Origin of the sequence: Streptomyces huasconensis (assembly GCF_021028635.1) — a bacterium.
GTDB lineage: Bacteria > Actinomycetota > Actinomycetes > Streptomycetales > Streptomycetaceae > Streptomyces > Streptomyces huasconensis.
In genome coordinates, this window is record NZ_CP086119.1 from 3338814 (window position 1) to 3788487 (window position 449674).

Genomic DNA, 449674 nt, shown 5'->3' on the forward strand with positions numbered 1-449674 from the left:
CCTTCGGCCTCTGCGTGGACCGGGGGGGGCGAACTCCAGCGCCCCGAGGCCGCGGGCCGGGAGCGCCGCCGGGCCTTCGGGACCATCGGCGGCGTCACCCCGCCCCAGACGCAGAAACCCCCGCACCCCCACGCCCCCGTGAGGGGCGCAGGAGCGCGGGGGCGCAAGAGGGGGCGGGGGGCGCCGGGGCGGTGAGCAACCCGGACCGGACCCGACCCCAACCCACCGTCAGGGAGTCAGCACCGGCTCCTTCTGCGGGAGTTCACCCCCGGGGAGCTCACCCGCGGGCACCTCCTCGTCCCCGCCCTCCACATGCTGCTTCGGCTTCGCCGGGAGCGCGAACATCAGCAGGAAGATGACCCCGAGCACGCCCGTCACCCACCACAGGGCGTTCTGGAACCCGTCCGTGAACTCCCCCGGTATGCGGCTCGGCGCGACCCGCTCGTCGATCACCCCGAAGAAGACCACCGACACCAGGCCGAGGCCGAGCGCGGTGCCCATCTGCTGCACGGTGTTGATGAGCCCGGACGCCGAACCGGCGTGCTCGCGCGGCACCTCCGAGAGCACCGCGTCGGTCAGCGGCGCCACGATCAGGCCCATGCCGAGGCCCATCACGGCGAGCGGCAGCGCCATCTGCCAGGGCGCGATGCCCGCGCCGTACCGGCCCGCCTCCCAGATGTAGATCAGCAGGCCCGCGGCCATGGTCAGGGCCCCGGCCTGGAGCACCTTGCGCCCGAAGCGGGGCACCAGCTTCTGCACGGACAGACCCGCGGCGACCGAGACGGCGATCGAGAACGGCACCCCGGTGAGACCGGCGCGCAGCTCGCTCCAGCCGAGGCCGACCTGCATGTACATGGTCCAGACGAGGAAGAAGACGCCCATCACGATACCGAAGACGGTTTGCACGGCGATGCCCGCGGCGAAGCTCTTCACCTTGAACAGCGACAGCTCCACGAGCGGCGAGCCGTCCTTGGCGGTCTTCCACCTCTCGTACGCGACGAGGGCGCCGAAGACGACGACGGAGCCGCCCATCATGACGAACCCCCAGACCGGCCAGTCCAGTTCGCGCCCCCGGGTGAGGGGGTAGACCAGCATCAGCATGCCGAGCGTGACGAGGAGGACGCCGACGAGGTCGAGCTTGAGGGCCCTCGGCGCCTTGGACTCGGTGATGAACTTCCGGCCGAGGATGATGCCGGCGATGCCGACCGGCAGGTTGATGAGGAAGATCGGCCGCCACTCCAGGCCGAAGATGTTCCACTCGGTGAGCAGTGCGCCCAGCAGCGGCCCGGAGACCGCGCCGAGCCCGACGACCATGCCGAAGAGCCCGAAGACCTTGCCGCGCTCGTGGGCGGGGAAGGTCGCGTGCACGATGGACAGCACCTGCGGCACCATCAGCGCGGCCATGCCGCCCTGAAGGATGCGGGACGCCACCAGCATCTCCGGGTTGGCCGCGAAGCCGCAGAGCGCGGAGGCGACGGTGAACCCGGTGATCCCTATCAGGAAGAGCCGCTTGCGGCCGTGGATGTCGCCGAGCCGCCCGCCCGTGATGAGCCCGGCGGCGAAGGCGAGCGCGTACCCCGCGGTGATCCACTGGATCTGGCTGAACGTGGCGCCGGACTCCCGCTCGATCGACGGGATCGCGATGTTGACGATCGTGACGTCGACGAGGTCCATGAAGGCTGCGGTCATCACGATGGCCAGGGCGAACCAACGTCTCCGGTCCGCCTCCGGCCGGGCTTCGGGCATGGTGCTGGTGGAAGAACTCATGCCGGAAGACTAGAAGTCATATAGGCCATAACAGTTCCTATATCCCGGGCATCCTGGGTCCCATGAAGATGACCTCGGACACCTTGCCCCTGCCCACCGTCACCCCGGCCGCCGTGGAACGAGCGCACGCGTGACCGGGGCGACGGGCGCGCAGACCCCCATCCGCCTGCTGCAGCTGCTCTCGCTCCTCCAGACGCCCCGCGAGTGGCCCGGCAGCGAACTCTCCGAGCGGCTGGGGGTGAGCCGGCGGACGGTGCGGCGCGACGTGGACCGGCTGCGGGACCTGGGCTACCCGGTGCAGGCGACGCAGGGCGCCCTGGGTGGCTACCGCCTCGTCGCGGGCAAGGCCATGCCGCCGCTGGTCCTCGACGACGAGGAGGCCGTGGCGATCGCCGTGGGGCTGCGGGCGGGGGCGGGCCACGCGGTGGAGGGCGTGGAGGAGGCGTCCGTACGGGCGCTCGCCAAGCTGGAGCAGGTCCTGCCCGCCCGGCTGCGCCACCGGGTCTCCGCACTTCAGGTCGCGACGATGCCGCTGACCAGCGGGGACGGGGCGAGCATCGCTCCGGAGACGCTGACGGTGATGGCGTCGGCCGCGGCGGGCCACGAACGCCTGCGGTTCTCCTATCGCGCCGGTGACGGCACGGAGTCGCGCCGCCTGACCGAGCCGTACCGCCTGGTCTCCACAGGGCGGCGCTGGTACCTCGTGGCGTACGACATCGACCGCGAGGACTGGCGCACCTTCCGGGTGGACCGGGTCGCCGAGCCGTTCCCCACCGGTGCGCGGTTCGCGCCGCGGGAGCTGCCGAAGGGGGACGCCGCGGAGTTCATCCGCCAGTCGGTCTGGCGCGGTCAGCAGTCGTACGACATCGACGTGACCTTCGCCGCGCCCGCGGAGTTCGTCGTGGCCCGGCTCCCCTCGGCGCTCGGCACGGTGGACGTCCTGGACGAGCGCCGCTGCCGCCTGCGCGGCACGGTCACGGACTCCGTCGAATGGCTGGCGGTCCGCCTGGCGATGACGGACTGCGACTTCACGGCCCATGAACCGCCGGAGCTGGTCGACTGCCTCAGAGAACTGGGCAGCCGCCTGACCCGGGCGGCGGAAGGCCCGGAAGACCCGGGAGACCCGGCGAGCCGGAACCCGGGCGCCTAGGCGGCCGCGTCGAACCCGGTGTCCCGCGCCAGCTTCTTCAGCTCCAGCAGCGCGTGCTTCTCTATCTGCCGGATGCGCTCGCGCGTCAGCCCGTGCTCCTTGCCGACCTCGGTCAGCGTCCGCTCGCGGCCGTCCTCGATGCCGTACCGCATCTTGATGATGGAGGCCGTGCGCTGGTCGAGACGGCCGAGCAGGCCGTCCAGCTCCTCGCTGCGCAGCAGTGACAGGACGGACTGCTCGGGCGAGACGGCCGAGGTGTCCTCCAGGAGGTCGCCGAACTGGGTGTCGCCCTGGTCGTCCACGCCCATGTTGAGCGAGACGGGGTCGCGGGCCCAGTCCAGGACGTCGATGACGCGCTCGGGCGTCGAGGACAGCTCGGCGGCCACCTCCGCGGGCTCCGGGTCCCGGCCGTGCTCGCGGTTGAACTCGCGCTGCACGCGGCGGATGCGGCCCAGCTCCTCCACGAGGTGGACGGGGAGGCGGATGGTGCGGGACTGGTCGGCTATGGAGCGGGTGATGGCCTGGCGAATCCACCACGTGGCGTACGTGGAGAACTTGAAGCCCTTGGCATAGTCGAACTTCTCGACGGCGCGCACCAGGCCGGCGTTCCCCTCCTGGATCAGGTCGAGGAGGGGCAGGCCGCTGCGCGGATAGCGGCGGGCCACCGCGACGACGAGGCGGAGGTTCGAGCGGATGAAGACGTCCTTGGCCCGCTCACCGTCGGCGACGAGGGCTTCCAGCTCCTCGCGGTCCGCGGTGACCTTGCTCTCCTCGACCTCACCGTCCAGGATCTTGCGGGCATACACACCCGCTTCGATGATCTGGGACAGCTCCACTTCCTTGGCGGCGTCGAGCAGCGGCGTACGCGCGATCTCGTCGAGGTACATGCCGACCAGGTCGCGGTCGGCGATCTCCCCGCCTACGGCGCGAACACTGCGTGCCGCGTCGGTCTCGCCGGAGGCGGCGGACTTACGACGGGCGACGGCACGGGTTGCCATGCGTGCTCCCTTGTGTGTGGTGGTCCTGGTCGGCCCTGTCTGCTGAGGCCTCTGTGGCGGATGGCACACCCTCGGGTGCCCTGCATCCGATGGAAACAACGACTGGAATCCGGACAGAATTCCCAAGCCGCGCATCTTTTTTCCTGACGGTGCAGTACCCTGTCGCGCCACAGGGGGAGGCGGCATGCTGTCCGGACGTACAGAGGTGCAGGTCAGGCCGGGAGTCGAGGGCGACCTGGACGCTCTCACCGAGCTGTACAACCACTATGTACGTGAGACGGCCGTCACCTTCGACACCGTCGCGTTCCTGCCCGAAGAGCGCCGCCCTTGGCTGCTCTCCCACCCCGAAGACGGCCCCCACCGCCTCTTGGTTGCCCAGGAACCGGATTCCGGCGCCCGCCCGGGCCGGCTGCTCGGGTACGCCACCAGTAGCCCTTTCCGGCCTCGCCCGGCTTATGCCACATCCGTGGAAGTCAGCGTCTATTGCGCGCCGGACGCCGCCGGACGCGGCATCGGCACGCTGCTCTACCAGGCGCTCCTGAAGGCCCTGGAGGGCGAGGACCTGCACCGCGCCTACGCCGGGATCGCGCAGCCCAACGAGGCTTCCGTCCGCCTCCACGAACGCTTCGGGTTCCGGCACGTGGGGACGTACGAGGAGGTGGGCCGGAAGTTCGGGCGGTACTGGGACGTCGCCTGGTACGAGCGCCCTCTCGGCCCGCGGACCTAGGTCGCGGGCCCGTTACGGGACAGCCGCCGGCAGGCCTACCGTCCCGGCATGACCGACACGGGAACCGACACCACCGGCATCCTCGACGAAGCCCTTGAGCGGCTGCACACCAGTGGGCCCGAGCGGCTGGGGCGGCTGACCAACCACGCCCCGATGGCCGTCGAGGCGCTCACCGCGCGCGGCCGTCCGGAGGCGGTCCACAAGTGGCTCGATCTTTACGCCCCGAAGCTGGAGGAGTTTCCCGCCCGGGTCGCACCGGTCACCGACGCGGACTGGCACACGGCGCTCGGCGACCCGCGCCGCGCGGCGGACTGGATCGCGTACTTCCGCCGACAGCTCGACGAGCACCCCTGGCGCGAGGTCCTCGCCCAGTGGTGGCCGCGGCTGCTCCCCGGGATGTACGGGGGTTCGACGCACCCGGTGATCCGCGTGGGGCACGCCGTGCGCACCCTGGAAGCCGGCGAGGCGGGTGGCGTGACCGCGCCCCGCCTCGCCGAACTCGCCCACGGCCTCGGCTACTGGGCCGCCCGGCACCGCCCGCTCACGGACGTCACCCCGCTGCCGGGCGCCCGGAGCGCGGCCGACGCCCTGGACGCCGTGCCGCCCCTCGCCGACCGGACGGACGGCGGCTTCCCCGCGCGCCTCGGCCGGGTCCGGGAGCTGCCCGTGTGGGCCGCCGCGGTGGACGGCCCCGAGGAGGCCCGGCGCCGGCTGACGGAGCTGGTGCGGGCGGCCACCCACCGGTACGCCACCCACGGCCACGGCGACGAGACCATGCTGGTCCACGCGGCGACGGCGCCCAACGCCGTGCTGCGCGCCCTGCCCGCGCTCCCGCGCGCCCTGTGGGTGCCGAGCCTGCACGCGGCGTGGACGGCGTCGGCGGCGGTCACCGCCATGTACGCGCCGGACACCCCGGTGACGTACGACCCGCCCGGCACCTTCACCGCGCAGGAGGTCTTCGAGCGGGCCCTCGCGCACGGCGACGAGCACGTCATCAAGCTGACGGACACGGCGCTGGACGTCGGTGACGAGCGGGCCCTGGCGGCGGCCCTGCGCGCGGTCGAACTGAGCGAGCCGCTCGCCCCCTGACCTCCGCTAACCGAACTGCACCGACCTCTTCGCCAGCCCCATCCAGAACCCGTCGATCACACTGCGCTGCCCGCCGAGGTCACCCGTGGCGTCGGCCGCGCCGAGCGTCACGAAGAGCGGGGCGAAGTGCTCGGTACGCGGATGGGCCAGCCGCCCGGCCGGGGACGTGTGCCCGAAGTCGAGCAGCGCGTCCACGTCGCCCGCGGCCAGGGCCTCGCGCCCCCAGGCGTCGAACTCGGCCGACCAGGACGGGATGCCGCCCTGTCGCAGCGCGGCCAGGTTGTGCGTGAAGAAACCGCTGCCGACGACGAGCACGCCCTCGTCCCGCAGCGGCGCGAGCCGGCGGCCGATGTCCATGAGGCGGCGCGGGTCCAGGGTCGGCAGGGAGATTTGGAGGACGGGGATGTCAGCCTCGGGGTACATCTCGACCAGCGGGACGTACGCGCCGTGGTCGAGCCCCCGGTCCGGCACGTCCTGGACGGGGAAGCCGGGCGCGCGCAGCAGCTTCCGTACGGCTTCGGCGAGTGCGGGGGCGCCCGGCGCGGCGTACGTCACCCGGTAGTAGTGCTCGGGGAAGCCCCAGAAGTCGTACACGAGCGGCAGCGTGTCGGTGGCGCCGAGGGCCAGTGGGGCCTCCTCCCAATGGGCGGAGACCATGAGGATCGCCCGGGGGCGCGGCAGCTCGGCCGACCAGGCGGCCAGTTCGGCGGGCCAGAGCGGGTCGTCGGCGAGCGGGGGCGCGCCGTGGCTGAGGTACAGGGCGGGCATACGGGTCATCGCGCACCTCCGGCGACGGGCACTCGGCGCTTCATTCCGGTTTACTTGAAGTCTCAAGCTCTGACGGGCAACCCTACGCCCGACTTGTTCAAACTTCAAGAAAGCGCCTCGTACAGTGGTGTCCATGGATATGGCACCCACCCCTCCCCCGGACGGCGAGCCGCGCTGGCTGGACGGCGACGAGCAGCGCGTCTGGCGGGTCTACCTGCAGGCGACCGCCCTCCTCGACGACTTCCTCGACCGCCAGTTGCAGCGCGACGCGGGCATGCCGCACATGTACTACGGCCTCCTGGTCCAGCTGTCCGACGCCCCGAGGCGGCGGCTGCGGATGACCGAACTGGCCAAGACCATGAAGATCACCCGTTCCCGCCTCTCGCACGCGATCGCGCGCCTGGAGAAGAGCGGCTGGGTGCGCCGCGAGGACTGTCCGTCCGACAAGCGGGGCCAGCTCGCGGTCCTCACCGACGAGGGCTTCGAGGTGCTCCGCAGGACCGCGCCCGGCCATGTCACCGCCGTCCGCCAGGCCCTCTTCGACCGGCTCACCCCGGAACAGCAGAAGTCCCTCGGCGAGATCATGACGATCGTCGCCGAGGGACTTCAGCCCAAGGAGGCCGGGGCGGACCTCCCCTGGCTCCGCTAGGCACCCACCGAGGAGGTCAGTGGGCCAGTACCGGGATCTTCACCTCGTCCTCGGCGCCGTCCACCGAGTCGCCGGAGGCCGCGGGGCCGCCCTGGTGGCCGGTGTCGATGAACGTCGCCGCGATCACCGCGGAGACCACCAGGATGCCGACCGCCCACCAGATGGCGCTGGTGTAGCCCTCGACCATGGCCTGCGCCTGGACGAGCTTCGGGTTCGCGGCACCGGCCGCGTGGTCCACGAGGTACGCGGAGGTCGCGGAGGCCGCGATGGTGTTGAGCAGGGCCGTGCCGATGGCGCCGCCGACCTGCTGCGAGGTGTTCACCATCGCGGAGGCGACACCGGCGTCACGGGCCTCGACGCCGTGCGTGGCGAGCGACATGGCGGGCATGAACGCCGTACCCATGCCGAGGCCCAGCATCAGCTGCGCCGGCATGATCAGCCCGGTGTACGAGGAGCCGACCTCCAGCTGCGTCAGGAGCAGCATGCCGACGGCGGCGAGCAGGAAGCCCGGGCCCATCAGCAGCCGCGGCGGGACGCGCGTCATCAGGCGGGCGCCGATCTGCGTGGAGCCCACGATCATGCCCGCGATCATCGGCAGGAAGGCGAAGCCGGTCTTGACCGGGGAGTAGTTCTCGACGATCTGCAGGTAGTACGTGAGGAAGAGGAACAGGCCGAACATCGCGATGACGGCGAGGCCGAGCGAGAGGTAGACGCCACCGCGGTTGCGCTCGGTCAGGACGCGCAGCGGGAGCAGCGGCGACTTGACCTTGGCCTCGGTGAGGACGAACGCAGCGAGCAGCACGGCCGACGCGACGAACATGCCGATCGTCACGGAGTCCGACCAGCCGTCGGACTCGGCGCGGGTGAAGCCGTAGACGAGCGCGACCAGGCCGAGGGTGGACAGGACCACGCCCGGGATGTCGAGCGGCGAGCGGTTGCGGCCGCCGGCCGGCTCACGGATGACGAAGTACGCGCCCAGGGCGGCGACCACGGCGAACGGGATGTTCACGAAGAAGGTCCAGCGCCAGTTCAGGTACTCGGTGAGGAAGCCGCCGAGGATGAGGCCGACGGCGCCGCCGCCACCGGCGATCGCGCCGTAGATGCCGAAGGCCTTGGCGCGCTCCTTGGCGTCGGTGAACATCACCGCGAGCAGCGAGAGCGCGGCGGGCGCGAGCAGCGCGCCGAAGACACCCTGGAGGGCGCGGGCGCCGAGCATCATGCCCTCGCCGGTCGCGGCGCCGCCGAGCGCGGAGGCCGCGGCGAAGCCGACGAGACCGGTCACGAAGGTGCGCTTGCGGCCCCACAGGTCGGCGATGCGGCCGCCGAAGAGGAGCAGACCGCCGAAGGCGAGCGCGTAGGCAGTGATGACCCACTGGCGGTTGCCGTCGGATATGCCGAGGTCCTGCTGGGCGGAGGGCAGCGCGATGTTCACGATGGTCGCGTCGAGGACGACCATCAGCTGCGCGAGAGCGATGAAGACGAGGGCTTTCCAGCGCCTCGGATCTGTTTCAGACATGGATGTGGCCACCTAGCGGTACGAAAGGGCGGTACGAAAGGGTCGATGCCGTACGAAAGTCGTGACGCGGTGCGGGAGTTCACCCGCGATGCGAAAGGAGTTCAGCGCTGCCGGAGGTCTTCCAGGGTCGCCGCCTCCCCCGGCAGCTCCGAGCGGGCGGGTGTCATCAGGCCGTCCAGGAACAGCTGGAGATGGCGGTGGACGAAGCGGTCCATGTTCGGGCAGGCCGTGCCGGGCAGCGGCCGTCCGAGCTGGGAGAGGGCGATCATCAGGTCCCCGACGTCGATGTCGGTGCGCAGCTGCCCGGCCGCGCGGGCCCGCCCCATGAGGCCTTCGATGGCCCGCTCCAGGCGTTCGCGGCCGTCGAGCAGATCGGGGTGGTCGGGGTCGAAGCCGGACGACAGCATCGGGCACAGGGCGCCGATGCGTTCGTCGGCCGCCGCGTGCACGAAGGCGCGCAGCGCCTCGAAGGCCGCGCTCTCGTCGGCGTCCGCCGCGGCGATGCCCCGCTCGGCGTGGACGGTGACGCAGTCGGTCACCGACAGGACGACCTGGCGCACCAGTTCGGCGCGGTCGGCGAAGTGGCGGTAGACCGTGGCGTTGCCGACGCCCGCGCGGCGCGCGACCTCGTCGAGGGGTACGTCGGGCCCGTGCTCCACGAACATCTCGCGCGCGGCGGCGACGATCCGCTCCCGGTTGCGCAGGGCGTCGGCCCGCGGGCGGGTGGCTCGGCGCTGCGGGGCGGTGGCGGCGTCCACGGTTCCTCCTCTGATCGGCTGACGTCTCTGGGGCGTGAAGCTCTGTGTTGTTACTGGTCCGACGCGATGTGGGGAGTAGTTCCCCGTTTCGCGCGGACACAGGTCTAAACGGGGAGACAGTCCCCGGATATTTCCCCGATCCGACACCTTCTGCCGTGACCCGCGTCACACCCTTCGGGCCCGAAGAACCCACGATCGGGCGCACCCAGCGCGCGTCCGCCCACCCCTCGCCCCAGGGTGATCGGAGAGGGTGCAGCCAGGACCGGCGGCTGCCGCGGAGTGGAGGGCCCACGTATGCAGCAGCCGATCTGGCGTCGGATATCCGCCACCCGCCGCGGTGCCGCCCTCGCGTCGGTCACGGCTCTCGCCCTCGCGGTCACGACCTCGGCGAGCACCGGACGCCTGATGGAGGACGCGCCCAGCGCGGCGGGACCGGTCTCGGCGGCCCGCGGTGCCGCGCTCGGGCCGTGCATGATCAGCGGCGCGATGGGCGTGCAGATGTCGGAGGGCGTGCCGACACAGCCCGGCTACGCCCGCTCCACCGGCACCGTCCGGGCCCTGAACCTCATGGTCGACTTCTCCGACGCGCCCGGTGAGGGCAGCGCGAAGGACCGTCTCGCGGAGTTCTTCCCGCAGACCTCGCAGTGGTTCCGCACCAGTTCCTACGGGCGTCTTGACTACCGCCCCGAATCCCCCATATCCGGCTGGCTGCGGATGCCCAAGCCCTTCGCGAAGTACGGGATAGAGCGCGGCGCCCCCTTCGACCCCGGCTACCGCGAACTCGTCGAGGACATCGTGGCGGCCGCCGACCCGGAGGTGGACTTCCGCGCCTACGACCTGGTGAACGTCCTGGTCACCCCGAATGCGGGCCCCTCGGCGCTCGACACGGTCCTGTCGGTGACCTTCGCGGGCAACCACGAGGCACCGGTCGCGGACGGCGTGCCCGTCGCCAACGCGTCCTTCGTCTACAGCCGCCAGGACGACGGCTCGGGCAGCTACCACGAGACGGGCTACCGCGTCCTGCCCCACGAGAACGGCCACGTCTTCGGCCTGCCCGACCTCTACACGCACGACGGCGGCGGCGCGGTCGGCCACTGGGACATCATGAGCGAGGACTGGGGCGCCAACAACGACCTGCTCGCCTGGCACAAGTGGAAGCTCGGCTGGCTCGACGACGACCAGGTGAGCTGCGCGGCGAAGGCCGGCACCACCGAACACCTGCTGACCCCGCTGGCCCGCTCCGGCGGCGCGAAGCTCGCCTTCGTCCCGCTGGACGAGAAGACGGGGTACGCGGTCGAGGTCCGCACCCGCGGCGGCAACGACGAGGCGGTCTGCAAGCCGGGCGTCCTCGTCTACCGCGTGGACGCGGACGTGGACACGGGCCACGGCCCGATCACGGTCGCCGACTCGACCGCCGACAGCGGGGGCTGCACCCGCAGGCCGAACGTCCACGCCGAACTCTCCGACGCGCCCTACGGCCCCGGCGAGACCTTCACCGACCGCGAGAAGGGCGTGCGGGTGACGGTGGCGGACGTGACGGACGACGGTGTCCACCGCGTCCACGTCACGCGGCCGTAGCGCCGTTGCCCGCCCCGGCGCCGGCGCCCGCCCCCGGCACGGTCTGCTGCACCTGCCGCACGAACGCGGCGTTGCTCGGGGTCTTCTTGAGCCGGTCGAGCAGCGTCTCCAGGGAACTCGCGCCGTCCCTGCCCAGCAGGGCGCGCCGCAGCCCGCGTACGGCGGTCAACTCGTCGGGCGGCAGCAGCAGTTCCTCCCTGCGGGTACCGGACGGCGTGACGTCGACGGCCGGGAAGAGGCGCCGGTCGGCGAGGGTGCGGTCGAGCCGCAGCTCCATGTTGCCGGTGCCCTTCAGCTCCTCGAAGTAGTAGTCGTCGGCGCGGGAACCGGTCTCCGCGAGGACGGTCGCGAGCATGGTCAGGGAGCCGCCCTCCTCGGCCAGACGCGCGGCGCCGAAGAGCCGCTTGGGGCCCTGGATGGCGGCCGCGTCGACACCGCCGCTGAGGGTCTTCCCGCCGCTGGCCGCGGCGTTGTTGTACGCCCGGCAAAGCCGCGTCAGCGAGTCGAAGAGCATGACGACGTCGCGGCCGTCCTCGACCATGCGCTTGGCCCGCTCCACGGCGAGTTCGGCGAGGGCGATGTGCTGCTTGGCGGGCCGGTCGAAGGTCGAGGAGAGCACCTCGCCGTGGACCGAGCGCCGCATGTCGGTGACTTCCTCGGGGCGTTCGTCGAGGAGGACCACCATGAGGTGGCACTCGGGGTGGTTGCGGGCGACGGCCGCGGCGATCTGTTGCAGCAGTACGGTCTTGCCGGTCTTCGGCGGCGCGACGATCAGGCCGCGCTGTCCCTTGCCGACGGGCGCGACGAGGTCGATGAGCCGCCCGGCGAGTGCGCCGCCCCCGGTCTCCAGGGTGAGCCGTTCGCGCGGATGCAGCGGCGTCAGCTCCCCGAACCGGCGCCGCCCGCGCAGCCCTTCGGGAACACGTCCGTTGACCCGGTGCGCGCCGGTGAGCGTACGGGCCCGCCCGGCGCACTCCCCCTCGACGAAGTCACCGCTCCTGAGCCCCAGTTGGTGGATGAGCGGGGCGGGCACCTGGACGTCGTCGGAGGCGGGCAGGCATCCGGCGCCGCGCAGGAACCCGCGTCCGTCGCGGGCGATGTCCAGAACTCCGCCGCACGTGAGGGGAGTTGAGGCGGTGCGGGTGGCGGGGGTGGTGCTCGGCGCGGTGGTGGTGATGCTCATGAGTGGGGTCCTTTCGCGGACGTGCGCGGGAGACGGCCCGGCGGGGCGGAGTGGACACGCCCCGTACGACGGGTGAGGGAACTGCTCCGTGACGAGCAGCGAAGGGGAGCGCGAGGCAGAAGCGCCAGCGGAAGCAGACCTGAGAACCGGAGAGCCGGGGTGGTCTGTGCGCGGTGAGATCCCGGAACCGGGAGGAAAAGCGTGGCACGGGCGTCCCGATGGGACGTGCGGACGTGCTCTCCGCAAGGTAACACACGAGGGGGCGGCGCGGCAGGGTCACGCGCCCGGGCGGACGCGGCCCGACGTCACGGGCCGACTGCGGCATGGCGTCAGCTACCGTCCGCGCCCGGGCTCGACGCCGCGGCCCGCCCGGCGGCGACGGCGTCGGCTACCGGACACGAGGGCGCACAGGTCGGGGCGCCCGGGGCCGCGCGGCCCGACGCCACGGCCCCCTGGCGACGACGACTTCAGCTACCGGACGCAGTCACCCGCACCGCCTACGCCCGATGCCTCCCGCCCCTCGGCGTCGAGCCCGGCGGTGAGCTTTTCGAGCCCGGGCGCACAGGTCGGGGCGCCCGGACCCGTACGACCCAACGCCACGGACCCCCGTCAGCTACCGGACGCAGCCGGGCCCGCCATCGCGGCCCGCCCGGCGGCGACGACATCGGCTACCGGACACGAGGGCGCACAGGTCGGGGCGCCCGGGACCGCGCGGCCCGACGTCCCGGCCCCCCGGCGGCGACGACGTCAGCTACCGGACGCAGTCACCCGCACCGCCTTCGCCCGATGCCTCCCGCCCCTCTCCGTCGAGCGCGGCGGTGAGCCTGTCGAGGCGGGTGCGCAGGTCGCGTACCTCGGCGAGCGAGAGGCCGGTGGCCGTGGCGATGGTGCGCGGCACGGCGAGGGCCTTCTCCCGGAGGGCGGCGCCTTGCGCGGTCACCCGGACGGAGACGGACCGCTCGTCCTCGGCGCTGCGTCGCCGCTCGACGTGCCCGGCCACTTCCAGCCGCTTGAGCAGCGGCGAGAGCGTCCCGGAGTCGAGCCGGAGCCGCTCGCCGATCTTCTTGACGGGCAGCTCGCCATCCTCCCAGAGCACGAGCATCACGAGGTATTGGGGGTAGGTGAGCCCGAGGTCCTTGAGGGCGGTGCGGTACACGCCGTTGAAGGCGCGGGCGGCGGCGTGCAACGAGAAGCAGACCTGGCGATCGAGGCGGAGGAAGTCCTGGTCGTCGAGTTCGTCCGTGGCCCCGGCGGATGCGTTCTCCATGCGCCCAGCGTACAACAATGCAGTGGACAACTAAGTTGCGCACAATTAAATGGCGTGCTCTACTGATGGTGCAAGGCTGCTCACCCGCCGAGGAAGAGGGACCGCACCATGGACGCGCTGTACACCGCCGTAGCCACCGCCAACGGCCGCGAGGGCCGCGCCGTCAGCACCGACGGCCAGATCGACCTTCCGCTCGCCTTTCCCGCCGCCCTCGGCGGCGACGGCAAGGGCACCAACCCCGAGCAGCTCTTCGCCGCGGGGTACGCGGCGTGCTTCGCCAGCGCCATGGGCAACATCGCGCGCCAGGAGAGGATCGACGTCTCGGACGTCTCGGTGACCGCCGAGGTCAGCATCGGCAAGGACACGGACGGCGGCTTCGGCCTCTCCGTGATCATGCGCGCCGAACTCCCCGACCACCTCCAGGGCCCGGCCGGCGAGGACCTCCTGAAGAAGACGCACGCCTACTGCCCCTACTCGAAGGCGACCCGCGGCAACATCCCCGTGGAGCTGGTCATCGAGTAACCCCCGTCGCTCTGGATCGACCGAAGGGAGGGCCGCCGGCGAGGTGATCGCCGGCGGCCCTCCCTTCGCCGTTCGGGCCGCGGGCGCCGCGCTCAGGCCGTGAGCAGCGCGCCGCGGTACCACTCGGCCGACTCGGGGAAACCGTTCCCGAAGTCCGGGCCGGGGGTCAGACGCAGGTCGCGCCAGAGCGGGGCTCCGTCGAACCAGTGATCGGTGGTCAGCATGTCGAGCCCGTGCGCCGACCGCCCGTCCGCCGCGAGGTGCGCCCGGGCCGCGGCCACCGACATGTCCTGTTCCGGCCAGGGCAGCGAGAAGCACGCCGCCACCGTGCGCAGCAGGGTGGATGCGGGCTCGGGCGTCGGGTGTGCCGCGTGGTACACGGCGGCCGTGAGATCCGCCGCGGGCGCGAGACCGGCGCCGACGACGAGGCGGGCCAGGTCCCGCACGGAGACGACCGACATCCGGGCGCTCCAGCCCTCCACGGTGCCGGGCAGCGCCCGCAGCAGCCGCAGGAGACCCGGTACCACCCAGGTGTCGCCCGGGCCGTAGACGAGATGCGGGCGCAGGATGATCCCCCCGGCGTCGAGGACGGCGTCCTCGGCCGCGGCGCGGGTGCGCGAGGTGGGCGAGCCCGGGTTGCGGACGAGCCGGCCGGGGTCGGCGTCGCGGAAGGTGCCCCGGCCGTAGACGGACGCCGTGCTCACGTACACGATGCGGGACACCCCGGCCCGGCGTGCCTCGTCGACCAGGGCCCTCGTCCCCCGGTCGTTGACGGCTTCGTTGGCGTCGGGGTCTTTGCCTATGTACGAGGCGCAGTGCAGGAGGACGTCCACGCCCTCGCAGATACCGCGCAGGGACGCGGGGGCAGCGAGATCGGCCGTCACGGTCCGGTGGCCGGGGCCGGGCGGGGTGACGGGTCGCCGGTGCGACATCAGGGTCAGGCGCACGCCCCGCGACGTGGCCTCCTGAAGGACGTGGCGTCCGACGAGGCCCGCGGGGCCGGTGATGAGAACGGTGGGCACGTGGCACTCCCAGGTGGGTCGTTGGATCAGCCGGCCGCACGTCGGAGCACGAGGTCCGCGGTGAAGACCCGCTCCCCCTCCTGCGTGCCGCGCACGTGGACGCGCACCTCCTCGGCCTTCTCGGCGCGCTCGACCTGGGCCTCTATCCAGCAGGGCGCGTCGAGTTCGGCGTAGCGGACGAAGGTGCTTCGCAGGCCGACGAGAAGAGCGTCGGGCTGCCGGGTCGCGACGCGGGCGGCCTGCCGGGCGGCCTCGATGAGCAGCATGCCGGGGACGTGGTCGACCGGGTGGTCGAAGAAGACCGGGTGGCCGGTGTCCACGCGCAGCTCCCAGCGGTTCTCGCGGACCCGCACCGGCGGGGCGAGCACGACGTTCTCCCGGCTCGTGTGACCCACGTCGACCGGGTCGAGCGGGGCGGGCAGCGCGCGGCCCGTCGTGGTGGGCCGCTCGCCGCGCAGTCTTCGGTGGACGGCCGGGCTGGTGCAGCTGAACCGGGCACCGCCGGTCGCCACGGGCAGGCCGTCGCGCCGGACCGTGACCTCGTAGCGCATGCCCGCGATGGATCTGCCGCGGCGGACGATGTCGTGGCACGTGATGTGCAGGTCGACGTCGGTCGGGGTGGGGCTGGTGGCGAACGCGGCGGGGGTGGCCTCGACGTACATGTCCCACATCAGGAACTGATGGCCGAACGGGACGTCGTACTCGGTGTGGGTCAGCAGGGTTCCCGCCTGGCGGATCGACTCGACCAGGAGCAGCGGGTCCTGGTGGCCGTGGGCCGACGCGAAGAGCGCGTGGCTCCGGGGCCACTGCGCCCGGACCACGTAGGCGTCGGACGTCTCGGCCGGGGTGTGTGCGTCCTTGTCCCAGCCGGTGAGGAGCACTTCCGCCACGGAGGCCCGGTGCACGTATCCGCGCGGCACTGTCGTGGTGAGCAACGGGCTCGTGGCCGGGGCGCTGTCGATACGGGGAGCTTGGGCCGAGGTGAGCATGCGTGGCATTCCTGTCTGCTTGTGGGCAGGGGCTAGCCAGACAGCGCATCCGGGCCCCCGACTCCGATTGAACGCGTGCAGTTCAAAGGCTAGACGAGCCTTGTCTGTTTCAAAGTAAAACTTTACCTAAAGCATGCAAACGTGTTTGGTTCACGGTTCTACAACCGTCTCGCACTGTGGTCATCCGACTACACCAGTCCGGTTCGCCGCAGGCAGAGGCCGGGCAATCTGTCCGCTTTTCCCCCCTGATTTCGGGGTTTCTCCGTCAGTCCCCACAGCAACATCGAGACAGGCCCGGGCGGTCAAGAGCGCGTTGACAACCAGACAACCATGCCTGCTAACGTGCACGCCGTGAGCGCCGTTCGTCACGGCGTGCTTCAGGGGGAGCAGATGAATTGGCAGGTCGTAGATTCCGTCAGGCCGCGCGTGGAACCGCGTGATCCGCAACCGGCCGCCGTCCCACCGCAGGGCTTCCCGCCCGCGGAGGAGCCGGCGACGACGAGGGCCGCCGAAGAGGGCGGGGTGCAGGTCCTCGTCGTCGAGAACGAGGACCGGGCGGCCGACGCCCTGGTCCAGGCACTGCGCCGGCACGGATATCTCGCCAAGAGCGTGGACACGGGCGCCATGGCGCTGCAAGCACTGCACGGCGTCGACATGGTCCTCCTCGGCCTCGACCTGCCCGACCTCGACGGACTCGAGGTGTGCCGCCGCATCCGGGCGGCCAGCGATGTCCCGATCATCACCGTGACCGCGCGCGGCGCCGAACTCGACCGCGTACTCGGCCTCCAGGCCGGATCGGACGACTATGTCGTCCGCCCTTACGGCTTCCGGGAGTTGCTCGCCCGGATGGAAGCCGTGCTGCGCAGGGCCCGCCCGCAGCCCCCCACGACGCAGGTCATCACCTACGGGCCGCTGCGCATCGACGCGACGACCCGTGAGACCCTGCTGGACGGCCGACGGGTGGACCTGACGCCGAAAGAGTTCGACCTGCTCCACCTGCTGGCGTCCCAGCCGGGCGCCACCGTCTCACGGCGCGAACTGATGAGCCAGGTCTGGGACGACGACTGGTCACACCGCGGACGCACGATCGATACGCACGTCAGCACACTCCGCAGCAAGCTCGGTTCGAGCAGCTGGATCGTCACCGTGCGCGGAGTCGGCTTCCACCTGGGGCATCCGTGACGCGAAACAGCACCGTCGCGATCCGGCCGCATGCCGTCCCGTACCGCCTGACGGTCCGTACGCACCGAATACAATGCAGACAGGTTTGTTTGTTTTCGGCGCACGACGACAAAGGCGAGGACTGGGATGGCGCAACAGGAACGAGGCATCAGGTCGAAGCGATCGATCCTGGAGGCCGCCGCCGACGTGTTCGGGGAGCGGGGATACGACGCGGCGAGCACGAACGAGATCCTCGCGCGAGCGGGCCTCACCCGGGGCGCCCTGTATCACCACTTCCCCTCGAAGGAAGCGATCGCCGCCGCACTGGTGGAGGCGCAGCTCGAAGCACTGGTGGTACCGGAGCGGACGCTGAAGCTGCAGTCGGTCATCGACCTCACCTCGGCGTTCGCGCGCCGGTTGCAGTACGACACGGTCCTGCGCGCCAGCGTACGGCTGACGGTCGAGCAGTCGTCCTTCTCGTGTTCGGCCCAGACGCCCTACAACATGGCGATCACTGTGATCGAGGACCTGCTGAAACAGGCGGGTGAGCAGGGCGAACTGCTGCCGGGGACCGACCCGTTGGAGGTCGCGTCGACCATCGTCGGGTCGTTCACCGGGTTGCAGGTGATGTCCCAGGCCTACAGCAACCGGCAGGATCTGCTCGACCGGATCTCCGCGCTGTGGCGGCTCCTGCTGCCCGGGCTCGTCACCCCGGGGCTGCTCCCGCGCCTGCGTACGACCGCCTTGCCCGATGCCGACGCGCCCGCGGACCCGAGGGAGGAAGCACGCACGACCCCCGCGTGACGGAGACGGCGGACGTCGCGAAACAGGCCTGGACCGCCGGGAGCGACGATGCCAGGCCTGCGGTTTCGACGGGGGGTGCCGTCAGCTGCGGCCGACGCTCCCGATGCTCTCTCCGATCTCCTCGATGAGGCGGGTGATCCGTTCCTCGTCCCGCCGGTAGTGGGTCCACTTCCCGACGCGCGTGGAGCGGACGAGACCGGCGCGTTCGAGCGCGGCCATATAGGCGGAGACGGTGGACTGGGCCAGTCCGGCCTTGGCCTGGATGTGGCTGACGCACACCCCGACCGTGTAGGGGTCCGTGATTTCCTTGTTGACCGGGAAGTTGTCTTCCGGGTCGCGCAACCACTGAAGGATCTGAAGCCGCACCGGGTTGGCGAGCGCCTTGAGGGGTTCCAGCAGGGGCGCGACGTCGGCTGTCGTGGGCATGTCGTGTGTCGTCATGGGCCTTCCGGAGGCGGACGTAGAGCCGATTTCGATTCATCGACGATAACCGATACGTTGCGCCGCCGGGGGTGGCCCGTCCTCGCGGACCAGTGGGTGGACCGGTCTTGACATCTCATATCGATGTTCTGCGATACTTCGATCTGTTCACGTTCCGCAAGGCACGGTCCCGGACCGCATGCCACTGCAACGGAGGGATTTCACATGCCTATCGGGCTCATTGCCCTGGCACTGGGGGGCTTCGGTATCGGCCTCACCGAGTTCGGGATCGTAGGACTGCTGCCCGAGGTGGCGGGCGACTTCGACGTCTCCGAGGCGGTCGCCGGGTACCTGGTCTCCGGTTACGCGCTGAGCGTCGCCATCGGCGCCGTCGGCCTGACCGCGGCGGTCGCCCGCCTCGACCGCAAGAAGGTCCTGCTCGGCCTGATGCTGCTGTTCGTCGCGGGCAACCTGATCTCGGCCGCCGCCCCGACCTACTCGCTGCTCATGGTCGGCCGGGTCGTCGCGGCGCTGTGCCACGGAGCGTTCTTCGGAGTGGGCGCGGTCGTCGCCTCCGACATGGTCGCCGAGAACAAGAAGGGCAGCGCCATCGCCCTGATGTTCGGCGGCCTGACCGCCGCGAACGTCCTCGGCGTGCCGATGGGCACCTTCGTCGGCCAGCAGTTCGGGTGGCGCGCCACCTTCTGGGCCATCACGGTCATCGGTGTCATCGCCCTGATCGGCATTCAGCTCCTGGTCCCGCAGCCCAGCACGGACGGCCAGGCGAGCCTGCGCAGCGAACTCGCCGTCTTCCGCCGCGGCCAGGTCTGGGTCTCCCTCGCGCTCAGCGTCCTCGCCTTCGGCGGTGTCATCGGCGGATACACCTACATCGCCTTCACGCTCACCGAGGTGTCCGGCTTCGCGACGAGCACCGTGCCGTGGCTGCTGGTCCTGTTCGGTGTGGGCACGTTCATCGGCAACTTCTTCGGCGGCAAGGCCGCCGACAAGTCCCCGAACGCCGCGCTCATCGGCATCCTCGGCGCCCTCGCCGTCATCATGAGCGTCTTCGCCCTCACCGCGGAGAGCAAGATCGCGACCATCGTCGCGCTGCTGCTGATGGGCACCATCGGCCTCGCGGCGGCGCCCGGTCTGATGGTGCGCATCATGAAGTACGCCGAGGACGCGCCCACCATGGCCTCCGGCGCCAATGTGGCGGCCTTCAACGTCGGCAACGCGCTCGGCGCCTGGATCGGCGGTCTCACCATCGCCGCCGGGTACGGGTTCGTCTCCCCGCTCTGGGTCGGGGCCGGCCTCGCCCTCGCCGGTCTGGTCGTCGTCGCGACCAGTTCTCTCAGCGGCCGGTCCACGGCCTCCACGACCATTGCGGCCGGCGCCGCACCTCGACTGGAAAAGGCCGAAGCCGGCGTCCGGTAGAAATACGGAGAACGCAGCTCACAAGACGTTTCAAAAAGCAGGGCCGAGGAACCTTATGGTTCATCGGCCCTGCTTCTTTTTTGTCTCCTTTCCGGCGCCGCGCCAAGCGTACGTAAAGGAAGTTGACAGGAGGCACTACAAGGCTCCCACCAGGTGCGTTGACTCTTCTCTCACCTTCCTTGACGTTGTCTGACGCGCCTTGAAAACCCCTTGCACTCCCTTGGCAAAGCCCCTTGCCTTTCCTTTGAATCCATGACAGAGCCTTTCCTGGATTTCATTGAAGCGGGTCGACGAGTCGGGCAGTATTTGTTTCACAGGCCGACGGAAACCGTCGGACACATTCCCGGTGAGTTGCCTCGGGAATGTCATTCACCGCGCCCAAAGGCGAGCGCGTGAAGCACCTCGACGGAACGTAGGTGCCTTCTTCTCCGCACATCCCGAACCGAGAAGGTGACGCACGTGCCCCGCTCCACCTCCCAGGCCACCCAGACCTTGACCGGCAGCGACCGGCCCGCACTCGTCGAAGGGGTCCTCACCACCAAGGACCGCACTCGCATCGCCGGCTTCTTCCCCGGCCTGGGCAGCCGGGCCGCCTACCAGAACCTCGGCCGCTCCCTCCTCGACTCCGAGGTCCCCGAGGTCACCCGCATCTACCAGGAAGCCGCCCGCGCCCTCGGTTTCCCCGGCCGGCCCGATCTGCTGCTCACCGCGCCCGAGAACCTCCCCGAGGGGAAGATGGAGCGGCAGGGCTACGTCGGAGCGGCCATGCTGGTGCACAGCCTGGCCCTGGACGCCTACCTGCGGGACCGGGCGGAGAAGAACGGCACCCCCGTCAGCTTCATCGCGTACACCGGCGAGAGCTTCGGCATCCTGACGGCCGCGGTGGCGAGCGGCTCCCTGTCGGTCTTCGACGGCGTCAAGATCGCCCAGGCGTTCACGCCGCTGATGCTCCTCGCCGCCGGCGCCCGGAGCACCGACGAGGTGTTCGCCCGGAACATCACCTGCTACCTGCCCGACTCGGTCCGCAGCACGCCGCTGATACCGGAGCCGTCCCACGTGATCGCGGTGAAGGCATTGGACGCCCACGCCCTCGCCACGGCCCTGGACGCGCTGCGCGCTGCGTACCCGCTCACCGACGTCGAGGTGCACAAGACCTACGCGCCGACGCAGGCGAACATCTACGTCCGCTCCGGCGTCAAGGACGAGTTCGACCGGTTCGTCACCGCCTTCCCGCACGTGACCACCGAGAGCCTGAAGGACCCGACCGTCTTCCTGGCGCACTCCGCCCGGATGCGGCCCGCCCGCCAGGCCCTGGAACAGTTCCTCGCCCTCAACCAGGTCCGGTTCGCCGAGCCCCGCGTCCCGGTGGTGTCGAACCACAGCAGGTCACTGCTGACCACCGCGGCCGACGTACGCCAGGGCGTCCTCGCCATGACCGACCAGGTCATGGCGTCACAGGACACCTGCGACGTCCTGAACGGCCTCGACGTGGACACGATCGTGGAGCTGGGCCCCGGCAACAAGTCCGTCCAGCTGCTGCGGGACAACAACGTCGCCGCCCCCGTCATGGCTTGCACGGGCCGCGCGGACACCGAGCGGTTCCTGCGCGCGGTCAGCGTGCTGGACGGCCTGATGGCCCAGCTGGAGAAGCTGCACGCCATGGAGGAGCGGCCGGAGCACGGGCCCCTCCTGGAGAACGGGCACTACGACTCCCTGCGCGGTCTGTTCCGCCTCGCCGCGGAGAGCGACTTCTGTGACGAGTACTTCTCCCATGTGCTCGGGCGTGTCATCACCGCGGAGATGCTGTGCCCGGACAGGGAGGGGTCGCCCGCCTTCTACCGGTTCCTGGAAGTCTTCCAGCACACGCGCAACCACCGGCGGCTCATCGCCGCCGACCGGGGCGAACTGGTCACCCGGGCCCGGCTGAAGAAGCGGATCACCGGCGACGACCCCGCCCTCCTCGGCAAGGCCTACGTCGAGCTGAAGGTCATCGACCACGCGGGCGACGCCGAGACACGCACGAGCGACACCGACCGCCCGGAAGTGGTGGTCGTCCACTTCGACGGGCTCACCGGCCTGGACGAGGAGCGGCTGGCCCGCAGGACCCACGCGCTCCTGGAGAGCGACCCGGAAGCGCTCCAGCGGTACCAGCAGATGCTCGAGGACCTGCGCGCCGACGACGCCTCCGGCGTGGACCACCGCGTCGTCTACCCGTACCTGCTGTTCCACACCCTCACCCGGCACCGGCCCGTGCTGTTCGCGCAGAGCGACCACTACCTGGAAGGCGGGGACACGGCGGGCTGGCTGACCGCGCTGGCCGTCTCCGGCGCCGTCTCCCTCGCCGACGTGATGGCCCTGCGCATGGCGGGCCGGCGGGACGAGGCCGTCGAGCGGTTCCTGGACCGGATCACCGGTGCCGAACTGCCCGTCGTCTCGCCGGAGGGCGTGCCGATCCAGTCCCGCAAGGACCTGCTGGACGCCACCGGTGCCGTGCTGCGCGGAGCCGCCCTGAGCACCGAGGTGCGGCGCATCCACCTCAACGGCAACTGCCAGATCATCTCCCTCGGTACGGACCTGGACGCCGCCGCAGTCGACGCGGGGCCGTACGACACGCACGTCGTCCATGTCACGGACCCGGCGCAGGCCCGGCGCAAGCGGCTCAACCCGGCGCTGGACGCGTTCGAGTACGCCTGCGTCCTCGCGCTGACCCATGAGAACGAACGCGTCCTGGAGAACGCGCAGAGCCGCAGACTCCTCCCCAGCACGGTCTGCGCCTACGTCGGCATCGACGAGTCGATCGTCAGCTTCGGCAAGGGCGGCAGCGAGTCCATGACGATCTTCGTCAGGAAGGAGGGCGAGGAGCACGTCACCGTCCGCAAGATCCTCAGCGAGGCGCTGACGACCGCCCGGTGGGACCCGGACGGGGCCGGTGTGATGCTGCCGCCGTTCGTGAAGGCCAAGCGGCAGGCCGAGTACCTGCAAGCCCTGCCCGACTCGGTGCGCGGCTACTTCCCCGAGGTCTACACCGTCCTGGAGCGGGACGCCCCGGTCCCGCCCCACCTGCGCCGGGGCGGCCGTACGGTCGACAAGGAAGTCATCTACGAGATGAGCTACGTGGCGGGCGAAGAGGTGAGCCGCTTCGTCGAGAAGCAGGCACCGCCGCCGGCGGTGGTCGCCCGCCTGTACGAGCTGATCGTCCGCGTCCTGAACGAGGACGTGCACAGCGTGGCGCGTGTCCCCGCACCGGGCGAGACGCTGGACGTCTCCTACTTCAGGAAGATCGAGGACCGCCTGGAGCTGTGCCGCCGCACGGCGCCCCGCACCTTCGACGCACGGCTCCTCGACACCGAGCGCATCGTCATCAACGGCGTCTCCTACCTCAACCACGCGGCCCTGCTGAAGCGGTTCCGGGAGTCGCCCGCGTTCCTCGCGGTCCTCGAACCGGCCTTCCACTCGCTCGTCATGGGCGACACGAACACCGAGAACATCAAGGTCACCGACGTCGAACCGCTGCTGCACGCCCAGCGCGTCATCGAGTCGGGCGCGCCGCGGGAGGAGGTCACCGCGGCACTGGAGGCCATCACCCCCGCCTCGCTGGGGATCAAATTCCTCGACCCGCGGGCCATCGGGTTCAAGACCGAGGGCCGGGACGTGCGTGACGACCCGATGTACGACAACAAGCCCTGGCACAACTCCATCGGGCACTACGACGAGATCCACTGCGAGCAGTTCACGATGACCGTCGACACCGGTGCGGGCAGGACCCCGAGCGTCGACATCGCGTTCCTGGAGGGCAACCCGTACCAGCGGGCGTACCGGGTGCGTGACGTGGTGGCCCTCGGCGGCACGGTCGACGCCGAGGAGCCCGAGGGCATGGAGGACCACTTCGCGTCCGTGATGACCGCCGCGCTCCGGCTGGACGACCCCGACTCGGCCTACCTGCGGGACGACCCGTACTGGCTGATCCGGTTCGTGTTCACGATGGGGCAGCACTTCACCGCCATGCCGCCCTTCCACTTCCAGAAGGAGCTGGACGGCACGGTCATGGACACCTACCAGACCCAGCGCCGCCCGGTGGCCATCTACTGCGAGGGCATCAAGTGGCTGAACTGGGCCCTGCAGATGCTGGAGGGCTCCCGGAGAGAGTTCCTGGGCCTCCAGGTCCCCCGCGTGCCCCGCTAACCGCCCCCCTTCCACGGCCCCCGGGCAGGCACGACCACCGCCTGCCCGGGGCGCCGCCCCCTTGAACTCCCGCACTACAGAAGGCTCTTCGCATGACATCCGCTTCGTTCCCGGTCCCGGTGGGCGGCCTGCACGACCTGTCCAACGAGACCCGCGTCCTCGCCACCCCGTGGAGTCGCATGGTGCGCGGCATCGGCCTGGGCCAGTACCCCATCGCGTACGACCCCGAGGGCGCCGCGCGCATCCGCCACGCCTTCGGTCTGCTCGACGCCAAGGGGGTCGTCGAGAGCAGCGCCTACACCCGGTTCTCGCGGCTGCTCGCCGACTTCGTGCTCGACGCCGTGGACCCCGCCACCGCGCGCCGCCCCGAAGCCGGACAGGACGTCCGCCCGCTCCTGGACGCCGTCCGGGCCGAGGAGAACCCGTACTTCCGGCTCATGGCCGGCTGCATCCTGATGGACGCCTTCGCCAAGCTGGGCCTGCCCACGTCCCTGCTGGTCGACGCCGGGACCGACTTCCCCGCCGAGATGCTGGCCGTCGTCGACACGATCGAGCCGGACCGGATCAAGGACGAGAACGCCGGACGGCACGGCCACTACGAGAAGCTGTCGGCCTGCACCGCGATCTTCCTGGCCTTCGGACAGCTGGGCCTGAAGGACCGGCTCGTGAACGGGGAGCGCAACCACGTCCGCGAGGCGCTCGGCCTGCTGGAGAAGATCCCGGCGCCGTTCTTCCGCGGGCGCGGCGGCGCCACGCTCCTCTCGGTGATCTCGCTCCTCGGGTACGAGCGCTTCATCCACGGCGAGGGCCGGGACCACCTCAAAGAACTCCTCGACTACCTCGACCGCGCGGACGAGCTGGACTCTCCCCCGGCGTTCCCGCAGCCCATGTCGGAGGGCTTCACCAGGATCTATCCGCTCCTGACCACGCTGAACGCCATCGCCATGACCGGCCGGCCCCAGGAGTACCTGACCCACGGCCGGGACCGCCTGGCCGAGGCGAAGGAACTGCTGGACCGCATCAGGCCCATCGAGCGCACCCACATGGGCCTCTACTACCTCATCGCCCTGCACAACCTCGGCGAACTCCCGCCCGACGCACCGGAGTCGAAGGCCGTCGTCGAGGACGTCGTGGGCCAGTGGCCGGACATCGACCCCGGAGCGAACTACTTCCTCAACGGGATCTCGTACGCCTACATCATCCAGACCGCCATGCTCACCGGCCGCATGGATCTGATCAGCGGCGAGACCCTCGACCGGGTCGTGGACAGCTTCCCCGGCCTGAGCCGCACGGACGACGACCGGATCAACCGCCCCTACCCGTTCGCCTACACGCTCAACGTGCTGGCGGAAGTGGGCGCCGCGCACCTCCTGTTCGAGCCCAGGGACGCCTACGACGGCGCCACCCCCATCGCCTGGGTCATCGACCGGCTCTCCGAGGGCGGCCGCGAGGAACACCGGCTCTACATGCTGAACCACGCCCTCGTCAGCTACGCCCTGCGGATGCGGGGGCCGCGGCGCGCGGAGACCCCGCTGTTCCAGGAGTTCGACTTCCCTCTCGGCGTGTCTCGCTGAGGCACCGCCCCCCTGTACCGCTCACCGAGAGCGCCACATGAGATACCCCGCCCAACCGCAAGGAGCGTCATGAGCACCTCAGTCCAGAACCAGCGCGCGGAGATCAAGGAAATCGTCTGCGACGTCCTGGAGATCGACCTCGAAGAGATCAAGGAGACCGGCCTCTTCAAGGAGGAGTACGACGCCGACTCGCTGCGCTCCATCGAACTGCTCGCCGCGCTGGAGAAGAACTTCGGCGTCGTGATCGACCAGGCGGAGCTGGCCCGGATGGTGAACCTCGAAGGGGTGTACGCGGTCGTCGAAGAAGCGGCAGCCAAGTAGATCCACGGAGCAGGTGTTCAGCACCGGAGAGGCAGGACAGCCATGGGTGACTCCGCGATCAAACGCGTGGTCATCACCGGTACGGGAGTCGTCTCCAGTATCGGTGTGGGCAGAGCGGAATTTCTGACCGGACTGCGTTCGGGACACAGCGCGGTGAAACCCATCAGCGCGTTCGACACCGAGGGGTTCGCGCATGCCATGGGGTGCGAGGTCGTCGGCTTCGCACCCGAGGAGTGGGTCCAGGACACCGACCTGGACACCCTCGGCAGAGCCACCCAGTTCTCGGTGTCGGCGAGCCGCATGGCTGTCGAGGACTCCGGGCTGACCCTGGAGGAGCTGGGGGAGCACGACGTGCTGATCGCCGTCGGGACCACCGACGGCGAGGCCCGCGATCTCGACACCCTCGTCGAGACCGAACTGCGCGACGGGCCCGCGGGCATGTCCCCCCAGCTCGCCGCCCGCGTCCCCGCCGGCCGGCTCTCGGCCGCGGTGGCCTACGAGTTCGGCCTGAGCAGGGTCGAGGCCGTCACCCTGCCCACCGCCTGCGCGGCGGGCAACTACGCCATCGGCTACGGCTTCGACGCCATCAGATCCGGTGACGTGGACATCGCGCTGTGCGGCGGCGCCGACGCCATGTGCCGCAAGACCTTCACCGGCTTCTACCGCATCGGGACCATCGCGCCCGAGCGCTGCCAGCCCTTCGACAAGGACCGCAAGGGCATCCTCACCGGCGAGGGCGCCGGCATGCTCGTACTCGAGAGCCTCGACTCCGCCCTGGCCCGCGGCGCCCACATCTACGCCGAGGTCCTCGGCTTCGGCCTCAACTGCGACGCCCACCACCAGGTCGCCCCCGACGAGGACAGCATCGCGAACTGCATGCGGCTCGCCCTCGACAACGCCGGGGTCACGCCGGACCAGGTCGACTTCGTCTCGGCCCACGGCACCGGCACCCGGGCGAACGACGTGACCGAGGCCGCCGCGGTGAAGCGGGTGTACGGCGCGGACACCGCCCCGCCGACCATCTCCATGAAGTCCATGCTCGGCCACACCATGGGCGCGGCCAGCGCGCTCGCCTCCATCGGCTGTGTGCTCGCCATCACCGAGGGTTTCATTCCGCCCACCATCAACCACGTCGAGACCGACCCGGAGTGCGGACTCGACTGCGTACCCAACGAGGCCGTCGAGGCACGTCCCCGCGTGGTGCAGAACAACGGCCTCGCGTTCGGCGGCAACAACGCCGTGGTCATCTACGGCGAGTACACGGGAGAGCGGCGATGACGCGCGCCGATGGACGCGCCGGCACGCTGATCGCCGGAACCGGAGCCGTGGCGAGTGTGGGGAGCGACGTCGACGAGATCTTCGACGCCCTCTGCGCGGGCCGCAGCGGGCGGGCCCCCCTGCGCGCCTTCGACGGCGAGCGCTTCCGCGCCGGCCACGCCTACGAGATCGACGACCGCGCGTCCGGCGTGGACGTACCGCTGCGCGCCACCTCCTGGCTGCTGCGCTCCGTCGAGGAGGCCCTCGCCGACGCCGGGCTGAGCGACGACCTCGGGCGCACCCCCGTCCTCGTCGGCACCGGACTGCGCGAACTGCGGTCGGCCGAGCTGAGCTGGCACGAGGGAGCGGAGTTCGACACCGAACGGCTGCACTTCGGCACGGCCCTGCGGGAGCGGTTCGGCGCCACCCGTACGTACACCCTCTCCAACGCCTGTTCCGCCTCGCTGCACACCCTGGCCATGGCGGAGGACATGCTCGCCGCGGGTGACGCGGACACCGTCGTCGTCGCGGGGGTCGACACCGTGACGGCCAGCATGTTCGGCCTGCTCGACCGGGTCCAGATGACGGTGCCGGACCGGGTGCGCCCCTTCGACCGGGCGCGTCGCGGCACGCTGATGGGTGACGGTGCCGCCGCCGTGGTCCTGACCGGGGCGGACAGCGGCGACGCGGGGCGCGCCCGCGGGCTGCTGCGCGGAACCGCCGTCAACTGTGACGCCGGACACCCCACCGCGCCCGACCCGCGGGGCATCGCCGAGGCCATGCGCACCGCGCACGAACGGTCCGGGGTGAAGCCCGACGACATCGGCCTGATGCTCCTGCACGGCACCGGGACCACGCTCAACGACGAGGCGGAGGCCGCGGCCATCGGGGAGGTGTTCGGACCGCACGTCTCCCGTCCGCTGATGGCCGCCCTGAAGTCCATGACCGGTCACACCTCCGGAGGCTCCGGCCTGCTCAGCCTGATCGTCGCCGCGCGTTCCCTCGCGACGGGCCGGATACCGCCCACCCCCGGCCTGGACACGCCCATCGCCGGCGCCGAGGAGTTCCGCGTCGTCCGCGCGGGCGAGCCGCTGCCCCCCGGCGCCCCGGCGCCGCGGGTCGCGCAGATCAACGCGTTCGGCTTCGGCGGGGTCAACGCCGTCGCCGTACTGGAAGGGACGTCCTGATGCCCACCCGTTCCGCTCCCCGCGTCACCGGAGCAGGACTCGCCCTGGCCGGTGTCTCCACCGTCACCGAACTGCTGCGCGCCGAGGACCGTCGCGCCGCCGCCCCCGTCGACCCCGGCGACCGCATCGGCCGCCGCGGCCTGCGCTACAGCGACCGTGCGACGCAACTGGCCCTCGCCGCCGCCCGTGACGCGCTCGCCGACGCCGGGCTCATCCCCGAGGACGCCCAGCGCGCCGACCCCGGCACCCTGACCGTCGACGGCGCCGGCGTGGCGGTCGTCGCCAGCTCGAACCTCGGCAACCTCGACACCGTCTGCGAGACGTCCGCCGCCATCGCCGGGGCGAGCACCGACGTCATCAGCCCGATGTCGCTGCCCAACGCGTCGAGCAACGTGGTCGCGTCGGCGGTGGCCACGCGGTTCGCGCTGCGCGGGCCCAACCTGATGCTCTGCAACGGCCCCACCTCGGGGCTCGACGCCATCCACTGGGGTGCCGCCCTCATCGGTGCGGGACGCTGCTCCCGCGCCCTGGTGGTGGGCGTCGAGCCGCGCAACCCCGTCGTGTCACGGCTCACCGGCATCCCGCAGGACGAACTCTTCGACGGGGCCGTGGCCCTGCTCCTGGAGGACGCGGCACAGGCCGAGGCACGCGGCGCACGGCCCCTCGCGGAGATCGGCGGCTACGCCCGCGAGGCGGACCTCGCCGGCTGCCTCGCCGGCCTGGGTCAGGACACCACCGACCCCTGGGGCATCTGGTTCGCCGAGGACGCGGCCGCCGCCGCGCCGGGCGGGCCGTCGGGCCCCGGCCCCGCGGACGCGCCGCGGTACGCCTTCACCGGCGTCCACGGCCATGCGTCCGGTGCGCTCGGCGTGCTCCAGTGCGCCGCGGCGATCGGCTGGTTCACCTCGGGCGGCACCGCGTCGGCCCTGCTCACCACGGGCGGCGACGGCGCCGACGCGGTGGCCACCCTGGCCCTGCGGCCCCCGGCCGGGGCGCCCTCATGACGGCCGACCAGGAGGTACGGGGCGCCGCCCCGCCCGTCGCCCCGCCCACCGAGCCGCCCGTCACCGTACGCCGCGTCCGCGAGGCCACCGCGGCGGACCCGCGCCGGATGCTGCTGCTGCACGGGCTGTGCAGCAGCGGCGCGGTCTGGGACCCGTACGTCGCCCTGGCCGACGAGGGCTGCGAGGTGTGGACCGCGGAACTGCCGTGGCGCGGCACCGGGGTCGCCGGCTGGACCTCGCGGCCCGTGGAGGACTGGGTCGAGGAGGCCGTGGCCCTCGTGCCCGGCGGCCCCGACGTGCTGGTCGCCCACTCGTTCGGCACCAGCGCGGTGCTGAGCTGGCTGGACCGGCGCGCCGACCGTGACGGTGACACCGCCGCGGCGGGCATCCGCGGCCCGCGGGGAGTCGTCCTCGTGTCGCCGCTCTACCGCGCCGAGACCCGCGACTTCGACTGGCAGTCGATCGAGTACTACCTCAACGGGTTCGTCCGCATCCTGACCGACGGCATGCGCGCGAGCATGAGCCGCAAGCTTTCGGCGCGGCACGAGCGGGACATCGCCCTCAAGGTGCGCGACTACATCGGGCCCTACGGCTGGATGCACTTCTTCGGGACGTACCTGCGCATGCCGTCCGTACGCACCGAACGGCTGCGGATGCCCTTCCTCGTCGTCTGCGGCGACGAGGACCGCGTCGCCCGCCCCACGGACGCCGAGGCGTTCGCCGAGGCGGTGCCGGACGCGTCCGTGCACCTGCTGCCGGGCGGCGAGCACTTCCCCATGGTGACCTCGCCGGCGCTCTTCGCCGACCTCGTCCACACCTTCGTACGCGCCCTCGACGCCTGAGCGGACGCGATCATCCCCGACCACACATCACCCCCGACTGAACGGAGCACCCACCATGACCTCGAACACGCTGCCGGACCGCGTGAAGCGGCTCCTGGCCGAGGACACCACCGTCGCGCTGCGCCCGCGCTACGAGGGGTCCAACATCTGCACCTGGATCGGCTTCAAGCACGTCAACTACCTGGTGGAAGAGGCCGTACTCGACCACTTCCGCACCGCGGGGCTGCCGGCCCGTGCCCTCTTCGAGGAGTTCGGCCTCGGGCTCGACTTCGTCGAGCTGGACACGCGGATCGGGCACGCGCTCCACATGGACGACCTCGTCGACGCCCAGGTCGTCCCGGCGACCGCCGACGGTGACACGACCCTCGGCTTCCGTGTCGTCCTCACCGTCGAGCGCGACGGCGAACGCGTCCGTGCCGCCACGGCCAAGGTACGGGTCCTCCTGGTGCCCGACGACTACCTCGACGCGGCCGCCGAGCCGCACGCCGACCTCGCCCGCTACACGGCCCGCACCCCCGCCGGGGCCGGGGCCGCGCGCCCGGCCCCCGCGCCGCGGGAGAACACCAGCCTCTCCGCGGGGCGGGGCACCAGCAGCGGCGACCCGGTGCTCGACCAGCTGACCGCGGGCGAGAACGCCTTCGGGTGGAAGTGGCGCATCCCCTACCCGTACTGCCACTTCACCGAGCGCATCCAGATGTCGGGTTACCTGCGGCAGATGGAGGAGGTCGTCGACCTCTTCCTCGCCGACCGCGACATCTCGATCAAGCAGCTCCTGGACGACCGGCGGTGGATTCCCGTCGTGCCGCGCTCGTCGGTGCGCATCCTGGAGCACGCCCTGATGGAGGAGGACCTGTACACCGTGTACACGGTCGAGGAGGTCTTCAAGGAGCACACCTACACCTCCCGCATGGACTGCTACGTGGTCCGCGACGGACAGCTCGTCCAGACGGCCACCGGGCACATCACCCACGGGTACGCCGTGATCGAGAACCGCATGGACTGGAGCCTGGTGAGCTTCGACGAGCGGGTCCTCGACGCGTTCCACGGCACTCCGGCAGCGGGCTGACACCGGCTCATGGACGCGTACTTGCTGATCGAGTCGGGCGGCCCACTGGCCGGCGCGAGCGGCGACCGGTTCGTGGGCGACGCCCACCGGCTGGCGCGGCAGGGCGGTGACATCGCCCTGCTGCTCACCCAGGACGGCGTACTGGGCGCGCTCCCGGACGCCTTCCCCCGCCTCGACGGCTACCTGCGGGACGGCGGAGCCCTGTGGGTGGACGCCTTCTCCCTGCACCGGCGGGGCGTGGCCCCGGTGGACCTGGTGCCGAAGGCACGGCTGGTGGACGCGGACGAGGTCGCCGAGCGGCTGCTCCGGCCCGGCCTGCGGGCGGTGTGGCACTGATGGCGTGGACCGTTCCGCCCAGCGACATCATGCTCAAGCTGCTCGGCGCCCCGCACCAGGACGAACTGGTCACCAGCACCCTGCGGCTGGCCCAGGCGCTGCTCGACCGGGGCGCCCGGGTGCAGGTGTGGACCTGCGGCGACGCCACCCGGCTCACCAGCGCCACGCTCGGCGACACCAAGCCGCTCGACCCGGCGGACTTCCGTACGCGGCACCCGTCGACGGCCGCCGTCATCCGTGACCTGCTCGCCGCCCACCCCGACCGCCTGCACTGGTACGTATGCCGGTTCTGCTGCGCGGACCGGGCCGCGGCCGATCAGATGCCCGAGGTCCGCACCCGTCCGCCCAGCAAGTTCTGGGAGCACGTGCGGGCCTCGGACAAGGTACTCGCCATGGGGGTGTGCTGAGCGCATGACCACAGCGTCCACAACCTTGCTCGTCGTGGAGCGGGCCCACCGTGGCGCGGTCGAGACGCAGTTCTCCGACGAGCTGTACTTCGCACACGCACTGCACCGGCAGAGCGGCGGCCTCGACGTCCTGCTGCGCGGCCCGGCCGCCGGCTACGCGCTCGACACCGACCCCTTGCCCGTGCCGACGGGCTCCCGGGGCACGGCACTTCCCCTGGCCGACCCGCGCCGCTCGCTGCGGACACTCCTCGCGGAGGGCGCCGGTGTCTGGGTCGAGCGGGCGGGCCTCGCGGCGTTCGGCGCCGGCGCGCCCGCGCGGCTGATGCCGGGGGTCCGCCTGGCCACGCAGGAGGACGAAGCGCCCGACTGGTCCGCGTACGACCGGATCTGGTTCTTCTGAGGCACGCGCGCGCCCGTCCTCCCTCGCGGCGGCCTCCGCCCCGGTACCACCCGCCCCGCCTCGCCTCTGTCTACGATCGCCACCTTCGAAGGGCAGCTACACCCATGGTCCCCGTCCTCACTGAAGAGACCCCCGTCATCACCGCCTGGTCGGCCATCTCACCCTGGGGCCTGGACAGCGCCGACTTCACCACCGGTCTGCGCTCGGGCAAGAGCGCGGCGCTCCGCCTCGACCCGGACCTCTGGGAGACGCCGTTCGACGAGGCCTGTGTCCTGCCGGACTTCGACATCCGTGCCGTCCTCGGCCGCAAGGGCACCCGCTCCATGGACCGCGTCAGCGCGCTGGCCGTCACCGCCGCGGGCCGGCTCCTCGACGACGGGACCGGGGCCCGGCCCGCCGGGATCGGCGAGGGCACCGGCCTGGTGCTCGGCACCAGCACCGGCAGCGCCCAGAGCATGATGAGCTTCACCCGGGACTCCTTCGTCGGTGACCGCCCCTACCTGGTCGACCCCGCCCGCTTCCCCAACACCGTGATGAACTGCGCGGCCGGCCAGTCCGCCATCTGGCATCGCCTCAAGGGCCCCAACACCACGCTGGCCGGCGGCCGCGGCACCGGGCTGCTCGCCTTGCGGTACGGGCTGCGGCTCCAGCGGGCCGGCCGCGCCGAGACGCTGCTGTGCGGTGCCGTGGAGGAGTTCTCCCCGGCCCGGGCGTGGCTGGAGTGGCACGCGCGGGGGCGGCGCGCGGACCAGGACTCCGCCGGGGCGGGCCCGCTCGGCGAGGGCGCCGCGCTCTGGCTGCTCGAACGGGCGGGCACGGCGGAGCGGAACGGCAGGCGCCCGCTGGCCGTGCCCCTCGGCCTGGAGTTCGGGTTCGCCCGGGACGGCGGTCACATCACGGACGTGCTCGCCGACTGCCTGCGCCGTCTGCTGACGCGCGTGGGGGTCGCACCGCGGGAGGTCGGGACCGTCGCCGACTCGGGCGCGGGCGGAGCGCAGGGGGAAGCCGAGCACGCCGCCCTCGTCGAGGTCTTCGGCGCGGCGGTCCCCGACGGCCCGCGGAGCGCCGCGTCCATCGGGGACACCTCGGCCGCCTCCGCCGCCTTCCAGCTCACCGCCGTCCTCGCCCTCGCCGAGCCGGGCACCGAGGGCCTGGCGCTGATCACCACGGTCGAGGCCAACGGCGTCGTCGGCGCGGCACTGCTGTCGACGCGGGGCTGAGCCGCCCCGGCCCCGCCCGCCCGCACCCCCCTGATGAAAGGTGACGTACCCATGTCCGAAACCGGAGCCGCCGTCCTGGACCGGGAGGACCTCCGCCGCACGGTCGCCCAGGTGCTCGACATCGAACCGTCCGACCTGACCGACCTCATGCGCCTGGAGGATGTCGGCGGTGACTCGCTGCTCGCCCTGGAGGTCATCGTCGTCCTGGAGGGCAAGTACGGGGTCCGCTTCGACGAAGCGGAACTCAGGGCGTTCACCTCGCTCTCCTCGATCCACGACCTCCTCGCCGTGAAGCTCGGGGCCCTCTGATGGCCGGGAGGTGCGGCCCCGTCCTCGCGCCCGTCGTCGTCGACCGCGTGGCCGGGCCCGACACGCTCATCACGCTGGACGTGGAACCGCGGGAGCCGGTCTTCCGGGGCCACTACCCGGGCTTCCCGATCTTCCCCGGCGTCTGCATCGTCGACTTCGTCGAGCGCGGGGCCCTGGAGGCACACCCCGAGCCGGGGCGGCAGTGGCGGGTCTCCGGTGTGGACAAGGTCCGCTTCAGTGATCCCGTCCGTCCGGGAGACCGCCTGACGGCCCAGCTGAACTGGCGTGACGACGGCGGGAGTTGGCGGTGCGCCGCGACGGTCGCCACCGACCGGGGGCCCGCCGCGCGGCTGACCCTCGTGTTCACGGAGAGGGGCGCGGCCTGATGATTGCCCGGACGCCGGCACAGATGACTCCCGCCGAGATCAAGCGCCGTATCCCCCACCGCCACCCCATCCTGCTGATCGACCGCGTGCTCGATCTCGAACCGGGCCGGCAGCTGACGGCGCTCAAGGCGGTCACCTGCGACGAGCCGTGGTACGAGGCCGTGCCCGACACGGCGGACGACACCGCGTACGACTATCCGGCGGCGCTCGTCATCGAGTCCTGGTGCCAGGCCGCCTCCCTGCTGCTCACCGCCGACGAGCCGACGCCGGGCGCGAACGACGCGACCGGCACACACGGCACTGGCGGCACTGGCGGCGCGCTCATGCTCTTCGGCGGCATGTCCGGCGTACGACTGCTGCGCCCGGTGCGCCCGGGCGACGTGATGCGCCACCGCGTCCGCCTGAGCAGGTCGTTCGGCGACACGGTCATGTACGAGGGCGAGAGCACCGTCGACGGCGAGACCGTCCTGGAAGTGGACCAGATCATCATCGCCCTGCGGAAACCCGCAGACGTCGCCCCCGCTCCCGCTCCCGCTCCCGCTCCCGGGCACACCGTCCCGACCTCCGAAGGAAGTCACCAGTGACCCAGCACGACACACCCCCGGTGGCCCTGGTCACCGGCGGCTCGCGAGGCATCGGCCGCGCCGCCGTCCTGCGGCTGGCCCGGGACGGCTACGACGTGGCGTTCTGCCACACCCCTTCCGGGGCGGAGGCCGCCGCGGAGCTGGAGAAGGAGGTCGGTGAGCTGGGCCGCCGCGCCCGCGCCCACCAGGCCGACGTCACCCGCCCCGACGACATGCGCGCCCTGGTGGAGAGCGTCCAGGAGGAGCTGGGGCCCATCGACGTCCTGGTCACGTCGGCGGGCATCGTCCGGGACAACCCCCTGGTGCTGATGGCCGACCAGGAGTGGCACGACGTCATCGACACCAACCTGAGCGGCACCTACCACATCTGCCGGGCCGTCGTCTTCGCGATGATGAAGCGCAGGCGTGGCTGTGTGGTCAACATCGCCTCCGTCGCGGGCGTGCACGGCCACGCGAGCCAGACCAACTACTCCGCCTCCAAGGCCGGGATCATCGGCTTCAGCAAGGCCCTGGCCAAGGAGGTCGGGAAGTACGGCATCCGCGTCAACGTGATCGCCCCCGGCTTCATCGAGACCGACATGACCGCGGCCCTGTCCGGGTCCGCCCGCACGGACGCCGTGGCGAACATCCCCCTGGGCCGCTTCGGCCGCCCCGAGGAGGTCGCCGACATGGTCGGCTACGTGGCATCGGCCGAGTACGTCAGCGGCGCGGTGCTCCAGATCGACGGCGGCATCGTCATCTAAGGAGGAAGACCCGAGTGACCACCACCCGACGCCCCGTGGCGCGCTGGTACTTCTCCCTGCGCAGCCCCTACTCCTGGCTGGCCCACCGGCAGCTGACCGACCGCCACCCCGAGGTGGCCGCCGCCGTCGAGTGGCGCCCCTTCTGGGAACCCGACGCCCGCAGCGCCGCGCTGCTCGCCGAACGGGGCGGCACCTTCCCGTACACCCCCATGTCCAAGGACAAGCACCTCTACATCCTCCAGGACGTCCGCAGACTCGCCCGGCAGGCCGGAGTCGAACCGGCCTGGCCGATAGACCGCGACCCGGTCTGGGAGGTACCGCACCTGGCGTACCTCGCCGCGTCCGACGCGGACCTCGGCCCGCGCTTCATCAGCCGGGCGTACCAGCTCCGCTGGGAGGAGGGCGAGAACATCTGCGACCCGGCGGTCATGGCGCAACTCGCCGTGGAACTGGGCCTGCCGCCCGACCGGTTCGCTTGCGCAGCCGAGGACGAGGAGCTGCGCGCGCGAGGCGTCGAGGCACTGCTCGACGTCGACCGCGACGGTGTCTTCGGGGTCCCCTTCTTCGTCCACCGGCGCGAGAAGTTCTGGGGCCTGGACCGGCTCGACGCCTTCGTCCGCTCGGTCACCGGCAGCGCCGGCGACGCGTCGCCGGCGGTCCGCACGGAGCTCGGCCGCGCGGAGGCGGGGCCCGTACGGGTGGTCCTCGGCACCGGAGGTGACCAGGGGCACGCGGGTGGCTGTGGGTGAGCACGGGGCGGCACACGCGGCCGCGGGCCGGGAAGACACCGGCCTGGGGGACTGCTGACACGGCCGGCGGCCGCGTTCCCCGAGCCCGGGTGCGCTACTGCTCTCCGGAGCGGCCCCTCGACCACACCCTGCGGACCTGTCCGGAGCTTCTCGACGAGCACTGGGTCTCGCGCTTCCGCAGCGACGAGCGGCAGGCCGTGCGCTACGCCAGGGCCGGGTGCTCCTCGCGGGCGACGCGGCGCACGTGCACTCCCCTGCCGGGGGCACGAGCTGCAGGACGCGGTGGGCGGTACGAGACACTGCGCGGCGGCGACTTCGTACTGATCACCCGAGGCACACCACCCCCGAAGCGACAGGCCCTACGTCTCGCCACACCCGCGGGCCCTCTGCGCACCACCCTGGTGATCCGCCCCGCGCGCTCGTCACGGCAGAGGGCCTCCCCATCCCCCTGCCCCGCCCTCTCCGAGCCCCCACCCCACGGCCGACCGCTCACCCGAGCCACCCGCTACACTGTCGGCGGTAGCGCTGCCTCCTCTGGCCGTGCTGCCGCACGACTGCCCCGCCTTCGTAGCTCAGGGGATAGAGCACCGCTCTCCTAAAGCGGGTGTCGCAGGTTCGAATCCTGCCGGGGGCACCGAGAAACACCAGGTCAGAGGCCCTGTCGTCCGAGTGGGCGGCAGGGCCTCCGGTCTCTCAGCACATATATGGCACACATGGGGTGCGTGCGGAGGGTGGGGAGCAGCAGACGATGCCCGCGAAGGACGAGCTGACCCGGCGTCGGCACCAGAACCTGGTCGACCGCCTGGAGTCGCTGATGAGGGCTGGCCTCAAGCCCCAGTACCAGGGGTACTACGGGCAGCTGATCCTGGGCGCCGACCACCTCGCGGAGATGGGCGAGCTGAAGGACGTCCGGCGTGCTGCCCGAGAAGCGGGCCGCCGTCTCGGCTGGAAGCCCACTACGACGCTGGTGGGCGGTCGGCTCTTCGTGCTCGACGCGCGGGAGGTGCCCGAGGAGATCGAGCAGCTTGCTGCCGATGCGGCTACGGAGGCCATGGATCGGGCTTGGCGGGAGCATCGGTGAGCCTGGCCGCCCTGTCTCACTCCGCCATCGTGCTGGCCGAGACCGGTCAGCATCGCTGCCTCACAGGCCACGCCACTTGCGGATGACCCATATCCGCTCGCAAGGGTCGTAGCATGGATTGCTGTCCAGTTGCCTAAGGCGTTCAAACTGGTCACGGGTTGCCTGGGCCAAGTCCCCGGTGCTCATGCGCTGCCACTCGTCTGCGACTGGCCACCGGTGCAGTTGAGCACGGATCCCGTCCCGCCATTCGCTCCAGGTGTCGCGGCTGACCCACCCAATCGCCCGGAGGGTCATCTCGTCTTCACAAAGGCGCAGATAGAGGCGAGCCACGCGGCGGGCTTCGTCGGATGTTCTTCGCGGACGCACGTTGACCAAGGCTTCCGCGGGAAGCAGATCGAGAAGGTGCCAGTAACGGCCGATGTAGTCGTCTTCGATCTGCTTGACGCGCGCCTTCACGGTGCTTCGGAGCGAGCCGATGAATGCTACGAGTCCGACCCCAACCGCTCCAAGAGACGCCCATCTGGCGATGTCCATGCACCCTCCACCGCTCCGACGAGCCAATGGTCGCGCACGTGATCCTGCTGCGCGACCTAGCAAGGCCGTCTGCGCCGCTGGCCTGCGCTCGGCCAGCGGCGTAGATACGGCTGTCATGCACTCGGCACGACAGCGCGGCAGGCGAGTTCCTTCCCAATCACGCGGCAGCGTCTTCGAGGACGGCCACCGTCGCGGCAGCCTTGCGTGCCTTCTTCTCCGCCTTCTCCAGCTTGGCCTTCGCCTTGGCCAGTTGCCTGGAGCGGCGCTTGTGCATCTTCTTCGAGACCTCGTCGAGGCGGTCCGGGAAGAGGTGGCCATACGTGTCCAGCGTCAGGGTCGCGGACTTGTGGCCGAGCATGGTCTGGACGACGTTGACGTCTGCTCCACTGGCGATGGCGAGCGAGGCGGCCGTGTGCCGCAGCTTGTGCGGGGTGAGCTTGAGGTGACCAAGGCCCGCCTTGGTGACCGCCGGCGCGAAGAACCGCTGGCGGAAGTTGCGCGCCCGCAACGGTCCGCCCTGCGGAGCAGTGAAAAGCAGCTCCCCCTCTCCCCGCCCCTCGACGTGGGGCTTCAGCTCCTCGGCGAGGAACCGAGGGATCGGGACGGATCGGCGCTCGTGGTTCTTCGGCGAGTCGAGGTAGAGCTTGCCGTTGTCCTCGACGTACGCCTCGACGATGTGCGCCCGGCAGGCATCGAGGTCGACGCGCCCCACCTTCAGCGCGGACGCCTCGCCCCAGCGCAGCCCCGTGTAGGCCAGCAGCAGGATGAAGACCCGGTACGTTCCCGCCGCGTCGGCGAGCGCTTCGGCCTGGAGGTCGTCAAGGTAGACATGGTCAGCCGGTACCGGCTTTGGCAAGGGAACGCCGGAGGCCGGGTTGAACGCCAGGCGACGGGACTTGACGGCGAAGCCGAGTACCCGACTGAGGACGACATACGCCTTGCGCACCGAGCGTGCGCTGAGCTTCCTTCCTCCCGCAGCTTCACCCGACAGCATGTCCGCCAACCATTCGGCGATGTCCTCGAAGCGGATGCGGTCAAGCGGCGTGGTGCCCCACTTGGGGATCACATGGACATCAAGAACGCCTCGATAGCGGTTGCGAGTTGATCGCTTGAGGTGGACCTGCGCAGCCAACCAGGACTCCGCCACCTCGGCGAACTTCACCCGTGCCGCAGCCGGGTCGCGGTAGGTGCCATCGGCGATCCGGGACTCCACCCTCGTCCGCTCGGCTTCGGCGTCGACCTTGCGGGTCAGGGTCTTCATCTTGGGTTTGCCGTCCGGGTCATACCAGCGCACGCGGTAGCGCCCAGGAGGGGTGCGGCCTACCTGCTTGGCCGCTGCCAGAGCTCGCACGTACGCCGCCTGTCCAATGCGGTCCTCTATCCAGACGCGCGCCATCAGACCCCTTCCGCGACGCCGTCGGACACGGCGGTTGAGAAGTCGATCGAGGAAGGCCGCAGCAGCGCCAGCGGCGAGACGCCGAGAGCGTTGGCGATGGCGACGAGGTCGTCCACGTCGCAGCGGCGACGACCACGTTCCGTACGGCTCACGACATTGTTGGTCATTGGGCGGCCCAGCGCAGTGCAGCGCTCGGCGAGCTGCCGCTGGGTGAGGCGGCACGCCACACGGGCTGCCTCGATATTGCGAGCGGCGCCGATTCCGGCCAGTCCGATTTCGCTTGGGTAAGTAGCCATGACGGATAGCTGTAACTCGAAATCGGCGTCCATGGCAATAGTTAGTTCTAGAAACCTACAGAACTTGCAGGCACGTGACACCTCGGCGGGAATGGGCGGTTCGGTGTATCACAAATCGCGTGGTATGGTCCCCGCCGCCTAAGCGCCGGGACATTGGCAGACGCCGCAGCAAGCTTGTGGCCTGCCACTTCCCTGACGACGGATCACTGAGCACGTACGCGGATTTTTCGCGCGCGAGCCGGACGGGGTCAGCGAACTTTTTGGTCAACCGGCGATTCGCTCTTACAGTTATGCCCTCTTCGGTTGCCCCGCCATTCGGGGCTGCCGCGGAATGCCCAGAGATGCATGTGGACAGAGCCCGAAGCGTGTGGCTTTCTTGCCCACGCCGTCACCCGCAACCGATATGGAGTGCCCTTGCTCAACGGATCCCCTCGCCCCGCCACGGCCGCCGAGCGCGGCGCGCTCGCCACGCCCGCTGAGGTCGCCGTCTACCTGGGGGTGCCGGTGAAGACCCTCTACCAGTGGAAGTACCGGGGTATCGGCCCGAAAGTCCACAAGGTCGGCCGACACCTGCGCTACCGCTGGCGCGAGGTCGACACCTGGCTCGACCAGCAGACCTCGTACGACCTGACGGCATGACTCACGGGGAAACAGAGCGGCCCTCGGCGCGCCAACGCCGGGGGCCGGAGATTCCCCTACGCATCGCCCATCCCTGAACGATTGAGCCGGTGAGGGGCGGACCTAGCCCGTCCTGCCCCTCACCAGAGAGGAACGTCTATGGAGGACTCTACGTCCCCCGCCGCATCGAACGCATCCCCCAAGGTCGTCTGGCCTGCCCCTGCGGTCCCCGGCCAGGGGATCCCCTGGCGCAACGGGGACCGGGCGGAGTCAGTCCCCGCCTCCACGCGGACCACGGACCAAGCGCATGGTGCCGTTGGTCCGCAGGCGCCGGAAGGCGCGGACCGGTCCGCCAGCGAGGCGCGGACCAACATTCCGGTCGCGGACCGGATATCAACCGGTGCGGAAGACGCGCAGGTCAGCGGCCTGCGGACCGGACCAAACGACGCGGACCACGCCGGTCCGGGCGGACCAGACGACGCCTTGCGCCTGGACCGGTCCCCTGGTTCCGGTGGGAGGGGACCGGGAGTCGGGGACCATGCGGAGACTTCCGGTCAGCCGGTCCCCGATGTCGGTCCCCGACTCCCGGGCGAGCGGACCACGTTGCGGGCAGATGGTGGGGACCACGGTCCCCACGAGTCTGCGGGGACCGTGGTCCCCGACGGCGGGTCGGGGACCGGGGACCGGGAAGGGCCCAGCGCTAAGGCGGACGCCGACGGGGCCGCGCTGCTGGATGAGCTGCGTGCGGCGGTCGGCCGTTACGTGGTGCTGCCGAGCCAGGAGGCGCTGACGGCGGTCACGCTATGGGTGGCGGCTTCCCACATCCAGCCCGCCTTGCAGCATGCTCCCCGGCTGGCGGTGGTGGGGCCGACGAAGGGGTGTGGCAAGTCCCGTGTCCTGGACGTGCTCCACGAGACCGTGCACCAGCCGATGATGACGGTGAACACCTCACCGGCGGTGGTCTTTCGCGTCATCGGCAAGAACCCACCGACGCTGCTGGTGGACGAGGCCGACACCATCTTCGGCCCCAAGGCCGGTGAGAAGGAGGATCTGCGCGGCCTGCTGAACGCCGGGCACCAGCGCAACCGCCCCGCCTGGCGCATCTCCGGACCGGAACACAAGCCCACCGCGTTCCCCACCTTCGCGATGGCCGCGCTCGCGGGTATCGGGGACCTGCCGGACACGATCATGGACCGGGCGGTCGTCATCCGCATGCAGAAGCGCAAGCCGGGCGAGCGGATCACCCCGTTCCGCTCGCGGTATTCCGTGCCGGAACTGCACGCGGTGCGCGACCGGCTGGCCGCGTGGCTGACCCCGCTGCGCGGGGCAGCGCACCGGCTGGTGCCGCAGATGCCGGTCGAGGACCGGGCGGCGGACACCTGGGAGCCCCTGGTGATCGTCGCCGACCTGGCCGGCGGCCAGTGGCCCGCGTTGGCCCGTGCGGCCTGCGTGGCGATGACGCGGCACGAGGTCGTGCAGGATGAGCAGACGAGCCTGAAGACGCGGCTACTGCGTGACATCCGCCGCGTCTTCGAGCAGGAGGGCAACAAGGACGCCCTGCGTACGCAGGATGTGCTCGCCGCTCTGGTCCAGGACGCCGAGGCGCCATGGGCGGAGTACGGCACCAAGGGCCTGAACGCCCACCACCTGGCGAATCTGCTACGTGACTTCGGCATCAGTCCGGGCAACCAGCGCTTCGAGAACGGCCGCCAGGCCAAGGCGTACGCCCGCAACCAGTTCCTCGACGCCTGGGCGCGCTACTGCCCCGACCCCGCCCAGACGGCCCCCGCCTCCGCCTCCGGGCACGAGTTCGCGCCTGTACGTTCGGCGCAGGGCAGGCCGCCCGCCTCCCCGACCGGCACGCTGCCCATCGGCCCGCCCGGTGGCACCGGCGGCCCCAAGCGAGCCCGCTGACCCACCTTCCCCTGGGTCCGTCTCCCTCCGTAACGATCGTCCCCGCGCAGGTCAGCGCGGGGACGATCTTCCTCGCCGATACGGAGTACTCCGTACCTGCGCACCTGGCCGTACCTGTGCTGACCAGCCACGCAACGGACGTGACGGACGTGACGTCGCCCTGCCCACACGCCACTGGAGCACCACCCATGCCCGACAACCACGCCACCAACAACGCGCCCGCCCACCGCCGCAAGGGTCTGTTCGGCCTGGCCCGACGATCAGCAGCAAGCTGGAGCGAACGAGCCTCTAACGAGGCTTCGTCCGCGCTTGCCCCCGCCCCAGGGGTGGCAGGGGAGGAGGCCGGGCGCCAGGGGGCGCCCGAGCCTGGGGAGGGGATGGCTGAGCCGGGCACCGCGCCCATCGTCGCCTGCCCCGAGCCGCCCGCCGATGCCCGACCGCCCGTCGAGCAGCTTTCCTGGCGCGAGATCGACGCCCCCGTGCTGCCCGCGCTGATGAACCGCAAGCGCACCACCGAGAAGCGCGACCAGGAAAAGACCATCCGCTTCACCCCGGCCGCGGTCCGCGTCATCGCCAAGGAGGCCGAGCGGCGTGGCCAGAAGTTCGCCGGGTTCGTCGGCGACGCCGCGCTCGCTGTCGCCCTCGGCAAGGCGGGCATGGTCGGCAGCCCGGAGGACGATCCGATCCGCCCTCTGATCGAGGCCATCGAGGCACACACGGCTGCGCTGAACCGCATCGGCAGCAACCTCAACCAGATCACCGCAGCCATCCACCGAGGAACAGTGCCCGAGCGTGCCGAGGCGGTGCTGGACCGCGTCGAGCAAGCAGCCCAGAACAGCTACCGGCTCATCGACCAGCTCGTGGCAGAGGGCACTGCGCATGGTGCCTGACGTCTCCACCGGCTCCGACACCCGTGGCCTGATCGTCTACCTCTTCGGCCCAGGCCGCCGCGACGAGCACACCGACCCTCACATCGTCGCCGCCTGGGACATGGCCGGCGCCCCCGACCCGGGCCGCGACCTTGAGGCCACCTACACCCAGCTCGCCAAGCGCCTGGACCACCACGTCGACCTGCGCACCCGCGAACTGGGCGGCAACAAGCCAGCCCAACACGTGTGGCACTGCCCTGTACGCACAGCACCCGGCGACCGCTACCTCACCGACGCCGAGTGGGCCGCAGTCGCCCGCCGCATAGTGGCGGCCACGGGCATCGCACCCGAGGGCGATGAGAAGGCATGCCGGTGGATCGCCGTACGTCACGCCGACGACCACATCCACATCCTTGCCACCACCGTCCGCGCCGACGGACGACGCCCCCGCACCCACCGCGACGGACAGCGGGCACAGCAGGAGTGCCGCAAGATCGAGGCTGAATTCGGGCTGCGCCGTCTGAAGTCCGGTGACCTCACCGCCCCGCCCACGCCCACCGGCGCCGAGCGTGCCAAGGCCGAGCGCCAGGGCCAGCAGGTCACCGCACGGCAGTGGCTGCGCGAGCAGGCATACGCCGTGGCTGCTGCCGTACGCACGGTGGACGACTACTTCACCGTGCTCCAGTCCTTGGGTATCCAGGTCAAGACCCGCATCGGCCCCGAGACCGGCGACGTGATCGGCTACAGCCTGGCCGCCCCCGGCGACACCGCCCAAGGCGATCCGGTCTGGTACGGCGGCTCCAAGCTCGCCCCTGACCTGTCCATCAACCGCCTGCGCGAACGCCTCCCTGCCCAGAATGTGGCCGACCGCCCGCAGCACGTGGCGGACTCGGCTGAGGCATGGCGGCACACCGCCACCGCACTGCACATCGCCCGCACCGTCCTCGACTCCGGTGACGAGGCCGCCGCCCAGGGCCAACTGGCCGCCTTCGGCGACGTCCTGTACAACGTGGCGAGCGCCACCTCCGGCCCGCACCGGGCAGAACTACAAGCGGCAGCGATGGCGTTCAACCGCGCCCGCCGCTCGACGATCCGCGCCGACCACCAGGCCGCCACCGCCCTGCGCAAGGCTGCCAAGGAACTCGCCTACGCCTCCCATGAGCCGGGCGGACTCGCCATCGCCCTGGTCTTCGCCGCCCTCCATCTCGCCCGCGCCGCCGCCAAGTGGCACGAGCACCGCGGCCACCAGCAGCAGGCCGCAGCAGCCGAGGAAGCCTTCCGCCACTTGCAGGCCGGCTACCAGCAAGCCGCGGAACCGGTCCTTGCAGACCTCGCCCGACGCGCGCCCCGCGCCACAACCAGCCGCCGCTACGAGGACGCTCTTCGTGCGGCCATCCCCGACCACGCCGACCGCATCCTCACCGACCCATCGTGGACCGCCCTGACCACCACCCTCGCCCGCGCCGAAACCGCCGGCCACAACCTCCGCCACCTCCTGACCGAAGTCGCCGCCCACCGAGAACTCGACACCGCCGAACACCCCGCCGAGGTCCTCAACTGGCGCATCACCACACAGCCCAACAAGCGAGCACAGGCAGCACGCAGGCGACCCATCGGCGCAGCGACCTCGCAGCCCTCCCCGCCGCCGTCTCCAGCTACAGCCGTGAGGACGACGCAGCCGGAGGAACGCGGGCAGCACCGTAGCCGTCCCGAAACGGGACACGCCAGGCTGGGGAGTTAGGCGATGTCGGCGCACGTCAGGGGTTCCATTCGGCGGCTGCTCGGGCGGAGGGGCGCTTCGCTGTCCACTTGCGACGGACGGCCGAGGTTCCCCTTCGCTCTTCAGCCTGCTTGGCGACGGGGGCGCACCATGGCCATGAGAACCGGCGAATCAGGTGAGGGCTGAGACTGCCCTATGTCCTTGTACCCCCATGACTCGTAGAGGCCATGGACCTTTCCGTCGCCGGCCAGGGGGTTGACCATAAGGGTCACTTGCTCCTCCGGGCGCTGTGCGAGGAGGGAGTCGTGGATGCGCCGTGAGGCTCCTGTCTTGCGCCACGGCACGTGGACCATCAACTCTTTGATGGCCAGCGTGGAGGGCTGGGTGATGGCTTCAGACAGCGGGGGGTTGATCCGCTTCCACCAGCGATCGTCATGCTCGATGCGGTTGGCGTAGATGTAGCCGACAGCTTCATCTCCCTCATACCCGACGACAGCTTCCCAGCCTGGTTCCGTAGCATGACGAGCCAGGCGCTCGCCGTACCGTTCGACGGAGTAGTGAGGGTCGTGGAGACGGTCGGCTCGAACCTCGGCGTAGATCCCGATCAGGGTGTCCCAGACCGCTTCTACCTCAGAGAAGTGCCGGACTTCGATGCCCGCTGTCTTCACGACGCATCCCTTCGAAAGTCATGGATGTATTGGTCCCAACTCTCGGCCGCCTTGCTGTTCGGCGCTGCGGAGCGGAGCTTGTCGCCGAATTCGTCAAGCATTCGGACCACGCGAGGGTGCTTGCTGCTGGCGCTGCTGGTGATGGTCATGGCGGTAGAGACAGCGGGTTCGAGGTCTCCCTGCCCAAGCTGGGCGTGCGCGAGCCGGGCGGTGGCGATAGCCCGGCTTCGCTGCATGTGGGGACGGAGCAGCGCGATGCTCCGGTGAGCGTGTGCTTCTGCCCGTGCGTAGTCGCCGAGGCCCAGGTGTGCCGTAAGGGCAAGGCTTTCGATTTCGGCCTGATCGAAAAAGGCAGTCATCCATGCGGGCCGCACGATGTCCGGCTCCGCGCGCCCGTAGGCCGCCTGGGCCTTGTCGATAGATCGCCTCACGGCGATGCGGTCCCCGGTCAGGCCGAAGATCGCCGCATGGCGTGCATGTCCCAGCGAGGCGAAGAGTGGGTCGCGTCTGGTGATGGGGAGGTTGCGTGCCACGTCGTTGGCGGCCAGGGCGTCGATGGGACGGCCGAGGTGCCGATAGAGGCTGCCGGCATGGGACCAGATGCGGAACTGGATGGCAGGATCCCCGGACATCGCGGCGAGGCTGGACGCGCGGTCGAGATAGCGCTGCGCCTCATTGAACCGGCGGCCGTCGATCGCTGCCCACAAGGCGCTGGAGGTGAACGACGCGGCGCACGTGTAGATGCTGCTCCGCACTCGCTGGCTGGTAGCTCCCCGCTGGAGTAGCGACAGCGCTTCGCCTGCCAGGGCAGAGGCTTGAGTCTCGATGCTTAGGCGCCCGCCGTACCGGTGGTCCTGGGCGATGATCGCAGCGAACTTTGCCTCCAGGCGGGCCACGTCGCTGTGGCCAACGCGCTTGGGGGAGGCCAGGGCTGGTGCGGCAACGGCTGCCGTGGTGCCTGCGGCCGAAGTGATGAATGTGCGACGCCGCACGGGGTCCTCCTGCGGAGCTGCGGTGCGTGGTGGGCTGAACCCTAAATCCTCAGTCGGGCACCCGAAAACCCTTTCAAGCGCGGCACAGGTGCGTCCAATGGGCCGTTTGGTCTTGCCCCCCAGCAGGTTGCGGACGGTGCGCGCCGAGACATCCCCCGGTTTCCCGGTGATCTCCTGGAGGGCCTCGTTCATCCGACGTGCCAACTCTTCCTGCGTGAGACCAAGTTCCTCCATCCGGCGTCTCAGGATGGCGTTCGCTCCCATGAACCGAACGTAGCCGCCTAGGTACACCCCGCACCAGAGCGGGAGTAATGCGAACGTAAAGATTTCCGGTCGGTGCTGCCTGAAGGCAATACAGCCCTTCCTGTTTCTCAGCGTCCCTCGGTCGTTGACTGGTCCGAGTCGCCAGGCAGGCCGGCCCTCACGCGGCACTCCCGCCCGGCGATACGGAGGAGAGTCACCGACCCCGCCCCCGAGGGGTCGGCTGCTCCACCATCCCCGGAGGGAAGACCTCGTGACCGTGATCGCGACCAAGCCCAACGCCACCGGCTCCCCTGGCTACAACGAGACGCTGCCGTGTAAGGCGAAATCCGCGAGCCAAGCTCGACAGCTAGTTTGCGCCGCCCTGAACACGTGGCAACTGAGCCACCTGATCGATGACGGGCAGCTCATCGTTTCCGAGCTGGTGGCCAACGCTGTGCAGCACAGTCATTGCCACAGCGTGCGCGTCAGCGTGGAACGCCCCACAGAAGACCGAGTCCGGGTAGCCGTATCCGACAAGTCTCGGACCAAGCCTGCCGCCGCAACGCCGAGCGTGGATGAAGAGGCCGGCCGTGGCCTGCTCCTCGTTGACAGCGTGGCGGACGACTGGGGCGTCGACTACCGCGCCTGGGGCAAGGTCGTCTGGGCCGAGCTCCGCGCCGAGGGGAGCGCTTGATGGCCAGGCACGCCAAGCGGCGGGTGTCCTTCTCCATCGTTCCCCGCGGCCTCGCTTTCCGGGTCCGTCGACCGCCGTGAGTCCGGCTCTTCGTGGGGGCATGCCCTTCCGGAGCGCGGATTCGCCGTGTCGGAGGAGGTCCAGCCGGACACCGACCTCCTCCTGCGGTTTCTCGACGCGATGCGGCGCCAGCAGGTCCAGGAGCGGGGCAGCGAGCCAGTGCCCATCACGGCCGAGGCCATCCAGCAGACGGCGGACTACGTGCTCAGCAGCCACCTGGACAAGGCGCAGGATGGCGAGCTCGACGCGACCGTCCTCACGCTTCAGGGCTACCTTGCCACCCTCGCACAGGAGGCGGAGGCGCAGTTGGACACGGGCCGGGCCGTCGTCCGCGAGATGGTGAGCCGGGCGCGAGCCGTGGCCACCGAGGAGTGCCGGCCGTCCCGGAAGAGCGCCAGGCACGCGGCCCAGACGGCTCGTGACCTCCTGGCCCTGTTGACCCGTGAGGGCTGGAAAGCCTCCCCGGCGGACTCGAAGGAGCCGCTCGGTGCCTAGGAAGGCCGTCGACGCCATGGTCGAGCAGATGGGCTGCGCCGACATGCCGACCGAACGCACGTACCTGCGGATTTCCGCCTTCGGGTTCCGGGCACAGGCCGAAGGCATGTCTGGGTTCGCCGCCCTGAAGGTCATGCGCGAGCACAACCCGACCATGGTCCGCACCCTCTACACCTATCTGGCCGTGATGGGCGTGCTCGTGGCACTGACCCTCGGCGTCTTCCTCCCGGAATAACGACGACTTCCGCCACCGGCGGGGACTTCCCGGGGCGCCGGTACCCATCACGGCCGGCAGCCCACCGGTGGCGGATGCCCGCTTCGTAGTGACGGACGGACGGGCACCCCCGAGCCCAGCCGGGCTCGGGAACGACGAAAGAAGGGGGCACACAATGCCCGCGATCACCGAGACGACCGAGACGGAAAGGCCCGACGTCGTCGAGAGCGACGTCGAGATCGCCGAGGGGCCGGGTGAAACCGGCGTCGCCGACGACCAGGCCAACCACGGCGACAGTGACATCGCCGAGCCGCTCGGCGCGTACGCGGTGCTGCTCGCGTAACCGCACCGACAGCGTCCACCCCATCGGTCCGCTCAAACCGACTCTGAGGAGCCTTCGTGACCACTTCCGCTGAGCAGCTCATCCCCGCACGCCCCTGGGGGGCTGGCCGCCTCGCGCCGTACCCGACCACCGTTCGTCGCCCGCACGCCACAGTCGCCATCGACCCGGGCACGCAGACCGGCGTCTACCGCGACCGTCTCGGCCAGGTGGTCGAGATGGGCAGGCACGGCACCAGCTCCGGCACCGAGACCTCCACGACCACGAACTCCGACTCCGCGCCCGACCAGGGCCACGACCAGGACAGCCAGCAGGACTGATGAACGCGACCGAGAAGAGGCCGGTCCTGGTGGTTACCGAGGCGGACGACATCACCGCCGACATGGTGATCACCGAACTCAACCGGCGAAGTGTGCCGGTGGTCAGGTTCAATCCCGCCGACATCGGCGGGGACCTGACGGTCTCGGCTCGGTTCGGCACCTGCCCGGCCCCCGTGGCCGGGCAGGTCCGTACCCCGTCGAGAACCACCGACCTGGCCCAATTAAGGGCGGTGTACTGGCGCCGCCCCGTCTGGCCCGCATTCCCGCACCTCGGCGACGACGATGCCCGTTTCGCGGCTGCTCAGGTGCGCTACGGGCTGGGAGGCACGCTGTACGCCCTCGACGGTCCGCTTTGGGTCAACCATCCACTCCGCAACGCAGCCGCCGACTACAAGCCCGCTCAGCTCGCCCTCGCACAGCGCCTCGGTCTTATGGTTCCGCCGACGCTCGTGACCAACGATCCGGTCGAGGCACGCGCATTCATCACGGCCCACGGGCAGGTGATCTACAAGACGCTGCGGTGGACCCCGTACGAGCGAGACGGGGTTCCGGTGACCGGCTGGGCGGAACCGGTCACGGCCGCCGAGATCGACGACAGCGTCCGCGTGACGCCGCACCTGTTCCAGGCCCGCGTGGACAAGGTCTCCGACGTGCGAGTGCTCGTGGTGGGCCGGCAGGTGTTCGCCGTACGGATCGACTCCGGCCTGCTGGACTGGCGCAAGGACTACTCCGCCCTCTCCTACACCGTGGTAGACCTGCCCGACCGCGTGACCGAGGCACTCCTTGCCTACCTAAACCACTTCGGGCTGGTGTCCGGAAGCTTTGACCTCGCCGTGGACCGGGCGGGTGACTACTGGTGGCTGGAGCTGAATCCGAACGGCCAATGGGGGTGGCTGGAGGAGCACACCGGACTCAAGATGTCCGCCGCATTCGCTGACCTGCTGACACGAGGAGAATCCCCATGACCGATACCGCGCCCGAGCGGCGTGCCCTGGCCGACCGGCTGGAAAAGGCCGGCGTCCTCAAGACACCCCAGTGGCGAGCTGCGGTTGAGGCAGTACCCCGCGAGCTCTTCCTGAACCCCGGAGTTTTCCTTCCCGTGGACGGCGGCCGATGGCGGCCGGTCACCGCTGTAGGAGCCGACCCCGCGGAGTGGGCACAGATCGCCTACAGCGACCAGTCCCTGACCACCCAGCTCGACGGACACCTGACCGCCGACCAGACCACTGATCTCGTGGCGGGCTCGCCCACCTCCTCCTCCACCACCCCAGTCACCGTCGTCGACATGATCGAGCAGCTCGACGTGGAGGACGGACACCGCGTCCTGGAGATCGGCACAGGCACCGGATACTCCTCCGCGCTGATGTGCCACCGCCTCGGCGAAGACAACGTCACGACCGTCGAGGTGGACCCGGAAGTGGCCGCCCGCGCGGACGCCGCCCTGGAAACGGCCGGGTTCTCGACCTGGACTGTGACCGGAGACGGGCTGCTCGGACACCCGCGCCGCGCTCCGTACGACCGAGTGATCGCCACCTGCGCCGTCCGCCGTATCCCCTACACGTGGATCAGGCAGACCAAGCCCAGGGGAACCATCCTGGCCACCGTCGGCGGCGCATGGTCCTACGGCACCGGCCTCGCGAAGGTCACCGTCGGCGAGGACGGCACCGCCGAGGGCCGGCTCATCGGCCGCTCCTCGTTCATGCAGGCACGCTCCCAAGCCGTCGTGCCTGTCACCGGCGACCTGTCCGCCCGCACCGCCTACGCCGACAGTGTCCGGGAGGCGAAGGTGGCGCCCTCCATGCTGGAAGAGTGGATGCCCGCCTTCCTCGCGCAGCTCGCTGCTCCCGGCGCACAGTTCGTCCGCGCAACGACGAGCGATGGCGCCCAGCTCCTGTACGTCTTCGATCCGGAGCGCGAGGCCTTCGCCGAGTTCACCTCTGACGGTGACAACTGGACCGTCAGGCAAGGTGGCCCCTTGGCCCTGTGGGACGACATCGAGCAGGCGCTCACCGCATGGCAGGACGCGGGAAGCCCCGACATCACCGCCGTACAGCTCCACATCACTGCCAAGGCCCACACGTACTGGATCGGCGACACCCCAGCACTGCGCTGGCAGCACCTCCTCGCCTGACCGTCGGGGCTGGCGGGGGCCGCTACCCTCCTGAGAGAGCAACCGCCGAGTCGTAGGGAAGCGCGATGGACGACGAGCCGCTGTCCAACTGGGCGGAGCGCCGTGACGCGAAGATCGGCCGACTGCGCGCCACGCCGGTCACCAGCAGCGAAGGGCCGAAGGGCTGCCACGTGAATCCCGATGCGCCCCGCGCCATCGAGAGGTGGAACGGCCATGCGTGGGAGCTGCACACCATTGCGTCGAACCTGGCAGAAGCACAGCGCATCCTCCACCCGGACACTGCGGAAAGCTCCCCCGCTCCGGGGCCGGCGCCCAACCCTCTCGGCCCAGGAACCGGCAAGCACCGCAAGCCCCAAGCGCCGCGATCCGACAACCACTGACCTCAAAGCCGCTGCGGTTCGTCAGGATAGACGTCCGGCGTCAGGCCACCGGAACAGTTGATGCCCGTCAGGCAACTGGCCCAGGGAACGGATTCAGCACACCTGAGGACGGGAAACCCCGCGAACATGTGAGAACTACAGAGGAGTAGTGGCAACACACGCGTCAACCCACTGACCAGGGGGCTTTTCGCCCGGAACACGGCAACCTGCTCTACCGTCGGGCCAACCTTGAGACGAGTTATTGTCAAATCCTGTGGATCTGATCAACGCGGTCGTTCCACCGGAGCCTTGTTTTGGTTCCCTCGGGCAAGAGCGGTCGAATCCGGTCTCACAGAGTGGCGTTCGCCTGCTGCCTGGTGAATGAGCTGGTAGCTTCCGCGACATGATCGACCACAGAGACAGCACGGCTCTCCGGACGCTGGTGACCAACGCCGACGCCGAGAGCGGCATCCTGCTGTTCGGCATCACGCCGCCGCGTCTGAGCACCGCTCCGGAGCGGATACGGGAGATCACCGCGGCCACGTTGGCACGGTTGGACTTCCTCGACCTGGACGGTCTGGCGCTCTACGACATCGACGACGAGAGCGACCGCAATCCTGCGGAGCGGCCGTTTCCGTACCTGCCGACCATGGACCCCGCCGCCTACCACGCGGAATACCTCGGCGAGTGGAACCGCCCTGCGGTTATCTACCGGTGCGTCGGCAAGTACCCCGAGGCGGAGCTGCGGACTTGGCTGCAGATGGCCGACACGGACCGAGTGCTCAGCGTCTTCGTCGGTGCGGCCTCGAAAGACAAGACGGTGCGGACCCGCCTGTCCGAGGCGCAGGCCCTGCGCCGCGACGTCCGCCCGGAGCTGCTGCTCGGCGGCGTCGCCATCACCGAGCGGCCCGACGAGCATCTGCGGCTGCTCGCCAAGCAGGAGGCGGGATGCGCGTACTTCATCTCGCAGGTCGTCTACAACGCCGACGCGGTGAAGAGCATGGTCTCCGACTACTACTACGCCTGCCGCGAGCGGCGGCTCACACTCAAGCCCGTCGTGTTCACGCTCTCGGTATGCGGCTCGGTGAAGACGCTGACGTTCCTCAAATGGCTCGGAGTCGACGTGCCACGCTGGATTGAGAACTCGCTGCTCCACGCCGACGACACCCTGGCCGAGTCGTACGAGCACTGCTTGGCCAACGCCCGTGACCTGGTCGCCTTCTGCCGCAGGCTCGGCATGCCGTTCGGCTTCCTCGTAGAGAGCGTATCGATCCGCAAAGTCGAGATCGATGCCTCGGTCGCCCTCGCCGGCGAGGTGAGCGGACTGCTCGGGCGCGGTCGACCATCCGTATGAGGCCGGCCATGAACGTGCAGGTGCCAAGTCCTCTGATCATGACGTAGCTCAGGCTGCTGAGACCCCCTCGCGCTCGACGAGGACTCCCTTCTCGAAGCGGGCTCCGACACGGACCAGGGAGACCAGGTGAGGCGCGTTGACCGCGCGCCATCGGGCCTGGGCGGACTCGACGAGCTTGAAGACCATCGCGAGGGCAGCGGCCGGGCTGCCGGCCCCGCGGGTGACCTTGGTTCGAAGCTTGACCGTGCTGAAAGTCGATTCAATCGGATTTGTCGTGCGCAGATGGACCCAATGCTCCGCGGGGAAGTCGTAGAACGCCAGCAGCTCGTCGACCCCGCCGGTGATCTTCTTGACGGCCTTGGGCCACTTCGCCCCGTACGTCTTCTCGAACGCCTTGACCGCCTTGTCCGCGTGCGTGCGGCCCTCAGCGTTGTAGATCTCCTGGAGCGCCTTCTTCGCGCCGGGCTGCGCGGACCTCGGCAACGCGTTCATGACATTGCGGGTCTTGTGAACCCAACACCTCTGGTGCCTGGCCTGCGGAAACACCTCCGCCAGTGCCCGCCACAGGCCCATCGCGCCGTCACCGACCATGAGCATCGGGTCGCGCATGCCGCGTCGGCGGCAGTCCCGCAGCAGGTCGGCCCAGGACTCGGTGGACTCGCGCAACCCCTCGGCGATCGCGATCAGTTCCTTGGTGCCGTCGACGCGGACGCCCATCAGGACCAGGAGGCAGGAGTGCGTCTCGGACAGGCGGATCTTGGGGTGGACGCCGTCGGCCCAGACGTAGACGTAGTCGGGTTCGGCCAGGTCACGGCGCTGGAACTCGGCGTGGTCAGCGGTCCACTGCTTCGTCAGCCGCGTCACGGTGGCTGGCGACAGGCCGGCCGAAGAACCCAGGAACTGTTCCATTGCGGGCACGAAGTCGCCGGAGGACAGGCCGTGGAGGTAGAGCAGCGGCAGGACTTCGCTGACCTTCGGGGACTTTCGGCACCACGGCGGGAGGATCTTCGAGGAGAACCGCTTGCGCTCACCGGTGGCCTCGTCGACGCGCTTGTCGTTCACACGCGGGGCGGCGACCTCGACGGGCCCGGCGGCCGTGGTCACCGTTCGGGGACGGTGCCGGCCGTTACGGACCACCAGTCGGCGACCGGCCTCGTCCCGCTGCCCGGCGAGCTCGGCTATGTACTTTCAACTTCCGCCTCCAGTGCGGCGGCTAGCATCCGCCTCGCGCCCTCCCGGACGATCTCGTCAATCAGGGAACCGGCCTCGGTGGTGCCGTCTTCGTTGACTACGCTGAGCACGGGCGTGCCTTCCCGACCCGGGTTCGCAGCGCGGGCCTACTCGGTGACTTGACGATCACTCACTCGGGAAGGTACGCCCTTCGTGCGTCCTCCAGAGAAGCCGATCCACAAGTCCTGAGCATTGCTCCCTTGAGACTGACCTTGTTCCCAAGAGTGCCGGCGATCTCAGTTCCCCATGACGTGGGCAACTTCAGGACTCGACTGTCAGGGCGGACGTCCGGGTTGCGCTATAACCGGCCATCGTTTGTTGCGGGCTGCCCTCTCCGTTTCGCATGCAGTGGCACTTCACGGACGAGTAGGTGCCGGTATGTCCCGGGCAGCCCTCCTCTCCTCTTCTGACCTGCACAGAGGCACCTAACGGGAGCGCTGCGGAGCGTACTCCCGCCGAACCGTTCGGCACGTCCGCAACCAGCCCATTCAGCATGTGCACGGTGCCGAAGCTGTGAAACAGATCCGGTCATGTTGCCCGGAGCTCGTTGTTGCGCCCCTGACTGACCCTCATCCTGAAACGTTCGTCTGCGGCCGAGAGGAGAACGGTGAAGGACCCGCGACGCCACGCGAGTGATCCCGACGTCATCGGGCAAACAGCAGGGCTTGTCAACTTCCTGCGCGACATGGTCCACAGCAGCCACCAGCGACAGCGTGACGACCGCAGCCGCGAACACCTCTGGCTGGCCAAGCTGCCGGATCCTGTCCACAGGCCGGCACCGCGACCTGACGGCGTGCTGCTGACGCTCGACCACGTTCCGCAGAGTGCACCACCCGATCTACCCGACTCGCTCGACGGCTGGGTCGAGCCGACGCGCTGCATGGATCCCGACGGAGGTGATCCGCCCCTTGCAGAGGAGGGACCGGGGGCCGAGCTGGTGCACGTCGCAGACACGAAGGAGCGGCCGGCGGAGGAAGGCGCCATCCGCCGCGAGGAGGCCGGTGACGTCCTGCGGGCCTACGGCACATGGCTGGATCGCTGGCGCCGGTGGGCGGCGCGGGAGCGCACGGAACGACCGCTCCGTGAGCTCTACGACCGGATGTACGCATGGCATCAGAAGCTGACCCGGGAGGACGACCAGACGGAGCTCGTCCTCGGCATTGGTCTCTTGACCTGGCTCGACCGGGACGGGGACGTCGTACACCGCCATCTATTCACCCATCGGGTGGAGACATCGGTCGACCGGCATACGGCGCGCCTGACGGTCAGACTGTCATCGGAGAGCGCCCTGCGTCTCGAAGACCAGGACTTCTTGGACAGCGACGACGGATGGGTACGCGAGCGCGGGGCTGCTCTCTCTGAAGAGATCACCGCTCGCAGGATGGACCCGCTCGGGCCCGAAGCCCTGGAGCAGTTGGCGCAGTGGCAGGAGCGGGCGACCACACGTCTCATGGGCTTCAGCGCGGCGTGGGAGCCACCCCGCGTACCCGAGTCGGGGGCGCGTCTCACCTATGCGCCCGCCCTAGTCATGCGTCCCCGCAACCTCAACTCCCTGCTTCGGTTCTACGATCAGATCGCTGAGGCGGTGGCCTCAGAGGGCCGGGCACCGCTCGGCCTCGCTCAGATGGCCATGACGATCGAGACCGCCGACCGTTCCACCTGGGATGGGAGCCAGAGGGCGCCTCTCTTCGGTGACGATCCGCTCTTCCCTGGCAAGACGAACGCTCAGCAGCGCAGTGTGCTGGGGCGCCTGGAGCATGACACGGGCGTGGTGGTTCAGGGGCCGCCGGGTACGGGCAAGACCCACACGATCGCCAACCTTGTCTCAGCGCTGCTCGCGCAGGGACAGCGGGTACTCGTCACAAGCGCGCGCGAGCAGCCACTGACCGTGTTGCGGGACAAACTTCCAGTGCCCGTGAGGGATTTGTGCGTCCTGCTGCTGAGCTCCACTCGCGGCGCTGGCGAGGGTGAACTGGAGCGCACCATCAACGCGCTCACCGACCAGGTGGCCACCAGCGATCCCGGTGAACTACGCGCCGAAATCCGCCGCCTCACCGGCGAACGGGACGAGGTGCGGGGTCGGATCGAAACTCTCACGGAGGAGGTGATCTCGCTCCGGGAGGCTGAATACCGGCATCGGAGTGTGGCACCGGGTTACGCAGGAACGCTCGCCGAGATCGTGGAGCGGGTCCAGGCCGGTGCCAAGGAATTCGGATGGATCGGTTGTCTCCCCGAAACCGCCGAGGACGTTCCTCCGCTGGCCTCCGAGCAGGCCCATGAACTGCTCGTCCTGCTGCGAAACGGTGCGGGTGAACCGCGTGCGGGAGGGGTCCTTCCCGTCCCTGACGAGCTCCCTTCCCCCCGGTACATCGGGGACGTCTTCGCGGCCTGCCGCCTCAGCGACGAGGGCCTGTCCGCGGAGGCTGTCGACATCCGGAACGCACTCGCCCATCTCGACGTCTCTGTAACCTCCGAACTGGCCTCGCTGCTCGATGCCTGCGAGACGGCCCTCCATCACCTCGGGGTGGCTGCCGACGCCACACGCTGGGATCCCGGTTCCTGGATTACCCGGGCGCTGACAGATCGGCTCGCCCGCTCCGACCTCGGACTATGGCAGCGTGTGGCAGCCGTCACCGACGACATCCGCGCGGTCGCGCGGGACGTGGATGCGCTTGGTCTGCGCCTGGTGACCGTGCCCGAGGACTTGACCGCCCAGAAGGCAAGCCAACTGACAACCGTCGGCACCGCGCTCCGAGACCACCTGGCTACGGGCAAGACCCTGCGCCCCCGATTCCCGAGCAAGGTGCAGAAGAACGCCCGAGAGTTGCTGGACTCCTGCACAGTAAACGGCCATGCGCCGCAGACCATCGAGGACCTGGACGCCGTGCTGGCCCACCTCCGGGCTCATGCCCTGCTCGCCGTCGCAGCCACGCGCTGGAAGCAGGTGAATGCTGCTGTCCCGCAGGGGGACGTTGAGGTGCGACTGGCCGAACTGACCGCACGCGCCGAGCGCCTTGAGCACGTACAGGCATTTGCTTCGGTCCGGGACCGCGTCGACGCGCTTCTCGTACGTCACGGCATACGACTGACGATCGCCTCCCGCCGGGCATGGCAGGACTTCAACGCAGGTGTTGCCGCGCTCCGTGGCCGACGGGCCGCCGACGAGGCGGTCGCGCAGCTGGCCGCCTGGGACGAACTCCTGCGTACCCCCGTCAACGGTACACAGCCTGCTACGGAGTCCATGGCACTGGTACAGGCTCTCCGTGACCAGGACGTGGAGGCTTATGCCCAGGCTCTGGAGGCACTGGTCGCCGCGCACCGGCGGGAGCACCGCACACGTCGGTGCGCCGAGCTGCTGGGCGCTCTACGCGCCGGCCACTCCCTGCTTGCGGGCCGCCTCGTCGACAGCGCCGACGACCCCTGCTGGGAAAAGCGGCTGGGCTCCCTGGAGCGGGCTTGGGCGTGGGCGAAGGCTTCACAATTCCTGGAGAAGCAGCGCACGCCGGGCCTGGAGCGCAAGCTCGAAGGCGACCTGAGCGAGCACGAAGACCGGCTGGAACAGTTGACCGGTGAACTCGCCGCAGCTTGGGGACGGCTGCATTGCCTTGAGCGGATGACCCAGGAACAGCGCTCGGCGCTCCAGGCGTATCGGACGCACATGACGTCCCTCGGCAAGGGTAAGGGGAAGAACACGGGCCTCTTCAAAGCTGCCGCACGCGATGCGATGTCCGTGGCCCAGGACGCGGTGCCTGCGTGGGTCATGCCCATCCCTCAGGTCGCCGAGATGGTGCAGGCGAGGCGGGACGCCTTCGACGTCGTCATCGTGGACGAGGCCAGTCAGGCGGGTATGGACGCGCTGTTCCTCTTGTGGCTGGCTCCTCGCGTGATCGTCGTCGGTGACGACAAACAGTGCGCGCCCGCCCTCACCCGCAACGGCCGCCACCAGGCCATCCAGGACAAGCTGGCCGCCCATCTGCCGGACATGCCCAGCCGACTGCGCCAGCTGTACACGCCGCACACCAACCTGTATCAGTTGCTGTCCACCTTCTTCCCACAGGTGATCCGCCTCGCGGAGCACTTCCGCTGTGTGCCCGAGATCATCAACTGGTCTTCCAGCACCTTCTACAACAACAAACTGGTGCCCCTGCGTCAGTACGGCGCCGAACGGCTGGACCCGTTGCGTACCCACTTCGTCGAGAGCGCCGTGGTCGTGGGCCGCGAGAGCCGTGTCCACAACCCCAAGGAGGCCGAGGCAATCGTCGACTGCCTGGCCCGCCTAGCCGAGGACCCCGCCTACCAGGACAAGACCATGGGTGTGATCGTGCTCCAGGGCTTCGGGCAGATCAAACTCCTGGAGACCCTCATCGAGCAGCGGCTGCCGGCCACCGTGCGCGAGCGGCACCGGATTCGCGTCGGCAATGCGGCCTCGTTCCAGGGCGACGAACGCCACGTCATCCTGCTGTCCATGGTCGTGACGAACCCGCCGCGCGCAGCGGGCGGGAACAAGAGCGAGCAGCAGGCATACAACGTTGCCGCCAGCCGTGCCCAGGATCAGATGTGGCTCTTCTACTCGGTCCCGCCGGACCGTCTCAAGCCGCACGACCTGCGGCTGAACCTACTGGCTTACATGGAGAACCCGCCCGCCGGGCTGGAGGCCGCCGACGACATCGGACTGGTGCTGCCGGACGTCCGAAGGGCTCCCTTCGACTCGCTCTTCGAACAGCAGGTGTATCTGAAGATCAAGGAGCGGGGCTACCACGTGGTCCCGCAGTTCCCTGCCGGCAGTAAGCGCATCGACCTGGTGGTCGTGGGGTCTCGCGGCCGTCTCGCCGTCGAATGCGACGGTGACGCCTTCCACCATGCAACGCGGGAGCAGATCCAGAACGATCAGCGCCGAGACCGTGAACTGAAGCGCGTGGGCTGGGAATTCTGGCGGGTACGAGAGAGTGAATTCCGCTTCGATCCCGACGCGGCGCTCCACGGTCTGTGGGAGGAACTCGACCGCCAAGGGATCCGGCCCGCCAATTATGCGCAGTCTGCTTCAGCCGCCCGGCCGAACGGCTCTCATGCCGAATGGAAGCCACTCGACCTTTCCTCGGACGACGGGCTCTCCGAAGGCGAGGAAATCGGAGACGAACAGACCAACCACCGAATCGACCAGGACACCGCGGAGGACAACGCTGCATGACACAGGAAACCGTTCTGGCCCCGCTTGATGGCAACACCTTGAAGGAACTGGCTCGCGTCATTTGCGGCGACGACCACCTCTATTACCGAAGAGGATTCGAGATCGCCCAGTTTCTGGAGAACGCCGGATGGCGCAATGTGCCCGACTACGACGGCGAGTACCGGAGCGAGTGGACCCTACAGCTCCTCACAGCTCGTCGTGACAGCCCCACCGAATTGGAGAAGGTGCTAGTCAGGCTCGCGGACGCACGTGAGTACTTCGACGAGCCCGATGTCCTCCCAGCCGTCGTCGACGCGGTCAACGCCTTCCTCATCCATGAGGGTTTCCGCCTGGAAAATCCAGGCGGCCGACCCAGGATCGTTGTCTGCGATCCGGCCATGGCACATCCGGGCCAGCAGGCACCGGTCGAGCTCAAAACCACGATGGCCGAGATCATCCGTGAACCGCGGATGGCTGCGCTCCTCCAGCGCCGACTGGATGAAGCCCGCACCTGTTACGCCAACGGCGCCCACGTCGCGGCCATCATCATGCTGGGCAGCCTCCTTGAAGGTGTTCTGCTCACGGTGATCAATGAACGCAACGCCTCCCTGCTGGGCAACAAAGACCCGAATTTCATTGGCCTCAAAGCTCTCATCGATATCTGTCACAAAGCAGGCTGGATCGACATCGACATGGAGCGTTACAGCCAGACACTTCGCGAGTACCGCAATTTCGTCCACCCACGGCGTGAATTCCGCGAGGCGCATACTCCCGACCGCGACACGCTCACTGTGTCCTGGTACGTCGTGAACGGCACTCTCAACGACCTCGCGGCCAGCCAGCCCGAAGCCGGCGCATAGAGCCACGGCACGTGCGCAAGCCGCAGCACCGGCTTCTGCCGGGCCACAGCCCTTAATCCAGGCACATCCGATCACGTGGGGGAGCAGGTTGAAAATCACGGCAGAAGTGCTGAGAGACCTTGCGGAACCGTCGAACGTCGCAGTCCACTCAACCCTGCAACTGGCCGGGGATGTGGGCGCCGCGGCGGCGGACGACGACAAGCAACGAGCGGAGAAGGAACTTGATCGGCTTCGTCGGAAGCCTGGACTGCGTCCCATGCCGGCAGAGGATCTCGGCCGACTCGCGCAATTCACGCCCTGGGATGTGCTGCACTCCTTGGGACGGGCAATCACCTTGGCCCGGCGCGGAGCGGGACGCGGCCTCGCAGAGCACTGGGGCTGTCTGAAGTACAACCAGGCTCTGACCGGGGCCTCGGACTCCTTCATGGCTCTCTCCACCGAGGGCAAGGAGACCGCAGACTATTACAAGGCGCTTCAGTCGGGAGAACTCGGCACGGGTTTCGCGTTGGTTCTCGCTACACGACTCCTGAGCAGGCGCTATCCAAACCACTTCGTCTCGATCGTGCCATCTGACACAGCTCTGCGCGCAGGGTGGGCCCTGACCAGCAGGGACTCCGGCCCGAAGTCGGGTTACCGATACCGACCGCAGTTCTTCGCCGAGGTATGGAGGCCCGGCGAGCCCTCTCGCGTCTTCCCGATCGCGTGCAAGGGCAACCACAGCGGGCTCTCCGCCTCCCACACCCAGCTCGCTTCGGCCTCCGCCCACGTCGAGGCAGTACACATCGGAGCATGGGACGAGACACCGTGTCTGGTGTTCAGTACAGAGCTCCCACTCGACGGCCCCCTGACGGTCCACGCCCTGGAGGCCGGCGGAGATGGAGGTTGGCTGGATGCTCCGGGCCGCGTCCTTGACCACGTGTTGGAAGACGAGAACGTCTACCCCGGCATCCAGCCCCCCGTGCAAGGCGACAAGCCCGCCCAGCCCGAACCCGGCTTTCACGTGAGTCCCGACCTCTACGGGTGGTTCCAACACGCGCTTGCCCGCACAGCCGCAGCCGGTCTTACCGCGTTCGCCGGAGACGCAAGGGCCACCGCCCCGTATCTGACGAAACGGCAAGGAAAACGGCACTTCGAAGGCATTACACACGCGGCCACGGACAGCGTCCAGGACGCACGGCACCGGTTCTTCGGTACCGACTTCGTCGGCACAGACCACGTCTTCCGGCTTAACAGGAAGCGAGTCGAGGCGTTCTCCGGGGTGGCGGAGGATCTCTTCCGCCACCTTGAGGAGGGCAGGGTGGAGCAATACCGTCGCGAAATCTACGCGCGCCGGTCCGACTGGCCACGCGCCCCCTGGGCACCACGCTGGAACGGCCCCGTCTCCATACATCCGGACGGCTCCGTGCTGGCTATGCGCCTACTGCGCGATTAGCCCACGGTATGTATGCAGGCGGCGCTCGCCCGTCATAGGCGCAGATCCGGTCCACGGAACAGGCTCACGAGCACCCACATGGGACCCAGACCATCGACCCAAGGCTTGGACTTCATGCCATCGATCGGTGCCCACGCGGAACGGATTCAGCACACATGAGGACGGGATACCCCGCGAACACGTGAGAACTACAGAGGGGTAATTCCCCAGGTCAAGCGTGCCGCACCCTACATTTGTGCAGGTCACAGCGCTGCCCTGGGAAAACTCCTAAAGCGGGTGTCGCAGGTTCGAATCCTGCCGGGGGCACCAGCACAGAGGCCCCGGACCGATCTTGGTCCGGGGCCTTTGGCATCCACTTCTGGCATCGACGGCGTCGGTCACCGATGACCGGGACGCCTCTTCCTGAGCAGCCGGCCCATGTGGCGGACGGCCTCGCGCTACTCCACGCCGCCGCTGTACCTGCTGACGGACGCACAGGTCACGCCGATTCGGACCTCGGCGGGCACGGCAGTCCGCGACACTCGGTCCCGGTCCCGAGCACAGCGACATCGTCCGCGTGCTTGGCGTGTCTCAACACTTCGGTGGCGGTGGGCCACGATCTTGCGGGCCCGCACGAGTTCGATCACGAGACCTTGAGGCCAGGCCGGCGCGGGCATGCCGAGGGGCGAACCTTACAGGCTGGTCAGTGCTCTCGCGCAGTAAGTGGTGTGTCTCCGCGAGAAGCCTTGGAGCACCGTGAGGAGAGTGGATGATGGCCTCTCAGCGTTCACCGGCAAGGGGGCAACGATGAGGCACGACTTCGATGCCATGGTGGTATTTCTCAAAGCCCGCCTTCGCGAGGACGAAAACGCGGCCAAAGCACTGAAGCCGAGCAAGAACGGGGACATGGCCCGGTTACGGGACCGGGTCCTTTCCGACGTCGAGGCGAAGCGCGGGCTGATGGAGTGGGTGTTCGCGCCTCAGTGGGAACTGGGGGAATGGGAACACACTTTCGCAGGAAGCGTGGTCATCAAACAGTGGATGACCTTCCGCCAGCCGGTGATCGAGCAACTCGTAACGGCGTACGCCGATCACCCCGATTTCCACCCCGAGTGGGGCTGATCGAGGTCGATCCGATTGAGGACCAGGGGCACACCCGCCTGTCGCGGTGAATCTGGGCCGAAGCCGCTCCCCGTCTACGTACCCGTCCGCGCCGCGCATCGGGTCGGGGCCGCCATCCGCACCCCCCCAGAACGCGCGGGACACGGCCGCCGTCGTTCTCGCACTCGCCGACACCGACGACCCGCCCCTGTGGCCCCTGTCCACCCCGCCCCGGGGCAGGCGGACCGAGGACGGACCGGGAGACAAGCCCTCCACATGGCGCCGGGCGCCCCCCGCCCCCCAGAGGACGGAAGGCGCCCGGCGCTGCCGTGTCAGGCGACGGCTCAGAGCACGCCGCAGTCTGCGACGGTGATCGCGGAGCGGGTGCGGCCGCTGTCCGAGCCGAGGGACTCGATCCGCTTGACGAGCTTCATCGACTCCTCGTCGGCCACCTCGCCGAACACCACGTGCTTGCCGTCCAGCCACGGCGTCACGACGGTGGTGACGAAGAACTGGGAGCCGTTGGTGTTCGGGCCGCGGTTGGCCATCGAGAGCAGGCCCGGGCGGTCGTGGGTGCGCTGGAAGTTCTCGTCGGGGAACTGCTCGCCGTAGATGCTCTTGCCGCCGGTGCCGTTGCCGTTGGTGAAGTCGCCGCCCTGCAGCATGAAGGCCGGGATCACGCGGTGGAACGGCGAGCCCTTGTAGCCGAAGCCCTTCTCGCCGGTGCACAGCGCGCGGAAGTTCTCCGCGGTCTTGGGCACCACGTCGTCGTACAGGTTGAAGGTGATCCGCCCCGCGGGGGCGTCGTCGATGGTGATGTCGAAGTAGGTCTTGATGGTCATGACCTCATCCTGACACCTTCCGGCGCCGGGTCGGACGCGCGTGCCGCCGCGTCCTGCGCTTCCAGCACCTCATCGCCGTACGCGAAGCCCCACGCCCCCACCGCGTCGACCGGCGGCGGCGTCCGGCCCAGCGGCGGCGGGAGCCGGCGCGGGAGCGGCAACTTCGTTGGCGGCGCTCGGGCTGTGGTCCGTGTGCCGTCGGCCTGGCAGGGTGGTGCATCCGTGCAGCCGTCCGCCCGGCCGGGCGGGGTGAGGAGGCGTCGGCATGGGGATACCCGGGCCCGAGGAGCAGGCCGACGGGGGTGTGGGGGCCGTCGCCGCGGCGGGGGGTCTGCACCTCTACCAGTTGCTGTTGCACGCCGAGTACGGACCTGTCGTACGGTTCCAGCTGCCCGGCGCGGGCACGGCCGTGTCCGTCGCCGACCCCGTGCTGCTGGAGGCCACCGCGCACGTCGACAAGCGGCCCGCGCGGCTCTTCGAGTTCCTGGCGCCGCTCTGCGAGGCCGAGAACCTCCAGGTGCTGAACGCCGCCGAGCACGGCCCCTGGCGGCGGCTGCTGCTCTCGGTGTTCGCCGGGCGGCCCTCCCACGAGCGGCACTTCGAGCGCTTCACCGCCCTGGCGACGGAGCTGGCGGACCGCTGGGCGGCGCGGGCCGAAAGCGGGCCCATCGCGCTGCAGAAGGACCTCACCGCGCTGTCGCTGCGGATGATCTGCGAGTACGCGCTCGGGGGCGCCGCCGGGCTGGCGGACCCGGAGCGGGTCACCGCCGCGTTCGAGGCCGTCCTGACGGAGTACCTGGGCGGCGGCCCCGGCACCCCGGAGTCGCGGGCGCGGGCCGCGGAGGCGCTCGCGTATCTGCGGGCCGCCGTCGACGACGTGATCGCCGCGCACCGGGGCGCCGGCCGCGCGGACCGCAGTGACCTCATCGGCGCGCTCGTCGAGGCCGGGGAGCGGCCCGAGCGGATTCGCGACACGGTCATGGTGACGCTGCTGGCCGCCCACCACACCACGGGGGTCGCCGTCTCCTGGACGCTGCATCTGCTGGGCCTCCATCCGGCGGCGGCCGACCGCGTCGCCGACGAGCTGGACCGTGTGGCCGGTGACCGCGCGGCGCCCGACTTCGCCGGTCTGCGGCGCCTGACCTATCTGGAGCTGGTCCTCAAGGAGTCGATGCGGCTCTACCCGCCCGGCCCGTACGGGGCGCGGGAGACGACCGAGCCGCTCGTCCTCGGCGGGTACGAGGTCCCCGCGGGCACGACGGTCTTCTATCCGTTCTGGGCCCTCCACATGAACCCCGCCTACTGGCCGGAGCCCCGGGTCTTCCGCCCCGAGCGGTTCACCCCTGAGGAGGCGGCCGGTCGGCCCAGGTTCGCCTACGTGCCCTTCGGGCTCGGGCCGCGGGGCTGCGAGGGGGCCGGTCTGGCCATGGTGGAGGCCGAGCTGATCCTCGCGGTGCTGCTCAAGCGCTTCCGGTTCCTGCCCGCGCCGGGGCACGAGGTGACGCCGGTGGAACGGTTCGTGCTGTGGGCCGCCGACGACATCCGCATGATCGTGGAACCGCGCGAGCCCCTTCGCGGGACGTGACGCATGCCACTGCCGGTTTCCGGCTCCGGGCGATGAGTTCCGCTCTTCCCCGGCGTCCTATGGGTGATCCGCTGCACGGCGCCGTGTACGGCGGCCCCGTACGACCGTGAGGAACCGAGTGCCATGAGCAACGCAGTCAAGGGTCCGGCGAGCTACTTCCCCTCCATCGAGAAGAAGTACGGCCGCCCCGTCGAGGAATGGCAGCGGCTCGTCCGCGGCTCCCCGCTGACCCGGCACATGGAGCTGGTCGCCTGGCTCAAGAGCGAGCACGGCCTCGGACACGGCCACGCCAGCGCGATCGTCGCCCACACCCTGGCCGAAAGCGGCTTTTGAGGCGGACGGTTCGAAGGTGCGGCCCCGGGTACTCGGGGCCGCAATCGCAGGTGGCGCCCGGGAGCTTCCTGCGACAGGCTCTCCTCGTTGGAACCGCAGCGTGGAGAGCTGCCTCCGTCACGCCGTCGGCTCCGCGCACTCGGACGTCGCCCGCGCGCGGGCGAGGCTGGCCTCCAGGGCCAGGCGCACGTCCTCCGGCAGTTCGCCCGCGCACCCCCAGGCGACGACCATGTCCGCGATGCGGCTCAGCTTCATGTTCGTGTGCTGGGAGGTCTCCCGGAGCACGGTCCAGCCCTCGTCGGGGGAGAGCTTCCCCACCGCCACGACGATCCCGATCGCCTGGTCCACCTTGGCGTGGGACTCCACGGCCTTCTCCAGCTGGATGACCTTGCGCTGCAGCTCGACGACCTTCTCGCCCTGCTGGACCTGTCTGTCCTGAGCTGCCGTTCCGTCCACGTCTGATGACGTCACATCGCCTCCGATGGCTAGGGGGGCGGCGCCAGAATGCCACGGCGTATTCGGCGTGCACCACGATTCCTTCACGTCTGTCTCTGCCCCGACTTCGGCGCCGCACGCGGTGGAGAGGGCCACGGGGTGCGCGAGCACCGCCTCCATGGCCGCCGGGTAACCTCAACTCCCTTGTGTCACAACATGGTTGATGTTGTTGAGCTATCACCTAATGGCATCGGGTCCAAGTGAGCCCGCGCTCCCGATACTCGTCCCGACCGGAGGCCGCACCCGCAGGCCTCCATCCCGGAAGGGACACACCCCCATGAACAGGACCAGAACCGGAGCCGTCGCCGCCCTCGGCGCCGCCGCGCTCGTGGCCGCCCTGACCGCCCCCACGGCGTTCGCGGCCCCCGCCCCGGCCCCCGCCGCCGAGAAGACCACGCCGGCGTACCGCACCTCGGCGTACTCCTCGTCCTCGTACACCGGCGAGAGCCAGGCCGCCAACCGGCAGTTCTTCGAAGCCGTCATGAAGTCGGCGCTGAAGAAGCAGGCGGCGAAGCCCGGCATCCAGGCCGTCACCGTCACCTACAGCACGAGCCGGGCGCCCAGTTTCCGCAGCCAGATAGCGCAGAGCACGCAGATCTGGAACTCCTCGGTGAGCAACGTCAAGCTCCAGGAGGCGAGCAGCGGCACCGACTTCGAGTACCGCGAGGGCAATGACTCGCGCGGCTCGTACGCCTACACCGACGGGCGCGGGCACGGCTACATCTTCCTGGACTACCGGCAGAACCAGCAGTACAACTCCCTGCGCGTGACGGCCCACGAGACGGGTCACGTGCTCGGCCTGCCCGACCACTACTCGGGCCCGTGCAGCGAGCTGATGTCGGGCGGCGGCCCCGGCCCGTCCTGCACCAACGCGCGGCCCAACGCGCAGGAACGGCAGCGGGTCGACAGCATCTGGTCCCGTGGTGTCGCCGTCCTCAAGGACGAGGGCGAGCTGACGAAGATCCGCTGACCGGGGCCCTCCACCCCTGGCCCGGCGGCTGTTACGTACCGCAAACAGCTTCCGGGCCAACCCGGCCGCGCGCGGTGCCCTCTCCCACGACATGGGTATTCATGCTCGTGGGAAGAGGGTGCACCGCCGCGTCCGGCGTCTCGTCGACTACCCCCGCTCCGGCCGCGCGGGCCTGCGCCGCTGGCTGCCCTCCTGGCGGCAGCTGCTCGGCTCGGCGGGGCTCTTCGCACTCACCGTCACCGCGCTCCTGATCGGGGTCTACGCCAGCGTGGACATCCCCGACGAGAACGCCGGCATCCACCGCGAGGCCAACGTCTACTACTGGTCCGACGGCACCCAGATGGTGAGCACCGGCGAGGTCAACCGGCAGAACGTGGAGCTGGACCAGATCGCCCCCGCCGCCGTGAACGCGGTGATCGCCGCCGAGAACGAGACCTTCTACGACGACTCCGGCGTCTCCCCCAAGGGCCTGGCCCGCGCGGTGGTGAACATGGTCCGCGGGCAGGAGACGCAGGGCGGGTCCACCATCACCCAGCAGTACGTGAAGAACACCTACCTCTCGCAGGACCAGACCGTCACGCGGAAGGTCAAGGAGTTCGTCATCGCGCTGAAGGTGGACCGCAAGAAGAGCAAGGACGAGATCCTGGAGGGGTACCTCAACACCAGCTGGTTCGGGCGCGGCGCCAACGGCATCGAGGCGGCCGCCCACGCCTACTACGGCATCCCCGCCAAGAAGCTGGACCCCAGCCAGGGCGCGTTCCTCGCCGCCATGCTGAAGGGCGCCGAGCTGTACGACCCGGCGGGCGGCAGGGCCAACCGGGAGCGGGCGCGCGGGCGTTGGGCCTGGATCTTGGATCGGCAGGTCGACGTGGGCCTGATGTCGGAGAAGGAACGGGCGAAGTACCGCGCGTTCCCCGAGCCGCGCAGGCAGTCGCGCTCCACCAGCCTCGGCGGCCAGACCGGTTACCTCGTCGACGTCGCCAACAAGTACCTCAGGCAGCACACCGGCCTCACCGACGAGGAGCTGGCGCGCGGCGGGTACGAGATCCACACCACCTTCGACAAGGAGAAGGTGGCCCGCCTGGAGCGCGCCGTGCGCCAGGTGCTCAAGCGCGACCTCGCGCCGGGGACCCGCGCGGCCGACCGGCACGTGCAGGTCGGCGCCGCGTCCGTGCGGCCGTCCGACGGGGCGGTGGTGGCGCTCTACGGAGGCCGCGACGCCACCCGGCACTTCAGCAACAACGCGGACACGTCCGGTGTCCCGGTCGGCTCGGCGTTCAAGCCGTTCGTGCTCGCCGCCGCGCTCCAGCACGGCCTGTCCGGACGGGCTCAGCCGTCCGGCGCGGACAGCCCGGCGCGGAGCGAGGCGCAGGTGCGCCGCAGCGCCTCGGCCGACAGCTTCTACGCCGCCGACGGCACCCTGCGCCGCGCCACGGGCGAGCCCGACCCCGACCACCCCACCCTCCGCGAGGCCCTGTTCCCCGGCGGCAACGCCACGTACGTACGCCTCGGTGAGGACGTCGGCCGGGCACAGGTCCGCCGCACGGCCGTCGACGCGGGGCTGCTGCCGCGGAGCATGGCGCCGCTGGAGCCGTCCTTCTCCGTGGGCACGTCGACGCCCAGCGCCATCCGGATGGCGGCGGCGTACGGGACCTTCGCGGGCGGCGGGCTGCGGCACGACCCCTACTCGGTGACCCGGGCCGCCAAGGACGGCGCGGCCCTGCCCGGCCTGGAGCGGCCCGCTCCCGGGCGTGCGCTGGACGAGGGGGTGGCGGGTGAGGTCGCCGACGCCCTGCGCGCGGGCGGCAAGGACCTCGGGCCCGGCGTCTCGGCGGGCCGCACGGGCGACCAGGACCGGCTGCGGACGGCCTGGCTCACGGGGTTCACCGGGGACCTGTCGACCGCGGTGACCGTCTTCCGCGTCAAGCCGGGCGAGCCGCGGCTGCTGCCGATGTCGGGCGTCGCCGGAAAGGACTCGCGGCGCGGGAACGTGCTGCCGCCGCGGATCTGGTCCGCGTACGCCGGGGCGACCGGGAAGAGGTGAGGGCCGGGAAAGAGTGACGGCCGGCAAGAGGCGACGCCCGGGAAAACGTGACGGCCGGGAAAAGCTGAGCCGCCGGAGAAAGGTGACCCGCCTGAGAGAGGTGGCCCCGGAGAGCGGTGCGAGCCGGAAAAAGGTGCGAGCCCGAAAGAGGCGACCGCCTCGACGGGCGTTGACCTTGCCCCTGGGGCAGACCCCAGAGTCTGCGTCACCGGGTCGGACGGCCCGGTGACGGAGGATGGCAACCGTGACCGCGCACCCAGAGGAACTGCTCTCCATCGGCGTGTTCGCCGCCCGCGCCCGCCTGTCGCCGAAGGCCCTGCGCCTGTACGACCGGCTCGGGCTCCTGGCGCCCGCACACGTCGACGAGGCCAGCGGCTACCGCTACTACCGGGCCGCCCAGATCGAACAGGCCCGCACGGTGGCGCTGCTGCGCCGGCTCGACATGCCGCTGGCCGGCATCGCCGAGATGGCGGGCCTCGACGGGGAGCGGGCGGCACGCACGCTCGACGCCTACTGGGCCGGGGTCGAGGAGCGCTTCGCCGAGCAGCGGACCCTCGCGCGCTACCTCCGTGGACGACTGTCGGGAAGGAACACCGAGTTGTACGCGACATTCGAGGTGAAGACGGTGGACGTGCCGCAGACGTACGTCCTGAGTGAGACCCGCCATGTGAGCGCCGGGGAGCTGCCCGCCTGGATTCCCGCCTCGGCGGAGCGCCTGGAGCGGGCGGCCAAGGAGGAGTGCAGGGGCATCGCCGCCCCGCACTTCGTCGTCTACCACGCGGACGTGACCGAGGAGAGCGACGGGCCCGCCGAGTCGTGCGTGCCGGTCGTGGACGCGGAGGCGGCCCGCGCGTGGGCCGCGGCGCAGGGGCGCAAGGGGGACTTCAAGGTGCGGACGGAGCCCGCGCACCGCCTCGCCTACACCCGGATCACCAAGGCGCAGGTCGCCTATCCGCAGATCATCGCGGCCTTCGACGCCGTGGAGGCCTGGGCGGCCGAGCAGGGCCTGACGGTGTCGGGGCCGTGCCGCGAGGTGTACTTCACCGACTGGGACGGCTGCGGGCCCGAGGACGAGGTGTGCGACGTGGCGTTCCCGGTGTCGGAGGCGTAGGCCGCGCCGCGCGGATTGCCTCACTGCCTCCCCATGCAACGCAGGCGTCATTGCCCTCCCGCACGCCTATCCTGAGGAAGCATGGGGGACGGGGACAGAGAGCGGGAACATGTCGGCGCGGGCCCGAACGCCCGCGCCGATCACGGCAGTTGGCGGGTACGGCTGCGGCGGTGGGCCGCGTCCGGGAGCGGTGACGTCCTCGGGGCCGGGGTCTTGTTCGGCAGCGACCTGGTGCTCACCTGCGCCCATGTGGTCCGCGACCCGGCGACGGGCCTGCGCCCCGCGCGCGTCCAGGTCGAGTTCCCGATGCTCCAGGGCCTGACCCGCACCCTGCGCCGCACGGCGGTGGTGGCGGCCGGGCACTGGGTGCCCCCTTTCGGCAAGGCACAGGGCGACCTCGCACTGCTCGTCCTGGACGAGCCCGCGCCCGTGCCGTCCCCGGTCACCCTGCACCGCACGCTCGACTACCGAGGGGCCCCGGTCCTCATCGACGGCTTCCCCGAGTACCAGTCGGGCGGCGAGTGGCTGACCGGCGCCTGCATGGGCCCGGGCGGCGAGGGCGACGAGCGGGTGCAGATCGACCTGTCGGGGGCGGGCAGGCTGCGCGGCGGGTTCAGCGGCTCCGGGGTGCGCGAGGAGGGCGGCGACCGGCTGCTCGGCATCGTCGCGCAGGCCGACGAGAGCGGCGCGCACGGCTACATGATCCCGGCGGCCACGGTCGCCAAGTACTTCCGCCACTTCGCCGAGCGGTACGTGACGGGACCGCACGCCGTGCCCGGCCACCGGGTCGTGTCGGCCGAGGCGGCCCGCACGGCCCGCCCGCACGGCCTCCAGCGCACCGTCACCCGCTGGCTCAACGGCGACGAGGACGCCTGGGACACCGAGCTGCTCTTCATCGCGGAGGACGACGAGCGGGCCCGCCAGGCGCTGTACGTCGTCCTGAACATGGCCGACCGGGAGCAGGCGCCGCACCTGGCCGTGAGCCCCCTGGACGCCGCCGCGCCGGACCAGCACGCCGCCGCGGGCGCACCCGGGCCCGGCCCCTCGCTGCTGTCCCGCGCCGGGATCGCACCCCGCGTCGGCAGCATCGGCCTCGTCCTCGACCTGGAGGGCGCCGCCCTCGACGACCCCGGCCGGCCGGAACTGCGCGAGGCGCTGGCCGTGCTGCGGCACGAGCTGCGGCACGCCGCGCGGCGGCACACGGCCCCGCGCCGCCGCCCCGCCGTCGCCGTGCTGCACGCCGACCGGTCGCCGACCGAGCCCGCCACGACGGTGCGCGTCCTGCGGGAACTCGCCGACGCCGGGGCGCGGTTGCTGCTCGTCGTGCGCGACGGCGCGCACGGCTTCCCCTACGCCGTGGCCGAGCGGCTGCTGCCCGCCGACCGGGCCGCGCGGTGGCTCCAGCGGATCGGTGTCCGCGTCGACGAACTCGCCGGCACCGAGCGCCGTGCGCGGCGCCTCTTCCACCGCGTGGAACCGCACGTCGTGGACCCGCCGGTCGCCACCGGATACGCGGCGCGGGCCGCGCTGTGGACCGTGCAGCTCAGCGACGAGCTGCGGCCGCTCACCGGGCGGGGCGGGCCGCGCTTCCTGGAGAAGCTCTCGTACGCCGAACAGGCCGTGGACACCTACCTGTTACGGGCCAAGGCCGCCGAGGACGCGCTGCGGGAGGTGCTCGACGAGCACCTGCGGCTGCGCGGGCTGCTCCGCGACCACTTGGCGCGCCTGGCCCGGCGCGGCCTGGCCGAGCACCGCGACGCGGTCGGCCCCTACCGCGAGGCGCAGCGGCTCCTCATGGCGGGGCCGTGCCCGCTCGCCGACGCCGAGCGCGCGGTGGAGGCGTTCGCGCGGGTGGTGCGACGCCTGGCCGAGGCGGAGGGTGACGCGTGAGCCCGGTCACGTCCTGTCCGCACCCCGGCTGTTCGGGCACGGTGACGCCCACCGGTTACTGCCTGGCCAGCGGTGAGCGCGTGGACCCCGAGTCGGGACGGCACTCCGCGGTGGTGCCCGCGCCCGGCCCCGGCGACGCCCCTGCTCCGGACCCGGCCGAGCCGCCGCCCTCGCACTCCTCCGACGACCAGGAAGGCTCCTCCCAGCACTGGATCGTCGGCCCGGGCCCGGCCGCCGCTCCCCCGCCGCGGCCCGCCGCCGTCACGCTCCCGCCGGAGCACCCCGACCCGACGGTCCTGCCCGAGATCACCCTGCTGGACCGCGCCGACAGCGGGAGCGGCGACGCGGCCCACCCCGTCCCGGCGGGCGCGCTGCCGCTGCCGTCCGGCACGCTCCTCGCGGGCCAGTACCGCCTGGTGCGGCCACTCGGCTACGGCGGCATGGGCGAGGTCTGCCTCGCCCACGACACGAAGGTCGACGGCCGGGCCGTCGCCATCAAAATGCTGCACGCCGATCTCGCCGCGGACTCGTACAGCCTGCTCAAGGGCGAGCGCAAGGAACTGGTCGAACTCAACCACGACGGTTTCATCCGGGTGTTCAACTACGGGCACCACGACGGGGTCGGGGACTTCCTGGTCCTCCAGTACGTGGACGGGCTCAACCTCGAAGAGGTGCGGGCCCGCGCCCGCGAGCGCCCCGAGGAGTTCGGCCACGAGCGGTTCCTGGAGTTCGCCCTCGCGTACGGCGTGCGCATCCTGGCCGGGCTCGCCTATCTGCACGCCCCCGAGCGCGGCAAGGTGTACGGCGACCTGAAGCCGCCCAACGTCATGCACGACGGCTCCACCACCAAGCTCGTCGACGTGGGCAGCGTGCGCCGCGCGGGCGCGCCCGGCCTCACCACCTCCGCCTACCGCGCCCCCAGCGTCGGCACCCACGGCGAGTCCCTGCCGCAGGACGACCTGTTCAGTCTCGGCGAGACGCTGCGCACCCTGTGCGGGCTCGGCGCCACCCGCCACGACCTGGCGGAGCTGGCCGCGCTCGGCCCGCTGGACGACCCGGCCGCCGGGCACCGCGGCCTCGGCCTGGTCTCCCTCGCCCGCGCCCTGCGCCGCGCCACCCGCACCCGGCGCGCCGACCGCTTCGCCACCGCCAAGGAGATGGAGGAGCAACTCCGGGGCGTCTTCCGGGAGTTGCGGTCGCTGCGCACGGGCGTGGAGACCTTCGAGCCGTCACCGCTCTTCCTGCAATCGGCGTACGCGCTGGACGGCGGGCTCGGCGCCGCCCCCGAGGTGTCGCGCTGGGCGGCCCCCGACGCCCCCGACGCCGCGCCCCGCTATCCGGCCCCCGGCCCGCCCGAGGTGGCCCGGCGGCTGCCCGTGCCGCGCCCCGACCCCGACGACGACCACCACGGCGAGCTGAGCAGGCTCAGCGACGACGACCCCGAGGCGCTGCTCCAGCACACCGGCGACTGGCGGGACTCCCCCGAGGTGCATCTGCTGCGCTGCCGACTGCGGCTGCGGGTGGAGCCGCACGACGGGCCCGGCGCCCTGTCCGCCGCCGAGACCGCGCTCGCCCTCGCCGAGGACGCGATAGGCCCGGCGCGGGCGCCCCACGACTGGCGGCTCGACTGGCACCGCGGGCTGCTCGCGCTCGCCCGCTCCCGGGTGGCCGAGGCCCGCGGCCACTTCGACCGGGTCTACGCCGCGATCCCCGGGGAGTACGCGCCCAAGCTGGCCCTCGGCCACTGTGCCGAGCACCTCCACCGGCCGCACGAGGCCCTGACGTTCTACGAGGCGGTGCGGCTGCGCAACCCGTCGCTGGGCAGCGCGGCGTTCGGCGCCGCCCGCGCCCGGCTCGCCCTCGGCGGACCCGACGCCCTGGGCCACGCGATCGCCGCCCTGGACGCGGTGCCCCAGCACTCCCGGCACCGCACGGCCGCCCGGACCGCCGCCGTCCGCATCCTCGCCGGTCACGCCCGGGACGCGGCCGGCCTCGGCACGGCGGTGCGCGCCCTCGCCGGGCTGTTCTCCGCGCACGGCCTCACCGACGAGCAGGCCCGCGTACGGATGAAGGCGGAGGTGTGGGGGGTCGCCCAGCGCCTGCTCGCCCCGGCCGAGGGCGCCCCGCGGATGACCGGCGCCGAACTGCGCGCCGTCGCCGAACGGGCCGACCCGCTGCTGGAGTTCCCCGCCGACGAACGCGCGCTGCGCAAGGACCTGTCCCGCTTCTACCGGGGCCTGGCGCTCCAGGCCGCCCGCGACGCACCGCCGCGGGACACCGAGACACCCCTCGCCGAACTCCTCCTGGACCGCGCCTACGCGGTACGCCCCTTCGCCTTACGACACCACAGGGACACCCCATGGCCGGGCAAGAAGATCAGGAACTGGATCAGGAACAACACGCCGACGCAGCCGGGCGGTTGAGCACCGGGGCCACGCCCCCGGGCGCCGGGACCGGCCCGCGCGCCCGCGTCGGCCTGGAGGTGAGCCAGGTCGTCGAGCTGCCCCGCCCCCGCTTCCCCGGCAGCGCGGAACCGGCGCGGATGTACGCGGTCCTCACGGTGACGGTCCGCAGACCGGGCGCCGCGCCGCCCGACGCCCCCGGTGCGGCCGAGGGGGACCCGGCGCCGGGCGCCCACCGGCCCCGGCTCGCGGAGGTGCTGCTCATCGACCACTCGTCCTCCATGGTGATCCCGCCGAGCCGCCTGGCCGCCGCCCGCGCCGCCGCCGTCGGCGCGCTGGCCAGGCTCCCGGACGGCGCGCTGTTCGCCCTGGTCGCCGGGGGCGACAAGGCCGCCATGATCTACCCCCGGCGGCCCGGCCTCGCCGTCGCGCACGCCGAGTCACGGGCCGCCGCCGAAGCCGCCCTGTACGACTGCACACCGGGGGGCGGCACCGCGATGGGCACCTGGCTGGAGCGGGCCAGGCTCCTCTTCCGCGACCTGCCCGCCGCCGGGCCCACCGGCCACGTACGCCACGCCCTGCTGCTCACCGACGGCAAGAACGAGTCCGGGTACGAGTCGCGGGCCGAGCTGCGCGAGCGCGTCGAGCGGTGCGCGGGGGCCTTCGACTGCGACGTCGTGGGCATCGGCGACGCCTGGGAGACCGAGGAACTGCTGCTGATCGCGGGCGCGCTGGGCGGCCGCATCCGTGCCGTGGAGGATCTCACCCGGCTGCCCGGCGAGCTGGCCGCGCTGACCGGCCGCGCCGCCGAACGCGATGTGACCGGCCTGCGCCTGCGCCTCTACCACCGGGCCGGGGTGCGCCCCCTCTCCTTCGAGCAGGTCCACCCCACGCGCACCGCCCTCACCCCGGCCCACGTCGACCTGACCGGCGTCGGCACCGGCGCGGGCGGCCCCGTCGAGGAGTACGGGCTGAGCCCGTGCGGCGAGGAGACCCGCGCCTACCTGCTCTGTGTCGCCGCGCCCTACGACCCCGCGCAGCTCGGCAAGGAGCTCCTGCTCACGGAAGTGGAGATCGACGCCGGTGACCAGGCGCGGGACCTCGACCTGCCCGCGCCGCAGCCCGTGCTGATGCGCTGGACCGACGACGCCGACCTCTACAGCCGCCTCGATCCCCAGGTCGCCCACTACCAGCACGAGGAGGAGCTGCACCGCACCTTCGAACGGGCCTGCGCCGAGCTGAAGCGGGGCGCGCGGGAGACCGCCGAGACGCTCCTCGGCACGGCCTGGCGGCTCGCGGGGGAGACGGGCGACACCGCGATGCGGGACCATCTGCGGCGCCTCGTGCGCGTGGCGGACGCCGAGCGCGGCACGGTCCGGCTGCTGGACCACATCGCCCGCTTCGACGTCGAGGCGGCCCGCATCCAGTCCAGCATGACGGTCCTGCCCGGCCGCCTGCCCAGCGGGCGCCTGCCCGGAGGCCGTCCCGCCGGGGGCCGCCGATGAGCGCCCGCTGGCCCGCCGCCCGCCTCATCGCCGCCGACGCGGCGCGCCGCCTGCTGCGCCACCTGTGGCCGGCGCCGCTCATTGAACGCACCCGCAACCGCGCCTACCTGCGCGAACGGCTCATCGCCCTGCCGCTGCTCACCGTCGTCGCGGCCGTCGCGTTCGGCTGGGCGTACGCGCAGATCCGCTCCGACACGACGGCGCTGCGCGACAGCTACGCGCCCGCCCTCGGCGACCTCGCCGATGCGGAGATGTCCCTGCGCATCGCCGACCGGGAGGCCGAGCGGAGCCTCGCCGCCGGGGAGTCGGTGCGGCTCAGCGGCATCGGCAAGCGGTACTTGACCCGCACCACGCGCGCCACGCAGAGCCTCAACCAGGTGGCCCGCAGCGGCGCCCTGACCACCGCCGAACGCCAGGAGCTGGACGTGGTCTCCGGTCTCGTCGTCGACTACGGCACCTGGATCGACTTCGCGCAGGACAACGTCGGCGATCCGCCGCTGCGGGCCGCCGGGCTCAGTTACGCCCGCAGCATGCTCTGCACACCTCCCGTGCCCGCGCGGAAGACGGACCCCGGCGGCTACCCGTCCTGCGAACCCGGCCACGGCTCCGACGCGACCGCCGTGGTGGACCGCATCTCCGCGCTGGAGGAGAGCTTGCGCGGCAGGCTGGCGGAGCGGGCATCCCTCGGCGGCGGCGTGCTCGCCGCGGCCGGGGTCGCCGCGGCCTGTCTCGCCCTCCTCGGCCTCGGCCTGTGGCGCACCCAGGTCTTCCTCCGCCACCGCTTCCATCTGCGAGTCAGCGTGCCGCTGCTCGTGGCCTCGCTGCCGCTGCTCGCCGTGCCGTTCCTGACGGCCGACGCGGTGCTCGCCCACCGCGCGCAGCAGCGGGTCGTCACCACCGCGCACCAGCTGTCCGGCGCGACCTCGCCCGCGATCGAGGCCACCGTCGAGGAGCGGCCCTTCGGGACGCCGCACCCCCGCCTGATCGCGTCCCTGGACGCCCGGGCCGAGCGCGACCTGGCCGGGGGCCGCCTGCCGGGGCTCGGCGGGGCCGCGCCGTGGGTGGCGCCCGTGGGGCTGCTCAGCGCGGCCCTCAGCTACGCCACGCTGCACTCCTACCGCCGTGAGTACGTCCTCATCTCCCGCTCGGGGGCCGCCCTGTGAACCGGACCCGGAGCCGGACCCGGACCCGCGCCGCCTTCCGCGGCTTCCTCGCCGCCTGCCTGCTCGCCGTCACCGCGGGTGCCTGCACGGACGAGCGGCCCGAGACCCTCGTCGTCCTCGGCCCCTGGACGGGCGACGAGGGCGAGGCGTTCGAAGCGATGCTGAACAAGCTCGACGACGGCACCGGACAGACGTACACCTACCAAGGGACCCGTTCCCTGCGCGAGACGCTCGTCGCGCAGCTGGAGGCGGACGCCCCGCCGGACGTGGCGATCCTCAACAGCCTCGGCGAGCTGACCGAGTACGCCCGGGCCGGCCGGCTCAGGCCACTCACCGCCACGGCCGCCGCCCGCGCCTACCCGCCGTGGGCGCCGCCCCTGTCCGTCGACGGCACGCGCCGCACCTACTGGGTGCCGCTGAAGGTCGACCTGAAGAGCCTGGTGTGGCGCAAGGCCGGCCAGGGGGCGCGCGCCGCCGCGGCGCCGAAGTGGTGCGTCGCCCTCGCCTCGCAGGCCACCTCGGGCTGGCCGGGCACCGACTGGATCGAGGACATCCTGCTGCACCGGGCGGGCCCCGACGTCTACACCGAGTGGGCCACCGGCCGCCTCAGCTGGCGCGACCCCCGCGTCCGCGACGCCTGGACGACGTGGGCCGCCCTCCTCGGCAAGCGCTCCAAGGCCTCCGTCGACCAGTCCCTGACCATGTCGTACATGGGCACGCCCGACCCGGCGGCGAACGGCGGCGGGGCCCCGCGCGGCCTGCTCGGCTCCATGACGCCGCGCTGCACGCACGAGCACCAGAGCGCCTTCATCCGGTACGTCTACGCGGACGACGACCGGGTCCGCGTCGACCCGGCGGCGGGTTTCCTGCGCGGCCGTCCCGCCCACGACGGCGCCTACGAGGTGGCGGGCGACATGGCCGCCGTCTTCAGCGACAACCCGGCCGCCCGCACCCTCGTCGAGCGCCTGTCGGGCGGCACGGCCCGCACGCTGTGGCGCTCGCAGGCGCAGCGGGAGCTGCGGCCGTTCTTCCCGGACGCGGCCGACCCCCAGCCGACCGACCCCACGGGACGGCGCATCGCCGACATCCTCACCCGCGAGGCGGACACGCTCTGCTTTGACGCCTCTGACGTGATGGCGCCGGGGCTGCGCGACGCCTTCCACCGCGCCGTCCTGCGGTACTTCAGGGACCCCAAGGAGGCACGGCTCGACGAACTCCTCGAACAGCTGGACGCGGTCCGCGAGGACGCCGCCCCGGACACGGCGCCGGGCCGGCTGCCCGCGTCCGGCGTCTGCGCGCCGCCCGGCGGCTGAGCCCCCGCCGGGCGGCGCAGGTCAGCGGAGCAGCTCCGGCGGGCAGGGCGTGCCGCGCGGGATCTGGTAGGGCGAGCCGAGCCGGTACGTACCGGCCTTCGGGGCGATCAGCTCGGTCCACTTGTCGCCCGCCCGGTCCTCCGCCGACTCCGCCAGACAGCCGTTGACGTTGGCGTACTCCTTGGGCAGGCCCTCGTCGTCCGCGCGGCGCTGCTTGGACTCCTCGGTCTCCCGGGGCCGCTCCACGCCCTTGCCCTCGTCGTCGACGACGCTCAGCCACGGGGAGTACGGAATGCGGATCAGGACGCGGCCCGGCTTGTCCACGCGGAGCGTCATCTCGCCCTGCTCGGCCCGCACCACCACGGCGTGCGGCTCGGCGAGCGGCGTCGGGTCGGTGACCTCGTACAGCTGCCAGTTGTCGTCGGCCCACACCTTCTTCAGGTACGGCAGGCCGTTCTCGATGAGCTGTGCCTCCCGCTTGCCGCCGTCGCCGTCGGGCTCGCCGTAGGGCAGCACGACGTAATGCACGGACCAGCGCTTGAGCCACTCGTGGTAGTTCGCGGAGTTGAGGGTGTCGTCGTAGAAGAGGGGGTTGCGCTCCATGTCGGCCTGCCGGTTCCAGCCGCGGGCCAGCTGCACGTTCTGGGGCAGCGCGGAGGCCTCCCGGTGGCTGCGGGCGGGCACCACCTCGACGCGGCCCCGCTCCGCGCCGACCTCCTGGAGTTCGTTGAGCAGCGGCGCCAGCTCCCGCGACCAGGACGCCTCGGGCGTGGTGTGGATGATGTCGTCGACGGTCTTGTACCCCACCCACCCGGTGAAGACGGCGAAGGACAGCACGACCGCGTACCACTTGCGGGACTTGCGCACGGTGTACGGCAGGGCGGCGATCAGCGCGACGCCGGTGAAGGACATCGCGAGGCGGGTGATGTTGGACCCGATCTGCGAGCTGATGATCCACACGCCGAGCACGAACGCCGCGTAGACGGCCGTCGTGATCCGCACCGTCGTCCACTGCTTCGGTACGAGGAAGTAGACGGCCGCCGCGCACACCAGCGGCAGCGACGCCGACCCGAAGGACATCGGCTGGGTGCCGGAGAACGGGAAGAGCCACGCGGACACGCCCACCACGACGGCGGGCGCGAGCCCCAGCGCGTACGCACCGGGGTAGCGCTTGCTGAGGAAGAGCGCGACGGCGACGAGCCCCACGAAGAGCCCCGCCACCGGGCTGCCCATCGTCGCGAGCGCGGCGAACGGCGCGGCGACCAAAGCTTTGGCCCACCGCTTGTAGCGCCAGCGGTGCGGCCAGCAGAAGACGGCGGCGACCGCCATGAGCGCGAACATCTGACCGAGGCCAAACGTCACGCGGCCCGATATGGCGTTGCACAGCAGCGCGAAGACACCCGCGAGGGCGGGCCACATCGGCTCCTTCACCGCGCGGCTGCGCACCAGGATCAGGGTGAGCAGCGTGGCGGAGATCGTCCCCGCGATCATCATCGTGGTCCGCACGCCGAGCACCGACATCAGGTACGGCGAGATGACGCTGTACGACACCGGGTGCATGCCGCCGTACCAGGCGAGGTTGTACGCCGAGGCGGGGTGCCGGCCGACGAACTCCGCCCAGGCGTCCTGCGCCGCGAGGTCGCCGCCGCTGTTGGCGAAGACGAAGAACCAGACGACGTGCAGCACACCCGCGAGCACCGTCACGGTGAGCACCGGGCGGCGCAGGAGGTGCTGCTTCCAGGTGGACCAAGGGGTGTCCGGCCGGCCCGCGCCGGCGGTCTGCGCGGAGGGCAGCGGTATTCGCGGGCCGGTGCCGCGGCCCGCGCCCTCGCTGCCGTCCGGCTCGGTCCCTGCGTCGGCGCGCGTCGGCTCCGCTGTTGCCACTGGAGGCTCTCTCCCCGTGTCGTCCGTGTTCCGGAGTACCCGGGTTCGAGCCGGCGAGGGTCCGTCCCGGACACCCCGTCCTCGGCCCCGGCGTACTGCCCCCCGAGCTTGTGACGCTAGCACGCAGACGCGGGGGAAAGCCCGGGGTGGGCCTTCCCCCGCGGGGGTTCGGCGTGTTCGCGCCATTGATCGGCAGGCGTGCCCGCCGACGTGTCAGCCGACGCGCTTGAGCTTCGCGCCGAGGCCGGGTTCCGCGAGATCCTTCTGGAGGGCGACGGGCACCTTGACCGCGTCACCCTTGCCGTCGCCGACGCTCAGCACGCCGACCTCGGTGCCGGCCTTCGCGGTGTGCGGCACCGGCTTGCCCTTCGGCTCCGACATGTGCAGCTTCACCGTCAGGCCGGGCCAGCCCACCGCGGAGACGTCCTTGGTCGCCACCACCGGGGTGGTGCCGCCGAGGCCGTCGTCCACCTGGCCGACGACGTCGCCCTTCTTCACGATGGTCTTGGCGGTCAGCGCGTCCTGGCCGGCCTCGATGAGCTTGCGGGTGACGCCGGTGACCTCGTCGATGTTGGCGACGCCGTTCTTTCCGAACTGGCCGAGGGCGGCGCCGATGATCGTCTGCGTCTCGCCGCCGACCTTCTTCTCCGCGGCGAAGAGGATGTTGCCGCCCGCGGCCGTGGTGGTGCCGGTCTTGATGCCGATGGCGACGGTCGGGACGAGGCCGAAGAAGTTGTTCTGCTTCTCGCCGTTGAGGTCCTTGTAGCTGGGCTGGCGGGAGATCTCGTTGAAGACGGGGTTCTTCATCGCGGCCCGGCCGAGCTTCACGAGGTCCTCGGCGGTGGACACGGTCGTCTTGTCCAAGCCGCTGGGGTCCGTGTAGTGGGTGTTCTTCATCCCCAGCTCCTTGGCCGTCTTGTTCATCTTCGCGACGAACGCGTCCTCGGAGCCGCTCTTGGAGTCCCAGCGGGCGAGCAGCTTGGCGATGTTGTTGGCGGACGGCAGCATGACCGCCTGGAGCGCCTCGTACTGGGTGATCTTCTGGCCCTCGGCGACCCGGACGACGGACTCCTGCTCGGCCTTGCCCGTCTTGTAGTGCTTCTCGGCGGCGGCGTCGACGGGGATCTTGGGGCCGTCCTTGCCCTTCTCCAGCGGGTGATCCCGCAGGATCACGTAGACCGTCATGACCTTCGCGATGGAGGCGATCGGTACGGGCTTCTGGTCACCGGACGTGCCGAACGAACCGATGCCGTTGACGTCCATCGCGGCCTGGCCCTGGGACGGCCACGGCACGGACGGCTTGTCGCCCCCGAAGGAGACGGACTGCTCGGCGGTGAGCTTCAGGGTGGGCGAGGGCAGCGGGCGCACGACCTGTACGACCGCAAAGACGACCACCAGGAGCAGGACGATCGGCGTCCAGATCTTGACCCTGCGCACGGCGGTGCGGACCGGGGTCTCGGGCGGCGGCGGAGTGTTGGTCAGCTCGGCGAGCAGATCGAGCGGAGGCTTCGGCGGCAGCGGCTGCTGGGTGGTGGGCTCTACGGGGGCGGGGGGCTGCTCCGCGGTCTTCGCGTCGGGCTTGGGGGCGGCCTTCGGCTCGGCCTTGGCGCCGGCCGCGGGCTTCGCGACGGGGGCACCGGCCTTGGGCGCGGCGGCCTTGCTCTTGCCGGACGGCTCGTCGAGCGGCTTCAGGGCGACGAACTTACTGGTCCGCTCGGAGTCCCGCTCCGCCTTTGCACCCGGCTTTGCGTCCTGCTTTGCGCTCTGCTTGGCGTCCTCCTCCGCACCCTTCTTCGCAGCAGTATCGCCACCGAGCTTGAGCATGGTGGTCGGCTGGTCCACCTCCGGCTTGCGGGACGGCGCCTTGAAGACGGCGGTGGGCTGATCGACACCGGCGGACTTGGCGGACTTGGGGGCGTCGGACTTGGGCTCGGGGGCGTCGGTGGCCTTGGGCTCGGCGTCGGCGGGCTTGGGGGCGGCGTCGGCGGGCTCGGCGTCGGTCGTCTTGGGCTCGGCGTCGGCGGGCTTGGCGTCGGTCGTCTTGGGCTCGGCCTCGACGGGCTTGGCGTCGGTCGCCTTGGGCTCGGCGGCGCCGTCGGCCTTGGCCGGGGTGGCGGGCTTCGCGTCACCGCCGACCTTCGCGGCCTCGGCAGGCTTCGCAGCCTCGGCAGGCTTCGCAGCCTCGCCGGGCTTCGCAGCCTCAGCGGGCTTCGCGCCCCCCGTGGACTTCGTGTCGGCGCCACCCTTGGCGTCACCGTCCGACTCCACGCCGGCCTCCGCGTCAGCACCGGACCCGGCGTCACCGCTCACCTCGGCGTCACCACTCGGCTTCGCGGCCTCGCCAGACTTCGCGGCCTCGGCGGGCTTCGCGTCACCGCTCGGCTTCGCGGCCTCGTCGGCCTTCGCGGCGTCACGCCCCGCGGATGTCACCTTCGCGGGAGCGTCGTCCCGGTCGGAGTCAGCGCCCCCGGAGGTGGTCTCACCCCTGGCGGCCTCGTCGCCGGAAACCTCGCCCTTCGCCTCAGCAGGACCGTCACTGCTGGACTCGGCGTCGTCGTCCTCGCCCGAGGCATCGGGGGCCCGGGAGCCGTCCCGGTCCGCCTCGGGGTGCTCGTCGTCCGAGCCTGCGACCCACGCCGCCACGGCGTCCCGGAGCCGCCCGTCACCGCCGCCCTCGCCGTCGGAAGCCGCGGCCTCAGCCGCGGAACCCTCCGAGGTCGCGTCGCGCCCCTCGGAGACCCCCTTCGTGGAGAAGACCGCCGTCGCCTGGTCCTTGCGCGCCGCGGGAACCTCGCGGGCCACCGCCAGGCGCGGGTCCCGTTCCTCCGGTGCGGGCACAGAAGGATCTGCCGCAGTCGGGTTCCCCGACGACTTCCGCTGCTTCGACCTGTCGGGGGTCTCGCCCGCCACCGATGCCTCCTCGTACGCCATGCCGTATGCCGATGCTGACGCGGCCGGTGCCCGGCCATGCGCCAAAACCGGTCCGGACCCCACTGTCCGAACCGTGTACCAGTGTCCTGTGTGAGGGCTTAACCCCGGTGGTAGACGAGAACGACATACCTACTGGTTCCAGTACATCCCGCCCACGCACTCTCGACAGACCAATGTGAGAGGGGTCACCCTGTCATTCATCCACGCGGGGAGGCATGGATGGGCAGGAGCCGCAGAACAATTCCGGAGGAGCTTCTGCTGCTCGCTTTGGACCCGGCCACGGGTACCACGGCGCAGCCGCAGTCGCTCGACCTCGGTCTGGCCGGAGCACAGCTAGTGGAGCTGGCGCTGGCCGGACGGATAGCCCCAGACGGGGATCGTATCGCCGTGGTGATGCCACGGCCGACCGGAGATCCGACTCTGGACTCCGCGCTGGAACTGCTGCGCAGGCGCGGCAGCCCGGTTCGGGCCGTCCACTGGATCGGCGGGCCCCGGCTGGGGCTGCGCCAGACGTACCTCTCGCACCTGGAGCGGTGCGGCATGGTTCATGCCGTGGCGGGCCAGATGTGCGGGGTGCTGCCGACGACTCGCTACCAAGCGACGGACACGGCCATCAGCCGGGAAATCAGGTCCCGGCTCGATTCGGCGATCCGCACCGGCGTACCGCCGGACCCGCGGACCGCCGCGCTCGCCGCCCTGGCCCACGCGGTCGGTCTCGGCAAGCATCTGTACCCCGGCAACGAAGGGCGTTCGTCGCGCTCCCGTCTCCGGGACCTCATCAGGCACGACCCGATGGGCGGCCTCGTGGCGCACGCCGTGATGGACGTCCAGAACGGTGTGGCGGCCCAGCCGCGCCGCAGCGCCGCACCGGCGGGACCCGCGGGCCCCGGCGGCCGGCAGCCGGCCAGGGCGGCGGCGGACCCGGACCGCATCCCGATGCAGCCGCGCCGCGGTTCCATGGCCCGCGCCGTGGCCCACTGAGTACGGCGACAGCGCACCACCCTCACCAGCGCCGCACCGAAGTCCCCCAGACCCGGTACGGGAGCCGCTGGGCCGCGCGGGGCGCGGCACCGGACCGTCCGCAGGACGACACCCCGGTACCGCCGCCCCGCGCGGCCGCATTCCCCAGACGTCCGCACCCCACGCGTCCGCACCCCCACGCGTCCGCCCGCACGTTCGCACATCGGCTGTTTCCCAGCGGTGCCCCGCACGTTGGTGGCACTCTGCTGAGCAGTAGATACGCAAAATCGAGGCAGGCAAGCCGGAGGTGCACGTCCCGTGGCGTCCAATGTCAATCCCACCGTCAGGCGACGTCGGCTGGGGCAGGAGCTCCGCCGGCTCCGTGAACTCAAGGGCATGACGGCCGAGGAAGTCGCCGAGCGGCTGCTCGTCTCGCAGTCGAAGATCAGCAGACTGGAGAACGGCCGCCGCTCGATCAGCCAGCGCGACGTCCGTGACCTGTGCGGTGTCTACGAGGTCGAGGACCACCGCATCGTCGACTCCCTGATGCAGATGGCCAAGGACTCCCGGCAGCAGGGCTGGTGGCACTCCTTCGGCGACATCCCGTACAGCGTGTACATCGGTCTGGAGACGGACGCCGCGTCCTTGCGCGTGTACGACCCGCAGGTCGTCCCCGGCCTGCTCCAGACCCGCGCCTACGCCGAGGCGCTGATCACCGGCGCGCTGCCGGAGACCACGACGACCGACATCGAGAAACGCGTCCAGGTGCGCATGCGCCGCCAGGAACGCATCGCCGCGCCGGAGAACCCGCTGCGCCTGTGGACCGTTCTGGACGAGTCCGCGCTGCGCCGCGTCGTCGGCTCCCGGCAGCTGATGCACGACCAGCTGGAGCATCTCCTGGAGCAGTCGCAGCTGCCCCATGTGACGGTCCAGGTGATCCCCTTCGACCTCGGCGCCCACCCCGGCCTGAACGGGCAGTACGCGATCCTGGAGTTCCCCGACGCGGCGGACTCCAGCGTGGTCTACATCGAGGGCGTCACGAGCGATCTCTACCTGGAGAAGGCGAACGACGTCCAGCAGTACAGCGTGATGTACGAGCACCTGCGGGCACAGGCGCTCAACGTCGAGCAGTCACGCCAGCTCATCGCGGGTATCGCGAAGGACTACGCCCGCTGAACCCGTGCGGCCATGAGGCAAGGGGCGGCAAGGTACACCCTTGCCGGGGCGGGGCGGAAGGCCCACCTGGTATATGCCATCCGGTCGAGTGAACGGCCCCTTCACGCGCCGAGGTTGGCGAGTAGCGTCATTCACGCCATCGAGCAGGAACGCTGGCGCACACCGCGGTCATGCGGTGGGAGCAACTCACCAACTGTGCAAACCGGAGAAAACATGGCAATTCAGCAGGGTGTCTCGCATGCCTGGGTCAAGTCCTCCTACTCCACCGGCAACGGTGCGTGCGTCGAGGTCAAGTCACCCCGGGCGACCGGTATCGCGGTGCGTGACTCCAAGGTCGTCGAGGGTCCGGTCCTCGCCTTCCCCGCCGACTCGTGGAACGCGTTCGTCGCCGAGGTGAGCCGGGGGGCTGCCGATCTCGCGTGAACCGGCAGCACCGGCCGGTGATACCGGTACACAGCAGAACAACCGCAGCGCCACAACCGGATAAGCAGCACCGTATGAGCCCTCTCGACTGGCCCGCCGTCCCGGCCGAGGGGGCTCGGCCTTGCGTCAGCGCAGCTGGTCGGCGTAGAGGTCCGTGCCCGGCACCGTCGGGATGAACGGCGCGACCAGCTCCACCCGCCCGAGCCCGGACCCGGCCACGGCTGCGTCCCGCCCGGTGAAGTGCGCCCCCCAGCACTCCCGCGGGTCCTCCTGGAGGAACCACAGCAGCGTCAGCCGGGTGTCCACGCCCTCGACCTGCTTCACGTACGTCATCCGGTCGCCCGGCAGCGGCGTCGGCCGGAAGACCGTCACCATCGCGGCCGGTGAACCGGCGAGCACGCCCGGCAGGTGCCGGTCCCGCAGCCACTCCAGCAACTCCCTTCTTGCTTGCGGCCCTTCGGCGTCGATGACCTCCAGAACCAGCCCCTTGTACGGGTGGTCGAGCGCGTGAAAGTCGCGCGGGCCCGCCGCGCCGTCCCGGTAGACGGTCGCCTCGTGGTCCTGGAAGGCGGTGAAGACGTGGGTACGCTCCTGATGGACGCGGCCGTCGCGGTTCAGCCGCTTGTTGATGCCGACGGTCCACTTCATGTGGTCGTCGTAGCGGCCCTCCGTGATCCAGTACGTGGAGAGGTAGCACCCCGCGGTGACCGGTTCGGCGATCGCGGACTTCTCGGGGTAGCGCAGGAGTTGCAGCTCCCGGGTGGCCACCCAGCGGCGCCCCGCGTACATCCAGGGCATGGCCATCGCGCCGGCGTAGTAGTGGTCGTCCTCGTACCAGCGGTTGTACGCGAACTCGTGCCCGGGGTGCGGCTCGACCATGGTGATCAGGGCGTGCCCCGGGCGCACGCCGTAGGGTCCGACGGCGGCCAGATCGGCGTACACGTCACTGCGGGTGTCTTCTCCATTGCGGGTGTCTTCTCCCACGCCTCTCCCCTGCCTCATCTCGCGGATCTCTCTTCCGCCTCCCTGCGGACGCCCATACTCTGACGCCCCGTCAGACAAACTGCCAGAGCGCCGACGCAGCCGGGAGGGCCCCATGCCGACATCACCGCCACCGCCCCTTGAGGGAAAGACCGTTGTCGTCTCGGGTGTCGGGACCGGGCTCGGCCACCAGGTGGCGGCGGCCGTGGTGCGCGACGGGGGCAACGCCGTGCTCGGCGCGCGCACGGAGGCGCGTCTCGCCGAGTCCGCCGCCGCGATCGACCCCGGGGGCGCGCGCACCGCGTACCGGGCCACGGACATCACCAACGAGTGGCAGTGCGAGGCCCTGGCCGCGCTGGCGCGCGACCGCTTCGGCGGGATCGACGCCGCCGTCCATGTCGCGGCCTGGGACAGCCACTTCGGCGGCCTGGCGGACGCGGACTTCGAGACCTGGCGCGGCGTCGTCGACGTCAACCTGCTCGGCACGCTGCGGATGACACGGGCGTGCCTGCCCGCGCTGAAGGAGCGGGGCGGGTCGGTCGTCTTCATCGGCACGCAGTCGGCGGTGGCGGCGCCCTCGGAGGTGCGGCAGGCGGCGTACGCGGCGTCGAAGGGGGCGCTGACCTCCGCGATGTACTCCCTGGCGCGGGAACTCGGGCCGCATCGCGTCCGGGTCAACACGGTGCTGCCGGGGTGGATGTGGGGCCCGCCGGTCGAGGCGTACGTCCGGTTCACCGCGGGGGCCGAGGGGGCGCCGGAGGCGGAGGTGCGGGCTCGCCTCGCGGCGCGGATGGCGCTGCCGGACCTGGCCACGGACGGGGACGTGGCGGACGCGGTGGTGTTCCTGGCGTCGGAGCGGGCGCGTGCCATCACCGGGCAGTCGCTGCTGGTCAACGCGGGGGAAGTGATGCGCTGAGGCGACGCCTCCGGACCACCCTCGGCTGCACCCCCGGCTGTTCAGCCAGCTGAACACAAATCAGCTAACCGAACGATTTTGCCCGCTCTTGACCCTACCCCCAGTTGTCGCCGCCGTACGCCCGAACCCACGATGAGCACGCGCTTCCGGGCCGTTCACGCCATTCGGCGGCCGTCCCCGGCGAAGTGCGAGCCACCCTGCGCAGTTCACCGGGCGGACCCCTGGAGGGCCATATGAACAGTCTCGACTGGGCCGTGCTCATCGGCTACTTCGGCGTGATGGTCGCGATCGGCGTGTGGTCCCACAAGCGGGTCGACAACGTCAGCGACTTCTTCACCGCCGGCGGCAAGATGCCCTGGTGGCTGTCGGGCATCTCGCACCACATGTCGGGCTACAGCGCGGTGATGTTCACCGGGTACGCGGGCATCGCGTACACCTACGGCGTGACGTCCTTCGTCACCTGGTCCTTCCCCATCGCGCTCGGCATCGCCATCGGCGCGCGGCTCTTCGCGCCCCGCATCAACCGGCTGCGCTCGCGGCTGCACGTGGCCTCACCGCTCGAATACCTCAAGAACCGCTACGACGTGAAGACCCAGCAGGCCCTGGCCTGGTCCGGGATGCTGCTGAAGATCGTCGACGTGGGCGCCAAGTGGGCCGCCATCGCGACGCTGCTCGCGGTCTTCACGGGCGTGTCGCTGAACCAGGGCATCCTCATCACCGGCGCCATCACGGCGGTCTACTGCACCATCGGCGGCCTGTGGGCGGACGCGCTCACCGAGCTGGGGCAGTTCGTCATCCAGCTCTTCGCCGGGATCGCGATGTTTGTCGCGGTCGTGGCCGAACTGGGCCCGTACGGCGGCTTCTTCGGCGTCTGGGACGAGCCCGAGCTGGCGGGCCACGCCAAACCGCTGGTCGGGCCGTACGGCACGGTCTTCCTGCTCGCGTTCCTCTTCATCAAGCTCTTCGAGTACAACGGCGGCATGCTCAACCAGGCGCAGCGCTACATGGCGACCGCCAACGCCGAGGAGGCCGCCCGCTCCGCGCGGCTCTCCGCGATCCTGTGGCTGGTCTGGCCGCTCGTCCTCTTCTTCCCCATGTGGATGTCACCGCTCCTGGTCGAGGCCAAGAAGCCCGACGGTTCGGACGCGTACGCCCTGATGACCGAACAGCTGCTGCCGCACGGCCTGTTGGGGCTCGTCATCGTCGGCTTCTTCTCGCACACCATGGCGATGTGCTCCTCCGACGCCAACGCGATCGCCGCCGTCTTCACCCGTGACGTGGCACCCGTGCTCTCGGCCCGGGCGCGGGTCTGGTCGGAGCGGACGGGACTGCTCGCCGCCCGCCTCACCACGGTGGCCTTCCTCGGCCTGTCCATGGCGGTCGCGACCCAGGTCGACTCCCCCACGTTCAAGGACATCATCACGGTCGTCATCAAGTGGGTCGCCGGTCTGATGGGACCGATCGCGATCCCGATGATGCTGGGCCTGCTGCGCGCCTTCCGCCGGTCCGGCCCGACCGCCGCGCTGACCGGCTGGGGAGCCGGGCTCCTCGCCTTCTACCTCGTCAACTACCCGATCGACGACGCCGTCGAGGGCGGCGTGGCCCTCCAGTACCAGGTGTCGATCCCGCTGGCGGTCTCGCTGGTCCTCTACATCGTCATCGGGTACGTGAAGCCGGAGGACACCCCGGAGCGGGACGCGCTCATCGAGCGGATCAACACGGATGACGACGGCCCGGCCGGCCCGGCGGGTTCCGCGGGTGCGGCGGCCGTGCCCGCCCCGGCGCCTCAGCCGCGCGGATAGCGGGCGAGCCACCCCGGCGCGGAGACGGCGGGGCCGTGCAGCGCCGGGCCCTGCGTCATCTCCATGGCGAAGTCGTCGGCCAGCTCCAGGACCGTGGGCCGGCCCTCCAGCTCCGTGAGCCAGCCCGGCGGCAGCGCCGTCTCCCCGTGCAGCGCGCCGAGCAGCGCCCCGCACAGCGCCCCCGTGGCGGACGACGGCCCGCCGTGGTTGACGGCCAGGCGCAGCCCGTGCCGGATGTCCTCGCCGACCAGGGCGCAGTACACGGCGACGGCGAGCGCCCCCTCGGCCGTGCCGTCCCCCAGCAGTTCCTCGACGCGCGCCGCCGTGGGCATGCCCTGGCGTACGGCGCCCAGCGCGTGCCGCAGGGCGTCCGCGACGGGCGGGTGGCCGGGGTGGGCGGCGAGCAGGGCCAGGGTCCGCTGGAGCGCGCCGTCGACGGCCTCCCCGCGGGCGAGGCCGTGGACGATGACGGCGTGCGCGCCGGCCGCGAGGTAGGCGGTGGGGTGGCCGTGGGTCTGGACGGCGCCCTCGACGGCGAGCTGGAGCACGAGCTGTGGCTCCCAGCCGACGAGGAGGCCGAAGGGCGCGGATCTGACGGCGGCCTCGGGGCCGCGCTCGTCGGGGTTCTTGGGTCTCTCCAGGGTGCCCATGACGGCGTTGCCGAGCCCGAGGAGGCAGGCGCGGGCCGGGGCGCGGCGGGCGTAGAGCCACTCCTCGCGGGCGAGCCAGCCGTCCTCCTCGCGCCGCTCGTCCGGTCCCCAGTCGCTCTGGGTGGCGGCCCAGCGGCGGTAGGCGCGGTGCAGGTCGGTCGGCGGGTGCCAGGCGCCGGTGTCGCGGCGCACCTGGGCGCGTATGAGTCCGTCCACGGTGAACAGGGCGAGCTGGGTGGCGGCGGTGACCGCACCCCGTCTGCCGTACGCGGGCGCGGGCTCGGTGAGGCCCTCGGTGCCGTGCGCCGCGCGGATCTCGTCGAGGGAGAGCCCGTCCAGGGGCGCCCCGAAGGCGTCGCCCACGGCGGCCCCGAGGAGCGTGCCGCGCACCCGGCTGCGGAAGTCCTGCTGCTCGGCGCGGCCCCAGACACCGGTGGCTGCTGCTGTGCCCACCGGACCTCCCTCCGTGCCCCGACCCGTTGCGACTGCGCAGCACTGTAATCGAACGGGAGCGATCGATTCCGCCGGCACGTGGTATGCGGCGAGACGCCCCGGAGTTCCCCCGAGGTCGCATTTGAACGACGTTCACCGAAGCTTCGCAGCTGCTACGGAACGCTTGATTCCAGGTGGCGCAGGATGCGTTCCCGCTGCTCCCGCGCCCACGTGCACCCGGGGTCGGTCCGCAGCGCCTGGTCCAGGGACGCGAGGGCCTCGTCCGTGCGGCCGAGGGCCTCCAGCGACAGGGCCCTGCTGCCCCACGCCCACGCGTACCCCGGGTCGAGGGCGAGGGCGCGCTCGTACTCGGCGACGGCCTCCTCGTGGCGGCCCATGAAGCGCAGCACGTCGCCCCGCTCGCCCCGGATGCCCGCCGCGTCCGGGGCGAGTTCCTCTGCGCGGTCGAGGTCGGCGAGGGCGCCGGCCGTGTCGCCGAGGGACTGGCGCACGCGGGCCCTGCGGGTCAGCGCCCAGGCGTAGTCCGGCCACAGGCAGATCGCGCGGCCTGGAAGAGGAACCGGTGCCGGTCGTCGTCCGGCTGCAGCTCGAAGTTGGCCCGGAACAGGCGCAGTTCCTCCCGGCGCCCCACGAAGCCCGCCCGCCCCCTGCGTCGGATCAGCTCCTGCATCGACACCCCCTCGCCCGCGCCCGCTCAGTGGCCTCCGGCCAGTCTCCCGCACAGCCGCCGGCGGAAAGGTGAACGGCGGCTGTCCTGCGACGAACGTCCGGGATTCGTAACGGAGTTCCTGTGGTGTACAACCTTCACTCGAAATGGCCCGTCTCCCGTTACGTCACAGACGTTCCTCACAGGAGGCACCGTGCCCCGCCGCACCCTCACCACCGCCATCGCGGTCGCCGCGCTGACCACCCCCCTCGCGCTCTTCGCCACGTCCGGTTCCGCGTCGGCCGCGCCCGTGCCGCCGCGCACGCCGATGACCGACTTCAACCACGACGGGCATCCCGACCTCGCCGTCGCGGCGCCCCACGGCACCGTCGACGGAGTCGGGAAGGCCGGCTACATCTCCGTCGTGTACGGCACCGCCTCGGGGCCCGGCACCGCGCGCCACCAGCTCATCAGCCGGGCCACGCCCGGAGTCCCCGGTGACCTCGACGGCACGTTCGCCTTCGGCTACACGTCGGTCCCCGGCGACCTGGACGGCGACTCGTACACCGACCTGCTCGTGAGCGGCGGCGACGGCGACGGCAACAAGGCCACCGTGCTCTGGGGCTCCAAGGACGGTCTGACCGGCCAGAACACGCTTCTGCCGTACAACAACTCCGAGTTCGACCTCGGCGACTTCAACGGCGACGGCAAGCGCGACCTCGTCGTGAACTCGCACCCGAGCGACGACCCGGATGTCGCCGGGATGACGATCCAGTACGGCCCGTTCACCCGGGACGGCAAGACGCGCACGCAGGACAGCATCGTCACGGACGACGGCAACTCGGGCCTGAAGTCCTTCATCACGGGCGACATGACGGGGGACGGCGTCGACGACATCGTCACCACGCACGGCTTCGAGGAGATGCAGCACGCGGCCCGCTTCTGGAAGGGGTCCAAGACCGGCGTCAGCCACACCTCGAAGTTCCTCGGCACGGCGTACAGCGGCACCGTTGGCGACGTCGACGGCGACGGTTACGGCGACCTGATCACCCGCGACATCGGCGACGTCACCGAGGTGATCGACTCCGCTCCCGGCAGCATCACGATCCAGTACGGCAGCTCCACCGGCCCCACGGACGCGCGCAAGAAGGTCATCACGCAGGACACCGCGGGCGTCCCCGGGGCGAGCGAGGACGACGACGCCTTCGGCGCCTCCCTCAGCGCCGGTGACGTGGACGGCGACGGCAAGGCCGAGGTCGCCGTCGGCGTCCCCGGCGAGAGCCTCGACGCCGCCACCGGCACCGGCGCGGTGGTCCTGCTCAAGGGCGCCGCCAAGGCCGCCGGCGGCATGACCGGCAAGGGCGCCGTCGCCTACAACCAGTCCACGGCCGGTGTGCCCGGCGTCTCCGAGACGGGCGACGACTTCGGCCGCCAGGTGAGCCTGACCGACCTCAACAAGGACGGCAAGGCCGACCTGACCGCGACGGCTCCCGGTGAGGACGGCACGTACGCCGACTCGGGCGCCCTGTGGAACCTGTACGGCTCCGCGAGCGGACTGACCACCACGGGTGCGGGCACCCTCAGCCCGGCCAAGCTCGGAGCGCCCGAGGCGAGCGCCCGGTTCGGCCTGCGGCTCGTCGGCTGAGCCCCTTCCCCCTTCCGGCCTCCCACCCCTTCCCTGGAGAACCAGTGCGACGCTCTCTCACGGCCGCCCTCGCGGTCACCACCCTCATCACGCCCCTCGCGCTCGTCGCCACCGCGGGCTCCGCCTCGGCCGCCCCGGTGCCGCCACGCACCCCGCTCGTCGACTTCAACCACGACGGGTACGCCGACGTCGCGATCTCCTCGGTCGGCGGCTGGCAGGGCACGACGCCCGGCACGGTCACGGTCGTCTACGGCTCGGCCTCGGGCCCCGACACCGCCCACGCGACCTTCGGCCGCGCCACCCCCGGTGTCCCCGGCGACCCGCAGGACGGCGGACGCTTCGGCGCGCAGACGGCCGCCGCCGATCTCGACGACGACCAGTACACGGACCTCGTCATCAGCGGCGACGGCAACGCCGTCGTCCTGTGGGGTTCGGCGTTGGGCCTGCACGGCGAGAGGAGTTCTGAGCTGCCCTGGCGCGGCAGCGACGTCACCGCCGGCGACTTCAACGGCGACGGCAAGAGGGACCTGGTCACGGGCGACATCGAGGGAGAGACCGACCCCGGCGACGACCTCTTCGGGATGTCGGTGTCGTACGGACCGTTCACCCGCGACGGCAAGGCCGCGAGCAAGCAGCAGGTGCCCACCCAGCGGGAGTTCGGCGAATCCTCCTTCGTGGTCGGCGACGTCACGGGTGACGGCGCCGACGACATCGTCTCCAGCCACGGCTTCGAGGAGAAGGCGCACGCCAGCCAGTTCTGGAAGGGCGGCAAGAACGGTGTGAGCACCACGTCCACACCGCTCGCCGCCACCTACAGCGGGGCGGTCGCCGACGTCGACAAGGACGGCTACGGCGACCTGATCGTCCGCGACATCGGCGACAACTACGAGGACATGCCGTACCAGAAGGGCACGGTCCTCGTCAGGTACGGAACGCCGGACGGGCCTTCCGCGACCCGCACCGCGAAGATCACCCAGGACACGGCGGGCGTGCCCGGCGTCGGTGAGGTGGGCGACGAGTTCGGCTCCTCGATCAGCGCGGGCGACGTCAACGGCGACGGGTACGCGGACGTGGCCGTCGGCATCCCCGGCGAGGACATCGACGCCGTCGCGGACGCGGGCAGCACCGTGCTCCTGAAGGGCTCCCGCACCGGCCTGACCGGCACGGGCGCGCAGGCCTTCCAGCAGTCCACGACCGGAGTGCCCGGCGTCTCGGAGAAGAACGACAAGTTCGGCCGGGAGGTCCTGCTCTCCGACACCAACAAGGACGGCAAGGCCGACCTGACGGCGACCGCGCCCACGGAGGACGGCACCTACGCCGACTCCGGCGCCGCCTGGCAGCTGCGCGGTTCTGCGAGCGGCCTCACCGTCACCGGCATCACGTCCTTCAGCCCGAAGTCGCTCGGCCTCCCGGAGAACCGCGTGGAGTTCGGCGGCGGCCTGACCCGCTAGTCAGGCCCCCCTGCTGCCGCTGACGGACGTCAGTCCGCCAGCGGCAGCAGCTCCGGCAGATGCCCGTCCGAGGCCGCGGCGGCCCGCTGCCGCTCCTCGGACACCTCGCCGTACAGCGTCGTCCGCGGCTTCGCGGGCCGCCCCGCGGTCTCCGCGATGGCCACCAGGTCCTCGATGGACCGGTAGGACCCGTAACTGGAGCCCGCCATGCGGGAGATGGTCTCCTCCATCAGCGTGCCGCCGAGGTCGTTGGCACCGGAGCGCAGCATCTCGGCGGCGCCCTCCTGGCCGAGCTTGACCCAGCTGGTCTGGATGTTGGGGATGTGCGGGTGCAGCAGGACGCGCGCCATGGCCGTCACCGCGCGGTTGTCGCGGGTGGTGGGCCCCGGCCGGGCGATGCCCGCCAGGTAGACCGGCGCGTTCGTGTGGATGAACGGCAGCGTCACGAACTCCGTGAAGCCGCCGGTCTCCTGCTGGATGGCGGCCAGCGTGCGGAAGTGGCCGAGCCAGTGCCGCGGCTGGTCGACATGGCCGTACATCATCGTGGACGACGAGCGGATGCCCAGCTCGTGCGCCGTCTTGACGACCTCGATCCAGGTGGCCGTGGGCAGCTTGCCCTTGGTGAGGACCCAGCGGACCTCGTCGTCGAGGATCTCGGCGGCCGTGCCCGGGATGGAGTCGAGCCCCGCCTCCTTCGCGGCGGTCAGCCACTCGCGGATCGAAAGGCCGGTCCGGGTCGCGCCGTTGACGACCTCCATCGGCGAGAACGCGTGCACGTGCATGCCCGGCACGCGCTCCTTCACGGCCCGCGCGATGTCGAAGTAGGCGGTACCCGGCAGGTCGGGGTGGATGCCGCCCTGCATGCACACCTCGACGGCGCCCACGTCCCAGGCCTGCGCGGCCCGGTCGGCGACCTGGTCCAGGGAGAGGGTGTAGGCGTCGGCGTCGGTCCTGCGCTGCGCGAAGGCGCAGAAGCGGCAGCCGGTGTAGCAGACGTTGGTGAAGTTGATGTTGCGGGTGACGATGTACGTGACGTCGTCGCCGTTGACCGTCTTGCGGATGTCGTCCGCGACGGAGCACAGCGCGTCCAGCGCGGGCCCGTCGGCGTGCAGCAGGGCGAGCGCCTCGTCGTCGGTGAGCTTCGTCGGGTCGTCGGCGGCCGTGGCGAGGGCGGCGCGCACGTCGCCGTCGATCCTGGACGGGACCATGCCGGGCGCCGCCTGCTCGCGCAGCGCCTCCCAGTCGCCGTACACCTCGTCGAAGTCGGCGCGCCGGTCGCCGGTGCGGCCCTCCGTGTCGATGGTGCGGTGCAGGTCGGTGCGGCCCGACGACTTCGTGGCGACGTACCCCTCGTCGGGCTCCTGCCAGGGGTGGCCCTCGACGGTGGCGTCGGGGCGGGCGAGGCCGGTCTCCGGGTCGGCGAGGGCCCGCACGTGGGGAAGGAGGCGCGGGTCGAGCCAGGGCTCGCCGCGCCGCACGAACTCGGGGTACACGCAGAGCCGTTCGGCGAGCGTGAAGCCCGCCGCCGCGGACCGCGCGGCCAGCTCGTCCAGCTTCGGCCAGGGCTTCTCGGGGTTGACGTGGTCGATCGTCACCGGGGACACCCCGCCCCAGTCGTCGATGCCGGCGCCGATCAGCCGCTCGTACTCCCCCGCGATGAGGTTCGGCGGCGCCTGGATGTTGCCCGCGGGGCCCATGATGTGCCGGGCGACGGCGATCGTGGCGACCAGGTCGTCGATCTCGGCGTCGGGCATGCCGCGCATCGCCGTGTCCGGCTTGGCGCGGAAGTTCTGGATGATCAGTTCCTGGACGCCGTGGTACGAACGCGCGACGCGGCGCAGCGCGAACAGCGACTCGGCGCGCTCCTCGTACGTCTCGCCGATCCCGATGAGCAGCCCGCTGGTGAAGGGCACGGACGAGCGGCCCGCGTCCTCCAGGACCCGCAGCCGCACGGCGGGTTCCTTGTCCGGCGAGCCGTAGTGCGGCATCCCCGGCTCGCTCCACAGGCGTTCGGCGGTCGTCTCCAGCATCATGCCCATGCTGGGCGCGACGGGCTTGAGCCGCTGGAAGTCCGTCCAGGTCATGACGCCCGGGTTGAGGTGCGGCAGCAGCCCGGTCTCCTCCAGGATGCGGATGGAGATGGCGCGGACGTACGCGATGGTGTCGTCGTACCCCTCGGCCTCCAGCCACTCGCGGGCCTCGGGCCAGCGGTCCTCCGGCTTGTCGCCGAGGGTGATGAGGGCTTCCTTGCAGCCCAGTTCGGCGCCGCGCCGGGCGATGTCGAGCACCTCGTCCGGGGACATGAACATGCCGTGGCCGTCGCGGCGCAGCTTGCCCGGGACGGTGACGAAGGTGCAGTAGTGGCACTTGTCGCGGCAGAGCCGGGTGAGCGGGATGAAGACGCTCTTCGAGTACGTGATGACGCCGGGGCGGCCCGCCGCCTCCAGGCCCGCGTCGCGTACCCGGGCCGCGGACGCCGTCAGGTCGTCGAGGTCCGCGCCGCGCGCCTGGAGCAGGACGGCGGCCTCGCCCACGTCGAGCGCGACACCGTCCCTGACCCGCCTGAGCGCGCGCCGCATGGCGTTCGCGGTGGGTCGTCCGGCCTCGGGGGGCTGCGGTCGTCCGGCCTCGTCGGGCTGCGCGCTGTTGGTCATGTCTCCGAGCATACGAGCGACAACACGTGACCTGGGTGGATACTTCCGGGACGGTACTTTTACGGGCTCACGGCACTTTTACGGGGTCACGGCCTCAGCTGCCGCCCCGCCGCGTCGAGCGCCGCGCACACCTCGGCCTCCCCGGCGGCCGGCAACTGCACGATGACCTCGTCGACGCCCAGCTCCGCGTAGTGCGCGAGCCTGCCCGCCCCGGGGGCCACGGCCGTCAGCGCCACATACAGGTCGTCCGGCTCGCGCCCCGCCTCCGCCCACGCCGTGCGCAGCGCGGGCAGCGCCTCGCCCAGGCCGCCGGCGCCGACGGGCATCCAGCCGTCGGCGTACTCCGCGATGTGCGTGAAGAGCCCCGGCCCCGCGGCGCCGCCGATGAGGGTGCGCGGCCCGTACAGCGGCCCCTTGCCGAGCCGCTTGCGGGGTGCCCGCCGCGGCTTCGGATGGACCTCGCTGGCCCGCACGGACCCGAACTCCCCCTCGTACTCCGTGGGCTGGTCGGCCCACAGCGCCCGCATGAGCGCCATCCGGTCCCGCACGAGGGCCCGTCGGTGGGGCCACGGGACGCCGTGGTCCTCGGCCTCCTCGCGGTTCCAGCCGTAGCCGATGCCGAGGGTGACGCGGCCGCCGGAGAGGTGGTCGAGGGTCGCGACCTGCTTGGCGAGGTCGATGGGGTCGTGCTGGGCGACCAGGGCGATGTTCGTGCCGAGGGTGATCCGCTCGGTGACGGCGGCGGCCTGGGCGAGGGCGACGAAGGGGCTGAGCATCCGGGCGCACTCGGGCGGCAGCTCACCGCCCGGGTACGGGGTGCGGCGGGGCACGGGTATGTGGGTGTGCTCGGGGAGGTACAGCCCGTCGAACCCCCGCCCCTCCACCTCCCGGGCCAGCCGCACCGGCCCGATCGTGCCGTCGGTCATGTACAGCGTCGCGGACATGCGCACGGTGCCTCCGAGTCTCGGCGTGGAGTCGCCCCCGTTCGCCCCCTTCCTATCCGCGGAAAGTCGGTTGGTCCATGGCCGCGGCCTCACTACCCTGGCGCCGGTGAACAGACGACGGCGGAAAAAGCTGACCGGACGCCTGGTGTTCGCCGCGCGGATCGGCGAGACGGCGACCGTCGCCGCCCTGCTGCGCGCCGGGGCCGACCCGTCCCTGCCGGACACCGACGGCACGACTCCCCTGTACGCCGCCTCCGTGCACGGCGACGCCGAGGCGGTGCGGCTCCTGCTGCGGGCCGGCGCGCCGCCGGACACCGAGAGCGGCCACGGCTCCGAGGGCACACCGCTGTGCGGCGCGGCCTGCTGGGGCCACGTCGAGGCGGTGCGCGCGCTCCTCGCCCACGGCGCCGACCCGAACCTCCCGGAGGACCACGGCACCGGCTGGACCCCGCTGCGCTGGGCACGCAACGGCCCGCACCCGGAGACGGAGGCGGCGCTGATCGCGGCCGGCGCCAACGAGTGGCGTCCCCCCACCGGTTGACGGGCGCGGCTACTCTTCCGGCATGACCACGGACACCTCCCCCGTCACCTTCATCAACGTCTTCGAGATAGCCGCCGACGACCTCGACGCGTTCGTCGAGAAGTGGGAGCAGCGGGCCCGCCTCATGCGGGACAAGCCCGGCTTCATCGACTCGCGGATGCACCGGGCGCGCTCGTCGGACTCCCGCTTCCAGCTCGTCAACGTCTCCCGCTGGGAGAGCCAGGAGGCGTGGGAGGCCGCCACCGCCGACCCCGACTTCGCCTCTCGCACCCAGGCCGCGCGCGAGCAGGGCAGGCAGCCGGTCACGCCGAACCCCGCGGTCTACGACGTCGTCGTGGAACTGACCGCTCCCTAGGGTCCCCGGGGTCCGCTCTCGGCGAGGCCCGGCGTCCACCGGGCGTAAAACCGCCAACCGCCTTCCCTTGCCGCGCGGTTCACGGCTCAATACCAGGGTTGCCCGTACGTACCACCCACGTCACCACCGACACCCTGGGAGCCGCAGCATGTGCCAGGACCACCACCCGCAGCACGGTGCGATGAACCGGCGCGGACTGTTCGTGACGGGAGCCGCCGCCGCCCTTACGTTGAACGGCGTGAGCTTCGCGAGCGGCGCCGAGCGGCGCGCTCCCGGCCGCGACAGGAAGCCGGGGAGCAAGGAGACGAGAACGGTCCGCGGCACCCTGCCCGTCGGCGCGCCCGACTTCGTCTACCTGCCGCTGGAGATCCCGGACGGCGTCAGCGAGCTGCGCGTCGCGTACAGCTACCAGAAGCCGCCCGTGCCCGCCGGGACGCAGGGCAACGCCCTGGACATCGGCGTCTTCGACGAGCGTGGCACCGACCTCGGCGGCAAGGGCTTCCGCGGCTGGTCCGGCGGCGCCCGCACCGAGTTCTTCATCCGCGCCGACGACGCGACGCCCGGCTACATCCCCGGCCGCGTCCGCCCCGGCACCTGGCACATCGCGCTCGGCCCCTACACGGTCGCCCCCGAGGGCCTGCCCTACGAGGTGACGATCACCCTCACCTACGGCGCCCCCGGCAGCACCCCGAGGCCCGTCTACCCGCCGGAGCGCGCGAAGGGCCGCGGCCGCGCCTGGTACCGCGGTGACTGCCACCTGCACTCCGTCCACTCCGACGGCCGCCGCACCCCCGCCGAGATCGCCGCGCTCGCCCGCGCCGCGGGCCTCGACTTCATCAACAGCTCCGAGCACAACACCCACTCCGCGCACGCCCACTGGGCCGCACACGCCGGCGACGACCTGCTGATCATGCTGGGCGAGGAGGTCACCACCCGCAACGGCCACGTGGTGGCGCTCGGCACCGACCCGGGCACGTTCGTCGACTGGCGCTACCGCGCCCGCGACAACCGCTTCGGCCGGTACGCGCGCAAGATCCGCGACGCGGGCGGCCTGGTCGTCCCCGCCCACCCGCACGCCACCTGCGTCGGCTGCAACTGGAAGTTCGGCTTCGGCGAGGCGGACGCCGTCGAGGTGTGGAACGGCCCGTACACGCCGGACGACGAGGTCTCCCTCGCCGACTGGGACAGCATGCTCGTCGCCTCCGTACGCGGCGGGAAGCCGTGGATTCCGGCCCTGGGCAACAGCGACGCGCACCGCGACCCCGACCGGATCGGCGGCCCGCAGACAGTGGTCCTCGCCGACGACCTGACCCGCGACGCCATCCTGGAGGGCCTGCGGCGCGGCCGCTCCTACGTCGCCGAGTCCAAGGAGGTGGAGCTGTCCTTCTCCGCGGCGGGCGGCCGGGCCCGACACGCGGGCATCGGCGAACGCCTCCCCGTGGACCACGACACCCCGGTCACGGTGCGCCTGGACGTCAAGGGCGCCCCCGGCTGCACGGTCCGCATCATCACCGACCAGGGCGTCCTGCACACGACCCCGCCGCTCCCGGCCTCCGGCACGGGCACGGTGGAGTGGCGCACGACACCGTCCTACGCGGCCTACGTCCGCGCGGAACTCCGCCACCCGGCACCGACACCACCACTGCCGGGCCCACTGAGGGCGTTCACGAACCCGATCTTCCTGGGCACCTGACACGCAGCGGCTTTCACCCAGGAAGCCGGAGCGTCCGCGCGAAGTCGTCCAGCGGCTCCATCGCCGCGGCGACCAACTCCGGATCGTCGTGGTGCCCGCGGAGCAGGACGTCAGGGAGCCCAGCCGGGGTGTGCCAGTGGTACGACACCGAGGTCATCATGGTGGAACTGTCGGCCGGGTAGGACCGGATGACCCGGACGCCGTCCTCCCCGAGATGAGGCGAGGCGAACGGAACACTGCCGCTTCGCTGCTGCCACTCGGGAATCTCCGTATGCGGCACCGTGAGCGCGGCGACTCCCTCACAGGAGCCCGCGTCACGGGCGTCGCAGTGAATCCGGGTGGCGTGCACCACCAGCGGCATATAGGTCAGCGGAACGGGGTGATAGATGAACGCCTCGTCCGCCTGGAGCTTGTCGCGAAGGGTGACGATCGTCTGCTCGTAGAAGGTTTTGTGGAAGCGGCGGAGTTTGCGGGTGAGTTCGATGTTCTGAATGGCGGCCAGCTCGGTGAGAGTCGCGTCCAGCCATTCCTTGAACGTCTTCTTGTCCATCTGGAGCCAGAGATAGCCCCAGAGGCCCTTGTGGGCATCCGTATCGACGTGAAGGGCACCTAGGTCGGCGCTCCACAGGGTGCCTTCGGACATGATCGGTCTCTTTCGTCGGGGCTCAGGCATCGGAGGGGGACGCCATCAGGCATAAGTCCAGCGGAAGGTGCTCATCACGGCATCGAACAGCTCCACGAGCGTGTCATGGAAAGCGAGATCCGAGCCGGGTGCGATCAGCGCGCTGAAGGAGAAGGTGACGTACCGGTCAGGCGTGCTGTCCGGGATCGGCACGACGTACTCGACCCGACGGTGAGCGACGTCGACGCCCTGGGCGGCGTCGGCGGGTACGTCTCGCTCCGAGCGCAGGGCCGCGGTGTCGTCCAGTTCTCGTATCTCGGCCCCGGGGGTCTCGGAGGCGAGCGCTGCCAGGACCGCTTCGGGGCCGCTCCCGGGTCTGACCCTCGGAATCTCGATCGGTTCGGAGGCGACGATCGAGACGGGCAGCGCGATGCCGTGGAGGCGTTCGGTGGGCAGGTAGAGGGTCATGCCGCCCTTGGCGACGGCCCGCCGTACGACCTTCTTCATCTCTTGGAGAAGCTTCAGCCGGGCTTTCGGGATGTCGTCCTTGGGGAAGCCGGCGGGAAGTTGACTGACCGCCTTGCGGACGATGCGGTCCATCGCTTCCTTGGTGCCCGTGCGCAGCGGAATCACATCCCAGCCGGGCGGCGTCACCAGGTTGAAGCCGTTCGGGGTCCGGCGTTGCTCAACGGTGGTCATGGTGCTCCCGCGTCAGTTCCACGGCATAGGTGATGCCTACGAAGAGTGCCCACGCCGGGGCGGCGATCATGCCCGGCCAGAAGCCGAAGAACAGTGAGGGCAGGAAGAAGCCGCCGCCCATGGCGAGGTCCCGGGTGAGGTAGGGCGGACGGCCCGCGTGGCGGGGGTACTTCGCGAACACCCAGACGTAATGCAGGAGGCAACCGATGATCCCGGCCTCATAGACGTGGAGCACGTCGTTCATCAGGGACTTCGGCACCAGGATCATGATTGCCAGTACCGGCAGGAACAGCGGCATTCCGATGATCAGTGTCAGCCTGAGACGCCGGTTGGGGCCGCTGCCGAGGCCCGTGCGGGCGGCTTCGGCCTCGACGATGCGTTGCGCCGAGTACAGGTCCATGGTCTTCCTCACCAGTGGGTGTCGGGGGCGGGCTTCAGGGTGTTGTCCTTCCAATCCGAATACGCCGTGTTGTACGGTTTCTCGCCGCTTCCGAACTTCTCCTCGGTCAAGCTTGTCAGGTCGCTCTTCCCCAGCGCCTTGTCGGTGATGTCCATCCCCATGCCGGTCCAGGCGATGCCCAGGCCTGCCTGATAGCTCTTGTACGCCTTGTCCGCGGCGGCCCCGGCGGCCTCGGGGAAGGTGGCCTTGTTCGCCTTCAGCATCTTCGCCATGCCGGCCATCTCCTTGTCGCCGAGGTGCGCCAACGTCGAGAGTGGGCTGACTCTCAGCGGGTTCTTGGCGACCAGGCCGACATTTTGGGAAATGGACTTGCGTATGCCATTACGGGCCGCACCGATTACCTGTCGCCCCGCCCCTTCCGGCACTTTGGACATCAGCCGCCCCAGGTCGTCCATGACACCCTTGACGCCCCTGAGTCCTCGGCTCAGCCCGGCGGTCCGGGCGGCCTGAGCGGCGCCGACGGTGGCCTTGGCGCCGCTGGCGAGCTTCGCGGCGGCCGCGAGGCCACCCACGACGAGCAGGCCGCCCACGACGTCGAAGATGACATCCGTCCAGGTGGCGTCGCCGGATGCCACCAGCAGGAGTCTGAGCGCGATCGTGACCCCCGCAATGGCGAGGATGACGATGTTCAAGCCGGGGATGGCGAGCGCCAGGAAGCCCGCAGCTGTCGCGATCCAACCGAGCACATCGATGAAGGCCTTGATCAGGTCCGCGTTGTCATGGACCCAGCCCTTGACGTCGTCCCACCACGAGTCCTCGATCACGTCGTCGATCTCGTCACGGATCTTGCCCGCGTGGTGGTCGGCGCGGGTGTCCCGGTCACTGGTGACGGTGTGCAGGCGCGCGCGGTACGAATGCAGGGGGTCGTCGGCGGGGTTGATGCCGCTGGGGGACGCGTCGGGGGCGTCCTTCTCCTGCGAGCCGGACTTCTTGGCCTTGTCGGCCTCGATCTCGTCCTGCTTCTCCTTGGCCTGGCGCAGGATCTTGTCGGCGTCGCTCTGGAAGTCCTCCAGCTCGTTCGACCACTTGGTCAGGTGACCGTGCACTCGCTCATACCGCCCGGCCACCTCCCGCATGTGCTTCTCCAGCGTCGAGGACTCCTCGCGCAGGGACGTCACGTACTTGCCCTTGAGCGTTTCGTCGTCGCTGATCGCCTTGAGGTTCTTCGCCTGGTCCCGGAGCTTTTTGGCCACCCCGATCATGTGCTTGACCTCGGCGCGGATCTCCTCCGGATCACCGGGCACGGGATCGGAGTCGCAGAGCGGCTGCCAGTCCACCGGACGGCGCTTGGTTGTCGGTGTCATGGCGTCACTTCTTCTGGTTCTTCTTGCCGGTCTTGGCCAGCTTGTCGTCGAGGTCCTTGAACGCCTTCTTGCTGCCGGACACGAGCTTGCTGACCGATTCGATGGACTCGACGAGTCTGGTGCGGTAGTCGTCCCAGTTGTCGACGAAGTCCTCCATGGCTCCGGCGACGGCACCGGAGCCCCAGTGCTCCTTCATGTCGTCCCGGCGGTTCTCGATGTCCTCGAAGGTCTTCTTGAGCTGGCCGAGCTTGCGCTCGCAGTCCGCGAGGAAGTCATAGTCGACCGTCAGGTCCGGGTCGCCCATGCCGTTCCGTTCCCCCTTGGGTGATCACGCTGTGGCGTGCGTCGTGAGACAGAAGTTCTGACAAAGACGACTGACGCTAGCGGTGGGGTCAACGGTTTCGCCAGAGCGAATTTCCGCAACGGCGCTGCAAAGTGGGGCATATGGCACGGATGCCGCCGATACTGCTACCTCACCCTCACCCCGGCCACACGATCGACTGCAGTTCGCTGTACGCGTGCAGGGCGTAGGAGCCGACGTCGCGGCCCACTCCGCTCTTCTTGAAGCCTCCGAACGGTGCCTCCATGTTGCGGCCGACCGTGTTCACGCCGACGCCGCCCGTGCGGAGGCGGCGGGCCACGCGGAAGGCGCGGGTGATGTCGGCGGACCAGACGTAGTCGATGAGGCCGTAGTAGCTGTCGTTGGCGAGGGCGATGGCCGTTTCCTCCGCCTCCTCCGGTGTCGCCGCGTCGAAGGGGACGACCGAGACCACCGGGCCGAAGATCTCCTCACGGACCGCCCGCATGCCGGGGGTGCAGTCGGCGAGGAGGGTCGGGGCGACGTAGAAGCCGGTCGGGAGCGTCGGGCGCTCGCCGCCCGTGACGACGCGTGCTCCTTCCTTGCGCGCGTCCTCGACGTACGCCTCGACGCGGTCGCGGTGCGCCGCCGAGATCACCGGGCCGACCACCGTGCCGGGCTCCGCCGGATCGCCCACCTTCAAGGCCCCGGCGTAGGCCGCCAGCTTCGCCAACAGGGCCTCGTACACGCCTCGTTGGACGATGACCCGCGTCGGGGCCGTGCAGATCTGGCCGCTGTAGAAGGAGAACGTGGTGCCGATTCCGGCCACCGCCGCGGCGAGCCCCTTCTCGCCCACGTCGTCGAAGACGATCGCCGCGCCCTTGCCGCCGAGTTCCATCAGCTGCCGCTTCAGGTCGCGGCCGCAGACCTCGCCGATGCGCTGCCCGACGGCGGTCGAGCCGGTGAAGCTCACCATGTCGACGTCCGGGGAGGCGACGGCCGCCTCGCCGACGGCCACGTCCGTGCCGGAGACCACGTTCACCACGCCGGGCGGGACGCCCGCTTCCGCCAGGGCCGCCGCCATCCCGTACACCGACAGCGGGTCCTGCGGCGCGGGCTTCACGACCACCGTGTTGCCCATCGCGAGGGCGGGCGCCACCTTGCCCGCCGGGTTCGCCCACGGGTTGTTGTACGAGGTGACGCAGGTGACGACGCCGACGGGCCGGCGCCCGGCGACCGCGCCCATGATCGCCGCCTCCCCGATCGGCCCCGCCTCGTTGATCTGCGGCGGGAGCGCCGTCTCGACCGGCTCCAGCGCCCCCTTCGCGTACCGCTCGAAGCGCCCGACCGCCACCGCCACCTGCATGCCGTACGCCGTGCCCGTCGTCGCGCCGCTCTCGGCCCGCGCCAGATCGGCGTACGCGGCGCAGTCGCGGCGCAGGATCGAGGCGGCGCGGGACAGCACTCCCGCGCGTTCCTCGGGCGTCGTGCGCGACCAGCTCGCGAAGGCCTCCCTGGCCGCCGCCGCGGCGGCCAGGACCTGCTCGGTGCTCGCCTCGGGCGCCAGACCGACGACTTTCTCCGTGGCCGGGTTCACCACTTCGTAGTGCCCGTGGTCCGGCTCGACCCACTCACCGCCGATGAACAGCTGTCGCCGGGCGCTCACTTGGTGCTCACCGTCCTGGTGTCGCGGCCGGAGCGCAGCACCCGGCCCGGCACCGCGCCCGTCACGACGTCCTCGCGGATGACCTCGACGCCGTTGACCCACACCGCGGTCACGCCGATCGCCTTGGAGTCCAGGCGCGGGCTGTCGCCGGGCAGGTCGTGGACGAGGGTGGCCTTGCCCGCGTCGATCCGCTCGGGGTCGAAGAGGACGAGGTCGGCGTGGTGGCCCTCGGCGATCCGGCCGCGCTCGCGCAGCCCGAAGAGCCGGGCGGGGTCGTCGGTGAGCATCTTCACGGCCTGCTCAAGACCGACGAGCCCGCGCCCGCGCAGACAGTCGCCGAGGAACCGGGTCGTGTACGGGGCTCCGCACATGCGGTCCAGGTGCGCTCCCGCGTCGGAGCCGCCCAGCAGGACGTCTTCGTGCCGCCAGGTCTCGGCGCGCAGGGCCCAGGAGTCGGGGTCGTTGTCGGTGGGCATCGGCCACAGGACGGTGCGCAGCCCGTCGGCGGCGCAGATCTCGACGAGGCAGGTGAAGGGGTCCTGTCCGCGTTCGGCGGCGATGTCGGCGACGACGCGGCCGGTCAGCCCTTCGTTCCGCTCGGCGTACGTGTCGCCGATGACGTACCGGTCGAAGCGGGCCAGGCGGCGGAAGACGCCCGCCTCCTTGCTGTCGGCGCGGCGCAGCATCTCCGCGCGGACGTCCGGGTCGCGCAGCTTCGCGATCCGCTCGGGGACGGGCAGGCCGAGGATGTCGCCCCAGCCGGGGATGAGGTTGAGGGCGCAGAAGGTGCCGAGCGACATGTTCATCGGGGTGAGGATCGGCATGGTGAGGGCGACGACGCGGCCGCCGGCCTCGCGGGCGCGTTCGCTCGGCACGAGCTGGCGCGGGACGCGGTCGGGGACGGCGGCGTCGATGGTGAGGACGTTCCAGTTGAGGGGCCGCCCGGCGGCCGCGCTCATCTCGACGAGCAGGTCGACCTCGGCGTCGCTGAACTGGTCGAGGCAGCCCGCCACGATCGCTTCGAGCTGCGTGCCCTCGTGCTCGGCGACGGCCCGGGAGAGCGCGAGCAGCTCCTCGGGGCGGGCGTGGCGGGAGGCCACGGGCTGTCCGTCGCCGTCGGAGTGGGTGGAGGACTGCGTGGTGGACAGGCCCCACGCGCCCGCGTCCATCGCGTCGTGGAAGAGGCGCAGCATCTGATCCAGCTGGGCGGGGGTCGGCTGCCCGCCGACGGCGTCCGCGCCCATGACGTACCGCCGCAGGGCGCAGTGGCCCACCATGAAGCCAGCGTTGACGGCGATCCGCCCCTCCAGGGCGTCGAGGTACTCCCCGAACGAACTCCACGTCCAGGGCGCCCCCTCCTCCAGCGACACCAGGGACATGCCCTCGACCTTGGACATCATCCGCCGCGTGTAGTCGGCGTCCTCGGGCCGGTCCGGGTGCAGCGGCGCGAGCGTGAACCCGCAGTTGCCGCCCGCGACGGTCGTCACGCCGTGGTTGAGGGACGGGGTGGCGTACGGGTCCCAGAACAGCTGCGCGTCGTAGTGCGTGTGCGGGTCGACGAAGCCGGGGGCGAGCACCAGGCCGTGGGCGTCCTCGCTGGTCCGCGCCGTCTCGGGCGCGGCTACGGCCCCCGGTTCGGCGATGACGGCGATGCGTCCGTCCCGTATGCCGACGTCGGCGACGCGGGCGGGGGCGCCGGTGCCGTCCACGACGGTCGCCGAGCGGATGAGGTGGTCGAGCATGGCGGGGTCCCTTCCTGTGCGGTGCTGGTGGCCGGGCGGCCCGCTGCTTGCGGGCGTGCTGGAACCCCGGCCTCCGTCCGGGAGGGGAGGCCGGGGTGGCTTCGGGACTCACGCCCCGGCGGCCTGCCGGAAGCGGGTGGTGCGGTGGACGGGGTCCGTGTCGATCTTCGGGATCACGTGCTCGCCGATCAGCCTGATCGTGGTCATCGTGTCCTCGGGCGAGATGCCGATCGGCAGCCCGAAGCTGAGCTGGTCGGCACCGGCCTGCTCCCACCGCTTGCACTGCCGGAACACCTCGTCCGGGTCGCCGCAGATCATCAGCTCCTCGGCGATGAGCAGCTCGATGATCTCCTCGCTGTACGCGGGGAGCAGCTCGGGCCACTCGGGGATGCCCTCGGGGCGCGGGAAGGTGTCGTGGTAGCGGAAGAGCAGCGACTGGAGGTAGTTGAGGCCGCCGCCGACGGCGATCTCGACGGCCTTGGCGTGCGTCTCGGCGCAGATGGCCGTGGATGTCACCATGACGTTGTCGTTGACGAAGTCGCCGACCGCCACGGCCTCCTTGACGGCCGTCTTGTACGACTCGACGACCCACTCCATGTCGGACACCTTCTGCACGCTGAACCCGAGCACCCCGAGCCCCTTCTTCCCCGCCATCGCGTACGAGGAGGGGGACCCGGCGGCGTACCACATGGCGGGGTGCGACTTCCCGTACGGCTTGGGCAGGATCTTGCGCGGCGGCAGGGACCAGTGCTTGCCCCGGAAGCCGGGGTACTCGTCCTGGAGCCACATCTTGGGGAACTCGGCGATGGTCTCTTCCCAGATCTCCTTGGTGTGGTTCATGTCGGTGATGCCCGGCATGAACCCGAGGATCTCGTGCGAACCGGCGCCGCGGCCCGTGCCGAACTCGAATCGGCCCTCGGAGAGGTGGTCGAGCATCGCGACCTTCTCGGCGACCTTCACGGGGTGGTTGACGGGCGCGAGCGGGTTGAAGATGCCCGAGCCGAGGTGGATGCGGTCGGTGGCGTGGGCGAGGTAGCCGAGGTAGACGTCGTTGGCGGAGAGGTGGGAGTACTCCTCCAGGAAGTGGTGTTCGGAGGCCCAGGCGTACTTGAACCCGGACTTGTCCGCCTGGATGACGTACTCGGTCTCCTCGATGAGCGCCTTGTGCTCCGCTTCGGGGTCGACCTGGGCCCGCTCGGCGGGCACGTATCCCTGTACAAAGAGACCGAATTCCAAGGAGGTTCACCGTCCTCGTGAGGTTCTGACGGGCCGGGCCCGCGCCGTCACGCTTCCTGACGGACCGTCAGTTCAGGATGCGTCGACTGTTCCATCGCGCAGCCGGAGCGTCAATAGCTGACGTGACGTCAGATAACGCTGACCCCCGCCAGCCAGCCGCCGTCGATGACGAAGGGCTGGCCGGTGATGTACGACGAGTCGTCCCCGGTGAGGAAGAGCGCGAGGGCCGCGATCTCCTCGGGCCTGCCGACCCGCCCCAACGGCACCAGCTTCTTGTACAGCTCCGCCACCGCCTCGCGGGCCGCCTCCGGGTCGGCGCCCGGGTCCAGCTGCGCGGGGTTGGTCATGGGGGTGTCCACGGCCCCGGGACAGATGGCGTTGACGCGGATGTTCCGCGCGGCCAGCTCCAGGGCGGCGACCCGGGTGAGGCCGAGGATGGCGTGTTTCGTCGCGGCATACGCGCCCACGTACGCCATGCCTGTGAGCGCCGTGTAGGAGGCGGTGTTCACGATGGTGCCGCCGCCGGCCGCCCCGATCTCGGGGGCGACGGTGCGGATGCCGAGGAAGCAGCCGATCTGGTTGACCTGGATGATCTGCTGGAACTCTTCCAGGGGCGTGCTGACCAGCTCATTGAAGCGGAGGATGCCGGCGTTGTTGACGAGCCCGTCGACCTTGCCGAAGGCGTCCTTGGCGGTGGCCACGGCGGCCCGCCAGTCCTCCTCCCGGCCCACGTCCAGATGTACGTACGCCGCCACGTCCGCGCCCCGCTCCTCGCCGATCTCCTTGGCGAGGGCCTCGCCCTGCGCGTCGAGGACGTCCGCGACGACGACCTTGGCGCCCTCGGCGGCGAAGAGGCGCGCCTCCTGCTCTCCCTGCCCGCGTGCGGCACCGGTGACGATGATGACGCGGCCGTCCAGCTTGCCCATGGGGGTCACTTCCTTGTCGGGTAAGGGAGTCGAGGGGCCTCAGTCGCCGAGGCGATCGGCCATGAGGTGATCAGTCACTGAGGTGCGGGGCCACGCCGGTCGCGAACGCCGCCATCTGGTCGGTGAGTTCGGCGCGGCTGCGGCTGCGGAAGCGCACCTGGATCTGGTCGACGCCCATCGCGCGGTACGCGCGCAGCGACTCGGCGATGGCGTCCGACGGGCCGGCCAGCGTGCGACGGCCGAGGGGCCGGCGCGGCTCGCCGATGTACAGGGCCTCGGTGATCGCACCGATGACGATCGGCTCCTCGATCCCCGCGTCTTGCCGCAGCCGCCGGAGCCGCGCGATCTGCGCGGGCAGCTTGTCGCGGGGGTCGCCCTGGGGCAGCCAGCCGTCCGCGCGGGTGGCCGCGCGGCGGACGGCGGCGGGCGAGGAGCCGCCGACCCAGAGGGGTACGCGGTCCTGTGCGGGGCGGGGGCGCTGGCCGAGCCCGCCGAAGTCGTGGAACTTGCCGTGGTGCTCGGGGTACTCGTCCGGACCGAGCGCGGCCCGCAGCGCGTCGATGGCCTCGTCGAGCACGGGCCCGCGCCGCGCGAAGTCGACGCCGAGCGCCTCGAACTCCTCCGGTACGTGTCCGGCGCCGACCCCGAGGATGAGGCGCCCGCCGCTGAGGTGGTCGAGGGTGGCGTACTGCTTGGCGGTGAGGAGGGGATGGCGCAGCCCGACGACGGCGACGTGGCTCATCAGGAGGACGTGCTCGGTGGCGGCGGCGAGGTAGGAGAGGGTCGCCACGGGGTCGTACCAGGTGGTGCCCATGGCGGCGGCGAGGCGGCGGGGGATGGCGACGTGGTCGCAGCACGCGAGGTAGGCGAAGCCGGTGCGGTCGGCGGCGCGGGCTATCTCCACGAGGTCGTCGGAGGTGGCGTCGGCCTCCCAGGGTTCGGCGTAGAGGGAGCTTTGGGACTGGATGGGCAGCTGCATCCCGTAGGCGAGGGACGCGGGCGGCTGCGCGGGCGGCGGGGGCATGGCGGGTCACTCCTGCCTTGTCCTTGGAGGCGAGGGACCAAATCTGACGGCGCGTCACGTGCACGCCGTTGGTCATGGTGACGGCTGACGATGCGTCAGACAAGGCCTTGACACGCGCCATGCCGATGACTCCACCGCGCACGGCAGCGCAGGAGGGGCCGCGCGGGGGCGGACCGGTGTTCACCCCCGCCCCCCGGCCCCAGCCCCCATCCCTCGACCCCTATGGCGGACATGAACGCGATCACCTGTCACGCCCCTTCCTGACGCCCCCGCCGCGTACGGGAGCGCAGGACGAGCCGCGCGAGAAGGACCGGAGTTCACCCCCGCGCCCCCTCCCGAACCCAGCCCCGCCCCCGACCCCTGCCATGGACCCGAACGCGGCACCCGTCACACGCCATCCTGACGACCCCGCCGCGCACGGCAGCGCAGGACGAGCCGCGCCGGGCGGACCGCCGGTCACCCCCGCGCCTCCCGGCCCCAGCCCCGCCCCCGATCCCGGCCATGGGCCTGAACACGGGCCATGTGGGCGAGTTCCGCGATGCACGGGCCGCAGCCGTACATGTCGCCCGTCGCGCCCGGCGTGGTCACCGAGCCGATCCACAGCACGCGCACATCCCGGCGTCGGCAGTACAGCCAGCAGGAACCGGTCAGCCACCGGTTCCCGTCGTCGGTCCGCGCGGCGAGCGGCCACGCGTCGCGCCACTGACGCGCCGCGGCCGGGGTGAAGATCACGTCATCGGCCGCTCGGCGCGCGGCCCGCCCGCGACGTGGAGGAAGCCCCCGGCCTTCTCGATCTCGCCCACCAGCTCTTCGTACTCCTGCCGGACGGACGAGATCATCGAACGGCACGCCGTGAGCACCGCCCCCGCCTCCCCGCGCCGCACGCGCCCCAGGGCGCGCTCCAGCCCGTCCCTCCCCTGCGGCGGCAGCAGCCCCGCGCGCTCCTCGATCACCTCGGTGACCTCCCACCCGAACGCCTCGGCGTACTCCGCGCACTCCTGGCGGGGCCCCGCGATGTCCGCCTGCGGGGCGCCGCACACGTAGATCACGCAGCGGAACCGTTCGATCCGCCCGTACCCCTCCGACACCTGCGGCACGTCCGGCACGATGCCCGCCGCCGCGTCCGCCAGCGCCCGCCGCCGTCTCCGATCGCCCCCGGCCCGGCCGGTGCGGTCACTGCTCTGCTGCGGTTCATATCCGGAACTGACCATGCACTCATCGTGCCCAACTGATCACCCCGGGTGAAGAGATGAGCCATAGGGGCGGTCGAGGTCCCCCGGCCCCCGCTCGTACGCTCCGTCCGACCTACGCGATCAGCGGTACGCCGATCAGTTCGCTGATGTGCCGCACCCGCGCCGTGGACACCTTGGCGAGGCGCTTGCCGATGACGCCCGGCAGCGCCTGGTGCTTGACCCACTCCGGGGCGTCGAGACCCACCTCGATCAGCGTCTCCGCCGCACGGTCGTGCAGCCCGGCCGCGCACTGCGCGAGAGCGACGTCGAGTTTGTAGCGGTTGCGGGCCACCTTCGACATGGTCTGGGGGAGCTTCTTCATGTCGGGGTGGGCGGCGAGCGTCAGGGCGCGTCCGTAGTTCTTCAGCGCCACGTGGACGCCGACGGCCTCCGTCTTCGCCGCCGTCGGTCCGAAGCTGGTGCCGTACAGCTTCTCGTCACGGCCGAGCCTCGCCGCCGCGGCGTGTGCCTGGGAGAGGTAGTCGTCGGCCGCACTCTCGTCCTCGCGTCTCGACGCCGCCACGGCCGCCGAGATCATCAGCCGTCCGTAGGCCAACAGTTGGGGGCGCGACCCGCCGCTGAACGACGGTTCGATCGCCCGTGCCGCCCGCTCGGCCACGGCCACGGCACGCGGCAACTTGGCGCCACGCAGGTGGACCCATGACAGCGTGGACTCCAGGAGGGCCGACAGCACGGGGTCACCGACGTCCTTCGCCAGCCATTTCGCCGACGTGAGCGCGCTCAACGCGAGGTCACGCTGTCCGAACCCGTTCGAGCAGGACGCGGCCACGCGGTACGTGCTCGCCAGCACGGCGCCGAGCCGCTCACGCTCGGCGCCGGTGGAGCCGGCGTACCTGACCTGCCCTTCCATGAGCACCTTCGAGGCGTAGGCGCTGACCCCCGCCGTATCGCTCGCCCAGTAGGCCTCCCACGCCCGGTCGCGGGCCTCGCTCAACTCAACGGTCGTGCTGGGCTCGTCGATGCCCTCCCACTCGCCGAGGGCGCTTCCGTGCACGGCGTCGGACAGTTGCCGCAGCGCGGCCCGGTCCCCCTGGGCCATCCCCCGCCGCGGCGCCTGCTGCCCCAGGATCACCGACACATCCGTGTTCAACGCGTGCGCCAGCTTCAGCAGCGAGCCGATCGACAGCTCCCCCCGGTCCTGCTCCGCCTTCTGCACCAGCGCCAGCGAAAGCCCCGCCGCCTCCGCGAGACCCTGCTGGGTGAGATCACAGCCCCGCAGATGCTTGATGCGCTTGCCGTTCGTCAGATCCGCCCAGCTGCTCACGATCACCCCAGTGCGTTCGCTCCGGATTGCCCTCCTCCGATGGTAGGTGCGGAGCAGACGCCCCGGGCGAACGGCCCGTACAGCCACCCCCAAGGGTCACGCCCCCGGCCAGAGCCCCGCCTCCGTCAGCCCCAGCAGGGCGATCGCGTTGCCCCGTACGATCCGCTCGACCACGTCCGGCGCCAGGTGGCCCATCTGCGCCTCCCCCACCTCCCTCGACTTCGGCCACGTCGAGTCCGAGTGCGGGTAGTCCGTCTCGTAGAGCACGTTCCCGACCCCGATGGCGTCGAGGTTCCGCAGCCCGAACGCGTCGTCGAAGAAGCAGCCGAAGACGTGCTCGGCGAAGAGTTCCGACGGCGGGCGGTGCACCTTCTCCGCGACCCCGCCCCAGCCCCGGTTCTCCTCCCACACCACGTCGGCCCGCTCCAGGATGTAGGGAATCCAGCCGATCTGCCCCTCCGCGTACATGACCTTGAGGTTCGGGAAGCGTTCGAACTTGCCGCTCATCAGCCAGTCCACCATCGAGAAGCAGCAGTTGGCGAAGGTGATCGTCGACCCGACCGCCGGCGGCGCGTCCGCCGAGGTCGACGGCATCCTGCTGGAGGAGCCGATGTGCATGGCGACGACCGTCCCGGTCTCATCGCAGGCCGCGAGGAAGGGGTCCCATGCGTCGGTGTGGATGGACGGCAGCCCCAGATGTGGGGGGATCTCCGAGAACGCCACCGCCCGCACCCCGCGCGCGGCGTTGCGCCGCACCTCGGCGGCGGCCAGTTCGGCGTCCCAGAGCGGGATGAGGGTGAGTGGTATGAGGCGGCCGTGCGCCTCGGGGCCGCACCACTCCTCGACCATCCAGTCGTTGTACGCGCGTACGCCGAGCAGCCCCAGTTCACGGTCCTTCGCCTCGGTGAAGGTCTGGCCGCAGAAGCGCGGGAAGGTGGGGAAGCACAGGGCGGACTGGACGTGGTTGACGTCCATGTCGGCGAGGCGGTCGGGCACGCTGAAGGAGCCGGGCCGCATCTGCTCGTAGGTGATGACCTCCAGCTTGATCTCGTCCCGGTCGTAGCCCACCGCCGTGTCGAGGCGGGTGAGGGGCCGGTGCAGGTCCTCGTACACCCACCAGTCGCCGATGGGTCCCTCGTCCCCCTTGTTTCCCATCACCGGAGCGAACTTCCCGCCCAGGAAAGTCATCTCCCTCAGTGGGGCGCGGACGACACGGGGGCCGCTGTCCCGGTACCTGGACGGGAGCCGGTCCCGCCAGACGTGAGGAGGTTCGACGGTGTGGTCGTCCACCGAGATGATCTTCGGGAAGCCCGCCGCGGGCTCCGCGGGATCAACGGGCTCCACGGGCTCCGTGCTCTCCATGGTCTCCATACGGGCCACGGTAGCGCCCAGCTGACGGTCCGTCAGCTACTCGTGCGTCGCCTCCTGGGGCGTACGGAAGCACGACGTCGCACGGAACGGCGTGCGAGGACCCTGTGAGAGCCGTCTCCCACGGCTGACGCATCCGCCGCGGACAAGGCAAACTGGCGGGGTGCACGAACCGAGGCACGGCCGAGGCCGCCCGAAGCGGGGCCGCGGCCCGTCCGAGGCATGACCGAAGAAGGCACGACGCGGGCAGGGCAGGCCCGCGACCGGCAGGACTTGGGAACGGCAGGGCGGCAGGGGGAGCGATGGTCGATGTACCGCGAGTACCGGAGCAGTGGCGTCCGGCCTCGGGGAACACCCCCGGGGCACGGACCGAGGGGCACCCCCCCGAGGTCCGGGCGTCACGCTTCAGCGTGCTCGGCCCGGTGCGCGCGTGGCACGGCACGGAGCAGCTCCAGACCGGTTCACCCCAGCAGCGGGCCCTGCTGGCGGCCCTCCTGCTGCGGGAGGGCCGCACGGCCACGGCCTCGGAGCTGATCGACGCCCTCTGGGGCGAGGAACCGCCCTCGCAGGCACTGGCGGCGGTCCGCACGTACGCGTCCCGGCTGCGCAAGGTGCTGCCCCCCGGTGTTCTCGTCAGCGAATCCGGCGGTTACTCGATCCAGGTCGCGGACGGCGCCCTCGACCTCGCCCTGGCGGAGGACCTCTGGGCGTCGGCCGAGAAGGCCCGCGGCGTGGGCGACCTCTGCCAGGCCCGCACGCTGCTGAACAAGGCCCTCGCCCTGTGGGACGGCGAGCCCCTGGCCGGCGTCCCCGGCCCCTACGCCGAGACGCAGCGCACCCGCCTCGACGAGTGGCGGCTCCAGCTCATCGAGTCGCGCCTCGACATGGACCTGGAGGTCGGCTGCCACGCGGAGGCCGTCTCCGAGCTGACCGCCCTGACGGCGGCCCACCCTTTGCGTGAGCGACTGCGCGAACTGCTGATGCTCGCGCTCTACCGCAGCGGCCGCCAGGCCGAGGCCCTCGCCGTCTACGCGGACACGCGCCGCCTGCTCGCCGACGAACTCGGCGTCGACCCGCGCCCCGGCCTCAAGGAACTCCAGCAGCGCATCCTCCAGGCGGACCCCGCGCTCGTCGAGTTCTCGGCGCCCTCCCCGGAGCCCACGGCGAAGCTGGTCCGCCCCGCGCAGCTCCCGGCGACCGTCCCCGACTTCACGGGCCGCGCCTCCTTCGTGGGCGAGCTGAGCGACATCCTGTCCGCCGCCGAGGGCCGCGTCATGGCGGTCTCGGCGCTGGCGGGCATCGGCGGCGTCGGCAAGACGACACTGGCCGTCCACGTCGCCCACGTGGCGCGCGCCCACTTCCCGGACGGCCAGCTCTACGTGGACCTCCAGGGCGCGGGCGCGAGGTCGGCGGAGCCGGAGACGGTGCTCGGCGCGTTCCTGCGGGCCCTCGGCACGGCCGACTCGGCGATCCCGGACTCCCTGGAGGAGCGGGCGGCGCTGTACCGCTCGGTCCTGGACGGCCGCAGGGTGCTGGTCGTCCTGGACAACGCGCGCGACGCGGCCCAGGTCAGGCCGCTGCTCCCCGGCATGGAGGGCTGCGCGGCCCTGGTCACCAGCCGGGTGCGCATGGTCGACCTGGCGGGCGCGCACCTGGTCGACCTGGACGTGATGTCCCCCGAGGAGGCCCTGCTGCTGTTCACCCGCATCGTCGGCGAGGAGCGGGTCACCTCCGAGCGGGAGGCCGCCCTCGACGTGGTGGCGGCGTGCGGCTTCCTGCCGCTCGCCATCCGGATCGCCGCGTCCCGCCTCGCGGCGCGCCGCACCTGGACGGTCTCGACGCTCGCCGCGAAGCTGGCGGACGAGCGGCGCCGCCTGGACGAACTCCAGGCGGGCGACCTCGCGGTCAAGGCCACCTTCGAACTCGGCTACGGCCAGCTGGAGCCGGCCCAGGCCAGGGCCTTCCGCCTGCTGGGCCTCGCGGACGGCCCCGACCTGTCCCTGGCGGCGGCCGCGGCCGTCCTCGACCTCCCCCTGGACGAGACGGAAGACCTCCTGGAGTCCCTGGTCGACACGTCCCTGGTGGAGTCGGCGGCGCCGGGCCGCTACCGCTACCACGACCTCGTACGCCTCTACGCGCGTGCCTGCGCCGAACGCGACGAACAGCCCCCGGGCGAACGGGAGGCGGCGATGTCGCGGCTCCTGGACTTCTACCTGGCGTCGGCGGCGCGGGTGTACGCCATCGAGCGGCCCGGGGACCGCACGGTGGACCACCTGGAGGTCACGGAACACGCGGGCCAGGACTTCGGCGACGACACCAAGGCCCTGGACTGGCTGCACGCGGAAGCGGCGTGCATCTTGGCGTGCGTACAGCAGTCCCTCGGCCCGAGCACGCTGCGCCGCGCGGTGGACCTGCTCCTCGCCTCCAAGGACCTGGCGGAGTCGGGGGCGAGTTCGCTGCGGTACGAACTGGCCGCGTCGGCCGCGCGGGACGCGGCCGCCGCGACGGCGGACGCCCACGCCGAGGGCCGGGCCCGGGTCACGCTGGCGCAGGTGCACAACAACGCGGGCCGTTTCGAGGCGGCACGGCTGGAGGCCGAGCAGGCCACAGCCCTCGACGGACTGGCCGACGACCCCTGGGCCAGCGGGAACGCCCTCAACGAACTGGGCATCATGGCCAACTGCCTGAACGAGCCCGAAGCCAGCGAGGCCTACCTCCTCCGGGCGATCGAGGCCTTCCGCGCCGACGACAACCGGGCGGGTGAGGCCAGCGCCCTGTGCAACCTCTCCCGCGTCCTGGTCACGCTGGGACGCACGTCCACGGCGATCGACCTCGTGCGCCAGGGCATCGCCATCTACGACGACCTCGGCCTCACCTTCCGTCTCGCGAACGCCCGCTACGCCCTCGGCATCGTCCTCAGCCACACCGGACGGCACCGCGCGGCCATGGACCAGTTGACCGAGGCCCTGCACGTGTTCGTGGACAACCGGCAGCGGCTGTGGGAGGGCACGACGCACTACCGCATCGCTCAGGTCCACCTGATGGCCGGGCGCTCCGCCCAGGCGGCGCAGCACGCGGAGCAGGCGCTCACCACAGGGTTCATCGGCGGTGACTGGATGCGGGCCAATGTCCTGACCGTGCTGGGCAAGGCCCTCGACCGGCTGAGCCAGCTCGACCGCGCCCGGGCGTGCTGGCGCGAGGCCCTCAGCATCCACGAGCGGACCGGAGCCCCTGAGACCGCGGAGGTGCGCCGCCTCCTGCACCCCGTCGCGGTGGCCTGACCCGTCCGCCCGCCGCGTTCATCGAACGTTTATGAGCGGCTGCCACTCTCAAGGCATCGATCCGTCGCGTCGGGGGGCAGACGGGTCGCCCTGGGCCCCACAGATTAGGGTGAGCGGCCCTGGAACGCCCGATCGGCGACCCTCGGGGGAGTTGCCGAGCGGGCGTTCTGCCCCACCGAACCGCCCAATCCACGGGAGTTCAGTAATGAGCGACGCCAAGATCAACCAGGACCTCACCACCATGGGGGACAGCCACATGCCGGCTCCGCCGAAGGACGGCCAGCTCGCCCCGCAGGGCGACAGCCACATGCCCGCCCCGCCGAAGGACGGCCGGCTCACCACGCAGGGCGACAGCCACATGCCCGCCCCGCCGGCCAAGGACGCCTAAAGACCTCATTCCCGACGGGGGTCGGCCGCGGCGGCGCGGAGGGGGAGCCGTCGCGGCCGACGCATGTCCGGGTGAGACCGGCGGGGCGGATGCCACGCCCGAGGGCGGCCGGAATCGAACGTTCGGCCACCCCGGCCAGTAGGGTCCACAACGCCGGAAGTCCCGTTGTACGACAAGGAGTTGGTATGACCCGCACCAAGAGGCTGCTCGTCGCGTGTGCCACCGTGGTCGCCGCCGGAGTCGCGGCAGCGACCCCGGCGTTCGCCGACGGCCACACCCCGACCGCCCCCTACGGTGACCGCGCACCGGTCACCGCACAGGACAGCCACGTGCCCACAGGGCCCCTGGGGGACGGCCACACGCCGACCTCCCCGAGAAGCTGACACCCGCGCCACCCCATGGGGCCGAGCCCACCGCTCGGCCCCATCGGTGTCACCGAGGACCGCGGCCCGGCCCGTAATTCCGTGGACACCGGTCGCCGCGCGGCGAATAGTGCCGCCCATGACTTCTCTCGTGCGCCACCTCACGTTCGACTCCCACGACGCCTACGGCCAGGGCACGTTCTGGGCCCAGGTGCTCGGCGGCAAGGTCTCCGACGACGACTTCCCCGGTGACCCCGAGGCCCTGGTGGAGGGCGGCGGCGTCACGCTGCTCTTCGTCACCGTGCCCGACGCCAAGACCGTCAAGAACCGGCTGCACGTCGACCTCCAGCCGCAGGACCGCACCCGCGACGAGGAGGTCGAGCGCATCCTCACCCTCGGCGCGCGCCTCGTCGACGACCAGCGCAAGCCCAACGGCCGCGGCTGGGCCGTCCTCGCCGACCCGGAAGGCAACGAGTTCTGCGTGGAGTGCAGCGAAGCCGAGCGCGCCGCCCTCACGGGCCAAGCGGGCTAGAGCGCCCGCCCCCGCAGCTCCCCCTTGACCACCTTGCCGCTCGCGTTCCTCGGCAGCTCCGCCACGAACTCGACGCCCCGCGGCACCTTGTAGTTCGCCATCTCCCGCCGCGACCAGGCGATGAGGTCGTCCGCCGTCACGACCGCGCCCGGGCGCCGCACCACGTACGCCTTGCCCACCTCGCCGAGCCGCGCGTCCGGCACACCGATCACCGCGACGTCCGCGACGTCGGGGTGGAGGCCGAGGAGCTGCTCTATCTCGGCCGGATAGGCGTTGAAGCCGCCGACGATGAACATGTCCTTGATCCGGTCGGTGACGCGGAGGTTGCCGTCCTCGTCGAGGACGCCGACGTCCCCGGTGCGCAGCCAGCCGTCCGGGGTGAGCGCGCGGGCCGTCCCTGCCGGGTCCTCGAAGTAGCCGCGCATGACGTGGTGGCCGCGGACGAGGATCTCGCCGGGGCGGCCGGGCGGCAGCGGACGCCCCTCGGGGGAGACCACCCGTACCTCCGTGTCCGGGATGGCGCGGCCCGACGTCGACGCGATGACCTCGGGCGGGTCGCCGCGCCGGCACATGGTGACGATGCCGCTCGCCTCCGAGAGGCCGTACGCGGTCAGGACCGTGCCCACCCGCAACTCACTGCGCAGCCGCTCCACCAGCTGGAGGGGGACGACCGCCGCGCCCGTCACCACAAGCCGCAGCGCCGACAGGTCGTGCTGGTCGCGGGCGGGGTGGTCGAGGATCGACTGGTGCAGGGTGGGCGGGCCCGGCAGGACGGAGACGCGCTCCGCGGCGATGTTGGCGAGGACGGTGTCGACGCTGAAGACCGGCTGCGGGACCATCGTGGCGCCCCGCGTCAGGCAGGCGATGATCCCCGCCTTGTAGCCGAAGGTGTGGAAGAAGGGGTTCACGATCAGGTAGCGGTCGCCTTCGCGCAGCCCCGCCAGTTCGCTCCACACGTCGTAGCAGCGCAGGGTCTGCGCGTGCGTGATCACGGCGCCCTTGGGGCGGCCGGTCGTGCCCGAGGTGAAGATGATGTCGGAGGGCGCCGAGCCGTCGACCGACTCCGCCCGCGCCCGGACCGTCGCCGCGTCCACGCCGTCGCCGCCCGCCAGGAACTCCTTCCAGGTGCGGAAGTCCTGCGGCGCGTCGTCGGCGAGGACGACCACCTGCTCCAGGTGCGGCAGGCCGGGCAGCGGCCCGCTCCCCGTCCCCTCGGCCGCCGCGCGGCGCAGGGAGGCGACGTACGACGTGCCGAGGAAGGTGTCGGTGACGAAGAGGAGCTTGGCGCGGCTGCGGGCCAGGACGTAGGCGGCCTCGGCGCCCTTGAAGCGGGTGTTCAGCGGGACGAGGACGGCGCCGGCCGAGACCGCGCCGAGTGCGCAGACGATCCAGTCGAGGGTGTTGGGCGCCCAGACGGCGACGCGGTCGCCCGGCTCGACGCCGTGGGCGACGCAGGCGGCCGCCGCGTGCTCCACGCGCCGCCCGAGCTGTCCGTACGAGACGCGGGTGCGGCCCTCCACGACCGCCTCCCGGTCGCCGTACCGCCCGGCGGCCGCCCGGACCAGCCCCGGGATGCTGCCCCACCGCAGGTCACCGCGCATCGCAAGTCCTCCCACCACAGCAGCTGACTGACCGTCAGATTAGCGGTAGCCTGACGCCCTGTCAGCAGCCGCTTCGGTCAGGGGCGCTGGCCAGTTGCCCGTCTCCCGGAGGTGCCGCTCCCCATGCCCTCGTTCAAGGACGCCACAGCGATCGTCGGGATAGGCCAGACCGCCTTTGCCCGCCAACTCCCGGAGAGCGAGAAGACGTTGGCGTGCCGGGCGATCCTCGCCGCGCTCGACGACGCGGGCATCGCGCCGTCCGAGGTGGACGCCTTCGCCTCGTACACGATGGAGGAGACCGACGAGGTCGAGGTCGCCAAGGCCATCGGCGCCGGCGACGTCACCTTCTTCAGCAAGGTCGGCTACGGCGGCGGCGGTTCGTGCGCGACCGTCGGCCACCTCGCCGCCGCCATCGCCACCGGCCAGGCGAGCGTCGGCGTCGCCTGGCGCTCCCGCAAACGCGGCAGCGGCCCCCGCCCCTGGACGAACACCACCGTCCAGCTCCCCACGCCCGCCCAGTGGACCCGACCCTTCGGCCTGCTGCGCCCCGCCGACGAGATCGCGATGCTAGCGCGGCGCCACATGCACGAGTACGGCACCACCCGCGACCACCTCTTCAACGTCGCCCTCGCCTGCCGCAACCGCGCCAACCAGAACCCCGCCGCGATGATGTACGACCGTCCGCTGACCCGCGACATGTATATGACGTCACGCTGGATCAGCGAACCGCTCTGCCTCTTCGACAACTGCCTGGAGACGGACGGCGCGCTGGCGTGCGTGGTCGTGTCGGCCGAGCGGGCCCGCGACTGCCGCCACCGGCCCGTGTACGTCCACTCCGCCGCACAGGGCCTGCCCGCGCAGCACCACGGCATGGTCAACTACTGGACCGACGACCCGCTCTCCGGACCCGCCTGGACGGCCGCCCGGCACCTGTGGAAGCAGGCCGACTTCGGCCCCGAGGACGTGGACGTCGCCCAGATCTACGACGCGTTCACCGCCCTCATCCCGCTCTCCCTGGAGGGCTACGGCTTCTGCGGACGCGGCGAGGGCGGCGCGTTCACCGAGGGCGGCGCCCTGGAGAGCGGCGGCCGACTCCCCATCAACACCGGCGGCGGCGGCCTCAGCGAGGCGTACGTCCACGGCTTCAACCTCATCAACGAGGGCGTGAAGCAGCTGCGGGGCACGTCGACGGCACAGGTCCCGGATGCCGCGACGTGCCTGGTCACGGCGGGCGAGGGCGTCCCGACGTCAGCGCTGCTGCTGCGGGCCCCGTGACCGCGCTGTCTTTGAAGGCCCGCGAGGGGCCTTCAGGGGCGCGGGGAACTGCGCGAGCAACCACATCCCACCCGCACCCGGCAAAGGACCACACATGGCAGACGCGACGACGGCCACACCCGAACCCCTCCTCCGGCCCACCCCTGACGACGACGGCACCCCCTTCTGGCACTACGCCGCCCAAGGCGAACTCCGCGTACAAGCCTGCGCAGCCCCCAGCTGCGCAGAACTCCGCTTCCCACCCCGCCCCTGCTGCCCCCACTGCCAGTCCTTCGACAGCGAATGGCGCAGGATGAGCGGCCACGGCCGCATCTGGTCGTACGTCGTCCCCCACCCGCCCCTCCTCCCCGCCTACGCCGCACAGGCCCCGTACAACGCGATCGTCGTCGAGCTGGCCGACGCCCCGCACATCCGCCTCGTCGGCAACCTCGTCACGGCCCCCGACGCCCCGCTGAACTCCGTCGACCCCGCGCGGCTGCGCATCGGCGCCAAGGTGCAGGTCGTCTTCGCGGAGGTGGCCGGGATGACGGTCCCGCGCTGGGTCCTGGAGCGGCCGTGACACCGGCGGGTGCGCTGCGGACCAGCGCCGACAAGGACACGGGCGTGGCGGTCCTCACCCTCGACCGCCCGGAGCGGCATAACGCCGTGGACCTGGCGACGGCGGCCGAACTGGGCGCGGCCTGGCGGAAGTTCCGGTACGACGACTCCGTACGCGCGATCGTGGTGACCGGAGCGGGCGACAAGGCCTTCTGCACGGGCATCGACCGCGCCGCGCACGTACCGCAGCCGCCCTCCCCCTACTCGATCGACGACCCGCTCCGCACGATCGGCCCGAAGGCGAACGACCTCTGGAAGCCGGTGATCGCCGCTGTCAACGGCATGGCGTGCGGGGGCGCCTTCTACCTCCTGGGCGAGGCCGAGTTCCTGGTCGCGGACGAGCACGCCACGTTCTTCGACCCGCACACCACGTACGGCATGGTCAGCGCGTACGAGACGGTCCACATGGCGCAGCGCATGCCGTTCGGCGAGGCCGCCAGGATGGCGCTGATGGGCACGGCCGAACGGATCTCCGCGCGCAGGGCGTACGAGACCGGCCTGGTCTCCGAGGTCACCCCGCCGGGCGGCGCGGTGGCGGCGGCCGTACGGGCCGCCGAGACCATCGCCTCCTACCCGACGGAGGCGGTGCAGGGCACGGTCAGGGCCCTGTGGTCGGCGAAGGAGGCCGCCCGTGCCCAGGCCCTGGCCCACGCCCCCCATCTGATCGCCCTCGGGAGCCTGCCGCCCGAGCGGCAGGCGGAGCTGTTCGGGGCACGGCGGGGCCGCGGCTTCCGGACCCGGTAGCCCGCGCGGCGAAGGGCGTGCCGCCGCGTGGCGGCGGGGACGCACCCGGCGTAGCGTCCATCGTGAGAGGAGGCCCCGGCATGGTCCGCAACGTCCTCGGGACGGTCCTCGCTCTCATCGGAGCGACGGCCGCCGTATGGAGCCCCTTCCGAGCCTGGTACGACGGCCGTCTCGGACGCCACTTCCGTCTCTCCGAACTCTTCTCGGGCGGCGGCATCACGGCCGCCCACGCCGAACTCTTCGCCTCGCTCTTCCTGCCCTTCGCCCTCGCGGCGCTGCTGACGTCGGCCGGACTGCTGCTGCGGTCCCGGCTGCCGGTGGCGTTCGCGGGCGTCGTCGTCCTCGGCTTCGCGGTGCTGTGGATGGTCCGCCAGGGCCAGGCGGCGGGCAGCCTCTCCGTGTCCGGCGACGACTCGGGCCTCGGCCTCGGCGTCCTCGCCGCACTGGTCGGCGGCGTCCTGCTGCTGCTCGCGTCGGCGCTGCTGACCGGCCGCCCCCGCGCCCCAAGGCCGCCGCCCGACGACGACACCTACCCCCAGCCGAAACCACGCCGCTTCGGAGCCCGCCGCCTCCACAACCGCTCACCGCACCACGCGGAGGAAACCCGGCCGGGCCCGAACCCGTACGCCCACGACGACGGCCGCAACCGCTGAGTAGGGGTCGGTGCCGGGCCCGCCGGGGGTCCTACGGCGACGACCGCAACCGCCCAGTGCCCGCTCCTACAGCAACAATCCCAGCCGCCGAGTGCCCGTACCCACGACGACCACAGCCGCCAAGCGCCCGCTCCCAAGGCACTGGTCGCACCCGCCCCGTGCCCGCTCCTACGGCGACAATCACAGCCGCCGAGTGTCGGGCGGGTGGGTGGGAGGCGTCCGCCGCGCAGCGGCGGCGCGGACCGGATTCGGCCCGCACCCGAAAACCCCCGGCCCCAACCCCAGGGCACCCCAGGACAGGGGCCCCGCCCCTACGTCCGGGGCGACGTCCCCGTCCCCCGCTCCGCGTCCAACGCGTACACACAACGATCCTTGCTGCACGCGTACACCACCCCGTCCCGCACCACCGGCGCCCCCGTGATCTCCCCACCGGTCGCCAGCTTCCACCGCAGCCGCCCGTCGTCGGCCTTCAACGTGTACAGCAGGTGATCCGTGGACCCGAAGTGGATGCGCCGGTCGGCCACGACAGGCGTGCCGACGACCTCGCCACCGGCCTGGAACCGCCACTTCGGGGTGCCGGTCACGGCGTCCAGGGTGTAGAGCCCCTTGCCGCTGCCCACATGGACGTGGCCGTCCGCGACGAGGACGGGCTCGACGGACGACCGGGACTCCGTGGCGATGCGCCAGCGGTCACGGCCGTCCGTGGCGTCGAGCGCGTACACCGTTCCGAGGTAGTCGGCGAGGTACACCCCGCCGCCCGTGACGGCGGGCCCCGGCGCGAACGCGGGCGGGCACAGGAACGCGGCGGGCGCCTCGAAGTGCCAGCGCACATGCCCGGCGGCCACGTCGATGGCGAGGACGCGGGTGCCGGCGGAGACGTACACGTAGCCGTCCGGCGCCTGGGTGACCCGCACGGGGACCCCGCCGCAGGAGGCCGCGTCGCCCACGGGGTACGACCAGCGCTCCTCGCCGGTCCGCGCCTCCAGCGCCCGCAGCCGCGCGTCCTTCCAGACGTACACCGTGCCGTCGAACACGGCGGGCCCGGCCTCCGGGGTCTCGAAGTCGGTCTGCGCGCCGGTGATCTCCCAGAGCTTCTCGCCGTTGGCGGCCTCCCAGGCCTGGACGCCGCCGCCGCGGGTGCCGGTGACGACCGTGCCGCGGGCGGCCTGGAGGGAGTACACCCACGCGTCGGTCGGCAGCCGCCACAGGTCGGTGCCGTCGGCGCCGTCGAGGGCATAGAGGGTGGGGCCGTCGGAGGCGTGGATACGTCCGTCGGCCACCGCCATGGACCAGGCGACGTCCCGTGTCTTGAAGCTGCGGCGGCCGCTGGCGACGTCCAGCGCGTGGACCTCGAAGGAGGTGACGTAGACGAGGTTGCCGGCGACCGCGGGCGTGCCCCACACGTCGTTGGACATCCGGAACCGCCACGGCCGCCACGACTTCGCCCCGGCGTCGGGCGCCGCGGCGGGCGCGGGCACGGCGGGTGCCTGCGCGGCGGCGCCGTTGGGCCCGCCCTTGGGCGCCGAGGACCGCGACCAGGACGCGGCGAGCCCGTGGTCGACGGGCACGGCGGCGGCGCGGGAGCCGGCGACGCGCGGCCCGGGCCCGATCGGCACCTTCCCCCCGGCGAGCCGCACGGGCCCCGCGTCGGGTGTGCCCGCGAACGGTGCCTGGGACGGCGCGGGCGGCGGCTGCTGCGGAGGCGGCGGCGCGGTGACCGGCACCGGAGCGGGGGCGGGGGCGGCACCCCGGCCGCCGCTGCGCCCGGCGGTGGCCGGGACCCGGGCGGGAGGCCGGCCGTTCCTGCGGGCCTCGATGAGCGCGACGGCCCGCTCCGGCAGCCAGGCGGAGGCCGTGCCGCTGTCGTCGTTGCCCGCGCTCTCGGAGGCGAAGAGGTGCGGGGCGAGCTGCGCCTGGAGGTCGGCGGGGCTGGGCCGCAGCGCCGCCTCCATCTGCATGCACGACTCGATCAGCGGGCGCAGCTCGTCCGGCAGCCCTTCGAGGTCGGGGCCCTCCCGGAGCAGCATGAAGACCGTCTCGACGGGGTTGGCGCCGTGGAAGGGGGCGTGCCCGGTCGCGGCGAAGACGAGCGTGGAGCCGAGCGAGAAGACGTCGCTGGCGCCGGTCACGCTGCGCGAGTCCTTCGCCTGCTCGGGTGACATGTACGCGGGTGTGCCCACGGCGACGTTGGTCATCGTCAGCCGGGTGTTGGAGACGCCGGACGCGATGCCGAAGTCGATGACGCGCGGGCCGTCCTCGACGACGAGGACGTTGGACGGCTTGAGGTCACGGTGGACCAGGCCGGCGCCGTGGATGGACTCCAGCGCCTCGGCCACGCCCGCCGCCAGCCACCGCACCGCCTGGGTGGGCAGCGGCCCGTGTTCGTTCACTATTTCTTCGAGGGAGGGCGCGGGGACGTACGCGGTGGCGAGCCACGGCACGGCGGCCCGCGGGTCGGCGTCCACCACGGCGGCGGTGTAGAAGCCGGAGACGGCGCGGGCGGCCTCGACCTCGCGCGTGAAGCGGACGCGGAACAGCTGGTCCTCGGCGAGTTCGGTCCGCACCGTCTTGATCGCCACGCGCCGCCCCGACGCGGAGCGTGCGAGATAGACCAGACCCATGCCACCGGCGCCCAGCCTGCCGAGGACCTCGAACGGGCCGATCCGCCTCGGATCGTGCTGCGTCAGCTGATCCACCACTTGCCCTGCCACCTCCCCGTACGCGGCCGCCGAAGAAGACAGCCCCGTGCAGCGTCTCACCACCCGAGCCGCTACGGCGGCACGCACCCTGATTCTTCCTGTCCGAGGCGGCCGTGGCGAACCCGGGGCGAGATCGGGGTGTCTCGGGGTGACTGGGGGTGTCTGGGGGTTTCCCGGGACAAAAGACCCACGGGTGACGCTCCGCGCGGCAGCCTCAGTCCTGTAGGACAGCGAAGGTCGCCCCTTGGTTGTCCCTGAGCACCGCGATACGCCCGTACGGGATGTCGTGGGGCGGCACCTGCACACGGCCGCCGAGCCGGGTGACGGCCGCGGCCGTCGCGTCGGCGTCGGTGACATTGAAGTAGACGAGGAAGTGCGGGGGCGTCTCGGGCGTGCTGTAGCCGTCGGTGGCCGGGGACATCAGACTGCGGCCGCCGACGGCGGTCTCGGGCCCGGCCTGGGCGCCTGGCGGGGACCAGGTGCGGAAGGGGACGCCGTCGAGGTCGAGGTCGAAGCCGCCGTATCCGAAGACGCCCTCGTAGAAGGGGTCGACCCGGTCCTTGTCCCGCGAGTAGACCTCCGTCCAGCAGTACGAGCCGGGCTCCCGCTGCTTGCCGAAGCCCTGGTGCGTGCCGCCCTGCCAGATCCCGAAGACGGCGCCCTCGGGGTCGGCGGCGAGGCCCACCGTCCCGGCGGGGCCGACCGGCATGGGCTCCCGGACCATGGAGCCGCCCGCGCGCCTGACGCGCCCGGCGAGGGCGGCGGCGTCGGGGGTCGCGAGGTAGACGGTCCAGACGGTGGGCATGCGGCCGTCGGTCTTGGGCGCGAGCGCGGCGACGGGCAGGCCGTCGCTGTGGGCCAGGGTGTACTGCCCGTACGCCGACCCGGCCCCCGCCCCGGCCTCGGCCCTCTCGGCGAAGGCCCACCCGAACAGCTCGCCGTAGAACCGCTTGCCGCCCTCCACGTCGGGGAGCATCGCGTCGACCCAGCAGGGCACGCCCTCCGCGTATCCGCCCGCTGTGTCCTGCTCTGCGTAGTCCATGCCGTTCAAGCTAACCGCCCCGCACGGCACCCGCAGCTCACATATCCGAACACTTGATCGAGTCTTGCGTCGAGTCGTGCGGGGTCCACTTTCCGCCACCCCCGTGCGCCCCCACCCGGCCGCGACCTGCCCCAACCCCATTTGCACTCGGCCGAATCGCGCTCCGATCACCCCTCGGTAAGCTGACGGCATGACAGGACAGGTACGTACCGTCGACGGCCGCGTGGCCGGTCGGCGCGGTCAGGCGACGCGTCAGAAGCTGCTCGACTGCCTCAGCGAGATGCTCAGCTCCTCGCCCTATCGGGACGTCAAAGTCATCGACGTGGCCCGGAGGGCGGGGACTTCACCGGCGACCTTCTACCAGTACTTCCCGGACGTCGAGGGCGCCGTCCTGGAGATCGCCGAGCAAATGGCGGCCGAGGGCGCCGAGTTGACCCAGCTGCTCGAAGGGCGCTCCTGGGTCGGCAAGGCGGGCTGGCAGACCTCCCAGGAGCTGGTCGAGGGCTTCCTCGACTTCTGGCGAAAGAACGACGCGATCCTCCGCGTCGTCGACCTCGGCGCGGCCGAGGGCGACAAGCGCTTCTACAAGATCCGGATGAAGATCCTCAATTCGGTCAACAACTCCCTTACGGACACCGTCAAGGAGCTGCAGGCCAAGGGCAAGGTCGACAAGGACGTCAGCCCGGCGGCCATGGCGGGTTCGATCGTCGCGATGCTGGCGGCGGTCGCCTCGCACCAGCGCGGCTTCCAGACGTGGGGCGTCAAACAGCACGAACTCAAGCCCAATTTGGCGATGTTGGTGCATCTGGGCGTCACCGGCAAAAAGCCGACGAAGTAGCGGCCCCCTCCAGTCCTGTCAGCCCGGCGGCGGATCACTCAGGTGGTCCGCCGTCGCGGTCTCCGCTCCAGGCGGAAGAGCCTGATCTCCCGCTCCACCCGCGACTGGTACGCGGCGTACGGCGGCCAGAACGCGAGCGCCGCCTCCCAGGCCGCCGCCCGCTCCTCCCCCGTCAACAGCCGTGCCCGGACCGGGACGTCCGCACCGCGCCAGTTGACCGAGGCCTCCGGGTGCGCGAGCAGGTTCGCGGTCCACGCCGGGTGGCCGGGCCGCCCGAAGTTGGACCCGATCAGCACCCATCCGCCGCCCTTCTCGTCGGGCACGCACGCCAGCGGCGTACGTCTTGGCAGTCCGCTCTTCGCGCCCCGCGTCGTCAGGACGAGGCCGGGCAGCATCTTCCCGCTGAGCAGTACCTTGCCGCGGGTCAGCCGGTGCACGGCACGGTCCAGCGCGGGGACGACGTGCGGGGCGAGCTTCGCGAAGGCGCGGGTGGCGGACACCTTCTGCACCAGGCGCAGCCCGGCCGCCGTCCGCGCCGGGCGTGGGTTGGGCGGCATCAGACGGCCTCCCGGAGGGCATCGCCCGCGAACAGCCCGGCCCGTTCCGCCGCCCGCGCCCGCAGGCGGTGCGCGGGCCCGAAGAGCAGCTCGTCGCCGGAGGCCCGCTTGAAGTAGAGATGCGCCTCGTGCTCCCAGGTGAAGCCGATGCCGCCGTGCAGCTGCACGGCTTCCGACGCGGCGGTCCGCAGCGCGTCGAGCCCCTGCGCGAGCGCCAGCGCGCCGGCCCGCTCGGCGCCCTGCCCGCCGGACCCCGCGGCCCGCGCCCCGGCCGCCCAGGCCGCGTAGTACGCGGCCGACCGGGCCGCCTGCACCTGTACGTACACCTCCGCGAGGCGGTGCTTGACGGCCTGGAAGGACCCGATCGCCCGCCCGAACTGCTCGCGCCGGCGCACGTACTCGACGGTCCTCTCCAGCGCGCGGTCCGCGGCCCCGACGGCCTCGGCGGCGAGCACGGTGGCGGCGACGTCCCCGGCGGCGGCGAGTGCACCCGGCACGTCACCCTCGGCATTCCCCAGCAACTCGGCCCGCACGTCCCGCAGTTCGACGCGCGCCCGGGCGCGCGTCTCGTCGAGCGAGGTCTGCCGCGCCCGCGCCATGCCGGTCGCACCCCCGCGCACCAGGAAGAGGAGGGTACGGGAGCGGGCGAAGCCTCCCGCGTGCGCGGCGACGACGAGGAGCCCCGCGCTGTGCCCGTCGAGCACCTGCTCGGCCTGCCCGTACAGCCGCCACGTCCCGCCCTCCTCCCTTGCCTGTACACCGCCCGCGCGACCGCCACCGGACCAGTCACCGGCGTTGTCGCCGACAAGCCCGAGGGCGGTGGCGAGCCCGGTGCCGGGTACGGCGAGCGCGGCGGCCAGCTCCCCCGCGGCGATCCGGGGCAGGTGCGCGGCGCGCTGCTCCTCGGTGCCGAGGGCGAGGATCAGCGGGGCGGCGAGGACGGCGGTGGCCAGCAGCGGGGACGGGGCGAGGGCGCGGCCCAGCTCCTCGCAGCCGAGGGCCAGCTCCGCGGCCGTGCAGCCGACACCTCCGTACGCCTCGGGAAGGGCGAGCCCCGGCAGGCCGAGCTGTTCGGCGAGGGCGGACCACAGGGCCGGGTCGTGTCCGCGAGGGGTGCGAACGGCGGCCTTGACGTCGTCGGGCCCGCAGCGCTTGGTGACCAGTTCGCGCAGGGTGCGGCGGATCTCGTCCTGCTCCGCGCTGAAGGCGGCGTCCATCGGTGGGCTCCTCCCCCGGGTCCGGCGACCGGACCTGAACCTGTATCTGACGGGCCGTCATGTTAGGTGCGCGGCACGGAGATGCCCAGAGCGGGGACGAGCCGATCCGGCCCACCTCTCCTTAGGCCGCGCAAAACTGATGTACCGTCAGATTCATGCCCACCGCCAGCCGCTCCGCCCGCCGCAAGGTCGCTGTCGTCGGTGTCGCCCTCTCGGACTGCGGGCGGGTCGACGAGGCCACGCCCTACGCCCTGCACGCCCAGGCGGCCCGCCGCGCGCTCGCCGACTCGGGCCTCGGCCGCGAGGTGGTCGACGGACTCGCCTCCGCGGGCCTCGGCACGCTGGCGCCCGTGGAGGTCGCCGAGTACCTCGGCCTCCGGCCCCGCTGGGTGGACTCCACCTCCGTGGGCGGCTCCACCTGGGAGGTCATGGCCGCGCACGCGACGGAGGCGATAGCGGCGGGCCGGGCGAACGCCGTGCTCCTCGTCTACGGCTCCACCGCCCGCGCGGACATCAAGGCGGGGCGCCGCACGTCGAACCTCTCCTTCGGCGCACGGGGCCCGGCCCAGTTCGAGGTCCCGTACGGACACACCCTGATCGCCAAGTACGCGATGGCCGCGCGCCGCCACATGCACGAGTACGGCACGACCCTGGAACAGCTCGCCTCCGTCGCCGTCCAGGCGCGGGCCAACGCGGCGGCCAACCCCGACGCGATGTTCCGCGACCCGATCACGGTGGACGAGGTGCTGGCCGGTCCGATGATCGCGGACCCGTTCACCAAGCTGCACTGCTGCATACGGTCCGACGGCGGCTGCGCGGTGCTGCTCGCCGCCGAGGAGTACGTGGCGGACTGCGCCTCGCAGCCGGTGTGGGTCCTCGGGGCGGGCGAACACGTGTCGCACACGACGATGTCGGAGTGGGACGACTTCACGGTCTCCCCGGCGGCGGTGAGCGGCCGGCTCGCCTTCGAACGGGCGGAGGTGCGGCCCCAGGACATCGACGTGGCCCAGATCTACGACGCGTTCACCTACATGACGCTGGTGACGCTGGAGGACCTCGGCTTCTGCGGGAAGGGCGAGGGCGGCGCCTTCGTGGAGCAGGGCCGCCTGCTGCGTACGGGCGGCCTCCCGACCAACACGGACGGCGGCGGCCTGTCCGCACAGCACCCGGGCATGCGCGGCCTGTTCCTGCTGGTGGAAGCGGCCCGGCAGCTGCGCGGCCAGGCGGGCGAGGGCCAGGTCAGACGCCCTGACGGCACGCTGCCGGAGCTGGCGGTGGCATCGGGGACGGGCGGGTGGTTCTGCTCGTCGGGGACGGTGGTGCTGGGGCGGGGATGACGCGGCGCCTCTGGTGCCCGCGCGTCACAATCGGCGCATGACGACACCCGGAACCCCGCCACCGCCCGCCGCGCCCCAGGGCAGCGGCCCCGCCACCCCGTTCCAGACACTGCTGCGGGCGCAGCGCGTGTGGGACGTCGAGCTGCCCGCCTTCGACCCGGCCGGGGCGCCCGCCGACCCGCTCCCCCTCTTCCACACCTGGTTCGCGGAGGCGGTGGCCGCCGGGCAGGCCGAGCCGCACACCATGGGCCTCGCGACGGTCGCCGAGGACGGCGGACCCGACGTACGGACCGTCATGCTGCACGACGCCGACGGCCGCGGCTGGCACTTCGCCTCGCACGCGAGCAGCAGGAAGGGCCGCCAGCTCGCCGCCCGCCCGGAAGCCGCCCTGCACTTCTACTGGGCGTCGCAGGGCCGGCAGATCCGGATCAGGGGCCGGGTCGCCGCGGCCCCGCACGCCGAGAGCCTCGCCGACCTGCACGCCCGCTCGACGGGCGCCCTCGCCGCCGCTCTGGTGGGCCGCCAGAGCGAACCCCTCAGCTCCTCGGCGGAGTTGGCGCGCGCCTCGGCCGCCGCCTGGGACCGCGCCCGGGCCGAGCCGGACGCGGACGCGCCGACCTGGACGCTGTACGTCCTGGAGCCCCGGGAGGCGGAGTTCTTCCAGGGCGACGAGCGGCGGCGGCACGTGCGGCTGCGGTACCGCAGGGGCGAGGCGGGGGATCGGGCCGCCGCCGAGTGGACCCGCGAACTGCTCTGGCCCTGAGGCCCTCGGGGCGGCGTCGGCCTCAACCGCTGAAGTCGTACTGCGCGAAGTCCCGCACGGGGCGGTATCCGATCCGCTGGTAGAGCCCGTTGCTGGTCGGGTTGTCGAGGTCGGTGAAGAGCAGGACCTCCCCGGCGCCCGCGTCGAGCGCGGCGCGGCTGACGGCCACGGTGGCGGCACCGGCATAGCCCCGGCCGCGGAGGGCCGCAGGGGTGTACACGGTGGCGACGCGGACCTGCCCCGCGGCGCGGCGGGTGACGCTCGCCATCGCGGTGGGCGTCCCGTCGGGCGTCTCCCAGAGCGTGACGCCTCCGTAGGAGATACGGGACGTGCCCCACTCCCGGGCGTCCATGCCGGGCCGCTGCCCCACGGCCTCGCAGAACTCCCGGTACCAGCGCGCGAGCAGGTCCAGGTCGCCCTCGGCGGCGACCCGGGCGCGGCCCGGCGGGGCGGGCTCGGGCGGCGTGAGGGTGTCGAGCCGGTACAGCCGCTGCCGGGTGCCGAGCGTGGCCGTCACCCCGGTGTGCTTCTCCCAGGCCCGGGCGAAGGCCTCCGCGGTCTCCCGGGCGGCGGCGACTCCCGACAGGTCGGGCGCGGTGCCCGCGAGCTGCCGGGCGAGGGCTTCGGCGGCCTCGGGCCCGACGGGCGAGAGGGTCATCGGATACGGCGGAGTACGCAGAAAGGCGCCCCGAACCCGCCCTGCCGCACCGGCATCGGCGTACGTACCAAAGTGCGGCGCCTCTTCCCCGTACACCTGGAGCCCCTGCACGCGCAGGGTGTCCGTGACGCTGAGGAGGGCGGTGTGCAGGGCCGGTTCGGAGCGCAGGAATTCGGCGGCGCGGGCGTGGAAGGCGTCGAGGTCGTGGGTCAGCTGCCAGGAGGAGCGCGAGTCGGTGGACATGGCCCATGATCCCGCGCGCCACCCGCCGCCCACAAAGAATTTTCCCCGCCCCTGACCACGCTCCCGCTCACGCCTCCACCCTGAACACCGGCACGGCGAACCCCCCGGCCTCCCGGAACGCCACCTTCAGCCCCATCCCGATCCACAGCCCCTCCGCCGCCCCGCAGCCGACGACCTCCGTCATCATCCGGGGCCCCTCGGCGAGATCGACGACCGCGGCGATGTACGGGACGCGCGTGCCGAACGGCGGCAGGTCGTTCCGGTGCACCACCGACCAGGTGTAGAGCGTGGCCCGGCCGCTCGCCCGCTCCCAGGTGACGTCCTCGCTCCAGCAGCGCGGACAGAACTCGCGCGGATAGTGGTGCGCCGCCCCGCACGCCCCGCACCGGCGGATCAGCAGCCACCCCGCGGCCGTCGCGTCCCAGTAGGGGCGGGTGAAGGCGTCGGGCTCGGGCAGGTCGAAGCGCGGACCGGTACGCGCCGCCGCGCTCATCGGAAGAGCCCCAACGCGTCGTCGAGGGACCAGGTCTGCCAGGACATGGCGAAGAGGGCGACGAGCGAGATGAGCGCCATCATCGCGTTCTGCCCCTGCTCGGCCCAGTCGTGGATCATGAGGATGAGGTAGAGGAGGTTGAGGAGCAGGCCGCCGACCAGGGCGATCGGGGTCAGGAAGCCGGCGATCAGGCCGAGACCCAGGGCGAGTTCGGCGTAGACGACGACGTACGCCATCGTCTTCGGGCGCGGCGCGACGACGGTGTCGAAGCCGCCGCGGACCGCGCGCCACCTGTGCTTGGCGGCCACGTCGGCCGCCCAGGCGATGCCCGTGCCCCGCTCGAACCAGCCTTTCTTGTCCTTGTGGCGCCAGCTCTCCAGCCACCACAGGCCGAGGCCTATGCGGAGCACGGCGAGCCATTCGGCGCCGGTGAGCCAGATCGAGTCCATGCCGTGGTCTCTCCCACTTCGGCGGTCGCGACAGCGTCTCTGACGGTACGTCAGTTCAGCGCACAGGGGCGCGAATACGCAAGGGGCGGACGCCGCGCGCGTGCCGTGATCGATTCGCAACCGGTTCCGGACTTGACCGACGCATATCAAGTAAGCGCGCGGTTACTCTCCAGTCATGTCCGACTCGACACCCCCGCAGGCGCCCCGGCCGGGCCACCCCGTGTACGTCATCGGCGGCGGCCCCGGCGGGCTCGCCGTCGCCGCGGCGCTGCGCGCACGCGGTGTCCGCGCGGTCGTCCTGGAGAAGTCGGAGCGGGTCGGCGCCTCCTGGCGCGGCCACTACGACCGCCTCCACCTGCACACGACGCGTCGCCTCTCCGCCCTGCCGGGGCTCGCGATACCCCGGTCGGCCGGCCGGTGGGTGTCCCGTGACGACGTGATCCGCTACCTGGAGGCGTACGCGGAGCACCACGCCCTCGACATCGTCACCGGGGTCGAGGTCACCGGCCTGGAACGCACCGCCGACGGCACCGGCTGGCTGCTGCGCGCGACCGGCGGACGGGAGCTGACCGGCAGCGCGGTGGTGGTCGCCACCGGCTGCAACCACACGCCCCGCCTGCCGGACTGGCCCGGCCGCGACACGTACTCCGGCGACCTCCTGCACGCCCGCGACTACCGCGGCCCGAGCCCTTTCTCCGGCAAGGACGTCCTGGTCGTCGGCGTCGGCAACACCGGCGCGGAGATCGCCGTCGACCTGGCCGAGGGCGGCGCCGCCCGGGTCCGCCTCGCGGTACGCACCGCCCCGCACATCGTGCGCCGCTCCACCGCCGGGTGGCCCGCGCAGCTCTCGGGCATCCTGTGCCGCAGGCTCCCGGTGGCCCTGACCGACCGGCTCGCGGCCCTGGCCGCCCGCGTCTCCGTGCCCGACCTGTCGGCGAAGGGACTGCCGCGCCCCGACACCGGCCTCTTCTCCCGGGCCCGGCAAGGGGCGATCCCGGTGCAGGACGTCGGGCTCATCGACGCCGTGCGCAAGGGAACGGTCGAGCCCGTCGCCGCCGTGGAGGCCTTCGAGGAGGGCAAGGTGGTCCTGGCGGACGGCACCCGGATCGCCCCGCACTCCGTCATCGCGGCGACCGGCTACCGCCGCGCCCTGGAGAGCCTGGTCGGCACCCTGGGCGTCCTAGACGAACACGGCCGCCCCACCGCCCACGGCCGCCGCACCCCCAAACAGACCCCGAACCTCTACTTCACGGGTTTCACCACCCCCATCAGCGGCACCCTCCGCGAACTCTCCCGAGACGCAAAGAAAATCGCCAAAAAAATAGCCAAATCCCAACCGTCCCCGTAAAAGCCCCCCGCCAGGGGCGCGAGGAACTGCGCGACAAGCCCCACCCCACCCGCACCCAAGGAACGCCCCCGCCAGGGGCGCGGGGAACTGCGCGACCAACCCCCACACACCCGCACCCAAGGAACAGCCCCGTAAGGGGCGCGAGGAACTGCGCGACCAGCCCCCACACACCCGCACCGAAAAGACGGCCCCGTAAGGGGCGCGGGGAACTGCGCGACAAGCCCCACCCCACCCGCACCCGAAAGACAACCCCTCAAGGGGCGCGGGGAACTGCGCAACAACCCCGCACCCACAAAGCCCCACCCCGGCCGAATCACCACCTTGGCAGCACCCAAAACCTACGCTTCAGTAGACCCAGCACCCCCCTCCCACCCCAAACACAGCACAGCGCCCCGCAGCGGCCCCACAGGCCAACACCCCCACGACTTTGCATGCACCCCCATTCCTGACACAGCGTCAGTTCAGTAACCTGACTAAGCGTCAGGTAATCGCTGTCACACAGGAGCGGGCGGACCGATGCTTGGATCGACACACGGCACCTTCACCACCGACCGCCGCCGCACACACGTCGTGGCCTGCGGCGAACCCCCTCCCCCCACCATCCACGGCAGAGCCCCGACCACGGACGGCCTGGACGTCAGCGGCCGGCCACTGCACGCCGACGTACCCGACCTGGACCGCTTCTTCCGCCCCGAGTCCGTCGCCGTCATCGGCGCCTCGGACGCCGAGGGACGGCCCGGCGCCGGCATCACCCGGCAGCTCATCGCCTGGGCCGAGCGGGTCGGCGCACGGCTCCACCCCGTGCACCCCACCCGCCGGGCGGTCTTCGGCATCCCCTGCTCCCCTTCCGTCGCCGACCTGCCCGAACAGGTCGACCTGGCCGTCCTGCTGGTCGCCGACCCGCTGCCCGCGATCGAGCAGCTGGCCGAGGCCAAGGTGCGGTTCGCCGTGGCCTTCGCCTCCGGGTTCGCCGAGACGGGCGAGGAGGGCGCGGCCGCCCAGGCCCGTCTCGCGGCCGCCGTACGCCGCTCGGGCCTGCGGCTGCTCGGCCCCAACACCAACCTCAACGCCTTCGAGGAGTTCCGCGAGGACCTCGAAGGCCCCGCCATCGCGCTGATCACCCAGTCCGGCCACCAGGGCCGCCCGGTCTTCGCCCTCCAGGAACTCGGCATCCGCCTCTCCCACTGGGCCCCCACCGGCAACGAGGCCGACCTGGAGGCCTCCGACTTCATCTCCTACTTCGCCGAGCGCCCCGAGGTCGGCGCCATCGCCTGCTACGTGGAGGGCCTCAAGGACGGCCGCGCCTTCCTGCTCGCCGCCGACCGCGCGGCCCGCCGCGGCGTGCCCGTCGTCGCCGTCAAGGTCGGCCGGACCGAGACGGGCGCCCGCATGGCCGCCTCACACACCGGGAAGCTGACCGGCGCCGACGCGGTGGTGGACGCGGCGATGCGGCAGTTCGGTGTCATCCGCGTCGACGGGCTCGACGAACTCCAGGACACCGCCGCCCTGTTGGCGCGGGCCCGCAGGCCGTCTGCCGAGGGCGTCGCCGTCTATTCGATCTCGGGCGGCACGGGCGCGCACTTCTCGGACCTGGCGGCGGAGGCGGGGCTCATGCTGCCCACGCTCAGTGAGGCCAAGCAGGCGGAGCTGCACCAGTGGATACCGGAGTACCTGAGCGTCGCCAACCCCGTCGACAACGGCGGGCACCCCGTGGGCGACTGGCGCGGCCGGAAGATCATCGACGCGATCCTCGACGACCCGCAGGTGGGGGTGCTCATCTGTCCGATCACCGGGCCCTTCCCGCCGATGAGCGACAAGCTGGCGCAGGACCTGGTGGACGCGGCTGAGGAGACGGACAAACTGGTGTGCGTGGTGTGGGGCTCGCCCGTCGGCACCGAGGACGCCTACCGCCGGACGCTGCTCGGCTCCTCGCGCGTGGCCACCTTCCGGACCTTCGCCAACTGCATCACGGCCGTACGCGCCCATCTGGACCATCACCGCTTCACGGCCGGTTACCGCTCCCCCTTCGACGAGGCGCCGCGGACCCCCTCCCCCTCCTTCCGCAAGGCGCAGGCCCTGATGCGGCCGGGCCAGCAGCTCAGCGAGCACGCGGCGAAGCAGCTGCTGCGCGCGTACGGGATTCGCGTACCGCGTGAGCAGTTGGTGACCAGTGCGGCGGCGGCCGTCCGCGCGGCCGGGCTCGTCGGCTACCCCGTCGTCATGAAGGCCTCGGGTCCCCAGCTGGCGCACAAGACCGAGCTGGGCCTGGTGAAAATCGGGCTGACCTCCGCCAGCCAGGTGCGCGACGCCTATCGGGAGCTGACGGACATCGCCCGCTACGAGGACGTGCCGCTGGACGGTGTGCTGGTCTGCCAGATGGTCGAGCGGGGCGTCGAGATGGTCGTCGGCGTCACGCACGACGCGCTCTTCGGGCCGACCGTGACGGTGGGACTCGGCGGCGTACTCGTCGAGGTGCTCCGGGACGCGGCGGTGCGGGTGCCGCCCTTCGGGGAGGACCAGGCGAAGGCGATGCTGTCCGAGCTGCGGGGGCGGGCCCTGCTGAGCGGCGTCCGGGGGGCGGCGCCCGCCGACGTCGACGCGCTCGTCGAGGTCGTGCTGCGCGTCCAGCGCATGGCCCTCGAACTCGGCGACGAGATGGCCGAGTTGGACATCAACCCCCTGATGGTGCTGCCCCGGGGGCAGGGGGCCGTCGCCCTCGACGCGTTCGCCGTCTGCCGCTGAGGGGCCACCGGAGAAGGCGCCCGACACCGCCCGCTTCACCGCTGCCGCCACCCCCAGCGCCGTCACCCACGCCACCGCCGCTGCCACCGCGCACCCCCCGGCGAAACGGAGCCACTCCCGCATGACGACGTCCTCCCCCGACCCGACTGCCTCCCCCGAACCCCTCGGCTCATTGATACTCCACACCACTGACAACGCCGTCTCGTGGATCACGCTCAACCGCCCCGAGGCCATGAACGCCGTCACCTGGGACCAGCGCGAGCGCGTCATCGCACTGCTCGACGAGGCCTCCGGCGACCCCGGCGTACGCGCCGTCGTGATCACCGCCACCGGCAGGGGATTCTGCGCGGGCGCCGACCTGCGCGGCGCGCCCGCCACGGGTGAGCGGGTGCCCGGTGACGTCGCCCGGACGGTCAGACGGGGCGCCCAACGGCTGATCGCCGCCGTCCTGGACTGCGAGAAGCCGGTGATCGCCGCGGTGAACGGCACGGCGGCCGGTATCGGCGCCCACCTGGCGTTCGCCTGCGACCTGGTGATCGCCGCCGAACCGGCCAAGTTCATCGAGGTGTTCGCGCGCCGTGGCCTCGTGCCGGACGGCGGCGGCGCCTATCTGCTGCCCCGGCTGATCGGGCCGCAACGGGCCAAGGAGCTGATGTTCTTCGGGGACTCCGTGTCCGCCGCCGAAGCGGAACGGCTCGGCCTCGTCAACCGCGTCGTACCGGCCGACGACCTGGAGAAGACGGCCCGGGAGTGGGCGCGGCGCCTCGCGACGGGCCCGACCCGCGCCCTGGCCCTGACCAAGCAGCTGGTCAACGCCTCCCTGGACTCGGACCGCGCGACCGCCTTCGCGGCGGAGGCGAACGCCCAGGAGATCAACATGACCACGGCGGACGCGAACGAGGGCGTGGCCGGCTTCGTGGAACGCCGCCCACCGACCTTCCGAGGCCGCTGACCGGCGTCGCGCAGCTCAGTCACACCCCTCGGCCGCACCCCCCGACCGCACCCCTCAGCCGCGCCGCCGCACCAGCACCTCGATGTCCGGCGAGTCCGGGTCCCCGAACGACACGAACAGCTCGGGGCGCGCCTCGGTGCCGCCGACGGTCCACAGCTGGCGGTCGCCGCACCCCTTGGCGTCCACGGCCACGGCCGGGCGCCGCGGAAAGCGGTCGCGGTCTCGGTCCACCCTCCACGTGCCGGTGGCGTGACAGCGGGCGAGTTCGCTGTCGTACCAACCGCCCGCGTCCGTCCCGACGCGCTCGAAGGGGGTGCCGTCGAGCACGGCTCGCCCGTCCGCCCGCAACCGCAGGACGACGCTCTCGTCGTCCTCGCCGCGCCAGGTTCCGGTGAGCTGTTCGACGGAGAGCCGGGGCGGCTCGTACTCCTTGATGAGGCCCGTCGCCGTGGCCGCGACCGCCCCGCCGAGGACCGCCACGCACAGGCCGAGCGAGGTGAGGCCGGACAGAGTCCACACCTTGCGCAGCGGTCTGCCGAGGCGTTCCTCGCGCCGTCGGCAGTACGCCACGTGCAGCACGGGCAGAACACCGCTCGCCGCGCTCCACAGCGCGGTCTGTACGAAGGGGGCGCCCAGCGCGGCGAAGCAGGCCGCCCATGCCGCGCCGACCGGCAGCAGGCAGGCGAGGGGCCACGCCCACTCCGGCCCCCGGCCGAGCCGCGCGGCGCCCAGGCGGCCGAGCCAGGCCGCGGGGAGCGTGAGCACCGCGGCGTGCAGCAGTCCGACGACCGGCAGCAGGAACGGCCCGAAGAGGAGGAAGCAGACCAGGCCGATGGCACCGCCACCCGTGGCCCCGTAGTCGTCGTCGCCGAGCGTCAGCGTGAACGCCACGATCCCGGCCACCGGCAGCTGCGCCGCGCACGCCGCCCCCGCGGCCCGCATCCGGCTGTCGCTCCAGGCCCCCCGCGAACCCGCCGCCTTGGGATTTCCCCACGTCATGGGCCTGAAGATACGCGCGGGGCGGGAGGGGTCCCGCCACAGGCCCGCCGAGGCCCGCCCCAGGCCCGCCACGCCCTTCCCATCTGACGCCCCGTCAGCTTCAATGGTCGGTGTGATGGGACACGCAGGGATGGCGGCCACCGCCGTCCGCTACCTCAGGTCGGTCGGGGCCCCCACCACCACGGGCCCCTTCGAGACGCTGCCACGCCCCGAGCTGCGGGCGGTCGGTGACGACGAGCGCGCACCGCTCGATCCGGGCGAGTTCCGCCGCGTCCTCGGGAACTTCGCGACGGGCGTCACCGTGATCACGGCACCCCCTTGCGCGGCGGGCGAGGGCCCCGCGGGTTTCGCCTGCCAGTCCTTCGCCTCGCTCTCCCTGGACCCGCCGCTGGTCACCTTCATGGTGGCGCGCACCTCGACGACGTGGCCGCGCATCGCGCGCGCGGGCGTCTTCTGCGTGAACATCCTCGGCGCGGGCCAGGGCGAGCTGTGCAGGGGCTTCGCCGTGAGCGGCGCCGACAAGTTCGCCGGGGTGGCGTACGACGCGGCGCCCGTCTCCGGTTCGCCCCGCCTGGCCGGCGCCCCCGCGTGGGTCGACTGCGCGATCCGGGCGGTGCACACCGGTGGCGATCACCTCATCGTGGTGGGCCGGGTGGACGCGCTCGGCACCGCCGACGGCGACGGCACCGGGCCGCTCCTCTTCCATCAGGGCAGGTTCGGCCGTTTCACGCCGTGACGGCCGGGAGGTGCGCCGGGTCGCGCCGCCGGATCACCAGCGCCATCAGCGCGGCCGCCGCGCACAGCGCCCCGGAGGCGTACCAGATGACGTCGTACGACCCGAAGGTGTCCCGTACGACCCCGCCGAGGAACGCGACGACGGCGGCGCCGACCTGGTGCGAGGCCAGGACCCAGCCGAAGACGATGGCGCTGTCGTCGCCGTACTGCTCGCGGCAGAGCGCGAGGGTCGGCGGGACGGTGGCGACCCAGTCCAGGCCGTAGAAGACGATGAAGAAGATCATCGGCGGGTGGACGTTCGGGGCGAGGAGGATCGGCAGGAAGAGCAGCGAGACGCCGCGCAGCGCGTAGTAGACGGCGAGCAGGCGCCGCGCGTCGAAGCGGTCGGTGAGCCAGCCGGACGCGACCGTCCCCACGATGTCGAAGACGCCGATGACGGCGAGCAGCGCGGCGGCGGCCCTGACGGGCATGCCGTGGTCGTGCGCGGCGGGCACGAAGTGGGTCTGGATCAGGCCGTTCGTCGAGGCCCCGCAGATCGCGAAGCTGCCCGCGAGCAGCCAGAACGGTCCGGTGCGGGCCGCCTTGAAGAGCACGGCCATCGTGCGCCGGGCGGCCCCGGGGACGGGCGGCGGCTTCGCGACGAACTCCTTGGCCCCGTACGGCTTCAGGCCGACGTCGGCCGGGTGGTCGCGCAGCAGCAGCCATACGAAGGGGACGACGACGAGGGCGGCGAGCGCGACCGTCACGGCGGCGGGCCGCCACCGGTAGGTCTCGACGATCCAGGCGAGCAGCGGCAGGAAGATCAGCTGCCCGGAGGCGGAGGCGGCCGTGAGGATGCCGGTGACCAGGCCGCGCCGCTCGGTGAACCAGCGGTTGGTGACGGTCGCGGCGAAGGCGAGCGCCATCGAACCGGAGCCGAGCCCGACGAGCAGCCCCCAGTAGAGCAGCAGTTGCCAGGCGTGGTTCATCCACACGGTCAGCCCGGAGCCCAGGGCGATCACGGTGAGGGCGGCCGCGACGACCCTGCGGATGCCGAAGCGGTCCATCAGCGCGGCGGCGAACGGCGCGGTGAGCCCGTACAGCGCCAGGTTGATGGAGACCGCGAGCCCGATGGTCCCGCGCGACCAGCCGAAGTCGTCGTGCAGCGGGTCGATGAGGAGGCTCGGCAGCGACCGGAACGCGGCGGCGCCGATGATCGTCACGAAGGTGACGGCGGCGACGAACCACGCGCGGTGGATACGGGGAGGGCGGCGGCCGGGGGTCTCGGGCGGCGCGGCCGTCGCGCCCACCCGGGCATCGGCGCCGCCCACTGTGCCGGTCCCGCCCGTCTCGGCGCCCGGCTCGGTTGTCTGGTTCACGTCACAAGAGTCGGCGGCCGCCCCTGCCCGGACGAGTGGCCCGGGGGACAGCGTTCGATAGGATCGGGCCATGGCCGACACCGGAGCATCCCGCGCCGAACCACCCCGGCACCGCGTCGTGGTCCTCGCCCTTGACGGCGTGATCCCCTTCGAACTGGGCATCCCGCAGCGGATCTTCGGCCGCGCGCGCGACGCCGCGGGACGCCTCTTCTACGAGGTCGTGACCTGCTCCGTCCGGCCGCCCGGCCCGGTCCGCACGGACGCCGACTTCACGATCCTCGTCGAACACGGCCCCGCGGCGCTGGCCACCGCCGACACCGTCGTGGTCCCCGCGTCGTACGAACTGGGCCCGGTCTACGAGGAGGGGCGGCTCACCGGCGAACTGGCCGCCGCGCTGGCCGGCATCCGGCCGGGCACCCGCCTGGTCTCGATCTGCACGGGCGGGTACGTCCTCGCCGCCGCCGGCTTCCTCGACGGGCGCCCGGCGACCACGCACTGGGCGTCGGCTGATCACTTCCAGCGGCTCTTCCCGAACGTCAAGGTCGACGCGGACGTCCTTTTCATCGACGACGGCGAGGTGCTGACGTCGGCGGGTGTGGCCGCGGGCGTCGACCTCTGCCTCCATCTCGTCCGCCGTGACCAGGGCACGGCGGTCGCCAACGAAGTGGCGCGCCTGACCGTCGTACCGCCGCACCGCGACGGCGGCCAGGCCCAGTACATCCAGCGCCCGGTCCCCGAACCGCAGCTGGCCACCACCCGGTCGGCGCGGGCCTGGGCGCTGGGCCGCCTCGACCAGCCGCTGCGGCTACGGGACATGGCGGCGCAGGAGGCGATGTCGGTGCGCACCTTCACGCGCCGCTTCCGCGAGGAGGTCGGCATCAGCCCCGGCCAGTGGCTGACGCAGCAACGCGTCGAGCGGGCACGGCACTTGCTGGAGTCCAGCGATCTCTCCGTCGACCAGGTGGCGCGGGAGGCGGGCTTCGGCACGGCCCAGTCGATGCGCCAGCACCTACAGGCCGCGCTCGGCGTCACCCCCACCACCTACCGCCGTACGTTCCGCGACGTCGCCGCCGGCTGAGACCACACCGGGGGACGCGGCCGGCTTCACCTCGCCGAGCACCCCGACGACGGTCAGCAGCACGCCGAGACCGACCCCCGCCAGGATCGCCGTGGACGGCGACACCACGCTCAGCAGGCCGCCCGCCAGCGAGCCGCTCGCCGCGTACCCGGCGCCCACGGCGGCGTACATCACCGAGTAGCCGGCGGCCAGGGCGCTGGGCGGCAGCACCTCGCGCAGCGACAGGTTCCGGGTGAGCATGGCCCCCGCCTGGAGCACCCCGGCCACCCCCAGGACGGCGAGCAGCCCTCCCACGCCCGGCAGTACGGCGACGGCGGCCAGGCAGGCCGAGACGGCGAACATCAGCACCATGCTCTGCGTCCGCAGGCGGCCCGGCCAGGTCCGCAGTCCGTACACGAACGACCCCACCGCGGAGCCCACCGCGAGCACCGCGAGGAGCGGCCCCGCCCAGCCCACCGCGATGCCGCGCTGCTCCAGCAGGGCGGGCAGGACCAGTTCGGCGAGCGCGAGCATCGACAGGCTGGCCGCGCCGGTCACGAAGATCGGCCAGGCCCGTACGAGGATGCGCGCCATGGACTCCCCGCCCCGGTCGTCGGCGTCCGAGTGCCACCCCTCGGGCAGCAGCCACAGCCCGGCCACGGCGGCGGCCATCAGCACCCCGGCCGCCACCAGGGGCAGCGCCGGTGAGACGCCGAGCGCGAGGCCGGTCACGGCGGCGGGCGCCACCGCCCAGATGCCGAAGGTCAGGATCGACTCCAGGGACAGGGCCTGGGCGACGGCCTTGTCCGGCACCATGCCGGTCAGCAGGGCACGCAGCCCGCCGGGGGCGGCGGCGGGCGCGGCCCCGGCGAGGAAGGCGAACGCCCCCAGCACCACCGGATGAGCCTCCGGCAGCAGACCCAGCGCCCCGAACGCGACCGCGCCCCCGGCCAGGCCCCACGCCAGCTGCGGCCGGGCCCGCTCGGGCCGCATCCGCATCCCGAGGAGCGGCGCGCCGACGATCTCGCCCACCACGTACACGGCGGCGAGCACGGCACCGAGGGCGTACCCTCCGGGCCGCTCCCGTACGAGGAACACCAGGGCGAGCGGCGCCGCGGCCACGGGCATCCGCGCCCCCACGGCCACGGCCCCCCACCGGACGACACCACCGGAAACAACCTCGCGATAACTCATCCCCCGAAGCTAAACGCCACCGCGGACACCCCCCACCCCATTTCCAGGCCACACCCGCCCCCACCCACCCGCACTCGCGTCCCAACGGGAGGGGACGTGCCGGTATGTCCGCCCGGAGCACAGCAAGCACGACCACGGAGCCCCGAAGCACAGGGCGGCAACGCAGGCGATGGCGAGGACGGACATACCGGCGCGGCCCCGCTCCCCACCCCGCGAGGCGACCACGCACGAGGCCCGCACCGAACAACCGTCCCCGCCACACAACACGCACGCGGCCCGCCCCGGCCACACAACAGCCACCGCCCCGCCCCTCCCACCCCCACCGACCCCCGCTCAAAACATCAGCACCCCCCGAGCCACCCTCCCCCCCTCCGCATCCGCCACCGCCTTCCCGAAGTCCTCCACCGCGTACGTCGCCGTCACCAGCTCATCCAGCAGCAGCCGCCCCTCCCCGTACAGCCGCGCGTACAGCGCGAAGTCCCGCTGTGGTGCCGAACTCCCGTACCGGCAGCCGAGAATCGCCTTGTCCAGGAAGAGCGAGGCGACCACGAAGGACGCCTCCTCGGCCGCCCCCGGCATCCCGAGCAGCACCGCCTGCCCATGCCGATCCAGCAGGTCCACGGCCTCCCGTACCAGCGACACCCGCCCCACGCACTCGAAGGCATGGTCGGCCCCCCGCGGCAGCACCTCCCGCACGCCCTCCGCCGACGTCGACGGGAAGAAATGCGTGGCGCCGAACTGCCGGGCCACGGCCTCCTTCTCGGGGTTGGCGTCGACGGCGACGACGACCGAGGCGCCGGCGATCCGGGCGCCCTGCAGCACGTTGAGCCCGATACCGCCCGTACCGATGACGACCACGGTCTCCCCGGCGGCCACCCGGGCCCGGTTCAGCACGGCCCCCACGCCCGTCACCACCGCGCACCCGATCAGCGCCGCGGACGTCAGCGGCACGTCGTCCGGGATCTTCACGGCCTGCACGGCCTTGACGAGGGTCCGCTCGGCGAAGGCGGAGCTGGCCGCGAACTGGTACACCGGCGCGCCGCCACGCGAGAACGGCTGCCCGGGCCACCCGATGGCCCCTCGGCACATGGTCGGCCGCCCCCGCCCGCACTCACCGCAGGCACCGCAGTTCGCGATGGTGGACAGCGCCACATGGTCCCCGGGGGCCACATGCGTGACTCCGGCGCCCACCGCTTCCACCACGCCCGCCCCTTCGTGCCCGAGGACGACGGGCGACGGGAACGGAATGGTCCCGTCGATGACGGACAGGTCGCTGTGGCACAGCCCGGCGGCGGCCACCGCGACCAGCACCTCACCGGGCCCCGGGTCCCGTACGTCCAGGTCCGTCACGACCTCGGCCCGCTCCCCGTCGAAGACGACACCTCTCACCACGCACCCCTCACCGAGGCCCCCTGGCCTCTCTCGGCAGGCCGAGCACACGCTCGGCGATGATGTTGCGCTGTACCTCGTCCGAGCCGCCGTAGAGGGTGTCGGCGCGGGTGAACAGATGGAGCCGCTGCGCTGCGTCGAGTTCGTACGGGGCCCGCGCCGACCAGTCCGCCGGCCCGACGGCACCCGCCGCGCCCCGCACCAGCACGGCCAGCTCCCCGAGCCGCTGATGCCACCGCCCCCACAACAGCTTGGCCACACTCGGCGCCCCGGCCGCTACCGCGCTCCCGCCCCCCAGCGTCCGCAACGCGTTCCACCGCATCACCCGCAGCTCCGCCCACGACCGCTCCAGCCGCTCCCGCACCACGGCGTCCCGCACCGCCCCCGTGGCGACCGCCTCCCGCACCACGGCCGCCAACTCCTGTGCGAAGCCGATCTGTTGCGCCAGGGTCGAGACGCCCCGCTCGAACCCGAGCAGCCCCATGGCGACCCGCCACCCCTGCCCGGCGCCTCCCACCACATGGGCGGCACGCGCGCGTGCGCCGTCGAAGAAGACCTCGTTGAACTCGCTGGTCCCGGTCAGCTGCCGGATGGGCCGCACCTCCACCCGCCCCGGCTGGTCCATCGGCACCAGCAGGAACGACAGCCCCCGGTGCCCCCGCGCCCCCTCCTCCGTGCGCGCCAGCACGAAGCACCAGTCGGCCTCGCGCGCCAGCGACGTCCAGACCTTCTGGCCGGTGACGGCGTACGTGTCCCCGTCCCGCACGGCCCGCGTCCGCACCCCGGCGAGGTCGGACCCGGCGTCCGGCTCGCTGTACCCCTGGCACCACAGCGCCTCGCCCCGGGCGATCGACGGCAGGAACTCGGCGCACTGCTCCTCGCTGCCGTACGCCAGGAGCGTCGGCGCGAGCAGGTTCTCGCCGATGTGCCCGCAGCGGCCGGGCGCCCGCGCGCGTGCGTACTCCTCGGCCCACACGACCTGCTGGGTGAGCGTGGCCCGCCGGTTGCCGTACGCGTCGCTGTCCCAGCCGAGGCCGATCCAGCCGCCGCGCCCCAACTCCCGCTCCCAGGCCCGGCGTTCGGTCACCGCCTCGTGTTCGCTGCCGGGGCGGCCCCGCCCGCGCACCCCCTCATGGCCGCCCGCGAGGTGCGCCGCGAGCCAGCTCCGCGCCTCCGTACGGAACGCCTCGTCGTCCGGCCCGAAGCCGAAGTCCACAGCCCACCCCTCCCCCGCCTAGGCGTTCGGCCGCGCCGCGTCGGCCGCCGCCCTGGCCATGGCCTCCACCTGCGCGAGGAGCGGCATGGGGTCGGTGCCGACCGTGCCGGGCAGGAAGTCGGCGATCTTCTCCGGGGTCCACGCCCCGTCCGCGTACCCGGCGCGCAGCTCCCGCGGCTGCGCCCATACGGCGATCTTGGGCCCGGCGATCGTGTAGACCTGCCCGGTGATCTGCTCCTCGCGGGCCCGGTCGCTGAGCAGGTAGACGACGAGGGCCGCCACGTCTTGCGGCTCCCCGATCTCCGTCAGCTCCATGGGCACGTTCGCCGACATCCGCGTACGGGCGACCGGGGCCACCGCGTTGGCGCTCACCCCGTACTTGTGGAGGCCGAGCGCGGCGCTGCGGACCAGCGAGATGATCCCGCCTTTCGCGGCGCTGTAGTTGGGCTGCGCGACGGACCCCTGGTGGTTGCCGCTGGTGAAGCCGATCAGGGTGCCCGAGCCCTGCTTCCGCATGACCGCCGAGGCGGCCCGGAAGACGGTGAAGGTGCCCTTCAGGTGGGTGGCGACCACCGGGTCCCACTCCTCCTCCGACATGTTGAACAGCATCCGCTCGCGGAGGATGCCGGCGACGCACACGACGCCGTCGACGCGGCCGTACTCGGCGAGGGCGACGTCGACGAGCCGCTGCCCGCCCGCCATGGTGGAGATGTCGTCCGCGACGGCGACGGCCTCGCCGCCGGCGGCCTGGATCTCCTTGACCACGGCGGCGGCCACCTCGCTGGTCGGCTCGCCGCCCGCCACGGAGACGCCGTAGTCGTTGACGACGACCTGCGCGCCCTCGGCGGCCGCGGCGAGCGCGACGGCCCTGCCGATGCCGCGCCCGGCGCCGGTGACGGCCACCACCTTGCCTGCCAAGAAGTTCCCCACGCCGGCCCCTTCCCGCGGTTTCTGACGGACCGTTAGATTTTATGGCCCGTCGGACACCGGAAGACAAGCCCCGCGGAGGACTCATGTCACTGCCGGCCGCGTTCCACGAGATCGCCGCACGCGTGAACAACTGGGGGCGCTGGGGCGCCGACGACGAGATCGGCACGCTCAACCTCATCACCGACGACGTCGTACGGTCGGCCGCCGCCGAGGTCCGCTCCGGGCGCCGCGTCCCGCTCGCGCTGCCCCTGAAGGAGGACGGCGTGCAGACGGGCCTGATCCCCGGCCGCGTGAATCCCCTGCACGCCATGGTGCAGATCAACCAGGAGCTGTTCGGCCCGGGCACGGTCGCCACCAGCGACGACACGGTGACGATGGGGCTCCAGACGGCCACCCACTGGGACGCGCTCACCCACGTCTCGCACTCCGGGAAGATCTACAACGGCCGCCCCGCCGCCACCATCACCGCCCACACGGGCGCCCGGTTCAGCGGCATCGAGAAGGTCCCGTACATCGTCTCGCGCGGCGTCCTGCTGGACGTGGCCCGCGCCAAGGGGCTCGGCCGGCTGCCGGGTGATCACGCCGTGAGCCCCGAAGACCTGGACGAGGCGGCGGAGTTCGGCGGCGTCACGGTCCGCCGCGGCGACATCGCCCTCGTCCGCACCGGCCAGATCCAGGTCTACTTGGCGGGCGACCGGCACATGTACGGCCACCCGTCCCCCGGCCTCTCGGTGCGCACGCCGGAGTGGTTCCACGCCCGGGACGTGGCGGCGGTCGCCGGCGACACCCTGACCTTCGAGATCTTCCCGCCGGAGATCGAGGGCCTGTGGCTGCCCGTGCACGCGCTCCACCTGGTCGAGATGGGGCTGACGCAGGGGCAGAACTGGGATCTGGAGAAGTTGTCCACAGCCTGTGCGGAAGAGGGCCGTTACGCCTTCCTGCTCTCCGCCATGCCCGAGCCGTTCGTCGGCGGGACGGGGACGCCCGTGGCGCCGGTGGCGGTGCTGTGACGCCGCCGACCCTCGGCGGCGGGAAGGGCGGACGGAACGGCGGCGCGTCGGCTTCCGCCCCGAGCGCGATGCCGCGCGCCGCCATCCGGCTCGGCGCTCGACACTGCCCCTCATCACCCCGAGGGGACCGACGCCGACAACGCGACCCACATCTCGTCAAGGGCCTCCGTCACCGAGCGCCCTCGACGTCCCCTCGCGGCGAATCGCTGCACACAAGCGTGATCAATCGGACACGGTACGTCAACACCCTGCCGGGGATTAGCGGTCTATGCCCGATTTATCTCACCCGCGCACGGGCGCGCGCATCGTGGCACACGACGGCGCATCCGGGCTCAGGCCCGGAAGGACCCCTGCCGAGGCTTCAGGCGGCCTCAGACGGCGTCAGGCAGCCTCAGGCGGCGTCAGACGGCTTCGTACGCCACGTCGGCGTCGGCGTCCGTGTCGTCGTACGACGCCCCGTCGAAGGTCACCGCGGCGACCCCGGCGTCACACCGGTCGACCTCGCACCAGATGCTCTTGCCGCCGCCCTCGGGCTGCCAGCCCCAGCGGTCGGCGAGCCCGTCGACGAGTTCCAGGCCGCGGCCGTTGGTGTCGTCACCGTCCGCGTGCCGCTGCCGGGGCGGGCGGGCGCTGCGGTCGGCCACCTCCACCCGGACCGTCCCCGGCGCGTCGTCGGGCACCCCGGGCAGGCACATGCGCAGGACCGCCGGACAGCCCGTGTGCACCACGGCGTTGGTGACGAGTTCCGAGATCAGCAGGATCAGCGTCTCGGCCACCGGCTCGTCGGCTTCTATGCCCGAGCCCGCCAGTCGGGAACGGGCCCATCTCCTGGCCCGCCCCACCTCCGCGGGGTCGGCCCCGACCTCCAGCTGAACTTGAAGCACCTGCACCGCTCACACCATCCGAACCGGCGGACACATCGCCTCGCGACTCCACGGGGTCACGGAACGTGATCCCCTTGGGAGACAGCATGATTGACGTTCAGTCACCCCAACAAGCGCTTCGGGCATATTCCAGCGCGAAGGAGTACGCGTGCCGCATACTGTGCGACGCGTAACGCGGGGGGTCGAACAGACGGGCACGAGACCCGGTCCCGCACCGCGAGCGGCACGCATCGCCTGGCCCGGAGCCGCCGCGGGGGCGACACCGGGAGGGCTCGGTCTCAGAACCACTCGCATCTCACACAAGGTACTAGAGGCGGACACCGACTCCGTGCCGTGACGAGTCCCGCGCAGGACACAACCCGGTATCGGCGCTCCGTCAACACTGCGTAGCGTGACCATCCGCCGCCCCTCCCCCGTCACAGTGCGTCAGCGAGCGCCTCCTCGGCCTCGACGGTGCATTGTCCCAGCTCGGCGCGGACCCAGGCCCGCTTCAGATGCAGATGCACGTCCGACTCCCACGTGAACCCCATGCCGCCGTGCACCTGGAGACAGTCGCGGGCGTTGCGTACGGCGGCGTCGTCGGCCAGCAGCTTGGCGCCGCGGATCTCGCGCGTGTCCCCGGTCACGGCGGCGGCGTACACGGCGGCCCGGGCCACCTCGGCGCGCACCAGCATCCGCGCGCAGAGGTGCTGCACGGCCTGGAACGCCCCGATGGGCCGCCCGAATTGTTCCCGCCCGCGGGCATGGGTGACGGCCATGTCGCAGGTCCGGGCGGCGCTGCCGAGCTGCTCGGCGGCGTACAGCAGCGCGCCCCGGCCGGGGCGCGGCGGGCCGGGCACGCGGTGCAGCGGCGTCAGCGGGTCGACGGAGCGCAGGGCGACGGCCCCGCTCACGTCCCCCTGGACGGCGTCCGCCTCCGCCAGCCACGGCACGAGCGTCCCGTCGATGGCGGTGACGACGGTGTCCCCGGTCGCGGCGCCCTCCACCTCCCCCGCCGCCAGGAAGGACGCCACCGCGGGGCCGGGCAGCAGGGCCCGGCCCGCCTCCTCGAAGGCCAGTACGGCTTCCGGCAGCCCCAGTCCGACGCCCCCGCGCTCCTCGGGCAGGGCCAGGCAGAAGAAGCCGGCCTCGCCCAGCTCCTTCCACAGGGCCCGGTCGACGCGGTCCACAGAGTCGACGGTGTCCCGCAGACAGAACCGCCCCGCCAGGATGTCCCGCATCCCGGAACGCAAGGCACGCTGGTCGTCGCTGAGTTGGAAATCCATACCGTCCCTCACCGCCCCTTAGGGAGGCCGAGAATCCGCTCGGCCACGATGTTCCGCTGGATCTGCGAGGTCCCCGCGGCGATCGTGTACGACAGGGAGGACAGCCGGTCCAGGGTCCACGCGTGCCCGAGGTCCAGCGCACCCGCGCCGAGCACCTCGGCGGCGGCGTCGTACAGCTCCTGGCGGGCGTGCGAGTACCGCAGCTTGAAGACCGAGCCGCCCACCCCGGGCACCCCGCCCGTGCGCTGCGCCTCGCTCACGTTCCACTGCGTGAGCCGCCACAGCGCCGTGAACTCCGCCGCGAGCCGCCCGAGCCTGCGCCGCAGCGCCGTGTCGTCCCAGCGGCCGTTGGCGCGGGCCTCACGGGCGATCTCCCCGAGGACCCGGCGGCAGGCCACCACCTCCCCCACGAAGGCGGTGCCGCGCTCGTAGGAGAGGGTCACCATGGTCACGCGCCAGCCGTCGTTCTCGTCGCCGACGCGGTGGGCCACCGGCACCCGCACCTCGTCGAGGAACATCTCCGCGAACTCGGCCGACCCGGCCAGCGTCCGCAGCGGGCGCACGGTGATCCCGGGGGCGTCCATCGGCATCGCGAGCCAAGTGATGCCCCGGTGTCTGGGCACGGCCTCGCTCACCGGGGTCGTCCGGACAAGCAGCTCGCACCAGTCGGCGACCTCCGCGTGCGAGGTCCAGATCTTGGACCCGCTCACCACGTAGTGGTCGCCCTCGCGCCACGCGCGCGTGCGCAGCGACGCGAGGTCGGAGCCCGCGTCCGGTTCGCTGAACCCCTGGCACCACACCTCCTCGCCGCGCAGCACGGGCGGCAGCCACCGCGCGCGCTGCTCGGGGGTGCCTTCGGAGGCGATGGTGGGGCCCGCGTGCAACAGGCCGACGAAATTGGCGCCCACGTAGGGGGCGCCCGCCTGCTCGGTCTCCTCCAGGAAGATCAGCCGCTGTGTGGGAGAGGCGTCCCAGTGGACGTGGCCGTAGCCGGCGTCGTACAGCATGCGCTGCCAGGAGGTGTCGTACGCGCGCCGGGCGGGCCAGTCCTGCGGCGAGGGCCTGGCGGGGAGCTTCGGGAGCGCGGCCGCGAGCCACTCCCGCAGTCCCGCCCGGAAGGCTTCCTCCTCCTCGGTGTACGTGAGGTCCACGCGCGGCCTACTTGTCCAGGTCCAGGCCGAGCATGCGGATGGCGTTGCCGCGCATCAGCTTGTACGTCGTCTCGTCGTCGAGGCCCTTGACGTGGTCGAGGGCGACCTCCTTGGTGTGCGGGAAGGTCGAGTCGACGTGCGGGTAGTCGGTCTCGAAGGTGGCGTTGTCCCGGCCGACGACGTCCAGGGAGGCCACGCCGTGCTTGTCGCGGAAGAAGCAGCAGAAGATCTGCCGGTAGTAGTACGTCGACGGGGGCTCGGGGATCAGGTCCTTCACGCCGCCCCACGCGCGGTGCTCCTCCCACACGTCGTCGGCGCGCTCCAGGGCGTACGGAATCCAGCCCATCTGACCCTCCGAGTAGGCCAGTTTGAGCGCCGGGAACTTCACGAGGACGCCGCTGAAGAGGAAGTCCGTCATCGACGCCATGGCGTTGTTGAAGGAGAGCGCGGCCTGGACGGCGGGCGGGGCGTCCGGGGAGGCGGCGGGCATCTGGGAGGACGATCCGATGTGCATGTTCACGACCGTGCCGGTCTCCTGGCAGACCGCGAAGAACGGGTCCCAGTAGCCGGAGTGGATGGAGGGCAGCCCCAGGTGGGTCGGGATCTCGGAGAAGGTGACGGCGCGTACGCCGCGCGCCGCGTTCCGCCGGATCTCGGCGACCGCGAGGCCGATGTCCCACAGCGGGATGATGCAGAGCGGGATGAGCCGTCCGCCGCTGTCGCCGCACCACTCCTCGACCATCCAGTCGTTGTACGCGCGGACGCAGGCGAGGGCGACCTCCTTGTCGTGGGCCTCGGCGAAGGTCTGGCCGCAGAAGCGCGGGAAGGTGGGGAAGCACAGGGAGGCCTCGACGTGGTTGAGGTCCATGTCCGCGAGGCGGGCGACGGGGTCCCAGCAGCCGCGCCGCATCTCCTCGCGGGTGATGCCCTCCAGGGTCATGTCGTCGCGGTCGAAGCCGACGGCGGCGATGTTGCGCTTGTACGGGAACGTGAGGTCCTCGTAGATCCACCAGTCGGTGGGCGGCCCCTCGGGGTCCATGGTGATCCGGTACTTGCCGCCCACGTAGGCGAGTTCGCCGATCCCGGCGGTCAGGGGCTTGGGGCCGCGGTCGCGGTACTTGGCGGGCAGCCAGGTCTCGAAGAGGTGCGCGGGTTCGATCACGTGGTCGTCGACGCTGACGATCCGAGGCAGCTCGGTCATGGTGTCCCCTCCGTGCGAGAAAGGGGGTCATCCCTCCGGCGTCCCGGCTATCTGATGACCCGTCAGAAAGTAGGCTAGCCCCGCGCCTATGGACCGACAAGGCGCCGACGCCTACGCTCTGCGCACCATCTGACGAGTCATCAGTCACCTGGCCCGTCCGTCCGTTCCTGGCCGCCCGGGGGGGACCACATGAGCACCGCACGGCACGAGACCCCGTACGAACTGGGCGCCTCCCGCACGCTCTGGGAGCTGGTCGAGCGCCGCGCCGCCCTCACCCCCGACGCGCCCGTCCTCATCCAGGCCGCCCCCGACCCCGCCGACGACCGCACGCTCACCTTCGGTGCCCTGCGCGAGCGCGCCGAACGCGTCGCCGCCGGGCTGTACGGCATGGGGGTGCGCCCCGGCACCGTCGTCGCCTGGCAACTGCCCACCCGCGTCGAGACGGCCGTGCTCTCCTTCGCCCTGGCCCGCCTCGGCGCCGTCCAATCCCCGGTCATCCCCTTCTACCGCGAGCGCGAGGTCGGCTTCGCGCTCCGGAAGTCCCAGGCGGAGTTCTTCGCGGTGCCCGGGGTGTGGCGCGGCTTCGACCACACCCGGATGGCACGGCGGCTCGGCGCCAAGGGCGTCTTCGAGGCGTACGGGGAACTGCCCGACGCCGATCCGGCCGCCCTGCCCCCACCGCCCTCCGAGGGCACATCCGTCCGCTGGATCTACTGGACGTCCGGCACCACGTCCGACCCCAAGGGCGTCCTGCACACCGACCGCTCGCTGCTGGCGGGCGGCTCGTGCCTTGCCCACGCGCTGCGGCCGACGGCCGCGGACGTCGGCTCGATGGCCTTCCCGTACGCGCACATCGCGGGCCCCGACTACACGGTCATGCTGCTCCTGTACGGCTTCCCCGCGGTGATGTTCGAGCACTTCGCGCTGCCGGACGCGCTCGACGGCTACCGGCGGCACGGCGTGACCGTGGCGGGCGGGTCGACGGCCTTCTACTCGATGTTCCTGGCCGAGCAGCGCAAGCTGCCGCCGGGCGAGAAGGTCATCCCCACGCTGCGGCTCCTGGCGGGCGGCGGCGCGCCCAAGCCACCGGAGATCTACCACGCCGTCGTACGCGAGATGGGCTGCCGGCTCACCCACGGGTACGGCATGACCGAGGTCCCGATGATCACCATGGGCGACCCGGACGACACGGCCGAGAACCTGGCGACGACCGAGGGACGGCCCCCGGCCGGCATGGAGATCCGCGTCACCGGCACCGACGGCGAGGCGCTGCCCCCGGGCACGGACGGCGAGATACGGCTACGCGGAGAGGCGGTCTGCCAGGGCTATCTGGACCCGGCCCAGAACGCGCCCGCGTTCGACACCGACGGCTTCCTGATCACCGGCGACCTCGGCCACCTCACACCCAGCGGCCACCTGGTCCTCACCGGGCGGGCCAAGGACATCATCATCCGCAAGGGCGAGAACATCTCCGCCAAGGAGATCGAGGACCTGCTCCACCGGCATCCGGCCGTCGCCGACGCGGCGGTCGTCGGACTGCCCGACCCCGAGCGCGGGGAGCGGGTCTGCGCGGTCGTCGAACAGCGGCCGGGGAGGCCGGTGTTGACCCTGGACGCGGTCACCTCGTACCTGCGCGGGGAAGGCCTCGCCACCCACAAGCTGCCGGAACGGCTGGAGGTGGTCGAGGCCCTCCCCCGCAACGAGACGCTGCGCAAGGTCCTCAAGTACAAGCTGCGGGAGCGGTTCTCACCGGCCCGAGGCCGGTGACGGGGCCCTCACTCGGGGACCGTGAAGTACTGCGCGAACGCCCGCACGATCTCCTGCTCGGCGACCTTGCCGTCCCCGTCGGCGTCGAGCCCGGCGGCCGTCGTCGCCGCCAGCTCCTCGGGCACGCCGAGCGCCTTGAGCGCGCGCTGGACCTCGTCCGGGGCCACCGCCCCGTCGCCGTCGGAGTCCGCGATGCCGATCGCGGCGTGCAGGAAGGGCCGGGCGATCTCGCCGAACCGCTCCGGGTTGTCCCGCAGCCGCTTCACCGCGCCGCCCACGAACTCGCCCTGGGTGATCCGCTGGTCCCCGTCGCGGTCCGCGATCCCGGCCATGCCCTGCCAGAACGCCTCGGCGCCGATGTAGAGCGCCTGGCCCTTGTCGGACCGCGCCGTCACGCCGAACTCCTTGCACAGGGCGGCCGCCGCCGTGCTGAAGTCCTCACGGGAGATGTACTTGTTGCCGTCCTGGTCGAAGGTGGCGAACCGGGCGGCGATCCTACGCTCGTACTCGGCACTGTCCATGGTCTTCGGGCCGCCTCACTTCCGCGGGTTGGGTGCACGTCAGGGGGTGGGTACCCCGCCAGCGAGCGTACGTCGTCGAAGGGCACTCGGAGTGGTGATGTGCTGCACTGTCATCCGTGGAAGCGGTCGCGGCGAGTGTCATAGCGGTGTTGGGAACCCTGCTGGGCGCGGGAGTCACCCACTCCTTCCAGCGCAGGGCGCTCGAACGGACGGAGGAGTTCACCCGGAACGAGAAGTTGCGGCAGGAGCGGATCGACGCCTACAGCGCGTACGCGGGCGCGCTGGTCAACTACCGGCGGGTGCTGGTCGACCGCTGGTTCAGCAGGGAGGAGAACCGCGCCGAGGACAGCGAGGAGTCGCGCTTCCGTTCGTACGAGATGCGCTCCGAGGCCCAGCAGGCGCTGTTCAGGGTGCAGTTGCTGACCAGCGACGACGCCCTGGTGCGGCAGGCCTGGGAGACCCTCGACCACGTCTCCGACGTGCACAGGGCCGACGACCGCGACGGCCTCGCGGAGCGGCGCCGGGTCTCCCGTGACGCGATCAACGCCTTTGTGGCGGCGGCCAAGCGGCACGTCTGACAGGGGGTCGGCGAGCGCCGTCCCCCTCAGGCCGAGAGCGGCGTCGCCTCCTCGTCGAGGGCCGCCCCCACGTCCGGGAAGACCTCGAAGAGCCGGCGCACGCCGAGCGCCGCGAGGACGCGGTTGACATGGCTGCCGTCGACGGCGCCCTGCGCGGGCAGGATCAGCCGCAGCCGGCCCTGGCAGGAGCGGATCAGGCGGCGCGTGGCGATCAGCACACCGACGCCGCTGGAGTCGCAGAACAGCACGTCGGAGAGGTCCAGGACGACGCTGCGGCGGCCGTCCGCCACGGCGTCGTGCACGCGCTGGCGCAGCACGGGCGAGGTCAGCAGGTCCATCTCGCCGGACACGCGCAGCACGGCCCAGCCGGCCTCCTGGCCCACCGCCACCTTGAGCGTCACGCGCCACGCCTCTCGCTCGCCCTGATCCGGAAGCAGTCCTTACGTTTCGTTCTGCTTCGGCTGCCCCACCGCTTCTCCCATGAAACACCAGGGGCCCACCGTCAATATCATCCGGTGCCGGGTCAGCGGTGCGCTTTGCCGCAAACAGCAGTGAACTGTCAGTGGCCGCGACTACATTCGAGGCAGGCAGTACCGTCGGAGGGGGCCGACCGGGCGGACCGGTGCGGTGACGGCAGCAGTCGGAGCAGGGGCAAGCGCACGAGGGGGCCGCATGCCGAAGGACGCGCCGCGGCGCTGGGACCGCCGGATGCAGCAGCGCCTTGCGCATGGGGAGGCCGCCGCCCTGGCCGAGCTGTACGACCGCTTCGCCTCCCTCGTGCACGGCCTCGCCCACCGTGTCCTCGGGGACGAGAGCGGCGCCGACCGCATCACCCGCGAGGTCTTCGGCCACATCTGGGAGAACCCCGAGGCGTACGACCCGCGGCAGGGCCCGTTGCGCTCCTGGCTCGCCACGCGCACCCACCAGCGGGCCGTGCGCAGGCTCCGCCAGACCGAGGCCGCCGCCCTCGCCCGGGGTGGCGGCGGCACCACGGAGGACCTGGAGCGCAAGGTCCGCCGCGCCTCCGTGGCGGCCCGTGCCGACTACATCGTCACGGCGATGCCCGCCCCGCTGCGGGCCGCCCTGGAGCTGGCGTACTTCCAGCGGCGCGACTACCGCCAGACGGCGGCCGACCTCGGCGTCACGGAGGACGAGGCCCGGCGCAGGCTCCGCCTCGGCCTCCAGCTCCTGTCGACGGCCAACGACGCGAGCCCGGCCTCCGGCACCTCGCGCGATCACGGGAGCGCGCGGTGACCGCCACCGACCGCCCGGACCCGCCCGAGGACCCGGACACCCCCGGCACCACCGACCGCCACGACAGCCCGCGCATACCGCTGCCGCGCTCCTCCATGGAGGACCCCGGGCATCCACTGCCGGACGCACCGGGGGAACGGAAGGCGCAGCTTCCCTCGGAGCGGTCAGCGCCTTCCCCGGAGCACGCCCCGCCCCTCCTCCTGGAACACCGCGTCCTGAAGTCGCTGCTCGGGGCCTGGGCGCTTGCCGCGTGTTCCGGGGAGGAGGCCGCCGCCGTCGAGGAGCATCTCGGTGAGTGCGGGCCCTGCGCGGAGGAGGCGTTGCGGCTGCGGGACGCCGTCGGGCTGCTGCATCCGGAGGAGAGCCTCGACCTCGACCCCGGGCTGCGTTCCCGGGTCCTGGAGAGCTGTCTCGGCCGCCGTCCTCCGCGCATCCCGGTGCCCGAGTGGGCCGTGCCCTACGACGCGGAGACCGCGCGCCTCGACGCCCTGCTGCGGGACATCGGCGACTCCGAGTGGCACGCCCCGGTGCGGCTGCGCTGGTTCGAGGGGGACGGTCAGGTGAACAGGAAGACCACCGTGGCCGGCGTCATCGCCCATCTCCTCGCCGTCGACGGCCTGGTCGGGCTCGCCCTCGGCCTCGACGACCCGCTGGGCCCGGGCGCCGGGGACCCGCGGCTCCCGGCCCACCGCACCGAGGCGTACTGGCAGGCGTCGCGCCTGCCGCCCACCCGCGCGGTGCGCGGCCCCTGGCGGGACCAGACGCACGAGGTCGTCCGCACGGTCTCCTTCGCGGGCGACGGCTCGGGCCGGCTCCCCGTGCCGTACGGGACGGTGCCCGCGCCGCCCGGCGAAGGGGCGGGGCAGAAGATCGAACTGCCGCTGCGGGACGCCATGGTGGACCGCGCCTTCGAGTGCTGGATTCACGCGGACGACATCGCCGAGGCCGTCGACTACCCCTACGAACCGCCCTCGCCCCGGCACCTCCACCGCATGATCGACCTCGCCGCCCGGATGCTCCCGGGCACGCTGGCCGGCCGCCGCCGCTCCGGGCTGGCCGCGCCGCCCCGCGACCTGGTGGCGGCGGGCGCGCCGGGCCGCAGCCTGCGCCTGGAGATCGAGGGTCTCGGCGGCGGTGAGTGGTTCATCGCGCTGGACTCGCCGGGAGCCGACGCGTCGGCCGAGCGGGAGGTGGCCCATGTGGCGCTGGACGGTGTCGAGTTCTGCCGCCTGGCCGCGGGCCACGTCTCGCCGGTGGAGGCCGCCGCGGGCCAGGGCGGCGACCGCGAGGCGATCCGCGACGTCCTGTTCGCGGCGGCGTCACTGAGCCGGCTGTGAGGCCCGCGGCCCGACCCGACGGCTAGGCGAAGACGACCGTCCGCCGCCCGTTCAGCAGAATCCGCCGCTCCGCATGCCACTTCACGGCCCGCGCCAGCGCCTGGCACTCCACGTCACGCCCGATCGCGACCAGCTGGTCCGGCGTCACGCCGTGGCCGACGCGCTCGACCTCCTGCTCGATGATCGGCCCCTCGTCGAGGTCGGCCGTCACATAGTGCGCGGTGGCCCCGATCAGCTTCACACCGCGCGCGTGCGCCTGGTGGTACGGCTTCGCGCCCTTGAAGCTCGGCAGGAACGAGTGGTGGATGTTGATGATCCGCCCGCTCAGCTCCTTGCACAGGTCGTCCGAGAGGACCTGCATGTACCGGGCGAGGACGACCAGCTCGACCTCCTCCGCCCGCACGATCTCCAGGAGCCGCGCCTCGGCCTGCGGCTTGTTCTCGCGCGTCACCGGGATGTGGTGGAAGGGGATGTCGTACGAGGCGACCAGCTCGGCGAAGTCGGTGTGGTTGGAGACGACGGCGGCGATCTCCACCGGCAGCGCGCCGATCCGCGAGCGGAACAGCAGGTCGTTCAGGCAGTGCCCGAACTTCGACACCAGCAGGACGACCCGCATCTTCTCGTCGGCGCGGTGGATCTGCCAGTCCATGTGGAAGGAGTCGCCGATCGCCGCGAAGCTCGCCCGCAGCTTGTCGACGGTCACCGGCGCCTCGGCGGAGAAGTGGACGCGCATGAAGAACAGCCCGGTGTCGTGGTCACCGAACTGCTGGCTGTCCTCGATGTTGCAGCCGGTCATGAAGAGGTAACTCGACACGGCGTGCACGATGCCCTGCTTGTCGGGGCAGGAGAGGGTGAGGACGTACTGCTCAGCGGGGGCGGCGGGGGCGACGGACTGCTCGTTCATGCGCCCAAGGTTCCCATATGCGACGGCCGCCGCGGACCGGCGTCCCGCAGGACGGAACGTCCGTCTCAGGCCGCCCTGGTCATGATCCGCAGGACTTCCAGCGTGCGCGGCGGGACGTCGGGGTCCTCGCCGTCCCCGGCCGAGAGGCGCACGTGCGCGTCCCGCGCCGCCCGCACGGCGTCGGGCCAGCCCGGGTGCTCCAGGTAGACGGAGACCTGCGCGTCGGGGCCGACCTCGTGCATGATCCGCAGGACCCGCAGCACGGCCGTGTCGACGAGGGCCGCCTCCTGCGAGTCCCGGAAGATCGTGCCGACGTACTTCTCGGCGGACCAGTTGTCGAGCCAGGTGTCCTCGACGAGCCGGTAGACGGCGTCGGTCACGTCCCCGTACTCCTCGCGCCCCGCGAGCCAGCACTCCCGCTGGAACGTGGGGTCGGAGAGCATGTGCAGCGCCGAGCGCACGTTGCTGCGCCAGCGCCACCACGGCATGTCGTTGGTCGGCATGCCCCCCATGGTGCTGGAGCGACGGCCGCGACGGGAAGTGTTCTCCGAACCTTGCACGGTCATCGATCGTACGTTCCCACTTCATGCACGCGAACCGGCCCCCGCCCGTTCACCTTCATGTCACGGTCCGTTGAGAACGCGTCACTCCACGGTTGGCCCGTCCCAGGAATCGTGCGGGGACATGACCGGCCGGCGACGCCCCACCCCCTCCCGCCCCTCCCGAACCGCGGCTCTCGCCCTGGCAGCGGCGGTGTGCACGTCCCTGACCGCCGGCTGCGGGGTCATCCCCGGCACCGCCGACAGCGGCAAGGACGACCCCATCACCGTCATGACCTGGGCGCCCGAGAAGACCAAGGCCACCAACAAGCCCGGCGTCCCCGCGATGGCGCAGGCCTATGCGCGCTGGGTCAACGCGCACGGCGGCATCGACGGCCGCGAGCTGAAGGTCCTGACCTGCAACGACCACAACGATTCGGCGGGCGCCGCCGACTGCGCGCGCAAGGCGGTCGACCAGGACGTGGCGGCGGTCGTCGGCGCGTACAGCCAGCACGGCCGGTCCTTCCTCGGGCCGCTGGAGGTCGCGGGCATCCCCTACATCGGCGGCTACGGCGTCACCGACGACGAGTTCAGCAGCCCCCTGTCCTACCCCGTCAACGGCGGCGAACCCGCCCTCCTCGCGGGCAACGGCCGCCAGCTCGCCGCCCGCTGCGACCGCGTCTCCCTCGTACGCCCCGACACGCTCGCCGGCGACGAGCTGCCCAAGCTGCTCAACTCCGGGCTGCGCGACGGCCACCACAAGCCCGTCGCGGACATACGGGCCCCCGAGGACGGCACCGACCTCACCCCGCAGGCCGAGCAGGCCCTCAAGCACGCGGGCGCGAAGGACGGCTGCGTGACGGCCGCGCTCGGGGCCCGTACCGACACCTTCTACGACTCGTTCCGCCGCACCAGGGCCGACTATCCGCCGGTACGGATCTCCTCCGTGCTCGGCAGCGTCGACCAGTCGCTCGTCGACCGCACCGGCGGCGCGAGCGGCCCCTACGAAGGGGCGTACGTCACCGGCTGGTATCCCGCGTCGGGCGATCCGCGCTGGTCCCAGATGCGCGAGGTCATCCGCGAGCAGGCGTTCGGCGACAACCGGGTCGACCCGGCCGACGCGGGCGTGCAGACGACGTGGATCGCGTACACCGTCCTGAAGCGGGCCGTCGAGTCGCTGAACGGCGGCAAGGTCACCGCCCACGCGCTGCGCCGCGCCCTGGACGGCGGTCTGCGGGTCGGGACGGGCGGCCTCACGCCGCCGCTGAGCTGGCGCTTCGAGGACCTGATCGCGGCCAGCGAGTACCCGCGCCTGATCAACTCCGGCGTCACGTTCCAGGTGGTGCGCGACGGGCGGCTCGTCCCGGCGCGCAAGGGCTTCGTGGACGTGGAGGCGACGCTGGAGTCGGCGTAGCCGCGCACCGGCGCGGCCCACGCCGTCACGTCACAGCTGGGTCTTGTCGCGCGTGGTCAGGCCGTACTTGCGGGCGATGGGGTTCCAGGCACCGGCGGCCTGCTCCTTGGCGGTGGTCGCCGCGTTGGACTGCCGGTTGCCCGCGGCGGTCTGCGGGGTGACGCGGGCGTGGCCCTTCTTGCAGCCCTTCCTGCCCGCCACCTGGTCCGCCCACGCGGCGTAGTGGTTGTCGGCGGCCGCGGACGCCTTCCACGCCTTGTTGAGGGAGGCGGTGAGGTGGTCGTTGGCGGGGAGCTTGTCGACCTTCAGCGCGGCGAGGCGGGTGACCAGGCCGTTGCGCTGCTTGGCCGCCGCGCGCAGGTCCTTCGCGGACTGGCCGAGGTTCTGGCACTTGCCGACATTGCGTACGGCGGCGATGACCATGTCACGGCTGTTGTTGCTGTCGGCCAGCAGCTTGTCCAGGGCGACCGCCTGGCCCTTGACCGGGTCGGCGGTCGGCGAGGGGCGCTCGTCGGCGGGGGCCGAGGCGGAGACCGGCTTGCCGTCGGCCTCCGGGTCCTCGTCACCGCCGCCACCGCTCAGGAGCGCGCCCGCGCCGACGCCGAGGACGGCGATGCCGATGCCGACGGCGGCGATGAGCGGCACCTTCGAGCCGGTACGGGTGCGGCGTCCGCCGTGGCCGCCCGCGCGCGCCGGGGCCGGGGCGGGGGCGGCGGCGGGACCCGGGGCCTCGAAGCGGGGCATCTGCTGCGTCGAGGCGGGGCCCTCGGCCTCCGGCTCGGTGCGGAAGAGGCTGTCGAACTCGGCGGGCGGCTGCCGGTCGCCGGGGGCTCCGGGGCGGATGCCGTAGGGCGCCTTGGCCGGCTCGGGCGGCGGCGCGCCGTGCCCGGCGGGGCCGCTGCCGGGGGCGTCGCCGCCGGGGATGGGCGCGATGTACTGCGTGGGTTCACTGTCGGACGCGGGGGCGGGCATGGGCGCCTGCGCGCGGCCGAGGAACTGCGTGGCGTCGGATGTGGGGGCCTCGGGCGGCAGCGCGCCGGGGCTCACCTGCGGTATGTACTGCGTGGCCCCCTCGTCGGCGCCGCCCGGTATGCCGGGTATGGGCGCCATGTACTGCGTGGCCTCGGCGTCGGAACCCGTGCCGGGCGCGGCGACAGGAGGCAGCGGCGCGCCGCCGCCCTGCCCGAGAGGCGGCAACGGCATCCGCTGCCCGCCCTGCTCCGGCTGCCCCCCGTGGCCCTGCTGACCACCGTGCCCTTGCTGGGCGCCGTATCCCTGCTGGGCGCCGTACTGCTGCTGGGTCCCGTACCCCTGCTGACCGCCGTACGAGGCGCCGCCCTGACCGCCGTACGAAGAAGCGTCGCCCTGAACGCCGTAGGCACCCTGGCCCGGCTGCTGGGCGTACCCCTGTCCTCCGTACGAGGCGTCCGTGTCCTCCGGGGGCAGGGGCATGGCCGGGGGCTGCGGGGCGTCCCACGGGCGGCCGGGGGCGGTCTGCGGCGGGCCCGCCGTCTCAGGCCCCCAGGGCCGGTCCCAGGGGCTGCCCTCCGCGGGGGTGGCGTGCTGCCCCGCGGTGCCGGGCAGCAGCGGTTCGCTGCCGTCCGCGGGCAGCACGACGCCCTCGTGGGCGGGCCGGGCCGCGGGCTGCCGCGGATCGGAGGAAGCAGCGCCCTGACCGCTGTGCTGCGTCACCGGGACTCCTACGTATGGGGGACCTACGGAACCGTCGGCTCACGCTACCGGGTCGCCGCAGCCCTCTGCCACGCAGCTCAAAGTTATGTCTCCTGCCCAGTGCCGGAAGTAACAAAACCTCCCGCCCTGACGCTGATAGGAGCCCGCGCGTCACGCCGCCTGGACGTCGGCCCGCGCCCCGAACTCCCGCACCACCGCCTCCTCCCGGTACGGCTCGAGACGCTGCTGGAAGTCCTCCAGGTACTCCGCGCCGCGGTTCGAGCGGAGCGTGCCCAGCAGTTCGACGGCCTGCATGCCCGTATGGCAGGCCTGTTCCACCTCGCGGCGCTGCACCTGTGCCGTGGCGAGCAGGACCAGGCCGATCGCCCGGCGCCTGGCCCGCGTCGGCGGGTGCCCGTCCAGGGACTCCTGCGCGCTGCGCGCCGCCGCGTCCGCCTGCCCCAGGTCACGGTGACAATGCGCCATTTCATCGGCCAGATACGCGTGGTCGAAGTGCTGGATCCACACCGGGTCGTCCCCGGAGTCCCCCTCGGCCGCGGCCCGGTCCATGGCCTCGACCGCGCGGCCCGCCACGGCCTGCGTGGCCCGCGCGTCGCCGAGCAGCGCGTGGCCGCGCGCCTCGGCCGCGTAGAACATCGCCTCCGCCCGGGGCGTGACCCGCCCGCGGGTGCCCTCCTGCGCGGCCCGCGCCAGCTGCGCGATCTCGCGCGGATTGCCGAGCTGGGCGGCGAGGTGGCTCATCGACGCCGCCAGCACATAGCCGCCGTACCCGCGGTCCCCGGCCGCCTGGGCGAGCCGCAGGGCCTGGATGTAGTAGCGCTGGGCGAGACCCGGCTGGCCCGTGTCCACGGCCATGTAACCGGCCAGCTCCGTCAACCGGGCGACGGCGGCGAACAGTTCGCGGCCGACCGCCTCGCGGTAGGAGCCCGCGAGCAGCCCGGAGACCACGGAGTTGAGGTAGTGCACGACGACGGGCCGCACATGGCCACTGCCGTACTGGTGGTCGAGCCGGGTCAGCGCCTCCGTCATCGCCTTGACGGCCGCCACGTCCGCCATGCCGACGCGCGGCCCGGCGGTCCGCCCGACCTGCGGGTCCGGCGCGGAGATCAGCCAGTCGCGGCTGGGCTCCACGAGCGCGGAGGCGGCCACGGTCGAGCCGGAGAGGAAGTCGCGGCGGCCCACGTCGCTGCGCCACAGCTCGCAGACCTGCTCGATGGCGCCGAGGACGGTCGGCGAGAACTGCAGTCCCACGCCCGAGGCGAGGTTCTTGCCGTTCGCCATGCCGATCTCGTCGATGGTGACGGTCCGGCCCAGCTTGCGGCCGAGCGCCTCCGCGATGATGCCGGGTGCCCGGCCGCGCGGCTGCTGCCCGCGCAGCCAGCGGGCCACCGACGTCTTGTCGTAGCGCAGATCGAGACCGTGCTCCGCGCCGCACATGTTGACCCTGCGGGCGAGGCCGGCGTTGGAGCAGCCGGCTTCCTGGATGAGCGCTTGCAGCCGTTCGTTGGGCTGCCGCGCGACGAGTGGCCTTGCGGCCATGGCGTACCCCCTGTGTGCACCGTTGACCATCGGGAACGAGGCGGCCGTCGAGGCCGACCCACGACGATCAATGCCCTGGGGGCAAATCGAAGATGCGCCACGAAAGAGGCAAAAGAAGCCATAAGAACGATAAGCCGGACCTGCCGCTCCGAGACTTCTCCGGGGCTTCCTCCGGCTTTCTTCGAGACTTCCTCGGCTGTTCCTACGAGCTTCCCCCGGGGCCTCCTCCGAGGCGTTCTCCGATTGCCCTTGACCTGGCTACCCGCACATGGATGCCATTTCCCCCGTGCGCCCCCGCCCGTGCACCCATGCGCCCCGCTCGCAGGATCGATGCTCCTCCCCCGCCCTCGCGTGCGCCCGTAACCCGAGGTGGCGGCGGGAGTTGAGAACTCCGTGGAAGAGACCATCGGAGTCACGTCAGCCGCGCACATCCCGAAGCAGCGCGGAGAAGCCTTGCTGGACACGGCCGTGCGATACGCGGAGGAGCGTCACTGGGACATCTTCCCTGGTACCTGGCTCGAGTCGGCCGAAGGAGCCGAGCACTGCTCGTGCGGCGACCCGGCGTGCGCCGCACCCGGCGCACACCCCGCGCGCGAGGACTGGGCGACCCAGGCCACCGGCAGCGCCACCGTGGCCCGCCGCCTGTGGCAGAAGCACCCCAAGGCGTCGATCCTGCTGCCCACGGGGCGTACGTTCGACGCGATCGACGTCCCCGAGACCGCCGGGTTCCTCGCGCTCGCCCGCATGGAGCGCATGGAACTCACCCTCGGCCCGGTGACCTGCACCCCGGACCGGCGCATGCAGTTCTTCGTGCTCCCCGGCGCCGCCGCGAAGGTCCCCGACCTCGTGCGCAAACTGGGCTGGCCCCCGGCCGCCATCGACCTGACCACCCTCGGCGAGGGCTCCTACGTGGCCGCTCCCCCGACCCGCTTCGGCGCCTTCGGCGCGGTCCAGTGGGCCTGCCGCCCCACCGCCGCCAACCGCTGGCTGCCGGACGCGGAGGAGATCATCTCCCCGCTGGCGTACGCGTGCGGGAGGGAAGCGCGCCGCTGACCGCCCGACCCCCCTCCCGGTGGCCGCCGCCGACGTATCGTGCGAGGACGGCCATGGCGGTGAAAGGGCGGCACGGTGAGTGAAACGGCGGCGGTACGGGTCCAGGGGCTCTGGAAACGGTTCGGCGAGCAGATCGCGGTGGCCGGGATCGACCTGGCGCTGCCCGCGGGCAAGTTCATCGGCCTCGTCGGGCCGAACGGCGCCGGGAAGACCACCACCCTCTCCATGGTCACGGGCCTGCTCAGGCCGGACCAGGGCACCGTCGAGATCGCCGGCCACGACGTGTGGCGCGACCCCGTCGAGGTCAAGGCCCGGATCGGCGTCCTCCCCGAGGGCCTGCGGCTCTTCGAGCGGCTCTCGGGGCGCGAACTCCTCGCCTACACCGGGCGGTTGCGGGGGCTGCCCGGCGCGGAGGTCGACAAACGCGCCACCCAGCTCCTGGACGTGCTCGGCCTCGCGGGCGCCCAGCACAAGCTCGTCGTCGACTACTCCACCGGCATGCGCAAGAAGATCGGCCTCGCGGCCGCCCTGCTGCACAACCCCGAGGTGCTCTTCCTCGACGAGCCGTTCGAAGGCGTCGACCCGGTCTCCGCCCAGACGATCCGCGGCGTCCTGGAGCGCTACACCGCCTCCGGCGCCACCGTCGTCTTCTCCTCCCACGTCATGGAACTCGTCGAGTCGCTGTGCGACTGGGTGGCCGTCATGGCCGCGGGCCGCATCCGCGCCCATGGCACGCTCGCCGAGGTGCGCGGCGACGCGCCCTCCCTCCAGCGGGCGTTCCTCGAACTCGTCGGCGCGCAGGGCCGCGACGCGGCCTCCGATCTCGACTGGCTGGGCGGCGGCGCCCGATGACGACATCCGCGTCCGCCGCGGCGATCACTCCGGTCTTCGTACGCCTGAAGCTGTCCCTGCTCCGCAACGGCCTGCGGCAGTCCGCCAAGCGCCGGGCCGCCTACATCGCCTCCGTCACCGTCACCCTCCTCTTCGCCGCGCTCCAGCTCCTCGGCCTGATCGCGCTGCGCGGCAACGAACACGCCGCCACCGTCTGCGTCCTGCTCACCGGAGTCCTCGCCCTCGGCTGGGCCGTCATGCCGCTGTTCTTCCCGAGCGGCGACGAGACCCTCGACCCCACCCGCCTGGTGATGCTGCCGCTGCGCCCCCGGCCGCTGGTGCGGGCCCTGCTCGTGGCGTCGCTGGTCGGCATCGGGCCGCTGTTCACGCTCTGCCTGGCCGTCGGCGCGACGATCGCACTCGCCCACGGCGTGGCGGCCGCCGCCACCGGCGTCCTCGCCACCGCGCTCACCCTCCTGATCTGCGTGGCCCTGGCCCGCGCGGTCGCCGCCGCCAACATCCGCCTGCTGACCAGCCGCAAGGGCCGTGACCTCGCCGTCCTCAGCGGCCTGGTCATCGCGGTCGGCGCGCAGGCCGTCAACTTCGGGGCGCAGAAACTCGGTTCGTCCGGCCTGTCCACGCTCGACCCGGCGGCGGCCGTCGTGCGCTGGGTCCCGCCGGCCTCGGCGCTCGGCGCGGTGGACTCCGTGAGCGAGGGCGCGTACGCGACCGGGGCCGCCCAGCTCGCGCTGAGCGCGGCGGCCCTGCTGGCCCTCCTCGCGTTCTGGCAGCGCAGCCTGACCCGCCTGATGACGACCCCCGACAGCTCGACGCTGGCGGCGGCGGAACCGGACAAGGGCACGTCCCGCGCCTCCGGCGCCCTCGGCGTCCTGCTCCCGGCGGGCCGCACCGGCACCGTCATGGAGCGGAGCCTGCGGTACATGTGGCGCGACCCGAAGACGAAGGCGGCCTGGGTGACCTCGCTGGCCATCGGCCTGATCGTGCCGGTCTTCAACGCCCTCCAGGGCACCGGCTCGGTGTACTTCGCGTGCTTCGCGGCGGGCATGCTCGGCATCCTCATGTACAACCAGTTCGGCCAGGACACCTCGGCGTTCTGGATGGTGGCCATGACGATCTCGACGACCCGCGACGCCTACGTGGAACTGCGCGGCCGCGCCCTGGCCATACTCCTGGTCACCCTCCCCTACGCCACCCTCGTCACCGTCCTCACCACGGCGATGCTCGGCGCCTGGCCCGCCCTGCCCGACGCCCTCGGCCTCTCGTACGCCCTGCTCGGCGCGATGCTGGCGACGGGCGCCTGGTCCTCGGCCCGCTTCCCGTACTCGATCCCGCAGGAGGGCCACAAGAACGTGGCGCCCGGCCAGGCGGGCCTCGCCTGGCTCTCCATCTTCGGCGGCATGGTCGCGGGGGCCCTGCTGTGCGCCCCGGTCCTGGCCCTCACGATCTGGCTGCACGCCTCCGACGCGACCTCCTGGACGTGGCTCGTGCTCCCCCTGGGCACGGCGTACGGCTGGATGATCGCCGAGGCCGGGTTGCGCCTGGCGGCCCCGCGGGTGGCGGGCCGCCTGCCGGAGATCCTCACGGCGGTCAGCAAGGGGTAGCCGCCGGCCGATGACTTTCGCGCGGCGGCCCGGTCTCATGTGAGCAGTTGATGTTCGATTCGACGAGCCATCGAACCGACGGACGACCAGGAGACCTTTCATGCGCACCTTGATCAGCACCGCCTTCGTCTCGCTCGACGGCGTCGTGGAGGCCCCCGGCGGCGAACCGGGCTACCGGAACGCGGGCTGGACCTTCAAGGACATCGACTTCCTCCCGGAGGCCTTCGAGATCAAGGGCCGGGAGCAGGAGGAGGCCACCGCGATGCTGCTGGGCCGGGTCAGCTACGAGGCGTTCAGCCCGGTCTGGCCGGACATGGAGGACTTCGCCACGTACAAGCCGATGCCCAAGTACGTGGTCTCCACGACGCTCGGCGAGGACGACCTGGTCGACGGCTGGGGCGAGACGACGATCCTGCGCTCGCTCGACGAGGTGGCCGCGCTGAAGAAGACCGAGGGCGGCCCGGTCATCGTGCACGGCAGCGCCACCCTCAACCGCGCCCTGTCGGACGCGGGCCTGATCGACCGCTACCACCTGCTGGTCTTCCCGCTGCTGCTGGGCGCGGGCAAGCGGCTGTTCAGCGACGCGGACAAGGACACGCGGAAGCTGAGGCTGGTCGAGCACGAGGCGTACGCGAACGGCGTCCAGAAGAACGTCTTCGACGTCGTCCACTGAGGCGGGAGGCGCAAGGCGCCGTGCGGGAACGCAGGCGACCCGCGAGCCGTGGTTCCCGCCGCGCCGGACGGGCCGGGGCGACAGGAAGCCGGCCGGACGTACCGGCGGCTCGCGGGTCGGGTGACTGCTTGGGAATAGGGCCGGCTGCACGCACATCACACGTGCTGGTCCGGCGCCGAATTCGTACTGCGACGACGGGCCGCTAGCCCGCAGTCACCTCACGCGTCCGGTTTCCATACATCTGCCGAACCACCTCCCTTCTCGTGTGCACGCCACCCTAGGAACCGCTCCGGGCACCGCACAACCGGTTTTTCGCGCCCGGCGACTCCCGCCAATTCCCGGCGTTTTCCCGGAACTTGCTGTGGGGTGGGTCACGTTCAAGTTGAATGATCTGAGGACACGGCCTGTAGGGGGGGTTCGAGGTGAGTGCTTCGCGGCGGAGCGGAACTACCGACGAACTGGGTCCCGGTGAGCCCGAGCCCGGCGGGGCGGAGTTGCTCGCGGCGTTGCTGGACGGGATGGACGCGGCGCTGTGCGCGTTCGACGCCGACGGTGTGGTGACCCATTGGAACCGGGAGGCCGAGCGCGTCCTCGGCTGGTCGGCGGCGGAGGCCGTCGGGCGCCGGGGGCTCGCCGGGTGGGCGGTGCGGGCCGCGGACGCCGCGGAGATCGAGGGGCGGCTGCTGTCCGCGATGGACGCGCCGGGGCGGCAGGTGCACGAGTTCGCCCTGGTGACCAAGGACGGCGGGCGGGTCCTGGTGCGGATGCAGTCCGCCGCCGTGCTCGGCGGGGACGGGAAGCCGGCGGGGGTGTACTGCGCCTTCAGCGAGGTCCACGCGCAGATCGACCTGGAGCGGTCCATCGCCCTGAGCGAGGCGCTCTTCGAGAACGCCTCCTGGGGTGTCGTGCTCGTCGACGCGGACCTGCGCCCCGCGGTGGTGAACGAACACGCGGCCCGCGCCCTGGGCGTCGGGCGTACGGCGGTCCTCGGGCGGCCCCTCGCGGATCTGCTCGGGCAGGGCGTCGAGGAGCTGGAGAGCGCGTTGGCCCATGTGCTCGCCGAGGGCGCGCCGCCCGCGCCCGCCGAGCTGTGGGTGTCGGTGCGGGCCGGTGGCGGCCAGGAGGACGGGTTCGAGCGGCGGTGCTGGCGCAGCGGTTTCCTGCGGCTGGCCTCGCCGCTCGCCGAGGAGCCGGTGCCGCTCGGCGTCGGCTGGCTCTTCCAGGACGTGACCGAGGCGAAGCTGACCGAGCAGGAGGCCTCGCAGCTGCGGTTCCGCTCCCAGCAGCTGCACCGCGCGGCACGGGCCGCCGCCGAGTGCGAGGACCCCATGGAGGCGGCCACCGTCCAGCTGGACTTCGCGCTCGCCGGGTTCGCCGACCATGCCCTGGTGGACCTGGTGGCCGGTGAGGACCCGGTGCGCCTGGTCCGGGTCGCGGCGACGCCCGCGGGGCCGCCGGGGCCGTGCCTGCCGGTGGCCATGGCGGGGATACCGGTGCGCTATCCGGAGGGGCATCCGGCGCCGCAGTGCGTGGAGCGGGGCGGTTCGGTGCGGGCGAGCGCGGGCGCGGCGTCCCCGGAGCGGGCCCGGGCGTGGGCCGCGGCCCGGCAGTGGCCACCGGAGACGGTGCACGCGCTCTGCGCGGTGCTGCGCAGCCGGGGCCGGACCCTGGGCGTGGTGACGTTCCTGCGCGGCCCGGGCCGCGCCCAGTTCGACCGCGCGGACGCGACGTACGCGGAGAGCGTCGCCCCCAGGGTCGCGGCGTCGCTGGACCTCGCGGGGGCGCCGGGCGGGTGATGGCTCGGCGGGACCTCTCCCTCACGTGAGGCACTCTCCCGTCGTCTCGCGGAGGCCGATGATCCGCTGGACTTGCCAGGCGTACAGCTCCAGTTGGGCCGGGGTGAGGATGAGTACGGCCTCGCTGGTACCGCCGTCCTCGTAGTGCACCGTGACGGGCATGGCACCCTGGCGGGCCCGAGAGTCGTAGATCACGTCCCGTTTCATCGGGGTGACATGCGTGACCTGCGCCGGGACCGGCCGCAGGGCTGAGCCGTCGGCGGGCGCTGACCATTCGTCACCGCCCCCGGGCGGGCGCAGGTGGTAGGTCGTCGTTCCCGGTCGGGGAAGGGCTACCACGACCCCGATGCGGCCGTCCCGCGCGGAGTCGCGGACAAGGTCACCGAGTCGCGGATGGAACGGGGCCGCCGTTCCCAACCCAGGGCCCTGGCAGGGGAGATGAGGGGCTTCGCGTCCTGTCATGTGCTCGAGGCTACGAGCGCGCCAGGGGCCCCATATGAATCGCAGGAATACGACCCTCGTACGCCCCTTGCCCGACCCTCATCCGTCCAGGTGGAAGCGGTCGGACATCCGTCGCAGTTTTTCGCGCGTCGCGGCCCGCTCGGCGTGGACGATGCTGCGCAGAGTGGAACGGGCGATGGGGTGATGGCGTACGAGCTGGGGGGCGAGTCGTTCGGCGGTCTCCAGCTCGGACAGGGCGCGCCCCCTGTTCCCGTCCCACAGCCAGGCGCGGGCCAGGTCCATGTGGTGGTGCCCCTGGCGCGAGTTGGGGAGACTGCCGATCAGTACCGGGCTTGTGCGGCGGTCTATCGCCAGGGCTTTGGTCTGGTCACCGGTCTCCAGGGCGACGCTGATCGCGTGGATCTGGACATTGCCCGGCGAGAACGTCACCGAGTGCCGGTCATGGACCGGTGGTCCCTGGTAGGCGCTCATCCGCTCGGCGGCGACGCGGGCATGTCCGATGCGGTCCTCGGCCTCCGACGTCCGGTTGGCCCGCGCGGCAGCGACCGCGGCACGGAGATGGAGCGAGCCCCACATGCGCAGGGCAAGCGGTTCTCCCTGGTCGTAGCCCTCCTGGATGCTGCCGAGGGCCTTGTCCGACAGCGCGAGGGAGTCGTCCCAGTCGGCGGTGGCCCACATGTCCCAGACCCGCATCCAGTCGGTGAGCGCGGGCATCAGAGGGTCGCCGGACAGCCGGGCAGACCAGGCGGCCCGTTCGGCGGCCATGGCGATCAGTTCAGGATGCCCGAGCGCGTGTGCCGCCGTGTGCGCGAACTTGCACGCCACCGCGTACACGGCGTACGCCTCCTCGCGGTCGTGGCCCGACGACACCTCGGCCAGGGCACGAGCCTCCCGGAGGAGATCCGGCAGCACCCCGAGGATCGCGACATTGGCGGCCGCGTCCCGCAGCCGGTGCAGCCGGGTCACCTCACGCCACAGCTCGCTGGACGGGCGCGGCCTCCCGTCGAAGACCGGCGCCAGGTCGTAGCGCCGCAGCTCGCGCAGGATCGACGCGGCGGCCACCTGCCACTGATTCTCAGTCGGGCTGCTCGTGTAGGGCCGTCCGATCAGATCGTTGGGGTGCACGTGCAGCTCGGTCGCGAGCAGGTTGAGGAGCCCTACGCGGTCGATCTCGATCAGGCCGCGCTCCACCTTCGACACCCAGCCCTGCGTCCTGCCCAGAGCTGCCGCCAGGTCGGCCTGCGGCATGCCGAGCCGGAGCCGCGCCCGGCGCACGCGGCGCCCGATCTCCTCGGTTTCTTCCAACATCAGCACACTCCCCACCAGACCGCGGCCGCCGGCGGCGTTCGAGCATGTGTCGGGGCGGCACAGCTCCATCCGTTCAAGCGCGTCACTCAGAACGGTACCCAGACCCATGGGCGCGTGTCGTCGGACACGGTCGCGCACCTCTTCGAGCCCCGGACCACAGGTCCTGGGGGGGCGCCTTCAGTGCCGGTAGAAGATCCGCTCGCCGTACTCCTGGAACACCCGTCCGTTCCAGTCGTGTCCCCCGTCCACGTTCCCGGACCGGAGCAGCGGGGGCTGCACGCCCCGTGCGGCCAGCTGCTCCACGGCGGCGGCGACCATGGCCTGCATCAGGGCGTTCGTGACGACGCTGGAGGCGGGGCCGAAGGGCGCGTCGACGCCGTCGAGGGACAGCTCCGCGTCGCCCACCGCGATCTTGGAGTCGACCACGACGTCGCAGTGGTCCTTGAGGAAGCTGCCCGAGACGTGCCGCGACCTGGTCTCCGCCGCGTACGCCACGGAGGTGAAGCCGATGACCTTGAGGCCCAGCGCGCGGGCGTTCATCGCCATCTCCACCGGCAGGGAGTTCCGCCCGGAGAGCGAGACGATCACCAGGACGTCGCCGGGGCGGGCCGGCGAGGAGTCGAGGACGGCGCCCGCGAGGCCGTCGACGCGCTCCAGGGCGGAGCCGAGCGTCGCGGGCATCACGTCGACGCCGACCACGCCGGGGACGGCCATGAGGTTCATCAGGGCGAGGCCGCCCGCGCGGTAGACGACGTCCTGCGCGGCGAGCGAGGAGTGCCCGGCGCCGAAGGCGAAGAGGCGGCCGTCGGCCGCGGCCGCGTCGGCCAGCAGGGCGCCCGCCTCGGCGATGTTCCCGGACTCCTCGTCGCGGACCCGCTGGAGCAGGCCGATCGCGGCGTCGAAATACTGACCGGCCAGCTTGCTCTCGCTCTTGGAGCTCATTCGCATCACGTTGCGGTCTGGCCCAGTGCCCTGTCAACAGGGTCTCCGGACGGCCGGGGGCCGGTTTCACCGCGGCGCGGCACGGTTGTCGGCGGTATGCGTCAGAATTGAGGGCAGGGCCAGCGCACGAGCGAATTCTGAGGGGCACCCATGTCGGGGCTGATTGACACCACTGAGATGTATTTGCGCACCATCCTCGAGCTGGAGGAGGAAGGTGTCGTCCCCATGCGCGCCCGGATCGCCGAGCGGCTCGATCAGAGCGGACCGACGGTGAGCCAGACCGTGGCGCGCATGGAGCGCGACGGCCTGGTGGCGGTCGCCAGCGACCGTCACCTGGAGCTGACCGAGGAGGGCCGCCGTCTGGCGACCCGCGTGATGCGCAAGCACCGCCTGGCGGAGTGCCTGCTCGTCGACGTGATCGGGCTCGAATGGGAGCAGGTCCACGCCGAGGCGTGCCGCTGGGAGCACGTGATGAGCGAGGCGGTGGAGCGCCGTGTCCTGGAGCTGCTGCGCCACCCCACCGAGTCTCCGTACGGCAACCCGATCCCGGGCCTGGAGGAGCTGGGCGAGAAGGACGGCGCGGACCCGTTCCTGGACGAGGGCATGGTCTCCCTCACGGAGCTGGACCCGGGCCCGGACGGCAAGACGGTCGTGGTGCGCCGCATCGGCGAGCCGATCCAGACGGACGCCCAGCTGATGTACACGCTGCGGCGGGCCGGCGTGCAGCCGGGCTCCGTGGTGAGCGTGACGGAGTCGCCGGGCGGCGTGCTGGTGGGCAGCAGCGGCGAGGCCGCGGAGCTGTCCTCGGAGATCGCCTCGCACGTCTTCGTCGCCAAGCGCTGAGGCCACTGAGGGGTGTGCGGCAACTTCCGCCGGATGACGGAAAGTTGGCGGGCCTCCGCGATCTCCGCGAGTTCTCGCGGAGGCCAAGATTCAGTGTGCGGAATCGCAGCGCGGGAACGCTTTGCGTGCGAGGCTGTCGCGAGAGGCATATGACCTGAGGCTCTGGACCGTGTCGGCGCCGCACCGCCGACGGTCCGGCCGTGCGGCCGGAGAGGGGGCGGGAGGATGCGCCCGTCTGGTGAGCTGGGACGCGAGGGCCCCGGCGCCCGAAGGCGCCGGGGCCTGTCCTCCCCTGCGTCGACCCGGAGCCCCGAGCTCTCAGGGTCGTCCCCCACGGGCCCATGTCCCCGAGCGGCCCGCCTCCCGATGAAGATCTCCCCTCGGCCACGCCCGTCAATCCTGGAGGGTGGTCACCCGAACGAGGGGTGTTATCCGCGAACCGGCTGCTTTCGAAAGGGAGTTCGATAGCGTGCGGGGGTGTGAGGCAGGACCAGGCGTGAATCCCGAGTGGAATCAAGGGGGGTGCCAGGAATCATGGTGCGGCGCATCGACGTGACGGGCGCGGGGGGCGTACGCCTCGCCGCCTGGGAGTTCGCCGACCCTCCCAAGGAGAGGGAGGCGGAGGGCGCACCGGGCGGGGTGCTGTTGCTGCACGGCCTGATGGGCCGGGCCTCCCACTGGGCGGGCACGGCCCGCTGGCTCTCCGAGCGGCACCGCGCGGTCGCCCTCGACCAGCGCGGCCACGGCCAGAGCGAGAAGCTCCCCGACGGCCCCTACACCCGCGAGGCCTACGTGGCCGACGCCGAGGCCGCCCTGGAACAGCTCGGCCTCGCGCCCGCCGTCCTCATCGGCCACTCCATGGGCGCGCTCACCGCCTGGCAGCTGGCCGCCCGCCGCCCCGACCTCGTCCGGGGCCTGGTCATCTGCGACATGCGGGCCTCGGCGCTGGGCGCGGCCTCGCAGCGCGAGTGGGAGGCGTGGTTCGCCTCCTGGCCCGTGCCGTTCGCGACCCTCGCCGACGTGCGCAAGTGGTTCGGCGAGGACGACCCCTGGGTGGAGCGCCCCAACCCCTCGCGGGGCGCGTTCTTCGCCGAGGTGATGGCCGAGGGCCCGGACGGCTGGCGGCCGGTGTTCGACCCCGCCCAGATGCTGCGGTCCCGCGAGACGTGGGTGCACGACGCGCACTGGGAGGAGCTGATGCAGGTCCGCTGCCCCGCGCTCGTGGTCCGCGGTCTCGACGGCGAGCTGGGCCGGGCCGAGTCCCAGGAGATGGTCCGCGTGCTGCCCCGCGGGCAGTACGCGGAGGTGCCCGACGCCGGTCACCTCGTCCACTACGACCAGCCGGAGGCCTGGCGCGCGGCCGTCGAGCCGTTCCTGGACGGCGTCCTCACGGGCTGAGGCGCTCCACCCGCCACACCGGGTCGCCCTCGCCGCACACGTACCGCAGGCGGTCGTGCAGGCGGTTCCTGCGGCCCTGCCAGAACTCCACCGCCCGGGGGGTCACCCGGAAGCCGCCCCAGTTCGGCGGCACGGGGACCTGCTCGCCCTCGGGGTAGCGGGCGGCCAAGTCGGCGTACGCCCTGTCCAGTTCGTCCCGGGAGGCGAGGGCGGACGACTGGGCGCTGGCCCAGGCGCCGAGCTGGGAGCCGTGCGGCCGGGTGCGGAAGTAGGCGACCGTCTCCTCGCGCCCGACGCGCGCCGCGGTGCCGGAGACGATGACCTGGCGGGCCATGGGGTGCCAGGGGAAGAGCAGCGAGACGTGCGGGTTGACGGTGATCTCGCGGGCCTTGCGGGATTCGTAGTTGGTGAAGAAGACGAAGCCGCGTTCGTCGAAGCCCTTCAGGAGCACCGTGCGGGAGCTGGGCCGGCCCTCGGCGTCGGCCGTGGAGACGACCATGGCGTTCGGCTCGGGGAGGGCGTCCGTGTCGCGCACCGCCTCCTTGAACCAGTGCGCGAACTGTTCCATGGGCCCGGCGGGCAGGCCGGCCTCCGCGAGCCCTTCGGTGACGTACTGCTCACGCATGCCGGCCGGCTCGGGAAGCGGTTCGGGAAGGGAGGCGCTGGAGTCGGTCACACGGTCATCTTGCCGTATACGACGCGCGGCTCACCGGGCCTCCGGAGGAGGGGCGTACGGTGCCGCGGGGAGGTGACGTCTGGCACTGAGTGCCGCATTCCATCGCCAAAGGTGGCACCAACGGATATCGTCCTGCTGCCGCAGTCGGTGGGGTGACCACCCGCCGCGCGGGGCATCACCGGGATGACCGTTTCGGACCGCGAGTCGGCGAACGCGCCGGATACCGGCGTACTCGACCGCGGAACCGGATCGTAACCGCCCGTTTTTGACGCATGGTCATGAGCTGATCGCGACCCCATCTCTCACCCACCATCCTGTCGAACCCATCACGAGGAGCCGCCTGATGTCCGACTTCGTACCCGGCCTTGAAGGAGTCGTCGCGTTCGAGACGGAGATCGCCGAACCGGACAAGGAAGGCGGCGCGCTTCGTTACCGCGGCGTCGACATCGAGGACCTGGTCGGCCACGTCTCGTTCGGGAACGTGTGGGGCCTGCTCGTCGACGGCGCCTTCAACCCCGGCCTGCCGCCCGCCGAGCCCTTCCCGATCCCGGTGCACTCCGGGGACATCCGCGTCGACGTGCAGTCCGCGCTCGCCATGCTCGCCCCCGTGTGGGGCCTGCGCCCCCTGCTGGACATCGACGAGCGGCAGGCCCGCGAGGACCTGGCGCGCGCCGCCGTCATGGCCCTGTCCTACGTCGCCCAGTCGGCGCGCGGCCAGGGCCTGCCGATGGTGCCGCAGCGGGAGATCGACAAGGCCGAGACCGTCGTCGAGCGGTTCATGAAGCGCTGGCGCGGCGAGCCGGACCCCAAGCACGTGAAGGCCGTCGACGCGTACTGGACGTCGGCCGCCGAGCACGGCATGAACGCCTCCACGTTCACCGCCCGCGTCATCGCCTCCACCGGCGCGGACGTGGCGGCGGCGCTGTCGGGTGCCGTCGGCGCCATGTCGGGGCCGCTGCACGGCGGGGCGCCGTCCCGGGTCCTCGGCATGATCGAGGAGATCGAGCGCACGGGTGACGCGGTGGCGTACGTGAAGCAGGCGCTGGACAAGGGCGAGCGGCTGATGGGCTTCGGCCACCGGGTGTACCGGGCCGAGGACCCGCGCGCGCGGGTGCTGCGGCGCACCGCCCGCGAGCTGGGGGCGCCGCGCTTCGAGGTCGCCGAGGCGCTGGAGAAGGCGGCCCTGGACGAGCTGCACGCCCGCCGTCCCGACCGGGTCCTCGCCACCAACGTGGAGTTCTGGGCGGCGATCGTCCTGGACTTCGCGGAGGTCCCGGCGCACATGTTCACGTCGATGTTCACGTGCGCGCGGACGGCCGGGTGGTCGGCGCACATCCTGGAGCAGAAGCGGACGGGGCGGCTGGTCCGCCCGTCGGCGCGGTATGTCGGGCCGGGCTCGCGCCGCCCGGAGGAGATCGAGGGCTTCGGGGACATCGCGCGCTGACGCCCGCGGGACCTATCGCCCCGGGGCGCCGCCCAGCGCTGTGTCGACCAGCACCGTCCACTGCGCGACCACCCGCTCCCGCCGGGCCCGGTCGTCGGTCAGCAGGTTCGCGAGGCCGAGGCCACGGGCCATGTCAAGGAGGCCCTGGATGGTCTCGCGGACGCCGGGGCGGGACTCGTCGGCGCCGAGCAGCTCCACCGCTATGCGGTGGGTCTCGCGGCCGACGCGGGCTTCGAGTTCCGTGACGCGCGAGCCCAGCTGGGGTTCGTTCGACGCAGCCACCCACAGGTGGAGCGCCGCCCGGAAGAGCGGGCCGGTGTAGAGGCCGACGAGGGCGGCGACCACCGAGGCCGGGTCCTGGGCGGGCAGGGCGCGCAGGGCCGTGGAGCGCTGTTCGGCGACGTACTCCACGGCGGCCGTGAAGAGGTCCTCGCGGGTCGGGAAGTGGTGCTGGGCGGCGCCCCGCGACACCCCGGCCCGCTCGGCGACCACGGAGACCGTCGAGCCCGCCCAGCCGTGCTCGGCGAGGCACGACACGGCGGCCTCCAAAAGCCTCCGCCGCGTCGCGCGGCTGCGGTCCTGCTTGGGCGCCCGGTCGGCGGTGGTCACAGCACCCATGGGGGCTCCCGTCGTTCGAGGAACGCCCCCGTCCCCTGCTGTGCCTCCGGGGAACCGAAGAGCCGCGCGGACAGGGCGACCAAGGCGTCCGAGTGTGCGTCGAATGCGTCGAGCACCTTAGCCGTGAGCAGCCGCTTCGTCTCGGCCAGGGCGCCCGGCGCCGCCTTGCGCAGCCCGTCGAGCATCGGTGCGAGCCCGGCGTCCACGTCGTCGGCGTACGCCGTGACGAGGCCGGCCCGCGCCGCCTGGGCCCCGTCGAAGCGCTCCCCGGTGAGGTGGTAGCGGGCGGCGGCGCTCGGGTCGAGGCGGGGCAGCAGCGTCAGGGAGATGACGGCGGGCGCGACCCCGACGCGGACCTCCGTGAGCGCGAAGGAGGCGCCAGGCCCGGCGACCGCGAGGTCGCACGCGCCGAGCAGCCCGAGTCCGCCCGCCCGCACATGCCCGTCCACCCGGGCGAGCACCGGTTTCGGCAGCTCCACGATCTGCCGCAGCAGCCGTACGAAGTCCCGGGGGTCCGGTGGCTCGCGCAGGTCGGCCCCGGCGCAGAACGCCGTCCCGGTGTGGGTGAGGACGACCGCACGGACGCCGGGGTCCGCGCCGAGGCCGTGGAGGGCCTCGGCGAGGGCGGCCACCAGCTCCGCCGAGAGCGCGTTGCGGCGCTCGGGGAAGTCCAGGGTGACGGTGACGATCCCGCGCTCCGGGGAGGAGACGACCAGGCTCATGAGGGGCTCCTCAGCACGACTTCGGCATGACTTCGGTACGGCTCAGTACGACTTGGGCAGGCCGAGCGTCTGGTGGGAGACGTAGTTGAGGATCATCTCCCTGCTGACGGGGGCGATGCGGGCCACGCGGGAGGCGACGATGAGCGAGGCGAGGCCGAACTCCTTGGTGAGGCCGTTGCCGCCGAGGGTGTGCACGGCCTGGTCGACGGCCTTCACACAGGCGTCGGCGGCGGCCAGCTTCGCCATGTTGGCGGCCTCGCCCGCGGCCGTGTCCTCGCCCTCGTCGTAGAGCCGGGCGGCCTTCTGCGTCATCAGGCGGGCCAGTTCGATCTCGATGTGGGACTGGGCGAGGGGGTGGGCGATGGCCTGGTGGGCGCCGATGGGCGTCTTCCAGACGGTGCGTTCCTTCGCGTACTCGGTGGCGCGGCGCAGCGCGTACCGCGCCATGCCGAGCGCGAAGGCGGCCGTCATGATCCGCTCGGGGTTCAGGCCCGCGAAGAGCTGGAGGAGGCCCGCGTCCTCGTCTCCGACGAGCGCGTCGGGGGGCAGCCGTACGTCGTCGAGCACCAGCTCGAACTGTTTCTCGGCCGCCTGGAGTTCCATGGCGATCTGCCGCCGTTCAAAGCCCGGGGTGTCGCGCGGGACGATGAACAGGCACGGCTTGAGGCTGCCGGTGCGGGCGTCCGACGTCCGGCCGACGATGAGGGTGGCGTCGGCGATGTCGACGCCGGAGATGAACACCTTGCGGCCGGTCAGGAGCCAGTCGCCGGAGCCGGGGTCGCGGCGGGCCGTGGTGGTGATGCGGTGGGAGTTGGAGCCCGCGTCCGGCTCGGTGATGCCGAAGGCCATGGTGCGGGAGCCGTCGGCGAGGCCCGGCAGCCAGGCCCGCTTCTGTGCCTCGGTGCCGAAGCGGGCGATGACGGTGCCGCAGATGGCGGGCGAGACGACCATCATCAGGAGCGGGGAGCCGGCCGCGCCCAGCTCCTCCAGGACGATGGAGAGTTCGGCGATGCCGCCGCCCCCGCCGCCGTACTCCTCGGGCAGGTTCACCCCGAGATAGCCGAGCTTGGCGGCGTCCGTCCACAGTTCGTCGGGGTGGCCGCCGTCCGCCATGACGCGGGTCATGTAGTCGCGGCCGTAGCGCTTGCCGAGGGCGGCGACGGCGGCGCGCAGGGCCTGGTGCTCCTCGGTTTCGAGGACGGTGCTGCGGGCCGAGTTGCGTGCGGTGCTCATACGGACTCCTCCGGTTCGGCGGCGGCCTGGACGACGGCGAGCAGCGCGCCGACCTCGACCTGGCGGCCGGGGGCGGCGTGCAGTGCGGTGAGCGTGCCGGAGGCGGGAGCGCAGACGCGGTGCTCCATCTTCATGGCCTCCAGCCAGACGAGGGGCTGCCCGGCGGTGACGGCCGCGCCCTCGGCGAGCCCCTCGGCGACGCGGACGACGGTGCCCGGCATGGGGGCCAGCAGGGAGCCGGGGGCGCGGCGGGCGGTGGGCGCGGGGAGCAGGGGCAGCGCGGTGAGGGCGGTGTCGCCGCGGGCGGTGGTGACGTGCACCCGCTCTCCGTACCGTGTCACGGTGAACTGCCGGCGTACCCCCGCCACTTCCAGCTCGACGGCTGTCGGCGTCACGGTGAGCACCCGTACGCCCTCGGCGGTCAGGCCGCCCCGGGTGTGGTCGTAGCGGACCTCGTGCTCGGCGCCGTCGGCCTCGGTGCGGTAGCGCTTGCGGTGGGGCTGTGAGCGGAGGTTGCGCCAGCCGCCGAACCGGGAGCGGCCGCGGGCGTCGGCGAGGGCGGCGGCGAGCGGGGCGTGCGGGTCGGGCGCGGCGGCGGCGAGCGCGGTGGCGTGCCGGTCGTAGAAGCCGGTGTCCATGCGGGCGCCGGTGAACTCCGGGTGCCGCAGGGAGCGTACGAGCAGGTCGCGGTTGGTGACCGGGCCGTGGACGGTGGCCCGCTCCAGGGCGCCCGCCAGCTTCCGCACGGCCTCGGCGCGGGTGGGCGCGTGGGCGACGGCCTTGGCGAGCATCGGGTCGTAGTGGACGCCGATCGAGTCGCCGTCGGTGTAGCCGGTGTCCAGGCGCACCCCCGGCACGTCCAGGCGGTGCAGGGTGCCGGTCTGCGGGGCCCACCCGGCCGCCGGGTCCTCCGCGTACAGGCGGGCCTCGACGGCGTGCCCGCGCGCGGGCGGCGGCTCCTCGTCCAGGGCGTGGCCCTCGGCGACCCGGATCTGGAGCGCCACCAGGTCGACGCCGAACACGGCTTCGGTAACGGGGTGTTCCACCTGGAGGCGGGTGTTCATCTCCAGGAAGTGCGCCCGGCCGCCGGCCACCAGGAACTCGACGGTGCCCGCGCCGCGGTACCCGGTCACGCGCGCGGCCCGCACCGCCTGGGCGTGCAGCTCCGCGACCAGTTCGGGGGCGAGGCCGGGTGCCGGGGACTCCTCGATGACCTTCTGGTGGCGGCGCTGGAGGGTGCAGTCGCGGGTGCCGAGCGTCCACACGGTGCCGTGCGCGTCGGCCATGAGCTGCACCTCGACGTGCCGGCCGCCCTCGATGTACGGCTCGACGAACACCTCGCCGTCCCCGAAGGCGCTCGCGGCCTCGGCGCGCGCCGCCGCCAGCTCCCCCGCGAGGTCGGCCAGCTCGCGTACGACACGCATGCCGCGCCCGCCACCGCCCGCGGCCGCCTTCACCAGCACCGGCAGGTCGGCTTCGGTGACCTCGCCGAGCGGTGCGAGGCCCATCAGCTCCTTGGCGCGGGTCTTGGACGCCATGGCCTCGATCGCCTCGGGCGGCGGGCCGATCCAGGTCAGGCCCGCGTCCTGGACGGTGCGCGCAAAGCCCGCGTTCTCGGAGAGGAAGCCGTAGCCGGGGTGGACCGCGTCGGCGCCCGCGGCCTGGGCGGCCTTCACGACGAGGTCGCCGCGCAGGTACGTCTCACCGGGCGCCGAGCCGGGCAGCCGTACCGCCGTGTCGGCCTCGCGCACGTGCAGGGCGTCGGCGTCGGCGTCGGAGTACACGGCGACGGTGGCGATGCCCAGCTCGCGGCAGGTGCGGAAGACGCGGCAGGCGATCTCGCCGCGGTTGGCCACCAACAGGGAAGCGATCATGGGAAAGTTCCTCACATCCGGAAGACGCCGAAGCCGCCGCGCGCGCCCTCGAAGGGGGCGGTGTGGATCGCGGAGAGGCAGATACCGAGGACGGTGCGGGTGTCGCGCGGGTCGATGACCCCGTCGTCGTAGAGCCGCCCGGAGAGGAACATCGGCAGCGACTCCGCCTCGATCTGCTGCTCCACCATGGCCCGCAGCCCCGCGTCGGCTTCGGCGGCTTTTTGATCGTATGGCTGCCCCTTCGCGGCGGCCGACGCGCGCGCCACGATCGACAGGACGCCGGCGAGCTGCTGCGGGCCCATGACGGCGGACTTCGCGCTCGGCCAGGCGAAGAGGAAGCGGGGGTCGTAGGCGCGCCCGCACATGCCGTAGTGCCCGGCGCCGTAACTCGCGCCCATGAGGACGGACAGGTGCGGGACACGCGAGTTGCTGACCGCGTTGATCATCATCGCGCCGTGTTTGATGATGCCGCCCTGCTCGTACTCCTTGCCGACCATGTAACCGGTGGTGTTGTGCAGGAACAGCAGCGGGATGTCGCGCTGGTTGGCGAGCTGGATGAACTGGGCGGCCTTCTGGGACTCCTCGCTGAACAGCACGCCCTGGGCGTTGGCGAGGATGCCGACCGGGTAGCCGTGCAGGGTGGCCCAGCCGGTGGTGAGGCTGGTTCCGTACAGCGGCTTGAACTCGTCGAAGTCGGAGCCGTCGACGATGCGGGCGATGACCTCGCGCGGGTCGAAGGGCTTCTTCAGGTCGCCGGGGACGATGCCGAGGAGTTCGTCCTCGTCGTACTTCGGCGGCTCGACGGTGAGCGGATCCGGATCGGCGGACGCCTTGCGCCAGTTGAGGCGCGCGACGACGCGGCGCGCCTGGCGCAGGGCGTCGCGCTCGTCCTCGGCCAGGTGGTCGGCGAGGCCGGAGGTGCGGGCATGCATCTCGGCGCCGCCCAGCGACTCGTCGTCGCTCTCCTCGCCGGTCGCCATCTTCACCAGCGGCGGCCCGCCGAGGAAGACCTTCGCGCGCTCCTTGACCATGATCACGTGGTCGCACAGGCCGGGGACGTACGCGCCGCCCGCCGTGGAGTTCCCGAAGACGACGGCGATGGTCGGGATGCCGGCCGCCGAGGACTGCGTGAGGTGTTTGAACAGGGCGCCGCCCGGGATGAAGATCTCCTTCTGGGACGGCAGGTCGGCGCCGCCGGACTCCACGAGGTGGATCGACGGCAGCCGGTTGGCGTGTCCGATCTCGTGCGCGCGGAAGGCCTTCTTCAGCGTCCAGGGGTTGGAGGCGCCGCCCCGGACGGTCGGGTCGTTGGCGGTGATCAGGCACTCGACGCCCTCGACGACGCCGATGCCGGTGACCATGGAGGCGCCGACCGGGTAGTCGCTGCCCCAGGCCGCCAGCGGCGACAGCTCCAGGAAGGGCGTGTCCGGGTCGAGCAGCAGCTCGATGCGCTCCCGGGCGAGCAGCTTGCCGCGCTTGCGGTGCCGTTGGACGTACTTCTCGCCGCCGCCCTCCAGGGCCTTGGCCTGCTCGGCGTCGAGCGCGGCCAGCTTCTCCAGCATGGCGGCGCGGTGCTCGGCGTACTCGGCGCTCGCGGGGTCGAGCGCGGAGGCGAGGACGGTCACAGCGCCCCCTCCGGCGACGGGCGGTCCTGCGGGTTCACAGCAGCTCCTCCGGGATGTCCAGGTGGCGGGCGCGCAGCCACTCGGCGAGGCCCTTGGCCTGCGGGTCGAAGCGGGCCCGCGCGGCCACGCCCTCGCCGAGCAGCCCCTCGACGACGAAGTTCAGGGCGCGCAGGTTGGGCAGGTCGTGGCGTACGACGGTCAAGTCGGCGGTCTCCGGGAGCAGTTCCCGGAAGCGGTCCACGGTCAGTTCGTGGGCGAGCCACCGCCACGCGTCGTCGGTGCGCACCCACACGCCGACGTTGGCGTCGCCGCCCTTGTCGCCGCTGCGGGCCCCGGCGACGAGGCCGAGGGGCGCGCGGCGGGTGGGGCCCGGCGGGAGGGGCTCGGGCGGGGGCGGCGGCGGCACGTCGGCCGGTACGAGGGTGTCGGCGGCGCCGGACGGCACCGGGCGCCGCTCCCCGTCCGGCATGACCGCCACGTGCGCCACGGCGGACCGCTCGACGTACGCCGCCTCGAAGACGCCGTAGGGCGCGCCCTTGCCGGGCGGCGCCGTCACGTGGAAGCCGGGGTAGCTGCCGAGGGCGAGTTCGACGGCGGCACCGCCGATCGCGCGGCCCACCGTGTCCGCGTCGGGGTCGCGCACGACGAGCCGCAGCAGCGCGGACGCGGTCTCCTCGGTGGCCGCGTCGGCGTGGTCGGTGCGGGCCAGCTCCCAGCGGACCTCGGCGGGGCGGGACGTGGCGCGGTCGAAGGCGTCCTCCAGCTGGGCGCGGACGAGGGCGGCCTTGGCCTCGACGTCCAGGCCGGTGAGGACGAAGACGACTTCGTTGCGGTGGCCGCCGAGCCGGGTCAGGCCCGCCTTCAGCGTCGGGGGCGGTGCCTCGCCGCGCACGCCGGCGATCCGTACGCGGTCCGGGCCCTGCTGGGTGAGGGTGACCGTGTCGAGGCGGGCGGTGACGTCCGGGCCCGCGTACCGGGCGCCCTGCGTCTCGTACAGGAGCTGCGCGGTGACCGTGCCGACGTCGACGAAGCCACCGGTGCCGTCGTGCTTGGTGATGACCGCCGAGCCGTCCTCGTGGACCTCGGCGAGGGGGAAGCCGGGGCGGCGCGCGGCCTCCGGGCCGTGCTCGGCGAAGAAGGCGTAGTTGCCGCCGGTGGCCTGTGTCCCGCACTCCAGGACGTGCCCGGCGACGACCGCGCCCGCGAGCCGGTCGTACGCGTCCGGCGCCCACCCGAAGTGCGCGGCGGCGGGCCCGCTGACCAGCGCGGCGTCGCTCACCCGCCCGGTGACGACCACATCGGCACCGGCTGCCAGGCAGGCCGCGATGCCGGCGCCGCCGAGGTAGGCGTGGGCGGTGAGGGCGCCGGGGAAGCGGCCTTCGGGCCCGCCGAGGTCGTCGCCCTCCACGTGCGCGACCCGTACCGGCACGCCGAGCCGGGCGGCCAGCTCCCGCACGGCGTCGGCGAGCCCGGCCGGGTTGAGCCCGCCCGCGTTGGCGACGAGCTTCACACCGCGGTCGTGGGCAAGCGCGAGGCACTCCTCCAGCTGCCGCAGGAACGTCTTGGCGTACCCGCGCGAGGGGTCCTTCAGGCGGTCGCGGCCGAGGATCAGCATGGTCAGCTCGGCGAGGTAGTCACCGGTCAGGACGTCGAGGGGGCCGCCGGTCAGCATCTCCCGCAGGGCGTCGAACCGGTCGCCGTAGAACCCGGAGGCGTTGCCGATCCGCAGAGGCGTCCGGGTCACTTCCCACCGCCCTGCTCGCGGCGCGGCGCGCGGCCCTCGCCGGGTTCGTCAGGCGGCCCAGCGACCAGCGGACGGATGTCGCACGCGGACCCGGTCACGCGCTGGGCGGAGGCGGCGCCGATGCGCAGAAGCGGCCGGATCACTTCCCACCGCCCTGCTCGCGGCGCGGGGCGCGGCCCTCGCCGGGTGGGCCCGCGAAGGCCTGGGCGATGTCCAGCCAGCGGTCGGCGTCGGCGCCCTCGGCGCGCACCGCCAGGTCGGCGCGGTGCGCGCGGCGCGTCACGAGCAGGCAGAAGTCGTACGCGGGCCCGGTCACGCGCTGGGCGGCGCCCTCGGGCCCGTACGCCCATACCTCGCCCGTCACCGGCGAGGTCAGCTCGACGCGGAACTCCTCGGCCGGCGCGGCGGCCCCGCGCACGGCGAAGGCGAAGTCCCGCGCCCGCACCCCGATCCGCGCGACGTGCCGCAGCCGGTCCGTCGGCGTGCGCGTCACGCCGAGGGCGTCCGCCACGTCCTGGCCGTGCGCCCAGGTCTCCATGAGCCGCGCGCTCGCCATGGACGGCACGGCCATGGGCGGCCCGTACCAGGGCAGCCGGGTTCCGGCGGGGGCGTCGGCGAGGGCCCGCCACAGCGCGTCCCGCCCGGCCCGCCAGCGGGCGAGCAGCGCGGCGGGCGGCAGCGCGGCCCCTTCCTCGGCGCCCTCGTCCACGAACGTGCCGGGGTTCGCCGCGGCCTTCTCCGCCTCGGCGGCGAAGGCCTCCGGGTCGGTGGCGGCGAGCAGCGCGGCCCGGTCGGTCCAGGCGAGGTGCGCGATCTGGTGGGCGATCGTCCAGCGCGGCGCGGGCGTCGCGAGGGCCCAGCGGTCGTCGCTCAGCTCCGCGACGAGCCGGTCGAGTTCCTCGCTCTCGCCGCGCAGGTCGTCGAGCACGGGCAGGGCATCGGACACGGAACGCTCCCCTCGGGGCACGAGTGTGGCCTCCCCTGCCCGGACGGCGCCGAGAGCGCGGGGAAGTGCCTGGGAGCATGGCAGCGCCCACCGAAACAAGCAAGCGTGCTTGCATTGTTTCTGGCCGCGCGCCCTTCCCGTACAGGACTCCTAGAAGCCCCGCTCGCGCCGCAGCGCCTCGACCTCCAGGGCCAGGACGGCCATGTCGTGCAGCCGCGCGTAGTACCCGGCGGCGTACGGGTCGTCGAGCGCCGGGAGGACCGCGTCGAACACCGCCATCAGTCGCGTGAAGTCCGCGTACTGCCGGTCGGAGAGGGGGCCCTTGAGGACGTGGGCCGAGTAGGCGTAGGCGTCCGCGTCGAGCAGCACCAGGTCCTGGCCCGCGACGTCCATGCCGCGGGCCCCGGGCGGGAAGGGCCTGCTCATGTGCGCGGCCGCCATCAGTACGAGGGCGTCACGCTTCTCCTTGAAGGCGCCGGGTTCCTCCCCGGGCACGTCGGCGGCCATCTCAGCTCTCCGCCTTCCGCGCGGCCTTCGCGTCCGCCCGCCCCCGGCCCCGCCCCACCTGCGTCCGCACCGCGCCCATGCTCGCCACGATGACCAGGGAGATCGCCAGCGCCTCGGCGACCGTCAGGGCCTGGCTGAGGACGAGGAACCCGGCGACGGCGGCGATGGCCGGTTCCAGGCTCATCAGGACCGCGAAGGTGTGCGAGGGCAGGCGCCGCAGCGCGAGGAGTTCCAGGGTGTACGGCAGCACGGACGACAGCACGGCGACCACCGCGCCCAGCGCCAGCGTGCCCGGCTCGACGAGCCTCGCCCCGGACTCGATGATCCCGAGCGGCAGGAACAGCACCGCCGCGACGACCATCGCGAGGGCCAGCCCGTCGGCCTGCGGGAAGCGCCGTCCGGTGCGCGCGCTGAAGACGATGTACGCGGCCCACATCGCGCCCGCCCCGAGCGCGTAGGCGACGCCGACCGGATCGAGGCCGCTGAAGCCGCCCCCGCCGCCGAGCAGGAAGACCCCGCAGAGCGCGAGCCCGGCCCAGACCAGGTTCACCGCGCGGCGCGAGGCGAAGACGGAGAGCACGAGCGGCCCGAGCACTTCGAGGGTGACGGCGGGGCCCATCGGGATGCGGGCGACGGACTGGTAGAAGAGGCCGTTCATCCCGGCCATGGTCACGCCGAAGGCGACCACCGTGCCCCAGTCGGACCGCGCGTGCCCGCGCAGCTTCGGGCGGCACACGGCGAGCAGCACGAGCGCGGCGAACGCGAGCCGCAGCGTCACGATGCCGAGCGCCCCGGCGCGCGGCATGACGCTCACCGCGACCGCGCCGCCGAACTGCACGGAGACGCTGCCCGCGAGGACGAGCCCGACCGGTCCCAGCCGGGCGCGGAGGCCGCCCCGGGGCGCGGCGGCGGCCTCGGCGCCCGCGACTTCCGGCTGCTGGGCCACGACGGGGGCCACCTCGGGAGCCACCTCGCGGGCCCCCTCGGGGGCCATCCCGGTGGCTCCCGCCGGTGCCGCCTGATCGCTGCGCGAGACGTTCACGCCTGTGCCTTTCCTGCCGCTGGTCGGGGTCGCTGCCACTGTCGACTGCCCGCTGAGGATAGTCCAGTTTTCTGGACCGCCTCGTACAAGCTAATGGACTGCGTCAGGATTGTGGAGCGGTTTTGCCCCTGACCGCAACCCGTGTCCATATGTCGACCGTACGACTCCTCGCGTACGACTCTCCTCGTCGGCGTGGCAGCGGCCGGCGCGGCGGCCTGCCCACGGCTCACCGCCCCGCCCCGGCCTCCCGCTCCAGCGCCCCCGCGAGGACCTCCGCCAGGTGCCACCCCCGCACCCCCGCCAGCCGCCCCAGCTGGGTGCGGCAGGAGAAGCCGTCGGCGAGGACCACCGCGTCACCGGGCGCCCGGCGCACCGCGGGCAGCAGCTGTTCCTCGGCGCAGGTCACGGAGACCTCGTAATGGCCCTTCTCGAAGCCGAAGTTCCCGGCGAGCCCGCAGCAGCCGCCGCTCAGCTCGCCCTCGATGCCCGCCTTCGCGCGCAGCCGCCGTTCCGCCGCGTCGCCCAGGACCGCGTGCTGGTGGCAGTGCGTCTGGCCGACCGCCGGGCGGCCGACGTGCGGCGGGCTCCACTGCGGGGCGAGTTCTTCGAGGGCCTGCGCGAAGGTCCGTACGGACGCGGCGAGGCGGTGCGCGCGCGGGTCGTCGCCCAGCAGTTCGACGAGGTCGGTCCTGAGGGCCGCCGCGCAGCTCGGCTCCAGGACGACGACCGGCGTTCCGGCCGCGAGGAGCGGGGCCAGGCGGTCCAGGGTGGCGCGCAGCACCGCGCGGGCCCGGTCGAGCTGTCCCGTCGAGACGTACGTCAGCCCGCAGCACACGCCTCGCGGCGGCAGCGCGACGCTCAGCCCGGCGTCCTCCAGGACCCGTACCGCCGCCCGCCCCACGGAGGGCGAGAGGTGGTCGGTGAAGGTGTCGGGCCACAGGACGACCGACGCGGGCCCGGCCCCGCCCTTGGGCCTGCGGCGCCACCACTGGCGCAGCGTGCGCGGCGCCACGGCCGGGAGTGCCCGCTCCGGCGCGATCCCGCCGAGCCGCTTGCCGAGCGCCGCCAACGGGCCCACCCGCGCGAGGGCGTTGACCAGGGGAGCCGTGCGCGTCACGGCGACGGCCCGCAGCCAGCGCGGCAACCATCCCATCGCGTAGTGCGCGGCGGGCCTGCGGCGCCCTTCGTAGTGGTGGTGCAGGAACTCCGCCTTGTACGTGGCCATGTCGACGCCCACCGGGCAGTCCGAGCGGCATCCCTTGCAGGACAGGCAGAGGTCGAGCGCGTCCCTGACCTCCGTCGAACGCCAGCCGTCCGTCACGACCTCGCCCGCAAGCATCTCGTGCAGCAGCCGCGCCCGGCCGCGCGTGGAGTGCTCCTCCTCGCCCGTGGCCCGGAAGGACGGGCACATGACGCCGCCGGCCGGAGCCGCCGTCGCCGTACGGCACTTGGCGACGCCCACGCACCGCCTGACGGCCGCCGAGAAGTCGCCGCCGTCGGCGCCGTCACTGGGGTAGCCGAACGCCACGTCGACGGGCTCGCGCGGCAGGGGTGCGAACCGCAGGTTGGTGTCGAGGGGCGCGGGCCGCACCAGCATGCCGGGGTTGAGCAGGCCCGCCGGGTCCCAGACGTCCTTCACGCGCGCGAAGAGGGCGACGAGTTCGGGCCCGTACATCTTCGGCAGCAGTTCGGCGCGGGCCTGCCCGTCGCCGTGCTCACCGGAGAGCGAGCCGCCGTGCGCGACGACGAGGTCCGCCAGCTCCTCGGAGAAGCGGCGGAAGCGGGCCACGCCCTCGGGGGTGGTCAGGTCGAAGTCGATGCGTACGTGGATGCAGCCGTCCCCGAAGTGCCCGTACGGGGTGCCGCGCAGGCCGTGCGCGGCGAGCAGCGCGCGGAAGTCGCGCAGGTAGGCGCCGAGGCGGGCCGGGGGCACGGCGCAGTCCTCCCAGCCGGGCCAGGCCTCCGCGCCGCGCCCTGCGCCGGGGCCGCCCGGTGCGGCGCCCGGGATACGGGTGGCCGTCCCGCTCGCGTCCTCCCGCACGCGCCACAGCGCCCGCTGCCCCGCCGGGTCGTCGACGACCACGGCGTCCAGGACGTCGGCGGCGCGCACGATCGTCCGGGCACGCGCGCGTGCCTCGGCCGGGCTGTCGCCGCCCGTCTCCACGAACAGCCAGGCGCCGCCCCGGGGAAGGACGTTCTCCCGCGCGCCCGCGCCCCGGACGAGGTCGGCCGCCATGCCCTCGACGGTCAGCGGGCCGTACGGCAGGAGGCCGGCGGCGGCCTCGGCCGCGGCGCTCTCGTCGGCGTACCCGAGGATGGCGAGCGCCCGCGCGCGCGGCGCCTCGACGAGGCGTACGGCGGCTTCGGTGAGGAGGCCGAGGGTGCCCTCCGAGCCGCAGAAGGCGCGGGCGAGGTCGGGTCCGCGTTCGGGGAGGAGGGCGTCGAGGGCGTAACCGGAGATGCGGCGCGGCAGGTCGGGGTAGCCGGTGCGCAGCAGGGCCAGGTGGCCCTCGACGAGGGCGCGCAGGCCTTCGGGGGCGCCGGCCCAGCCCTGCCCGAGGCGGCGGATGTCGCCCTGTGCGCCGATGACGGACAGGGAGCGGACGTTGTCCGCCGTCGTGCCCCAGGCCACCGAGTGCGACCCGCACGAGTTGTTGCCGATCATCCCGCCCAGCGTGCACCGGCTGTGCGTCGACGGGTCGGGGCCGAATGTCAGTCCGTACGGGGCCGCCGCCGCGCGCAGGTCGTCCAGGACGACCCCCGGCTGGACGACGGCGGTCCGGGCCTCGGGGTCGAGGGAGACGACGCGGTTCATCCGCCGGGTGAAGTCGAGGACGACGCCGGTGCCGGTCGCCTGCCCGGCGATCGAGGTGCCCGCGCCGCGCGCCACCACCGGCACGCCCCGGCGCCGGCAGACGTCGAGCACCGCCACCACGTCGTCGGCGTCGTGCGGGGCCACCACCGCGGCGGGCACCCGGCGGTAGTTGGAGGCGTCCATGGTGTGCAGGGCCCGCGCGGTCACGGAGAGGTCCACCGGCCCGCGCACGGCCGCGCGCAACTCCCGCTCAAGGCCGCTCGGATCGCTGCCGGGGTCACTGCCGAGATCGCTCATACGGTTCAGAATGCCCCCCGCGCCCGCCCCTCCGGGCCAGCCACCTCGCCACACCCGACATATCACGATCCGGAAGGGAACATTCCCACTCTGGGCAACAACTCTCCTATAGTGACCACAACTTGAGCAGAGCTTGAGACAGCCTGAGCACGTTCGAGCAGAGTGTGTCGCTTCCGATCGAGGACCCCGATTGATGACCGCGCCAACCCCCATAGCGCGCCCCGGGACGGAGCGCCCTCCGCTGCGTCCCGCCGCGTTCGTCCTGCTGGCCTGTGCCCTCGTCACCGCGGTACTCGCCGGCACGGCCGCCGCCCTCGCGCCCGCGTCCGCGCGGACCCCCCTGGCCTGGGGCGCCGGCGCCGCGGCGCTCGCGTTCAGCGTCGCGGTGGCCGTCGCCTTCCACGCCCTGCGGTCGCTCTCCCTGGCGCGGCGTCACCTGGCCGCCGCCCGGCAGGAGAGCGGCCTCCTCCAGCGGGAACAGGCGCGCCGCGCCGCCGAGTTCGGGCAGGAGCACGCCCGGCTCACCGCCGCGCACGCCCGCGAGGTGGCCGAGCTGACCGCCGAGCACGCGCGCGTGGCGGCCGAACTGGCCGCCGAGAACGGCCGCGTCAAGGCGGAACTGACCGCCGAGAACACCCGTGCCCGGGCGGAACTCACCGCCGAGCACACGCGCGTACGGAACGAGCTGACCGCGCGGCTGCGCACCGCCGAGTCCGAGCGGGCCGCCGCGCTCTCCGCGTGCGCCAACGCGGCCGGGCGGATGCAGGCCCTGGCCACCGGCACCCTCGCCGACCTGCGGGAGATGGAGGGGCGGCACGCGGACGAGGACGTCCTCACCGACCTCCTCCATCTGGACCACAGGACCGCGCAGGCAGGCCGCATCGCCGACTCGGTGGCGGTGCTCACCGGCGCCCGCTCCGGCCGCCGCTGGGCCAAGCCCATCGTCATGGAATCGATCCTGCGGGGCGCGATGGGCCGCATCGGCGGCTACCAGCGCGTGCGCGTCCACTCGGCCAGCGAGGTCGCGGTGGCGGGCCACGCCGCCGAAGGTGTCATGCACGCCCTGGCCGAACTGCTCGACAACGCGGCGAACTTCTCGCCGCCCACCTCCGAAGTGCACGTGTACATCGAGGAGGTGGCGGCAGGCGTCATCGTCTCCGTCGAGGACAGCGGCCTGGTGATGGGCCCGGTGCAGCTTCGCCGCGCCGAGCGGGCCGTGTCCGGCGAGACGACCGGCCTCGGCGGCCTGACCGGCACTCGGCTCGGCCTCGCGGTGGTCGGCAGGCTGGCCCGCAAGTACAACCTGACGGTGTCGTTCCGCCCCTCGGCGCGCGGCGGCACGGGCGTCCTCCTGCTCATCCCGCAAGAACTGCTCTCCCGCCCCTCGGACCCGACCCCGTCCCCGTCCACATCCCTGCCGACAGCCACGTCCCGCCCGGCGGCACTGCCCGGCCCCGCGGACCTGCCCGAGCCCGCGGCGCTGACCGGCCCCGCCGATCCCGCACGGCCTGCGGACTCCACCGGGCCTGCGGCTTCGACCGACCCCACCGATTCCGCACGGCCCGCGCACTCCACCAACCCAGACCCCACCGGCCCCGCAGCTCTGACCCCCGCCCGGCACACCGGCAGGCACGCAGCCCGGCCGGAGCCCGCACATCAGCAGCCGCAGCCACAGACGCCGCAACCGCAACCGCAGCCGCAGGCACAGACACCCCACCCCCAACCACCGCCCCCACGCACACCGCCCGAGCCCCGGCCCCCGTACCCCCACCCCCACACCCCCGACCCCGGCCTCGACCCCGTGGACCGCGAGCCCGTGCCCGCCCACGAGTCGGCGGCCCCGCACACCCCGGCCGAGGGTCCGGACGCCGAAGCCGCCCCCCTCCCCAAGCGCCCCCGCGGCCGTACCCTCGCCGCCGCCGAGCGGGCCCGGGCCGACAGTGACACCGGGGAGCACCCGCGGCCGCGCCGCGCGGACGCCGCCACCACGGCGGCCCGCTTCAGCAGCTTCCGCCAGGCCGTCCGCACCGCTCCGACGGAGCCGGTCGGCACGGACGACGCCCCCGCAAACCCCGAGCACCCGGAAGGCGACACCTCCCCATGACCACCGCGCCCACCGCCGTCCCCGGCACGACCACCGACGCCAAGCTGACCTGGCTGCTCGAAGGCCTCCTGGAGCGCACCCCCGGCGCCCGGCACGCCCTCGTGCTCTCCCGGGACGGCCTGAAGCTGTGCCGCACCCCGGAGCTCTCCGTCGACCAGGCCGACCAGCTCGCCGCGATAGCCGCCGGCATCCAGTCGCTGTCGCACGGCGCGTCCGCCGAGTTCGGCGACGGCACCGGCGGGGTGCGCTCGGCGATGGCCGAGTTCTACGGCGGCATCCTCTTCATCGTCGAGGCCGGTGAGGGCGCGCACCTCGCGCTCATCGCCGACGAGGACGCCGACGCGGGCCTCGTCGGGCACACCATGAGCGAGCTGGTCGAACAGCTCGGCGAACACCTGCGGGCCGCGCCGCGCGCGGGCGCCGTGCCCGGCACCCGGCCCGCCGCATGAGCGTGGGCCGCCCCGGCCGGGACGACTCCCCCGACCGGCTGTACACCCTCACCGGGGGCCGCAGCCGGTCGGCGCCGGACGCCCCCTTCGACCTGGTGACCCTCGTCGTCGCCGAGTCCGGCCCGATGCCCGGCATGCAGTCCGAGCACGCCGCGATCCTGCGCATGTGCCGCCTGCCGACGGCGGTCGTGGAGATCGCCGCCGAACTCGGGCTGCCGGTGAGCATCACCCGCATCCTGCTCTCCGACCTGCTGGACGCGGGCCGGATCAGCGCCCGCCACCCCCGCTCGGGCCCCGCCCACAGCCTTCCCGATTCCGAACTCCTGGAGCAGGTGCTCGTTGGACTCCGCAATCTCTGAACGCAGCGCTTCCGGCGGAGCCGGCCGAAGCGAGCTGACCGCGACCGCCGACAACGGCCTGAAGATCGTCGTGGTCGGCGGCTTCGGCGTCGGCAAGACCACGCTGGTCCGCTCCGTCAGCGAGATCCGCCCCCTCAACACCGAGGAGACGATGACCCAGGCCGGCCGGGGCATCGACGAGACCGGCGGCCTGGCGGGGCTCGGCGCCAAGACGTCCACGACGGTCGCCTTCGACTTCGGCCGCATCACGCTCGACGCCCGCAACGTCCTGTACCTCTTCGGCGCCCCCGGCCAGGAACGCTTCTGGTTCCTTTGGGACCGCCTCTTCGCCGGGACCCTCGGCGCGGTCGTCCTCGTCGACACCCGGCGCCTGTCGGACTCCTGGTACGCGATCGACCGCCTGGAGCACCACGGCACGCCGTTCATCGTGGCCCGCAACGACTTCGGCGGGCCCGCGTACACCCCCGAGCAGGTGCGCGAGGCGCTCGACCTCGACCCCGGGGTGCCGCTCGTCGACTGCGACGCGCGCTCCCGGCAGTCCAGCAAGGACGTACTGATCGCGCTCGTGGAACACCTCAAGACGTTGTACGTCGCTCAGCTGAACGCCCCTCAGGAGTACGCCCAGTGACCTGCCCCGTGACCGGCGCCGCGCCCGGTCCCGTCCCGCTCTCCGGCCCCCGCTTCGCCACCGAACCCGCCCGGCTCTACCGGGAGATGCGCCGCGACCACGGCCCCGTGGCGCCCGTGCTGCTCGACGGCGGCATACCGGCCTGGCTGGTGCTCGGCTACCGCGAGCTGCACCAGGTCACCGCCGACCCGGTGCTGTTCAGCCGCGACTCCGAGCTGTGGAACCAGTGGCCGAACATCCCCGAGGACTGGCCGCTGCTGCCGATGATCGGCCACCGGCAGCCGTCGATCCTCTACACCGTCGGCGAGCGGCACACCCGGCGGGCCGCGATGATCGCGCAGGCGCTGGAGGCCGTCGACCCGTTCGAGCTGAAGGCGCACGCCGAGACGTTCGCGGACGAGCTGATCGACCGGTTCTGCGGCAAGGGCTCCGCCGACCTGATCGCCGAGTACGCGATGCTGCTGCCGGTGCGGGTGCTGGCCCGGATCTACGGCTTCTCCGACGAGCAGGGCCCCGCGCTCGTCACCGCCATGAACGACATGATCGACGGCCGTGAGCGGGCGCTCGCGGGCCAGCAGCACCTCGCGTCGTCGATGGCGCGGCTCATCGCCGACAAGCACGGGACGCCGGGCGAGGACGTGGCCTCGTACATGCTGGGCGCCCAGCGCACGGACGGCGCGGACGGGTTCAGCGACGAGGAGATCGCGCAGGACCTGATGGTGATGATGGCCGCCGGGCACCAGCCGACCGCCGACTGGATCGGCAACTCGCTGCGGCTGATGCTCACCGACGACCGCTTCGCCGCGTCCCTCTTCGGCGGCCGGCACAGCGTCGCCGAGGCCATGAACGAGGTCCTGTGGGAGGACACCCCCACCCAGAACGTCGCCGGCCGCTGGGCCTCGCGCGACACGCAGCTCGGCGGGCGCCGCGTCCACGCCGGTGACCTGCTGCTGCTCGGCCTCGGCGCCGCCAACGCCGACCCGCAGGTGCGCACCGACGGCTCGGCCCTGACCGGCGGCAACAGCGCCCACTTCGCCTTCGGCCACGGCGAGCACCGCTGCCCCTTCCCCGCCCAGGAGGTCGCGGAGGTCGTCGCGCGGACCGGCATCGAGGTGCTCCTCGACCGGCTGCCCGACCTCGACCTGGCGGTGCCCGCGCACGCCCTGACCCGCCGCCCGTCGCCGTGGCTGCGTGGCCTGACCGATCTCCCGGTGAGCTTCAACCCGACCCCGACCTCAGCGTTTGGAGAGCTCAGATGACCGACAACCCCGCCAGAATCGCCCTGGACCCGTTCGTCACCGACCTGGACGGCGAGAGCGCCCGACTGCTCGCGGCGGGCCCGCTCGTGGCGGCGGAGCTGCCGGGGGGTGTGCCGGTGTGGGCGGTCACGCATCACGCGGAGGCCCGCCAACTCCTCACCGACAGGCGGCTGGTGAAGGACATCGAGGTCTGGGGCGCCTGGCGGCGCGGTGAGATACCCGCCGACTGGCCGCTGATCGGCCTGGCCAACCCGGGCCGGTCCATGCTGACGGTCGACGGCGAGGAGCACCGCCGGCTGCGGTCGCTGGTCGCGCAGGCGCTGACGCCGCGCCGGGTGGAGCGCATGCGCGAGCGCATCACGGAGCTGACGGACGGCCTGCTCGACAAGTTGCCGCCCGGTGACGAAGTGGTCGACTTGAAGGCCGCGTTCGCCTACCCCCTGCCGATGTACGTCATCAGCGACCTGATGGGCATCGACGAGGCCGACCACCCGCGGCTGAAGGTCCTGTTCGACAAGTTCTTCTCCACGCAGACGCCGCCGGAGGAGGTCGTGGCGACGCTCGGCGAGCTGGCCTCGATGATGGGCAAGGTCGTGGCGACCCGCCGCGCGGAGCCGGGCGACGACCTGACCAGCGCGCTGATCGCGGCCTCGGAGGGCGGCGACCGCCTCACGGACGAGGAGATCGTCGCGACGCTCCAGCTGATGGTCGCGGCGGGCCACGAGACGACGATCTCCCTCATCGTCAACGCCGTCGTCAACCTCTCCGCGCACCCCGAGCAGCTCGCCCTCGTCCGCGCGGGGCAGGCCGGCTGGGACGCGGTGGTGGAAGAGACGCTGCGTCACTCGACGCCGACCTCGCACGTCCTGATCCGCTTCGCCACCGAGGACGTACCGGTCGGCGACCAGGTGATCCCCGCCGGGGACGCGCTGATCGTCTCGTACGGCGCGATCGGCCGCGACGAGAAGGCCCACGGGCCGACGGCGGCCGAGTTCGACATCACCCGCACCTCCCCCACCCGCCACATCTCCTTCGGCCACGGTCCGCACGTGTGCCCCGGCGCCGCGCTCTCGCGCCTGGAGGCGGGCGTGGCCCTGCCGGCCCTGTACGACCGCTTCCCGGACCTGACCTTGGCGGTCCCCCGCGCGGAACTCCGGCACAAGCCCGTGGTCACCCAGAACGACCTCTACGAGCTGCCGGTGCGCCTCAAATCCAGCCCCTCCGGCGTTTGAGGAGCGGGGTCCGGGGCGGAGCCCCGTGGCGTGGAGGCCAAGGGGCGGTGGATCTCAGCGGCCGGACACCAGGAGAACCCCGTGCCCTGAGCCGCTAGGCTCGCCCCGTGGCTGATATCCGGATTCCCGCTGACATCAAGCCCGCCGACGGACGTTTCGGCGCGGGCCCCTCCAAGGTGCGGACGGAGGCGCTGGACGCCCTGGCCGCCACCGGTACCTCCCTGCTCGGCACCTCCCACCGCCAGGCCCCGGTCAAGAACCTCGTGGGCCGGGTGCGCGAGGGCGTCAAGGACCTCTTCTCCCTCCCCGAGGGGTACGAGGTCATCCTGGGCAACGGCGGCTCGACCGCCTTCTGGGACGTGGCGACGCACGGGCTGATCGAGAACAAGTCGCAGCACCTGAGCTTCGGCGAGTTCTCCTCCAAGTTCGCGAAGGCGGCGAAGCTCGCCCCGTGGCTGGCCGAGCCGACCGTGATCACGAGCGACCCGGGCACCCACCCGGACCCGGCGGCGGAGGCGGGCGTCGACGTCTACGCCTTCACGCACAACGAGACCTCGACGGGCGTCGCGGCGCCCGTCAAGCGCGTCGCGGGCGCCGACGAGGGTTCCCTCGTCCTGGTGGACGCCACGTCCGGCGCGGGCGGCCTGCCGGTCGACATCGCCGAGACGGACGTCTACTACTTCGCGCCGCAGAAGTCGTTCGCCTCGGACGGCGGCCTGTGGATCGGCGTGTTCTCCCCGGCGGCGATCGAGCGCGCCGAGCGCGTCCACGCGTCCGGCCGGCACGTCCCGGAGTTCTTCAGCCTGCCGACCGCGATCGACAACTCCCGCAAGAACCAGACGTACAACACCCCGGCGCTCGCCACGCTCTTCCTGCTCGGCGAGCAGCTGGAGTGGATGAACTCCCAGGGCGGCCTGGAGTTCACGACCGGCCGCACCGCCGAGTCGGCGCGGACGCTGTACGGCTGGGCGGACGAGTCCAAGTACGCGACGCCGTTCGTCACGGACCCGGCCAAGCGGTCGCGGGTCATCGGCACGATCGACTTCTCCGAAGAGGTTGACGCGGCGGCGGTGGCGAAGGCTCTGCGCGCGAACGGCATTGTGGACACGGAGCCGTACCGGAAGCTGGGGCGCAACCAGCTGCGGGTGGCGATGTTCCCGGCGATCGACCCTGCGGATGTCGCTGCGCTCACCCAGTGCGTCGATTATGTGATCGAGCGGCTGTAGCTCGCCGGTTCGCACAGTGCGGGCGCGTGGGGGCTGGTCGCGCAGTTCCCCGCGCCCCTTCGGGGCACTCATCTGCTCAGCTGCTTGAACTTCCGTACCGCCAGCGGCAGGAAGACCAGCGAGATCACCACCGGCCACACCACGGCCATCAGTACGGCATGCTGCTCGACCCAGGTGGAGCCGCCCGCCCCCGGGTTGCCGAACAGCTCCCGCGTGGCGGTGCCCGTCGACGAGACCGGGTTCCACGCGGCGACCGGGGCCAGCCAGCCCGGCATCAGGGACGGTGCCACGAAGACGCTGGAGATCATCGTCAGCGGGAAGGCCACCGCGTACAGGCCGCCCGCGGCCTCGGGCGTCGGCACGACGAGGCCGAGGAAGACGCCCACCCAGATCAGGCTGAACCGCAGGAACAGCAGCAGCCCGAAGGCGAGCACGGTGTCGGTGAACCCGGCGCTGGAGCGCCAGCCGATGGCCAGCGCGGTCAGCGCGAGGATGGTCAGCTCCGCGCAGGCCACGACGAGGTCGGCGACGCCGCGCCCGGCCGCAACCGCCGAGGGCGCCATCGGCATCGAGCGGAAGCGGTCGATGACGCCCTTGGAGGCGTCGGTGACGACGGCCATGGCGGTGTTCATGAAGCCGAAGGCCATGGTCATCACGAACATGCCGGGCATCAGGAACTGCTTGTAGTCGCCGTCGTCCCCGCCGCCGGGCACCTTCATCGCCTCGCCGAAGACAAACCCGTACAGGAGTACGGAGATGATGGGGAAGCCCAGCTGCCAGACGATGGTGACGGGCTGGCGCAGGAAGTGCGTGAGGTAGCGCCGGGTGACGTTCAGGCAGTCGGCGAAGGCCCAGTAGAGCCGTCCGTGCGCGGTGTCGGCGGTGAGGGCGACGCTCATGCCGCGACCTCCTTCTTGAGGGGGGCGACCGCTTCGGCGGTCTCGGACGTCTGACCGGTCAGGCGCAGGAACACGTCGTCCAGGCTGGGCCTGCGCAGGCCGATGTCCTCGACGGCGACGCCCTCGTCCTGGAGGGTGCGGGCCACGTCGGTGAGGGCGGCGACGCGCTCGGTCACGGCGGCCTGCACGCGGCGCTCCACGGCGACGACGAGCGGTTCGCCGGCGCAGACCCGGGTGACGGCCCGCACGGCGGCGGGCAGGTCGGCGGCATCGCGCACCACGACGTCGAGGTGGCTGCCGCCCACGGTGTTCTTCAGGCCGTCGGGGGTGTCGTCGGCGATGGCCCGGCCCCGGTCGATGACGGTGACGCGGGAGGCGAGCCGGTCGGCCTCCTCCAGGTACTGGGTGGTGAGCAGCACGGTCGTGCCGCGCGCGACCAACTCCCGTACGGTGTCCCAGACTTCGAGGCGGCTGCGCGGGTCGAGCCCGGTGGTCGGCTCGTCGAGGAAGAGCACGGCGGGCGCGAGGATCATCGAGGCGGCGAGGTCGAGCCTGCGCCGCATGCCGCCGCTGTACTGGCCCGCGCCCTTCTCCGCCGCGTCCTGGAGGTGGAACTGCTCCAGGAGTTCCTCGGCGCGCAGCGCGGCGCGGCGGGCGCCGAGGTGGAAGAGGCGGCCGAACATCTCCAGGTTCTGCCGGCCGGTGAGGATCTCGTCGACGGCCGCGTACTGCCCGGTGAGGCCGATGCGGCCGCGCACGACGGCCGGTTCCCTGGCCACGTCGGCCCCGGCGACCTCGGCGCGGCCGCCGTCCAGCCGTACGAGGGTGGAGAGGATGCGCACGGCGGTGGTCTTGCCCGCGCCGTTGGGGCCGAGCAGGCCGTGCACGGTGCCCTGTTCGACGTGGAGATCGAAGCCGTCCAGGGCGTACTTGTCCCCGTACCGCTTATGGAGCCCTTCGGCCCGTACCGCGAAGCCGTTTCCGTTCATCGCCCGCCCTCCGGTCTTGCGGCGACCCACTTCTGGGTACGCCGTACTCAGTCGAGAGTACACCGTACTCAGTTCTTCGGGTACGCCGTACTCAATTCCGGTCGAGGCGATTAGGGTGAGTCCATGACGAGCACGCAGGGCGACGACGCGAAGCGCACCGGCAGCGACATCACGCGCAGCCTGGAGCTGCTCTGGGGCGAGGGCACCCGCCCGGCGCGCGGCCCGAAGCCGGCCCTCACCCTGGACCGGATCGTCACGGAGGCGGTGCGCCTGGCCGACGCCGAGGGGCTCTCGGCGGTGTCCATGCGCCGCCTGTCCACGGAACTCGGCGCGGGCACGATGTCCCTGTACCGCTACGTCCCCGGCAAGGGCGACCTGCTGGACCTCATGCTGGACCGCCTCTTCGCCCCTCCGGAGGACGAGGAGCCGTGGACCGGCGGCTGGCGCGAGGGCGTCGAGACGTACGCCCGCGAGACCCTCGTCCTCTACCGCCGCCACCCCTGGCTGCTCCACGTCAACCAGGCCCGCCCGGTGCTCGGCCCCGGCGCCGTGGGCGGCCTGGAGCGCACGCTCGCCCGCATCCGGCCGATGGGCCTGACCGACCCGGAGCTGGTCGGCGTCATCGTCATGGTCGAGGGGTACGTCACCGGGGTCGCCCGCACCCAGGTGCACGAGATGGAGGCGGTGCGGAAGACCGGCCTCTCCGACCAGGCGTTCTGGGAGGCGCAGGCACCGGCCCTCGAAAAGATCATGATGAGCGGTCGCTATCCGGTCCTCGCGGCGCTATCCGAGGACGCGTTCGGCCCGGACTTCGACCACTTCGAGTTCGGGCTCCAGCGCCTCCTGGACGGCCTGGACGTCCTGGTCGCCCGGCGACAGGAGACGTGACCCGGCCGGTTCCGGTCCTCAGCACCTGCGCAGCAGCCGCTTCAGCCCGAAGAAGGCGAGCAGTACGGCACCGGCCACGATCGCGCCGGTCTTGAGGCCGCCGTCGAGGCCCCCGCTCTTCGCGGAGCTGTCCGAACCGCCGCCCCCGGACGGCGCGCCGGAACCGCCGCCCCCGCCCTTGCCGCGCACCTCCACGGGCGTGACCTGGCTCTGCGCGCCCTCCGTGCCGTACATCAGGGTCGTGCCGTCCGGTGTGTACGTGACCGACTCGCCCTGCCGCTGGAAGGGCACGCTCAGCCGGCCCTCCCGCTCGGGCTGCTTGCCCGCGCCCTTCCAGGCGAAGGAGGCCCCGCCGAAGTACCCGCGCAGGGCAAGCTGTTCGCCGTCGGGCGAGAAGGCGCCGTCCGTCACCCACAGATCGGTGGCGGCGATCTTCTTGAAGACGTTCGTCCCGGAGGCGGACATCTGGGCGGGCCCTTCGTAGAGGCTGCCGCCCTCCTCCTTCTTGTCGGCGATGTAGATCCGCCCGGTCTTCGGATGCACCATCAGCGCCTCCGCGTCCCGCGCCCCGTCCTCGTACTTCACGACGTACTGCGTGGCGCGCACCGTCTGGTCCTTCAGCGTCTTCGGCTCGGGCAGCTTGTAGATCCATACGTTCGACCACGTGCCGCCGAGGTTGTCGCCGATGTCCCCGACGTAGAGGTTGCCGTCGGCGCCCACCGAGATGGCCTCCACGTCGCGGGGCGCGCCGATCCCGCTCATGGTGACGGTGGCGACCGTCTTGCCGGTCCGGGAGTCGACGGCGTACAGGTAGGCGCCCTTGTCCTGGTCGTTGTGCGTCCAGTAGACGCCCGGGTGGGCGCGGGAGGCGGCCAGGCCGCTGGACTCGACGATCCGCGGGTCCGTGATGGTGAACCCGTCGTGGCCGTCGGCCACGGCGGGCGCGGCGGACCCGGCCACCAGGGCGAGGGCCAGCACGGCCCCGGCGAGGACGGCCGAAGCAGACGGAGCAAACGGAACAGACGGAACAGCTGGAACAGACGGCACAGCCCGAGGCGAACGCATGGGCCCAAGCGTGCCATCCGGCGCCGCCGCCCGGCGTGCTGAGCCTCACATCGCAGGTGCGGGGGCCGATCGGCCATGATGTGCGGATGCTCAGGTTCATGTTCGTCGGCGACTCGATGACCATCGGAAGCGCCGGGGAACACACCTGGCGCCACCGCATGTGGCAGCACCTGCGCGAGACTCTCGGCGCCGGGGAGTTCGCCGTGGTGGGCCCGCGCACCGCCCTCTACGACAAGGCGGCGGGGGAGCCCCTCTCCCACGACTACGCCGACGCGTCCCCGGACTTCCCCCGCCACCACCTCGCGGGCTGGGGCGAGGGGTGGCTCCACATGGCGCCGCGCATCGCCGGCGCGCTGACCCGCGACCCCGCCGACATCCTGCTGATCTCCCTCGGCCTGATCGACCTCGGCTTCTACACCGACGCGGAGCAGACGGCGGAGAACGTCCGCGAGTTCGTCGCGCGCGCCCGCTCCGCGAACCCGGGCATACGCATGGTCCTCCTGCCGGTGATACCGAACATCCGGGCCGTGTCGGACGCGCCGTTCGCCGCCGAGGTCGCCCGCTTCAACGTCCTCCTCGCGAAGACCGTCGCCGACCTGGACACGGGCCGCTCCCCCCTGCTCCTGGCCTCGGCCCCCTCCTCGTACGACATCGCTCTGGACACCTACGACGGCACGCACCCCAACGCGACCGGCGAGCACAAGCTGGCCGGGGCCTTCGCGGAGGCGCTGGCGCAGGCATGGGGCATCGGCGGCCCCTACGCGGCGCTCACGCGCACCACCCACTGACGGCGCACCGCCCGCCATCGCGGCGCACCGGACGTCTTCGCGGCGCACCGGACGTCTCAGGCCGCCCGCGTCAGCCGGTTCGCCAGCGTCGACATCGTGTACGTGCCGATGCCGAGGACGACTTCGAGGGCGTTGCGCTCGGTGCGGCCGTGCGCGAGGAACGCCTCCAGGTCGGCATCCGGGACAGCGCCCGCCGTCGCGAGAACGGTGTGCGTGAACTGCCGTACCGCTTCGAGGCGTTCGTCGGACAGAGCCCGCCCCTCGCGGAGGGCGGTGATCAGCTCGGGCGACGCGCCCAGCCGGCGCAGCTTGCCGGTGTGCATCGTGACGCAGACGTGGCAGTCGTTGCGTGTCGCGACCGTCATGATGACGACCTCGCGGGCGACGGGGTCGAGGGTCGTCCGGTCGAAGGCCGCCGTCATCTCCAGGAAGCCGTTGAGGAGTTCGGGCGACTCGGCGAGGCGGGCGACCGCGTTCGGCACCTGCCCGAAGGCGGCGGCCGTGCGCTCCATGGCCGCGCGTGAGGCGGGCGGCGCGGTTTCCACTGTGTGCTCGGTAAACACCCGTACCCCCTGCGGGCCCGCTCCGGCCCTTAAGATGGACAACATGGTTGACGAAAAGAAGGTAAACCAGGTTGTCGACAAGGACAAGGGGTATGAGCTGCCCCTGCTCCTCTTCGCCGGCTTCCGCGCCCTCATCGACCGCCTGCACGCCGAGCTGGCCCGCCAGGGCCACCCGGACCTCCGCCCCGCCCACGGCTTCGCGATGCAGGCCATCGGCGTGGGCGGCGCCACCGCCAGCGAGGTCGGCCGCCGCCTCGGCGTCTCCAAGCAGGCCGCGGGCAAGACCGTCGACCGCCTCGTCGCCCTCGGCTACGCGGCCCGCGCCGACGACCCCGCCGACGGCCGCCGCAAGCTGATCCGCCTCACCCCGCACGGCATCGACGCACTGCGGCGCTCGGCGGTGATCTTCGAGGAGCTGCGGGCGGAGTGGGCCGAGCGGATCGGCGCGGAGCGCCTGGACGCCCTTCAGGACGACCTGTCCGCCGTCATCCCCCCGGAGGCGTTCCGCCTCGACGCGGCGGGGTGGCTGGGCGGTTCATGACCGGACGTGACGTTGCCTCCGTGCGTATCGTTGTACTGCGCGGCTGCCCGTCCCAAGCGGCAGCCGGGGAGGAGCGCCACGATGACTCTTGTGGACGACAGGATCAAGATGGCCGACAACAACACCGCGCGCCTGGACGAGATGTTCGAGGCGCTTGAGCGGGGGCCCTTCCTCGAGGGATACAAGATCGACATCATCGAGGGGGCCGTCCACATGACGCCGCAGCGGGCCAACCACTGGGACATCACCCTGGGCATCATCGAGCAGTTGAGGACCAAGTACCCGCGTCAGCGCACGCTGTCCGACGTCCGCATCGACTACCCCGGCGAGCTGAATGCCTTCTGCAGCGACGTGGCCCTGGTCGCCGAGGGAGCCGAACGCACCAAGCGGGGCGGCTTCCTGTGCAGCGACGTCGAATTCGTCGCCGAGGTGATCTCCCGGGGCACGGGCTCGAACGACTACGGCCCCAAGAAGACCGGGTACGCCACCGCCGGAGTCGCCGTCTACCTCATCGTCGACCCCTACCAGGGCGAATGCCACGTCTACACCCGGCCCGGGGAAGGCGCCTACCACGTCCATACGACCGTCGACTTCGGCGAGAAGGTCGACCTGACCCACACCTTCCTCGGCCTCACCTTCGACACCTCCGACTTCTCCCGCGACTGACCCGAACCCCCTTGCCTGGAGCCCACTCCACCCCCTTGGCTAGGGCCTCATGAAGTACACGCAGCTGGGACGCACAGGGCTCAAGGTCAGCCGGCTCACGCTCGGCACCATGAACTTCGGGCCGTTCACCAACGAACCCGACAGCCACTCGCTCATGGACACCGCGCTCGACGCGGGCGTCAACTACTTCGACACCGCCAACACGTACGGTCAGGGCGCGGGCCGGGGCCGCACCGAGGAAATCATCGGCACCTGGTTCACGCAGGGCGGCGAACGGCGCGACAAGGTCGTGCTCGCCACCAAGGTGTACGGGCCCATGGACGTCGACGGCGGGACCGTCTGGCCCAACCACGACCGGCTCTCCGCCCTCAACATCCGGCGCGCCGTCGAGGGGTCGCTGCGGCGGCTCCAGACCGACTACATCGACATCTACCAGTTCCACCACATCGACCGGCACACGCCGTTCGAGGAGATCTGGCAGGCCGTCGACGTCCTGGTCCAGCAGGGCAAGATCCTCTACGCCGGTTCCTCCAACTTCCCCGGCTACAAAATCGCCCAGGCCAACGAGATCGCCGCGCGGCGCGGCACCCTCGGGCTCGTCAGCGAGCAGTGCCTGTACAACCTCGCCGTGCGCGACGCCGAGATGGAGGTGCTGCCGGCCGCCCAGGAGTACGGCGTCGGCGTCATCCCCTGGTCGCCGCTGCAGGGCGGTCTGCTGGGCGGCGCGCTGAAGAAGCCGGAGGGCGCCCGCCGCAGCGGTGGCGGCCGGGCCGCCGCCGAGCTGGCCAAGCCGGAGGTCCGGGCACGCGTCCAGGCGTACGAGGACCTGGTCGACAAGCACGGTCTGGAGCCCGGCGAGGTCGCGCTCGCCTGGCTGCTGACGCGGCCGGGGGTCACCGCGCCGATCGTCGGCCCGCGCACCGCCGAGCAGCTCGCCTCCGCGCTGCGCGCCGTCGAGCTGGAGCTGTCGCGGGAGCTGCTCGACCCCCTGGACGAGATCTTCCCCGGGCCGGGCCCGTCGCCGGAGTCCTTCGCCTGGTAACAGCCCCCTGGGGTACGCGGGGCGGCCCGCGTTCGGCGGCTAGCCGAACGCGGCCGCCACCGCCACCACGACGAACATCATCACGAGCACACCGGCCATGATCCGGTTCCTGGTCTTCGGGTCCACACCGTCGAGGTTAACCGGCCGCGTCCGGACACCGGGCGCCGCCTCCCAGCGGCCACCGCCCGACCGTCGCGTGGCGCGGCCGCTCCCCCGGCACACCGCTCTTCGGCAGCGTGCTGCGTACGAGGATCAGCTCGTCGACCGTCCAGGGCGCCCCCGTGAAGGCGGCGAGGGCGTCGGCGTACGGCCGCAGGTCGGTTCCGCCCCCGCCGCGGGCCAGCGTCAGGTGCGGGCGGTAGTGCCGGGGCTCCTCCCTCGCGAGGCCCGCCTTGCGCGCCGCTGCCTCCGTCCGCCCGGCGAGGTGCCGCAGGGCGGCCACCTCTCCCGTGACGCCCGCCCACAGCACGCGGTCGCCGAAGTGTCCGCCGCCGCGCAGGGCGAGGGTGAAGGGCGGGGTGCGGTGCGCGGCCCGCGTCAGGCGGGCGGTGAGCCCGGGCAGGGCCTCCGGTGGCACCTCGGCCATGAACGCGAGCGTGAAGTGCCAACTCTCGCGACCGGCCCAACGCAGCGCCCCGGAGCCGTGCAGCCGCCACAACTCGGCGACGACCACCGCCAACTCCTCGACCACGCCACCGGGCGGCCGCACCGCCGCGAAGAGTCTCATACGGCACATCCTCCCCGGCCGGGGCGCACACGCCCCACCAAGCCACCGTTTGCGCAAGGCACCGACCACGAGCCCCGGGACAAGGCCATCCGGAGAGGCCCCGCCGAGCCCCCGGGGGAGGCATCACGCCACCGCCAGCTACTCGGCCACGGCGTCCAATCATGGAAGACACCGGCCAGGAGCCCCGCGCAAGGCCCCCCCGACCCCGCCGAGCCCCCCGCCGGCGGCATCACGCCCCCGCCGCCAGCACCTCGGCCACGGCACCCGATCACGGAGGGCACCGGCCAAGAGCCCCACGCAAGCCACTTCGAGCCCCCCGCCGGCGGCATCACGCCCCCGCCGCCAGCACCTCGGCCACGGCACCCGATCACGGAGGGCACCGGCCAAGAGCCCCCGCGCAAGGCCCTCCCGAGCCCTCCGCCGAGCCCCCACAGGAGGCGTCACGCCGCCACTAGCTCCTCGGCCACGGCACCCGGCAGCCGCACCGCCGCGAAAGGCCTCATGCGGCACGTCCTCCCCGGCCCGGACGCGTGCGACCCGCCAAGCCACCGCTCACGCAAGGCACCGGCCAACAGCCCCGCACAAGGCCACCCCGAGCCCCCGCCGGGCCCCCGCCGGCGGCATCACGCCCCTGCCGGCAGCACCTCGGCCACGGCACCCGATCACGGAGGGCACCGGCCAAGAGCCCCCGCGCAAGGCCCTCCCGAGCCCCCGCCGAGCCCCCGCCGGCGGCATCACGCCCCAGCCGGCAGCACCTCGGCCACAGCGCCCGATCACGAAAAGCACCCGCAGCCAGGAACCCCCCACAAGGCCACCCCAAGCCCCCACCGCGCCCCCCGCCGGAGGCGTCACGCCGCCGTTGCCATTTCCCTCTCCCTCGGTACGAACTGCACGTGCCGGCGGCCCCTGCGCAGGTCCACCTTCAGGCGGAGGTCGGCCGCGCGGGCCAGCATCAGGCCCACGCCCGCCGCGGCGAGCGCGCAGACCAGGCCGCCGACCGCCATGCTGATCCGGACGCCGTACGCGTCGGCGAGCCAGCCGAAGAGCGGGCCGCCGAGCGGGGTGCCGCCGGTGAAGACCATCATGAACAGCGACATCACGCGGCCCCGCATCTCCGGGTCCGTGGCCATCTGCACCGAGGAGTTCGCGGTGACGTTCACCGTCAGGCCGAGGATGCCGATGGGCACGATCAGCGCGACGAACATCCACAGGTCGGGGGCGAACGCCGCCACGATCTGGAGCACGCCGAAGGCGATCGCCGCCCCGGCCAGCAGCCGCAGCCGCGAGGTGCCGCGGCGGGCCGCGAGCAGCGCCCCGGCCAGCGAACCGAGGGCCATCAGCGTGTTGAAGAGCCCGTACATCCCCACGCCGCCGTGGAAGACGTCGTCCGCGAAGGCGCTCAGCCAGATCGGGAAGTTGAACCCGAAGGTGCCGATGAAGCCGACGAGGACGATCGGCCAGATCAGCTCGGGGTGCCGCGAGACATACGTGAGGCCCTCCCGCAGCTGGCCCTTGCCGCGCGGCTTGCGCGGGGCGGGGTGCAGCTCGGAGGTCCGCATCAGCAGCAGCCCCGTGAGCGGCGCGAGGAAGGACAGGCCGTTGGCGAGGAACGCCCAGCCGGGCCCGACGGCCGCGGTCAGCGCGCTCGCCACGGCGGGGCCGACGAGCCGGGCGGACTGGAAGTTGGCGGAGTTCAGCGAGACGGCGTTGCGGACCTGGTCCGGTCCCACCATCTCGGAGACGAAGGACTGCCGGGTCGGGTTGTCGACGACGGTGACGAGGCCGGTGAAGAAGGCCGCGAGGTAGACGTGCCAGACCTGCACGTGCCCGCTGAGCGTGAGCGCGGCGAGGAAGAGCCCGCTGATGCTCATCGCGCCCTGGGTGCAGAAGAGCAGGCTCCGCTTGGCGAAGCGGTCGGCGATCACACCGCCGTAGAGGCCGAAGAGCAGCATCGGCAGGAACTGCATGGCCGTGGTGATGCCGACGGCCGCCGAGGACCCGGTGAGGCTGAGGACCAGCCAGTCCTGGGTGATGCGGGCCATCCAGGTACCGGTGTTGGAGACGACGGCCCCGGTCGCGAAGAGCCGGTAGTTGCGGATCTTCAGCGAGCTGAACATCGAGGACTTGCGGGCGGACGGTTTGTCGAGGGTGGTTGGTGCGGGGGCGGAGTCTGCTCCGGGTCCCGTACTCAAAGGTTCGCCTCCTTTGGCGTACGAAGGGTCAGGCTTGTCGGTCACATCCGTCGCATCGGTCACATCAGCCACATCGGACGCGTCGGACGTGCCCCACGTGTCCCATGTGCCGTACGAGGATCAGTCATACGAGGATCAACCGTCACCCGCTCGGCGGCGGCCAAACCCGCGGTCACAAATGCGCGAGCTTCTCCAGGACGGGCGCGGCGGCCCGCAGGCGCGCCCACTCGTCGTCGTCGAGGTGCTCGACCAGACCGGCCAGCCAGGCGTTCCGCTTGCGGCGGCTCTCTTCGAGCATCGCCTCGGCGGTCTCCGTCTGGGTGACCACCTTCTGGCGGCGGTCCTCGGGGTGCGGCTCCAGCCGGACCAGCCCCTTGGCCTCCAGCAGGGCGACGATGCGGGTCATCGACGGCGGCTGCACATGCTCCTTGCGGGCGAGTTCGCCCGGAGTGGCGCTGCCGCAGCGGGCAAGGGTGCCGAGCACCGACATCTCGGTCGGGCTCAGCGACTCGTCGACACGCTGGTGCTTGAGTCGACGGGACAGGCGCATCACGGCGGAGCGCAGGGCGTTCACGGCGACGGCGTCGTCACCATGGGAGAGGTCCGGCATGTTCGTTAGAGTAACTCATTACCCTCGCTAAGGACCACTCGTTTCCCCGCACCACTCCGCCGAGCCCTTTCACCATCCGTACGAGTGAGCCGGTCACGCACGAGAGGCGTCCCCCCGTCGTGTCCGGGGGACGCCTCTCTCCGCTTTCCTGGGCCCGTTCCGAGCCCCCGTGGGCCTACGTCAGGTTCAGCGCCGGCATCAGGTAGTAGAAGGCGAAGACCGCCGACACCACGTACATCGCGGCCGGCACCTCGCGCCCCCGCCCGGCGGCGAGCCGCAGCACGCTGAACGTGATGAAGCCCATGCCGATGCCGTTCGTGATCGAGTACGTGAACGGCATCATCAGCATCGTCACGAACGCCGGGATGGCGATCGTCGGGTCGCTCCAGTCGATCTGCCGGATCGAGCCGGACAGGATCAGGAAGCCCACCGCGAGCAGCGCGGGCGTGGCCGCCTGGGACGGGACCATCGTGGCGACCGGCGTGAGGAACAGCGCGACGGCGAAGAGGCCGCCGGTGACGACGTTCGCGAGGCCGGTCCGCGCGCCCTCGCCGACGCCCGCCGTGGACTCCACGAAGCAGGTGGTGGCGGAGGCGGAGGAGGCGCCGCCCGCGGCGACCGCGATGCCGTCGACGAAGAGCACCTTGTTGATGCCGGGCATGTTGCCGTTCTCGTCGGTCAGCTCGGCCTCGTCGCTGATGCCCATGATCGTGCCCATGGCGTCGAAGAAGGTCGAGAGCAGCACGGTGAAGACGAACAGGACGCCGGTCAGGACGCCGACCTTCTCGAAGCCGCCGAAGAGGCTGATGTCGCCGACGAGCCCGAAGTCCGGCGTCGAGACGGGGTTGCCCGGCCACTTCGGGGTGGTCAGGCCCCAGGATGGCACCGTGGCGACGGCGTTGATGACCACCGCGACGAGGGTCATCACGACGATGCTGATCAGGATGGCGCCCGGCACCTTGCGCACGATCAGCGCCAGGGTGAGCAGCACGCCGAGCACGAAGACCAGGACCGGCCAGCCGTCGAGGTGGCCGTCGCCGCCGAGCTGGAGCGGGACGGTGGTGTGGGCGGCGTCGGGCATGCGCGAGACGAAGCCGGAGTCGACGAGGCCGATCAGCATGATGAACAGGCCGATGCCGATCGCGATGCCCTTGCGCAGGCCGAGCGGCACGGCGCTCATCACCCGCTCCCGCAGCCCGGTCGCGACGAGGAGCATCACGACGAAGCCCGCGAGGACGACCATGCCCATGGCGTCGGGCCACGACATGCGCGGCGCGAGCTGGAGGGCGACCACGGTGTTCACGCCGAGCCCCGCGGCGAGCGCGATCGGGACGTTGCCGATGACGCCCATCAGGAGCGTGGTGAAGGCGGCGGTGAGCACGGTCGCGGTGACCAGCTGCTTGTTGTCGAGCTGGTGCCCGTACATGTCCTTCGCGCTGCCCAGGATGATCGGGTTCAGCACGATGATGTAGGCCATCGCGAAGAAGGTGGCGAAGCCGCCGCGGACTTCCCTGGCCAGGGTGGAACCGCGCTCAGTGATCTTGAAATAGCCGTCGAGGCCGCTTCGCGGGGGCTTCGGGGGCTCTTTACCGGCGTCGACCGGGGCACTGGCCGAGGGGGACATGGAAAACCTCGTGACTTGTATATTCATACGAAAACAACCGGCCATTCATAAGCCGTTTCAGTATGAATACATGAGGAGGAAATCGCTATCTCCGCGCGTAGACCCAGGCCGCGCAAGGGGTGGCACCCGGGCTGACCCCGCCTCGTAAGCTGTCCGCATGGAGAAGTGGACCCCCAAGCACGAGGCGCCGGAGCCCCTGGAGGGCCCCGTGGTCGCCACCATCACCGGCGGCACGATCCTCTGGTTCGCCCTCTTCCTCGTCCAGCTCCCCTTCTACGGCTGGTTCGACGACCGCGACGCGACCTGGTGGGTGTGGACCTGCCTGGCCGGCGGCGGCCTCGGCCTCATCGGCATCTGGTACGTACGGGTGCGCGACGCCGCGATCAAGAGGTCGAAAGTCACCCGCTCCGAATGACTCGTACGACCACGGGACCGGACGGGGCGGGACGCCTCATACCGTGGTCGGATCTTCGGGGCATTCGAGGGGTGAAGCCCCATCACCGCCCTTACCGTCGAATGCATGACGCATATCGACGCGGGCGCCGAACTCGACCCGGCCCACCCGGTGCCGCCCCCGGCGGGGCGGCCCAGGGGCCTTAGCTCCGCCGAGGTCGCCGAGCGGGTGGCCCGCGGCGAGGTCAACGACGTACCGGTACGCAGCTCCCGTTCCCTCGGCGAGATCATCCGGGGCAACGTCTTCACCCGCTTCAACGCCATCATCGGCGTCCTCTGGGTGATCATGCTCTTCGTGGCGCCGATCCAGGACAGCCTCTTCGGCTTCGTGATCGTCGCCAACACCGGCATCGGCATCATCCAGGAGTGGCGCGCCAAGAAGACGCTCGACTCCCTGGCCCTCATCGGCGAGGCCAAGCCGACCGTGCGGCGCGACGGCCGGGCCGCCGAGATCTCCACCTCCGAGATCGTCCTCGGCGACCTGGTGGAGCTGGGACCCGGCGACAAGATCCCGGTCGACGGCGAGGCCGTGGAGACCGACAGCCTGGAGATCGACGAGTCGCTGCTGACCGGTGAGGCCGACCCCGTCGTCAAGAAGCCGGGCGACCGGATGATGTCGGGTTCGTTCGTCGTCGCGGGCGGCGGCTCCTTCACCGCCACCAAGGTCGGCCGCGAGGCGTACGCCGCGCAGCTCGCCGAAGAGGCCTCCCGCTTCACGCTCGTCCACTCCGAGCTGCGCTCCGGCATCTCCACGATCCTCAAGTACGTGACGTGGCTGATGGTGCCGACCTCCATCGGCCTGGTCATCTCCCAGCTCGTCGTCAAGGACGACGACTTCAAGGAGTCCATCGCCTACACCGTGGGCGGGATCGTCCCCATGATCCCGGAGGGGCTGGTGCTCCTCACCTCCGTCGCCTTCGCGATCGGCGTCATCCGGCTCGGCCGCCAGCAGTGCCTCGTCCAGGAACTCCCGGCGATCGAGGGCCTGGCCCGCGTCGACACGGTCTGCCTGGACAAGACCGGCACCCTCACCGAGGGCGGCATGGACGTCACCGACCTGCGCACCCTCAACGGCGCCGACGAGGCGTACGTACGCAAGGTCCTCGGCGCCCTCGGCGAGTCCGACCCGCGGCCGAACGCCTCGCTCCAGGCGATCATCGACACCTACCCGGACAGCGAGGAGTGGCGCTGCACTCAGTCGCTGCCCTTCTCCTCGGCCCGCAAGTACAGCGGCGCCTCCTTCAGCGAGGGCGACGGCACCACGTCCGCCTGGCTCCTCGGCGCGCCCGACGTGCTGCTGCCCGACGGTGACCCGTCCCTCGCCGAGATCGAGGAGCTCAACCAGCAGGGCCTGCGCGTCCTGCTGCTGGCCCGGGTGAGCGGCGACCTCGACGCCCCCGACGTGGCCGACGGGGCGCGGGCGACCGCCCTGGTCGTCCTGGAGCAGCGGCTGCGCCCCGACGCCGCCGACACCCTGCGCTACTTCGAGGAGCAGAATGTCGCCGCCAAGGTCATCTCCGGCGACAACGCGGTCTCGGTGGGTGCGGTGGCGGGCAAGCTCGGGCTGCCCGGCGCCGCGAACACCGTCGACGCGCGGCGGCTGCCCGCCGAGCGGGCGGAGATGGGACAGGCGCTCGACGACCACGCCGTCTTCGGCCGGGTCACCCCGCAGCAGAAGCGCGACATGGTGGGCGCCCTCCAGTCACGCGGCCACACGGTCGCGATGACGGGCGACGGTGTGAACGACGTACTGGCCCTGAAGGACGCCGACATCGGGGTCTCCATGGGCTCGGGTTCGGAGGCCACGCGGGCGGTCGCGCAGATCGTGCTGCTCAACAACAGCTTCGCGACGCTGCCCTCGGTGGTCGCGGAGGGCCGCCGCGTCATCGGCAACATCACGCGTGTGGCCACGCTGTTCCTGGTGAAGACCGTCTACTCGGTGATCCTCGCGCTGCTCGTGGTCTGCTCGCAGGTCGAGTACCTCTTCCTGCCCCGGCACCTGACGCTGCTGTCCACGCTGACCATCGGCGTCCCGGCCTTCTTCCTGGCCCTCGCCCCCAACAAGGAGCGGGCGCAGCCGCACTTCGTGCGCAGGGTGATGCGGTACGCGATCCCGGGCGGCGTCATCGCGGGCGGCGCGACCTTCGCGACGTATCTGCTGGCCCGGCACCACTACGCGGGCGCGGGCGCGCGGGAAGCCGAGACCAGCGCGGCGACCCTGGCGCTGTTCCTGATCGCCATGTGGGTGCTCGCCATCATCGCCCGCCCCTACACGTGGTGGCGGATCGGCCTGATCGGCGCGATGGGTCTCGGCTTCCTGCTCGTGCTGACCGTGCCCTGGCTCCAGGACTTCTTCCAGCTGAAGCTGGTGGGCACGACGATGCCGTGGGCGGCGGTCGCGATCGCGGCGGTGGCCTCGCTGGCCATCGAGGTCATCTACCGCTGGGTGGACCGCCGCGTCCCGGCATAGGCGCTACCGGCGGTACTAGCGCACGTCGATGAAGTCGCTGACCGACGTCACGGACGGGGTGGTGGAGGTGCCGGCGAAGGAGTAGCGGAAGTAGCCGTCGGCGGAGGCCGTGACGGTGGTCTTCAGCGCGCCCTTGGAGCCGGACTTCACCGTCTTGACGGTGGTGTAGCTGCTGGCGCCCTTCTTCTTGAACTGGAGCTTGACGGACTGGCCGGTGTAGCCCGCGTACTTCGCGGTGTCCCAGTTGGCGCGGGTCAGGGCGCCGGTGACCGTGATGGTCCTGCCCTTCTTGACCGGCTCCGGGGAGGCGTTGGTGGTCAGCTTGGCGGCCCGCTTCACCGAGACGTTGCTCGCGTAGGTGTCCCGGATGATGTAGTCGCCGTCCTTGGCCTGGGCGCCCGCCAGGACCTTCCACTTGCCGGCGAGGATGTTGCCGTAGATGTTCACCTTCGGGTCGGCGACGACCTTGATGGTGCAGGTGCCCGTGGTGGAGTTGACGGCCTTGCAGTCGGCCGCCTCGTCCTCGCCCGGGACCATGGAGCCGTCGATCTCGTCCTCGGTGAACTTCGAGCCGTGCCACAGGAGCGCGGCGCCGTCCTTGATGCCGCTCGGGTCCGTGGCGGTGACGGTGATGGTGACCGTCTTCTTGGCGGAGGTGCCGACCACGATGTCCTTGCCACCGTTGACGGTGACCTTCGTGATCTTGGTGTCGCCCACGGTCTCGTCCGCCGGGCCCTTCTGGGAGAAGGTGGTGAGGTTCGGGACCTTCGGGGCGTCGGCGGCCTGGGCGGCCGGAACAGCCAGTGCGGACAGGGCCAGGGTGCCGGTCAGTACGGCCACGGTGGCACGGATGCGCATGCGTTTCCCCAAGTGGAGAAGGGGGCCTCGCGGTGCATTCGCCGTCACGCGAGACCCAAGTGATCTAGGAGTCTGTTGACTCGCGAGATCAGACCCACGACAGGGGCGAACGGTTGTACGAGGGGTGAAGATTCCGCGGCCGGTCCGCGGAGTGTCCCGTTCTGCCCCGTTCGCCGGGGCGGGAGCAGGACACTCCGCGTGTCGGGGCGTCAGTCGAACCAGCGGTCCCGCGCCAGCTCCGCCGTCCGCGAGGGGTCTTCGAGCAGCGCCGCCACCTCGAACCGCCGGGGCCACTGGCCCGCCGCCCAGGCGAGCCCGGCCGCCACACCCTCCAGCGTGGCCGCGTGCACGGTGCCGTCCGGGGTGCGCCGCCAGTCCAGCTCGACGCCGCCCGCGATCAGCTCGTCGTGCTCCACGTACGTCCGCGGGGTCGCCGCCCCCAGCAGCGTCCGCACCGGTTCCGGCACCGCCCGCTCGACGCCCTGGCCCGCGGGCTCCACGGCCGCCGTCTCGCTGAGCCTGCGCACCTGGAACAGCTCCGCGAGATCCGCGGCCCTGCGCGGTTCGACGGGCAGCAGCGCCACGCCGCCGGCCAGCGGCAGCAGGTCGGGGGCGTCGGCGACCACCGCGTCCGCCGCGTCGACCACCACGACCTCGCCGTCCACCACCGCGCGCACCTCGTCGGGCAGGGTGACCTGCTCCGGGTCGAGGTCGGCCAGCGCGCCGTACAGCGCGTGCAGCTGCGCGGGGGTGACGGGCCGCTCCGGGTCCGCGAGCCGGTCCAGCAGTTCGGCGGCGCCGCCCGGCTCCGCGAGCAGGGCGGTCACGGAGGTGCGTACGCCGAGGGCCCTCAGCACCTGCTCATCGCCGAACCCGGAGGCGTCCGCAGCGTCGTACAGGCCCACCAGGAGCGGATCGCCACCCTCCGCGCGCAGCCCGGCGGGGCGGCGGCCGTCCAGGACAGGGTGGCCGCGCAGCCACCAGGCGGTGTACGAGCGGACGGTCTGCGTCGTGCCGTCCGGCAGCAGCACCCGCAGCGGCTGCGTCAGCGCGTCCCGCAGCGGCGGGCGCGAGAGCATCGCGAGGGCCTGCGGCCAGCGGTCGTCGTCGACCAGGTCCAGGTCCCGCACGGCGACGATCTCCGTGGCGACCGGCGGCACCGGCGTGTCCGGCAGCCGGTCGAGGAGGTCCTCGCACCACACGTCCACGGCGTCGAGCAGCCCGGCGTCGTCCGGCTCGGCGAAGTCGCCCTCGCGCGGCTCCAGTTCGTCCGGGTCGAGGACGACGTCGGTGGCGCGTACGAGCGCGAAGGTGGCGAGCACCCCGCAGGCGGCCAGCGGCTGTTCGCCCCACCGGTCCGCCAGCTCCTGGTCGACGAGCGCCAGTTCGTCGTCCCGCATGACCTCGGCGAAGGCGCTGCCCGGCAGCACGAGTTCACCGGCGGGCGCCAGTTCGCCGTCCTCGTCGGGCAGGGCGAGCGCGCCGAGCCACGGCTCGTCGCCCGGCGAGAGGTTCGCGTCCCGTGCCAGCGCCAGGACGACGTCCGCCAGCTCGTCGGCGTCCAGGGCGTCCTCGTCCCAGGTCTCGTCGTCGAGGGAGGCGGCGACCGCCGCGCGGACCTGCGGCGTGGTCAGGACGGCGCGCGGCGTGGCCGGGAGCGCGCCCAGCTTTTCGAGCAGCGGGTGGGCGGCGTCCGGGTGGGCGACCTTCAGTCCGAGCCGGGCGAGCGAGGCGGGGTCGCGCTCGTCGCCGGACGCGGGCAGCAGGACCTGGCGGGGCCCGATCACCGTACGCCCGGACGCCAGCGGCACGGGAAGGCCCGAGAGCCGGTCCGGGTCGACGCCGGCCAGGGTGTCGTACAGCCGCCGCCACCAGTCCGGCGCGCGCTCCAGACCGGCGAGGCGGTCGACGGCCTCGGTCAGCGGGACGCGGGCGACCCCGAGGGTGCGCAGCTCGGCGCGGCGCTCCAGGCCGGCGGGCAGCAGGCTCGGCAGCACCTCGGCGAGCACGCGCACGGTGTCGGCGCCGGCGCCCTCGACGACCTCCGCGTCGCGGGGCCGCAGGACCTCGGGCAGCTCGTCCTCGTCGTCGGCGTCGCGGGGCAGGGCGGGCGGCAGGAAGGCGGTGCGCGGCAGCCGCTCCAGGACGGCCTCGCGCAGGGCCCCGTCGAGTTCGCTGCGGCCCAGCGGGCCGGGCACGAGCCCGATGATCTCCTCGGTCACCGGCCGCCAGGCGGCGAGGAGTTCGACGTACGCGTCGGCCGCCCGCTGGACGAGGAAGTCGGTCAGCGGCCCCGGCGCCGCGTGGCGGCGGGCGGTGTCCAGCGGGAAGGAGGCGATGAGCAGCGCGGGGACGCCCAGCGGCTCGTCGCTCGGGGTCGGGGCGTGCACGACGGGGGCGGTGCGGGGCCGCTGCGGGGCGCCGTCGGCGTCGGCGGGCACGGCCCAGGTGACCGACCAGTACGGGCGCAACCGCTCCTCGACGGGCCGGTCCTTCAGCAGCGCGGCGTCGAGCGGGCCCTCGTGGCCGACGGTGCGCCAGCGGGTCGTGCCGTCCCGGCTGTCCTCGACGACGGTGTACGGGGCCTCGGCGCGGCGCCGCAGGGTGCGCACGGCGCCGTCCGGGGTCTCCACGCAGACCTCGTCCAGGCCGGGCAGGGCCAGGAGCAGCGCGTCGTCGATCCCGTCGAGCAGCCGGGCGACGAGGTCCTCGGCGGCGGCGTCGCGCAGCGGCAGGATGACGACGGTGTCGTACCCCTCGGGGGCGGTGCCCTCCGCGGCGAACGGCAGCCGCAGCAGCGGGACGTGGCCGTCCCTGCGGCGGATCTCGTCGCCGAGGCCGGGGCTGAACCGGGCGGTCTCGGCGGCCAGTTCCCGCGCCTCGGACAGCGACCAGCGGACGCCGCCGGTACGCCCCACGACGGCGGGCTCGTCGCTGACGGCGAGCACGGCGGCGAAGCCGACGCCGAACCGTCCGACGCTGTGGCCCCGCTGGTCCCTGCTGTCCTCCCGCTTGGCGGAGGCGCGCAGGGTGGACAGGGACTCCACTCCGGCGGCGTCGAGCGGCGCGCCGCGGTTGGCGGCGGCGAGGACGCCGTCGCGCAGCGTCAGGGCGAGGCGGCCGGGGACGCCCGCGCGGGCGGCGGCGTCGGAGGCGTTCTGGGCGAGTTCGACGACCAGGCGGTCGCGGTAGCCGCCGAGGGCGAGGTCTTCCTCGGCGTTGGCGTCCTCACGGAAGCGGGCCGGGGCCGCCGCCCACGCGTCGAGGACTCCGCGGCGGAGGCGGGCGGTGCCGAAGGGGTCCGTACCTTCGGCCGCCGGCCGCACGGTCTTGCTCACGGTCGTCTCTCCTTGGCGGTCGCACTGCGCTGGTCCGGGTGGAACCGAACGTGCCACGGCTCACCTTCCACTGTCGGCCGGACGTGCCGTGGGGGCGAACGGTACCGCGTCCTGGTGGGGTGCCCCGGGGGGTGCGGGCCGCACCCCGAGGGGGGCGGAGGGGTGGGGGACGCGGCTCTGTCTCAGGAGCAGGTGCGTCGGGGTCGCTCGCGCAGTTCCCCGCGCCCCTGAAGGGGGGACTAGCTGTGGCCCAAGTCCTCGCTCGGGCCCTCCAGGGACACCGAGCCGGAGTCCGCCGAGGGGCGCAGCGGCAGCATGTCCACCCGGGTCTCGTCCAGGACCGGCGGTGCCGGGCGGGGCGGCTTCGGCATGACGGCGGCCTCGGAGTGGCCGCCGCAGCCGTACGACAGGGAGACGACGTGGCCGTCCGCGGGACCGAACTCGTTGGCGCAGATACCGAACGCCTGCCCGAGTGAACCGCCGATCGCCACCAGGAACCCACAGCTCACGCAGGCCGCGGGTGCCGCCTGCGCCATCGGGGTCTTCGCGCCGTGCGTCTCCTCCCAGCGGTCGGCGGCGACGTGCAGCCCGTACCGCGAGAGGACCCGCGCGCGGCGCATGCCCAGTTCGTCGGCGATCGCCGCGATGGAGCCGCGCGCGGGCGCCACCGGCAGCGCGGCGGGCGAACCGGCCGTGACCTCGGCGTCCTCGGCCTCGGCGAGGGCCGCCATCTCGTGCGACACGATCGAGTTGGGCGGCGGCTCCTCCTCGCCCGTGAAGCCGGGCTCCAGGCGGAGGTCCTCGGCGTCGGTCGGCAGCAGGTCGCCCGGGCCCATGTCACCGGGGCGCAGCCGCTCGCTCCACGGCACCCACTCGGGGGCGAGGAGGGCGTCGGGGCCCGGCAGCAGCACCGTCTCGTCGAGCGTGACGACCTTCGCCCGCGAGGCACGGGCGACCGTCACCGCCCAGCGCCAGCCGCGGTAGCCGAACTCCTTGCACTCGAAGAGGTGCGTGACGACGCGGTCGCCCTCGACGACGACCTCGACATGCTCACCGACCACCCCGGGCGCGGCGGCCTCCTCGGCCGCGGCGCGCGCGAGGCCGACCGCCTCGGCGCACAGGCGGTCCGGGGTACGCGGGGTGCGCGGGGTACGGCTTCGCGTTGTCGCTGCGCTCACAGGTATCGCTTCTCTCCTACGCCGTCTCACGAGTGCGCCACCTTTACGCGGGGGGCGGACGGAGCGGACCTGGGGGCCGCGTCAACGTCCGCGCCCGACGTCCTCGGGCGCACCTACGTCACCCATTCTGCGGGATGACCGAGAGGCGCGCGGCCAAGAACAACCGCCGCAGGCGCGCTACGCACGCTACCTTCTCCCGGCCCCTGGGCCTACACCGACGTACGCGCCGCCTCGCCGGGCACACCTCGGCGGGACCGCCCGCGCGGACACGGCGGCGTGGCTCACAGCGGCCATCCGTACTAGTGAGGCCCATGAGGGGGCACTATGACGGGGTGGCCCCCACCAGGTCGACGTCCGTAGGAACCGTCTCGCCGGGACCGGCGAGACGGGCCGCGCGTGCGCTGGGACGGGCGCTGCACCTGCCGTTCACCGGCACGGCACGCGGTATCCGGAAAGCGACCCATGCCGACGGCGCGGGCGAGTCGGGCCTCGGCAAGCTGATCGAGCTGCACGGCGTGAACGGCGCGGGCGACGTCATGATCACCGTCGCGCTCGCCTCCACCGTCTTCTTCTCCGTGCCGACGGACGAGGCGCGCGGCCGCGTGGCGCTCTACCTCGCCATCACGATGGCGCCGTTCACGCTCCTCGCCCCCGTCATCGGCCCGCTCCTGGACCGCCTCCCGCACGGCCGCCGCGCCGCGATGGCGGGCGCGATGCTGGCCCGCGCCCTGCTCGCGCTGGTGCTCTCGGGCGCCGTCGCCACCGGCAGCGTGGAGCTGTATCCGGCGGCGCTCGGCGTCCTGGTCGCCTCCAAGGCGTACGGCGTGGTGAGAAGCGCGGTTGTGCCACGCCTGCTGCCGCCCGGGTTCTCCCTGGTCAAGGCGAACTCCCGGGTGACGCTCGGCGGTCTCCTCGCGACGGCCGTGGCGGCGCCGATCGGGGCCGGGCTGCAGAGCGTCGGTCCGCGCTGGCCGCTGTTCGGCGCGTTCGTGATCTTCGTATCCGGGATGTTCCTGTCGTTCTCGCTGCCCCGCAAGGTCGACTCGGCGAAGGGCGAGAGCAAGGCGCTGCTGGCCGCCGACGAGGAGCACCTGCGTCTGCACGCCCGCGCCGAGGCCGCCGCCGACACCGCCCGCAAGGGGCTCCTGGGGCTGCGTACGGTCGGCTCGGCCGTCACCCACGCCCTGGCCGTGAACGCCGCGCTGCGCTGCCTCTCCGGCTTCCTCATCTTCTTCCTGGCGTTCCTGCTGCGCGAGCATCCGCTCGGCGGGCAGAGCGCCGCCGTCTCACTGGGGATAGTGGGCGTGGCGGCGGGCGCGGGCAACGCGCTCGGCACGGCCGTCGGGGCCTGGCTGAAGTCCCGGGCCCCGGAGCTGATCATCGTCACCGTCGTCGCGGTGGTGCTGGGCGTGGCGATCACCTCCGCGGTGTTCTTCAGCCCGGTGGCGGTCGCCTGTCTCGGCGCCTGCGCGGGCTTCGCCCAGGCCCTCTCCAAACTGTCGCTGGACGCGCTGATCCAGCGGGACGTCCCGGAGCAGGTCCGCACCTCCGCCTTCGCCCGCTCCGAGACGCTGCTCCAGGTCGCCTGGGTGATCGGCGGCGGCGTCGGCATCGCCCTTCCGCTGAACGGCCCGCTCGGCCTGACGGTGGCCGCGGGGATCGTCGCGCTCGGCTGGCTCCCGACCGTACGGGGGCTGCTCGCGACGGCCCGGCGCGGCGCTCCCCGTGACGCCCGGGTGGTGTGAGCGCGACGGCCGGCGGGCGGGGCGGGGCCGGGTGCGCCGCGCCCACGACCCCCGCGTAACAGCACCCCCCGACGCGCCCGATAGCCTTCAGCCATGACCTCCCAGCGTTCCTCGGCGCGTCGGCGCCGCTCCGTCGCCGCCCTTGGCGCCGTCTCCGCCGGACTCCTCGTCCTCTCGGCCTGTGACAAGCCGACGCCGCTGGCCACCGTGACGGTCGGCGGCGACTCGGTGAACACGGAAGCCTCCTGCTACAACGACGGCAAGGAGCTGAAGAAGTCCCAGCTGAAGTCCTGCGCCCAGGACAAGGACGTGAAGACCGTCAAGGTCGACCCCGACGAGAGGGTCCGCTTCGGCGTCGACCCGGAGGTCGCCGACAAGGGCTGGACGCTGCTGGCGAACGGCCGGCCGCTGGGCGAGCCCAGCAAGAAGACGTACCTGGTCGTCCCCGGCAACATCTTCTTCAGCCAGCAGCTGGGCGGCGGCGACAAGGTGACCATCAGCATCCTCGAAGGCGGCAACGGCGGCACGCAGAAGGCCACGGGCCTGTGGACGTTCAAGTTCGAGAAGGACTCCTGACCCCCGGTCCGGTGCCTCACCCGCGCGTTCTCGTGGCCACCGCCGTCCCCGCCGAACGGGACGCGGTGGCCCGCGCGCTGTCCGCCCACGCGGGCGTCGACACGCTGGCCGTGGGCGTGGGCCCCGCGGCCGCCGCGGCGGGCACGGCCACCGCGCTCGCCCGCGCCGCCGCCGAGGGGCGGCCCTACCGCCTGGTCGTCTCGGCGGGCATCGGCGGCGGCTTCCCGCCCGAGGCCCCCGTGGGCTCCCTCGTCGTCGCCGACGCGATCACCGTCGCCGACCTGGGCGCGCAGACCCCGGACGGCTTCGCGCCCGTCACCGAACTCGGCTTCGGCACCGTCACCCATCTCCCGCCGCGTTCCCTCGTACGAGAGACCGCCGACGCCTGCGGTGCCGCGACCGGCACCGTCCTGACCGTCTCCACCGTCACCGGCACCGCCGAGCGCGCCGCCGTACTGCGGCTGCGCCACCCGCGTGCCCTGGCCGAGGCGATGGAGGGTTTCGGTGTCGCCGAGGCGGCCGTCCTGCACGGCCTGCCGGTCCTGGAGGTCCGCGCGGTCTCCAACCCCGTCGGCCCGCGCGACCGCGCCGCCTGGCGGATCGGCGACGCGCTGGCCGCGCTGAGCGACGCGTTCGGGAAGATCGCGCCGGTACTGGAGAGGTGGAACACGCATGACGACACCCATGACGACACGCACGGCACCCACGGCTGAGTCGCCGCTGCGCATCGCGTACTCGCCCTGCCCCAACGACACGTTCGTCTTCGACGCGTGGGCGCACGGCCGGGTGCCGGGCGCCCCCGCGCTGGACGTGACGTTCGCGGACATCGACATCACCAACGGCATCGCCGAGCGCGCCGCGGCCTCGGCGCCGGCCGCCGGTGACGCGGACCTGGACGTCCTGAAGGTCTCGTACGCCGTCCTGCCCTACGTCCTCGACACCTATGCGCTGCTGCCCTGCGGCGGTGCGCTCGGCCGGGGCTGCGGGCCTCTCGTCCTGACCCGCGGGCCCGGGACGGACCTGACGGGCAAGACGGTCGCCGTGCCGAGCGAGAAGTCGACGGCGTATCTGCTCTTCCGGCTGTGGGCGGCGGACACGCTCGGCGGCTCGGGGGTGGGCGAGATCGTCGTCCTGCCGTTCGACCAGATCATGCCCGCGGTGCGCGACGGCAAGGTCGACGCGGGCCTGGTCATCCACGAGGCCCGCTTCACCTACCGCGATTACGGCCTGCACCGCCTCGCCGACATGGGCGAGCACTGGGAGGCGACGACCGGCCTGCCGATCCCGCTGGGCGCGATCATCGCCAGGCGGAGCCTGGGCGCGGCGACGCTGGAGCGGCTCGCCGAGGCGGCCCGCGCGTCGGTCCGCATGGCCTGGGACGACCCCGAGGCGTCCCGCCCCTACGTCCTGGAGCACGCCCAGGAGATGGACCCGGCGGTCGCGGACCAGCACATCGGCCTGTACGTCAACGAGTTCACCGCGGACCTGGGCGAGGACGGCTACGCGGCCGTGCGCGGGCTGCTCACGCGGGCGGCGGCCGAGGGACTCGTACCGCCCCTCGGTCCGGGCGCGCTGGCGTTCCCGTGAGCATCCCGGGCGGGCCGACGAGCCCGCCCGGCACGCCGTCGTGCGGCTAGACGTCCAGCTGGTCGGCGACCGCGCGCAGCAGGCCCGCGATCTTCGCGCCCGAGGCCTTGTCGGGGTAGCGGCCCTTCTCCAGCATCGGGGTGATGTTCTCCAGAAGTGTCGTCAGGTCCTGGACGATCGACGCCAGTTCGTCCGGCTTGCGGCGCTGCGCGGCCGCGACCGACGGGGTCGGGTCGAGAATCGTGACGGAGAGTGCCTGGTCGCCCCGCTGCCCCGCGACCACACCGAATTCCACGCGCTGGCCGGGCTTGAGTGTGTCGACGCCGGCGGGCAGTACGGAGGAGTGCACGAAGACGTCGCCGCCGTCGTCGCGGGAGAGAAAGCCGAAGCCCTTCTCGCTGTTGAACCACTTGACCTTGCCGGTAGGCAAAGCACGCACCCCATCTCACCCGTCAGCCGAACCACTGTTGTCGCAGGTCAGGCTACCTAGCGCTTGTGCCTGCCGTTGCCTTGAAGACTCCCCAGCTCCTTACCCAACGTCAAGACCACCCACGCCCGTCGGCCAAACCTGGCTGACGAACGGCGGACATGCTCGCTCGGGGGGCGAGGAGGCTGGAGACATCTCAGCACACTTCTGGAAGCGCCATGCAAGGTAATACAGGAACGACCCCCTCTCGCGGTGGATGCGAGAGGGGGTCGTGGAGAGGTTACAGAGCCCAGCGGCCCTCGGGCCAGATGACCAGGGCAATGCCAGATGAGCGGATCAGCTTCGAGCAGTCCTTGCAGGGGGCGCGGGTGACGTAGAGGGTCGCTTTCTGGCAATCCGGCCAGGACGCATACAGGAGGCAGTTAGCCTCCGCGTGTGTCTCGATGCAGGCGCCGTAGTCCGTTCCAGACGGAGCGTCCGACAGGCAACGAACGCACCCGCCAGCAAGACACGATTCCTCGCCGGGGGCTGTCCCGTTGTACCCCGTGGCCGCGATACGCCGGTCCGGAGATACCAGAACTGCTCCCACCCTGGAACGTATGCAATCCCCCCGTCGCGCAACCGCCTGTGCAATGCCAAGGAAGTAGTCATCCCAATCTGGCCGCTCAAATCGCGGTGCCCTCTCGGGCGCGAAGTTCCTCGGTGATCTCCTGTTCCAGCTCGTAAGCCAGCGTGCGGTCGCCTTCGAGGCCCCAGTGGATGAGCGAGGCCAGACCTTCAAGCTCTTCCGTGCTGAAGTTCGAGAGCCGGTTGTGCAGGTAGCAGTCAAGGTCGTACTCAGTGGTCGGCATCGCCCTCGCCTTCTTCGAGGACCACGACTCCCGGATGCATTTCCTTGATCCAGTAGTCCTGAGCCATGTCCTGTGCCAGCGAGTGCGGCACGCCGTGGGAGACGGCCTCGGTGTAGATCGTTCCGGCGATGCGCGCGAGCATCAGCGTGATCGAGCCGCGCTTCTCGATGAGGGCCTGGTTGAACTCCGTCTCGATGTTGGAAACCAGCTCGTCAAAGGCGTTGTTGTCTTCGGTCATGGGGCTCCTAGTGCTTGCTTGCTTCGAGGTCGAGGACGCTCCCCCACGACCGCTCGCCGATCTCGGCGTCCACGGGGACAAGGAGGCCCCGGACGGTCATCTCCATGATTCGCGCGGTCTTCTCGGCCAGCTCGGCGGCCCGCTCCTTGGGGAAGCTGAAGACCAGCTCATCGTGGATAGGGAGGCGGACATACTCGGTGTATCCGGCCCGGTCGAGTTCGATCAGGGCACGGGCCGTGATGTCACGGCTGGTGGACTGGATGAAGTAGTTGAGGGCGGCGTAGACGCGGTCGCGGTCCACTGGCAGGCGCCGGCCGGTGCCGGTGTAGATGTAGCCGGTTCGCCGGGCCTCACGCTGAAGCCGGTCGGCCAGGCGCTTCACGCCGGGGTAGGTCTCCCAGAACGCCTTGACGGCCTTCTTCGCCTCGGTCTCGGACACGCCGTACTGCTCGACGATGGCCTTCCAGCCGCCGCCGAAGCACACCGTGAAGTTGGTGCCCTTGCCGGCCTTGCGGTCGACGCCTGCGGCGTCCGCGGTGATCTGGTGCAAGTCCAGGCCGCGATGGAAGGCGTCCAGCATGGTCGGGTCGCCGGAGAACGCGGCGAGTACCCGCAGCTCCATGTTTCCGTAGTCGGACGACACGGTGACGTGGCCCGGCTCCGCGAGGAAGCAGTGCCGTACGTAGCTGTCGCCTGCCGGGAGGGTCTGGGCGGGGATGGCGCCCGTGATGCTCATGCGCGCCGTCCTGGCCAGGCAACTGTTGATGCTGGCGTGCACCCGGCCTTCGGCGTCCTGGCCCCCGAGTGCCCGGTCGAACCAGGTGGCCCGCCACTTCTTCGCCTTCTTGGCCTGGATGATGGCCTCGGTCAGCGGTATGCCGATCGAGGACAGCACCTCGTCATCGACGCATATGTTCCCCTTCTTGGTCTTCTTTGTGAGCTTGATGCCCCGCTCCTGGAGAGCGGCGATGATCTGCGCGTTGGCGTTGACGTTCTCGACGCCTTCGCGGCGGGCGACCTCTTCCCACTTGCGCTGCTGCTCGCGCAGCTCCTCAGACTTCGCCTGCGCGTACTCCCGGTCGAGCAGGTATCCCCGGCGCTCGATCTTCGCCGTGATGTGCGCGAGCCGGTGTTCCCAGGAGACGAGCCCGCGCTTCCTGCTGCGGGCCGGCACCTTCGGCTTGAGGATCTTGAACAGCCGGTACGCGAGGATGGGGTCCATCCCGGCGTACAGCGTGAAGCCGTAGTGGTCGATCGGGACGGCCGGCCACACCTCCGACTTCTTGACCTTCAACTCCTTGGCGATGACCGCCATGGAGCCCTTGACCTCGGCCGCTACCGCCTCGCAGATGTAGTGCTTGGTCAGCTCCTCCAGGGCCAGGCCGGGACCGCCCTCCTTGACCGCGCGAGGGTCGACCAGGTGGGCCAGCAGCTTGGTGTCCCAGCTCTTAGGTGCCAGCTCCTCCATCGGCACGCCGAGACACTGCTCGGCGACGTGCAGGTCATAGGTGCCGTTGTGCGCGATGAGCCGGTACGCCGTCCGGAGCGCCCATCGGACCGCGTCGCGGAAGGCGCCACCCTTCTCGACGGGGACGACGAACGACTCCCGCCCGGTGCCGAACTGCCACAGCCGGGCCCGGAAGGTGCCCAGGGAGGCGTTCCACCAGTCCAGCCCGGTCGTCTCGCAGTCGTGGGCAAGCAAGTCCTGGTTGGTCAGGACGAAGGACTCGAAGTCGGGAAGGTCGTCCTCGTTCTCAACGACGTGGATGCGAACCGTCTGACCCTTGATCGGGTACTCGATGAGCCGCAAGGAGACCTCCTCTCTTACTCCTCGGCGAGGTACTGCGTGACGGTGTCGGCCAGGTGGGCGTCCAGGGCCTTGGCGGTGTCGCGGATCAGCGCCAGTGCTGCGGCCCGGCTCAGGTGGAGGACTTCGGTGGTGGAGTAGTCCGGCTCCTGGCGGAAGGTGGCCTCGACGGTCACCGTGCGTTCGCCGTGGCGGGAGATCGTCGGGCGGGCGGTGGCCTCGGGGTAGAGCACGCCTCGGTGCTCGCGGATCTCGGTCATGGGGCAACACGTCCGTGGGTATCGAAGGCGGTCATGGCGGCAGGAGCGACGAATCGGGCGTGCTCGTCGAGCTGCTTGGCGATGTCCTCGATCTCCTTGAGGGGGAAGGTCGGGACGGTGCTTTCGGGGTGCGCCCAGCGCAGAGAGAGCAGGTTGAGGAGCGACCGCAGGTTGAGGGTCACGTAAAAGCTCGTGTAGAGGCTCAACGGCAGTACGTTGCGGGCGACTTCACGGGCGACGCCTTCCTTCAGTAGCCACTCGTAGTGCTCCCAGGACCAGGCCGCGGCCGACTTGTGCGCGGTGACCGTGAGGCTGTGCTGCTCGGGGGTGCCGGGCTCGAAGCGGTAGGCGCCGGGCTTGCCGGTCTGCTGGAGCGGCCGGCCTTCGGCGGGCACGTAGAAGACGGGCTTCATCACCTGGTACCGGCCCGAGACCTCGTTGTACGAGGCGATGCGGTGCCGGAAGAACTCGCGGGCGACGAAGACGGGGCACTCGATGCGGAACTGGAGGGTGACGGCCTCGAAGGGGCTGCCGTGCCGGTCGCGCATCAGCATGTTGATCAGGCCCCGGTTCTTCTCCGGGGTTCCGGTGGTGCCGGAGGAGACGCGGGCGGCGCGGGCAACGCTGTCGTCGTCGCCCATGGCGTCGATCAGCTCGACGGCCATGTTGGAGCGGAACTCGATGCTCATGAAGTCCTTCGGGAGGGGCAGGGGGCCGGCACTGCCGACCCCCTTACCGCAATCAACTTTTACGAGACGAATAATTCATTCATCAGCTCTTGACGACGTACTTCCCGGTCTTCTTGTCCTTGAAGGCCGGCGGGCACTGGTCGGCCCGGTCCCGCGCGGTGCAGAACATCGCCTCCCAGGTGTCCTTGGCGAAGTGCTTGCGGCCGTGCGGGCAGTCGTCGTTGACGACCTCCGGGGCGCCGCCGTCCTGCGTCACGACCTTGCCGCCCTCGAAGCGCTTGGGGGCCGCCTTCGCGGTCGAGGGGGCACCCTTGTACTGGCCGCGGGTGTACTCGGCCGCCTTGCTGGCCAGCTCGATGACGCCGTGCTCCTTGAGCGCGCCGATCAGCTCGACGGTGCGGCGGGCGACCTCGTCAGCGCTACCGCCGTAGACGGTGGGGGTGATCCACTCGGCGTCGAAGCCGCTCGCGGCCTTGAAGGTGAGGCCGATCTTGAAGGGGTTCATGGCGGTGGGGGCAGTGGTCACGGGCGACTCCTTGGGGGTCTCGGTAGCGGGGGTCTCGTTGGGCTCGTCCCACGGGGACGTATCGGCGAACGGGTCGTCGCTCATGGCGTTCTCCTTACGTGCTGTACCGCAATCAACTTTCTAGGTGGCGCAAAGGGTCACACGGGACAAGCGCCAGAGGCGCAAATCTCGTCGTACGAGGTATCCGCCGTCTCGATGCCCAGGGCCTCGACTGCCGCCTCGTACTCCTCCCTCGTCAGCCGCTCGTACGGCGCCTGGCCCCGGCTGAACTCCGGGAAGAGCGTGCTCCCCTTCAGATCGCCCATGAACTCCCGAAGGACGGTCTCCACGTCCTCCGTCGAGTACCGCTGGGGGTCGATGGACGCCGTGTACGACACGGCCTGGTCCGCCCAGCACTCCTGGTAGAGCCGCTGCACCGCGAGCATGTCCCGGAGTGAGAGCTGCCCAGCGTGCTGTACGTACGACGGGTCCAGTACCTCATCCAGCAGCGGGTCCTTGGTCGGGATCTCCACGACGGCCGTGTTCGCCGCGTAGATGCAGGGCTCGACCTTGTACCCCTTCCGCCGGTACTCCTCCACCTGGGCAACCTCGGACGGCTCGACCATCGAGAACCGGATGCGGCGGAGGAAGTACGTCGCGAACGGCGCGTGGATGCCCTCCCCGGAGGCACCGGCGAGCTTGCTGGTGGTGCCGGTCGGCGCGATCACCCGCGTCTTGATCGGTCGCGGTATGCGCAGCTCGTTCGAGTACTCGTCAGCGGCCTTGTCGACGACGCCGGCCAGGTTCTTCAGGGCCGCCTGGATCAGCCGGTCCTCGGGGGCCTCCGTGTACAGAATCCCCTGCTTGGCGAGGAAGTCGGCGAAGGCCAAGTGCCCGACGCCGATGCGGTGGTATCGCCGGATCGCCTCCTCCGACCGCTTGTCGGCGACCGGCGCCATCGTCGCTCGGATCAGGTACCGGGTCATGAGGTAGTGCGCCTCGTGAAGCCCGTCCCAGTCGACGATCCCGGACCGGTCGACATACGCCCCGAGGTTGATGTTCCCGAGGCAGCACGGCTCCCACGCGGTAAGTGTCGCCTCCCCACAGGGGTTGACCGTGAACGTGCCGTCGACCTCCCCTTCCGCGGTCTTGGCCGAGTTCCAGAAGCCCGGCTCCCCCGTCGTCCGCGCACCTTCGGCGATCTTCCGGAGGATCGGGTAACTCGGGCTGCTCATCTTGTGCAGCAGCTCGAAGAACCGCCCGTCCACTTCCACCGAGATGTTCGTCGTCCACATCGACTGCTCGGAGTCGGCCTTGCACTGGAGGAACCATTCGATCTGCGGGTCATCCCAGGCCATGATGCTCATGCGGGCCGACCGGCGGACGCCGCCGCTCACGATGCAGCGGGCCGTCTCGTGGTCAATGAGCATGGCGTCCCGGCCGGTGAGCGGCCGACCCACCGCGTCGAAGAGCACCTTGCCCGTGTTCACGAGCAGTTCCGCGAAGGGGGCCGGGCCGGATGCCGTGCCGCCGAAGCTCTTCAGCGGCGCTCCCTTCGGGCGAACACGAGACACGTCGTACACGCGGTGCTCGTGCCGGGTGTCGGGGTCGTGCGCCGTCTTGATCAGGTCTCCGAGGGCAGCGGCCCAGCCCTGACGGGAGTCCTCCACGGCGTAGGCGCCGGCCCACTCGTGGCTGTAGGTCTCCGACAGCAGGCCGGCGGCCTTCAGCTCATCGTGGTCCTGGTGCTCGGGGTCGCACACGATGTGGACCGTGACCGGGCTGGCGACGGTCGGGAAGTCGGCGAGGTAGCGGTTCGAGTAGTTCGAGCCGACCCCGCCGCCCTCCGCCAAACGCAACAGGACGAACGTGAAGTGCTTCTCCGGTCGGGTGTGGTCCCAGCCAGCGGCCCAGCAGTTGTTGAGCGCGTAGTCCGATACGCCGCTGGACTTCAAATGGCGGCCGGCCGGAAGGATCTTGAAGGTCTCCATCAGCTCGATGAGCCGGTCTCGCTCTCCCTCGGCGATGTAGCGGGGCTCGACGAGGGCGAGATTGCCGTCGACCACGCGGCGTACCGTCTCTGGCCAGGTTTCGTGCTCGCCGGTCGGCTTCCTGCGGGAGTAGGTCCGCTCGTAGACAGTCTTGGCAGTGTCGGTGGGAAAGGTCATTCAGTCTCCTGTTCCTTGGCGAAGTCGGCTGCGTGCAGCATGGAAAGCAGTGCGCTGAGGTCGTGGGGGGTGAGGTTCATCTCGCGCGGGTCGCCGTCGGCGTCCCAATAGCCCAGGTAGGTCGCACTGTTGGGGTTGTGGTCGTAGACGACCTTGATCTGGATCGGGCTCTGTCCGGGGACATCACGGCGGTAGGTCTTGACGGTCTCGATCACGCGGCAACCTTCTGGGTTCGGATGGTGCGGTTCATCTGCTGCGCGAGGGCGACGATCGCCCGCGACAGCGCCATGCGGTCGCTCTGCTCGGCGATGGGCACCCCGTAGACGAACCGCTTCATCAGGAGCTGCTGGTAACGCTCGGGCAGCTTCTTCAGGGACGCCGCGGCGTCGAGTCGGGCCGAGACGAGGTTGTCGGTGACGCGGGAGGCAAGGAGGTCATCCTTCTTGCCGACCATCTGGCCGAGTTCGTCGTCGGTGTAGAGGAACGTGCGCAGCGCGGCTTTGGCCTCGTCCGGGGTGTAGTAGTACGTGTCGTCCTGGAGGTCGTAGTAGTTGCGTTCCCGGCTCGCGTACTGGGTTCCGGCCTTGTTGAATATCTTCCAGAGGAAGTCTTCGTTGCCGTAGTTGGCTTCGATGGCAGGTCGGTGCTCGTAGGCGTGAAGCAGGATTTCTTGCTTCACGTCGTCCTTTTCGACGATGCTCCATTTCTGGGCAATGCTGTACGCGACCCTGTCGGCCAGGTTGGAGAGGTATGCCCAGTCGAGTTCGATGGAGTCAGGCACTGTACTTTTCTCCATTCACGACGAAGGTGGCGTTGCTGATCATCACGAGTTCGGGGAACACCTTGGGGCCGCTCACCCGTACGATGCCGAACGCCTGCTGCCAGTTCCCCGCGCCGTGCTTCAGGTACTTGGCCTGCTTCATGTCCATGAGGTTTCCGATTTCCAGGCCCGTCAGGGTCTCGACCTTCCCCTTGTAGCCCCGGCTTTCGGAGATGATCCCGGCACGGTGAGTGTGGCCGCAGACGACGGACTTGCCGATCTTGCGGGCAGCTCCCATTGCCGTGCCGCCGGCGTAGCGGCTCAGGCTGAAGCCGAGGTGTCCGTGGGTGGCGGTCCAGCCGGGTGCGAAGTCGTAGAAGTCCTCGTAGAAGTCGATCCCGTACTCGTCCAGGTGGAGGAGCTTGTCTTCCGTGAACGGGTTGGGGTGCTCGTCGTCCATGAGTGCTGGGTTGTTCTTGGCGAAGTACTGGCCCGGCCTCATGCCGTGGTTGGACCCGAGGAGGCTCGACGGCCCGTCATGGACGGCCCTGAGCTGGTCGCAGTAGTAGCGGCGGGTGTAGGCCGCGTCCTTGAGGGCCCCGCCCTCGAACTCCGCTTTCGACCCCTTCGTCCAGCGGCTGGGCTGCGGGTAGTCGGTCACGTCACCGATGTTCACCACCTCGTCCGGCTGGGTGTCGGCGATGAAGTTGAGGACGGCCTTCCACGCCTTCCGGTCGTGGTAAGGCATCTGGAGATCGCTGATGAACACGAAGGTCTTCACGCGGTCTCCTTGAGACGCTGGATCTCGATATCGATGTACTGGCGGGCCTTTTCCAGGTCCTGGATCGCGTCACCCTTGAGCCCTGCGCGCCAGAGGTACTTGATGGCATTGCCGAGTGCGAAGTTCATGTGCTTGGTGATCTCGATGCACTCGACGCCGGACGGGTGGCTGGTGTAGTGGGAGGGGTGCTCCACAGCAGTGTTACCGCGATCAACTTTCTGGGCAGACGTGAAGGCGGCCTTCATGACCTTCTGCGCCTCCTGGGCGTTGACGCCGTACGCCAGGCCCTTGGTCTCGTTGAGGAGCCGCCGCCCCGGAGTGAGGGGCTTGTAGTGCTCCAGCTCGTCCGCGGCGAAGCACAAGCGGCCGACCTTCTCGAACTGCACCTCGTAGGGGTAGGGGCCGCCCTCGTAGATGTTGGTCAGCTCGCCCACCCGCTGGTTGTAGAGGAAGGTTGCCAACTGGCCGTTTACGACGTGCACTCGAACCCTGTCGCCGATCTGGAACTTCTCCATCAGAGGCCCAACTTTCCGCGGTATGCGTCGTATCCGTGCTGCTGAATGAATGAATTAACGTCGTAGCCGTCGCCCAAATCGATGGGCTTGCCGTTGGGCAGGCGCTCGCACATCTTGTGCGTGAACTGGCGGCCGGCCGTGTCCCCGTCCCCGATGACGAAGACGGTCTCGAAGCCCCAGAACGCGGGGGCGAAGTGATCCCGCCAGGAGGAGACGCCCGGCAGACCTACGGCCGGCACCCCGGCCGCCTCAGAGGCCATGGCGTCCAGCTCCCCTTCGCACAGAGCCACGTACGGCAGGTGCGTCAGCAGCGCGACGGTGTTGAACAGGAGCGGGCTGTGGCCGGGGAGGCTCAGGTACTTCGCGCCCCCGAGGGAGTCTTCGAACTCGTCCAGGTTCGCCGCGCCCGCAGTGAGGACGCTGTCGATGCGCCGGAACCGGAGCGTGGCAACGGCGTACTGGCCACCGGCCGGTCGGAGGTACGGGATCGCGAGGTGGTTCCGGTACCGCTCATGGCCCACCACCGGCTCCGAAACGAAGCCGAGTCCCAGCTTCCCCGCCAGCTCGCCCAAACCGCGGTCGACGATCAACTCCTCGGCGGGGCTTCCCTCGTACTGGCCGCTGTACTGCTTGGCTGCCGCTATCAAATCGGCCCTCTGCGAAGCGCTGAGCTTCGACAAACCGAAGTCCTTCCTCCCGCTGGATTACGTCGATGGAGTCGAGGGAGAGGTCGCAGGCGAAGCAGTTCACCCGGTCCTTCTCGAAGTTGATGGAGGCCGAGGGCCTGTCTTCCGCATGAAAGGGGCAGAGGCACTTGACCCAGCCGGGCCGCCTCGCCGGGGCGGACCACTCGGGGTGGTAGTGGCGCAGGACGGCGACGATCGAGGGCTTAGCCGCAGGCTCGGCCATGACCGCCCTCCGAGTTACCGCGATCAACCTTCCGGACATGAACAGGGAAGTCGTAGCGGCGGTACGCGCTCTCCATGTACCGGCGGTTCCCGAGCCATTCCCGGTAGCTGGAGAGGGCCTGGGTCGTCTTGCTGTCGCTCATGAGTCCTTGCCTTGGTAGAAACGCAGCCCCAAGTAACGCTGCGCTGGGGGGTCTTCGAGGTAGTTGGCGGCGGCCCGGAGGACTTCCGGGCGGTCCCTGGCTGCCGTCAGCAGCCGTCCGTTGCACATCCGGCACAGAAGGCCGCGGACCAGGTTCGTCTTGTGGCAGTGGTCGACGGACAGGCGCTGCTTGCGCGTCCCGCCGCAGATGGCGCACTTCCCGCCCTGGTGCCGGAACAACTCGTCGTACTCGCCCGGACCGAGTCCGTACGTCGCCTGGACCCTCGCCGAGTGGCTGGCCTTGCTCCGGGCCTTCTTGCGGCAGGAGGCGCACACACGTCCACGCGAAGAGGTGAAGAACTTCTCCGCCCGGTTCCGTTCGCACTTCGCGCAGGTGCGAAATCCCTTCCTGGGCCGACTCATCCCGTGGCCTTGACCGCCTTGCGGGCGCGGGCGTCCTCCACCAGGTCGTCCAGCGTCCGAGCCAGGGCCGAGACCTCGGCCGCGTCGACCAGCTCGACCCACCGCTTGCCCTGCCGAGTCGGGTGGACCGTGACGACCTGACCCTTGACGCCGCGCAGATCGCGGACCAGCCGACGGAACGAGATGGTGTGGCCGGGGATGAACTCGATGACGGCCATGGTCGGCTGGTCGAGCTTCTTGAGGGCCTTGGCGTTCAGTTCCGGGAATCGGTCGGTCAGTGCGCTGGTGACCTCGGTGGAGTAGTTGTAACCGGGGCGGTTGATGTCGGAGGTCATTTCTGCTGGCCCTTCTACTTCTAGTTTACCTGACCGCATTACCGCGATCAACTTTTTGGGTGTGACTTAGAACTCGATGTCGGTTTCGATGTCGGTCAGCCGCATGTTGGACGTGTTGAAGTCGAGCGAGGCGAACGTCTCGCCGCTGCTGTCCTCGAAGCCCGAGCGGTTCTTCACCGGACTCACGTGCAGCGTCCTGCCGTCCATGCCGTCGATCTCCTTGTGGATGGTGAGGATCAGCGACGGCACGCGGGAAATCTTGCCTTTGAGGCCGGACTGCGGGATGGGCTTGAGGCCGTCCGAGTAGTCGCCGATGACGTGATGCATCGCCATGACGTGGGCGTGCGTCTCGCGCGCCATCTCATTGAGGTAGTCGCAGAGCCCTTCCAGGCCGAACGTGTACTCGTCCGCGGTGCCGCTGCCGCCGGCGTCCACGTTGGTGATGTTGTCGATCACCACCAAGTGGGGGTAGATGCCGAACACCGCCTCGTAGGTGTTGAGGTGCAGTTCAAGCTCTGCCGGGCTCGGTCGCGCCGAGTAGTTGAACCTCTGCCACCAACGGCTCGCGAGGACGGTCTCGTACTCGCCGAAGTCGTCGGCGTGCAGCTTGGACTTGACCCGCTTCGCGTCGTGCCCCGTCAGGATCGCCGTGGCCCTGCTGAGCTGCGTGGCGGCCGTGGAGTCGGCCGAAAAGTAGAGGGTCGGCACGTTGGACTGGATGGCGAGATTGATGGCGAGGATCGACTTGCCGGTGCCGCCGGCCGCCGCAACGACGGACAACTCGCCCCGGCGGAACTCGGCCTCCAGCTTGGTCAGCCCCTTGAAGGGCGAGGGAAGCGGCTCGCCGGCCGCACCCTTCATCCTCACGCTCTGACTCAGTGAGTACATTTACCGCGATCAACTTTCCGGTCCAAGAAAATGCCCGCCGAGTGCGGGCCCCTCTCACATTTTCAACTGTACGCGACTGCCTTACCGCAATCAACTTATTGCCTAAAGGAACAGGCATGGCTTACGTCACAAAATCGGCAGCCGAAGCCTGGGCTCGGCGGGAAGTCGCCACGCTTCACGCCTGCGTCCATCGTGGCGAACCGCTCCGCCACCTCTTCCTCCTGGACGCCGTCGAGCTTCAGCGGGCGGGACAGTCGGCCGTCCTTGGCCAGGTACCAGTCCGCCTTGTTGACCTCCACCCCGTAGAGCTTGCGCACCGCGATCCCGTACGTGTGGAGCTGGAACCGGCTCTTGGTAGACCCCGTCTTCCAGTCCCTCGGCCGCACCTCGCCGTCGCCGTCGTCCACGAGCTGGTCGATGTAGCCGCGCACCTGCACGCCGCCCAGCTCGACGAGGAAGTACAGCTCCAGGCCCGGAGTGCCGTCCGGGGTCTTCCACGTCGTGGTGGGGTTCTCCTTGGCCCAGGTGGTGACGTAGTGCTGCACCTGCTGCTGCCCGAGCCGGTAGCGCCTCTCGATATCCTCCCCGCCCTTGTACCCGGCGGCCAGCCACAGGTCGGTGTCCGGCTCGATTGCCAGGGCCTTGTTGATCAGGGCGCTGTACCGGTCGGAGAAGAGCTGCACGGCCTCGTCCTCGCCCATGGTCCGATCCGACAGCTCGAAGGCTTCGGCGACAGCGTGGAAGGCAGTGCCGTGGTGACTCCAGGCCGCCGGCCGCGGCACCACGCGCTCCACCCTCTGGAGGTAGTACTGCCACGCGCACTTGTCGAGGTACTGCTCGGTCTGGCTCACGCTGCGGGGTTGGGTCTCGATGCTCATCAGAAAGCCTCCGGGTGGACGGTGAAGAGCTGGATGGACGTGCTGTCCGGGAAGTAGGGGTGGCCGTTCTCCACGCGCTCCCAGTCGATGACTTTCAAAGGCCATCGGGGAAGGCCCTCGGCGTCGAATGTCGCATTGACCGACATTGCGCATTCAGGGGTTACGAGGTCGGTGAGAACGAGATCGTAGTAGTGGCCGGTGGGGATGGTCAGTTTGGAGATGTGGGCACCCGCGGTCATCAGCAGTTCCTTGGCGGGCCGGGTGAAGTTGCTCGTCAGGACTTCCGCTGCCAGTTCCCTCCGGTCCCGCTTGCGGGTACCAGGGAAAGCCGGGGCAGGGAGGTTCGAAATCACAGATTCTTCCCATCGCGTCGTACCTGTCATACCTGCGGCGTATGCGCGGTCATACTTGGGAAGGACCCCAGGCGTTACCGCAATCAACGGCCTGTATCTCATTAGTACCAACGTTCGAGAGCAAAAGCAAACCCCCCGGTAACTACCGGAGGGCTCCAGAGGCGGGACCTGGGTCCGTGGCTGACGGGACCTTCGCCCCAGGTCAGCCGCTATTGATCATCAGCGGCACCACCAGTGGAGCCCTCGGACTCCGGCTTCGCGATCTTGAGAGTGTTCGCCCTCTGGAAGTCGGCCGGCGGCAGCTCGACCCCCTTGGGGTACCGGGCGACGATGTCGCCGTCAGCAGACTGCCGCGGTCTGAAGATCCAGCCGTCGCGCTGCTCGCGGTCGTACACGAGCACGACGTGCTCGCGCTCCATGCGCTCGACGAGGCGCTTGATCACGCGCTCCTGGTGCTCGGACAGCGTGTCCCCCAGGTTCTTGCGCAGCAGGTACTTGAGGGCCTGGAAGTTGCGGTTGTCGTACGGGACGCGGTTCTCCTTCTGAGGCGCCATGCCCCAGGTTGCCTTGACCTGCTCCATGACGCGGGTCGCCACCGGCTTCTTCCGCAGCCCCATGTTGACCAGGCGCTTGTTGACCGCCTGGGGCGTCACGTCGTACTGGTCCGCGATCTCCTGGTCTGACTGACCGAGCTGGAACAGCTTGCGGAGGACGCCGTCCGTGGGCAGCTTCGCCATGGTTGTACTACTCCCTGTGTGATCTTTCAGACTTCGTCGCGGGTGGCGATCTTACTACCCGAGGATGACCGCAATCAACTCGCATCCTCTCTCGGTATGAGGTCGTACTACCCGAGGCGGATGATGACTACGTGGGGATGACAGCTACCGCGATCCACCGCGATTATTCCTGTGATCCACGTCTCATTTTATCAGGGGGCCGTTATTCGGCCACCCGATAACGCCTACATACTTAGTGAGACCGAGCAAAGCGAGGTCGAACGAAAGTCTTCTATCTAACGAATCTGAGTAATACCTAAGAGGCATCAGACCCGTAGGGGTCTGAACAAAGATCCCTCTCTGTTGATCTCCTGGATCTGAGTCTGATCTCTCCAGTGGAGATCCAGAGAGCACACAGGCCCCGGCTGCCAGACAAGTAACCGGCCGGGGCCTGCCCCATTCAGTTCGGCATGGCTGATCACCATGCCGGGTGAAGGCGAGGTCGCCCCTCGCTGGAGTCGCGGTGTGTGGCGTGCACTCCGCCTCGCAAGGGCGGAAGAGCGGGTTCGAATCCCGCCGACTCACCGAGTCACGGAGGGAGGCCGCGATGCCCCGAGCCAAGTCGATCTGCATGTCTGTGGGCTGCACCTCTGTGACTGTTCGCTCCGGTCGCTGTGAGGAACATGCCCCTCCCAAGAGGGGCTGGAAGACCTCCCCCAGGAACCAGAACCGCCCCGGTGACTTCCACAAGCGCCGGGCCCTGGTCCTGGCCCGCGACCGCTTCACCTGCCAGCGCTGCGGCTCGAAGTCCGAGCTGGAGGTCGATCACCTGATCCCGGTGTCCAAGGGTGGCACCTGGGACCTGTCGAACCTGTGGGTCCTCTGTCGCGGCTGCCACCGCCGCAAGACCTACTTCGAGGACCGGGCATGACGGAGGCCCCCGCGCTAATCGGGGGCCTCTCGGCGGTCCGGTGGTACTGCGGCACCGGACCTCGCCCGACCACTCCATACCGGGCCGGGCTGCTGCCGAGCCTATCCGGCGCCCTCTGCGCCCATCCAATAGTTCATTCATTCATCCCCTCGGAGGTTCCCCGTGTCTGACTGCGACGGCCTGTGCGACGACTGCACATGTGCCTTCCCACCGGCCAAGGCCGGCCGCCGGCCGAGCAAGGCCGCGGAGAAGAGGTCGTGGCAGCAGGACGCGCTCTTCGAGCTGTCGGAGTTGGGCGAGCTGTACGGCATCAACGCGGAGGCCCTGCGGGGGGTGCGCTGATGCCCGCGCGACGAGGGCCGGCCCCGAGGCCGAACGCCGTCCGCCGCAACACCGACCACGCCCTCGGCGAGCACTCCCTGTCTCTCCCCTCCGGTGAGGGCCGGGCCCTGCCGAAGGCGCTCGGAGTGACGACCGGAGGGGCGAAGCGCTTCTGGCGGACCTGGGCGTCCGCGCCGCAAACGGAGCACTGGCTTGAGACCGACTGGGCCGAGCTGGAGCTGACCACCCGACTCGTGGACGCCTTCTACCAGGGGGACGTGAAGCTGGCTGGCGAGATCCGCCAGCGAGTCGGCAAATGGGGCGCCACGACCGAGGACAGGGCGCGGCTGCGCATGAACTTCGACCAGCAGGCCCGAGAGGAAGCGGCCAAGGCCGCTCAAGAGGCCAGCACATCAAGCATGGACGAGGAGCTTTTCAGGATGCTCTCGGAATCGTAGGAAGGCGGTGAGGGATGCCACTCACGGGAAACATGCCGCCCGGCGTCCCGCACCCCTCGCGGAGCCTCGGTTACGGAATCATCCGCTGGGCCCAGCGCTACATTGTTCAGCCTGACGGCGAGGACGCCGGCCAGCCGTGGAGATTTAGCCCCGAGCAATTGCGCTTCGTCCTCTGGATGTACGCCATCGACGAGAACGGGAGGTGGTTGTACCGGTCCGCAGCGCTCCGACGCGCTAAGGGCTGGGGTTTAAGGCAAGACACCACTTCTCGCAGCGCTCTGCATCGTCGAATTCATCGGCCCCGCACGGTTCTCTCACTTCGACGAGAACGGAATGCCAGTCGGCAAGCGGGTACCCCTCCCCCTCGTTCAGATCGCCGCAACCTCCCTCGACCAGACTGCCAATACCCGCGACATGATCCGCGGCATGTTGGCAGAGTCTCCCGCCGAGAAGCAATACAAGCTCGACATCGGCAAGGGCATCATCCAGTTCAAGGACGGCAAGCCTGGCCGCATTGAACCGGTTACCTCCTCCAGCCGCGGCCTGGAGGGGGCGAGGCCAACCTTTGCCCGGCCCCGGCAGGAACGTTCCTGTCGGGGCCGGGCTATGCCCACTTCGTAGTTTGCGACGAGGTCCATCACTGGATCGAAAGCAACCAGGGTGTGTACGTCTGGGAAACCCTGGACCGCAACGTCCAGAAGACGGCCGGCGCCGGTTCCCGACTGATCGAGACCACCAACGCGTTCAACCCCAACGAGAACTCGATCGCCCAGCGGACCTATGAGGCCGCGATGGAGTACGGGGCGAAGGGCCTCCTCTACGACTGCCGGGAGGCAGTCCGGGACGTTGACCTCAAGGACGAGGACGCCGTACGGGAAGCGGTGATCGACGCCTACGGCGACTCCCACTGGGTCGACGTGGACGGCATCGTCGCCGCGATCATGGACCCCCGTACGGCGCCAGCAATCGCGTACCGCTTCTATCTGAACAACATCCAGGAGAATGCGGACGGTTGGCTGGTCAAGGCGGAATGGGACGCCTGCCTCGACGAGGACGACCCCATTCTCCCCGGCGACCAGATAGCCATCGGATTCGATGGAAGCCTCCGAGGAGACTCCACAGGGTTGGTCGGCGCTCGCTTGCGGGACGGAAAGCTCTTCGTCCTTGGCCTGTGGGAAAACCCCCGTGATCCGAAACAGCCTGACTGGGAAGTCGATGTTCTCGCCGTGGAGGCCGCGGTCAAGCGAGCCTTCGAGACATACCGCGTCGAGTGGATGTATTGCGATCCGCCGTACTGGCAGGAAGCCATCGGCCGGTGGGCCATCACTTATGGCGACGACTACGTCTACGAGTACTGGACGAACAAGCCCATGCGGATGTGCGAGGCGACAGAACGCCTCCATTCCGCCGTCGCGGTCGGCGACGTAAAGCACGACGGCAATCCGGACCTTACCCGGCACATGCTCAACGCCGTCACGAGAGAAGTCCCGCAGGGACTCCTCATCTGTAAGGACTCCCCGAGGTCGAAACGAAAGATCGACCTTGCCGTTTGCGCGATCCTCGCTTTCGAGGCCCGCGCCGATGCGATTGCAGACGGACGAATGCAGATCAAGCGAAGGCGTGTAGTTGGGTTCTGAGTAAGGCCCCGCGCAGAAAGGGGCCTGAATGCCTGCTGCCAAGTTGCAGAAGACTCCCGGCGACAACATAGGTTCGCCGCCCGCGAGTCCCGCCGAGTGGATGGATTACCTGAAGGGCAAGCTCGCCGTACAGCAGGGCAAGATCCGCCGCTACGGCGAGTACTACGACGGGCGGCATCAGAAGATGCTCTTCGCCCAGTCCAAGTACCGCTCGGAGTTCGCCGACGTATTCGACCGCTGGAGCGACAACTTCTGCGGCCTGGTGATCGACAGCGTCAACGAGAGGCTGGCGATCGAGGGCTTCCGCATGACGGACGAGCCCCAGGCCGACCAGGAAGCCCGCCGTATCTGGCAGAAGAACTTCCTCGACGCTGAGTCCGCCTCCGGCCACCTGGACGCGATGGCGCAGGGCTCGGCCTACGTCGTCGTCTGGGCCGACGAGGACGGTGACCCGGTCATCACGGTTGAGTCCGCCGAGACGGTCGTCGTGCAGTTCAAGCCCGGCAGCCGCCGGGAGGTGGAGGCCGCGGCGAAGTTCTTCGTCGACGACTGGGGCCGCGAGCACTGCACGCTCTGGCTCGAAGACGTGGTCTGTACGGGCGGCCCGTCCCTGTCCGGGTACAAGATCGACAAGACCGAGAAGAACCCCCTCAAGGTCGTCCCGGTCGTCCCGCTCCAGAACCGCACCCGGCTCATCGGCGAGCCGATGTCCGACCTGGCGCCGATCATCCCCCTCCAGGACGCGATCAACAAGGTCACCGCAGACGCCCTCGTGGCGTCCGAGTACGCGGCCTGGCCGCAGCGGTACGTCACCGGCCTGGAGATCCAGGAGGACGAGCGGGGCCGGCCGATCGAGCCGTTCCGCGTCGCCGTGGACAAGCTCCTCCAGGCCGAGGACCCCGCCGCGAGCTTCGGCCAGTTCGAGGCCGCTGACTTGAGCAACTACGTGCACTTGGTGGACATGCTGACCATGCACCTCGCCAGCGTCGCGAGGGTGCCGTTCCATTACCTGCTGAAGGGCGGCCAGGTGCCGTCCGGTGACTCCATCACTTCCGCGGAGGCCGGCCTGATCGCGAAGACGCGGGAGCGGATGCTGCACTTCGGTGAGGCGTGGGAGAAGGTGCTGAGGTTGTCGTTCCTCGTCCTCAAGGACAAGGAGCGGGCCGAGGCGTTCGAGGCCGAAGTCATGTGGCGCGACCCGGAGAACAGGACCGAGGCGCAGCACGTTGATTCCCTACTCAAGCTCCAGCAGCTCAGCGTTCCGAAGCAGCAGCTCTGGCTCGACGCGGGTTATACCCCGCAGCAGATCGAGAGGTTCCAGGACCTGTTGGAGGAAGAGGCCAAGACCGAAATGGAGATGGCCGACAAGTACATGACGCGCGCCGACAAGGCCGCGTTGACTCAGCCCGGCCAGGAAGCCAAGCCTGGTGGGGGCGACAAGAGCGCCCGCAAGGCGGCCGGTAAGGCGCCGCAGGGCAACAGCGGTAACGTCGCCCGCGAGAAGGCCGGCGTGTAATTCCGCATCACCTTACTGACGGTCCCCGAAACGGGGGCCTTTTGTTTCCCCTATCCGAAATGGATGTTGCACATGACTGAGACTCCGAACGAGACGCCCGCAGCCGATTCCACCCCCGACGTTGCAGCCCTTCAGGCCGAGGTCGAGAAGTGGAAGGCGATGTCCCGCAAGAACGAGGACCGGTTCAAGACCGTGTCCCAGGAGCTTGATGGCTACCGTCAGTCGACGCTCACCGAGCAGGAGAAGGCCCTTGAGGCCGCCCGCGCGGAGGCCCGCAAGGCAGTGGCCGGCGAGTTCGGTACCCGCCTCGCGGAAGCAGAGCTTCGCGCCCAGGCCGCCAAGGTCGGCGTCGAGCTGCCGTCGCTGGAGTACCTGAACGTGGGCTCGTTCGTCACCGAGGACGGCACTGTCAACGGTGAAGCCGTCGCTGGTTTCGTCTCGTCGCTTCCGAAGCCGGTTGATAAGCCCGAGTTCGCTCAGGGTCTTGGTCTCGGCCGCCAGGGTGGTTCCGGCGTCCCGCAGCTCACCCGCGAGGACATGGCCCGGATGACCCCTGCACAGATCGTCGCCGCGAAGAAGGAGGGCAAGTTCGACGCCCTCCAGCGGGGCGAGGTCTGATCTCTCTTTTTTCCCTGCAATGTTGATTGCGGTAACGCTGCCGCCCCCGCCCCCGAAAAGAGCAAGTCCAACTCCCTCCGGAAGGCGAGGTCCGACCTCTCTTTTTTCGCACGAAAGTTGATCGCGGTAACGCGGTCGGCTTAAAGCCGCCTGCGGGCGGCTTTTTTGTTTGGAGCACCGCCTATGACTTCTGCGCCCGTTTTTTCCAACGGCTTCAATACGACCGCCGGTGATGGTTACCAGGCGAACAGTGGGAACGTTTTCGTTCCTGAGCTGTACACCGCCCAGCTCATCAACGACCTGGAGGAGAGCCTTGTCCTCGGCTCCTCGCTGATCTGCAACCGCAACTTCGAGGGCGAGTTCCGACGCGAGGGTGACGTGCTGCACGTGCCGCACTTCGTCGACACGGTCACCGACAAGGGCCCCGTCCCCGCGTACGGCGAGATCGCCGGCCAGGCCGACCACGCGTCGCTGGAGTACATGGACGTACGAGTCCGGAAGGGCTCCTCGTTCCACATCGAGGTGGACAACGTCCACCAGTGGCAGACCAAGGACGGTGTGAACCTCTTCGAGAACCTGGTCACCCAGCGCGCTCGGAAGACCGCCATCGCCATCGACTCCCTCATTGCCAAGACCATCGCCTTCGGCATCGACGGTCGGGACTACAACGGCGTCGTCGCCGGCCAGACGCCCGCGGCGAACACCCTGCACGGCAAGATCAAGAAGTTCGAGGGTGCCACCGAGAACGGCGCCGAGGACCGTCTGACCGACAAGGTCTACGACATCCTCGTGGACATGATCCAGGAGCTGGACATCAACCAGGCTCCGGAGTCCCGCTACCTGATCATCTCGCCCAAGGTGAAGGCCGCGCTGCTGCGCGACCCGGAGTTCAAGGACCAGTCCCACTGGGGCGGCGGCGCGGTCATGCCGTCCGGCCAGATCGGGCAGATCCTCGGCATCCCGGTGTTCTCCACCACCACGCTCGGCAACCACAACCGCAGCACGGCCAAGTTCACCAAGAACGCGCACACCGACGCCTCCGGGATCGACATGATCCTCGGCTCGACGAACGCCGTCTCCCTCCTCATCCCCCACGCCGAGATGAAGCAGTACGAGCCGGAGGCGAAGTTCACGCAGGCGGTGAAGTCCAGGGTCTTCTACGACGCCAAGGTCATCCGCCCCGAACAGCTCGTGGTCTTCTCCGCCAAGCCGAAGGCCGCGGCCTGATCCCATGCCCGTGACCGTGACTGACATCGAGGTCAGGCTCGGCAGGACATTCGAGGACGCGGAGAAGCCGAGGGTGGAGGCGTTCATCCAGGACGCCTCCGCCCTCATCGAGGACTACTGCGGCAGCGGATACCGCGAGGACGCACCCGGCATCCGAGCCGTGCTGTGCTCCGAGGTCATCCGCTGGCTCGCCGTACAGCCCGGCATCGTCAGCGAGCGTGTCGGGGACATCGAGGTCCAGTTCGGCTCGACCTCGTCCATCCAGCAGCTCTCCCCGGCCGCCCGCGCCTCCCTGAAGCGCTACCGGCGAAAGCTCGCGTCCATCTCCCTCTACAGGGGGCCGGATGAAGTTCTTCAGTGACCCTGTCGAGGTCCACGCCGCCCCCATAGCCGAAGGCGCGTACACCCGTCACCGGGACTGGGACAACGCCAAGAAGGTCTGGGCCGGCCTCGCCAACGTGCAACCGGACCGGTCCTTCGAGACCCGCAGCCCGGAACGGGAGACCGCGCAAGAACGGCTGCTCGTCTACCTGCCGTGGGGCACCCCCGTGGATGCCCCGGACCGAATTCTCTACAAGGGCCTCTGGTACGAGGTCGACGGCGAGCCGATGCGCTGGGACCACGGCTCGCTTCGTCACGTCCGAGCCCGAGCTTGGAGGGTCACGAACTGATGCCCGCATTCAAGCTCGTCATCCACCGAGGCTGGGAACGCCCGATCTTCCAGTCCGGCGAGATGCAGATGGCCGTGTCCCAGCACACGGCGGATGTCATGAAGCTGGCCATCGCGGGCGCTCCCCGCAGCAGCCCGGCGAAGCCCCACTTCAACGAGATCCAGAAGAACATCGGCATGGCCATCAACCGGGACCACACCGGCTGGTGGGGCAACGTCACCGTCGAGACCCACCCGCGGGTCAGGCACGCGATGCTCCAGGAGCGCGGCTGGACCGACCGCGCCGGCCGCCGTCACCCCGGTAGGCGCTACCTCAAGGAAGCCCTCCTGAGAGCGAGGGTCGAATGAGACGCGACCCCATCGCCTTCCTCGTCTTGCACCTGCGGGACCGGCTCAAGCTCCCGCCCGGCGCGGTGACCGGCGACCTGGTCGGACGCAACCCCGGAGACGTGACGGTGTACCTGGAGCACTCCGGCGGGTTCCGCCTCGTCCGCAACCGCGCGGACCGCGCCGATGTCGAGTACTCCGTCTACCACCCCGACCGCGAGAAGGCCGCCGGCCTTGCGTACGAGGTCCGCGAAGTCCTCCTCGAAGAGCTGCCCGGAGCCGACGTGAACGGCGTCCTGGTGCTCGACGTTGCCGAGATCGACTCCCCGAAGTACCTGCCGGACAGCACCTCGCGCGAGCACTGCTACGGCGGCGAGGTCGCCGTCTCCTACATCGAGGAGTGAGCCATGACCAGCATCATGAAGTTCGACTTCAAGTCGATGAACTTCGTCGGGATTCCCGGCACCGAGATCGTCCTTGAGATCACGCACGTCAACGCCCACCCGGACACCCCGCCGGAGGAGCGCGTGAAGGTGATCACCACTGGGCAGGACTGGCCCGCCACCGACTTCACCCTGACGCAGGACGCATACGGCCGCCCCTTCAACGAGGGCGACGTGTTCGAGGTCCGCGCCAAGGTCGCCAAGGTCGACGGTGCCGAGTCCGAGTGGAGCGCCCCCGTGCGGACCCCGCCGGTCCCCTACGTTCCCCCGAAGACACCCGAGATCGACTCGATCACGTGGGAGACGGATTAGCAGTTCCGCTCCCCCCCTTTTTTCCCGCAAACGTTGATTGCGGTAACACAGTCGTCTCGCTCCGCAGAAGCCGCCCTCGGGCGGCTTTTTTTATGCCCTGGAGGCTTTATGTCCACTCCTGTTGAGACCGGCAACGCACAGAAGATCCGGTTCGCGCCGAACGGCGCCCTTTTCGTCGCACCGGCCCCGAGGATTTCCGATTCCCCCGGCACCGGAACCGTTCTCCCGACCGGTCTGGATGCGCTCGGTGCCCCATTCAAGAACCTCGGCTACGTGGACGAGGGCGGGGTCACCATCACCCCGTCCATCGAGACCGACCCGGTGAATGTATGGCAGAGCGCGGTCCCCGTCTTGTACAACGTGAAGAGCGCGGCTTTCCAGGTCAAGGCGACCCTGATGGAGACGAGCAAGCTCACCACCGAGCTGTTCTTCGGCGCGAAGTGGGTCGAGTCCAAGGAGACGCCGGGCCTGTTCCGCCTGGACCTGAAGTCCACGCCGGAACTGTCCGAGATTTCTCTCATCGTTGACTGGGCGCAGGGCAAGACCAAGTACCGCTGCGTCATCGGCCGGGCCATGATCTCCGACCGTGGCGCCATCCAGCTCCAGCGCGCCGAGAACGGTAAGTACGAACTCACCATCGATGCCCTGGACTACAACGGTGGCCTGGGCTACGTGCTGACCAACGACGACCTGAACGACTCGGGCAACACCGTCCAGGAGCCGGCCGCGGCCCGCCTGTCCGGCGACAGCGTCGTGCAGGGCGGCACCGTGACTCTGACCGGTGAGAACTTCGCCCCGAACACGGCGGCCGTCTTCACGATCACCGGCCCGTCCGGCTCGGACGGCAAGGTCACTGCTGGCTCCGCGACCACGGACGCGCAGGGCAACGTCACCTCGATCATCGCCGTCGCCGAGGACGCCCCGGCGGGCGCCTACGCGGTGAAGGTCGCCGTCGCGGGTGTCGAGGCGCAGGCCGGTTCGCTGACCGTCACCGCCAAGCCCGCTGCCTGAGCAGGAACGTTCCTGCACTAGAGCCCCTGCCGGGGAGGGCGAAAGTCCCCGGCCCCCCTCTCTCACCCCGCACTGATCTCCCGCCCCCGCCTGGGGGCTTTTTCTTTTGGAGTCGCCATGACCGCTGCGAAGACCCCGCGCAAGACCGCTGCTGCCAAGAAGGCCGAGGTCGCCGACGAGCCCACCGTGTTCGAGCACAACGGCGTCGAGTACACCGTGCCGGCCCCGCTCGACCTGCCCGTGGGCCTCCTGGAGGTCGAGGACGAGATCGACGCGATCAAGCTGATCCTCGGTGCTCAGTGGGACGCATACAAGGCGTCCGGCGCCACCATCCGCGACTTCCAGGACTTCGCCGAGAAGGTTTCCGCGGCTGCCGGATTCGGCGACACGGGAAACTGATCCGAGTCGTCCACGCTGTACGGGACTACTCCGACGAATTGGAAGCGGACTTCCTTGAGTTCTTCGGAGTCGACCTGTTGGACGTGCACCGTGGACGGCTCTCACTGCGACGCGTCCACGTGCTCATCCAGTCGCTCCTGAAAAAGCCCGGACGTTCCACATTCCTCGCGGCCGTCGACCAGTCCGCAGAGTGGTCAATCACCGACCACCTTATTGCTCGGGTCGCTGACACCTCTGAGATATCCAACTTCCTCTTCATCAAGGCCAACTCTGAAGAGGCAGACGACTTGACCCCTCCCGAGCCAATCCCACGGCCGGGCCAGGAAAAGCAGGAGAAGCCGCAGGAGCCTGAATACGCCTTCGCTGATGGTGCCGAGCTGTCCTCCTTCTTCGCGCAAATGAGCAACATCTAGGAGGCCAGCATGGCAGTAGGCCAGCGCGGTGCTATCAAGGTCGGCACGGGCTACATATCCATCGAGCCTCACCTCAATCAGGAAGCCGTCGCCCGGCTCCGTACGCAGATGGGGACGCTGGGCAGGCAGATGGCGACCTCGCTGTCCGCCTCCGTCTCCAAGGGCTTCAAGGGCGTGGCCTCCGCCACCGCCAAGGCGGCCAAGGACGCCAAGAAGGCGACCGAGAAGGAAGCGGTCGACACCTCCAACAAGCTGCGCCAGATCGAACGGTCCCTCACCCGGTTCGCGGGCGAGGAGGCCGGCCGGCAGTTCCGCACCTTCCGGAACCTGGCCAAGCAGCGCACCCAGCTTGAGCAGAGCACCAGCAAGGAGACCCGCAAGGCCATCTCCGACACCCTGAAGGCCAACCGGCAGGCCATCTCCGAGTCGCTGCGCGAGGAACGCGCGAAGGCGGCGGAGAAGGCCCGCCTGGAGCGAGAGGCCCGAGCGGAGACGCGGCGCCGGATCGCCGCCGAGAAGGTGGAGGAGCGGGCCCTTGCCCGCGAGGTCACCCAGATCAAGCGCGAGCAGGCCGCCGAAGCACGCCTCGCCGCTCAGCAGCAGAAGCAGGCCGAACGGGAACTCCGGGAGGCCGTACGGCAGCGGGCCGCCGAGGAGCGCGCCGCGGCCACCGCGCAGCGGGACGCCATCCGCGCCCAGATCCGCGACCTCACGAGCCAGCGCGACGCGTACGCGGCGACGATCGCCGCCAATCAGCGGCAGCTCCGGACGTTTATGTCCGAGCACCGCACCAGCACCCGCAGCGCCAGCGACCAGTGGAAGGTCATGTCTCAGCACACTGAGACGTTCGGCCAGAACCTGGAACAGGTCGGTCGTGCCATCAACATGAACCTCGTGGCGCCGCTCGCGGCGGCGTCCGGCTACATGATGAAGATCGGCACCCAGAGCGCCGACATGCAGTTCCTCGCCTCGGCTGGTCTCGGCCGGGCCGGCTTCGACAACAAGCAGGTCGCGGCGGGCATCAAGTCCATCCAGGACTTCGCCGTCCACACCCCCTTCAGTCTCGAAGACATGACGGACAAGTTCCAGCAGCTTGCCCGGAACTTCGAGTCGTACGGCGACGGGCCGGCCAAGGCGCTGGATAAGTCCGAGAAGATGATCCGCTCCATCGCGGACTACGCGGCCAGCTTCGGTGTGCTCGACCCCGAGCGGGTCAAGGGCGCCATGTACGCGGCCGACATGATGATGGACCTCAGCAAGATCAACACGAGGTCGATCAAGCAGTTCTCGCGCGGTACCGGCATCCCGATCAACAAGCTCGGCCAGATCGCCGGCTACGAGGGCAGCAAGGACTTCCTCAAGGATGTCCAGGACCCCAAGAAGGGCGTCCAGGCCAAGGACTTCTTCAACAAGTTCATCGCGGCCTACGAGAAGGAAACCAACGTCCAGGGCACCGCCGAGAAGCTGGGCACGGGTTCCATCGGCGGCGCGCTCGCCTCCGTGAAGGAGCAGGCGCAGCTCAACCTCGGCCGGATGTTCGGCGACTTCAACCCGGACACGGGCGAGTTCGAGTGGACGGAGCTGGGCAAGCAGACCCACGCCCTGGTGAAGCGCCTGGGCGACATGCTCAACTCCGACGAGTTCGAGCAGCTTTCCGGTGGCCTGCTGCGGCAGTTCGTTCGCGCCCTGATGCTGCTGACCAGCGGCGCCGAGTACGTCGGCGACTTCCTCGGCGAGCACCCGGCGATCAAGGAGATCATCGCCGACACCGTGAAGATCGCGGCCCTCATGGGCCCGCTGGCCCTGGCCATCGGCCTGGCGACCAAGGTCTTCGGCAAGATCGGCAAGTCCTTCCTCCCCCTAGTCAAGGTCAGCGGTGGACTGGCCAAGGGCGCACGCGGTCTCGCCCGTACGGGGAATCAGACCCTCGCCGGCGTGACGGCCGGCCGGGGCAACTTCCGTCAGGCGTACCAGCAGCGACGGGCCGACTACCACGGTGGTGACGACCGTTCGCTGGGGCGTCGCGTCCTCGATCGCGTACGCGGTCGAGACAGCCGGGCCGACGAGGTCGAGGTGCGCACCGAGCAGGCCCAGCGCAACGTCCGCCAGCTCGACGACCGGATCAAGGAACTCAAGGACCGGCTCCAGTCGGTCAACCGGGTCTCGATCGATCCCGCGATCAACGCCCTCGGTGGTACGGCCGGTGGCCGCAGCATGGCGAGCGCGGCCCGCGACGCCGCGCAGCACATCCAGCAGGCCGCCAACCGCGTCCAGGAGCTGAACGGCAAGACGACCGGCGGCGTCCGCCAGCAGGTCGAGTTCCTGTCCCAGAAGGCGGAGACGGCGCAGCACCGGGTGAAGGATGTCTCCTCCGCGGTGACCGCGCTGAACGGCAGGGGCCTGAAGGCCCTGCGCCAGGAGTTCGACTGGACGAAGCCCAAGGTCACCTCCGTGCGCTCCGCCGTGCAGGCGGTCATCGACCGGATGACCACGCTGAACGGCAAGCCGCTGAAGGCCCTGCGTGATCGCTTCAAGGGCGGCGGCTCGTCGCTGCACTCCGCAGTCGACGCCGTGGCCGGCAAGCTGTCGACGGCGAACAGCCGGATGGACACGCTTGGCAAGAAGCGGGTCACCTCGACGACCACCTCGGTCAACAACCTCAAGTCCGCCCTGAAGGGTGCCTCCGACGAGGCCGATTCGCTGAAGAAGAACGTCGGTGAGGTCAACACGCTCACCGGCTTCGGCGGTGGCGGCGACGGCAAGGGCAAGAACCGCAAGCCGAGCAAGCACGCGATGGGTGGTGTCCTGCCGGGCTACGCGCCCGGCGTCGACTCCATCCCCGCGATCCTCAGCCCCGGTGAAGCGATCCTCCGTCCGGAGGTCACGGCCCGCCTGGGCGAAGGGACGATCAACGCGTGGAACGCCGCGGCGGCCCGTGGCCACCTCTCGCGGTTCGCGAAGGGCGGCGTCGCCAAGGGCAAGGGGCGCTGGCCGTTCAGCATCCTCGGTGAGCTGACCGACTCGATCAACTTCGCGCCCGCGTTCAACGCGTTCAGCGGCGGCATCGACATGGCTGCGGCCGGGTCGAAGATCGGCGGCTCTACGGGCAGAAACGTTCGTGCATGGGGCGCGCGTGCCGGTGGCGACAGCTCCGGTCGGGCGGCGAACAACCGCTTCGCGAACATGCGGTCCTTCATGTTCGAGCGGCTGCCGGACTTCCTGAAGGCCACGCCGACCGGCATCGGCAACGTCATCGGCCTGGCGGCCGGTGCCATCGCTCCGACAGCCGGTGATCTCTTCTGGCGGGACATCTGGAAGGGCGAGGGGAACATCCTCCAGCGCGGAGCGAAGTTCACCAGTGACCTGCTCAGCCCGTCGAACCTGCTGGAGATGATCAAGGATCTCTTCGGCGGTGTCGCGGACATGGCAAAGGGCCTCGGCTCCCTGGCCAAGGACCTGATCAGCGACCCGGCCGGCGTGCTGGACGAGGCGATCTCGACCTTCACGGACCTGTTCGACGGCGTGATCGACTCCGTGAACTCCATGATCGGCACCCTGGGCAAGATCCTGGGCAACCCCTCGGAGTACGCCCGCGAAGTCTGGGACGCCTTCTACGAGCAGGCCAAGGAGAACCTGCCGAACACGGAGGGACTGTTCAAGTTCGCCAACGGCGGGATCGTCCCCGGCTACGCGCCGGGCAACGACCGCGTCCACGCGCTCCTCGCCCCCGGTGAGGCTGTGCTTCGACCGGATGCCGTCCGGGCCCTCGGGTACCGGACCGTCCTCGGCCTCAACGCGGACGCGAAGGCCGGGAAGTTGGCCGACGCCAAGCCCGACCAGGCCGTGACCCCGGTGCCGGACGCCGCCGCGTTCGAGGCGGCGGCCAAGCGGATCGAAGCGGCCCTTGCTTCCATGACGGAAGCGGTGAAGGCACACCAGACGGCTTCGGCCGGCTCGTGGACCGACATCGGCTCCAAAGTTGCACAGGCTGTGGACGGACAGGTCAAGCCCGCCCAGAACCGGTGGATCAGCCACCTGGGTCAGCTGACCTCCACGGAGCGGACCTTCCGGTCGTCGAACCAGAGCGTCTGGGCTGACGTGAGCCGCGAGGTCTCCTCGTCGACCTCGAACACGCTCGGTTCGTTCGGTCGCCTCCGTACGGGGGTCGATCAGACGAAGCGCTTCTTCGAGCAGGCCAGCAGCCGTATCCGCGAGGTCTGGCGCTCCGCCATGACCTACGTGGACAGCTCCACCAGGACCACGGTCTCCGGCCCGTACAACAAGGGCGCGGTCGGCATGATCGGCTCCATGGCGAAGCTCGCCGGGACCAACTCCCCGTTGTCTCCGGTGAAGTTCAACACTGGTGGTGTCGTCCCCGGCTACCTGCCGGGCGTCGACAAGGTGCCCGCGGTTCTGTCCCCCGGTGAAGGCATCCTCCGCCCCGAGGTCGTACGCGCCCTCGGCAAGGAAACGATCCTCCACTGGAACGAGCAGGCCCGACGCGGCGGCAACCTCTTCGCCAACGGCGGTGTCGTCGGCGACGGCGGGTCCTGGGTGCGCAAGCACAAGGACGACCCGTACGACGGGTACGAGGAAGCCGTCCACAAGGGCTGGGACGCGGTTGTCGAGCCGGGCCTGAAGGCCATCGCGTCGGAGTTCGGCACGGCCGGCAAGCTCAACGCGGGAGCGTTCGGCAAGGCTGAACCGTGGCTCGCGAAGTGGGGCAAGTGGGCCGACGACCACACGGGCGGCGGTGGCGGCCAGGTCGTCAAGCTCGCCCTCCAGGAGGCGAAGGCCGGCGACATGTCCGGCCGGAAGTACATCGGCAGCTCGGCCTACGAGTCGTGGTGTGCCGACTTCGTCTCGTGGATCGTCGACCACGCGGGCGCGAACGCGGCCTACGGCGGTTCGCCGAAGGGCACGCCGCAGCACCGCTGGCCCGCGGTGGCCACGTGGGTGTCGAAGATGAGCCGCGTCCCGACCGGCCAGGCCCGCCCCGGTGACCTCATGGTCTACAAGGGCTACGGCCCCGGTGCCTGGGGGCACATCAACATCGCCACCGGCAAGCAGGGCAAGTCCCTGGAGACCGTGGGCGGTAACGAGTCCCGCAGCATCCGCCGCCAGCTCGGGTACGGCGACCGCGCCGATGGCGCACTCCGCCCTCGTGGCGGAGCACCGGGTACCGGCAAGGGCCCCGTCCTGAACCCGTGGCCGGGTTCACTGGCCGCCTTGTCCGAGGGTGTCGGTGACTACGACATGCCTGCGGGCAACTCGGTCAACCGATGGCGACCGCTCGTCGAGCGGGTCATCCGGGAGCTGAACGGCAAGGGCGGCATCTCGCTGTCCGACGTGGGCCTGGTCCTGCGCCGGATCGGTGTCGAGTCCGGCGGTGACCCGCACGCGGTGAACAACTGGGACTCGAACGCCGCAGCCGGTATGCCCTCCAAGGGCCTGCTCCAGGTGATCAAGCCGACGTTCGACAGGTACGCGGGCCCCTACCGCAGCCTGGGCCAGTTCGATCCGCTCGCGAGCGTCTACGCGGGCCTCTCCTACGCGATCGACCGGTACGGCTCCGGGTGGCGCCGGGCTCTGTCCGGCACCAAGGGCTACTGGACCGGGACCAAGTCGGCGACCGCCGGCCTGGCGATGGTCGGTGAGCACGGCCCCGAGTTGGTGAATTTCCGCGGCGGTGAGCGGGTCTACAACGCCCGCCGCACCGAGGAAATGGTCGCCGGCCGACGTTACGAGATCCACATTCACGAGGCCAAGTCCGAGGACACAACCGCTGCCGTACTCCGTGCCATGCGCACGGCGGAGGTGATGGCCGGCTTCTAATCGAGAGGTAGGTCCCCATGCCTATTCCAGCAACAGAGAATCAGGTCCAGGAGAAGCCGAGTCTTCCTCGGCCCCAGCCACCTGTTCCAGCGGAATGGGGATACACCTACGTCTCGATCCGTGGCTCCAACGGTGAGGGGGAAGAAATCCCCCTCACCGGGTCACAGGGCAAGGACTGGCCCGCCATCATGATCCAGTCCGGCGCCCAGGGCCTCGACATGCCCCCGGTCGAGCTGCACGCGGACGCGAGCCCGAACCTGCACGGCTCGATCTACCGCTCGGCCCGGTACGCGCAGCGCGAGGTGATGATCCCGGTCTACATCCACGGCATCGACCGCCGCACACTGCTGCGGCTGAAGCGGCAGCTCACAGACGCTCTCGATCCGCTCAACGGGTACTGCGTACTGAAGTTCATGGAGGGGGACTCCCAGCCCCGCTACCTGCGCGCGTACTACAAGGGCGGCCTCGAAGGCGACGAAGGCGAGGACCAGGCCGGCTTCCGCTGGTCCCGCTTCGGCATCCAGCTCACGGCCTTCGACCCCTGGTTCTACTCGGACCAGATGCAGGTCGCTGAGTGGAAGTTCGGCCAGGGCGCATCGTTCCTGACCACCCAGGACGGCTCCTTCCTCCCCCTGCACCTGGAGAAGGGCTTGGTCTCTACCCCGGACCTGTCCGTCTACAACCCAGGCGATGTCGACGCTTGGCCGATCTGGGAACTGACCGGGCCCGTCCGCGGGTTCAAGTTCTCCTTCGCGGGCCGCTCGTTCGAGATCCCCGCCTCCGGCGCCGACGTGGTGGCAGCAGGACGGACGCTCACCGTCGACACGCGGCCCGGCTACAAGACGCTCCGCGACAACCAGGGCAAGAACTACTGGTCGAGCCTCGCCCCCAATCCACAGCTTTGGCCCATCCCCGCTGGATGGTCCTCCATATCCGTCGAAATGGCCCCCGGTTCGGGGGCTTCTTCATTGAGGTTGTCTTTCAAGCCTCGCTTTAAGTGTTACTAGGAGGCCGCATGGGATACCGAATTCTGGTGAGAGGCGGTGTCTATAACGGCGAACGTCGAATACTGGGAGAAATCGATACGTGGATCAAGCTCGATTTCACGGTCCGTTTCAATCAGCCCGGAACCTGGCAGCTCCTCGTAAAGAGCGGCACGTACCAAGAGGGCCTGCTCACCCAGGGCCGGGGCGTCGTGATCTACCAGGACGGCGTCCCCGAGCCTGTCTTCAGCGGGCAGATCGACGCGTTCGAGAGGTACTGGACCACCGACCAGCACACCGACGTGGGGTCCGTCTTCGTGGGCGGGAAGTGCGACAACCAGTTCCCGTACGGCTTCCTCGCCTTCCCCGGTGTCACAGGGGCCGGCACCGACCAGATGACGGTCCTGCCGGTGGACCAGCAGTACAAGGGGAAGGACACCAGGGCCGCCGGCGGCCCGCTGGGGCAGGCCCTCTGGGTTGAAGCCGACCTCGCGTTCGGCGCCCGCGGCCTACCGGACCGGAAGATCGGCGCCCTCAACGTCGGCACCAACCCCGGCATCGGGCCCACGTTCACTGACTCGCTCCGCTTCGACAACCTCGGCGCGAAGTTCGAGGAGTGGCTGAAGGACAAGCGAGTCGGCTACCGCTTCATCTGGTCGTACGAGACCAAGCAGATCGAGATGAAGTTCTACGAGTGCCGGGACCGCTCCGCGGACATCCGGTTCTCTCCCGAGCTGGGGAACCTCAAGCAGTACACCTGGCAGCTCAAGGCCCCCGAGGTCACCCGCGCCATCGTCGCCTGCCAGGGCGAAGGCGCCGAACGCTACCTGTGGCAGAAGATCGACACCGAGGGCGAGCAGCAGTGGGGCGTCAAGCGCGAAACGCTCGTCGATCGCCGGGACATCCCCCTGAAGACCGGCAAGGACGGCAAGCCCGAGCTGGTCACGAAGGTCGACTCCTCCACCGGCCTGGAGGACATCGGACTCAACCCGGATGGCCACGAGTGGACTCCTGACCTGACCGCCAAGCGCGCCGCCCTGGTGGCTGCGGACAAGGCCGTCGAAGCAGCCGAGAAGGCAGCGGCCGACGCCAAGACCGACGCGGAGAAGCAGGCCGCCGCCACCCGCCTCGCCCAGGCCAAGGCCAACCAGGCACAAGCGAAGTTCGCCCTCGTGGCAGCCATCGCCGCCGCGAAGCCGACCGCCGTCGCCCACTACGTGAAGGCCATCGAGGAGGCTGCGACGAACGCCCTTAAGGAAGGCGAGAAGTCCGGCCACTTCCAGATTTACCCCATCGACACCGAACAGACGAAGTTCGGCCGGGATTACTTCGTGGGTGACATCGTCACGATCGCCGTGGACGGTACGGAATACACGGATGTCGTCAAGGAAGTAAATATCTCCGTCGAGGACGGAGGTCGCGTTCTGGATGTGACGCCGAAGATCGGAAACCAAGGTACCGGCGAGCCGCTGAACCTTTACAAGACCGTCTGGGACATGAAAGCGAAGCTGCGCAAGCTGGAATCGAGGATGTAATGGCAGAAAAGAGTTTCCCCTTCGGTCAGGCGAATTCGAGCGGTGGCCAGGCAGCCGTTTCCCAGCTCGACTGGCAGGACATGGCGAAGATGTGGGGCGGCGACCGCGTCGACTTCCAGCTCGTGAACAGCTCCTACAGTTCGACGAACCTGCCCTTCTCCACCAGGGTGGTCAACGGCCGGACCATCGAGCTGAAGCCCGGCGCGGCCTGGGTCGGCGGCTTCTACTACGAACTCGACGCCATCCTCACGTTGGACATCGAGGCCAACCCCACGGAGAACCCCCGCAAGGACACCATCGTCGTCCGGGTCGACATGGCCAAGGGCTCGGCGAACCTCGCCGTCGTCAAGGGCCAGCCGTCGAAGGCGCCGATTGCCCCGCGCCCGCAGCGCATCGCCGGCCAGCGGTGGGAGATGGTTCTGCACGAGGTGACCGTGCCCGCCAAGGACGGCGCGATCATCCTGACCAACTGCGCGCCGTACGACGTGCCCACCTCGATCAGCACGCCGTGGAACGCCCCTCAGACAGCCCAGTTCCAGCCGCAGGGCACCTTCCTGTACGACCTGGACAGCAACAACAACGACACGCAGTTCGAGGCGTTCAACGGCCGGGACGGCTACATGATCACCCGGCACCTCGGCAAGGCCCGCACGTACACCCCGAAGATCGTCAACACCGGCAAGCTGCCTTCCGGAATCCTCTACCGGGGGATATGGCGCTGGATCGCGCCCAACACCGTGTTCTTCGCGATCGACATCAACAACACCACGAACACGGACATCAAGCAGTCCGGTTCAGGCCCGATCTCCTTCACACTCCCCGTGAACCCCTCGCCGAACATCGGGCAGGCATTCAACGGCTACATGCTGAACAGCGGGTACAACGGCGGACTGCCGAACTACGTGGACCTCAAGGGCATGTCGTACATGAGCAACAAGACCGACGTAGTGAAGATCCTGTACCCCGATCCGAAGAAGCTCACCGAGGGACTGAATTACCTGCTGACCTTTCCCCGAAAGTCCTCGATCATCTTTTCCGGCGTTTACGAGGCCGCCTCCCTCTAGTCGAAAGGAGCCACCATGGCTGACCGCAATCTCTTCGGTGGAACTCCGGCCGACGTTGCCGAGAACGACGCCGGCGTCCGTGTGCCGGGCGCCGTGGGCCTCGTCTGGGACAGCAAGGAGGACACCGCCGCGCAGGTGACCGACCTGGTCGACATCAACGGCACTCCGATCGTCCAGCTCGTGGCCGACGAGCGCGGCGTCATCCCCCTGTTCTGGGGACCGGCAGACGGCCGCGAGGCCCTGTGGGTGGACTTCGGCGTGGGCCGGATGAAGCTCACCTCCAACAGCGTGGGCGAGCGCTTCAAGAGCCACCTCGAACAGCTCGACCCCCACAACTCGAAGGCGTACACCGACGACCGCCTGACCGACTACATCCCCCGCCGTGGCGCCCGGATCAACTGCGAGAAGGGCACCACGTGGACCGGCTTCAAGGTCCCCGACGTGGTCAACTACGTCGGCGACACCGCGGGCAACGTCTTCAAGCTCGAAACCGAGGGCAAGTCCCCGGCCGGTCACCAGGAGTTCACCCGCATCAAGAACAGCGGTGCCCTGTACGTGGACCCGGTGGGCAGCCACGTCCCCGTCCACATCGGCCAGTACGAGGGCGTCAGCGACAACGGCACTGCTGTCGCGGTGTCCCGTGGCCGCGCGGGCACTGACCCCGTCGTGTTCCGGGTGCGCGCGGACGGCCGTGTCGAAGCCAACGGCGCCGTCTCCGCACCGAACATCGGAGGGGCCCGGCTCTTCTCGGGCCCGACCGCCCCCGCGAACCCGCGGATCGGAGATGTGTGGGTGGAATATGGAGCCTGACAACCGCGTCCTGGTCTGGGATGGAACGAGCTGGGTGCAGGGCAAGCTCCACTTCTACGCCGGAGCCTGGGCCGACCAACTCCTGTGGGCTCGGTTCTGGGACGGCGACACCTGGAGGTACCGCGCCCCGGACCCCCTCCCCTACCCGGCCCACGTTGGCTCGATCTCCGGCCTGTACGGCGTGAGGGACTACGTCGACCTTCCGGTCCCCAAGGAAGCCCGCGTCCTGGACTTCGTCGTCTCCATCTGCGCGTCGAGCGGGGCCAGGCCCCAGCTCGTCTCCCCCGGCGGATTCGTCGCCCAGAGCCACCAGCTCAGCTCGGGCAACTGGCTCAGCGTCGTCGTCTGGCCGTACGACGGCCGCGGCGGCAACGTCGTCTGGGACGTGCGCGGCACGACCAACTCGACCGCGATGAACCTCGCCTACCGGGGCGGCGACCTGTCGAGCACACCGATCGCCCCGATCAAGGAGATCAAGCAGTACAGCGGCGTGAACCGCGTACCGCTGAACTCGCCGGTGGGCTTCACGTCCGTGTTCCTGGTTCTGACGGAGTCGACCAACCTGACCGGCTACTCCCTGCCGGAAGGCGTCATCTACCGCAGCCACATGCTCGGCAAGTTCGGCTCCCTGCACATCAGCCTCGTGGCGTCTGACACGCCCGGCACCGGCAGCTCGGCAGGCGAAGTCGTCCTCGACACGACCGTGGACTCCGCGGCCTGCGTGACCATTCAGATCCCCGGTGCCAGCGACGGAAAGCCGACGTGGGTCCTGGGCGACGCCATCGCGTCGAAGCTCGGCACAACGACCGTACTGGGGTGATCACTTGGTGGACATCAAGACCTGGGCCAACGGGGAGCTGATCGCCCCGGCCGACATGAAGAAGTACGTCAGCGACGCCCTGAAGGGCTTCCTCGAACCGCCGGCCTGCCGCCGCACCATGGCCAACGCAGGCAGCGAGCAGCTAGCCCCCGGCTGGCACGTCGTGAAGCTCGAACGGCCCGGCAGCGGGTACGGCGCCGGCCACTCCTACGACACCACGGGCGGCCTCATGTCGAAGGAGCAGACCAAGATCCACGCTCCCATCGACGGCCTCTACGAGGTGTCCGCCGGGCTCATCATCCGGGCCGTATCCGGCTCCCTGCCGTACGTCGTGGGCTCGGTCAACAAGAACGCGAGCACCGGGGGCACCATCGGCGCGACAGGGTTCCTGCGCTTCGGCCACGGCCGCGCCACCGCTGGCGAGAAGGTCGGCGCAGGAAGCACAACCATCCCGCTCAAGGCAGGCGAGTACATCGCCATGGCCTTCAACGCAGACGCCGCCGCGTACGTCGGCGAAGGCGCGTACGCACAGATGATCTCGCACCTCGAACTTCGGTGGATAGGAGTGATGCCCTGATGGCAACCCCTCTCGTCCACATCTGGCGTCAGCGCGAGGTCGTCACCGCGGAGACGATGAACAGGTACCTGCGCGACGTGCACAAGTTCCTCTACAACCCGCCGGCCTGCCGGGTCTCGTTCCGGCAGCGCGGCACCCACTCCAACTCCAACCCGGCGGACGCAGTCGACCGGGGCAAGTGGCTCCCGTTCAACAAGTGGACCACCATCCCCATGTACGAGCCGGGCAAGGGCCCGCGCCCCACCGAGGAGTACGACACGACCGGCGGCGCGATGATCAAACCCACGGGAAGCGTCCTGTGGCGCCTCACGGCCCCCGAGGACGGCCTTTACTCCGTGACCTTCGGCGGGATCATCGAGACCAACGGCCAGCCGAACAACGTCCACTTCCGCCTCGGCCGCAACCAGCTCGTGGACGGCGACTGGACCTCGGGCTACGCCCCGTTCGCCTCGCACTGCCCCGGCGCCGTGCAGCACGCCTCGTACGCCAGCCGCTACGACGCCTCCATCCACACCACGATCCAGCTCAAGGCCGGCGAGACCGTGTCGGCCGGGGGCGTCGCGGACAAGGACTTCATCCTCGGACGAGCCGACATGCCGAACCGCTCGTTCCTCGAACTGCGCTGGGTGGGGAGGTACCCGTGAGCATTCCCGCCATCGAGTCCTGGACTCCCCGCGAGCTGGACGACGCCACGAAGATGAACAAGCGCGTGAGCGACGTGCACCGGTTCCTCCAGAACCCGCCCGCAGCCCGCGTGGTGGGCATGTCCCGCTCGGACATGCCCGGCACCGGATACTCCGTGCTCCCGTTCTACCCGATCGGCGACGCGAGCACCGGGGCCTACTCGTACGAGACCTGGACCGGCATGGTGCCCCGGTTCAAGGCCGACTGGACCATGCAGAAGGACACCGCCTGGCAGCTCGTCGCCCCTATCGACGGCCGGTACCGGATCACGCTGAACGGCGCCTGGAACACGAACACGGAACTCCAGGACGGCCGACACGGCATGTGGGTGGGCATCGGCGTCAACCCCAAGGCCGGCACGGGCCAGGCGATCGTGGACGCGGCGGTCGACGCCTTCTCACCGCCGCAGTCGACCGGCTACACGCTCTGCGGCGGCCACACGACCACCGTGAAGCTGCGCGCGGGCGACAAGGTCCAGTTCGCCGCCCGAGCGTTGACCGCCTCCGTTTTCGGCTGGGCTCGCGAGGACGTAACCGCTCAGTACAAGTGGGGATCTTTCGCAGAAATCCGGTGGATCGGATCACATTAGAAGGGGGGTACCCATGGACACTTTCCAGGTCCTCAGCCTGCTGTTCGGCACCGGCGGCGCCGCCTCCCTGGTCGCGTTCTTCAAGCTCTGGTTCGAGCGCAAGGACGCGTTCGACACCGCCCGACGCGAGCACATCGAAGACCTCGCCCGCTGGCGAGGCGCACTCCAGGACTCGGTCCACGAACTCCAGGCGCTCGTCGAGTACTACCGCCACATGAGCGCGGACTACGCGTGGCAGCTCCGCCAGAACGGCATCGAACCGCACACGACCGCCGTCGAGCCTGCGCCCCGCACGACCGAGTAGTACCGGCTCCACAAACGATGCGGCCCCCTCCGAGGGGCCTTTTTTCATGCCCGAAAGGGGGCACAGCATGAGTCAGGTTTCCAAGGTTCTGTCCGTCGCGAAGGGTGAGGTCGGCTACCGCGCCGAGCGCGCTCCGGGCGAGCGCCCGTCCGGCCACCAGAAGTACAGCCCCCAGGTCCCCGGCCTGGAGTGGTCGCAGTACCAGCCGTGGTGCGCGACGTGGGTCTCGTGGGTCGCGATGAAGGCTGGCGTGGCCAACCTCTTCCCCCGCACCGCGAGCGTCTGGACCGCGATGAGCTGGTTCAAGCAGCGCGGCCGGTGGAGCGCCTACCCGGCCGTGGGCGCGCAGGTGATCTACGGCGCGAGCGGCAGCACGCACACCGGCATCTGCTACGCGTACGACGAGACGTACATCTACACCTACGAGGGCAACACCTCGACCACCAACGACGCCAACGGCAACGGCGTGATGAAGCGGCAGCGCCGTCGTCGGGACGCCTACGTCCACGGGTACGGACTGCCCTCGTACGCCGAGGGCATCGTCACCGCGGACCCCTCGAAGAAGGGCCGGGCGGGCTTCACCTACCGGGCCGCGGCCTCCGGGCCGGTGACCGGCACGACCCCCACAAAGCCGTCGCGTGGCAAGCAGGTGATCGTGAAGGCCGGCCAGTCCCTGGCCACGATCGCTGCGGCGGCCGGCGTGTCCCTCGCGACCGTGATCGGGCTGAACCCGCAGATCAAGAACCCGAACGTGATCCACCCCGGTGACAAGGTCACCGTGCCGGACAAGACACCGGCCAAGCCGGCGCCCAAGCCGCAGCCGAAGGTCCCCTCGTTTCCCGGCGCCGCGAAGTTCAAGCCGGGCCAGGTGAACGAGCACGTCACGCAGCTCGGCGAGGCCCTGGTGCGCAAGGGCTACGGGCGCTTCTACGCGATCGGCCCCGGCCCGCGCTGGACGAACGCAGACCGCAACGCGGTGCGCGCCTTCCAGCGGGCGCAGGGCTGGTCCGGGTCCTCAGCTGATGGCTACCCCGGCCCGGTGACCTGGGCCCGCCTCATGAAGTAATGAACTATTAGGAGTCCCCCATGACCTTTCTGCGTGCTCACGCTGTCCGCATCGTCGCGGTCCTCGCGGCCCTGGTGCCGCTGCTGGTCGTCCGCTTCCCCGAGATCGACTGGTACGGCCTGGTGGCCGTCGTCGGTGCCCTGCTGGGTGTGGGTGAAGTCGCTCAGCGGGTGGAGGATGGCAAGACCCGTGCGGCCCTGCACGAGACCTCGCCGTACGACGAGCTGGCGATGCTGCACCAGCAGCTCGCCGCGTACGAGAAGAATCATTCACCGGCTTCCGGGCGGTAGGGGTACCGCTCGGGGGATGAGAAAGCGCCCCGTGAGTGAATGAATCATTGACGCCGTGTCCATGCCATTCACTGGGCAAAAGAGAAGGCCCCCGGCCGTCCCTTCGTGGGACAGCCGGGGGCCTTTTCGTCGTTCCGTGGCGGTCAGTCGTCCAGCGCTCCCGTGCGCTCCAGTCGTCCACCGACCTGGGCAAGTCGGTCACTCCAGCGCTGGTACACGTCCAGTCGGCGGCTGATCCGATGGTGGTCTTCGACCGCGACGACGCGCGCCTCGCCGTGCTGGACGCGTGCGATCAGCTCGTCAAGGCCGGCCTCGTTCCCACCTGCGCCCGGCACCAGGATGTCTTCCACCCAGCCGACGATCAGGTGTCCGGTGCGCTGCGCCCAGCCCTCGATGTTCCTTCGCTGATCCTCGGACTCGGACAGGACGTGTGGCGTGTTGACGCGCACGTACCCGATGGCGGGCGTTAGCTCCTTGCTCATCCCATACCTTCTGCTGCGATCCGGTTCCACTTGCTCACGAGCGAGGAGAAGCGGCCCTGCACCAAGTGCGCGGGCCGCCTCTTCGGCATGTCAGTCGGCTTCAACTTCCGCCGCTCATCCAGGTGTTGCGCCTCTCGGCCCGCTCACGAGCCATCGCGGCGTGCTGGTCACACCTGGGGATCGTCGTACCGGTGCCGCTCGTGCTCTCGCGGTACGTGACCTCCCCGGCGCATCCACCGTGCCGGGAGTCCAGGCATACCAGCTCTTCGATCATGGTCACTCCTCTATCTGCTCCGAGGGATCTCCCGAACCCTCGCTCTCAGCCCGGCGCGCAGCCGCAGCCGCGGCCCGGCGGGCGACGTCACGCCGCTCCTCCTCGACGGCGAACAGCTCGATCACCTGGGCCGCGAAGGTCTGCATCGCCTCACTCACCCGCTTCACCGCCCTTCGCCCACTGCTCCACGATGTCGTTCTTGACCGTGACCGTGACCTGAACCCGGCCGCCGTCATCGACCTTCACGTGCGCCTCTTCGCCCAGGTCGACCAAGCCCAAGACCACCTTGGCGATCCCGGCCTCGTCCTGCCGGTCCACGAAGAAGTCGACCAAGGTCCGAGTCACGCCGGCCCCGACCACGGTGACGCTGGACGACGCCGCCACACCGGCCTGCTGCACGAAGTCGTTCGCCCACCCCTCGGCGGCCTGCTTCATCGGGTCGACGAATTCTTCCGTCTCGTTCATCACTACTCCGCTCCACCCTCGAAGACCTTGTTCCCCAGCTCGATCTCCACCGCGATCCAGTTCTCGACGTGCACGAACAGGTGCGCCACCCCGAGGTCCTTGTCCAGCAGCCGCATCGCCACTGCGGACGCCTCGAACCGCTGCCGCCGGTCGAAGAGGAACTGGATGCTGCTCCTGCCCTCCACGTCAGCATCGCGACGGCGGACCAAGGGCACGTACTCCACCCCGGCTTCGGCGGCGAACATCCGGCCCCACTCTTCAGCCGCCGTATCCATGTCCGTGCTCACTGAGCCTCCACTTCCTTGATCGGGATGAACCTGTCCTCGGCGAGGTAGCCCACCAGCTCCCCGGTCCGCACGTGATGCACGGGCTTCCCGAGGTCGCGATCCACAGTAACTTCGGGGTCCGACACCTTGGCAGAACTTGACACCTCGGCTGGCTCGCCCGAATCCGGCTCGGGCTCCACCGACCGTGCCGGCAGCCACCAGACCTGCGTCTGGAGCGTGGCCACCAGGAGCACGTCCCCGGTGTCCACGTCGTAAATCTCGTACCGGTGATCCTCGGTGGCGCGCACACCGGCCAGTACGACGGGCTCGCCCGGCTCGGTCGAGCGCTTCCCGCCCTTCCCGCCGAAGTGGAACCGCACGCTGTCGGTGGCCACCCGGACGCCGGGCACCATGCGCAGCTCGGAGTTCTGCCACTCCTTGGGCTCCTCGGCCTTCCTGACCGAGCCTGCCTCGGGGAAGAGGGTCACCCACGTCGACCGCTCCTCGGGGCTCGTCCCGGCCAGGCCGACGAACAGGCGCACGGCGTCGGTGCGCGTTCCGTTGCGCTGGGCCTTGACCGTCTTCGGTTCGGCAAGCAGCGTGCCGGTCCGCGTGACCTTGTGGCCGCGGGTGTCGACTCCCTCGGCCGTCACGTAGTCGTTGACCCGCAGCTCGGCGAGCTGTTCTCGCAGGTCGTCCATCTTCTTCGCTCTCCTCCTTCGAGGGGTTTGGTTCACCTCGTGCTCCGGTATGGCGTCCAGGACGCACAAGGCGGGGGCGTGGACGGCGCCCGTGCACACATCGCAGTCGCAGTCGTGGCAGCACAGGCGGCACGTCAGTTCGTCGCAGTACGGGTCCGGCCCGTGCCAGTGGTGGGGATCGGGCTCGTCGCAATTCCATGCCTCACAGGAACGATCAAGGTCTTTCGGGTAGAGCAGGTGCTCACGGAGGCCGGGCAGCCCGTGGGCGAGCGGTACACCAAGGCAGGGGTGAGACGCCGACCGGGCCGCCTCCTCGGTGAGGAACGCGGCCCGGCACCTGGTGCACTGGAGCCGCCCTTCCGGGCGGCGCCGTACGGTGTGCTTCACAGCAGCGCGACGAACGGGTTGGCGCTCACGGTCGCGGCGGCCGGCTGCGGGATGACGACCTTCTTGGGGGCCGTCTTCTTCGGTGCGGCCTTCGGCTTCGGGTCGGCGACGAGCGTCAGTGCGGGCCGCTCCGGCGCCGAGTCCTTGGTCTCCTGGGCCTTCGTGTCCTCGGTGACCAGGCGGTAGATCGTCGGCTTCGGCCCGCTGGTGCTCGACTTGCCCTTGAAGTACTCGACATCGTCGAGCTGGTCGACGGTCTCCTTCAGCCCGGCCGCGTTGGTGTGGGCCTGGAGCGAGCGCAGCAGCAGCGTGGACGTGCACTCGCCCCCGTGCCGCTTCAGCACCTCCCGGATCATGTCCGGCAGGCTCTTCACCCTGACCTGGCTCCCGTCGTGCGCCTCGGTGACCAGCTTCTCGACGCTGTTGATCGAGTACTGGACGAAGGCCCACGCAGCCTGGAGCGCCTTCTTGCTGATGCGGGTCTTCATCTCCGAGGCCGCGAGGACGGCGGCCACCCGCAGCACCTGCTCCGCCGTGCGCTCGAAGTACACCCCGATGTGCTCGGGGGTGTTGGCCATCTTCCCGAGCATGACCGCGCGGATCTCGTCGAAGGCGCCGTACGCCTCCTTCGCGAGCTGGATGGCACGCGGCTTGGCCTTCGCCCACCGGTACGCCTCCGCCAGCCGGAGGTCGGCCTTGATCCCGGACCGCTTGCCGTACGGCAGCATCTTGGACTGCTCGACCAGGACCGGCAGGAGCCTGTTGTACGAGCCGCCGAGGGCGGCCGTGGCGGACACGAACGATGCCCATTCGCCCGGAGTGATGTGGCAGTGGAAGCCGAGCAACGGGCGCTCGACCCTCTGGACCTCGCCGGTTCCGTCCTTGCCCTTGGTGCGGTTCTGGATCTCGCCCCCGTCCCAGGCCGTCCGGAGCTTCTGGTCGAAGGTGGGGCAGCGCTTCGCCCGCTTCAGGATCTCCGCCCACTCCTCCTCGATGATCAGGGCCCGGCTGTCCGGCCCGTCCTCACTGCCCATCGAGGCCAGCTCGATGCCGTAGAGGTTGCTGACCAGGGAGGGGCCGGAGGAGACGCCGGAGACGATGCGGGTGGAGAAGAAGCCGTCGAAGGGCGGGCCCATCAGCGCGCGGGCGTTCCGGTACGCGGTGCCCTTGCAGCCGATACCCGAGCGGCCGGCGAGCACGGTCCAGACGGCGATGGGTCGGCCGTCCTCTGTGGTGACGTGGCCGTTGATGGCGGCCGAGAAGAGACTGAGGGTGGCGGCGTAGATGCCGACCGGGTCGGCTTCGGTGACCGGCATGACCTTCTCGACGGCCTCGCCGATCGGCCCGTACTTCATGCTTTCGAACATGGTCGTCGTTCCTCTCACTCCGTGCAGTTCTGGGCTCGGGGGTCGTTGGCGTGGGCGGGGCAGACCATCTGGCCGGTGGCGGGGTCGTAGCCCGCGTCGCAGCCTTCGCAGACGAGTCGTTCGCAGACGGGGCAGTCGCCGTACGCGATGCCCAGCTCGTCCAGGTCTTCGTGGCAGACCGCGCAGACGCGGGCGGGGTAGAACTCAGTGATCACTCGGCCACCACCACCGGCAGCTCCTCCTGGCCCGCGGTGGCGTGCCGGTACGCCTCCCGCACGTGAGCGGGGATGGCACCCCTCGCCTTCACCTCGAAGCCGTTCTCCTTGGCCCACGCGCGGATCTTCTGGTTCTCGGTCTGCTCGGGGGGCGTCTGCGCCTGGACCAGGCGCCGGATCTCGGCGTCCTCCTTCGCCTTGCGCTCCTTGGCCCACTCGACGCGGGACTCGGACAGGCGGCGGTTCTTCTCCTCGCGCCACCGGTCCTCGGCCTCTGCCTGCGCCTTGAGGTCTGCGGCGGTCTTCTTCGGCGTCATGGTCTGGACGACCCGGAGGTCATCCACCGAGGGATAGGCGAGCCCTTCGAGGTCGCCCGAGCGCAAGGCCAGGGCCAGGGCGCTCGGTGCCGTCGCGTCGAAGGCGGGCGTGCCGTGCTCGCGTGCCTCGGCGACCTTGTGCTGTGCGGGCCGCAGGCCGCAGACGATGACGGCGGTGTCCTCCTGGACGTGGCCGGCGATCCGGTAGCCCAGGTTCTCGATGAGGGTCCGTGCGGTCTCGTGGTCGTATCCGGGGACCTCGCCCGTGACGACGACCGTGGGGCGCGGCGCCACCGGCTCAGCCTCCCCGGTGTCCTGGAAGAGGTCGGCGAGATAGCCCTCGAACCGCTCGGCGTGGACCTGGCACAGGTCCCACACCCTCGTCCCGACCGCGATGATCGAGACCGCCTCGACCTCCTCGTCCTTCACCTTGCATCCCTTGCAAAGCGTGTCCATGTCGTTGCTCCCTTTCTGTCGAGCACCCATGGCGAGGGGCCAGGCCCGTGGGCCTGGCCCCCGCCAAAGGCACCCGCGTGTGCGCGGGCATGAAGAAAGCGGCCCGTCGATGACGGCCGCTCGGCTGGTGTTGCTGTTCAGTTGTGGGTGGGGGCTACCGCTGCTCGACCGTCCAGCGCTTCCGCTTCCGGTCCCAGGCGGTTCGCGGGCCGCCGCCCCAGTTGCCCGCGTAGACGTACGGCGCGGACCACCAGTCGGTCTCCGGACCCTTCCGGTCGCCGAACATCACGTTCAGACCGGCGTCCTCCAGGGCGTTCAGCGCATCGGCGAGCTGGGCCCACAGCGCGTCGTTCGTGGGGGTGGTCATGGTTGGTTCCTCTTTCAGTACTTGGTGTAGGTCTCGGATCGGCCGAGGTAGCGGACGTTCGTCTGATTGAGCGTGGCGGGCGCGAGGTTCCTATGGGCCCAGGTCCACCCTGCTCCGACGGCTGCGTCCCGGCCCTTGGTGGTTCGTGTCACGTGGATACGCTGCTGGCGGTCGGAGTCCGTCCATTCGACGACGGCCCAGTGGTAGGTGTAGGTGTCGTTCATCTGTCCTCGACCTTGCGTATGGCGACGACCTCGATCCGGTCGGCTGACTCGCGCGAAGCCCCGTGGCGGATCGCCAGCATCATGGGGAAGTCCTCCAGCGGGTTGCGCCCGTCTTCCAGGACACATCGAGCCGAGCGGAGATCGGCTTCACCGGCAACCCCGTACCACACCACCCACCGCGTGATGCCTTCGGCCATCAGGCGGCCACCTCCAGCCTCTGGACGCGTCGCATGGTGACGAAGCTGTCGGACGCCCGGTGTACGAGCATCTGCGCAACGGCGTGGGGAGCGTGGTAGTTGTTGGCGAGCGTCCCGCACAGCTCGAAGACGTGGGTGATCGCCCTCAGTCGGTCGCGCGGGGTGTCGTGCAGGGCCGCCAGGCCGGCCGCCTCCGAGACCTCCCGAGCGTCCTCCATGTACCTCTTCATGCGGCTCATCGGTTGTCCTTGATCTTTCGTTCCCGGTGGGTGTGGCGGGAGTCCTCGAACTCCCAGCCGCCGTGGTCGTCGCAGTACGCGGTGCTCAGCCACCGCTTGATGCCGTACCGCTCCATGTCGATCCACCGCGTCGCCGGTTCGTCGCAGCTCCCGGCCCGGCACCCGATCCGTCCGTCTTCGAGCGTCCGGAAGTGCTGCACTTCGCTCGTGGTTGATCCCTTGCCCATGGCGGTCAGGCCCCTTCCACGGCGGGGGCGGTGCCGTCGTCGAGTGGCTGGGCGAACGGGGGCCGCCCCTTGGGCTCTGCCTCGTAGTCGGGGCTGACCTGAATCCACCCGCCGGGGATGTGGTCGAGTCGGTACGTGGGGCCCAGCTCGGTCCACTCGGTGGACCAGTCCTCGCCCTCCTCGAAGGGCATGGCGTAGGTGGTGATCGTGTCGCCGAACTGCTCGCGCCATCCCTTGAAGATCACGAACAGGTCTGCGAAGTCGTCCGCGACGACGGAGGCCCGAGCGGTCAGCGGGTGTACGTCCTCGGCGTAGTTGGGCACATCCGGGCGGCTGTGCTCGGCGAGGGCCATGATCCAGGCGGTCACGCGTAAGCCTCTTTCTGGAGGGGGTAGGAGAGGATGGCTTGGTAGGACGCGGTGACGGTGCGGGTGTAGAACCTGCGGCCCTCGCGGTTGTGCAGGCCGGGGGTGCCGATCGCGACCAGCTCGGCGATGACCCGTTTCACGAGGGCGTGAACGTCGCCCTTGTCGATCAGTGCCGCGCACTCGTCGCACGCGTTCCATCGGCCGTCGTCGAGCTGGTCGACCTTGACGCCGTTGCGCTCGATGGGGGGCAGGAAGCCTGCGGGGATGACGTAGACCCAGGCGGGCCAGGCGGACGCGCAGAAGTCGCAATTCATGCCGGTCACCGGCCGATGTAGACGAGGTCGACCCAGTGGTCCCCGGACCGGGTCTCGGTCCAGGGGCCCGCGAGGTGGTACCCCTGCTCAGCGAGGACGCGCACGGCCTCGTCGCGGGTGGCGGCCGGCCAGTCCCCGAAGGGTCCGGAGATCCCGGCCCGGATGTTCTGGATGACGGTGACTTCCTGGTCCTCGGGGGTCCAGGCGGCCTGGTAGGTGATCTCGGGCATGGCTCTCAGTCGTTGCTCAGGACGGCGACGCCGTCGTGGGTGGTGATGGTGAAGTAGGCGCCGGACACGTCCCAGTCGTGCGCGACTGCTTTCGCGAGCGACCAGCGGTACTCCTCGACGTGCGAGGGCAGGCCGCTTCCGATCCAGTCGTGCGCGAAGTCGACGAACGACTCGAAGGTGCCGCGCGAACGCTCCTGGATCTGCTCGGCGATGTCGTCGAGCGCGTAGCCCTCGCCCCTGAAGTGGGCGACCAGCTCGGGCGGGTGCTGAGTGACCAGCTCGGCGAGCTTGGCCACGTCGTCGATGCTGATGTACTCGGGCAAGTCCATGCCGAAGTTCTCGGAGTCGTGGATCGCGTAGTCCTCCGCGTCGCCGGTGGGCGAGGCGGCGAGCATGTCGGCGATCTCGGCCCGGATGTCGTCGGCGTCCTGGTCGGCGTCGATCCAGGCGCCGTGCAGCCGACCGGCGGTGTAGTCCGCGAGGCTGGCCACGTAGATGGCTGGCGTCCCAAGGTGACTCATCGTCCCGGCCCCCATCAGCCGCACAGGCGGCAGTGGCGAAGGTGCTTCTCCAGGTGCCGCGCCATGGTCCGGCGCGTGGTGAACGCGGCGGCCTGGAGGCTCCGGGCGTGCTGCGGGTTGATTCGGGAGCTGGCTCCCTCTTCGTCGCGGTCTGCCCAACCGGTGTACTTCGAGTGGATCTGCTGGAATCGGGCACAGCGGTGCCGCATCGGGTTGTCCTTCCGTGGTGTTCGGGCGGTCCTGTCACGGCTGACAGGCCATGCAGAGGGCCGCCCACCAGGCGGTAGGCGGCCCGAGGCAAAGCGCGTCAGTGCGGGGTCTTGATCAGTCGTCGAAGGGTGGCGATCATCTTGCGGGCGTCGTTCGTCGTGATCTCCAGGGAGGCCCTGGACTCCACGTGCGCACCGCCGCCATCGAGGGAGTCAGTGATCCACACGAGTTCGAGGCCGTCGCGGTCGCCCTGGATCTCCAGGGTGTGGCGCAGGTAGCCCCCGGCGCGTACCCAGAACTCACGTTCCGTGCCGTCCGGTTGGTCCTCCGGGAAGTAGGCGTCCGGCTTCTTCACGCGGCCACCCCCTCGAACTCCTTCAGCAGATCGCGCAGCAGGAGTTGAGCGTCGAAAGCCTGGTCCGTCTGGACTTCGTCCATGCGGTCGGTCTCCGGGCCGTCGTCGGCCAGGTTGTCCGCCGGGTCGTACGACGGGACCTCTTCGCGGAGCGTCGCCAGCCACTCGGCCTCGTGCTGCCGTATCCGCTTCACGGCGTCCCGCAGCAGGCGGGCGGCGACTTCCTCGGGGCACTCGTGCCGCTCGTTCTCGCAGTGCCCGCAGTAGACCTCTTTGCCCCCGTCGTCGTAGTCGCTCGGGTAGGCGTGAAGATCCATCTTGCAGCCGTTGCAGAGGACGCGGCCAAACTGGTCGACCATTACTCGCCCTCGCCCTTCAGGAACGCCTCAAGCTGGGGCAGGCCGCGCGAGCGGAAATCTGCGGTGAGTTCGTCGGCCGCCGCGTCTATCGCGCCCTGCTCCAGCTCCGCCCACTCCTCCTCGACTTCCTCGGTGAAGTGCATGGCGCCTGCGGCAAGGATGATGCGGGGGTCCATGCCATTCAGGCGGGCGAGGTGGAAGAGGTTGGCCAGGAGGTCGCCCGCGACCTCTCGAAGCGCCCACTCCTCCATCGTGAGCGTGTCGGAGAAGTACTCCTCTCCCTTCTGTCCGGTCTCCTGCCCGAACGCCTTCAGGGCGGTCATTGCCCACTGGGCTCGGGCCTGGTTTGCTCCGGCCGCGCCGTCCGCGTAGATGTCCATGAGATTTCCTTTCAGTCGTGCTGGGTTTGTAGGGGGCGGGGGCCGGTGCGTATCCACCACACACCGGCCGAGAAAGCAGGGGTCAGGAGTTCCAGTGCCACCAGGTGCGCATCTCGTCGAGCGAGGTTCCCTGGCTTTTCGCTACGTCGTGCATCGTCGCTTCGGGCTCCTCCAGCCGCTTACGCAGCGCGGCTATGAGGATGTCGATTGCGTCGGATTCGGGGCTGTCGCCGAAGAAGCGGAGTTCATACTTGACGAGGCTCGCGGCATCTTCTACGCGTTCGATGAGTTCTTCGCTGGTCACTTGTGCTCCTTCAGGTATTCCTCAACGTGTTCATCGGTGCCCCAGTAGGCGACTGCCTTATTGGGGATCTGGAAGACGACCGGGGCCCGGTGATCGGTGACCGCGTCGCGTAGCCGAGCCACGTCCGCCCACCCCATGACTTCGATAAAGTCCGTCCCGCGCGCCAGGGTGGGAAATTCCACATCTGTCCATTGGGAACATGAGCCGTGGAGGAGTCCGCCGGACTGCCGCACCACGTTCGCCATTTGCAGGGAGTCCACGGCTATACCTCCACGCTTTCCAGTTGGGCGAGGATCTTGTGTCCGATGCTCACGAGCTGGTCTGTGTAGCGGTGACCGGCGACATTCATGGCGCCAATCCAGTGCAGTTCACTGCCCCGAAACCACACGGTGCCGGTCTCGCGGTCTTCGGCGATTGCCAGCCACGCATCCCGCAGAAGGTCGATCTCTCGCGGGTATGTCGAGCGCTCACGCTGAATCAGAATCATTGCGGCGAGGGTCGACCACTCGTCATCAGTGAGGGTGATCCCGTATTCCTTGCTGGCTTTGAGCCGGAGAGGCTTAGTCGCCTGCTCACCCATCGGCGGGTTTCCTTTCGTCGTTCGGGTGGGTGTCTGGTCGAGTGACCAGCCATAGCCGGGCCCGGTGCGTATCCACCCCGCGCCGGTCCCGACTAAAGCTGTCCACGTCACAGGGAAATGACTTCAGCGTTCGTCACGTCATAGATGGCGAGCTGGGATTCGAGGCGCCCCATTGCTTCCGCCTCCGCCCGGCCCTGGACGTTCACGGACACATCCAGGTAGACGTAATCGCCGTCGATCCACGCGCCGTAGTAAAGGGCGTCAGTCGTCTTCATTCGGGCCCGGTAGTCGCTCATGTACTGCTCAAGAGCGGTAGGCGTGAATCGGGCCACGGGCAGCATTCGTTCCGCCCCGGCCACGCTCACCATGTAGCCAGCCACGGGCGCCGGAGTTCCGGGGCGGTAGGTCATCCCTCCCGAGGACAGAATGTCGGCGTACAGGGACTCAAGGGTGTTGGTCTGCATTGCTGTGTTCCTCTCTCGCGTTACCGCGATCAACTTTTGTGGGAAAAAAGGGGCTACCGACAGGTGGTAGCGATGGGCCGGACCGTGTTACCGGCCGCGTGCGTCTTGCAGTAGTGGAGGCGTGCGCCACCCTTGGCGGCCTGCCACACAAAGGCGGCAGTGTTCGGGCAGTACCACGACGCACATCGCCACTTGCTCAGGGCGACCATTCGAGTTCTCCTATCTCTTGCGTGCCCCGCAATAGGGCATCGTGTCTCTATCCGGTATCGCACCTGAAAGCCGCTCACATCGGCAGACAGAGACTCCGGGGCTCACACGCTTAAGGCCGTGCATTGCGTCGTTGCCCTTGGCTTTGACGCCACACGCCGGACGCATGGTGTTACCCCTCATGAATTCACAACGTGCCTACGTCTGCGCTTTCCGTCGCCCTAGGGCCGATTGCACGTCACTCTCGCACGTTGTCTTGAAAGCTCCACGCCGCATCACTCCGTAACTTGCCCTTTCACGCTCGCTCTAGGTCTTACTCGCACCCTCTCTAGCGCTTCCTGGCCTACTGCCTACAACCTGCCCCGTAAGGGCTTGGGAGGCTTATTCGAACCCTGCCGCTAGATGCTGGCCTAGAGAACCGTGTGCCGTTCCCGTAGCTGCGTCACGCTCGATTCCGATTGAGCTTTCGCATTTGCCGTTCACTGTTCAGTTAACAAGTCGTCCAGCACTGCCTTTGTACTCACCCCTAGGGGCTTTCCTCTGGGTGCCTGCCCCGTTGGGCTGACATGGAGAACATTACCGCAATCAACTTCGGATGCAAAACGGGGAACGCACCACACACACCGGCCAGTACACGCAAGAGAGAAAGAACGTGCGCGCGTTGCACGTGAATCTATGACGAGTCAATACCCCTCGATGTGATGTTACCTACACCAACTTTGGGTGTTATTTGCTGTGGGTAGCGACGGGCTCACTACGCGCTTATGCGGTCACCCCTGTTAGTGACCCGCCTATGTCCTATACGTTATGCACCTGTGACCTCCAGACACCGTTACCGCTCCCAACTCGCGCCCACACCACGAGCGGCCCCGACAGCGGTGTGACGTAACACACATGAGCGCAGGCAACGATTCATTCACTCAACGAGACTGAGGCATTACCCAGCGGAATGAATATTCGAATAGGCGCACAATAGATATTCCGGCGAATGCCCCTGCGGATACCTCTCCGCGCATGAATGAATGAACGATTGCACGCACACACGCAATACGGGGGGTAATACCTTTATGATTCTGAGCAGGACCCACCGGGGGTGCCTTCCTCGGACCAGGTACGGGTATGAACCGTTCGAGGGTCTGTGCGCCCGCCTGGCGCCATGCCGGCCTCCCGGCCTCCTTCGCCCCCGATCTGGGGCTCAAACGCCTCTCAGAACGGCTCTCAGGCTGTTTTCGCGGCTCTGTCGGCGCTCTCGAACCGTTCATCGCGGCCGATGAATGAACTATTCGGTGATTGCAGTCACATTTTGGGGCGTGAGCGTGACGGAACGGGGTGCGATAACAGGTACATTATTTGTGCCGGGGGTTATATACCCTCCAGCAACGCCAAAGGCCCCCTCCCGAGAGAGGGGGCCCGTGACGAAAGCCAGTTTGGGTGCTGCGTAGAGGGTTCAGGGGAGCAGAAGGTTCCTCTGGCCGGCCTGAACGCTCTTGGTGAAGACCGCGTAGTCGTCCTGGGAGATGATCAGCACCTTGGCGTCGGGGTCGCCCACGTCCACGGAATCGCGGAGAGCCACGACACCGTCAACGAAAGCGATCTCCAGGCAGTTGTTGCCCCCGTTGGACATGTCGCTCTTGACCCACACGGCATTGCTGAGGTCGACGTTCTTCTTCATGTGTAGCAGTCCTTGATCAATTCGCGGATGAAGCGACGGGTCGCTTGTTCATCGAGGGCCTGTGTCCGGAGGGTATCGAGAGCCGACCGGTACCGGTCCACATCTCCATCTTCCTCCAGGTACAGGGAGGTTGTCTTCGTCTCGACGAGGGCAACTGGCGGCCCTGCCGGGAAGTGTAGAAGCTGGAACGGGCCATCGATGCCCGCGTGGGCGCCGGCCGAGAAGGGCAACACCTGTATGGCCACGTGGGTGTACTCCTCGCTCACCTCCAGCAGCCGTTCGAGCTGTGCCTTCATGACCTCCGGTCCGCCGACAACCCGACGCAGCGCCGCCTCGTCCAGGATGCACCACAGGTTGAGGGGCGTCTCGCGGGTCAAGGCAGCCTGTCGAGCCATGCGCAGCTCCACGAAGCGATTCGCTTCTCGCTTCGAGGACCAGACCTGGCTCCTCTCCACGATGGAGGCCGCGTACTCCCGCGTCTGAAGCAGCCCCGGCACGACGGTCAGGAGCGATTCGGTCTTGGAGGCCATCCCTTCGAGGTTCAGGTACTCCTCGAACTCGTCGGTCTGGATCGCTTCCCGAAACTCGTCGATCAGGTTGGTGCGCTTCCCCGAGGCCGCGAGCACTGCCATGGCCTTGACCTTGGCCCGGACATCCTCGGGCACCTCGTAGACCTGGAAGAAGGCCGTCAGGCCCAGCCCGGAGACCCGCTGCTTCCCGTTCTCGATCTTGCTCAGCGCAGGCTTGCCGGACAGTCCAAGCCGCTCCGCGGCCTCCTCCATGCCCAGGCCGGCGTTCCTCCGGAGCGAACGGAGTGCGGAGCCGAAGCGCCGTCGATGGACGTTCGGTCGTGCTTCTGCCATGGCCACCTCCTTCGGTGCCGCAGCGTACCGCGCGCACTGTTGTTGGCATATGCCAGTTTCGACAGGAGCAACGTTTCTTGAGCAACGCGGTTGCTAGAAACGTTTCTCATCGGGAGTATGTCTCTCAGCGGCTCCACCAAGAGACCTATGCGCAAGGGAAGTTGCTTCAGAGAGCGAGTCCCCCATGGCCAGCAGAGAGATCAAGCCCAGCCCCGAGCGTGCAGCCGAGCTGGTCTTCACCGACCTGACGCGCTCCTTCGGAGGCATACAGGTCCACCCCGATGGGCTGGAGCTGGTGAAGACCGGCAGCGACGAGTGGCACGTCAACCTCGGGTCGATTCCTCTGCACCAGGCCGCCAAGATCGCCCGGATCTTGAAGGCGGCGCGGCCATGACTCTCAACCAGCTCGGAGACGTTGTGAGGGACATCAACCGATGCCAGACCGGCGAAGTGATCGCCGTGAACGGGGACGTGCTGACGGTTGCCCGCCCGTCCGGCTACGAGTGGGAAGCGAAGGACCACCACTGCCGGCCAGCGGACCCGTACGAGATGCAGACCTTCCAGACGAGCCGCGAACTGTGCGCCAAGGGCCTCGGCAGTGCGCACGAAGGCTCGGTGTCTTCCTGATTTCCGGTGCCATGGGGTTCCTTCTCGCCCTCGGCTGGATCTCGGAGATCCCTACCCCCTGACCCCTCACCAGCGTTGAGTCCCAGCGCCCGTGAGGTGAAGTGCCCTATCCGATCGACCGAAGGAGTTCGCAGTGCAGCTCGTTGCCCCCCTGCCCCTCCAGGGGCACGCCCCGGTGGCCGACAGGCCCTCCGGGACGCGGCCGTACGCCGTGGCCGGCGCCCGGTTCCAGCCGGTCACCACCGTGCGGCGTGAGACCCCCGTCTACAACCCCCTGACCCAGACGGCCGCCATGCCGGACGGTACGCCGCTCACGGCCATGGCGACCTCGCAGAAGACCAACCCGGACGGCGACCCGAAGAACCCGCCGCCGCACGACGAGGGCCAGGACCCTGGGGTCTTCGAGTGACGAACACCGTCCTGGTGGTGGATGGCCCCTTCGAGGCGGGGACAGACCTCGTCGTGGAGGGGCTGTCCGCAGCCAACGTTCCCGTCTTCCGCATGGACACGCGAGACTTCCCCAGCGAGCTGGAGCTGAACACGCGTATCGAGGATGGCCGTTGGGTCGGCACGCTGGCGAACCGGCACCGCAGCGTCGAGCTGTCCGACATCAAGGCCGTCTACTGGAACCGCCCGCGGCTCTTCGACTTCCCCGAGCTGTCCGCCTCCGACGCGCACTGGGCGCGCGGCGCCGCTCGCATCGGCTTCGGCGGTGTCATCACGGGCCTCGACGCCCGGTGGATGAATCACCCGGCCAAGGCTTCTGCCGCCGAGTTCAAGCCGCGGCAGCTCCAGGTGGCCAAGTCGGTCGGGCTCCGCACCCCCCGCACCCTGATCACCAACCGTTCCGAGGCCGTCGTCCAGTTCGCCAAGGGCATCGACGGCCCCCTGATCACCAAGCCGCTCGGCACCCCCTACATCACGCACAGCCAGGGCGGCGAGTCGATGTACACGCGCGTGGTGGACCTCGAAGCGCTTCACGGGGTTGAGGTGACCGCTCACCTCTTCCAGGAACAGATCCCCAAGGACTACGAGGTCCGCCTGATCTACGTCGACAACACGTGCCACAGTGTCCGGATCGACGCCGGCAGCACCCTGTCTCGTATCGACTGGCGCTCTGACTACGACGCGTTGGAATACTCGTTCGTCCGTACCCCTTGCTCGGTAGCTACGTCCGTCCGCTCCTACATGGGTGCCATGGGGCTGACGTACGCCGCGTTCGACTTCATCGTCCACGACGACACGTGGACGTTCCTGGAGGCGAATCCCTCGGGGCAGTGGGCATGGATGGACTCAGACGCGATCCCCCTTGCTTCCTCTATCTACCGCACCCTGGAGGATTGGTGCAGCCGATGACCTGGAACCCCCTCGCCAGCAACCTCGCCGAGTCCCTGAAGCAGAGCGGTGACCTCACCACCGGCCACTGGGCCAGGGCCTTCGAGGAGACCCCTCGGCACGCGTTCGTCTCGGATTACTTCCAGAGCCAGGGCGGAACCCCCACGCGGTGGAAGAAGGTCACCGTCGACGATGGGGAAGAGTGGCTGCGCCCGATCTACACCAACGCCACCCTGGTGACCCATCTCGACCCGGCCAAGCAGGAAGAGGGCGGTCTCTGGACGGGCACCCCCACCTCGTCCAGCACGCAGCCCAGCCTCACCGCGCGGATGCTCGAAGCTCTCGACATCGACCCGAAGGACAGGGTCCTGGACGCGGGCACCGGCACCGGCTATCAGGCTGCGCTGATCTGCCACCGCCTCAACAGCAGCCACCAGCTCGTCACCGCGGACATCGATCCCGCGCTCACCACCACGGCCAAGAACTCCCTGTCCGGCCTGGGCTACGAGCCCGACATCATCACCGCAGACATCACGGCCTGGCGGTGGAAGGGCACCTTCGACAAGGTGATCGTCACCTGCGCGATCCCCAGCATCACGCCCAGCCTCCGCAAGGCAGTGGAACCGGGTGGCCGGCTGGTCGCCAACCTCTTCCCACCCATGTCGAGCGCGCTGGTCGTCCTCGACGCACAGCCGAACGGCACCCTCGAAGGCCGGTTCCATCCTGATGGCGGGAGCTTCATGCCGGCCCGGCCGGACAAGGCCAACGCGCGGTCGACTCGGGACGCTGAACCGCAGGAGGGCGGTTCCACCGAGGTCCCGCTCGAAGCGTTCGACAGCTACCACTTCAACTTCCTGCTCGCGGCGCTCATGCCGGGCGTGCAGCTCCAGTACGGATACGAGGAGGAGGGCGAGGGCACCCTGCGTCGGCTGGTCGCCCCGGACGGGTCCTGGGCGGAAGGCGTGTACCAGGCTCACAAGCGGCCTCGGTTCGAGGAGTGCGGCAAGCGCGGCATCTGGTCGACTGTCGAGGACATGTGGGCCTGGTACGCCGAGAACAGCCACCCCCGGTGGGAGCGGTTCGGCCTCACGGTGTCGCCGGACGGTGCCCACCGCCTGTGGTTCGAGTCCCCTGACGGCACCTCCTGGGGGCTGCCGGTATGACCGGGGCCGAGGTGCAGCTCCCGGCGTCCCTGGACAACCTGCGGGACATCGCCTCCACCTTCGGCCGGCTCGGTCGCAGCCGAGTCCTGGAAAGCCACCTGGAGCAGGCCACGAGGAACGCCGGCCCGGCGATGGTGGCCGAACTGCGGGCTCGCGGCCTCTGGGGCGACCTGTGCGGGGCGGACAAGGCTGCGGTCCTGTGGGCCGCCGCGGACAGTGCGGAACTCGACCTCGAATCGCCGGAGGGTAGGGCCAAGCTCCCCGAGCTGGCGAGGACGGTCGAGTTCGTCGCCCTGTTGTGCGGCGTCGCACCGCCGTTCACCACCGAGGACCGGACGACCGGTCTCCAGTTCACGCGGCAGTTGGTTGCGCGCCTCAAGGCTTTACCGGCCGGGTGGCGTGAGGAAGTGCTGCGCCGTGTCGTGATGGGCGATGTCGGCCTCCACCAGGCGGTGAACAGCGCCGAGGAGGCCCTGATGGTCCTTCGCACCCGTTGGAATATCGACTGGAGTATCGACGTGCCGGCCGCGTGACCCCCCGTACCGAGACGCCCCGCCTGTTCCCCTCCTGCCCTCGCCTGCGGGCGGGGTGTCTCATCCCCTCCCCGTGAATGAATCATTGTGGGCGGCCCCCTCCATTCCGAGGGGGCCGCTCTTCGTCATGCCGCTGACGCGGCCTCCTCAGTGGCCTCCTTCACCGTCTGGTCGACGGTCGTCTCGGCCACTTTGTCCACCTGCTCGGCGCTGTAGACCTCGGCAGTCTTCGTGACGGGCTCCGGGGCGTCCGGGGCTACCACGATGGTCTGGACGGTCGTGGGGTTGGAGGCCGAAGCGGTGCTCGGGTCCTCGACTGTCAGCAGCACCTCGATACCGTCCTGCGCGGCCGGCTCGTCCGTGAAGGCGGCGAACACGCCGAGGAGGCCGCCGGAGTCCTTCTGCTTGGCCGGGTCCAGGATGGCGTGGACGACGAGGGTTCCGTCCTGGGCCAGGAAGGCGTCCACGGCGTCCGGGTCGACGGACTTCTTCTTCACGTCGAAGACGATGGGCTTCGCCCAGTCGGGCAGGTACTTGCTCGATCCGGGGATGAGCTTGTCCACCGAGTCACCGATGAGGGACTTCTTCTTCTCCTCCTTCTTCTCCTTCTCCGCCTCTGGCTTCTTCGGCTTCTTCGGCTCGTCAGACTCCTCCGCGTCCTCACCGCCCTTCGGCTTCGGGGTGCACTCCTTGTCGCCCGCGACGCCTCGGCGCGGTCTGTCGCTGTTGCGCTGCTGCTTCGACGGCTTCTTGGGCGGGGGGTTGCCGGAGTCCGGCTCTCCACCGTGCATCTCGTGTGCGCTCGCGGCGTTGTGGTCAACGGAACCTGCGACTTCGCGGGGGACCTCGTTGCCGTTGGCGGTCTCGGTCGCCGGGTGTGGGGCTGTTATCGGCGCGGGCTTCTGCTCCGCGTGGGCCGCTCGATCGTGCATTCCTCCCACGATGGCGACGGGTATGGACACCGCGATCATCGAGTATCCGAGTACAGCTCCGAGCGGCACGGACTTCAGCGCGGACAGGCGCACGGCTTCCCCCTAGAAGCGGAGCGAATAGTTCCGCGAACATCCAAACACGCGTTCTAGGCGATCTTGGCGCGGGTCGGCGCGATGTGACTCACAGGTAACTTAATGAGCAAAAGGGAACCCCCGACGCATCCACCGCGTCGGGGGCCCTGGGGGTTCGTCAGGCAGCCTTCTCGGCGGCCTCGCGCTCTTCGCGCTCCTTCTTGTACTTGTCCAAGCGGTCCTGGAGCACCTTGGGCAGCTCGGCCGACCCGTAGGTCTTCTCCATCTGCTCGCGGAACTCGGGGTCGTCCAGCAGGTGGGGCGAGGCCCAGTGCTGGGGGACGTTCCAGCCGTGCCACAGCCAGTCGACCTGCTCGGGCATGACGAGCTTCAGTTCCTCGGCGATGCGGCCGATCTCTCCGAGGTCTAGGACGGCTCCGGAGCGGTTGCCGCGGGTCATGTTCGGCAGGCAGTCACGCCAGACCCACATGGTGACCTTGTACTCGCGGAGGAAGTCCCGGCGGTCGTGCTCGTCCTTCTCGGCCCAGTCCTGCGCGTACTTGCGGCCGGTGGCCTTGATCTCTGGCTTCTTGCGCTCTTCCTCGGCCTTCTTGAGGCCCTGCACCTTGCCGGAGAGGGCCTTGTGCATCCGCCAGTAGGACTCCTCCTGGCCTTCCCCGTCGTACTTGCCTTCGAGGAAGTCGGCTTCGAGCTTGGTCAGCCGGGCCTCGGCCGCTTCCAACGCCTTCTGGTTCGAGGGGCCGGCGCCGGAGCGCTCGTACATCTCCCACTGGCCCACGCTGCTGACGATGATGTCCTCGGCGACCTTGTCCAGCTCTTCGCACTCGATGTAGGCGCCCTTCGTGCAGGTGCCTCCGCGGAATCGGTTGGTGCAGCGGTAGAAGTGCTTCGACGGTGCACGGGTGCCGTCTTTCCGCTTTGCCCCCGAGGTGGGGACTCGGGCGAGGGCGGCGCCACATTCACCGCACTTCGCGACCCCGGCGAGAAGACTCTTCGCGGACCGCGTCTCGGTCTCCCCCTCTTCTTTCTCGGCGGGGGCAATGCGGTCGACGAGGTCGAACCACTCATCCATCGTGGCGTGCGGCTTCTTCGGCATGATGTACGGCTCTCCGGTGTCGTCGAGAACCGCTTCGCCCTTGTAGGTGTAGATGCCTGCGAACCAGTTGGAGCGGACCATCTTGTTGATGATCGTCGCCTGCCACATGATGCCCTTCGGCTCCTGGCCCTTGAGCACGCGCTGATGATCGCTCCAGGTGAGGATCTTCTTTTCGTTGAACTCTTTGGCGATCTTGTGGGTGGTCTGCTTCTTCTCCTTGATCCGCGTCTTAATCTCTTCGATCACCGGCCAGTAGGACTCCTCCCGGTCGATGATCTTCCGACGCTCACCTTCGACGGGAATGATCTTGTAACCGGCCGGGGCTGCGCCGACCAGCCAGGACTTGTTTTCGAGGCGGGTCTGCACGCCGTTCAGGATGCGGGCCTGGATGGTGTCCCATTCGGCCTCGGCGAATACGGCCGTGATCTGGGCCATCATCTTGCCGGGGCCGGTTGAGAGATCGAATCCCTCTTCGACGCACACGATGAATTTGCCGCGGTCCTGGCACCACTTCAGCAGTTCGTTGAAGTGGAGGGCTCGCCGCGTGAAGCGGTCGAGCTTGGAGGCAATGAGTACGTCGAACTCGTCGTAGCGGTGGTTGAGCCACCGGCCGAGCTTGGGGCGCTGGAACGGGGAGAGGCCACCGGACACGTCGGTGTCCTCGGCTTCGCCGACGATGGTGCCGGCCACGTGCGGCGCGTTGACGTAGTGGTTGATGCCCCGGCGCTGCCGGACTATCGCGGTCGACTCGTCGGAGTCGGAGGACAGTCGGAGACACGCCAGGTAGCGGAGGTTGGGTTGCATGATCGCCACCCTAAGACACGCGTGCCTAGTGAATCCACTTGACCTTGCCGGTAGGCACGTGAAGTCCTCGTCCTCGTACTCGTCTGTGCCGGTCCGCCCCACCGGAGGTGACAGGGCGAAAACGGCTCTGGATAGCACTACAGCGGGTCGCCCGACCCGCCGGGACCAAGACTATTGGTCCGGGAGCCGGTGACAAGACGTCCCCGATCTCTTCGTCCGGGTTCCTCCTTCGGGCTGGGAACTACCCTGGTGGGGTGCGTGACAAAACCCAAGCGAATTCGGCCGGGCCCGGCGACGGGATGGTCCGGATCGGAGCGATCGTCTTCTTCGTCGGCGCCGTGGCCACACTGGTGACGGTGGCCCCGCTGTTCCTCGGCACCGACCCCTTCCCGCCCCTCGCCTACGCGGTGTGCATGCTGATGGGCGTCGGCTTCCTCATCGCGGCCGCGGGCGTGCTGCGCGGCATCGCCGTGCAGCGGCGCCAGGCCAGGTCGGCGGCCGGCTAACCGCGCTCCCGCGCGGCGTACGCGTCGAGCCAGGCCCCGAACTCCGTCAGCTCGCCGAGGACCACGTCCGCGCCCGCCGCGCGCAGTTCCGCTGCGTCACACGGCCCGGTCGCCACCGCGACGGACAGCGCGCCCGCCGTACGCGCGCCGCGTACATCGCCGGTGTGGTCGCCGACGTACACCGACGCCTCGTGCTCACGCAGCGCCACGGCCTTCGCCTCCGCCCAGAGCGAGCCGATGACCGCGTCGGCCTCGATGCCGAGGTGCGCCAGGTGCAGCTTCGCGTTGGGCTCGTGCTTGGCCGTCACCACTATGGCGCGGCCGCCGTGCGCGTGGACCGCGGCCACCGCCTCGCGGGCGCCGGGCATCGCGAGCGTCGGCTCGATGGCGTATGTGGGATAGATCTCACGGTAGCGGTCGGCCGCCTCCGGGATCGCCTCCTCGGGGAACCAGTGCCTCAGCTCCTGCTCCAGCGGCGGCCCGAGCCGCGTGACGGCCAGGTCCGCGTCGATGTACGTCCCCGTCTCCGCGGAGAACGCCCGGAACGCGGCCCTGATCCCGGGCCGGGAGTCGATCAGGGTCATGTCGAGGTCGAAGCCGACGGTCAGCGCGCGTGATGTCATGCGCCCCATTCTGCCGAGGCGGCCCCGCCCCCCGGCCTAGACTTAGCCAAGCCTTACCAACATGACGTTCCGTGCCGCACTCCGAAACGAGCCCAGCCGATGCGTGTGCCCGTCCGACGTGCCGCCGTGCTGACGGCGGCCGTCGTGGCCCTGCTGCTCGCCGTCCTGTTCAGCCTCGCCGTCGGCGCCCGCGCCATCGCACCCACCGCCGTCCTCGACGCGCTGCTGCACGGCGGGCACAGTGACTCCGCCGAAGTGGTCCGTGAGATGCGGGTGCCGCGCACCGTGATCGGCCTGATGGTCGGGGCGGCGCTCGCGCTGGCCGGCACGGTGCTCCAGGGCATCACCCGCAACCCCATCGCCGACCCCGGCATCCTCGGCATCAGCCAGGGCGCCTCGGTGGGCGTGGTCGCGGCCATCGCCTTCGCCGGCGTCCACACGCTGACCGGCTACGTCTGGTACGCGTTCGTGGGCGCCGGCCTCGCCTCGGTCGCCGTGTACGCGATCGCGTCCAGCGGACGCGGCGGGGCGACGCCCGTGAAGCTGGCGCTCGGCGGCGCCGCCATCAACGCCCTGCTGGTCTCGCTGACCACGGCGATCCTCACCACCAGGGCGTCGGCGCTGGACGAGTTCCGGTTCTGGCAGGTGGGGTCGCTCTCCGGGCGCGACTCCGAGATCGCCGGCCAGATCTGGCCGTTCCTCCTGGTGGGCCTGGTGCTCGTCCTCGCGGTCGCGCGGGGCCTCGACGCGCTCGCGCTCGGCGAGGACGTGGCGAAGGGGCTCGGCCAGAACGTGGCGGCGGTCCGGATCGTCGGCGGGCTCGGCGCGACGATCCTCACCGGCGCGGGCGTGGCCGCCGCCGGTCCCCTCGCCTTCATCGGCCTCGCCGTCCCGCACATCGCCCGCGCGCTCGTGGGCAGTGACCACCGCTGGGTGCTGCCGATGGCGGCGGTGCTCGGCCCCGTGATGCTGCTCGTCTCCGACACCGTGGGACGCGTGCTCTTCCCGCCCGGTGAGGTGCCCGCCGGAGTGATGACCGCGCTGATCGGCGTGCCGTTCCTCGTGACCCTGGTACGCCGGAAGGCGGTGGCGGCGTGAGCCTCGCGTCCCCGCGGATCAGGCCAGCCGGATACGGCGTCGTACGCCTGGGCAGGGCGGCCTTCCTCGTGCACCGCCGCGCCGCCCTCGTCGCGCTCGGCCTCGGCGTGCTGCTCGCGGCGAGCTGTCTGGCGTACCTCTGCGTCGGCGAGTCGTACGTGCGGCCCGTCGAGGCCCTGAAGGTCGTCTTCGGGCAGCCGTCCGCCGATGAACTGGTGGTGGGCACGCTGCGCGAACCCCGCCTGGTCGTGGGGGTGCTCGTGGGCGCCGCGTTCGGCGTGGCGGGCGGGCTCATCCAGACCGTCGCCCGCAACCCGCTCGCCAGCCCCGACATCATCGGCATCAGCCAGGGCGCGAGCGCGCTGACCGTCGGCGCGATGACCTTCGGGGTCACCTCGTACACGGTCCTGCCCTACCTCTCCGTGATCGGCGGTATCGCGGCGGCCGCCCTCGTGTACGTCTTCGCGTGGCGCGGCGGCCTGCACGCCACCCGCTTCGTGCTCATCGGCATCGGCCTCGCCATCGCCCTGCGCTCGGTGACGACTCTCTTCATGACCAAGGGCGACTACCTCGTCGCGCAGCAGGCGCAGATCTGGATGACGGGCTCGCTCAACGGCCGCGGCTGGGCGGAGGCCGACCCCCTCGCGCTGACGCTGCTCGTCCTCCTGCCCTTCCTGCTCTGGGCGGCCCGCGCGCAGCGCTCGGTCACCATGGACGACGACACGGCGACGGCCCTCGGGGTGCGCCTGGGACACGTACGCCTCGGTCTCGTCCTGCTCGGCGTCGTCCTCGCCTCGGTGGCGACCGGTGCCGCGGGACCCGTCGACTTCGTGGCGCTGCTGGCCCCGCAGATCGCCCGCCGCCTCACCCGCACCGCCCAGATCCCGCTGCTGTCCTCGGCGCTGACCGGCGCGCTGATCGTGGTCCTGGCGGACCTCCTGGCCCGCCGCGTCTTCTCGCCCACGGAGCTGCCGGTGGGCGTCCTGACGGCGGCGGTCGGAGCCCCGTACCTGATCTGGCTGATCGTCCGCAGCCGCTCCGTCCGCAATGGAGGCACGTCGTGACAGCCCGCCTTACGGCCCGCGAGCTGACCCTCGCCTACGAGGACCGCACGGTCGTCGACCGCCTCGACCTGGCGATCCCCGACGGCGAGGTCACGGTGATCGTCGGCCCCAACGCCTGCGGCAAGTCGACGACGCTGCGGGCGCTCGGCCGGCTGCTCAGGCCGAGGAGCGGCGCGGTCCTGCTGGACGGCGAGGCGCTCGCCAAGCTGCCCACCAAGAAGATCGCCCAGCAGATCGGGCTGCTCCCGCAGACGCCCGTCGCGCCCGAGGCGATCACGGTCGCCGACCTCGTCGCCCGCGGCCGCCAGCCGCACCAGCACTGGTGGCAGCAGTGGTCCGACGAGGACGAGAAGGCGGTGACGGAGGCGATGGAGCGCACCCACGTGGCCGCGCTCGCCGAACGCCCCGTCGACGAACTCTCCGGCGGCCAGCGCCAGCGCGTATGGATCGCGATGGCCCTCGCCCAGGACACCGGTCTGCTCCTCCTCGACGAGCCGACGACCTACCTGGACATCTCCCACCAGGTCGAGGTCCTCGACCTCGTGCGCCGGCTGAACCATGACAGGGGCCGCACGGTCGTCGTCGTCCTGCACGACCTCAACCAGGCCGCGCGCTACGCCGACCACCTCGTGGCCATGAAGAGCGGCCAGATCGTCGCCGAGGGACCCCCGTCGAAGATCGTCACCGAGGAACTCGTCCGCGAGGTCTTCGGCCTGCAGTGCGTGGTGGTGCCGGACCCCGTGACCGGCTCCCCACTGGTCGTCCCCGGGGCACCGTGGTCATCGACCGCGCCCGCCCGCACCAGCACCACCCCCGCATAGCCGTACGAAAGGCGACCCATGAACCGCTCCCGCTCCCACTCCCCGCTGCGCCGCCGCGCGCTCCTCACCGGCTCCCTGGCCCTGACCGGCGCGCTCGCGCTGACCGCCTGCGGCTCCTCGGACTCCGACGAGGGCGCCGGCTCGGGCAGGACGCACACCGTCAAGTCGGCCATGGGCGACGTGTTGGTGCCCGTCAGCCCGAAGCGGGTCGTCGTCCTCGACACCGCCGAGCTGGACTCCGCGATCTCGCTCGGCGTCAAGCCGGTCGGCGCCACGCACGTCGAGGCGGAGTCGGGCTTCCCGGGCTACCTGCCCAAGGACGAGCTCAGCGGCGTCAAGGACGTCGGCGAGATGCTCAACCCCAACATGGAGGCCATCGCCGCGCTCAAGCCGGACCTGATCCTCACCTCGAAGATCCGGCACGCCGCCAAGTACGACCAGCTCAAGAAGATCGCGCCGACCGTCATGACGGAGACGACCGGCTACCCCTGGAAGGAGAACTTCCAGGTGCACGCCGACGCGCTGGGCAAGAAGGCCGAGGCGAAGAAGGTCGTCTCCGACTACGAGGCCCACGCCAAGAAGGTCACCGAGGCCATCGGCGGCCCCGCGAAGGCCAAGGCGACGGAGGTCAACGTCCTGCGCTTCATCGAGGGCGCCGACATCCGCCTCTACGGCGAGCAGAGCTACATCGCGACGATCCTCAAGGACGTCGGCCTCGGCCGCGCGCCGATCTCCGCCAAGGCGAAGGACGGCTTCTCCTACGACCTGTCGCCCGAGAAGATCGACCTCGCCGACACGGACGTCATCTTCCAGTCCACGTACGGCGACCCGAAGAAGGCCAAGCAGACGCAGACCACGGGCAGCGGCCTGTGGAAGAACATGAAGGCGGTGAAGTCGGGCAACGTCCACACCGTCGAGGACGAACTGTGGATTCAGGGCATCGGTTACACGGCGGCGGACAAGATCCTCGACGAGATGCAGGCGGACCTGACGAAGAAGAAGTAGCCACGCCCTCTTCTTCTTGTTCCTCTTGTTCCTACGGCCGTCGCCGCTGCGACCTCCACACCAGGAAGAGCGCGGAGGCGACGGCCGCGCCGCGCAGCACCCAGGGCCATGTCTCGCCGATGGCGTCGCTCATGTGGCCGTCGCGGATCGGCTCGCCCCACTTCCCCTCCGTACGCCCCCACAGCCAGGTGAACCCGGCGGCCAGCGCAAGCCCCGGCATGCCGAACACGGCCGTCTTGGTTTCGACGGGGGTGAGCCGACGGGACAGGTAGGCGATGAGCCAGCCGCCGCCGAGGGCGGGCAGGCTGCCGAGGACGGCGCCCACGAGGAGCAGGGCCGCGGCGAGCAGGAGCAGGGGGTTGGTGAACCCGACGCCGGTGCCGCGGGCGGGCAGGCGGGGCAGCCGGCGCCACCGCTTCGTGCCCGGGGCGGACTCCTCGGCCGCCTCCCCCTCTGCGGCTTCGGCACCGGGGGTGTGGTGGTCGGGGTCGTCGGGGGAGGGCGGGGGCTTCAGTATCTCGGGGATCTCCACGCCGCCGACGAAGCCGGGGACGGTGTCGGCGCCGCCGAACGGAGTGCTGTCCAGGCGCCACCAGTCGGGCTCGGAGCCGCTGGGGCCCAGTTCGTCGGTGCCGGCGAGGTGCGGGGGTGAGGGCCGGGGCCCCTCCACGAGGTCCTGCGGCACGTCCTTGGCGGCCCGGCGGGGCCGGGGCACGAGCCGCCACCCCTCCTTGCCGCCGGGCACCCGGGGGGCGCGCTGCGTGGGTACGGCCGGGCGGGGCTTCGGCTTGCTCTCGCTCGGCGGCGCCTTGGATACGTCGGTGGGGGCGCCGTCCGCCCCGTCGACGATCTCCTCCGGGGTGCCGAGGCCGGCGAGGATGCGGCGGATGGCGGCGGGGCTGTCGGCCGCGTCGGCGCGGCTGCGGTCGATGCGGGCGCGCAGGTCGGCGACCAGGCGCATGCGGGCGGCCGAGGGCAGCTGCCGCTGCTGGGCCAGGTCTCCGACCCGGCTCAGGTAGTCGTAGACCAGCTGGTCGCTCTCGATCCCCACGAAGTCCCCTCCGGGGTGGTGGCGTTGACGTTCTGCCAGGCCTTGACGGTACCGGTTCGGCGGGGGTCCCCCACAACACCGGCGCCTTCTTACCCGGCGGTATCCCCTACCCCGCCGCGAAGGGGCGCCCGGCGGCATCCCCTACCCCGCCGCTCCGCGCCGGATGTCTCCCACCCACCCGCCCGAAACCCGGCGTCGAGATGTCGGAGTAGGGGCGGGCGGGGTGGGCGTTGCTCGGCGGCGAGAGGTTCGGGGGGGGCAGGCGGGGGGCGCGTTACCCGGCAGCGAGAGGCCCGGGGGCAGGCGGGGGGCGCGTTACCCGGCAGCGAGAGGCCCGGGGGCAGGCGGGGCGCGATGCCCGGTAGCGAAAGGCCCGGGCGAGGGCGGAGGTGGCGCCCGATACTCGGCGGCGAGAGGGCCAAGGGGAGGTGGAAGGGCGGCCGTTATACGGCGGAGATGGAACCGGTCCGCAGTCGCGTGTGTGCCCGAGGGGACGCGGGCGACGACGACCCGCAGCCACTCACTCGCCCGAGCCGATGCGGGTGCGACAACCCGGAGCCACTCACTCACCCGAAGGAACGTCGGCGGCCACGACCCGCAGTCACCCACGCGCCCAAGCGGACGCGGGCGCGACAACCCGCAGTCACCCACTCGCCCGAAGGGACGTCGGCGGCCACGACCCGCAGTCACCCACGCGCCCAAGCGGACGCGGGCGCGACAACCCGCAGCCGCTCACTCGCCCGAAGGAACGTCGGCGGCCACGGCCCCGCAGTCACCCACTCGCCCGGAGGGACGTCGGCGGCCACGGCCCGCAGTCACCCACTCGCCCGAAGGGACGTCGGCGACCACGACCCGCAGTCGCCCACGCGCGTGAGGGCGCGTGGGCGACCACTGCCCGCAGTCGCCCACGCGCCCGAGGGGACATGGGCGACGACGGTCCGCAGCCGCGAGCGCACGGGAGGGGACGTGGGGGTATGTGCGCGCGGAGCACAGTGGTGGTCAGGCCGAGGCGATGAGCAACCGCAGGCCCGCGCCAAGATGGCGAGCACGGACATACCCCCGCGGCCCCGCCCCACACACGAATCCAAGGCGCGCACCCGCACCCAAAACGGGCATCCCACGCACGTCACCCACTAGGGTCCCCACCCGTGAAGCTCCGCACCGCCGCGCTCCCCCTCTCCCTCGCCGCCCTCGCCACCCTCTGCGCCGTCCAGCACATCCCCATGGCCGACACCCTCGTCTACCGCGCCGAAGGCGAAGCCGTGGCGAGCGGCGGTGACCTCTACGGGTTCACCGTCACCGAGTGGGAACTCCCGGCCACCTACCCCCCGTTCGCCGCCCTCCTCTTCGTCCCGACGACCTGGCTCCCCCTCCCCGCCCTCAAGCTCACCTTCCTCCTCGGCAACACCGCCCTCTGCGCCCTGCTCCTGCACCTCTCCTGCCGCCTCACCGGCCTCCGCCTCCGCGCCCCCCACCTCTGCGCCGCCACCGCCCTCGCCCTCTGGCTGGAACCCGTCTTCCAGACCATCGTGTTCGGACAGATCAACCTCGCCCTGGCCTGCCTGATCCTCTGGGACCTGACGCGGACCCAGCCCCGGACCCGGCCCCGGACCCAGCGGTGGAACACACCCGGCAAGGGCTTCGCGGTGGGTGTGGCCGCCGGGATCAAGCTGACGCCGGCGGTCTTCATCGCGTACCTCTTCCTCACCGGCCGGGTACGCGAGGCGACGACCGCGCTCGCGGGCTGCGCCTCGACCGTGCTGCTGGGCGCGCTCGTACTGCCCGGCGCCAGCGCCGACTTCTGGACGCGGCGCGTCTTCGAGACGGGCCGCGTCGGCAAGGCCTGGATCGTGGACAACCAGTCGCTGCAGGGCCTGATCGCCCGCGTCACGCACACCGCGGACCCGGGCCTGGCCTGGTCACTCCCCGCCGCGGCGACGGCGACGGCAGCGGCCGCGGCCCTGCTCCTCACCCGCCGCCCGCCCGCCGCCACTGCCGCTGCCGCCGCCCCCGCCGACCCCCACGGCGTACTCCTGGCCGCACTCACGACCCTGCTGATCTCCCCGATCAGCTGGTCCCACCACTGGGTGTGGTGCGTACCGCTCCTGGCCCTCCTCGTCGCCGAGGGCAGGCCACGCCTGGCCGCGGCCGTCGCCGTGCTCTTCACGGCCCGTACCTTCTGGCTGCTCCCGCACCAGGGCGACCTGGACCTGCGCCTGCCCTGGTGGCAGCAGCCGCTGGCCTCGCCGTACCCCCTGCTGGCCCTGGCGCTGGCGGCCCTGGTGCTGCTGCCGCCGCCCCTGCGGGGCGGCGCGCCTCAGCTCCCGGCCAGCAGTTCGTCCGCGTCGACGATGCGATAGGCGTACCCCTGCTCCGCCAGGAACCGCTGCCGGTGCGCGGCGAAGTCCTGGTCGATGGTGTCGCGGGCGACCACCGAGTAGAAGTGGGCCTGGTGCCCGTCCGCCTTCGGCCGCAGGACCCGGCCGAGCCGCTGGGCCTCCTCCTGGCGTGACCCGAAGGTGCCCGAGACCTGGATGGCGACGGTGGCCTCCGGCAGGTCGATCGAGAAGTTCGCGACCTTGGAGACGACGAGGACGTTGATCTCGCCGTTGCGGAACGCGTCGAAGAGCCGTTCCCGCTCCTTGTTCGACGTCTCGCCCTTGATGACGGGCGCGTCCAGGTGTTCGCCCAGCTCGTCGAGTTGGTCGATGTACTGGCCGATGACGAGGATCTGCTGTCCGGCGAACTTCCGCACCAGCGCCTCGGTCACCTTCCGCTTCGTCGCCGTCGTCGCGCAGAAGCGGTATTTCTCCTCGGCCTCGGCGGTGGCGTACGCGAGCCGCTCGCCGTCGGTGAGGTTGACCCGCACCTCGACGCAGTCGGCGGGCGCGATGTAGCCCTGCGCCTCGATCTCCTTCCACGGGGCGTCGAACCGCTTGGGCCCGATGAGGGAGAACACGTCGGACTCCCGCCCGTCCTCGCGCACCAGCGTCGCGGTGAGTCCGAGGCGGCGCCGCGCCTGGAGGTCGGCGGTGAACTTGAAGACGGGCGCGGGCAGCAGGTGCACCTCGTCGTACACGATCAAACCCCAGTCCCTGGAGTCGAACAGCTCCAGGTGCGGGTAGATGCCCTTCCGCTTCGTCGTCAGCACCTGGTACGTGGCGATGGTGACGGGCCGGATCTCCTTCCGCGTACCGCTGTACTCACCGATCTCGTCCTCCGTCAGGGAGGTCCGCTTGACCAGCTCGTGCTTCCACTGCCGGGCGGAGACGGTGTTGGTCACCAGGATGAGGGTGGTGGCCTTGGCCTGTGCCATGGCGCCCGCGCCGACGAGGGTCTTCCCGGCTCCGCAGGGCAGGACGACGACACCGCTGCCGCCGTGCCAGAACCCCTCGACGGCCTGCTGCTGGTAGGGCCGCAGCGACCAGCCGTTCTCGGCCAGGTCGATCTGGTGGGCCTCGCCGTCGACGTAGCCGGCGAGGTCCTCGGCGGGCCAGCCCAGCTTCAGCAGCGTCTGCTTGATCTGCCCGCGCTCGGAGGGGTGCACGACGACGGTGTCGGCGTCGATCCGCTCGCCCACCAGCGGCTGGACCTTCTTCGAACGCAGGATCTCTTCGAGGACGGGCCGGTCGGTGGTCGTCAGGACGAGGCCGTGGCTGGGGTGCTTGGAGAGGGTGAGACGGCCGTACCGCGCCATCGTCTCGGCGACGTCGACGAGCAGCGCGTGCGGCACGGGGTACCGGGAGAACTCCACGAGCGCGTCCACGACCTGCTCGGCGTCGTGCCCGGCGGCGCGGGCGTTCCACAGCCCGAGCGGGGTGACGCGGTAGGTGTGGATGTGCTCGGGCGCCCGCTCCAGCTCCGCGAAGGGAGCGATGGCACGGCGGCAGGCGTCGGCCTGCTCGTGGTCGACCTCCAGCAGGAGAGTCTTGTCCGACTGGACGATGAGGGGACCGTTCACGCGCGCGCCCTTTCCTTAGGCCAAACGTCCAGTGTGCCGCATCGCACGAAGCGAAGAAGGTGACGTCGACGACAACCACGCCCCGAAAGGGGCGCGGGGAACTGCGCGACCAGCCCCCACCGACCCGCACCCAGCACACGATCAAGCCCCCGAAAGGGGCGCGGGGAACTGCGCAACCAGCCCCCACCGAGCCCGCACCCAGAACACCGCCCAAGCCCCGCAGGGCCCCGCAGGGCCCCGCAGCACACCCCCGGCCCGCTAACGTGAACCGGATGAGCCCCGACGAGCCGCCGCACCCCACGGCCACCGCGAACGCCGGCGCGAGCACCCCGCGCCCCGCGGACACCCCCCGCTCCCTCGCCGAAGCGCTCCGTTCCCGCGAGGACGACGCCCTGGCGGGGCTGCTGCACGCCCGCCCCGACCTGCTCAACCCCGTCCCCACCGACCTGACGCAGCTGGCGACGCGGGCCGGCACGCGGGCCTCCGTGGTGCGCGCCCTGGAGCGGCTCGACCGGTTCGCGCAGCAGGTGGCGCAGACCCTGGCGGTGGCCCCGGAGCCCACGACGTACGACGAGGTGCTCGGGCTGCTTGCCGGGGACGACGGGGACCCGGCCGTCGCCGAGGCCCTGCCCCGCGCGCTCGGCACCCTCCACGAGCAGGCCCTGGTCTGGGGCCCGGACGACCGTCTGCGCCTGGTCCGCACGGCCCGGGAGCTGCTCGCCCCGGGCCCGCAGCACCCGTCCCCCACGGGTCTCGGCCCGACCGTGGCGGAGGCCACGGCCGGCATGTCGCCCACCCGTCTCCAGGCGATCGTGGCGGCGGCGGGCCTGCCCACCACCCACGACCCGGTCTCGGCGGTGGAGTCCCTCACCGCGCTGTTCACGGACCGCGCCCGCATGTCGGCGCTGCTCGACGAGGCCCCGGCCGAGTCGGTGGAGGTGCTCTCCCGCCTGGTCTGGGGCCCGCCCTACGGCCAGGTCACCGCCGACCCGGCCCGCCACCTGCGCTGGCTCCTGGACCGGGGGCTGCTGCTGCCGACCGCGCCGGGCACGGTCGTCCTGGCCCGCGAGGCCGCCCTGCACCTGCGCGGGGGCCGCGCGCACCGCTCGCCCGAGCCGGTGCCGCCGCCGGTCGTGGCGGCGCGCGAACACCGTCCACAGGTTGTGGACGCGACGGCGGCGGGCCAGGCGTACACGGCGCTCGCCACCGTCGAGGAGTTGCTGAAGGAGTGGGACGAGGGCGGCCCCGCCGTGCTGCGCGCGGGCGGCCTGAGCGTGCGCGACCTGAAGCGGACGGCGGTGGCGCTCGACCTGCCCGAGCCGGTGGCCGCCTTCTGGGTCGAACTGGCCTACGCGGCGGGCCTGGTGGCCTCCGACGGCGAGGCCGACGAGCGGTACGCGGCGACGCCCGCCTACGACGAGTGGCAGGAGCTGCCCGCCCCCGAGCGCTGGGCCGCCCTCGCCACGGCCTGGCTGTCGGCGACCCGCACGGCGGGCCTGATCGGCGGCCGTGACGGCAAGGACCGCACGCTGTCGGCGCTCGGCCCGCATCTGGACCGCTCGGCCGCCCCGGAGGTACGCCGCCGGGTCCTCGCACTGCTCGCCGGGCTCCCCGAGGGCGCGGAGCCCGACGTGGACTCGCTGCTGGCCCGGCTGCGCTGGGAGCGCCCGTCCCCGGCCGCGCAGGACCTGCGTTCCCGTATCGCGGGGTGGACGCTGAACGAGGCGGAGCTGCTGGGCGTGACGGGCCGCGGGGCGCTGTCGCGGCACGGCAGGGCGCTGCTGGCCGACGACGGCGATCCGGCACGGCACGGCCGAGGACTGCCGACCGACAACACCGAACCGACGCGGCACGGCCGAGGACTGGCGACCGACGACACCGCGACCGCGCGGGCCCGGGGCGCCGCGGCCGCCCGGCTGCTCGCCCCGCTCCTGCCCCAGCCGCTGGACCACGTCCTGCTCCAGGCCGACCTCACCGCCGTGGCGCCGGGTCCGCTGGAGCGGCCGCTCGCCGAGGCCCTCGCCGTGCTCGCCGACGTCGAGTCGAAGGGCGGCGCCACCGTCTACCGCTTCACACCGGGCTCGGTGCGGCGCGCGCTGGACGCGGGGCAGTCCGCATCGGACCTGCACGCGTTCCTGGCGGCCCACTCCCGTACGCCGGTTCCGCAGCCCCTCGCGTATCTGATCGACGACGTGGCGCGCCGCCACGGCCACCTGCGCATCGGCGCGGCCTCCGCCTACGTACGGTGCGACGACGAGGCGCTGCTCAACGAGATCCTGGCCGACAAGCGCTCCCAGGGGCTGCGGCTGCGCCGCCTCGCGCCGACCGTGCTGGCCGCCCAGGCGGACCCCGGCACGCTCCTCGAAGGCCTGCGGTCGATGGGCTTCGCGCCCGCGGCGGAGTCCCCGGAGGGTGACGTCCTGATCACCCGGGCGCACGCCCACCGGACGCCGCCGCGTTCGGCGCCCGAGCCGGTGCCGGATGGGCCGCCGCTGCCCGACGACACGCTCGTCGCGGCGGCGGTGCGGGCGATCCGCGCGGGGGACCTGGCGTCGACCGCGCCGCGCAAGGAGGTCCACGAGACGCCGAGCGGTTCGCTGCCCCGCACGACGTCCGCGGAGACCCTCGCCACGGTGCAGGCCGCCGTGATGACGGGCGAGGCGGTGTGGATCGGGTACGTCAACGCCGAGGGCGCGGCGAGCCAGCGGGTGATCGCTCCGGTGCGGGTGGAGGGGGGCTTCGTCACCGCGTACGACCACACGGCGGACGAGGTCCGCACGTTCGCCCTCCACCGGATCACGGGCGTGGCGGAACTGGCGGACGACGAGTGACGTGGCCTCCGGCGCCATGCGGGTGCGGCTGAGCGGGGGCTGATCGCGCAGTTCCCCGCGCCCCTGAAGGGGCGCCCACTCGCCGCCCCTGAAAGGGGCGCGGGGAACTGCGCGCCAAGCCACGACTCACCCGCACCCGAAACGTCCCGCCCCTGAACGGACGCCCACTCACGCCCCCGAAAGGGGCGCGGGGAACTGCGCGACCAGCCCCCACCGCCCCGCACCCAAAAGCCCCGACGGACCCCGAACCCACCGCCCCGCCGAAGCCCCCGGCAGGGGGGCGCGGGGAACTGCGCGACAAGCCACACCCCACCCGCACCCGAAAAACCATTTGTCACCACCCCCCACCCCCCACCTACGATGCCCCCTCCCCCGGCCTCCCGCGCGGAGCGCCGCCCCCCGGACGGAAACCGGGCGGCAGCAGCAACAGTCCCACCCCCGCTGAACCGCCGGAGGCATCCGTGCAGGCGCACGACCAGACCGACCCCGCCCCTGACCTCGCCCCTGACCCCGCCGACCCCCTCGCCCGCGAGCGCGCGCACCTCACCGCGTCCCGCGCGGCCCTGCGCGCCATGCGCGAGGACGCCGAGGCCCTCGACATCCGCGACGTCACCGCGAACTGGGTGAACGCCGCGGTCCTCGAACGGCAGATCGACGACCGCATCAAGGCCCTCGCCGACCTCGCCCACACCCCCCTCTTCTTCGGCCGCCTCGACTACCTCCACGCCCCGGGCGCCGACCAGGCCGAGGGCGCGGACGGCGAGCAGTTCTACATCGGGCGGCGGCACGTGCACGACGCCGACGGGGACCCGATGGTCATCGACTGGCGCGCGCCGGTCTCCCAGCCGTTCTACCGGGCCTCCAAGAAGAACCCGATGGACATCGCGCTGCGCCGCCGCTTCGGGTACACCGGCGGTGACCTCACCGCGTACGAGGACGAGCACCTCAGCGACCCCGCCGAGGACGAGCGGGCCAGCAGGCTGCTCCAGCGGGAGATCGAGCGGCCCCGCGTCGGCCCGATGCGGGACATCGTCGCGACCATCCAGCCCGAGCAGGACGAGATCGTCCGCAGCGGGCTCGGCGGCAGCGTGTGCGTGCAGGGCGGCCCCGGCACCGGCAAGACCGCCGTCGGCCTGCACCGCGTCGCCTACCTCCTGTACGCCCACCGGGAGCGCCTGGCCCGCACCGGCACCCTCGTCATCGGGCCGAACGCCTCCTTCCTGCACTACATCGAGCAAGTGCTGCCCGCGCTCGGCGAGTTGGAGGTCAAGCAGGCCACGGTCGACGACCTCGTCGCCCACGTGGAGGTGCGCGGCACGGACGACACCGCCGCCGCCCTCGTCAAGGGTGACGCCCGCATGGCCGAGGTGCTGCGCAGGGCCGTGCGCTCACACGTGGCCCTGCCGACCGAGCCCGTGATGGTCGTACGGGGCTCCCGCCGGTGGCGCGTACCCGCGTACGAACTGGAGGAGATCGTCCGGGAGTTGCTCGCGCGCGACATCCGGTACGGGGCCGCCCGCGACGCCCTGCCGCAGCGCGTCGCCCACGCGGTGCTCGTCCGCATGGAGCAGGCGGGCGAGGCGCCCGACGACCGCGTGCAGGACGCCGTGGCGCGCAACCCAGCGGTGAAGGCCGCGGTGAAGGCCATCTGGCCGCCGGTCGATCCCGCGAAGCTGGTGCTGCGGCTGCTGTCCGACGCGGAGTTCCTCGCGGAGCACGCCGAGGGCGTCCTCGACGCGGACGAGCAGAAGGCGTTGCTGTGGACGAAGCCGCCGAGGAGCGTGAAGTCCGCCAAGTGGTCGGCCGCCGACGCGGTGCTGATCGACGAGGCCCACGATCTCGTCTCGCGCACGCCGTCGCTCGGGCATGTCGTGCTCGACGAGGCGCAGGACCTCTCCCCCATGCAGTACCGCGCGGTGGGGCGGCGCTGCACGACCGGTTCGGCGACCGTCCTCGGCGACCTGGCGCAGGGCACCACGCCGTGGGCGACCCGGAGCTGGGCCGAGGCGCTGGGCCATCTCGGCAAGGCGGACGCGGTCGTGGAGGAGCTGACGGCCGGTTTCCGCGTGCCGCGCGAGGTCATCGCGTACGCGTCGCGGCTGCTGCCCGCCATCGCGCCGGGGCTCACGGAGGTCGCCTCGGTGCGGGAGTCGCCCGGTTCGCTCGTGGTGCGGGAGGTGGCGGACCTGGACGCGGCCTGCCTGGAGGCGTGCGCCGAGTCGTTGCGGCGGGAGGGGTCCATCGGGCTCATCGCGGCGGACGCGCGCGTGCCGGCGCTGGCGGAGGCCCTGACGGCGGCCGGGGTCACGTATCTCTCCCCCGGCGAGGAGACCACGCCCGACACCCGGCTGACCCTGGTGCCCGCGTCCCTCGCCAAGGGTCTTGAGTACGACTATGTGGTGCTGGACGAGCCCGCCGCCGTGGTCGACGGCGAGCCCGACGAGCGGACGGGCCTGCGCCGCCTGTACGTGGCGCTGACCCGTGCCGTGTCCGGCCTGATCGTGGTGCACGCGGCCCCGCTGCCGGAGCAGCTGGCCTAGCGGGAGTTTTCTTCGGCCTGGGCGCCGGGCAGGTGGGTGACGATCAGCACGAGGCCCGCGAGTGTCACGACGCGGGTGGCGGCGTCCAGGCCGTTCCAGTCCTCGGACTGCCACATGGCGAACCACTCGCCGCCCACGCCGATGAAGCCGCCGCCGAAGAGCAGCAGGACCATGAGCAGCCCGGCGGTGCCGAGGCGCCGCGCGCTCCGGTAACCGCCGTGTCGCCGCAGGGCCTTGGCCCAGAGCACGGTCGCCGCGACGAGGGCGAGCGCGGCGACGGTCTCCCAGACGATGATCGCGACGTACGCGGCGTCCTGGAGCGCGGTGGACTCCACCGCGCGCCACATCAGGTCCTCGTCCTTGAAGGTGGTGTCCATCGCGAGGACGTGGCGTACGAACTGCTGGTTGGTGCCGAAGTCCGTGATGTTCCCGAACGCGACGAGCGCCATGTAGAGCGCGACGGTCCCGGTGAGCGCGGCGGCGGCGACGGGCAAGGCGCGACTGCTGGATACGTTCATGAACTCCCCTCCCACTCCCCTCAGTTGTACCGCAGCCCCCACCGAAGCCCCCATCAGGGGCGCGCACCCACCGCCCACCGAAGCCCCCTAAGGGGCGCGGGGAACTGCGCGAGCAACCCCCACCGAACCCGCACCCAAAAGCCCCGACGGGACCCGACCCCACCGCCCCCCTAAGCCCCCGGCAGGGGGGCGCGGGGAACTGCGCGACAAGCCCCCACCGAACCCGCACCCGAAACCCCGCCAACCCGCGGAGCGCTACGCGTCAACCGCCGCCCGCCACTCCGCCACCGCCCCCGCGGAGACCCCCGCCGCCCAGCCACCCGGCCGCGCCGCGCCCCCGATGTGGAACGCGTCGAGCCCCGCCGCCTTCAGCCCCGGCAGATGCTCCAGCCGCAGCCCCCCGCCGACCAGGAGCCGCGGCTCGTACCCCGGTTCGCCCCGCCGCGCCGCCTCGGCGACCAGCGTCGGCAGCCCCTCGTCGACGCCCCCCGCGGCCCCCGCCGTGAGATACGTGTCGAGGCCCGGCAGCTCCGCGAGCTGCTTGCGCAGGGCGTCGCGGTCGGCGGCCCGGTCGATCGCCCGGTGGAAGGTCCAGCGGCAGCCGTCGAGCGCGGCGACCAGCGTCTCGACCGCGGCGAGGTCGGGCCCGCCCGCCTCGTCGAGGAAGCCGAGGACGAACTCGTCGGCGCCCTCGGCCCTCAGCTCACGGGCACGCCGTACGAGCGCGTCCACGTCCCCGGCGGCGAATCCGTCGGCGAGCCGCAGCATGACGCGCAGCGAGATGTCGACGCGGGACCGGATCGCGGCGAAGGTCTCGCGCGACGGCGTGAGCCCGTCCGCGGCCATGTCGGTCACGAGTTCGAGGCGGTCCGCGCCTCCGGCCTGGGCGGCGACGGCGTCCTCGGCGTCGAGGGCGATCACCTCCAGGACTGCACGCTTGCTCATGGATGTCTCTTCCTTCTCGTCGAGAACCCGGCTCAGAGAACCCCCGGCTCAGACAGGGACACAGGCACAGGTCTAGTCCAATCGCGACCCAGCCTACGCGCCGAACACCCCGGCGCGGGGGAAACAGCTCGCGCCGGGGTGGACCGGAGGACGGGGAGACCGCTCAGGCCAGCGGCTTGAACCCCCGCAGCCGCAGGCTGTTGCCGACCACGAAGACCGAGGAGAAGGCCATCGCGGCCCCCGCGATCATCGGGTTCAGCAGCCCCGCCGCGGCCAGCGGCAGCGCGCCGACGTTGTAGGCGAAGGCCCAGAACAGGTTCGTCCTGATCGTGCCGAGGGTGCGCCGCGAGAGCCGGATCGCGTCGGCCGCGGCCCGCAGGTCACCTCGTACGAGCGTCAGGTCGCCCGCCTCGATCGCGGCGTCCGTCCCCGTGCCCATCGCGAGGCCCAGGTCGGCCTGGGCGAGCGCCGCCGCGTCGTTCACGCCGTCGCCGACCATGGCCACCGAGCGGCCCTCGGCCTGGAGCCGCTTGACCACGTCCACCTTGTCCTGCGGCATGACCTCGGCGATCACGTGCTCCGGGGAGATGCCGACCTCCGCGGCCACCGACGCCGCGACCGCCTTGTTGTCACCGGTCAGCAGGATCGGGGTCAGGCCGAGCGCCCGCAGCCGCCGGATCGCCTCGGCGCTGGTGTCCTTCACCGCGTCGGCGACCTCAAGGACCGCCCGCGCCTCGCCGTCCCAGGCGACCGCGATGGCCGTGCGCCCGGCCGCTTCCGCCTCCGCCTTCGCCCGCTCCAGCGCCACCGGAAGACGTATCTCCCACTCGGCGAGAAGCGCCTCGCGGCCCACCAGGACCGCGTGTCCCTCGACGATGCCCTGCACGCCGCGTCCCGCCACGTTCGCGAAGTCCTCGGGCGTGGGCAGCGCGCCGGCCCGCTCGGCGGCGCCCGCCGCGACGGCCCGGGCGATGGGGTGCTCGGAGGAGTGCTCCAGGGCGCCCGCGAGGCGCAGGACCTCGGAAGCCGAGGTACCGGGAGTGGTGTGCGTGGCGAGCAGGGTCATCTTGCCGGTGGTGACGGTGCCGGTCTTGTCCAGGACGATCGTGTCGACGCGGCGCGTGGACTCCAGGACCTCCGGCCCCTTGATCAGGATGCCGAGCTGGGCGCCGCGTCCGGTGCCGACCATGAGGGCGGTCGGGGTGGCCAGCCCCAGGGCGCAGGGGCAGGCGATGATCAGGACGGCCACGGCCGCGGTGAAGGCGGCGGTGAGTCCGGCGCCGTTGCCGAGCCAGAAGCCGAGGGTGGCGAGCGCCAGGCCGATGACGACCGGCACGAACACCGCGGAGATCCTGTCGGCGAGGCGCTGGGCGGCGGCCTTGCCGTTCTGCGCGTCCTCCACGAGCTTGGCCATGCGGGCGAGCTGGGTGTCGGCGCCGACGCGGGTGGCCTCGACGACGAGGCGTCCGCCGACGTTGAGGGTGGCGCCGGTGACCGCGTCGCCCTCGCCGACCTCGACCGGCACGGACTCGCCGGTGAGCATGGAGGCGTCGACGGCCGAGGCGCCCTCGACGACCTTGCCGTCCGTGGCGATCTTCTCGCCGGGCCGGACGAGGAACCGGTCGCCGGTCCTCAGCTCGCCCACCGGCACGGTCTCCTCGCGGCCGCCGTCGCGCAGCACGGTGACGTCCTTGGCGCCGAGCTGGAGCAGCGCCTTGAGGGCGGCCCCGGCCTTCCGCTTGGAGCGGGCCTCGAAGTAGCGCCCGGCCAGGATGAAGGCGGTGACGCCGGCCGCCGCCTCCAGGTAGATGTTCCCGGCGCCGTCGCTGCGCGCGATGGTGAGTTCGAACGGGTGGGTCATGCCCGGGGTGCCCGCGGTGCCGAAGAACAGCGCCCACAGCGACCAGAGGAACGCCGCCGTGGTGCCGACCGAGATCAGCGTGTCCATGGTGGCCGCGCCGTGCCGGGCGTTGGTGAAGGCCGCCTTGTGGAAGGGCCAGGCGGCGTAGGTGACGACGGGCGCGGCGAGGGTGAGGGAGAGCCACTGCCAGTACTCGAACTGGAGGGCGGGGACCATCGCCATCGCGATCACGGGGACGGAGAGCAGCACCGCCGTGACCAGCCGCTCGCGCAGCGGCCGCAGCGCGTCGTCGGCCCGCCGCTCCTCACTGTCGCCGTCACCCGCCTGCGACGAGGCGGCCTCGTCACGTACGGGTGCGGGCTCCTCGGCCGTGTACCCGGTGGCCTCGACGGTCGCGATCAGATCCTGTACGGAGACGTCCTCGCCCCGGTAGCTGACCTTGGCTTTCTCGGTGGCGTAGTTGACGGTCGCCTCGACGCCGTCCATGCGGTTGAGCTTCTTCTCGATCCGGGCGGCGCACGAGGCGCAGGTCATGCCACCGATGGCGAGTTCCACTTCTGCGGTGGAAGCCGCCTCGGGGGTGCCGGGAGTGGTGGTGGACATGGCTGCGGGCTCCTCGTGACGTGAGTCCCGATACCCGGACCGGGTATCACTGACGAGATCCATTTATACCCCTGGGGGGTACCCAACGCAACCCCCGGCCACCAGGACTCCAGGGGTTGACGTAATACCCCCCAGGGGTATCCTCGTCCGTATCGAGCCCGATGGGCCGGAAGAGCCGGACCGGGATCACCCAGGGAGCCGTCATGAACACCGGACTGAAGATCACCGCATTCGCCGCAGCCGTCGCCGCGACCTTCGGTACGGCGTACGGAGTGGGCCAGGCAGTCGACCCCGTCACGGACAGGGCCCCGGCGGCGCGGCACGGTGAACGCGGCAAGACCCCGCACGAGGATCACGGCGCCGCCGCCGGAGGCCTGCAGATCTCCGAGCGCGGCTACACCCTGGACCTCAAGACCGCGCGGGTGGCGGCGGACCGCAAGGAAGAGCTGCGCTTCGCCGTCGTCAAGGACTCCACGGGGCGCAACGTCACCGCGTACCAGAAGGAGCACGACAAGGAGCTGCACCTCATCGTCGCCTCACGTGACCTGACGGTCTACCGCCACCTGCACCCGGTCCGGGCCGCGGACGGCGTCTGGTCGACCAAGGTCGAGCTGCCCGAGGCCGGCGGCTACCGCGTCTTCGCCGACTTCCGCCCCGAGGGCGCGGAGGAGGGCCTGACGCTCGGCGCCGACCTGGCGGTGGCGGGCGAGGCCGCGCCGAAGAAGCTGCCCGCGCCCAGCGCGACCGCGACGGTGGACGGGTACGACGTGACGCTGAAGGGCGAGCTGAAGACGGGCGCGGGCGGCGACCTCACCCTGGCCGTGGCGAAGAACGGCAGGCCGGTGACCGACCTCCAGCCCTACCTGGGCGCCTACGGCCACCTGGTGGCCCTGCGGTCGGGCGACCTGGCCTACCTCCACGTCCACCCGAACGGCGAGCCCGGCGACGGCCGGACGAAGGCGGGCCCCGGCATCTCCTTCACGGCGACGGCGCCGAGCGCGGGGGCGTACCGCCTCTTCCTGGACTTCAAGCACGAGGGGAAGGTCCGCACGGCGGCGTTCACGGTGCACGCGGGCGACGACACCGGCCGCACGGAGACGGACGGCGGCGGCCACGCGGAGCCCGAGGCCGGCCACGGAACCGGCACGCAGAAGGACGGCGGCCACCAGCACTGACCGCCGCCCTCCCCGCTCACACGTACCACCAGCACTGACCGCCGCCCTCCCCGCTCACGCCGCCCTCCCCCGCTCACCCGTACCCCGAAGGTCAACCGGCCTTCGGGGTGGCCGCGTCGCCGCCCGGCGCCACGGCGGCCAGCTCCGCCACGCTGCCCGACATGACGGCCCGGACGTGCCGGGTCAGGTGCTCGGCCGGCCAGTCCCACCAGGCCAGTTCGAGGAGGCGGGCGATGTCCTCGTCGCCGAAACGGCGGCGGATCAGCCTGGCCGGGTTGCCGCCGACGATGCCGTAGTCCGGCACGTCGTCGACGACCACCGAGCCCGACGCGATGACCGCGCCGTGCCCGATCCTGACGCCCGGCATGACGGTGGAGCGGTAGCCGAACCACACGTCGTGGCCGACGACCGTGTCACCGCGCCCCGGCAACCCGCTGATCAGGTCGAAGTGGTCGCTCCAGGAACCGCCCATGATCGGGAACGGGAACGTGGAGGGCCCGTCCATCCGGTGGTTGGCGCCGTTCATGATGAACCGCACGCCCTCGCCGAGCGCGCAGAACTTGCCGATGACCAGCCGCTCGGGACCGTAGTGGTAGAGGACGTTGCGGGTCTCGAAGGCGGTCGGGTCGTCGGGGTCGTCGTAGTACGTGAAGTCGCCGACCTCGATCAGCGGCGACTTCACGAGCGGTTTGAGCAGCACCACGCGCTCCTGGCCGGGCATGGGGTGCAGCACGTTCGGATCGGCGGGGACCAGCGGTGCGCCGGATTCGGAGGTCATGGGCCCATGATCCACGTCAGCCGAAAAGCACCAACTCCTTTTCCCGGGCGCCCGCCAGCTCGTACCGCGTCCCCGTCAGCGGCCGTCCCGCGCAGAGCCGGACGAGGGTCGGCGCGTCCCCGATGTAGCGGGCCGGGGGCCTGCGCCCGTCCGTGGCGCCGAGGACCAGCGGCTCGTCCCGCCCGTCCACGTCCGCGTGGACCGCGAGCCCCGGCGCCGCCGTGCTGTACGCGCCCCTGCTGTGCAGTTCGAGGAGCGGCAGCGCGTCGGCGAGGCCGTCCCCGCCGTACGCCCCCGGCTCGCCCCACGCCTCGCGGATGTCCCCGGCGTGCACCCACTCGCCGAGCGCGATGCCGTCCAGGACTCCCTTGGCCGCGGCCATGACGTTCCCGGCCTCGGTCATGCCGCGCTCCAGTTCGTCCACGAGGCGGGAGGGCGACCAGTCGGCGCGCTCGGCGATGTCCCGCTCATTGCTCTCGGCGCTGAAGACGCCTTCCTCGAAGCGGTTCTCCACGACCCGCATCAGCGCGGAGCCGCAGTGCGCGATCACATGGCGCACGGTCCAGCCGGGGCAACAGGTGCGGAGCGCGAACGCCTCGTCGGGCGCGGACCTCAACAGCGGGATCAGGGCGTCGCGTTCGGTCCGGAGCAGCCGTCCGGCGCGCTCGGGCTCGTAACTCTCTTCAGGTGCGGTCGTCGTCATGACGGCAGCCAATCGCCCCCGGCCACCCAGGGTCAATATACCCCCGTGGGGTACACGCGGGTTACGCTCCACCCCATGGCCGACGACGACAACCACGACCTGCGCGAACGCCACGACGCCCTGCGGCAGCGCTGGCTCACGACGCTGCTGCGCGCACGGGACACCGACGAGTGCGTCTATGACCCGTACCGGTTCGCCGACAACCTCCTCGTCCGCTGGGCCGAGCCGCAGCGGCGCTATCACACCGTCGACCACCTGACGGCGGTGCTCGACCACATCGACGTGCTGGAGGGCCACGCCGACGCCCCCGAGCTGGTGCGGCTCGCGGCCTGGTTCCACGACGCGGTGTACGCGCCCGACCGCTCCGAGAACGAGGAGCGCTCGGCCCGGCTGGCCGAACGCGCCCTCCCCGAGGCAGGGCTGGCGCCCGACCAGGTCGCGGAGGTGGCCCGCCTCGTCCGCCTCACCGTGACCCACGACCCCGCCGAGGGCGACCGCAACGGCGAGGTGCTGTGCGACGCCGACCTCGCGATCCTCGCGGCGGCCCCGGACGCGTACGCCGCCTACGCCGCAGCCGTCCGCGAGGAGTACGCCTTCGTGCCGGACGAGGCGTTCCGCACGGGCCGCGCGGCCGTCCTGCGGCAACTCCTCGGCCTGCCGCACCTGTTCAGGACGCCGTACGGCGCGACCGAGTGGGAGACGGCGGCCCGCGAGAACCTCATGACGGAACTGGCGCTGCTGGACGCCTGAGACGGCCGCTGACAGCGCCCTCGAAATTGCCGCGCGCCGCCGCGGAGCACTCCGTACGCTCCTCCCCATGCTTCTCATGGGTGGGGACAGGGTCGAGGAGGCCGTCGCGCACGCGGCCCGGGTGCTGCGCGCGGCGGCCGGCCGGGACTGGGGCGTGGCGGCGGGCGGGCTCGACTGGAGCTGTTTGCAGACAGCGGAGCACATCGCCGGTGATCTCGTGGCGTACGCCGGGCAGTTGACGGGCCGGGCCACCGGCGCCTACGTCCCCTTCGGCATCACGCTCGACGAGGGCACGGACCCCGAGGGCGCGATCCGGGTGATCGAGGCGACCGGGGGCATCCTCGCGTCGGTGGTCCGCACGACACCGCCCGGCGTCCGCGCCTACCACCCCTACCCCCACGGCAGCGCGGACGCGGCGGGCTTCGCCGCGATGGGCGTCGCCGAAGTCCTCCTGCACACGTACGACATCGCGCGGGCGCTCGGCGTCGACGCGGAGCCGCCCGAGGAGCTGTGCGCGGCGGTGCTCGGCCACCTGTTCCCGCACGTCTCGCCCGCGGGCGGCCCGCCGTGGCGGGTCCTGCTCTGGGCCACGGGCCGCGGTGACCTGCCGGGCCGCGCGCCGCTCACGCGGTGGCGCTGGCACAACTCCCTGTCCCTGCCCGCGGGCCCGGTGTCGTTGAGCGAGGTGTCCCCGACGGCCGCCGCCGATCTCGCGGCGGGTGGCACGGGCGGGCTGACCTGGATCGAGGGCGGCCCCTTCCCCGGCACGCGGGGCGCGGCCGGGCGGGTGGCGAAGGCGTACGCCGACGGGACGCACCGGCCCGAGTGGGGCCTGTACGCGCTGGTGCGCGCCGAGGACGGCCTCGCGGTCGGCGGCATGGGCTTCCACGGCCCGCCGGACGAGGAGGGCTGCCTGGAGGTCGGCTACGACCTGGCGGAGGCGGCGCGGGGCCACGGGCACGCCACGGCGGCGCTGCGGGCCCTGTCCGAGTGGGCGCTGGCCCGGCCCGGGGTCACGTCCCTGCTGGCCCTCGTCGACCCGGAGAACACGGCGTCCCAGGGGGTGCTGACGCGCGCGGGGTACGCGCGCCTGGCCGACCGCGACGCCACGTGGGCGTACGGGATGCGCCGCGCCTGAGCCGCGCGGGCGCCGGGGCTGTGCTCACCGGACGGCGGCCGCCCCGCCCAGCGCCAGGCGTACGGGGTCCCGGGTCCCCGCCCCTTCCGCGTACGCGGCGGCGTAGGCCTCCTCGCCGAGGCGCTCGCGCAGGAGGTGTTCGGCTTCGATGTGGGCGTCGTGGAGCGGCTTGAGCCCGGTCAGCGCGACGCCGGTCGTGCGCAGCAGCCGGGCCGCCGCCCCCATCAGCCGTGCCGCCCGGCCGTGGTCACCGGTCGCGGCGGCGGCCCAGGCCAGCGCCTCCACGCCCCAGACGGGCCCCCAGCGGTCCCCGATGCCCCACTGGCGGCGCAGCGAGTCGCGGAACAGGCCGAGGGAGCGGTGGGCGTCGCCGTGCCGCAGCTCCGCGAGGCCCATGCCCCACAGCCCCCAGGAGTGCGCCCAGCCCGCGCGGTGGGCCTCGGCCTCGGCGGCGTACTCCCGCCCGGCCGCGAGGGCGGCCTCCCGCTCGCCGAGGAACGCCGCGGCCATGGCCCACATCATGGTCGCCATGTGGGCGTCGCCCGTCTGGCCGCAGGCCCGGAAGCGCTCCCGGGCGCGGGCGAGGAGCGCGACGGAGTCGGCGTCGCCGCGGACGAGGAAGGCGAAGGCGCCCTCCATGTACGCCAGTACGGCCGGGGTCACGCCGTCCTCCGCCGCCCCGCCGAGCCGCGCCGCCCGGGCCAGGAAGCGTTCGGCGGCGGGCTGGTCCCCCTGGCAGAGCGCGATCCAGGCGGCGAGCGCCAGACCGCAGGTCCGCAGCGGGACGGGGGCGCCGGGGGTGAGGTCCAGGGTGCGGGTCAGCCAGTGCCGGCCCTCGCCGAGCGAGCTGCTGAAGAACCAGTACCGGGTGCGGGTGAGGTTGGCGGCGATCTCCAGGCCGGCCGTGGCGTCGCCCGCGTCCGAGACGCTGAAGTCGAGGGCGGCCCGCAGGTTCGGCGACTCCCGCCGCAGCCGCGACAGCCAGTCCACCTCGCCGGGTCCGAACCACTGCGCGGCGGCCCGCGCGGACACCGCCCCGTAGTAGGCGCAGTGCCGCCGCCGCAACGGCCGCTCCCGCCCCGTCTCCGCGAGCCGCCCCTGGCCGTACTGCCGCAGGGTCTCCAGCATCCGGTACCGGGCGGGCGAGCCGGTGGTGTCCACGGTGAGCACCGACTTGTGGACGAGGGCGGCCAGCACGTCCACGACGTCCTCCCGCGCGGGCCCGCGGGCGGCGCCTGCGGGCTCGGCCCAGGAGGCGCCCGCGCAGGAGGCGTCGGCGGGCCCGAAGTCCGCGCAGGTGACGGTCTCGTCGCCCGGTTCGTCGGGACATACCGCCTCCGCCGCCGCCAGGTCGAAGCCGCCCGAGAAGACCGAGACGCCTGCCCACAGGCGCCGTTCGCGTTCGTCGCACAGGTCGTGGCTCCAGTCGACGACGCCCCGCAGGGTGCGCTGGTGGTGGGGGCCCGTGGTGGAGAGGAGGCGGAAGCGGTCGCCGAGCCGGTCGAGGATCTCCTCGGCGGAGAGCGTGCCGAGGCGGACGGCGGCCAGTTCGATGGCCAGGGGGATGCCGTCCAGGCGGCGGCAGAGCCGCCCCACCGCCTCCTGGTTGCCCGCGGTGATGCGGAAGTGCGGGGCGCACGCCTCGGCGCGGTCGGCGAGCAGCCGCACGGCCTCGCACCGCGTCAGCGAGGGCGCCGCGCCCCGCTGCCGGGGGACGCCCAGCGGCGGCACGGGCAGCAGGTATTCCCCGGGGGCCCGCAGCCCCTGGCGGCTCGTGGCGAGCACGCGCAGCCCGGGCGCCGCGCCCAGCAGTGTGCCCAGCAGTTCGGCGGCGGCTTCGGCGACGTGCTCGCAGTTGTCGAGGACCAGCAGCAGCCGCCTTTCCCGCAGGTGCTCGACGAGGACCTCCGTGCCGGGCCGCAGGGACTGGTCGGGGATGCGCAGCGCCTCCGCGACCGCGCGGTCCAGCAGGCGGGGTTCGGTGAGCGGCGCGAGGTCGGCGAGCCAGGCCCCGTGCGGGTACGCCCACGCGGTCTCGGCGGCGGCGCGCAGGGCGAGGCGGGTCTTGCCGACGCCGCCGGGCCCGGTGAGCGTGACGAGCCGGGCGCTGTCCAGGAGCTTGCGGGTCCTGCTCAGCAGGGCTTCGCGCCCGACGAACGTCGTCGTCTCGGCGGGGAGGTTCCCCTTGGCGCGGGGTCCGCGCGGTGACGGCGGCGCGTTCAGCGCGGGGTCGCCGGTGAGGATGCGCTGGTGCAGCCGCCGCAGCTCGGCGCCCGGGTCGACGCCCAGTTCGTCGCCGAGCAGCGCGCTGACGGCGCGGTAGCAGTCGAGGGCCTCGCTCTGGCGGCCCGAGCGGTAGAGGGCCAGCATCCGCTGGGCCCAGAAGCGCTCCCGGAGCGGGTGGGCGGCGGTGAGTTCCCGCAGCCGGGGCAGTACGTCGGCGTGCCGCCCGAGCAGGAAGTCGGCCTCCGTGCGCGACTCCAGGGCGCTCAGCCTCCGTTCGTCAAGCGCGGGGACGACCTCCAGGGCCAGCCGCTCCGACGGTACGTCCGCGAGCGGCTCCCCGCGCCACAGGGCCAGCGCCTCGCCGAGCAGCGCGGCGGCCCGCTCGGGCGCGTGCGCCGCCGCGGCGGCCCGGGCCCGGTCGGCCAGGGCGTCGAAGCGGTGCAGGTCGAGGGCGCCTTCCGGTACGTCGATGGCGTACCCGCGCGGGCAGGTGCGGATCGGCCCCGCGCCCCGGGTGGACCCGAGGGTGCGCCGCAGCCGCAGCACGTAGTTCTGGAGGGCGTTGCGGGCGCCCTCCGGCGGCTCGTCCCACAGGCGGGCGATGAGGGTGTCCGTGGGGACGACGCTGCCCGCGTCCACGAGCAGGGAGACCAGCAGGGCCCGCTGCTTCGCGGCCCGCACCGGCACCGGTCTGCCGTCGGCGAGCACTTCCAGAGGCCCCAGAATCCGGTACTCCAGCGCCGTGTTCCCCGGCTCCGCGTTCTCCACCCCAGCTGTCACGTTCCGTCATGATTCCAGCACGCCGCGTGAGTGTCGAGTGACCGCCGAGTGACCGCCGTGACAGGGCCCGCCGCGACCATCGGAGTCATGAAGAAGCGGCAGCGGCCCGCGTTCATGCGCGCCGCGCCTGCCATCCAGAAGGAGGACGGGACATGACCCAGTCTCGCCGTTTCACCCCCCTCGCCCTCAAGCTCGCGGCCGTGGCGGTCGCGACACTGCCGGTCCTCGCCGCTGTCACGCCGGGCGCGGCGGCGGCTCCGGCGGCACAGCCCCCGGCCGCTGCCGACAAGATCCTCACGTGCAGCACGGACACGGACGGCTGGACCGGGCACGCGCACTGCAAGAACAACACCAACCAGGTGCGGGCCTTCCGTGCCTCGGTGGTCTGCGGCGCGTGGCCGGACGCCAAGGGCGCCTGGAAGACCCTGCACCCGGGCCGCTCCGACGTGTCGAGCGCCCGCTGCTTCGGCGGCACCGGCGTCGGCAGCGTGAGCTGGGACGAGGGCTGACCCGCGCTTAGCGGGTCCTGAGCGGAGGGGCGCCGTCACCACGGGGGTGCGGCCGGTACGGAGAGCGCGGTCGGAGCGCGCGAGACGTACGGGACGCGGAGGTGACGGCGCCCCTCTACCCGTGCCCGGGAATGCACGTGCCCCAGGACGTGCCCCAGGACGTGCCCCAGGAATGCCGGCACCCCTCAGCGGTGTTGGACCTGTTCATGCCGACCTCTGACCCGACAGCGCAGCCGGACGCCGGCGCTCCCCCCGCACCCACACCCACGGCCACCAGCAAGCGCACACCCGCCCGCATGCCCATGGCCGTCTACATGCTCGGCCTCGCCGTCTTCGCCCTCGGCACGAGCGAGTTCATGCTCTCCGGGCTGCTGCCGCCCATCGCCGACGACATGAACGTCTCGATCCCGCGCGCGGGCCTGCTCATATCCGCCTTCGCGATCGGCATGGTGATCGGCGCCCCGCTGCTCGCCGTGGCGACGCTGCGCCTGCCCCGGCGCACCACCCTCATCGCGCTCATCACGGTCTTCGGCCTGGGCCAGGTCGCCGGTGCCCTCGCCCCTTCGTACGAGATCCTCTTCGCGTCCCGCGTGGTCAGCGCCCTGGCCTGTGCGGGGTTCTGGGCGGTCGGCGCGGCCGTGGCGATCGCGATGGTCGACTTCGGGCAGCGCGCCCGCGCCATGGCGGTGATGATCGGCGGCCTGTCCATCGCGAACGTCCTCGGCGTCCCGGCGGGCGCCTTCCTGGGCGAGCACTTCGGCTGGCGCTCCGCGTTCTGGGCGGTGGGCGCGGCCTCCGCGGTCGCGCTCGTCGGCGTCCTCACGCTGATCCCGCGCATCCCGCTGCCCGCCGAGAAGCCGCGCCTCAAGAAGGAGGTCGCGATCTACGCCGACCGCCAGGTCTGGCTCTCGGTCACGATCACCGCGCTCGCGGCGGGCGGTGTCTTCTGCGCCTTCTCCTACCTCTCGCCGCTCCTGACGGACGTGGCGGGCCTGGCCGAGGGCTGGGTCCCCTCCGTCCTGGGGCTCTTCGGCCTCGGCGCCCTGGTCGGCACGGCGATCGGCGGCCGGGTCGCGGACGCGCACCTCTTCGGGGTGCTGCTCAGCGGCATCGCCGCGTCGACGGTCTTCCTCGTCGCGCTGGCGCTGTTCGCGTCGGCCCCGGCGGCGGCGATCACGCTGTCGTTCCTGCTGGGGGTCAGCGCGTTCTACACGGCCCCGGCCCTGAACGCCCGCATGTTCAACGTCGCGGGCGCCGCCCCCACCCTGGCGGGCGCGACGACGACGGCGGCGTTCAACCTCGGCAACACCGGCGGCCCCTGGCTCGGCGGCACCGTCATCGACCTGGACCTCGGCTACGCGGCCACGGCGTGGGCGGGGGCGGCCATGACGGCGACGGCGATCGCGGCGGTGGCGGTCTCGCTGCGCCTGCACCGCAAGACTCCGGGCCGCGTGGTCACGTCGTCGGCCCCGACCTCCGCCCCCGCCCCGGCCACGTCGTCCGCCCCGTAGGCCACCGGCGTCACACCGGCCGCCCCTTGGGCCTGCGCAGCCCCGCCGCCGTCAGCCTGCGCACCAGCTCCTTCGAGCCGACCTCGACGGCGCCCGCCCGCACGGCGTCGTCGTACCGGTCCGAGGGGATGTCGTAGTGGTCGTCGTCGAAGGCGCGCGGGGGCGCGCCGATGGCGGCGGCGAAGGCGTGCAGTTCCTCGTACGAGACGTCGCTGACCAGGTGGGACCACATGCGGCCGTGGCCGGGCCAGGTCGGCGGGTCGATGTAGAGGGTCATGTCAGCTTGCCCACGGGCGCCACGACGACGCCCGCCTTGCCGCACACCCAGTGCGGATCGGGCCCCAGCTCCGGTTCGACGTCGAGGGCGTGCGGGTCGCCCGAGGCGCACACCGGGCACAGCGGCCAGCGGCCGTACCGTTCGAGCAGGGCGTCCTGTACGTCCTGGGCGACGAGCCCCGCGACGTAGCCGATGCCCTCGGGCCACTGCTCGACCCACCAGCGGCGGTGCGCCACCGCCTCCTCGACGAGCGAGACGACCTCGGCCTCGGCGACCTCACGGGCGACGAGGTCGGCGAGGACGAGCGCGCGGGCGGCGTGCAACGCCTGCTCCAGGGGGTCGATCGTGTCCATGGAGCCATTGTCACCCGACGCGGGCGTCGCGGAGTCTTGACCGCCTCCGCCCGTGAAAATACCTTTCAGACGTGACCCATGAAGTGAAGGAAATTTTCGCGGGCGCCGCTCCCCCGGCCCCCGCCGCCCTCGCGGCCAAGGTCCGGACCCTCGCGCCGTCGATGACCCGCTCCATGCAGCGCGTCGCCGAGGCCGTCGCCGCCGACCCCGCGGGATGCGCCGCCCTCACGGTCACCGGCCTCGCCGAGCTGACCGGCACCAGCGAGGCCACGGTGGTCCGCACCGCCCGCCTCCTCGGCTACCCCGGCTACCGCGACCTGCGCCTGGCGCTCGCGGGCCTCGCCGCCCAGCAGCAGTCGGGCCGGGCGCCCGCCGTCACCGCGGACATCGCCGTCGACGACCCCCTGGCGGACGTCGTCGCGAAGCTCGCCTACGACGAGCAGCAGACCTTGGCCGACACCGCCGCCGCGCTCGACATGGTGCAGCTCGGCGCCGCCGTCGCCGCCCTCGCGACCGCGCCCCGCGTGGAGATCTACGGCGTCGCCGCCTCGGGCCTCGTCGCCCAGGACCTGGCCCAGAAGCTCCTGCGCATCGGCCACATCGCCCACGCCCACTCGGACCCGCACCTGGCCGTCACCAACGCCGTGACGCTGCGCGCCAAGGACGTCGCCATCGCGATCACCCACTCGGGTTCCACGGGTGACGTCATCGAGCCGCTGCGGGTCGCCTTCGAGCACGGCGCGACCACGGTCGCGATCACCGGCCGCCCCGACGGCGCCGTCTCGCAGTACGCCGACCATGTCCTGACCACCTCGACGGCGCGCGAGAGCGAGCTGAGGCCGGCCGCCATGTCGTCCCGTACGAGCCAGCTCCTCGTCGTGGACTGCCTGTTCGTCGGCGTCGCCCAGCGGACGTACGAGACGGCGGCGCCCGCGCTCGCCGCCTCCTACGAAGCGCTCGCCCACCGCCACAGTCCGCGCGGCGGCACCAGCCGCTGAACCGTTCCACCCCGCCCCGCCAACCCCCCACCGGACACGAAAGAGCCGCCACCACCATGACCTCGACCGAAGACCACGAAGATCTCCGCGCCCAGCTGGCCACCCTCACCACCGAGGCGTTCCGGCCCGAGCTGTCCGAGATCGACCGGCTGGACACCCTGGAGATCGCGCGGATCATGAACGGCGAGGACGCGACCGTCCCGGCGGCCGTGGCCGAGCGGCTGCCCGCCATCGCCGCCGCGATCGACGCCACCGCCGAGCGCCTGGCGGGCGGCGGCCGCCTGGTCTACGCGGGCGCGGGCACGGCGGGCCGCCTCGGCGTGCTCGACGCCTCCGAGTGCCCGCCCACGTTCAACACCGACCCGAGCCGGGTCGTCGGCCTCATCGCGGGCGGCCCGGGCGCGATGGTCGAGGCGGTGGAGGGCGCGGAGGACAGCAAGGAACTCGCCGCCGCCGACCTGGACGGCCTGCGGCTCACGGCGGCCGATGTGGTGGTCGGCGTCTCGGCGTCGGGCCGCACCCCGTACGCGATCGGCGCGGTCGAACACGCCCGCGCCCGCCACGGCGCCCTCACCATCGGCCTGTCCTGCAACGCGGACAGCGCGCTCGCGGCCGCCGCCGACCACGGCATCGAGATCGTCGTCGGCCCCGAACTCCTCACCGGCTCCACCCGGTTGAAGGCGGGCACGGCCCAGAAGCTCGTCCTCAACATGATCTCGACGATCACGATGATCCGCCTCGGCAAGACCTACGGGAACCTCATGGTGGACGTCCGCGCGTCGAACGAGAAGCTGCGCGCCCGCTCCCACCGCATCGTCGCCCTCGCCACCGGCGCCGCCGACGAGGAGATCGAGGCCGCCCTCGTCGCGACGGACGGCGAGGTGAAGAACGCGATCCTGACGATCCTCGGCGGAGTCGACGCCGCCACGGCGGCGGACCTCCTCACCACGTCGAACGGCCACCTGCGCGCGGCCTTGGACCACTCCCGCACCGGCTGAACCACGAAGCGTGTGTACACGCATGTGCGTACACTTGAGCCATGAGCGAGAACGTCACCATCCGGGAAGCCCGCGCCCATCTCGCAGAGGTCGTCGACAAGGCCGAGGCCGGCGAGGTGACCGTACTGACCCGCAAGGGAAAGCGTGTCGCCGCTCTGGTGCCCATAGAGGTTCTGGACGCGCTGGACGAGGCGGCCGACGAACTCGCGGCACGCGAAGCCGAGCGGCACCGTGACGACCCGACCGTCGGCATGGCGGAACTGCTGGCGGACCTCTTCGAGAGCGGCGCCAGGGACAGTGGCGGCCACACCGCGGGCGACGCCGCGTGAAGTACGCCTTCCGCTTCACCACGCACGCCCAGCGCCAGCTCCGGTCCATCGACCGGCAGCAGGCCCTGCGCATCCTCACGGCCCTCGCCGCGCTGGGCGACGACCCGTACCGCGACGACGCCGACACCAAGAAACTCACAGGACACGAGGGCTTGTACCGGCTGCGCGTCGGCAGCTTCCGCGTGGTCTACGAGATCCAGAACGACGTGCTGGTCATCCTCGTCGTCCATGTCGGCAACCGCTGGGATGTATACCGCACCATGTGAGCCGAAGCGGTCCCTCATCGCGGCGACGCCTGCGCCCGCCGGTTCAGCTCCCGCACCTTGGCCCGGAGCACGTCCTCCGGCGGCGCGTCACCCACCGACCCCGGCGGGCAGTCCCACTCCCGGCCGCCGCCCAGCGGCCGCAGCTGCACGAGGCCGCCCTCGCAGCCCATCACCTGCCCGACGCTGCCGTCCCGGAAGTCCACGGCGTACGTCCCCGCCTCCGGCACGCACGGATCACTCACCGCGCCGCCCCTCCAGTACGCAGGCCAGCCGCAGCGCGGTGTCCATGTTGCAGCGCCCCAGCTCCACGAGGGGCAGGGATTCGTTCGCCACGCTCAATGGGTCCACCCGCAGCGACGGCAGCGTGACCCCCGCCCTCGCCAGGCCCGCCTTCAACTGCCGCACGGCCTCCTCCGCCGCCCGCAACCGTTCCTCCGCCGTCAGCGCCATGGGCTCCGCCTTTCCACCGAGTGTCGTCGTTACGTCACCTAGCGTGTCCGGTCCTGCGTAGGCTGAAAAGCGCAGCCGACCCAACAAAGCCCCCCGCGTGGTGGAGGAGTTGCCCATGACCCGCCCCAAGGACCTCGACCCCTCTTCCAACCCCCGCGCCTTCCTCGGCGCCGAGCTGCGCCACGCCCGCGAACGGGCCGGCCTCAGCCAGGAGGCGCTGGGGGCGCCGGTGTTCGTGAGCGGCACGTTCATCGGGCAGTTGGAGGCGGGTACGCGCCGGATGCACCTGGAGTACGCGCGCCACTTCGACGAGACCCTCGGCACGGAGGACTTCTTCACCCGCAACTGCGGGGCGCTGGCGAAGTCGAAGTATCCGGATCACTTCGCGGAGGCGGCGGAGGCGGAGGCGGTCGCGACCTCCATCAGGCAGTACGCGACGCTGCTGATCCCAGGACTGCTCCAGACGAAGGCGTACGCGGAGGAGGTCTTCCGCGCGTACAACCCGACGGCGACGCAGGAAGTGATCGACGCCGATGTGTCCGCGCGACTCGACCGCGCGCGTCTGCTTGATGACCCAACAACCCCGCTGTTATGGGCAGTGCTTGACGAGGCGGTACTCAGGCGCCCGGTCGGCGGCGGCCAGGTGATGGCAGAGGCCCTGCGCCACGTGGCGAGGCTTGCGCGGGAGCATCGGATCATCGTGCAGGTGCTGCCTTTCGGCGCCGGTGCACACGCGGCAATGCACGGCCACTTGAAGCTGATGGAGTTCGATGACGCCCCGCCGCTCTCCTTCGTCGAAGGGCCCGACATGGGCAAGCTCCTCGACGACCCGGCCACCGTCACCCGCCACGTCCTGATGTTCAACCTCCTCCAGGCCGCCGCACTCTCGCCGAAAGAATCCCTGGCCCTGATCGAGTCGGTGGCGCAGGATTACGAGCATGGAGAACAACGCCCGTGAGTACGAGTACGACCTGAGCAAGGCCGTTTGGCACAAGTCGAGCTACAGCGGCGGCGACGGCGGCAACTGCCTGGAGACCGCCCGCTGGCGCAAGTCCACACACAGCGGCGGTGACGGCGGCGACTGCCTCGAAGTCGCCGACGGCCACCCCACCGTCATCCCCGTCCGAGACTCCAAGAACCCCCAAGGCCCGAAGCTCGTCTTCCGCACCGCGAGCTGGTCCGCGTTCGTCACCCACCTCAAGGACGCCTGACCATGGACGGATACGTCTGGCACAAGTCCAGCTACAGCGGCGGCAGCGGCGGCGACTGCCTGGAGGTGGCTCGCTGGCGCAAGTCCACACGCAGCGGTGGAGAAGGCGGCAACTGCCTCGAAGTCGCCGACGGCCACCCCACCGTCATCCCCATCCGCGACTCCAAGAACCCCACGGGCCCGAAGCTCGTCTTCCGCACCGCGAGCTGGTCCACCTTCGTCACCCACCTCAAGGACGCCTGACCATGGACCTGAGCGGCGCGACCTGGCACAAGTCCAGTTACAGCGCGGGCGACGGCGGCGACTGCCTGGAGATCGCCCGCTGGCGCAAGTCCACCCACAGCGACGCAAGCGGCGGCAACTGCCTCGAAGTAGCCGACGGACACCCCACCGTCATCCCCGTCCGCGACTCCAAAAACCCCCAAGGCCCGAAGCTCGTGTTCCACACCGCGAGCTGGTCCGCGTTCATCGACGAGGTCAAGGCCTCTTAGGGGCGCCGCAAGAAGCAACTCCCTCACCGGTCGCGCGCGTTGTCGCGCGACCGGCCCGCGGCGACGCCACGGCACGGTACGGCCATAGGCACTGCCATGCGCAAGGCCGTCCGCGGAAAAAACCCCGCGCATTCGTGCCCCATTCAATCAGGCGTTCGATGTCCTGAATTGCCTCCTCCCCACCGGTCACAGCAGATCTGCCGTATGGACCGTTCAGCGAAGGGGTAGGCAAGCGCACGAAGATTCCGGAGCGCACGGCGAACGACGCGCAGAGGGAGAAGAGGGAAGCTCATGACCTTCAAAAACATCTTCGGCAGCGGCGGAAGCGAAGCCAAATCCGCGGAGGAGTCGGCCCGAAAAGCGCGCGAGAACATCCCCGGCGCCTGGCCTGAGAGGGAAGGGGTCGATCCGGAGCTTTACGACGGAATTCCCGAGGTCGCGCGCGACCCGAAGATCGTACGCGAGACGTCACCCGAGGCGCTCGACATCATGGGCAATTTCATCGCTCCCCTCTTCAAGAACACGCAAACCGCGGCCGCCGCCCAGCAGGCAGCCAGCGAGAACCCCGAATCGACGACCGGCATGGCGTCCTCGGCCAAGGATGATGCCTTCAAGAAGGTCAAGGTGGAGATCAAGGACGAGGACCAGCCGAAGATCGGCGACAAGGACCGCCCCAAGGTCAGCGGTGAACAGCTGGAGGAATCGAGGAAGAGCAACCGCAGCTCGGCCAACGACATCCCGAGGAAGGGCTGAGGGCATGGGCGACCCCACCAAGAACAACGTGAGCACGACCTACCTCGGCGAGCGATTCATTCGCCACCCACTGACCGGGCGGAATCTGAAGGAACTCGCGATTGACGAGAACGCCCCTGCCATCCTGGCGCGGAACAAGGACAGGCTGAAGAGGAAGGCCGAACGGAAAGCGCCGGACGGAACGGACCGGGAAGTCCTCCCGATCGGTTTCTCTCTCAACAAGCGGCGGTTCGAGGGCTTTCCCGATACGGAGGCCACGGCTCACCAGCGCGGCTGGCGGGCCTACATGACAGTGGGCGTACCGCTCATCGAGGAGCGGGGCGACATCACGCAGCCGCCGCCCGACGTGATCGCCAAGCAGACGTTCGTCAACCGGACCGACCCGATCCCCACGGACTGGTCGCACACCGTCGAATTCTCCATCTCGAACACGATCAGCTGGTCCCTCCAGGGACAGGTACAGCTCACCTTCGGGGCCAAGACGACCGCATCCCTTCAGCAGCAATTGCAGAAGAGCATGGCGGCGAACCAGTCCCAGAAGACCACCCTGAAGAACAGCAAGGACAATCAGGGCGTCGACACGGAGTCCCAGTCCCAGTCGACGAGTACGACCACGGCCACCAGCACCGCCACTGGAACGGGAGAGCTGTCCGCCCAGCTGATGCTGGGGATCACCGCCTCCGTCAGCGGTTCGGTGACCACCGCGTTCAAGACCTCGTCCACGCTGAGCGGAAAAGTCGGCAGCCGGGTGGACGTCCTGGCCACACAGCGGCGTCAGGTGCGGAGGTTCGACTATGAGTTTCCGGTCTCCTTCGGCGGATGGGTCGCCCTGTATTACCCCGAGCCGGTGGAGGTCAAGGAGGTCAAGCCGAACGGCCCCCAGGCCACGGAACCGAAGTACTCCAGGGTGGTCGCCTGGAAACTCGGAGAGACCGGCACGGCCAAGGAATCCTTCGACCTGACCGACGAGGGAAAGCCCTTCACGCAGAGGGGAGAGGCCGAGGTCGTCTCCACCCTCGCGGGGGTGCACGAGATCTTCGAGCTCGAAAAGCTCGACTTCGCCATGGAGCGGCACCCGCTCCACAAGCCCGACGAGAGGCCGGAGGTCCCGAGAAGGGCTCCCGTCGAACTCGCCACCGGCCTGGGGACGGCCGACGGCCTCGCACTGGACCTCGCGAACCGGAAGGCGTACGTCACCGACCGGTACAACGGCGGCAAGCTGTACAAGGTGGATCTCGCCGGCGGCACACCGGAGTTGGTCGTGGGCGGCCTGGGCCAGCCCAACGACGTGGCACTGGACCCGGCGGGCAACAAGGCCTATGTCACCGACTACGGCGGCATGCGCCTGATCACGGTGGACCTGTCCGACCCCTCCGCCCCGCCGGCCAAGGTCGCCGACGGCATCTACGCGTACGGCGTCGCGCTCGACCTGCCGGGCGGCAAGGTGTACGTCACCGACTACGGGAAGGGCAAGCTGATCGAGTACGGCCTGAGCGGTGGAACGGCGGAGAGGCAGCGCACCTGGGACGTACCGGGGGCCGCCGGGGTGACGCTCAACGGCGACAAGGCGTACGTCGGCGAGTACGACCGCGGCGGGCTGTACGAGGTCGACCTGAGCGCGCAGGACGGCACCCCGCGAGCCGTGGCCACCAACCTCGGGAGCAGTGTCCGCGTGGCGCTGGACGGCACGGGCAACGCCTACGTATCCAACCCGGACGGCAACAAGCTGCGGGAGGTCGTCGTGGCCGACGGCGAGGCCAAGGGCCGGCAGCGGGTGGTGGCCGACGGGGTCGGCTCGGTCTGCGGCATCGCGCTGGACCGCGACAACGGCCACCTCTACGCCACCACCCGCCAGGGCAAGTTGTGGCGCATCCCCGACGTGCCGCCCGCCTGATCCGACTCCCCGAAGCTCAAGCCGCAAGCACCGAGCGCTGCTTCTACGGAACGGGAGGCGGGTCTCAACCCGCCCTCCCACCCCTGGAGTTGACATGATCGCGGACTTTCCGCGTTCGGCTTGCCACACACCGTGACGACGCTCTAGCGTGCCCACATAACGAACAACCCCCGCCAGGTGCGCGAACACCTGCGGGGGTTTGGCCACGAGATCGAAGCGAAGGTTCGAACCGTGGCGATGACCACGAGATCGAAGCGAGAGTTCGACCCATGGCTGACGCCCAGCTTAGTGCCGCCCCCCGCTCCACGCACGCGACCCCGCACCCGTCTCCGCACCCCATGGCGAGTCCGGGCTACGGCAAGCGTTCGACGCCCGGCCAACCCCCGCGCACCAACCCCGACTTCGCCCACCTCCCGCCCCGCGAGGCGGCCATCGCCGCGTACATCGACCGGCTCCCGGACGGCGCGGACATCTCCGTGAAGACGCTGGCCAAGGAGCTGCCGTACGGACAGTGCGCCCTGCGCACGGCGCTGAACAGAATCCAGGCGGCGGGCCACCTGCGGCGCGGCCGGGAACACGTGCGCGGCACGGGCAGCGCCCGCTGGATCACCCGAACGTGGTTCTCCCGCATCGCGAGGGACGACGCGTGGTGGACGGCGTTCACGCGGGGCGGCGTACCGGGGGAGGGTGAGCCGGACCGGCCCCGGCAACGGCCGACCCGCAGCCGCGCCTTCATCCTGCTGGCGGCGCTCGGTAGGACCGCGCCCGCGCTGTCCCTCTCGTACCTCGACTGCGTACGCCTCGAACCGCAGGTCACGCAGTGGTTCGAGCGCGGCGCCACCGAACCGGACATCGTGCGCGCCCTCACCGCGGGCCTCCCCACGCCCATCCACAGCCCCGCGGCCGTGGTCCGCAGCCGCCTGACCTCCAAGCTGCCCCCGGAGCCCCCACCGCCCCGCCCCGCCCTCCGCATCCTGGAATGCACCCGCTGCGGCGCCCCCGGCCGCCCCGAGGCCCTCCCGGGCGGCACCTGCGGCCCCTGCCGAGGCGAACCGACGCCCACCACGGCAGCGGTCCTCCTCCCAGAGGCCGTCCGCGCCCACGTGACGGCGCTCCGCACCGCCGCCAACTCTCCACACGCAAGGGCACACGCATGAACGCTGCAACGGTCCGACGACATGGGTCCGGGGCACGATGGAAGGGAGGAGGCACCACCATGACCCCTGGCACCGATGAACGCCCGCAGATGTCCGTCGAAGACTTCGAGGAGCTGGTACGCCGAGCCCCGGAAACCGTCCGGAACAGGCTGGAGTTCTATGGCGGCAGGCTGCGCTTGAAGCACGGCCCGATCGATGTCGAGGACTTCGAGGAACTGGCTCGTGTGGCCCCGGAGACGGTCACGCTCGAACTGATCAACGGAAAGCTAGAGGTCAAACCCGTGCCGGACCAGCTCCACGGGGCCATCGTCATGTGGCTGCTTCGGCAGTGTATGCAGCAGCGTCCCGAGCTGGCGCTCTACCCCCAACAGGGTCTCAGGGTCCCGACATACCGCAATGGGCGGGCCAGGGCCGACGGCGCCCTCGCCCCGTTGGACCACTTCATCGACCAGGAGGGCGAATGGGCCTCTCCGGAGGGCGTCCTCATGGCCGTCGAAGTCACCTCGCACGACAACGACACGGACCGGCGTGACCGCCTGGAGAAAGGACGGGCCTACGCCTACGTGGGCATCCCCGTCTACCTCCTCATCGACCGGGACAACGACACCCTGGTCGTCCACAGCGCCCCGCAGAACGGCGTCTACCAAAACCGCCGCCCGTACCACTACGGCTCCACGGTCCGTCTCCCCTCCCCCGTGGCCATCACCCTGGAAACCGAGAAGCTGAAGGACTACGTCACCTGACCATGACGGAAGCCGGAAACGCCCGAGGGCGGCCCCCCTTCCTGAGAAGAGGTGCCGCCCTCGGGACGCGAACGTCAGGACAGTGATCAACCAGAGGTCGATCAGAAGTCCATGTCACCGCCCGGCATGCCGCCCGGAGCGCCCGCCGCGGCGGCCTTCTCCGGCTTGTCGGCGATGACGGCCTCGGTGGTGAGGAACAGCGCGGCGATGGACGCGGCGTTCTGCAGAGCGGAGCGCGTGACCTTCGCCGGGTCGAGGATGCCCTCGGCGATCATGTCGACGTACTCACCGGTCGCGGCGTTGAGGCCGTGGCCGACGGTGAGGTTGCGCACCTTCTCGACGACGACGCCACCCTCAAGGCCGGCGTTGACGGCGATCTGCTTCAGCGGGGCCTCCAGGGCCAGCTTCACAGCGGCGGCACCGGTGGCCTCGTCGCCCTCCAGCTCCAGCTTCTCGAAGACCGCGGAGGCCTGGATGAGAGCCACGCCACCACCGGCGACGATGCCCTCCTCGACGGCCGCCTTCGCGTTGCGAACGGCGTCCTCGATGCGGTGCTTGCGCTCCTTCAGCTCGACCTCGGTCGCGGCACCGGCCTTGATGACGGCCACGCCGCCCGCGAGCTTCGCCAGGCGCTCCTGGAGCTTCTCGCGGTCGTAGTCGGAGTCGCTGTTCTCGATCTCGGCGCGGATCTGGTTGACGCGGCCCTGGACCTGGTCGCTGTCACCGGCGCCGTCGACGATGGTCGTCTCGTCCTTGGTGATGACGACCTTGCGGGCGCGGCCGAGCAGGTCGAGACCGGCGTTCTCCAGCTTGAGGCCGACCTCCTCGGAGATGACGGTGCCACCGGTGAGGATGGCGATGTCGCCGAGCATGGCCTTGCGGCGATCACCGAAGCCCGGAGCCTTGACGGCGACGGACTTGAAGGTGCCACGGATCTTGTTGACGACCAGCGTGGACAGGGCCTCGCCCTCGACGTCCTCCGCGATGATCAGCAGCGGCTTGCCCGACTGCATGACCTTCTCCAGCAGCGGAAGGAGGTCCTTCACGTTGGAGATCTTGGAGTTGACGATCAGGATGTACGGGTCGTCGAGCGACGCCTCCATACGCTCCATGTCGGTGGCGAAGTACGCCGAGATGTAGCCCTTGTCGAAGCGCATACCCTCGGTGAGCTCCAGCTCCAGACCGAAGGTCTGGGACTCCTCGACGGTGATGACGCCTTCCTTGCCGACCTTGTCCATGGCCTCGGCGATCAGCTCGCCGATCTGGGTGTCGGCGGCGGAGATGGAGGCCGTCGAAGCGATCTGCTCCTTGGTCTCGACATCCTTCGCCTGCTCAAGGAGGGCGCCGGAGACGGCCTCGACGGCCTTCTCGATGCCGCGCTTGAGGGCCATCGGGTTGGCACCGGCGGCCACGTTGCGCAGACCCTCGCGCACCAGGGCCTGGGCCAGGACGGTCGCGGTCGTCGTGCCGTCACCGGCGACGTCGTCCGTCTTCTTCGCGACCTCCTTGACCAGCTCGGCGCCGATCTTCTCGTACGGGTCCTCGAGCTCGATCTCCTTGGCGATGGACACACCATCGTTGGTGATCGTGGGGGCGCCCCACTTCTTCTCGAGGACGACGTTGCGACCCTTGGGGCCCAGGGTCACCTTGACGGCGTCGGCGAGCTGGTTCATGCCGCGCTCGAGGCCGCGCCGTGCCTCCTCGTCGAACGCGATGATCTTGGCCATGTGAAGTGGTCCTCCCGGACAGGGGTGGAAACGCAAACGGACCGTGCTGGTGCCCGCGACGGACGGACTGCGCACCGTGTGGTTCCTTGCCCCACGCGGCCCGCGGACCTCACCGACCCGATCCAAGTTCTGTCACTCTCACTGGGAGAGTGCTAAGCCCAATGATTAGCACTCGACCCCTGCGAGTGCAAGCGCCTCTCGCGGATCCGGGGGCGCGCGATCCGGACCCACCGTCCCTACCCGCGGGCGCGCGGGCGCACACGAGGGGCCCGTACCCCCATGGGATACGAGCCCCTCGCGATGCTTGCTTCGGTGGTCGATCGCGCCGAGCTAGACGGCGAGCTTGACCATGTCCGCCTGCGGACCCTTCTGGCCCTGCGAGATCTCGAACTCGACTCGCTGACCTTCTTCAAGGGTGCGGTAACCGTCCATCTGGATCGCGCTGTAGTGGACGAAAACATCCGCACCACCGTCGACCGCGATGAAGCCGTACCCCTTCTCCGCGTTGAACCACTTGACGGTGCCCTGAGCCATGCCTAACTCCCCTATTACTGGCCCTTGCACAGGACCGCACTTCGCGGACCCGGGTCAGACCTCACCCCCCATTGGTTGGGGGTGTGCGCCGGAACGCGTCGACCGCCGCTGAATGTATCTGCCCAACTGCCCTCTGCAACAGGTCAATCGGACGAGAATTCTGGGCATGCCGGATCGGCGATATGCGGAGAGTTCGTCATGATCCAGGGCAAGTCGGGCCCGGCAAATGCCACGAAAGGCTCAAAGGGGCGGCTCGCTTTGGCTGCTTCTTGTCGGCTCCCGGCCGACTTCGTATATGCGCTCGACACAAACGGCGAAACAGCATTCCCAACTGTATCGCGATCAACCATGCAGAATTGCCCCCTCCGTTTGTCAGCGGAGAGGGCAATTCGGGTTACGCAGAGAAGTTGCAGAAACGGATCACCAGCGGATCGTCAACGGCTCAGCCGCCGGCGACCGCCGGGATGATCGACACGCCCGCGCCGTCCGGCGTGGCCGTCTCCAGGCCCTGCTCGAACCGGACGTCGTCGTCATTGACGTACACGTTCACGAAGCGGCGCAGCTTGCCCTGGTCGTCCAGGACGCGGGCGGCGATGCCGGTGTGGTTCTTCTCCAGATCGGCGATGACCTCACCGAGGGTCGCCCCCTCGGCGACGACCTCGGCCTGCCCGCCGGTGTAGGTGCGAAGGATGGTGGGAATCCGGACATTGACGCTCATGGGGTTCACCTTCGAGATACGGGAGTGGGCGCCCCTGAAAGGGGCGCGGGGAACTGCGCGAGGACGGACCACGGCCGGCGGTCGGCCGCGGACATCAGCCTCTGCGGCGAGGACTAACCGGCCAGGCCCGCGGAGCGAAACGCCTCAAGGCTGGGCTTGATCGTCGCGGTGGCCTGCGAAGTCTCAGCGACAGCGTCCAGCGTCTTCAGGCCATCCCCCGTGTTCAGCACCACCGTGGTGAGCGCCGGGTCGATGAGCCCCGCCTCGATCAGCTTCTTCGCGACGCCCACCGTCACACCCCCGGCGGTCTCCGCGAAGATGCCCTCCGTCCGCGCGAGCAGCTTGATCGCGTCGACGACCTGCGCATCGTTCACGTCCTCCACCGCCCCGCCCGTACGGCGCGCGATGTCCAGCACGTACGGTCCGTCGGCGGGGTTGCCGATGGCCAGCGACTTGGCGATGGTGTTCGGCTTCTGGGGGCGCACCACGTCGTGCCCGGCCTTGAACGCGGCCGACACGGGCGAGCAGCCTTCCGCCTGGGCGCCGAAGATCTTGTAGGGCTTGTCGGCGACGAGGCCGAGCGCGATCAGCTCCTTGAGCCCCTTGTCGATCTTCGTGAGCTGCGACCCGGAGGCGATGGGGATGACCAGCTGGTCGGGCAGCTCCCAGCCGAGCTGCTCGCAGATCTCGTACGCGAGGGTCTTGGAGCCCTCGCCGTAGTACGGCCGGAGGTTGACGTTGACGAAGCCCCAGCCCTCGCCCAGCGGATCGCCGATCAGCTCGGAGCAGAAGCGGTTCACGTCGTCGTAGTTGCCCTCGATGCCGACCAGCTCGCCGCCGTAGACCGCGGCCATGACGACCTTGCCCTGCTCCAGGTCGTGCGGGATGAACACGCAGGAGCGGAACCCGGCGCGGGCGGCGGCGGCGCCGACGGCGCCCGCGAGGTTGCCGGTGGAGGAGCAGGAGAGCGTGGTGAAGCCGAAGGCCCTGGCCGCCTCCAGCGCCTGCGCGACGACGCGGTCCTTGAAGGAGTGCGTGGGGTTGCCGGAGTCGTCCTTGACGAACAACTTGCCCTGTTCGACGCCGAGTTCGCGCGCGAGGTTGTCGGCCTTGACGAGCTTGGTCCAGCCGGGGTTGAGGTTCGGCTTGTCGGCGACGTCGGCGGGGACGGGGAGCAGCGGGGCGTAGCGCCAGATGTTGGCGGGGCCGGCCTCGATCCGCTTGCGGAGGGCTTCCGGGTCGCCGAGGGGCAGGTCGTACGCGACTTCGAGGGGGCCGAAACACTCGGCGCAGGCGAAGATCGGGCCGAGCGGGAACTTGGTGCCGCACTCGCGGCAGGAGAGGCCGGAGGCAGGCCCGAGGTCGACGGAAGGGGTGGTGCTCTGGGTGGCGACGGTCTGCACAGCCATGGAGGCGAGGCCCTTTCTCCTCATCTTCCCCGCGGCGCATCTCGCCGCGAGACGGAATTGGCACCTTCCCCACCGTGACCTCGCGGTCGGCGGGAGGGTTGCCGGGGCTTCAACGGGCCGTATCCCTCTGCCCCTCTGGATGAGCGGTATTCGATTGTGACGCCAGGGCCCCCGACATGCGATGGTCACCGGCGTTGCCCAAGACTGTAACCGAAGCCCTGGACGCTTGAGATAGTCGTCCGAACCGCGAGATGGATCACATACGGAAGGACCCTGACCGTGCTGGAAGAGGTCGAGCGCTGGCTGAACAGGCGTTCCTGGTCGGTCGCCGACCGCCCCTTGGACCGGCTCGTCGCCGCCAAGCGGGCGTCCGGCGCGACGGTGAGCGTCGTGCTGCCCGCCCTCGACGAACAGGAGACGGTCGGCGCGATCGTCGCCGAGATCCGCCGCGCGCTGATGGAACGCGTCCCGCTCGTCGACGAGCTGGTGGTGATCGACTCCGGCTCCTCGGACCGAACAGCCGAGGTGGCGCGGGAGGCCGGTGCCAAGGTCGTGCGCCGCGACGAGATCCTGCCGCGCATCGCGCCGCTCCCCGGCAAGGGCGAGGTGCTGTGGCGGTCGCTGCTGGTGACGAGCGGCGACATCGTGGCGTTCGTCGACGCGGACCTCAGGGAGTTCTCCGCCGACTTCGTCTCGGGGATCGTCGGCCCGCTGCTGACCGACCCCGACGTGGCGTTCGTCAAGGCGATGTACGACCGGCCGCTCGGCGAGGCCGCCGGTCAGGGCGGCCGGGTCACGGAGCTGATGGCGCGGCCGCTGCTGAACATGCACTGGCCGCGGCTGGCCGGTTTCGTGCAGCCGCTCGGCGGCGAGTACGCGGCCCGCAGGTCCCTCCTGGAGCGGCTGCCGTTCCCCGTCGGGTACGGCGTGGAACTGGGGCTGCTCGTGGACGCGCTGCACACGGTGGGCCTGGACGCGCTGGCGCAGGTCGACGTCGGGGTGCGCAGACACCGCCACCAGGACGGACAGGCGCTCGGGCGGATGGCGGCGGCGATCTACCGCACGGCCCAGGTGCGGCTCGCGCGCGGACATCTCGTACGGCCCGAACTGACGCAGTTCGAGCGGGGCGAGCACGGCTTCGTGCCGCGCAGTCACGCCGTGGACACCGAGGAACGGCCGCCCATGACCGGCATCGCGGAGTACGCGCACCGACGCGTGGCGTGAGCCACCGGGGACCGCACGTTTGCCCGCCCCCCGGACGGGCTACGTTTTGGCACATGGTGTCCGAATCGGCTACGGCAACAGCAGCACAGGTACTCGTCGCGTCCAACCGCGGCCCCGTCTCGTACACGGTGGGCGAGGACGGTGAGCTGACCGCCCGGCGCGGCGGCGGCGGACTCGTCTCCGGACTGAGCGCCATCGGTGACGACGCGGGAGCCCTGTGGGTGTGCGCGGCGCTCGGCGAGGGCGACCGGGAGGCGGTGCGGCGCGGCGTCGGCGAGCCGGGCGTGCGGATGCTCGACATCGACGCCGGCTCGCGCGAGGGGGTGCACGCCGCCGCGTACAACGGCATCGCCAACTCGGTCCTGTGGTTCGTCCACCACATGCTGTACCAGACGCCTCTGGAGCCGGTCTTCGGCCCGGAGTTCCGGGCGCAGTGGGCCGCGTACGAGACGTACAACCGGGCGTTCGCGGAGGCGCTGGCGGCCGAGGCGGCGCCCGGCGCGGCGGTTCTCGTGCAGGACTACCACCTGACGCTGGTCCCGGGGATGCTGCGCGAGCTGCGCGAGGACCTGCGGATCGGCCACTTCTCGCACACGCCGTGGGCGCCCGCCGACTACTTCCGGATGCTGCCGGACGACGTGGCGGAACAGGTGCTGCGCGGCATGCTCGGCGCGGACCGGCTCGGGTTCCTCACCCACCGCTGGGCGGACGCCTTCACGGAGTGCTGCGTGCGCGTGCTCGGCGGGACGTCGGGGACGCGGATCGGGGTGCACGGCCTGGGCGCCGACGCCGACTTCCTGCGGGAGCGCTCGCGGCGCGAGGACGTCGAGGAGCGCATGGCGACACTGCGCGGGCAGGTGGGCGAGGGCCGCAAGACCATCGTGCGGGTGGACAGGACCGAACTGTCCAAGAACATCGTGCGCGGCCTGCACGCCTACCGGGAACTGCTGGAGACCCGCCCCGAGTGGCGCGAGCGGGTCGTCCACGTCGCGTTCGCCTACCCCTCGCGGCAGGACCTCGCGGTGTACCGCGACTACACGGCGGAGGTCTCGCGCGTCGCGGAGCAGATCAACGCGGAGTTCGGTACGCCCGGCTGGACCCCGGTCCTCCTCCACGTCGACGACGACTTCGCCCGCTCGCTCGCGGCGTACCGCCTCGCGGACGTGGCGCTGGTCAACCCCATCCGCGACGGCATGAACCTGGTCGCGAAGGAGGTGCCGGTGGTCTCCGACGAGGGGTGCGCGCTGGTGCTTTCGCGGGAGGCGGGGGCGTACGAGGAGCTGGGCGAGGACGCGCTGGCGGTCAACCCCTACGACACCTCGGCGACGGCGGAGGCGTTGCACGCCGGCCTCTCGATGCCGGCCAGTGAGCGCGCCGAACGCACGAAGCGCCTCACGGCGGCGGCGACGGCACTGCCCCCGGCGCGGTGGTTCCTGGACCAGCTCCACGCCCTGACGGACGACGCCGCCTAGCCCGCCCCCGCGGCGGTGGAGGTTGGGGCGCGGCCGGGCGGAACTCGTCGTCCGGACGCGCCCGCTTCACCCGCTCATGCCTCGGGCAAGGCTGCGACCAGGGAGGAGAGCAGGTTCACCACTCCCGCCGGGCCGGGCACCACCAGGTCGGCGCGGTCGGAGAGTTCCGTCACTTCCGCGCTGCCGCTGCACACCAGCAGGCCCGCGACGCCGTCCGAGCGGAGTTTCTCCACCGCGGCGAAGGCGGGGAGGTCGCCCAGGTCGTCGCCCGCGTAGAGCACCGACTCCGCGCCCACCTCGCGCAGGTACGCGGCGAGGGCCACGCCCTTGTCCATGCCGGGCGGGCGCAGTTCGAGGACCATGCGGCCCGGCTCGACGATCAGGCCGTGCCGGTGCGCCAGCTCGGTGAGCGGGGCGCGCAGGGTGTCGTAGGCGGCCTGCGGGTCCTGCGCGCGGCGCGTGTGGACGGCGAGGGCACGGCCCTTCTCCTCGATCCACGTGCCACGCCAGGCGCCGATCGTGTCCAGGAAGCCGGGCAGTTCGGCGCGGACGGCCGCCACGCCGGGGTGCGCCTCGGCGGCCTGGACGGTGCCGGTGACCGCGTCCCAGCGCTCGGCGCCGTAGTGCCCGAGGACCACGAGGTGGTCGAGGCCGGGGACGCCCGCGAAGCCGCCGTAGCGCACGGCGACGCCCGCCGGGCGGCCGGTGACCACCGCGGCGGACCGCAGGCGCGGGGCGAGGGCGGCGAGCGCGGGCACGGCGTCCGGGTGGGCGCGGGCCTGCTCGGGGTCGGCCACGATCGGGGCGAGCGTGCCGTCGAAGTCGAGGGCCACGACGGCCCGTTCGGGCCGCGCGAGCAGCGCGGCGAGGCCGTCACGGCCCGCCGCCGTCACGGGCTCCGGCAGTGCGGGACGCCCGTGCCGGTCGGGCTGTGCGTACGTAGGGTCACCCATGGGCCCGACCTTAACCGCGTCAGCGCTCCTCGCGCCGCGACTCCCGGACCCGGCGGAGCCGATTGACCGTAATCGGGTCGTGGGCGAGGGCCCGCGGGTCGTCGAGAAGGGCGTTCAGGAGCTGGTAGTAGCGCACCGGCACCATGCCCAGCTCCTCCCGGACGGCGCGTTCCTTCGCGCCGGGGCCCGGCCAGTCACGCCGCTCCAGGGCGAGGACGGCCCGGTCCCGCGCGGAGAGTTCCTCTTCGGTCATGCCGTCACGCTATTCCGCGTTCTCCGCGGCCGCCGCCTTGCTCTGGATCTGGCCGAGGACCATGGAGGGGTTGCCGTTCCTCGTGACGGTCTTGCCGATGTTGTTCTTGATGTCGGCGGAGACCTGCGCCCACGACGTCTTGCCCACCGGGTAGAGCTGGGAGGTCGGCAGCTCCTTGAGGAACTTGCCCAGCTCCGTGTGGCCGCGGTCCTTGGCCATCGCGTCGAACGCGGAGGTCGTCACGGGCAGGATGTCGTACTCGTTGGAGAACTCGAGCACGTTCTTCTTGCTGTAGACGAAGTCGAGGAACTTCCCGGCCTCCTTGCGGTGGCCGTTCTGCTTGAACGCCATCATCCAGTCGGCGACACCCATCGTGGCCCGCGGCTTGCCGTTGATGCCGGGCGCCGGCACCATGCCGAACTTCACGCCCTTCTTGGCGGCCATCTTCATCAGCGTCGGGTGGCCGTTGAGCATGCCGACCTCGCCGCGCGAGAACGCCGCGAACGCCTCGGCGCGGTTCATCTGACCGGGCGCCTTCGGCCCGGTCAGCCCCTTGCCGACCAGCTCGTCCCGGAGCCAGGAGAACGTCTTGGCGTTCTGCTTGGAGTCGATGTCGTACGAGCCGACGTTGTCGGTGTAACCGCCGCCCCCGCTCAGCATCCACATCAGCGTCTCGGCGGGCGCCTCCTCGGGGCCCAGCGGCAGCGCGTACGGGATCTTCACGCCGCGCGCCTTGAGGGCCTTCGCGGCGGACTGGAGCTGGCTCCAGCTCTGCGGCGGGGTGAGGTTCGCGTCCTTGAAGAGCTTGGTGTTGTAGAAGAGCAGGCGCGTGGAGGAGGCGAACGGCATGCCGTACTGGATGCGCTTGACCTCACCGGCCTGGGAGAGCGGGGCCATGAAGTCGGCCTGGGTGGCGATGGAGAGCAGTTCGTCGGCCTCGTAGAGCTTGCCCTGAGCGGCGTAGTCGGCGTACGCGCCGATCTGCGCCAGGTCGGGGGCGTCGCCCTTCTTGACCATCTCCTTGACCTCGCGGTCCACGTCGTTCCAGGACAGGACGGTGACGTCGACCTTGATGCCGGGGTTCTCCGCCTCGAAGGCCTTGCTGAGCCTGTCCCAGTACTTCTTGGAGCTGTTGGCCGCGGAGTCGCCGTAGTCGGCGGCCACCAGCTTGAGGGTGACGTCGCCGGAGTCGCCGGAACCACCGCAGCCGGCGAGTACGCCCGCCATGCCCAGTACGGCCACCGCCGCGGTCAGTCCTGTCACGCGCCGCTGCACAGCTGTCCCACCCTCATTGCCTTCGCGTACCGGGGCTTGACCGCCCCACCGCTGTCGAACTGCGATTTTCCCCCGAGTTTCCCCCGGGTCCGAACACAAGGTCTACACCAGCCCAGTATCACTTGTGCAACGGACGGCCACAGACGTCCATTGCGGCCCCCTCGCCCGGCCTGCTAAGCACGTCACGGCCTGCTATGCACATCACGGCCTGCTAAGCACGTCACGTTCACGTCCCGCACGACGAGGAGCCTTGCCGCATGTCGCGTACCGCAGCAGAAATAGCCACTCAGCCCGCCTGCTGGCACCGGGCGGCGGAGGCGGCGGCCTCCTTCACGGGGTTCCCGCGGCCGGGTGAGCGGGTCGCCGTCACCGGATGCGGGACCTCGTGGTTCATGGCCCTCGCGTACGCGGCGCTGCGCGAGGCCGCGGGCCAGGGCGAGACGGACGCCTTCGCCTCCTCGGAGTTCCCGGCCGGGCGGCGCTACGACCGGGTGGTCGCCATCACCCGCTCCGGTACGACGACGGAGGTCCTCGACCTGCTCGGACGGCTCAAGGGCTCGGTCCCGACGCTCGCCCTGACCGCCGACCCGAAGACCCCGGTCATGGACGCGGCCGACACCGTGGCGGTCCTGGACTGGGCGGACGAGGAGTCGGTCGTCCAGACCCGCTTCGCCACGACCGCGCTCGCCTTCCTGCGGGCCGGGCTCGGTGACGTACCGGGCGTGAAGCCGGTGGCCGAGGCGGCGGTCGACGCGGAGCTGGCGGTCACCGAGCCGCTGCCGGAGGCGGTGCTCGGGGCGGAGCAGTGGACGTTCCTCGGGCGCGGCTGGACCTACGGCCTCGCGCTGGAGGCGGCGCTGAAGATGCGGGAGGCGGCGGGGGCGTGGACGGAGGCGTACCCGGCGATGGAGTACCGCCACGGGCCGATCTCCGTCACCGGCCCCGGCCGCGTGGCGTGGATGTTCGGCACGCTGCCGGAGGGGCTCGCCGGTGACGTGGCGCGGGTCGGCGGCGAACTCGTCGCCCGCCGGGACACCGACCCGCTGGCCGATCTGATCCGCGCCCAGCGGCTCGCGGTGGCCCTGGCCGAGTCCCGCGGCCTGGACCCGGACCGCCCGAGGAACCTGACCCGCAGCGTGGTTCTCGGCCAGGGGTAGGGGGTCACTCACCTGGGGGTGATGGCGATGCCCTCCGGCTGGTCGCCGGTGCGCAGGGTCGTCCGGACCTTCGCGAGCCCCGCGTCGACGACCGAGACGCTGGCGGAGTCCTCGTTGGTGACCCAGACCCGGCTGCCGCCCGGAGCGACCGCCACGCCCTGCGGTGTCCTGCCCACGGGCACCTGGGAGAGGACACCGCCGTTCGCGGTGCCGATGACGAGGAGCACGTCGGCCCCGGAGTCCGCGGCGTACAGCCGCTGTCCGTCGGGGCTGATCCCCAGGCCGAGGGGGGCCTTGCCGACCGGCCAGGTGGCCGTCACCTTGCGGGTGGCGGTGTCGATGACGGAGATGCTCCCGGACCCGGTGTTGGCGACGTAGACCCGGTCGCCCTTGGCCGTGGCGGTGATCCCGCTGGGGAAGTCGCCCACGGGGATCTGGACCAGGGGCTCGTGGCCCTTGGACAGGACGGTGACGTTGTTGCTGCCGCTGTTGGTGACGTAGGTGGTCCCGTCGGGCAGGGTGGCGACGCTGTGCGGGAGTTCGCCGGTCGTGGGCGTCGCGACGACCTTCCGGGCGGCCGTGTCGATGACGGAGACGTTGCCGCTGCCCCAGTTCGCCGCGAACACCCACCGGCCGTCGCGGCTGGGGAAGGCCGAGAACGGATAGGAGCCGACCGGCACGGTCGCCACGGCCCGGTGGCCGGACGTCTCGATGAACGTGACCGAGTCGGACAGGCCGTTGGCCACATACACGTGGGAGCCGTCGGGGGCCGCGCCCACGCCGGTCGGCCCGCTGCCCACCGCCGTGGTGGCGACGGCCCGCTCAAGACGGACGTCGAACGCGGAGACGCTCCCGGAACCGCTGTTGGCCACGTACGCGGCGATGCGCATCGGGAAGCCCTTGTCAGGCGCCTTCTTCACCGCCGGTTTCGGCGCCGGGGGCGGCGCGTCGGACGCCGCCGCGGACGTACCCGCCATGACGGCGAGCGCGAATCCGAGGGTCAGCCGGGCACGAAAGCGGCCGCTGCCTGCGCAGGGTCTCAGCATGAATCCACCTCTGTGGCTGTGTGGGGGGAGAAACGCGCCCGGTCAAACGCTCGACACGGTCGTCCCGCACGGCCGGAAAACGGATTCGTTCTTTCGCATGGCGGTATCTGCGGCAAATCGGCCATTCCGCATACTTGCGGGAGTCATATGACAGCAGCATCTCTGCTGCTCCTGTCGCTCCCCTCCCGGCCCGGCCGACAGGTGGACTAGACCTTTCAAGGGGTGACGGGCGAGACTGTATCCGTGAGACACGTCATCGCCCTCGATGTGGGCGGCACCGGAATGAAGGCCGCCCTGATAGGGGCGGACGGCACCCTGCTGCACGAGGCCCGCCGCCCGACGGGCCGCGACCGCGGCCCCGAGGCGGTCGTCGAGTCCATCCTCGGCTTCGCCGCCGACCTGCGCGCCCACGGCATCGCCCACCTCGGCGAACCCGCCGCGGCGGCGGGCGTCGCCGTACCCGGAATCGTCGACGCCGCCCGCGGCACAGCGGTCTACGCGGCCAACCTCGGCTGGCGCGACGTCCCCCTGCGGGACCTCCTCAGCGCCCGCCTGGCGGGCGTCCCCGTCGCCCTCGGCCACGACGTCCGCACCGGCGGCCTCGCCGAAGGCCGCCTCGGCGCGGGCAAGGGCGCCGACCGCTTCCTGTTCGTGCCGCTGGGCACCGGCATCGCGGGAGCCATCGGCATCGACGGCGCCATCGAACCCGGCGCCCACGGCTCGGCCGGGGAGATCGGCCACATCGTCGTACGCCCCGGCGGCCCGCCCTGCGGCTGCGGCCAGCGCGGCTGCCTGGAACGCCTGGCCTCCGCCTCCGCGGTGAGCGCGGCGTGGGCCGAGGCGAGCGGCGACCCCGAGGCGGACGCCGCGGACTGCGCCAAGGCCGTGGAGTCCGGTGACCCGCGGGCCCAGGAGGTCTGGCAGCACGCCGTCGACGCGCTGGCGGACGGTCTGCTCACCGCCCTCACTCTGCTGGACCCGCGCACCCTGATCATCGGTGGCGGCCTGGCCGAGGCGGGGGAAACCTTGTTCACGCCGCTGCGGGCCGCCGTCGCGGCACGCGTCGTCCAGTTCCAGACGCTGCCGGACATCGTGCCCGCGGCCCTCGGCGACACCGCCGGGTGCCTGGGGGCGGGCCTGCTCGCCTGGGACCTCCTCGACGCGCCGGCGTCCCCCGCACAACCAGCCGACACCGACCCCCCGGAGGTAACCACCTGATGGCCACTCGCAAGGTTCTCGCCGGTGCCCAGGTGGTACTGCCCACCGGAACCGTCACCGACGGCCGCGTGACCGTGGAGGGCACCCGCATCGCCGGGAACGCCCCGGCCGGTACGCCCGCCGACCCGCACGCGGACACCCTCGACCTCACCGGCCACTGGGTGGTCCCCGGCTTCGTCGACCTCCACAACCACGGCGGCGGCGGCGCCTCCTTCACCTCCGGCACCGTGGAGGACGTCCTCAAGGGCGTCCACACGCACCGCCTGCACGGCACGACCACCCTCGTCGCCTCCACCGTCACCGGCGAGATGGACTTCCTCGCCGAGCGCGCCGGGCTCCTGAGCGAACTGGCCGAGCAGGGTGACATCGCCGGCATCCACTTCGAGGGCCCCTTCATCTCGCCGTGCCGCAAGGGCGCGCACAGCGAGGGCCTGCTCCGCCACCCCGACCCCGCCGACGTCCGCAAGCTGATCGACGCGGCCCGCGGCCGGGCGAAGATGCTCACGCTCGCCACCGAACTGCCCGGCGGCCTCGACTCCGTGCGGCTGCTCGCCGAGCACGGCGTCATCGCGGCCATCGGGCACACCGACGCCACGTACGAGCAGACGGTGGAGGCCATCGACGCGGGCGCCACCGTCGCCACGCACCTGTTCAACGCGATGCCCGGCCTCGGCCACCGCGCGCCCGGCCCGATCGCCGCCCTCCTGGAGGACGAGCGGATCACCGTCGAGCTGATCAACGACGGCACCCATCTGCACCCGGCCGCCCTGGAGCTGGCCTTCCACCGGGCGGGCGCGGGCCGCGTCGCGTTCATCACGGACGCGATGGACGCGGCGGGCTTCGGCGACGGCCGGTACATGCTCGGCCCGCTGGAGGTCGAGGTGAAGGACAGCGTGGCGCGGCTCGTCGAGGGCGGCTCGATCGCGGGCTCCACCCTCACCCTGGACCGCGCCTTCAAGCGCTCGGTGACCATCGACAAGATCTCCGTGGAGGACACCGTGCGCGCCCTGTGCGCCAACCCGGCCGCGCTCCTCGGGATGGCCGACACCGTGGGCTCCCTGGAGCCGGGCAAGGACGCCGACCTGGTGGTCCTGGACGCGTCCTTCGACCTCAAGGGCGTGATGCGCAAGGGCGAATGGGTGGTCGAGCCCTCCTGACGCCCGCGCCGGACACGGCGGCCGGCCCTCACCCCTGGGCCAACCGCCTTCTGTTTGGCATGATCAGAACCGGCGAAAGAGCGGCAGCGCACGGCACTTAGGGGGTGGTACGAGTGATGCTCACCGTCACGTTGAACGCGGCGCTCGACCTCACCTACCGCGTCCCCGCCCTCACCCCGCACACCACCCACCGCGTCACCGAGGTGATCGAACGCCCCGGCGGCAAGGGCGTGAACGTCGCCCGCGTCCTCGCCGCCCTCGGCCACGAGGTGACCGTCACCGGCTTCGCGGGCGGCGGCACCGGACGCGTCCTGCGCGAGCGCCTGGCCGACGAGCCGCGCGTGACGGTCGCGTTCGCCCCCGTCGCGGGCGCCACGCGCCGCACCGTCGCCGTGGCCGACGCGGCGACCGGCGACACCACCCAGCTCAACGAACCGGGCCCGACCGTCACCCCCGCCGAGTGGGCCGCCTTCCTGGACACCTACGAGGCGTTGGTGCACCGCCCGGGCACGACGGCGGTCGCGCTCTGCGGCAGCCTGCCGCCCGGCGTCCCCGTCGGCGCGTACGCCCTGCTCGTACGCGCCGCGCGCGCCGCCCACGTCCCCGTACTGCTCGACACCAGCGGCGAGCCGCTGCGCCGTGCCGTCGCCGCGCGCCCTGACATCATCAAGCCCAACGCCGAGGAACTCGGCGAGCTGACCGGCTTCCACGAGCCCGTCCGGGCCACCCGCGACGCCCGCCGCAGGGGCGCGCACGCCGTGGTCGCCTCGCTCGGCGCCGACGGCCTGTTCGCCCTCACCCCGGACGGCGGCTGGCAGGCGCGGCCCCCCGCCCCGGTGCGCGGCAACCCCACGGGCGCGGGCGACTCGGCGGTCGCCGGACTGCTCTCCGGGCTCGCCGAGGGCCTGCCCTGGCCGGACCGGCTGGCCCGCGCCGTCGCCCTGTCGGCGGCGACCGTGGCGGCCCCGGCGGCGGGCGAGTTCGACCGCACGACGTACGAGGACCTGCTGACGCGCGTCGCGGTGACCGGCCGCCCCGCGGCGGCCTGACGCAGCACCCGCCAAGAAGCACCCACCTAGAGCCGTATCCGCACCGCACAACGGGGCGCAGCGCCCCGGGAATTGGGGAGCTCCGTGCCACTGGTCAGCACCGGCGAACTCGTCGGACAGGCCCGCGCGGCGGGTCATGGCGTCGCGGCGTTCAACGTCATCACGCTGGAGCACGCGGAGGCGATCGCGCTGGGCGCCGAGCGGGCGGGCACCCCGGCGATCCTCCAGATCTCCGAGAACGCGGTGAGGTTCCACGGCGGCCGGCTGTCGGCGATCGCGGCGGCGACCGCGGCGGTCGCCCACGCCTCCCCGGCCCGTCTCGCCCTCCACCTGGACCACGTGACGGACGTCGAACTGCTGCGCGCCGCGCACCCGGAGGGCTTCAGCTCCGTCATGTTCGACGCGTCGAAGCTGGCGTACGGCGAGAACGTGAAGGCGACGGCGGACGCGGTGCGCTGGGGCCATGAGCGGGGCATGTGGATCGAGGCCGAGCTGGGCGAGGTGGGCGGCAAGGAGGGCGAGCCGCCGCTGGACGCGCACGCGCCGGGGGTGCGCACGGACCCGGCGGAGGCGGCCGCGTACGTCGCCGACACGGGCGTGGACGCCCTCGCGGTGGCCGTCGGCTCCACGCACGCGATGACGGAGCGGACGGCCTGCCTGGACCACGAGTTGATCGCGTCCCTGCGCGCCGCGGTGCCGGTCCCCCTGGTCCTGCACGGCTCAAGTGGCGTCCCGGACGCGGAGATCCGCCGGGCGATCGCCTCCGGCATGGTGAAGATCAACGTGGGCACGGCGCTCAACACGGCGTTCACGGGCGAGGTGCGCGCCTACCTGGCGGGCGACCCGAAGGGCGTCGACCCGCGCAAGTACCTGACGCTCGCCCGGGAGGCGATGGCGGAGACGACGGCCCGCTTCCAGCGCCTCCTGGTCTGAGCACGTCGTCCCGCGAGCCCGCCGGGGCCCGTCCACGCGCGAGGCGCTCGACCGGGAGTCCCGGTCGAGCGCCTCGCCTCGTGGTGCGCGCGGTCAGCTGGTCACGTGACCGGCCTTCAGCCAGAACTGGTCCAGGTTGGCGTTGCACCGGTCGCCCTCCTCGCAGGAGACCGTGAGCGTGTTGGTGCCCTTGGACAGCTCGACATAGACGTAGGTCTTGGTCCAGCCCTTGTCCCAGGCGCCCTTCTCGGCGCGGGCGAAGTTGTCCATGTTGACCTTGCGCTCGGACTGGCTGCCGTTCACCGTCAGCGTGGTCTCGGCGGCCTCGCCCGGCACGCCATAGCCCACGAAGAGGGTGTAGGCGCCGTCCTTCGGGATGCCGTTGACGGTCCACGTGACCCGCGCGCCGGGCTTGTCGAGCCCGGCCACGTACACCCCTCCGGCGGACTTGGCACCCGGCACGTCGGAGGCCGTCGTCGTGCCGCCCTCCAGCTTCAGGGCCTTCGCGTCCGTCTGCGGCAGCTCGGTCTTCTCCTTCGGCTTCTTCGCCGGCTTCTCGCTGGGCTCGACCGACGTCGCCTGCGACGGCTTGCCGCCGGTCTGCGTGTCGCCGCCCTTGTCCTCGTCCTTGCCGCCGAAGAGCATGGCGGCGCCGATGCCGATGGCGACGACGGCCACCACCGCGATGGCCGCTATCAGCAGCCCCTTGGTGTTGGGCCCCCGGCCGCGGCCACCGCCGCCGCCCGCGGGCGCGTACTGCGGCGAGGCGACGGGCGCGCCGCCGGGCTGCGCCTCGGGTGCGGTGTAGTGGGGGTTCGGCCGGCCGTGGCCACCCTGCTGCGGCTGCTGCTGCGGGACCTGCTGGCCGTACGTCTGCTGCGCCGCCTGGGCCTGGCCGTACGCCGGGCGCCGGTCACCGACCGCCCGTACGTGGTGGTACGAGGAACGGGGACCCGGGTACCCATAGCCGCCCCCGCCGCCCGGCGGGGTCGCTCCGGCCGCCTGTCCGTCCTCGTAGAGGTAGCCGAACGGATCGTCGTCGCCCTGCGGCGCGCTCGGCGTGTTCTCGCCGTTATTGCCGGGCGTCATTCCCAGGTCACTCCCTCACATCGCTGACGCGGGGAGCCTACCCGGTCCGGCTGGTGCCAACGGGTGGCGTCGGCCTCATCGACGCCGTCAGCCGGCCCGCCGCTGCTGCTTGGCACGGGAGCGTTTCTCCACGTACATCCGCTGGTCGGCGGAGTGCAACACTTCGTCCGCCGACATGCCGCAGTGCGCCCAGCCGATGCCGAAACTGGCGCCCACCCGCACCGCCCTGCCGTCGACGCGGATCGGCGGGATGATCGCGTTCCGCAGCCGGACCGCGAGGTCCTGGGCGTCGGCGCGGCCGAGCCCGTCCGCGAGGACGACGAACTCGTCGCCGCCGAGCCGCGCCACGGTGTCCCCGTCCCGCACTCCGCTGGTGAGCCTTCTCGCCACCTCGATGAGGACGGCGTCACCGGTGTGGTGCCCGAACCGGTCGTTGATCGACTTGAAGCCGTCGAGGTCGCAGAAGAGGACCGCGAGCCCCTTGGTCCCGTCGTCTACCTCCCCCTCCTCGGGAGCGATGGTGTGCACGTGGTGGTCGAAGCCCTCGTCGTGCTGGAGCGAGGCGTGGCCGAAGTCGTAGCCGTGTTCGTAGGCGGCGTCGAGGGAGTCGACGGCGCTGGGCCGACCCGCGTGCGGCCTGCGGCACAGGCGGGAGCTGAGCCGGGCCCGCAGCTCGGCGGAGTTGGGCAGTCCGGTGAGCGAGTCATGGCTGGCCCGGTGGGCGAGCTGGAGTTCGCGGCGCTTGCGTTCCTCGATGTCCTCGACGTGCGTGAGCAGGAAGCGCGGCCCGTCGGCGGCGTCCGCGACGACGGAGTTGCGCAGCGACACCCACACGTACGTCCCGTCGCGCCGCGCGAGGCGCAGCTCGGCCCGGCCGCCCTCGGCGGAGGTGCGCAGGAGCGTGCCGATGTCCTCGGGGTGGACGAGGTCGGAGAAGGAGTAGCGCCGCATGGCGGAGGCGGGGCGCCCGAGGAGGCGGCACAGGGCGTCGTTCGTCCGCAGGAGCCGTCCGTGCTGGTCGCCGCCCATCTCGGCGATGGCCATGCCGGAGGGCGCGTACTCGAAGGCCTGCCGGAAGGACTCCTCGCTGGCCCGCAGTGCCTGCTGCTCGCGCTCCAGGCGGACCAGGGCGCGCTGCATGTTGGCGCGCAGCCGGGCGTTGCTGATCGCGATGGCGGCCTGGAAGGCGTACATCTGGAGGGCCTCGCGGCCCCAGGCGCCGGGCCTGCGGCCGTTGCGCGGCCGGTCCACGGAGATCACGCCGAGCAGCTCGCCGCCGGCCGCGCCGGTGGCGTACATCGGGGCGAAGAGGCGGTCGGCGGGGTGCCACTCGTCCTCGAAGCGGGGCTCGGGGCCCTCGGTGTACCACTGCGGGACGTCGTCGTCGTCGAGGACCCAGCCCTCGGTGTACGAGATGAAGCGCAGGGCGCCCCACGCCTCGCCCATGGCGAGGCGGCGCTCCCAGGCGTCACGGGAGCCGACGCGTCCGGTGATGAGGGCCTCGGCGGCGGGGTTGCCCGCGAAGGCGGCGACGACGAGGTCGCCGTCCGGGCGCACGAGATTGACGCAGGCCAGTTCATAGCCAAGGCCGTTGACGACGCCGTCGGCGACGGTCTGCAGCGTGTCCGCCAGGCTCCGGGCGGTGTTCAGCTCCGCAACCACCTGATGCAGCTGCCGCAGGGTCGCAAGACGGACGTACGGCTCCGACTCGGTCTCCATGCTCGTTCTCCCCGAGACCTCGACAGCAATCCAGGATGCGCGGCGCCCGCAGTGACTTTCTGTGCCCTTGTGCCCTCAGTGTCTTATTGCCACCGTCACTGAATCACAGCGAGCTGCCCACTCGGTACACAGGGTCAACAAAATATGGGTCCTGTGACTCAAGTCACAGGTGGGGCACCACCGTTGGTCCAGACCCTTGGCCTGGACCACCGCTGTGCGCGGCACCGCGTGCCACCCCTTCTCGGCCCTCGGTCCTAGGACCTGTCTCGGCCGCGGGGCCGATGTGCCGCGGGGCGCGTCCGGGCTAGCGTCGCCATCGTGGCTCACGTACTGAAGACTCCCCCGGCCCCGCCTTCCCCCCGCGACCCGTCGCCGGGTGGGCATGCTGACGGGGTGAGCAACGACGAGTTCCGCGCGGCGATGTCCCGCCTGGCGGCGGGCGTGGTCCTGGTGACGGCGCGCGAGCCGGGCCTGGACCCCGACGACCCCGGCGCGCCCGCGGGCGAGGACGTGGGCATGACCGCGACCGCCTTCCTCTCCGTCTCGCTGGACCCGCCCCTGGTCATGGTGAGCCTGCGCGAGGGCTCCCGGATGGACGACCTGCTCGCCGAGCAACCGCTGTGGGCGGTCTCGGTGCTCTCCGAGAACCAGCGGCACATCGCGGGCCGCTTCGCGATGAAGGGCCGCATCAGCGACCGGCTCCTCTTCGAGGACATCCCGTGCGTACGGGGCACGGAGTCCGGCGCCCCGCTGATCGGCGGCGCGCTGTCGACCCTGGAGTGCCGCACGGAGCAGACGGTGGCGGCGGGCGATCACACCCTGGTGATCGGCCGCGTGCTGACTGCGTCACTGCCGAGCGGGGAGGGGGGCCCGCTGCTGTACTTCCGGGGCCGGTACAGGCACCTGGGCTGAGCCGTGCCTCCCTGGGGGCGCGGGGAATGCGCGCCCAGCGCACGAAAAGCCGCAGCCGGGGACGGTCCGACAGCCGGACTGAGCGCCCCGCAGGGGCGCGGAGAACTGCGCGCTCGGCCCGCGAAAAGCCGCAGACGCAACTGCCGAGAACCCCGCACACGCGACTGCGGCTCATCCGTGGCTGCTCGCGCAGTTCCCCGCGCCCCTGACGGGGGCGAACACCTCAGCCCCAGCCCTGCCCCGCCCCAAAGGGGCGCGGGGAACTGCGCGCTCGGCCCAAGACAAGCCGCAGACGCAACTGCCGAAGACTCCGCACACGCGCCTGCGGCCCATCCGTGGCTGCCCGCGCCCCTGGCGGGGGCGATCACCTCAGCCCCAGCCCTGCCCCGACCTGCCCCGCTTCGTCTCGCTGCGCTGCTTCTTGTTCCGCAGCCTTCGTTCGTTGATGCCCCGCGGGATCTTGGTCGCGCGCCGCGGCTTCGGCGGCGGGGCGGTGGCCTCGGCGAGGAGGGCGGCCAGCCGGGTGGCCGCCATCTCCCGGTTCCGCCACTGAGAGCGGTGCTCGCTCGCCCGTACGCTGATGACGCCGTCCACGAGCCGGGAGGCAAGCCGCTCCAGGGCCCGCCGCTTCCACACCTCGGGCAGCGCGTCGGTGTTCGCGAGGTCGAACCGCAGCTCGACCTGTGAGTCACTGGTGTTGACGTGCTGACCGCCCGGCCCGGACGACCGCGAGAAACGCCACATCAGCTCGGCCTCGGGCAGGGAGACGGAGCCGCGGATGACATGGGGACCGGACATGCCCCCATGGTCCCCCGCCTGTCGGGCTCACGTCACGCCGTTTTCGGGCGGGGCCGCCCCGCCAGGGAAACGTAAAGAAAGTAAAGCCATGCGGAACCTTCGGGACCTCGGTCGGCGTTGGTACCAGTGAAGGTAGCTTCGTCCCCAGTACGAAGCCCGTTGCGCACTGACTTCACGCGGTGCGTCGCAAACGAGGGAAGGGACTCCCAACAATGGCAGTAAGCCTGTCCAAGGGTGGCAACGTCTCGCTCACCAAGGAGGCTCCGGGCCTGACCGCCGTCACCGTGGGGCTCGGCTGGGACGTCCGCACCACCACCGGCACCGACTTCGACCTGGACGCCTCCGCGATCGCGGTGAACACGCAGGGCAAGGTCTACTCCGACCAGCACTTCGTCTTCTTCAACAACAAGGCGACGCCGGACCAGACCATCGTCCACACCGGTGACAACGTCACGGGCCAGGGCGAGGGCGACGACGAGCAGATCAACGTCAACCTCCAGGGCCTGCCGGCCGACATCGAGAAGATCGTCTTCCCGGTCTCGATCTACGACGCCGAGAACCGCTCGCAGAACTTCGGCCAGGTCCGCAACGCGTTCATCCGCATCATCAACCAGGCGGGTGGCACGGAGATCGCGCGGTACGACCTCTCCGAGGACGCCGCCACCGAGACCGCCATGGTCTTCGGCGAGCTCTACCGCAACGGCGCGGAGTGGAAGTTCCGCGCGGTCGGCCAGGGCTACGCCTCGGGCCTGGTAGGCATCGCCCAGGACTTCGGCGTCAACGTCTGAGCCGACCCCGGCTCCCCCTGACGTACGCCTCCAGAGGGCCCCGGCACCTGTGCCGGGGCCCTCTGGCGCGCCCGGCCCCCGACGCACACCCACCGACACCCGAGCAGTCGAGCGGTCGAGGAGGCAGCTATTATTGTTTTCGTAATAGTCCGTGGACCAGACATGTGACCCGCCCAGGGAAGCCAGGGAGAACACCTGTGCCCGACGCCCACACCCCGTGGACCCGCGCCGCCCTGCCCCTGTGCCTGCTCGGGACCCTCGACGGCGAGGAGAAGAGCTACGGCTACGCCCTGTTGAACCGCCTCGCCGACGCGGGTCTGCACGGCATCAAGGCCGCCACGCTCTACCCCGCCCTCGCCCGCCTCGAAGAGGAGGGCGCCGTCGAGGTCGAGTGGGGCGCCGGCGAAGGCGGTCCCGGACGGAAGTACTACCGGATCACCGAGGAGGGGCGGGCGAGACTGCGGCGTGACCAGGCCGCGTGGGGTGACTTCACCCGGACCGTCGCCTCGCTCCTCGGCAAGGGGGATGACAGTGGGCAAGCCGCCGACGACACGGACGCCTGACCTCGTCTGGGCCGGCGAGGAGGACCAGGACTGGGCCGACACCGTCCGCATACGGCTCGCGCTCGATCACGACGTGCCCCTCGGCCTCGCCGAGGAGGTGCTCGCCGAGGCGCACCAGCTCGTGCACGAGGCCGGGCGGCCCGCGCCCGAGTTGCTCGGCGCCCCGGAGGCGTACGCGTCCGCGGTCGCCGCCGAGCGCGTCAGCGAGAAGGACCGGGCCAAGGCCGACGCGCGCGGCCTGACACCCGGCGAACACGTCTCCGCCGCCTTCGGGATGCTCGGGTTCATCGGGTTCGTCCTGTGCGCGCTGTGCTGGATCGAGGACGGGCTGTGGGTGACGGGGAGCTGGGCCTCGGTCGCCGGGTATGCCACGGTCGTGGCCGCCGTCTCGCTGGCCGCCCTCGCCTTCGTCGCCCGCGGCGCCGGACGGATGCGGGGCATGTGGGGCTTCGCCGCCGGGGCCGTCTGCGCCGTCGCGGGCGGGTCCGCCGTCGCCGCCGCGGCACCCGGGGAACGGTTGTTCACCGTGCCCGTGCCGGTGCTCATGGCCGGCTGCGCGGCCTGGACCGTCGGTGCCTTCGTCTTCCCCGACGCCACCCTCGACCGCTGGTTCACGCCGCGCCCGCAGGCCGGTGACGCGCAGTGGCTGACGCGGCTCGAAGGGCTGCTGCGGGGGCGGCACGCCATGCCGGCCGCCGAGGCGCGCGGCCATGTGCGGGAGGCCCGGCAGCATCTCGCCTGGGCGGGCGGTGAACGGGCCGAGGACGCCTTCGGTGACGTCGAGGTCTACGCCATGCGGCTCGCCGAAGGCCCCCGCAAGCGTCGCCGCCTCGCCCGGAACAAGATGTACCGCGCGGTCGCCATGGCGGTGCTCTTCGCCGTGATCGCCGTCGACAAGGCGCTCGAAGCGGGCCACTTCTCCGGCTGGGTGGCCATGTACGTGGTCGCGTCGGCCTGCTGGTGCTGGACGGCGCTCGGCGAGTGGCGCGAGGCACGCGAGCCGGCCGGGACACGACCGCCCCGCTAGCCGGGCCCCGCCGGACGGCCCCCGCTAGCCTGCGCCGCATGATCCTCGAACCGCTCACCGCCGTCGACGGAGCCCTGCCCGGTCATCTGCTCACCGAGGTGACCGCGCTGTACGCGGCGGACCGGGAGTTCTTCGCGCTCAGCGGGGAGTTCCCCGATCCGGACGACATCGGCGTCGAGCAGGTCGCCAAGGCCCTCGCGGACGAACTCGCCCGCCCCGGCGCCGAGGTGTTGCTCGCCCGCTCCGAGGGACGGCTCGTCGGCGTCGTCATCACCCTCGCCCACCACCCCGACCCCACCGACCCCGACCCGTGGATCGGGCTGCTGGTCGTGGCCGCGGACCCGCACCGCACGGGCGTGGGCCAGGAGGTGGTGCGCCGCGTCGAGGACCGCTTCCGGGCGGCGGGGCGCAGCGCCGTGCGCCTCGCGGTCCCGGAGAACAACCCGAAGGCACTGCGGTTCTGGACGGCGCTCGGCTACCTCGTCATCGGCCACCGCGAGGACCGCGCCCCGCGCCGCCCGTGCGCGGTGCTGCGCAAACCGCTGTGAGCCCGCGCCTCAGGGGCGGTCCGGCCTGCCGTCCCCGTACAGCCAGTCCCCCCAGATCCGGCTGACCTTCTCGCGCGCCTCGTCGCCGCCCGCGTGCTCCTCGACGTACTCGGTGAAGTCCCTGGTGTCGGCGTTCTTGTGCCGGTACGTCTTCGCCCAGCCCTGCACGATGTCGTAGAACGCGTCGTCGCCCACGGCCCGGCGGATCTTGTGGATGACCATCGCGCCGCGCTCGTAGACCGGCGCGTCCGAGATGTGCTCGGCGTCCGTGGGCCGGGCGGGCGGGAAGGCCCAGATCGCCTCGTTGTCCGCGTCGTCCTCGTAGTAGTCGCCCTCGTACAGCGCGTCGAAGACGTCCTGCGCGCTGTCGCCGCCCTGGTCCTCCTCGTACAGCCACTCCGCGTACGTGGCGAAGCCTTCGTTGAGCCACATGTCCCGCCAGGACTTGGGCGTGACGGAGTCGCCGAACCACTGGTGGGCGATCTCGTGGACGACGAGCGCGGTCTCCGGGGCGCCGGGGTAGACGGGGCGGGTCTGCGTCTCCAGGGCGTACCCGGCGTCCTCCTCGCGGTCGACGATCGCGCCGGCCGAGGAGAATGGGTACGGCCCGAAGTTGTACTCCGCCCACTCCAGGATGTCCGAGATCTTCGCGAGGACCTTCTTGCTCGCCTTCGCCTGCGAGGGGTCGACGGCCGTGATGACGGGCAGCCCGTCCTCTGTCGCCGTCGTCTTCATCTCGTACTTCCCGACGGCCACGGTCGCGAGGTAGCTCGCCATCGGCTCGGCGCTGTGCCAGGCGAAGGTGGTGCGGCCGTTCTTGGTCGACTCGCGCGTCAACTCGCCGTTGGAGACGGCCGTCAGGCCCTTGGGGACGGTGATCTCTATGTCGTACGACGCCTTGTCGCTCGGGTGGTGGTTGCCCGGGAACCACGCCATGGACCCGGTCGGCTGGCCGAGCGCGAGCGCGCCGTCCGCCGTCTTGAGCCAGCCCTCCTCGGAGCCGTCGGCGTCCGTGATGGTCTCCGGGGCGCCGGAGTAGCGGACGGTCGCCACGAACGTCTCGCCGCGGTCCAGCTCGTCGGCCGGGCGGACGCGGAGCTCGTGGCCCGCGCGCTGGAACCGGGCCGCCTTGCCCTCGACGGTGATCCCCGAGACGTCGAGCCCCTTGAGGTCGAGGTTGAAGGAGCTGAGGTTCTTCGCGGCGCGGGCGGTGATCTCGGCGGTGCCGGTGAGGTGGCGCCCGTCGGGGTCGTAGCCGAGGGTCAGGGCGTAGTGCGTGACGTCGTAGCCGCCGTTGCCCAGCTTCGGGAAGTACGGGTCGCGCACGCCGTCCGCGCCGGGGGTGCCGTCCACGCCCGAGCCGCCGCACCCGCTGACGGCGACGAGCAGCGCGAGGGCGCAGGCGACGGTACGGGGCGCGGTGGCGGTACGGGGCACGGTGGCGGCTCGGACGGCCGGAGATCGCAGGTCCACGCCGATGATCTTATGCGGCAATTGTTCGGTGTTGGGCGGCCTGGGCCGCCCCTTGTCCCACGGGGCGGTACGGGCCGGGCCGTCGACGTGGTCGACGACCCGGCGGTGTCCCGTCCGCGGCTCAGCGGCCGAGGGCGGCCACGCCCGCGCGCGCGAACTTCTCGTCCAGATCGCCGCTCGGGGCACCCGCGACGCCGATGCCCGCGATGGGTGCGCCCTTGGCGGTCACCGGGGCGCCGCCCGCGAGGAACAGCGTGCCGGGGATGTCCTTCAGGTTGGGGGCCTGCTCCAGGCGCTTGGCCAGCTCGGAGGTGGGGGCGTTCCAGGAGACGGCGGTGTAGGCCTTCTTCTCGGCGGACTCGTACGACTGCGGGCCCGCGCCGTCGCCGCGCAGGGTGACGAGGGTGTTGCCGTTGCGGTCGACGACGGCGACGGTGACGCGCTGGTTCTCCTTCTTCGCGGCGTCCAGGGTGGCCTGCGCGGCCTTCGTGGCGGCGGCGACGGTGAGGTGGGTGGAGCGGGTGAGGTTCTTGTCGCCCGCGTCGGCGGTGACGGCGGCCCGGGCGGCGGCGTCCGGGGTGCCGGCGCTGGCGGAGACGGCACCGAAGGCACCGGCGCCGAGGGCCGTGACGATGACGGCGCCGGTGAGGACGCGGGTACGACGGGAGAGCTGCTGCATCGGGAACTCCTCATGGTGTCCGGGTGGAGGGGGGAAGGGGCCGGAGGGCCGTAGGGGCCGGAGGGGTCACGCCTTCCACCGCCTGCCTCAATCCTCGGGCGGGTCCCGGCCCGCGCCCCTCGGCGTACCGGCTGGGAGCGGCGGGCGACTCGGCCGACACGGGGGTCAGCCGATCGGTTGATCCCCGCGTGGCCCCGCCGGGTCACAATGAGGATGTTTGCCCAGTTCAGCGCGCGTACGGGCCGACAAGTCACGGCACGCCGAACCACGGCACGACGAGTCACGGCATCACGAGAGGGTGGCCCCGCAGTGGACCGACACCGGCCGACCCCGCACACGCCACCGCCCGGCCCTCAGGACACTCCCCCGGGCCACGCACCGGTTCCGGTCCCGGGCTCGAGCCCCCGGCCACAGACGGCGGGCACGCCGGACGACCCCGACGCGCGCTGGCTCGCGGCGGTCATGCACGCCGCGTTCTTCCTGCTCCTCGGCGCCTCGCTGGCCCGCTTCCTGCTGCGGCACCCCGGAGAACCGCGCACGCCGTGGATCATCGCGCTCTCGGTGACACTCGCGCTGCTCTACGCCCTGCCGTCGCCCCTCGCCGCCCTGACGCGGAAGGACCCGGCGTCGTACTCCTCGGGCCCGGCGTCGTACTCCTCGGGCCCGGCGCTCGGCGCGGCGCCGGGTGCCCGCCGCCTCCTGTGGCTCGGCACGGTGGTCGCGGTCTGGGTGGTCCTCGTCGTGCTCGCGCCGAGCTTCGCCTGGTGCGCGGTGCCGCTGTTCTACTCCGGGCTGCGTACGCTGCCGACGCGCGCCGCGCTCGCCCTGGTGGCCGTCCTGACGGCGTTCGTCGTCGCGGCACAGCTGGAACTCGCGGGCCGCTTCGACCCGAACCTGCTGCTCGCGCCGCCGGCCGTGGCGGCGGTGGCCGCCGCCGTCTTCGTCCACACGCAGCGCCAGGCGGCACGTCAGCGCGGACTCATCGACGACCTCATCCGCACCCGCCGCGAACTGGCCGCCACCGAACGCCGCGAGGGCACCCTCGCCGAGCGCCAGCGCCTGTCCATGGAGATCCACGACACCCTCGCCCAGGGCCTGTCCAGCCAACAGATGCTGCTCCAGGCCGCCGACCGCCTCTGGGACACGGACCCCGCCAGGGCCCGCGCCCACGTGCGTACCGCCGAGTCGATCACCGAACGCGGGCTCGCCGAGGCCCGCCGCTTCGTGCACGACCTGGCCCCCGCCGACCTCGCGGACGGCGGCGGCCTCACCGAGGCGCTGCGGGCGCTGGCGCGGCGGGAGTCGGACGCGACGCTGACCGTCCGCTTCCACTTCCACGCGGAGGGCTCCCCGATGCCGCTGCCCGACCGGGTCGGCTCGGCGCTGCTGCGTATCGCGCAGGGCGCGCTGGCCAACGTACGCGAACACGCGCACGCCACCACGGCGGCGCTGACCCTGACACTCCTGGACGACCAGGTGGTCCTGGACGTGGCGGACGACGGCCGCGGCTTCACGCCACCCGCGGCGGGCGTCGTGTCGGCGGGAGTACGAGGCCACGGCCTGCCCGCGATCCGGGCGCGGGCGGGCCGGCTGGGCGGCACACTGACCATCGAGTCGGCGCCGGGCGAGGGCACGGTCCTGTCCGTATCGATCCCGCTGGAGTCCCGCTCATGAACGCACCCCACCCGAACACACCGCACCCGAACACTCCTCACCCGAGTACGCCCCGCCCGCCGGTGCGTCTCCTGGTCTGCGACGACCACGTCGTCGTACGCGCGGGCCTGCTCGCCCTGCTCGGCAGCGCGCCGGACATCGAGGTCGTCGGTGAGGCGGGCACCGGCGAGGAGGCGGTGGCCCTGGCCGCCAAGCTGACCCCGGACGTGGTCCTCATGGACCTGCAGCTGGGCGAGGGCATCGACGGCGTGGAGGCGACGCGCCGCATCACGTCGCCGTCGCCCGGGGCCCCGCCCCACGTCCTGGTCCTGACGACCTACGACACGGACGCCGACATCACGCGGGCGATCGAGGCGGGCGCGACGGGCTACCTCCTCAAGGCCGAGCGCCCCGAGGAACTCTTCTCCGCGATCCACGCCGCGTCCCAGGGCCGCACCGCGCTCTCGCCGCCGGTCGCCTCCCGGGTCATGGCCCGCATGCGCGCCCCGCGCCCCACCCTCACGGACCGCGAGCGCGACATCCTCGGCCAGCTCTCGCGCGGCCTCGGCAACCGCGACATCGCACGGGCCCTGTTCATCAGCGAGGCCACGGTCAAGACCCACCTGGGCCGGATCTACGACAAGTTGGGCGTCGACACGCGAGCGGGCGCGGTGGCGGTGGCGAAGGAGCAGCGGCTGCTGCCGTGAGGGCGGCTCCGGCGTGACACCATCGAACCGTGCTCGACATCGGCTACGCCCTCTCCGCCCGCTTCCCGGACCCCCCTGAGCTGGACTACAGCCGGGCGGACGTCCACACGCTGCGTCACGACCTGTTCTGCGGGGACGTGTATCTGGCGGACACCAAGGCGGACCGGGAGCTGTCCACAGCCTGGGGATGGGTGCCCGTCCTGGACTTCGCGTGGGCGCTGTGCGACATCGTGGAGAGCCTGGACAAGGACCCGATGGGCAGCCGGGCCTCCCGCCCCCAGTACGCGGAGCTGGACTTCACGGAGTCCACGGACCGCATGCTCTTCGCCCGCCGCTTCGGCTGGGTGGACATCGAGGCGGACTGGATGGACCCGGAGGAGCCGCCGCTGAGCTTCTCCCACGCGGAGCTTCGGCGCGAGGCGCGGGACTTCCTCCATGACCTCATCGCGGACCTCACGGACCTCCACGAGTCCCTCGCGGACAACCCCGCGCTCTGGTCCCTCCAGTCCCGCTACCCCCGCCTCTGACCTCCCGGCGCCCGGAGCCATCCCCTGCCCCGCCGTGACCGGCACCCGGCGGCATCCCCTACCCCGCCGCTCCGCGCCGGATGTCTCCCACCCACCCGCCCGAAACTCGGCGGCGAGAGGTCCAGGTAGGGGCGGGCGGGGTGGCCGTTACCCGGCGGCGAGAAGTCCAGGCAGGGGCGCCTGCCCAATACTCAGTGGCTCGACGACGGCCCGCGGTTCGCCGCGCGCCCCAAGGGTCATGGGCGACGACGGCCCGCAGTCGCCCACGCACCGGAGGGGACGTGGGGGTATGTGCGCGCGGAGCACAGTGGTGGTCAGGCCGAGGCGATGAGCAACCGCAGGCCCGCGCCAAGATGGCGAGCACGGACATACCCCCGCGGCCCCGCCCCACAGACGAACCCAAGGCGCCCACCAGCCGCAGCCACCCCCGCCCCACACGCGAACCCCAGGCACCCCAGGCTGCCACCCCGCCTAATCCCCCGGCCCAGCCACCCGCACCCCCACCTCCGCCGCAAACCCCGCCGCCAACTCGATCAACTGCGCAGGACTGATCACCGCCCCGGCCAACGCCCCCAACCCCCGCGCGACCTCCAACTCCCCGGCGGCCCGCAGATCCACGTCCTTCATCCGGACCCCGCTGAAGTCCACCCCCCGCAGCACACAGTCCCGGAACTCCACCCGCTCCAAGGACGCGAGCCCGAAGTCCGGCTCCACCAGCACGCACCCCTCGAAGATCACATCCCGCAACCGCGCCTTCCGCAGATTCAGGTAGTCGATCTTCCCGCCCCGCACCACGACCCGCTCCAGCACACCCCCGTGCAACTGCACACCGCCGAGCCGCGCGTCGACCACCTCCACATCCCTCAGCGACGCCTCCGCGAGATCGGTCCCCACACCCGACACCCCGGTCAGCACGGAGTCGACGAACCGCGCCCGCGCCAGCCGGGTCCCACCCACCCCGCACCCGGACACCGCGCAGTCCATGAAGAGCGCCCCGCCCGCGTCCTGCCCCCCGAGGTCGAGCCCGCGGAACTCGACCCCGTCGTAATCCCCGTCGGGCTCCAGCTCCCCACCCTCGAAGGGCCGCAGCGGCGGCAACCGCACCTCGGCCCGCCGCGCCTGCTTCACGACGCCCACGGCCTTCGTACCCCGCACAGCCTTCGCCTTCTGAACCTTCTGAGCCTTCTGAGCCATGCCCCCATCGTGCCCGCCACCACTGACAACGCCCCGGGCACACCACCGAGATGTCACATCCCCCCACCCGCCACCCGTCCACCCCATGAAGGCCGACAAGAACAACACCACAGGACCAACACCCACACCCCACCCCACGCCACCCCGAGGGAGCCCCCAATGCCCCCAGCCACCCACCTGACCATCATCGGCGGCGGCTTCGCCGGCCTCACCGCGGCCATCACCGCCGCCGAGGCCGGCGCCCGCGTGACCCTGCACGAGGCGCACCACACCCTCGGCGGCCGCGCCCGCACCGCCAAGGCCCCGTACCGCACGAACGAGGGCCCGCACGCCCTCTACAACGGCGGCCCCCACTGGACCTGGCTCAAGCAACGCGACCTCATCGGCCCGCTGGCCCCGCTGCCGCCCCTCGAAGGCACCCGGCTGCGCCTGCACCACCACGGCACGCTGCACCGCGTACCGCCGCTCGCGATGCTCAAGCTGCTGCGCCGCAAGGCCGAACAGGCGCCCGTCGACGAGGACTTCACCACGTGGGCGACGGCCCAGGTCGGCGAGGAGGGCGCGCGGGCCGCCGCGCACTACGTGGGCGTGGCGACGTTCCACCACGACCCGGGTTCCCTCTCGGCCCGCTTCGTGCAGGAACGCCTGCGCCGCGCGACGAAACTGCCTCCCGAGGCCCACTACCCGCGGGGCGGCTGGGCCTCGGTCATCGACCGCATGGCGGCGCTGGCCTGGAAGCTGGGCGTACAGGTGGAGACGCTGGCCCGCGTCGACAGCCTCGCCGACGTCCCCCGCAACGGCCCGGTCGTCGTCGCGACGTCCCTCGACGCGGCCCGCCGCCTCTGCGGCGACGACTCCCTGCGCTGGGAGAGCGGCCGCACCACGCTGGTCGACGTGGCGTTCCGCACCCGCAGGGGAGACGCGTTCGCGGTCTCGGACCTGGACCGGCCGGGCTGGGTCGAGCGTTTCACCGCCCAGGACCGCACGCTGGCCCCCGAGGGCGAACAGCTCGTCCAGGCCCAGATCCCCCTCGCCCCGGACGAGACGAAGCAGGCGGGCGTGGCCCGCGCCGAGCACCTGCTCGACCTCGGCTTCGACGGCTGGCGCGACCGCCTGACGTGGCGCCGCGCCTCGGTGGCGAACGGCCGTACGGGCGCGTTGGACCGCCCCGGCACGACGTGGCGCGACCGCCCGAAGATCGACCGTGGCCACGGCGTGTACCTGGCGGGCGACCAGGTCGCGGCGCCGGGCCTACTGTCCGAGGTGTCGTTCAACAGCGCAGTGGAGGCGGTGACACTCGCGCTGACCAGGTCGAGGCTTGACCTCAAGTCCGCTTGAGGTTGAACAGTAAGGGCTCCAGAGCAAAAGCAGCACCGCACACCCAAGGAGCCCACCATGCACGCCGAACCCACCACGCACGCCCAACCCACCCCGCACACCCAACCCACCCCGCACACCCAGCCCACCATGCACGCCATCCGCCTCCACACCTTCGGCCCCGCCGAGAACCTCGTCTACGAGGAGACACCCACCCCCGACCCAACCCCCGGCCAGGTCCGCATCAAGGTCGCCGCCGCCGGCGTCCACCTCCTGGACACCGCGATACGCGAAGGCATCCAGGGCCCGCTGCCCCAACTCCCGCCCCTGCCCACGATCCCCGGCCGCGAGGTGGCCGGCACGGTCGACGGGCTGGGCGAGGGCGTCGACCCGGCCTGGCTCGGCAAGCGCGTCGTCGCCCACATCGGCTTCGCCCCCGGGGGCTATGCCGAGCAGACCGTCACGGAGGCGTCCCGCCTGCACGAACTCCCCGCAGAACTGGACTTCCCCCAGGCGGTCGCGCTGATCGGCACCGGCCGCACGACGATGGGCATCCTCCGGTTCGCCGAGCCGGACCCCGATTCGGTGGTGATCATCCCCGCCGCGGCGGGCGGCATCGGCACGCTCCTGACCCAGTACGCCAAGCACCGGGGTGCCACGGTCATCGGTCTCGCCGGCGGCCCGCGGAAGACGGCCCGCGTCCGGGCGAACGGCGCCGACCTCGCCGTGGACTACACGAACCCGGCGTGGCCCGACAAGGTCCGCGCGTACCTCAAGGAGAGCCTCGACGGCCGCCCCGCGACGATCGTGTTCGACGGCGTGGGCGGCGAGGCGGGCCTGGCCGCGGTCGGCCTCCTCGGGCCCGGCGGCCGCCACGTCGTCTTCGGCTGGTCGGGCAAGGGCCTGCACGACGGCGAGCCGCTGACGTTCGACGAGGCGGAGCTGGCCGCCCGCGGGATCACGCAGCTCCACGTGCTCGGCCCGGCGATGATGCGGAAGGCGGGCGGCGACAACCCCGTACGCACCCTGGAGCTGGCCGCGCTCACCGAGGCGGCGACCGGCCATTTCACCCCGGCCGTCCAGCGCTTCCCACTGGCGGAGGCGGCAGCGGCGCACCGAGCGCTGGAGACCCGCGCCACGATGGGCAAGGTGGTCCTGATCCCCTAGCCCCCACGGTCCCCGCCGCCCCCACCCTCCCCCAGCACGGCCGAAATCCACTCGTCCGCACGGCATCCGGGAACTACCGTCCGTTAAATGGATATGGAACAAGTCCACCCCCCTGTCACGCCCCCGGCCACACCCCCCGTTACGCCCTCCATCCAGTTCCGCGACATCCCCGAGGCCGGCATCGACCGCGCCCTGTCCCTCGCGTACCTCGTCTTCCACGAGAGCCCGGAGGACGAGAAGCGCAAGCACCACCGCGACCTGCTGCTCGACTGCGTCCGCATCGGGGCGTACGACGGCGAGGAACTCGTCGGCTTCCTCGCGGCGTTCCCCTTCACCGTCTCCGTCCCCGGCGGCGAACTGCCCTGCCCCGGCCTGACGTTCGTCTCCGTGGCGCCGACGCACCGGCGGCGGGGCGTGCTCTCCGGGATGATCGCCGAGATGTTCGCGAGGGCCTCGGCGGACGGCGCCCCGATCGCCTCCCTCTGGGCGTCGGAGGACGCGATCTACGGCAGGTTCGGCTTCGGCCCGGGCACCCACGGAAGCACGGTGGAGATCGACTCCCGCCGCCCCCTGGCCCTGCGCATCACCCCCGACGACCGCCCGCTCCGCCTGCTCGACCCCTCCGACGTGCCGGACGTGCTCGGCCCGTACTACGACCGCACCCGTACCGGCCACACTGGTCACACCGGCCGCGCCGGCCGCCTCGCCCGCACGGAGGCATGGTGGCGCGAGGAGTGGATGGCGGAGAAGGACGAGGACGACGACGAGCTGTCCCCGCCCCGCGTCGTCACCGTCGTGAACCCGGCAGGCCCGTCCCCCATCGCCGGGTACGCGATCTACCGCACCAAGACCCGCGAAGACGCCCCCGGCCTCGTCCGCCTGGACGACCTGGAGGCGGACACCCCGGCCGTCGCCGCCGCCCTGTGGCGCTATCTCGCCGCCATCGACCTGACGGGCACGGTCCGCGCCTGGGGTCGCCCCCAGGACGACCCGCTGCTGCTCTTCGCCGCCGACCGGGACCAGGTGCGCGTCACGAGCGACTTCCCCGCGCTGTGGATTCGCCTCATCGACGTACGCGCCGCGCTGACCGCCCGCTCCTGGGCGGCCCCGGTGGACGCGGTCCTCGACGTGCGCGACGACCGGCTCCCCGCCAACGCGGGCCGGCACCGCCTGACGGCCTCCCCCGACGGCTGCGCGTACGAGCGGACGGACGACCCGGCGGACCTCACCCTCGACGTACGCGACCTGGCGGCCGCCTATCTGGGCGGGACGGAGATCACCGCCCTGGTCCGCGCGGGCCTGGCCCAGGAGCACACGCCGGGCACGGCGACGGCCCTGGACGCGGCGCTGCGCACCGCCCTGCTGCCGCATACGGTGGACGAGTTCTAGCCCGGGGTCAGGCCTTCGACCCGAGGGCGGTGAGCGCGTCGTCGGTCAGGCGGTACACGGTCCACTCGTCCTGGGGCCGCGCGCCGAGCGACTCGTAGAACCGGATGGAGGGTTCGTTCCAGTCGAGGACGGACCACTCCAGCCGTTCGTAGCCGCGCTCGACGCAGATGCGGGCGAGTTCGGTGAGCAGCGCCTTGCCGTACCCGCCGCCGCGCGCCTCGGGTCGTACGTAGAGGTCCTCCAGGTAGATCCCGTGGACGCCACGCCACGTGGAGAAGTTGAGGAACCACAGGGAGAAGCCCGCCACCTCGCCGGTCGCGTCGTCCTGCGCGATGTGCGCGAACGCGGCGGGCCGCTCGCCGAACAGCGCCTCGCGCAACTGCTCCTCGGTGGCCCGGGCCTCGTCGGACGCCTTCTCGTACGAGGCGAGGTCGCGGATCAAGGCGTGGATGACGGGGATGTCGGCGGGTGTGGCGGCACGAATCATGCGGGCAGGCTAGCCAGCGGCGGCACGCCGGGGTCAACACCGTCTCACCACACGGGCGACCCCACGGCACTCACCCGGTGACCTCACGGGCGACCCCACGGCACTCACCCCGTGGCCCCGCGGGCGCGATCACGCGGCCCGACCTCACCGCCCCGACGCCAGCAGCCGCCGCGCGATCTCCATGTCGTCCGGCGGCAGCGGCCGCCCGTCCTCGGTCTCCCACAGCGCGTTCTGCAGCACCCGCCCCAGCGTCCAGGCGCGCGCCCGCTCCCGGTCGAGCCCCATGACCTCGGTCAGCGCGTCGAACCGCCACAGCACCTCATCGGGCTCGAAGCGGTTGTCGAGGACGGGCCACAGGTCGAACCCGGGGTCCCCGGCGAGCGGCTTGGGGTCGATGGCGAGCCACGGCTCACGCTCGGCGGCCAGGACGTTCTCGAAGTGCAGGTCCCAGTGGAGCATCCGGTCGCCCGGCTCCCCCATGACCTCGCGCACCGCGCCCCCGCACCGCTCGACGATCGCGCGCTCGGCCGGGTCGGGGATCGCCCTCAGCGCGGCGGGCAGGTCCTCGACCATCTGGGCCGCGATGTCGCCGAGCCGCCGCATGCCCTCCGGCGCGGGCCCCGCGGTGAGCCGGGCGAGGAGTCCGGCGATGACGAGGACGGCCTCACGGGTGTCGGCCATCGTCGACAGCATCCGCCCCTCGTCGAGCCGTTCGAGCAGCATGGTGCCGGTCGCGGGGTCGTGGTCCAGGAGCCGTACGGCCCCGTCCCCGCCCCACACCCGCAGCGCGACCGGCTCCCCCTCGGTCTCCTCGTCCAGCACCTGGAACTTGACCACGGCGGGCGTCCCGTCGGCGCGCACCACGGGCAGCACGAGCGCGGCCTGGCCGTGCATCGGCTCCCCGTCCGGCGTCAGCTCCCACCGCTCGACGAACTCCCGTACGCGCGCGGGCAGTACGTCGATGAAGGCGCGCCCGGCAGCACCGGCGTACATGTGCTGCGCGGCGACCAGTTCGTCCGGAACACGAATGTCGATCACGCCCGTCACGCTACCGAAGACGTGCCCGACGGCGTCAGGAAATTCCGGCCGCCTTCAGCTCCTTGGCGAACGCCCCCTGCTCGTAGAGCGAGTTGCCCGCCGCCTTCTTCCCGTCGATGAAGACGGTGGGCGTGCCCTGGATCCCGTCATCGGTGAAGGCCTTCATCGCCTCGCCGACCCACTTCTTGTACGTCCCGTTGGTCACCGCCTTGTCGAAGGCCGCGCCCCGCAGCCCGTCCACCTTGTCGGCGATCTTCAGCAGGAAGGCCGGGGTGTAGGCGTCGTCCGACTCCTCCTCGGGCTGGTTGGCGAAGACCGCGGCGTGGAACTGCGGGAACCTGCCCGCCTCGACCGAGGCGCGCAGCGCGTTCGCCGCGTTCACGGAGCCGCTGCCGCCGAGGTTGTTGTCGAGGAACGACGCGATCGTGTATTCGATCCTGACCTCGCCGTCGGCCACCGGCCCCACCAGCGCCCGCGCCCCACCCTCCTCGAACTTCTTGCAGAACGGGCAGCGCGAGTCCTCGTACACCTTGACCGTGTGCGCGGCCTTCGGGTCGCCGACGGTGATCACGCCGCCCTTCACCGAGGCGGGCACCTGGGCGAGCCGCCCGGCGGCCGCCGGCGGAGCCTTCGCCTCCGGAGCGTCGGAGCCACCGGCCCCGGGCACTTCGGACTCGGGCGCCTTGGACTTCGGCGCCTTGGACTCCGGGGCGGCGGACGAGGACTTCCCGGCCTTGTCGACACGGCCGTTGTCACCGTCGCCGTCGCCGCCGTCGGGACCGCAGGCGGCCGCGGCCGCCCCGATCAGTGCCGCGGCCGCCACCGCGGTGACGACGCGCCCGGCCTTGCGCCCGGCCTTGTGTACGGCCATGAGGTGAGCCTTCCAGGTGTTCGATCAGTTCGATCAGTTCGATCCGACAGGTCCCGCTCAAAGTATCGGAATCCCGCCCGGACCCCTCCCGGACCCCGGCCACCCCCTGCCCACCGCCCCCACCTGCGCAGTACCGTCCGCCCATGAGCAGCAGCACGACCCACACGGACAACGCGAACGGCCCGGTCAACGGCGGCATATCGTTCTGGTACGCCGACGACGGCCTGCCCGCCGCCCGCGAACCCCTGACCTCCGACGCCACGGCGGACGTCTGCATCGTCGGCGGCGGTTACACCGGCCTGTGGACGGCGTACTACCTGAAGAAGGCCGCCCCCTTCCTCCGCATCACCGTCCTGGAGCAGAAGTTCTGCGGCTACGGCGCCTCCGGCCGGAACGGCGGCTGGCTCTACAACGGCGTCGCGGGCCGCGACCGCTACGCCAAGCTGCACGGCCACGAAGCCGCGGTCCGCCTCCAGCAGGCCATGAACGACACGGTCGACGAGGTGGTCCGCACCGCGGCCGCCGAGTCGATCGAGGCGGACATCCACCAGGGCGGCGTCCTCGAAGTGGCGTACACCCCTGCCCAGTTGGCCCGCCTGAAGGCCTTCCACGAGACGGAACTCTCCTACGGCGAGAAGGACCGCACCCTGCACGGCGCCCGCGAGACCGCCGAACGCGTCCGCGTCGCGGGCGCCGTCGGCTCCACCTGGACCCCGCACGGCGCCCGCCTGCACCCGGTGAAGCTGGTCAAGGGCCTGGCACGGACCGTGGAGGCGCTCGGCGTGACCATCCACGAGTCGACGCCGGTCACGGAGATAAAACCGAAGCACGCGGTCACCCCCTACGGCACCGTCCGCGCCCCCTACGTACTGCGCTGCACGGAGGGCTTCACCGCCTCCCTCAAGGGCCAGCGCCGCACCTGGCTCCCCATGAACTCCTCGATGATCGCGACCGAGCCGCTGACGCCCGCCCAGTGGGAGTCGATCGGCTGGGAGGGCCGCGAGACCCTCGGCGACATGGCCCACGCGTACATGTACGCCCAGCGCACCGCCGACGACCGCATCGCACTCGGCGGCCGCGGCGTCCCGTACCGCTACGGATCAAAGACGGACAACGACGGCCGCACCCAGCCCGCCACGATCGAGGCGCTCCACACCGTCCTCACCCGCTTCTTCCCCCAGCTCACCGGGGTCCGTGTCACCCACGCCTGGTCCGGTGTCCTCGGCGTCCCCCGCGACTGGTGCGCCACGGTCACCCTGGACCGCGCGACGGGCCTCGGCTGGGCGGGCGGTTACGTCGGCTCGGGCGTCGCCACGGCCAACCTCGCCGCCCGCACCCTGCGCGACCTGGTCCAACAGGACTCGGGCCAGGCGGGCCCCACGGACCTCACGACCCTCCCCTGGGCCAACCACAAGGTCCGCAAGTGGGAACCGGAACCGTTCCGCTGGCTGGGCGTCCACGGCATGTACGCCACATACCACGCGGCCGACCACCGCGAACGGATCAACCACACCACGACCTCCTCCCGCCTGGCCAGGTGGGCGGACAAGGTCGCGGGCCGCCACTGAGTTGCCGGAATCAGCCGCCCCTCCAGTGCTGTTGTCGGACCCCTGTGCCACGATCACCCGACCATTCGTTCAGCCTGGGGGGGCTCCATGCCTGCACCACGTCCCTGTCCGAGATCCGAGAGATCCGTGGTGTCCACCGCGGTGTTCCTCGCCCTGACCGTGCTCCTGGCCTTGTTGGTGCCGGCCGCGCTGCCGACGACGGCCGCCCACGCCGCCGGACCGGAGTGCGCGCCGCTCGCGCTCGCCCCCTTCGGCGACCCGGGTACGGCGGTCGGCAAGGCGACGGTCGCCCCCGACGCGACCACCTGTTACACCTTCTCCGCCACGGAACCCGGCATCCACCTGGTGTCGCTCGACGACAGCGGCGATGAGGCGCACACCGAGGTCTACAGCGGTGACACCCGACTCGACTGCTACGAGCGGGAGTACGCGGTACAGGGCTGGTGCGACCTCTCCGAGGCCGGGGCCTACACACTGAAGGTCGTCAACGACGGCTGGCAGGACGCCGACGTCGCGGTCACCGTCGTCCCGCTCGGGAGCGACCGCGGCTGCGCACCGAAGACCGGCACCGACTGGGACCAGCCGACGCCGACGCGTACGTCCGTCAGTCCCGTCGAGGTCGACTGCCAGCCCTTCGACGCCGAACCCGGGGACCGCATCCGGCTCACCCGCGGCACCGCGGCCCACGGCGAGACCACGGCCTGGATCACCGACACCACCGGCGCCCGGATCTGCCCCCGTTTCCCCGAGGACGGCGAGGACAACTGCGTCCTGCCGGGCAAGGGCCCCTACCGCGCCCTCTCCCGTGTGTCGTACGCCGAGAAGGGCTTCCCCGCCGGGTACGCCGTCACGGCACGCCGCCTGAACGACCCCCGCGGATGCCCGTCCGCCCCGGTCCGCCCCTACGGCCCGCTCACCGCGCAGGACCTCACCAAGACGCCCTGCTTCACGGTCACCGCGGAGAAGGCGGGAACCTACCGGTTCGACTCCCTCGACCAGGAGGGCGCCACCGGGCCGAGCCGTGTCCACGACCGGGCGGGCAAGACCGTCTGCCGCGCCACCGGGCAACCCTGCCGGCTGCCCGCCGCGGGTACCTACACCGTCACCCTCGACGGCGATTCCCCCTTCCACGACACCCCGCGCGGCCTGATCGTCCTCGACCGGGCCTCCAAAAGCGGCTGCGTGAAGACGGAAACAGGTGCCCACAAGGGCGAGTTGAGCACCGCCGGGCAGTACGACTGCCTGGAGCTGGCCGCTCCCAAGGACGCCCGGATCGCCGCGCTCACCGCCCTCGACGCCCCGGGGGTCGACGCGGAGGTGGAGGTCCTCGACGGCGACGGGACCGTCCAGTGCTCCGGGCAGGAGCTGGCCGCTGGCGACTGCGCGCTCACCGGCACCGCGCCCTACCGCGCGCTCGTCCACGCCGACGGCACCCCCCGGACCGGCCCGTACACGGTCGCCGTCCACCGCACCGACGCGGGGAACGACTGCCGCGTCCTGCCCGCCGGCACCTTCGCCGCCGACGGCGCCAAGGCCTCGCTCTCCACCGGGTCCGGTGTCTTCGCCCACTGCCTGTCCATCCCGGCGGGCGACCACTCGGCGGCGGAAGTGCTGCAACTCACCGCCACCGCAGGTGACATCCCGGCCAAGTTCTCCGTGCTCGACACGGCCGGCAAGCGTGTCTGCGACCGCCACGCCACCACCAACGGCTGGACGCTCTGCCCCCTGACCCCCGGCAAGGCCCACACCGTCCTGGTCACCGGCAGCGACAAAGCCGCCGAGTACACCCTGACGCGGCGTGACGTGACGTCGTCGGCGTCACGCGCGGGTTGCGCGAAGACCGCGGCCGCCAAGGTCGGCGGGCCCTCCGTGCAGGGCACGTACGGCGCGCCGGGCTCCCTGCGCTGCCACCAGGTCACCACCGAGGCCGCGGCGGACGTGGTGCACGTCGACGTACGCGACGCCCTGGGCACCGCCAACATCACCGTCCTCGACGGTGACGGCAAGAGCGAGTGCTCCTCGCGCAACCGCTCCTGCGCGGCCACCGGGAGCACCACCCACCAGGTCCTGGTCCAGGTACCGGCCCACCTCAAGGCGGCGCCCGAATACCGCCTCGACGCCCTGCGCGTCGCCACGGCCGAAGGCCCGGCGCCGGAGTGCGCCAAGGTCCCCTCGGTCGCGTACGGGTACGGCCCGGTCACCGGCACCCTCGACGAGTCCCGTACGGCGGTGTGCGCGGTCCTGCCCACCGTCGACGGCGACCAGTTCGACGCCGAGATCACCGACACCACCGGGGCGAAGGACACGGCCGTCCCCGCGCTCTACGACAACAAGTGGACCAACGGCTGCGCCCTGACCATCCCGGACGGTTACGTGTGCGGCGTGCACGAGTCGGCGTCGGCTCCGACCCGGCCCTCCCTCCTGGTCCTCGGCCTCCCGGAGAAGGCCGGCACCACGTCCTACCGCGCCACGCTCTCGTGCTCGTTCGCCCGCTGCGGCGGCGAGAAGGTCACCGTCACCGGCCTGACGCCCACCACGGCGCCCAGCGGCACCAAACCGACGCTCACGGTGACGGGCACCGCCCTCCACCCCGACTTCACGGTCCGGCTCACGCAGGCGGGCAAGACCCTCACGGCGAGGACCACGTCGGTGTCGGCCGACCACCGCACACTGAAGGCGGCCCTCGACCTGACGGGGACTCCCGCCGGCGACTGGTACGTCAGCGTCATGGCGGGCGGGGAGTACCGGCGCGGCACCTTCACTGTGACCGAGCCGGAGCTGAGCAACACCACCGCCCCCAAGGTGACCGGGACGCCCGCCGTCGGGTCCAAGCTCACCGCGTCCCCCGGCACGTGGACGACCACGCCCTCCTCGTTCACCTACCAGTGGAAGGCCGACGGTGAGCCGATCGCGGGCGCCACGGCCGCGACGTACAAGGTCCCGGCGGCGCACCTGAACAAGAAGCTGACCGTCACCGTCACCGCCCACAAGGCGGGCGCGCGGGACGCGAGCGCCGCTTCCGCACCGGTGACGATCACCAAGGGGGTAGCACCCAAGGCGACGGAGAAGCCGTCGATCACCGGCACCGCCAAGGTCGGCAAGACCCTCAAGGCCACGAAGGGCACCTGGTCGCCCGCCCCCGGCACGTACTCCTACCAGTGGTACGCGGGCACCACGAAGATCACCGGCGCGACCACGTCCTCGCTGGTCCTGAAGTCCGCCCAGCACGGCAAGAAGATCACGGTGAAGGTGACGGCGCACCGCACCGGCCACCTCGACGGAAAGGCGACGAGCACGGCCTCCAAGGCCGTCACGCGCTGACCGGCACCCGCCGCGACACACGAAGGCCCAGGCCACCAAACCGGTGACCTGGGCCTTTCGCTGTGCTGAGCCCCCTGTCGGATTCGAACCGACGACCTACGCATTACAAGTGCGTTGCTCTGGCCATCTGAGCTAAGGAGGCGCGCGCGGGACAGCCTTGTCCGCGCCCGTGCAGTGTAACCAACGACGTCCCCCCGCTCGTCGAAAATATCCGCGAAGACCGGCGAGATCGGCCCGCCGCGACTACTGACAGACCACAGACCCCCGGGGTACGGTCACGACCAGTTCACTCACGTGGACTACACCACTCCCTCTACTCGGATCGTCCGGCACGTTCCTGCCGGTGAAGGGGGCCCTCACCATGGCCACTGTTACGTTCGACAAGGCGACCCGCATCTACCCGGGTTCCGAGAAGCCCGCCGTCGACGGCCTCGACATCGAGATCGAGGACGGCGAGTTCCTCGTGCTCGTCGGCCCGTCCGGCTGCGGCAAGTCCACCTCCCTGCGCATGCTCGCGGGCCTGGAGGACGTGAACCAGGGCGCGATCCGCATCGGGGAGCGCGACGTCACGCACCTGCCGCCCAAGGACCGGGACATCGCCATGGTGTTCCAGAACTACGCGCTCTACCCGCACATGACCGTCGCCGACAACATGGGCTTCGCGCTCAAGATCGCCGGCGTCAACAAGGCCGAGATCCGCCAGAAGGTCGAGGACGCGGCGAAGATCCTCGACCTCACCGAGTACCTGGGCCGCAAGCCCAAGGCACTCTCCGGCGGTCAGCGCCAGCGCGTGGCCATGGGCCGCGCCATCGTGCGCGAGCCGCAGGTCTTCCTCATGGACGAGCCGCTGTCCAACCTCGACGCCAAGCTCCGCGTGTCGACGCGTACGCAGATCGCCTCGCTCCAGCGCCGCCTCGGCATCACCACCGTGTACGTCACGCACGACCAGGTCGAGGCCATGACCATGGGCGACCGGGTGGCGGTCCTCAAGGACGGGCTCCTCCAGCAGGTCGACTCCCCCCGCAACATGTACGACCGCCCGGCCAACCTCTTCGTCGCGGGCTTCATCGGCTCCCCCGCCATGAACCTCGTCGAGGTGCCGATCACCGACGGCGGCGTGAAGTTCGGCAACTCCGTCGTGCCGGTCAACCGCGAGGCCCTGAGCGCCGCCGCCGACCGCGGCGACCGCACGGTCACCGTCGGCGTGCGCCCGGAGCACTTCGACATCGTCGAGCAGGACGGCACCACCGCGAAGTCCCTCTCCAAGGAGAGCCAGGACGCCCCGGCCGGCCTCGCCGTCTCCGTGAACGTCGTCGAGGAGCTGGGCGCCGACGGCTACGTCTACGGCTCCGCCGAGGTCAGCGGCGAGCACAAGGACCTCGTCGTGCGCGTGAACGGCCGCCGGGTCCCGGCGAAGGGCGCCCAGCTGCACGTCGTACCGCGCCCGGGCGAGACCCACGTCTTCTCGACGTCGACGGGCGAGCGCCTCTCCGACTGACCGGGGAGGAACGCGGACGAGCGAGGGGCCCCGCACCGGCGTGCGGGGCCCCTCGGCATGTCCACCGGGCCCTCACATCGCACACCTCGTTGTCGACAAATACCCCGGCACACCGGTCATTTCACCCACGTCACGTCAACACCGCACCAACAAAACCTCCTTGGGTGTCGCTCGACCGGGTGACTAAATGTCTCCAAATCATCACCGAGCGCTACGCTGCCTCGCGTGACGCACTCCGCCAACTACACCCAGAAGCCGCGCCGAGCCCACCGTGGCCCCGCCCACCGCATCGGCCGCACGCTCGCTCTCGTCCTTCCCGTGATGCTGGTGCTCTCCGGGACCCTCGCGGTCACCAGCGTCAACTGGTCGGGGAACTCCTCGGACTCGATGCTCACCGCATCCGCCGACGACCTCTCCGTACCGGCCAAGTCCCGCGCCCCGCAGGACATCCTGCGCGACCGGCTCCTCCTGGAACTCCAGGAGAAGGACCCCGGCGTCGCGCTCACCCACCTCCAGCGCGAGGTGGACCGCCACCCGTCGCTCGCCCGCCACTGCGTCGCGCTCGCCAAGGCCCTCGGCCGCGCCGCCGTGCAGAAGTACGGGCCGACCCGCGCCCAGTCCTACGCCAGGCCCGTCTGCGACACGTCCTTCGCCTCGGGCGTGGCCGCCGCCCATCAGAACGGCTGAGCGGGGCGGCGGCTACCGCCGCGTAGGGTTTCCGGCATGACCACGCTGAAGCCCACGCAGGCCGTAGTCCTGGCCGGAGGCCAGGGCTCCCGCCTCCGCCCGTACACCGACGACCGGCCCAAGCCGATGGTCGAGATCCCCGGCACGGGGACCCCGATCATCGGCCATCAGCTTGCCTGGCTGGCCGCCGAGGGCGTCACCGACGCCGTCGTCTCCTGCGGCCATCTCGCCGAGGTCCTCCAGAAGTGGCTGGACTCGGCCGACCTGCCGCTGAACGTCACCACGGTCGTCGAGAAGGAACCGCTCGGCCGCGGCGGCGGCCTCAAGTACGCCGCCCGCCACCTCCCGCACGCGGACCAGCCCTGGTACGCGACGAACGGCGACATCTGGACCCGCTTCTCGCTGCGCGACATGGCGGCCTTCCACGCCGAGCGCGACGCCACCGCGACCCTCGCGCTGGCCCGCCCCCGCATCCCGTGGGGCGCCGTCGAGACGGACACCTTCGGCCACATCACGGACTTCGTCGAGGCGCCGCCGTCCCCGTACCTCATCAACGCGGGCGTGTACGTCTTCTCCGCGTCCTTCACCGCGCTCCTGCCGGACCTCGGCGACCACGAGCGCACCACCTTCCCGCGCCTGGCCCGCGAGAAGCGCCTCGCCGGCTTCCCGCTGCCACAGGGCGCCTACTGGCGCGCGATCGACACCGCGAAGGACCTCACCGAGGCCGCCAAGGAACTGGCCGCACAGGCACGTTGAGGCCCGCACGGCACCACCCACCCCTCACCAGTACGTCGAAGGGGCCCCGCACCTGATGGTGCGGGGCCCCTTCGACATACGTACCACCACGGGCTCAGTTGCCGAGGACACCGCCCAGCAGCCCGCCCGGCTCCTCGGCCCCGCCGGAGCCGCCCGAGCCGCCGGAGCCACCCGTGCCGCCCCCGGTGCCACCACCGCTGGACGACGGTCCCGCGGTCGAGGCCGCCGGTGGCTGCTGCTGTTGCTGTTGCCGCTGCGGCGCCGACTGCTGCGGCGGGGCCTGGCCCGTGCTGCTGCCCTGCGTCTGGCTCGGCTGCCCCGCCCCGGCCGCACCGGTCTCGGGGACCGCGCCCGGCGCCGTGGCGCCCTGTGAGGGGCTCGCGGAGCCGCTTCCCTGCGTCGGCGACTCGGACCCGGCGGAGGCCGAGGGGCTCTGCGACCGCTTCTCCCGCCGCTTCTTGGCGGGGTCCTCGGGGAGCGGCGAGCCCGGCAGCACGTTCCGCGGGGGCTCGCCGGGGCCGGGCACGGTGACCCGGTCCGCGTCGCGCACGGCGCCGCCGAGGAGCGAACCGAGGATCAGCGTCAGGCCGATGACGACCGCCCCGACGAGCCCGCCGCGGCGCAGCACGCGCCGCCGCAGGTCCCAGATGTCGGCGCGCGGCCCGAGCCTGCGCCAGGCCTCTCCGGCGAGGCGTCCGTCGACGGAGTAGACGGGGGCACCCGCGATGATCAGCGGTGACCAGGCGGCGAGGTAGATGATGTCGGGCGCGTCGTAGGCGGGGACGGTCTTCCAGCTGACGGTGACGATGAGCGCGGCGGAGAGCAGCACACCGACCGACGCGGCGACCCGCTGCCAGAGTCCGAGCACCGTCAGGACGCCGACCACGACCTGGAGGAAGGCGATGCTGAGTCCGGCGCCCACCGGGTGCTGGAGGGCGAAGTCGCGCAGCGGCTCGGCGAGCGCCCAGGGGTGCAGCGAGGTGAGCCACTTGACCATGGAGCCGCGCTGCCCGCCGTCGAAGTAGACGGGGTCGCAGAGCTTGCCCATGCCGGCGTAGATGGAGATGAAGCCGAGGAAGACGCGCAGCGGGAGCAGGACGACACCGAGGTTCATCCGGCGCCCGGGGTAGTAGGCGTGCCGGACGGGGTCGGCGCCCTGCCGCCGTCTGCGCTCCTCGGTCGCGGCCTCGTCGTCGGCGTCCCCGCCGGTGCCGGGGCGGTCGGCGTAGTCGTCGTCGTACGCGTACTCGCCGTACCGGGCGTTCTCCTCGGCGAGCCGCTCGTCGTAGTCGCTGCTGGGCATCCGCATCTGCGGCAGCAGCTGGGTCTGGGGGGCGGCGGGTCCGACGGCGGGGGTCGCGACTGTCCCGGTGGCCCGGGCGGCCCCGGGGCCGTCGTCGAGGTCGACGCGCGGGATGACCTGGGTGGCGCCGCCGTCGTCGTAGGGGCCTGCCTCTTCGGCCGAACGGCGCACGCCGCTGCCGCGCACGGCCTGCAGCAGTCCGGTCGCGCCGGGGTCGCCGGGCTCGGACTTGCCGCTCCAGACGACGGGCGCGCGACGCCTGGCGGCGCCCGACACGGCGGGGATGCGCACCGTCTCCTCGGAGAGGCCCAAATGCCGTGAGATACGCGGGGATTGGATGCGCCCAGCGGCGGGGAGCTGCACGCGGAAGCTCGCGTGCGAGACGATGACCTGCGCCGGGTCGCTCGGCACCTTCACCATGCTCAGCGCGGGAGCTTCGTCGAAGCCTGACGAGCTTCCCCCCGTGGGAGTGCGGGGTGTTCTGGTGTCCACACTCATCTAACCGAGTGACGTGTGGTTAGGACACTGCCTTGACCACGCAGAAATGTCCGGACCGCGTCAAAAGATCACCGCGGACCGGACATTCATACGTGACTACGCGCGGCGGCGGGCCGCCTCATAGAGCACCACACCGGCGGCGACGCCCGCGTTCAGCGACTCCGCACCGCCCGGCATCGGAATCCGCACCCGGAAGTCGCACGTCTCGCCGACGAGGCGGGACAGGCCCTTGCCCTCGCTGCCGACGACGATGACGACCGGGCCGCTGAGCGCCTCCAGGTCGCCGACCTCGTGCTCGCCGTCCGCCGCGAGGCCGACGACGGCGATGCCCGCCTTCTTGTACGCCTCCAGGGCGCGCGTCAGGTTGGTGCAGCGGGCGACCGGGGTCCGCGCGGCCGTGCCGGCCGACGTCTTCCAGGCGCCGGCCGTCATGCCGGCGGCGCGCCGCTCGGGCACAAGGACGCCGTGGCCGCCGAACGCGGTCACGGAGCGGACGATCGCGCCGAGGTTGCGCGGGTCCGTCACGCCGTCGAGCGCGACGACCAGCGGGTCCTCACCGGCGTCGTACGCGGCGGCGGCCAGGTCCTCGGCGTGGGCGTACTCGTACGGCGGGACCTGGAGGACGAGGCCCTGGTGGTTGAGGCCGTTCGTCATGCGGTCCAGCTCGGGCCGCGGGGCCTCCATGAGGTGGATGCCGCCGCGCTCGGCCGCGAGCTGGAGCGCCTCGCGGACCCGCTCGTCGTTGTCGATGAACTGCTGGACGTAGAGCGTGGTGGCGGGCACGCCGTCGCGCAGCGCCTCGAAGACCGGGTTGCGGCCGACGACCATCTCGGAGGACGACTTGCCGCCGCGTCCCTTCGGCGCGGGGCGGCGGCCCGCGGCCTTCTTGGCCTTGGCGGTGGCGATGCGGTTCTTCACATGCCCCTTGCGCGCCTCGGCGGGCGGCGTCGGACCCTTGCCCTCGAGGCCGCGGCGCCGATTGCCGCCGCTGCCGACCTGCGCGCCCTTCTTGCCGGACATGCGGCGGTTGTTAGCGGCCATGACCTACCTGTCTGTCGTGTTGCGGGTGCGCGTACGTCCGTACGCGCGAGGGTGTACGTCTATGAAGTGTGCCGCCCACGAGGCCGGGCGGCACATCAGTGGTGCCGGTCAGCGCGGACCGAGCGTCCAGCGGGGCCCGCTCGGGCTGTCCTCGACGACGAGTCCCGACTGGCCGAGCTGGTCGCGCAGGGCGTCGGCGGTGGCCCAGTCCTTGCGGCCGCGGGCGGCCTCGCGCTGGTCGAGGACCATGCGCACGAGGGCGTCGACCACGCCGTGCAGGTCCTCGCCGCGGTCGCTGTCGCCGCCGGCCCAGTGCGGGTCGAGCGGGTCGAGCCCGAGGACGCCGAGCATGGCCCGCACCTCGGCGAGGCGCGCCACGGCGGCTTCCTTGTCGTCGGCGGCCAGGGCGCTGTTGCCCTGCCGGACCGTGGTGTGCACGATGGCGAGCGCCTGCGGGACGCCCATGTCGTCGTCCATGGCGTCGGCGAACGCGGGCGGCACCTGGGCGGCGGGCTCGACGGTCCCGCCCGCCATCTCCACCACGCGCTGCACGAAGCCCTCGATGCGGGAGAAGGCGGCCTCGGCCTCGCCGAGCGCCTCCGGGCTGTACTCGATCATCGAGCGGTAGTGCGGGGTGCCGAGGTAGTAGCGGAGCACGATGGGCCGCCACTCCTTGACCATCTCGGAGACGAGCACCGAGTTGCCGAGCGACTTCGACATCTTCTCGCCGCTCATGGTGACCCAGCCGTTGTGCACCCAGTACCGCGCGAACGCGTCGCCGAAGGCCTTGGCCTGGGCGATCTCGTTCTCGTGGTGCGGGAAGATCAGGTCGATCCCGCCGCCGTGGATGTCGAACTCGCGGCCCAGGTACTTGTGGGCCATCGCCGAGCACTCCAGGTGCCAGCCGGGACGGCCGCGGCCCCACGGGGTCTCCCAGCTGGGCTCGCCCTCCTTGGCCGCCTTCCACATGGCGAAGTCACGCGGGTCGCGCTTGCCGGTCTCGCCCTCGCCGGACGGCTGACGCAGGTCGTCGAGGTCCTGGTTGGACAGCTCCAGGTAGCCGGGGAAGGACCGCACGTCGAAGTAGACGTTGCCGTCGGCCTCGTAGGCGTGGCCGCGCTCGATGAGGCCGCGCATCATCTCGACCATCTCGGTGATGTGGCCGGTGGCGCGCGGTTCGTAGGTGGGCGGCAGGCAGCCGAGCACGTCGTAACCGCTGTTGAACGCGCGCTCGTTCTCGTACCCGATCGACCACCAGGGGCGGCCCTGCTCGGCCGACTTCTTGATGATCTTGTCGTCGATGTCGGTCACGTTGCGCACGAACGTGACGTCGTAGCCGCGGTAGGCGAACCAGCGGCGCATGATGTCGAAGTTCAGGCCGGACCTGATGTGCCCGATGTGCGGGGCCGCCTGCACGGTGGCACCACACAGGTAGATCGAGACGCAGCCGTCGGTGAGGGGGCTGAAGTCACGGATCTGCCGGGCGCTGGTGTCGTACAGGCGAATCGTCACCACTCCAGGGTAGTGGGCGCGGGACAGTGCCCCACGCCCCTCCGCCCACAGGGCGACGCAACTGTGACGTCCGGCCGCCCTCAGACGCGCCCGACGACCTTGCGCGGCGTCACCCGCACCACGACCCGCGGGGAGTCGTTCACCGAGTCCGGGTTGAACTCCGCGTACTTCTTGCCGGTGTACTTCAGCGACAGCTCGTCGATCAGCTCCTGACCGCCTTCCGTCGTCATCTCCGCCGTGCCGCGGATCTCCGCGTACGTGTACGGGGCGTCGAAGGGCTGGAGCAGCACCGTCACGCGCGGGTCGCGGCGGAGGTTCTTCTCCTTGCGGCGGCCGGTCGTCGTGGAGAACAGCACGTCGTCGCCGTCCCGCTTCACCCAGACCGGCGACAGCTGCGGGCTGCCGTCGGGCTGGATGGTGGCGACGATGATGAAGGACGGGGCGTCGAGCAGGGCTTTGAGCTGGTCGGACAGTGCGGCGGACATGGCTTCACTCCTTCGTGGACAGCTGGCTGCGAGAGCCTCGCCGGTACGAGCCATACACCTACCCGATATCCCCGGTGCCCGCCCGGCGTCCGCCTCAGGGCGCGGCGCGGACGACCAGCGCGGTGGCGATCGCGGCGAGTCCGTCCCCGCGGCCGGGGAAGCCCAGGCCGTCGGTGGTGGCCCCGGAGACCGAGACCGGCGCGCCCGCCGCCTCGGAGAGCACCTTCTGGGCCTCGTCGCGGCGCTTGCCGATCTTCGGGCGGGGGCCGATGACCTGCACCGCCACGTTGCCGATGGTGAACCCGGCGTCGCGCACGATGCGGGCGGCCTCGGCGAGCAGGGTCAGGCCGGGGGCGCCGGACCACTCGGGGCGGCCGGTGCCGAAGTGCGCGCCGAGGTCGCCGAGTCCGGCCGCCGAGAACAGCGCGTTGCACGCGGCGTGCGCGACGACGTCGGCGTCGGAGTGTCCGGCGAGCCCCGGGCCCTCGTCCTCCCACTTCAGGCCGGCGCACCACAGCTCGCGGCCCTCTTCGAAGGCGTGGATGTCGGTGCCGATGCCGACGAGGGGCAGGACGGGGGCCGGGGCGGGCGTCTCAGAAGCCATCGTTGGCCCTCCGGCGGGCGAGCACGGCCTCGGCGAGGAGGAGGTCGAGGGGCCGCGTGACCTTGAAGGCCTCCTCGTGGCCGGGCACGACGACGACGGGCAGGCCCAGCTGCTCGACCATGCTCGCGTCGTCGGTGACGTTGTCGGTGACGCTCTCGTGGGCGCGGACCAGCGTGGCGCGGTCGAAGCCCTGCGGGGTCTGCACGGCGCGCAGCCGGGCCCGCTCGGGGGTGGCGACGACGGCTTCGGCCTCGCCGGGGGCCGCCGCGGGCTCCACCTGCTTGACGGTGTCGGCGAGCGGCAGCGCGGGCACCACGGCGGGCGCCCCGTCGCGCACGGCCTCGATGACGCCGTCGACGGTGTCGACGGGCACGAGCGGGCGGGCCGCGTCGTGCACGAGCACGATGTCGATGCCGGGCGGCAGCGCGTCCAGGCCGGCCCGCACGGACTCCTGGCGGCTCTCGCCGCCGGGCACGACGAGGAAGTCGGTGCGCTCGGGCAGCGCGTGGTCGTCGAGGAGCGTCTTGACCTCGGTGGCGCCCTCCGGCGGGGCCACGACGACCACCAGGGAGACGGCGCGGGAGGCCGCCATGGCGCGGACGGCGTGGATGAGCATCGGGGTGCCGTTCAGCGCGCGGAGCGCTTTGGGGGCGCCAGGGCCGAGGCGCACGCCCCGTCCTGCCGCGGGGATGACCACCGCGGTACGGGATTCGCTAGACATCGGTTCCGTTCAGGTTTGTGTGCTCGGCCGACGTGGGTATGGCCACACCGTGCCGGGCGCGACGTCTCGACCGGACCCTTCCGTGACATCTGGTCGAGCCAGCTGCCCGGGCCCGGCACGCCAACACGGTCTCTGGGGGGCCGCCACCACGTCCGGCGACGTTCGGGTTCGCATTTCGGGTACGAATATGCCGCAGCGCCCGGCGACTCCGGTTAAGGGTCAGCGGGCACCGCGGCATCATTGCGCCATGGGCGGCCGTGGCATGCGCCTCAGGCCACCGGCATCAGGACGCGAGGACCTCGTCCAGCAGGGCCTCGGCCTTGTCCTCGTTCGTGTTCTCCGCGAGGGCGAGCTCGCTCACCAGGATCTGCCGAGCCTTGGCGAGCATGCGCTTCTCACCGGCGGACAGTCCCCGCTCGCGCTCCCGACGCCACAGGTCACGCACGACTTCCGCGACCTTGATGACATCGCCCGAGGCGAGCTTCTCGAGATTTGCCTTGTAACGACGCGACCAGTTCGTGGGCTCTTCGGCGTACGGCGCGCGCAGCACCTCGAAGACCCGGTCCAGCCCGTCCTGACCGACCACATCACGCACGCCGACGAACTCCGCATTGTCCGCTGGCACACGCACCGTCAGGTCGCCCTGGGCGACCTTCAGCACCAAGTAGGTCTTGTCCACGCCTTTGATCTGGCGAGTTTCGATGGCCTCGATCAGCGCGGCCCCGTGATGGGGATAGACCACGGTGTCGCCAACCTTGAACGTCATGTGACAGGTACCCCTTCCGTGGCTATCCATCCTAACACGAGAATCGCCTCTTCTGAATGGCGTTTTCGCAGGTCAGGGCATATCTCGGGGCTTGACAACAGCGACAGGAACGTGCTGCGGAGGGTCTCCGGAACGGGGTATTCGCAGGTCGGAGCGGCTCTTCGGGGAGGGAGAAACGTGGGCGATACGCACCCCTCAGGAGGGCCCGGAGCGGCCGAACGTCCCGGTTTGCGCGGTTCCAAGCGGTGAACTTTCGCTACGCCGTTCGGTGGGCGGAGAGGCGTCCGGTACGCCGTCCGGGGCGATTCCGGAATTGATCAAGGCAACCCGGTGATCAATTCCGCGGGCACCAGCACATTCCTTGCCCTCGAAGCCTTCCTTACCGGAAATCCGCGGGGCGGGCCGGGCCGCCACGTGACCTCGGTTATGTGAATGGCGGACGACGGATGATCCCAATGAAGCGTGCGGGGTGAACGCGAAGAGAGAGACAAGGGAGAAGAGGCGAGACGAGGGAGACGGGAGAGAAGAGACAGGGGCGCGAAGAGGCGCGGCGGTCGGTCCCGGGCAGGCTCGCCGCCTCCAGGGGGCGGGTCGGGTGCGGCGGCCGGGGAACGGGTCGATACCCTAAGCGCGCTGACACACCCTTAGGGCGGCTTTACGGCCGCCCGCCCCCCGTACCGCCCACGTTCAAGGAGTTGCCGCCGCCGTGAGCCGCAGCCTTCGACGCGGCGCCCTCGCCGCCACCGCCATCGCGTTCTCGCTCGCCTCGCTCGCCGCGTGCGGCGCGGGCAACAACGCTCAGACGCTGGGGGTCAGGCCGGACCACGCCGCGACCTCCGTCGGTGACATCAAGATCCAGAACGCCATGGTCATCACCCAGCCGGACCTGAAGGCCAAGGGCCCGGCCGTGATCTCCGCGACGATCTTCAACGGAGGCACGACCGACCAGACCCTCGACTCGATCACCCTCAAGGGTGTCGACGAGAAGGCCAAGATCACGCCCGCCAAGGACGACAAGGCCGCCAAGCAGAACGGCCGGCTGACCATCCCGGCCGGCGGCTCGGTCGTCCTCGGCGGCAAGGACAACGCCTCCGCGGTCCTGCCCAGCGGCCGCGAAGCGGTCAAGGACGGCGACGCGCAGCAGGTCACCTTCGCCTTCAGCGAGACGGGCGCCGTGAAGCTCGAGGCGTTCGTCGTGCCGGCCGAGAGCTACTTCGCCAAGTGGGGCCCGACCGAGGTGCCGCAGGCCCCGGGCGCCGGGGCGGAGAAGTCCGCGAAGCCGGGCCAGTCCGGAAAGCCGGTGCGGTCCGGTGAGCCGTCCGACTCCGCGTCGGGTGCCGCCACCGACCCGTCGGGGCACGCCTCGGACGCCGCCGACACCGACCCGTCGGACTCCGCCTCGCACAGCGCGGGCACCGGCACCGATACAGGCACCGAGCACTGATCGACGTACGTACGTGAGAGAGGGCGGGAACCCCACCGGGTTCCCGCCCTCTCTCACGTCTCACGGGCCGCCGCCCTCGGTTTACGGCTCGAACTTGTAGCCGAGGCCGCGGACCGTCACCAGGTAGCGCGGGGCCCCCGGGTCCGGCTCGATCTTGGCGCGCAGCCGCTTGACGTGGACGTCGAGGGTCTTGGTGTCCCCCACGTAGTCCGCGCCCCAGACGCGGTCGATGAGCTGCATGCGGGTCAGGACGCGGCCCGCGTTGCGCAGGAGCATCTCCAGGAGGTCGAACTCCTTCAGCGGCAGGTCGATCTTGGAGCCGGAGACGGTGACCACGTGGCGGTCGACGTCCATGCGGACCGGGCCCGCCTCCAGGGCCTGCGGAGCGACCTCCTCCGGCTCGCCGCGGCGGCGCAGGACCGCGCGGATGCGGGCGACCAGTTCGCGCGAGGAGAAGGGCTTGGTGACGTAGTCATCGGCTCCTATCTCCAGACCGACCACCTTGTCGATCTCGCTGTCCTTGGCGGTGACCATGATCACCGGGACGTTGGAGCGGCTGCGCAGCTGACGGCAGACCTCGGTGCCTGGCAGGCCGGGCAGCATCAGGTCGAGCAGGACGAGGTCGGCGCCGTTGCGCTCGAATTCGTCGAGTCCGTCCGGGCCGGTGGCCGCGATGGCGACCTCGAAGCCCTCTTTGCGGAGCATGTAGGACAGAGCGTCGCTGAAGGATTCCTCGTCCTCGACGACGAGCACTCGGGTCACGGAAGGACCTCCGGGGCAGGGATGGGTTCGTACGTAGTGGTCTCGTCGGTCGGGGCGGTATCGGCTGCGGCGCCGGTTCCACCGCCGTGACCTGGTCCGCGGTCGCGGTGCGCGGCCGCCTCCGGCAGCCGCAGGGTGAAGGTGGAGCCCTGTCCCTCGGAGCTCCACACGGTGACCTCCCCGCCGTGGGAGGCGGCCACGTGCTTGACGATGGCGAGGCCGAGGCCGGTGCCGCCGGTGGCCCGGGAGCGGGCCGGGTCGACGCGGTAGAAGCGCTCGAAGATGCGTTCCTTGTCCTTGTCGGAGATGCCGATGCCCTGGTCGGTGACGGCGACCTCGATCATGTCGCCGCCCTGCGCGGTGACCCTGCGGGCGGCGATGCCCACGCGGGTGCGGGCGGGGCTGTAGTTCACCGCGTTCTCGACGAGGTTGCCGAGGGCCGCGGCGAGCTGGCCGCGGTTGCCCCAGATCTGGAGCGCGGCGGCGCCGCCCTCCCGACGGGCGCCGTCGCCCTCGGCGGAGGGGCTCCCGCCTATCGAGGCGGCCAGGGTGATCTGCTTGTGGGAGGCCTGGTGACGGCTGCGGTCGATGGCCTCGGCCACCAGTTCGTCGACCGGTACGGGCTCGGCGTCCTCCAAGGGGTCGTCGTTCTGGACCCGGGAGAGGTCGATCAGCTCCTGCACGAGGTTGGTCAGGCGGGTCGCCTCGATCTGCATGCGGCCCGCGAAGCGCTCGACGGCCTCGGGGTCCTCGGAGGCGTCCATGACGGCCTCGGAGAGCAGGCTGAGGGCGCCCACGGGGGTCTTCAGCTCGTGCGACACGTTGGCGACGAAGTCGCGGCGCACCGCCTCGATGCGGCGGGCCTCCGTGAGGTCCTCGACCAGGAGCAGCACGAGCCGGGAGCCGAGCGGGGCGACCCGGGCGGAGACCGCGAGGGCCTCGCCGCGGCCGGTGCCGCGCCGGGGCAGGTCCAGTTCGACCTGGCGTATCTCGCCGTCGCGGCGGGTGTCGCGGGCCATCTTCAGCATCGGCTCGACGGCGAGCTTGCCGCCGCGCACGAGCCCTAGGGCGTACGCCGCCGAGCTGGCCTTGACCACGCTGTCGGCCTCGTCCAGGACGACGGCCGAGGAGCGCAGCACGGACAGCACCGTGTCCACGCCCGGTGGCAGTACGGCGTCGGTGTGCAGGGAACTCCGGGTGGGGCGTTTCTGGTCGCGCTCGCTCCAGCGGAACGCCAGCATGGCGATGACACCGGTGCACACCCCGGCGATCGCTGCCGCTGCGGCGACCGCCGCGTTCACGTCCATGTCTCCAGGTTATGCGCCTGGTGAGTGCCGTCCACAGCCATTCGGGCGCGGCCTCGAACACTCGTCGCCCAGAGTTCACCGAGGGGACGGCACCGGTTCATTTCTCCCGAAGGGCCCGGCCCGAGGGGTGATCGGAGTTGTCATCCCGTGTCGCCCACAGTTCACCTTGATGACAGGGATGGTTCATTCGAGGTGCCGGAAACGGACGCGTCCGGGCCGCACCGTGGGAGCGTAGGGGCCAGCCCCCTGAGACGTACGAGAGAGGGACAGCCACATGCGGGACGCGTACCACGAGGAACTTGACTCGATCGGGGAGAGCCTGGTCGAGATGGCCCGCCTGGTCGGGTCCGCGATCGGGCGCGCCACGACGGCCATGCTCGACGCCGATCTGAAACTGGCCGAGAGCGTGATCGCCGCCGACCAGAAGGTGGACGATCTCCAGCACGAGCTGGAGGCACGCGCGATAGCCCTGCTCGCCCGGCAGCAGCCGGTCGCCACCGACCTGCGCATCGTCGTGACCTCGCTGCGGATGAGCGCCGACCTGGAGCGCTCGGGCGACCTCGCCCAGCACGTCGCCAAGCTGGCCCGGCTGCGCTTCCCGGACGCGGCGGTGCCGCGGGACCTGCACGCCACGATCCTGGAGATGGGCCAGCTCGCGCAGCGCCTGATGGCGAAGGCGGCGGAGGTCATCATCACCAAGGACGTCGACCTCGCGCTCCAGCTGGAGCAGGACGACGACGAGATGGACCAGCTGCACCGCACCCTCTTCCAGCACCTGATGGACGACCGCTGGAAGCACGGCATCGAGACGGCCGTCGACGTGACGCTGCTCGGCCGCTACTACGAGCGCTTCGCGGACCACGCGGTGTCGGTCGCGAAGCGGGTCGTGTACCTGGTCACGGGCGAACACGCGGACGAGATCCAGCCGTCGGGCCCGGCCCCGGTGGAAGGGGCCTGAGCCCTTCGGGCCGCCCCGCGCACGTCACGGTGCCCCGCACGACGTCACGGTGCCCCGCACGACGTCAGGTGGTCGTGCGGGGCACGGTCTTGCACCCGTTCCCGCCGGTCTGTCGGGCGGGCGTCAGCCGCAGCTGCCGCCGCACTGACAGGAGCCGCCGGACTGGCAGCCACAGCTGCAGCCGGGGCCGCAGGAGCAGCTCATCGGTATGACTACGGGCTTGGGAAACTCGGCCATGGGTCTCCTCCTCGAAGGCGTACTGGCGTAACGGCGTACCGCTGTACTCGCGTACTGCCTGCCCCCCATTGCAACCCCGCCGGGCAGGGCGCATCAACGGCGCACGCGCGCGTGGAGCGTCCGGACCGGCCTCCGAGCGAGCCCTCAGGTGAGGCACCCTCCTCGGCTGTCACACGCGTGCCATAACCTGCGCTCTGACGGGGGGCACCGGCTCGGGCAGACGGCCCGGGCCCACTCATGTGGGGGGCCACATCACATGCACGCAGTACGGAGCGCTCGTACGCGCGGAATCTCGACCGCGACGGCGCTCGCGGTCCTCTTCGGCTCGGTGGCGCTGACCGCCGGCACGGCGGGCACCGCGGCGGCCGACTCCGCCGAGGTGCTGCCCGTCTCCGCGGTGGGCGACATCGTCGTGGACGGCGCGCACCAGCGGGTGTACGTCTCCGACCCGCTCGTCGGCAAGATCGTCGTCACCGACTACGCGGGCAAGGTCGTGGGGACCCTCACGGGCCTGCCGGGCGTCTCCGGCCTGACGCTCTCGGCCGACTCCGGACAGGTCTACGCGGCGGTCACCGACAAGAACCGCATCGTGTCCGTGGAGACCACCACCTACACGCAGACCGCGAGCTACGACCTCACCGGCGCCAAGGGCCCGGCCACCCTCGAAACGGTCGACGGCAAGGTGTGGTTCGGCTACGAAGGCGGCATCGGCTCGCTCGACACCTCCGGCGCCGAGCCGGTCGTGAAGCCGGCCCAGGGCCCGGGCGTGGACTGGGAGGGCGCGCCGCTCCTCGGCGCGGACCCCAAGGCCCCCGGCGTCCTGGTGGCCGGTGAGAAGGCCGGCACCTGGGCGGACGTGGCGGTGTACGACGTCTCGGGCGCCGAGCCGGCGCTGCGCACCACGAAGACCCTCACCGGCAACTTCGAGGACCTGGACCTGACGCCGGACGGCGAGCAGGTCCTGACGACCTGGGACGACGGCCACGGATACGCGTTCCCGGCGTACTCCACCAAGGACCTGACCCGGGAGACGCGTTACCCCACCGCCCCGTACCCGAACGCCGTGGCCATCGCCCCCGACGGCACCATCGCGGGCGGCAGCATGTCCGCGTACGACCCCGACGTGCACATCTACCAGCCGGGCGTGAAGGTGCCGGTGCGGGAGTACGACTTCCCGAACACCGGCGACACCAGCGGTGCCGACAAACTGGTGCCCGCCGCCCTGGCCTGGGCCCCGGACGCGAGCCGTGTCTTCGCGGTGTCCGTGAACTCGCACGGCACGTTCACGCTGCGCTCCATGGGCGAGCCGGGCAAGTCCCTGCCCGTCTTGACGCTGGACGCTCCGGAGAAGGCGCCCCGCGCGAAGCCCCTGACCGTCACCGGCAAGCTCACCGACACGGTGCCGCTGCCGGCCGGCACGCCCCTGTCGATCACGCGCACGGACGCGGAGTCGCCCTCCGGCACGGCGCTGCCCGACGTCAGGACGGCGGCGGACGGCTCCTTCGCCTTCACCGACAGCCCGCCGACCGGCGGGAAGGTGACGTACAAGGCGTCGTACGCGGGCGACGCCACGCACGCCGCGGCCTCCGCGTCGGACGAGACCGAGGTCGCGCGCTCCAAGACGACGCTGACCCTCGACAAGGACGGCAAGGTCTACGGCTACGGCGCGGACGTCTCCTTCACGGCGCACCTCGGCACGACGTACAAGAACCGCACCGTCGAGATCTGGGCCGACCCGTACGGCGCCGACAAGCCCAACAAGCTCGTCAAGAAGGGCGCCGTCAACTCCCGCGGCGACCTGAAGGCCACGGTCGACATGCGGCGCGACACGAAGGTCACGGCGGTCTTCTCCGGGGACGCGCGCTCGGCCTCGGCGACGGCCACGTCGACGGCGTACGCCAAGGTGAAGATCTCCACCGCCGTCTCCAAGCACTACCGGACGGGCACGGTCGGCTCCACGAAGTACCACTACTTCCACAAGAACACCGGCCCGGCGTTCACGACGACGATGACGTACCACGAGGGCCGCAAGCAGCGCTTCACGATCGAGATGTACGGCACCGACCGCAAGTGGCACGCGGTCGGCTCCAAGTACTTCAAGCTCGCCCCCGACGGCACGTCGCCGGTCCGCCTGGAGGCACCGGGCGAGTCAGGCCTCCGCGCGCGGGTCCGTTCGTCGTACGTGAACGGTTCGTCGGGCGACGACGTCAACGCGACGACGCACGGCGGGTGGAAGTACCTGATCTTCACGCGCTGAGCCGACCGCGCGTCGGCCGCCGCCGGGCGCCTCCGGCGGGTGGCATACGCGCTCAGCACGTGCCGATCCGGCCGTGAAGGAACGTTTTGCTGCCAAGTGGGGGCAAGTGGGCGGCCGGGCAGGCGGGTTGGGGGTTACACAGGTAGGCCGGGACGTTGTCGCCATGAGGGGGCCTGGCCGATGGTGCTGACGATCAACGTGGCGGTTCTCCTGGCAGTCGTCATCGTCCTGCGCCTGCGCAGACGTACGCAGGCCAGGAGCCGCAACGACGAGCAGCTGACGGTGGCGATCGTGCTGGTCTTCGGCGTCCTGATCGCGCCGACGGGGTTCGGGCAGTGGATCGCGGAGGTGGTGGGGGAATTGGCGCGGGGGATCTCGGAGTCGGGAGGCGGCAGCCCGTGAGGTACGGCGAGGAGGCACCGCTCGATGCAGGGCGAGTAGGCACCGCTCGATGTACGAAAGCGAATAGGCCCCGCTCGATCTACTCATTCGCCGTACGTCGCCGACGGTCCGGGACGATCATTGCTCCATGCCGGAAGCGATATGGATCAAGTTGATCGGCACGTTGCCCAGCATCTTCTGGGCGATTTTCGCCATCATCGTCTACCTGTCCTTACGGGAGACGATCATCCACCGCCTGGTTCCCCGGGTCACCGCGCTGCGGGCCCTCGGGGTCGAGGTGGAGATGGCGGGCCAACTGCTCGAACAGGCGGCCGAGCACAGCGACAGCCCCGTGACGCCGACCATGAGGCGCGGGGTCCTGAGCAGACTGGAGCACGCGGCCGACACGCTGAAGGGCGGCAGGCTCCTCTGGATCGACGACCATCCCGAGCACAACGGCAGCCTGATCAGCCTCTTCCGGTCCATGGGCATGGTGGTGGACACGGCACGCTCAACCGCCGAGGGACTGACCGCGCTACGGCACGGCTCGCACGACATCATCCTGAGCGACATGGACCGTGACGGCGACCCCCGGGCAGGCATCACCATGCTCCGTGAACTGGAGGACGCGGGCGTCGACCTCCCCGTGGTGGTGCACGCGCAGAACTTCAACCCGGAACTGGGCGTGGACAGCCGCATCTTCGCCGGGACCAACAACCCGGTGGAAGTGGTGCACTACGTCATCGACCTGATGGAACGCATCCGGTTCGCGGCACCGGAGGTCTGAGCGCCGGCCTTCCCACACGCCGACAGGAAGCCAGTCGCACGTGGTTGGCGCTAGCGTTACGGCGGTGACCAGCAATGAGGGAGTGCGCCTGGGTGCGCAGGCCGCACACCGCCTGGCGGAGACGGGCCTCCACGACTTCGCACCAGGGCTGACGGACCGCGAGTTCGCGCGCATCGAGCGTGAATACGGCTTCGAGTTCGCCGACGACCACCGCGCGTTCCTTGCCGCCGGCCTACCGGTCAACGTGCCTCCCGAGGACGGGCAGACCTGGTCCAGGCCCTGGCCGGAGTGGCGGGGCGGCGACCTGGGCAGCTTGCGTCGACAGCTCGACTGGCCGGTCGAGGGAGTTCTCCTCGGCGTCGAACACAACGGGTTCTGGTTACGAGGGCTGGGGCGAGCGTCCGCCTGAGGAAACGGTGGCACTGGATACCGGGCGGCGTCATCTGGCGGAGGTACCGGTGCTGATACCCGTGTATGCCCACCGATACTTGCCCGCCGGGCGGGGCAGCTTCGGGCATCCGGTGCTCTCGGTGTGGCAGACCGACATCATCTGTTACGGGCTGGACCTGGTCGACTACATGCATCAGGAGTTCGACGAGGCGCGAGGCGAGGTTGACGAAAGCTGGACCCCACAAGCTACGGCGCCTTTCTGGCGGGACCTCCTCTGATACCTCGGAGTAGACGGACAGTGGCGGGAGCGCCCAGTTCGGGAAACTCGGACCCGCCCCGCGGCAGCGAAAAGCCCCCCGCCAGCGGCGAACCCGCAGGCAGGGGGCTTGAAGCTGAAGACAGGGCTACTTCTTCTTGCCCTGGTTCTTGACCGCCTCGATCGCCGCCTTCGCGGCCTCCGGGTCGAGGTAGGTGCCGCCCGGGTTCAGGGGCTTGAAGTCGGCGTCCAGTTCGTACGAGAGCGGAATGCCCGTGGGGATGTTCAGGCCCGCGATGTCGGCGTCGGAGATGCCGTCCAGGTGCTTGACCAGGGCGCGGAGGCTGTTGCCGTGGGCCGCGACCAGGACCGTCTTGCCCGTCAGGAGGTCGGGGACGATGCCGTCGAACCAGTACGGGAGCATGCGGACGACGACGTCCTTCAGGCACTCCGTCTGGGGGCGCAGCTCCGGCGGGAGCATCGCGTAGCGGGGGTCGGAGAACTGGGAGTACTCCGCGTCGCGGTCCAGGGCGGGCGGCGGGGTGTCGTACGAGCGGCGCCACAGCATGAACTGCTCCTCGCCGAACTCGGCGAGCGTCTGGGCCTTGTCCTTGCCCTGGAGGGCGCCGTAGTGGCGCTCGTTCAGGCGCCACGAACGGTGTACGGGGATCCAGTGGCGGTCGGCCGCCTCCAGCGCCAGCTGCGCGGTGCGGATCGCGCGCTTCTGGAGCGACGTGTGGACCACGTCGGGGAGCAGGCCGGCGTCCTTGAGCAGCTCACCGCCGCGGACCGCCTCCTTCTCGCCCTTCTCGTTGAGGTTGACGTCCACCCAGCCGGTGAACAGGTTCTTCGCGTTCCATTCGCTCTCGCCGTGGCGGAGGAGGATCAGCTTGTACGGTGCGTCGGCCATGCCTCTGAGCGTAATCGAACCCCGACGGGCCCCGCGCGCGCGGGGACGGGCAGGGGCGAAGGTGAGGGGTGACGGTTTCCGTTAATCGGGTGGCGGGGACACGTGGTCGGCTCGTAATATGCGCTAACCGCTTCAGACGCTTACATCTACGCTTACATTCAAGCTTCCATCCCGGGGGAAACCGCATGTCCTTCGCCGCCATGAGACGTGCCGTCACCGAGAGCGTCTCGGGGCTGCCCCGCGCCTTCTGGTGGCTGTGGATCAGCACCCTGGTCAACCGGCTCGGCGCCTTCGTCGCGACGTTCATGGCGCTGTACCTGACCTTGGACCGGGGCTACTCCGCCTCGTACGCGGGCCTCGTCGCCGCGCTGCACGGGCTCGGCGGTGTCATGTCCTCGCTGGGCGCCGGGGTGATGACCGACCGGCTCGGGCGGCGGCCCACGCTGCTGATCGCGCAGGCGTCGACGGCGCTCTCCGTGGCGGTGCTCGGCTTCATGGAGCACCCGGTGGCGATCGCGGGCGTCGCCCTGCTCGTGGGCATGGCGAGCAACGCGTCGCGGCCCGCCGTGCAGGCGATGATGGCGGACATCGTGCGGCCCGAGGACCGGGTGCGGGCCTTCTCCTTGAACTACTGGGCCATCAACCTCGGCTTCGCCGTCTCCTCCGCCGGCGCCGGGTTCATCGCCTCGTACAGCTACCGGGCCGGGTTCCTGATCGAGGCCGCGATGACGATGGTCTGCGCGATCGTCGTCTTCATGAAGCTGCCGGAGTCGCGGCCCGTGCGGACGGCGCGGGAGAAGGCCGCCGAGCCGGTGGTGGGGCTCGGGGCCGTGCTGCGGGACGGGCGGTTCATGGGTGTGGTCGGGCTCTCGTTCGTCGTCGCGCTGATCTTCCAGCAGGGCTCGGTGGGGCTGCCGGTCGCGATGGGTGAGGCCGGGTTCACGCCCGCCGACTACGGGCTCGCGATCGCCGTGAACGGCGTGCTGATCGTCGCCCTCCAGATCCCCGTCACCCGCTTCATCGAACCCCGGGACCCACGGCGGCTGCTGGTGATCTCCTCCGTCGTCGCCGGGTACGGCTTCGGGCTCACCGCCTTCGCCGGGTCCGTCGGGGTCTTCGCGCTGACGGTCTGCGTCTGGACGCTCGCCGAGATCGTCAACGCGCCGACCCAGACGGGCCTCGTCGTCGCCCTCTCCCCCACCCACGGCCGCGGGCGCTACCAGGGCATGTACACGATGTCGTGGTCCGTGGCCGCGCTCGTCGCCCCGCTGATGTCCGGGTTCATGATCGACCGGTTCGGCGCGGCGTGGCTGTGGGCGGCGTGCGCGGTGCTCGGGACGGGCGCGGCGCTCGGGTACTGGGGGCTGATGCGGGGGCTTCCCGAGGAGCACCCGGCGCAGGGCGGCGCGGTCGGTTCCGCAGGGCCCGTCGAGCCTCGTACGGATTCCGCGGCCGCACCGCGTCCGTAGTGCCGTACGGCGCGTGTGGAGGCCGCCGGTTAAGTAGGGGATGTGGGGGCGGGAGGGCTACGCCTTGGGGCGCGTCAGATGGGCGAACGCGTCGAGGTTCCGCGTGGACTCCCCCCGCGAGACCCTCCACGCGTACTCCTTGCGGATCGCCGACGCGAACCCCAGTTCCAGGAGCGTGTTGAAGGAGTCGTCCGCGGCGGAGAGGACCGCGCCGAGGAGGCGGTCCACTTCGGCGGGGGTGACCGCAGCGAGCGGCAGCTTGCCCGCCAGGTAGATGTCGCCGAGGGAGTCGATCGCGTAACTCACGCCGTAGAGGCGGAGGTTGCGCTCCAGGAGCCAGCGGTGGACCGCCTCGTGGTTCTCGTCGGGGTGGCGGATCACGAACGCGTTCAGGGACAGCGAGTGCTTGCCCACGATCATCGACAGGGTCGTGGAGAGTTTGCGGGTTCCGGGGAGCTTGACTACGTAGGAGCCCGGTTCGGGGCTCTCCCACTCCAGTTCGGCGTCGTCCAGCGTCCGCTCGATCACCACCGTCGCCGTGTCGGTGTCCGCGTTCATGTCCGTGTCCGCCTGCTCGGGCTCAGCCATGGTGCGAGCGTACGTGACGGCCTGAGCTGCGGAAGTCGTGCATGGCCGCCGTATAGACGTCGGCCGTAGCGGAGGCCGAGGTCTCCCAGCCGAAGGACTGCGCGTGCCGGGCCGCGGCCATTCCCATGCGGTCCACAAGCTGGGGATGGTCGGCGAAATCGCGCAGCACGCGCGCGTAGTGGGCCGGTTCGTGGCCCGAGATCAGGAAACCGGTGACCTCGTCGCGCACCGCGACGGGCAGGCCGCCCACCGAGGCCGCGAGGACCGGCGTACCCGCCGCCTGCGCCTCTATGGCGACGAGACCGAAGGACTCGCTGTAGGAGGGCATCACGAGCACGGACGCCGCGCGGAACCAGTCCGCCAGCTGGTCCTGACCCACCGGCGGCTGGAAGCGCACGACGTCCGCGATACCGAGCCGCGCGGCGAGCTTCTGGAGGCCCTCCGGCTTCGCGAGGCCGCTGCCGCTGGGGCCGCCGACGACGGGGACGACGATGTTCGAACGCAGGGCGGGCCGCTCGTCCAGGAGCACGGCGACCGCGCGGAGCAGCACGTCAGGGGCCTTCAGGGGCTGGATGCGGCCCGCGAAGAGGGGGATCAGGGCGTCCTGCGGGAGCCCCAGCCGGTGGCGGGCCGCGGCGCGTCCGTCGGCCGGGCGGAAGCGGTCGAGGTTGACGCCGGGATGGACGACGGCGACCTTGCCGGGCTCGGCTTCGTAGTGGCGTACGAGTTCGCCGGCCTCTTCGGAGGTGTTGGCGATGAGGCGGTCGGCGGCGCGCACTATCTGCGTCTCGCCGATGACGCGGGCGGCCGGCTCCGGGGTGTCGCCCTCGGCGAGCGCGGCGTTCTTGACCTTGGCCATAGTGTGCATGGCGTGGACGAGGGGCACGCCCCAGCGTTCGGCGGCGAGCCAGCCGACGTGGCCGGAGAGCCAGTAGTGGGAGTGGACCAGGTCGTAGTAGCCGGGGCGGTGGCCCGCCCAGGCCTGCATCACGCCGTGCGTGAAGGCACAGAGCTGGGCCGGCAGCTCTTCCTTGGCGAGGCCTTCGTAGGGGCCCGCGTCGACATGGCGCACGAGGACGCCGGGCGCCAGTTCCACGGCGGGCGGGAGAGCGCCCGTGGTGGCGCGCGTGAAGATCTCGACCTCGATGTTGATCTCGGCGAGCCGCTTGGCCAGCTCGACGATGTAGACGTTCATGCCGCCCGCGTCGCCCGTACCGGGCTGGTGCAGCGGCGAGGTGTGCACACTCAGCATGGCCACGCGGCGCGGACGCCGGTGCGAGCCGTGGGAACCGGGAAGGCCGGAGATTCCGGGGACGGGAAGGCCGGAAACGCCGGGGATACGGAGCCGAGGGGGTGCCGCCGGGGAGCGACGCCCGAGCCTGGACACGTATTGGCTCACGTGGCGGTCCTCCTTGCGTACGGGCATGACGAGGCGGAGGGCGTACGAACCTCCGCACGGGGAACACCGGAAGCGGCTGCTCCATTTCCCCTCCCCCGCCCCTTCGCCCCTTTTTGCCAAAGTGTTACCTGGCGTCTGCCGTCCACCGGCCCCGCATACCCTTTCCCCATGGCCCCACGCGCCCCCCGCACCCCATCCCGCCCCGTGGGAACGGTGACGCGCGGGACCACGAACCCGAACCGGCTGCGCCGCATGGACCGCTGGATCGCCGCCACGCACGGCGGCGCCCTGCGCCGCTCCCCCGCCCCCGTCGCCGTCGACCTCGGCTACGGCGCCTCCCCCTGGACCGCCGTGGAACTGCTGCTGCGGCTGCGTACCGTCGCGCCCCACGCGCGCGTGGTGGGCATCGAGATCGACCCGGCGCGGGTGGCCGCCGCGCGGCCGTACGAGCGCGAGGGGCTCACCTTCCGGCACGGCGGCTTCGAGGTGCCGGTGCCGGGCGGCCCGGCGCTGATCCGGGCCGCGAACGTCTTGCGGCAGTACGACGAGGAGCAGGTCGCCGCCGTGTGGGAGCGGCTGTGCGCGCGGCTCGCCCCCGGCGGGCTGCTCGTCGAGGGCACCTGCGATGAGATCGGCCGGCGGCACGTGTGGGTCGCGCTCGGCCCGGAGGGGCCCCGCACGGTGACGTTCGCGGCGCGGCTCGGCTCCCTGGAGCGCCCCTCCGACCTCGCCGAGCGGCTGCCGAAGGCGCTGATCCACCGGAACGTACCGGGCGAGCCGGTGCACGCGTTCCTGCGGGACTTCGACCGGGCGTGGGCGGCCGCGGCGCCCTACGCCTCGTACGGGGCGCGGCAGCGCTGGATCAGGGCGGTGCGCGACGTCAGCGCCGACTGGCCGGTGCTCGGCGGGACTTCGCGGTGGCGGCAGGGTGAAGTGACGGTGCGCTGGGAGGCGTTGGCGCCTCGGCCGGGGTGAACCGCTCGGGCCACTCGGAGGCATCCCCGGGGCGCCCCCGAGACTCCGACCGGGGGCGACCCCGACACTTCCCTGAGGCGACCCGGAGACTTCCCTGAGGCGCTGACCTGCGGGGAACGAACGTCGCATGCGGCTCGTCAGATGAGGCGGGTGGGGGCTCGGAGTTTGTTGTCGGGCTCTGTCGCATTGGGCGCCGGCGTGGCACCATCCGATGGCGGCCAGATGTTACTGACGGTAAATCAGCTTTGGGGGTGGCAGGGCGTGACCGGCAAGCGATACTCGACGGCGGCGACTGTGGCGCTGATCTGCGCGACTGTGGTGGTGACCGCGCCGGGGGCGGCGTATGCGAGTCCCCCGCCTCCTTCCAGCCCCGCCGAGCCGACGCCCGGATCGGAGCCGACGCCCAGATCGGACGAGTCCCTTGAGCGGGTGCGCAAGGAGATCGAGAAGCTGTACCACGACGCGGGCGTGGCCACCGACGCGTACAACGCGGCGGAGGAGAAGGCCGACAAGCAGTCCGAGCGGATCGTGAAGCTGGCCAAGGACATCGCCGAGGGCCAGGCCAGGCTGAAGAAGCTCAAGGCCCGCGCGGGCGCCGCGGCCCGCGCGCAGTACCGCGGCGGCGGCATGCCGGACGAGGCCCAGCTGATGCTCAGCGACGACCCGCGCCAGTTCCTGGACGGCGCCGGACGCATGCGGCAGGGCGAGAAGGCCACCAAGGGCATGCTGACGGAGCTGAAGCGGACCCAGGAAGACCTGCGGCTCTACGCCGAGGACGCCACCGCCCGCTGGAAGAAGCTGGAAGCCAACCGCAAGGCGAAGGCCGCGTCGAAGAAGAAGATAAAGAAGAAGATCGCCGACGCCGAGAAGCTCGAATCGCGGCTGGAGAAGGAGGAGCGGGAGCGGCTGCGCGAGCTGGAGGAGGAGGCCGCCCTCAAGAAACAGTCGGCGTGGGTGAGTTCGGGCGTCCTGAAGGACATCGGCGGCAAGGCGACATCCGAGGGCCAGAAGGCGGTCGCGTTCGCCACGGCCCAGATCGGCAAGCCGTACGTATGGGGCGCCGAGGGCCCGGGGTCGTACGACTGCTCGGGACTCACCTCGAAGGCCTGGGCGGCGGCCGGGCGCGGCATCCCCCGGACCTCCCAGGAGCAGTGGAAGCAGCTGCCGCACATCGACATGAAGAACATGCGCCCCGGTGACCTGATCATCTACCACGCGGACGCCAGCCACGTCGGGATGTATGTGGGCAACGGCGCGATCGTGCACGCCCCGCGCCCGGGGCGGGACGTGACGCTCGCGGGGGCGGGTTCCATGCGGATTCTGGGGGTTGTGCGGCCTGATAAGTAACGTCAGGCTCAGCGAGCGCGTCAGACCCGGCAGGTGGCGTCAGGCCCAGGGGTGGCCTCGCCTCGCCGGGGCCATCGCCGAGGTGTGACCCAGTCCACCTCTCGGCCCTCCGGTCGGCCCCGGGGGCGTGATGTTCGTCATCCGGGCCGGGCCCTGCGCTGCCCAAGTGCGTTCCTGGATGCGGCATATGACGCTCGCCGTGCGCCGCGCGCCATTCCTATGGAGGCACGGCTACCGCTAAGGTCCCCGTCGGTGCCGCGTCGACCTGCGTGGCGCCATGCCCTCGGGGGGAGGGAAGGAACCAAGCGATGCCCGTACCCATACCGCGGCAGAGAGCGATCCCGGCCGCGGAAGGCGGTCAGGCTCCGGCGCGGCCCCCGCACGACAAGGCGGCGGCCGCGCGTGACACGACCGACGCCGGCAGCTTCGGCACCGGCCCGGGCCCTGCCCCCGACCCCATCACCGCGCCCAAGCCCGAGCCCGGGACCAGCACCGGCCCGCGGCCCATCAGCGAGCCCGAGCGCGGCTCCGGCACCAGCCTCAGCCTGCTGGTGATCGAGGACGACCCGGCGGGACCGCTGAGCGTTCCCCGCCTGCTCGACTCCGCCGGCAAGCCCATCCGTATCCGCACCGCCCGCAACCTCACCGAGGCCGAGCGGCTGCTCACGGACGACGTGCACTGCATCCTGCTGGACCTCGCGCTGACCGTCCCCACCACCGCACCCGGCCCGGCCACCGGCCCCGCCAGTGCCTCCGCGGCCGCTTCCGTGGCCGCTACCGGAGCCGCCTCCGGGACCGCTTCGGGTGACCCCGAGGCGGGCGAGGACGAGCTGGCCGCCCTCAAGCACGTGCTGCGCCTCGCGCCCCGTCACGCCGTTCTCGCGCTCACCGCCAACGACGACTCCGAGCTGGGCGCCAAAGCCGTACGCGTCGGCGCCCAGGACTACCTCTACCGCGACGAGCTGGACGGACGGCTGCTGAGCCGCGCCATCCGGTACGCGGTGGAGCGCAAGCGGGCCGACATCGCCCAGCGCCAGCTGACCGAGTCCCGGCTGCGCGCCCAGGAGAACGCCCGCCTGGAGCGCGGCCTGCTGCCGACCCCGCTCCTGGACGGTTCACCGCTGCGGTTCGCCGCCCGCTACCGTCCCGGCCGCTCCCGCGCGCTGCTCGGCGGCGACTTCTACGACACCGTGCGCACCCCCGACGGCTCCGTGCACGTCATGATCGGCGACGTGTGCGGTCACGGCCCCGACGAGGCCGCGCTCGGTGTGGAGCTGCGGATCGCCTGGCGCGCGCTGACCTTCGCGGGCCTGTGCGGCGACGAACTGCTCTCCACCCTCCAGAAGGTCCTGGAGCACGAGCGCGCGGACGACGAGATCTTCGCGACCCTCTGCACGGTCGACATCGCCCCCGACGGCCGCCGGGCCGGACTCTGCCTGGCCGGACACCCGTCACCGCTGATCGCGCGCGAGGGCCGCCTCGCGGAACTCCTTCCGTACGAGGACGGGGGCCCCGCCCTGGGCCTGTTGCCGCGCGCCCGCTGGCCGCGCCGCCAGGTGGAGCTGGGCGGCAAGTGGAGCCTGATGCTCTACACGGACGGCCTGATCGAGGGCCGGATCGGCCAGGGCAAGGAGCGGCTGGGTCAGGAGGGCATGGTGGAGATGGTCCGCCGCCAGATCGCCCGGGGGCTCCAGGGCGAGGAACTGCTCGAAGCCGCCGTGAACGAGGCGCGGGACCTCAACGGCGGCGACCTGACGGACGACGTGGCGGTCCTGCTGCTCGACCGGGCGCCGGGCGGCAACCACCAGTGGCCTCCGGCGGCGCGGCGGACGTAGGCACCGCGGACAGACGTAGGCACCGCGGGCAGACTTAGGCCCCGCACGCACGCACAGGCGCGGGACGGCGTACGCGCCGGTGCCAGTGCCAGTGCCGGTGCCGATGCCGGTGGGTGTTATCGACCGCCGTTGTACGGGCCGTACGGGCCATCGCTGCTGGAGCCGCCGCGGCGGCCGCGACCGCCGGTGATCTGCCGGATCGCGGGCCGTACGTCCACCATGTAGACGATGGTGGCGATGAGGCCGAGGATCGGCAGGAACGACAGGATGTTGAAGATCAGGTTCACCACGAAGGCGAGCCCGAGGATGATCAACCAGAACGGCTTCGTCTTCTTGTCCGCCGCCCGGTAGGCGTCCTCGCGCCGGACGGCGGCGTCGATGAGCGCGAACCCGCTGAACAGGATCAGGGCCAGCGACAGCAGCCACATGAAGTTCGCGAACCCCTGCATCAGCACAACGTCCACCACCAGTCTCGCCGGTCTCGCCGGTCTCGGCTCGTCATCACGCGGCCACCGTACCCGCTACCTGTGTCAACGGGGCGGGCACCGCGTGAGTGCCCGCCCCGGAGAACGTTCCCCGCCCGTCCGTCACTTGGCCGGGGGCATCTTCTTCGCCGTCGCGGTCGTCGTCTTGCGGGCCGGGGCCTTCTTGGCGGCGGGCTTCTTCGCCGGGGCGGCGGCCGCGCTGTCGCTCTCGGCAACCGCGATCACCGTCGGCTCGGCCTTGGGGGCCGCCTTGGGCTCCGTCGTGGCGGCGGGCGCCGGCACCACGGGCTTCGGCTCGGCGTCCGGCTCGACCGTCTCGGCCAGGTCGAGGATCTCCTCGGCGGCCTCGCCGCGCCAGGTCCGCACGGCCTGCTCGCCGTGCTCGGCGACCTCGTCGTACTTCTCGCGCGCCTTGACGGCGAGTTCCGCGGCCACGCCGACGCCGCGCAGCGCGAGGTCCTGGGCGGTCTCACCGAGCTTCTTCAGGTCGGTGTCGAGGGAGCCGAGCACCTCGGTGACCTTGGCCTGGATGGTCTCCTGCGCCTCCTTGGCGCGGGCGGCGGCCTTGTCCTGCACGGCCTTGGGGTCGGTGTTGCGCACCGCCTCGAAGCGGGAGGGCGCCTCGGCGATCAGCTGCTCGACGATGCCCGGCACCTTCTTCGCCTGCTGGAACGCGAGGTCCGCGGACCCGGCGACGAAGTATGCGGGGGTGGTGTTGGTGAGGGTCTTGCGCAGGTCATCGGTGATGGCCATGACGATGGTCCTCCCGGATTCGCGTCAGCTGGTCAGCTGGTTCAGCTTGGGGGCGTTTGGTCAGCTAGGGGGTGACTGCTTCGGGCCGGCACCACGGCTGTCGGCCGCGCCGGGGCTGCCGTCGGCGTCGACGGCCTCTGGGTCCACATCCGCCGGGTCCACATCCGCGTACGACGAGGTCTCGAAGCCGTTCTCCTTGCGGAAGGACTCGTAGATCTGCAACAGCACCTGCTTCTGGCGCTCGTTGATGGACGGGTCGGCGAGGATGACGGCGCGCGTCTCCAGCTCGTCCCGCTCCTTCTCGTCGAGAATCCCGGCCCGCACGTACAGCGTCTCGGCGGAGATCCGCAGGGCCTTGGCGACCTGCTGCAGCACCTCGGCGCTCGGCTTGCGCAGGCCGCGCTCGATCTGGCTCAGATACGGGTTGGACACCCCGGCGGCGTCGGCGAGCTGCCTGAGCGACAGCTGCGCGTTGCGCCGCTGTTCGCGGAGGTATTCGCCGAGGTTGCCGACGTTGAGTGATGCCATGCCTCGATGGTGCAGCACCCTTGCTAACTTTTGCAAGCACCTGCTTGCAAAAGTGCGCCACGCCACGTGATGTCACGTCACATCGGCTGGCGTGTGACGTGTCTCGCTGGAGGTGAGCCAGTCTCGGTCTATCTGAACCATCTGGTCGCTCGTCTCAGTCAACCTTGACCATCTGTCGATCTGTCTCGCTCTTCCTGACCCACTGCCGCACCGGGGTCCCTACGGTCTTCGTATCGGGTGGGTGCCGAGCGGGGGTAGCTGATGGTTGCGGAGCACTTCTGGCTGGAGTACGTAGACGCCCGCGGCGAGCCGCACGGCGGGCCGCTTGAGGTGATGTGGCCGACCCGTTTCGAGGCAGCCGGGCAGGTACGCGGGTTCCCTTCGTACCGGGGGCAGCGGAACTTCGCGGGCTGGTACTGGGCTGCTACAGGCGGCGACCTGGTCGGCTATGAGTCGTGGGTGGAGCTCGGGCACCTGATGAGGCTGGACGCCGATCCGGATGTGGTGGCGGTGGCCTCGCAGCCGTTCCGGCTGTCGTGGCGGTACGGCGACCGGGCGCGGCGTACCCGCCATACGCCGGACTACTTCGTACGCCGTCGGGACGGCACCGCTGTGGTGCTGGACGTACGTCCGGACGATCGGATCGAACCAGACGACGCGGCGAAGTTCGCGGCCACGGCCGCGGCCTGCGCCCAGGTTGGCTGGGGCTTCGAGCGGGTCGGGATACTCGATCCCGTGCTGGCGGCGAATCTGCGCTGGCTGTCGGGCTACCGGCACCCGCGGGTGCGGCGCGAGCCGGTCGCCGATGCCCTGCAAGCAGTGTTCGCAGAGCCGCAGGGACTGCTTGCGGGGGCCCGGGAAGTCGGGGATCCGATCGCCACGCTACCGGTGCTCTTTCACCTCTTGTGGCGCCGGGTGTTGGTCGCTGACCTGGGGGGCGAGTTGCTGGCGGGGGCCACGCGCGTACACCTCGTTCCTGCGGTGGTGAAGGAGGTGGGCGGGGATGCCGGCGCGTCCGCAGCTGCTGTCGCTGGGTGATCGGGTTAGCTACGACGGGCGCGAGCACACCGTGGCCGCCTTGCACGGCACTTCAGTGCGGCTGGTGGATGACGCCCTGGCCGCCAGTGTGGTGCTGCTGGGGAACTTACTGGCCTCTGAAGGGTTCACCGTGCTCAGCAGCGCGCCGAGCCGCCCGCCGCTGCCCGATGCAGGGGCCCTGGAAGGGCTGCCCAAAGACGCCGCAGAGCGGGCCGAGTGGTGGCGAAGGCACCTGACCGAACTGCTTACGGGCCGTCCAGACGTCGATGCCCGCACCCCGGTGAAGGCCGAGTACGACCCGGCCGTGAACTCCTTGCGGCAGCGGGAGCTGGCCAAACTCGCCGAACTACGCGAAGCAGGCGAGGGGGTGGGGCTGAGCACGCTGCGCCGAATGCGCACTCGCTTCGAGCGCGAAGGGGTGGCGGGTTTGGTGGACGGTCGGCAGCGCAAGCCCGCCACCGGCACGAGCCGGGCCGATCCGCGGGTGGTCGAGGCCATCGAGAAGATCGTCAACAGCCGGACCGACGAGCCGACCGTGTCCGCGCAGGTGCTGCGGCGCAAGGTTGAACGCCTGCTGGCTGCCGAGCACGGCACGGGAGCGGTTCCGATGCCCTCCAGGGCGACGTTCTACCGCTTGTTGGAGGCAGTCTCGGCCGGGCAACATCTGCTGGGCTCGGCCCGCACCCGCCGCTCGCTGGGCAAACAGCCGAAGCGGATGTTCGGGCAGCTGACACCAGCACGACCAGGTGAAGTGATGGAGATCGACTCCACGCCACTGGACGTAATGGTCGTCCACGACGACGGGACAGTGGACCGCTGCGAGCTGACTGGACTGGTCGATCTGGCGACGAGGACACTGGCTGCGGTGGTGTTGCGGCCCTCGACAAAGGCAGTGGACGCCGCCCTGCTGTTGGCACGGGCGATGGCGCCCGAGGTGGTTCGGCCAGGCTGGTCGGACGCGTTGCGCATGTCCCGGTCGGTGCTGCCCTATGCCTCGCTGCTGACACTGGACGAACGGATGGCCAAGGCAGCCGCGAAGCCAGTGATCGTCCCGGAGATGGTGGTCAGTGACCGCGGGAAAGCGTTCGTCTCGGACAACTTCCGAAATGCCTGCCGCCACTTGGGGATCTCGTTCCAGCCCGCGCATCCGGACACCCCGACCGACAAGCCGCATATTGAACGGACCCTTGGCTCCGTGGCAACGATGTTCGCCCAGGATCTGCCCGGCTACACCGGCCGGAGTGCCGAGATGCGGGGCAGGGATCCGTCCGCGCGAGCGGTTTGGTCCATCCACGAACTCCAGGAACTGCTCCAGGAATGGGTCGTTTCGACGTGGCAGGTCAGGCCTCACGGCGGGCTGCGGGACCCCTTGATGCCGGATCGCCCGTTGAGTCCGAACGAGAAGTACGCCGCGCTGGTGGCGGCGGCCGGATACGTGCCAGTCGCGCTGAGCCCGGAGGAGTACATCCAACTCATGCCCCGCGAATGGAGGGTCATCGGTCCCGGAGGGGTGCGGATCAACAACCGTACTTACGACTCCCGCGACCTTGTCCCCCTTCGGCGCCAGCCCTCCGGGGCGGGTCCGGACGGGAGGCTCTGGGAGGTCCACTACGATCCTTATGACATCTCCTGCGTCTGGGTACGCAACCACCGCGGCACGGGCTGGATCACCGCGACCTGGCGCCATCTACGCACTTCGCCCGTCCCAATGGGTGAACTGGTCTTCGACCGGGCCCGCCAGGTGCTGGCCGAACGTGAACAGCGCAAGCCGCACGAGGAAGCGGTCGCCGAGACTGCGGTAGAGCTGCTTGACCGGGCCGCTGACGGTCCCGAAGAACGCTCTGTCCGGCGGCGGAAAAGCTCGGGCCGAGCGGCCGAGCGGCGTGACCGCAAGGTCGTCGGCCGCACCCGTGCCACCAGCCAGCCGGCCTGGCCTCGTCCCGAGACACCCGCCCCCTCGCAAGCGCTTCCGACCGAACCAGCTCAGGGCTCCGATGGCGCCGATGAGAGCGAGGAGTTGGCGAAAGTGGTGCCGCTGGGGATCTTCGACGCTCGTGAGGAGGCGAAGAGATGGCGGTGAGCCCCTCCGGAGATGATCGTTCTCCGGCCGACGAAGACGAACGTGTGGAGCCGCCCACCACTCTCACTGGCTGGCGGCGGTTCGTGGAGAAGGACCCGCGCCCCTTCGACCTGCTGCCCCGCGCTCGATGGGAGTCGATGAACGACGAGGAACGCACCGACTACGACGAAGCTCGCATCGACTACCACTCAGAACTCCAAGTGGTACGCACATCCACAGTTAAGGAAGTCGCTCACCAGGGACGCCTACTGACCCTGCTCAACCGACGCGAGCACGGAGCTCGCCGCGGCCTGATCATCTCTGGCGACCGCACCACGGGCAAGACCACTGCACTCCGACAGCTCGGGCGCCTTCACGAACTGCGCGTTCGGCAGAGATCCGGCGAAGGCCAACGCATCCCGGTGGTCTATGTCACCGCACCGCCGAAAGGATCACCCCGGAAGCTCGCCTTGGAGTTTGCCCGCTTCCTCAACATCCCGACCATCACCCCACGCCACAACACCGCCGACATCACGCATTCCGTATGTCAGGTGCTGACAGAGGCCCGCACGGACCTGGTGCTGGTCGACGAGATCCACCTCATGAACTTGGGCACGATTGCCGGAGAGGAGCTCTCCGACCATCTGAAGTACTTCACCGAGCACCTGCCGGCCACGTTCATCTACGCCGGCATCGACGTCGAACACTCCGGGCTGTTCACCGGCATCCGCGGCGGCCAGATCGCAGGTCGCTGCACCCTCCTGCACACCGGACCCTTCCCGCTGGGCCGTGAATGGGAAGGGCTGGTCGCGACCATGGAGGGCACCCTTCGCCTGCACAGGCACGCCCCCAACACATTGACCAAGTTGCACAAATACCTCTACCAGCGGACCGGCGGCATGATCGGCAGCCTCTCCCACCTTGTCCGTGCCGCAGCCATCTCCGCGATCCTGGACGGCAGCGAAAGCATCACCCGGCGACAACTGCACGCCATCCACGTGGACCACGCCAGCGAGAGCGCCTACCGGACATCCGCATGATCGGGGTCACGGCCCCGGCCGGGCCGGCACGACCACTTCCTCTGACCTCCCCGCCCCTTCCGAATGAGACTGTTCGGTCCTATGCCGCGCGGCTCGCGCTGCTCAACGGGGTTCCCCCGAAGCACGTGCTCCGCCGCTTCTACTCGGCGGAGAGGCCCCTGGACAGGCTGCATCTCCTCGCCGTTCGCAGCGGTCAGACACCAAAATCCCTGAGGAAGGCACTGCCCGAGCTGACCACCGCCACGGCATGGCACCATCCGGGCTACCCGTTGATCAACCGGACCTGGGCCTGCGACTTCTGCGCGGCCGCACATACCGGAAAGACCAGCTGGCGAATCGAGATCTGGGGGCTCCGAGACCTCAACCAGCTCTGCGTCAAGCACCGCCGGTGGACAGGCAGTGGCACCGCCTACGACTCGTACTTTGAGCGAAGCGTCGAGATCCCTTCAACCGGTCAGTGCAGCGTTGCGCAAGCGCCCGAGATCGTTGAAGCTCAACGGCGCCTCCACCGGCTCTGCCGTCACAGCAGATACCGCAGGATCCTGCCCGCCTACGAAGAATGCTCCAAGTTCTGGCGCGACCTGACCAGACACGGTTACGCAGCCGACCGTACGGAGCGCAGACTCCGCTTGATCCATCCGGACGAGACCAGTCGGCACCGGCCATACCCATACGCCGAGGCCGCCGACTTCCCCGACGTCGTCCAGGTCGCCGCTCTCTTCGCTTCCTTCTACTGGCGAAAACAAGCCCTCGGAAGCCAGGGAGAGGTTCAGCGCTTCCGCCGAGAGTTCGACAGGCGACTACCCGCAGAGCGGAAGCTGAGGACAACCGCCATCCCATGGCTCCAAGAAGAGATCGTGCGACTTGCCCAACGGGTCGACGAGGCCGTCCGCCACCATGAGGCCAGCCTCGACGGGCTCGTAACCGCCCACCCGCACGACCAGTTCCCTCCCCTTCTCATCCGAAGGATCTTGAAGCGCTCCCCAGCACACGCACGGTGAACTGCCTCTGCCCTCACCTCTGGGACTGATCACCTCTGGGCGATCGACGGCAGCGGGAGCATGGCCGAGAATCCCGGGCGGGCAACTGAAGTCAGGAGTCGCCGCCCTCGGGCGCGCTCAGGGTCAGGATCTCGCCGAGCGCGATGTAGGTCTGCAGGAAAATGAAGCGGGCCTCATCAATGGTGACCTCGGCGTGAGTGCCTGCGGAGCACCGGGCGTAGAGATCGGACAGGGTCCGACGTAGACGGTCCCTGCGACTCTTGGACGCCCCGCAGGCGTAGGTATGGGCCTGGAGACGGTTCAGCACCTGCTGCGGTCCGACCTTCAGGTCGACCTCGTCCCCGATCTTGTACAGCTCGTCCCGGGCCGGGAACACGTAGTCCGCAGAGGAGTCGATCAACCGGCGGCAGGTGGTGAGGGCCTGGCTGACAGACTCGGGGTCGCCGTCCCGGAGGCGATCAGAGATGCGCTCGATCTTTTTGAGTGCAGTCCCGCTCGCCGCCGCCAATGACCCGTCGACCTTCTCCTGGGTATCCGCGAACAGACTCGCCTGGAGCTCGCTGAACAGGAGCTCGTGATAAATCTCGGTAACCATGTTGTAGACGGTCGCGACGATTTGCCCGCAGATTCCGATCCATGTGCCGAGGTTCGATGACGACTGGAGGATCCGCGAGTCATGGTCGCGCGACGCAGGGATGAGCATGTCGCCTGAGTAGTTGCCCCCGCCGCGCAGCGCGTCGATGGCCTGCCGGGCAGACTCGACATGACCCTCCACTTTCGCGATCGACACGGTGTAGAAGGTGTTCTTCTCCTTGTCGGCCCATCGGCCCGCCCGTCCGATCCACGTCCCCGCCGAGCCGTCGGTCGGATACCCGCTGCGCTCGAACCCGAGAAACTCCGTCAACTCGGTGTGGCCGACCAGTCGGGCGAGCCTGCTCGCCTTCAGGACGACCTCGGACGCCTTCAACCGCTTAAGCTCGATGTCGGCCAAGAGCTCGTCCGCAACGCGGATCGCTTCTTCCTGTCGCCCCATTGCTGACCGCCCGTCTGCTCGAACTTGGCTGGGTTGCAGTCGTACCACGTGGGTCCGACACCTCTGTGCCGATTATTTCGGTGACCGCGACAGCCTCCGCATCATGGCAATCCACGGTCGGGTTCAGGCTGGCAGCGTTCAGCTTCCGCAAACCCACGGGGATCACAATCGCCCTGGTTCATCTTCACCGAGACGGGACTGACCTCAGCTGTGTCGGAGCCGATCACTAGGCTCCGCTCATGACCAGCGACCCCGGATTCACCTGCTCGTGCTGCGGCAGCCACCACGCCGAGCTACCGATGAACTACTCGGCTGTCGCCCCGTACGTCTGGGAACCGAGCTTCGCCGACTCTGCGAACTGCCTTCTCTCATCGGATCAGTGCGTGATCCAGGCACAGCACTACTTCGTCAAGGGTCTGGTCGAGATACCGATCATCGGTAGCGACGAGGTGTTCTCCTGGGCCGCATGGGTCTCCCTCAACCGGGACAACTTCTCCCGATCCGCAGACCTTTGGGACACCGCGGGACGGGAAACCGAGGAGCCGTACTTCGGGTGGCTGTCCACCGACCTCTCCCTCTACTCGCCCAGCACCATCAATTTGAAGACCTGCGTCCACACCCGTCCCATCGGACAGCGTCCCTTCATCGAGCTGGAGCCGACCGACCACCCTCTCGCAGTCGAACAGCGGACCGGCATCACTATGGAGCGCGTCCGTGCAATCGCCGAAGCCATGCTCCACCTCACCGACAACGAATCCAAGTGACGCCGAACAGGCTGCTGACCTAGCGTTCCGCCCATGACCACACCAGACGTCGGCACTGACGATGAGGCCAGCGTGTCCATCCGCTGCCAGGACAACGCCTCCGTCAGCGTGACGTTCTGCGACCGGTTCAACTTCGACGCCGACTCCGTGCACTATGCCGTCGAACTGCGCGCTCCCGGGCTGACCGCTCGCGTCGACGAGGTCGTCGCCTGGATCTGGGACAGCGACCTCACCGCGTTTCTGGAAGAGCTCGCCACCGACTACCAGGGGTGGGACGGCGAACGGAGCTGGCATACCAACGACCGCGACCTGACGGTGTCGGCGGCCTTCCGGTCCGACGGCTACGTCGGGCTGACCTGGGCCCTGCGGCCGTGGACGCAGGTCGCAGGCGGCTGGGGCGCGTCGGTGACCACGTGGCTGGAGGCCGGCGAGCAGATGACTTCCCTCGCCGCCGATGTCCGCGCCTTCCTCGCCGAGGAGCACCAGTGACATCCGACATGCGCATCACCTGGACGCTTGCGGGATCCGGGTGGGCCGACTGCACCCTTGAAGATCGCCTGGCGAAAGCCGAGCTCACCGCGTCCTACATCACCAGTGCGCCCGAAGAGCTCCTGACCGCGGTGGCCCGGCTCGTCGCCAGCGAGACAGAGACCCGTGTCCAGTTCGAGGCCGAGCCGACTGCCTACCGGTGGATTTTCTACCGCGAAGGCGAGGACATCTGGATCCGAGTGCTGGAACTGCGCGACGGCAGCGATCACGACAACAGGGGAGCCGAGATCTGGTCCAGCCAGCTCGGCATCGACCAGCTCGCCCGCACCGTGATCCGCTGCTTCGACAAGGTCGCGCAGACTTACGGTGAGAGCGGCTATCGAGGCAAGTGGGGCGAACACTTCCCACGAACCGAGCTCGAAGTCCTCAGACGCCTCTGGCACACCCACCACCGCAGCGACAACACATAGCCGCACGAGCCCGCAGCAAAGCAACGGCGGCCCTACTCCAGACTCCAGCGGCGCACTCCAGCCGGGCCGCTGAGTTCGCGACGTCCGCCCCCGCACACCCGTGCGCGCTGCCGCCTAAGATCGCACATCGACGGAGCACAGTAAGCGGGGGAGGGCCAGGAAAACCGTGCGATTCGGCGTAATTTATGACGACCATCGCTTGGCCGAAGGTGGCGCTATGGCGGAGGATCTTTTCGATGCGCTCCTCGTCCACGACACCTGGGACGACGACGGGTACCGCACCATGTTCACGTTGCGCGTTCTGACCAGGGAGGGCTGGATCGAGGTCGGCACGGTGAAGATTGGCCACGTGGCGACGGATGGCGAGAACGTTCCCGCCAACTATCTGCTCCCGGAGCGCTTCAGCCGCCTGGACAGCTCGCGCTATTTCTCGGTGGGCCAGGATGAAAGCTATTACTACACGCTGAGCGAGATACCCAGCGCCATCCGGGAGGAAGTACTCACCGCGCTCCGGGATATCGCCTATGACGAGGACTCCTTCCGCCTCGCGCGGAACCAAGATGTGACCCGCACTTCGCTACTGCGCTTCGTCAAGATGTCGACCGTGCGCGGGCAGCTGCGGCGCATCGCACGTGGCGGAGCGCGCCGGGTAAGTTTCGATATCGCCTACGAGCCGCCGCTGCCACCGGCAATGGGTTCCGTGCGGTTCGAATTCAAGGTCGAACCAGGCTCCCGGCCGGCCAGCAACGTGCACGCCCTGACCGGACGGAACGGCGTGGGGAAGTCATATGTGCTTTCCCACTTGGCCCGCGCCGTCGCTGCGGTCGAGCCGCAGATATATGAGCTCGGGCGGATCATCGAGTACGGCCGCGAGGGCCGATCCTTCAACAACCTGGTGACTGTCTCGTTCAGCGCCTTTGACGACTTCCCGCTCGTCGAGGGCGACGAAATGTTCATCGCTTCCTACGTGGGTCTGCGTGTTCAGGGTTCACGATCCCCCAGGTTCAAGACCCCTGGCGGGCTCAGGAAGGACTTCGCGCAGGCCATGAAGGCATGTCTGACGCGCGAGCGCAGCCCACAATGGATCAGGGCATTGCGTACCCTCGACTATCCCGGGAGCGGACTCCTGGAGGAGGGATGGCTGGAGAACTTCGAGAACACCGCAAGTCTGAACAGCCGCGAGAATAAGGCCCGGCAGCTCTTCCGCCGTCTCAGCGCCGGCCACCGGCTCGTTCTGCTCACCATGACCCGGCTCATCGAGCACGTGAGTGAGCGGACCCTCGTCATCATCGATGAGCCGGAAACCCACCTCCATCCGCCCCTGCTGTCCGCTTTCATGCGGGCGCTGTCCGATCTGCTCGCCGAGCGCAACGGGCTGGCCATCGTCGCCACACACTCTCCGGTTGTACTCCAAGAGATTCCTGCCCACTGCGTCTGGAAGCTCTGGCGCTACGGCGGGCAACTCGGAGCCGCGCAGCCCCGCATCGAAACGTACGGCGAGAACGTCGGCGTGCTGACTCACGAGGTCTTCGGTCTGGAACTCACCGAAGCCGGCTTTCTGCACGAACTACGACGTCTGGTCGACGTCGGCTACTCCTACGACGCTGTCCTGGAACACTTCAGTGGACGGCTTGGCAGCGAGGCACAGTTGGTGCTCAGTGCCTTGCTCGGCCAGCGCGACGACGTGGAGGGACACGGCTGATGCAGCACATAGATCCTCCGACCTTCGACGCACGCGACGTCTACACCACCTGCATCGCCAACGCCCGCCCAAATAGCCGAAAACGGCTGGAGTCGTTCACCGACGCGGTGGCCGATGCAGCAAGTGCGTACGAGGCAGCCGCTCAGGGCCAGGCTCTTCACACCCTCACCGGCCTCGCTGCCACGCCTGGCACCCGTCGCGACCGCAAGGCACTGGAGGGGGTCTACACCGACCGGTTGGCCAAGGACCGTGGTCCGGGCCGCCGCATCTACGAGGCGCTCAAAGGTACGACCGACCAAGAAGGCCGTCGACGGGATAACCGGTGTCCCCTGTGCGGGGAGGGCCTGGTAACCACGCTCGATCACCACCTACCCAAGAACACGTACCCGCTGCTCAGCGTGGTACCGGTTAACCTCATCCCGGCTTGCCGCGACTGCAACACCGGCAAGCGCGCGACAGTCCCCGTCAATGCGGGTGACCAGACCCTGCACCCCTACTTCGACGACTTCTCCCACCACCCCTGGCTTCGAGCTCGTCTCAGGAGGCCACGCGGCAATGAGCAGCCGTCGATGAAGTTCTTCGTTTCCCCCCACCCTGATTGGAGCGACACACTCACAGAACGCCTCCAGAAACACCTGAAGGTGTTCGACCTGGACTACCGGTACAGCCTTCTGGTGAGTAGCCACATCGCATCCACCAACCACGACCTCACGATGATGCCCACTAACTCCGTCGCCCCCTGGCTTGAGCACAAGGCCGAGGGCTGGCGCTACCGGGGTAACCCCAACACGATGGGCTATGCCCTGTTCAAGGCCCTGGCGGCCGACAAGTGGTATGTCAACGGCGGCTGGCGCGGCTCAAGCCCGGAGACAAACCTCGACTAATCGGCCCGACAGCCATTCTCCGAGAAGGCCGATTTGAGGACACGCCACGACTTCGGAGAAGGGGGTGCAACAGCTCACTGGGGCTGGACGTGACGCCGCAGTCAGTCCGCCGCGGGACCGATCGATGGCGTGGTCATCGGGTTCGCCGACCGGGCACCCTTCCGCGGCCCCCGGCCAAGCGCAGAGCCGACGGGCTTGTCGTCGGTTCCCTCTCGCGTCGTGGTTTGGGCGCACCAGACACGGCACGACTCCGCTCGACGGTAGAGCGACTGGGTTCGATGTCAACGGACAGCTGCTCAGGTTGAGTGAGACAGGCCAGCCATTGCCGTCTCACTCAACCTGAGCCACCCCAGGTCACCGCCTCACGATGGCCCACTTCCATTGAGACGGGACAGCGTGTCTCGGTGTCCGTTCCCCCCGGTGAGGTCTCTCGTGGGCGGAGCTACGGACGTCGCGCGACGAAGACGAACTCCTTGCCCGGCCTGTCGGGCGCGTCGCGTACGTCCTCCAGCACGTACCCCTGCGCGATCAGCTCCGTCTCGACCTCCTGCCGCTCGCGGAAGCGCAGGGTGGAGTCCGACGTCATCACCTCCCCGTCGGCAGCGAAAACATAGGTCCAGCGGAACGTCACCAGCGGCTCGCTCACCTCGATCACCTGGACCCAGCTCTCGACAGCGCCAACGTCCGGGATCTCCGTCACGCGATACGAGGCTTCACGGTTCCACTCCTCCCAGGCGCGTCTGGCTGGGTCCCGGGTCTCGAACACCAGACGGCCACCAGGTCGTAGTGCTTCGTACGCACCACGCAGGGTCTCGCGCCAGGCCTGCGGATCGATGATCTGCTGGCGGCGTTCGCCGTCATGGTTGCCATGCCGACCCGCATCGGTGGAAGTGCCGTGGCATCGCCACAGATCCAGTGCACTCGCTCGCCGCCCCGCTTGGCTCGGGCCACGTCGATGGACGCCTGAGCGGGATCGACACCCACGACTTCGATCCCGCGTTCAGCGAGCAGGAGCGCGAACACGCCTGTTCCACAGCCGATGTCCAGCACCTGACGTGCCCCGAACTCCTGCGTCATCCGGACGTACGCGTCGAGATCGCTGCGATCGGGGTCGAGCGGGTCATAGAGCGCGGCGAGCCGTGGATGCCCGAAACACTCGTCAGCCATGCAGCCGAACGTATGGGCTGCTGAAGCCTTTGCCAGACAGAACCAGACAGAACCAGAACTGCTGGGACTGCCCCAGCTCACCTCAGCGGCTCAGGTCTTGTGGGAACGGACAGTGTCCCAGTGGTTCCGGAACGCTCGGCCGAGTCCTTGCCGAGTCCCTGCGAAGCCGGCCGGCCCGTACGGCCCACCGCATGGTCGACGCGTTCGATGCAGCTGAAGCTCTGCGCGGCGGGGCTGGGGACGTGGGTACTCAGAGCCGCTGGAGGCCGACCAACTGCCTTTTTAGGCACCCAAGGGTCTGGTTGTATGGCCGGGAAAGGCTGTGCATCGGGCGCAACGGGGGCGGGGACATGGCTGATCCGTACGTCATTCTCAACGAACTCGCCCAGGGGCTCCGGCCGATGCCGCAGGGAATCGAGTGGTTCGAGGGCCTCTCGACCGAGGAGCGGTCCCACACCCTGCGCCTCCTGTCACAGTTCTGCGTTCAGGCCCGCGCCACCGCCGAAGACGCCCCGGAAAGTATTCGACGCGCCGGACTTCGCGCCACGCACACACCGGCAGTTCTGATCACACGAGGGCGGATCGACCAGCAACTCGGAAAGATCGCCGCTCTCACCCCGCACGACGAGCGCCTCAAGTCATTCCGGCTGCTGATCGCGGTGCTGGCCATCGCCGACGAACGCCGACGAGAGCGCTTCTGCTCCGACGGCTGCGGCCACGCGTGGCATCACCTGTCCGTCGGCATCCCCGACGCCTCGACCGACATTCCCGAGGCCTCGATCTGATCCCTCGTACGGGGAAAATCGGGACCCCGCATCCCACCCCGCCCCTCAACGGCGGCGGCCGACCGCCTTCGCCTCGCCGTGGGCCCAGCCCGCGACGGCCACGCCGACCGCCGCGGCCAAGAAGTAGACCGTGACGCTCGCCGCGAATCCGCCCGGCAGCCAACCGAGCAGGCCCGCGTCGTCGTGGTCGACGAGCTGGCGGATCGCCCCCTGTGCCCCGAGGACGAGCAGAACCATGCCGAGCCCCTGAAAGATGTCGTACTTCACGCGTGCTCCCTGCTTTCCGTCTCGTCAGGAGGCGCCCCCGGGCGCACGGAAGTGCGCGCCCCAGGCGCCTCGGCACCTCCGCGACCGCGCACAGCGAGGCGGTTACAGTGCACTTGCACTGTAATAAGCAGGAGCCCGCTTTGCAATGCAACTGCATGGCAAAAGGGAGAGGGAGGCGGCTGTGCCGTGCCGAAGATCGTGGACCACGAGGAACGCAAGAGACGCCTGGTCGACGCCGTCTGGGCGCTCACGGTCCGGGGCGGCATCGAACAGGTGACGCTGCGCAAGGTGGCCGAGCAGGCGGGCGTCTCCATGGGGCAGGTGCAGCACTACTACTCCTCGATGCAGGCCCTGGTCCGCGACGCGCTCGACCGGGCCGTCCGCGCCGTGAACGCGAACATCGAGAAAGCGGTCGAGGCAGCCGGCGCCACGACCCCGGAAGCCGTTCTCCGCGCCTGCCTGCATGCCCTGATCAGCCCTGACGAGGAGAGCATGCGGCTCATGCGGTTCTCCCTGGCGGCGGCGGGGCGGGCCGTCTCCGACCCGACGATGGCCAGGGTCCTGGCACCGGGCGACGACGAACTGCTCTCCTTCACCGCGGGGCTCATCACCGCCGCCCGGCAGGAGCGAGGCGTCGAGCCCCGCGGGGATGCGCGCATGGACGCGGACATCAGTTGGGCGCTCGCCACGAGCCTCGGAGTGGACGTCGCCCTCGGCTATCGCTCACCGGAGACCGCCGCACGCGTGCTCTCCCACCACATCGACCAGGTCCTGGGGGTCCTGGGATCGGGCGGGCACGAGGCGACGGCCTGAGACAGGGGTTCCTGAGGCAGGAGCCAAGGGTCGGGAGGCGGCCGGCCGTACGACCACGGGCCGACCCCGAGGTGTGGCCCCTGCTCCGACGACACGCCGCGTACGGTGACGACATCGTGGCCCCATGACCCCCAACACCCCAGCAACCGCCATGCCAGGCACTGCCGTTCCGCACACCAGCGAGCCGCGCACCAGCGAGCCGCGCACCGCCGAGCCGCACACCGCCGCTTCGCGCACCGCCGTTCCGGGCCGCCGGGTCGGTGGCGCCTCCCTCGTCATCGGCCCCTTGCTGCTGTTCACCGGCCTCCTGCTGCGGCTGCGCTTCGACTTCTTCTTCCCGGCCCAACTCCGCGCGTACGAACACCATCCGGGCCTCATGTCGGCCTCGTCCGGCCTCGTGGCCGCGGGGTGGGTGCTGCTCTGGCCCGGCGTCATGTTCCTCGCCGCCAGGAGCGGCGAGCGCTGCCGGGAACTGGCCGTGTGGGGCGGTGTCCTCACGGTCCTCGGTCTCTTCGCCCGCGCGTTCCACGCGGGGGTGGACCACTTGGGCTTCCAACTGGTGAACGCACACGGGGTGGCGGCGGCGACGCGGACCGTGGGTGAGACCTATGGCGCGTTCCACGTCTTCAGCACGCTGAACGCCGCCGTCATGGGCGGCTGGCTCCTGCTGGCCATCGGCGCGTACCGGGCCCGTATGCTCGGCCCGCTGCGCGCGGCGGCCCTGGCGCTGGCGTCGGCGATGCCGCTCGGGGTGCTGAAGGGGACGACGCCTCTGTCGGTCGTCGCCGCCGCGGGCCTGTGCGTCGCGCTCGTCCCACTGGGCGTGGCCGCGTGGCGCGACGGGCCGGTTCAGCGGGCGGCCGTCGTCGCCGGGCGGCTTCTCCTGGTGATCGCCGTGGGCACCGCGATGTTCTTGTTCGGGCAGGTCGGATGAACGGCAAAATGGACGGCAAGATGAGCGGCAGGCTCAGCGGCCGGACAAGCGACCAGACAGGCGCCCGCATGGGCACCCGCACAGGCACCCAGACAGGCGGCCGGATCAGCGGCCGGACAGGCGCCCGGGCTGGCGGCCGTACAAGCACCCGGACAGGTGGCCGGACAAGCAATCAGACAGGCGCTCGGACAGGCGCCCGCACAAGCAATCAGACAGGCGCTCGGACAGGCGCCCGCACAAGCACCCAGACAGACGCTCGGACAGGCGCCCGCACAAGCACCCAGACAGACGCTCGGACAGGCGCCCGCACAAGCACCCAGACAGACGCTCGGACAGGCGCCCGCACAGGCACCCGGACACCCGGCCGGACAAGCAGCCGGATCAGCAGCCGCCGGTACCGTCGGGCAATGCACCGCACAGGACCGCGCCTACCGAGCGGCACGCATCTCCTGGCGCTCGACGCCTGCGTGGCCGCTCTCGTGACCGCCGCGTACGTGGCGCTCGCCGGGCAGGACGCCTCGGACGGTCTCCCCCGTTTCACCGGCCCGTGGTGGCTGGCCTGGCCGGTGGCCCTGGGCGTGGGAGCGCCGGGACCGGTGCCGAAGCCGTCGAGAGCGCGCGGCTGCTGCGTCCGGACGTCGTGCTAATGGACATCCGGATGCCCGGCATGGACGGCATCGAGGCGACGCGGCACATCGTCGCGTCCCCTGAGACCGCCGAGACACGCGTCCTCATCCTCACCACCTTCGACCTCGACGAGTACGTGTACGGGGCGCTGCGCGCCGGGGCGGCCGGGTTCCTCCTCAAGGACACCTCCCCCGGCGTCCTGCTGGAGGGCATCCGCACGGTCGCCGCCGGGGAGTCGCTGCTCGCGCCCTCGGTGACCCGGCGCCTGATCGCCGAGTTCGCCCGTCTGCCCCACGCGCATCACAGGCACCACGCGCGCCACGCGCAGGACTTCTCGCTCAGGGACCTCACGGAGCGCGAGCGCGAGGTCCTGGTGCTCGTGGCCCGCGGCTTCTCCAACTCCGGGATCTCCGAGTACCTCCACCTCAGCAACGGCACCGTGAAGACGTACATCGGCCGACTGCTCAGCAAGCTGCGGGCGCGGGACCGTGCGCAACTGGTGATCAGCGCCTACGAGTCGGGGCTCGTGAGCACCGCCCACCCCTCGCCCGCTCAGTTCCTCGGCCGGGCCTCCGGCCGAGGGGTGAGGCGACGCCCGGCAGGGCGGCGAAGCACCGGCGCCCGCAGGCGGCGGCCGGTACCGTTCCCCGTATGGCGTCTCTCCCCGACCTCGTCCGCCTGCGCCAGGCCCGTGACCGCATGGACCGTGACTACGCGCAGCCCTTGGACGTGCCCGCCCTCGCCCGGGACGCCCACATGTCGGCGGGCCACTTCTCCCGCAGCTTCCGCGCCGCCTTCGGCGAGAGCCCGTACAGCTATCTCATGACGCGCCGCGTCGAGCGGGCCATGGCGCTGCTGCGGCGCGGGGACCTCTCCGTGACGGACGTGTGCATGGCGGTGGGCTGTACGTCACTGGGGTCGTTCAGCTCCCGGTTCACGGAGCTGGTGGGCGAGAGCCCGAGCGCGTACCGGGCCCGCGACCATGGACCCGGCGCCGCCGTCCCCGCCTGCATCGCCAAGATCCACACCAGACCGGTCAGGAACGGAGAAGCCAAGAATCCCCGGGGTTCCTAGCGTGGGGGGCATGGAAATCAACCTCGCACAGTGCTTCATCGCCGTCGACGACCACGACAAGGCCCTCACCTTCTACCGCGACGCCCTCGGTCTGGAGGTGCGCAACGACGTCGCGTACGAGGGGATGCGCTGGGTCACCGTGGGCTCGCCCGCGCAGCCCGACGTGGAGATCGTCCTCGAATCGCCGCTCGCCGACCCGAGCGCCGCGGAGTCCGACCGGCGGACGGTCACCGAACTGATGGCCAAGGGCCTCCTGCGCGGCGTCATCTTCCGTACGGACGACGTCGACGCCACGTTCGAACGGATTCGCGCCGCGGGCGGCGAGGTCCTCCAGGAGCCGATGGACCAGCCGTACGGCGTGCGGGACTGCGCGTTCCGCGACCCGGCGGGAAACATGCTGCGATTCCGCCGGCCGCGCGGTTGACCACCGCCCGCGGTTGACCTTCACCGCTGTCGCCGAAGGCATCGCGGCTCTACGACGAGCTGTGCCGACGCGGACCTGAACCGGGCCCCGGCCCCAGCACCGCCCCCGGCCCCATCTCCGCCCCCCTCCCCGTCCCCGGAAACGCCCCCACCCGGTCCGCCCGCTCCGGCCACGTGACGCCGGAGACCAGCGCGCGGAACGCGGCGCGGTAGGTGGTGGGGCTCGTGCCGGTGGAGCGTTGGAAGTGGTGGCGCAGGTTGGCCGGGGTGCCGAGGCCGGTGCGGGTCGCGATGCGTTCCACCGGGTCGTCGGTGCGTTCGAGGAGCCGCTGGGCGCGCTGGACGCGGAGGCGCAGCAGGTACTGGAGCGGGGTGAGCCCCGTGTCGGCGCGGAAGCGCCGGGTGAGGGCGCGGACGCCGAGGCCCGCGTGGGCGGCGATCTCGGTGAGGGTCAGCGGGCGGTGGAGGTGGGCCTCCATCCACGCGGTGACCGGCCCCAGGCTGCTGCCGGGCGGAGTGATCGCGTTGTACGCGGCCTCCGGGCCGTCCCCCTGTGGCTCGGTGCCGTCACCGTGTTCCTCGGGGCGGTCGTGCAGCTGCAGGAACAGCTGGCGCTCGGTCTCGATGGCCACGGCCTCCCCGTGGTCCAGGGTGATCAGGTGGAGGCAGAGGTCGATGCCGCCGAGGACCCCGGCGGCGCTGTGGAAGGGACCGTCCGCGACGACCCTGCCCTCGGGGTCGATGTCGACGCGCGGGCGCAGCGCCGCCAGTTCACGCGTGTGCCGGCGGCTGGTCGCCGCGCGGCGGCCGTCCAGGAGGCCGGTGGCCGCGAGCGTGAACGTGCCGGTGCCCACGGCGCCGACCCGGGCACCGCGCGCGACGGCGGCGCGCAGGGCGGCCACGGCCTCGGGCGGCGGCGCGTCACGGAAGCCCGCGTGCCCCGGCAGCAGCACGGTGTCGGCGTCGTCGAGCCCCTCCGGACCCCAGGTCAGGTCGACGCCGAAGGGTGCGGGCCCGCCCGTGCCGCGAAACCCCGGAGCCGCGCAGATCCGCACCTCGTACGCCACCGGGTGGTGGTGCCGCGCGGCGGTGCCGAAGGCGAGTCCGGGGGCGGTGAGCTGGTGCCCCGGCACCCCGTCGAGGGCGAGGACGGCGATCACTGACATGTCCAGAATCTACCCGTGTGCGGGCCGCGCGAGGCGTCCGGAATTTTGTCGCGAGTGACATCGCGGCCGCTGTTCCCGGCCCCCGGGCCCGACGGATGATCGCGGTGCGGCGGCGGACGGAGCGCGAGAAGCGCCCGGCCGGCCACCGCGCCTCCCCGTCAGCGTCTGCGAAAGGGCCCGCTGCTCATGCGCGTCACGACCACCCGTCCCACCCCGCCCGCCTCCGGCACCCGCGCCTCGACCGTGCCGCGCCACCTGCTCGCCCGGGGGGCCGCGGTGCTCGGCACGGCCGCGCTCCTCGGCGTCACGGCGATGACCGGCAGCGCCGGCGCCATCGTCAACGGCGACGACTCCACGCAGCGCTACCCGTTCATGGTGACGGTGCCCGTCAAGGAGTACGGCGCCCAGTGCGGCGCCACGCTCGTCGACGCGCGGTGGGTGCTCACGGCCGCGCACTGCGTGAACCCGGAACTGGCCACGTTGACCGGCAAGATCCGCGTCGGCAGCGACCACCGCACGACCGGGGGCACCGTACGGAACATCGACAAGATCGTCACCGCGCCCGGCTACGCACAGGACATGACGGGCACCAAGCCCAACGTGAACGACCTCGCGCTCATCCGCCTGGACCGCCCGGTCCCCCAGCGGCCCGTCCGCATCGCGAAGAAGGCGGGGCCCGTCGGCACGCCCACCCGCGTCCTCGGCTTCGGCACCGTCGTGGAGGCGCCGACGCTGGAGGAGGCGAAGTTCCCCGACCGGCTCCAGCAGCTGGACACCCGCAGGGGCGCGGTGACCGAGTGCGCCCCCGGCTGGGCCGGCCCCACCCGGCTGTGCACGGTCAGCACGAAGCCGAAGGCCATGGCGTGCAACGGAGACTCCGGCGGCCCGCAGCTCCAGCGCGCCGGGAACGGCCGCTGGGAACTGATCGGCGCCACCTCGGGCCCGGGCTCCGCGCGGCAGGGGTGCGCGACCGGGCCGGGGCTCTACACCAACGTCCCGGTCTACGAGGACTGGATCAGCAAGACGATCCGCCACCACGGCTGACACCCGCCGAGAACCCACGGCCGCCGAGTAACTGACACCCGCCGAGAAACCACAGCTGACCCCCGCCGAGAACCGGGGCCCGGATAACCGGGACCCGCCCCGCCCGCCTGCTTGGATGACCGACATGTCAGTCATCGCCGTCCTCGCCCTCGACGGGACCCCGGCGCATCACCTCACCACCCCCGGCCTGGTCTTCGGCACCGCCTCCCGGCACCAAGGCGTGGCCTACGAGGTCAGGCTCTGCGCGGCCCCCGGTTTCCGGGCGACGGGCGGTCCGGGCCCGGCGCTCGCCGTCCGCCCGCCGCACGGCCTCGAAGGCCTCGCGGACGCGGACACCGTCCTGGTCCCCGGGTACGCCGGCCACCGCGCCGGGCCGCCCGAGGCCGTCGTCGCCGCGCTGCGTGCCACGGCGGACCGGGGCTGCCGCCTCGCCGCCGTCGGCACCGGCACGTTCGTACTGGCGGCGGCCGGCCTGCTCGACGGGCGGCGCGCGACGACCAGTTGGCGGCACGTCGAGGAGCTGGCCGAGCGGCATCCCCGTATCGACGTGGACGCCACCGGCACCGTGGTCGAGGACGGGCCGTTCCGCACGGCGGGGGGCGTCTTCGGCGGTATGGACGTCTGCCTGAGCCTGCTGGCCGGCGACCACGGCCGCCGGGTGGCCGGGGAGACGTCACGGGAACTGATCACGCCCCTGCACGCCGACGCGGACAGCGTCCAGGAGGCCATCGACCGGGAGGTCACGGAGAGCGCGGGCCTCGAACCCACCCTGCGGTGGCTCCAGGCGCGCCTCCACCTCCCGCTGACGCTCCCCGAGATCGCCGCCCACGCCCGCACCAGCGTCAGCAGCGTCACGCGCCGCTTCCGCGCCCACACGGGGCTCAGCCCGCTCCAGTACCTGCTCCGCGCGCGCCTGTACGAGGCGATGCGGCTGCTGCGCGAGACGGACACGCCCGTCGAGCACGTCGCGGCGGCGACGGGGTTCACCTCACCCGCGGCCCTGCGCCGCCACTTCCGCGCGCTCACCGGCACCACGCCCCGCGACTACCGCCGGGCGCACCGCCCGCCGCGCCCGGCGGCATGACCCTCGCCCCACCGTCGGCTCCTCCTCCCCATGGCCACTTTTTTGTGGGTACTTGGCGTGCGCCGCGTCTCGGGCCAACCTGGTGTCACGCCGCGAAACACGGGGAGAGGAGGAGCGGTGACGCGACATCAGGAAGCCTGCGGCAGCCCGGAGTTGGCACTCGACTCCGGCTGGAACGCCGGCCGTGACGCGGCCAGCCGGTCCAGGCGGCGGTGCCCCCAGTCCGACAGGGGTGCCAGCGCCTCACAGAGGTCACGGCCGAACTCCGTGAGGGAGTAGACGGTCTTCAGCGGCCGTACGTCGTGCACCTCCCGGTGCACGATGCCGTCCGCCTCCATCTCGCGCAGCGCCTGGGTCAGCACCTTCTCGGTGAGCCCCGGCAGCAGGCGCAGCATCTCACCGGGCCGGTGCGGGCCGCTTTCGAGCGGCCAGAGCAGCGCCGTCTTCCACTTGCCGTCGATCACGGCGATCGCGGCGGTCACACCGCACACATTCGGGTCCTGGGCACGGCTGCGCGTCATCGCGGGTCCCCCTCGGTCCTTTTCGTACTTCTCGTACCTTTTGCATGTCACATTGGAGCTGACTCATGTCGTCGTACGCCGAACAGTCTGCCGCCACCGGCACCCCCGCCGTCACCCTCATCGGCCTGGGCCCGATGGGCCGGGCCCTTGCCGCCGCGTTCCTGGCGGCCGGGGTGCGGACCACCGTGTGGAACCGCACGCCGGGGCGGGACACCGAGTTGGTCGAGCGGGGCGCGATCAGCGCCCGTACGGCCGAGGAAGCCGTGGCGGCGAGCCCGTTGACCGTCGTCTGCGTCGTCAATTACGACGCGTCGGACGCCGTGCTGCGCCGTGACGCCGTCACCGCCGCGCTCAAGGGGCGCACCCTCGTGAACCTCAGCGCCGACACCCCCGAGCGCGCGCGGGACACGGGACGGTGGGCCGCCGAGCACGGCATCGCGTACCTGGACGGGGCGATCATGACACCGGTCCTCAGCATCGGCACACCGGAGGCGGTCTTCCTCCTCAGCGGCCCGGCGGACCTCTACGAGCGACACCGCCCCGTCCTCGACGCGCTGGGCGGCACCCGGACCCATCTCGGCGAGGACATCGGCCGCGCGGCCGCGTACGACGTCGCACTGCTCGACATCTTCTGGACCGCGGCCACGGGCTACATGCACGCCCTGGCGCTGGCGAAGGCGGAGGGCATCACCGCGCGGGAACTCGCCCCGTTCGCCCAGGGCATCGGCGCGATCCTGCCCCCGCTCTTCGAAGAGACCGCGGCGGAAGTCGACGACGGCACGTTCTCGGGCGCGGACAACCCGATCACGTCGGCGGCCTCGACGATGGCCCACGTCATCCACGCCTCCGAGGCCCACGGCATCGAGGCGGGCGTGATGCGCGCCGCCGAGGGGCTGGCGCGCCGCGTCATCGGGGAGGGCCACGGGGCCGACGGCATGACCCGGATGGTGGAGCTGCTGGGCCGCCGCTGAGCCGGGGCCACGGGGTCGCGCGCCGGGGGCGACCGGGCAGCCGCGGGGTCGGCGGCCGTCTCTCTCCCCCCGCCCACGACCGATCATCCGGCCGGGCGGCGGCTGAAGAAGGACCGCCGGTAGTCGCCCGGCGACACCCCCACCTGCTTGAGGAAGTGGTGCCGGAGGTTGTTGGCCGTGCCGAGGCCGCTCAGCTCGCCGATCCGCTCCACCGGCAGGTCCGTCGACTCCAGGAGGCTCTGGGCCCGCGCCAGGCGCTGGTTGAGGAGCCACTGGAGCGGCGTCGTGCCGGTCGCCGCCCGAAGACGGCGGTAGAGGGTGCGCGGGCTCATCGCGGCCCGGCGCGCCAGGTCGTCGACGGTCAGCGGGCGGTCCAGACGGGCACGGGCCCAGTCCAGTACGGGACCGAGTCCCGCGTCGTCCGTCTCCGGCACGGACAGGTCGATGAACTGGGCTTGGCCGCCCGGGCGGTGGGCGGGCACCACCATGCGCCGGGCCAGCTGGTTGGCGACGTGCGCGCCGAGGTCGCGGCGCACCAGATGCAGGCAGAGGTCGACGCCCGCGGTCAGACCGGCGCTGGTCAGGACGTCGCCGTCGTCCACGTAGAGCACGGAGTCGTCGACCGTCACCTTCGGGTAGCGGGCGGCGAGCTGGGCGGTGTGCATCCAGTGCGCGGTGGCCCTGCGGCCGTCCAGGAGGCCCGCCTCGGCCAGCGCGAAGGCGCCGGTGCACAGGGAGACCATGCGGGCGCCGGCCGCGTGGGCGGCACGCAGCGCGTCGGTCAGGCCCGGCGTCAGCGGCCTGCCCTCCTCGACGCAGGCGTCCGGCACGGAGGTCACGATGACGGTGTCCGCCCCGGCGAGCCCTTCGAGCCCGTAGGGGGTGCGCAGCGCGAGCCCGAACTCGCTCCCGCCGCCGTCCCGTTCCCCCGTGGCGCACAGCCGCAGGTCGTACCAGTGGTCGGACAGGTCGGGCTGCGGCTTGCCGAACACCGTGAAGGGGATGCTCAGTTCGTACAGATCCCAGGACGGGACCCCGATCTCCTCGGCCACGACCACCGCGACGGAACCAGCGCCAGTGCTCATGCGGTGAGCGTACGAGGGCACGGGCACCCGGCGGTCAGCGGCAGGATTTTGGTGATCGCCGTCACCGCTGTCACTGTCGGGCGCCGCCGCGCCCTGCGAGCGTGATCCCCATGAACGCGCGGAACACGAACGCACAGCACCCCAGCCCGAACCCCGACATGAACCGCCGCCCCGCTCCCGTCACCGTCATCGGCCTCGGCCTCATGGGCTCCGCCCTCGCGGGCGCTCTCCTCGACCGCGGCCACCCCACCACCGTCTGGAACCGCACCCCGGGGAAGGCGAAGCCCCTGGCCGACCGGGGCGCGCACGTGGCGGCGACACCGCAAGACGCCGTCGCGGCGAGCGGCCTCGTCCTGGCCTGCGTACTCGACTATGACGCCCTGCGCACCGTCCTCGACCCGGTCGCCGAAGCGGGCGGGCTCGCCGGGAAGTCGCTGGTCAACCTCACCTCGGGGGCTCCGGAACAGGCCGTGGAGCTGGCGGCGTGGGCCGCTTCGCACGGCGCCGACTACCTCGACGGCGGCATCATGACCACCCCGCCGGGCGTCGGCGACCCCCGGATGATGTTCCTCTACAGCGGCTCGGAGGCCGTCTTCGAGACGCACCGCCCCGCCCTCGCCGCACTCGGCGACCCGCTCTTCCTCGGGGCCGAACCGGGCCTCGCCTCGCTGTACGACTCGGCGCTGCTCGGCCTGATGTGGGCGACGTTCACCGGCTGGCTGCACGGCACCGCCCTGGTGACCTCCGACGGGACCACGGCCACGGACTTCACCCGGGTCGCGCTGCGCTGGCTGAACGGCGCCGTCTCCGGTTTCCTCACGACGTACGCGCCCCAGGTGGACGCCGGCCACCACCCCGGGGACGACGCCACGATCGACGTACAGATCGCCGCCGTCGACCACCTCATCCACGCCGCGCACGCACGCGGCATCGACAACTCCCTGCCCCAGCTGTTGAAGTCGACGATGGAGCGGGCCGCCGCCGCGGGCCACGGCTCCGACAGCTACGCGAGCGTGATCGAGGTGCTGCGCGACGGCGCGACCCGCCGGTAGAACCCCGTCCGTGCCCCGCCCGTACCTGCCGGATTCCGGTACGCTCCGAGCGGGGAAACGGACAAGATGGACCACAAGCGTTCATCCGTCGGCCCGGGGGGAGCCACCACCCATGAACCGTCCGCTGCGGCACATCGCCGTCTTCTGCGGCATCCTCACGCTCGCGCTGCTGCTGCGGGCGAACTGGGTGCAGTTCGTGCAGAACGACAAACTGGCGAACCACGAGAAGAACCGCCGCGTGCAGATCGAGGCGTTCTCCCACCCCCGCGGCGACATCATCGTCGGCGGCAAGTCCATCACCGGCTCGAAGAAGACGTCGGGCACCGACTTCGCGTACAAGCGGACCTTCAAGGAAGGCCCCATGTACGCGCCGGTGACCGGCTACTTCTCGCAGGCCCAGGGCGGCACCTTCCTGGAGGGTGTCCACAACGGCATCCTCAGCGGCAATGACGACCGGCTCTTCATCAAGCGCACCCTGGACATGCTGACCGGCAAGAAGCAGCAGGGCGGTGACGTCGTCACCACCATCGACCCGAAGGCGCAGAAGGCGGCCTACCGGGGCCTGGTGGAGCTGGACGCCAAGGGCGCCGTCGTCGCGCTCGACCCGCGCACCGGCAAGGTGCTCGCCCTGGCCAGCACCCCCTCGTACGACCCCTCGGTCTTCGCGGGCATCTCGCAGGAGGAGGGGCGGGCCTTCGAGCGGCTGCGCAAGCGCGCGGACAAGCCGCTGAGCAACCGCGCGCTGCGCGAGATCTACCCGCCGGGCTCCACCTTCAAGATCCTCACGGCCGCCGCCGCCCTGGAGCACGGCGTCGTGACGGACATCGACAAGCCGACCGGCGCCAGGACCCCGTACAAACTGCCCCTCAGCTCCACCCGCATCGGCAACGACGTGCCGGACTCCAACTGCGACAAGGTGTCGGTGAAGACCGGCATGCAGTGGTCCTGCAACAACGTCTTCCTCGACATCGCGCTCAAGGTCGGCAAGGACAAGATGCGCGAGACGGCGGAGAAGTTCGGGTTCAACGAGGAGCAGTTCATCCCGGTGCGGGCCGCCGCCAGCAGCTATCCGGAGCGGCTCGACAAGCCGCAGACCGCGCTGACCGGCATGGGCCAGGGCAGCCTGACCAGCACCCCGCTCCAGATGGCGATGGTCACCGCGGGCCTCGCCAATGACGGAAAGGTCATGAAGCCGTACCTGGTCGAGGAGTTGCGCGGCCCCGACCTGACGACGATCGAGAAGGCCGAGCCCCACCCGCTGAACCAGGCCGTCTCCGAGGACACCGCGAAGAAGGTCCAGGAGATGATGGAGAACACCGTCGAGAACGGCACGGCGAACAAGGCGCGGATCTCCGGCGTCACGGTCGGCGGCAAGACCGGCACGGCCCAGCACGGCGCGGACGTCACCGACGAACGCCCGTACGCCTGGTTCGTCTCCTACGCCAAGACCCCCGGAGACGACGACGGCGAGTCCCCGGTCGCGGTGGCGGTCTTCGTCGACCCGTCGAACATGGACATTCCGCGCTCGGAGATCGCCGGCGGCAAGCTGGGCGCGCCGATCGCGAAGGCCGTCATGGAGGCGGTCCTGGAACGCTGACCGGCGCCCGTCGCCCCTCCGGTCACGCCTCCCACGGCAGCGGCCGGCCGTGCACCACGTCGAGCCGGGACACCGCCCGGGTCAGCACCACGTACAGCCGGTGCGGGCCGCGCCGCTCGGCCTCCGCGATCTCGGCGGGTTCGACGGCGACGACATGGTCGTACTCCAGGCCCTTGGCGAGCGAGGCGGGCAGCACGGTCACGCGGGCGCCCAGCTCGTCGGGGTCCGCGGCCTCTATCCCGGCCGCCGCCAGGGCTTTACGCAGCCGCCCGGTCCGCGCGTCGGCGGCGATGACACCGACCGAGCCCTCCCACGCGAGCGCGCCCCGCACGGCCTCGACGGCGGCGGCGTCCACATCCCGCGCCGCATGGACCCGCAGCTCCCCGTCGGCCCGCATCGACCGCGCGGGCGGCACGTCCACGTCGAGGCGGGGCAGGAGCCGGTTGGCGAGCCCCACGATGGCCCGCGGCACCCGGAAGCCGGTGGTCAGCGGGGTCACCGTGGCGTCCGGCTTGCCGAGGTGGCCGAGCAGCTCGGCCCAACTGCGGGCCGCCCACGGGGTGGTGGCCTGCGCGAGGTCACCGAGGACGGTCAGCGAACCGAAGTCCGAGCGGCGCGCGATCGCCCGGCACTCCATCGGCGAGAGGTCCTGCGCCTCGTCGACGACGATGTGCCCGTATCCGGCCGGGCGTTCGAGCAGCCCCTCGATCTCGTCCATCAGCACCAGGTCGGCGGCGCTCCACTTCGCCGACTTGTACGAGCGCGGGGGCCTGGCCCACCGGATCGCCTGCTGCTCCTCGGCGTCGAGGACGCCGTCCGCGGCGGCGGCGAGCGCCTCCGGGTCGCCGAGCAGCCCCGCGAGGACCTCGTCCGCCCTGACCTTGGGCCAGGCCCGGTCGACGAACGCGCTCACGGGCCGCGACCGGGCGATCTTCTGCACCCAGACGTTGCCGCGCGGCCCCGACCGCCGCTCGGCCTGGTCCTGGACGGCCCGCACGGCCCGGCTCCGCACCCGCTCACGCCCCACGGCGTACGGCGGCTCCTCGCCCCGCACGGCGTCGACGATCCGCTCCAGCTCGTCGAGCGGCACCCGCCAGCGGTACGACCCGTCCGGCACCGCCAGTGACTCGGCGGGCGGCGCGACGCGGGAGTACAGCGCGCGGCGCAGCACGGTCGCCATCCGGGCGTCGTGCTTGACGAGGGCGGCGGCCTCGTCGTCCGTGGCGCGCACCGGACGGCCGTGGTCCCGGTTGATCTCGTCCCGCACGGTGGCCTGGCGCACCCCGCTCTCGCCGAGGGAGGGCAGCACCTCGGCGATGTAGCGCAGGAAGGTCTGGTTGGGCCCGAGGATGAGCAGCCCGGAGCGGCGGATGCGCTGGGGGTGGGTGTAGAGGAGGTAGGCGGCGCGGTGCAGCCCGACGGCGGTCTTGCCGGTGCCGGGGGCGCCCTGGACGCAGAGGGAGGCGGTGAGTTCCCCGCGGACGAGGTCGTCCTGTTCGGGCTGGATGGTGGCGGCGATGTCCCGCATGGGGCCGACGCGGGGGCGCTCGATCTCCCCGGCGACGATACGGCTGCCGCCGCCCTCCGCGGCCTCGCCCGCGGCCAGGTGCTCGTCCTCCATGCCGGTGAGGTCGGCGGAGTCACCCTTGCTGCCGGGCGCCCACCCGAACCGGCGGCGGACGGCGACGCCCTGCGGATCGCGGGCGCCGGCCTGGTAGAAGGCGCGCGAGACGGGCGCGCGCCAGTCGACGACGAGGGGCGGGGCGGAGGGGTGCTCGGTGATGCGCAGCCGCCCGATGTGGTAGCGCTGCCCGCGGTGGTCCCCGGCCTCCTCGGCGGCGGGTCCGGTGGCGGCGAAGTCGAGGCGGCCGAAGAAGAGGGGCGCTTCGGGCAGCTCGCGCAGCTCCTTGGCGTGGCTGCGGAACTGGTAGCCGAGGACTTCGGCGTCGGCGCCGGACGCGGAGACGTCCGCTCCTCCGACAACCCGGTCCTGGGCGCCTTCGACCATGCGGGCCAGGGCGGCGCGGCAGGCGTCGTGGTAGTCGCGTTCTTGGGTGATGGGGGTGATGGGGGTGAGGGGTGCGTGGGGGGCGAAGGGGTTGTGGGGAGGGCAGGTCTGGGGAGTTGGGGCGGCCATGCCCGCCAGAATAATGTAACCGAGTTAAGTTCGTAACCGAGTAACGCACACCCTGTCGGCAACCCGGTAACGCCCGTGCCCGCAACCCAGGCACGTTCGTAACCGAGTCACGCCCCCGCCCCGCCCCTACACTCCCCCCATGACCAGCAGCGACGCCCCGCCCTCCGAACCCGGCCTGCGCACCCGCAAGAAGCAGCAGCGCCACCAGGCGATCTCCGAGACGGCGATCGCGCTCTTCCTGGAGAAGGGCTTCGACCAGGTGTCGGTCGCCGAGGTGGCGGCCGCGGCGGAGGTATCCAAGCCGACTCTCTTCCGCTACTTCGCCTCCAAGGAAGACCTGGTCCTGCACCGCTTCGCCGACCACGAGGACGAACCGGCCCGCGTCGTCGCCGCCCGCCCCGTCAAGCGCCCCGCCCTCGACGCCCTCCACCGCCACTTCCTGGACGGCCTCGAACGCCGCGACCCGGTGACCGGCCTCTGCGACGCCCCCGCCGTACTCGCCTTCCATCGCCTCCTCTACGGCACCCCGTCCCTGGTCGCCCGCCTCCACGGCTACCAGCACCGCTCCGAGCAGGCCCTCGCCGAGGCCCTGACCACCGCGCATGGCGGCCGGCCCCTGGAGTCCCGCCTGGCCGCGGCCCAGATCGTCGCCGTCCAGCGGGTCCTCGCGGAGGAGAACTGGCGCCGGATCACCGGGGGCGAGAGCGCGGACGAGGCCTGGCCCGACGCGGTGGCCTCCGCGAACCGCGCCTTCGCCCAGCTGCGCAGCGGGCTTCAGCGCTACGCGTGAGCGGCGTCCGAGCGCGCCCAGTCCCGCAACGCCTCCACGATCCGCCGATGCGTCGGCACATCCTCCAGGCCCAGAGGCCCACGGGCACGGGTGAGGACTTCCTCGATCTTCCGGCCGCCGCGGTGCAGCGGCCACCACGGGAACGCCGGCTTCGCGTCCAGCGTGAGCGCCGAGCGGATGACGTCCGTGAACACCGACTGCGCCTTCTTGTAGGCGAGGAGGCGCGGAAGATCCCGCTCCCACCCCTCGGAACTGCCCGGCCGCACCTCCTCGACGGCCTCGCACCAGCGCCGCGTCACCTCTTGCGCCTGGTCGGGCCGGTACCGCATCAAGTAGAGGTGGGTGGCCAGGTCATAGAGCGGGTCGCCCACCATGGCCAGCTCCCAGTCGATGGTCCACAGCTGTCCGTACCGGTCGACGATGAAGTTCTCCCGGTGCAGATCGCCGTGGAGCAGCGAGAACGGCCTCGGGGTCAGGTCCGCGAGGCCTTCCCGCAGCTTCTCGAAGCACTGCCTCTCGATGCCGAGCGCGTGGAAGAGTTCGCCGAACCTGGGGGCGTTGCGCAGGTAGACCTGTTCCTCGGTGAAGAGGACCAGCCGCTCCAGGAACGCCGTGGAGTCCCCGTCGTGCGGGCGGTCCTCGGGGACGCACCTGCGTTCCACCGACAACGCGTCGGGGTCGACATCGGCCAACTCCGCGAAGAGTTGGACGATCTGCGCGATCAGCCGCCCGGGAATGGGGTCGGAGAACGTGTGACACGCCCCGAGCGTCCGCCCCTCGATGAACCTCTGCAGACCCAAGCCACCGCAGCCACCCGCATCGCCGACGTCACCGACGTCACCGATGTCGATGACGTCCGGAATCCGGCTGATGTGCCCGCTCAGAGCCCGCACCAGCTCCTCTTCCGAACGGAAGCAGCGCCGGTCGAACCAGAGCAGGTCACCGCGCGGCTCCCGGCACTTCCACCGGACCCGCTCCGGCCCCTCCGCCTCCCCCGGCAGGGGAAAGACGTAGGTCTCGTGGTGGTAACCCTTGAGAGGGCCGACGAGGACCCGCTCACTGCCGCTCACCCGAGCGGCACGCTCCCGGGCCGCGGAAGTCGCTTGGGATGACATCGCTGTTCTTTCAGCCCGGGACGCCTCGGAGCGATCCGACGTGAGGGCGAGGGGGCAAGGGGTCGTCGGGCCGTCGGGTCGTGGGGTCGTGGGGCAATGGGGACTTGGGGTCGTGAGGACGGAGTGGAGCAGGCTACCTCTGCGGTCCCACCGCCCCTGCCGTCGGCACCCACGTCGCTGGCCTCTCCCTCCGCATGAGCTAATGCGCGCTCGCCCGTACGAGGACACGGCACCCCCGGCCGCACCCGCGATCCCGAACCCTGTCAGGGACCTCCCCGGCCCCCCGGCCTAGCAGCCGACCCCCCTTCCGCGCAGCCTCATCAGGACCGGCTCCAGGGACGACACCAGATGCCGCGCCCCCGCCTCCCACAGCAGTCGCGCCTTGCGTTCGTTGCGGGCGTAGCCGAGGAAGCGGACGCCCGCCTGTTCGGCGGCCTGAAAGTCCGTGGGGGCGTCGCCGATCATCAGACTGGCCCGCGGGTCGGCGCCCATGGCGCGCAGGGCGCGGTGCAGGCAGTGCGGGTCGGGTTTCAGGAGTCGCAGGTCCTGGGTTCGGCCGTAGATGTGCGGGGCGAAGCACTCCAGGAGGCCGCGTGAGGCGAGGTAACTGCTCGCGGCCTCCGGGGAGTTGTTGGTGGTGACGGCCAGCCGCACGCCGAGCGCCGACCAGGTGCGGATCAGCGGGTCGACGTACGGGGTGGGGAAGGCGGACCGCACGGCGCTCAGCTCGTGCTGGGTGAGGCGCTTCGCCAGCTCCTCGACCAGGTCGCTGCGGGGACGGCGGCGGTCGACGGCGCGCAGTACGACGTAGGGGTCGGGCTGGCTCCGCTCCTCCTCGGAGAGCAGGCCGGGCAGCCCGAGCCCCGCCAGGCACCGGACCTGGTCCTCCGCCACCCGCTTCGCCGAGTGCCGGGCGAAGAGCCGGCAGATGGGGCCGTCGAAGTCGAAGAGCACGAAGCGGACAGGATCGATCAGATCAGGGAGACTTTCGGTATCGCCACTGAACGTCTCGGGCCGTATCGCGTCGGATCGCGTCGAGTCGGTCGAGTCAGAGGACGTCGAGTCAGGGGTCACCTAAGAGAGTTTCAGGTCCGAGGTGATGGTTGCCCAGAGCGCGTCGAACCACTTCTGCGACTCCTCCACGAACAGGGCGTCGCGCGACCCCTCCTCCGCCCCGCCGAAGGAGAACAGGGGCGCCTTGACGCCGAGCACGTCATACAGGTCCAGCACCTCGCCGCCGTCGTCCGCGTCCAGCTCCAGCTGCTCGCGCCCTAGCGTGTAGTACGCGAGCAGCGCCTCGCGGTGGTTGAGCAGATACAGCTTGACGGGCGTGGTGAAGGGCAGCGCGCGGAACGTCACGTCGACCTCGATGCCGTGCGAGGCCCGCAGGGCGCGCAGGTTGTGGCGCAGGACCTGGCCCTGGGCGTTGCGCTGGGCCAGCCAGCGCTGGTGGAGCCGCTCGCGGCTCTCCGCGTCGTACTGGACCGGCACCGGGAACGCCAACTGGATGTCGCGGCTCGGCAGCAGGATGCGCACCTTGATCGACTGCGGCCGGATGCGGCCCTCGTGGATCAGGCGGACCGGTTCCCCGAGGGCGATCATCAGCGTCTCGGCGGTGTAGGAGACCACGTCGATCCGTACGTCCCGCTCGGCGAACGCCTCGGCGAGCCGGGGGGCGAGCGCGACCATGGACGGCTGCGGCCCCCGGCTCCCGGGGACCGGCCCCGACTCGGCGACCCTCGGCGGGCTGCCCTTGCTGACGTTGGAGAGCAGGCCTTCGCCCTGGAGCCGCTTCATCGCCTGCCGCACGGCGCCGCGCTCCACGCCGAACTCCTCGGCCAGCTCGGCCTGGGTCGGCAGACGGTCGCCCGCCTTCAGCTCACCGGACCTGATGCGGTCACGGATGGCGTCGGCGATGTCCTGCGGCGAGAGCTTTCCGCTGCCGTTCACTCCGGCGTTCTCCTGAGTCACGACCAAACGATACAACTGCGCGCCATCTCAGGGCAGTTGTAGAGAAGTTGTTTATTCCGCCGCGCCAAGCGGGGACAACTACAGCAGAGTTGGCTGCCAACTCGGTCCAAGATGGCAGAAGGGGGAACCACCATGCCCGTCATAGCCCTCCTCGCAGCCGTGGTCATCGTCACCGTCGAACAGATCGTGCAGTGGAAGTACGGCACGATGGGCATCGTCGGTCTTCTCCTGCTGACCGTGGGCGTCAAGGCGAAGAACGCCACGTGCAGCTCCATCGGCGCAGCGGTCCTCGCCCTGATGATGACAGGCCCGGCGAGCTGAGCACCGGACCGGCGGCGGAAACCCGCACCCGGCCCGCCGCCGGACCCACGCGCAGAGCCCACGGCTCCGGACCCACGCCCAGAGCCCACCGCGCCGCACGCACGCTCAGCCCGCCGCCAGCTCCAGGTCCCTGCTGATCGTGTTCCACAGCGCGTCGAACCACAGATGGGACTGCTCCACGAACGTCGTGTCCCGCAGCCCCTCCCCCCGCCGGAACGGGAAGAGCACCGACCGCGCGCCCTGCGCGTCGTACATCTCCAGGGACTCCTGGCCGATCTCCTCGTCCCGCTTGGTGAGCGTGTAGTACGCGAAGAGCGCCTCCGAGCCGTTGATCAGGTACAGCTTCACCGGCGGCGTGAACGGCAGCGCGCGGAACCGCACCGACACGTCGATGCCGTGCGAGGCCCGCAGCGCGAGGAGGTTGTGGCGCAGCACCTGTCCCTGCGCGTTGCGCTGGTCGAGCCAGCGGCGGTGCACCTGCCCGCTCTCGTCCTCCCCGCCGTCGACCGCCGCCGGGAAGGCGAGGTCGATGTCACGGCTCGGCAGCAGCACCCGGACGTCGACCTTGGCCGGTTTGTGCTGTCCGGCGTGAATCCGCCGGAGCGGTTCGCCGATCGCCATGGTGAGGGAGACGGAGGTCAGGCAGAGCGCGTCTATCTCCACGTGCGGCGCCTCGAAGGCCGCCGCGACGCGTGGCGCGAGGCCGGCCATCGTGGGCTGCGGGCGCGCCGCGTCACCGTGTCCGAGCAGGCGTTCGGACGGTGCGGCCACCGTGGCGGGGCTTCCCTTGGACACGTTGGACAGGAGGTGCTCACGGTGCAGGATGCGCAGCGCCTCGCGCACGGCTCCGCGCTCCACGCCGAACTCGTCCGCCAGCTCGGCCTGAGTGGGCATGCGCTGACCCGGCCGCAGTGATCCGGACCTGATGCGGTCGCGGAGTACGTCGGCCACCTCACGGTGGGAGCGCCGCCGCTTGCGCCCGTCGGCGGGGGCGTGTTCCGTGCTCACAACCAAACGGTACAACTTCGCGCCATCTTACGGGAGTTGCGCGGAAGGTGGTTATGAGTCGACCCCCAGTGGAGATAAGTCAGATGAAGTTGGTGGCCAACTTTGGCGACATGGTCAGGCCCCTGGGGGGTTGGCCAGTGGCCGGGCTCCCCTCCGGAGGGGAGCCGGGAGTCCGGCCGGCCGTCGGAAACCCGAGCCCCGGCTCCCGGCTACGGGGGAGCCGGGGCTCACTCGCGACTGCCCCCGCCTCAGAACCGCCCCCGCCTTGGAACCACCCCGCCTCAGAACCGCCCCCGCCTCAGAAAAGGTCCTGGCACCACGGCCGCCGCGCCGTGCGGAAGAGGGCGTCGGCCACCGCGGCCGCCCCGGCCCGCTCCTCCGCCACGAGCCCCAGCGCCACGAGCCGCGCCGCCGACTCGTCCCCCAGCCACAGCCGCGCCAACTCCGCGACGTCCAGGGCGAGATCAGGCTCCTGACGGGTCGGCGCGCACACCGCGCCACCGCCCTCCCCCACCTCCAGCCGGTACCGCCCTCCCGCGAGACCCGCCGCGTCGGCGACCTCCAGGACGAGCGCGCCCGTACCGGCGTACGTACGCGCCTCCAAAGCCCGTACGACATCCAGGACCCGCACCCAGAGCCAGTCCGCGTGCCCGGTCACGCGGGCCGCGCGGGGGTCCGGCAGCAGCTGCGGGAGCAGGTCGTCCGGGGCCCGCCAGCCGGACTTCACCGTGACGACCCGGTCCACCGAGCAGACGTAGTGCCACAGGGCCCGCTCGGCGGCGGGCGTGACGGCGGTCATCGAGAGCACCGTCAAGATGTTGTCCGGCTGCCGGGTGGCGCTCCGCTCGTCGTCCGTGGCGCGGTACGCGACCAGGCCGTCGACGCGCCCCGACGGGTCGCGGTAGAGGGCGTAGAACGGCTCCTGCCAGGGGTGCTCGGGCGTGGCCTGTTGCCCGGTGTTCCGCAGCCACCACCACTGGTCGCGGTTGACGGCACCGTGCCGCGTGGCCCTGAACCGCTCGTGCATCTCGGGCCCGAACTCGCGTACGTCGTCGCCGTCGACGAGATCGATGCGGGCGCCGGCGTCCGACGGCCCCGACCAGCGCGGGTCGAGCCCCGAGCGCGGCACGTCGACCGTCCACTCGGTGACCGAGGTCGCGGGCCCGAAGCCGAACCGGCCGTAGATCCCGTACTCGGTGGCGATGAGCGTGGCGACCACGTCACCGCGCTCCTTCGCCGCCGCGAGGTCGGCGGTCATCATGCGGGTGAGGATGCCGCGGCGCCGGTACGTGGGCGCGACGGTCACCGCCGAGACGGCATTGGCGGCCACGGCGGCACCGCCCACCGCGGTCAGCTCCTGGGCGTAGGACCGGTACGTCCCCACCCAGCGGCCGCGGTCAAAGGCCCCCTGCATGCCGCCGATGTCACCGCGGGCGCGGGTGTGCGCCACGGCCTCGTCGGAGATGCCCGCCAGGGGGTACAGGAACCCGGCGTGGGCGGCCCGTACCCAGACGGGCAGCTCCGCGTCGGTGACCGCTCTTACCTCGACATCGCCTTCAAGATCGCGCATGCGCCCACGCTAGGCAGTCCGGTGTGTTCTGCCCACCGGATTTCTGCGTGAGCCCGGGTCACACCAGCAGGTCGTCGACCTGCGCCTCGCCCTCGCGGTACCGCCGGGTGATCTCCGCGCTGCAGTCGTCCGCCGTGCGCTGGAGCGACTGGCGGCGCCGGGAGACCTGCTGCTCGTACCGGACGAGGCGGCCCATGGCCGCGTGCAGCTCGTCGTCCGTGCGGGCCGCGAGGTCGGAGAGCGCGACCTCGGCGAGCATCTCCGTGGCCAGCAGGCGGTACTCCTCGCTGTGCGGCGTGCCGAGCGTGACGTGCCGCGCCGACGAGCGCTGCCGGGCCGGGGCGTCCGCCAGGATCTCCGAGAGCCGGTCGACGACGGCCGCCTCCGGAGTGGGTTTCAGCGTCTCCCCGCGGCGGGCGATCTCGGCCCGCAGGATGTCGATGCGCCCTTGCAGGAGCCGCCGCACATAACTGAGGTCGGCCTCGTCCTGCTGCGCTGCCCGGCGCAGCTCGCGAAGCTCCGGCAGGCGCCGCGCCGCCAGGTCGCGCACCGGCACCTCGGGCAGCGCCGGACTCGCCGTGCGCTGCGTCGGCGGACGCGGAACCGGTGTGCGCCGCAGCGAGATGCCGCCGGGCGACTGCCCCGTACTTGGTGTGATCATGTTGCTCTACCCGTCCCCTCGACCGGCCGACGCGGTGCGACCGCGTGTGAGCATCGTGCCACCCCGAGTGGCCGCTATGTGAATGAGTGCCCACAATCAGCCCCAGATGGGGGGTTCCTGAGCATCCGATGGGACCGATGGGGTACCCACGGCGGGCGCCGGGGAACACGGCATGATGGCCGGATGCGAGCAGTGGTGCAGAGGGTGGACGGCGCGAGCGTGGTCGTCGAGGGTACGGACGGCCCCGAGACGGTGGGCGAGATCGACGGCGAGGGCCTGTGCGTCCTGGTCGGCGTCACGCACGACGACACCAAGGAGAAGGCGGCCCAACTGGCCCGCAAGCTCTGGACGTTGCGGATGCTGGCCGACGAGAAGTCGTGCAGCGACATCGACGCGCCGCTGCTCGTCGTCAGCCAGTTCACGCTCTACGGCGACGCCCGCAAGGGCCGCCGCCCCACCTGGAACGCCGCCGCCCCCGGCGATGTCGCCGAGCCCCTGGTCGACGAGGTCGTCGCCCGCCTGCGCGCCCTCGGCGCGACGGTGGCGACCGGCCGCTTCGGGGCGCGGATGCGGGTCGGCCTGACGAACGACGGCCCTTTCACGGTGCTCCTGGAGATGTGAGCCGCACGTGTGCCACGTGTGCCGCGGCGCTACGGCTCGACCACGACCTCCTGCGCCGCGGCGGTGTCCCCCGCCACCAGCTCCGCGTCCACCGGCACGTTCCGCTTCACCAGGGCGAGGGCGATCGGCCCCAGCTCGTGGTGGCGGGCGGACGTGGTGACGAACCCGAGCTTGCGCCCCTCGGCGCCCTCGCTCGCGAGGTGGACCGGCGTCCCGGCCACCGGCAGGTGGACGTCGCTGCCGTCCAGGTGGAGGAAGACCAGGCGGCGCGGCGGCTTCCCCAGGTTCTGCACGCGGGCGACGGTCTCCTGCCCGCGGTAGCAGCCCTTCTGGAGGTGCACGGCGGTGCCGATCCAGCCCAGCTCGTGGGGGATCGTGCGGTGGTCGGTCTCGAAGCCGAGGCGCGGCCGGTGCGACTCCACCCGCAGCGCCTCGTACGCGAGGAGGCCGGCCGCCGGGCCGTGGTCCGCCGCGTACGCCTCCAGGTCGGCGCGCGGCAGGAACAGGTCGCGGCCGTGTGCCGTCTCGCGTACGACGACGCCCTCGGGGACGGGGGCGATGGAACCGGCGGGCAGGTGGACGACGGCGAACTCGTCGGTGCGGTCGGCGACTTCGACGCGGTAGAAGAACTTCATGCTCTCCAGGTACGCGATCAGCGCGTCCTGGGTGCCGGGCTCGACATGGGCCCAGATGGTCTCGCCGTCGTCCACGAGGTACAGGGCGTGCTCGATGTGGCCGTTGGCGGAGAGGATCAGCGCTTCGGTGGCCTGTCCCGCGGGCAGCTCGCTGATGTGCTGGGTGAGCAGCAGGTGCAGCCAGCTCAGCCGGTCGGAGCCGGTGACGGTGACCACACCGCGGTGGGAGAGGTCGACGAAACCGGTGCCGTCGGCGAGGACGCGCTGCTCGCGGAACAGGTCGCCGTAGTGGGCGGCGACGCCTTCGTCCACGCCCTCGGCGGGGACGGCGCCGGGCAGGGACAAGAGGGGGCTCTTCATGTTCACAAAGGGTACGACCAGCGAGCTGCGGCTTTTATTTCTGGCGGCACTTCCGGCACTGCCCGAAGATCGCGAAGTGCTTCAGGTCGGTGTCAAAGCCGAAGGTCTCGCGCAGCTTGGCGGTGAACTCCGCGGCGACCTCGGTGTCGGCCTCGATGACGTCCGTGCAGTCCCGGCAGACCAGGTGCATGTGGTGGTGGCGGTCGGCCAGGTGGTACGTCGGCGCGCCGTGCCCGAGGTGGGCGTGGCTGACCAGGCCCAGCTCCTCCAGCAGCTCCAGGGTGCGGTACACCGTGGAGATGTTGACCCCCGACGCCGTCTTGCGCACTTCGCAGAGGATGTCGTCGGGGGTCGCGTGCTCAAGGGTGTCGACGGCTTCGAGAACAAGCTGGCGCTGCGGGGTCAGCCGGTAGCCGCGCTGCCGCAGATCGCTCTTCCAGTCGGAGCCGGTGCTCCGGGAGTCGGTGCTCGCCACACCAGAGAGTCTAGGTCTACTTGAAGAAAGCGATGCCGTCGTCGGGCAGGTCGCCGAGGTTGCGCGCCATGTCGGCGACCTCCTCGGGCGTGACGACCTTCTTGAGCTGCGCCGACATGTAGGGCCGCAGCGGCACCTCGGGGGTCTGCTTCTCGCCGACCCACATCAGGTCGCCCTTCACATAGCCGTAGAGCCGCTTGCCGCCGGTGTAGGGGGCGGAGGCGGCGGTGCGCGCGACGGCGTCCGTGACCAGGTCGATCTGCGGCTTCTTGTCGGCCAGCTCGCCGTACCAGACCTCGACGACGCCGTCGTCGCGGACCATCACGACCTCGACCTTGCGGTGCTCGTCGACGCGCCAGAAGCCGGACTCCGACTCCAGCGGCTTGACCTTGTTGCCCTCGGCGTCGAGCACCCAGGTGTACGAGCGGTACTCGATGAAGTCCCGCCCGTCGTGCGTGAAGGAGACCTCCTGGCCGAAGTTCGCCTTCTCGGCGCCGGGGAAGTCGGTGACGCCCGCGCCCGCCCAGTTGCCGAGGAGGAAGGCGAGGGGGACGAGGGAGGGGTTCAGGTCGGACGGAATCTCGATCATGGGAAGCTCAGGCGATCTGTGGTGGTGGCGGGGTTATCAGCGCTGGCCCTGGTACAGCTTCTTCACGGTGAGCCCGGTGAAGGCGAGAACGCCGACGCAGACAAGGACCAGCAGGGCGGAGAAGAAGGCCTCAAGCACGGGGTGCTCCTCGGTGAGCTGATGGGGCAGGTATTCAGAGCCGGTCCCACTGTAGTCGTGCGGCGCCCGTCTCTCTCTGTGAGGGGCCTTACGTGTGGGGCCTTACGATGCGGCCATGGCGAAGAAGCTCGTGATCAAGGTGACCGCCGGGGCCGACGCCCCCGAGCGCTGCTCCCAGGCCTTCACGGTCGCGGCCGTGGCCGTGGCCAGCGGGGTGGAGGTGTCGCTCTGGCTGACCGGCGAGTCGTCGTGGTTCGCGCTGCCCGGCCGCGCGGCGGAATTCGACCTTCCGCATGCCGCGCCGCTGCCGGATCTGATCGACTCGATCATGTCGGCGGGCCGGATCACGCTCTGCACGCAGTGCGCCGCGCGCCGCGACATCTCGGAGCAGGACGTCCTGCCGGGTGTGCGGATCGCGGGCGCGCAGGTCTTCGTCCAGGAGGCGACGACGGACGGCGTCCAGGCGCTCGTCTACTGACGGGGGCGCCTGCCGTCCAGCTCGTCCCACCACTCGTCGGACTTCGGGTCGCCCGACGGGTCGTCCCACCAGCGGTCGTCGGGTCCCCGCCGGTTGGCGACCATGGCGGCGAGCGGCGGTATCACCATCGCCACGACGCACATGCCGACGGCGACGGGGATCGACCAGAGCCGCACGACGCCCCAGGCCAGGACGAACAGGGCGATGCACGTGCCCATCATGACGAAGTAGCTGCGGCGCCGTCGCGCGTACATGTCTCCAGACTAGGCCCGGACACGCCGAAGAGCCGCACCCCGTTCCAGTGGCGTCCAACCCCCTGGGGTGCGGCCCTTCAGCCGTTCACGGTGCGATGCGGGTCAGACCGCGATCGCGACCTCCGCGAGGCCACCGGTCTGCGCGACGACCTTGCGGTCGGCCGTGCCGCCGGGGACCAGCGCCCGGACGGTCCACGTGCCCTCGGCGGCGTAGAAGCGGAACTGTCCGGTGGCCGAGGTGGGGACCTCGGCGGTGAACTCGCCGGTCGAGTCGAGCAGGCGCACGTAACCGGTGACGGGCTCGCCGTCGCGGGTCACCTGCCCCTGGATCGTGGTCTCACCGGGCTTGATCGTCGAAGCGTCGGGGCCGCCGGCCTTTGCTCCACACATGGCGTACTCCTGAGGGGTCGGGGGAGGGGACGGGAGGTCCGGGATTACTTGTTGGCGCCGAGCTCGATCGGCACGCCGACGAGCGAGCCGTACTCGGTCCAGGAGCCGTCGTAGTTCTTGACGTTGGTCTGGCCGAGCAGCTCGTGCAGGACGAACCAGGTCAGGGCGGAGCGCTCGCCGATGCGGCAGTAGGCGATGGTGTCCTTCGACAGGTCCACCTGCTCGGCCTCGTAGAGGGCCTTCAGCTCCTCGTCGGACTTGAAGGTGCCGTCGTCGTTGGCGTTCTTCGACCACGGGATGTTGCGGGCGCTCGGCACGTGGCCGGGGCGCTGCGACTGCTCCTGCGGGAGGTGGGCCGGGGCGAGCAGCTTGCCGCTGAACTCGTCGGGCGAGCGCACGTCGACCAGGTTCTGCGCGCCGATCGCGGCCACGACGTCGTCGCGGAAGGCGCGGATCGAGGTGTCCTGCGGCTTGGCCTTGTACTCCGTGGCGGGCCGGTTCGGCACCTCGGCGCCGTCGACCAGGTCGCGGGAGTCCAGCTCCCACTTCTTGCGGCCGCCGTCGAGGAGCCGCACGTCCTGGTGGCCGTAGAGCTTGAAGTACCAGAAGGCGTACGAGGCGAACCAGTTGTTGTTGCCGCCGTAGAGGACGACGGTGGAGTCGTTCGCGATGCCCTTCGCCGACAGGAGCTTCTCGAAGCCCTCCTGGTCGATGAAGTCACGGCGGACCGGGTCCTGGAGGTCCTTGGTCCAGTCGATGCGGATCGCGTTCTTGATGTGGTTCTTGTCGTACGCGGAGGTGTCCTCGTCGACCTCGACGATGACGACCTTCGGGTCGTCGATGTGGGCCTCGACCCAGTCGGCGTCCACCAGGACATCGCTGCGGCTCATGCTTCTCTCCTCCGGGGCAGTTACGGCGGTGCGGCTGTGCGAGGGGCGTGCGGGTACGGCTCAGGAGCGCGGGGAGGCGCGGGCGTACGTGGCACGGGGGGGGTGGCCCTGACCGGAGTCGGCAACGGGCCGGGGGAATACGGGAGTTGCGGCTCCCGCTAGAAGGTGCGACAGAGCATGGCGGCGACGCGGCACAGGTCTACTGCCCGCCGCTTCGTGAGGTCCGCCTGTCGGTTCATAGGGCCGATCGTAGGGATGCGGAGGCGGCTGTGTCACCGGGGCTCCGCATGCTGAGACACGATCGTCCACGATGTGGGAATGCTTGAAGCCCGGGGCCGCCCCGATGGGCCCCGGGCTCCGTGTCGTGCCCGTCACATCCGCCCGCCGGACGGCTCCGTCTCGTACTGCGGACGAAGCCCTCCGGCGGCGGGGTTCAGCCGGTCAGGCTCACGTTCGAGCCGGTCACCGTCATGTCCACGCCGTCCGGCGCGGCCTCGACCTTCTCCAGCTTGATCCCGGCCGGCAGGTCGTCGATCTTCTGCTCGAAGTCGGTGACGTCGCGGACCATGCCCTCGGGCAGCGGCACGGCGACGCCGAGGATCTCCAGCTTCTTCGGGATCTCGTCCGCGTGGACCTTGATGGTGTCGCCCTCGACCCGCAGCGAGCTGAGCACGTGGACCGGCTTGGGCAGCTTCGCGCCGCCCTTGCTGACCTCGACCTCGACCTTGATCTTGCCGTTGCCGCCGTCGGAGAGGCCGACGACCTTGCCGGTGGCGCCGAGCGGCAGCGACACGGGCTCGGACTTGCCGGCCTTCAGCAGCTCGTCGTACGAGACGTGGGCGGTGCCCGTGGCGGTCGCGGCCGTCGCGGAGCTGTAGTCGCCGGAGAACTTCACGCCCTTCATGTGGGCCGTCAGGTCGGCGATGCGGATCGAGTCGGAGCCGGACCGGGCGTCGTAGTCCTTGATGCCGATCTCCACGTCGTCCAGCTCACCGCCCGCGACCTGCGTCAGGAAGGGGAAACCCTGGATGGAGACGTCGGGGGTCTCGCTCAGCCCCTCGTTGGTGCGCAGCTTCTCCGCCGCCTCGTTCTCGGCGAAGTACACGGCGAACCGGTCGGCCGCGACGAACAGACCCCCGAGGATCACCACGACGACCAGAAGTATTCGTACGGCGCGCTTGCTCATGTCCGGTCTTCCCCCACCTTGATCCCCCGCCACGACAGTCCTTCCCGCGAGCCTAAAGGACAGGCCCCCGGCCCTTGAGCCCGGCCGGGGACCTGTCGATCAGCTGTGACGATCCGACGATCGCGTACGTCCGTCAGCCGATGGCACGGCCGAGGAGGTGGACGGCCGGCGCGGCGGCGGCCAGCGGCAGCGCGACACCCGCCGTCATGTGGACGAAGCGCGACGGGTAGTCGTAGCTGGCGGCGCGGTGCCCGATCAGCGCGCAGACCCCGGCGCCGACGGCGAGCAGCGCGCCCTTGCTCCCCAGGTCCGTCATGCCGCCGACGGCGACCCCGGCCCCGGCGGCCGCGAGCAGCGCGACGACGACGGAGGCGGGCGTGGGCAGCGGCAGCGCGCGGGCGACGATCGCGACGGCGACGGCCACGCCGCCCACGACGACGGCATCGGAGACGGCCCCCAGGTGTCCGGCGGCGATGATCGCGAGCGCGGCGGAGACGACGGTGGCCATCAGCCCGTACATCCGCTCGTCCGCCCCGGCCCGGCTGCGCAGCTGGAGGACGAGGACCAGCAGCACCCACACGCCGAGGGTGCCGAGGATGGCGGCGGGCGCGTGCTCCTTGCCGACGGCGAGCAGCGCCACGTCGGCGACGACACCGCCGAGGAAGGCGAGCGCGATGCCCTGCCGGGCGGGCCACATGCCGTTGAGCCGGAACCAGCCGGCGGCGGTCACGGCCTGCAGGATCACCAGCGGCACGAGCAGGGCGTACGACCCGACGGCGGCGCCCCCGGCGAGCAGCAGCCCGAGGACCGCGGTCAGGGCGGCGGGCTGCATCCCCGGCTCGATGATCGGCGAACGCCCCTCGGCGCGGGCGCGCTGGGCGTCGGTGACGCGGGGGTTCCCGGTGACGGTGGCGGGCCCGAACGAGGGCGCGGACGCCGCGGCTTCGGGTTCCGGTGCGCCCGCTGCCACCGCCGGCGGCTGAGCCTGGCCGTACGGATCGCCCTGCACGGGGAGGTAGGCCGTCTCCGTCACGTCCACAGCCACGACGGGCGGCTGCGTCTGCGTCTCCCAGGTCTGCCCCTCCCACTGCTGGGTGTACTGGTCCTGGGAGTACTGACCCTGGGAGTACTGATTCTGGGGGTACTGGCCCTGGGGGTACTGCTGTTCCGGATAGGGCTGCTGGGCGTACTGCTGCTGCTCCGGGTACGCCTGCTGCGCGTACTGCTGCTGGTGCTGCGGGTACGCCTGCTGCGCGTACTGCTGCTGGTCCGGGTACGCCGGCTGGGCGTGCTGCCCGGCGTAGGGGTCGTAGCCCTCGTACCCCTCGTAGCCCTCGTACGGCTGATTGGACATGGCGCTCATCCTCCTGCGAACGGCGGGAGCACCTCGACCGTGCCGCCCTCGGCCAGCCGTACGGTCTCATGCCCGCGGGTCCCGACGGGGGCACCGTCGACCAGGAAGGAGCAGCGCTGGAGGACCCGGACGAGTTCTCCGGGGTGCCGCTCACGGGCGGCGGCCAGCGCATCGGCGAGCGTCGTGGCCGCGTACGGCTCCTCGGCGACGCCCGCGGCCGCCTTGGCAGCGGCCCAGTAGCGAATGGTGCCGTTCACCATGCGACTCCCCTTTCAGTCGGCGGTTGCCGACGTCCATGATGCCGTGGCCCACGCCGCGATCCGCCCCGCGAGTCCGTCCGAGGCCGCGTGCTCCGCGTGCCCCATGCCTTCCTCCAGCCACAGTTCGGCCCCCTCCGGCGCGGCGGCGACAAGCGCCCGGGGGTGGTCGACGGGGAAGTACGGATCGCGGGTGCCGTGCACGACGAGCAGCGGTGTCGCGCCGATCAGGGGGACGGACTCGACCGGCGAGAGGGGGACGGGGTCCCACTCGTGCGGGTGGATTCGGGTGCGCAGCCCGAAGCGGCCGACCACGCGCCCCGTGGGCCGCGTCACGACCCAGTGCAGGCGCCGCATCGGCGCCGTTCCGCGGTAGAACCAGCGGGCGGGGGCGCTGACCGCGACCACCGCGTCGGTCCGCGCTTCCGTGCGCCCCCTGTGTGACGCGGCGTGACGGAGCACGACGGAACCGCCCATCGAGAACCCGACGGTCACCACGTGCGCGTGGCCGAGCGAGCGCGCCCACTCCACCGCCGCCGCCAGGTCCAGCACCTCGCGGTCGCCGACCGTGGAGTGCCCGCCGGACGCGCCATGCCCCCGGAACGAGAACGTGATCACGGCCGCACGCTGCGCGAAGACGCCCGCGATCCGGCGCACGTGGGGCCGCGCGAGGTCGCCGGTGAAGCCGTGCGCGAGCACGATCGCGACGCTCCCGTGCCCGGCCGGGCTCCCCGGACCGGGGTCGTACGCGGCGTCGATGGCGACCCCGTCCTGTGTACGGAGCGTGGCGCGCCGTCGAACCCCAGGCTGAGCGCGAGTGAGCGGCTGCACAGAAGATCGCGCCTTTTGACCTGCCGGACCGGAACTCATGTGAGCTATTGTGCTGGGCAGAGGACCTGGGCAACGCAGCCCCCGGGTCCTTTTGTGCTTTCAGGCGGCCCGGGGCGCGGGCCCCCGGAATCGCAGCAGCATCCGTACCGAGCAGTGCCGTAAACGTCCTCGCAGGGACCGAGGAGGAACCGACGTTATGGGCGAGCGAAACGTGCACGACGACCGCAGGACGACCCGGGCAGGTGGGGCGCGATGAGCTCTCTGCTGCTCCTGACCAATGCCCTCCAGCCGTCGACGGAGGTGCTCCCCGCCCTCGGCCTGCTCCTGCACAACGTGCGCGTCGCCCCGGCGGAGGGGCCCGCCCTCGTCGACACCCCCGGTGCCGACGTCATCCTGATCGACGGGCGCCGCGACCTCCCGCAGGTGCGCAGCCTCTGCCAGCTGCTGCGCTCCACCGGGCCCGGCTGTCCGCTGGTCCTCGTGGTCACCGAGGGCGGTCTCGCGGCCGTCACCGCGGACTGGGGCATCGACGACGTACTCCTCGACACGGCCGGTCCTGCCGAGGTCGAGGCGCGGCTGCGGCTCGCGATGGGCCGCCAGCAGATCACCTCCGACGACTCCCCCATGGAGATCCGCAACGGCGATCTCTCCGTGGACGAGGCGACGTACAGCGCGAAGCTCAAGGGCCGGGTCCTCGACCTGACCTTCAAGGAGTTCGAGCTGCTCAAGTACCTGGCGCAGCACCCGGGCCGGGTCTTCACCCGCGCCCAGCTGCTCCAAGAGGTCTGGGGCTACGACTACTTCGGCGGCACCCGCACGGTCGACGTCCATGTGCGGCGGCTGCGCGCCAAGCTCGGCGTCGAGCACGAGTCGCTCATCGGCACCGTCCGGAATGTCGGTTACCGCTTCGTGGTGCCGGAGAAGGTCGAGCGGGCGGCCGAGGAGGAGAAGGCGAAGGCGGCGAAGCCCAAGGCCGGACAGGCCGCGGCGCCCCGCGCCGAGGAAGCCGCCGCACGGTCTGCGGGGCAGTAGGTCCATCCGCGTAGACTGCGCGCGTGGCCAAGGTGACGCGGGACGATGTGGCGCGACTGGCGGGTACTTCGACCGCGGTCGTCAGTTATGTCATCAACAACGGACCCCGGCCGGTCGCCCCGGCCACGCGCGAGCGGGTACTCGCCGCGATCAAGGAGCTGGGCTACCGCCCGGACCGGGTCGCGCAGGCCATGGCGTCCCGGCGCACGGACCTCATAGGCATGATCGTGCCGGACGCGCGCCAGCCGTTCTTCGCGGAGATGACGCACGCCGTCGAACAGGCCGCGTCCGAGCGCGGGAAGATGGTCCTCGTCGGCAACTCCGACTATGTGGAGGAGCGCGAGACCCACTACCTGCGCGCCTTCCTCGGCATGCGGGTCTCCGGCCTCATCCTCGTCAGCCACGGCCTGACCGACCAGGCCGCCGCCGAGATAGACGCCTGGGACGCGCGCGTGGTGCTGCTGCACGAGCGGCCCGAGGCCATCGACGACGTCGCGGTCGTCACGGACGACGTGGGCGGCGCGCAGCTCGCCACCCGCCACCTCCTCGAACACGGCCACGAGTACGTCGCCTGCCTCGGCGGCATGGCCGAGACCCCGACCGTCGGCGACCCCGTCTCCGACCACGTCGAGGGCTGGCGGCGCGCGATGCGGGAGGCCGGGCGGTCGGTGGAGGGGCGTCTCTTCGAAGCGCCGTACAACCGCTACGACGCGTACGAGGTGGGACTGGAGCTGCTCGCCGGGCCCGACCGGCCCACCGCCATCTTCTGCTCGACGGACGACCAGGCCATCGGGGTGCTGCGGGCCGCGCGCGAGCTGCGCATCGACGTGCCCGGGGAGCTGGCGGTCGCCGGCTTCGACGACGTCAAGGAGGCGGGCCTCACCGACCCGCCGCTGACGACCGTGGCCTCCGACCGCCCCGCGATGGCCCGCGCGGCCGTGGACCTGGTCCTGGACGACGGGCTGCGGGTCGCCGGTTCGCGCCGCGAGCGGCTGAAGCAGTTCCCCTCGCGGCTGGTCGTACGCCGGTCCTGCGGCTGCCACTGAGCGTCCACCGGGACGGGCTTTACAACGGGCATACGCACTTCTGCCGGGCTTCTCAGGACGTACTCAGGCAGTTCTCATGTACGCCGGTCACTGTCGATGACATGACCGAGACCTTCCGCCACAGCGGCGAGTACCCCCAGCAGCAGTCGTCAGCGCCTGTGCACCACGGCGGTACGCGGGGCGGCTTCCCGCCTCCGCCCGCCTACGCGCCGGAGGCACCTCACGGGCCCGCCCCGCGCCGGCGCCGGGCCAAAGGTCCGGCGGCCCTGCTCACCGCCGTCGCCATCGCGGCGGCGGCCGTGGGCGGCGGCACCGCGTACGCCGTGCAGACACTGACCGAACCGGGCGCCACCACCTCCGCCACCAGCACGAACGTGGTGCCGGCCGGCAAGAAGGGCACCGTCTCCGGGGTCGCCGAAGCGGTCAGCCCCAGCATCGTCGAGATCAGCGCCGCCACCGGCCAGGGCAAGTCGACCGGCTCCGGGGTCATCACCAGAAGCGACGGCGAGATCATCACCAACAACCACGTCATCGCGGGCGCCACCTCCATCAAGGTGCGGACGAACGACGGGAAGACGTACGACGCCGAGGTCGTCGGCACCGACAGCAAGAAGGACCTCGCGCTCATCCAGCTGAAGGGCGCCTCCGGGCTCAAGCCGGCGACGCTCGGCGACTCCGACCAGGTGAAGGTCGGCGACCAGGTCGTGGCCATCGGCTCCCCCGAGGGCCTGACCGGCACCGTCACCAGCGGCATCGTCTCCGCGCTCGACCGGGACGTCACCGTCTCCACCGGCGAGGGCCAGGAGCGGCCGCAGAGTCCGCGGGGCGGCTGGCCGTTCGAGTTCGGCGGGCAGGAGTTCAACGGCGACACCGGGTCGTCGAAGACCACGTACAAGGCGCTCCAGACCGACGCCTCGCTCAACCCCGGCAACTCCGGCGGTGCCCTCATCGACATGAACGGCAACATCATCGGCATCAACTCCGCGATGTACGCGCCCAGTTCGTCGGCCCAGGGCGGCGGCGACGCGGCCTCCGGCAGCGTCGGCCTCGGCTTCGCCATCCCCATCGACACGGTCAAGGACGACCTCGGCAAGCTGCGCTCGGGCTCGCAGAGCTGACGGGGGCCGGGAACACGCCCCGCGTGCGAGGCTGATACCGGCCCGTTCCACCCCTTTCCCGAGGAAGTCCGAAGCCCATGAACCCCGCCGAAGGCGACCGCACCGGTGACCGCGAGCAGCAGCGCATCCTGATCGTGGACGACGAACCCGCCGTGCGGGAGGCACTGCGGCGCAGTCTCGCCTTCGAGGGGTACGGCACCGAGGTCGCCGTCGACGGCGCCGACGCCCTGGAGAAGGCCGCGGCCCACCGCCCCGACCTCGTCGTGCTCGACATCCAGATGCCCCGCATGGACGGCCTCACCGCCGCCCGCAGGCTCCGCGCCGCCGGGTCGACCACTCCGATCCTGATGCTCACCGCGCGCGACACCGTCGGCGACCGCGTCACGGGGCTGGACGCGGGCGCCGACGACTACCTGGTCAAGCCCTTCGAGCTGGACGAGCTGTTCGCCCGCATCCGGGCGCTGCTCAGGCGCAGTTCGTACGCCGCCGGGGCGGGGCGGGCCGAGGAGGGCGACGTCCTGGCCTTCGCCGACCTGCGGATGGACCTGGCGACGCGCGAGGTCACGCGGGGCGGGCGGACGGTGGAACTGACCCGGACCGAATTCACCCTGCTGGAGATGTTCCTGGCCCACCCCCGGCAGGTCCTGACCCGCGAACAGATCCTCAAGGCCGTCTGGGGCTTCGACTTCGAGCCGTCCTCCAACTCCCTGGACGTGTACGTGATGTACCTGCGCCGCAAGACGGAGGCGGCCGGTGAACCGCGCCTCGTGCACACGGTGCGGGGCGTGGGGTACGTGCTGCGGGGCGGCGAGTGAGCGGCCTCGTACGGCGGTTCCGGGGGCTGCCGCTGCGGTCCCGGCTGGCGCTGCTGGTCGCCACGGCCGTGGCGGTGGCGGTGGCCATGGCGGCGGCGGTGTGCTGGTTCGTGGTGCGGGACGCGCTGGTGGATTCGCTGGACGACTCGCTGAACGAGAACCGCCTCCGCGATTCCTGGGTGCGGGACATGATCGACGGAGACGGCCGGTGCCGCCAGACGATCGTCGAGCAGAACAACGCGTCGCCGAACCTGCTCGAACAGATCGCGCAGGTGGTCGACCAGACCGGCGGCAGCTGTGTCGTCCTCGGCAAGCAGAGCCTCGGTTTGAAGCAGGCCGACACCGAGGTCGCCCGCCGTGAGGCGCCCTCCGCCTTCCACGACGCCACCGCCTCCGACGGCACCGAGTACCGCGTGCTCACCTACCCGCTGGACGGCACCCCGTACGCCGTCTCCCTGGCCCGCCCCCTCAGCGAGGTCCACGACACGCTCGACAACCTCACCCTGCTGCTCTCCGTGGTGGGCGGTGTCGGCATCCTCGGCGCGGGCGCGGCCGGCCTCTGGGTGGCCCGTACCGGTCTGCGCCCGGTGGACCGCCTCACCGAGGCCGTGGAGCACGTGGCCCGCACCGAGGATCTGGACCTCCGCATCCCCGTCGAGGGCGACGACGAGATCGCCCGCCTGTCGGAGTCCTTCAACTCCATGACCGCCTCGCTGGCCTCCTCCCGCGACCTCCAGCAGCAGCTGATCGCGGACGCGGGCCACGAGCTGCGCACCCCGCTCACCTCGTTGCGCACCAACATCGAACTGCTGGTCCGCAGCGAGGACACCGGCCGGGCCATCCCGCCCGACGACCGCAGGGCGCTGCTCGCCTCCGTCAAGGCGCAGATGACGGAACTGGCCGCGCTGATCGGGGACCTCCAGGAGCTGTCCCGGCCCGACGCGGGGCACGGCGGCGCCAAGGTGCAGGTCATCGCCCTGCACGACATCGTCGAAGCGGCCCTGGACCGGGCCCGGCTGCGCGGCCCCGAGCTGACCTTCACGGCGGACCTCTCCCCCTGGTACGTCCGCGCGGAACCGGCCGCCCTGGAGCGCGCCGTGGTCAACCTCCTGGACAACGCGGTGAAGTTCGGCCCGCCGGGCTCGGCCGTCGAGGTGGCCCTGCGGGCGGGCGAACTGACGGTGCGCGACCACGGCCCCGGCATCCCCGCCGAGGAACTCCCGCACGTCTTCGACCGCTTCTGGCGCTCCCCGTCGGCCCGCAGCCTGCCGGGTTCGGGTCTGGGCCTGTCGATCGTGGCCCGCACGGTGCGGCAGTCGGGCGGCGAGGTGACGCTGAGGGCGGCGGACGGGGGCGGCACGGTGGCCTCGGTCCGGCTGCCGGGGGCGGCGACTCCGCCGCCGAGTCAGCTGCCCTGAGCCCGACCGGGCACTGATTGGCGAGACGGAGCGTCTTGCCGTGGGCGGGGTGGCGCGCTACAGTCGTGGGCGTCGGCGAGACGGTTCGTATCGTCTCTGTCGGTGCCGATCCTGACGACCCCCGTTCCCCAGCCGAAGGACCTACTTGTTCCCAGCAGCCGCCACCCCTGCCCTCTCCCCCTCCCAGCTCACCCTCGCCCACCTCACCAAGCGCTACGACGACCACGTGGTCCTCGACCGCGTCTCCCTCACCGTCCGCCCCGGCGAGCGAGCCGGCGTCATCGGGGACAACGGCTCGGGCAAGTCCACCCTGCTGCGGCTGATCGCCGGGCGGGAGGCGCCCGACAACGGCACGGTCACCGTCAGCGCCCCCGGCGGCACCGGTTACCTGGCCCAGACGCTCGACCTGCCGGACACGGCGACCGTGGGCGACGCCGTCGATCTCGCCCTCGCCGAACTGCGCTGCCTGGAGCGGCGCATCCGGGCCGCCGAGGCGGAGTTGGAGGGCGCGGACGCGGCGGCGTACGACCGCTACGCCGCCCTCGTCGCCGCCTTCGAGGCGCGCGGCGGGCACGACGCCGACCGGCGCGTCGACGTCACGCTGCGCCACCTCGGCGAGCGGACGCCCCTGGACCGCGCACGGCCGCTCGGCACGCTCTCCGGCGGGCAGCGCTCCCGCCTCGCACTCGCCGGAACCCTCGCGTCCGCCCCCGAGCTGCTGCTCCTCGACGAGCCGACGAACGACCTGGACGACGAGGCCGTGCGCTGGCTGGAGGACCGGCTGCGCGCCCACCGCGGCACGGTCGTCGCCGTCACGCACGACCGGGCCTTCCTGGACCGGGTCACCACGACGATCCTGGAGGTGGACGGCGACGCCCGCACCGTACGGCGCTACGGCAACGGCTACGCCGGATACCTGACCGCCAAGGCGGCCCAACGCGCCCGCCACGAACGGGAGTACGAGACGTGGTGCGCGGAGGTCGCCCGCCACTCCGCGCTCGCCGAGTCGAACATCGGGCTGCTCGCCGCGATCCCCCGCAAGGCACCGAGCGCCTTCAGCGGCGCGGGCGCGTTCCGCGCGAGGTCGCGGGCGCACGGCGCGATGGGCCGCATCCGCAACGCGCGCGAACGGTTGCAGCGCCTCACCGAGAACCCCGTCCCGCCGCCCCCGCGGCCCCTGCGTCTCACGGCGGGGATCGAGGGGGAGGCGGCGGGCGCTGTCGAGCTGACCGACGTACGCGTGGCGGGGCGCCTGCGCCTGGGCGGGACTCTGCGGCTCGACGCCGGGGAGCGGCTGCTCGTCACCGGGCCCAACGGGGCGGGCAAGTCGACGCTGCTGGGGCTCCTCGCCGGGGAGGTGGCGCCCGACAGCGGTCACGTCCGGCGCCCCGATCGCGTCGGCTTCCTGCGGCAGGACAACTCCCTGTGGCGCGAGGGACGTTCCGTGCTGGCGCTCTTCGGCGCGGAGCGGCGGGACGAGCTGCTGGGCCTGGGGCTCTTCCGGGAGGAGGACGTCACCCGGCCCGTGCGGGACCTCTCCGTGGGCCAGCGGCGCCGCCTCGAACTGGCCGGGCTGGTCTCCCGCCCCCTGGACCTGCTGCTCCTCGACGAGCCGACCAACCACATGGCCCCGGCCCTGGTGGAGGACCTGGAGGCGGCGCTCGCCGGCTTCCGGGGCACCCTGGTGATCGTCAGCCACGACCGGAGGCTGCGCTCCCGCTTCCATGGCAGGCGGCTCGCCCTGGGCAATTGACCCACTCTTTCGGTACTCAACTGCACCACAGCGCGGGGCAATCGAGCGCCTAGAGTCGTACTCACAAGGCCACGGGGGAACCCGGGACCACCGCCCGGAGCAGGGAGAACGACCATGAACGCCAGCACTCTCAAGCCGGTTCTGACCCGCGCCGCCACCGCCGAGACCACCAGTGACCCGAGCAGCGTCATGACCCTGCTCGCCGACTGCGGCACCGACGGCAGCTCGGTCACCAGTTACCGCTCGACCTTCGCCAAGGGGGCCGTGGGCGCCCCCGCCCACTTCCACACCAAGGCCTCGGAGCTGTTCTTCGTCATCGGCGGCGCCCTCCAGGTGCTCGTCGACGACGAGGTGAAGCTGCTGGAGCAGGGCGACTTCCTGCTCGTGCCGCCGCACACCCCGCACGCCTTCGCCGCGGCCCCGGGGGCCGAGGCCGACGTCCTGTTCGTCTTCACGCCCGGCATGCCGCGCTTCGACTACCTCCGCCTGCTGGGCCGCGTGATGCGGGGCGAGGCGAGCCCGCAGGAGATCAAGGACTCCTCCGAGCAGTACGACAACCACTACGTGGACAGCCCGGCGTGGCGCGCCGCCCTCGAAACCGGGCAGTGACCTCAGGAGCCGGGCAGTGACCTCAGGAGCCGGGCAGTGACCCAGGAAGTCAGGCAGTGGCCTCAGGGGGGCGTTACTGGCCGAAGCCCAGCCCCGCCCCCGTCAGCCGCACCCGTATGCCCTCCTTCTCCACCGTCACGTCCTGGAGCGCCACCGTCCCCGGGCCCGGCAGCTTCGGCAGCTGGAAGGCGAGGGTGAGGCGGTCGGCCAGGGCGGGGCGGGTGAGCTGGGCGAGGCCCTTGAGGAGGGCGGGGTCCAGGCCGAGCTTCTTGAGCAGCTCGGGGTGGCCCATGGCCACGTCGATGAGGTTCAGGCCCATCACGTCGCGCACGAAGCGCGGTGAACCGGTGAGGTCGGCCAGCTTGGCGTCGCTCTTGAGGGCCTCGCGCACCATCGCGTCGGGGACGCCGAGCCGCTTCACGATCGCGGGCACGGACAGCAGGGCCTTCGCCTTGGCCGCCTCCTTGGCCACGCGGTCGGCCGAGCTGCGCGACAGGTGCAGGCCCTCCTTCTCGCGCGTGCCGGGGCGGTACGTCGCCAGGTCGCCCAGCTGCAGGCTCATGCCGCCGATGTCGGTGGAGATGCCGCGCTCGCCGTTGCGCTGGATGCGGGCGTCGGCGCGCACCTTCAGGTCGTGGCCCGCGACGGGCAGCGTGCCGCGCGCGAGAACCTCGTCACGGCCGCGGCCGGTGAACGTGACCTGGGAGGCGCCCAGTTCGCGGTTGAGGTCCTCGAAGGAGAGGAGCACTTCGCCGTGCATCGCGCCGATGCGGGCGCCCTTGATGGACGTCGGCCCGTCGCCGAGGATTGTGACGTCCGTGGCGGTCGCGGAGACCTTGGCGAGCGAGACGCGGTCGGCGGCGACGTCCGGGACGGTCACCTCGACCCGCTCCAGGCGCTTGTCGAGGACCTGGGTGAGGAACGGGAACCCTTCGATGTCGACCTCGGGCGCCGCGCTCAGGTCCATCTGCTGCTCGATCTTCTCCGCGGCCTCGTGCTCGGCGTAGAGCAGGGCCCAGCGGTCACCGAGGGCGAGGAACGCGGTGGCGACGCCGACGGCGACCAGGGCTTTCGCGGCGAGCGGCAGCCCGGCGAAGCGGCGGCGGGCGCGGCCCCGGTCCCGGCTGCGGCCCCTGCGGCGCCTGCCGCGGCGGTGGTTGGGCGGGGTCCACGGGGCGTCGTCCGCGTCATCGGCCGGCTTCTCCTCCTGGAGGAACTCCTCCAGCGGATTCGGCGCGAGGGCTGCCAGCTCGTCGTACGGGTTGCGGTAGGGCTTGTGGGGGGTGCTGGAGAGGTCGTCCGGAGGTGGCTGTGGGGTTATGCGGTGGGGGGAACGCATCAGATGATCTCACCATACGTTCACACCCCACCCCAAGCCTTACCTCCAGTAGGCGCCGAAGTGAGCGCTACTTCACGATCGTGATCCGGTCCGCCTTCGGCGGCGCGATCGGCTTGTCCGCCGAGGAGTTGGCGGCCAGATAGTCGTTGAACGCCTTCAGGTCGTCGGCGCCGACGAGCGGCTTCGTCCCCTTGCCCAGCTCCGGCAGGCCGTCACCGCCGCCCGCGAGGAAGGCGTTCAGGGCGACGCGGTAGGTGGCCGCCGGGTCGAGGGCCTTGCCGTTCAGCTTGATGGAGTCGGTGACGACACGGTCCGCGCCGCTCTTCGTCAGGTCGAGCGTGTACGTCAGACCGTCCGACACCTGAAGGATCTTCGGGGAGGCCTCGTTGGCCCCGCTGACCTGCTGCTTGAGCGCGGTGACGAGCTGAGCGCCGGTCAGGTCCACGAGGTTCACGGTGTTGCTGAAGGGCTGCACGGTGAACGCCTCGCCGTACGTGACGACGCCGTCGCCCTCGCTGCCGCTCGCCTTGTGGACGAGGTCGGAACGGATGCCGCCGGGGTTCATCAGCGCCAGGTCGGCCTCGGGGTCGAGGGACTTGGCGTGGGCGAGCTGCGCGTCCGCGATGAGGTCGCCGAGCGGGGACTCGGGGACGCCGGCGCCGCGGCCGGGGATGTCGGCGGAGATGTAGCCGACGGGCCGGTTGGCGATGGGCGCGGCCAGCTTGTCCCAGCGGTTGATCAGCGAGGTCATGTCCGGCGCCTTGGCCTGCGCCCGGCTGACCACGTGGTTCGCGGACTTCACGCTCGTGCGCACGATGTCCTTGGTCCTGCGGTCGTACGTGAGCGTGGTGTCCGTGTAGAGCTTGCCGTAGGACGACGCCGAGGTCACCATGCGGGGCTTGCCCGACGGGTCGGGGATCGTACAGACGTACGCGGCGTGGGTGTGCCCGGTGACCAGCGCGTCGACCTTGGGCGTGATGCCCTTGGCGATGGCGGTGATGGGCCCGGAGATGCCGTCGCCCGCGCCCGGCGAGTCGCAGTCGTAGTTGTACGTCTGGCTCGCGGGGGAGCCGCCCTCGTGGATGAGCGTGACGATGGACTTCACGCCCTGCTTGTCGAGGATCTTGGCGTACTTGTTGACCGTCTTGATCTCGTCGTGGAACTTCAGGCCCTTGATGCCCTCGGCCGAGACGATGTCCGGGGTGCCTTCGAGCGTGACGCCGATGAAGCCGACCTTCACGCCCTTGTGCTTCCACACCCAGTAGGGCTTCAGGATGGGCTTGCCGGTCTTCTCGTTCGTGACATTCGCGGCGAGGTAGGGGTAGTCGGCGCCCTCGAACTTCTTGGGCTTGCCCTTCTTGTCCTTCTCGAAGCAGCCGTCCTTGGGGTGGCAGCCGCCGTTCTGCATGCGGGCCAGTTCCTTGGCGCCCTCGTCGAACTCGTGATTGCCGACGCTCGTGACGTCCAGGTCCAGCTTGTTCATCGCCTGGATCGTGGGCTCGTCGTGGAAGAGACCGGAGAGCAGCGGGCTGGCGCCGATCAGGTCACCGGCGGCCGCGGTGACGCTGTAGGGATGGGCCTTGCGGGCGGTGCGCAGGGAGGTCGCGAGGTACTCGACACCACCGGCGTCGATCTTCTTCTCACTCCCGTCGTGCTGCTTCTCCGTCACCTGGCCGGACGAGCCGGCGGGCGGCTGGAGGTTCCCGTGGAAGTCGTTGAACGACAGCAGCTGCACGTCCACCGTGCGCTTCTTGCCGCCCTCGCCCCCGTCCGCGTGGTCCTGCCCCGCGCTGGCGGGGAGCGCGGCGGCCAGCGCGCCGAGCGTGGCGAGCGAGGCGGCCGCGGCGAGCACGCGCGTGGCGCGGCGTCCGGGTCTGCGTGGCTGGGGTGTGGCTGACACGTGTCCCCCTGAGGGTGATGTGAGACGACGACTGGGAGGCGATACCGCCGTGCGCAGCCTAGGGTCAACGCGCGTAGCGCAACAGGGGGTCACGGGTTACGAGGCGGTTGCCATCGGGGGCGATACGGGCACATCCCCCGATGTCCTGACCCGCACCCGGCCGCCCGAGGGCCCCGCCGCCGTACTCTCGTCCCATGACTGACGACCGGCCCGCCGCGGCTCCCGCCACCCTCCGGAAGATCGACACCTTCACCGCACTGACCTCGGCGCAGGCCGACGCCGTGCTCGCGCTGCTCGCCGAGGCCGCCCGCGCCGACGGACAGCAGGCGGTCTCCGAGCAGGGGCGGCTGCAATTGCGCGGCGGCGAACGGGAAGGCGTACGGCATCTGCTGCTCAGCGTCGACCACCGGCTCATCGGGTACGCGCAGTTGGAGGACACCGACCCCGTGGAGGCCCCCGCCGCCGAGCTGGTCGTGCACCCCTCGCACCGGGGGCGCGGCCACGGCCGGGCGCTCGGCACCGCGCTGCTCGGCGAGTCCGGGCGGCGGCTTCGCGTGTGGGCGCACGGCGGGCACTCCGCCGCCCGCCACCTGGCGCAGGTGCTCGGCCTGGCGCTCTTCCGCGAACTGCGCCAGATGCGCCGCCCGTTGGCGGACCTGAACCTGCCGGAACCGGTCCTTCCGGCCGGGGTGACCATCCGTACGTTCGTGCCCGGGCAGGACGACGCGGCCTGGCTCGCGGTGAACGCCGAGGCCTTCGCGCACCACCCGGAGCAGGGCTCCCTGACCCAGCGCGACCTGGACGACCGCAAGGCCGAGCCGTGGTTCGACCCGGCGGGCTTCTTCCTCGCCGAGCGCGAGAGCGACGGCGAACTGGTCGGCTTCCACTGGACGAAGGTGCACGCCGAGGAGCGCCTCGGCGAGGTCTACGTCGTGGGCGTGCGCCCCGGCTCCCAGGGCGGCGGCCTCGGCAAGGCCCTGACCACGACGGGCCTGCGCCACCTCGCGGCCTCCGGCCTGCCGACCGCGATGCTGTACGTGGACGCGGACAACAAGGCGGCCGTGAGCGTCTACGAACGACTCGGCTTCGTGACGTACGAGACGGATCTGATGTACCGCACGGAGACGTGAGCGCGTAGGGCGTGACGGAGGGCGCGGTGGCCCCTTGGGGATCACCGCGCCCTCCGTCATGTCCCGCTACTTCGCCGCGACCTCGGTGAGGCACATCGAGAACCGGACCCGGCCCCGCCGGGCCTGCCCGTAACTGGACCGCCCCGCCGCGCACTCGGTCTCACCCAGATCCGCGACCTTGTACTCGGCCCCTGGGCCTGCTCCTGGTCCCCCTGCTCATCGGCGCCTTCGTCGCGGGCCCGCTGGTGGCGCGCGAGCTGGAGAGCGGCGTCCACAAGCTCTCCTGGACGCAGTCCGTCTCCCCCGCGCGCTGGCTGGCCGCCAAGCTGACCACGGCCGCCGCGTTCGCCGTGGCCGGGACGCTCGTCCTCATGGCGGCGCTCCGGCTCGGGGAGTCCGGCATGATCGCCGGCCGTTGGAACCTCCACTGGGCCGACCGGGGCGTCTACGAGGCGACCGGCCCCGTCCTCGTCGCCTACTCCCTGCTCGCCGTGGCCCTCGGCACCCTCATCGGGCTCGCCGTGCGCCGCACCCTGCTCGCGATGGCCGCCGCGGGCGCCGTCACCGGCCTCCTCCTGTGGAACCTCGGCAACGTCCGCTGGCACCTGCTGCCGGTGGACACCGCCACCGGGCCCGCCACCGAGGAGAACAGCTTCCCCACCCGGTTCCCGTACGGCTCCTTCAGCATGGGCCAGGGCGTCACCAACGCCGCCGGTGTCCGCTTCCAGGAGTACGAGTGCCTCCCGAAGCCCCAGACCGGCGCGGCCTGCCCCGCCGACACCACCATCACCGGCTGGTACATGGACTACCACCCCCGATCCCACTTCTGGTACACCCAGTTGATCGAGACCGGCATCGTGCTCGCCCTCGCGGCGGCCGCCACCTACGCCGCCTTCCGCCTCCTGCGCCGCCGGGCGGCCTGCACCGTACGATCACCGGAGGCCCCCACCGTGAAGACGCCCGGGGGTCTCCGGTCGATGTCCCGCACGTCATGTCGCCGTAACCACTGATTCAGACAAGCTTGCGACGCTCGCTCAATGCAGCCCGCCGCGCCCGACCCGCCCCCGGAGAACGGGAAGCGTCACCTCGCTCCCGCGCTCTCCGACGCGCCCATCGGCGTGCCCACGCGGAACAATGGCTTCATGAGCCAGCAGAACACGCAGGGACAGGTCCAGCACGCCCAGCCTTCCGTCGGTTCCATCGCCGCGCACAGGCCGCACACCATCGCCGCCACCATCTCCGACCTCGCCCCCGACCTGGACGCCGACCTCGACGCGTACGACGAGGACGCCCAGGTCGGGCACGATGGCGTCGAGCTGCCGCAGGGCCGGTTCCTGGACCGGGAGCGCAGCTGGCTCGCGTTCAACGAACGAGTGCTGGAACTCGCCGAAGACCCCCACACCCCCCTCCTCGAACGGGCGAACTTCCTCGCGATCTTCGCCTCGAACCTGGACGAGTTCTTCATGGTCCGCGTGGCCGGCCTCAAGCGCCGCATCGCGACCGGCGTCGCCACCCGCTCCGCCTCCGGCCTCCAGCCCCGCGAGGTCCTCGAACTCATCTGGAACCGCTCCCGCGAGCTGATGGCCCGGCACGCCGCCTGCTACCACGACGACGTCGCGCCCGGCCTCGCCGACGAGGGCATCCAGCTGGTCCGCTGGCACGAGCTGACCGAGAAGGAGCAGTCCCGGCTCTTCACGCTCTTCCGGCAGCAGATCTTCCCCGTGCTCACCCCGCTGGCCGTGGACCCCGCGCACCCCTTCCCGTACATCTCGGGGCTCTCGCTCAACCTCGCCGTCGTCGTCCGCAACCCGGTCTCAGGACACCAGCACTTCGCACGCGTGAAGGTCCCGCCACTGCTCTCCCGCTTCCTGGAGGCCTCCCCCCAGCGGTACGTCCCCATAGAGGACGTCATCGCCGCTCCCGCGCACCTCCAGGAGCTGTTCCCGGGCATGGAGATCCAGGAGCACCACATGTTCCGGCTCACCAGGAACGAGGACCTGGAGGTCGAGGAGGACGACGCCGAGAACCTCCTCCAGGCCCTGGAGAAGGAGCTGATGCGGCGCCGCTTCGGGCCCCCGGTGCGCCTGGAGGTCGAGGAGTCCATCGCCCCGAACGTGCTGAGCCTGCTGGTGCGCGAGCTGAAGATCAGCGAGGCCGAGGTCTATCCGCTGCCGGGCCCGCTCGACCTCACCGGCCTCTTCAGCATCGCCAAGCTGGACCGGCCCGAGCTGAAGTACCCCAAGTTCGTGGCGGGCACCCACCGCGACCTCGCCGAGGTCGAGTCGGCGTCCGCGCCCGACATCTTCGCCGCCCTTCGCGAACGCGACGTACTCCTGCACCACCCGTACGACTCGTTCTCCACCTCCGTGCAGGCGTTCCTGGAGCAGGCGGCCGCCGACCCGGACGTCCTCGCGATCAAGCAGACGCTGTACCGCACCTCGGGCGACTCCCCCATAGTCGACGCGCTCATCGACGCGGCCGAGTCCGGCAAGCAGGTCCTCGTCCTCGTCGAGATCAAGGCCCGCTTCGACGAGCAGGCCAACATCAAGTGGGCGCGCAAGCTGGAGGAGGCGGGCTGCCACGTCGTCTACGGCATCGTCGGCCTGAAGACGCACTGCAAGCTCTCCCTCGTCGTACGCCAGGAGGGCGACACCCTCGTCCGCTACTCGCACGTGGGCACCGGCAACTACCACCCCAAGACCGCACGCCTGTACGAGGATCTCGGGCTGCTCACCTCCAACGCGGAGGTCGGCGCGGACCTCTCCGACCTCTTCAACCGCCTCTCCGGCTACTCGCGCCGCGAGACCTTCCGCCGCCTGCTCGTGGCCCCCAGGTCCCTGCGCGACGGGCTCGTCTCGCGCATCGACAAGGAGATCCAGCACCACCGCGCGGGCCGCCCCGCCTACGTCCGCATCAAGGTCAACTCGATGGTCGACGAGGCGGTCATCGACTCCCTCTACCGCGCCTCGCAGGCGGGCGTCGAGGTGGACGTGTGGGTGCGCGGCATCTGCGCGGTGCGGCCGGGCGTCGCGGGGCTCTCGGAGAACATCCGCGTACGCTCCGTCCTCGGCCGCTTCCTGGAGCACTCCCGCGTCTTCGCCTTCGGCAATGGCGGCGAACCGGAAGTGTGGATAGGCAGCGCCGACATGATGCACCGCAATCTCGACCGCCGTATCGAGGCGCTGGTCCGGGTCCAGGACCCGGCGCACCGCACGGCCCTCAGCCGGCTCCTGGAGACCGGCATGTCGGATACCACCGCCTCCTGGCACCTGGGCGCGGACGGCAACTGGACCCGCCACTCGGTGGACCAGGACGGCCAGCCCCTGCGCAACGTTCAGGAGATGCTCATAGACGCCCGGAGGCGCCGGCGTGGCACAGCAACACCATGAGATGACGGGTACGGGTACGGGTACGGCGGCGGAGGCCACGGGGGAGGCCCTGGCGGTCCACCTCCAGGACCAGGCCACGGAGTTCCTCCGCTCGCTGCGGCTGCACCGCGAGTCCACGACGGACGCGCAGGGCGCCGAGGAGTCCCTGGAGGCGGCCCGCGCCCTGCGCCGGGCGGCCCGCCGCATCGGCGCGGCCCTGCACACGTTCCGCCCGCTCCTGGACCCCCAGTGGTCGGCGGCCCTGCGCCCGGAGCTGGCGTGGCTCTCGGGCACGCTGGCCCAGGAGCACGCCCACGCGACCCGCCTGACCCGGCTCCTGGACGCCCTGCACCGCCTCTCGGGGCCTCCATCGGTACCGAGCCCGACACCTCCCCTGGAGGCCGCCACCACCACCGCTGTGGGCAGGCGTTCCGCAGGGCGATTGGGGCGTCCCCTGCTCGAGCGGAGCCGAGAGCCCGGGGAAGGGTGGGCACAGCACCACCTGCCGGGTGCCGGTGACCCGGGCGGAACCACCCGCACCCTCACCGTAGGCGCAGCCAAAGCCGCCGCCCTCCTCGAACGCCAGCTCACCCTCGCCCGCACCCGCGCCCACTCCACCGCCCTCCAAGCCCTCGGCTCCTCCCGCTTCCACGCCGTGGCGGACAGCATCGCGCTGCTGGCCAGCGAGGTCCCCTTCAGCGGCGCCACGCCCAGCCTTGAGCAGCTGGCGGCCACCGCGGAGGCCGACCTCGCCGAAGCGGTGGAGGCCCTGCCGCTGGGCCGGGCGGGCCATCCGTACAACGCCGAGGCCCTGGCGCACGGCCTGCACGCCGCGGAGTCCGCG

The 449674-nt window shown here is 71.2% G+C and carries 447 protein-coding genes, 2 tRNA genes, 5 pseudogenes and 1 riboswitch (1 of these 455 running past the window's edge); of the genes and pseudogenes, 243 read left to right on the forward strand and 211 right to left on the reverse strand.

Annotated features, from left to right (window positions below; all coding sequences use genetic code 11):
* Positions 1 to 228: 228 nt before the first annotated feature.
* Complete coding sequence (locus tag J2N69_RS14975) at positions 229 to 1767, reverse strand: MFS transporter (RefSeq protein ID WP_230901196.1); 1539 nt, start codon at positions 1765 to 1767, stop codon at positions 229 to 231.
* 130 nt (positions 1768 to 1897) lie between these two features.
* On the opposite strand from J2N69_RS14975, the gene J2N69_RS14980 reads away from it, so the two are divergent.
* The gene (locus tag J2N69_RS14980; protein ID WP_230901197.1) at positions 1898 to 2917 is read left to right on the forward strand and encodes a helix-turn-helix transcriptional regulator; all 1020 of its coding nucleotides are present in this window, start codon (positions 1898 to 1900) and stop codon (positions 2915 to 2917) included.
* Here the strand turns inward: J2N69_RS14980 and J2N69_RS14985 are convergent.
* The gene (locus J2N69_RS14985; protein ID WP_127908771.1) at positions 2914 to 3915 is read right to left on the reverse strand and encodes a sigma-70 family RNA polymerase sigma factor; all 1002 of its coding nucleotides are present in this window, start codon (positions 3913 to 3915) and stop codon (positions 2914 to 2916) included. The genes J2N69_RS14980 and J2N69_RS14985 overlap by 4 nt on opposite strands.
* 184 nt (positions 3916 to 4099) lie before the next feature.
* Here J2N69_RS14985 and J2N69_RS14990 point away from each other — a divergent pair, with 184 nt between their 5' ends.
* Both J2N69_RS14990 and J2N69_RS14995 read left to right on the forward strand, forming a co-directional pair.
* A complete protein-coding gene (locus tag J2N69_RS14990) occupies positions 4100 to 4642 on the forward strand; it encodes a GNAT family N-acetyltransferase (protein WP_230901198.1) in 543 nt (180 codons plus the stop codon).
* A gap of 48 nt (positions 4643 to 4690) precedes the next feature.
* The gene (locus tag J2N69_RS14995) at positions 4691 to 5731 is read left to right on the forward strand and encodes a questin oxidase family protein (protein ID WP_230901199.1); all 1041 of its coding nucleotides are present in this window, start codon (positions 4691 to 4693) and stop codon (positions 5729 to 5731) included.
* Positions 5732 to 5737: 6 nt separating this feature from the next.
* On the opposite strand, the gene J2N69_RS15000 is transcribed toward J2N69_RS14995, so the two are convergent.
* Entirely contained in the window at positions 5738 to 6508 is a 771-nt protein-coding gene (locus J2N69_RS15000) for a dioxygenase family protein (RefSeq protein ID WP_230901200.1), read from the reverse strand.
* Between the two features lie 124 nt (positions 6509 to 6632).
* Between J2N69_RS15000 and J2N69_RS15005 the strand changes: the two genes are divergently transcribed.
* On the forward strand, positions 6633 to 7148 hold the full coding sequence (locus J2N69_RS15005) for a MarR family winged helix-turn-helix transcriptional regulator (RefSeq protein WP_230901201.1): 516 nt from the start codon (positions 6633 to 6635) through the stop codon (positions 7146 to 7148).
* 16 nt (positions 7149 to 7164) lie between these two features.
* Here the strand turns inward: J2N69_RS15005 and J2N69_RS15010 are convergent, their stop codons facing one another.
* The gene (locus tag J2N69_RS15010) at positions 7165 to 8664 is read right to left on the reverse strand and encodes an MFS transporter (RefSeq protein ID WP_230901202.1); all 1500 of its coding nucleotides are present in this window, start codon (positions 8662 to 8664) and stop codon (positions 7165 to 7167) included.
* Between the two features lie 101 nt (positions 8665 to 8765).
* Complete coding sequence (locus tag J2N69_RS15015) at positions 8766 to 9422, reverse strand: TetR/AcrR family transcriptional regulator (RefSeq protein WP_230901203.1); 657 nt, start codon at positions 9420 to 9422, stop codon at positions 8766 to 8768.
* A 294-nt stretch (positions 9423 to 9716) separates the two neighbouring features.
* On the opposite strand from J2N69_RS15015, the gene J2N69_RS15020 reads away from it, so the two are divergent.
* Positions 9717 to 11000 (forward strand): M6 family metalloprotease domain-containing protein, encoded by a 1284-nt coding sequence (locus tag J2N69_RS15020; protein WP_230901204.1) that lies wholly within the window; start codon positions 9717 to 9719, stop codon positions 10998 to 11000.
* Here the strand turns inward: J2N69_RS15020 and rho are convergent.
* Entirely contained in the window at positions 10987 to 12183 is a 1197-nt protein-coding gene (gene rho, locus J2N69_RS15025; RefSeq protein WP_330166812.1) for a transcription termination factor Rho, read from the reverse strand. The genes J2N69_RS15020 and rho overlap by 14 nt on opposite strands.
* A gap of 751 nt (positions 12184 to 12934) precedes the next feature.
* Positions 12935 to 13450 (reverse strand): MarR family winged helix-turn-helix transcriptional regulator, encoded by a 516-nt coding sequence (locus tag J2N69_RS15030; RefSeq protein ID WP_230901205.1) that lies wholly within the window; start codon positions 13448 to 13450, stop codon positions 12935 to 12937.
* A gap of 108 nt (positions 13451 to 13558) precedes the next feature.
* Between J2N69_RS15030 and J2N69_RS15035 the strand changes: the two genes are divergently transcribed.
* Positions 13559 to 13972 carry an organic hydroperoxide resistance protein gene (locus tag J2N69_RS15035; protein ID WP_230901206.1) on the forward strand — a complete coding sequence of 138 codons (414 nt, stop codon included), beginning with the start codon at positions 13559 to 13561 and terminating at the stop codon, positions 13970 to 13972.
* A 92-nt stretch (positions 13973 to 14064) separates the two neighbouring features.
* Here J2N69_RS15035 and J2N69_RS15040 read toward each other — a convergent pair whose 3' ends face one another.
* Entirely contained in the window at positions 14065 to 14994 is a 930-nt protein-coding gene (locus tag J2N69_RS15040; protein ID WP_230901207.1) for an NAD-dependent epimerase/dehydratase family protein, read from the reverse strand.
* A 26-nt stretch (positions 14995 to 15020) separates the two neighbouring features.
* Complete coding sequence (locus J2N69_RS15045) at positions 15021 to 15983, reverse strand: ScbA/BarX family gamma-butyrolactone biosynthesis protein (RefSeq protein ID WP_230901208.1); 963 nt, start codon at positions 15981 to 15983, stop codon at positions 15021 to 15023.
* A gap of 390 nt (positions 15984 to 16373) precedes the next feature.
* Here J2N69_RS15045 and J2N69_RS15050 point away from each other — a divergent pair, with 390 nt between their 5' ends.
* Both J2N69_RS15050 and J2N69_RS15055 read left to right on the forward strand, forming a co-directional pair.
* A complete protein-coding gene (locus tag J2N69_RS15050; RefSeq protein ID WP_408056894.1) occupies positions 16374 to 17165 on the forward strand; it encodes a response regulator transcription factor in 792 nt (263 codons plus the stop codon).
* 126 nt (positions 17166 to 17291) lie between these two features.
* Positions 17292 to 17948: a ScbR family autoregulator-binding transcription factor gene (locus tag J2N69_RS15055; protein WP_230901210.1), complete on the forward strand. Its 657-nt coding sequence runs from the start codon at positions 17292 to 17294 to the stop codon at positions 17946 to 17948.
* A gap of 81 nt (positions 17949 to 18029) precedes the next feature.
* Here J2N69_RS15055 and J2N69_RS15060 read toward each other — a convergent pair whose 3' ends face one another.
* Positions 18030 to 18389, reverse strand: coding sequence for an ArsR/SmtB family transcription factor (locus tag J2N69_RS15060; RefSeq protein WP_230901211.1), 360 nt, complete (start codon positions 18387 to 18389; stop codon positions 18030 to 18032).
* A gap of 204 nt (positions 18390 to 18593) precedes the next feature.
* Between J2N69_RS15060 and J2N69_RS15065 the strand changes: the two genes are divergently transcribed.
* The 21 genes from J2N69_RS15065 to J2N69_RS15165 all read left to right on the forward strand — a co-directional run bounded on the left by J2N69_RS15065 (position 18594) and on the right by J2N69_RS15165 (position 37450).
* Positions 18594 to 19802, forward strand: a complete 1209-nt coding sequence (locus J2N69_RS15065; protein ID WP_230901212.1) for an MFS transporter — start codon at positions 18594 to 18596, stop codon at positions 19800 to 19802.
* Between the two features lie 459 nt (positions 19803 to 20261).
* Entirely contained in the window at positions 20262 to 23984 is a 3723-nt protein-coding gene (locus tag J2N69_RS15070; RefSeq protein WP_230901213.1) for an ACP S-malonyltransferase, read from the forward strand.
* Positions 23985 to 24076: 92 nt separating this feature from the next.
* Positions 24077 to 25558, forward strand: a complete 1482-nt coding sequence (locus J2N69_RS15075) for a hypothetical protein (RefSeq protein ID WP_230901214.1) — start codon at positions 24077 to 24079, stop codon at positions 25556 to 25558.
* Between the two features lie 69 nt (positions 25559 to 25627).
* Positions 25628 to 25879, forward strand: a complete 252-nt coding sequence (locus tag J2N69_RS15080) for an acyl carrier protein (protein WP_230901215.1) — start codon at positions 25628 to 25630, stop codon at positions 25877 to 25879.
* A 42-nt stretch (positions 25880 to 25921) separates the two neighbouring features.
* On the forward strand, positions 25922 to 27157 hold the full coding sequence (locus tag J2N69_RS15085) for a beta-ketoacyl-[acyl-carrier-protein] synthase family protein (protein ID WP_230901216.1): 1236 nt from the start codon (positions 25922 to 25924) through the stop codon (positions 27155 to 27157).
* On the forward strand, positions 27154 to 28323 hold the full coding sequence (locus J2N69_RS15090) for a beta-ketoacyl-[acyl-carrier-protein] synthase family protein (RefSeq protein ID WP_230901217.1): 1170 nt from the start codon (positions 27154 to 27156) through the stop codon (positions 28321 to 28323). Before J2N69_RS15085 ends, J2N69_RS15090 begins: the two co-directional genes overlap by 4 nt.
* On the forward strand, positions 28323 to 29327 hold the full coding sequence (locus tag J2N69_RS15095; protein WP_230901218.1) for a beta-ketoacyl synthase N-terminal-like domain-containing protein: 1005 nt from the start codon (positions 28323 to 28325) through the stop codon (positions 29325 to 29327). The genes J2N69_RS15090 and J2N69_RS15095 overlap by 1 nt, the downstream gene beginning before the upstream one ends.
* Positions 29324 to 30169, forward strand: a complete 846-nt coding sequence (locus J2N69_RS15100; RefSeq protein ID WP_230901219.1) for an alpha/beta fold hydrolase — start codon at positions 29324 to 29326, stop codon at positions 30167 to 30169. Before J2N69_RS15095 ends, J2N69_RS15100 begins: the two co-directional genes overlap by 4 nt.
* 55 nt (positions 30170 to 30224) lie before the next feature.
* Positions 30225 to 31235 carry an acyl-CoA thioesterase family protein gene (locus J2N69_RS15105; protein ID WP_230901220.1) on the forward strand — a complete coding sequence of 337 codons (1011 nt, stop codon included), beginning with the start codon at positions 30225 to 30227 and terminating at the stop codon, positions 31233 to 31235.
* Between the two features lie 9 nt (positions 31236 to 31244).
* Positions 31245 to 31571, forward strand: a complete 327-nt coding sequence (locus J2N69_RS15110; RefSeq protein ID WP_230901221.1) for a hypothetical protein — start codon at positions 31245 to 31247, stop codon at positions 31569 to 31571.
* Positions 31571 to 31978: a hypothetical protein gene (locus J2N69_RS15115; protein WP_230901222.1), complete on the forward strand. Its 408-nt coding sequence runs from the start codon at positions 31571 to 31573 to the stop codon at positions 31976 to 31978. The genes J2N69_RS15110 and J2N69_RS15115 overlap by 1 nt, the downstream gene beginning before the upstream one ends.
* 4 nt (positions 31979 to 31982) lie before the next feature.
* A complete protein-coding gene (locus J2N69_RS15120; RefSeq protein WP_230901223.1) occupies positions 31983 to 32378 on the forward strand; it encodes a hypothetical protein in 396 nt (131 codons plus the stop codon).
* A gap of 104 nt (positions 32379 to 32482) precedes the next feature.
* A complete protein-coding gene (locus J2N69_RS15125) occupies positions 32483 to 33598 on the forward strand; it encodes a beta-ketoacyl synthase N-terminal-like domain-containing protein (protein ID WP_230901224.1) in 1116 nt (371 codons plus the stop codon).
* Positions 33599 to 33649: 51 nt separating this feature from the next.
* Positions 33650 to 33907 (forward strand): acyl carrier protein, encoded by a 258-nt coding sequence (locus J2N69_RS15130; protein ID WP_230901225.1) that lies wholly within the window; start codon positions 33650 to 33652, stop codon positions 33905 to 33907.
* A complete protein-coding gene (locus J2N69_RS15135) occupies positions 33907 to 34293 on the forward strand; it encodes a 3-hydroxyacyl-ACP dehydratase FabZ family protein (RefSeq protein ID WP_230901226.1) in 387 nt (128 codons plus the stop codon). Before J2N69_RS15130 ends, J2N69_RS15135 begins: the two co-directional genes overlap by 1 nt.
* Positions 34293 to 34877 (forward strand): 3-hydroxyacyl-ACP dehydratase FabZ family protein, encoded by a 585-nt coding sequence (locus J2N69_RS15140; RefSeq protein ID WP_230901227.1) that lies wholly within the window; start codon positions 34293 to 34295, stop codon positions 34875 to 34877. The genes J2N69_RS15135 and J2N69_RS15140 overlap by 1 nt, the downstream gene beginning before the upstream one ends.
* Complete coding sequence (gene fabG, locus J2N69_RS15145) at positions 34874 to 35620, forward strand: 3-oxoacyl-[acyl-carrier-protein] reductase (RefSeq protein WP_230901228.1); 747 nt, start codon at positions 34874 to 34876, stop codon at positions 35618 to 35620. Before J2N69_RS15140 ends, fabG begins: the two co-directional genes overlap by 4 nt.
* Before the next feature lie 14 nt (positions 35621 to 35634).
* Positions 35635 to 36369: a 2-hydroxychromene-2-carboxylate isomerase gene (locus J2N69_RS15150; RefSeq protein WP_230901229.1), complete on the forward strand. Its 735-nt coding sequence runs from the start codon at positions 35635 to 35637 to the stop codon at positions 36367 to 36369.
* Between the two features lie 217 nt (positions 36370 to 36586).
* The gene (locus J2N69_RS36655) at positions 36587 to 36892 is read left to right on the forward strand and encodes a hypothetical protein (RefSeq protein WP_408056732.1); all 306 of its coding nucleotides are present in this window, start codon (positions 36587 to 36589) and stop codon (positions 36890 to 36892) included.
* Positions 36893 to 36930: 38 nt separating this feature from the next.
* Positions 36931 to 37003: transfer RNA gene (locus tag J2N69_RS15160), tRNA-Arg, on the forward strand.
* Positions 37004 to 37117: 114 nt separating this feature from the next.
* The gene (locus tag J2N69_RS15165) at positions 37118 to 37450 is read left to right on the forward strand and encodes a hypothetical protein (protein WP_230901230.1); all 333 of its coding nucleotides are present in this window, start codon (positions 37118 to 37120) and stop codon (positions 37448 to 37450) included.
* A 60-nt stretch (positions 37451 to 37510) separates the two neighbouring features.
* Here the strand turns inward: J2N69_RS15165 and J2N69_RS15170 are convergent, their stop codons facing one another.
* The 3 genes from J2N69_RS15170 to J2N69_RS15180 all read right to left on the reverse strand — a co-directional run bounded on the left by J2N69_RS15170 (position 37511) and on the right by J2N69_RS15180 (position 39709).
* A complete protein-coding gene (locus tag J2N69_RS15170) occupies positions 37511 to 37984 on the reverse strand; it encodes a hypothetical protein (RefSeq protein ID WP_230901231.1) in 474 nt (157 codons plus the stop codon).
* A 157-nt stretch (positions 37985 to 38141) separates the two neighbouring features.
* On the reverse strand, positions 38142 to 39335 hold the full coding sequence (locus J2N69_RS15175; RefSeq protein ID WP_230901232.1) for a tyrosine-type recombinase/integrase: 1194 nt from the start codon (positions 39333 to 39335) through the stop codon (positions 38142 to 38144).
* Between the two features lie 44 nt (positions 39336 to 39379).
* Entirely contained in the window at positions 39380 to 39709 is a 330-nt protein-coding gene (locus J2N69_RS15180; protein ID WP_330166813.1) for a helix-turn-helix domain-containing protein, read from the reverse strand.
* A 381-nt stretch (positions 39710 to 40090) separates the two neighbouring features.
* Between J2N69_RS15180 and J2N69_RS15185 the strand changes: the two genes are divergently transcribed.
* From J2N69_RS15185 to J2N69_RS15200, 4 genes are all read left to right on the forward strand, one after another.
* A complete protein-coding gene (locus tag J2N69_RS15185) occupies positions 40091 to 40315 on the forward strand; it encodes a helix-turn-helix transcriptional regulator (RefSeq protein WP_230901233.1) in 225 nt (74 codons plus the stop codon).
* Positions 40316 to 40945: 630 nt separating this feature from the next.
* A complete protein-coding gene (locus tag J2N69_RS15190) occupies positions 40946 to 42208 on the forward strand; it encodes a DUF3631 domain-containing protein (RefSeq protein WP_230901234.1) in 1263 nt (420 codons plus the stop codon).
* Between the two features lie 326 nt (positions 42209 to 42534).
* Positions 42535 to 43098 (forward strand): MobC family plasmid mobilization relaxosome protein, encoded by a 564-nt coding sequence (locus J2N69_RS15195; RefSeq protein ID WP_230904739.1) that lies wholly within the window; start codon positions 42535 to 42537, stop codon positions 43096 to 43098.
* The gene (locus tag J2N69_RS15200) at positions 43088 to 44818 is read left to right on the forward strand and encodes a relaxase/mobilization nuclease domain-containing protein (RefSeq protein WP_230901235.1); all 1731 of its coding nucleotides are present in this window, start codon (positions 43088 to 43090) and stop codon (positions 44816 to 44818) included. Before J2N69_RS15195 ends, J2N69_RS15200 begins: the two co-directional genes overlap by 11 nt.
* Before the next feature lie 101 nt (positions 44819 to 44919).
* Here the strand turns inward: J2N69_RS15200 and J2N69_RS15205 are convergent, their stop codons facing one another.
* On the reverse strand, positions 44920 to 45465 hold the full coding sequence (locus J2N69_RS15205) for a GNAT family N-acetyltransferase (RefSeq protein ID WP_230901236.1): 546 nt from the start codon (positions 45463 to 45465) through the stop codon (positions 44920 to 44922).
* Positions 45462 to 46721 (reverse strand): helix-turn-helix domain-containing protein, encoded by a 1260-nt coding sequence (locus J2N69_RS15210; protein ID WP_230901237.1) that lies wholly within the window; start codon positions 46719 to 46721, stop codon positions 45462 to 45464. Before J2N69_RS15210 ends, J2N69_RS15205 begins: the two co-directional genes overlap by 4 nt.
* A 250-nt stretch (positions 46722 to 46971) precedes the next feature.
* On the opposite strand from J2N69_RS15210, the gene J2N69_RS15215 reads away from it, so the two are divergent.
* The 9 genes from J2N69_RS15215 (at position 46972) to J2N69_RS15255 (ending at position 52667) form a co-directional block, all read left to right on the forward strand.
* Positions 46972 to 47394, forward strand: a complete 423-nt coding sequence (locus J2N69_RS15215; RefSeq protein ID WP_230901238.1) for an ATP-binding protein — start codon at positions 46972 to 46974, stop codon at positions 47392 to 47394.
* A 126-nt stretch (positions 47395 to 47520) separates the two neighbouring features.
* Positions 47521 to 47949: a DUF6415 family natural product biosynthesis protein gene (locus J2N69_RS15220; protein ID WP_230901239.1), complete on the forward strand. Its 429-nt coding sequence runs from the start codon at positions 47521 to 47523 to the stop codon at positions 47947 to 47949.
* The gene (locus tag J2N69_RS15225) at positions 47942 to 48184 is read left to right on the forward strand and encodes a hypothetical protein (RefSeq protein WP_230901240.1); all 243 of its coding nucleotides are present in this window, start codon (positions 47942 to 47944) and stop codon (positions 48182 to 48184) included. Before J2N69_RS15220 ends, J2N69_RS15225 begins: the two co-directional genes overlap by 8 nt.
* A 154-nt stretch (positions 48185 to 48338) precedes the next feature.
* Complete coding sequence (locus J2N69_RS15230; protein WP_230901241.1) at positions 48339 to 48506, forward strand: hypothetical protein; 168 nt, start codon at positions 48339 to 48341, stop codon at positions 48504 to 48506.
* A 56-nt stretch (positions 48507 to 48562) separates the two neighbouring features.
* Entirely contained in the window at positions 48563 to 48823 is a 261-nt protein-coding gene (tgmA, locus tag J2N69_RS15235) for a putative ATP-grasp-modified RiPP (RefSeq protein ID WP_230901242.1), read from the forward strand.
* Complete coding sequence (tgmB, locus tag J2N69_RS15240) at positions 48823 to 49788, forward strand: ATP-grasp ribosomal peptide maturase (protein WP_230901243.1); 966 nt, start codon at positions 48823 to 48825, stop codon at positions 49786 to 49788. Before tgmA ends, tgmB begins: the two co-directional genes overlap by 1 nt.
* A complete protein-coding gene (tgmC, locus tag J2N69_RS15245) occupies positions 49785 to 50954 on the forward strand; it encodes an ATP-grasp peptide maturase system methyltransferase (RefSeq protein WP_230901244.1) in 1170 nt (389 codons plus the stop codon). Before tgmB ends, tgmC begins: the two co-directional genes overlap by 4 nt.
* Positions 50955 to 51019: 65 nt before the next feature.
* Complete coding sequence (locus J2N69_RS15250; protein WP_230901245.1) at positions 51020 to 51334, forward strand: DUF6087 family protein; 315 nt, start codon at positions 51020 to 51022, stop codon at positions 51332 to 51334.
* Between the two features lie 382 nt (positions 51335 to 51716).
* Positions 51717 to 52667, forward strand: coding sequence for a methylenetetrahydrofolate reductase (locus J2N69_RS15255; protein ID WP_230901246.1), 951 nt, complete (start codon positions 51717 to 51719; stop codon positions 52665 to 52667).
* Between the two features lie 48 nt (positions 52668 to 52715).
* Here the strand turns inward: J2N69_RS15255 and J2N69_RS15260 are convergent.
* Positions 52716 to 53968: pseudogene (locus tag J2N69_RS15260) on the reverse strand (IS256 family transposase).
* Between the two features lie 536 nt (positions 53969 to 54504).
* Here J2N69_RS15260 and J2N69_RS15265 point away from each other — a divergent pair.
* From J2N69_RS15265 to J2N69_RS15280, 4 genes are all read left to right on the forward strand, one after another.
* Positions 54505 to 59085, forward strand: coding sequence for an AAA domain-containing protein (locus J2N69_RS15265; RefSeq protein ID WP_230901247.1), 4581 nt, complete (start codon positions 54505 to 54507; stop codon positions 59083 to 59085).
* Positions 59082 to 59924 (forward strand): hypothetical protein, encoded by an 843-nt coding sequence (locus tag J2N69_RS15270; protein WP_230901248.1) that lies wholly within the window; start codon positions 59082 to 59084, stop codon positions 59922 to 59924. Before J2N69_RS15265 ends, J2N69_RS15270 begins: the two co-directional genes overlap by 4 nt.
* An 88-nt stretch (positions 59925 to 60012) precedes the next feature.
* A complete protein-coding gene (locus J2N69_RS15275; protein ID WP_230901249.1) occupies positions 60013 to 61356 on the forward strand; it encodes a hypothetical protein in 1344 nt (447 codons plus the stop codon).
* Positions 61357 to 62100: 744 nt separating this feature from the next.
* Positions 62101 to 62457 (forward strand): DUF6221 family protein, encoded by a 357-nt coding sequence (locus tag J2N69_RS15280; protein WP_230901250.1) that lies wholly within the window; start codon positions 62101 to 62103, stop codon positions 62455 to 62457.
* 323 nt (positions 62458 to 62780) lie between these two features.
* Here J2N69_RS15280 and J2N69_RS15285 read toward each other — a convergent pair whose 3' ends face one another.
* Positions 62781 to 63278 (reverse strand): peptidylprolyl isomerase, encoded by a 498-nt coding sequence (locus J2N69_RS15285; RefSeq protein WP_230901251.1) that lies wholly within the window; start codon positions 63276 to 63278, stop codon positions 62781 to 62783.
* 265 nt (positions 63279 to 63543) lie between these two features.
* Between J2N69_RS15285 and J2N69_RS15290 the strand changes: the two genes are divergently transcribed.
* A complete protein-coding gene (locus tag J2N69_RS15290; protein WP_230901252.1) occupies positions 63544 to 64863 on the forward strand; it encodes a cytochrome P450 in 1320 nt (439 codons plus the stop codon).
* 123 nt (positions 64864 to 64986) lie between these two features.
* A complete protein-coding gene (locus tag J2N69_RS15295) occupies positions 64987 to 65196 on the forward strand; it encodes a DUF4287 domain-containing protein (RefSeq protein WP_230901253.1) in 210 nt (69 codons plus the stop codon).
* A 117-nt stretch (positions 65197 to 65313) separates the two neighbouring features.
* Here the strand turns inward: J2N69_RS15295 and J2N69_RS15300 are convergent, their stop codons facing one another.
* Positions 65314 to 65652 (reverse strand): ANTAR domain-containing protein, encoded by a 339-nt coding sequence (locus tag J2N69_RS15300; protein WP_230901254.1) that lies wholly within the window; start codon positions 65650 to 65652, stop codon positions 65314 to 65316.
* A 316-nt stretch (positions 65653 to 65968) separates the two neighbouring features.
* Between J2N69_RS15300 and snpA the strand changes: the two genes are divergently transcribed.
* From snpA to J2N69_RS15340, 8 genes are all read left to right on the forward strand, one after another.
* On the forward strand, positions 65969 to 66661 hold the full coding sequence (gene snpA / locus J2N69_RS15305) for a snapalysin (protein ID WP_230901255.1): 693 nt from the start codon (positions 65969 to 65971) through the stop codon (positions 66659 to 66661).
* A gap of 91 nt (positions 66662 to 66752) precedes the next feature.
* A complete protein-coding gene (locus J2N69_RS15310) occupies positions 66753 to 68705 on the forward strand; it encodes a transglycosylase domain-containing protein (RefSeq protein WP_408056734.1) in 1953 nt (650 codons plus the stop codon).
* Positions 68706 to 68949: 244 nt separating this feature from the next.
* Complete coding sequence (locus J2N69_RS15315) at positions 68950 to 69816, forward strand: MerR family transcriptional regulator (RefSeq protein WP_230901257.1); 867 nt, start codon at positions 68950 to 68952, stop codon at positions 69814 to 69816.
* 81 nt (positions 69817 to 69897) lie between these two features.
* The gene (locus tag J2N69_RS15320; protein WP_230901258.1) at positions 69898 to 71706 is read left to right on the forward strand and encodes a S1 family peptidase; all 1809 of its coding nucleotides are present in this window, start codon (positions 69898 to 69900) and stop codon (positions 71704 to 71706) included.
* Positions 71703 to 74129, forward strand: coding sequence for a tetratricopeptide repeat protein (locus tag J2N69_RS15325; protein WP_230901259.1), 2427 nt, complete (start codon positions 71703 to 71705; stop codon positions 74127 to 74129). Before J2N69_RS15320 ends, J2N69_RS15325 begins: the two co-directional genes overlap by 4 nt.
* Positions 74066 to 75613, forward strand: coding sequence for a vWA domain-containing protein (locus tag J2N69_RS15330; RefSeq protein ID WP_230901260.1), 1548 nt, complete (start codon positions 74066 to 74068; stop codon positions 75611 to 75613). The genes J2N69_RS15325 and J2N69_RS15330 overlap by 64 nt, the downstream gene beginning before the upstream one ends.
* Positions 75610 to 76776, forward strand: coding sequence for a hypothetical protein (locus J2N69_RS15335; RefSeq protein ID WP_230901261.1), 1167 nt, complete (start codon positions 75610 to 75612; stop codon positions 76774 to 76776). Before J2N69_RS15330 ends, J2N69_RS15335 begins: the two co-directional genes overlap by 4 nt.
* A complete protein-coding gene (locus J2N69_RS15340; protein ID WP_230901262.1) occupies positions 76773 to 78089 on the forward strand; it encodes an extracellular solute-binding protein in 1317 nt (438 codons plus the stop codon). The genes J2N69_RS15335 and J2N69_RS15340 overlap by 4 nt, the downstream gene beginning before the upstream one ends.
* A gap of 21 nt (positions 78090 to 78110) precedes the next feature.
* On the opposite strand, the gene J2N69_RS15345 is transcribed toward J2N69_RS15340, so the two are convergent.
* Both J2N69_RS15345 and J2N69_RS15350 read right to left on the reverse strand, forming a co-directional pair.
* The gene (locus J2N69_RS15345; RefSeq protein WP_230901263.1) at positions 78111 to 79973 is read right to left on the reverse strand and encodes a glycosyltransferase family 87 protein; all 1863 of its coding nucleotides are present in this window, start codon (positions 79971 to 79973) and stop codon (positions 78111 to 78113) included.
* 213 nt (positions 79974 to 80186) lie between these two features.
* Entirely contained in the window at positions 80187 to 82904 is a 2718-nt protein-coding gene (locus J2N69_RS15350) for a D-alanyl-D-alanine carboxypeptidase (RefSeq protein ID WP_230901264.1), read from the reverse strand.
* Between the two features lie 219 nt (positions 82905 to 83123).
* Here J2N69_RS15350 and J2N69_RS15355 point away from each other — a divergent pair, with 219 nt between their 5' ends.
* From J2N69_RS15355 to J2N69_RS15365, 3 genes are all read left to right on the forward strand, one after another.
* A complete protein-coding gene (locus tag J2N69_RS15355; protein ID WP_230901265.1) occupies positions 83124 to 83885 on the forward strand; it encodes a GOLPH3/VPS74 family protein in 762 nt (253 codons plus the stop codon).
* A gap of 297 nt (positions 83886 to 84182) precedes the next feature.
* Complete coding sequence (locus J2N69_RS15360) at positions 84183 to 85040, forward strand: helix-turn-helix domain-containing protein (protein WP_127908811.1); 858 nt, start codon at positions 84183 to 84185, stop codon at positions 85038 to 85040.
* A gap of 213 nt (positions 85041 to 85253) precedes the next feature.
* Positions 85254 to 85463, forward strand: coding sequence for a DUF397 domain-containing protein (locus J2N69_RS15365; protein ID WP_127908812.1), 210 nt, complete (start codon positions 85254 to 85256; stop codon positions 85461 to 85463).
* A 126-nt stretch (positions 85464 to 85589) separates the two neighbouring features.
* On the opposite strand, the gene J2N69_RS15370 is transcribed toward J2N69_RS15365, so the two are convergent.
* Positions 85590 to 86465 carry a hypothetical protein gene (locus J2N69_RS15370; RefSeq protein ID WP_408056735.1) on the reverse strand — a complete coding sequence of 292 codons (876 nt, stop codon included), beginning with the start codon at positions 86463 to 86465 and terminating at the stop codon, positions 85590 to 85592.
* 94 nt (positions 86466 to 86559) lie between these two features.
* Between J2N69_RS15370 and J2N69_RS15375 the strand changes: the two genes are divergently transcribed.
* Together J2N69_RS15375 and J2N69_RS15380 are read left to right on the forward strand one after the other, a co-directional pair.
* On the forward strand, positions 86560 to 87360 hold the full coding sequence (locus J2N69_RS15375; protein WP_230901267.1) for an SDR family oxidoreductase: 801 nt from the start codon (positions 86560 to 86562) through the stop codon (positions 87358 to 87360).
* 233 nt (positions 87361 to 87593) lie between these two features.
* Entirely contained in the window at positions 87594 to 89162 is a 1569-nt protein-coding gene (locus J2N69_RS15380; protein WP_230901268.1) for a sodium:solute symporter family protein, read from the forward strand.
* On the opposite strand, the gene J2N69_RS15385 is transcribed toward J2N69_RS15380, so the two are convergent.
* The 3 genes from J2N69_RS15385 to J2N69_RS15395 form a co-directional block, all read right to left on the reverse strand.
* A complete protein-coding gene (locus J2N69_RS15385) occupies positions 89147 to 90265 on the reverse strand; it encodes an ADP-ribosylglycohydrolase family protein (protein ID WP_230901269.1) in 1119 nt (372 codons plus the stop codon). The two genes, J2N69_RS15380 and J2N69_RS15385, sit on opposite strands and share 16 nt — an antisense overlap.
* Positions 90266 to 90417: 152 nt before the next feature.
* The gene (locus J2N69_RS15390) at positions 90418 to 90756 is read right to left on the reverse strand and encodes a tetratricopeptide repeat protein (RefSeq protein WP_408056736.1); all 339 of its coding nucleotides are present in this window, start codon (positions 90754 to 90756) and stop codon (positions 90418 to 90420) included.
* Positions 90757 to 90770: 14 nt separating this feature from the next.
* Positions 90771 to 90935 (reverse strand): hypothetical protein, encoded by a 165-nt coding sequence (locus J2N69_RS15395; protein WP_230905026.1) that lies wholly within the window; start codon positions 90933 to 90935, stop codon positions 90771 to 90773.
* 190 nt (positions 90936 to 91125) lie between these two features.
* Between J2N69_RS15395 and J2N69_RS15400 the strand changes: the two genes are divergently transcribed.
* Both J2N69_RS15400 and J2N69_RS15405 read left to right on the forward strand, forming a co-directional pair.
* On the forward strand, positions 91126 to 92556 hold the full coding sequence (locus tag J2N69_RS15400; RefSeq protein ID WP_230901270.1) for an FG-GAP and VCBS repeat-containing protein: 1431 nt from the start codon (positions 91126 to 91128) through the stop codon (positions 92554 to 92556).
* A gap of 44 nt (positions 92557 to 92600) precedes the next feature.
* Entirely contained in the window at positions 92601 to 94007 is a 1407-nt protein-coding gene (locus J2N69_RS15405) for an FG-GAP and VCBS repeat-containing protein (protein WP_230901271.1), read from the forward strand.
* 29 nt (positions 94008 to 94036) lie between these two features.
* Here J2N69_RS15405 and J2N69_RS15410 read toward each other — a convergent pair whose 3' ends face one another.
* Entirely contained in the window at positions 94037 to 96661 is a 2625-nt protein-coding gene (locus tag J2N69_RS15410; protein WP_230901272.1) for a bifunctional FO biosynthesis protein CofGH, read from the reverse strand.
* A gap of 86 nt (positions 96662 to 96747) precedes the next feature.
* The gene (locus J2N69_RS15415; protein ID WP_230901273.1) at positions 96748 to 97611 is read right to left on the reverse strand and encodes an LLM class F420-dependent oxidoreductase; all 864 of its coding nucleotides are present in this window, start codon (positions 97609 to 97611) and stop codon (positions 96748 to 96750) included.
* Between the two features lie 100 nt (positions 97612 to 97711).
* On the opposite strand from J2N69_RS15415, the gene J2N69_RS15420 reads away from it, so the two are divergent.
* From J2N69_RS15420 to J2N69_RS15430, 3 genes are all read left to right on the forward strand, one after another.
* Positions 97712 to 98146 carry an ankyrin repeat domain-containing protein gene (locus J2N69_RS15420; protein ID WP_230901274.1) on the forward strand — a complete coding sequence of 145 codons (435 nt, stop codon included), beginning with the start codon at positions 97712 to 97714 and terminating at the stop codon, positions 98144 to 98146.
* 22 nt (positions 98147 to 98168) lie between these two features.
* Positions 98169 to 98501: an antibiotic biosynthesis monooxygenase family protein gene (locus tag J2N69_RS15425; protein ID WP_230901275.1), complete on the forward strand. Its 333-nt coding sequence runs from the start codon at positions 98169 to 98171 to the stop codon at positions 98499 to 98501.
* A gap of 148 nt (positions 98502 to 98649) precedes the next feature.
* Positions 98650 to 100194, forward strand: coding sequence for a CehA/McbA family metallohydrolase (locus tag J2N69_RS15430; RefSeq protein ID WP_230901276.1), 1545 nt, complete (start codon positions 98650 to 98652; stop codon positions 100192 to 100194).
* Positions 100195 to 100207: 13 nt separating this feature from the next.
* Here the strand turns inward: J2N69_RS15430 and J2N69_RS15435 are convergent, their stop codons facing one another.
* The 14 genes from J2N69_RS15435 to J2N69_RS15500 form a co-directional block, all read right to left on the reverse strand.
* Entirely contained in the window at positions 100208 to 100837 is a 630-nt protein-coding gene (locus tag J2N69_RS15435) for a hypothetical protein (protein ID WP_230901277.1), read from the reverse strand.
* 45 nt (positions 100838 to 100882) lie between these two features.
* The gene (locus tag J2N69_RS15440; protein ID WP_230901278.1) at positions 100883 to 101515 is read right to left on the reverse strand and encodes a hypothetical protein; all 633 of its coding nucleotides are present in this window, start codon (positions 101513 to 101515) and stop codon (positions 100883 to 100885) included.
* A complete protein-coding gene (locus J2N69_RS15445; RefSeq protein ID WP_230901279.1) occupies positions 101502 to 101915 on the reverse strand; it encodes a hypothetical protein in 414 nt (137 codons plus the stop codon). Before J2N69_RS15445 ends, J2N69_RS15440 begins: the two co-directional genes overlap by 14 nt.
* An 8-nt stretch (positions 101916 to 101923) precedes the next feature.
* Positions 101924 to 103279: a hypothetical protein gene (locus J2N69_RS15450; protein ID WP_230901280.1), complete on the reverse strand. Its 1356-nt coding sequence runs from the start codon at positions 103277 to 103279 to the stop codon at positions 101924 to 101926.
* Positions 103280 to 103283: 4 nt separating this feature from the next.
* Entirely contained in the window at positions 103284 to 103583 is a 300-nt protein-coding gene (locus J2N69_RS15455; RefSeq protein WP_230901281.1) for a hypothetical protein, read from the reverse strand.
* A 175-nt stretch (positions 103584 to 103758) separates the two neighbouring features.
* A complete protein-coding gene (locus tag J2N69_RS15460) occupies positions 103759 to 105243 on the reverse strand; it encodes an aldehyde dehydrogenase family protein (protein ID WP_230901282.1) in 1485 nt (494 codons plus the stop codon).
* On the reverse strand, positions 105240 to 106985 hold the full coding sequence (locus J2N69_RS15465; protein ID WP_230901283.1) for an N-acyl-D-amino-acid deacylase family protein: 1746 nt from the start codon (positions 106983 to 106985) through the stop codon (positions 105240 to 105242). The genes J2N69_RS15460 and J2N69_RS15465 overlap by 4 nt, the downstream gene beginning before the upstream one ends.
* A 108-nt stretch (positions 106986 to 107093) precedes the next feature.
* The gene (locus tag J2N69_RS15470; protein WP_230901284.1) at positions 107094 to 108221 is read right to left on the reverse strand and encodes an LLM class flavin-dependent oxidoreductase; all 1128 of its coding nucleotides are present in this window, start codon (positions 108219 to 108221) and stop codon (positions 107094 to 107096) included.
* A gap of 128 nt (positions 108222 to 108349) precedes the next feature.
* Positions 108350 to 109147 carry an SDR family NAD(P)-dependent oxidoreductase gene (locus J2N69_RS15475; protein WP_230901285.1) on the reverse strand — a complete coding sequence of 266 codons (798 nt, stop codon included), beginning with the start codon at positions 109145 to 109147 and terminating at the stop codon, positions 108350 to 108352.
* Between the two features lie 70 nt (positions 109148 to 109217).
* Positions 109218 to 110171, reverse strand: a complete 954-nt coding sequence (locus J2N69_RS15480; RefSeq protein ID WP_230901286.1) for an LLM class F420-dependent oxidoreductase — start codon at positions 110169 to 110171, stop codon at positions 109218 to 109220.
* Positions 110172 to 110627: 456 nt separating this feature from the next.
* Positions 110628 to 110903 carry a hypothetical protein gene (locus J2N69_RS15485; RefSeq protein WP_230901287.1) on the reverse strand — a complete coding sequence of 92 codons (276 nt, stop codon included), beginning with the start codon at positions 110901 to 110903 and terminating at the stop codon, positions 110628 to 110630.
* Positions 110900 to 111382 carry a recombinase family protein gene (locus tag J2N69_RS15490; protein WP_230901288.1) on the reverse strand — a complete coding sequence of 161 codons (483 nt, stop codon included), beginning with the start codon at positions 111380 to 111382 and terminating at the stop codon, positions 110900 to 110902. Before J2N69_RS15490 ends, J2N69_RS15485 begins: the two co-directional genes overlap by 4 nt.
* Positions 111383 to 111476: 94 nt before the next feature.
* Positions 111477 to 112688: a helix-turn-helix domain-containing protein gene (locus J2N69_RS15495; RefSeq protein WP_330166814.1), complete on the reverse strand. Its 1212-nt coding sequence runs from the start codon at positions 112686 to 112688 to the stop codon at positions 111477 to 111479.
* Positions 112689 to 112784: 96 nt separating this feature from the next.
* On the reverse strand, positions 112785 to 114050 hold the full coding sequence (locus tag J2N69_RS15500; protein WP_230904740.1) for an amidohydrolase family protein: 1266 nt from the start codon (positions 114048 to 114050) through the stop codon (positions 112785 to 112787).
* Between the two features lie 308 nt (positions 114051 to 114358).
* Between J2N69_RS15500 and J2N69_RS15505 the strand changes: the two genes are divergently transcribed.
* The 4 genes from J2N69_RS15505 to J2N69_RS15520 all read left to right on the forward strand — a co-directional run bounded on the left by J2N69_RS15505 (position 114359) and on the right by J2N69_RS15520 (position 118619).
* Positions 114359 to 117337: an SARP-family global regulator AfsR gene (locus J2N69_RS15505; protein WP_230901290.1), complete on the forward strand. Its 2979-nt coding sequence runs from the start codon at positions 114359 to 114361 to the stop codon at positions 117335 to 117337.
* Between the two features lie 205 nt (positions 117338 to 117542).
* The gene (locus J2N69_RS15510) at positions 117543 to 117725 is read left to right on the forward strand and encodes a sigma-like protein (RefSeq protein WP_230901291.1); all 183 of its coding nucleotides are present in this window, start codon (positions 117543 to 117545) and stop codon (positions 117723 to 117725) included.
* 185 nt (positions 117726 to 117910) lie between these two features.
* On the forward strand, positions 117911 to 118108 hold the full coding sequence (locus J2N69_RS15515) for a hypothetical protein (RefSeq protein ID WP_230901292.1): 198 nt from the start codon (positions 117911 to 117913) through the stop codon (positions 118106 to 118108).
* Positions 118109 to 118226: 118 nt separating this feature from the next.
* The gene (locus tag J2N69_RS15520) at positions 118227 to 118619 is read left to right on the forward strand and encodes a VOC family protein (RefSeq protein ID WP_230901293.1); all 393 of its coding nucleotides are present in this window, start codon (positions 118227 to 118229) and stop codon (positions 118617 to 118619) included.
* Here J2N69_RS15520 and J2N69_RS15525 read toward each other — a convergent pair.
* A complete protein-coding gene (locus tag J2N69_RS15525; protein WP_230901294.1) occupies positions 118616 to 120220 on the reverse strand; it encodes a FadD3 family acyl-CoA ligase in 1605 nt (534 codons plus the stop codon). The genes J2N69_RS15520 and J2N69_RS15525 overlap by 4 nt on opposite strands.
* Before the next feature lie 123 nt (positions 120221 to 120343).
* On the opposite strand from J2N69_RS15525, the gene J2N69_RS15530 reads away from it, so the two are divergent.
* The 4 genes from J2N69_RS15530 to J2N69_RS15545 all read left to right on the forward strand — a co-directional run bounded on the left by J2N69_RS15530 (position 120344) and on the right by J2N69_RS15545 (position 123489).
* Positions 120344 to 121495, forward strand: a complete 1152-nt coding sequence (locus tag J2N69_RS15530; RefSeq protein ID WP_230901295.1) for a lipid-transfer protein — start codon at positions 120344 to 120346, stop codon at positions 121493 to 121495.
* Positions 121496 to 121589: 94 nt separating this feature from the next.
* Positions 121590 to 122054 (forward strand): Zn-ribbon domain-containing OB-fold protein, encoded by a 465-nt coding sequence (locus J2N69_RS15535; protein WP_230901296.1) that lies wholly within the window; start codon positions 121590 to 121592, stop codon positions 122052 to 122054.
* On the forward strand, positions 122033 to 122836 hold the full coding sequence (locus J2N69_RS15540) for an enoyl-CoA hydratase/isomerase family protein (RefSeq protein ID WP_408056895.1): 804 nt from the start codon (positions 122033 to 122035) through the stop codon (positions 122834 to 122836). Before J2N69_RS15535 ends, J2N69_RS15540 begins: the two co-directional genes overlap by 22 nt.
* Positions 122837 to 122916: 80 nt before the next feature.
* Positions 122917 to 123489, forward strand: coding sequence for a hypothetical protein (locus tag J2N69_RS15545; RefSeq protein WP_230901298.1), 573 nt, complete (start codon positions 122917 to 122919; stop codon positions 123487 to 123489).
* A 311-nt stretch (positions 123490 to 123800) separates the two neighbouring features.
* Here J2N69_RS15545 and J2N69_RS15550 read toward each other — a convergent pair whose 3' ends face one another.
* Complete coding sequence (locus J2N69_RS15550; RefSeq protein WP_230901299.1) at positions 123801 to 126188, reverse strand: protein serine/threonine kinase AfsK; 2388 nt, start codon at positions 126186 to 126188, stop codon at positions 123801 to 123803.
* A gap of 214 nt (positions 126189 to 126402) precedes the next feature.
* Positions 126403 to 127230, reverse strand: coding sequence for a VOC family protein (locus tag J2N69_RS15555; protein WP_230901300.1), 828 nt, complete (start codon positions 127228 to 127230; stop codon positions 126403 to 126405).
* A gap of 190 nt (positions 127231 to 127420) precedes the next feature.
* Between J2N69_RS15555 and J2N69_RS15560 the strand changes: the two genes are divergently transcribed.
* The gene (locus tag J2N69_RS15560) at positions 127421 to 128068 is read left to right on the forward strand and encodes a TetR/AcrR family transcriptional regulator (RefSeq protein ID WP_230901301.1); all 648 of its coding nucleotides are present in this window, start codon (positions 127421 to 127423) and stop codon (positions 128066 to 128068) included.
* A 38-nt stretch (positions 128069 to 128106) separates the two neighbouring features.
* Here J2N69_RS15560 and J2N69_RS15565 read toward each other — a convergent pair whose 3' ends face one another.
* Entirely contained in the window at positions 128107 to 128625 is a 519-nt protein-coding gene (locus J2N69_RS15565; RefSeq protein WP_230901302.1) for a nitroreductase family deazaflavin-dependent oxidoreductase, read from the reverse strand.
* The gene (locus tag J2N69_RS15570; protein WP_230901303.1) at positions 128625 to 129842 is read right to left on the reverse strand and encodes an acyl-CoA dehydrogenase family protein; all 1218 of its coding nucleotides are present in this window, start codon (positions 129840 to 129842) and stop codon (positions 128625 to 128627) included. The genes J2N69_RS15565 and J2N69_RS15570 overlap by 1 nt, the downstream gene beginning before the upstream one ends.
* 155 nt (positions 129843 to 129997) lie before the next feature.
* On the opposite strand from J2N69_RS15570, the gene J2N69_RS15575 reads away from it, so the two are divergent.
* Entirely contained in the window at positions 129998 to 131179 is a 1182-nt protein-coding gene (locus J2N69_RS15575; protein ID WP_230901304.1) for a thiolase C-terminal domain-containing protein, read from the forward strand.
* Positions 131180 to 131216: 37 nt separating this feature from the next.
* Positions 131217 to 131942, forward strand: coding sequence for a pyridoxine/pyridoxamine 5'-phosphate oxidase (locus J2N69_RS15580; protein ID WP_230901305.1), 726 nt, complete (start codon positions 131217 to 131219; stop codon positions 131940 to 131942).
* A 22-nt stretch (positions 131943 to 131964) separates the two neighbouring features.
* On the opposite strand, the gene J2N69_RS15585 is transcribed toward J2N69_RS15580, so the two are convergent.
* The 3 genes from J2N69_RS15585 to J2N69_RS15595 form a co-directional block, all read right to left on the reverse strand.
* Positions 131965 to 132843 (reverse strand): GNAT family N-acetyltransferase, encoded by an 879-nt coding sequence (locus J2N69_RS15585; protein WP_230901306.1) that lies wholly within the window; start codon positions 132841 to 132843, stop codon positions 131965 to 131967.
* A gap of 67 nt (positions 132844 to 132910) precedes the next feature.
* A complete protein-coding gene (locus J2N69_RS15590) occupies positions 132911 to 133336 on the reverse strand; it encodes a Zn-ribbon domain-containing OB-fold protein (RefSeq protein ID WP_230901307.1) in 426 nt (141 codons plus the stop codon).
* Positions 133333 to 133785, reverse strand: coding sequence for a DoxX family protein (locus tag J2N69_RS15595; protein WP_230901308.1), 453 nt, complete (start codon positions 133783 to 133785; stop codon positions 133333 to 133335). Before J2N69_RS15595 ends, J2N69_RS15590 begins: the two co-directional genes overlap by 4 nt.
* Positions 133786 to 133960: 175 nt before the next feature.
* On the opposite strand from J2N69_RS15595, the gene J2N69_RS15600 reads away from it, so the two are divergent.
* From J2N69_RS15600 to J2N69_RS15610, 3 genes are all read left to right on the forward strand, one after another.
* Positions 133961 to 135133 (forward strand): flavin-containing monooxygenase, encoded by a 1173-nt coding sequence (locus tag J2N69_RS15600; RefSeq protein WP_230901309.1) that lies wholly within the window; start codon positions 133961 to 133963, stop codon positions 135131 to 135133.
* A gap of 516 nt (positions 135134 to 135649) precedes the next feature.
* On the forward strand, positions 135650 to 137875 hold the full coding sequence (locus J2N69_RS15605; protein ID WP_230901310.1) for an acetate--CoA ligase family protein: 2226 nt from the start codon (positions 135650 to 135652) through the stop codon (positions 137873 to 137875).
* A gap of 121 nt (positions 137876 to 137996) precedes the next feature.
* Complete coding sequence (locus J2N69_RS15610) at positions 137997 to 138827, forward strand: enoyl-CoA hydratase/isomerase family protein (protein ID WP_230901311.1); 831 nt, start codon at positions 137997 to 137999, stop codon at positions 138825 to 138827.
* Between the two features lie 54 nt (positions 138828 to 138881).
* Here the strand turns inward: J2N69_RS15610 and J2N69_RS15615 are convergent, their stop codons facing one another.
* A complete protein-coding gene (locus J2N69_RS15615) occupies positions 138882 to 139826 on the reverse strand; it encodes a hypothetical protein (protein ID WP_230901312.1) in 945 nt (314 codons plus the stop codon).
* Positions 139827 to 139941: 115 nt separating this feature from the next.
* On the opposite strand from J2N69_RS15615, the gene J2N69_RS15620 reads away from it, so the two are divergent.
* The gene (locus J2N69_RS15620; RefSeq protein ID WP_230901313.1) at positions 139942 to 140562 is read left to right on the forward strand and encodes a flavin reductase family protein; all 621 of its coding nucleotides are present in this window, start codon (positions 139942 to 139944) and stop codon (positions 140560 to 140562) included.
* Here the strand turns inward: J2N69_RS15620 and J2N69_RS15625 are convergent.
* A complete protein-coding gene (locus J2N69_RS15625; protein ID WP_408056737.1) occupies positions 140552 to 141919 on the reverse strand; it encodes an MFS transporter in 1368 nt (455 codons plus the stop codon). The genes J2N69_RS15620 and J2N69_RS15625 overlap by 11 nt on opposite strands.
* Before the next feature lie 70 nt (positions 141920 to 141989).
* Between J2N69_RS15625 and J2N69_RS15630 the strand changes: the two genes are divergently transcribed.
* Positions 141990 to 142997: a GlxA family transcriptional regulator gene (locus J2N69_RS15630; protein ID WP_230901314.1), complete on the forward strand. Its 1008-nt coding sequence runs from the start codon at positions 141990 to 141992 to the stop codon at positions 142995 to 142997.
* Here the strand turns inward: J2N69_RS15630 and J2N69_RS15635 are convergent.
* The 4 genes from J2N69_RS15635 to J2N69_RS15650 form a co-directional block, all read right to left on the reverse strand.
* A complete protein-coding gene (locus J2N69_RS15635) occupies positions 142929 to 144170 on the reverse strand; it encodes an MFS transporter (RefSeq protein WP_230901315.1) in 1242 nt (413 codons plus the stop codon). The genes J2N69_RS15630 and J2N69_RS15635 overlap by 69 nt on opposite strands.
* A gap of 333 nt (positions 144171 to 144503) precedes the next feature.
* Positions 144504 to 145559, reverse strand: a complete 1056-nt coding sequence (locus tag J2N69_RS15640; RefSeq protein WP_230901316.1) for a Zn-dependent alcohol dehydrogenase — start codon at positions 145557 to 145559, stop codon at positions 144504 to 144506.
* Between the two features lie 10 nt (positions 145560 to 145569).
* A complete protein-coding gene (locus J2N69_RS15645) occupies positions 145570 to 146775 on the reverse strand; it encodes an acyl-CoA dehydrogenase family protein (protein WP_230901317.1) in 1206 nt (401 codons plus the stop codon).
* 18 nt (positions 146776 to 146793) lie between these two features.
* Positions 146794 to 147705, reverse strand: coding sequence for an SDR family NAD(P)-dependent oxidoreductase (locus J2N69_RS15650; protein ID WP_230901318.1), 912 nt, complete (start codon positions 147703 to 147705; stop codon positions 146794 to 146796).
* Positions 147706 to 147788: 83 nt separating this feature from the next.
* Here J2N69_RS15650 and J2N69_RS15655 point away from each other — a divergent pair, with 83 nt between their 5' ends.
* The gene (locus J2N69_RS15655; protein WP_230901319.1) at positions 147789 to 148715 is read left to right on the forward strand and encodes a cyclase family protein; all 927 of its coding nucleotides are present in this window, start codon (positions 147789 to 147791) and stop codon (positions 148713 to 148715) included.
* 401 nt (positions 148716 to 149116) lie between these two features.
* On the opposite strand, the gene J2N69_RS15660 is transcribed toward J2N69_RS15655, so the two are convergent.
* From J2N69_RS15660 to J2N69_RS15675, 4 genes are all read right to left on the reverse strand, one after another.
* Positions 149117 to 149605, reverse strand: a complete 489-nt coding sequence (locus tag J2N69_RS15660) for an ATP-binding protein (protein ID WP_127908641.1) — start codon at positions 149603 to 149605, stop codon at positions 149117 to 149119.
* Positions 149606 to 150015: 410 nt separating this feature from the next.
* Positions 150016 to 150864, reverse strand: a complete 849-nt coding sequence (locus J2N69_RS15665) for an acyl-CoA dehydrogenase family protein (RefSeq protein WP_230901320.1) — start codon at positions 150862 to 150864, stop codon at positions 150016 to 150018.
* A gap of 8 nt (positions 150865 to 150872) precedes the next feature.
* Positions 150873 to 152015, reverse strand: coding sequence for an acyl-CoA dehydrogenase family protein (locus J2N69_RS15670; protein WP_230901321.1), 1143 nt, complete (start codon positions 152013 to 152015; stop codon positions 150873 to 150875).
* A 7-nt stretch (positions 152016 to 152022) separates the two neighbouring features.
* Positions 152023 to 153216 carry an amidohydrolase family protein gene (locus J2N69_RS15675; protein WP_230901322.1) on the reverse strand — a complete coding sequence of 398 codons (1194 nt, stop codon included), beginning with the start codon at positions 153214 to 153216 and terminating at the stop codon, positions 152023 to 152025.
* Between the two features lie 189 nt (positions 153217 to 153405).
* Between J2N69_RS15675 and J2N69_RS15680 the strand changes: the two genes are divergently transcribed.
* Positions 153406 to 154983 carry a class I adenylate-forming enzyme family protein gene (locus J2N69_RS15680; RefSeq protein WP_230901323.1) on the forward strand — a complete coding sequence of 526 codons (1578 nt, stop codon included), beginning with the start codon at positions 153406 to 153408 and terminating at the stop codon, positions 154981 to 154983.
* A gap of 8 nt (positions 154984 to 154991) precedes the next feature.
* On the opposite strand, the gene J2N69_RS15685 is transcribed toward J2N69_RS15680, so the two are convergent.
* Positions 154992 to 155504: an EF-hand domain-containing protein gene (locus J2N69_RS15685; protein ID WP_230901324.1), complete on the reverse strand. Its 513-nt coding sequence runs from the start codon at positions 155502 to 155504 to the stop codon at positions 154992 to 154994.
* A 116-nt stretch (positions 155505 to 155620) separates the two neighbouring features.
* Between J2N69_RS15685 and J2N69_RS15690 the strand changes: the two genes are divergently transcribed.
* Positions 155621 to 156082, forward strand: coding sequence for a hypothetical protein (locus J2N69_RS15690; RefSeq protein ID WP_230901325.1), 462 nt, complete (start codon positions 155621 to 155623; stop codon positions 156080 to 156082).
* Between the two features lie 26 nt (positions 156083 to 156108).
* Here J2N69_RS15690 and J2N69_RS15695 read toward each other — a convergent pair whose 3' ends face one another.
* Positions 156109 to 156483 carry an STAS domain-containing protein gene (locus tag J2N69_RS15695; RefSeq protein WP_230901326.1) on the reverse strand — a complete coding sequence of 125 codons (375 nt, stop codon included), beginning with the start codon at positions 156481 to 156483 and terminating at the stop codon, positions 156109 to 156111.
* Positions 156484 to 156754: 271 nt separating this feature from the next.
* On the opposite strand from J2N69_RS15695, the gene J2N69_RS15700 reads away from it, so the two are divergent.
* Together J2N69_RS15700 and J2N69_RS15705 are read left to right on the forward strand one after the other, a co-directional pair.
* A complete protein-coding gene (locus tag J2N69_RS15700; RefSeq protein WP_230901327.1) occupies positions 156755 to 157336 on the forward strand; it encodes a sigma-70 family RNA polymerase sigma factor in 582 nt (193 codons plus the stop codon).
* Entirely contained in the window at positions 157333 to 158673 is a 1341-nt protein-coding gene (locus J2N69_RS15705) for a zf-HC2 domain-containing protein (protein WP_230901328.1), read from the forward strand. Before J2N69_RS15700 ends, J2N69_RS15705 begins: the two co-directional genes overlap by 4 nt.
* A gap of 22 nt (positions 158674 to 158695) precedes the next feature.
* Here the strand turns inward: J2N69_RS15705 and purU are convergent, their stop codons facing one another.
* Positions 158696 to 159577: a formyltetrahydrofolate deformylase gene (gene purU, locus J2N69_RS15710; RefSeq protein WP_205038656.1), complete on the reverse strand. Its 882-nt coding sequence runs from the start codon at positions 159575 to 159577 to the stop codon at positions 158696 to 158698.
* Between the two features lie 65 nt (positions 159578 to 159642).
* Positions 159643 to 160143: an SCO4402 family protein gene (locus tag J2N69_RS15715; protein ID WP_127908631.1), complete on the reverse strand. Its 501-nt coding sequence runs from the start codon at positions 160141 to 160143 to the stop codon at positions 159643 to 159645.
* A 118-nt stretch (positions 160144 to 160261) separates the two neighbouring features.
* Here J2N69_RS15715 and J2N69_RS15720 point away from each other — a divergent pair, with 118 nt between their 5' ends.
* A complete protein-coding gene (locus tag J2N69_RS15720; protein WP_230901329.1) occupies positions 160262 to 161530 on the forward strand; it encodes an ABC transporter substrate-binding protein in 1269 nt (422 codons plus the stop codon).
* A gap of 30 nt (positions 161531 to 161560) precedes the next feature.
* Here J2N69_RS15720 and J2N69_RS15725 read toward each other — a convergent pair whose 3' ends face one another.
* The gene (locus J2N69_RS15725) at positions 161561 to 163222 is read right to left on the reverse strand and encodes a hypothetical protein (RefSeq protein WP_230901330.1); all 1662 of its coding nucleotides are present in this window, start codon (positions 163220 to 163222) and stop codon (positions 161561 to 161563) included.
* Between the two features lie 150 nt (positions 163223 to 163372).
* On the reverse strand, positions 163373 to 164761 hold the full coding sequence (locus J2N69_RS15730) for a transcriptional regulator (RefSeq protein WP_230901331.1): 1389 nt from the start codon (positions 164759 to 164761) through the stop codon (positions 163373 to 163375).
* A 393-nt stretch (positions 164762 to 165154) separates the two neighbouring features.
* Here J2N69_RS15730 and J2N69_RS15735 point away from each other — a divergent pair, with 393 nt between their 5' ends.
* From J2N69_RS15735 to J2N69_RS15755, 5 genes are all read left to right on the forward strand, one after another.
* Positions 165155 to 165814, forward strand: coding sequence for a bifunctional DNA primase/polymerase (locus J2N69_RS15735; protein ID WP_230901332.1), 660 nt, complete (start codon positions 165155 to 165157; stop codon positions 165812 to 165814).
* Positions 165815 to 165889: 75 nt separating this feature from the next.
* On the forward strand, positions 165890 to 166666 hold the full coding sequence (locus J2N69_RS15740; protein ID WP_230901333.1) for an ABC transporter ATP-binding protein: 777 nt from the start codon (positions 165890 to 165892) through the stop codon (positions 166664 to 166666).
* The gene (locus J2N69_RS15745; protein ID WP_230901334.1) at positions 166663 to 168267 is read left to right on the forward strand and encodes a transporter; all 1605 of its coding nucleotides are present in this window, start codon (positions 166663 to 166665) and stop codon (positions 168265 to 168267) included. The genes J2N69_RS15740 and J2N69_RS15745 overlap by 4 nt, the downstream gene beginning before the upstream one ends.
* Positions 168268 to 168367: 100 nt before the next feature.
* Positions 168368 to 168940: a dihydrofolate reductase family protein gene (locus J2N69_RS15750; protein WP_230901335.1), complete on the forward strand. Its 573-nt coding sequence runs from the start codon at positions 168368 to 168370 to the stop codon at positions 168938 to 168940.
* A gap of 422 nt (positions 168941 to 169362) precedes the next feature.
* Positions 169363 to 170736, forward strand: coding sequence for a PAS domain-containing protein (locus J2N69_RS15755; RefSeq protein ID WP_230901336.1), 1374 nt, complete (start codon positions 169363 to 169365; stop codon positions 170734 to 170736).
* A gap of 21 nt (positions 170737 to 170757) precedes the next feature.
* Here the strand turns inward: J2N69_RS15755 and J2N69_RS15760 are convergent, their stop codons facing one another.
* The 3 genes from J2N69_RS15760 to J2N69_RS15770 form a co-directional block, all read right to left on the reverse strand.
* On the reverse strand, positions 170758 to 170931 hold the full coding sequence (locus J2N69_RS15760) for a hypothetical protein (protein WP_230901337.1): 174 nt from the start codon (positions 170929 to 170931) through the stop codon (positions 170758 to 170760).
* Between the two features lie 345 nt (positions 170932 to 171276).
* Positions 171277 to 172506 carry a helix-turn-helix domain-containing protein gene (locus tag J2N69_RS15765; protein WP_230901338.1) on the reverse strand — a complete coding sequence of 410 codons (1230 nt, stop codon included), beginning with the start codon at positions 172504 to 172506 and terminating at the stop codon, positions 171277 to 171279.
* Between the two features lie 177 nt (positions 172507 to 172683).
* Positions 172684 to 173448 carry an SIS domain-containing protein gene (locus J2N69_RS15770; RefSeq protein WP_230901339.1) on the reverse strand — a complete coding sequence of 255 codons (765 nt, stop codon included), beginning with the start codon at positions 173446 to 173448 and terminating at the stop codon, positions 172684 to 172686.
* A 150-nt stretch (positions 173449 to 173598) separates the two neighbouring features.
* On the opposite strand from J2N69_RS15770, the gene J2N69_RS15775 reads away from it, so the two are divergent.
* A complete protein-coding gene (locus tag J2N69_RS15775; RefSeq protein WP_127908626.1) occupies positions 173599 to 174291 on the forward strand; it encodes a metal-dependent transcriptional regulator in 693 nt (230 codons plus the stop codon).
* A gap of 534 nt (positions 174292 to 174825) precedes the next feature.
* Positions 174826 to 175689 (forward strand): alpha/beta fold hydrolase, encoded by an 864-nt coding sequence (locus J2N69_RS15780; protein WP_230901340.1) that lies wholly within the window; start codon positions 174826 to 174828, stop codon positions 175687 to 175689.
* Here the strand turns inward: J2N69_RS15780 and pdxH are convergent.
* A complete protein-coding gene (pdxH, locus tag J2N69_RS15785; RefSeq protein WP_408056896.1) occupies positions 175679 to 176383 on the reverse strand; it encodes a pyridoxamine 5'-phosphate oxidase in 705 nt (234 codons plus the stop codon). The genes J2N69_RS15780 and pdxH overlap by 11 nt on opposite strands.
* A 325-nt stretch (positions 176384 to 176708) precedes the next feature.
* On the opposite strand from pdxH, the gene J2N69_RS15790 reads away from it, so the two are divergent.
* Positions 176709 to 177809 (forward strand): citrate synthase 2, encoded by a 1101-nt coding sequence (locus tag J2N69_RS15790; protein ID WP_230901342.1) that lies wholly within the window; start codon positions 176709 to 176711, stop codon positions 177807 to 177809.
* A gap of 12 nt (positions 177810 to 177821) precedes the next feature.
* On the opposite strand, the gene J2N69_RS15795 is transcribed toward J2N69_RS15790, so the two are convergent.
* The 10 genes from J2N69_RS15795 to J2N69_RS15840 all read right to left on the reverse strand — a co-directional run bounded on the left by J2N69_RS15795 (position 177822) and on the right by J2N69_RS15840 (position 191232).
* Positions 177822 to 178427 (reverse strand): TetR/AcrR family transcriptional regulator, encoded by a 606-nt coding sequence (locus J2N69_RS15795; protein WP_230901343.1) that lies wholly within the window; start codon positions 178425 to 178427, stop codon positions 177822 to 177824.
* Entirely contained in the window at positions 178415 to 179149 is a 735-nt protein-coding gene (locus J2N69_RS15800; RefSeq protein ID WP_230901344.1) for an enoyl-CoA hydratase family protein, read from the reverse strand. The genes J2N69_RS15795 and J2N69_RS15800 overlap by 13 nt, the downstream gene beginning before the upstream one ends.
* Positions 179150 to 179191: 42 nt before the next feature.
* A complete protein-coding gene (locus J2N69_RS15805) occupies positions 179192 to 180382 on the reverse strand; it encodes an acyl-CoA dehydrogenase family protein (protein WP_230901345.1) in 1191 nt (396 codons plus the stop codon).
* Positions 180379 to 182256 (reverse strand): acetyl/propionyl/methylcrotonyl-CoA carboxylase subunit alpha, encoded by a 1878-nt coding sequence (locus J2N69_RS15810; RefSeq protein ID WP_230901346.1) that lies wholly within the window; start codon positions 182254 to 182256, stop codon positions 180379 to 180381. Before J2N69_RS15810 ends, J2N69_RS15805 begins: the two co-directional genes overlap by 4 nt.
* Before the next feature lie 11 nt (positions 182257 to 182267).
* A complete protein-coding gene (locus J2N69_RS15815) occupies positions 182268 to 183881 on the reverse strand; it encodes an acyl-CoA carboxylase subunit beta (protein ID WP_230901347.1) in 1614 nt (537 codons plus the stop codon).
* A gap of 34 nt (positions 183882 to 183915) precedes the next feature.
* Positions 183916 to 185625, reverse strand: a complete 1710-nt coding sequence (locus J2N69_RS15820; protein WP_230901348.1) for an acyclic terpene utilization AtuA family protein — start codon at positions 185623 to 185625, stop codon at positions 183916 to 183918.
* A 139-nt stretch (positions 185626 to 185764) separates the two neighbouring features.
* Positions 185765 to 186571 (reverse strand): TIGR03084 family metal-binding protein, encoded by an 807-nt coding sequence (locus J2N69_RS15825; RefSeq protein ID WP_230901349.1) that lies wholly within the window; start codon positions 186569 to 186571, stop codon positions 185765 to 185767.
* 150 nt (positions 186572 to 186721) lie between these two features.
* Positions 186722 to 187078 carry a hypothetical protein gene (locus J2N69_RS15830; RefSeq protein ID WP_230901350.1) on the reverse strand — a complete coding sequence of 119 codons (357 nt, stop codon included), beginning with the start codon at positions 187076 to 187078 and terminating at the stop codon, positions 186722 to 186724.
* A 1-nt stretch (position 187079) separates the two neighbouring features.
* Positions 187080 to 188072 carry an EamA family transporter gene (locus J2N69_RS15835; protein WP_408056897.1) on the reverse strand — a complete coding sequence of 331 codons (993 nt, stop codon included), beginning with the start codon at positions 188070 to 188072 and terminating at the stop codon, positions 187080 to 187082.
* 274 nt (positions 188073 to 188346) lie between these two features.
* Positions 188347 to 191232 (reverse strand): FAD-binding and (Fe-S)-binding domain-containing protein, encoded by a 2886-nt coding sequence (locus tag J2N69_RS15840; protein WP_230901352.1) that lies wholly within the window; start codon positions 191230 to 191232, stop codon positions 188347 to 188349.
* 193 nt (positions 191233 to 191425) lie between these two features.
* Between J2N69_RS15840 and J2N69_RS15845 the strand changes: the two genes are divergently transcribed.
* The 7 genes from J2N69_RS15845 (at position 191426) to serC (ending at position 198489) form a co-directional block, all read left to right on the forward strand.
* The gene (locus tag J2N69_RS15845; RefSeq protein ID WP_230901353.1) at positions 191426 to 193336 is read left to right on the forward strand and encodes an ATP-binding protein; all 1911 of its coding nucleotides are present in this window, start codon (positions 191426 to 191428) and stop codon (positions 193334 to 193336) included.
* Positions 193333 to 193785, forward strand: coding sequence for a roadblock/LC7 domain-containing protein (locus tag J2N69_RS15850; protein WP_230901354.1), 453 nt, complete (start codon positions 193333 to 193335; stop codon positions 193783 to 193785). Before J2N69_RS15845 ends, J2N69_RS15850 begins: the two co-directional genes overlap by 4 nt.
* 2 nt (positions 193786 to 193787) lie before the next feature.
* Positions 193788 to 194144 (forward strand): DUF742 domain-containing protein, encoded by a 357-nt coding sequence (locus tag J2N69_RS15855; protein ID WP_230904742.1) that lies wholly within the window; start codon positions 193788 to 193790, stop codon positions 194142 to 194144.
* Positions 194125 to 194772, forward strand: a complete 648-nt coding sequence (locus tag J2N69_RS15860; RefSeq protein ID WP_230901355.1) for a GTP-binding protein — start codon at positions 194125 to 194127, stop codon at positions 194770 to 194772. The genes J2N69_RS15855 and J2N69_RS15860 overlap by 20 nt, the downstream gene beginning before the upstream one ends.
* Entirely contained in the window at positions 194769 to 196031 is a 1263-nt protein-coding gene (locus J2N69_RS15865; RefSeq protein WP_230901356.1) for a cytochrome P450, read from the forward strand. Before J2N69_RS15860 ends, J2N69_RS15865 begins: the two co-directional genes overlap by 4 nt.
* On the forward strand, positions 196028 to 197263 hold the full coding sequence (locus tag J2N69_RS15870) for a cytochrome P450 family protein (protein ID WP_230901357.1): 1236 nt from the start codon (positions 196028 to 196030) through the stop codon (positions 197261 to 197263). Before J2N69_RS15865 ends, J2N69_RS15870 begins: the two co-directional genes overlap by 4 nt.
* Before the next feature lie 107 nt (positions 197264 to 197370).
* Complete coding sequence (gene serC, locus J2N69_RS15875; protein ID WP_230901358.1) at positions 197371 to 198489, forward strand: phosphoserine transaminase; 1119 nt, start codon at positions 197371 to 197373, stop codon at positions 198487 to 198489.
* Positions 198490 to 198557: 68 nt separating this feature from the next.
* Here serC and J2N69_RS15880 read toward each other — a convergent pair whose 3' ends face one another.
* Both J2N69_RS15880 and J2N69_RS15885 read right to left on the reverse strand, forming a co-directional pair.
* Positions 198558 to 199388, reverse strand: coding sequence for an ABC transporter permease (locus J2N69_RS15880; RefSeq protein ID WP_230901359.1), 831 nt, complete (start codon positions 199386 to 199388; stop codon positions 198558 to 198560).
* Positions 199385 to 200377, reverse strand: a complete 993-nt coding sequence (locus J2N69_RS15885) for an ATP-binding cassette domain-containing protein (RefSeq protein WP_230901360.1) — start codon at positions 200375 to 200377, stop codon at positions 199385 to 199387. Before J2N69_RS15885 ends, J2N69_RS15880 begins: the two co-directional genes overlap by 4 nt.
* A 123-nt stretch (positions 200378 to 200500) precedes the next feature.
* Between J2N69_RS15885 and J2N69_RS15890 the strand changes: the two genes are divergently transcribed.
* Positions 200501 to 201265 carry a TetR/AcrR family transcriptional regulator gene (locus J2N69_RS15890; RefSeq protein WP_230901361.1) on the forward strand — a complete coding sequence of 255 codons (765 nt, stop codon included), beginning with the start codon at positions 200501 to 200503 and terminating at the stop codon, positions 201263 to 201265.
* Between the two features lie 18 nt (positions 201266 to 201283).
* Here J2N69_RS15890 and J2N69_RS15895 read toward each other — a convergent pair whose 3' ends face one another.
* Entirely contained in the window at positions 201284 to 202330 is a 1047-nt protein-coding gene (locus J2N69_RS15895; protein ID WP_230901362.1) for a WD40 repeat domain-containing protein, read from the reverse strand.
* 86 nt (positions 202331 to 202416) lie between these two features.
* Between J2N69_RS15895 and J2N69_RS15900 the strand changes: the two genes are divergently transcribed.
* Positions 202417 to 203118, forward strand: a complete 702-nt coding sequence (locus tag J2N69_RS15900) for a GDSL-type esterase/lipase family protein (RefSeq protein ID WP_230901363.1) — start codon at positions 202417 to 202419, stop codon at positions 203116 to 203118.
* A 56-nt stretch (positions 203119 to 203174) separates the two neighbouring features.
* Here the strand turns inward: J2N69_RS15900 and J2N69_RS15905 are convergent, their stop codons facing one another.
* A complete protein-coding gene (locus J2N69_RS15905; protein ID WP_230901364.1) occupies positions 203175 to 203726 on the reverse strand; it encodes a carboxymuconolactone decarboxylase family protein in 552 nt (183 codons plus the stop codon).
* On the opposite strand from J2N69_RS15905, the gene J2N69_RS15910 reads away from it, so the two are divergent.
* From J2N69_RS15910 to J2N69_RS15920, 3 genes are all read left to right on the forward strand, one after another.
* Positions 203716 to 204222, forward strand: coding sequence for a MarR family winged helix-turn-helix transcriptional regulator (locus J2N69_RS15910; protein ID WP_230901365.1), 507 nt, complete (start codon positions 203716 to 203718; stop codon positions 204220 to 204222). The genes J2N69_RS15905 and J2N69_RS15910 overlap by 11 nt on opposite strands.
* Before the next feature lie 81 nt (positions 204223 to 204303).
* Complete coding sequence (locus tag J2N69_RS15915; RefSeq protein ID WP_230901366.1) at positions 204304 to 204888, forward strand: Uma2 family endonuclease; 585 nt, start codon at positions 204304 to 204306, stop codon at positions 204886 to 204888.
* A gap of 49 nt (positions 204889 to 204937) precedes the next feature.
* Entirely contained in the window at positions 204938 to 205930 is a 993-nt protein-coding gene (locus J2N69_RS15920) for an aldo/keto reductase (protein WP_230901367.1), read from the forward strand.
* 136 nt (positions 205931 to 206066) lie between these two features.
* On the opposite strand, the gene thpR is transcribed toward J2N69_RS15920, so the two are convergent.
* The 4 genes from thpR to J2N69_RS15940 all read right to left on the reverse strand — a co-directional run bounded on the left by thpR (position 206067) and on the right by J2N69_RS15940 (position 211083).
* Positions 206067 to 206657, reverse strand: coding sequence for an RNA 2',3'-cyclic phosphodiesterase (gene thpR, locus J2N69_RS15925; protein ID WP_230901368.1), 591 nt, complete (start codon positions 206655 to 206657; stop codon positions 206067 to 206069).
* Between the two features lie 848 nt (positions 206658 to 207505).
* Entirely contained in the window at positions 207506 to 208849 is a 1344-nt protein-coding gene (locus J2N69_RS15930; RefSeq protein WP_230901369.1) for an MFS transporter, read from the reverse strand.
* Positions 208850 to 209021: 172 nt separating this feature from the next.
* Positions 209022 to 209459: a MarR family winged helix-turn-helix transcriptional regulator gene (locus J2N69_RS15935; protein WP_127910828.1), complete on the reverse strand. Its 438-nt coding sequence runs from the start codon at positions 209457 to 209459 to the stop codon at positions 209022 to 209024.
* 175 nt (positions 209460 to 209634) lie between these two features.
* Positions 209635 to 211083, reverse strand: a complete 1449-nt coding sequence (locus tag J2N69_RS15940) for an NCS2 family permease (RefSeq protein WP_230901370.1) — start codon at positions 211081 to 211083, stop codon at positions 209635 to 209637.
* 157 nt (positions 211084 to 211240) lie between these two features.
* On the opposite strand from J2N69_RS15940, the gene J2N69_RS15945 reads away from it, so the two are divergent.
* A complete protein-coding gene (locus J2N69_RS15945; protein ID WP_127910830.1) occupies positions 211241 to 211498 on the forward strand; it encodes a DUF2530 domain-containing protein in 258 nt (85 codons plus the stop codon).
* Between the two features lie 105 nt (positions 211499 to 211603).
* Positions 211604 to 214006, forward strand: a complete 2403-nt coding sequence (locus tag J2N69_RS15950) for an HAD-IC family P-type ATPase (protein WP_230901371.1) — start codon at positions 211604 to 211606, stop codon at positions 214004 to 214006.
* Positions 214007 to 214021: 15 nt separating this feature from the next.
* Here the strand turns inward: J2N69_RS15950 and J2N69_RS15955 are convergent, their stop codons facing one another.
* From J2N69_RS15955 to J2N69_RS15965, 3 genes are all read right to left on the reverse strand, one after another.
* On the reverse strand, positions 214022 to 214864 hold the full coding sequence (locus J2N69_RS15955) for a DUF5707 domain-containing protein (protein WP_230901372.1): 843 nt from the start codon (positions 214862 to 214864) through the stop codon (positions 214022 to 214024).
* Between the two features lie 209 nt (positions 214865 to 215073).
* On the reverse strand, positions 215074 to 218202 hold the full coding sequence (locus J2N69_RS15960; protein WP_230901373.1) for a sacsin N-terminal ATP-binding-like domain-containing protein: 3129 nt from the start codon (positions 218200 to 218202) through the stop codon (positions 215074 to 215076).
* 239 nt (positions 218203 to 218441) lie between these two features.
* Positions 218442 to 219380: a DUF3027 domain-containing protein gene (locus tag J2N69_RS15965; RefSeq protein WP_230901374.1), complete on the reverse strand. Its 939-nt coding sequence runs from the start codon at positions 219378 to 219380 to the stop codon at positions 218442 to 218444.
* A gap of 311 nt (positions 219381 to 219691) precedes the next feature.
* On the opposite strand from J2N69_RS15965, the gene J2N69_RS15970 reads away from it, so the two are divergent.
* The 4 genes from J2N69_RS15970 to J2N69_RS15985 all read left to right on the forward strand — a co-directional run bounded on the left by J2N69_RS15970 (position 219692) and on the right by J2N69_RS15985 (position 223288).
* Positions 219692 to 221125, forward strand: a complete 1434-nt coding sequence (locus J2N69_RS15970) for an MFS transporter (protein WP_230901375.1) — start codon at positions 219692 to 219694, stop codon at positions 221123 to 221125.
* Between the two features lie 93 nt (positions 221126 to 221218).
* Positions 221219 to 221701 carry a DUF2771 domain-containing protein gene (locus J2N69_RS15975; protein ID WP_230901376.1) on the forward strand — a complete coding sequence of 161 codons (483 nt, stop codon included), beginning with the start codon at positions 221219 to 221221 and terminating at the stop codon, positions 221699 to 221701.
* A gap of 11 nt (positions 221702 to 221712) precedes the next feature.
* Complete coding sequence (locus J2N69_RS15980) at positions 221713 to 222414, forward strand: futalosine hydrolase (protein WP_230901377.1); 702 nt, start codon at positions 221713 to 221715, stop codon at positions 222412 to 222414.
* A complete protein-coding gene (locus tag J2N69_RS15985; RefSeq protein WP_230901378.1) occupies positions 222374 to 223288 on the forward strand; it encodes a 1,4-dihydroxy-6-naphthoate synthase in 915 nt (304 codons plus the stop codon). Before J2N69_RS15980 ends, J2N69_RS15985 begins: the two co-directional genes overlap by 41 nt.
* A 46-nt stretch (positions 223289 to 223334) precedes the next feature.
* Here the strand turns inward: J2N69_RS15985 and J2N69_RS36525 are convergent, their stop codons facing one another.
* From J2N69_RS36525 to J2N69_RS16085, 21 genes and pseudogenes are all read right to left on the reverse strand, one after another.
* Positions 223335 to 223718 (reverse strand): cold-shock protein, encoded by a 384-nt coding sequence (locus J2N69_RS36525; RefSeq protein ID WP_055701393.1) that lies wholly within the window; start codon positions 223716 to 223718, stop codon positions 223335 to 223337.
* Between the two features lie 277 nt (positions 223719 to 223995).
* Positions 223996 to 224361: pseudogene (locus J2N69_RS36660) on the reverse strand (deoxycytidylate deaminase); the annotation flags it as partial.
* A 19-nt stretch (positions 224362 to 224380) separates the two neighbouring features.
* Positions 224381 to 224566, reverse strand: coding sequence for a hypothetical protein (locus tag J2N69_RS16000; RefSeq protein WP_230905027.1), 186 nt, complete (start codon positions 224564 to 224566; stop codon positions 224381 to 224383).
* Positions 224553 to 224804: a hypothetical protein gene (locus tag J2N69_RS16005; protein WP_230901379.1), complete on the reverse strand. Its 252-nt coding sequence runs from the start codon at positions 224802 to 224804 to the stop codon at positions 224553 to 224555. Before J2N69_RS16005 ends, J2N69_RS16000 begins: the two co-directional genes overlap by 14 nt.
* Positions 224805 to 224811: 7 nt before the next feature.
* Positions 224812 to 226614 carry a DNA polymerase gene (locus tag J2N69_RS16010; protein ID WP_230901380.1) on the reverse strand — a complete coding sequence of 601 codons (1803 nt, stop codon included), beginning with the start codon at positions 226612 to 226614 and terminating at the stop codon, positions 224812 to 224814.
* 14 nt (positions 226615 to 226628) lie between these two features.
* Positions 226629 to 226871, reverse strand: coding sequence for a hypothetical protein (locus tag J2N69_RS16015; RefSeq protein WP_230901381.1), 243 nt, complete (start codon positions 226869 to 226871; stop codon positions 226629 to 226631).
* Positions 226868 to 227560 (reverse strand): FAD-dependent thymidylate synthase, encoded by a 693-nt coding sequence (gene thyX, locus J2N69_RS16020; protein ID WP_230901382.1) that lies wholly within the window; start codon positions 227558 to 227560, stop codon positions 226868 to 226870. Before thyX ends, J2N69_RS16015 begins: the two co-directional genes overlap by 4 nt.
* An 82-nt stretch (positions 227561 to 227642) precedes the next feature.
* Positions 227643 to 228170: a hypothetical protein gene (locus J2N69_RS16025; protein ID WP_230901383.1), complete on the reverse strand. Its 528-nt coding sequence runs from the start codon at positions 228168 to 228170 to the stop codon at positions 227643 to 227645.
* Positions 228171 to 228223: 53 nt separating this feature from the next.
* Positions 228224 to 230233 (reverse strand): ribonucleoside-triphosphate reductase, adenosylcobalamin-dependent, encoded by a 2010-nt coding sequence (nrdJ, locus tag J2N69_RS16030; protein WP_230901384.1) that lies wholly within the window; start codon positions 230231 to 230233, stop codon positions 228224 to 228226.
* A complete protein-coding gene (locus tag J2N69_RS16035; RefSeq protein WP_230901385.1) occupies positions 230230 to 230448 on the reverse strand; it encodes a hypothetical protein in 219 nt (72 codons plus the stop codon). The genes nrdJ and J2N69_RS16035 overlap by 4 nt, the downstream gene beginning before the upstream one ends.
* Complete coding sequence (locus J2N69_RS16040) at positions 230445 to 231014, reverse strand: hypothetical protein (RefSeq protein ID WP_230901386.1); 570 nt, start codon at positions 231012 to 231014, stop codon at positions 230445 to 230447. Before J2N69_RS16040 ends, J2N69_RS16035 begins: the two co-directional genes overlap by 4 nt.
* Positions 231007 to 231774, reverse strand: a complete 768-nt coding sequence (locus J2N69_RS16045) for a metallophosphoesterase family protein (protein WP_230901387.1) — start codon at positions 231772 to 231774, stop codon at positions 231007 to 231009. Before J2N69_RS16045 ends, J2N69_RS16040 begins: the two co-directional genes overlap by 8 nt.
* Entirely contained in the window at positions 231771 to 232256 is a 486-nt protein-coding gene (locus tag J2N69_RS16050) for a DUF3310 domain-containing protein (protein WP_230901388.1), read from the reverse strand. The genes J2N69_RS16045 and J2N69_RS16050 overlap by 4 nt, the downstream gene beginning before the upstream one ends.
* Positions 232257 to 232288: 32 nt before the next feature.
* Positions 232289 to 232969, reverse strand: coding sequence for a toprim domain-containing protein (locus J2N69_RS16055; RefSeq protein WP_230901389.1), 681 nt, complete (start codon positions 232967 to 232969; stop codon positions 232289 to 232291).
* A gap of 43 nt (positions 232970 to 233012) precedes the next feature.
* Positions 233013 to 233237 (reverse strand): annotated as a pseudogene (locus tag J2N69_RS36665) (CHC2 zinc finger domain-containing protein); the annotation flags it as partial.
* A gap of 99 nt (positions 233238 to 233336) precedes the next feature.
* On the reverse strand, positions 233337 to 233675 hold the full coding sequence (locus tag J2N69_RS16060; protein WP_230901390.1) for an endonuclease VII domain-containing protein: 339 nt from the start codon (positions 233673 to 233675) through the stop codon (positions 233337 to 233339).
* A gap of 83 nt (positions 233676 to 233758) precedes the next feature.
* On the reverse strand, positions 233759 to 234097 hold the full coding sequence (locus tag J2N69_RS16065; protein WP_230901391.1) for a hypothetical protein: 339 nt from the start codon (positions 234095 to 234097) through the stop codon (positions 233759 to 233761).
* A 66-nt stretch (positions 234098 to 234163) separates the two neighbouring features.
* Complete coding sequence (locus tag J2N69_RS16070; RefSeq protein ID WP_230904744.1) at positions 234164 to 234958, reverse strand: AAA family ATPase; 795 nt, start codon at positions 234956 to 234958, stop codon at positions 234164 to 234166.
* Between the two features lie 122 nt (positions 234959 to 235080).
* Positions 235081 to 235863 (reverse strand): PD-(D/E)XK nuclease family protein, encoded by a 783-nt coding sequence (locus J2N69_RS16075; protein WP_230901392.1) that lies wholly within the window; start codon positions 235861 to 235863, stop codon positions 235081 to 235083.
* Positions 235863 to 236216 (reverse strand): hypothetical protein, encoded by a 354-nt coding sequence (locus J2N69_RS16080; protein WP_230901393.1) that lies wholly within the window; start codon positions 236214 to 236216, stop codon positions 235863 to 235865. Before J2N69_RS16080 ends, J2N69_RS16075 begins: the two co-directional genes overlap by 1 nt.
* Before the next feature lie 209 nt (positions 236217 to 236425).
* Positions 236426 to 236953 (reverse strand): hypothetical protein, encoded by a 528-nt coding sequence (locus J2N69_RS16085; protein WP_230901394.1) that lies wholly within the window; start codon positions 236951 to 236953, stop codon positions 236426 to 236428.
* A 586-nt stretch (positions 236954 to 237539) separates the two neighbouring features.
* Here J2N69_RS16085 and J2N69_RS16090 point away from each other — a divergent pair.
* From J2N69_RS16090 to J2N69_RS16225, 28 genes are all read left to right on the forward strand, one after another.
* Complete coding sequence (locus J2N69_RS16090) at positions 237540 to 237863, forward strand: HNH endonuclease (protein WP_230901395.1); 324 nt, start codon at positions 237540 to 237542, stop codon at positions 237861 to 237863.
* 162 nt (positions 237864 to 238025) lie between these two features.
* Complete coding sequence (locus J2N69_RS16095; protein ID WP_230901396.1) at positions 238026 to 238205, forward strand: hypothetical protein; 180 nt, start codon at positions 238026 to 238028, stop codon at positions 238203 to 238205.
* Positions 238205 to 238642, forward strand: coding sequence for a phage terminase small subunit (locus tag J2N69_RS16100; protein WP_230901397.1), 438 nt, complete (start codon positions 238205 to 238207; stop codon positions 238640 to 238642). The genes J2N69_RS16095 and J2N69_RS16100 overlap by 1 nt, the downstream gene beginning before the upstream one ends.
* Before the next feature lie 333 nt (positions 238643 to 238975).
* Positions 238976 to 239263, forward strand: a complete 288-nt coding sequence (locus J2N69_RS16105; protein WP_230901398.1) for a hypothetical protein — start codon at positions 238976 to 238978, stop codon at positions 239261 to 239263.
* 41 nt (positions 239264 to 239304) lie between these two features.
* Positions 239305 to 240279, forward strand: coding sequence for a terminase TerL endonuclease subunit (locus J2N69_RS16110; protein WP_230901399.1), 975 nt, complete (start codon positions 239305 to 239307; stop codon positions 240277 to 240279).
* Between the two features lie 28 nt (positions 240280 to 240307).
* Positions 240308 to 241795, forward strand: a complete 1488-nt coding sequence (locus J2N69_RS16115) for a phage portal protein (protein WP_230901400.1) — start codon at positions 240308 to 240310, stop codon at positions 241793 to 241795.
* Positions 241796 to 241867: 72 nt separating this feature from the next.
* Positions 241868 to 242413 (forward strand): hypothetical protein, encoded by a 546-nt coding sequence (locus J2N69_RS16120; protein WP_230901401.1) that lies wholly within the window; start codon positions 241868 to 241870, stop codon positions 242411 to 242413.
* Between the two features lie 183 nt (positions 242414 to 242596).
* On the forward strand, positions 242597 to 243640 hold the full coding sequence (locus J2N69_RS16125) for a hypothetical protein (protein ID WP_230901402.1): 1044 nt from the start codon (positions 242597 to 242599) through the stop codon (positions 243638 to 243640).
* 4 nt (positions 243641 to 243644) lie between these two features.
* Positions 243645 to 244001, forward strand: coding sequence for a hypothetical protein (locus J2N69_RS16130; protein WP_230901403.1), 357 nt, complete (start codon positions 243645 to 243647; stop codon positions 243999 to 244001).
* Entirely contained in the window at positions 243985 to 244311 is a 327-nt protein-coding gene (locus tag J2N69_RS16135; RefSeq protein ID WP_230901404.1) for a hypothetical protein, read from the forward strand. Before J2N69_RS16130 ends, J2N69_RS16135 begins: the two co-directional genes overlap by 17 nt.
* Positions 244311 to 244658 (forward strand): hypothetical protein, encoded by a 348-nt coding sequence (locus J2N69_RS16140; RefSeq protein ID WP_230901405.1) that lies wholly within the window; start codon positions 244311 to 244313, stop codon positions 244656 to 244658. The genes J2N69_RS16135 and J2N69_RS16140 overlap by 1 nt, the downstream gene beginning before the upstream one ends.
* Positions 244655 to 245041 carry a hypothetical protein gene (locus tag J2N69_RS16145; protein ID WP_230901406.1) on the forward strand — a complete coding sequence of 129 codons (387 nt, stop codon included), beginning with the start codon at positions 244655 to 244657 and terminating at the stop codon, positions 245039 to 245041. The genes J2N69_RS16140 and J2N69_RS16145 overlap by 4 nt, the downstream gene beginning before the upstream one ends.
* A gap of 3 nt (positions 245042 to 245044) precedes the next feature.
* The gene (locus J2N69_RS16150; protein WP_230901407.1) at positions 245045 to 245392 is read left to right on the forward strand and encodes a hypothetical protein; all 348 of its coding nucleotides are present in this window, start codon (positions 245045 to 245047) and stop codon (positions 245390 to 245392) included.
* Between the two features lie 108 nt (positions 245393 to 245500).
* A complete protein-coding gene (locus J2N69_RS16155; RefSeq protein ID WP_230901408.1) occupies positions 245501 to 246403 on the forward strand; it encodes a phage tail tube protein in 903 nt (300 codons plus the stop codon).
* A gap of 117 nt (positions 246404 to 246520) precedes the next feature.
* The gene (locus J2N69_RS16160) at positions 246521 to 246802 is read left to right on the forward strand and encodes a hypothetical protein (protein WP_230901409.1); all 282 of its coding nucleotides are present in this window, start codon (positions 246521 to 246523) and stop codon (positions 246800 to 246802) included.
* A gap of 38 nt (positions 246803 to 246840) precedes the next feature.
* Complete coding sequence (locus J2N69_RS16165; RefSeq protein ID WP_230901410.1) at positions 246841 to 247215, forward strand: hypothetical protein; 375 nt, start codon at positions 246841 to 246843, stop codon at positions 247213 to 247215.
* Positions 247216 to 247224: 9 nt separating this feature from the next.
* Positions 247225 to 253050: a CHAP domain-containing protein gene (locus J2N69_RS16170; protein WP_230901411.1), complete on the forward strand. Its 5826-nt coding sequence runs from the start codon at positions 247225 to 247227 to the stop codon at positions 253048 to 253050.
* A 188-nt stretch (positions 253051 to 253238) separates the two neighbouring features.
* A complete protein-coding gene (locus J2N69_RS16175) occupies positions 253239 to 254057 on the forward strand; it encodes a phage tail family protein (RefSeq protein WP_230901412.1) in 819 nt (272 codons plus the stop codon).
* Positions 254058 to 254065: 8 nt separating this feature from the next.
* A complete protein-coding gene (locus J2N69_RS16180) occupies positions 254066 to 255568 on the forward strand; it encodes a siphovirus ReqiPepy6 Gp37-like family protein (RefSeq protein ID WP_230901413.1) in 1503 nt (500 codons plus the stop codon).
* Positions 255568 to 256632 carry a hypothetical protein gene (locus J2N69_RS16185; RefSeq protein ID WP_230901414.1) on the forward strand — a complete coding sequence of 355 codons (1065 nt, stop codon included), beginning with the start codon at positions 255568 to 255570 and terminating at the stop codon, positions 256630 to 256632. The genes J2N69_RS16180 and J2N69_RS16185 overlap by 1 nt, the downstream gene beginning before the upstream one ends.
* Before the next feature lie 15 nt (positions 256633 to 256647).
* Entirely contained in the window at positions 256648 to 257442 is a 795-nt protein-coding gene (locus J2N69_RS16190) for a hypothetical protein (protein WP_230901415.1), read from the forward strand.
* Entirely contained in the window at positions 257432 to 258262 is an 831-nt protein-coding gene (locus tag J2N69_RS16195; RefSeq protein ID WP_230901416.1) for a hypothetical protein, read from the forward strand. Before J2N69_RS16190 ends, J2N69_RS16195 begins: the two co-directional genes overlap by 11 nt.
* A 7-nt stretch (positions 258263 to 258269) precedes the next feature.
* Positions 258270 to 258839 (forward strand): hypothetical protein, encoded by a 570-nt coding sequence (locus tag J2N69_RS16200; RefSeq protein WP_230901417.1) that lies wholly within the window; start codon positions 258270 to 258272, stop codon positions 258837 to 258839.
* Positions 258839 to 259483, forward strand: coding sequence for a hypothetical protein (locus J2N69_RS16205; RefSeq protein ID WP_230901418.1), 645 nt, complete (start codon positions 258839 to 258841; stop codon positions 259481 to 259483). The genes J2N69_RS16200 and J2N69_RS16205 overlap by 1 nt, the downstream gene beginning before the upstream one ends.
* A complete protein-coding gene (locus J2N69_RS16210) occupies positions 259480 to 260112 on the forward strand; it encodes a hypothetical protein (protein WP_230901419.1) in 633 nt (210 codons plus the stop codon). Before J2N69_RS16205 ends, J2N69_RS16210 begins: the two co-directional genes overlap by 4 nt.
* Before the next feature lie 13 nt (positions 260113 to 260125).
* Positions 260126 to 260416, forward strand: coding sequence for a hypothetical protein (locus J2N69_RS16215; protein ID WP_230901420.1), 291 nt, complete (start codon positions 260126 to 260128; stop codon positions 260414 to 260416).
* Positions 260417 to 260483: 67 nt separating this feature from the next.
* Positions 260484 to 261482, forward strand: coding sequence for a peptidoglycan-binding protein (locus tag J2N69_RS16220; protein WP_230901421.1), 999 nt, complete (start codon positions 260484 to 260486; stop codon positions 261480 to 261482).
* Positions 261483 to 261502: 20 nt separating this feature from the next.
* Positions 261503 to 261772: a hypothetical protein gene (locus J2N69_RS16225; RefSeq protein ID WP_230901422.1), complete on the forward strand. Its 270-nt coding sequence runs from the start codon at positions 261503 to 261505 to the stop codon at positions 261770 to 261772.
* A gap of 143 nt (positions 261773 to 261915) precedes the next feature.
* On the opposite strand, the gene J2N69_RS16230 is transcribed toward J2N69_RS16225, so the two are convergent.
* From J2N69_RS16230 to J2N69_RS16360, 27 genes are all read right to left on the reverse strand, one after another.
* Positions 261916 to 262254 (reverse strand): recombinase family protein, encoded by a 339-nt coding sequence (locus J2N69_RS16230; protein ID WP_230901423.1) that lies wholly within the window; start codon positions 262252 to 262254, stop codon positions 261916 to 261918.
* 100 nt (positions 262255 to 262354) lie between these two features.
* Positions 262355 to 262528 (reverse strand): hypothetical protein, encoded by a 174-nt coding sequence (locus J2N69_RS16235; protein WP_230901424.1) that lies wholly within the window; start codon positions 262526 to 262528, stop codon positions 262355 to 262357.
* A gap of 2 nt (positions 262529 to 262530) precedes the next feature.
* The gene (locus J2N69_RS16240) at positions 262531 to 262674 is read right to left on the reverse strand and encodes a hypothetical protein (RefSeq protein ID WP_230901425.1); all 144 of its coding nucleotides are present in this window, start codon (positions 262672 to 262674) and stop codon (positions 262531 to 262533) included.
* 4 nt (positions 262675 to 262678) lie between these two features.
* Positions 262679 to 262993, reverse strand: a complete 315-nt coding sequence (locus J2N69_RS16245) for a hypothetical protein (RefSeq protein WP_230901426.1) — start codon at positions 262991 to 262993, stop codon at positions 262679 to 262681.
* A 2-nt stretch (positions 262994 to 262995) separates the two neighbouring features.
* Positions 262996 to 263280, reverse strand: coding sequence for a hypothetical protein (locus tag J2N69_RS16250; protein ID WP_230901427.1), 285 nt, complete (start codon positions 263278 to 263280; stop codon positions 262996 to 262998).
* Entirely contained in the window at positions 263277 to 263960 is a 684-nt protein-coding gene (locus tag J2N69_RS16255; RefSeq protein WP_230901428.1) for a hypothetical protein, read from the reverse strand. Before J2N69_RS16255 ends, J2N69_RS16250 begins: the two co-directional genes overlap by 4 nt.
* Positions 263961 to 264343: 383 nt before the next feature.
* On the reverse strand, positions 264344 to 265714 hold the full coding sequence (locus J2N69_RS16260; RefSeq protein WP_230901429.1) for a DUF3987 domain-containing protein: 1371 nt from the start codon (positions 265712 to 265714) through the stop codon (positions 264344 to 264346).
* 14 nt (positions 265715 to 265728) lie between these two features.
* Positions 265729 to 265929 (reverse strand): hypothetical protein, encoded by a 201-nt coding sequence (locus J2N69_RS16265; protein ID WP_230901430.1) that lies wholly within the window; start codon positions 265927 to 265929, stop codon positions 265729 to 265731.
* Positions 265926 to 266702: an Lsr2 family DNA-binding protein gene (locus tag J2N69_RS16270; protein WP_230901431.1), complete on the reverse strand. Its 777-nt coding sequence runs from the start codon at positions 266700 to 266702 to the stop codon at positions 265926 to 265928. Before J2N69_RS16270 ends, J2N69_RS16265 begins: the two co-directional genes overlap by 4 nt.
* Positions 266703 to 266856: 154 nt before the next feature.
* Positions 266857 to 267069, reverse strand: coding sequence for a hypothetical protein (locus J2N69_RS16275; protein ID WP_230901432.1), 213 nt, complete (start codon positions 267067 to 267069; stop codon positions 266857 to 266859).
* A 14-nt stretch (positions 267070 to 267083) separates the two neighbouring features.
* Entirely contained in the window at positions 267084 to 267293 is a 210-nt protein-coding gene (locus J2N69_RS16280; protein ID WP_230901433.1) for a hypothetical protein, read from the reverse strand.
* A complete protein-coding gene (locus J2N69_RS16285) occupies positions 267290 to 267490 on the reverse strand; it encodes a hypothetical protein (protein ID WP_230901434.1) in 201 nt (66 codons plus the stop codon). The genes J2N69_RS16280 and J2N69_RS16285 overlap by 4 nt, the downstream gene beginning before the upstream one ends.
* The gene (locus tag J2N69_RS16290) at positions 267490 to 267729 is read right to left on the reverse strand and encodes a hypothetical protein (RefSeq protein WP_230901435.1); all 240 of its coding nucleotides are present in this window, start codon (positions 267727 to 267729) and stop codon (positions 267490 to 267492) included. The genes J2N69_RS16285 and J2N69_RS16290 overlap by 1 nt, the downstream gene beginning before the upstream one ends.
* A complete protein-coding gene (locus J2N69_RS16295; RefSeq protein ID WP_230901436.1) occupies positions 267726 to 267956 on the reverse strand; it encodes a hypothetical protein in 231 nt (76 codons plus the stop codon). The genes J2N69_RS16290 and J2N69_RS16295 overlap by 4 nt, the downstream gene beginning before the upstream one ends.
* Positions 267957 to 267961: 5 nt before the next feature.
* Positions 267962 to 268324 carry a hypothetical protein gene (locus J2N69_RS16300; RefSeq protein ID WP_230901437.1) on the reverse strand — a complete coding sequence of 121 codons (363 nt, stop codon included), beginning with the start codon at positions 268322 to 268324 and terminating at the stop codon, positions 267962 to 267964.
* Complete coding sequence (locus tag J2N69_RS16305) at positions 268321 to 268647, reverse strand: hypothetical protein (RefSeq protein WP_230901438.1); 327 nt, start codon at positions 268645 to 268647, stop codon at positions 268321 to 268323. Before J2N69_RS16305 ends, J2N69_RS16300 begins: the two co-directional genes overlap by 4 nt.
* On the reverse strand, positions 268644 to 268868 hold the full coding sequence (locus tag J2N69_RS16310; protein ID WP_230901439.1) for a hypothetical protein: 225 nt from the start codon (positions 268866 to 268868) through the stop codon (positions 268644 to 268646). The genes J2N69_RS16305 and J2N69_RS16310 overlap by 4 nt, the downstream gene beginning before the upstream one ends.
* A gap of 5 nt (positions 268869 to 268873) precedes the next feature.
* Positions 268874 to 269389, reverse strand: a complete 516-nt coding sequence (locus J2N69_RS16315; RefSeq protein ID WP_230901440.1) for an antirestriction protein ArdA — start codon at positions 269387 to 269389, stop codon at positions 268874 to 268876.
* A gap of 307 nt (positions 269390 to 269696) precedes the next feature.
* Positions 269697 to 269954 (reverse strand): hypothetical protein, encoded by a 258-nt coding sequence (locus tag J2N69_RS16320; RefSeq protein ID WP_230901441.1) that lies wholly within the window; start codon positions 269952 to 269954, stop codon positions 269697 to 269699.
* Complete coding sequence (locus J2N69_RS16325; protein WP_230901442.1) at positions 269951 to 270313, reverse strand: hypothetical protein; 363 nt, start codon at positions 270311 to 270313, stop codon at positions 269951 to 269953. The genes J2N69_RS16320 and J2N69_RS16325 overlap by 4 nt, the downstream gene beginning before the upstream one ends.
* Positions 270313 to 270693, reverse strand: a complete 381-nt coding sequence (locus tag J2N69_RS16330) for a hypothetical protein (RefSeq protein WP_230901443.1) — start codon at positions 270691 to 270693, stop codon at positions 270313 to 270315. The genes J2N69_RS16325 and J2N69_RS16330 overlap by 1 nt, the downstream gene beginning before the upstream one ends.
* Positions 270694 to 270775: 82 nt before the next feature.
* Entirely contained in the window at positions 270776 to 270997 is a 222-nt protein-coding gene (locus J2N69_RS16335; RefSeq protein ID WP_230901444.1) for a P-loop NTPase family protein, read from the reverse strand.
* Complete coding sequence (locus tag J2N69_RS16340) at positions 270994 to 271257, reverse strand: hypothetical protein (RefSeq protein WP_230901445.1); 264 nt, start codon at positions 271255 to 271257, stop codon at positions 270994 to 270996. Before J2N69_RS16340 ends, J2N69_RS16335 begins: the two co-directional genes overlap by 4 nt.
* 2 nt (positions 271258 to 271259) lie before the next feature.
* Complete coding sequence (locus tag J2N69_RS16345) at positions 271260 to 271577, reverse strand: hypothetical protein (protein WP_230901446.1); 318 nt, start codon at positions 271575 to 271577, stop codon at positions 271260 to 271262.
* A gap of 107 nt (positions 271578 to 271684) precedes the next feature.
* On the reverse strand, positions 271685 to 272041 hold the full coding sequence (locus J2N69_RS16350; RefSeq protein WP_230901447.1) for a hypothetical protein: 357 nt from the start codon (positions 272039 to 272041) through the stop codon (positions 271685 to 271687).
* 1654 nt (positions 272042 to 273695) lie between these two features.
* Positions 273696 to 273920, reverse strand: coding sequence for a DUF397 domain-containing protein (locus J2N69_RS16355; protein WP_230901448.1), 225 nt, complete (start codon positions 273918 to 273920; stop codon positions 273696 to 273698).
* Positions 273917 to 274783 (reverse strand): helix-turn-helix domain-containing protein, encoded by an 867-nt coding sequence (locus J2N69_RS16360; RefSeq protein WP_230901449.1) that lies wholly within the window; start codon positions 274781 to 274783, stop codon positions 273917 to 273919. The genes J2N69_RS16355 and J2N69_RS16360 overlap by 4 nt, the downstream gene beginning before the upstream one ends.
* A 184-nt stretch (positions 274784 to 274967) precedes the next feature.
* On the opposite strand from J2N69_RS16360, the gene J2N69_RS16365 reads away from it, so the two are divergent.
* The 6 genes from J2N69_RS16365 (at position 274968) to J2N69_RS16390 (ending at position 278441) form a co-directional block, all read left to right on the forward strand.
* Positions 274968 to 275177 (forward strand): hypothetical protein, encoded by a 210-nt coding sequence (locus J2N69_RS16365; RefSeq protein WP_230901450.1) that lies wholly within the window; start codon positions 274968 to 274970, stop codon positions 275175 to 275177.
* Positions 275174 to 275410, forward strand: coding sequence for a hypothetical protein (locus J2N69_RS16370; protein ID WP_230901451.1), 237 nt, complete (start codon positions 275174 to 275176; stop codon positions 275408 to 275410). The genes J2N69_RS16365 and J2N69_RS16370 overlap by 4 nt, the downstream gene beginning before the upstream one ends.
* Before the next feature lie 133 nt (positions 275411 to 275543).
* Positions 275544 to 275819, forward strand: a complete 276-nt coding sequence (locus tag J2N69_RS16375) for a hypothetical protein (protein WP_230901452.1) — start codon at positions 275544 to 275546, stop codon at positions 275817 to 275819.
* Positions 275816 to 276766 carry an MvdC/MvdD family ATP grasp protein gene (locus J2N69_RS16380; RefSeq protein ID WP_230901453.1) on the forward strand — a complete coding sequence of 317 codons (951 nt, stop codon included), beginning with the start codon at positions 275816 to 275818 and terminating at the stop codon, positions 276764 to 276766. The genes J2N69_RS16375 and J2N69_RS16380 overlap by 4 nt, the downstream gene beginning before the upstream one ends.
* A complete protein-coding gene (locus J2N69_RS16385) occupies positions 276763 to 277908 on the forward strand; it encodes a methyltransferase domain-containing protein (RefSeq protein ID WP_230901454.1) in 1146 nt (381 codons plus the stop codon). Before J2N69_RS16380 ends, J2N69_RS16385 begins: the two co-directional genes overlap by 4 nt.
* Positions 277905 to 278441, forward strand: coding sequence for a hypothetical protein (locus J2N69_RS16390; protein WP_230901455.1), 537 nt, complete (start codon positions 277905 to 277907; stop codon positions 278439 to 278441). The genes J2N69_RS16385 and J2N69_RS16390 overlap by 4 nt, the downstream gene beginning before the upstream one ends.
* 125 nt (positions 278442 to 278566) lie before the next feature.
* Here the strand turns inward: J2N69_RS16390 and J2N69_RS16395 are convergent, their stop codons facing one another.
* Both J2N69_RS16395 and J2N69_RS16400 read right to left on the reverse strand, forming a co-directional pair.
* A complete protein-coding gene (locus tag J2N69_RS16395; protein WP_230901456.1) occupies positions 278567 to 279373 on the reverse strand; it encodes a hypothetical protein in 807 nt (268 codons plus the stop codon).
* A 250-nt stretch (positions 279374 to 279623) separates the two neighbouring features.
* Complete coding sequence (locus J2N69_RS16400) at positions 279624 to 281366, reverse strand: recombinase family protein (protein WP_230901457.1); 1743 nt, start codon at positions 281364 to 281366, stop codon at positions 279624 to 279626.
* Positions 281367 to 281620: 254 nt separating this feature from the next.
* Between J2N69_RS16400 and J2N69_RS16405 the strand changes: the two genes are divergently transcribed.
* On the forward strand, positions 281621 to 281872 hold the full coding sequence (locus tag J2N69_RS16405; RefSeq protein WP_127910835.1) for a hypothetical protein: 252 nt from the start codon (positions 281621 to 281623) through the stop codon (positions 281870 to 281872).
* Here J2N69_RS16405 and J2N69_RS16410 read toward each other — a convergent pair.
* Positions 281869 to 282495 (reverse strand): HAD family hydrolase, encoded by a 627-nt coding sequence (locus tag J2N69_RS16410; protein WP_230901458.1) that lies wholly within the window; start codon positions 282493 to 282495, stop codon positions 281869 to 281871. The two genes, J2N69_RS16405 and J2N69_RS16410, sit on opposite strands and share 4 nt — an antisense overlap.
* 99 nt (positions 282496 to 282594) lie before the next feature.
* On the opposite strand from J2N69_RS16410, the gene J2N69_RS16415 reads away from it, so the two are divergent.
* Genes J2N69_RS16415 through J2N69_RS16430 form a run of 4 tightly spaced genes read left to right on the forward strand, consistent with a single transcriptional unit; the run spans position 282595 to position 286483 of the window.
* Positions 282595 to 283593, forward strand: a complete 999-nt coding sequence (locus J2N69_RS16415) for a FecCD family ABC transporter permease (protein WP_230901459.1) — start codon at positions 282595 to 282597, stop codon at positions 283591 to 283593.
* Positions 283590 to 284657 carry a FecCD family ABC transporter permease gene (locus J2N69_RS16420; protein WP_230901460.1) on the forward strand — a complete coding sequence of 356 codons (1068 nt, stop codon included), beginning with the start codon at positions 283590 to 283592 and terminating at the stop codon, positions 284655 to 284657. Before J2N69_RS16415 ends, J2N69_RS16420 begins: the two co-directional genes overlap by 4 nt.
* On the forward strand, positions 284654 to 285478 hold the full coding sequence (locus J2N69_RS16425; RefSeq protein ID WP_230901461.1) for an ABC transporter ATP-binding protein: 825 nt from the start codon (positions 284654 to 284656) through the stop codon (positions 285476 to 285478). Before J2N69_RS16420 ends, J2N69_RS16425 begins: the two co-directional genes overlap by 4 nt.
* Positions 285479 to 285496: 18 nt before the next feature.
* Positions 285497 to 286483, forward strand: a complete 987-nt coding sequence (locus J2N69_RS16430; RefSeq protein WP_230901462.1) for an ABC transporter substrate-binding protein — start codon at positions 285497 to 285499, stop codon at positions 286481 to 286483.
* 31 nt (positions 286484 to 286514) lie between these two features.
* On the opposite strand, the gene J2N69_RS16435 is transcribed toward J2N69_RS16430, so the two are convergent.
* Positions 286515 to 287534, reverse strand: coding sequence for an HAAS signaling domain-containing protein (locus J2N69_RS16435; RefSeq protein WP_230901463.1), 1020 nt, complete (start codon positions 287532 to 287534; stop codon positions 286515 to 286517).
* 1223 nt (positions 287535 to 288757) lie between these two features.
* On the opposite strand from J2N69_RS16435, the gene J2N69_RS16440 reads away from it, so the two are divergent.
* Positions 288758 to 289894, forward strand: coding sequence for a glycosyltransferase 87 family protein (locus J2N69_RS16440; RefSeq protein ID WP_230904745.1), 1137 nt, complete (start codon positions 288758 to 288760; stop codon positions 289892 to 289894).
* Here the strand turns inward: J2N69_RS16440 and J2N69_RS16445 are convergent.
* Positions 289852 to 291495, reverse strand: a complete 1644-nt coding sequence (locus J2N69_RS16445; RefSeq protein WP_127913169.1) for a DNA repair helicase XPB — start codon at positions 291493 to 291495, stop codon at positions 289852 to 289854. The genes J2N69_RS16440 and J2N69_RS16445 overlap by 43 nt on opposite strands.
* A 272-nt stretch (positions 291496 to 291767) precedes the next feature.
* Here J2N69_RS16445 and J2N69_RS16450 point away from each other — a divergent pair, with 272 nt between their 5' ends.
* Together J2N69_RS16450 and J2N69_RS16455 are read left to right on the forward strand one after the other, a co-directional pair.
* Positions 291768 to 294326, forward strand: coding sequence for a helicase C-terminal domain-containing protein (locus J2N69_RS16450; RefSeq protein WP_230901464.1), 2559 nt, complete (start codon positions 291768 to 291770; stop codon positions 294324 to 294326).
* 461 nt (positions 294327 to 294787) lie between these two features.
* Positions 294788 to 296866, forward strand: a complete 2079-nt coding sequence (locus J2N69_RS16455; protein WP_230901465.1) for a HelD family protein — start codon at positions 294788 to 294790, stop codon at positions 296864 to 296866.
* Here the strand turns inward: J2N69_RS16455 and J2N69_RS16460 are convergent.
* The 3 genes from J2N69_RS16460 to J2N69_RS16470 form a co-directional block, all read right to left on the reverse strand.
* Complete coding sequence (locus J2N69_RS16460) at positions 296863 to 297384, reverse strand: DUF2165 domain-containing protein (protein WP_230901466.1); 522 nt, start codon at positions 297382 to 297384, stop codon at positions 296863 to 296865. The two genes, J2N69_RS16455 and J2N69_RS16460, sit on opposite strands and share 4 nt — an antisense overlap.
* 255 nt (positions 297385 to 297639) lie before the next feature.
* Entirely contained in the window at positions 297640 to 298329 is a 690-nt protein-coding gene (locus J2N69_RS16465) for a copper homeostasis protein CutC (protein ID WP_230901467.1), read from the reverse strand.
* 163 nt (positions 298330 to 298492) lie between these two features.
* Positions 298493 to 300793 carry a heavy metal translocating P-type ATPase gene (locus J2N69_RS16470; protein ID WP_230901468.1) on the reverse strand — a complete coding sequence of 767 codons (2301 nt, stop codon included), beginning with the start codon at positions 300791 to 300793 and terminating at the stop codon, positions 298493 to 298495.
* A 203-nt stretch (positions 300794 to 300996) separates the two neighbouring features.
* On the opposite strand from J2N69_RS16470, the gene J2N69_RS16475 reads away from it, so the two are divergent.
* On the forward strand, positions 300997 to 301968 hold the full coding sequence (locus J2N69_RS16475) for a hypothetical protein (protein WP_230901469.1): 972 nt from the start codon (positions 300997 to 300999) through the stop codon (positions 301966 to 301968).
* 91 nt (positions 301969 to 302059) lie between these two features.
* Here J2N69_RS16475 and J2N69_RS16480 read toward each other — a convergent pair whose 3' ends face one another.
* A complete protein-coding gene (locus J2N69_RS16480; protein ID WP_230901470.1) occupies positions 302060 to 302746 on the reverse strand; it encodes a CatB-related O-acetyltransferase in 687 nt (228 codons plus the stop codon).
* Positions 302747 to 302762: 16 nt separating this feature from the next.
* Positions 302763 to 303449, reverse strand: coding sequence for a maleylpyruvate isomerase family mycothiol-dependent enzyme (locus J2N69_RS16485; protein WP_230901471.1), 687 nt, complete (start codon positions 303447 to 303449; stop codon positions 302763 to 302765).
* Positions 303450 to 303524: 75 nt separating this feature from the next.
* On the opposite strand from J2N69_RS16485, the gene J2N69_RS16490 reads away from it, so the two are divergent.
* A complete protein-coding gene (locus tag J2N69_RS16490; RefSeq protein ID WP_230901472.1) occupies positions 303525 to 304199 on the forward strand; it encodes an HD domain-containing protein in 675 nt (224 codons plus the stop codon).
* Positions 304200 to 304266: 67 nt separating this feature from the next.
* Positions 304267 to 305337 carry a GNAT family N-acetyltransferase gene (locus tag J2N69_RS16495; RefSeq protein ID WP_230901473.1) on the forward strand — a complete coding sequence of 357 codons (1071 nt, stop codon included), beginning with the start codon at positions 304267 to 304269 and terminating at the stop codon, positions 305335 to 305337.
* A gap of 24 nt (positions 305338 to 305361) precedes the next feature.
* Here J2N69_RS16495 and J2N69_RS16500 read toward each other — a convergent pair whose 3' ends face one another.
* Complete coding sequence (locus tag J2N69_RS16500) at positions 305362 to 308343, reverse strand: AfsR/SARP family transcriptional regulator (RefSeq protein ID WP_230901474.1); 2982 nt, start codon at positions 308341 to 308343, stop codon at positions 305362 to 305364.
* A 152-nt stretch (positions 308344 to 308495) separates the two neighbouring features.
* On the opposite strand from J2N69_RS16500, the gene J2N69_RS16505 reads away from it, so the two are divergent.
* Together J2N69_RS16505 and J2N69_RS16510 are read left to right on the forward strand one after the other, a co-directional pair.
* Complete coding sequence (locus J2N69_RS16505; RefSeq protein ID WP_230901475.1) at positions 308496 to 308852, forward strand: hypothetical protein; 357 nt, start codon at positions 308496 to 308498, stop codon at positions 308850 to 308852.
* Between the two features lie 296 nt (positions 308853 to 309148).
* Complete coding sequence (locus J2N69_RS16510; RefSeq protein ID WP_230904746.1) at positions 309149 to 310363, forward strand: Cmx/CmrA family chloramphenicol efflux MFS transporter; 1215 nt, start codon at positions 309149 to 309151, stop codon at positions 310361 to 310363.
* 10 nt (positions 310364 to 310373) lie between these two features.
* On the opposite strand, the gene J2N69_RS16515 is transcribed toward J2N69_RS16510, so the two are convergent.
* Both J2N69_RS16515 and J2N69_RS16520 read right to left on the reverse strand, forming a co-directional pair.
* Positions 310374 to 310640 carry a DUF4031 domain-containing protein gene (locus tag J2N69_RS16515; protein WP_230901476.1) on the reverse strand — a complete coding sequence of 89 codons (267 nt, stop codon included), beginning with the start codon at positions 310638 to 310640 and terminating at the stop codon, positions 310374 to 310376.
* Complete coding sequence (locus J2N69_RS16520) at positions 310637 to 310993, reverse strand: hypothetical protein (RefSeq protein ID WP_230901477.1); 357 nt, start codon at positions 310991 to 310993, stop codon at positions 310637 to 310639. Before J2N69_RS16520 ends, J2N69_RS16515 begins: the two co-directional genes overlap by 4 nt.
* Before the next feature lie 71 nt (positions 310994 to 311064).
* Between J2N69_RS16520 and J2N69_RS16525 the strand changes: the two genes are divergently transcribed.
* The 4 genes from J2N69_RS16525 to J2N69_RS16540 are packed head-to-tail and all read left to right on the forward strand — an operon-like array spanning position 311065 to position 313584.
* Positions 311065 to 311991 carry a MurR/RpiR family transcriptional regulator gene (locus J2N69_RS16525; RefSeq protein WP_230901478.1) on the forward strand — a complete coding sequence of 309 codons (927 nt, stop codon included), beginning with the start codon at positions 311065 to 311067 and terminating at the stop codon, positions 311989 to 311991.
* Between the two features lie 56 nt (positions 311992 to 312047).
* The gene (murQ, locus tag J2N69_RS16530) at positions 312048 to 312989 is read left to right on the forward strand and encodes an N-acetylmuramic acid 6-phosphate etherase (RefSeq protein WP_230901479.1); all 942 of its coding nucleotides are present in this window, start codon (positions 312048 to 312050) and stop codon (positions 312987 to 312989) included.
* Between the two features lie 41 nt (positions 312990 to 313030).
* Positions 313031 to 313318 (forward strand): type II toxin-antitoxin system Phd/YefM family antitoxin, encoded by a 288-nt coding sequence (locus J2N69_RS16535; protein WP_230901480.1) that lies wholly within the window; start codon positions 313031 to 313033, stop codon positions 313316 to 313318.
* Positions 313315 to 313584, forward strand: coding sequence for a type II toxin-antitoxin system RelE family toxin (locus J2N69_RS16540; protein WP_230901481.1), 270 nt, complete (start codon positions 313315 to 313317; stop codon positions 313582 to 313584). The genes J2N69_RS16535 and J2N69_RS16540 overlap by 4 nt, the downstream gene beginning before the upstream one ends.
* 14 nt (positions 313585 to 313598) lie before the next feature.
* Here the strand turns inward: J2N69_RS16540 and J2N69_RS16545 are convergent, their stop codons facing one another.
* Positions 313599 to 313826: a hypothetical protein gene (locus tag J2N69_RS16545; RefSeq protein WP_230905028.1), complete on the reverse strand. Its 228-nt coding sequence runs from the start codon at positions 313824 to 313826 to the stop codon at positions 313599 to 313601.
* Complete coding sequence (locus J2N69_RS16550; RefSeq protein WP_230901482.1) at positions 313819 to 314034, reverse strand: hypothetical protein; 216 nt, start codon at positions 314032 to 314034, stop codon at positions 313819 to 313821. The genes J2N69_RS16545 and J2N69_RS16550 overlap by 8 nt, the downstream gene beginning before the upstream one ends.
* A 115-nt stretch (positions 314035 to 314149) precedes the next feature.
* On the opposite strand from J2N69_RS16550, the gene J2N69_RS16555 reads away from it, so the two are divergent.
* The 8 genes from J2N69_RS16555 to J2N69_RS16590 all read left to right on the forward strand — a co-directional run bounded on the left by J2N69_RS16555 (position 314150) and on the right by J2N69_RS16590 (position 320282).
* Entirely contained in the window at positions 314150 to 314992 is an 843-nt protein-coding gene (locus tag J2N69_RS16555) for a helix-turn-helix domain-containing protein (protein ID WP_230901483.1), read from the forward strand.
* Complete coding sequence (locus J2N69_RS16560) at positions 314973 to 315245, forward strand: DUF397 domain-containing protein (protein WP_230901484.1); 273 nt, start codon at positions 314973 to 314975, stop codon at positions 315243 to 315245. The genes J2N69_RS16555 and J2N69_RS16560 overlap by 20 nt, the downstream gene beginning before the upstream one ends.
* Positions 315246 to 315247: 2 nt before the next feature.
* Positions 315248 to 315487 (forward strand): DUF397 domain-containing protein, encoded by a 240-nt coding sequence (locus J2N69_RS16565; protein ID WP_230901485.1) that lies wholly within the window; start codon positions 315248 to 315250, stop codon positions 315485 to 315487.
* A 2-nt stretch (positions 315488 to 315489) separates the two neighbouring features.
* The gene (locus J2N69_RS16570; RefSeq protein ID WP_230901486.1) at positions 315490 to 315735 is read left to right on the forward strand and encodes a DUF397 domain-containing protein; all 246 of its coding nucleotides are present in this window, start codon (positions 315490 to 315492) and stop codon (positions 315733 to 315735) included.
* A gap of 291 nt (positions 315736 to 316026) precedes the next feature.
* Complete coding sequence (locus J2N69_RS16575) at positions 316027 to 316488, forward strand: hypothetical protein (RefSeq protein WP_230901487.1); 462 nt, start codon at positions 316027 to 316029, stop codon at positions 316486 to 316488.
* Positions 316489 to 316492: 4 nt separating this feature from the next.
* Positions 316493 to 318382, forward strand: a complete 1890-nt coding sequence (locus J2N69_RS16580) for an NHL repeat-containing protein (RefSeq protein WP_230901488.1) — start codon at positions 316493 to 316495, stop codon at positions 318380 to 318382.
* A 269-nt stretch (positions 318383 to 318651) separates the two neighbouring features.
* Complete coding sequence (locus tag J2N69_RS16585) at positions 318652 to 319539, forward strand: hypothetical protein (RefSeq protein ID WP_230901489.1); 888 nt, start codon at positions 318652 to 318654, stop codon at positions 319537 to 319539.
* A 59-nt stretch (positions 319540 to 319598) separates the two neighbouring features.
* Positions 319599 to 320282: a Uma2 family endonuclease gene (locus J2N69_RS16590; protein ID WP_230901490.1), complete on the forward strand. Its 684-nt coding sequence runs from the start codon at positions 319599 to 319601 to the stop codon at positions 320280 to 320282.
* 101 nt (positions 320283 to 320383) lie between these two features.
* Here J2N69_RS16590 and groL read toward each other — a convergent pair whose 3' ends face one another.
* The 4 genes from groL to thrC form a co-directional block, all read right to left on the reverse strand.
* Positions 320384 to 322009, reverse strand: a complete 1626-nt coding sequence (groL, locus tag J2N69_RS16595; RefSeq protein WP_230901491.1) for a chaperonin GroEL — start codon at positions 322007 to 322009, stop codon at positions 320384 to 320386.
* A gap of 330 nt (positions 322010 to 322339) precedes the next feature.
* Positions 322340 to 322543 carry a cold-shock protein gene (locus J2N69_RS16600; protein ID WP_005315736.1) on the reverse strand — a complete coding sequence of 68 codons (204 nt, stop codon included), beginning with the start codon at positions 322541 to 322543 and terminating at the stop codon, positions 322340 to 322342.
* Positions 322544 to 322985: 442 nt separating this feature from the next.
* A complete protein-coding gene (locus J2N69_RS16605) occupies positions 322986 to 323261 on the reverse strand; it encodes a ubiquitin-like small modifier protein 1 (protein ID WP_095752309.1) in 276 nt (91 codons plus the stop codon).
* Positions 323262 to 323374: 113 nt separating this feature from the next.
* Positions 323375 to 324670: a threonine synthase gene (gene thrC / locus J2N69_RS16610; protein ID WP_230901492.1), complete on the reverse strand. Its 1296-nt coding sequence runs from the start codon at positions 324668 to 324670 to the stop codon at positions 323375 to 323377.
* A 17-nt stretch (positions 324671 to 324687) separates the two neighbouring features.
* A riboswitch (SAM riboswitch) is annotated at positions 324688 to 324816 on the reverse strand.
* Positions 324817 to 324949: 133 nt separating this feature from the next.
* Between thrC and J2N69_RS16615 the strand changes: the two genes are divergently transcribed.
* Positions 324950 to 325894 carry a glucosyl-3-phosphoglycerate synthase gene (locus J2N69_RS16615; protein WP_230901493.1) on the forward strand — a complete coding sequence of 315 codons (945 nt, stop codon included), beginning with the start codon at positions 324950 to 324952 and terminating at the stop codon, positions 325892 to 325894.
* A gap of 53 nt (positions 325895 to 325947) precedes the next feature.
* Complete coding sequence (locus tag J2N69_RS16620; protein ID WP_230901494.1) at positions 325948 to 327366, forward strand: alpha,alpha-trehalose-phosphate synthase (UDP-forming); 1419 nt, start codon at positions 325948 to 325950, stop codon at positions 327364 to 327366.
* A 74-nt stretch (positions 327367 to 327440) separates the two neighbouring features.
* On the opposite strand, the gene otsB is transcribed toward J2N69_RS16620, so the two are convergent.
* From otsB to J2N69_RS16635, 3 genes are read right to left on the reverse strand one after another with little or no spacing between them, the layout of a single operon-like run.
* Positions 327441 to 328319: a trehalose-phosphatase gene (gene otsB, locus J2N69_RS16625; protein ID WP_230901495.1), complete on the reverse strand. Its 879-nt coding sequence runs from the start codon at positions 328317 to 328319 to the stop codon at positions 327441 to 327443.
* Between the two features lie 19 nt (positions 328320 to 328338).
* Positions 328339 to 328572 (reverse strand): DUF3263 domain-containing protein, encoded by a 234-nt coding sequence (locus J2N69_RS16630; RefSeq protein WP_127911101.1) that lies wholly within the window; start codon positions 328570 to 328572, stop codon positions 328339 to 328341.
* Between the two features lie 9 nt (positions 328573 to 328581).
* Entirely contained in the window at positions 328582 to 329847 is a 1266-nt protein-coding gene (locus tag J2N69_RS16635) for an ABC transporter substrate-binding protein (protein WP_443049181.1), read from the reverse strand.
* A gap of 257 nt (positions 329848 to 330104) precedes the next feature.
* Between J2N69_RS16635 and J2N69_RS16640 the strand changes: the two genes are divergently transcribed.
* A complete protein-coding gene (locus J2N69_RS16640) occupies positions 330105 to 331004 on the forward strand; it encodes an SIS domain-containing protein (RefSeq protein WP_230901496.1) in 900 nt (299 codons plus the stop codon).
* An 8-nt stretch (positions 331005 to 331012) separates the two neighbouring features.
* On the opposite strand, the gene J2N69_RS16645 is transcribed toward J2N69_RS16640, so the two are convergent.
* Complete coding sequence (locus tag J2N69_RS16645) at positions 331013 to 332050, reverse strand: YVTN family beta-propeller repeat protein (protein ID WP_230901497.1); 1038 nt, start codon at positions 332048 to 332050, stop codon at positions 331013 to 331015.
* 243 nt (positions 332051 to 332293) lie between these two features.
* On the opposite strand from J2N69_RS16645, the gene J2N69_RS16650 reads away from it, so the two are divergent.
* The 4 genes from J2N69_RS16650 to J2N69_RS16665 all read left to right on the forward strand — a co-directional run bounded on the left by J2N69_RS16650 (position 332294) and on the right by J2N69_RS16665 (position 336407).
* On the forward strand, positions 332294 to 333268 hold the full coding sequence (locus tag J2N69_RS16650; RefSeq protein WP_230901498.1) for an ROK family protein: 975 nt from the start codon (positions 332294 to 332296) through the stop codon (positions 333266 to 333268).
* The gene (gene nagA, locus J2N69_RS16655; RefSeq protein ID WP_230901499.1) at positions 333268 to 334425 is read left to right on the forward strand and encodes an N-acetylglucosamine-6-phosphate deacetylase; all 1158 of its coding nucleotides are present in this window, start codon (positions 333268 to 333270) and stop codon (positions 334423 to 334425) included. The genes J2N69_RS16650 and nagA overlap by 1 nt, the downstream gene beginning before the upstream one ends.
* 113 nt (positions 334426 to 334538) lie before the next feature.
* Positions 334539 to 335474 carry a 1-phosphofructokinase family hexose kinase gene (locus tag J2N69_RS16660; protein ID WP_230901500.1) on the forward strand — a complete coding sequence of 312 codons (936 nt, stop codon included), beginning with the start codon at positions 334539 to 334541 and terminating at the stop codon, positions 335472 to 335474.
* An 84-nt stretch (positions 335475 to 335558) separates the two neighbouring features.
* Positions 335559 to 336407 (forward strand): class II fructose-bisphosphate aldolase, encoded by an 849-nt coding sequence (locus J2N69_RS16665; RefSeq protein WP_230901501.1) that lies wholly within the window; start codon positions 335559 to 335561, stop codon positions 336405 to 336407.
* Positions 336408 to 336500: 93 nt separating this feature from the next.
* Here J2N69_RS16665 and J2N69_RS16670 read toward each other — a convergent pair whose 3' ends face one another.
* Positions 336501 to 337496 carry a carbohydrate-binding protein gene (locus J2N69_RS16670; protein WP_230901502.1) on the reverse strand — a complete coding sequence of 332 codons (996 nt, stop codon included), beginning with the start codon at positions 337494 to 337496 and terminating at the stop codon, positions 336501 to 336503.
* A gap of 87 nt (positions 337497 to 337583) precedes the next feature.
* A complete protein-coding gene (gene cdgB, locus J2N69_RS16675) occupies positions 337584 to 339215 on the reverse strand; it encodes a diguanylate cyclase CdgB (protein ID WP_230901503.1) in 1632 nt (543 codons plus the stop codon).
* A gap of 420 nt (positions 339216 to 339635) precedes the next feature.
* Here cdgB and J2N69_RS16680 point away from each other — a divergent pair, with 420 nt between their 5' ends.
* Positions 339636 to 340127 carry a flavin reductase family protein gene (locus J2N69_RS16680; RefSeq protein ID WP_127911116.1) on the forward strand — a complete coding sequence of 164 codons (492 nt, stop codon included), beginning with the start codon at positions 339636 to 339638 and terminating at the stop codon, positions 340125 to 340127.
* A 369-nt stretch (positions 340128 to 340496) separates the two neighbouring features.
* On the opposite strand, the gene arfB is transcribed toward J2N69_RS16680, so the two are convergent.
* Positions 340497 to 340925: an alternative ribosome rescue aminoacyl-tRNA hydrolase ArfB gene (gene arfB / locus J2N69_RS16685; protein WP_230901504.1), complete on the reverse strand. Its 429-nt coding sequence runs from the start codon at positions 340923 to 340925 to the stop codon at positions 340497 to 340499.
* 212 nt (positions 340926 to 341137) lie between these two features.
* Here arfB and J2N69_RS16690 point away from each other — a divergent pair, with 212 nt between their 5' ends.
* The 4 genes from J2N69_RS16690 to J2N69_RS16705 all read left to right on the forward strand — a co-directional run bounded on the left by J2N69_RS16690 (position 341138) and on the right by J2N69_RS16705 (position 343851).
* Positions 341138 to 341713: a TerD family protein gene (locus J2N69_RS16690; RefSeq protein WP_230901505.1), complete on the forward strand. Its 576-nt coding sequence runs from the start codon at positions 341138 to 341140 to the stop codon at positions 341711 to 341713.
* A 197-nt stretch (positions 341714 to 341910) separates the two neighbouring features.
* Positions 341911 to 342276 (forward strand): PadR family transcriptional regulator, encoded by a 366-nt coding sequence (locus tag J2N69_RS16695; protein WP_230901506.1) that lies wholly within the window; start codon positions 341911 to 341913, stop codon positions 342274 to 342276.
* Positions 342245 to 343303 (forward strand): hypothetical protein, encoded by a 1059-nt coding sequence (locus J2N69_RS16700; protein ID WP_230901507.1) that lies wholly within the window; start codon positions 342245 to 342247, stop codon positions 343301 to 343303. Before J2N69_RS16695 ends, J2N69_RS16700 begins: the two co-directional genes overlap by 32 nt.
* Before the next feature lie 38 nt (positions 343304 to 343341).
* A complete protein-coding gene (locus J2N69_RS16705; protein ID WP_230901508.1) occupies positions 343342 to 343851 on the forward strand; it encodes a GNAT family N-acetyltransferase in 510 nt (169 codons plus the stop codon).
* 9 nt (positions 343852 to 343860) lie between these two features.
* On the opposite strand, the gene J2N69_RS16710 is transcribed toward J2N69_RS16705, so the two are convergent.
* Together J2N69_RS16710 and J2N69_RS16715 are read right to left on the reverse strand one after the other, a co-directional pair.
* Entirely contained in the window at positions 343861 to 345324 is a 1464-nt protein-coding gene (locus J2N69_RS16710) for a M1 family metallopeptidase (protein WP_408056739.1), read from the reverse strand.
* 121 nt (positions 345325 to 345445) lie between these two features.
* A complete protein-coding gene (locus J2N69_RS16715; RefSeq protein ID WP_230901509.1) occupies positions 345446 to 346003 on the reverse strand; it encodes a GlcG/HbpS family heme-binding protein in 558 nt (185 codons plus the stop codon).
* A 309-nt stretch (positions 346004 to 346312) separates the two neighbouring features.
* Between J2N69_RS16715 and J2N69_RS16720 the strand changes: the two genes are divergently transcribed.
* From J2N69_RS16720 to J2N69_RS16730, 3 genes are read left to right on the forward strand one after another with little or no spacing between them, the layout of a single operon-like run.
* A complete protein-coding gene (locus tag J2N69_RS16720) occupies positions 346313 to 347677 on the forward strand; it encodes a sensor histidine kinase (RefSeq protein ID WP_408056740.1) in 1365 nt (454 codons plus the stop codon).
* Complete coding sequence (locus J2N69_RS16725) at positions 347674 to 348363, forward strand: response regulator (protein ID WP_230901510.1); 690 nt, start codon at positions 347674 to 347676, stop codon at positions 348361 to 348363. Before J2N69_RS16720 ends, J2N69_RS16725 begins: the two co-directional genes overlap by 4 nt.
* A 29-nt stretch (positions 348364 to 348392) precedes the next feature.
* Positions 348393 to 348890 (forward strand): hypothetical protein, encoded by a 498-nt coding sequence (locus J2N69_RS16730; RefSeq protein WP_127911113.1) that lies wholly within the window; start codon positions 348393 to 348395, stop codon positions 348888 to 348890.
* A gap of 471 nt (positions 348891 to 349361) precedes the next feature.
* Here the strand turns inward: J2N69_RS16730 and J2N69_RS16735 are convergent, their stop codons facing one another.
* Complete coding sequence (locus J2N69_RS16735) at positions 349362 to 350084, reverse strand: pentapeptide repeat-containing protein (protein ID WP_408056741.1); 723 nt, start codon at positions 350082 to 350084, stop codon at positions 349362 to 349364.
* 159 nt (positions 350085 to 350243) lie between these two features.
* Here J2N69_RS16735 and J2N69_RS16740 point away from each other — a divergent pair, with 159 nt between their 5' ends.
* The 3 genes from J2N69_RS16740 to J2N69_RS16750 all read left to right on the forward strand — a co-directional run bounded on the left by J2N69_RS16740 (position 350244) and on the right by J2N69_RS16750 (position 353957).
* Positions 350244 to 351422 (forward strand): NAD(P)-binding protein, encoded by a 1179-nt coding sequence (locus tag J2N69_RS16740; RefSeq protein ID WP_230901511.1) that lies wholly within the window; start codon positions 350244 to 350246, stop codon positions 351420 to 351422.
* A gap of 129 nt (positions 351423 to 351551) precedes the next feature.
* A complete protein-coding gene (locus J2N69_RS16745; RefSeq protein WP_230904752.1) occupies positions 351552 to 352568 on the forward strand; it encodes a zinc-binding dehydrogenase in 1017 nt (338 codons plus the stop codon).
* A gap of 93 nt (positions 352569 to 352661) precedes the next feature.
* Positions 352662 to 353957 (forward strand): GNAT family N-acetyltransferase, encoded by a 1296-nt coding sequence (locus J2N69_RS16750; RefSeq protein WP_230904753.1) that lies wholly within the window; start codon positions 352662 to 352664, stop codon positions 353955 to 353957.
* Between the two features lie 7 nt (positions 353958 to 353964).
* Here the strand turns inward: J2N69_RS16750 and J2N69_RS16755 are convergent, their stop codons facing one another.
* From J2N69_RS16755 to J2N69_RS16765, 3 genes are all read right to left on the reverse strand, one after another.
* Complete coding sequence (locus J2N69_RS16755) at positions 353965 to 354444, reverse strand: GNAT family N-acetyltransferase (protein ID WP_230901512.1); 480 nt, start codon at positions 354442 to 354444, stop codon at positions 353965 to 353967.
* A 144-nt stretch (positions 354445 to 354588) separates the two neighbouring features.
* On the reverse strand, positions 354589 to 355491 hold the full coding sequence (locus J2N69_RS16760; RefSeq protein ID WP_408056742.1) for an aminoglycoside phosphotransferase family protein: 903 nt from the start codon (positions 355489 to 355491) through the stop codon (positions 354589 to 354591).
* 25 nt (positions 355492 to 355516) lie between these two features.
* Positions 355517 to 356353 (reverse strand): DsbA family protein, encoded by an 837-nt coding sequence (locus tag J2N69_RS16765; protein WP_230901514.1) that lies wholly within the window; start codon positions 356351 to 356353, stop codon positions 355517 to 355519.
* A gap of 143 nt (positions 356354 to 356496) precedes the next feature.
* Between J2N69_RS16765 and J2N69_RS16770 the strand changes: the two genes are divergently transcribed.
* Both J2N69_RS16770 and J2N69_RS16775 read left to right on the forward strand, forming a co-directional pair.
* On the forward strand, positions 356497 to 357921 hold the full coding sequence (locus tag J2N69_RS16770; RefSeq protein WP_230901515.1) for an NAD(P)/FAD-dependent oxidoreductase: 1425 nt from the start codon (positions 356497 to 356499) through the stop codon (positions 357919 to 357921).
* 129 nt (positions 357922 to 358050) lie between these two features.
* The gene (locus J2N69_RS16775; RefSeq protein WP_230901516.1) at positions 358051 to 361242 is read left to right on the forward strand and encodes a Tat pathway signal protein; all 3192 of its coding nucleotides are present in this window, start codon (positions 358051 to 358053) and stop codon (positions 361240 to 361242) included.
* A 68-nt stretch (positions 361243 to 361310) separates the two neighbouring features.
* On the opposite strand, the gene J2N69_RS16780 is transcribed toward J2N69_RS16775, so the two are convergent.
* A tRNA-Thr gene (locus tag J2N69_RS16780) sits at positions 361311 to 361384 on the reverse strand.
* A gap of 219 nt (positions 361385 to 361603) precedes the next feature.
* Between J2N69_RS16780 and J2N69_RS16785 the strand changes: the two genes are divergently transcribed.
* The 3 genes from J2N69_RS16785 (at position 361604) to J2N69_RS16795 (ending at position 364183) form a co-directional block, all read left to right on the forward strand.
* Entirely contained in the window at positions 361604 to 362740 is a 1137-nt protein-coding gene (locus J2N69_RS16785; RefSeq protein ID WP_230901517.1) for an ABC transporter ATP-binding protein, read from the forward strand.
* Positions 362741 to 362965: 225 nt separating this feature from the next.
* Complete coding sequence (locus tag J2N69_RS16790) at positions 362966 to 363427, forward strand: hypothetical protein (protein WP_230901518.1); 462 nt, start codon at positions 362966 to 362968, stop codon at positions 363425 to 363427.
* 36 nt (positions 363428 to 363463) lie between these two features.
* Positions 363464 to 364183: a nucleotidyltransferase family protein gene (locus J2N69_RS16795; protein WP_127912729.1), complete on the forward strand. Its 720-nt coding sequence runs from the start codon at positions 363464 to 363466 to the stop codon at positions 364181 to 364183.
* A gap of 94 nt (positions 364184 to 364277) precedes the next feature.
* On the opposite strand, the gene J2N69_RS16800 is transcribed toward J2N69_RS16795, so the two are convergent.
* From J2N69_RS16800 to J2N69_RS16830, 7 genes are all read right to left on the reverse strand, one after another.
* Complete coding sequence (locus J2N69_RS16800; RefSeq protein WP_230904754.1) at positions 364278 to 365978, reverse strand: DoxX family membrane protein; 1701 nt, start codon at positions 365976 to 365978, stop codon at positions 364278 to 364280.
* Positions 365979 to 366080: 102 nt separating this feature from the next.
* Positions 366081 to 367025 (reverse strand): 23S rRNA (guanosine(2251)-2'-O)-methyltransferase RlmB, encoded by a 945-nt coding sequence (gene rlmB, locus J2N69_RS16805; RefSeq protein WP_127911785.1) that lies wholly within the window; start codon positions 367023 to 367025, stop codon positions 366081 to 366083.
* A gap of 108 nt (positions 367026 to 367133) precedes the next feature.
* Entirely contained in the window at positions 367134 to 368537 is a 1404-nt protein-coding gene (cysS, locus tag J2N69_RS16810; protein ID WP_230901519.1) for a cysteine--tRNA ligase, read from the reverse strand.
* A gap of 80 nt (positions 368538 to 368617) precedes the next feature.
* On the reverse strand, positions 368618 to 369022 hold the full coding sequence (locus J2N69_RS16815) for a PPOX class F420-dependent oxidoreductase (RefSeq protein ID WP_127911783.1): 405 nt from the start codon (positions 369020 to 369022) through the stop codon (positions 368618 to 368620).
* A 94-nt stretch (positions 369023 to 369116) separates the two neighbouring features.
* On the reverse strand, positions 369117 to 369626 hold the full coding sequence (gene ispF, locus J2N69_RS16820) for a 2-C-methyl-D-erythritol 2,4-cyclodiphosphate synthase (RefSeq protein ID WP_127911782.1): 510 nt from the start codon (positions 369624 to 369626) through the stop codon (positions 369117 to 369119).
* The gene (gene ispD, locus J2N69_RS16825; protein WP_230901520.1) at positions 369616 to 370347 is read right to left on the reverse strand and encodes a 2-C-methyl-D-erythritol 4-phosphate cytidylyltransferase; all 732 of its coding nucleotides are present in this window, start codon (positions 370345 to 370347) and stop codon (positions 369616 to 369618) included. Before ispD ends, ispF begins: the two co-directional genes overlap by 11 nt.
* Positions 370348 to 370630: 283 nt before the next feature.
* Positions 370631 to 371113, reverse strand: a complete 483-nt coding sequence (locus tag J2N69_RS16830) for a CarD family transcriptional regulator (RefSeq protein ID WP_003953493.1) — start codon at positions 371111 to 371113, stop codon at positions 370631 to 370633.
* Positions 371114 to 371819: 706 nt separating this feature from the next.
* Between J2N69_RS16830 and J2N69_RS16835 the strand changes: the two genes are divergently transcribed.
* Positions 371820 to 372557 (forward strand): copper chaperone PCu(A)C domain-containing protein, encoded by a 738-nt coding sequence (locus J2N69_RS16835; RefSeq protein ID WP_230901521.1) that lies wholly within the window; start codon positions 371820 to 371822, stop codon positions 372555 to 372557.
* 81 nt (positions 372558 to 372638) lie between these two features.
* Here the strand turns inward: J2N69_RS16835 and J2N69_RS16840 are convergent, their stop codons facing one another.
* Entirely contained in the window at positions 372639 to 373319 is a 681-nt protein-coding gene (locus tag J2N69_RS16840) for a two-component system response regulator PhoP (RefSeq protein WP_127911779.1), read from the reverse strand.
* Positions 373316 to 374626, reverse strand: a complete 1311-nt coding sequence (locus J2N69_RS16845; RefSeq protein WP_230901522.1) for a two-component system sensor histidine kinase PhoR — start codon at positions 374624 to 374626, stop codon at positions 373316 to 373318. The genes J2N69_RS16840 and J2N69_RS16845 overlap by 4 nt, the downstream gene beginning before the upstream one ends.
* A 274-nt stretch (positions 374627 to 374900) precedes the next feature.
* Between J2N69_RS16845 and phoU the strand changes: the two genes are divergently transcribed.
* The 6 genes from phoU to J2N69_RS16875 all read left to right on the forward strand — a co-directional run bounded on the left by phoU (position 374901) and on the right by J2N69_RS16875 (position 379914).
* Positions 374901 to 375584 (forward strand): phosphate signaling complex protein PhoU, encoded by a 684-nt coding sequence (gene phoU, locus J2N69_RS16850; protein ID WP_127911777.1) that lies wholly within the window; start codon positions 374901 to 374903, stop codon positions 375582 to 375584.
* 493 nt (positions 375585 to 376077) lie between these two features.
* Positions 376078 to 378078 carry a YncE family protein gene (locus tag J2N69_RS16855; RefSeq protein ID WP_230901523.1) on the forward strand — a complete coding sequence of 667 codons (2001 nt, stop codon included), beginning with the start codon at positions 376078 to 376080 and terminating at the stop codon, positions 378076 to 378078.
* A gap of 180 nt (positions 378079 to 378258) precedes the next feature.
* On the forward strand, positions 378259 to 378480 hold the full coding sequence (locus J2N69_RS16860; protein ID WP_230901524.1) for a hypothetical protein: 222 nt from the start codon (positions 378259 to 378261) through the stop codon (positions 378478 to 378480).
* Between the two features lie 127 nt (positions 378481 to 378607).
* Entirely contained in the window at positions 378608 to 379246 is a 639-nt protein-coding gene (locus J2N69_RS16865) for a response regulator (protein ID WP_230901525.1), read from the forward strand.
* Positions 379247 to 379310: 64 nt separating this feature from the next.
* Complete coding sequence (locus tag J2N69_RS16870) at positions 379311 to 379655, forward strand: SMI1/KNR4 family protein (RefSeq protein WP_230901526.1); 345 nt, start codon at positions 379311 to 379313, stop codon at positions 379653 to 379655.
* A 7-nt stretch (positions 379656 to 379662) separates the two neighbouring features.
* Complete coding sequence (locus tag J2N69_RS16875; RefSeq protein ID WP_230901527.1) at positions 379663 to 379914, forward strand: hypothetical protein; 252 nt, start codon at positions 379663 to 379665, stop codon at positions 379912 to 379914.
* Between the two features lie 126 nt (positions 379915 to 380040).
* On the opposite strand, the gene J2N69_RS16880 is transcribed toward J2N69_RS16875, so the two are convergent.
* A complete protein-coding gene (locus J2N69_RS16880) occupies positions 380041 to 380802 on the reverse strand; it encodes a phosphoglyceromutase (protein WP_230901528.1) in 762 nt (253 codons plus the stop codon).
* A 185-nt stretch (positions 380803 to 380987) separates the two neighbouring features.
* Between J2N69_RS16880 and J2N69_RS16885 the strand changes: the two genes are divergently transcribed.
* The gene (locus J2N69_RS16885) at positions 380988 to 382271 is read left to right on the forward strand and encodes an MDR family MFS transporter (protein ID WP_230901529.1); all 1284 of its coding nucleotides are present in this window, start codon (positions 380988 to 380990) and stop codon (positions 382269 to 382271) included.
* A gap of 57 nt (positions 382272 to 382328) precedes the next feature.
* On the opposite strand, the gene J2N69_RS16890 is transcribed toward J2N69_RS16885, so the two are convergent.
* Both J2N69_RS16890 and mshA read right to left on the reverse strand, forming a co-directional pair.
* Entirely contained in the window at positions 382329 to 382829 is a 501-nt protein-coding gene (locus J2N69_RS16890) for a type III secretion system chaperone family protein (RefSeq protein ID WP_408056898.1), read from the reverse strand.
* A 22-nt stretch (positions 382830 to 382851) separates the two neighbouring features.
* Entirely contained in the window at positions 382852 to 384258 is a 1407-nt protein-coding gene (gene mshA / locus J2N69_RS16895) for a D-inositol-3-phosphate glycosyltransferase (RefSeq protein WP_230901531.1), read from the reverse strand.
* 168 nt (positions 384259 to 384426) lie between these two features.
* Here mshA and J2N69_RS16900 point away from each other — a divergent pair, with 168 nt between their 5' ends.
* From J2N69_RS16900 to J2N69_RS16910, 3 genes are all read left to right on the forward strand, one after another.
* The gene (locus tag J2N69_RS16900) at positions 384427 to 385233 is read left to right on the forward strand and encodes a class I SAM-dependent methyltransferase (protein WP_230901532.1); all 807 of its coding nucleotides are present in this window, start codon (positions 384427 to 384429) and stop codon (positions 385231 to 385233) included.
* A gap of 222 nt (positions 385234 to 385455) precedes the next feature.
* Positions 385456 to 386580 (forward strand): C40 family peptidase, encoded by a 1125-nt coding sequence (locus tag J2N69_RS16905; protein WP_230901533.1) that lies wholly within the window; start codon positions 385456 to 385458, stop codon positions 386578 to 386580.
* A 308-nt stretch (positions 386581 to 386888) separates the two neighbouring features.
* A complete protein-coding gene (locus J2N69_RS16910; RefSeq protein WP_230901534.1) occupies positions 386889 to 388415 on the forward strand; it encodes a PP2C family protein-serine/threonine phosphatase in 1527 nt (508 codons plus the stop codon).
* A 116-nt stretch (positions 388416 to 388531) separates the two neighbouring features.
* Here the strand turns inward: J2N69_RS16910 and J2N69_RS16915 are convergent, their stop codons facing one another.
* The 3 genes from J2N69_RS16915 to J2N69_RS16925 all read right to left on the reverse strand — a co-directional run bounded on the left by J2N69_RS16915 (position 388532) and on the right by J2N69_RS16925 (position 390181).
* Positions 388532 to 388864, reverse strand: a complete 333-nt coding sequence (locus J2N69_RS16915; RefSeq protein ID WP_175613709.1) for a DUF2516 family protein — start codon at positions 388862 to 388864, stop codon at positions 388532 to 388534.
* 138 nt (positions 388865 to 389002) lie between these two features.
* The gene (locus tag J2N69_RS16920; protein WP_230901535.1) at positions 389003 to 389653 is read right to left on the reverse strand and encodes a hypothetical protein; all 651 of its coding nucleotides are present in this window, start codon (positions 389651 to 389653) and stop codon (positions 389003 to 389005) included.
* A gap of 60 nt (positions 389654 to 389713) precedes the next feature.
* Positions 389714 to 390181 (reverse strand): helix-turn-helix domain-containing protein, encoded by a 468-nt coding sequence (locus J2N69_RS16925; RefSeq protein WP_230901536.1) that lies wholly within the window; start codon positions 390179 to 390181, stop codon positions 389714 to 389716.
* 261 nt (positions 390182 to 390442) lie between these two features.
* Between J2N69_RS16925 and J2N69_RS16930 the strand changes: the two genes are divergently transcribed.
* The 4 genes from J2N69_RS16930 to J2N69_RS16945 are packed head-to-tail and all read left to right on the forward strand — an operon-like array spanning position 390443 to position 395319.
* Positions 390443 to 391219 (forward strand): TnsA-like heteromeric transposase endonuclease subunit, encoded by a 777-nt coding sequence (locus tag J2N69_RS16930; protein WP_230901537.1) that lies wholly within the window; start codon positions 390443 to 390445, stop codon positions 391217 to 391219.
* Positions 391185 to 393299, forward strand: a complete 2115-nt coding sequence (locus J2N69_RS16935; RefSeq protein WP_230901538.1) for a Mu transposase C-terminal domain-containing protein — start codon at positions 391185 to 391187, stop codon at positions 393297 to 393299. The genes J2N69_RS16930 and J2N69_RS16935 overlap by 35 nt, the downstream gene beginning before the upstream one ends.
* A complete protein-coding gene (locus J2N69_RS16940; RefSeq protein WP_230901539.1) occupies positions 393290 to 394318 on the forward strand; it encodes a TniB family NTP-binding protein in 1029 nt (342 codons plus the stop codon). Before J2N69_RS16935 ends, J2N69_RS16940 begins: the two co-directional genes overlap by 10 nt.
* Positions 394315 to 395319: a TniQ family protein gene (locus J2N69_RS16945; protein WP_230901540.1), complete on the forward strand. Its 1005-nt coding sequence runs from the start codon at positions 394315 to 394317 to the stop codon at positions 395317 to 395319. The genes J2N69_RS16940 and J2N69_RS16945 overlap by 4 nt, the downstream gene beginning before the upstream one ends.
* A 91-nt stretch (positions 395320 to 395410) precedes the next feature.
* On the opposite strand, the gene J2N69_RS16950 is transcribed toward J2N69_RS16945, so the two are convergent.
* A complete protein-coding gene (locus tag J2N69_RS16950) occupies positions 395411 to 396310 on the reverse strand; it encodes an AbiTii domain-containing protein (RefSeq protein WP_230901541.1) in 900 nt (299 codons plus the stop codon).
* A 341-nt stretch (positions 396311 to 396651) separates the two neighbouring features.
* Here J2N69_RS16950 and J2N69_RS16955 point away from each other — a divergent pair, with 341 nt between their 5' ends.
* The 5 genes from J2N69_RS16955 (at position 396652) to J2N69_RS16975 (ending at position 400661) form a co-directional block, all read left to right on the forward strand.
* The gene (locus J2N69_RS16955; RefSeq protein WP_230904755.1) at positions 396652 to 397116 is read left to right on the forward strand and encodes a DUF2199 domain-containing protein; all 465 of its coding nucleotides are present in this window, start codon (positions 396652 to 396654) and stop codon (positions 397114 to 397116) included.
* 33 nt (positions 397117 to 397149) lie between these two features.
* Entirely contained in the window at positions 397150 to 397605 is a 456-nt protein-coding gene (locus J2N69_RS16960) for a DUF6228 family protein (protein WP_230901542.1), read from the forward strand.
* On the forward strand, positions 397602 to 398075 hold the full coding sequence (locus J2N69_RS16965) for a hypothetical protein (protein WP_230901543.1): 474 nt from the start codon (positions 397602 to 397604) through the stop codon (positions 398073 to 398075). Before J2N69_RS16960 ends, J2N69_RS16965 begins: the two co-directional genes overlap by 4 nt.
* A 217-nt stretch (positions 398076 to 398292) precedes the next feature.
* Positions 398293 to 399777, forward strand: coding sequence for an AAA family ATPase (locus J2N69_RS16970; RefSeq protein WP_053740928.1), 1485 nt, complete (start codon positions 398293 to 398295; stop codon positions 399775 to 399777).
* Positions 399777 to 400661 (forward strand): HNH endonuclease, encoded by an 885-nt coding sequence (locus J2N69_RS16975; RefSeq protein WP_230901544.1) that lies wholly within the window; start codon positions 399777 to 399779, stop codon positions 400659 to 400661. Before J2N69_RS16970 ends, J2N69_RS16975 begins: the two co-directional genes overlap by 1 nt.
* Before the next feature lie 442 nt (positions 400662 to 401103).
* Here the strand turns inward: J2N69_RS16975 and J2N69_RS16980 are convergent.
* Positions 401104 to 401828: pseudogene (locus J2N69_RS16980) on the reverse strand (class I SAM-dependent methyltransferase).
* A 350-nt stretch (positions 401829 to 402178) separates the two neighbouring features.
* On the opposite strand from J2N69_RS16980, the gene J2N69_RS16985 reads away from it, so the two are divergent.
* The gene (locus J2N69_RS16985) at positions 402179 to 402613 is read left to right on the forward strand and encodes a DUF5958 family protein (RefSeq protein ID WP_230901545.1); all 435 of its coding nucleotides are present in this window, start codon (positions 402179 to 402181) and stop codon (positions 402611 to 402613) included.
* A gap of 45 nt (positions 402614 to 402658) precedes the next feature.
* Here the strand turns inward: J2N69_RS16985 and J2N69_RS16990 are convergent, their stop codons facing one another.
* Complete coding sequence (locus tag J2N69_RS16990) at positions 402659 to 402880, reverse strand: hypothetical protein (protein WP_230901546.1); 222 nt, start codon at positions 402878 to 402880, stop codon at positions 402659 to 402661.
* 186 nt (positions 402881 to 403066) lie between these two features.
* Here J2N69_RS16990 and J2N69_RS16995 point away from each other — a divergent pair, with 186 nt between their 5' ends.
* The 6 genes and pseudogenes from J2N69_RS16995 to J2N69_RS17020 all read left to right on the forward strand — a co-directional run bounded on the left by J2N69_RS16995 (position 403067) and on the right by J2N69_RS17020 (position 406752).
* Positions 403067 to 403693 (forward strand): TetR/AcrR family transcriptional regulator, encoded by a 627-nt coding sequence (locus J2N69_RS16995; protein ID WP_230901547.1) that lies wholly within the window; start codon positions 403067 to 403069, stop codon positions 403691 to 403693.
* A gap of 124 nt (positions 403694 to 403817) precedes the next feature.
* Positions 403818 to 404627, forward strand: coding sequence for a hypothetical protein (locus J2N69_RS17000; protein WP_230901548.1), 810 nt, complete (start codon positions 403818 to 403820; stop codon positions 404625 to 404627).
* 407 nt (positions 404628 to 405034) lie between these two features.
* Positions 405035 to 405274, forward strand: coding sequence for a hypothetical protein (locus J2N69_RS17005; protein ID WP_230905029.1), 240 nt, complete (start codon positions 405035 to 405037; stop codon positions 405272 to 405274).
* Positions 405175 to 405798 (forward strand): annotated as a pseudogene (locus J2N69_RS17010) (response regulator); the annotation flags it as partial. The gene J2N69_RS17005 and the pseudogene J2N69_RS17010, both read left to right, overlap by 100 nt.
* Positions 405799 to 405905: 107 nt before the next feature.
* Positions 405906 to 406328, forward strand: a complete 423-nt coding sequence (locus J2N69_RS17015) for a helix-turn-helix transcriptional regulator (protein ID WP_127912850.1) — start codon at positions 405906 to 405908, stop codon at positions 406326 to 406328.
* Between the two features lie 10 nt (positions 406329 to 406338).
* The gene (locus J2N69_RS17020) at positions 406339 to 406752 is read left to right on the forward strand and encodes a VOC family protein (protein ID WP_230901549.1); all 414 of its coding nucleotides are present in this window, start codon (positions 406339 to 406341) and stop codon (positions 406750 to 406752) included.
* Between the two features lie 49 nt (positions 406753 to 406801).
* Here J2N69_RS17020 and J2N69_RS17025 read toward each other — a convergent pair whose 3' ends face one another.
* Entirely contained in the window at positions 406802 to 407917 is a 1116-nt protein-coding gene (locus J2N69_RS17025; protein WP_230901550.1) for a GlxA family transcriptional regulator, read from the reverse strand.
* Between the two features lie 186 nt (positions 407918 to 408103).
* Here J2N69_RS17025 and J2N69_RS17030 point away from each other — a divergent pair, with 186 nt between their 5' ends.
* Positions 408104 to 408961: a S1 family peptidase gene (locus tag J2N69_RS17030; RefSeq protein WP_230901551.1), complete on the forward strand. Its 858-nt coding sequence runs from the start codon at positions 408104 to 408106 to the stop codon at positions 408959 to 408961.
* Between the two features lie 115 nt (positions 408962 to 409076).
* Positions 409077 to 410045, forward strand: a complete 969-nt coding sequence (locus J2N69_RS17035) for a GlxA family transcriptional regulator (RefSeq protein ID WP_230901552.1) — start codon at positions 409077 to 409079, stop codon at positions 410043 to 410045.
* Between the two features lie 128 nt (positions 410046 to 410173).
* Here the strand turns inward: J2N69_RS17035 and J2N69_RS17040 are convergent, their stop codons facing one another.
* The gene (locus J2N69_RS17040) at positions 410174 to 410566 is read right to left on the reverse strand and encodes a winged helix-turn-helix transcriptional regulator (protein WP_230901553.1); all 393 of its coding nucleotides are present in this window, start codon (positions 410564 to 410566) and stop codon (positions 410174 to 410176) included.
* A 65-nt stretch (positions 410567 to 410631) separates the two neighbouring features.
* Here J2N69_RS17040 and J2N69_RS17045 point away from each other — a divergent pair, with 65 nt between their 5' ends.
* A complete protein-coding gene (locus J2N69_RS17045) occupies positions 410632 to 411537 on the forward strand; it encodes an NAD(P)-dependent oxidoreductase (protein WP_230901554.1) in 906 nt (301 codons plus the stop codon).
* Positions 411538 to 411620: 83 nt separating this feature from the next.
* Here J2N69_RS17045 and J2N69_RS17050 read toward each other — a convergent pair whose 3' ends face one another.
* Positions 411621 to 412595 carry a GlxA family transcriptional regulator gene (locus J2N69_RS17050; RefSeq protein WP_408056899.1) on the reverse strand — a complete coding sequence of 325 codons (975 nt, stop codon included), beginning with the start codon at positions 412593 to 412595 and terminating at the stop codon, positions 411621 to 411623.
* A 185-nt stretch (positions 412596 to 412780) separates the two neighbouring features.
* On the opposite strand from J2N69_RS17050, the gene J2N69_RS17055 reads away from it, so the two are divergent.
* Positions 412781 to 413674 carry an NAD(P)-dependent oxidoreductase gene (locus J2N69_RS17055; protein ID WP_230904756.1) on the forward strand — a complete coding sequence of 298 codons (894 nt, stop codon included), beginning with the start codon at positions 412781 to 412783 and terminating at the stop codon, positions 413672 to 413674.
* Positions 413675 to 413786: 112 nt separating this feature from the next.
* On the forward strand, positions 413787 to 415271 hold the full coding sequence (locus J2N69_RS17060) for a peptidoglycan D,D-transpeptidase FtsI family protein (protein ID WP_230901556.1): 1485 nt from the start codon (positions 413787 to 413789) through the stop codon (positions 415269 to 415271).
* Positions 415272 to 415293: 22 nt separating this feature from the next.
* Here J2N69_RS17060 and J2N69_RS17065 read toward each other — a convergent pair whose 3' ends face one another.
* Positions 415294 to 417408, reverse strand: a complete 2115-nt coding sequence (locus J2N69_RS17065; protein WP_230901557.1) for a HelD family protein — start codon at positions 417406 to 417408, stop codon at positions 415294 to 415296.
* A 139-nt stretch (positions 417409 to 417547) separates the two neighbouring features.
* Between J2N69_RS17065 and J2N69_RS17070 the strand changes: the two genes are divergently transcribed.
* Positions 417548 to 418198 carry a TetR/AcrR family transcriptional regulator gene (locus J2N69_RS17070; protein ID WP_230901558.1) on the forward strand — a complete coding sequence of 217 codons (651 nt, stop codon included), beginning with the start codon at positions 417548 to 417550 and terminating at the stop codon, positions 418196 to 418198.
* On the opposite strand, the gene J2N69_RS17075 is transcribed toward J2N69_RS17070, so the two are convergent.
* The 3 genes from J2N69_RS17075 to J2N69_RS17085 all read right to left on the reverse strand — a co-directional run bounded on the left by J2N69_RS17075 (position 418189) and on the right by J2N69_RS17085 (position 421290).
* Positions 418189 to 419268 (reverse strand): aminoglycoside phosphotransferase family protein, encoded by a 1080-nt coding sequence (locus J2N69_RS17075; protein WP_230901559.1) that lies wholly within the window; start codon positions 419266 to 419268, stop codon positions 418189 to 418191. The two genes, J2N69_RS17070 and J2N69_RS17075, sit on opposite strands and share 10 nt — an antisense overlap.
* A gap of 333 nt (positions 419269 to 419601) precedes the next feature.
* Positions 419602 to 420267: an HAD family hydrolase gene (locus J2N69_RS17080; protein WP_330166815.1), complete on the reverse strand. Its 666-nt coding sequence runs from the start codon at positions 420265 to 420267 to the stop codon at positions 419602 to 419604.
* A gap of 120 nt (positions 420268 to 420387) precedes the next feature.
* Positions 420388 to 421290 (reverse strand): winged helix-turn-helix domain-containing protein, encoded by a 903-nt coding sequence (locus J2N69_RS17085; RefSeq protein WP_230901560.1) that lies wholly within the window; start codon positions 421288 to 421290, stop codon positions 420388 to 420390.
* A gap of 126 nt (positions 421291 to 421416) precedes the next feature.
* On the opposite strand from J2N69_RS17085, the gene J2N69_RS17090 reads away from it, so the two are divergent.
* Positions 421417 to 421605 carry a hypothetical protein gene (locus J2N69_RS17090; RefSeq protein WP_127910419.1) on the forward strand — a complete coding sequence of 63 codons (189 nt, stop codon included), beginning with the start codon at positions 421417 to 421419 and terminating at the stop codon, positions 421603 to 421605.
* A 105-nt stretch (positions 421606 to 421710) separates the two neighbouring features.
* On the opposite strand, the gene J2N69_RS17095 is transcribed toward J2N69_RS17090, so the two are convergent.
* The 3 genes from J2N69_RS17095 to J2N69_RS17105 all read right to left on the reverse strand — a co-directional run bounded on the left by J2N69_RS17095 (position 421711) and on the right by J2N69_RS17105 (position 424844).
* A complete protein-coding gene (locus J2N69_RS17095) occupies positions 421711 to 422619 on the reverse strand; it encodes a winged helix-turn-helix domain-containing protein (protein ID WP_230901561.1) in 909 nt (302 codons plus the stop codon).
* A 292-nt stretch (positions 422620 to 422911) separates the two neighbouring features.
* Positions 422912 to 424183 (reverse strand): GNAT family N-acetyltransferase, encoded by a 1272-nt coding sequence (locus J2N69_RS17100; protein ID WP_230901562.1) that lies wholly within the window; start codon positions 424181 to 424183, stop codon positions 422912 to 422914.
* Between the two features lie 58 nt (positions 424184 to 424241).
* Positions 424242 to 424844, reverse strand: a complete 603-nt coding sequence (locus J2N69_RS17105) for an RsiG family protein (RefSeq protein ID WP_230901563.1) — start codon at positions 424842 to 424844, stop codon at positions 424242 to 424244.
* 183 nt (positions 424845 to 425027) lie between these two features.
* On the opposite strand from J2N69_RS17105, the gene dtd reads away from it, so the two are divergent.
* Positions 425028 to 425465 carry a D-aminoacyl-tRNA deacylase gene (gene dtd, locus J2N69_RS17110; RefSeq protein ID WP_230901564.1) on the forward strand — a complete coding sequence of 146 codons (438 nt, stop codon included), beginning with the start codon at positions 425028 to 425030 and terminating at the stop codon, positions 425463 to 425465.
* A 29-nt stretch (positions 425466 to 425494) separates the two neighbouring features.
* On the opposite strand, the gene ygfZ is transcribed toward dtd, so the two are convergent.
* From ygfZ to J2N69_RS17125, 3 genes are read right to left on the reverse strand one after another with little or no spacing between them, the layout of a single operon-like run.
* On the reverse strand, positions 425495 to 426460 hold the full coding sequence (gene ygfZ / locus J2N69_RS17115) for a CAF17-like 4Fe-4S cluster assembly/insertion protein YgfZ (protein ID WP_230901565.1): 966 nt from the start codon (positions 426458 to 426460) through the stop codon (positions 425495 to 425497).
* A gap of 34 nt (positions 426461 to 426494) precedes the next feature.
* Positions 426495 to 426935: a Fur family transcriptional regulator gene (locus tag J2N69_RS17120; RefSeq protein ID WP_127910414.1), complete on the reverse strand. Its 441-nt coding sequence runs from the start codon at positions 426933 to 426935 to the stop codon at positions 426495 to 426497.
* Between the two features lie 16 nt (positions 426936 to 426951).
* Positions 426952 to 427524, reverse strand: coding sequence for a heme-binding beta-barrel domain-containing protein (locus J2N69_RS17125; protein WP_230901566.1), 573 nt, complete (start codon positions 427522 to 427524; stop codon positions 426952 to 426954).
* A 253-nt stretch (positions 427525 to 427777) separates the two neighbouring features.
* On the opposite strand from J2N69_RS17125, the gene J2N69_RS17130 reads away from it, so the two are divergent.
* The gene (locus tag J2N69_RS17130) at positions 427778 to 428140 is read left to right on the forward strand and encodes a DsrE family protein (RefSeq protein WP_127910411.1); all 363 of its coding nucleotides are present in this window, start codon (positions 427778 to 427780) and stop codon (positions 428138 to 428140) included.
* On the opposite strand, the gene J2N69_RS17135 is transcribed toward J2N69_RS17130, so the two are convergent.
* From J2N69_RS17135 to J2N69_RS17165, 8 genes are all read right to left on the reverse strand, one after another.
* Positions 428134 to 428394, reverse strand: coding sequence for a DUF3099 domain-containing protein (locus tag J2N69_RS17135; protein WP_205036447.1), 261 nt, complete (start codon positions 428392 to 428394; stop codon positions 428134 to 428136). The genes J2N69_RS17130 and J2N69_RS17135 overlap by 7 nt on opposite strands.
* A gap of 102 nt (positions 428395 to 428496) precedes the next feature.
* Positions 428497 to 428784, reverse strand: coding sequence for a DUF1416 domain-containing protein (locus J2N69_RS17140; protein WP_230901567.1), 288 nt, complete (start codon positions 428782 to 428784; stop codon positions 428497 to 428499).
* A gap of 44 nt (positions 428785 to 428828) precedes the next feature.
* On the reverse strand, positions 428829 to 429674 hold the full coding sequence (locus tag J2N69_RS17145) for a sulfurtransferase (RefSeq protein WP_230901568.1): 846 nt from the start codon (positions 429672 to 429674) through the stop codon (positions 428829 to 428831).
* 158 nt (positions 429675 to 429832) lie between these two features.
* Entirely contained in the window at positions 429833 to 429913 is an 81-nt protein-coding gene (locus J2N69_RS36670; RefSeq protein ID WP_356580218.1) for a putative leader peptide, read from the reverse strand.
* A gap of 194 nt (positions 429914 to 430107) precedes the next feature.
* Positions 430108 to 430860, reverse strand: a complete 753-nt coding sequence (locus J2N69_RS17150; protein WP_230901569.1) for an LmeA family phospholipid-binding protein — start codon at positions 430858 to 430860, stop codon at positions 430108 to 430110.
* Between the two features lie 133 nt (positions 430861 to 430993).
* Positions 430994 to 432214, reverse strand: coding sequence for a hypothetical protein (locus J2N69_RS17155; RefSeq protein ID WP_230901570.1), 1221 nt, complete (start codon positions 432212 to 432214; stop codon positions 430994 to 430996).
* Between the two features lie 5 nt (positions 432215 to 432219).
* Entirely contained in the window at positions 432220 to 432474 is a 255-nt protein-coding gene (locus tag J2N69_RS17160) for a MoaD/ThiS family protein (protein WP_230901571.1), read from the reverse strand.
* 12 nt (positions 432475 to 432486) lie between these two features.
* A complete protein-coding gene (locus J2N69_RS17165; protein WP_230901572.1) occupies positions 432487 to 433341 on the reverse strand; it encodes an alpha/beta hydrolase in 855 nt (284 codons plus the stop codon).
* A gap of 213 nt (positions 433342 to 433554) precedes the next feature.
* Here J2N69_RS17165 and J2N69_RS17170 point away from each other — a divergent pair, with 213 nt between their 5' ends.
* The 7 genes from J2N69_RS17170 (at position 433555) to J2N69_RS17200 (ending at position 441093) form a co-directional block, all read left to right on the forward strand.
* Positions 433555 to 434334, forward strand: coding sequence for a response regulator transcription factor (locus J2N69_RS17170; protein ID WP_230901573.1), 780 nt, complete (start codon positions 433555 to 433557; stop codon positions 434332 to 434334).
* Between the two features lie 23 nt (positions 434335 to 434357).
* Positions 434358 to 435380 (forward strand): LacI family DNA-binding transcriptional regulator, encoded by a 1023-nt coding sequence (locus J2N69_RS17175; RefSeq protein ID WP_127910404.1) that lies wholly within the window; start codon positions 434358 to 434360, stop codon positions 435378 to 435380.
* A 101-nt stretch (positions 435381 to 435481) separates the two neighbouring features.
* Positions 435482 to 436498, forward strand: coding sequence for a S1C family serine protease (locus J2N69_RS17180; protein ID WP_230901574.1), 1017 nt, complete (start codon positions 435482 to 435484; stop codon positions 436496 to 436498).
* Positions 436499 to 436575: 77 nt separating this feature from the next.
* Positions 436576 to 437313 carry a response regulator transcription factor gene (locus J2N69_RS17185; protein WP_230901575.1) on the forward strand — a complete coding sequence of 246 codons (738 nt, stop codon included), beginning with the start codon at positions 436576 to 436578 and terminating at the stop codon, positions 437311 to 437313.
* On the forward strand, positions 437310 to 438731 hold the full coding sequence (locus J2N69_RS17190; protein WP_230901576.1) for a HAMP domain-containing sensor histidine kinase: 1422 nt from the start codon (positions 437310 to 437312) through the stop codon (positions 438729 to 438731). The genes J2N69_RS17185 and J2N69_RS17190 overlap by 4 nt, the downstream gene beginning before the upstream one ends.
* A 145-nt stretch (positions 438732 to 438876) precedes the next feature.
* Entirely contained in the window at positions 438877 to 440484 is a 1608-nt protein-coding gene (gene abc-f, locus J2N69_RS17195) for a ribosomal protection-like ABC-F family protein (RefSeq protein WP_230901577.1), read from the forward strand.
* Between the two features lie 114 nt (positions 440485 to 440598).
* Positions 440599 to 441093, forward strand: a complete 495-nt coding sequence (locus J2N69_RS17200; protein ID WP_230901578.1) for a cupin domain-containing protein — start codon at positions 440599 to 440601, stop codon at positions 441091 to 441093.
* Positions 441094 to 441166: 73 nt separating this feature from the next.
* Here the strand turns inward: J2N69_RS17200 and J2N69_RS17205 are convergent, their stop codons facing one another.
* Complete coding sequence (locus tag J2N69_RS17205; RefSeq protein ID WP_230901579.1) at positions 441167 to 442432, reverse strand: LmeA family phospholipid-binding protein; 1266 nt, start codon at positions 442430 to 442432, stop codon at positions 441167 to 441169.
* Between the two features lie 67 nt (positions 442433 to 442499).
* Positions 442500 to 444332, reverse strand: coding sequence for a bifunctional metallophosphatase/5'-nucleotidase (locus tag J2N69_RS17210; RefSeq protein ID WP_230901580.1), 1833 nt, complete (start codon positions 444330 to 444332; stop codon positions 442500 to 442502).
* Positions 444333 to 444526: 194 nt separating this feature from the next.
* On the opposite strand from J2N69_RS17210, the gene mshD reads away from it, so the two are divergent.
* The 4 genes from mshD to J2N69_RS17230 all read left to right on the forward strand — a co-directional run.
* Positions 444527 to 445462, forward strand: a complete 936-nt coding sequence (mshD, locus tag J2N69_RS17215) for a mycothiol synthase (RefSeq protein WP_230901581.1) — start codon at positions 444527 to 444529, stop codon at positions 445460 to 445462.
* A gap of 245 nt (positions 445463 to 445707) precedes the next feature.
* Positions 445708 to 446472 carry an ABC transporter permease gene (locus J2N69_RS17220; protein WP_230901582.1) on the forward strand — a complete coding sequence of 255 codons (765 nt, stop codon included), beginning with the start codon at positions 445708 to 445710 and terminating at the stop codon, positions 446470 to 446472.
* Between the two features lie 27 nt (positions 446473 to 446499).
* Positions 446500 to 448851, forward strand: coding sequence for an RNA degradosome polyphosphate kinase (locus J2N69_RS17225; RefSeq protein WP_391941340.1), 2352 nt, complete (start codon positions 446500 to 446502; stop codon positions 448849 to 448851).
* Positions 448832 to 449674, forward strand: partial view of a CHAD domain-containing protein gene (locus tag J2N69_RS17230; RefSeq protein ID WP_408056743.1) — the 5' portion only. It continues 309 nt past the right edge of the window; 843 of the gene's 1152 nt are visible here — the first part of the coding sequence; it begins with the start codon at positions 448832 to 448834; the stop codon falls past the right edge of the window. Before J2N69_RS17225 ends, J2N69_RS17230 begins: the two co-directional genes overlap by 20 nt.

Bases quoted from the DNA above. Each gene is read 5' to 3' on its own strand.
- J2N69_RS14975 (WP_230901196.1), bottom strand. From the start codon at position 1,767: ATGAGTTCTTCCACCAGCACCATGCCCGAAGCCCGGCCGGAGGCGGAC.
- J2N69_RS14985 (WP_127908771.1), bottom strand. From the start codon at position 3,915: ATGGCAACCCGTGCCGTCGCCCGTCGTAAGTCCGCCGCCTCCGGCGAG.
- J2N69_RS14990 (WP_230901198.1), top strand. From the start codon at position 4,100: ATGCTGTCCGGACGTACAGAGGTGCAGGTCAGGCCGGGAGTCGAGGGC.
- J2N69_RS14995 (WP_230901199.1), top strand. From the start codon at position 4,691: ATGACCGACACGGGAACCGACACCACCGGCATCCTCGACGAAGCCCTT.
- J2N69_RS15000 (WP_230901200.1), bottom strand. From the start codon at position 6,508: ATGACCCGTATGCCCGCCCTGTACCTCAGCCACGGCGCGCCCCCGCTC.
- J2N69_RS15005 (WP_230901201.1), top strand. From the start codon at position 6,633: ATGGATATGGCACCCACCCCTCCCCCGGACGGCGAGCCGCGCTGGCTG.
- J2N69_RS15010 (WP_230901202.1), bottom strand. From the start codon at position 8,664: ATGTCTGAAACAGATCCGAGGCGCTGGAAAGCCCTCGTCTTCATCGCT.
- J2N69_RS15020 (WP_230901204.1), top strand. From the start codon at position 9,717: ATGCAGCAGCCGATCTGGCGTCGGATATCCGCCACCCGCCGCGGTGCC.
- rho (WP_330166812.1), bottom strand. From the start codon at position 12,183: ATGAGCATCACCACCACCGCGCCGAGCACCACCCCCGCCACCCGCACC.
- J2N69_RS15030 (WP_230901205.1), bottom strand. From the start codon at position 13,450: ATGGAGAACGCATCCGCCGGGGCCACGGACGAACTCGACGACCAGGAC.
- J2N69_RS15035 (WP_230901206.1), top strand. From the start codon at position 13,559: ATGGACGCGCTGTACACCGCCGTAGCCACCGCCAACGGCCGCGAGGGC.
- J2N69_RS15045 (WP_230901208.1), bottom strand. From the start codon at position 15,983: ATGCTCACCTCGGCCCAAGCTCCCCGTATCGACAGCGCCCCGGCCACG.
- J2N69_RS15050 (WP_408056894.1), top strand. From the start codon at position 16,374: ATGAATTGGCAGGTCGTAGATTCCGTCAGGCCGCGCGTGGAACCGCGT.
- J2N69_RS15055 (WP_230901210.1), top strand. From the start codon at position 17,292: ATGGCGCAACAGGAACGAGGCATCAGGTCGAAGCGATCGATCCTGGAG.
- J2N69_RS15060 (WP_230901211.1), bottom strand. From the start codon at position 18,389: ATGACGACACACGACATGCCCACGACAGCCGACGTCGCGCCCCTGCTG.
- J2N69_RS15065 (WP_230901212.1), top strand. From the start codon at position 18,594: ATGCCTATCGGGCTCATTGCCCTGGCACTGGGGGGCTTCGGTATCGGC.
- J2N69_RS15075 (WP_230901214.1), top strand. From the start codon at position 24,077: ATGACATCCGCTTCGTTCCCGGTCCCGGTGGGCGGCCTGCACGACCTG.
- J2N69_RS15080 (WP_230901215.1), top strand. From the start codon at position 25,628: ATGAGCACCTCAGTCCAGAACCAGCGCGCGGAGATCAAGGAAATCGTC.
- J2N69_RS15085 (WP_230901216.1), top strand. From the start codon at position 25,922: ATGGGTGACTCCGCGATCAAACGCGTGGTCATCACCGGTACGGGAGTC.
- J2N69_RS15090 (WP_230901217.1), top strand. From the start codon at position 27,154: ATGACGCGCGCCGATGGACGCGCCGGCACGCTGATCGCCGGAACCGGA.
- J2N69_RS15095 (WP_230901218.1), top strand. From the start codon at position 28,323: ATGCCCACCCGTTCCGCTCCCCGCGTCACCGGAGCAGGACTCGCCCTG.
- J2N69_RS15100 (WP_230901219.1), top strand. From the start codon at position 29,324: ATGACGGCCGACCAGGAGGTACGGGGCGCCGCCCCGCCCGTCGCCCCG.
- J2N69_RS15105 (WP_230901220.1), top strand. From the start codon at position 30,225: ATGACCTCGAACACGCTGCCGGACCGCGTGAAGCGGCTCCTGGCCGAG.
- J2N69_RS15110 (WP_230901221.1), top strand. From the start codon at position 31,245: ATGGACGCGTACTTGCTGATCGAGTCGGGCGGCCCACTGGCCGGCGCG.
- J2N69_RS15115 (WP_230901222.1), top strand. From the start codon at position 31,571: ATGGCGTGGACCGTTCCGCCCAGCGACATCATGCTCAAGCTGCTCGGC.
- J2N69_RS15120 (WP_230901223.1), top strand. From the start codon at position 31,983: ATGACCACAGCGTCCACAACCTTGCTCGTCGTGGAGCGGGCCCACCGT.
- J2N69_RS15125 (WP_230901224.1), top strand. From the start codon at position 32,483: ATGGTCCCCGTCCTCACTGAAGAGACCCCCGTCATCACCGCCTGGTCG.
- J2N69_RS15130 (WP_230901225.1), top strand. From the start codon at position 33,650: ATGTCCGAAACCGGAGCCGCCGTCCTGGACCGGGAGGACCTCCGCCGC.
- J2N69_RS15135 (WP_230901226.1), top strand. From the start codon at position 33,907: ATGGCCGGGAGGTGCGGCCCCGTCCTCGCGCCCGTCGTCGTCGACCGC.
- J2N69_RS15140 (WP_230901227.1), top strand. From the start codon at position 34,293: ATGATTGCCCGGACGCCGGCACAGATGACTCCCGCCGAGATCAAGCGC.
- J2N69_RS15165 (WP_230901230.1), top strand. From the start codon at position 37,118: ATGCCCGCGAAGGACGAGCTGACCCGGCGTCGGCACCAGAACCTGGTC.
- J2N69_RS15170 (WP_230901231.1), bottom strand. From the start codon at position 37,984: ATGGACATCGCCAGATGGGCGTCTCTTGGAGCGGTTGGGGTCGGACTC.
- J2N69_RS15180 (WP_330166813.1), bottom strand. From the start codon at position 39,709: ATGGACGCCGATTTCGAGTTACAGCTATCCGTCATGGCTACTTACCCA.
- J2N69_RS15200 (WP_230901235.1), top strand. From the start codon at position 43,088: ATGGTGCCTGACGTCTCCACCGGCTCCGACACCCGTGGCCTGATCGTC.
- J2N69_RS15210 (WP_230901237.1), bottom strand. From the start codon at position 46,721: ATGGGAGCGAACGCCATCCTGAGACGCCGGATGGAGGAACTTGGTCTC.
- J2N69_RS15230 (WP_230901241.1), top strand. From the start codon at position 48,339: ATGCCCGCGATCACCGAGACGACCGAGACGGAAAGGCCCGACGTCGTC.
- tgmB (WP_230901243.1), top strand. From the start codon at position 48,823: ATGAACGCGACCGAGAAGAGGCCGGTCCTGGTGGTTACCGAGGCGGAC.
- tgmC (WP_230901244.1), top strand. From the start codon at position 49,785: ATGACCGATACCGCGCCCGAGCGGCGTGCCCTGGCCGACCGGCTGGAA.
- J2N69_RS15250 (WP_230901245.1), top strand. From the start codon at position 51,020: ATGGACGACGAGCCGCTGTCCAACTGGGCGGAGCGCCGTGACGCGAAG.
- J2N69_RS15255 (WP_230901246.1), top strand. From the start codon at position 51,717: ATGATCGACCACAGAGACAGCACGGCTCTCCGGACGCTGGTGACCAAC.
- J2N69_RS15270 (WP_230901248.1), top strand. From the start codon at position 59,082: ATGACACAGGAAACCGTTCTGGCCCCGCTTGATGGCAACACCTTGAAG.
- J2N69_RS15285 (WP_230901251.1), bottom strand. From the start codon at position 63,278: ATGACCATCAAGACCTACTTCGACATCACCATCGACGACGCCCCCGCG.
- J2N69_RS15290 (WP_230901252.1), top strand. From the start codon at position 63,544: ATGGGGATACCCGGGCCCGAGGAGCAGGCCGACGGGGGTGTGGGGGCC.
- J2N69_RS15295 (WP_230901253.1), top strand. From the start codon at position 64,987: ATGAGCAACGCAGTCAAGGGTCCGGCGAGCTACTTCCCCTCCATCGAG.
- snpA (WP_230901255.1), top strand. From the start codon at position 65,969: ATGAACAGGACCAGAACCGGAGCCGTCGCCGCCCTCGGCGCCGCCGCG.
- J2N69_RS15310 (WP_408056734.1), top strand. From the start codon at position 66,753: ATGGGTATTCATGCTCGTGGGAAGAGGGTGCACCGCCGCGTCCGGCGT.
- J2N69_RS15320 (WP_230901258.1), top strand. From the start codon at position 69,898: ATGGGGGACGGGGACAGAGAGCGGGAACATGTCGGCGCGGGCCCGAAC.
- J2N69_RS15330 (WP_230901260.1), top strand. From the start codon at position 74,066: ATGGCCGGGCAAGAAGATCAGGAACTGGATCAGGAACAACACGCCGAC.
- J2N69_RS15335 (WP_230901261.1), top strand. From the start codon at position 75,610: ATGAGCGCCCGCTGGCCCGCCGCCCGCCTCATCGCCGCCGACGCGGCG.
- J2N69_RS15350 (WP_230901264.1), bottom strand. From the start codon at position 82,904: ATGGCGTACGAGGAGGCATCGGTGGCGGGCGAGACCCCCGACAGGTCG.
- J2N69_RS15355 (WP_230901265.1), top strand. From the start codon at position 83,124: ATGGGCAGGAGCCGCAGAACAATTCCGGAGGAGCTTCTGCTGCTCGCT.
- J2N69_RS15365 (WP_127908812.1), top strand. From the start codon at position 85,254: ATGGCAATTCAGCAGGGTGTCTCGCATGCCTGGGTCAAGTCCTCCTAC.
- J2N69_RS15370 (WP_408056735.1), bottom strand. From the start codon at position 86,465: ATGAGGCAGGGGAGAGGCGTGGGAGAAGACACCCGCAATGGAGAAGAC.
- J2N69_RS15375 (WP_230901267.1), top strand. From the start codon at position 86,560: ATGCCGACATCACCGCCACCGCCCCTTGAGGGAAAGACCGTTGTCGTC.
- J2N69_RS15380 (WP_230901268.1), top strand. From the start codon at position 87,594: ATGAACAGTCTCGACTGGGCCGTGCTCATCGGCTACTTCGGCGTGATG.
- J2N69_RS15395 (WP_230905026.1), bottom strand. From the start codon at position 90,935: ATGCAGGAGCTGATCCGACGCAGGGGGCGGGCGGGCTTCGTGGGGCGC.
- J2N69_RS15410 (WP_230901272.1), bottom strand. From the start codon at position 96,661: ATGACCAACAGCGCGCAGCCCGACGAGGCCGGACGACCGCAGCCCCCC.
- J2N69_RS15425 (WP_230901275.1), top strand. From the start codon at position 98,169: ATGACCACGGACACCTCCCCCGTCACCTTCATCAACGTCTTCGAGATA.
- J2N69_RS15430 (WP_230901276.1), top strand. From the start codon at position 98,650: ATGTGCCAGGACCACCACCCGCAGCACGGTGCGATGAACCGGCGCGGA.
- J2N69_RS15435 (WP_230901277.1), bottom strand. From the start codon at position 100,837: ATGTCCGAAGGCACCCTGTGGAGCGCCGACCTAGGTGCCCTTCACGTC.
- J2N69_RS15440 (WP_230901278.1), bottom strand. From the start codon at position 101,515: ATGACCACCGTTGAGCAACGCCGGACCCCGAACGGCTTCAACCTGGTG.
- J2N69_RS15445 (WP_230901279.1), bottom strand. From the start codon at position 101,915: ATGGACCTGTACTCGGCGCAACGCATCGTCGAGGCCGAAGCCGCCCGC.
- J2N69_RS15450 (WP_230901280.1), bottom strand. From the start codon at position 103,279: ATGACACCGACAACCAAGCGCCGTCCGGTGGACTGGCAGCCGCTCTGC.
- J2N69_RS15455 (WP_230901281.1), bottom strand. From the start codon at position 103,583: ATGGGCGACCCGGACCTGACGGTCGACTATGACTTCCTCGCGGACTGC.
- J2N69_RS15465 (WP_230901283.1), bottom strand. From the start codon at position 106,985: ATGCTCGACCACCTCATCCGCTCGGCGACCGTCGTGGACGGCACCGGC.
- J2N69_RS15475 (WP_230901285.1), bottom strand. From the start codon at position 109,147: ATGGGCAAGCTGGACGGCCGCGTCATCATCGTCACCGGTGCCGCACGC.
- J2N69_RS15480 (WP_230901286.1), bottom strand. From the start codon at position 110,171: ATGCCCCCGCCGCCCGCGCAGCCGCCCGCGTCCCTCGCCTACGGGATG.
- J2N69_RS15490 (WP_230901288.1), bottom strand. From the start codon at position 111,382: ATGGTCAGTTCCGGATATGAACCGCAGCAGAGCAGTGACCGCACCGGC.
- J2N69_RS15500 (WP_230904740.1), bottom strand. From the start codon at position 114,050: ATGGAGAGCACGGAGCCCGTGGAGCCCGTTGATCCCGCGGAGCCCGCG.
- J2N69_RS15505 (WP_230901290.1), top strand. From the start codon at position 114,359: ATGGTCGATGTACCGCGAGTACCGGAGCAGTGGCGTCCGGCCTCGGGG.
- J2N69_RS15510 (WP_230901291.1), top strand. From the start codon at position 117,543: ATGAGCGACGCCAAGATCAACCAGGACCTCACCACCATGGGGGACAGC.
- J2N69_RS15515 (WP_230901292.1), top strand. From the start codon at position 117,911: ATGACCCGCACCAAGAGGCTGCTCGTCGCGTGTGCCACCGTGGTCGCC.
- J2N69_RS15520 (WP_230901293.1), top strand. From the start codon at position 118,227: ATGACTTCTCTCGTGCGCCACCTCACGTTCGACTCCCACGACGCCTAC.
- J2N69_RS15525 (WP_230901294.1), bottom strand. From the start codon at position 120,220: ATGCGCGGTGACCTGCGGTGGGGCAGCATCCCGGGGCTGGTCCGGGCG.
- J2N69_RS15530 (WP_230901295.1), top strand. From the start codon at position 120,344: ATGCCCTCGTTCAAGGACGCCACAGCGATCGTCGGGATAGGCCAGACC.
- J2N69_RS15535 (WP_230901296.1), top strand. From the start codon at position 121,590: ATGGCAGACGCGACGACGGCCACACCCGAACCCCTCCTCCGGCCCACC.
- J2N69_RS15545 (WP_230901298.1), top strand. From the start codon at position 122,917: ATGGTCCGCAACGTCCTCGGGACGGTCCTCGCTCTCATCGGAGCGACG.
- J2N69_RS15555 (WP_230901300.1), bottom strand. From the start codon at position 127,230: ATGGACTACGCAGAGCAGGACACAGCGGGCGGATACGCGGAGGGCGTG.
- J2N69_RS15560 (WP_230901301.1), top strand. From the start codon at position 127,421: ATGACAGGACAGGTACGTACCGTCGACGGCCGCGTGGCCGGTCGGCGC.
- J2N69_RS15565 (WP_230901302.1), bottom strand. From the start codon at position 128,625: ATGCCGCCCAACCCACGCCCGGCGCGGACGGCGGCCGGGCTGCGCCTG.
- J2N69_RS15570 (WP_230901303.1), bottom strand. From the start codon at position 129,842: ATGGACGCCGCCTTCAGCGCGGAGCAGGACGAGATCCGCCGCACCCTG.
- J2N69_RS15575 (WP_230901304.1), top strand. From the start codon at position 129,998: ATGCCCACCGCCAGCCGCTCCGCCCGCCGCAAGGTCGCTGTCGTCGGT.
- J2N69_RS15580 (WP_230901305.1), top strand. From the start codon at position 131,217: ATGACGACACCCGGAACCCCGCCACCGCCCGCCGCGCCCCAGGGCAGC.
- J2N69_RS15585 (WP_230901306.1), bottom strand. From the start codon at position 132,843: ATGTCCACCGACTCGCGCTCCTCCTGGCAGCTGACCCACGACCTCGAC.
- J2N69_RS15590 (WP_230901307.1), bottom strand. From the start codon at position 133,336: ATGAGCGCGGCGGCGCGTACCGGTCCGCGCTTCGACCTGCCCGAGCCC.
- J2N69_RS15595 (WP_230901308.1), bottom strand. From the start codon at position 133,785: ATGGACTCGATCTGGCTCACCGGCGCCGAATGGCTCGCCGTGCTCCGC.
- J2N69_RS15600 (WP_230901309.1), top strand. From the start codon at position 133,961: ATGTCCGACTCGACACCCCCGCAGGCGCCCCGGCCGGGCCACCCCGTG.
- J2N69_RS15605 (WP_230901310.1), top strand. From the start codon at position 135,650: ATGCTTGGATCGACACACGGCACCTTCACCACCGACCGCCGCCGCACA.
- J2N69_RS15610 (WP_230901311.1), top strand. From the start codon at position 137,997: ATGACGACGTCCTCCCCCGACCCGACTGCCTCCCCCGAACCCCTCGGC.
- J2N69_RS15615 (WP_230901312.1), bottom strand. From the start codon at position 139,826: ATGACGTGGGGAAATCCCAAGGCGGCGGGTTCGCGGGGGGCCTGGAGC.
- J2N69_RS15620 (WP_230901313.1), top strand. From the start codon at position 139,942: ATGGGACACGCAGGGATGGCGGCCACCGCCGTCCGCTACCTCAGGTCG.
- J2N69_RS15630 (WP_230901314.1), top strand. From the start codon at position 141,990: ATGGCCGACACCGGAGCATCCCGCGCCGAACCACCCCGGCACCGCGTC.
- J2N69_RS15635 (WP_230901315.1), bottom strand. From the start codon at position 144,170: ATGAGTTATCGCGAGGTTGTTTCCGGTGGTGTCGTCCGGTGGGGGGCC.
- J2N69_RS15655 (WP_230901319.1), top strand. From the start codon at position 147,789: ATGTCACTGCCGGCCGCGTTCCACGAGATCGCCGCACGCGTGAACAAC.
- J2N69_RS15665 (WP_230901320.1), bottom strand. From the start codon at position 150,864: ATGGATTTCCAACTCAGCGACGACCAGCGTGCCTTGCGTTCCGGGATG.
- J2N69_RS15675 (WP_230901322.1), bottom strand. From the start codon at position 153,216: ATGACCGAGCTGCCTCGGATCGTCAGCGTCGACGACCACGTGATCGAA.
- J2N69_RS15680 (WP_230901323.1), top strand. From the start codon at position 153,406: ATGAGCACCGCACGGCACGAGACCCCGTACGAACTGGGCGCCTCCCGC.
- J2N69_RS15685 (WP_230901324.1), bottom strand. From the start codon at position 155,504: ATGGACAGTGCCGAGTACGAGCGTAGGATCGCCGCCCGGTTCGCCACC.
- J2N69_RS15700 (WP_230901327.1), top strand. From the start codon at position 156,755: ATGCCGAAGGACGCGCCGCGGCGCTGGGACCGCCGGATGCAGCAGCGC.
- purU (WP_205038656.1), bottom strand. From the start codon at position 159,577: ATGAACGAGCAGTCCGTCGCCCCCGCCGCCCCCGCTGAGCAGTACGTC.
- J2N69_RS15715 (WP_127908631.1), bottom strand. From the start codon at position 160,143: ATGACCGTGCAAGGTTCGGAGAACACTTCCCGTCGCGGCCGTCGCTCC.
- J2N69_RS15720 (WP_230901329.1), top strand. From the start codon at position 160,262: ATGACCGGCCGGCGACGCCCCACCCCCTCCCGCCCCTCCCGAACCGCG.
- J2N69_RS15730 (WP_230901331.1), bottom strand. From the start codon at position 164,761: ATGGCCGCAAGGCCACTCGTCGCGCGGCAGCCCAACGAACGGCTGCAA.
- J2N69_RS15745 (WP_230901334.1), top strand. From the start codon at position 166,663: ATGACGACATCCGCGTCCGCCGCGGCGATCACTCCGGTCTTCGTACGC.
- J2N69_RS15750 (WP_230901335.1), top strand. From the start codon at position 168,368: ATGCGCACCTTGATCAGCACCGCCTTCGTCTCGCTCGACGGCGTCGTG.
- J2N69_RS15765 (WP_230901338.1), bottom strand. From the start codon at position 172,506: ATGTTGGAAGAAACCGAGGAGATCGGGCGCCGCGTGCGCCGGGCGCGG.
- J2N69_RS15770 (WP_230901339.1), bottom strand. From the start codon at position 173,448: ATGAGCTCCAAGAGCGAGAGCAAGCTGGCCGGTCAGTATTTCGACGCC.
- J2N69_RS15775 (WP_127908626.1), top strand. From the start codon at position 173,599: ATGTCGGGGCTGATTGACACCACTGAGATGTATTTGCGCACCATCCTC.
- J2N69_RS15780 (WP_230901340.1), top strand. From the start codon at position 174,826: ATGGTGCGGCGCATCGACGTGACGGGCGCGGGGGGCGTACGCCTCGCC.
- J2N69_RS15790 (WP_230901342.1), top strand. From the start codon at position 176,709: ATGTCCGACTTCGTACCCGGCCTTGAAGGAGTCGTCGCGTTCGAGACG.
- J2N69_RS15795 (WP_230901343.1), bottom strand. From the start codon at position 178,427: ATGGGTGCTGTGACCACCGCCGACCGGGCGCCCAAGCAGGACCGCAGC.
- J2N69_RS15800 (WP_230901344.1), bottom strand. From the start codon at position 179,149: ATGAGCCTGGTCGTCTCCTCCCCGGAGCGCGGGATCGTCACCGTCACC.
- J2N69_RS15805 (WP_230901345.1), bottom strand. From the start codon at position 180,382: ATGAGCACCGCACGCAACTCGGCCCGCAGCACCGTCCTCGAAACCGAG.
- J2N69_RS15810 (WP_230901346.1), bottom strand. From the start codon at position 182,256: ATGATCGCTTCCCTGTTGGTGGCCAACCGCGGCGAGATCGCCTGCCGC.
- J2N69_RS15830 (WP_230901350.1), bottom strand. From the start codon at position 187,078: ATGGCCGCCGACGTGCCCGGGGAGGAACCCGGCGCCTTCAAGGAGAAG.
- J2N69_RS15835 (WP_408056897.1), bottom strand. From the start codon at position 188,072: ATGGCCCCCGAGGGGGCCCGCGAGGTGGCTCCCGAGGTGGCCCCCGTC.
- J2N69_RS15840 (WP_230901352.1), bottom strand. From the start codon at position 191,232: ATGAGCGATCTCGGCAGTGACCCCGGCAGCGATCCGAGCGGCCTTGAG.
- J2N69_RS15845 (WP_230901353.1), top strand. From the start codon at position 191,426: ATGACCGCGCCAACCCCCATAGCGCGCCCCGGGACGGAGCGCCCTCCG.
- J2N69_RS15850 (WP_230901354.1), top strand. From the start codon at position 193,333: ATGACCACCGCGCCCACCGCCGTCCCCGGCACGACCACCGACGCCAAG.
- J2N69_RS15870 (WP_230901357.1), top strand. From the start codon at position 196,028: ATGACCGACAACCCCGCCAGAATCGCCCTGGACCCGTTCGTCACCGAC.
- J2N69_RS15880 (WP_230901359.1), bottom strand. From the start codon at position 199,388: ATGAGCGTCGCCCTCACCGCCGACACCGCGCACGGACGGCTCTACTGG.
- J2N69_RS15885 (WP_230901360.1), bottom strand. From the start codon at position 200,377: ATGAACGGAAACGGCTTCGCGGTACGGGCCGAAGGGCTCCATAAGCGG.
- J2N69_RS15890 (WP_230901361.1), top strand. From the start codon at position 200,501: ATGACGAGCACGCAGGGCGACGACGCGAAGCGCACCGGCAGCGACATC.
- J2N69_RS15895 (WP_230901362.1), bottom strand. From the start codon at position 202,330: ATGCGTTCGCCTCGGGCTGTGCCGTCTGTTCCAGCTGTTCCGTCTGTT.
- J2N69_RS15900 (WP_230901363.1), top strand. From the start codon at position 202,417: ATGCTCAGGTTCATGTTCGTCGGCGACTCGATGACCATCGGAAGCGCC.
- J2N69_RS15910 (WP_230901365.1), top strand. From the start codon at position 203,716: ATGGACAACATGGTTGACGAAAAGAAGGTAAACCAGGTTGTCGACAAG.
- J2N69_RS15905 (WP_230901364.1), bottom strand. From the start codon at position 203,726: ATGTTGTCCATCTTAAGGGCCGGAGCGGGCCCGCAGGGGGTACGGGTG.
- J2N69_RS15915 (WP_230901366.1), top strand. From the start codon at position 204,304: ATGACTCTTGTGGACGACAGGATCAAGATGGCCGACAACAACACCGCG.
- J2N69_RS15920 (WP_230901367.1), top strand. From the start codon at position 204,938: ATGAAGTACACGCAGCTGGGACGCACAGGGCTCAAGGTCAGCCGGCTC.
- thpR (WP_230901368.1), bottom strand. From the start codon at position 206,657: ATGAGACTCTTCGCGGCGGTGCGGCCGCCCGGTGGCGTGGTCGAGGAG.
- J2N69_RS15935 (WP_127910828.1), bottom strand. From the start codon at position 209,459: ATGCCGGACCTCTCCCATGGTGACGACGCCGTCGCCGTGAACGCCCTG.
- J2N69_RS15940 (WP_230901370.1), bottom strand. From the start codon at position 211,083: ATGTCCCCCTCGGCCAGTGCCCCGGTCGACGCCGGTAAAGAGCCCCCG.
- J2N69_RS15945 (WP_127910830.1), top strand. From the start codon at position 211,241: ATGGAGAAGTGGACCCCCAAGCACGAGGCGCCGGAGCCCCTGGAGGGC.
- J2N69_RS15950 (WP_230901371.1), top strand. From the start codon at position 211,604: ATGACGCATATCGACGCGGGCGCCGAACTCGACCCGGCCCACCCGGTG.
- J2N69_RS15955 (WP_230901372.1), bottom strand. From the start codon at position 214,864: ATGCGCATCCGTGCCACCGTGGCCGTACTGACCGGCACCCTGGCCCTG.
- J2N69_RS15970 (WP_230901375.1), top strand. From the start codon at position 219,692: ATGAGGGGGCACTATGACGGGGTGGCCCCCACCAGGTCGACGTCCGTA.
- J2N69_RS15975 (WP_230901376.1), top strand. From the start codon at position 221,219: ATGACCTCCCAGCGTTCCTCGGCGCGTCGGCGCCGCTCCGTCGCCGCC.
- J2N69_RS15985 (WP_230901378.1), top strand. From the start codon at position 222,374: ATGACGACACCCATGACGACACGCACGGCACCCACGGCTGAGTCGCCG.
- J2N69_RS16000 (WP_230905027.1), bottom strand. From the start codon at position 224,566: ATGCCGACCACTGAGTACGACCTTGACTGCTACCTGCACAACCGGCTC.
- J2N69_RS16005 (WP_230901379.1), bottom strand. From the start codon at position 224,804: ATGACCGAAGACAACAACGCCTTTGACGAGCTGGTTTCCAACATCGAG.
- J2N69_RS16015 (WP_230901381.1), bottom strand. From the start codon at position 226,871: ATGACCGAGATCCGCGAGCACCGAGGCGTGCTCTACCCCGAGGCCACC.
- thyX (WP_230901382.1), bottom strand. From the start codon at position 227,560: ATGAGCATCGAGTTCCGCTCCAACATGGCCGTCGAGCTGATCGACGCC.
- J2N69_RS16025 (WP_230901383.1), bottom strand. From the start codon at position 228,170: ATGAGCGACGACCCGTTCGCCGATACGTCCCCGTGGGACGAGCCCAAC.
- nrdJ (WP_230901384.1), bottom strand. From the start codon at position 230,233: ATGACCTTTCCCACCGACACTGCCAAGACTGTCTACGAGCGGACCTAC.
- J2N69_RS16065 (WP_230901391.1), bottom strand. From the start codon at position 234,097: ATGACCTCCGACATCAACCGCCCCGGTTACAACTACTCCACCGAGGTC.
- J2N69_RS16070 (WP_230904744.1), bottom strand. From the start codon at position 234,958: ATGAAGGGTGCGGCCGGCGAGCCGCTTCCCTCGCCCTTCAAGGGGCTG.
- J2N69_RS16075 (WP_230901392.1), bottom strand. From the start codon at position 235,863: ATGAGCATCGAGACCCAACCCCGCAGCGTGAGCCAGACCGAGCAGTAC.
- J2N69_RS16085 (WP_230901394.1), bottom strand. From the start codon at position 236,953: ATGGCGAAGCTGCCCACGGACGGCGTCCTCCGCAAGCTGTTCCAGCTC.
- J2N69_RS16090 (WP_230901395.1), top strand. From the start codon at position 237,540: ATGCCCCGAGCCAAGTCGATCTGCATGTCTGTGGGCTGCACCTCTGTG.
- J2N69_RS16100 (WP_230901397.1), top strand. From the start codon at position 238,205: ATGCCCGCGCGACGAGGGCCGGCCCCGAGGCCGAACGCCGTCCGCCGC.
- J2N69_RS16105 (WP_230901398.1), top strand. From the start codon at position 238,976: ATGCCAGTCGGCAAGCGGGTACCCCTCCCCCTCGTTCAGATCGCCGCA.
- J2N69_RS16115 (WP_230901400.1), top strand. From the start codon at position 240,308: ATGCCTGCTGCCAAGTTGCAGAAGACTCCCGGCGACAACATAGGTTCG.
- J2N69_RS16120 (WP_230901401.1), top strand. From the start codon at position 241,868: ATGACTGAGACTCCGAACGAGACGCCCGCAGCCGATTCCACCCCCGAC.
- J2N69_RS16125 (WP_230901402.1), top strand. From the start codon at position 242,597: ATGACTTCTGCGCCCGTTTTTTCCAACGGCTTCAATACGACCGCCGGT.
- J2N69_RS16130 (WP_230901403.1), top strand. From the start codon at position 243,645: ATGCCCGTGACCGTGACTGACATCGAGGTCAGGCTCGGCAGGACATTC.
- J2N69_RS16135 (WP_230901404.1), top strand. From the start codon at position 243,985: ATGAAGTTCTTCAGTGACCCTGTCGAGGTCCACGCCGCCCCCATAGCC.
- J2N69_RS16140 (WP_230901405.1), top strand. From the start codon at position 244,311: ATGCCCGCATTCAAGCTCGTCATCCACCGAGGCTGGGAACGCCCGATC.
- J2N69_RS16145 (WP_230901406.1), top strand. From the start codon at position 244,655: ATGAGACGCGACCCCATCGCCTTCCTCGTCTTGCACCTGCGGGACCGG.
- J2N69_RS16150 (WP_230901407.1), top strand. From the start codon at position 245,045: ATGACCAGCATCATGAAGTTCGACTTCAAGTCGATGAACTTCGTCGGG.
- J2N69_RS16155 (WP_230901408.1), top strand. From the start codon at position 245,501: ATGTCCACTCCTGTTGAGACCGGCAACGCACAGAAGATCCGGTTCGCG.
- J2N69_RS16160 (WP_230901409.1), top strand. From the start codon at position 246,521: ATGACCGCTGCGAAGACCCCGCGCAAGACCGCTGCTGCCAAGAAGGCC.
- J2N69_RS16170 (WP_230901411.1), top strand. From the start codon at position 247,225: ATGGCAGTAGGCCAGCGCGGTGCTATCAAGGTCGGCACGGGCTACATA.
- J2N69_RS16175 (WP_230901412.1), top strand. From the start codon at position 253,239: ATGATCCAGTCCGGCGCCCAGGGCCTCGACATGCCCCCGGTCGAGCTG.
- J2N69_RS16180 (WP_230901413.1), top strand. From the start codon at position 254,066: ATGGGATACCGAATTCTGGTGAGAGGCGGTGTCTATAACGGCGAACGT.
- J2N69_RS16185 (WP_230901414.1), top strand. From the start codon at position 255,568: ATGGCAGAAAAGAGTTTCCCCTTCGGTCAGGCGAATTCGAGCGGTGGC.
- J2N69_RS16190 (WP_230901415.1), top strand. From the start codon at position 256,648: ATGGCTGACCGCAATCTCTTCGGTGGAACTCCGGCCGACGTTGCCGAG.
- J2N69_RS16195 (WP_230901416.1), top strand. From the start codon at position 257,432: ATGGAGCCTGACAACCGCGTCCTGGTCTGGGATGGAACGAGCTGGGTG.
- J2N69_RS16205 (WP_230901418.1), top strand. From the start codon at position 258,839: ATGGCAACCCCTCTCGTCCACATCTGGCGTCAGCGCGAGGTCGTCACC.
- J2N69_RS16215 (WP_230901420.1), top strand. From the start codon at position 260,126: ATGGACACTTTCCAGGTCCTCAGCCTGCTGTTCGGCACCGGCGGCGCC.
- J2N69_RS16220 (WP_230901421.1), top strand. From the start codon at position 260,484: ATGAGTCAGGTTTCCAAGGTTCTGTCCGTCGCGAAGGGTGAGGTCGGC.
- J2N69_RS16225 (WP_230901422.1), top strand. From the start codon at position 261,503: ATGACCTTTCTGCGTGCTCACGCTGTCCGCATCGTCGCGGTCCTCGCG.
- J2N69_RS16230 (WP_230901423.1), bottom strand. From the start codon at position 262,254: ATGAGCAAGGAGCTAACGCCCGCCATCGGGTACGTGCGCGTCAACACG.
- J2N69_RS16235 (WP_230901424.1), bottom strand. From the start codon at position 262,528: ATGATCGAAGAGCTGGTATGCCTGGACTCCCGGCACGGTGGATGCGCC.
- J2N69_RS16240 (WP_230901425.1), bottom strand. From the start codon at position 262,674: ATGCAGACCTTCGCGGCCCAGGTGATCGAGCTGTTCGCCGTCGAGGAG.
- J2N69_RS16245 (WP_230901426.1), bottom strand. From the start codon at position 262,993: ATGAACGAGACGGAAGAATTCGTCGACCCGATGAAGCAGGCCGCCGAG.
- J2N69_RS16255 (WP_230901428.1), bottom strand. From the start codon at position 263,960: ATGGACGACCTGCGAGAACAGCTCGCCGAGCTGCGGGTCAACGACTAC.
- J2N69_RS16260 (WP_230901429.1), bottom strand. From the start codon at position 265,714: ATGTTCGAAAGCATGAAGTACGGGCCGATCGGCGAGGCCGTCGAGAAG.
- J2N69_RS16270 (WP_230901431.1), bottom strand. From the start codon at position 266,702: ATGGACACGCTTTGCAAGGGATGCAAGGTGAAGGACGAGGAGGTCGAG.
- J2N69_RS16275 (WP_230901432.1), bottom strand. From the start codon at position 267,069: ATGACCACCCCCACGAACGACGCGCTGTGGGCCCAGCTCGCCGATGCG.
- J2N69_RS16280 (WP_230901433.1), bottom strand. From the start codon at position 267,293: ATGAACGACACCTACACCTACCACTGGGCCGTCGTCGAATGGACGGAC.
- J2N69_RS16285 (WP_230901434.1), bottom strand. From the start codon at position 267,490: ATGGCCGAAGGCATCACGCGGTGGGTGGTGTGGTACGGGGTTGCCGGT.
- J2N69_RS16290 (WP_230901435.1), bottom strand. From the start codon at position 267,729: ATGAGCCGCATGAAGAGGTACATGGAGGACGCTCGGGAGGTCTCGGAG.
- J2N69_RS16295 (WP_230901436.1), bottom strand. From the start codon at position 267,956: ATGGGCAAGGGATCAACCACGAGCGAAGTGCAGCACTTCCGGACGCTC.
- J2N69_RS16310 (WP_230901439.1), bottom strand. From the start codon at position 268,868: ATGCCCGAGATCACCTACCAGGCCGCCTGGACCCCCGAGGACCAGGAA.
- J2N69_RS16315 (WP_230901440.1), bottom strand. From the start codon at position 269,389: ATGAGTCACCTTGGGACGCCAGCCATCTACGTGGCCAGCCTCGCGGAC.
- J2N69_RS16325 (WP_230901442.1), bottom strand. From the start codon at position 270,313: ATGGTCGACCAGTTTGGCCGCGTCCTCTGCAACGGCTGCAAGATGGAT.
- J2N69_RS16330 (WP_230901443.1), bottom strand. From the start codon at position 270,693: ATGGACATCTACGCGGACGGCGCGGCCGGAGCAAACCAGGCCCGAGCC.
- J2N69_RS16345 (WP_230901446.1), bottom strand. From the start codon at position 271,577: ATGGGTGAGCAGGCGACTAAGCCTCTCCGGCTCAAAGCCAGCAAGGAA.
- J2N69_RS16350 (WP_230901447.1), bottom strand. From the start codon at position 272,041: ATGCAGACCAACACCCTTGAGTCCCTGTACGCCGACATTCTGTCCTCG.
- J2N69_RS16355 (WP_230901448.1), bottom strand. From the start codon at position 273,920: ATGAAGAAGAACGTCGACCTCAGCAATGCCGTGTGGGTCAAGAGCGAC.
- J2N69_RS16360 (WP_230901449.1), bottom strand. From the start codon at position 274,783: ATGGCAGAAGCACGACCGAACGTCCATCGACGGCGCTTCGGCTCCGCA.
- J2N69_RS16365 (WP_230901450.1), top strand. From the start codon at position 274,968: ATGGCCAGCAGAGAGATCAAGCCCAGCCCCGAGCGTGCAGCCGAGCTG.
- J2N69_RS16370 (WP_230901451.1), top strand. From the start codon at position 275,174: ATGACTCTCAACCAGCTCGGAGACGTTGTGAGGGACATCAACCGATGC.
- J2N69_RS16385 (WP_230901454.1), top strand. From the start codon at position 276,763: ATGACCTGGAACCCCCTCGCCAGCAACCTCGCCGAGTCCCTGAAGCAG.
- J2N69_RS16390 (WP_230901455.1), top strand. From the start codon at position 277,905: ATGACCGGGGCCGAGGTGCAGCTCCCGGCGTCCCTGGACAACCTGCGG.
- J2N69_RS16395 (WP_230901456.1), bottom strand. From the start codon at position 279,373: ATGCACGATCGAGCGGCCCACGCGGAGCAGAAGCCCGCGCCGATAACA.
- J2N69_RS16400 (WP_230901457.1), bottom strand. From the start codon at position 281,366: ATGCAACCCAACCTCCGCTACCTGGCGTGTCTCCGACTGTCCTCCGAC.
- J2N69_RS16410 (WP_230901458.1), bottom strand. From the start codon at position 282,495: ATGACATCACGCGCGCTGACCGTCGGCTTCGACCTCGACATGACCCTG.
- J2N69_RS16415 (WP_230901459.1), top strand. From the start codon at position 282,595: ATGCGTGTGCCCGTCCGACGTGCCGCCGTGCTGACGGCGGCCGTCGTG.
- J2N69_RS16430 (WP_230901462.1), top strand. From the start codon at position 285,497: ATGAACCGCTCCCGCTCCCACTCCCCGCTGCGCCGCCGCGCGCTCCTC.
- J2N69_RS16440 (WP_230904745.1), top strand. From the start codon at position 288,758: ATGGCCGACACCCTCGTCTACCGCGCCGAAGGCGAAGCCGTGGCGAGC.
- J2N69_RS16450 (WP_230901464.1), top strand. From the start codon at position 291,768: ATGAGCCCCGACGAGCCGCCGCACCCCACGGCCACCGCGAACGCCGGC.
- J2N69_RS16460 (WP_230901466.1), bottom strand. From the start codon at position 297,384: ATGAACGTATCCAGCAGTCGCGCCTTGCCCGTCGCCGCCGCCGCGCTC.
- J2N69_RS16465 (WP_230901467.1), bottom strand. From the start codon at position 298,329: ATGAGCAAGCGTGCAGTCCTGGAGGTGATCGCCCTCGACGCCGAGGAC.
- J2N69_RS16470 (WP_230901468.1), bottom strand. From the start codon at position 300,793: ATGTCCACCACCACTCCCGGCACCCCCGAGGCGGCTTCCACCGCAGAA.
- J2N69_RS16475 (WP_230901469.1), top strand. From the start codon at position 300,997: ATGAACACCGGACTGAAGATCACCGCATTCGCCGCAGCCGTCGCCGCG.
- J2N69_RS16480 (WP_230901470.1), bottom strand. From the start codon at position 302,746: ATGACCTCCGAATCCGGCGCACCGCTGGTCCCCGCCGATCCGAACGTG.
- J2N69_RS16485 (WP_230901471.1), bottom strand. From the start codon at position 303,449: ATGACGACGACCGCACCTGAAGAGAGTTACGAGCCCGAGCGCGCCGGA.
- J2N69_RS16490 (WP_230901472.1), top strand. From the start codon at position 303,525: ATGGCCGACGACGACAACCACGACCTGCGCGAACGCCACGACGCCCTG.
- J2N69_RS16495 (WP_230901473.1), top strand. From the start codon at position 304,267: ATGCTTCTCATGGGTGGGGACAGGGTCGAGGAGGCCGTCGCGCACGCG.
- J2N69_RS16505 (WP_230901475.1), top strand. From the start codon at position 308,496: ATGACCCAGTCTCGCCGTTTCACCCCCCTCGCCCTCAAGCTCGCGGCC.
- J2N69_RS16510 (WP_230904746.1), top strand. From the start codon at position 309,149: ATGCCCATGGCCGTCTACATGCTCGGCCTCGCCGTCTTCGCCCTCGGC.
- J2N69_RS16515 (WP_230901476.1), bottom strand. From the start codon at position 310,640: ATGACCCTCTACATCGACCCGCCGACCTGGCCCGGCCACGGCCGCATG.
- J2N69_RS16520 (WP_230901477.1), bottom strand. From the start codon at position 310,993: ATGGACACGATCGACCCCCTGGAGCAGGCGTTGCACGCCGCCCGCGCG.
- murQ (WP_230901479.1), top strand. From the start codon at position 312,048: ATGACCTCGACCGAAGACCACGAAGATCTCCGCGCCCAGCTGGCCACC.
- J2N69_RS16535 (WP_230901480.1), top strand. From the start codon at position 313,031: ATGAGCGAGAACGTCACCATCCGGGAAGCCCGCGCCCATCTCGCAGAG.
- J2N69_RS16550 (WP_230901482.1), bottom strand. From the start codon at position 314,034: ATGGCGCTGACGGCGGAGGAACGGTTGCGGGCGGCGGAGGAGGCCGTG.
- J2N69_RS16555 (WP_230901483.1), top strand. From the start codon at position 314,150: ATGACCCGCCCCAAGGACCTCGACCCCTCTTCCAACCCCCGCGCCTTC.
- J2N69_RS16560 (WP_230901484.1), top strand. From the start codon at position 314,973: ATGGAGAACAACGCCCGTGAGTACGAGTACGACCTGAGCAAGGCCGTT.
- J2N69_RS16565 (WP_230901485.1), top strand. From the start codon at position 315,248: ATGGACGGATACGTCTGGCACAAGTCCAGCTACAGCGGCGGCAGCGGC.
- J2N69_RS16570 (WP_230901486.1), top strand. From the start codon at position 315,490: ATGGACCTGAGCGGCGCGACCTGGCACAAGTCCAGTTACAGCGCGGGC.
- J2N69_RS16575 (WP_230901487.1), top strand. From the start codon at position 316,027: ATGACCTTCAAAAACATCTTCGGCAGCGGCGGAAGCGAAGCCAAATCC.
- J2N69_RS16580 (WP_230901488.1), top strand. From the start codon at position 316,493: ATGGGCGACCCCACCAAGAACAACGTGAGCACGACCTACCTCGGCGAG.
- J2N69_RS16585 (WP_230901489.1), top strand. From the start codon at position 318,652: ATGGCTGACGCCCAGCTTAGTGCCGCCCCCCGCTCCACGCACGCGACC.
- J2N69_RS16590 (WP_230901490.1), top strand. From the start codon at position 319,599: ATGACCCCTGGCACCGATGAACGCCCGCAGATGTCCGTCGAAGACTTC.
- groL (WP_230901491.1), bottom strand. From the start codon at position 322,009: ATGGCCAAGATCATCGCGTTCGACGAGGAGGCACGGCGCGGCCTCGAG.
- J2N69_RS16600 (WP_005315736.1), bottom strand. From the start codon at position 322,543: ATGGCTCAGGGCACCGTCAAGTGGTTCAACGCGGAGAAGGGGTACGGC.
- J2N69_RS16605 (WP_095752309.1), bottom strand. From the start codon at position 323,261: ATGAGCGTCAATGTCCGGATTCCCACCATCCTTCGCACCTACACCGGC.
- thrC (WP_230901492.1), bottom strand. From the start codon at position 324,670: ATGGCTGTGCAGACCGTCGCCACCCAGAGCACCACCCCTTCCGTCGAC.
- J2N69_RS16620 (WP_230901494.1), top strand. From the start codon at position 325,948: ATGGTGTCCGAATCGGCTACGGCAACAGCAGCACAGGTACTCGTCGCG.
- otsB (WP_230901495.1), bottom strand. From the start codon at position 328,319: ATGGGTGACCCTACGTACGCACAGCCCGACCGGCACGGGCGTCCCGCA.
- J2N69_RS16630 (WP_127911101.1), bottom strand. From the start codon at position 328,572: ATGACCGAAGAGGAACTCTCCGCGCGGGACCGGGCCGTCCTCGCCCTG.
- J2N69_RS16640 (WP_230901496.1), top strand. From the start codon at position 330,105: ATGTCGCGTACCGCAGCAGAAATAGCCACTCAGCCCGCCTGCTGGCAC.
- J2N69_RS16645 (WP_230901497.1), bottom strand. From the start codon at position 332,050: ATGCTGAGACCCTGCGCAGGCAGCGGCCGCTTTCGTGCCCGGCTGACC.
- nagA (WP_230901499.1), top strand. From the start codon at position 333,268: ATGGCCACTCGCAAGGTTCTCGCCGGTGCCCAGGTGGTACTGCCCACC.
- J2N69_RS16670 (WP_230901502.1), bottom strand. From the start codon at position 337,496: ATGACGCCCGGCAATAACGGCGAGAACACGCCGAGCGCGCCGCAGGGC.
- cdgB (WP_230901503.1), bottom strand. From the start codon at position 339,215: ATGGAGACCGAGTCGGAGCCGTACGTCCGTCTTGCGACCCTGCGGCAG.
- J2N69_RS16680 (WP_127911116.1), top strand. From the start codon at position 339,636: ATGTCCCGCCTGGCGGCGGGCGTGGTCCTGGTGACGGCGCGCGAGCCG.
- arfB (WP_230901504.1), bottom strand. From the start codon at position 340,925: ATGTCCGGTCCCCATGTCATCCGCGGCTCCGTCTCCCTGCCCGAGGCC.
- J2N69_RS16690 (WP_230901505.1), top strand. From the start codon at position 341,138: ATGGCAGTAAGCCTGTCCAAGGGTGGCAACGTCTCGCTCACCAAGGAG.
- J2N69_RS16705 (WP_230901508.1), top strand. From the start codon at position 343,342: ATGATCCTCGAACCGCTCACCGCCGTCGACGGAGCCCTGCCCGGTCAT.
- J2N69_RS16715 (WP_230901509.1), bottom strand. From the start codon at position 346,003: ATGCAGCAGCTCTCCCGTCGTACCCGCGTCCTCACCGGCGCCGTCATC.
- J2N69_RS16725 (WP_230901510.1), top strand. From the start codon at position 347,674: ATGAACGCACCCCACCCGAACACACCGCACCCGAACACTCCTCACCCG.
- J2N69_RS16735 (WP_408056741.1), bottom strand. From the start codon at position 350,084: ATGGCTCAGAAGGCTCAGAAGGTTCAGAAGGCGAAGGCTGTGCGGGGT.
- J2N69_RS16740 (WP_230901511.1), top strand. From the start codon at position 350,244: ATGCCCCCAGCCACCCACCTGACCATCATCGGCGGCGGCTTCGCCGGC.
- J2N69_RS16745 (WP_230904752.1), top strand. From the start codon at position 351,552: ATGCACGCCATCCGCCTCCACACCTTCGGCCCCGCCGAGAACCTCGTC.
- J2N69_RS16750 (WP_230904753.1), top strand. From the start codon at position 352,662: ATGGAACAAGTCCACCCCCCTGTCACGCCCCCGGCCACACCCCCCGTT.
- J2N69_RS16755 (WP_230901512.1), bottom strand. From the start codon at position 354,444: ATGATTCGTGCCGCCACACCCGCCGACATCCCCGTCATCCACGCCTTG.
- J2N69_RS16765 (WP_230901514.1), bottom strand. From the start codon at position 356,353: ATGGCCGTACACAAGGCCGGGCGCAAGGCCGGGCGCGTCGTCACCGCG.
- J2N69_RS16770 (WP_230901515.1), top strand. From the start codon at position 356,497: ATGAGCAGCAGCACGACCCACACGGACAACGCGAACGGCCCGGTCAAC.
- J2N69_RS16785 (WP_230901517.1), top strand. From the start codon at position 361,604: ATGGCCACTGTTACGTTCGACAAGGCGACCCGCATCTACCCGGGTTCC.
- J2N69_RS16795 (WP_127912729.1), top strand. From the start codon at position 363,464: ATGACCACGCTGAAGCCCACGCAGGCCGTAGTCCTGGCCGGAGGCCAG.
- rlmB (WP_127911785.1), bottom strand. From the start codon at position 367,025: ATGGCCGCTAACAACCGCCGCATGTCCGGCAAGAAGGGCGCGCAGGTC.
- J2N69_RS16815 (WP_127911783.1), bottom strand. From the start codon at position 369,022: ATGTCCGCCGCACTGTCCGACCAGCTCAAAGCCCTGCTCGACGCCCCG.
- ispF (WP_127911782.1), bottom strand. From the start codon at position 369,626: ATGGCTTCTGAGACGCCCGCCCCGGCCCCCGTCCTGCCCCTCGTCGGC.
- ispD (WP_230901520.1), bottom strand. From the start codon at position 370,347: ATGTCTAGCGAATCCCGTACCGCGGTGGTCATCCCCGCGGCAGGACGG.
- J2N69_RS16830 (WP_003953493.1), bottom strand. From the start codon at position 371,113: ATGACGTTCAAGGTTGGCGACACCGTGGTCTATCCCCATCACGGGGCC.
- J2N69_RS16845 (WP_230901522.1), bottom strand. From the start codon at position 374,626: ATGGACGTGAACGCGGCGGTCGCCGCAGCGGCAGCGATCGCCGGGGTG.
- phoU (WP_127911777.1), top strand. From the start codon at position 374,901: ATGCGGGACGCGTACCACGAGGAACTTGACTCGATCGGGGAGAGCCTG.
- J2N69_RS16855 (WP_230901523.1), top strand. From the start codon at position 376,078: ATGCACGCAGTACGGAGCGCTCGTACGCGCGGAATCTCGACCGCGACG.
- J2N69_RS16860 (WP_230901524.1), top strand. From the start codon at position 378,259: ATGGTGCTGACGATCAACGTGGCGGTTCTCCTGGCAGTCGTCATCGTC.
- J2N69_RS16865 (WP_230901525.1), top strand. From the start codon at position 378,608: ATGCCGGAAGCGATATGGATCAAGTTGATCGGCACGTTGCCCAGCATC.
- J2N69_RS16880 (WP_230901528.1), bottom strand. From the start codon at position 380,802: ATGGCCGACGCACCGTACAAGCTGATCCTCCTCCGCCACGGCGAGAGC.
- J2N69_RS16885 (WP_230901529.1), top strand. From the start codon at position 380,988: ATGTCCTTCGCCGCCATGAGACGTGCCGTCACCGAGAGCGTCTCGGGG.
- J2N69_RS16890 (WP_408056898.1), bottom strand. From the start codon at position 382,829: ATGAACGCGGACACCGACACGGCGACGGTGGTGATCGAGCGGACGCTG.
- J2N69_RS16900 (WP_230901532.1), top strand. From the start codon at position 384,427: ATGGCCCCACGCGCCCCCCGCACCCCATCCCGCCCCGTGGGAACGGTG.
- J2N69_RS16905 (WP_230901533.1), top strand. From the start codon at position 385,456: ATGTTACTGACGGTAAATCAGCTTTGGGGGTGGCAGGGCGTGACCGGC.
- J2N69_RS16910 (WP_230901534.1), top strand. From the start codon at position 386,889: ATGCCCGTACCCATACCGCGGCAGAGAGCGATCCCGGCCGCGGAAGGC.
- J2N69_RS16915 (WP_175613709.1), bottom strand. From the start codon at position 388,864: ATGCAGGGGTTCGCGAACTTCATGTGGCTGCTGTCGCTGGCCCTGATC.
- J2N69_RS16920 (WP_230901535.1), bottom strand. From the start codon at position 389,653: ATGGCCATCACCGATGACCTGCGCAAGACCCTCACCAACACCACCCCC.
- J2N69_RS16925 (WP_230901536.1), bottom strand. From the start codon at position 390,181: ATGGCATCACTCAACGTCGGCAACCTCGGCGAATACCTCCGCGAACAG.
- J2N69_RS16930 (WP_230901537.1), top strand. From the start codon at position 390,443: ATGGTTGCGGAGCACTTCTGGCTGGAGTACGTAGACGCCCGCGGCGAG.
- J2N69_RS16935 (WP_230901538.1), top strand. From the start codon at position 391,185: ATGCCGGCGCGTCCGCAGCTGCTGTCGCTGGGTGATCGGGTTAGCTAC.
- J2N69_RS16940 (WP_230901539.1), top strand. From the start codon at position 393,290: ATGGCGGTGAGCCCCTCCGGAGATGATCGTTCTCCGGCCGACGAAGAC.
- J2N69_RS16945 (WP_230901540.1), top strand. From the start codon at position 394,315: ATGATCGGGGTCACGGCCCCGGCCGGGCCGGCACGACCACTTCCTCTG.
- J2N69_RS16955 (WP_230904755.1), top strand. From the start codon at position 396,652: ATGAACTACTCGGCTGTCGCCCCGTACGTCTGGGAACCGAGCTTCGCC.
- J2N69_RS16960 (WP_230901542.1), top strand. From the start codon at position 397,150: ATGACCACACCAGACGTCGGCACTGACGATGAGGCCAGCGTGTCCATC.
- J2N69_RS16970 (WP_053740928.1), top strand. From the start codon at position 398,293: ATGGCGGAGGATCTTTTCGATGCGCTCCTCGTCCACGACACCTGGGAC.
- J2N69_RS16975 (WP_230901544.1), top strand. From the start codon at position 399,777: ATGCAGCACATAGATCCTCCGACCTTCGACGCACGCGACGTCTACACC.
- J2N69_RS16985 (WP_230901545.1), top strand. From the start codon at position 402,179: ATGGCTGATCCGTACGTCATTCTCAACGAACTCGCCCAGGGGCTCCGG.
- J2N69_RS17000 (WP_230901548.1), top strand. From the start codon at position 403,818: ATGACCCCCAACACCCCAGCAACCGCCATGCCAGGCACTGCCGTTCCG.
- J2N69_RS17005 (WP_230905029.1), top strand. From the start codon at position 405,035: ATGCACCGCACAGGACCGCGCCTACCGAGCGGCACGCATCTCCTGGCG.
- J2N69_RS17015 (WP_127912850.1), top strand. From the start codon at position 405,906: ATGGCGTCTCTCCCCGACCTCGTCCGCCTGCGCCAGGCCCGTGACCGC.
- J2N69_RS17020 (WP_230901549.1), top strand. From the start codon at position 406,339: ATGGAAATCAACCTCGCACAGTGCTTCATCGCCGTCGACGACCACGAC.
- J2N69_RS17025 (WP_230901550.1), bottom strand. From the start codon at position 407,917: ATGTCAGTGATCGCCGTCCTCGCCCTCGACGGGGTGCCGGGGCACCAG.
- J2N69_RS17030 (WP_230901551.1), top strand. From the start codon at position 408,104: ATGCGCGTCACGACCACCCGTCCCACCCCGCCCGCCTCCGGCACCCGC.
- J2N69_RS17035 (WP_230901552.1), top strand. From the start codon at position 409,077: ATGACCGACATGTCAGTCATCGCCGTCCTCGCCCTCGACGGGACCCCG.
- J2N69_RS17040 (WP_230901553.1), bottom strand. From the start codon at position 410,566: ATGACGCGCAGCCGTGCCCAGGACCCGAATGTGTGCGGTGTGACCGCC.
- J2N69_RS17045 (WP_230901554.1), top strand. From the start codon at position 410,632: ATGTCGTCGTACGCCGAACAGTCTGCCGCCACCGGCACCCCCGCCGTC.
- J2N69_RS17055 (WP_230904756.1), top strand. From the start codon at position 412,781: ATGAACCGCCGCCCCGCTCCCGTCACCGTCATCGGCCTCGGCCTCATG.
- J2N69_RS17060 (WP_230901556.1), top strand. From the start codon at position 413,787: ATGAACCGTCCGCTGCGGCACATCGCCGTCTTCTGCGGCATCCTCACG.
- J2N69_RS17065 (WP_230901557.1), bottom strand. From the start codon at position 417,408: ATGGCCGCCCCAACTCCCCAGACCTGCCCTCCCCACAACCCCTTCGCC.
- J2N69_RS17070 (WP_230901558.1), top strand. From the start codon at position 417,548: ATGACCAGCAGCGACGCCCCGCCCTCCGAACCCGGCCTGCGCACCCGC.
- J2N69_RS17090 (WP_127910419.1), top strand. From the start codon at position 421,417: ATGCCCGTCATAGCCCTCCTCGCAGCCGTGGTCATCGTCACCGTCGAA.
- J2N69_RS17100 (WP_230901562.1), bottom strand. From the start codon at position 424,183: ATGCGCGATCTTGAAGGCGATGTCGAGGTAAGAGCGGTCACCGACGCG.
- J2N69_RS17105 (WP_230901563.1), bottom strand. From the start codon at position 424,844: ATGATCACACCAAGTACGGGGCAGTCGCCCGGCGGCATCTCGCTGCGG.
- dtd (WP_230901564.1), top strand. From the start codon at position 425,028: ATGCGAGCAGTGGTGCAGAGGGTGGACGGCGCGAGCGTGGTCGTCGAG.
- ygfZ (WP_230901565.1), bottom strand. From the start codon at position 426,460: ATGAAGAGCCCCCTCTTGTCCCTGCCCGGCGCCGTCCCCGCCGAGGGC.
- J2N69_RS17125 (WP_230901566.1), bottom strand. From the start codon at position 427,524: ATGATCGAGATTCCGTCCGACCTGAACCCCTCCCTCGTCCCCCTCGCC.
- J2N69_RS17130 (WP_127910411.1), top strand. From the start codon at position 427,778: ATGGCGAAGAAGCTCGTGATCAAGGTGACCGCCGGGGCCGACGCCCCC.
- J2N69_RS17135 (WP_205036447.1), bottom strand. From the start codon at position 428,394: ATGTACGCGCGACGGCGCCGCAGCTACTTCGTCATGATGGGCACGTGC.
- J2N69_RS17140 (WP_230901567.1), bottom strand. From the start codon at position 428,784: ATGTGTGGAGCAAAGGCCGGCGGCCCCGACGCTTCGACGATCAAGCCC.
- J2N69_RS17145 (WP_230901568.1), bottom strand. From the start codon at position 429,674: ATGAGCCGCAGCGATGTCCTGGTGGACGCCGACTGGGTCGAGGCCCAC.
- J2N69_RS36670 (WP_356580218.1), bottom strand. From the start codon at position 429,913: ATGAACCGACAGGCGGACCTCACGAAGCGGCGGGCAGTAGACCTGTGC.
- J2N69_RS17150 (WP_230901569.1), bottom strand. From the start codon at position 430,860: ATGAGCAAGCGCGCCGTACGAATACTTCTGGTCGTCGTGGTGATCCTC.
- J2N69_RS17155 (WP_230901570.1), bottom strand. From the start codon at position 432,214: ATGTCCAATCAGCCGTACGAGGGCTACGAGGGGTACGAGGGCTACGAC.
- J2N69_RS17160 (WP_230901571.1), bottom strand. From the start codon at position 432,474: ATGGTGAACGGCACCATTCGCTACTGGGCCGCTGCCAAGGCGGCCGCG.
- J2N69_RS17165 (WP_230901572.1), bottom strand. From the start codon at position 433,341: ATGAGTTCCGGTCCGGCAGGTCAAAAGGCGCGATCTTCTGTGCAGCCG.
- J2N69_RS17170 (WP_230901573.1), top strand. From the start codon at position 433,555: ATGAGCTCTCTGCTGCTCCTGACCAATGCCCTCCAGCCGTCGACGGAG.
- J2N69_RS17180 (WP_230901574.1), top strand. From the start codon at position 435,482: ATGACCGAGACCTTCCGCCACAGCGGCGAGTACCCCCAGCAGCAGTCG.
- J2N69_RS17185 (WP_230901575.1), top strand. From the start codon at position 436,576: ATGAACCCCGCCGAAGGCGACCGCACCGGTGACCGCGAGCAGCAGCGC.
- J2N69_RS17200 (WP_230901578.1), top strand. From the start codon at position 440,599: ATGAACGCCAGCACTCTCAAGCCGGTTCTGACCCGCGCCGCCACCGCC.
- J2N69_RS17205 (WP_230901579.1), bottom strand. From the start codon at position 442,432: ATGCGTTCCCCCCACCGCATAACCCCACAGCCACCTCCGGACGACCTC.
- mshD (WP_230901581.1), top strand. From the start codon at position 444,527: ATGACTGACGACCGGCCCGCCGCGGCTCCCGCCACCCTCCGGAAGATC.
- J2N69_RS17225 (WP_391941340.1), top strand. From the start codon at position 446,500: ATGCAGCCCGCCGCGCCCGACCCGCCCCCGGAGAACGGGAAGCGTCAC.